The sequence below is a fragment of the Alitabrizicola rongguiensis genome, from assembly GCF_021491355.1.
Classification (GTDB): domain Bacteria; phylum Pseudomonadota; class Alphaproteobacteria; order Rhodobacterales; family Rhodobacteraceae; genus Aliitabrizicola; species Aliitabrizicola rongguiensis.
In genome coordinates, this window is sequence record NZ_JAKENF010000001.1 from 391,839 (window position 1) to 840,219 (window position 448,381).

Here is a 448,381-nt window from a genome sequence, read left to right on the forward strand (position 1 = left end):
CTCGCGCAGCGGAAAGATCGTCTCGTTGGTCAGGAACGGCCCATCCGCCAGCCCCGGAATCGGCGGAACGCGCGGGCGCGATCCGGTTGCGATGACGAACCGCCGGGCGCGAATCCGCTGCCCCCCGGCCTCCACCACATCGGGCGCGACGAAGCGGGCATGGGCGCGGATGACCCGTACGCCAAGACCTTCGAACCGATCCTGGCTGTCGATCGGCGCGATCGTGGCGATAACCCGCGCGACGTGATCCTTGACCGCGGCGAAGTCGACTTCGGGCGTGACCGGACGAATGCCGAACCGTTCCCCCGTGGTCATCGCATGGGCGGCCTTCGCCGCCGCGATCAGCGCCTTCGACGGCACGCAGCCGTGGTTGAGGCAATCGCCCCCCATCTCGGCAGCCTCGATCAGAACGACGCGCGCGCCCATCTGCACCGCCCCCGCCGCAACCGACAAGCCGCCAGAGCCCGCCCCGATCACGCAGAGGTCCGTCCTGATCTCGTCCATCATCATAGGCTCCTTCCGCGCCAAAGCCGGATCAGGATCGGCAGCGCAGCCAGAACCGCAAGCCCGATTCCGGGCAGGATCGCCCGCCAGCTTTTCAACGTCGCAAGGTCGGGAACGCCACCCGCTGCCAGAACCTCGCCCAGACCCGCTCCGAACCCGGTCAGCAACAGAGCGCCGGGGATGATCCCGAAGAACGTCGTGAAAGCGAACCGTCCCAGACTGACCCCCATCACCGAAGGGATGAGATTGGCCAGAAAGAACGGCACGACTGGCGTCAGCCGCATGAGGAACAGCACCGACAACTCGTTCTGATGAATCCCCTCCATCAGCCGCGCGGCCCTGCCGCCGGCACCGGTGATCCGCCCGCGAAGACTTTCACCGAAGCCCGATCTCGCCGCGAGAAAGATGAGCACCGCGCCGCAGGTCGCCGAAAGAAGATTGAACAGCACACCCGGGAAGATGCCGAACAGAAACCCGCCCGTCAGCGTCGCCACGGTCGCCCCCGGCAGGCTGAGCGTGACGATGACGGTATAGGCCAGCATGAACAGGACCACGGCGCGAAGGTAATGCGCATCGCGGTAGGCCAAGAGGTCGGCATGATGCTCGGACAGGGCCTGCAGGGTCAGGTCGTGCCGGAAAAGGATCGCCGCCCCTATGGCGGCAACCAGAATGACCAGGATCGGCACGCGCCGCCAAAGCCGCCCAGCCTCCTGCCTGCCCGCACCTGTGTCGCCCGTCTCCATCCCCATCCGCTTGCCATCCGCAGCCGGTCGCGCCAAAAGCTAGCACGCGCTCCCAACCGGCATAGGCAAGTTTTCCGCCGGCCGCGACGTCAGCCGGCAGCCTTGCGCAGATTCAGCGACAAAAAGCGGCTTGTCGGAATTGACTTGGACAAAGGTCGCCCGTAAAGGACGGGCTTCGAATGGGGGCCGCCCTCGAATCCTTTGCGGTTCGGGCTGCCCGGAAGAATTGGAGAGCCGCGATGAAGCGCACGTATCAACCCTCGAACCTGGTCCGCAAGCGGCGCCACGGTTTCCGCGCCCGCATGGCGACCAAAGGCGGCCGCCTCGTGCTCGCCGCGCGTCGCGCCAAGGGCCGCAAGGTTCTGTCGGCCTGATCGGCCGCGAACCTCTCGCAAGGTCACAAGACATGACACCGCCGGAGGCCGGGGCCACGGGCAGCAATGCCGAGGCAGCCCTGCCGCTCCCGGCGGTTTCAGTTTGTCTTGAGGTCATTGCCAAGCGCGCCGATTTCCTGCGCGCGGCACAGGCCCGGCGTCAGGCGATGCCGGGCTTTCTTGTGCAGGCCCGCCGCCGGGGCGACGACAGCCCGACGATCCGCGTCGGTTTCACCTGCTCGAAGAAGGTCGGCAACTCCGTCACACGCAACCGCGCCCGCCGCCGCCTGCGCGAGGTGGCCCGTGCCATCCTGCCCAAGGGCGGAAAACCCGGCTGGGACTATGTGCTGGTCGGCCGCCCGGATGCGACGGTCAGCCGCCCTTACGCCGACCTGCTGAACGACCTGTCTCAGGCCTTGTCCCGCATCCATGCGGAGAAGGCCCGATGACCCCTCTTGCCCATCTCGTCGCCCTGCCCGTGCGGGCCTACCGTCTGGTCCTCAGTCCCTGGGTCGGCCACGGCTGCCGCTACCAGCCCACCTGCTCGGCCTATGCGCTCGAGGCACTGGACAAGCATGGAGCGATCAAGGGCAGCTGGCTCGCCGCCCGCCGCATCGGCCGCTGCCACCCCTGGGGCGGCTCGGGCTATGACCCGGTGCCACCGAAGGAGTGATCACTTCTTCTCGAAGAAGATGGTGACCTGTCCGATCCGAGCCCCCGCCTTGCGCATGTAGGCGATGTTCAGAAGCCGGTCCTCGGTCAGAAGCCACATCCAGTCGTCGAAGCCCACGCGCAGGGTGCCATCCGGCACGGGCAGGTCGATCCGGTAGGTCCAGTTGAAGGTGTCGCCCCGCTCGATTCCGCTCGCCGTCCCCAGAACGCCGGGCGCCGTGCCCTGCCAGGTATCCGGCCCGGTCTTGGTCAGCGTCCACTTCCGGTCTTCTTTCGACCCGTCCTCGTAGACGAAGTTCTCGTCCAGCGTCAGCATTTGGGTCTTGGGTTGCCAGTCACCGTCGATAGTCACCACGAAGCGCCGCCGAACCTCGCCGAAGACATCCTGGAACTGGCCATGGGCCACCACGCGGCCGTCGAAGAATTCCTCGAGATTCAGCTTGCGGTCGCTCAGCAGGGGGTCTGATGGCCCCGGTCGGCCGGAGCAGGCGCCCAGAACAAGAAATGCTGCAAGGATGATCCAGCGCATCGCGCCCTTCCCCCAGTTGTTGTCCTGCCGTATACGCGCGGAAACGCCGACCGGATGCCCTGCGCGCGGAAAAGCCCCATGTTTGACGAATCCGAAGACCTGCCGCCGATCCTGCGCGGCGCGCCCGACACAACCGAGTTCAAGAAACTCCGCAAACGGCTCGTGCGCGAAGTGCGCGAGGCGATCGAGACCTATGGCATGATCGAACGGGGCGCGCGCTGGCTGGTCTGCCTCTCGGGCGGGAAGGACAGCTATACGCTTCTCGCCGTGCTGACCGAACTCAAATGGCGCGGGCTGCTGCCGGTGGACCTTCTGGCCTGCAACCTCGATCAGGGCCAGCCGGGTTTTCCGGCGACCGTCCTGCCCGAGTTCCTGACCCGGATGCAGATCCCGCACCGTATCGAGTATGCCGACACCTATTCGATCGTGGTCGACAAGATCCCGCAGGGCCGCACCTACTGCTCGCTTTGCTCGCGTCTCCGCCGCGGCAACCTCTACCGCATCGCGCGCGAGGAAGGCTGCTCGGCCGTCGTCCTCGGCCATCACCGCGACGACATCCTCGAGACCTTCTTCATGAACCTGTTCCACGGCGGGCGGCTGGCCACAATGCCGCCGAAGCTGGTGAACGAGGATGGCGACCTGTTCGTGTACCGCCCCCTTGCCTTCGTGGCCGAGGCGGATTGCGAGCGCTTCGCCCGCGACATGGCCTATCCGATCATTCCCTGCGACCTCTGCGGCAGCCAGGAGGGGCTCCAGCGACAGCAGGTGAAGCAGATCCTCGACGGGTGGGAGGCGCGCAGCCCCGGCCGCCGGCAGGTCATGTTCCGCTCGCTGATGAACACCCGGCCCTCGCATCTGCTGGACACGACGCTGTTCGATTTCGCCGGGTTGCAACTTGGTGCGCCTGCGGCGATGGATCGTGAAAATCCTCCGCAACTTCGCGGCGAGGATTAACACTCCGATCAGCCTGTCTGCCTAGCGTTCGACCTGCGGGCGCTCGTTTGCCCGCGATGATCAGGGCACGCAGCAGATGGTAAAGCTCAAGGACATCCAGCGCGCAATGGTGCGCGCAAATGGCATGCTGCGGCGGCCAGAGGTGATGATCTTCCTGCCTGCACTTACTCTTGCCGGGTTCTGGTTGGGCGGCGAGGGGACGCTGATCCTCATCGCGCTTGGCTTGCCCATGGTCTTCGTGATGACCGGCGCCTTTGCTCAGGCCCCGGCCCCGGCCGCCGCGCTTGGCGAGGTGGGACTGCGTGCCGACATCACCGCCGCGCTGGACTCCGTGCTGCGGCAGGGACGCGCCTCCGGCCTGACCACCGCCTGCCTTGTGCTGCAATTCGACGAGGCGGATCGCTTTCTCGACCGGCACGGTCGCGCAGTGCAGGCCGAGATGCTTCAGCGAGCCACAGAACGCATCTGCACGGCGCTTCGTCAGGGCGATACCGTGGCCCGGCTCGAAGGCGGCGGTCTTGCGGTGGCGCTTGGACCGGTCCGGCGGCTCGACCTCGAAACGCTGGTGCAGGTTTCGGGCCGGCTGCAAACGGCCATCGGCGCGCCGATGAGCATCGAGGGCGCACAGATCTATGTCACCTGCTCGGTCGGGTTCTGCCTTGTCTCGCGCGCACCTCAGGAAACCGGGCGGGCCATGCTCGATGCCGCGCAGGTCGCGGCGGACGAGGCGTTGCGCAATGGACCGGGTGCTATCCGCAGCTTCTCGCCAGACATGGCGCGCACCCGCGCCGACCGCGAGGCGCGACGTGATATTCTGGAGGCCGCGCTCGACGATGGACATATCCGCCCGCACTTCCAGCCACAGATCTCAACCGACACTGGCGAGCTGACCGGGTTCGAAACGCTTGCCCGCTGGCATCACCCAGAACGGGGCACCCTGCCACCGGCGGAGTTCCTGCCAGCGATCGAAGAGGCGGGGCTGGCCGAAAGGCTGGGCGAGGTGATGATGTTTCATGCCCTGACTTCCCTCGCCCGGTGGGACAAGGCCGGCCTCGCCGTTCCCTGCATTTCCGTCAACTTCTCAGGCTCGGAACTGAGGAACCCCCGGCTGCCGGAACGGATCAAGTGGGAACTGGATCGCTTCGATCTGGCGAGCAGCCGCTTGACGGTCGAAATCCTTGAAACCGTGGTCACCCGCACCGACGATGACGTCACCGTTCAGAACATCGGCGCACTCGCGCGTCTGGGCTGCAACATCGACCTCGACGATTTCGGCACGGGGCATGCCTCGATCACTAACATCCGTCGCTTCGGCGTGCGCCGTATCAAGATCGACCGCAGCCTTGTCACCCGGGTCGACAGCGACCGCGAACAGCAGAAGATGATCGCGGCGATCCTGTCGATGGCAGAGCGTCTGGGCATCGACACACTTGCCGAAGGGGTCGAGACAGCCGGCGAGCACACGATGCTCGCACAACTTGGCTGCCGCCATGTGCAGGGCTTTGCCATCGCCCGCCCGATGGACTTCGACGCGGCAACCGACTGGATCCGCGGCAACGCCGCGAAGCCTGGACTCTTGCCCCGGCTTGGTCATCGCAGCGCCTGACTCTTGCGGCGGGTCGCTGCCGAACAGCCCGGTGAACCGGGAATCCGCTTGACCTTGGCCGACCCTTCTGTTGAAGCACCGGCTGACCCTTTTTCTGGCGGAACGGTGGTGGTCCAGATGGACGATCAGAACAAGAACCTAATCCTCGCAACCGTGCTCAGCTTCCTGGTGATCCTGGGCTGGTTCCTGATCTTCCCGCCGCCCGAAACGCAACAGGCCCCGCAGGCCCCTGCAGCGGCGACCGAGGCGACAACGACGGCCCCGGCTCCGACAGCCACCGCGACCAGCGAGGCGACCGAGCCTGCGGCCACCGAAACCGCCCGTCTGGCAATCGACACGCCCCGCGTCTCGGGCTCGATCGCCCTGACCGGCGGCCGCGTCGACGACCTGCTGCTCAAGGATTACCGCGTCACCATCGACCCGAATTCGCCGCTGGTGCGGCTGCTGACGCCAGTGGGCGAAAAGGAATCCTACTATGCCCGCTACGGCTGGGAATCCGACGGCACTGTCGCATCTGCCGACCTGCCCGGGCCGAACACGGTCTGGACGCAGACCGCGGGCAGCACGCTGACCCCCGACAGCCCCGTCACCCTGTCCTGGGACAACGGCAAGGGCATGGTCTTCACCCGAACCTTTGCGATCGACGACAACTACATGTTCACGGTCACGCAAGGTGTCACGAACAACTCGGGCGCACCGGTCACGCTCTATCCCTACGGCGTCATCGACCGGCACGGCGTGCCGAGCGACACGCAGAACTTCTTCGTCCTGCATGAGGGCGTCGTACGGATGGCCGACGGCCAGCTGGAAGAGACCCGCTACAAGGACGTGGCCAAGCTGCCGGTGATCGAGGCCGAAGGTGGCCCGGCGGAGATCATTCAGGTGACCCAGGACGGCTGGATCGGCTTCACCGGCCATTACTGGCAGACGATCCTGATCCCCGCAGATGGTCAGCCCTTCACCGCCGTGACCAAGCACCTGGTCGAAAGCGACATCTACCGCACCACGGTTCGCAACCAGCCGGTCACCATCGCCCCCGGCGCCTCGGCCGAGAATGCCTCGCGCCTTTTCGCCGGTGCCAAGGAATGGGAAACGCTGCGCTACTACCAGGATGAGCAGGGCGTCCACGGCTTTGTCGACTCGATCGACTGGGGCTGGTTCTACTTCCTGACCAAGCCGATCTTCCGTGTGCTGCACGCCCTGCATGGGATCATCGGCAACATGGGCCTGGCGATCATGGCGCTGACGTTGGTGCTCAAGATCATCGTTCTGCCGCTGGCGTGGAAATCCTACGCCTCGATGGCAAGGATGAAGGAACTTCAGCCCGAGATCGAGAAGCTGAAAGAGCGGGCCGGCGACGACAAGGCCATGATGCAGCGCGACATGATGGCGCTCTACAAGGAAAAGAAGGTCAACCCGGCGGCCGGCTGTCTGCCGGTGCTGATCCAGATCCCGATCTTCTTCTCGCTCTACAAGGTGATCTTCGTCACGCTGGAACTGCGTCACGCGCCGTTCTTCGGCTGGCTCAAGGATCTGTCGGCTCCTGACCCATCTTCGCTGTTCAACCTGTTCGGCCTGCTGCCCTGGGCGGCGCCGACGCATGGAACCCTTCTTGCGACGGTCTTCATCGGCGTGCTCCCCATCCTGCTGGGCATCTCGATGTGGTTCCAGCAAAAGCTGAACCCTGCCCCGGCCGATCCCGCACAGGCGGCAATCTTTGCCTGGATGCCGTGGATCTTCATGTTCATGCTGGGCGGCTTCGCCTCGGGCCTCGTGCTGTACTGGATCACCAACAACACCATCACCTTCGCGCAGCAGTATCTGATCATGCGCAGTCACGGCTCGAAGCCGGACTTTTTCGGCAACATCAAGGCCTCGGTCAAGCGCAAGCCCAAGGCCGCAAATGACGCAAAGGCGCCAAAGCCGGACACCAAGAAATGACCGCCCGGCTGGCGCATCTGTGCCGCCACCCGATCAAGTCGGCGGGCTATGAAGAGATCGAAAGCGCGACCCTCACAGCGGGCCGCGCTTTTCCCTTCGACCGGGAATGGGCCGTGGCGCACGAGGCCGCGCGCTTCGGCGACCAGCCCGACGGATGGGCTCCCAAGATGAATTTCCTGCGCGGATGGGCATCAGCGCAACTGATGGCCATAGCCTGCAGTTCGGATCCCTCAAGCCGTACAGTGACGCTCCGCCATCCCACCGCCGGCACGCTGACCGTGGCACCCGATCGCGCCGACGATGCCGCAGCGCTTGTCGACTGGCTCCGCCCGCTCTGGCCCGAGAACCGACCTGCCCCCTCCCGCGTGGTAAGGGTCGAAGGCCAACCGATGACCGATGTGCCAGAGCCGTGGGTCGCGCTTCTCAGCCTTGCCAGCAATCGCGACCTTGGGCAGCGGATGGGGGTCGACCTGTCGATCCATCGCTGGCGCGGGAATGTGTGGGTTGACGACCTTGAGCCGTGGACAGAGTTTGGCATGATCGGCCGAGAGATCCAGATCGGTCCCGTCCGGCTTAAGGTCGAACAGAGGATCACCCGCTGCCGCGCAACGACCGCCGATCCGGAAACCGGGCGATGGGATGCCGATACCCTGACGGCACTCGACACCAGCTTTGGTCACCAGGACTTCGGCGTCTATGCCCGTGTCCTGTCCGGCGGCGCGGTGCGGATCGGGGATGAGGTAACCCTCGGATGACCCAGCTTCCCTTCCCGCTTGTCCCCGAACCCGAAGAGGCCGCCCGCGAAGCGGGACGGCTACTGTTCGCCGGTCCCGTCACCTTTGTTAAGGGCGTCACCGCGATGTCCGGGCTGCCACCGGCCGACCGGATCGAGATCTGCTTTGCCGGTCGCTCGAACGTCGGCAAGTCGAGCCTCATCAACGCCCTGACGGGCCGCAAGAACCTCGCCCGCGCCTCGAACACGCCAGGCCGCACACAGGAAATCAACTTCTTCGCGCTTGGCGAGGAACGCTACATGGTCGACCTGCCCGGTTACGGCTATGCCGAGGCGCCGGTGGCGATCGTCGCCAAATGGCAGGCGCTTCTGAAAAGCTATCTGGCTGGACGCGTGACGCTGCGCCGCGCCTTCGTGCTGATCGACACCCGCCACGGCGTGAAAGCGGTGGATGAAGAGATCCTGACACTCCTCGACCGTTCTGCCGTCACCTTCCAGGTGGTCATGACCAAGGCCGACAAGGTGAATGCCGCCACCCGACAGGCCAATATCGACCAAGTGCGCGGCGCGCTGGCCAAGCATCCCGCAGCTTATCCCGAGATTGTAATGACCTCCTCGGAAAAGGGCGAGGGGATCGAGACATTGCGCGCGATCATCGCCGGTCTGCAATAGCCTCTGCCTCGACCTCGATCTCGGCCAACATCGTTCTGACAAGCCGAACCTGGCGCAGCGCCGCCTCGCGCCCGGGCAGCCAGCCGCGCAGCCCTTGCCGACAGCATTGCCTGCTGCATGGCCTTCCAGTCAACGTGATCCAATCCGGGCGGCCAGGGCATCGCATCCTCGCTTTTGCCTTTGCTGCCCGATTGCAGGGCGTCGGGCAAGTCCCTTGGCAGGCCCAGCCAAAGGGGCTAGGACGGACCCCGCATTTCCGCCCGAACCCCTGGGGCTCCGCATGAGAAAGCAGACCACCACGATGGAAGATTCGATCGCAACCGCCCGGGTCCTGTCCGAGGCGCTTCCCTACATGCAACGCTATTCCGGCGCGGTCGTCGTCGTGAAGTTCGGCGGCAATGCCATGGGCGATGATGCCGCAATGGCCGAGTTTGCCCGCGACATCGTCCTGATGCGCCAGGTCGGCGTGAACCCGGTGGTCGTCCATGGCGGTGGGCCGATGATCAACGAGATGCTGAACAAGCTTGGCATCAAGTCGGAATTCGTGCGCGGCAAGCGGGTCACCGACAAGGCCACCGTCGAGGTGGTCGAGATGATCCTGTCGGGCCTCGTCAACAAGCGCATCGTGCAGGCGATCAACGATCAGGGCGGTCGCGCTGTGGGCATCTCTGGCAAGGACGACGACCTCATGGTCTGCGAGGCGGACGATCCGGAGCTTGGCTTCGTCGGTCGCCCGGTCGAGATGAACGTGCAGGTTCTGCGCGACCTCTACAATGCCGGGATCATTCCGGTCGTCGCGCCGGTCGCGACCGGCGTGGCCGACAACGAGACCTTCAACGTCAATGGCGACACGGCGGCGGGCGCCATCGCCGGCGCGCTGCAGGCCGACCGCCTGTTGCTGCTGACCGATGTCTCGGGCGTGAAGAACCCGGCGGGTGAGGTGATGACCCAGATTACCCCGGAAGAGGTCCGCGCGATGATCGCCGATGGCAGTATCTCGGGCGGGATGATCCCCAAGACCGAGACGGCCTTGTCGGCACTGGATCAGGGCGTAAGGGCGGTCACCATCCTCGACGGGCGCATCCCCAATGCCTGCCTGCTGGAGCTGTTCACCGATCACGGCGCGGGCTCGCAGATCCGCTCGACCGAACCGCGGGTGAAGCCGCGCCGCAGATGACGACGCTTGCAGGGATCGAGGGCCGTCTTGCTCCACAGGGCCTAGCGATCCTAGGCGGATTTGCCGCGGCGCCCGAGGATGGCCTCCCGTCGGGAACGCTGACGCTGCTGATGATCGGGCCGGATGGGCCGGGCTTCTGGCCGGTCCTGACCGCCAGCGACGAATGGCAGGACGGCAGGCCAGATCCGGTCGATCGCTGGTCGCGGCGGGTCATCGGGCGCCTTGCCTGCGAGCTTGGGGCCAAGGCGCTTTTCCCCTTTGGCGGCCCGCCCCACCATCCCTTCTTCACCTGGGCTACGCGCACCGGTCGCTGCCACCAGTCGCCGGTACAGCTCTTGGTCCACGATCAGGCCGGTCTCTGGGTGTCGTTTCGCGGCGCGCTGGCCCTGAAGGAGCTGATCGATCTGCCGCCCCCGCCCCCGTCGCCCTGCGACAGTTGTGAAGGCATGCCCTGCCTGACCGCCTGCCCGCCCCTGGCCTTGACCGGCGCCGGCTACGATGTGCCCGCCTGCCGCGCCTTCCTCGACACCCAGGCGGGTGGGGACTGCATGGCGAATGGCTGCGCCGTGCGCCGCGCTTGCCCGGTCTCGGTCGGGCATGCAAGGATGCGCGAACAGTCGGCCTATCACATGGGACAGTTCCACAGATGACAAAGCGCCTGATCCTGACGCGGCACGCCAAATCCAGCTGGGACGATCCGACCATGGCCGATCACGACCGCCCGCTGAACGAACGGGGCAAAGTGGCTGCAGCCGACCTTGGCGGCTGGCTCGCGTCGCGCGGCTATGTGCCCGACGAGGTGCTTTGCTCGGATGCGCTGCGCACCCGCAAGACCTGGTCCGGCATCGCCCCGGCCCTGCCGGGCACGCCCATCCTTGAACTCAAGCCCTCGCTCTATCATGCCGGGCCGGACGTGATGCTCGCAGTCTTGCGCCATGCCAAGGGAGATACGGTGATGATGATCGGCCACAATCCCGGCATCGCCGAGTTTGCCGCTCGCCTCGTGGCCCGTGCGCCAACCAATCCCGAATTCCACCGCTACCCCACCGGCGCGACGCTGGTCGTGGATTTCGACATCGCCGACTGGCAAATGGCCGAATGGGGCCGCGCCGCGGTGCTCGATTTCGTCGTGCCGCGCGAAATCGTCATCTGATCTTCTTCTGTTCGGAAATATCCTCGAGGGTGAGACCCCGTCAGGGGTCGAGGGGGCAGACAGCCCCCTCTTTTCGTCAGTGCCCCAGGATCTGGCTCAGGAACAGCTTGGTGCGTTCCGATTTCGGGTTGAGGAAGAACTCCTCGGGCTCGTTCTGCTCGACGATCTGGCCCTGATCCATGAAGATCACCCGGTTCGCCACCTGACGGGCAAAGCCCATCTCGTGGGTCACGCAGAGCATCGTCATGCCCTCTTCGGCAAGTTCGATCATGGTATCGAGAACTTCTTTAATCATCTCGGGGTCAAGGGCGGAGGTCGGCTCGTCGAACAGCATGATCCTGGGCTTCATGCAGAGCGACCGCGCGATTGCGACGCGCTGCTGCTGGCCGCCCGACAGCTGGCCCGGATACTTGTTGGCCTGCTCGGGGATCTTGACCTTCTTGAGGAAGTACATCGCCGTCTCTTCCGCTTCCCGTTTCGGGATCTTGCGGACCCAGATCGGGGCAAGCGTCAGGTTCTCGAGGATGGTCAGATGCGGGAACAGGTTGAAGTGCTGAAACACCATGCCCACTTCCGACCGCACCTTGTCGATGTTCTTGATGTCGTTGGTGAGTTCGGTGCCATCGACGATGATCTGGCCCGACTGATGCTCCTCCAGGCGATTGATGCAACGGATCAGCGTCGACTTGCCCGACCCCGACGGTCCGGCGATGACGATGCGCTCGCCGCGCCGCACTGTCAGGTCGATGTCGCGGAGCACGTGGAACGTGCCGTACCACTTGTTCATCTTGGTGATCTGGACGGCGACCTCGTCGCTGACCTTCATTTGCTTGCGGGCAGAGGTGGAGTCAGCCATGGAAACCTCCCTTAACGGTGATCGCGCTTCAGCCGGCGCTCGAGTGACATCGAGTAGCGCGACATGCCGAAGCAGATGACGAAGAAGATGACGCCGACAAAAATGTAGGGCTCCCAGTAGATGCCCTTCCAGTTGATGTCGGCGCGGACGATCTGGGTAACGCCCTTCAGCGGGTCAAGCAGGCCGACGAAGGCCACCAGCGTCGTATCCTTGAACAGCCCGATGAAGGTCGACACGATCCCGGGGATGGCGATCTTCAGCGCTTGCGGCATGATGATGAGCCGCTGCGCCCGCCAGTAGTCGAGGCCGAGCGAATCCGCCGCCTCGTACTGCCCGCGCGGCAGTGCCGCCAGGCCGCCGCGGATGACCTCGGCGATATAGGCGGCGGCGAACAGCGTCACCAGGATGATGACCCGCAGGATCAGGTCGAAGTTGGTGTTCGGCGGCAGGAAGTACTGCAGAAGCAGAGACGCGGTGAACAGCAGGGTGATCAGCGGCACGCCCCGGATGAACTCGATGAACCCAACGGACAGCGTCTTGATGAGCAACATGTCCGACCGTCGCCCTAGCGCCAGCAGGATGCCCATCGGAAGCGAGCAGGCGATGGCCGTCACGCCGATGGTCACTGCCAGCAGGAAACCCCCGAACTGATCGGAATTCACCTTGGGCAGGGCCAGCGGCAGAGCAGAAGCCAGCGCATCGGCCACATGCGCGTCAATGAACAGCCACCACAGCATGGCCAGAACCACCCCGATGGCAGACGACACCGCAACACCGATCCGTTCGACCAGCAGGCGATAGGTGACGGCTATGATGACGAAGCCGAACATGGCGGTCACCGGTTCCCAGATCGACCCGCCCCAGAGCAGATAGAAGGTGAGCGCCGGATAAAGGACGGTGAACCACATCAGCTTGCCCGGCTGCGTCTGCGACAGCACCGCCAGCACAATCACCAGCGCGGCAGCGAAAACGAAGGCAAGCAGAGGCGTCGAGGCAAGATACAGCGTCACCAGCAGGAAAGCCGCCACGCCTGCGATCACCACCATGAGGTTGCGTTTCTGGCCGGCAAACAGGACTGGCGCGATGGCTGCGAAGAGGAGCCCGAACGCAAGTATCGGTCGCCAGTACTGGTCAGGCGGATAGAAGCCGAACGTGAACTGGTGCCAGCGTTCGCGGATCATCGCCCAACAGGCCCCTGAGGCATCGGGACCCGCCCGTTCAGCGATGATGGCGCGGCATTCGGCAAGCGAGTTAGCGTTCCAGACACCGTTGATGAACCAGGGCAGCGCAGCCCGGATCGTCAGGAAGATCAGGCCAAGCCCGAGAAGGGTCAGGATGGTGTTCATGGGCGAGGAGAACAGGTTCTCTCGCATCCACCGGACAATCCCGCGTTGGCTGACCGGCGGTTCCCTGGCCGGCAGCATGGTTTCGCGGGCAAAGGCGATCGAGCGGTCGGAGCTGTCGGTCATGTCAGCGCTCCTTCAGCTTTACGGCGTTGTTGTAGATGTTCATCACGCCCGAGATGATGAGCGAGATCGTCAGGTAGATCAGCATCATCAACAGCATGCATTCCAGCTCCTTGCCGGTCTGGTTCAGTGTGACGCCGCCAAGCGTTCCGCGCAGGTCCATGTAGCTGACGGCGATGGCAAGCGAGGTGTTCTTGGTCAGGTTCAGATACTGGCTGATGAGCGGGGGGATGATGACCCGCAACGCCTGCGGCAGGATCACAAGGCTCGTTGTCCGGCCGGGCCGCAGGCCAAGCGCATAGGCAGCTTCAGTCTGCCCTTTCGGGATTGCCATGATCCCGGCGCGCACGATCTCGGCGATGAACGCCCCGGTATAGAAGGACAGCGCGATCAAGAGCGAGGTGAAGGCATGCGCGACGTTGATCCCGCCGGTGAAGTTGAAGCCCTTGAATGTCGGATAGCCCAGATGGAAGCCGAGCGCCCAGAGAAGGGCAACGATCGGCAAGACCCAGATCAGCAGGCTTTTCCACCAGGTCACCGGGCGTACCCCGGTGGCATCCTGCACCACATGGGCATGGCGGTTCAGTCTGCGCCACGCGACGAAGCTGGCCACGAGAACGGCAATGATTGCCAGAAGATCAATACTGACCAGGAATATGCCGAGGTCGATATTGCCCAGACTGCGGTCAAACAGCGGCTCGGGGATGTTGGTGCCGCGGTTGGTGAGGGCGATGGAGCCAAAGAACATGTGCGCCTTGGGCTGCTCGCCAGCCGCGATCATTGCCTCCGTGACCTTGAAATCCTTGGGCTCCGGCATGGTTTCCGAAAGGACGACATAGGCCAACAGGATCCACAGCAGCACCGGCACGTTGCGGAAGACCTCGACATAGACGGTCATGATCCGCGCAACGAGCCAGTTGTTCGACAGGCGCAGCACGCCGGCGAAAACGCCGATGATCGTGGCGAAGATACAGCCGAAGAAGGCCAGCAACAGCGTGTTGAGCAGCCCGACCAGAAGCGCGCGGGCATGGGTGTCATCGTTGGTATAGTCTATCAGCCTCTGGCTGATGTCATACCCCGCCCGGTTCCACAGGAAATCATAGCTGAAGCCACGGTCCTTGGCCGCGAGGTTCTGCACCGTGTTGTTCAGGATCCAAGAAACGAACAGCGCGAACAGGATCAGCACGATCACCTGGATAGTGATCGACCGGAACCGCGTATCGTAGATGAGCATGCTCAGCCGAAAGGATTCTTTCGGCGCGTCACCGGCATAGGCCATGCGTAAAACCCCCTGATCCTGCGGCGGTCCGGTTCTTCCCGGATCCTATCGAGGTCTTGCGCCTCGTCTCCTGCAGGGTAACCCCGGAAGAGGAGCCGGGCGCGCCTGTCAGTGGCGCGCCCGGTCCGGCGATCAGATTAGCGGAACGGCGGGGCGTATTGCAGGCCGCCCTGGGTCCATTGCGCGTTCAGGCCGCGCGCAAGACCGATCGGGGTGGATTCGCCGATGTTGGCCGCGAAGATCTCGCCATAGTTGCCGACCTGGGCAATGGCGCGCTTTGCCCATTCCTTGTCCAGACCCATGAACGCACCAAGGTCACCCTCGACACCGAGGATCCGCTTGATTTCCGGGTTCTGAGTCGTGGTCGCCGTTTCCTCGACATTGGCCGAGGTGATGCCGAATTCTTCGGCGGCAACCAGTGCGTAGAAGGTCCAGCGCACGATATCGCCCCAGTTGTTGTCGCCATGGCGGACGACCGGGCCAAGCGGTTCCTTCGAGATGATCTCGGGCAGGATGATGTAGTTTTCCGGATCGGCGAGCGTCGCGCGCGTCGCGGCCAGGCCCGAAGCGTCGGCCGTATAGGCATCGCAGGAGCCTGCGACCAGCTGCCGCTGGCCTTCGGCGTCGTCGGCGATGTTCACCGGCGTGTAGGCGATGTTGTTTGCCTTGAACCAGTCGGCGAGGTTCAGCTCGGTCGTCGTGCCGGTCTGGATGCAGATCGTGGCGCCGTCCAGTTCCTTGGCGGATGTCACGCCGAGGTCCTTCTTCACCATGAAGCCCTGACCGTCATAGTAGTTCACGGCGACGAAATCGAACTTCAGGTCGGTGTCGCGCGAAAAGGTCCAGGTCGAGTTGCGAACCAGCAGGTCAACCTCGCCGGCTGCGAGTGCGGTGAAACGGGTCTCGCCGGTCAGCGGGACATACTTCACCTTGGTCGAGTCGCCCAGAACGGCTGCGGCAACGGCTTTGCAGAGCGCAACGTCAAAGCCCTGATAAACGCCACTGGCATCCGGTGCAGCAAAGCCGGTCAGGCCGGTGTTGGTGCCGCAGATCAGTTCGCCACGCGCCTTCACATCGGCGAGCGTATCGGCCGACGCGACTCCCGCAAGCGCACCAGCAACTGCCAGCGTGCCCAAGAATACCGTTTTCTTCATGCTTACCTCTTCCTGATCGTCCGCCCTGTCGGGCGATGGATTTTTATGGCCCGGTCGGGCGCTTTGTCCGCGCGGATTTGTCCGCTCAGTATCGGCGAGTTTGGGCCGAAGCGCTTTGAAACGTCAAGGCTCGCAGCGCGTCGATGCAAAAAACATCAAATCATCCTAATTGCTGGCGATTTCGCCTGCGAAACCGGCAGAATCGGGTTGGCGACAATGGTGGTTAGCCGCAGTCCCGGAAGAATCGAGCGGCCGAAAGGAAATCCTGGTGCCTGACTTCTTCCGCCTGTGCGGCCTCGTCATCGACACCCCAATGTTCAATCTGCCACGTTTCGTCGATCCGGGCCAAATGCCACGCCTCTTCAGGCGAAAGTCGGCCTTCGGCCACGGCCAGGGCCAGCACCAGCGAACCGGTGATGGTCACCAGGTCGTGGAAACCGGTCAGCTGGAACGGCGTGAATGTCCCCAACCGATCGGCAAGCGCTGCAAGCGATTGCGGATCCTGGGCAACCGGAACGATGCCCTTCGTAACATTCAGGGGCGTCCCGAGAACCATCGCCGCCCAAGCTAGAATTGGATCCCAGCCCTGCGACTGTCGCTCGACAAGCCCAGCCGGCTCCTCGGCGCGATAGCACAGAAGATCCGAAGCGCCATAGCGCGCCAGTTCCTCGACCACCGCGGCCTTGTGGACAGACACCCGTTCGATCGCGGTATTGGCCGCGCGGGTGAAGGGCATGGTTTCGGGGCGCAGCGTCTCGCCCTGGGCATTCCATTCGGCCGCGATGACCTCAGCCATCGCCCGCGTCGGGACGACGAGCAGATGCTTGCCCGGTGTGCGCACCGGACGGCCATCAAGCGTGACGGCAAAACCGCCCTCGGCCTCGGTCACCTCGGCCGTCTTCCAGAACCGCTTGGGCCGCCACTCGTTCACTTGAACACCTCGAACGGGTCGGCGGGGACGTCGTTTTCCTTCCAGTCGAGCGTCTTCCACGTCCGCGCCATATGCTCGGGGAGCGGCGCGGTGAAAGTCAGGACCTCTTTCGTCACCGGATGCTCGATGGTCAGGCTGCGCGCGTGCAGGTGCAGCTTGCGGCTCAGGTCCCCGCCAATCCCCGCGCCCCAGCCATCGCCGGCATTGTCGGCGTCACCACCGCCATACTTGCCGTCGCCCAGGATCGGATGGCCGATCTCGGCCATATGGGCACGCAGCTGGTGTGTTCGGCCCGTCACCGGCTCCAGCGCCATCCAGGACAGGCGGTTGCCAAGGAACCACAGGGTGAAATAGTCGGTCTGCGCGCGCTTGGCGTCGGGATACTCGGCCATCTTCGCGGGATGGACGCAGATCATCTTCTCGCCCTCGCCGCCCTTGCCCCGGCCCGGCGCCTTCATCAGGCCGAACTTGATCGACCCCTGCTTGGGATGCGGAACACCCGCGACGACGGCCCAGTAGATCTTGCGCGCCTCGCGGTGACGCAGCGCCTCGGACAGGCCGCGCGCCACCCGGTCGGTCCGCGCCAGCAGCAGGATGCCCGAGGTATCCTTGTCCAGCCGATGCACTAGCTTCGGCTTTTCCTTGTAGCCGAATTTCAGCGCCTCGCTCAGCCCGTCGACATGCCGCTCGCCCTGGCCCGAGCCGCCCTGGCTTGGCAGGCCCGGCGGCTTGTTCAGGACGATCATGTGCTGGTCCATCCACAGGACCGCGTCCTGGATCATCTTCGCATCGGAATTGGTCACGCGCGGCGCGCCGTCGGGTCGCGGCGCCTCGGCATCCGGCAGCGGCGGCACGCGAACCTGCATCCCCGGCACGATTCGGTCGGCCGCCTTGGCGCGTGCGCCATCGACGCGCACCTGCCCGGTACGACACATCTTCTCGATCGCGCCCTGCGTCAGCTGCGGGAAACGGCGCTTGAACCAGCGGTCGAGGCGCTGTTCGCCCTCGTCCTCGGTCACGGTCAGCATCTGAACACCAGTCATGCCAGGACTCCCCGCGTCAATGTCATGCCAAGAAACAGCGCCGCGAGCGATACGACGACCGATCCCACCACATAGGCTGCGGCCTGACCCGCTGCTCCACGCTCCCACAGGGTGACCGCATCGAGTGAAAAGGCCGAGAAGGTCGTGAACCCCCCAAGGATCCCGGTCATCAGGAAGGGCGCCTGCCGGGTCAGTCCCTTGTGCCCGAGCCAGACGACAAGCACGCCCATCAGGAACGAGCCGAAGACATTGACGATCACCGTCTGCCACGGAAAGCCCGGTCCGAGCGTGCGCATGACCGAGACATTGGTCAGATAGCGCGCGACCGAGCCGAGCGCACCACCGACAGCAACTTGAAGGATGGTTCCGAACATGCCGCCTCTCTCGTTCTGCCTGCCGCCAATGTCAACCATGACCCGAAGACGAATTTTCTACGAAAATTTCGCTCCGTCCCCTGATTTTTCGCAGAAAAATCGTCCCCTACCCGCCCTGCCGCTTTTCCCGCAGCCGGGCGAAGTACTCCACCCGCTTCTTAAGCTCCCGCTCGAAGCCGCGCTCGGGCGGCTGGTACCAGACCGGCCGCTTCATCCCCTCGGGGAAGTAGTTCTGCCCCGAAAAGCCATCCTCGGCATCGTGGTCATAGGCATAGCCCGCGCCGTACCCCAGATCCTTCATCAGCCGCGTCGGTGCGTTGCGGATATGCAGCGGCGGCGGCTCGCTGCCCGTCTCGAGCGCGGCTTTCCGGGCGGCGTTGTAGGCCATGTAGCCCGCATTCGACTTCGGCGCGAGCGCGAGATAGATCACCGCCTGCGCCAGCGCGAGTTCCCCCTCGGGCGAGCCGAGGCGTTCGTAGGTTTCCCAGCCATGCAGGCATAATTCCTGCGCCTGCGGGTCGGCCAGTCCGATATCCTCGACCGCCATGCGGGTAATCCGGCGCGCAAGGAACCGCGGATCCTCGCCCCCCTCCAGCATCCGGCAGAACCAGTAGAGCGCCGCATCGGGGTCAGACCCCCGCACCGATTTGTGCAGCGCCGAGATCAGGTTGTAATGTTCCTCGCCCGACTTGTCGTACTTCGCCGCCCGGCGCATCAGCCGGCGTGACAACTCCTCGCGGCCAAGCGGTTTAGTCACCGACCATGCCGCGACCTGCTCGATCAGGTTCAAAAGCGCCCGCCCGTCGCCATCGGCCATCTCCAGCAGCGACTCGCGGGCCTCTCCGGAGAGCGGCAGCGCGCGTGCCATCTCCTTCTCCGCCCGCTGCGCAAGCCGCTCCAGATCGGCGAGCGAGAGCCGCTCCAGCACGATCACCTGCGACCGGCTCAGAAGCGCAGCGTTCAGCTCGAAGGACGGGTTCTCGGTCGTCGCGCCGACCAAAAGGATCGTCCCGTCCTCCATATGCGGCAGGAACCCGTCCTGCTGCGCCTTGTTGAAGCGGTGGATCTCGTCGACGAAAAGCAGCGTCCCCTGCCCGTTCTGGCGCCGGATCTTCGCTTGCTCGAACACTTTCCGAAGTTCCGGCACACCGGTGAAGATCGCGCTGATCTGGACGAAGGCCAGGTCGGTCTCGGCAGCCAAGAGCCGCGCGATCGTGGTCTTTCCCACGCCCGGCGGCCCCCAGAGTATCAGCGAAGACAGGCTGTGCGCCTTGAGCATCGCGCCGAGCGGCCCGTCCGGCGCCAGCACCGCCTCCTGCCCGATCACCTCGGCCAGTGTCTTCGGCCGCAGTCGGTCGGCCAGGGGGCGCGGCGCGTCCGGAGCTGGGGTCGAGGGGCTGTCGAACAGATCCGCCATCAGTTCACTTCGCGGCCACCAGCTGCACCAGTTCGAGGCACACCTTCGTCGCCGCGCCCATGTCCTGCACCGAGATCCATTCGAGCGGCCCGTGTAGGTTCTGCATGCCGGTGAAGATGTTCGGCGTCGGCACACCCATCTCGGTCAGGCGCGAGCCATCGGTGCCACCCCGGATCGGCTGCGAGAAGGGTTCGATCCCGGCGCGGCGGCAGGCCTCCTCGGCCAGCTTCACCGGGCGCGGGTCCTTGTCGAGCCAGTCTGCCATGTTGCGATATTGTGGGAAGATCTCGCAGGTGATCCTCGCCCGCGGTTCGCCCGCCTGCACCGTCTCGCAGACCTTGCGCAGCAGCGCGTCGTGTTCGGCCAGCAGCGCCCGGTCGAAGTCACGCAGCGCGAAATGCAGCTCGGCCGTCGCAGCCGTCCCGGTCAGCGAGTAGAGAAAGATGAACCCCTCGCGCCCGCTTGCGGTCTCCGGCGTCAGGCGGTGCTTCGGCAGCGTGTCGACGATCTTCGCCGCAAGGTGAAGTGCGTTCACTAGCTTGTCTTTCGCCTCGCCCGGATGGATCGAGACGCCCTCGATCTTCACCACGGCCCCATCGGCCGAAAAGGTCTCGCCGACGATCTCGCCCAGTTGCCCGCCATCGAGCGTATAGGCGAAGTCCACGGCCAAATCCTTCGGCAGGTCCTTGTGCACGCCCCTCCCGATCTCTTCGTCGGGGGTAAAGGCGATGCGGATCTCCCCGTGTGGAATCGACGGATTGGCCAGCAGGTGCCGTGCCGTCGCCATCAGGATCGCCACACCGGCCTTGTCATCGGCACCCAGCAAGGTGGTGCCCGACGCGGTTATGATGTCGTCCCCGGCCTTGGTCGCCAGATAGGGGAACTGCTCGGGCGACAGGATCAGGTCGGGCGCATCGGGAAACTGGATCGGTCCGCCATTATAGGACTTCACTACCCTCGGCTTCACCCCGCTCGCCGCAAAGCCCGGCGCGGTATCGACGTGGGCCAGCAGCGCGATGGTCGGGACCTTGTCCTTCACCGTGGCGGGGATCGTGGCGATCACCGTGCCATAGCCGGCCTGCCGCACGTCCTTTGCCCCGATGCCGCGTAGCTCTTCGGCCAGAAGCCGCAGAAGGTCATGCTGACGCGGGGTACTGGGCGAGGTCGGCGAGCTTTCGTCGCTTTGCGTGTCGATCTTCGCATAGCGGATCAGCCGCTCTTCCAGTTCCTGATCGAACTCTGTCCGCATCCTTCCGGCTCCTGCCCCGCCACCGGCCTGCGCCCGGTCGGGGCCAGCCTATCGCCTCGACCGGCGCGCCGCCAGTCCGGGGCGATCACTCCGCCGCGCGCAGAACCTGCGCGGGCCGAACCGACAGCGGACGAAGCGCAAAAAAGAACCCGGCCAGAAGCGTGGCAAGGATGCCACCCAGCACGATGGCCAGCGCCGATGCGGGCTCGAAGCGATAGTGGCTGTCCATGGCCCAGACCATCACCGCCCATCCGGCGACAGCCCCCGCAAGGATGGCGAAGACCCCCGCCGCAGCGCCCATCAGCGCCGCCCGCAGCGCGAAGCTTCCAAGGATCCGCCCCCGCGTCGCGCCTAGCGTCTTGAGTACCGCGGCCTCGTAAACGCGCGCCCGTTCGCCCGCCGCCGCCGCCCCGATCAGCACGATGAAGCCGGTCAGTAGCGTCGCCGCCGCGGCCCAGGCGGTTGCCTCGGCAATCGCGTTCAGCGCATCGGTCACCCGGTCGATGGCATCGCGCACCCGGATGGCGGTGATATTGGGATAGGCGGACGCCAGATCGCGCAGGATCTTCGCCTCGGCCTCGGGCGCCGCATAGACCGTGGCGATCGACGTATGCGGCGCCCCCTTCAGCGCCGCCGGGTTCATCGTCATCACGAAGCCCATCCCCCCGGTCGAGAAGTCAACCTGGCGGAAGCTGGTGATCGTGCCGACGATATCGCGGCCCAGGATGTTGACCGTCAGCTTGTCGCCCAGCTTCAGCCCCATCTCCTCGGCCTCTTCCGCCGCGAACGAGATCTGCGGATCGCCGGTATAGTCCTCTGGCCACCATTCGCCCGCCGTCACCTTCGTGCCCTCAGGCGGCGCCGCCGAATAGGTCACGCCGCGGTCGCCGTTCAGGACCCAATGCTCACCCGCGACCTCCTTGGCCGGGCGACCATTGATCTGGGTCAGGATGCCGCGCAGCATCGGCGCGCTTTCCACCCTCGACACGGCCGGGTCGCCCGCCAGGCGGCTACTGAAGCCGTCGATCTGGTCGGGCTGGATGTCGAGGAAGAAATAGGACGGCGCGCGCTCGGGCAGGTCGGTACGGATCGCGCTGCGCAGGTTGGCGTCGATCTGGCCAATGGTTGCGAGAACCGTCAGGCCGAGGCCAAGTGACAGGATGACCGAGGTTGCCTCGGACCTTGGGCCGCCGATTGCGGCCAGCGCAAGGCGCAGACCGGGCCGCCCGCGCACGATCCCGCGCTTCGAAAACCACCGTGCCGCAAGGCGCACGCCCTGCGCCGCCAGCGCCAGCACCAGAAGCGCGGCAAGGATGCCGCCCAGTGTCCCGAGCGCCAGCTTCCAGACGCCCGAGAACCACACTGCCCCACCGACGAGAACGGCCAGCGTGGCGAGCAGCATAACGACGTGCCACGCCTTCGGGCGATGCCCGCCCTGCTCGCCCCGGTACAGCGCCGCCGCGCGGATCTGCGATGTCCGGGCCAGCGGCCAGAGCGTGAAGAGAAGCGCCGTCATCACGCCATAAAAGGCGGCCTCGGCCAGCGGCCGGGGATAAAGCGCGAATTCCGCCGGAAACGGCAGGCGGGCCGTGATGAGATCCGCCAGCACCAGAACCAGCCCGCTGCCCAGGACAAGCCCGGCAAGGACACCGGCCATGGCCAGAACGCCGATCTGCAAGAGATATATCTGGAAGATCGTCCCGCCTTCGGCGCCCATCGTCTTGAGCGTGGCGATTGTCTCGGTCTTGCCCGACAGATAGGCGCGCACGGCGGCCGAGACGCCCACGCCACCCACAGCCATCCCGGCCAGCCCGACCAGGACAAGGAACGACCCCATCCGGTCGACAAAGCGCTCCACCCCCGGCGCAGCGCGCCGGCTGTCGGACCAGCGCAGGCCGGTGTCGGTAAAGGCCGACAGCGCCTCGCGCTTAACGGACTCAAGATCGGTGCCCGGCGGCAATGCAAGCCGATACATCGTCTCGTAGAGCGTGCCGGGCCCGATAAGGCCAGACTGCGCCAGATCGGAGGTGCGCACGATGGTTCGCGGCCCAAGCGCAAAGCCACCCGTCGCGCTGTCGGGTTCACGGAGAAGAACCGCGCCCAGTCGGAAGTCCTGAGTGCCGAGCCGGAAGGTGGACCCGGGGGCCAGGCCCAGCCGGTCGGCCAGCACCTTGTCCATCACCCCGCCCGGACGCCCATCGATTGTCGCCAGCGCCTCGGCCAGCGGCACGGGCGGATCAAGCACGACCTCTCCGGTCAGCGGATATGCATCGTCGACCGCCTTGACCTGGGTCAGCGCCCGATCGTCACCCGCCACAGCCATCGAGCGGAAATCGACAACCTCCGACACCTTCGTGGCGATGCGGGACATGAAGGCGCGCTCCTCGTCGGAGGCAAAGCGGTAGGTAAACTCCATCTCTGCGTCGCCGCCGAGAAGCACCGCGCCCTGATCCTGCAGCCCGCGTTCGATGGCGGCGCGGACAAGGCCGACTGCGGCAATCGCCGCAACACCAAGGGCAAGGCAGGCGAGAAACACGCGGAAACCAGACAGGCCGCCGCGCAACTCGCGCCGCGCGATGCGGGCCGGAAGCGGTAGCCTCATGCGCCAGCCCCGATCCGAGAGTGCCACGAAGCTGCTGAATTTTCGCAGAAAATTCGCGCCCTCATGCCGCTCTCCGCTCATCTGCAAGGACCTGCCCATCGGCCAGCCGCACCACGCGGTCGCAGCGGGCGGCCAGTTCCGGCGCATGGGTCACGAGGACCAGCGTCGCCCCGTGCCGGTCGCGCAAGCCGAAGAGAAGGTCCATGATCGCCGCGCCGTTCGCTCCGTCGAGATTGCCGGTAGGTTCGTCCGCCAGCAGGATCGCCGGGCGGGGCGCGGCGGCGCGGGCCAAGGCGACGCGCTGCTGTTCGCCGCCCGACAACTGACGCGGATAGTGGTGCGTGCGGCCGCCAAGGCCGACGGCCTTCAACTCTGCCTCGGCCCGCTCGAAGGCATCCTCGGCCCCGGCGAGTTCCAGCGGCACCGCAACATTTTCGAGCGCGGTCAGCGTTGGAATCAGGTGGAAGGACTGAAAGACCACCCCCATATTCCCACGACGAAACCGCGCGAGCCGGTCCTCGTCCATCGCCGTCAGGTCTTGCCCCAGGGCGCGGACCTCGCCGCCGGTGGCGCGCTCCAGTCCGCCCATCAGCATGAGGAGCGAGGATTTGCCCGATCCCGACGGCCCGACCAGACCCAGGGTTTCCCCCGGCATGACATCAAGCGAGATGCCCCTGAGGATCTCGACCGGGCCAGCATTGCCGGCGAGAGTCAGTCGCGCATCGCGCAGGGAAAGGATCGGATCTGTCATGCGCGCTGCCCTTCGGTCGTGCCTGTGCATGGGATATGGCGCTCTGCGGACGGGCCGCAACCTCGCGCTCACGGTTCTCGCGGTCTTTTGCCTTGGATTGTCGGCACATGCCGCCCCCGTGACCATTGCCGCGCTTGGCGACAGCCTGACCGAGGGCTATGGCCTGCCACCCGAAGACGGCTTCGTTCCGCAGCTTCAGGCCTGGCTGAAGGCGAACGGTGCCGATGTCACGGTGATGAATGCGGGCGTGTCGGGCGACACCACGGCGGGCGGATTGTCTCGGATCGACTGGACGCTGACGCCCGAGGTCAAGGCTCTGATCGTTACACTTGGGGGCAACGACCTGCTGCGCGGGATCGACCCGGCTGCAAGTCGCGCCAATCTTGACGCGATCTTGAAGGTCGCTACCGCCAAGGGCCTGCCGGTCTTGGTGATCGGGATGCCCGCGCCCGGAAATTACGGACCGGACTACAAGGCGCAGTTCGACGCAATCTATCCCGATCTCGCCAAGAAATACGGCACGCTCTATGTCGAGAGCTTCTTTGCGCCCCTCGGGGCGGGTGGCGACCCTGCCGCGCTGACGCCCTTCCTGCAGGCGGATGGGATCCACCCCAACAGGGACGGCGTGGCGAAGATCGTCGAAGGGCTCGGCCCGCAGGTGCTGCAACTGATCGGACGCATTCAACCCTGACCAAACCCTCCGCGGCGCCTACCAGCGGATGCCATAGCGCAGCGCGTCGTAGATGCCCGCATGTATGTTGCGCGACTGGACCGCATCGCCGATGCGGTAGAGGACGAAACGCCCCTGCGGGTTTCGGACCGGGAACAGATCGCCCGACCCGATCAGCGCACCATAGTCGACCTCGCCCAGGTTCCGGCTGTCAGGCTTCAACGCGAAGTAAAGGTCGTCGAGCGGGGCGGTACCATGCTCGACGATGACCTGATCCACCTCGCGCTCCTCTGACCAGCCGGGCGCATAGTCGGACCCGAGCGTGACTCGGATCGCGTTCCCCGCCCGACGAAGCGCCGTGACCCGTGTGTTGATCGTCACGCGCACGCCCGTTTCCTGGAAGGCACGCATGTAGGGCGTGTGGTTCAACCCTCCCATCTCGGGCGCAAAGAACCGCTCCGGGCTTACGAGTTCCACGGCCGCGCCTCCGCGCGCGATCACTTCAGCGGCGCTCATCGCCGGATGGCCGCCATTGTCGTCATAGACCAGCACCCGCGCCGCCGGTTTCACCGCGCCCGACAGGATGTCCCAGCTCGAGACACCCAGATCCGCCCCCTCGACATCCGGGGGCTGAGGCAGGCCGCCAGTCGCAACGATCACCACGTCGGGGGTCTCCGCCAGCACGTCGGCGGCCTCGGCCCAGAGATTGTACCGCGCCTCGACGTCCAGCCGGTCCAGTTCCGCGACCCGCCAATCGACGATGCCGATCATCTCCTTGCGGCGCGGGTTCTGCGCCAGCACGTTGACCTGGCCGCCCGGTCGGTCCGACGCTTCCATCAGCACGACCCGATGCCCGCGCTCTCCCGCAACGCGCGCGGCTTCCAGCCCTGCGGGTCCAGCCCCCACGATCACGACGCGCTTCGCCTGCGCCGCCTTCGGGATTACATGCGGCATTCGCGCCTCGCGGCCCGTCGCGGCATTGTGGATGCAAAGCGCCTCGCCACCCTCGTAGATCCGGTCAAGGCAATAGGTAGCGCCGACGCAGGGGCGGATACGGTCCTCCTGCCCGGCGATGACCTTCGCCACGATATGCGGATCAGCGATATGGGCGCGGGTCATGCCGACCATGTCGAGCTTGCCCGAGGCGATCGCATGGCGCGCCGTCGCCACGTCGGGGATTCGCGCCGCGTGGAAGACCGGGAACTTCGTCGCCTCCCGCACCTCGCCGGCAAAATCGAGATGCGGGGCCGACCGCATTCCCTGGATCGGGATCACGCCGGTCAACGCTGCATCGGTTTCGATATGGCCACGGATCAGGTTGATGAAGTCGATCTTGCCGCTGGCCGCCAGCCGGGTCGCGATCTCGACCCCCTCGGCCTTGCTCAGCCCCTTGTCCCAGTCTTCATCCGCAACCATTCGCAGGCCGACGATGAAGTCCGGTCCGACTGCCGCCCGCACGGCGTCCAGCACCCGATGGGTGAAGCGCAAGCGGTTGTCGAGGCTGCCGCCCCATTCATCGGTCCGCTTGTTCGTCGCGGGCGACCAGAAGGCATCCATCAGGTGGCCGTAGGCTTCGAACTCGATCCCGTCGAGGCCGGCGGCCTGCATCCGCTGCGCAGCGCTGGCATAGTCGGCGATGATGCGTTCAAGGTCCCAGTCCTCGGCGACCTTGGGGAAGGCCCGGTGCGCCGGCTCCCGCACCGAACTTGGCGACAGCACCGGCAGCCATTCGCTCTTGTTCCACCCCGTCCGTCGCCCAAGATGCGTGAGCTGGATCATCACCGCCGAGCCAAGCTCGTGGCATTCGTCAGCCAGTTCCGCCAGCCATGGCACGATCGCGTCATCCCAGGCGTGCAGGTTGCCGAAGGCCTGCGGGCTGTCGCGACTGACTACGGCCGAGCCCGCTGTCATCGTCAGCGCCATGCCGCCCCGCGCCTTCTCGGCATGGTAGAGCCGATAGCGCGCCTTGGGCATCCCATCCTCTGAATAGGCAGGCTCGTGAGAGGTCGACATGACCCGGTTGCGCAGGGTCAGGTGTTTCAGTCGATAGGGCTGGAGAAGCGGATCGGCAGTCGTCACGGGCTGAAACCTTTCTGGCTGAGATGTTCAGTCTAGAAGGCGCAGTCCACCGCTCTGGTCAGGAAACGTCATTGGATGGCGGCAATGGACGCTCCCGGTCGATCCGGCGATTTCGCCTCTGGCCTTGGCGCTGAATTTGGCCTCACATGCCGAGAAACAGTGCGGAGTTGGCGCCATGGATCTGATCGCGGAACTGACCGGTATCGTCGGACCGGCACAGATCCTCACCGGGGCAGACATGGAAGGCCATATCCATGATTGGACAGGCAAATACAGCGCCGCCCCGCTCTGCGTCGTCCGCCCGACCTCAACAGCCGAGGTTGCGGCCGTGGTGCGCGCGGCAGGCGCGGCGGGGGTGCCGATCATCCCTTCGGGCGGGCGCACCGGTCTTGTCGGCGGGCGCATGACAACCGGCGGCATCCTGCTGTCGCTCGAGCGGATGAACCGGATCCGCGAGATCCGGCCCGAGGCACGCATCGCCGTGGTCGAGGCCGGCGTGATCCTGAGCAGTCTGCATGAGGCCGCCGATGCCGTGGACCTGAACTTTCCGCTCTGGTTCGGGGCGCGCGGCTCGGCGGTGATCGGCGGTGTGCTGTCCACCAATGCCGGCGGATCGAATGTGCTTCGCTATGGCTCTACCCGCACGCTCTGTCTCGGCGTCGAGGTGGTTCTGGCCGATGGCCGGGTCCTGAACCTCATGAGCCAATTGCACAAGGACAATTCCGGTTACGATCTGAAGGACCTGTTCATCGGCGCCGAAGGCACGCTAGGTGTCATCACCGCCGCGGTGATGAAACTGGTACCGAAGTCCCGCGCCTTCGCCACGGCCACGCTGGCCGCCCGCAGCCTGGCGGATGCGCTGACGCTTCTGAACCGTTTGCAGGAAGCCACTGGCGGGCAGGTCGAGGCCTTCGAATACATGCCGCGCAGCTATTCGGAGCGGATGGCTTCCATCCGCCCCGATCTGGGCCAGCCCTTCACCACGATCCACGATACGACGATCCTCGTCGAACTGGGCTCGACCGCCCCGCGCGACACGACAGCAGGCGAGGACGGAACCGTGCCGCTGGAGGCTCTGCTGGAGGAAACTCTCGCGCAGATGATGGAAGAGGGCATGGTGCTCGACGCAGTCCTCGCCCGGAACGAGGCGCAGCGCCGCACCATGTGGGCCCGGCGCGAGGCAGCGGCGGAGCTGACCCATGGCATGTATCCCTTCGTCGATACCGATGTCGCCGTGCCGCTCAACGCCGTTGCCCATTTCATGGCGGAAGTGCCCGCGCGGCTGGAAAAGCTCGACCCCGGACACCAGACGGTGACAGTCGCACATCTGGGCGACGGCAACCTGCATTTCTCGGTCTATCCGACACGCGACGATCCTGATCTGAACGACCGCATCCTAGAGACGGTCGAGGACGTGGTTCAGGAACTCGGCGGCAGTTTCTCGGCCGAGCACGGGGTCGGCCTGTCGAAACAGCCGTCCATGGCGCGGCGGAAGGATCCGGTCGCCTTGGAGATCATGGGCCGGATCAAGCGCGCACTGGATCCCGCGGATCTGATGAACCCGGGCAAGATCCTGCCGCGCTGACGCAGCGTGGCCACGTCAGGCGATGCCAAGCCCCCAGATGAACTGAAGCGTGGCCGGAACAGCATGCAACTCGCGCGAGGATGGCTTGAGCCGCCGCACGGGCGCTGTCAGCGGAATGAGCCACGACAGTGACATGGCGCGGACCCGCAGATGCTGCAAAACGCCCGGCGGCGCCGCTTCGCGATAGGTGCGGATCATCTCGTCCGCCAGCACCCTGGAGTCGCGATTGCGCGACAGGATGTTGTGCAGAAGGATCAGGAGGTCCTTTGAATAGGCCTTCGGACCCGACTTGCCGGGCCTGAAGCATTCCAGATCGATGAAATGGACCCGCTTGCCATCCCAGCAGATATCGCGCATGGCCGGACGACCGTGGCAGAATCCGCTGTTGTGAAGTTCGGCAAGAGTCGCGCCCGCCGAAGCAAAGGCGGCAAGTAGATCTGCCCGGTCGGTCTCGGGGTCGAGAATCATGGCGTGCAGCGTCCTGCCCAGGTCAGGAGTGACGAAATAATCGGTACCCTCCAAGAGGATCGGCGCGACAGGCAGGCCCGCGCCGGCCAGCAGCCGCAGGCCTGTGCGGTCGCGCTCCAGCCCCTTGGCTGCATCGCCCTTCAGCACCCGCAGGCGCGGAGAAAGCTCTTCTGCCCGCTTCAGCCAGACGCGACTGCCGTCCAGGAGTTCGAGAGCCTTAATCCGCCCGGAATGCTCCTCCAGCGCTAAACTCACCTTTGCGTAAAGATCTGAAGTGGCAGCTTGCCCTAATGCTGCGTTTGCCATGCCCCACCCTCAATTTGTGGTCGAGGCGTAAAGTTAACAGATTCGCGACAGATCGGAATCAGTTGCGTGACAAATCAGACAGCCATTGCATCAGCGCCACGCAAAGAAATCCGTCGGCGCCTGCGCCAGCAACTCGGCGGCGAGGTCCGATCCAAGCCGTGCGCCTTCCAGCAGCGAACCGCGCCGTTCGCCCCGGATTGCGTCGCTGCCATCGGGGCGAAGAATTTCGCCTCGGAGCCACAGCTGATCGCCCTGGATCACCGCCAATCCCGCGATCGGGGTTTCGCAGGACCCGTCCAGGCCGGCGAGAAGGCTGCGTTCGGCGGCAAGGCGGAGCCCGGTTTCCCGATGATGGATCGCCGCCAGCATCTCGGCGGCGCGGGCATCATCGGCGCGGCGCTCGATCCCGATCGCACCTTGCGCAACGGCGGGCAGCATATCTTCCGGCGCGATGGCCGACCGAGCGACATGGATCATGCCAAGGCGGTTCAGTCCTGCCATGGCGAGGAAGGTCGCGACCGCGACACCATCCTCGAGCTTGCGCATGCGGGTCTGCACATTGCCGCGGAATTCGACCAGCTTCAGATCGGGGCGCCGTAGCGCCAGTTGCGCCCGGCGGCGCAAGCTGGACGACCCGACGACTGCGCCTTCGGGCAGTTCCGCCAGAGAGGCGACCGTGGGCGAGACGAAGGCATCCCGCACATCCTCGCGCGGGAGGTAACAGTCAAGAAGCAGTCCGTCGGGCTGCAGCGTCGGCATGTCCTTCATCGAATGGACGGCGATGTCGATCTCGCACGCCAGCAACGCGTCTTCGATCTCGCGGGTGAACAGACCCTTGCCGCCGATCTCTTTCAACGGGCGGTCCAGCACTCGGTCGCCGGTCGTTTTGATGACCACGATCTCGAACGCGGCTTCGGGCAGGTCGAAGGCCGCCCTCAGGCGGTCGCGAGTCTCATGCGCCTGCGCCAGCGCCAGCGGCGAGCCACGGGTTCCGATCTTCAGGGGCTGGGCGGGCGTCGGCAGGGAAAATGTCATGACACTGGGATTACATGTGTCAAATCCGCCTGACAACCCGCACCCCGCTTGACAAGCAACCGAACAGCCTCGACGGAGAAGCAGGAAGGAGCCCGCCCATGACCGAAAAGACCATTCTGCGCGCCCTGAAGGGCGAGGTCCTGCCGACCCCCCCGATCTGGATGATGCGGCAGGCGGGGCGTTACCTGCCCGAGTACCGCGCGACGCGCGCGCAGGCCGGGGATTTCCTGTCCCTATGCTATACGCCCGATCTTGCGGCGGAGGTCACTCTGCAACCGATCCGCCGCTTCGGCTTCGATGCGGCGATCCTGTTCGCGGACATCCTGCTGATCTGTCAGGCGCTCGGCGCGAAACTGTGGTTCGAGACCGGCGAAGGGCCGCGGCTGTCCACCGTCACCTCCGCTGCCGAAATCGAAGCGCTGAAACCGGCGGATGCGATCCACGACACTCTCGCGCCGGTCTATGAGACCGTCCGCATCCTTTCGCGGGAACTGCCGAAGGAGACGACGCTGATAGGCTTTGCCGGCGCGCCCTGGACGGTGGCCACCTACATGGTCGCCGGTCGCGGCACCCGCGACCAGGGGCCGGCCCATGCGCTGAAAACCTCGGATCGCGCGGCCTTTCAGGCGCTGATCGACCGGCTGACGGACGCGACAATCGACTATCTTTCGATGCAGGTGCAAGTCGGAGCCGAGGTGGTGAAGCTGTTCGACAGCTGGGCGGGCTCGCTCAAGGGGCAGGACTTCACCGATTTTGCCGTCGCACCGACTGCCAGGATCATCGCAGAGCTCAAGTCCCGCCATCCCGGCCTGCCGATCATCGCCTTCCCGCGCGAGGCGGGTCAGGGCTATGTCGGCTTCGCCAGGGCAACTGGCGCCGACTGTGTGGCGCTGGACAATTCCGTCAGCCCCGAATGGGCAGCGGCCAATGTGCAGGTCGACGGCTGCGTGCAGGGCAATCTTGCGCCCGGCTATATGGTGACCGGCGGCCCCGAGATGGACACGGCAATCCGCCAGGTTGTCCGAGCCTTCGCGAAAGGGCCGCACATCTTCAACCTCGGCCATGGCATCACGCCCGAGGCCGATCCTGACAACGTCGCGCGCATGATCGAGGTCGTACGCGGCGGCTGAAGCGATCAAGGTCAGCCTTATTGACTTATTCCCGACCGCGGCGCAGTCTCCGCGCGTTCGGACGGGGGAGATCGTCATGCAATGGTCACAGGTGCTGGCAACGCGCAGCACGCGAATGAAGGCGTCGGAGATCCGGGAGCTTCTGAAGCTGCTCGACCAGCCCGACATCATCTCGTTTGCGGGCGGCATCCCCGATCCCGCCCTGTTCCCCGCCGCTGCCTTTGCCACCGCCTTTGCCGAGACGATGGGCGGGGCACAGGCCGGAGCGGCGCTGCAATACTCTGTCTCCGAAGGCTACAAGCCGCTGCGCGAATGGATCGCGAACCGGATGGGCGATATCGGGATCGATTGCTCCGCCGACAACATCTTGATCACCTCGGGGTCACAGCAGGGGCTCGATTACCTTGGCAAGCTGATGCTGTCGCCGGGCGATACGGCGATGGTCGGGTGGCCGACCTACCTTGGCGCGCTTGGCGCCTTCAACGCCTATGAACCACGCTACATCCGCCTTGATCCAAAGGGCAATGCCGCGCCCGAGGCTTTGAAGGTCGAGGCTGCAGAAGCGGGCGGGCGCATCAAGTTCGCCTATCTGTCCGCGGATTTTGCCAACCCGACCGGCCAGACGGTGGACCTTGCCGGCCGCGAGGCCCTGCTGGATCAGGCCGAGGCGCTGGACATCGCGATCATCGAGGATGCCGCCTACCAGTCGCTCCGCTACGACGGCGATCCGGTTCCCCCGATCCTCGCACTCGATATCGCCCGGTCGGGTGGGATCGAGAACACGAGGACGATCTATTGCGGATCTTTCTCGAAGACGCTCGCCCCCGGACTGCGCGTCGGCTGGGTCTGCGCCGCGAAAGAGGTGATCGGTCGGCTGGTCCTGATGAAGCAGGCGGCGGATCTTCATTCCTCGACCATTAACCAGATCGTGACGCACCGTGTCGCGGCAAGCCTGTTCGACAGCCATGTCGCCAAGCTGCGCGCCACCTATGGCCATCGGCGCGACCGGATGGTTGCGGCGCTGGAGCGCGAAATGCCGAAGGGCGTGACCTTCAACCGTCCCGAAGGCGGGATGTTCATCTGGTTGACGCTGCCCGAAGGCATGGACGGGGCGCAGCTGCTCACCCGCGCGGTTGCCGAGCAACGGGTGGCCTTCGTGCCGGGCGGCGCCTTCTTTGCCGACGGGTCGAACCGCAATACCCTGCGTCTGTCCTTCGCCTGTGCCTCGGACGCGCAGATCGACGAGGGGATCGCCCGCCTCGGCCGCATTCTGCGCGGCTGACGCGCCGCCTGCATCCTGCCGGGGCGCGTGCTACAGTTCCCTGACACCAGCAGGAGAACCGACCATGGCAATCCGTGAACAAGGCGCCGTCCTGATAACCGGGGCAACGGGTGGGATGGGGCGCCCGCTCTGCGCCCGGCTGGCGGCCGAAGGACGGGAACTGATCCTTGCCGCGAGAACGCGGTCTGATCTCCGGTCCCTTTGCGATACCCTGGAGGCAGAATATCCGGGGCCATTCCATGCCGTGCCGCTGGACATGGCCGATATCTCCTCGGTCGAGCGGTTCGGCGCGGCACTAACCGACCTCGATGTGCCCTTGCAAGGCGCCGTGCTGATGCCGCCGCAGCCTGCCCGTTCCAACGATCCGCTACCGCCAGTAGAAGCCTGGAACCAGCTCTTTGCTGCCAGTTTCATCGGGCCGCTTGAGGTCCTGAAGCAGGCCCTGCCTCATATGAAGTCCGATCCGGCAACCAGTCTCCGAGCAAAGATCGTCATTGTCTCGGGTATCTCATCGGCACAGGTCCTCGGCCACTATGCCACCGGAAACGTGCTGCGCACGGCCTGGCTTGCCGAGGCCAAGGTCCTGGCCTTCGCGCTCGGGCCGCGCGGCATCCATGTGAACACCGTCTCTTTCGGCGGCGCGCTGACCCCCCACTATCTGGAACTGATCCAGCAGCGGGCCTCGGCCAATGGCGTGACCGTAGCCGAACAGATCGGCGCCGAGACCGATAACGTGCCGCTGCGGAAGTACGGCACGCCGGAGGAGGCGGCAGCGACGATTGCGATGCTTCTCTCTCCAGTCTCCGACCACCTGACAGGCATAAACCTGCTGCAGGATGGCGGGTTTACGCGCGCCTATTGACCGGCGCGAAAGCATGAACTCTCACGTCTTGCGCCCGGTCCGCATTGCCGTCAGGACGGGGATGCTTCAACCCGGGTCCGTGCCGATGCGCCTCGCCATGCTCTTGATCGTTCTCGTGTCTGCCGGTGCCGCAAGGGCAGAGCTTTCGCCCTGTACGACCTCGGTGAATGGCGGCGAGGTACCGCTGTTCTTCGATCCCGAAGATCCGAGGGTCAGCGAAAACACGACCTTCAAGGAGAACTGGTTCGGCGACTGGGGCAAGATCACCTGTCCCGGATACGTGACCCTGCGCTATCTGACGCCCGACCTGACCGACGATCAGCGGGGCACGTTCTGCCTGCAATACGACCGAAAGACCAAGACCTATACCGGTTATAGCGAAGGCGAACGCGACCCTTATGCCATCTGCCGCAAACCATCCAAGAGCTTCTGCCAGCGGGTGAACGCCTCGAAGGACACCGTGCTTGCGCTGACGGGACTGGCCGCCAGCGCGACCGGGGCCGCTGAAGTGGCGCAGACCACGCAGGACGTGCAGCTGCTGACGCAAGACAACGGCGCGGTCAGCCTCACCGGCAAGGCGGTCGCCGTGGCGGGCGCGTTGACCCGCCTTGGCTCTACCGCGCTGGCCGCAGCCGCTGCCCCGGCCGAGGTCGGCGCGGCAGCGGTCACTGTGGTGACGGTCGGCGGGCTCGTCTACCTGTGCAAGGAATAGCTCAGGGCCACTTCGCGACAGGCGGCAGGCTCATCAGCACCGCATTGGCATCGTGCCCGGTTTCCAGCCCGAACTTCGTGCCGCGGTCATAGACAAGGTTGTACTCGGCATAAAGCCCGCGATGGATCAGCTGCGTCTCGCGGTCGGCATCGGTCCAAGCGGTGCCAAGCCGCCGCTCTGTCACCGGCAGGAAAGCAGGCAGGAAAGCTTCGCCCACGGACCGCGTAAAGGCAAAATCCGCCTCCCAGTCGCCCGTGTTCAGATCGTCGAAGAAGATCCCACCAACGCCCCGCGCCCGGCCGCGATGCGGCACGAAGAAATACTCGTCCGCCCAGGCCTTGAAGCGCGGGTAGTAGTCGGGCGAATGCGCATCGCAGGCGGCCTGCATCTGCGCGTGGAAATGCGCGGTGTCCTCGGCATATTCGATGCAGGGATTGAGATCCGCCCCACCCCCGAACCACCAGGCACCCGGGGTCCAGAACATGCGGGTGTTCATGTGGACGGCTGGCGTATGCGGGTTCTGCATATGGGCCACAAGGCTGATCCCGCTGGCCCAGAAGCGCGGATCACGATCCATCCCCGGCACACCGCGGGCCGCCATTGCCCTTTGCGCCCGTTCGCCAAGCGTGCCGTGAACCTCGGACCAGTTCACCCCCACCTTCTCGAACACGCGGCCACCGCGCATCACGCTCATCAACCCGCCACCGCCATCTGCACGGGTCGTCGGCGTCACCTCGAACCGACCGGCAGGACCATTGCCTGCCCCGCGATCCTCCAACCCTTCGAAGGCCGCGACAATACGGTCGCGCAATTCGTGAAACCACGCGGCAGCGCGAGCCTTGCGGGTCTCGAAATCGACGGTCATCGGCAGTCTCCCTGAGCTTGGCTCAGCTAACATCCTCCGCCACGCAAGGTCCAGACAGTGACGGGGATTTGCAGCCGCCGCGCACCCAGCTATCCTGACGGAACGCCACCCGGAGTCGCCATGTCACCTCGTGCCCCGCTTGCCCTTCTGCTGCTGCTGGCCGCATGCGCCACGCCGCAGCAGCGCTGCATCAACAGCGTCACGCGCGACCTGCAGGTGGTGAATGACCTCATCACGCAATCCGAGATCAACCTCGCGCGCGGCTACGGAACGGTCCAGCAGACCACGGTGGTGCCGACGGTGCAGCCCTGCGGCGGCAACATTCCCGTCCGGCAGCCGAACGGTTCGGTGCAATGGGTCTACGTGCCCCAGAACTGCTGGGTGGATGAAGCGGTCACGACGACCCGTCCCATCGCCATCGACCTTGATGCCGAAAAGCAGAAGCTCGCCCAGTTGCGCAAACAGCAGACCCGTTTGAACAAGCAGGCCGCCCCGGCAGTGGCCCAGTGCAAGGCGCTCTATCCGGAATGACGCGGCCCCCGCCTGGGGGCCGCGCCGCGATCGTCAGACCTTCTTGACCGGCGGGATCTTCCACGACCCGTCTATGATCGAGGGCGGCGACTCGTCCGGCCAGTACATCCGCAGCATGAGGTGGAACTTGCCCTGCGGTGCGGGCAGCCAGTTCGCCTCCTTGTCGGCGCCGGGAGACTCGTTCTGGATGTAGATCGTGAGTGAACCATCCTCGCCGTAGGTCGGGTTGGTCCGCACACTCATCGAGTAGCGGTTGATCGGGTTCGCGACGAAGAACATCTGCTCGTCATACATCGTCAGCGACCAGAAACCCTTGACCGGCGGGGTCTGACCCTTCGGGAAGACCATCGTGTACTTGTGCTCGCCGCTGTAGTCCTGCACCAGATCCGGCTTCAGAGACGTCGGATAGATCGCGTCCTGCGGCCGGTTCGCGCCAAGACCGATCGCCGTGATCAGCGCCCGCTGGATGTAGTTCGTGCCATAGGTTCCGGCCTTGATCGTGAACGACCAGCCGTTCTCGCGCGTCATGTCGCCATCGGAGTCGATGAAGTGCAGCATGATGCGGTCATAGCCAAGGGCAGGGACCCGCTTGTCGAACCGCTCATCCAAGACCTTTGCGTCGAAGTCCTTGCCAGGGACAAGGCCAATCCGAGCAAAGCGTTCCAGCGCCGGCGCGTCCGCTGCGGCCGGCGGGTTGCGCTTCATCAGGTCGGCGAGCAGGGTGAAATACTCGCTCGTCGAAAGCGCGTTCACCTGATCACGCGTCGGGGTCTTCATATCGATCGAGGGGTCAACCTTGCCGGCGGGCGGCGTGTAGTCCTTGCCCCAGGTGCTCAGCGGCTGCAGCTTGAACGCATCCTGAAGTTTGTGCACCGCCGCATAATCCTCGGGCGTGCCGGTGCAGTAGATCCGGCCCAGCAGCCAGACCATGGCGGTCGGCGATTTCAGCTCGACCATCCCGTCCGGAACCGAACCCGACCAGCCAGGCCCGGTGATGAGGAAGGTCTTCGCGGCACCGCCGGTCGTGCGGCTGCCGGGCACCTCGAAGACGTCCGTCCAGCCCGACAGAAGTGGAAGCAGGAAGTAGCGATCGCCCATGTCGGGCTGATCCAGAACCCAGGGCTCGTCGCCCACGTCGAAGAACGCCGTGGTATAAAGCGTATCGGCATTCGGCGCGGTGATGTCGCGGAAGCTGGCGTCGGGATATTCGCGCAGCTTGATGATCGTGCCCATCGGCCCGCGTGTGCCGACCGGCTCCGCGACGTTGGTGATGATGCGGCGGGTCAACTCCATCGTGACCAGCGGATAGCCATAGATGTAGGCGTCGACAGCGGTGCCAAACTCTTCGGTCCCTTCGACGAAGTCGAGGACAGGCCCTTCGGCAAGGCCCCGGCCTGTCGCAGCGGCCAAAGCCAGAAGGCTCGCAGTGCCCAATCCGAATGCACGTCTGGTAATCGTCATATGTTCCCCCAATCAATGAGACCGTGCGCATCCTAGCGCAGATACCGACTAAACAAATTTGCATTCCGCGCCAATCGGGCACGAACGGGGACTATTCCGGCAGCTTCTCACCAAGATGTGAGAGGCCGCCAACGCTAATGGGCCGGGACCGAAACCGGATCAAGGATCGACCGCCCGCCGTCGACCGGCAGGATCTGACCGGTGATGAACGACGAGGCGTCGGAAGACAGGAAACGGACCGTTTCGGCCACCTCGGTCGCAGATGCGATCCGGCCAAGCGGCGTCGCTGCGACGATCCGGTCATGCCATTCCGGGTGATCCCTGAGCGCGGATTGCAGGCTTGCACTCATGACGCTGGCGACGGCCACCCCATTGACGCGAATGTTCTTTGGCGCAAGGACAGCCGCAAGCGACCGCGTCAGCTGGTCCAGCGCCGCGCAGGCGATGGAATAGCCCATCAGATCCGACAGCGCCCTTTGCCCGGCGATAGAGGTCAGGTTGACGATCGATCCTCCCGTCGGCTGGCCATCGGTCCCGGTCTGCGCAATCATGCGCTTGGCGGTCATCTGCGACATACGCAAGCTGGTGATAAGGTTTTGCTGCAGCATCGCCTCGACCCCGTCCTCGCCAACGGTGAGCGGCTTCTCCGTCTGCGCGACCTGACGGCTGGCATTGACGAGGATGTCGATGCGGTTGAAGGCATCAACCGTGGCAGACAGCAGGTTGGCGATGGTCAGCTTTTCGCGCAGGTCGCCCGCAAACATCCGCAGTGGGCCTTCGCCCTGGGCCTCGGCGCCGAATTCGGCCTCCAAGCCCTCCTCGTCCATGTCGGCCACCATCACATTGGCGCCCTTCTCCAGAAAATGGCGGGCGACGGCCAGGCCGATGCCATTGGCGGCGCCCGTAACGATAGCGGTCTTGCCGGCGATGGAGTTGGACATGATGTTCCTCAGGATGTTCAGCTGCGCGGCCGGATCGGCCGGGCTGCAAGAGTCAGACGAAAGGCGTTGTCGCCGCCGATCTCTTCCACCTCGCGGAAGGAATCGGACAGGACCTGCGCATAGGGAAGGTGTCGGTTCGCCACCAGCCAGAGCGTGCCGGAAGTGGTCATCATCGCGGCAGCTGCCCGTATGAAGGCCGCGCCAAGCGCCGGATCGGCGGCACGGCCAGAATGGAAGGGCGGGTTGCAGACCACTGCATCGGCGGGGCTTTCCGGCTTCCAGGCCAGTGCATCGGCCCAATGGAACTGCGCCCGAGGATCGATCACATTTCGCCGCGCGCAGTCCAGGGCCTCGGCCTCCGCCTCCACCAGATCCAGACGCTGAACTCCCTCGCGCTGCAGGATGGCCCGGGAAAGATACCCCCAGCCTGCCCCCAGATCGACGACCCGCGCAGGCAGCTTGTCGGGCAGCGCCGCGGCAAGCAGGGCCGACCCGCGATCCGGCCCGTCCGCAGAGAAAACCCCGGGCCTTGTGACGTAGCCACCTTCGATCGCCATTTCCCGCCCTACCCAACCGGTCAGCTCCGGACCGGCGGGAAAGGCGAAGATCTTGCCATGTGCCTTGGAAAGCGCCGAAGTCGCGGCGACCAGCCCGCGCAGTTCGCGGTGGATCGAGTCCACGCCATCGGTCTTCTGCCCGTCGACGATCACGGGCCCGCCTGGCACAACCTGCTCGGCCGCGGCCGCGAGCGTCGCATGGGCCTCAGCCCGACTGCGCGGCAAGCAGACCAGCGCGGCCGCATAGCCACCCTCGCCCGCAATCCGGGTCGAATAGCCAAGTCCTTCGAAGGCGTCATGGTCGGGCTTGAACCCCTGCACGACCACGACCCGCGCCTTGGGCAGCGCCGAAAGGTCATCGCCCATCCGCGGGCGAAAGACAGCGACCTGGCCTTCGGGCGGCAGGGCCACGGCGCCGCTTTCAAGCGCAAGGGTCAGTCGGGCGGATCGCATGGGCGGCCGGGACCGGCCTTATTCCTTTTCCATCGTGCATTGCAGCGGATGCTGATGGCGGCGGGCGAAATCCATCACCTGCGCCACCTTCGTTTCGGCCACCTCGAAGGAAAACACGCCGACCACGGCAAGACCCTTCTTGTGGACGGTCAGCATGATCTCGAAGGCCTGCGCATGGGTCATGCCAAAGAAGCGCTCCAGCACATGCACGACGAATTCCATCGGCGTGTAGTCGTCGTTCAGAAGCAGCACCTTGTACAGCGGTGGGCGCTGCGTGCGCGTATGTGTCTTGGTGACGACAGAGGTGTCGCCATCCGATCCATCGGTCTTTCCTGCCATAAGGAAAGGAATAAGCGTCACGGGCCAGCCTCGTTGGTGCAGAACGTCAACTTTGGAAAGACTCCCTTCATATAGCGCAACCGGGCTTGCCGGAAAAGGGTTCGGGGGTCCATAAGCCTTTCCCGGAATGCGACCTGCTTTGCGGCCCCGCCAGATCCGCCGGAGACTACATATGCCCATCACCGCCATTGGCTTCGATGCCGACGATACGCTCTGGCAGAACGAGACGTTCTTCCGGATGACGCAGGATCGTTTCCGCGCGCTTCTGGCCGATCATGCAGACCCCGACCACCTGTCGGAACGGCTTCTTGCGGCAGAACGGCGCAATCTTGGACACTACGGATTCGGCATCAAGGGCTTCGTGCTGTCGATGATCGAGACTGCCATCGAGGTTACCGACCGCCGAGTCCCCGCCGCGATCATCGAAGAGCTACTGGCGGCCGGGCGCGAGATGCTGGCCCATCCGATCGAACTGCTGCCGCATGCCCGGGCCGCGGTCGAGGCGATGGCGGCGACGCATCGGGTGATCCTTGTCACCAAGGGCGACCTGCTCGACCAGGAGAGGAAACTCGCGCAATCCGGTCTAGGCGACCTGTTCCACGCGGTCGAGATCGTGTCCGACAAGACCCCCGAGGTCTATGCCCGGGTCTTTGCGCGCCACGGAACCGGCGCGGACGAGGCCGTGATGGTCGGCAACTCGCTGAAATCCGATGTCCTGCCGGTGATCGCTGCCGGCGGCTGGGGTGTTTTCGTTCCCCACCCGCTGACCTGGAGCTACGAAGCCGCCGAAGCGCCAGGTGACAATCCGCGCTTTCACGAGATCGCTGATCTGGGAGCGCTGCCAGATCTGGTTCGGGCGTTGGAGCCCTGACTACCATGGATTGGGCGAGACCTCAGGCGAGCGCCTAGATGTTCTGCATGAGAGCCGATCTGAAGAATGGCGCCAAAGCCATTGAATCATAGGGCTTTTCGCAAGCAAATCCCTGTGCTAACCTTCCCGCAGAGCAGAAAAGCCCCAACAAAAACAGGGGCAACCGAGGCAGGTATGATGACACGCGATGCCGTCGCGCGCCTTGAGCATGATTGGCGGGCCCGCATTTTGGGCCGAATGCTCGCCATTTTCATGGTCGTTGCGTTCTTTTTCAGCGCAGTTGCGCAGGCAGCCCCCTATGCCGCCTATGTCATGGATGCGCGGACCGGCGAGACGCTTTACTCGAACAACGCCGACACCCGACTGTATCCAGCCTCGCTGACCAAGATGATGACGCTCTACGTCACCTTCCAGGCGATTCAGAATGGTGAGATCTCGCTCGACAGCATGGTCACGGTCAGCAAGAACGCCGCAGCGCAGCCGCCGTCGCGGCTTGGCCTGAAGGCCGGACAGAAGATCCAGCTGCGTTACCTTATCCGGGCCGCAGCGGTCAAATCCGCCAACGACGCTGCCTCAGCGATTGGTGATGCGCTTGGCGGCTCCCAGAAAGGCTTCGCGCGGCGGATGAATGCGACCGCCAAGGCCATCGGCATGAAGAACACGACTTTCGTGAACGCGAACGGCCTGACCGCAAAGGGCCACCTTTCGACCGCCCATGACATGTCGATCCTCGGTCGGCGGCTGTTCTACGATTTTCCGCAATACTACAACATCTTCTCGCGCCGCACGACCGATGCAGGAATAGCGACAGTCGCCAACACCAACCGCCGCTTCCTGGACAGCTACAAGGGCGCCGACGGGATCAAGACCGGATATACCGAACCTGCAGGTTTCAACCTGACGGCCTCGGCGCAGCGTGGAAACGTGCGGATCATTGCGACCGTGTTCGGTGGCAAGTCCACGGCGCACCGCAACGCAAAGATGGCCGAGTTGCTGGACCTTGGCTTTGCGAAGGCGCCGCGCAACGCGCCGGTCAAGGCCCCGGGCGAGATCGACTACAACGCGGTCATGGCCATGGCAAACGCCGATGCCGGCGACACGCCCGGGACGAACATCGCGGCGGACGATTCAGGCGAGGATACCGCCCTGCCGCAAACGGCTGATGGCGCGGGCAAGACCATTCGCGTCAGCGGCATGGTCCAGACCTCACAGCGCCCGAAGGCACGGCCGGACATGGCCGCCGCCCCGACCGATACCGAGATCGCCGCCCTGCAGGACAGCATCGAAGGTGCACTTGCGGAAGCCAACAGTACACCACCGGAAGACAGTGCACTGCAGACTGCCGAGGCGGAGACTACGCCGCGAGTCGCCGACACCCAGGTCGCCGCCGCCAACCCGGCCGCGCAGGACGATGGCAAGGCCACATCCTCGGCGACCGATGATGCTGTCCAGCTTGCCCTTTCTGCCGAAGCGGACGGCGCAACGGAAACATCAGGAACAGCGGCGGAAGCGGCCGAACCCGTGGCGCTCGTCTCGCTTTCGGGCTCGACCAAGCCGCGGCATAAACCGGAGGATATGTATGCGGACGCCGAGCCAGTAATGGCTTCGGCCGACACCGCGCCAGAGATGATCACCCGGCTTTCGACCTCGGGCGGTCGGCAATGGGGCATCAATATCGGTCGGTTCAACAGCCGGTCGGGGGCCGAAGCACAGCTGCGCAAGGTTGCGCTGGCAGAGACCACGACGCTCAGCAATGGGCTGCGCAAGGTCGTGGCGAGCGGCGGGAAGTATGACGCGAATTTCGTCGGGTTGACCCAGGACGAGGCCGACCTTGCCTGCCGCCGCCTTCAGGCGCGCGCGATCCAGTGCTTCACGATGGGGCAATGACAGCGTTCGCCCTCCCTCCACCGGAACAACCCTCGGTCGCCATCTGCGGAAGTCACCTGCGCTTTCCGGTCCGCCGCATCTTCTGTGTCGGGCGCAACTATGCCGAACACGCGCGCGAGATGGGCAACGACCCGGACAAGGAGCCGCCCTTCTTCTTCACCAAACCGGCGGATGCGCTGGTCGAGTCCGGGACGACGATCCCCTACCCGCCGATGACCAGCGACCTCCATCACGAGGCAGAACTCGTGGTTGCAATTGGCCTCGCCGGCCGCGAGATCCCGGTTGAACGGGCGCTGGCCCATGTCTGGGGCTACGCGGCGGGCAACGATCTGACCCGCCGCGACCTTCAGGCCGAGGCGAAAGCAACCCGCCGCCCTTGGGATATGTCCAAGGGCTTCGACCACTCGGCTGTGGTCGGGGCACTGGCGCGCTCGGTGTACGGATCACCGCCACAGGGGCGCATCCGCTGCCTGGTGGACGGTGTGGTGCGACAGGATGCGGAACTGGCTGACATGATCTGGCCGGTTTCCTCGATCCTCGCCTATCTGTCGCGGCTGGTCGAACTGCGGCCCTGCGACCTGATCTTTACCGGAACTCCGGCGGGTGTGGGCGCGATCGCCCGGGGCCAGACCTGCAAGGTCGAGATCGACGGGCTGGATACGGCGACCGTTACGCTCGCCTGACGCAAAGTCTCGGGAAGGCAACGGGCCCCTGCCGTTATGGCTTCGGACGGTCGTCCCAGTCGGTCGTCAGGATCCGGTTGGCATCCCCCTGCGGGTCGTCGAACTGCCGGTTCCGCATCGCCCAGATGAAGGCGACCAGACCGATGCCTCCCATGAACAACGAAACCGGGATGAGAATGCCGAGGATCGCCATCTATTTCAGCCTCAATGCGTTGAGCGAAACCGTGATCGAGGACAGCGACATGGCCAGTGCCGCCGCCAGCGGCGTGGCGAGGCCGACAAGCGCGATCGGCACGGCGACGATGTTGTAGAGGAAGGAGATCGCGAAGTTCTCCTTGATCCGACGGGCCGATTGCCTCGATATCCTGAGCGCGTCACCGATCGGGGCCATGTCCTGTCCGAGCAAGACGATGTCCGAGGCGACACGTGCCGCATCAAGCGCCGATGCCGGCGAGATCGAGACGTGCGCGGCAGCAAGCGCCGCCGTGTCATTCAGCCCGTCACCGACCATCAGCACTTTCGCGCCCTCGGCCGAAAGCTCTGCCACGCGGGCGGCCTTCTCGGCAGGGAGCGCGCCGGCCGTCCAATCCGCAATGTCGAGCCGCGACGCCAGATCGGCAACGGCACCTTCGGCATCGCCCGAGATCAGCAGCACCCTTGCGCCCTGTGCCTTGAGCGAAGCGATGGCTGCTTCCGCCCCGGGCCGGATCGTATCGGAGAAGGTGATGGACTGTACCCGTCCGTCCCCGAGCAACAAATGGGTCGCCGTGACATCAAAGGGCTCTGCCCCAACCCATGCGTCCCGGCCCAGCCGCACGATGCGTCCCTGCCACTGACCCTCGACGCCATAGCCCGGAACCTCACGCAGTTCGGCAACCGCAGCCGTTGCGATGCCTTTGCTCCGGATTGCCGAGACCAGCGCCTGCGCCAGCGGATGCGAGGAAGCGCCCGCGAGCGCCGCGGCAACGGCCAGCGCCTCGGCCGGAAGTTCAGTCAGGTTGGTGGGCTGCGGCGCGCCAAGGGTCAGCGTGCCGGTCTTGTCGAAAACCACGGTATCGACCTCGGCCATGCGTTCCAGCGCCGTGCCGTGCTTGATGAGTAAGCCCTTGCGGAACAGCTTTCCGCTGGCTGCGGTCACCACCGCAGGCACGGCAAGGCCGAGCGCACAGGGGCAGGTGATGATCAGAACGGCCGCCGAGATGTTGATGGCAAAGCGCACATCGCCGCCGGTGATCCACATCCAGGTGCAGAAGGCCGCGAACGAAAGCAGGTGAACCGATGGCGAGTACAGTTTGGCCGCACGATCGGCGAGCGAGGTATATCGGGTCTTGGCGTTTTCGGCGACGGCGACCAGATCGGCCATCCGATGAAGCGAGGAGTCCTTGCCCGCCGCCGTGACGCGCAGCGTCAGCGGACCGGTCAGATTGACCTCGCCCGCGCAGACCTTGGTTTCGGGGCCGGCATAGACCGGCAGGCTTTCCCCGGTCAGAAGCGACCGATCAACTTCGCTCGTACCAGCGATCACCACGCCGTCGACCGGCATACGGCCGCCCGGGCGCACCAGAACAACGTCGCCCGCTGCCAGGTCGGAAATCGACGTCACGACTTCCTGCCCGTCAAGGATGCGGATCGCACGGGGCACTTCCAGCGCGGCGAGTTCCTCGGCCGCCGACCGGGCGACCGCCCGGGTCCGGTGGTCAAGATAACGCCCTGCCAGCAGGAAGAAGGTCAGCATCACAGCCGCGTCGAAATAGGCGTGATGGCCGGAATGGATGGTCTCGTAGAGCGAGATCGAAGAGGCCAGGATGATGGCAAGCGAGATCGGCACATCCATGCCAAGCCGGCGCGCCCTGAGGCTCGCCCAGGCATTCTTGAAGAAAGGCTGGCCACAGAAGATCACGGTCGGAATGGCTATGGCTGCCGAAATCCAGTGGAACATGTCCCGGGTGGCATCGGCCGCGCCGGACCAGACCGCGACCGAAAGAAGCATCACGTTCATCATCGAGAAGAACGCCACGCCCAGCCGCATCAGGAGTTCGCGGCCCTGCCGGTCTGTCTCGGTCGCGGAAAGCAGGCCCGGATCAAGCTCGTGAGCCTCGTAGCCCAGACCCGCCAGTACTCCGATCAGCTGATCCGGTGTGACATCCGGATCGGCAGCCACGCTGACGCGCTTCATCGTCAGGTTCATGCGCGCGGACTTCACGCCGGGGACCTTCGAAAGGCCGCCCTCGACGGTCGAGATGCAGGCTGCGCAATGCGATGTCGGAAGCGAAAGCATGATCCGAGCATCGGAATGGACCCCAGCTGCGACCCGGCTGGCAAGTTCCGGTGCTGCGACGCAAGCACCGCAGGCAGCCGGGGAAGCCGTATCGATGCGCGGAAGGGCTGTCATGCCGGGACCTTGACGTAGAGATCGATGCGCTGGCGGAACATCGTCCCGTCAGCGGCCCTCGCTTCGACATGCAGCATCCATTTACCCGGCGCCAGCTTCACCGGCGCGACGAAAGTCCCCTGCTCGCGCCGCATGGACGGCCTCTGGTCGTCCTTCGCCTCGGTCGGTCTGCCAACAAGAACCGCGATATCAGTGATGCGAGCAGGCAGGCCATCCCGATCGGTGAAGGTCAGGCGCAGTTGCTCGCGATCAGCGTCGTATTCGGGCTTCAGCGTCCAGCCAAGGGCCGCCTGCGCAGCGCGTTCCTTGTCCCAGTTCTGGCTTGCGACATAGGAGTTCTCGACCTCAAGCCCCGGAAAGGTCGAAACGGCACTGTAAGCCAGCCAGAAGTTCACGCCGATGATGACCCCGAAGAAGGCGATGGCGATGGCCAGGACCTTCCGCCCGGTGATCGTGCCCGCAGGTTCGGCCATGTCAGTGCGCATTCCCGTTGAAGATCGTGTCATGATACACCTTCTTGCCAGACTCGACATCCTCGACCCAAAGCCGGATGTCGGTTCGTTTTTCGGTCGCAGCCTCGCTGCTGGGTGCCGCGATGACGTAAACCCTCTGGGTCTTCGTCTCGTTTGCCGGGACCGTCACCTGGTCATTCGGGCTGCCTTCAAGCGAAAGCATGAAGGGATCATCGGATTCGAGCCGCACCGAAAAGGTCCGCGCCTCGCCTTCCTTGTTGCGCAGCCGGACTTCGTAGGTGTTGCGGATCGCGCCGTCGGACATGATGACGAACAGCGGGTTTCGGATCGGCGACACATTGATGTCGATGGGCGAGCGCATGAACAACGCGACCAGCAGGCCAACGCCAACCGCCGACCAAAGCGTCGTGTATAGGATCGTCCGCGGGCGGAAGACGTGACGCCAGACAGACTTCTCTGGGACGCCAGCCCGCTCGGCCTTCTCGTCGGTGAGCGCCAGATAGCCGATCAGGCCGCGCGGCTTGCCGATCTTGTCCATCACGTCGTTGCAGGCGTCGATGCACAGCGCGCAGGTGATGCAGGCGAGCTGCTGACCATTGCGGATGTCGATGCCCATCGGGCAGACGTTCACGCAGGCCATGCAGTCGATGCAGTCGCCCTGCGAGGGATCGTGCTGCCCAGCCTTGAGTTTGCCGCGCGGTTCGCCGCGCCATTCACGATAGGCAACCGTGATGGTCTCTTCGTCCATCATGGCGGCCTGGATGCGCGGCCAAGGGCAGGCATAGATGCAGATCTGCTCGCGCGCGAAGCCACCGAAGAAGAAAGTGGTCAGCGTCAGGACAAGCATCGTCGAGTAGGCGACGGGGTGGGCCTGACCGGTCACAAGGTCGCGCAGGAGTGTGGGGGCATCGGCGAAATAGAAGACCCACGCCCCCCCCGTCGCCAGACCGATCAGCAGCCACACTGTCCATTTCAAGAGACGCTTCCGGGCCTTCTCGAGATCCCATTTCTGCCGGAAAAGGCGCAAGCGCGCGTTTCGGTCGCCTTCGATCCAGCGCTCAACGAGGATGTACAAATCTGTCCAGACAGTTTGCGGGCAGGCATAGCCGCACCACACCCGACCGAAGGCGGATGTGAACAGGAAAAGCCCAAGACCCGCCATGATGAGCAGGCCCGCCACGAAATAGAATTCGTGCGGCCATATCTCGATCATGAAGAAGAAGAAGCGCCGGTTCGCAAGATCGAGCAGTACCGCCTGATCCGGCAAATTTGGCCCCCTGTCCCATCGGATCCACGGAGTAATGTAATAGATGCCGAGCGTGATCCCCAGGATCCACCACTTCAGCGTCCGGAACTGCCCCTTTACGCGCCGCGGGAAGACCGGCTCGCGGGCGGCGTAAAGGGCATCGGTTGGGCTGTCTTGATGGCTCACGGACGGACTCCTGCGCGGGCGGGATCGTTCGGGGTATCAGCGCTTTCGGACAAGGCTGCCTTGACCTGCATCAAAATGAAAGATTGGAGATGCATGTTGATCCTGCGTCATCTCAAACCCGGTCTCCAGAGGACTCGGGGGCAGGTCTCGACCTGCACGAAGTGATTTAGCCTCACAGGGCGACCGCCGCCCGATGTCGGATGGTCGCACCCCCGCCCTGGCGACCGGATTTCGACCCAGCCTACGGGAAAGAAAAGGCCCGGGCGGTTTGATCGCCCGGGCCTCCTAGAGAAAGCACCGACATCCCGGAAACGCGCGAACAGGATAGGATGCCGGTGCCCTGCCCCGGGGTAAGCCGGGGAAGTGCCTATTCGCCGCCGCCCAGACCGTGGACATAGACCGCAACGGCACGGATATCCGACTCGGACATGCCCCTCAGCGACCACGACGGCATGACGCCGAAGCGCGCGTTGACGACCGTATTGGTCAGCGTCGCCTGGTCGCCACCGTACAGCCAGATCGCGTCGGTCAGATTCGGCGCACCCTGCGCCCGGTCACCCTTGCCATCCTCGCCATGGCAGGCCGCGCAGTTCTCGACAAAGACCTGTTTGCCTTCTTCCACGAGGCCGGGATCCGTGGCCGCATTCGTCAGAGACATCACATACTGCACCACCGCACCGATCTGTTCGGGCGTCAGCAGCCCGTCCTTGCCGAAGGCCGGCATCTGCGAATAGCGCGCATCGGCATCGTCGGCGTTACGAATGCCGTGGGTGACCGTGTACACGATGTCATCCAGCGTTCCGCCCCAGAGCCAGTCGTTGTCGAGCAGGTTGGGGAAACCCCCGGCCTGCACGCCACCAGCACCCGAACCATGACACTGGGCGCAGTTGGTGCGGAACACGGCCGCGCCCGCATCCTTCGCGAACTGGAGCAGTTCCGGGTCGTTCTGGACCTGGTCCAGCGGCGTCGCCATCAGCTTTTCGCGCATCGGCTGCTGCTGTTCGTTGAACCGCTGCATGTCCGCCTCGAGTGCGGCTCGCGAAGAATACCCCCAGATGCCAGCGGTGGCCCGCGTCATCATCGGCCATGCCGGGTAGAGGATCGTGTAGCCGATCGCGAAGACGATCGTGATGTAGAAGATGTACAACCACCATTTCGGCAGGGGATTGTTGAGTTCCTCGATCCCGTCCCACGAGTGGCCGGTGGTTTCGACTTCACCCGGTTTGCGGTTTGTCTGCTTGGCGCTCATTTCACTGATTCCTTCGCCGTGCCGCGGCCCGCGCGGTGTTCGATCCGCCCTGTTCCGGCCGCATGGGCGGCCGGGATGGGTCTGTCTTCATGCCTGAAGATGCTGCTTGCTGCGTCCTGCTGCTGAACCCGGGCGCCCGGACGAAAGATCCAGACGATCACCCCGAGGAAGAACAGGACCATGAACAGGAGCATCCAGCTGTCGGCGAAATGCCTGAGTGTGCTGTAGGTCTCCATCTGCAGCCTCACCGGGTCGGGTCAGGCGTGTAGGTCGAGAAGTCGACCATCGTGCCGAGCACTTGCAGATAGGCCACCAGCGCATCCATCTCGCTTACCCCCGGCTGGCCGTCGAAGTTGGCCACGACCGCCTTCGGATAGCGGGCCATAAGGTCGGTGGTATCGGCATCTGGATCCGCCTGCGCCTTGAAGTCTGCTTGCGCGTTTGCCAGCATCTCCTCGGAGTAAGGCACGCCGACCAAGCTGTTCGCCTTCATCGAGTCGAGGATGTATTTGCCATCCAGCGGCCGGTCGAGAAGGAAGCCGTATTTCGGCATCACCGATTCCGGCACCACAGCCTCGGGGTTGGTCAGGTGCTCGACATGCCAGAGGTTCGAGTACTTGCCACCCACGCGGGCCAGATCCGGCCCCGTGCGTTTGGACCCCCACTGGAACGGGTGGTCATACTGCGACTCCGCCGCCAGCGAGTAGTGGCCATAGCGTTCGACCTCGTCGCGCATCGGGCGGATCATCTGGCTGTGGCAGACGTAGCAGCCCTCGCGGATGTAGATCTCACGCCCGGCGAGTTCGAGCGGCGAGTAGGGCCGCACGCCCTCGACGTTTTCGATCGTGTTCTGCAGGTAGAAGAGCGGCACGATCTGCACCAGGCCGCCGATGGTGACCACGAGGAAGCTCAGCACCAGAAGGAGCGTTGCATGTGTCTCGATGGCCTTGTGTTTGTCCAGGAATGCCATGGTCGTTCCCTCCTTCACTCAGCAGGAACGGCCGCCGGCGCCACCGATTTCTCGGAGACAGACGTCACGGTCTTCCACAGGTTATAGCACATGATGAGCGCGCCGAGCAGGAACAGCGTCCCGCCAAGGGCCCGCACCACATACATCGGGTGCATCGCGGCGACGGTGTCGGCGAAGGCGTTCACGAGGAAACCGTTGGCGTCGACTTCGCGCCACATCAGGCCCTGCATGATGCCGGCGACCCACATCGACGAGGCGTAGAGCACGATCCCGATGGTCGCGAGCCAGAAGTGCCAGCTGACGAGGCTCAGGCTGTAGAGCCGTTCACGGTTCCAAAGGCGCGGCGTCAGGAAGTAGAGCGCGCCGAAGGTGATCATGCCGTTCCAGCCAAGAGCACCCGAATGCACGTGGCCAATGGTCCAGTCGGTGTAGTGCGACAGCGAGTTCACCGACTTGATCGACATCATCGGGCCTTCGAAGGTCGACATGCCGTAGAAGCCGACGGAGACCACCATCATCCGGATGACCGGGTCGGTGCGCAGCTTGTCCCAGGCGCCGGACAGCGTCATCAGGCCGTTGATCATGCCGCCCCACGAGGGCATCCACAGCATCACCGAGAACACCATGCCAAGGGTCTGCGCCCAGTCAGGCAGCGCGGTGTAGTGCAGGTGGTGCGGACCAGCCCAGATGTAGAGGAAGATCAGCGCCCAGAAGTGGATGATCGACAGCTTGTAGCTGTAGACGGGGCGTTCGGCCTGCTTCGGCACAAAGTAGTACATCATGCCAAGGAAGCCTGCGGTCAGGAAGAAGCCCACCGCGTTGTGGCCATACCACCACTGCGTCATTGCATCCTGCACGCCCGAGAAGAGCGAGACAGACTTGGACGAGAAGATCGACACCGGGATGGCCATGTTGTTGACGACATGGAGCATCGCGACCGTGATGATCATCGACAGCAGGAACCAGTTCGCCACGTAGATGTGGGGTTCCTTGCGCGTCATCAGCGTGCCCATGAACACCGCCAGGAAGGCAACCCAGACCACCACGATCCAGAGGTCGATGTACCAGACGGTTTCGGCATATTCCTTGCCCTGCGTCCCCCCGAGGACATAGGACGTCGCCGCCAGCACGATCATCAACTGCCAGCCCCAGAACACGAACCAGCCGAGGTTCCCGCCCCAGAGCCGCGTTGCGCAGGTGCGTTGGACGATGTAGAACGCGCTCATGATCAGCGCGTTGCCGCCAAAGGCAAAGATCACCGCCGAGGTGTGCAGCGGACGCAGCCGGCCGAAGTTCAGGATACCTTCAGCCCAGACGAAGTTCAGCTGCGGGAAGGCAAGCTGGAAGGCGATAACCACGCCGACCAGGAAACCGACAACACCCCAGAAGGCGGTGGCGATCACCCCGGCACGGACAACGCCGTCGTTATAATTGGCCGAAACGTCAACGAGGCGTACCTCGTCGGTCCGGCGCAGCACCCATATGAACGTTATCATCGCGGCGATCATCACCACGAGCATGTTCACAAGATAGGGCAGGTCATGGGCGTAGTTGGCGGCCACTGCGGCCAAGATGGCCACGAGCCCCAACACGACCAGTTTTACATAGTCCCACATGTTGCGTCCCTTCGTCATTGCCCAGTCCGATTCGGGCGTCGGCAGGCGGCTTTTTCGACACTGCGGCTTTTGGGGGCCTCGTGTTGACCCCGCATTGATCCATATCAAGAGTTCGTGTCTTGGCGTTGATCAATGTCAAGGAAGACACTCGGAGTTGCGCTACTGTGGCGCAGTCCAGAATGAGAACGGAGCACCAATATGGCCTACAAGTCGATCCTGTCGGTTTTGACCGATCCGGCTTTGGTTGACGCCGCGCTTTCGGCCGCAACTGCGATCGCAGCGCAGGAGGATGCTCATGTCGACGTCCTCTCGCTTGGCATCGACCGGACTCAGGTGGGCTATGCCTATCTTGGTAGTGCGCCGGCCCTGATCGAGGTTTCGATCGAACGGGCGGAAGCAGATGCCGCCGTACTCGACAAAGCTGCCCGCGCCTATCTGGGCCGTCAGGATGTTCGGTGGGGCGCCGAAGCGGCGGTTGCACAACTTGGCGGTCTGGGACCGCTTGTTGAGCTGAAGGCACGATTTGCCGATCTGGTGGTGCTGCCGCGCCCCTATGGCAAGGCCCGCGGCCCCGAGAGTGAAGGGGTGCTTGAAGCCGCGCTGTTCGAAGGTCAGGCACCTGTACTGGTCGTGCCCGATACCGGCATCAATGGCCGCATCGGCAAACGAATCGTCGTGGCCTGGAATGAAGGGCGCGAGGCAATGGCAGCGGTGCGCCGCGCCCTGCCCTGGCTCAAGCAGGCCGATGTGGTGAACATCACCGTCATCGAACCGCCGGCCAGCAGCCCCGAGCGGTCCGACCCGGGCGGGATGCTTTGCCAGATGCTTGTGCGCCACGGCGTCAAGGCCGAGGTCTCGGTCCTGGCGAAGACCGCGCCCCGCGTCTCTGACGTGCTCGCTCAGCAGGTCCGCGACGTGAATGCCGATCTCGTGGTCATGGGCGCCTACGGGCATTCCCGGCTGCGCGAGGCGATCCTTGGCGGGGCAACTCGGGACATGCTGGAAAACGCGGCTGTGCCGGTTTTTCTGGCGCATTGACCTGACGGTCGGGTCCGGTCTGTAGCGGCATCCGGACCCGGGCGCCGCACCTGACGCAAAATGCATGTCGCGCATACATGATTTTCGCGCGCCAGTCTTGTCTGTGCCAACCGAAGCCCATACCGCTTGAGCCGCAGACGGGCCAGCGGAACTGCCGGCTTGTCTGCGCATAGGCTCAAGGCATTTCGGAACGACATGACCGGTCTGAGACAGCTCTATTTCCCCGATCCCGATCGGCGGCGCGCGGTGGCGGAAGCCTGCTCAGCCGGCAAGGGTCTGCCCGCCCCCCGCCGCTATGCTGCCTGGGTCGCGATCATTCTTGGCTTGATGCTGGCCGTTCTTGACGGGACTATCGCCAACGTCGCCCTGCCGAGCATTGCCCGGCATTTCTCAGCTGATCCTGCGTCATCGATCTGGATCGTGAACGGCTACCTTCTGGCCATCGTGATGACTCTGCTGCCCCTCGCGGCGCTGGCAGACATCTACGGCTACCGCACGGTCTACCTTGGCGGGATCGCGCTTTTTACCGTTGCGTCAGTGGGTTGTGTGTTCGCAGGGTCGCTTGGTCAATTGACGGCCGCGCGTGTCATCCAGGGGCTTGGCGCCTCGGGCCTGATGGCGATCAACATGTCGATCCTTCGTTACACGGTTGCTCGCGAAAACCTGGGCGCGGCCATCGGATTGAACGCCATGATCGTTGCGATCGCAGCTACGGTAGGCCCCGTCGTGGCGGGGGCCATCCTGTCGGTCACAACTTGGCATTGGCTGTTTGCGATCAACATACCGCTCGGCATTCTCACATTGCTCATTGGCTGGCCGAGCCTTCCCGAAAGCCTCCATGTGCCACGGCGGTTCGACTGGATCAGTGCGATCCTGAGCGCAGCAGGCCTTGGCCTTGCGATCACGGCGATCGACGGCATCGGGAACGATCTGCCCGCCTGGCTGGCGCTGACACAGCTGATGGGCAGCGTCCTTGCCTTTGGACTACTTCTGTTGCGCGAACGGGGCGTGGCTAGCCCGATGCTGCCCGTCGACCTTCTCAGGATCCCGGTCTTTTCCCTTTCGGTCACGACCTCGATCGTCTCGTTTACCGCCCAGCTTCTGGCCTTCGTGTCGCTGCCGTTCCTGCTGCAGAACGTGATGGGTCATAGCCCCTCGGTGGTCGGGCTCCTGATGATGCCCTGGCCGCTGGCGATTGCCGTGGTCGCACCAATTGCGGGCCGGTTGTCCGGCCGCTTCCCCCCGGCGATCCTTGGCGGTCTGGGGTTGGCAGCATTGGCGGCCGGTCTCCTGGCACTCAGCTTGATGAGCAAGGACGCAGCGGTGTGGGATATTGCCTGGCGCATGGCGCTGTGCGGCGCAGGGTTCGGCCTGTTCCAGTCGCCCAACAACCGCGTGATGCTCGAATCCGCGCCCATGTGGCGCAGCGGGGCGGCCAGCGGGATGCTCGGGACGGCACGCCTGACCGGCCAATCGCTTGGCGCGGCGCTGGTTGCGCTGCTGATGGGGCAGTTCGGTCTCGAGGGCGCCAGCCTGGCGCTCTTTCTCGGGTCTTTCTTCGCTGTGCTCGCGGCCGGCCTGTCGATGTCCCGACTTGCGCTGCGCAAGAATGACGATGGGAGACCTGATGCGGCAAAGCCGCCGGCCGAGGTCGACCTTTAGACCAGAAAGCCGCCGTCGCTGTCGTCGCCCGCCTCTTCCAGCAGGCGGTCCATGTCAGGAACGACGATATGGCGCTTGCCTTCCAGGTGGATCACGCCGTCGCGCTTCAGGGCGGAGATCTGACGGCTTACCGTCTCGAGCGTCAGGCCAAGATAATCGGCCATCTCTTCGCGGGTCAGGGGCAGGTCGAAGACAAGCGGTCCCTGTCCGTCAGTCGCCCTGAGCGCGGCGTCACGACGCGCGATGATGGCCATCAGGCTCGCGATCTTCTCACGCGCCGTCTTGCGCCCCAGAAGCAGCATCCATTCCCGCGCCGCATCAAGTTCGTCCAGCGTCATCTCGAGCAATCTTTGCCCGATATGCGGCGTTTCGAGCATCATGTCCTCGAACGGCTTCTTCCGGAAGCAGCACATCACAAGATCGGTCGTTGCTGTGACATCATATGCTGCATTGGACCGGCCGGGCCGACCGACGAAGTCCGATGGCAGCAGCATGCCCACCATCTGCCGACGGCCATCCTCCATCGTCTGCGTCAGCGTGGCGATTCCGCTGACCACCGAGGCGACGAAATCCATCTTGTCGCCGGACCAGATCACCGTCTGCCCTGCCTGGAAGCTGCGATAGTACTTGATCTTCTCGAGTCGGGCGAGTTCGTCGGTCTCGCAACGTGCGCAGACTGCACGATGCCGGATCGGGCAATCGTGGCACTGCTGATGATGAAAGACCAAGTCGTGCGCTACCATTCCACCTGTCCAGCTTGATCTGCGTCAAGGCGATCTCGCGCAGATCACCCGAAACTAAGCCAATGACACTCAACTCGCAACTCGCCCGTCTCGGGCTATTCGATGCGCGTGTGCCACGGTACACGAGCTATCCTACCGCTCCACATTTCGGCGGAACGGTGGGTCATGGCCTGTTTTCCGATTGGGTTTCGGCGATTCCGCCGGGATCGTCCATCTCCCTTTATCTGCATGTGCCGTTTTGTCGCCGCCTGTGCTGGTTCTGTGCGTGCCGTACCCAGGGCACACGTAGCGATGATCCGGTCATTGCTTATGTCGAGACGCTGAAGGCCGAGCTTCAGCTTCTCAAGTCCCGTCTAGCCCTTGGGGTCACACTCCAGCGACTGCATTGGGGCGGCGGTACGCCCACTCTCATCCCTGCTCCGCTGATCGCGGAACTGGCGGGGACGATCTTCGATGTCGCGCCTATGGCGAAGGGGGGCGAATTCTCTGTCGAAATCGACCCCAACGAGGTCGACGATGCCCGGCTCGACGCACTGGCCGCAGCTGGAATGAACCGCGCCTCGATCGGGGTTCAGGATTTCGATGACGAGATCCAGAAGACGATCGGCCGGGTTCAGGGGTATGAACTGACCCGCAAGGTCAGCGAAATGATCCGCGCCCGTGGCGTCAGCAGCCTGAATTGCGACATCCTCTACGGGCTGCCGCACCAGACGCCGCAGAGAATCGCGGATTCAGTGCAGAAGCTTCTTTCTCTCTCTCCCGACCGTGTGGCGCTTTACGGTTACGCCCATGTGCCGTGGATGTCGCGCCGCCAGCAGATGATCCCTTCGGACGCCATGCCCACACCGGAAGAGCGGCTGGCGTTGTTCGAGACCGCGCGCCAGCTATTCAGCTGGGACGGCTACCGCGAAATCGGCATCGACCATTTCGCGCGACCGGATGACGGACTTGCCATCGCTCAGGCCTCGGGTCGGCTGCGCCGGAACTTCCAGGGCTATACTGACGACACAGCTCCCGTGCTGATCGGGATCGGCGCCTCGTCGATCTCGCGCTTCCCGCAGGGCTATGCCCAGAACGCCAGCGGCACGGCCGACCATACCAAGGCGATCCGGGCAGGACTGTTTTCGACCCATCGCGGGCATGTCTTTGCCGGCGAGGATCTGCTGCGCGCCCGCATCATCGAAGCACTGATGTGCGACTTCGCGGTGAGCCGGAGCGAGTTGCTGCGTGACTTCGATACGACGACCGCCCGCTTGGACGAGCTGTTTTCGGCGGCGGCGCAGGCGTTTGATCCGTTCTTCCGCGTGACGGCGGGAGGGGCTGTCATCACCCCCGAAGGGAGGCCGCTCACCCGCATGATTGCCCGCGCCTTCGACGCCTACGACCAGTCCAAGGCACTGCACAGCGCCGCGGTCTGAAGCAGAAGGGTCACCGGACGGGCGGAACTGCCCCTTGCGCCTCGATATAGGACACGAGCCGCGGAAGGCACCGACGACGCAGATCATATCGTTCGACAACGCTGCTCCTCGCTGCCGCCTGGATGGCGCGATACCGGTCGGGTTCGCTCAAGGCCGCGATGAGAGCGGCTGACCAGGCGGCGGTGTCGAAGAAGTCGACCAGCACTCCGTTGACACCATCACGGATCACCTCTTCCACCGGCGGGGTTTTCGATCCGATAACCAACGCGCCCGCCGACATCGCCTCGAGCAGCGACCACGACAGGACGAAGGGATAGGTCAGATAGGCATGGACGCGCGTCACCTGCATCAGCCGGACAAAGGAGTCGTGCGGCACGCGCCCGAGGAAATGGACACGCGCAAGGTCAAGGCCGGGCCCCACCTCCCGCAACAGAGCGTCCTTCCAGCTGCCACCATCCGCAGGAGGCTGGCCGTAGCTAACGCCGTCGCCACCGACGATGACCACCTGCGCCTCGGGGCGCGCCCGCAGGACCTCGGGCAAGGCTCGGGCGAAGACGTGCCAGCCACGATAGGGTTCGAGATTGCGGTTAACGAAGCTGACAACTTCGTCCGTGGCGGTCAGGACACGGCCATGCGGCAACTCCAACCGCGCATTCGGATCGGGTCGCACAAGATCGGTGTCGATACCGTCATGCAGCACGGTCAACATCTGCCGCAGCACCGGCGGAAAGGTGGACGCTTGCCATTCGGTCGGCGCGATGCCGGCATCGGCATGAACAAGCGCCTGACCAAGATGCGCAGCACGGCTTTGGGCGATCATCAACCCGTCCAGACTGGTCGCGGCGAACTCGGGATCGAAACCCATGTCCAGGCCCTGCCCGCGGTAATAGAACTCGGCATAGATGACCAGCCGTGCCCTGGGCCAGATTTCCTTGAGGAACAGCGTCTCGCCCCAGCCCGAGTGACCCAGGATCAGGTCGGGCTCGTAGCCTCTTTCATCCCGCAGCGTCCGGGCCGCCCGCGCGACCGCCACGCCCCGGTCCGACATTGTCGTGTAGTTGCGTCCCAGCCGGGTCTCTTTCGGATCGACGGGCGGGGGGGTGTAGCGATACTTGACAAAGGGAATTCCGGCGGGGCGGTTGTTCACCGCATCGGTCAGCACGAGGCAGTCGTGGCCACGCCGCGCAAGCTCGGGCGCAAGATGAAGAAACTGGCCGGGGAAGTTCTGGTGGATGAAAAGGATTTTCACCGCCTTGCCCCTGTCAGCCATCCGAAGCCGGAACGATCGGCCCGAAGGCCGCGCTCAGAAGTCGCTGCGTGTATTCGGCCCTGGGCGCCTCAAACACCTGCTGCCCTTCGCCCGCCTCGACCACATCGCCGTTCTGCATGACAATTACCTTGTGCGCCATAGCCCGCACGACGCGCAGGTCATGGCTGATGAAAAGATAAGCCATACCCCACTTGCGCTGGAGCGAGCGCAGAAGTTCGACGATCTGCACTTGCACTGTCATGTCGAGTGCCGAAGTCGGCTCGTCCAGTACGACAAGCTTAGGCCGCAGGATCATGGCGCGGGCGATCGCGATACGCTGGCGCTGGCCGCCCGAGAATTCATGCGGATACCGCCCCATCGCGGCGGGGTCGAGCCCGACCTCGGCCATGATCTCGGCGACCATCTGCCGCCGGTCGCGCCCTGGTTCGACGCCATGAACGCCAAGACCCTCGGCGATGATCTGCTCGACCGTCATCCGCGGGCTCAGGCTGCCGAACGGGTCCTGGAACACGATCTGCAGATCGCGTCGCAGGTCGCGCAAACCGGCCTTGGTCTCGGCCTGAAGGTCGCGCCCCATGAACACCACGGGCCCGGTCGAAGGGATCAGCCGCAGGATCGCAAGCGCCAGCGTCGTCTTGCCGGACCCACTTTCCCCGACGATACCGAGCGTCTCGTGCGAGCGGACCGACAGCGACGCATCATTCACCGCCTTCACATAGCCTACAGTGCGGCGCAGGAAACCGGCATGGATCGGGAACCAGACCCTCAGGTGTTCGGTGCGCACGATCTCCGGCGCGCCAGCTGGAACCGGATCAGGGCGGCCCTTCGGTTCCGCGGCCAGAAGCTTCTGCGTGTAGGGGTGTTTCGGATCCGCAAAGATCTCGGCCGCCGGCCCCTGCTCGACGATCTCGCCATTCTGCATGACGCAGACCCGGTCGGCGATTCGGCGCACGACGCCCAAGTCGTGGGTGATGAACAGCATCGACAGACCCTCGCGGACCTTGAGCTCTGCCAGCAATTCGAGGATCTGCGCCTGGATCGTCACGTCAAGCGCCGTCGTGGGCTCATCGGCGATCAACAGTTCCGGGCCGTTTGCCAGCGCCATCGCGATCATCACCCGCTGCCGCTGTCCGCCGGACAGCTGGTGCGGATAGGCGTCAAGGCGCGTTTCGGCGTCGCGGATGCCGACCTTTTCCAGAAGTTCCAACGTCCGCGCGCGCGCCGCCTCGCCCTTCAATCCCTGGTGCAGTGCAAGGCTTTCGCCGATCTGCCGCTCGATCGTGTGCAGCGGGTTCAGGCTGGTCATCGGCTCCTGGAAGATGAAGCTGATGTCGTTGCCTCGCACCTTGCGCAGCTTGGCTTCGGGCAAGTTCAGCAATTCCTCTCCGGAGTAACGGACGGATCCCCGGATGATCGCGCTGTCTGGCAGCAGCGACACCGTGGACAGCGCCGTGACGGACTTTCCCGATCCGCTTTCGCCGACCAGCGCTACCGTTTCGCCCCGCCCCACGGTGAAGGAGACGCCGCGCACGGCCTCGATCACCCTTCCGTCCTGATGGAAGCCGATGCGAAGGTCTTCAACTTGGAGAACTGACGAATGGCTCATCGGAAGGTCTTCCGTGGATCGAAGGCGTCGCGCACCCCTTCGAAGATGAAGACCAGAAGGCTCAGCATGATGGCGAAGGTGAAGAAGGCAGTGAAGCCCAGCCAAGGCGCCTGAAGGTTCTGCTTGGCCTGCAGCGTAAGCTCGCCAAGCGACGGCATCGAGGCCGGAAGGCCGAAGCCGAGGAAGTCGAGCGCCGCAAGCCCCGCGATATTGCCGGTGACGAGGAAGGGCAGCATGGTCAGCGTCGCGACCATCGCGTTTGGCAGCACATGGCGGAAGATGATCGTACGGTCCCGCACGCCGAGCGCGCGCGCCGCCCGGACATATTCGAAGTTTCGCGCCCGCAGGAATTCGGCCCGGACAAGGCCGGCAAGGCTCATCCAGTTGAACAAGAGCATGAGCAGGACAAGCAGCCAGAAGTTCATCGGGACGATCGCGGCCACGATGATGATGACGTACAGCGCCGGAATCGCCCCCCAGATCTCGATCACCCGCTGGAAGATCAGGTCGGTCAGACCGCCGAAATAGCCCTGCACCGCCCCCGCTGCGACCCCGGTCATCGAGGTGAGGAAGGTTACGACAAGGGCATAGAGGATCGACAGCCGGAAGCCATATATCACTCGCGCCAGAACGTCGCGCGCCGTGTCATCGGTGCCAAGCCAGTGCTGCGCGTCAGGCGGCGAAGGCGCGGCCCCCTGAATGTCGTTCACGGTGTTGAAGCTGTAGGGGATCAGCGGCCATACGATCCAGCCCGTCTCGACTGTCTCGCCATCCACCGTCCCGCTGTCGCGAGCCGAAGCGATGGTGGCTTCCGGATCGTCGAAGCAGGTTTCCGACCCGGCCGCGATGATGAGGCACTGCACCTCGATGTCGCGATAGACGGCCTCGGTCTTGAAGTCGCCGCCGAAGGCTGTCTCGGGGTACATCTTGAAGATCGGGAAATAGAGACTGCCGCGATAGCTGACAACGATCGGCTTGTCGTTCGCCAGAAGCTCGGCAAACAGCGACAAGCCGAACAGGATCGAGAAGACGATGAGCGACCAGAAGGCACGACGGTTGGCGCGGAAGTTCCGCCAGCGGCGCTGGTTCAGGGGGGAAAGCACCATGCCCTAGCCCCGCCGCTCGAAGTCGATCCGGGGGTCGATCCAGACATACATCAGGTCCGACACCAGCCCCATGACAAGGCCGATCAGCGAAAACATGAAGAGCGTGCCGAAGATCACCGGATAATCGCGCGCCACCACGGCCTCGAACCCGAGCCTCCCCAGACCGTCGAGAGAGAAGATCGTCTCGATGATGAGCGAGCCGCCGAAGAACACGCCGACGAAGACGGCCGGAAAGCCCGCGATCACGATCAGCATGGCGTTGCGGAAGACGTGCCCGTAGAGCACGCGCGATTCCGAGAGGCCCTTGGCGCGGGCAGTCATCACGTATTGCTTCTTGATCTCGTCGAGGAAACTGTTCTTGGTCAGAAGCGTGAGCGTGGCAAAGGCCGAGATGGTCGACGCGATGACCGGCAGGGTGATGTGCCAGAAATAGTCGCCGACCTTGCCGATCAGGCTCAACTCGTCCCAGTTTTCTGAGGTTAGGCCGCGCAGCGGAAAGATCTTCCAGTAAGACCCGCCGGCGAACAGCACGAGAAGCAGGATCGCGAACAGGAAGCCGGGGATCGCGTAGCCCACGATGATCGCGCCGCTGGTCCAGGTGTCGAAGGGCGTGCCGTCGCGCACGGCCTTGCGGATGCCGAGGGGGATCGAGACGAGATAGGCGATCAGCGTCGACCAAAGCCCGATGGTGATCGAGACGGGCATCTTCTCGAGCACCAGATCGACGACCGAGATCGAGCGGAAATAGCTCTGCCCGAAATCGAAATGGGCGTAGTTCCACATCATGTCGAGAAACCGCTCCAGAGGCGGCTTGTCGAAGCCGAACTGCTTCTCGAGGCTCTTGATGAACTCGGGCGGCAGGCCACGGGACCCGATGTATTGCGGATCGGACGCGCCGGCATCCTCGATCCCGCCGCCGGCATCCCCACCGCCCGCGATGTTCTGGAAGGTGTCACCACTGCCCTCAAGCCGGGCAAGGACCTGTTCGATCGGGCCGCCAGGGACGAACTGGGTGAGCGTGAAGTTGATGACCATGATCCCGAACAGCGTCGGAATCATCAGCAGCAACCGCCTCAGGATATAGGCACCCATATGCCCTACTGCCCCGTTCCCTGCCTTGCCCGCCTTGTTCTTCTTGCAGGCTTACCTCAGCGCGCCCGACGCCTTGAGCGCGGCGGCCTTTTCGGGGTTGTACCACCAGATGCTCAGTTCGCCCAGTGCATATGGGGGTAGCTTCTCGGGATGTTCATACATGTTGTAATAGGCGACGGTGTGCTTGTCCTTGTACCACTGCGGAATCCAGAAACGGATGTTGCGCAACACCCGGTCGAGCGCCTTGGTGGCAACGGTCAACTCATCATTGGTCTTGGCGGCAAGCACCACGTCGATCAGCTGATCCACGGCCTTGTCCTTCAGCCCCATCACGTTGAACGAGGACACATCGGCAGTCTGCGAGCCGTAATACTGCTTGAGCTCAGATCCCGAGATATAGTTGCTGCGGGCATTGCCGACGATGAGGTCGAAGTCATAGACGGGCGGGCGCGTCCGCGACTCCATCTGCGCATCGTCGACATGGGTCATCTTCGCGTCCACGCCCAGCTTGCGCAGGTTCTCGACGAAAGGATTGATGACCCGGTCGAAGGTCTGGCTGTCGTTCAGGATCTCGACCGCCAGAGTTTCACCCTTTTCGTTGCGCCGCATCCCGTCGGGGCCGACAAGCCAACCCGCATCATCCAGAAGGTCGGAGGCCTTGCGCAGGTTCTCGCGGTCCAGCTGCCGCGCACCGGATACCGGGGCCATCACAGCGGGCTGGGTCAGGATGCTTTCCGGCAGGAGCTTCTGGTCCACCAGCGGTTTCAGGATCGCAACCTCTTCCGGACTGGGCGCCCCCTCGGCTGCAAGCCAGCTGTTTTCCCAGACTGAATTGATCCGTGCATAAAGGTCGTAGAAAAGTGTCGCGTTCGACCATTCGAAGTTGAACATCAGGCCAATCGCCTCGCGAACCTTTGGGTCCTGGAACTTTGCGCGCCGCAGGTTGAACAGGAAAGCCTGGCCATTGGCCTTGTTGCCATCGGGAAGCTCGACCTTGATCACGTCGCCCGATTGAACCGCAGGGAAATCGTATCCCGTCGCCCACTGGATCGACGATGCTTCGTTCCGGAAGGTGTAGTTCCCGGCCTTGAAGCCTTCGAAAGCGGAATTATAGTCGGCGTAGTATTCGATGCGGATCCGGTCGAAGTTGTTCTGTCCGACATTGAAAGGCTGTTTCTCTCCCCAGTAATTCGGGTTGCGCCGGTAGGTGATCGTCTTGCCGACATCCATGCTGTCGAGGATGTAGGGCCCGGTTCCAAGGAAAGGTTGCAGGCTCGATTCCTCGAGATCCCGCTTGTTGGCCACATAATCGGCCTTCGACAGGATCGGCAGGCCGCCAACATCGGCGGGAAGGTCGCGGGTTGGGACACCCGTCTTGAAGGTGAACTTCACGCGGTGCGGGCCAAGAACCTCCGCACCCTCTATCTGCTGCGCGAAAATGGTCCGGAAATCAGTCAGTCCCTTTTGCAGGAAGGTCTGGAACGTAAACACGACATCATCAGCCGTCATCGGCGTTCCGTCGGAGAAGCGGACATCGGGGCGGAGGTTGAAGATGACCCAGGACCTGTCCTCGGGATATTCCATCGTTTCGCAGAGAAGGCAGTATGACGATCCGATCTCGTCAGAGGGCGAGACGAGGATGCTTTCGTAAAGCGATGAGGACAGGGCCGCGGCGCGCCCCTTGACCGAATAGGGATTCATCGAGTCAAAGCCGCCAAAGGCCCATTCCGAGATTTCACCCCCCTTCGGCGCATCCGGGTTCACATAGTCGAGATGCTTGAAGTCCGCCGGGTACTTCAACTCGCCGAAGGTCGAGATGCCATGCGATGTGATGATCGTCTGAGCGGTCGCCCCGCCCGTTCCTGCCCCAAGGGCGAGAACCAGAGCCCCGGCTGCCAGCCAGCCCCGCCAATCAGAGTACCGGCGGTGCATCGCGGTCGCGAAAAGGCTGTGGCTGTGGGTCATTCTGCTTGGTCCTCTACCTGTCGCCGCATTCTGCGGGTCCCGGGCAATCCTGTCCGGTTTATCACTTTCTCAATGCGCACCGCGGGCTGATCAAGGGCGTTTCGCGCGCTTGTGTCGCCGCGTGATCCCCGCGAACGAAAAAGGCCGCCCGAAGGCGGCCTCTTGATCGGTGGTAGTGCCAATCAGGGCAGCGTCGCAAGATACGCGACGACATTGGCCCGGTCCTGTTCCTTCGGCAAACCGGCGAAGGACATCTTCGTGCCCGGGGCAAAGGCCTTCGGGTTGGTCAGGAATGTGTTAAGGTGGTCCGGGGTCCAGGTGTCGGCCGAGTGCGACTTCAACGCATCCGAATAGGCAAAGTCCGGGACCGAGGCGGTGGCGCGGTTCACGACACCGTTCAGGTGCGGACCGGTCGCGTTCGTGCCGTCGACCTTGTGGCAGGACTTGCACTTGGCAAACACTTTCTCGCCGGCCGCTGGATCGGCAGAGGCCAACAGTTCCTCGAAGGCCGGGCCAGCCGCAGCATCCTCACCGGTGGAGGCTGCCTCCTCGCCCGTGTCGATGACATAGGCCTCTTGCGCACCTTCCTCATGGCCCGGGCCGATGTAGTAGAGCGACGAACCGGCCCATCCGATCAGAAGAAAGACGAGCAGCGACCCGCAGAGGGCACCGAAGGCCTTGGTGAAAGTCATCGTATCGAACATGGTGCGTCCCGTCGTGCCGTGATGGTTCCGGTCGGTATCTACCTGCTTCCCCTGTCAGGTTTCAAGGTGTAGTAGCGCGACGAATTGCCCAAACTGCCGAATGGCATCCAATTCCCGGGGCAGGAAGCGAACGGAGTGTCCCGATGGAGCAAATGACCGGCAGAATCGCCTTTCAGGGCGAACCTGGCGCCTACTCACATCAGGCCTGCCGCCAATCCCGCCCGGATATGGAGGCAGTTCCCTGCCCGACCTTCGAGGAAGTCATCGATCTGACCCGCCGCGGCGAGGTCGATCTGGGGATGCTCGCCGTCGAAAACTCGACCTACGGACGGGTGGCGGACGTTCACACGCTGCTGCCGCAGAGCGGGCTGCACATCATCGACGAGGCCTTCGTCCGAGTACATATCAATCTGCTGGCCGTGAAGGGCACGCGGATCGAGGACGTCAAGCGCGTACGCTGCATGTCGATCCTGCACGGCCAGTGCCGGACCTTCATCAAGCAGCACGGGCTTGCCACGATGAACTGGCACGACAATGCCGCCGCCGCGCGCGAGGTCGCCCGGTTGGGCGAACCGGCCGAAGCTGCGCTTGCCTCGGAGTTGGCCGGCGAGATCTACGGGCTCGACATCCTCGCCCGCCACATCGAAGACCAGTCGAACAACACGACCCGCTTCCTCGTCATGGCGCGCGAACCCGACCTGTCGCGCCGTGGCAGCGGACCGATGATTACGACCTTCACCTTCCGTGTCCGCAACATACCGGCCGCGCTTTACAAGGCGCTTGGCGGTTTTGCGACCAACGGCGTCAACATGACCAAGCTGGAAAGCTACATGGTCGGCGGGTCCTTCACCGCAACCGAGTTCTATGCCGATATCGAAGGGCATCCCGAAGATGCGGCCGTTGCACGGGCGTTGGAAGAGCTGCGCTTCTTCACGACACAACTCAATATCCTCGGCGTCTATCCGTCCGATCGCAGCCGCGACTGACGACGGCCTATCCCTCGCGACGGAACCTTTCTCCGATCTCCAGCCCAATGCGGGTGACACGCTCGGCAAACTTTGCCTCAAGCCGCTTGCGCCCTAGCCGCAGCGTCTGCAAGTACAGCCGCGCGGCGAGCGTGCGCGGCTTCACCTCAATGTGCACCGTAAGGCGTGTGCGGCGCGGACCCATCGGGATCAAGTCCGCCTGCAGCCGGCCATCGACGGACGTACCGAGTCCGCTTAGGCCCAGGCTCCGCGGTTCGATCATTTCCTCGACCCGTATGGCCAGCGTGCGACGGCGCCCCCGGAAAGGAAAGCTCGCCTTCCAGCCCATGCCCTGTCCGGGTTGGCGCATGCGGTCCGTCCGTTCCAGTTCCACCCCACGGCGCAGACCCGCGCGTTCCCACGCCGCGAAATCCGCGAGGTTTGCGAAGACAAAGCCTTGCGGTGCTTCGATATCGGTTCTGGTTCCGAATTTCATGGTCTGGAGCGGCGAGCCTGCATGTGTGACATCTCAATCCAGCCGATCGGCCAGCCAGTTGGCAATGAGGAAATGCGCGATCGCGCCCCGGCGCGGCGATTTGATCCGGTCATGACCGCCCGCCATGATCCGCACCATCTCTTCCCGGCTCACCCAGAGAGCGTCTTCGATCTCGGTCGGGTCGATCCGGACTTCTTCCTCCAGTGCTTCGGTCTGACATCCCAGCATCAGCGAGGCCGGAAAGGGCCAGGGCTGGCTTGCCAGATAGCGCACCGATCCGGTTCGAATCCCGGTCTCTTCCAGAACTTCGCGACGGACCGCCGCCTCGATCGTCTCGCCCGGCTCGATGAACTCGGCAATCAGCGAATACATCCCCTCCGGCCAACCGGGTGACCGCCCCAGCAAGAGCCGATTGCCCCGCGTCACCAGCATGATGACCACCGGATCGGTCCGCGGAAAATGGCTTGCCCCGCAGGCACCGCAGCCTCTCTGCCACCCCGCCATAGCGGCAGTGGACGCCGCGCCGCAGACGGCGCAGAACCCATGCGTCGAATGCCATTGCAGAAGCGCCCGCGCTGTCGCTGCGCATTCGGCATCGAGCGGCGACAGCCGGGTCATCACGCCCCGCAGTTCGACAAAGGCGTGATCGTCGCCAAGTGCCGGATGGCGCTGTTCCGAGGCATCGAAAAAGCCTGCCTGCACAGCAGCTTCGTTCGCGGGAGGGATCCAGCCGGTCAGATCGGCGGCAAACAACGCCTGCCCGTGATGCAGCCCAAGAAAGATGCGCAATCCGGCATCGGCCAGAACCGGATGCGTGGGAGAAAGCCAGCCCAGAGCGGGCACTTCGCCAGACCGAAGAAGCACCTTTCCCCGCCAGAGCGGAATCACCCGTCCCTGAGCCCAGGCTGCATCGATGCGGCCGGAATCCCCGCGCCAGGCCGCGGCGCGATCCAGATCCGACCCGCCGAATGTCACCGTTTCCGCAAGACGCATCGTCGCCCTCCGCCCCCCTTCTTGCCGGGCGTGTCCGCCAAGGCAAGGGACGAAGAAGCCAAGCGTGCTGCGCGGGTTGCAAATACAACCCAGACGGGAAAAAACATCGCCAGTTCTGATCCCGGTGATGGGCAGAATCGGCAGTATTGGATAGACAGAGGAGGCGTCGGGCCATCCCGGCGCAGCAATAGTCAGTCCATGTGCAAGAGATGCCGAGTTCGAACCGGACGGAAAACGAGATCCAGCTGCGTATCCTGGCAACCAGCGACCTCCACGCAACCCTCCGAGGCTTCGACTATTGCTCAGAAATGCCTCTGCCAGGCCTCGGGCTCGATGGTGCAGCGGCTCTGATCGGGCAGTTGCGGCGCCAGGTGCGCAACAGCCTTCTGGTCGACAATGGCGACTTCCTCCAGGGCAATCCGTTGGCCGACCTCTTTGCAGAGCCGGTGCGCGATCGGCTTCATCCTGTCGTCGCAGCCATGAACAAGCTTGGCTATGACGCGGCGGCGCTTGGCAATCACGAATTCAACTACGGGCTTCCGGCGTTGCGCCATGCCATTGCCGGCGCCCGCTTTCCAATACTTTGCGCCAATATCGCCATGCTCGGCGGCGAACTCCCGGTTGCCAGTACGCATATCCTGCTGGAGAGGAACATGCTCTTTCCGTCCGGGCGACAACAGCCCCTGCGCATCGGATTGTTTGGACTGATCCCGCCGCAGGTGAAGATCTGGGATCGCCGGAACCTGGAAGGGCGGATCGAGGTGACCGACATGGTCGACGCGGCTCGTGTCACGATCGCCGCCCTGCGTGCCGAGGGGGCGGATCTGGTGATAGCCCTCTGCCATTCCGGAATCGGGTCAACCAATGCTCCCACCGGGTCCGAGAACATGGCGGGACAGGTGGCGGCCCTCGACGGGCTTGATGCGATCGTGGCCGGGCACAGCCATGACGTCTTTCCCGCCACTCCCAGTCTGAGTGAGGGCACCGTGCCCATGGTCCTGCCCGGCTGTTTCGCCTCGCATGTCGGGCTAATCGACCTGAGGTTGCGCCAGAACGACGATGGCCGTTGGCTTAGCCGGGGCTGTGCCGCGGCACTTCGGGTCGCCGATCACGTCGGGCCGCGAAACCTTCGTCTTTCGCCCGAAGCTCAGGCCGTGCGGAAGGCCTCTGCCGCAGCCCATCGCGCAACGCGGCTCAAGGTTCGCCGTCCGGTCGGCCGAACCGACGTGCCGCTGACCAGCCATCTTGCTGCACTGCCCGGTAATGCCGCCCTTGCGATCATCGCAGAGTCTCAGGCGGCCCATGTCGCCGCTGCCCTGCGCGGAACGCCATTCGAGCGTCTGCCGCTCCTTTCGGCCGCCGCTCCGTTCAAGTTCGGCGGACGCGGCGGCGCCGCACATTACACCAATGTCGCGCCCGGCCCCCTGGCCATCCGCAATGTTGCCGATCTCTACATCCATCCCAACCGGATCGCAGCCGTTGTCGTAACCGGCACGGAACTGAAGGCCTGGTTGGAGAAATCGGCCGAGTTCTTCCTGAGGGTCGTCCCGGGCCAAGCCAATCAGCCGCTTCTCAACCCAGACATCCATGCCTCGGATTTCGACGTGATCCATGGAGTCGATTACCAGATCGATCTGTCTGCATCGTGCGGGAAACGCGTCGTAGGTCTGAGCTTCGGCGAGGACCGGGTCGAGCCGGCCAAGCGCTATGTCGTCGCCACCAACAGCTACCGCGCCGAGGGCGGAGGCGATTTTCCGGGGGCGCAACCCGCCAATATTGTCCTGGAGGATCGCATCATGGTTCAGGATGTGCTGCGCGAACATATCGAACATGTCGGAACGATCCGCGGGCCGAGGCACTATCCCTTCGCCTTCAGGACTTTGCCGGGGACCTCTGTCCTGTTGGAAACCGCCAAGGCAGTGCGAGCAGAGTTGCCCTGCAGGACCGATCTTGCGTTGGAAGACCTCGGCGAAGGGGGCGAGGGTCTCGTGCGATTGCGGCTTCGGCTCTGATGCCCTTCAAAGCGCCGCGACGTTCAGTTAAACGGCTAGCGCTAGCAGGAGCAGGCGCATGTATGACGCGGTGGTATTTGACCTGGATGGAACGCTGATCGACAGCGAAAGCCTGACGCAAGCGGCGGGACTCGAGACGTTTCGCTCGTTCGGCATCGAGGTCGAGCCGGAGTTTCTTCACAGCCTGATAGGCGTCGACGACCAGACGAGCTCTACCGTGATCAAGGCGCGGTTCCCGCAACTCGATCTTGTTGCCTATGGCACCGCCTGGCGCACAAACGTCAGCCGGCACTGGAGCCAGGGCGTACCGCTCAAGCCCGGCACGGTCGAACTTCTGACGGCGATCCGCAAACCGAAGGCGCTCGTCACCTCATCGACGCGCTGGCAGGCGGACCAGAAACTCGACCTCACGGGGTTGGGCATTCATTTCGATCACGTGGTCACCTTCGACGATGTCACCTCGCCGAAGCCCGATCCCGAGCCCTATCTGCTGGCAGCCCGGCTGCTCGGCGTGACGCCCAAGCGCTGCCTCGCCTTCGAGGACAGCGAGACGGGGGCGCGATCGGCGCATAAGGCGGGAATGACCGTGGTGCAGATCCCGGACATCGTGCCGGCCTCGGGCGACTTCGCCCACCACGTCGCCGAAGATCTGCTTGCCGGCGCACGCGCCGCAGGACTCATCTGAGAGCAATCACAAGCGAAGGATCGAAAAGCCAGGGGGCTATGATCCCGCAGCTATCGGCAAGCGGCAGCAATGTCTCCGGGACGTCAAGTCCGATCCGGTCGCGCATGAACCGTGCCCGGGATGCACACCGCGCGGCAACTGCCGGATAGCTTGCGGCAAGATCTGCCTGCAAAGCCGCGTCGGCGATCACGTATCCATCCTCCATCCGGGTTGACCCGTAGACGGGATGCCCCGGGATGATATCGCACTGCATCGCCATGCCCGACCGCAGAGGCAGATCCGACCCCTCGGAAACCGGAGAGGACAGCCATTCGTCCATGCCGATCAGGTGGCCGGGATTGAGTTCAACCCCGAAGCGATCCTGCGGTAGCCGCTCCATCATCCGCCGCCAGACCTCTCCCCCCTTCACGCCCGGCCGCATCATGCTGCACCAGTCGGACAGCGCCGCCATGTAGGGAAAGGCGAAGGCTTCGAGATAATCCTGCGCGCCCTCGGGAAGGTCGGCCGGCCCCTCGGCCAACCAGCCCGCGCGGCAAATATTTGCGCCCCAGTGGCAAACGTTGAAAGAGATCGGGCTGCCGCGCCGCAGTCTCTCGCCGGTTGGCCCGCTCAGCCCCTGCGCAGCCCGTCCGCCCGTGGCAAAGGTCGCATGGCAGCCAAGCGGCAGGCCGCCGATACCTGCAGCCTCGAAGGCCGCGAAATCGGTCATCCCATCGTGGAAGGCGAAAACCATCCGCCGGAGTGCAGCTGCCGCCATGTGGTTGGCGAATTCGAGCCGCGCGATCTCTGAGGCATCCACCGTCGCCCGCAGACCATACCCGGGATGCATGAAGAGGTCGGTCGCATTGACGACCTCCCCCGCGATCCGCCGAAGGGGGTCGGCCAGGAAGGAGGGCAGATCGAGAGTCGTCGCCGGATCGTCGACCTCGCCAGCCTCGAAATACTTCCACCCCGCCGCGCCCACGCGCCCGCCGGCCGGGACCGCGTCCCGCAGAAGGTCGCCAAGTCGCGCGCTCTTGCGGGGCTGCGAGATCAGCGAAAAGCTCGCGCAATGCGCAACCGCGATGTCGCCGGCCTGGACCAGCGGCGAGATGCCGGTATAGGGCAGGCACTCGTTCCCCGCGAGCAAGAGCGCGCCATCCGGCCGCACCACCAGCAGCGTCTCCTCGAAGCGCGGGTCGAATCCGGTCAGCCACTGGATGTTTGCGAAATGCTCCCGGTCGCCATAGACGGCCAGCGCCGCCAGCCCGCGCGCGGCCATTGCCCCGCGTACTGCCGCGAGCCGCCTGCGAAGCTCGTCGAGCGTCAGGGGCGGCGGCAGGTCGGGAATGCCGGTATCGGGCCAGTCGATGCGGATCAATCTTGCGGTCATGCGGTCCTCCGTTCCGGCAAGGCTAGCCCGGGAAGGGGAAAGAGGGGAAGCGGCCAAGCAGCCTGCACAGCACGTTCACACTCTTGCCACGGTCCTGTGCGACGGGGAGGAGATGCTTTCGATCGAGGATCAGACCATCGTCTATCGACAGCCCCAGCTTCCCTGGGCTCTGCGGCTGTTCATGCTGATCCTCGGGCTCTCGCTTGCCATCGGGATGCCGTTGCCGTTCTTCATCCATCTCGACTGGCTCACGCCGTCGCCCATGATTCTGATCGGCCTCGCCTTCATGGTGATTCCTCCGGCCATGGGCGGCTTCCTTCTGGCCGCCGCCCTCTGGAGTGCGGCCGAACTGCGGATCGACCCGGCGACCGGGTGGGCGCAGCGGATCCTGCGCGGCCCCTTCGTCAACCGCAGCGACCAGTTTCCGCTGGCAGACCTCGCCGTGTCCGATGTCATCATGCGCGACTCCGACGATGGCACCTATCCCCTGCTCCGCGTGTCGATGCCCGGACGCCGGCGGCTCGACATGGCCTGCTTCTTCGACCGGGCCGAGGCGGAGCAGTGGCGCGCCCGGATTGAGCGCGCGCTAAGACCCTGATCCGGCCCCGCGACGCGCGGCTTGCGGAATCTCCAGCCCCGGCCTATATCCCCGCTCGAGAGGTTGGCGCGGGCAGGCGCCTCGCCAACCCGGTCAGGTCCGGAAGGAAGCAGCCGTAACGAGCCCCGCTTGGGTCGTTGTCCAGCCTCTCACCCGAAACCCCACGCAAAGGAGGACAGCATGAGCGAGACTGCAATCCTCCGGGCGCGGGCTGCCTGACGCCTTAGGCCGCAGGCCGCCTCGCCCGACCGATGACCGCCGGTGCCCATGAGAGGCATCCGTTCCATACGGTTCTTGCGAGGATCATACCTTGACCCCCCATCTCCTTGCCGGCCTCGGATGGTCGGCCGACTTCCTGCGTCAGCTCGATCTTGACGAGATCGGCCGCTGCTCCCCCGTCCGCGTTGCGACAGTCCACCGGACGAGGCTCGACCTGCTCGGCGAGGCGGGCAACCTGACCTTGCCCCTGCCACCCGGCCTGCCGGCCGGCGAGGTCGCGGTTGGTGACTGGCTTCTACTGACGCCGCATGGCGAGGCGATCCATCGCCTCCTCGACCGGCGCAGCCACCTGTCGCGCAAGGCGGCGGGCACAGGCGTTGCGCGGCAGGCGATCGCCGCCAATGTCGATACGCTGGCGATCGTGACCTCCTGCAACGCCGAATTCTCGGAAAGCCGACTCGACCGCTATCTTTCGTTGGCGCGGGCGGGCGGCGTAGCACCCCTGATCCTGCTCACAAAGGCCGATCTTGCAGACCCTTCCCCCTTTCGCGAACGGGCCGAGGCGACGGGGCGCGGTGTGCCGGTTCTGGTGCTCGATGCGCGCGATCCCCTGCAGGCTGCCGACGTTGCGTCCTTCTGCGGTCCGGGCCGCACGCTGGCGCTGGTCGGCTCCTCCGGCGTCGGGAAATCGACACTGGCAGCGACCTTGACCGGGCAAACGCTCGCCACACAGGCGATCCGCGAGGATGACGCGAAGGGACGCCACACAACCACGGCGCGACACCTGATGCCCACGTACGGTGGCGGCTGGCTGATCGACACGCCAGGAATGCGCGAGTTGCAGCTGGCCGACGCAGAAGCGGGGATCGCCGCCACCTTCGACGACATAGAGGCATTCGCCCGCGGCTGCCGCTTCTCGGATTGCGCCCATGATGGTGAACCCGGCTGCGCAGTTGCCGCCGCGATCGCGTCAGGAGAGTTGGACAAGGCCCGCCTGGCCCGATGGAGGAAGCTCATGAGGGAAGACCGGCTGAACACGGAGACCATTGCCCAATCCCGCGCAAGAGCCCGGACTTTCAGCCGAATGGTCCGTCACGCGATGCAGAAGCGTCATGGCCGCCCATGGCCCGACTGAAACGTCGAGTACAGGCCGCAAGCGCGAAATCAAGATAATGTTCCAAACCGGATGAAAAATCCTGACAAAACCAGGCGAACTTTCGAGGGATTCCAAGGTTATCTGGGAAATTGTTTTGCTATGGCTTGTGGTTCAGCCTGGCAGACACCATATCCAATTGATCCGCGCGGTAGTCCTGCGCGGTGTCATGGAGGTCCCAAGAATGGGTACCGACACTCCCAGAACATCGATCACTCCGGAGCAACAGACAGCCTCCACATTGCCCTTGGGCAAGGTCACCCCAGGTGACGCGAAGCCCGTGAAGGAAGCGGTTCCTGCACAGCAGCAGATGGGCGATGCCCCGTCGAAACCGAACGCCGAAACCCCAAAGCCGGGCATGGCATGAGTCGCCCAGTCCTGCCCGGAGTAAGGATCACGGGATGCGTTCCCGCGGCTAAAGGCAAGCCTATTGGTAGCGTCGTGGCGAATTCTGCGGCGGCACTCATACCCCTTGGAGGGTATGAATGGCGGGAGTTCTTCAGCCGGTTTGAAAGCGACATGTTCATCCTCAAGGCTATTCGCTGACTACCCTTATTCACAAGTGACACGATTACATCCCGCCTTTGTTCTGGCAGGGCTGGTCAACTGTTTCTGCGTGACGGGGCCTGACAAGACGATCCAGATTTGCAGGTCGTCGGTACCGGCCATGGTCATTGCAGGGACGTAAAGCGGCGGGGCTTGCTCCGCCGCTTTGCCATCATTCTCGCATCAAGAAGGACATGAGATGGGCTATTCCTCACCAAAGAAACCGTTCGACCTGAAAGACTTCCTGAGCAAGACGCATCAAAGCACGTATGTTCGCCGCCGCTTCTACCCTGCACCAGACAAGGGTGCCCGTGTACAACCGGCCAACACTCGTTCTTCCGAGGGATCGGCGCCAGACACGCCTGTTGTGCGCAACAGCTCTGACTGATCCGGCATCCCGAGATCACGATCCGGCCCGCCGGAACCCCTAACGGCTGGCCGGCTGCCGGTTGTCCTCTCGCGCCCCCATGTCTAATGTAACGCGGAGCCGAGAGCGGAGCCTCCATGTCCGACAACCAAGCCTACCAGGTCCTCGCCCGGAAATACCGGCCGCAGACCTTTGCCGACCTGATCGGACAGGAAGCGATGGTGCGGACGCTGAAGAATGCGTTCGAGGCCGGGCGCATCGCCCATGCCTTCGTGATGACCGGAGTGAGAGGAGTGGGCAAGACCACCACCGCCCGGATCATCGCCAAGGGTCTAAACTGCTTGAATTCTGATGGCCCGACCATCGAGCCTTGCGGCGAATGCGGGGCCTGCAAGGCCATCGCCGAGGGACGGCATGTCGATGTGCTGGAATATGACGCCGCCTCGAACACGCAAGTGGACAAGATGCGGGACATCCTCGCCTCCGTCCCCTACCGTCCGACCGAGGCGCGCTACAAGGTCATCATCTTCGACGAGGTGCACATGCTCTCGTCCGGGTCGTTCAACGCGCTTCTCAAGACGCTGGAAGAACCGCCCGCCCATGTGAAGTTCATCTTCGCCACGACCGAGATCCGCAAGGTTCCCGTCACCATCCTTTCGCGATGCCAGCGCTACGACCTGCGCCGGATCGAGCCCGAGGTCATGATCGCCCATCTGCAGGGCATCCTTGCCAAGGAAGGCGCGCAGGTCTCGCAAGAGGCACTGGCGCTCATCACCCGCGCGGCGGAAGGGTCGGTGCGGGATGCGCTGTCGCTCCTTGACCAGGCCATTGCCCATGGCGCGGGCGAGACGACGGGCGATCAGGTCCGCGCGATGCTGGGCCTTGCCGACCGGGGGCGGACGCTCGACCTGTTCGACCTGGTGATGACGGGCGACGCGGCAGGCGCACTCTCCGAGCTAGCTGCGCAATATGCCGATGGCGCAGACCCTATGGCGGTGCTGCGCGATCTGGCCGAAATCACCCACTGGATTTCGGTGCTGAAGATCACGCCCGAGACCGCCGAGGACCCGACCGTGCCGCCGGACGAACGCGCGCGCGGGCTCGACATGGCGGCGCGGCTTTCGATGCGGGTCCTCAGCCGCATGTGGCAGATGTTGCTCAAGGCGCTGGAAGAGGTGGCGCTGGCGCCGAATGCTATGATGGCGGCCGAGATGGCGATCATCCGCCTGACTCATGTCGCCGACCTGCCTGACCCCGAGTCGCTGGTGAAGAAACTGCAGTCGATGCCCGTGCCGGCGGCACCGGCACCGACGCGCCAGGCCCCGCCGCCCGGCACAGGGCCGCGCATGTCCGCGCCCTCGCGTGGCGGGGTCACGGCATCGGGAGCGGTTACTGCCCTGGCAGAAGCACCCGCCTCGCTCGCCGACTACGCCACGCGTGAAGCCATCGTCGCGCTGATCCGCGAGAAGCGGGACATGAAGCTGCTCCTCGAGGTCGAGACCTGCCTGCGCCCGGTCCATATCGCTCCGGGCCGGATCGAGTTCGAACCGACGCGCGATGCCCCGACCGATCTGGCCTCGCGGCTGGCACAGCGGCTGCAGGGCTGGACCGGTGCGCGTTGGGCAGTGTCGGTCACCGGGTCAGGCGGCGCGGCGACCATCGCCGAGGAGCGCAACCGCGACCATCTCGCCGCTGTTGCTCAGGCGCAGGAACTCCCGCTGGTCAAGGCGGTGCTCGCCGCCTTTCCCGGCGCCAGGATCAAGGAAATCCGGACCCCCGAGACCCTTGCCGCAACCGCGGCGACCGAGGCCCTGCCCGAGGTCGAGGACGAATGGGATCCCTTCGAGGACAACTGAAAAGGACAGAACGATGCTGAAAGGACTTGGGGGCCTCGGCGGCCTGGCCGACATGGCCGGAATGATGAAGAAGGCCCAGGAAATGCAGGAGCAGCTTGCCCGCATGCAGGAAGAACTCGGCAACCGCACCGTCGTGGGCGAGTCGGGCGCGGGCCTCGTCAAGGCCACGGCGACAGCCAAGGGCGAGTTGACGGGGCTCGAGATCGACCCGTCGATCTTCGTGCCTTCGGAAAAGGAAGTGGCCGAAGACCTGATCCTCGCCGCGATCAAGGATGCTCAGGCCCGCGCGGCCCAGCTGTCCAAGGACGAAATGGCACGGCTGGCGGAAAGCATGGGCATTCCGCCGGGCATGAAGCTGCCGTTCTGACATGGCGGATGCACCGCGCGACATCGAGCGGCTGATCGAGCTGATGGCCCGCCTGCCGGGTCTCGGCCCCCGTTCGGCCCGTCGCGCGGTCCTGCACATGCTGAAGAAACGTGAGGCGGTGATGGCTCCACTGGCGCAGGCGTTGGCGCAGGTGGCGCTCTCGGCCAAGGATTGCTCGATCTGCGGGAACATCTCGACCTCAGATCCCTGCCCGATCTGCACCGATCCTCGCCGCGCGACGGGCGAGATCTGCGTTGTCGAGACCGTGTCGGACCTCTGGGCGATGGAGCGCGGCCAAAGCTACCGTGGCAGATATCACGTCCTTGGTGGCACGCTTTCCGCACTCGATGCCGTCGGACCGGACGATCTGCGCATCCCCGCGCTGATCGACCGGGTCGGCAAGGAAGGGACGACCGAGGTGATTCTTGCGCTCAACGCCACTGTCGACGGCGCAACGACCGCCCATTACATCGCCGATGCGCTGGATCCGACCGGGGTTACCGTGACTTCGCTTGCACAGGGTGTGCCGATCGGGGGCGAACTCGACTATCTCGATGACGGAACCATCGGCGCGGCGCTCAAGGCACGTCGGCGGGTCTGACCAGAATCCCGGCTCGGGATTTCAGAAAAACTTCAGACCGAGTTCAGGACCGCGGGCCGGGACTGGCGCAGACTGGCGGCATGTTCCCTTTCTGGAGTGGCTGCTATGGCTGTCCTTTCCTTTCCATCCAGTCCCGCTGCGCGCGCCGAACCGCCCTGCCCGTTGCCGGCCGACTATCTGACTGCCGACTGGTGGCGCCAGGATGAAGGGCACCTCGTGCCGGAAGGGCCCGCCCCGTGGGAAGACAGGGTGGATTTTCTCGCCCGGACCGATCCCGATGTGCTGGAAGGCCCCGCCCCGCGCCCCCTAGCAGCCCTTTTCGCTGCATTGACGCGATGGCTCGTCCCAAAGGATACTTTCGGCATCTCGCCGGAGGCAGGCCATGGGGCGCGAAGGATCGATCCGGTTCGGAGCCTGCACGCTGGATGAACAGCGGGGTCTCCTGCTGCGCGACGGCGACGTGGTCCACCTGCGAGCCAAGACCTTTGCCTTGCTGGTCGAATTCTGCCACAGCCCGGATCGGGTGCTGACCAAGGATGACCTTTTTGCACGGCTCTGGCCCGGCGTCGTCGTGACCGAAGACAGCCTGACGCAGGCGATCAGCGAGTTGCGGCGCACGCTCGGCCCCGAAGCGCGGCGGCTGAGGACGGTCCCGAAACGGGGCTACCTGTTCTCCCTCGCGGACGAGGGGCGCCCGGTCGCAGCGCAGGCAGAAAAACCGATGGTGGCGGTCTTCCCATTTCATGCGGCATCGGCAGAGGACCAGGCCCTTGCCGACGGCCTTGCCGAAGAAACAACTCACTGCCTGGGTCGCTACGGTCTGATCGGGGTCGTTGCCCGCCACTCCGCCTTCGAGCTTAGGCCCGACTATGGCAAGGCCGCCAACGCGGCCCGGCAGCTTGGCGCCAGCCATCACCTGGAGGGGATCATTCACCCCCGCCCGGATGGAAGCCGTCTGTCTGTCGCGCTATGCGAGACGGCAAGCGGGCGGCAGATCTGGGGAGAAACCTTTGCCCTCGAGGGCGCCTCGTTGCGCGAAACGGCTGCGGCTATTCCTCACCGGATCGTCGCTCGCCTGAACCTCGACCTTGAACGCAGCATCGCGCTCAGGCCGATCGGTTCGGGCACCGACGATCTCGGTGCCTTTCAGCACTTCGTCGCGGCGACCTCGCTCCTGCGGCAGTACGGACCGGGCGTAAACGAAAGGGCGCGCGCACATCTCGAGGCGGCACTTGCCCTGGATCCCGGATTTGCCTTGGCCCATGCCTATCTCGGCCTCGCGACGATCCTGATCGCCGGTCACTTTTCCGCGCCCCCTGCCGAGAAGGACCGTGCGCTGGCCTTCACCCTCACCGGGATCAGGCTGGCTCCGGAAGAGGCGCGCTGTCATTTCCTGACCAGCGTCGTGCGGATGTATCGCCGGGAATTCGCCAGTATCGAGCTCCACAGCCGACGGGCGCTTGCCCTCAACCCCTACGACGCAGACCTGATGGCCTGGCATGGCTGCGTGCTGACCATGCGCGGCAATCCGGTCGAGGGGCTGGAATGGCTCGACAGAGCCCGCACCCTAAATCCGCTGCATCCGGACTGGTACCACGTCGACATCGCGATCGCTCATCAGGCGCTCGGACGTTACACCGATGCGCTCGCCCATCTGCGCAGCATGCCCGAGACGAGCCCCTTCCGCTTCATGCGGATGGCGGCCTGCGAGGCGATGCTTGGCAATCCCGAGGCGGCAGCGGCCTATCTTGACCGAGCCGAGGGGATATCGCCCGGCTGGGATCCGATTGCCAAGGCCGCGACGGTCGAACTCGAAAGGGTCGAGGACCGGGACCGTTTCGTCGCCGAGGTCGCCCGAGCCGTCGCGATGCGCGACAGCCGCAGGTCTCAGTGATCTTCGTCCTCGTCGTCGTCCGACTGCGGAAGATTGAAGAAGCTCTCGGCGTCGCTGAAGTCGGCCGGGCTTTCCTCTTTCTCTTCGGCGCCGAAAACCTCGAGGCCAGGCAGGTTCGACGGCATCTTGGGTTCGGGCGCCATGCCGAGCGACTGCTCGGTCGAAACAAGTTTCCGCCGCTCGTCGTCCGACATGACAACGCCTTCGGCCGCCTTCTTCTTCACCGCCGTCTGCACGGCAGCGTCGAGTTCAGACTGCCGGCACAGGCCAAGCGCCACCGGGTCAACCGGGGTGATCTGACCGATATTCCAGTGGGTGCGCTCGCGGATCGACTGGATGGTCGGCTTCGTGGTGCCGACAAGCTTGCCGATCTGGCCGTCGCTGAGCTCCGGATGGAACTTGACCAGCCAAAGGATCGCCGCCGGGCGGTCCTGCCGCTTGGAAAGCGGGGTATAGCGCGGGCCGCGGCGCTTTTCCTCGCCCACGGCGGCAGCGTTGAACTTGAGCTTCAGCTTGTAGAGCGGATCGGCCTGTCCCTTGTCGATCTCGATCGGGTCAAGCTGGTTGTTGGCGATCGGGTCGAATCCCTTCACGCCGGCGGCCACGTCGCCATCGGCGATGCCTTGCACCTCGAGCTCGTGCATGCCGCAGAAGTCGGCGATCTGCTTGAAGGTCAGCGTGGTGTTCTCGACCAGCCAGACAGCGGTGGCGCGGGCCATCAGCGGTTTGTTCATCGGAGCGGCTCCTTTACAAATCTCTCCCGGGCCGGGAAAACGGCGGCGGCCTTTCGGTCCGCGATTTCCACGATGTCGGGGAATTCGCACGCCATATAGTCCTCCCTTGGCGCAGAGGAAAGAGAAAATGCTTCGACTGCTGCTTCTGTGCGCCATGATCGGCGAGCCCGCGCTGGCCGAGGGCGAGAAGGCGGGCAATTTCGATTATTACGTCCTGTCGCTAGGCTGGTCGCCCAATTGGTGCGCACTGGAAGGCGACGAACGCGGCGACGACCAATGCGATACGCGCCACGATTACGGCTTCACGCTGCACGGTCTCTGGCCGCAATATGAAAGCGGCTGGCCTTCGTACTGCCGGACGACAGCGCGCGATCCGTCGAAGGCCGAAACGGCTGCAATGGCGGACATCACCGGTTCGGGCGGGCTTGCCTGGTATGAATGGAAGAAGCACGGCCGCTGCTCGGGCCTGTCGTCAGCGGCCTACTTCAATCTCGCCCGCCGCGCCTATGGTTCGATCCGGATGCCCGAGGTATTCACCGGCCTGTCGAAGGAGGTGAAACTGCCCGCCAGCGTAGTCGAGGATGCCTTCATCGAGGCAAATCCCGACCTTCCGCGCGACGCGATCACCGTTACGTGTCAGCAGGGCATGATCCAGGAAGTGCGGATCTGCCTGACGACGGACCTCGAACCGCGCCGCTGCGGTATGGACACGATACGCGATTGCCGCCTGAAGGATGCGGTCATGGAACCCGTCCGCTAGCCGCTTACTCGACCTTCAGCACGATCTTCCCGATATGGCCGGAGCTTTCCATCCGCGCATGCGCCGCCGCCGCGTCCTCCAGCGCGAATTCGCTGTCGATCACCGGCTTCAGCTTTCCGGCCGCGATCATCGGCCAGACATGGCGTTCCAACTCGACGGCGTAGCGGGCCTTGGCGAGGTCAGATTGCGGGCGCAGGGTGGACCCGGTGATCGTCAGCCGCCGCATCATCACTTCGGCGAAGTTCAACTCCACCTTCGGTCCCTGAAGGAAGGCGATCTGCACCAGTCGCCCGTCATCTGCCAGCGCGCGGACATTGCGAGGCAAATAGCTGCCACCGACCATGTCGAGGATAAGGTTCGCCCCGCCCTCAGCCTTCAGGATCGCCACGAAATCCTCGTCGCGGTAGTTGATCGCGCGCTCGGCGCCGAGTGCGACGCAGGCCCCGCATTTCTCGTCCGACCCGGCGGTGACGAACACCCGGGCGCCGATCGCCTTGGCAATCTGGATCGCGGTGGTCCCGATGCCCGATGAGCCGCCATGCACGAGGAACCGCTCGCCGGCCTTGAGGCCACCGCGCAGCGCCACGTTCGACCAGACGGTGAAACAGGTCTCGGGCAGGCAGGCGGCCTCGCGCAGGCCCATTCCCTCGGGGATCGGCAGCGCGTGGGCAGCAGGCGTGGAGACATATTCCGCATAGCCCCCGCCCGGCAGCAGGGCACAAACCTTGTCCCCGATCTGCCAGCGGTCGACACCCGGTCCGACCTCGACCACCGTGCCCGAGGCCTCCAGCCCCGGTAGCGGCGATGCACCGGGCGGCGGTGCATACATTCCCGCCCGCTGCAGCGCGTCGGGACGGTTCACCCCTGCATAGGCCACGCGGATCACGATCTGGCCATGCCCGGGCACCGGCACCGGCAGGGTCGCAGGTTTCAGCACCTCGGGCCCGCCGGGTTCGCTGATCTCGACGGCGCGCATGGTGTGGGACAGGGTCATTCCGGGGCCTTCCTGGTCAGGGAGTCAGAGGTGGGTGCGGCCCGGAAGGTCATCCGGACGCGAAGGAGCCTTCACCCTTTCCATCAGTTTCATCGGTCCGGCAAGCAGCGCCTTCGACAGCGGGTTCTCGCGCAGTTGCGCCTTGACCTTCTCGACCTGCATCACATCGTCGATGCGGCGGTCGAGGAAGTCCCAGGTGTCGCGATGGCCGATGCTGTCATCGCCCAGCCAGAACAGCACGGTCGAGCCATAGACAGCCGAAAGCGTTGCCCGCTTGGAATACCAGTTGATGTCGCGCGAGTTGTCCCCGAGCGCCGTCCAGATCGCATCCGCCGTCGCCCAGAGCGCCTTTGCGCCGTCGGCCGCATGGTTCGGCAGGGCAAACAGCGTCACGCCGCGCCGCACGACCTCCTTGTCCGGCACCACTTCGAGCCGCCAGCGCACCGCCGTGGCGACGCGGTCGCGGAAGCGCATGGCGCTCAGATCCCCGGTTTGTAGCCGCGCCACCATCAGCGCATCGCCGCGCTTGTGAAAGCCCAGTGCAAGGTCGACGGCCCCGCGCGGGAAAAGCGCGCGCGCCAAAGCGGGCGCGACACCCGAATCGGCGATGGCGGCGCGGAAGGTAACCTCGGACCAGCCGTCGAAGGGAACATGGCCCAAGGTGGCGTCGATCAGCCTGTCGCGGGGTGCACGGCTCTCGTCCGACTGGGTCATCTCGGCTCCTCCATCATCTCGGACGAGTGTAGCACGATCCGGCGCGGGGTCACGGGGGGGGAGACACCGCAGGCCGGTAAAGGTGGACAAGCCGGCGTGGCTCTGCTATGCGCCCCCGGCCTGCACAAGATCGTGCAACTCTAGCTTAGGAAGGTGGTGACACCACATGCAGGTCAGCGTTCGCGACAACAACGTCGATCAGGCGCTCCGTGCCCTGAAGAAGAAGCTCCAGCGCGAAGGCGTGTTTCGGGAAATGAAGCTCAAGCAGCATTTCGAGAAACCGTCGGTAAAGAAAGCGCGCGAGAAGGCCGAAGCGGTCCGCCGTGCGCGTAAACTCGCGCGCAAGAAGGCGCAGCGCGAAGGTCTCGTCTGAGGCTTTTCTGAACACTGTCGTCCGCAAGGGCGAAACGTCATACCCCCGAGCCGGTGGCCCGGGGGTTTTCTTTTGGATCTGCGCCCCGGTTTGTGTGCTACTGCTGCAACGCGTGCGCTGTTCCCCGGCGTCGCCGCCTACCCCGGAAAGGGGCCTCCATGACAGAGCCGACGCATCCCTCCACGATCATGGTCCGCTTCGGCCATGACATCACCGTGTCCTGTCCCCAGGACACACCCATGATCTGCATGATGTCGCCGCGCGACGAACGCCGCGACGACCTGCGCAGCCAGACCGGACTGCGGACGATCCCCGAGGTGCCGACGACCAGCTATCGCGACCTCTTCGGCAATACCTGCCGTCGGTTCATCGCCCCCGCCGGCCTGTTCACGCTTCAATCCGACAGCACGATTGTCTGTGACGCGCGCCCCGATCCGGTCGTCCCCGAGGCCCGCCAGACGCCGATCGCCCAGTTGCCGGACGAAACCCTGATGTACCTGCTTGGCAGCCGCTATTGCGAGACGGACCGACTGAGTCAGATTGCCTGGGACCTGTTCGGAACCGCGCCCGAAGGCTGGAACCGGGTCCAGACGATCTGTGACAAGGTCAACAGCCACATCAAGTTCGACTACATGCAGGCCCGCGATACCCGAACCGCCTATGAGGCCTGGCAGGAACGGATCGGCGTCTGCCGAGACTTTGCCCATCTGGCCATTGCCTTCTGCCGCTGCATGAACATCCCGGCCCGCTACGTGAACGGCTATCTGGGCGACATCGGTGTGCCGGTTGTCGGTCCGATGGATTTCAGCGCCTGGATGGAGGTCTTTCTCGACGGGCGCTGGCACACCTTCGATCCTCGCAACAACCGCCCGCGCATCGGGCGCATCGTGGTCGCCTATGGCCGCGACGCCGCCGACGTGCCGCTGATGCACAGTTTCGGTCCGCATACCCTGAAGTCCTTCACCATCTGGACCGACCAGATCGCAGACAGCTGACCTCGCCCTGCGGGCAGCCCATTCCGGGACGGTCGCGTGTTCCCAGTCGGGGCAGAGCGCCACAACGCCCCCCAAGCGTGGAAAGGCGCCCGGACATTTCGACCGGGTGCCTCCAAGTTTGCAGGGACAGGCAAGACCTGTCTTGTCAGCTGGCCACTTCCTGCCCGTCCATCCGCTGGATCGCGACCACCGCAGGGCGCGGCAGGCCGCCTTCGCGGAAGTCCGGCCAGCGTGTGGTCAGGCTCGCCGTCGTTTCGGAATCCTCACCCGGATGCTGGACCGAAACGAACAGCGTCGTCCCGTCAGGCGTGAAGAACGGTCCAGTTACCTCGGCCCCGTGCGGCGCGGAGAAAAGCAGTTTCGGCAGCCCGCGCGCGGGCCCTTCGGTATCGACCGCATAGATCCCGTCCGGGATGTCGAAATCGTTGGCGCCGTCGGTCGCCACGAACATCCGGCCCTGCGGATCGAAGGTCAGGTTGTCGGGGTTCACGAACCAGCCGTTCTCGGACGTATCCGCATGGAACCGTGCCCCATGCTCCGGATCGCGGGGATTACCCGCCAGCACGAAAAGGTCCCAGTTGTAGCTTTCGGCGGTATGGTCGGCTGCGGCCCCTGCTCCACCCGGCGGGATCAGTTCGACGATATGGCCGTAGTGGTTTTCCGGTCGGGTATTGACCGGGTTAAGCTTGTCCGCCGTCATCTTCTTGTTCTTGGTCATCACCGCGTAGACCCGGCCGGTAACCGGGTTCGTCTCCACGTCCTCCGGCCGGTCCATGGGTGTTGCGCCAAGCGCATCGGCCGCAAGCCGGGTCTTCAGCAGCACATCGGCCTGATCGGCAAAGCCGTTCTCGACGGTAAGCGGGCCCTGCCCGTGAACCAAGGGCAGCCAGGTCACCATGCCATCGGCATCGAACCGTGCCACCGACAGCGTGCCTGCATCGAGGATGTCGCGCGATGCCGCCGGATTGGCCGGATCAAGAGCCGCGTCGGTGACGAAGCGATAGAGATACTCGAAGTAGTCGTCGTCGCCCATGTAGACGACTACCCGACCGTCCTTGTTGACGACCACGGTCGAGGCCTCATGCGCCATGCGCCCAAGCGCGGTGCGCTTCACCGGGACCGAAGCCGGATCATAGGGGTCGATCTCCACCACCCAGTCGAAGCGGTTCGGCTCGTTGACCTCGACGTCAAGCTTGAACCGGTCGTCGAAGCGGGCACGACCGTAGTAGTCGCTGCCGTCATAGCCGTAGCGCTCCAGCACGGCCGCCTGGGGGTTCTTGCTCAGGTCGCCGCCGAACGTGTCCGAGGCCCCCTCCTCACAGGTCAGGACAGTGCCCCAGGGCGTAACGCCGCCGCCGCAGTTGTAGTTGGTGCCCTTGGCGGTCCGGCCCTCCGGATCGTATGAGGTCTTCATTGCCGCATGTCCGGCAAGCGGCCCTGCGATCGTCATGGGCGTGTCGAGCGTGATCCGGCGATTCAGCGGGCTGTCGGTCACGACGCTCCAGACCCCGCCCTCGCGCTTCACTTCCACGATCGAATGGCCGATCGCCATGTTGTTCAACGCCACCTGCTCGGCGGTGAAGCGGTCCGACGCCCCGTCGTCGTCGGGGAAGTCGGGAAACATCACGTTGAACGACACGTATTCGTTGTTGACGCAAAGAAGACCGTGGTCCGAGGCCTTCGATCCGCGCGGAAGCGGCATGAAGGCGATGTAGTCGCAGTTGTAGCCAAAGCGTCGCGCCTGTTCGGCGGCAGTCATCTTCGCCACATCCAGTTCGCCCGCATCTGCGGTCATCGGGTCGCCCCAGCCCACCACGACATCGGCGCGGTAGCCGTCGGATACGTGGTGCGTCTCGTCATGGACGCGCTTCAGCTCGGTGAAGGTCAGGCTGGATTGCGCGGCTTGCGCATGGGCCTGACCCGAGAACAGCGACCCGACGAAACCGCTGGCAGCGACGGCGCCCAGGGTTGTGCCGGTGCCCAGCAGGAACCCCCGACGGGACACGCGCTCGGCGATGATGGTGCGAATGGCAGGTTGTTGGCTTCGCGTGGTCGAGGAATCGCGAGGGTCTTTGCTTGTCATCGGCTGTCTCTCCCGGATGGCGTGGACGCGACGGACTGTGACGGACGCCTGTAACGCGGTGATGATGATCCATTTTGGCGGTGGAACTTCCACCACAGGTTGCCATCTTCGGCGTTTTGGGCAATGTCCACCGCCAGACGCGGGCGCTGCGCCCGCAGCATCCCTGCGCCGCACCGACTTAGCCGGAGACCAAAATGGCCGTCAGCATGCTTTCGACCTTCGTCAAGCCGGTCCATCGCGAGGGTTGGCGATTCCTCGGGATCTTCGCCGCCGCAACGCTGTTTCTGTTCCTCGTCTGGGAACCGCTCGGCTGGGTCGGGGTCGGTCTGACGATATGGTGCTATTACTTCTTCCGTGATCCCGACCGGGTGACACCCACCCGCCCCGGCCTGATAATCAGCCCAGCCGACGGCATCGTCTCGCTGATCGAACCCGCCGTCCCGCCCGAAGAGCTTGGGCTGGGTCCGACGCCGATGACGCGGGTCTCGGTGTTCATGAACGTCTTCAACTGCCATGTGAACCGCGCTCCCATCGAAGGCCGCATCGCCAGTGTGGCATACCGGCCAGGCAAGTTCTTCAACGCCTCTCTCGACAAGGCCAGTTCCGACAACGAACGCAACGCCATCGCCATCGAAATGGCGGATGGTCGCAAGATCGCCGTGGTGCAGATCGCGGGCCTCGTTGCTCGCCGTATCGTCTGCGACGTGTCCGCAGGGCAGCATGTCGCAACGGGTGAACGCTTCGGGATGATCCGGTTCGGATCGCGGCTTGATACCTATCTGCCTGACGGGGTCGAGCCTCTTGTCGCCTTGGGCCAGACCACGGTTGCCGGCGAAACCGTGCTTGCCGACCTGACGTCTAATGAACCACGCCGCCTGGGCGGGGTGCGCTGATGTCGACCCGCGGCGACGACAACCTGCCGATCCTGCAGCTGCTGCCCAATGCCGTGACGATCCTGGCCCTGTGCGCCGGGCTGACATCAATCCGCTATGCGATGGAGGGGCGTTTCGATCTGGCCGCGATCCTGATCGTCCTGGCCGCCGTCCTCGACGGGATGGATGGAACTCTCGCCCGCCGACTTGACGCGACCAGCACGATCGGCGCCGAGCTCGACAGCCTGTCGGACTTCCTCGCCTTCGGCGTGGCGCCGGCGCTCCTGATTTTCCGTTTCGCTCAGGGCGATGCGCAGGGGTTCGGCTGGGCCTTCGTCCTCGTCTATGCGATCTGCGCCTGCCTGCGTCTTGCGCGGTTCAACGTGAACCGCGACACGCCGCCGAACGGTCGGCCCGTGTTCATCGGTGTGCCCTCGCCCGGTGGCGCTCTGCTGGCGCTGATTCCTCTGTTCTTGGCGGAGGCGCGCATTTTCGACGCCTCGGTCTATCCGCAGATGGTTGGCGCCTGGCTGGCCCTGGCCGGCCTCCTCATGGCCAGCCGTGTGCCGACCCCGTCGAGCAAGGCCCTCCGGGTCAAGCGGGAATACGCCCGCTTTGTTCTGGTCGGGCTGGCCGGGGTCATCGGTCTGGCGGTTACTCGTTTCTGGCTCCTGATGGTGGTTCTGTCGCTAGGCTATGCGCTCGTCATCGCCTTTGCCGTCCTGCGCCATCTCCTCCGCCACCGCCGCTTCTGATCGTTTCATCAAGAAGGTGATCCGCCATGGAAATCGATGCCGTCGCCCGCAGCTATCGACGTTGGGCGCCCGTTTATGATTTCAGCTTCGGCGCCATCAGCCGTTCTGCCCGGCGCCATGTCGTCGATCACGTCAGCCGCAGGGGAGGTGAGGCGCTCGAGGTCGGCATCGGCACCGGCCTTGCCCTGCCGCTCTACGATGGTCAGATCCGGGTGACCGGCATCGACTATTCGGATGAGATGCTGGCCCGCGCCCGCAAGAAGGTCGCGGAAGAAGGGCTGACCCATGTCGTGGCCCTGCGCCAAATGGATGCGCGCGCGCTCGACTTTCCCGATGCCGCGTTCGACACGGTGGTGGCAATGTTCCTGGTCTCGGTCGTGCCAGAGCCGGAACAGGTCATCTCCGAGATGACGCGTGTCTGCCGGCCCGGCGGCGAGGTTGTGATCGTCAACCATTTCGCCACCGATACCGGACCTCTTGCTCGAATCGAACGTGCCTTCTCGCGGTTCGAGAACACCCTCGGCTGGCATTCCGATTTCCCCAAGCAGAGGGTGTTGGGCGACGCGCGTCTGCGACTGATCGAGGAGATTCCGATGCCCCCGGTGGGCCTTTTTACTTTCCTGCGGTTCCAGCGCCTGGCCTGAACAGCCAGCCGGCAAGACCGGCCGCAAGGACGGCACCCGCCAGTTGCGCCAGGATAAACGCCGGAACATCCGCGGGACGGATGCCCGCGAAGCTGTCGCTGAAGGCGCGCGCCAGCGTCACCGCCGGATTTGCGAAACTGGTCGAAGACGTGAACCAGTAGGCTGCGGCGATATAGAGCGCCACAGTTGCCGCGACCGCCGATCCCGGTGCCCGTTGCGCACCGAGGATCGATAGCACTAGCCCGAAAGTCGCTACGCCCTCCGCGAGACATTGCGCCGTGCCGCTGCGTATGGTCCCGGCCGCCTGCCACAATGGCAATGAGAACATCGCATGGGCCAGGAGTGTTCCACACAGCCCGCCAAGCACCTGGACCGCAACACGGGCCGCTGCCTCGTTGCGGGTCATGCCGCCCTTGATCAGGAACACCAGCGTGACCGCCGGATTGAATTGTGCGCCGGATACCGGACCAAACGCAGTGATCAGTGCGAACAGGGCGGCCGCCGTCGCGATAGTGTTGGCCAACAGGGCCAGGGCCACGTCGTCGGTCAGCCGGTCGGCCATGATGCCTGAACCGATGACGGCGGCCACCAGCAGCCCGGTTCCAAGCGCCTCCGCCGCCAGTCGTTGCGGAAGCGGCGCGCTCAATCCGTCATCCTCCCGATGTCCTGCAGCCGCTCCTTAAGGGCCATCGCCTCGATCGTGCCATGCGGCAGGGCGCAAAAGGCCAGGATGCGGTTGCGCAGCATCCGGTAGGCCTCCGCAAAGGCAAGGGCCTTCTCGGCGTCGGTTCCTTCGGCTGCCGCTGGATCGGGAACGCCCCAATGTGCGCTTACCGGCTGACCAGGCCAATAGGGGCATTCCTCGGCTGCGGCATTGTCGCAGACGGTAAAGACGAAATCGAGCTTTGGCGCGCCGGGTCCCGCGAACTCATCCCAGCTTTTCGAGCGGGCAAACGCAGTGTCATAACCCTCGCGCTGCAGGAGCGAGATCGCGAAAGGGTTCGGCTTTCCGGTCGGCCGCGACCCGGCCGAATGGGCGAAGAACCGCCCCTGCCCTTCGCGGTTCAGGATCGCTTCTGCCAGGATCGAACGGGCGGAGTTTCCCGTGCACAGGAACAGAACATGTTTCGGAACTTCGGTCATCGATTTCTCTCAGCAGGCGCAGGCGATCTCGTTCAGGACCGCGTTGCAGATTTCGGGACGTCCGCCGCAGCAGTCCTGCAGGAGCCAGCCAAGAAGCAGGCGCAGACCGTCGCGATCGGCGGTGTAGAGGATGGATCGTCCGTCGCGCCGAGACCTGATGAGCCCGGCTTCCGACAGGATGCCCAGATGCGTCGATAGGGTATTCGGCCGGACCTCGAGCTGCATGGCCAGCTGTCCCGCCGCGATCCCGTCGCTACCGTCCTGCATCAGCAGGCGGAAAAGCGCCAGGCGTGTCGGCTGACCAAGGGCCGCAAAGGCGAGCGAGGCGCGCGATTCATCCATATTTCGGGAATTATCGAATCCATGTAACGGTCGCATGACATGGGTCTGGATGTCGTATGGAAGCAGTGCGGTCGACGGACGGCACATCCGTCCCTCAGACTGGCAGCGCCGTCGTCTTGAACACGGTCCGAAGGGCGAAAGAGGATTGAAGCTGTGCCACGCCCGGCAGCCGGGCCAGATACTGCCGGTGGATGCGGGCAAAGTCGTCCGTGTCCTGCGCCACGACCTTGAGCAGGTAATCCGCCGAGCCCGCCATAAGGTGGCATTCCAGAACGTCGGGTATGCGCTTCACCTCGCGCTCGAAGGCTTCCAGAACCTCGTCGGCCTGGCCGGACAGGGTGATCTCGACAAAGACAGTCGTCGGCCGGCCAAGCTTGCGCGCATCGAGCAGGGCCACGTAGGCGTCGATCAGCCCCTCTTCCTCAAGCCGCTGCACGCGACGGTGGCAGGCCGACGGAGAAAGGTTTGCCGTCTCGGAAAGCTGCGCATTGGTCATGCGTCCGTCTTTCTGCAATGCGGCGAGTATGCGCCTGTCTGTCGCGTCTAGTTCAATCATCGCGCAATAATTTCCCGCCATATCGACATACCGCCGGAAATCTTACCAGAACGCGGCATCTTCGCCATCAAGAATTCAAAGCACTCGCGCGCCATCTGGGGCAGAATGATCGCCAGAGAGTTTTGCAGGGAGCGTCCCCAAATGAAGATCGGTTGCCCGAAAGAGATCAAGCCGCAGGAATTCCGCGTCGGCATCACCCCGAACGCCGCCCGCGAGGCCGTGAATGCCGGCCACACCGTGCTGATGGAAACCAACGCCGGTATCGGCGCTGGCTTCTCGGACGCTGACTATGTCGCTGCCGGCGCCAAGATCGTCCCGACCGCGGAAGAGGTCTTTGCATCGTCCGAAATGATCGTGAAGGTCAAGGAGCCGCAGGCCGTCGAGCGCAAGCGTCTGCGCGAAGGCCAGGTCCTGTTCACCTACCTGCACCTGGCGCCCGATCCCGAGCAGACAAAGGACCTTCTGGACTCTGGCGTTACCGCGATCGCCTATGAAACCGTCACCGATGACCGCGGTGGCCTGCCGCTGCTGGCCCCGATGTCGGAAGTCGCCGGTCGCCTGGCGCCGCAGGTCGGTGCCTGGACCCTGCAAAAGGCCAATGGTGGCCGCGGCGTGCTGATGGGCGGCGTCCCGGGCGTTGCTCCGGCCAAGGTCGTGGTCATTGGCGGCGGCGTCGTCGGCACCCACGCAGCGAAGATCGCGGCCGGCATGGGCGCGGATGTGACCGTGCTCGACCGCTCGCTGCCCCGCCTGCGGTACCTCGACGACGTGTTCGGTCGTGACTTCAAATCGGTCTACTCGACCGCCGGCAACACCGCCGAGCTGATCCGCGAGGCCGACATGGTGATCGGCGCTGTGCTGATCCCGGGTGCGGCTGCTCCGAAACTCATCTCGCGCGCTCAGCTCGCAACGATGAAGCACGGCGCGGCGCTGGTGGACGTGGCCATCGACCAGGGCGGCTGCTTCGAGACCTCGCGGGCGACCACCCACCAGGACCCGATCTACGAAGTCGACGGCATCATGCACTACTGCGTCGCCAACATGCCGGGCGCCGTCGCCCGCACCTCGACGCTGGCCCTCGGCAACGCCACCCTGCCCTTCATGATGGCTTTGGCCAACAAGGGCTGGAAGAAGGCCTGCGCCGACGACGTGCACCTGCTGAACGGTCTGAACGTGCATGCCGGCAAGCTGACTTACGGCGCTGTCGGCGCCGCGCTGAACCTGCCGGTTATCGAGCCGAAAACGGCGCTCGCCGCCTGAGGCGGATGCCGGAGAACTACAGAGGGCCGCGGAGCGTTCCGCGGCCCTTTTGCGTTCTGCGTCACTGTTACCGACCCCGGGGGCGGTTCCAGTTCATCCCTTCGAGGCGCGGGTCGCCAGCAAATGCCGCGGGGTCAAACTCGATGCCTAGCCGAGGGTGCTCGCGCAAAGCCTGTGCGCCGGTCGGTCCGATACGGATGTGCCAGGTCTGCAAGTCGATTGGACCGGGGCTGCGGAACGCCCGGCACGTCAGGACCGCGACATTGGCCCGCTGTTCCGGGTCGCGGACGGATTGATAGCGAAGGATCTCGGCACCAATGCCACGCGCGGCATCGGCAAGGTCCTGGCACGGGCCGTAGTCGGTCGGATGGGTCCATTGCTTGGCCTCGTGGGCGAGCGCGGCCTGCGTCAGATCCAGCGCCAAGGGGCTCGCCAGTTCAACCGAGAAAGCGGTGTATTCGGCGGCACCATCCGGAAAAGGCGTGTCCGGACTCTCGGCGTAGAAGAGAAAGCGATAGAAGACCATTTCGGCGGCAGCCGTCTCTGCGCGTTCGGCCCCGTACCACACGCCCGGCGTGATCCCCGCCCGCCGGAACCGCGACCCTCGGGGATAGGGCCGATAGCGGAATGGAGTGGCCAGCAGATAGTGAAGATGGCGGCACTCTTCCGGGACGGGAGGCTTGGTCTCGTCCAGGATCGCTTCGAGCACGTCATGTTCCCGCAGGCTGTCCACGAGCTTGAGCGTCGAAACCCGATGCTGCGCTTCGACCAGCCGCCAGGCGAGGCCGGCAAAGGGGCGCGCCTCAGAGCGGAGCACGTCTGGCGTCCAGATAGGCGACGACATCGATGAGCCCCTGTATAGACACGATCCGTTCCGCGGGGCGCGCGCCAAGCGCCGTATTGGGCGCGTTGAGCCAGGCGCGTGCCACCCCTTCGTCGCCGCCGGTGATGGCGTCAAGCGAACGGAAGGCCCGCACAAGAAGGGCCGCAAGCTCAAATGGCTTGCCATGGACGGGCAACGCGGCCTCGCCGTTCCTGAACCGCGAGACCTGCGCTTCCGAGACACCGATGATGTCGGCCAACTGCCGCCCGGAGATGTCGAGCCGCTCCGCCGCACGTATGGCAGCTTTGGTCAGGATCGTGCCGCGATCCGGCATGTCCTGTGGTCTGCTGGCTGAGCGCATCGCAAATTCCTTTCACATGGAAGCATAGAGCAATAATGTTCCACAGGAAAGGAAAACCTGCCGACAGTCCGCCGGCAGGCTTCTACTCACACGGCAACCGGGCCAGTCAGCCCAGACGCGGCCCCGCGCTTCGGCGTCAGGCTTTCGCCTTCAGCAGGTCACGGATATCGGAAAGCAGTTCTTCCTGCGTCGGCCCTTTGGGCGCTTCTGGTTCGGCCGCCTTCGCCTTGACCAGGGTCGATTGGGCCTTGTTCACCGCCTTGACGATCAGGAAGACAACCCAGGCGATGATGAGGAAGTTGAGCAGCGCGCTGAGGAACGATCCATAGGCGAACACCGCCGCACCGCTGTCGCGTGCGGCCTGCAGGCTCGCACCGTCGGGAACAGTGCCAGACATCACGAAATAGAGGTTCGAGAAGTCGATACCCCCGATGATCAGTCCGATGATCGGATTGATGAGGTCATTGACCATGGAGTTGACGATTGCCGTAAACGCCGCACCGATGATGATACCGACAGCGAGGTCAATGACATTGCCCCGCGCGATAAATGCTTTGAATTCATTCAACATTGTTCTCGATCCCTCAAGGTGCCCCGCTTCCGTGGCGACATCCGCGCACATGCGGCGCTGCAGAAACCCACAGATCCGCCGTCTTGGTGATGCCCAATCAGTACCTAGCTTGGCAAGAAGGAACCTCAGTAGGCAGACAGAATGACCGTACTCGCCCAATTCCCGATCACGGACCGCTGGTCACCTCGCACGCCCGGCGCGATCCAGCTCTATTCGCTTCCCACTCCGAATGGCGTGAAGATTTCGATCGCACTCGAGGAAATGGGCCTGCCCTATGACGCCCATCTGGTGGATTTCGGCAGGAACGACCAGTTCAGCCCGGCCTTCCTGTCGCTGAATCCCAACAACAAGATTCCGGCGATCCTTGACCCGGACGGCCCCGATGGCAAACCGCTGGCCCTGTTCGAAAGCGGGGCCATCCTGATCTACCTGGCCGAGAAGACCGGCAAGTTCATGGCAGAGGCAAACCGGTATGAGGTCATTCAGTGGCTGATGTTCCAGATCGGTGGGATCGGCCCGATGTTCGGACAACTGGGCTACTTCCATACCTATGCAGGAAAGGAAATCGAGGATCCACGCCCCAAGGAGCGCTACCGCGCCGAGGTCGAGCGTCTTCTCAAGGTGCTCGACAAGGCGCTCGAGGGGCGGGAGTGGATCGCCGGCGAGTATTCAATTGCCGACATCGCCATCGCCCCGTGGCTGCGCGGCCTGCGGGATTTCTACAAGGCCGCCGAACTGGTCGGCTGGTCGCGGCTTCGGAATGTCCCGGCCTATCTGGACCGTTTCCTTGCCCGCCCGGCTGTGCAGCGCGGATTGCTCCAGCCGACGCGCGGCTGACCGGTCGCATGAGCGGGCCCGCGCCCGACTGACCATAGGCCGGCCCCGAGGCGATCTTTGCCAGGGACAGAGGACGATCAGGGTCGGGGGGCAGCGGCCCGGCGCAACCGGTCGTTGATCGCGCGGCCAAGACCAGCTTCGGGAATTGGCGCGATGGCGATGCGCCCGTCCGGCCCGGCCAGACGATCAGCCTCGCGCAGCAGATGGAACAGGTTTGCGGCAGCTTCGACCAGATCGCCTGTCGCGGACAGCGACAGGTCGGCGTCCTCGCAACCGGGTCCGAATCCTATCCAGACCTCGCCCGGCTCGGGGCGCGAGGCGGTCAGACGCACTGCGGCGCCAGGCGCATAGTGCGAGGCGAGCTGCCCGGGCGCAGTCGGCTTGACCGTGCTGCCGCCTTGCTGAAGCGGATGCCCCAGAACAGCCTCGATTGCTTCAGCCGGAACGCCGCCCGGACGCAGCAAAACAGCAGGGCCGTCGAGCCCAATGATGGTCGACTCCACCCCCACGGCACAGGCCCCGCCATCGACCACGCCAGCGATCCGCCCATCTAGCCCTTCGATCACATGGGCGGCTCGCGTTGGGCTGACGCGTCCCGAAGGGTTTGCAGAAGGCGCGGCCAATGGACCGCCAAAGGCGCGGAGAAGCGCGCTTGCGACAGGATGCGCCGGAACGCGCAGGGCGACCGTGGGCAGTTCGGCGGTCACATAGGGCGACAGCCCGGTGTCCGGACGCAGCGGCAGGACAAGCGTCAGAGGCCCCGGCCAGAAGGCCAAGGCAAGCCGCTCTGCACGTTGGTCGAAGTCACCAAGAACCCGGGCAGCATCGACATCAGGCAGATGCACGATCAGCGGGTTGAAGCGCGGCCGTCCCTTTGCCTCGTAGATGCGCGCCACGGCAAGGTCCGACCGCGCATCGCCACCGAGGCCATAGACTGTTTCGGTCGGGAAGGCGACGAGTTCGCCGGCTCGCAGCAGGTCGGCTGCCCGGCTCAATCCGGCTTCATCGGGTCGCAGGGTTTCGGTGACTGGCATGATTTGACGTAGCGTAGGCCTTGAGGATGGACCGCCAATCACTACTGTCGGCCCGGTATCAACCTGCCTTACGCGGCGCATCCATCGTTGCCAAGGCAGGAGCGGAGGACTCACATGGCATTTCGCGCACCCGTCGCCGATCATCGTTTCGTGCTCGACCATATTGTCGGTTTTGCGCAGGTCGCGGCGACCGACCGTTTTGCCGATGCGACCGTGGAAATGGTCGATGCGATCCTGACCAGCGCGGCCCGGCTTGCCGACGAAGTACTGGCCCCGGTCAACCGGTCTGGCGACAAGACGCCGGCGCGCCTCGAGAATGGCATCGTCCGCACCAGCCCCGGTTTTGCCGAAGCCTATCGTGCCATCGCCGAAGGCGGATGGGTCTCGGTCGCGGCCACCTCGGAATATGGTGGGATGGGGCTGCCCATGACGCTCGCCACCGTCGTGAACGAGATGATGTCGGGGGCCTGCATCGCGCTGCAGCTGAACCCGCTTCTGACACAGGGCCAGATCGAAGCTCTGGAGCATCACGCCTCGGACGAACTGAAGGCACTCTACCTGCCGAAACTCATCTCGGGTGAATGGTCGGGCACGATGAACCTGACCGAGCCGCAGGCCGGCAGCGACGTCGGCGCCTTGCGCTCTACCGCCGTCGAGAACGAAGACGGGACCTTTGCGGTAACCGGACAGAAGATTTTCATCACCTGGGGCGACAGCGACGTGACCTCGAATGTCTGCCACCTTGTGCTGGCGCGGCTGCCTGATGGTGGTCCCGGCACCAAGGGGATCAGCCTTTTCCTGGTTCCGAAGTTCATTCCCGATGCCCAAGGCAATCCAGGCCGGCGCAATGCGTTGCAGGTCGTCAGCCTGGAACACAAGCTTGGCATCCACGGCTCACCGACCTGCGTCATGCAGTATGATGGCGCGACCGGTTGGCTGGTGGGCGCGCGGCACAAGGGGATGGCCGCGATGTTCACCATGATGAACAACGCCCGTCTGGCGGTCGGCGCGCAGGGCGTCGGTGTCGGCGAGGCGGCGCTGCAGCATGCGCTGACCTATGCCGAGGCGCGGGTCCAGGGGCCGACGCCGACCGGAGAAGCAGGAATCATCGGACATGCGGATGTCCGGCGGATGCTGGCCGCGACCCGGGCCGATCTGTTCTCGGCCCGCGCGATCGCGCTGTCCTGCGCCGTTGCGCTCGATATGGCAAAGGCAACAGGTGCGCCTGAATGGCATGCCCGTGCCGCCCTGCTCACGCCGATCGCCAAGGCCTTCGGCACCGATGCCGGCATCGCCGCTGCCGAGGCCGGCATCCAGGTACATGGAGGCATGGGCTTCATCGAGGAGAGCGGGGCTGCCCAGTACCTGCGCGACGTGCGCATCACCGCGATCTACGAAGGAACGAACGGCATCCAGGCGATGGACCTTGTCGGTCGCAAGCTGTCGGACGGGGGCGAGGCTGCGTTCCGTCTGATCCAGGAGGTTCAGGACCACGCAGAGGGCGCGCGCGCGCGCCTGCCAGATCTCGCGGGCGATGTCTGGGCCGCTGCGGAATCGCTGCGCGAAGCAACGGAATGGCTTCTGACCCGAGCCCCAAACGACCGCTTTGCCGGCGCGGTTCCCTATCTGCGCGCCTTTGCTCGGGTGCTTGGCTCCGACGCGCATCTGCGGGCAGCCCTGGCTGATGATGCCCGTCTGCCGCTGGCCCGGATCGCCATCCGTCGCCTTCTGCCAGAGCATCAGGGACTTCTGGCAGAAGTGCGCGAGGGGGCTGAAGGTCTCTACGCCGTGACCGCTGCCGATCTTGCAGCCTGAACAGATGCGCGAGGAGGGCGGCATTCGCTTTCCCTTTGACTTGCCTCCGGCCGAGGGCGAAGTCGTCCAGGTCGCAGAGGGCATCCTGTGGATCCGCCTTCCCCTGCCTATGGCGCTGGACCATGTGAACGTCTTCGCACTGGCCGATGACGACGGCTGGACGCTGGTCGACACCGGCCTCGATACGCGAAAGACCCGCGCGCTCTGGCAGCGGCTGCTCGATGGCCCGCTTGCTGGGCGCCCGGTCGCACGAGTGATCGTGACCCACCACCACCCGGACCATGTGGGCCTTGCCGGCTGGTTCCAGTCGCAGGGCGCAGAGCTATGGACCACGCGCACCTCTTGGCTTTACGCCCGGATGCTGGTGCTCGACGAACAGCAAACGCCTTCGCCGCAACAGCTACGGTTCTGGCGCAGGGCCGGGATGAGCGATGACGAGATCGCGCGGCGGATGGTCGAGCGCCCCTTCAACTTTGCCGATTGCGTCGCGCACATGCCTGTCGGCTTCTTCGGCATCGAGGAGGGAGACGTCCTGACGCTTGCCGACCGTCACTGGCTGGTTCTGCTGGGAGGCGGCCATGCACCGGACCACATTACACTCTGGTCGGAAAGTGACGGGCTGATTCTGGGCGGCGATCAACTCCTTCCGGGGATATCTGCCAATATCGGGGTCTATCCGACCGAACCCGAGGCCGATCCCCTGAGCGACTGGATCGAGTCATGCAAGCGTTTCCGCCCGCTGGCGACCCATGACCAACTGGTTCTGCCTGGCCACAAGTTGCCCTTCACCGGGCTGCCGTTGCGTCTGACGCAGATGATCGAGAACCATGAAAGCGCACTTGGACGGCTGCACGACCATCTGTCCAAGCCTCGCCTTGCCATCGAGTGCTTCCCAGCCCTCTTCAAACGCGAGATCGGTTCCGAAAGCTTCTCGCTGGCGCTTGCAGAGACCGTGGCGCATCTGAACCATCTGCTGCGCAGCGGCGTCGTCCGGCGCGACGATCGTCAGGGGGCCTGGCTCTGGCACCGAAGCTGATTTTCAAAGCGGCAATCCTCGTGACAGGCCGTGCGTGATCGGCTAAGGGGTGAAGCAGCGAACAGGCAAAAGGGAGCCCTTGCGATCATGGCGGCACATCACGACCATATCGAGCACAAGCACGGTACGATGGATATCCGCGATCACGAGAAGACGTTCGAGGGATTTGTCCGGATGGTGACCTGGGCGGTCGGCATCATCATTGCCGTCCTGATCTTCCTCGCTTTGGCCAACGCCTGATCCGCGCCATCCTCCCCATGTGGCGCCTCATCCTTTGCCTTGCCGCGGCACTGGTTCTGGCAGGCTGCGCAGCCGAGCCGAAATGGGCCCCGGATGCGGCTGTCGCTCAGGCAGCCTACCGTGCCCCCGGCCCGCCTTCGATCACACTGTTCACCGTTGTCGGTTCTCAGCGCAATCAGGGCGCCCACAGCGGGCTGCTGATCAATGGCTCTCAACGGATCATGTTCGATCCAGCTGGCACCTGGCAGCATCCGCGCATCCCCGAGCGGAACGACGTGCATTTCGGCATGACAGACAAGATGGTGAACTTCTACATCGATTACCATGCACGCGAGACGTATAACGTAATCGAGCAGACGCTGGTCGTTTCACCAGAACAGGCCGAGGCAGCCCTGCGGGCGGCGCTGAACTATGGGGCGGTCAAGAAGTCGTTCTGCACCATCGCGACGTCGAGTGTCCTGCAAAGTGTTCCCGGCTTCGAGTCGATCCGTTCGACCTGGAATCCAAAGAAGCTTATGCAGCAGTTCGGCGAGTTCCCCGGCGTGACCCAACGGGTCATCACCGACACCGATGCCAACAAGAACCATGGCGTCCTGTTGGTCCAGGCCCAGGATGGCCCTTGAACCGATACTGGACGTGATCTGCCCGAACGCTTAAGCCGGTCCGGAAACGGGAGCGAGGGCGGAACGTGCGCATCTTTGGCGTCATCCTTGCAGGCGGCCAGGGCCGGCGGATGGGTGGCGCCGACAAGGCCCTGATCCGGCTGGGCGGACGGCCACTCCTGTTCCACGTCATCGAGCGCCTGGAACCGCAAGTCGAGCGGCTAGCGATCAGCGCAAATGGCGATCCGGGGCGTTTCGTCCGTACAGGCCTGCCAGTCCTCGCGGATACCGCACCGCAAGGCCCACTTTCGGGCCTTCTCGCTGCTCTGGACTGGGCTGCTGCGCTTGGCGGGACACATGTGGTGACTGCGGCTGTCGATACTCCCTTCCTGCCGGATGACCTCGTGCCGCGCCTTCTTCTGGCTGCAGAAACGTCGCCCGGCGGGGTGGCCGTAGCTGAAAGCGATGGCCGCCTGCACCCGACATCCGGTCTTTGGCCCGTGACTCATGCAGATGACCTGCGGGCTGCCCTGGCAGCCGGAGAGGCGAGAGTGCAGGGTTTTGCCAACAGGCTTGGCGCGGCGCCCGCCCACTTTGCCGACGAACGCGCCTTTCTGAATCTCAACACGCCAGAGGATCTGCTCTGCGCGGAGGCGATGATGCGCGGCGGTCCCGCTGACGGGGAAACGCCATGAAGGTCTACGGCATCATCGGCTGGAAGAACGCGGGCAAGACCAGCCTGATCGAGCGACTCGTCGCCGAGATCACCCGGCGTGGCTACTCGGTATCGACCGTCAAGCATGTCCATCACGAAGTCGATCTCGACCAGCCCGGCAAGGACACCTGGCGCCACCGAGCCGCCGGCGCGCGCGAGGTGGTGCTGGCATCGGCCCAGCGCCTTGCACTCTTGGTGGAGCATCGCGGCCCTGAACCGGACCTGGCTGCAGTTTTGTCCCGCCTCGCCCCGGTCGATCTGATCCTGGTCGAGGGCTACAAGCGGGATGCACATCCCAAGATCGAAGTCTTCCGCCACGAGGCGGGGCATGAACTCATCCAGCCCGACGATCCGATGGTGCGGGCGGTGGCCACCAATTCTTCCCTTCCTGTGCTGACCGTACCGACGCTTGACCTGAACGACACAGCCGAAGTGGCCAATTTCATCCTGCGGGAGACCGGACTTGCCCGCGAGTGAACAGATCTTCGATGCGGTGATCGTTGTCGACTGGTCCTCAGCCAGCACGCCAACACCTGCCCGCCCTTCGGCCAACGCGATCTGGGTCGCGGAAGCAACGGCGGAAGGCGAGGCGACCCGCTATTGCCGGACGAGAGCTGAGGCGGAAGCCGATATCAGCGACAGGATCAAGCGCCTGCTCACCAAGGGAGGGCGTGTTCTTGTCGGCTTCGATTTCCCGCACGGATTTCCAGCAGGCTTCGCCGCCCGACTGACCGGCACCGATACGGCCCAAAGCATCTGGGCCTGGATCGCTGAACACCTCGCGGATGGGCCTGACAACCGAAACTCGCGCTTCCAGCTGGCCGATGGCATCAACGCCCGGCTAGGAGGAGGCGGTCCATTCTGGGGGCGCCCGGCCCATCTTGACCTGCCACATCTGCCCGCGCGCAAGCAGGTGGACTATCCGGCGCTCGGCCTGTCGGAGCGCCGGCAGGTGGAACGGCTCATCCCCCGGACACAGCCGGTCTGGAAACTCTACACGACTGGCTCGGTCGGCAGTCAGGCGCTGACTGGGATGCCGCTGATCCATCGCCTGTCTCAGCGTCACGACACGTCGGTCTGGCCCTTCGATGCCCCGGAAAGACCGGTGGTGCTTGCCGAAGTCTATCCCTCGCTTCTTGACGCCGAAGTGCGTGCTCACCCGGGTCCAATCAAGGATGAAACTCAGGTGAGGCTCCTGTCCCGCGCGCTGCTTCGGGCTTCGCACCGAGGGGTTCTGGAGCAAATGCTCGATGTCCCCACGATCGCGCGTGAGGAAGGCTGGATCCTCGGCGCTGGCCATACCTCCATTCTTCGGGAGGTGCTGGCATGACCGTGCGAATCTTGCGTGGCCTGCCCCGCGAACATCGGGAAGCCGCCGCCGCCCTTTACTGGCAAGCCTTTGGCGGCAAACTGGGTCTGGTGATGGGCCCCGAGGATCGGGCAATGCTCTTCCTGTCCCGCGCGATCCGGGGCGACCATGCGATCATCGCTCTTTCCGACGCGGGTGAGTTGCTCGGGTTTGCGGGGTTCAAGACTGCCGACGGAGCCTTTGCCGGAGGGACCCCCGACGATCTGCGGGCGGTCTATGGGTTGGCCGGCTCGCTCTGGCGAGCGGGCCTTCTTCGCCTGCTCGGCCGCAGCGTCGAAAACCAGCGCTTTCTGATAGACGGCATTTGCGTTCAGCGCGAGGCGCGCGGACTGGGCATAGGCAGCCAGCTTGTCGAGGCGATCTGCGACGAGGCCCAGGCGCGCGGCTACGGTGAAGTGCGCCTGGATGTGATCGACAGCAACTGGCGGGCCCGGGCGCTTTACGAGCGGCTGGGCTTTCGCGCCCTGCATCAGGAATCGATTGGGCCGCTCCGGCTTGTCTTCGGCTTCCAGTCAACCACGGCGATGGTTCGACAAATATCTTGATCGGCCGGGATGAACTCCTCGCCCAAGACGTCGTTCTCACGATGACCAATTCAGGTTATCGTCACGATATTTGAATCAGGGAGGTAACTTTGAAGTCTGTAGCAAGGATCATCGCCGCCGCAATTCTCCTGACCGGGGGCGCAGCCCTGGCCGAAGTAGAGGCCACAAACCCCACGGTCATCGCCTGGAAGAACCTGATGAAGCAGAACGGCGGCGCCGCCAAGACATTGGGCGACATGGCCGCGGGCAAGGCCGCCTTCGACGCAGCCGCAGCCGAAGCGGCGAAACAGAAACTGATCGAAGATGCCGGTCAGATTCCCGCTGCCTTCAAGGACCAGGCCGAAGACCCAGCATCAGAAGCCAAGCCGGAGATCTGGGCGAACTGGGACGATTTCACCGCAAAGGCTGCCGCGCTCGGCAAGGCTGCCGAGGCGCTGGATAGCTCCAGCCTTGATGGGATCAAGGCTGGCATGGGCGACATCGGTGGTGCCTGCAAGGCCTGCCACAGCAGCTACAAGAGTTAATCAATCAGCCACAACTCAGGCGACTGATGTTGTCGCCTTCGTCTGTCCAGATCGTCAGGCGTGAAGCGCTGTATTCTAGGGTCACCATCTCGCCCGGTCGCACGATCCGGGCGGGATGTTTGGTCCATTGCAGCGCCTCGAAATCCGAAACAGGGCGGCCAACCAGATTCTGCAGATCGACCGCACCGCACTGATCTGGGCCCGCAGGTCCCGGGTCGGCGGAAGGCGATGAGTTTTCCGACACGCAGCCAGCCAGCACGACGATCGCAGCGGCAGATAACAGAACCCTGATCATTCTAGAGAATCCCCTTTCCTCACCGCTCATCGAGTGCAGCCAGACCGCCCCGGCAATATGTTTTCCGGATGCAGGTTGCAGGACCGGCCGCTTTGCAGCACTCTGCCGCCAAAACGCACAGGGAGGGAAGACCAATGCGTACCCGGGCCGCCGTTGCCGTTGCCGCCGGCAATCCTTTGGAAATCATGGAGGTGAACCTCGAAGATCCCAAGGCCGGCGAGGTTCTGATCGAGATCAAGGCCACAGGCATCTGCCACACCGACGAATTCACCCTGTCGGGGGCCGACCCCGAAGGGATTTTCCCCTCGATCCTCGGGCATGAGGGCGCGGGCGTCGTCGTCAAATGCGGCCCCGGCGTTACAACGCTGAAGCCGGGTGACCATGTCATCCCGCTCTACACCCCCGAATGCCGGCAGTGTCCGTCCTGCCTGTCCCGCAAGACCAACCTTTGCACCGCGATCCGCGCGACCCAGGGTCAGGGCCTGATGCCTGACGGCACGACACGCTTTTCGATGCTCGACGGCACTCCGATCTATCACTACATGGGCTGCTCGACCTTCGCCCAGCACACCGTCGTGCCCGAGATCGCCTTGGCCAAGGTCCGCGACGACGCGCCCTTCGACAAGATCTGCTATATCGGCTGCGGCGTGACCACCGGCATCGGCGCGGTGCTGAACACCGCCAATGTCGAGTCTGGCGCGAAGGCCGCCGTCTTTGGCCTTGGCGGCATCGGGCTGAACGTCATCCAGGGCCTGAAGATGGCCGGTGCCGACATGATCATCGGCGTGGATCTGAACAACGACAAGAAGGAATGGGGCGAGCGTTTCGGCATGACCCATTTCGTCAACCCGAAGGAAGTCGACGGGTCGATCGTCCAGCATATCGTCAACATGACCAAGACCCCCTTCGACCAGATCGGCGGTGTGGATTACTCCTTCGACTGCACCGGCAACGTTAAGGTCATGCGCGACGCGCTGGAATGCAGCCATCGCGGTTGGGGCGTTTCGGTTGTGATCGGGGTGGCCCCCGCGGGCGCCGAGATCCAGACCCGTCCGTTCCAGCTGGTCACCGGCCGCGTCTGGAAAGGCACCGCCTTCGGCGGGGCGCGCGGTCGGACCGACGTGCCGAAGATCGTCGACTGGTACATGTCGGGCAAGATCGAGATTGACCCGATGATCACCCACACCCTGAAACTCGAAGACATCAACAAGGGCTTCGAACTGATGCACGAAGGCAAGTCAATCCGCTCGGTCGTCGTGTTCTGAAATCTGGCACCGCTCCGAACCAGAGCTTCGGGGCGGTGCCTCCGCTGTCTGACAAGAGCATGTGACGCTGTAAGCCATTTCTGCCTGGACAGGCGCGGGCCGACCTAGGGCTGTCCGGGTCCATAGCCAAGAATCTTGTCAGCGCCCGGGGACTGCCCCTGCGCCGGGAAATGAGGGCGAAATGCCGAACCAAGGCGAGAGACACCCCTTCGACGACCTCCTGCAGGCGGCAACCCCGGAGGGCCGCGTCACTGATTTCCTGATCCGCCTGTCCATTCTGGCCGTTCTGGTTTTCTCCGCCTTCCGACTGCTCGAGCCGTTCCTGGGCATCTTTGTCTGGGCAGTGGTGATCGCAGTGGCCCTGTCACCGCTGCATCAGTGGCTTACGCCGCGCCTCGGCGGTCGCGCCCCTCTGGCCGCGGGGCTGGTTACCGCCGCCGCCTTCCTTGTCGTCATCGGGCCCATCGCTGCGCTCGCCTCGAACCTTGTCGTGACACTCGGCGAACAGGTGACGGCATTCAATCAGGGCAGGCTCCGCATTCCACGCCCCAAGGACACGATCGCCGACATCCCCCTGATCGGCCCCCAACTTCATGACATGTGGTATCTCGCCTCGACCAATATCGAGGATTTCCTGCGAAGCATCGCCCCGACTTTGCTTCCGGCGGGGGAAACCGTGCTGGGTATCCTGGCCCGCGTCGGACTTGATCTGATGGGCTTTCTGGCCGCCGTCCTGCTCGCGGGCTTCCTTTTCGTGCCGGGTCATCGGCTGGCCGAGGCGAGCAAGCGTCTGGCCGGCCGAGTGATCGAGCCGCGCGGCGCACAATTCGTCGACATGGCCGGCGCAACGATCCGCAATGTCTCGCGGGGCGTCGTCGGCGTCGCAGCGATCCAGATGATCCTCGCTGGCATAGTCATGCAGGTGGCTGGCGTGCCTGCCGCAGGGCTTGCGGCCTTCCTGATCCTGGCGCTCGGCATCATGCAGATCGGTGCCATGCCGGTGATCGCAGTGGTGCTGATCTGGGCTTGGTTCGCGCTGCCTGTCGGCTGGGCGATCTTCCTGATGGTGACACTGATCCCGATCGGTCTGATCGACAACATCCTGAAGCCATTGCTCATGTCGCGCGGACTGGCCACGCCGACCCTGGTGATCTTCCTCGGTGTTCTCGGGGGCACGATCAGCTACGGCCTGATAGGCCTGTTTCTTGGTCCGATCGTACTGTCGGTTTTCTACGACCTGTTGCTGGCCTGGACAGGACATGGCGAGCCTGCGGCTGTGGAACCGCCTCAGGAAGGCTGACGACAAGGGTCAGCGCGGCCCGTTCACAAAAAGACCGTCTGGAGCCACCTGGCAAAATGCTCGACCGCGGGGCGGCGTGGGCCTCGGGGAAGGATCACGGCATAGTCGACCGATGGCAGACCTGCGACAGGAAGAGCGACCAGCCGCCCCGCGACAAGATCAGGCCGGCAAATGATCTCGGTGGCGAGGCTGATCCCCAGCCCCTGACGTGCTGCGGACATTTCCAGATGGGGGCTGCCAAGCTGGATCTTCTTGAGCCGATCAGGATCTAGCCCAGCTGCCCGAAGGTTCTCGCGGTCCCAGGACCAGCCGTGATCGCTTGTGATCCAGGGCAAGTCATGCGGATCGACCGGGCCATCCCTGATCAGGTCCGGCGCGCAGACCGCGAGGATCGGTGTGCGGCAAAGTAGACGGATCTCCAAGCCGGGTGGCACCGCCACACCTTCGGACTGCACCCGGACACCGAGATCGAAACCCTCCTCTACCAGATCGACGACGGAGGGGTTGGGAACCAGCGCAACCTCGACCTCGGGGTGAAGTGCCCAGAACTCAGGCAGGCGCGGCATGATGGTCTGCTCGGCGACAAAGGTGGTGGTCGTTACCCGCAGAACGCGTCGAGCCTCGCTGCGACGCAGACTGTCGATCCCGGTCGCCATGGTCCCAAACGCCTCGCCAAGAACCTGCGCCAGCCTTTCACCGGCGCCGGTCAGGCTGACAGTCCGCCCGGCGCGGCGGACGAGTTGCACACCAAGTTCCGCCTCAAGAGCCCTGACCTGCTGGGTTACCGCGGCATGGGTGACGTTCAGGGCACGCCCCGCCCCGGCGAAACCGCCATGGCGCGCCGTGGCATCGAATGCCCGGAGCGACGACAGGGACGGCAGGTCTCGCCAGCGCGATGACACGTAAGTTGAACTTTCGTCCGATTGAATTTCCTGATTCGATTGATCTCAGTTTTCATGAGATTTTGCAGCAGAATTCTCTCATGGGACGAAAGTCGATGTATGATCTGAATCTTGACATGCTTGCTGCTTCATCCCGCTATCATCCGGACGGGCGCCCGAAGGACATTCATGCCCAGCATCGGCTCGCCCATCTGTCCGCCCTACGCGAAGGACGTCGAGCCACCTGGATTGCGCGCATCCGCCGGTTTGCTCGCGCGATCGGACTTGCAGGGCCGCAAGGCAGCGCGCCGTCAAGCGACGCGCCCGCACCGACCTTGCATGAGATGGCTCGCTAGGCGATCCGCCCGTCCCTACTCGACCTCGACTGTCGCCCAGGTCTCGAAGCAGACGCCGTTCGCCAGCGCCATCACGCCGATTGTCGCCCTCCCTCCTAATCCGCGCTCGGGCCCGAAGACCTCGACCAGCAGATCCGAGAGGCCTGAAGAGACCTTGTGGACTTCTTCGTAGTCAGGGGTGCAGACGACAAAGTTCAACGTCCGCACCATCGACTTTACGCGGTCGAGCGACCCAACCGCCTGGCGGATACCGCCCAAAAGGTTCAACCCGGTCTGTCGCGCCGCCGCGTAACCCTGTTCTGTCGTCAGCGTAGCGCCGAGCCGTCCCTTATGGGTGATCTCGGCGCCGATCTGGGCCACATGACCGGACAGGAACAGCAGGTTCCCGACACGATGGTAGGGCTTCATCGTGCCGTAGCTTGCGCCGTAATAGCCCATCAGGTCGAAATCGGGGATGTTCAGCCCGATATGGGCCACGGTCGCTTCGGGATTGCTCATGTCAGGCCTCCTTGGTGCTCGGACAAGAGACCCCGTCCCGGCCCGGATGTCGAGCGCCTACGAAATCCGCCCTTTCATACCCGCCCGCTTTGGGTCAGAACGGGGCGAGCCTTCGGAAAGGATCTGCCATGGCCGAAGACCGCGCCCCCCGACTTTGTGTTCTGATCGACGCCGACAACGTCCCGGCCTCTTATGCCGAGGCGATCTTCGAAGAGATCGCCAGTCTCGGCGAGGCAAGCGTGCGCCGCATCTACGGTGACTGGTCGGCACAGCGCCTGCAGGTCTGGGCGCGCAAAGTGGCGGCACTTGGGCTTGTGGCCGACCAGCAGTTTTCCAACACCAAGGGAAAGAACGCCTCGGATATCGGATTGGTCATCGCCGCGATGGACTTCCTGCATTCAGGGCTGTTCGACGGCTTCGTGCTTGTCAGTTCCGACAGCGATTTCACCCGCCTCGCCGCCCGGATCCGCGAACAGGGGCTGGACGTGTATGGCATCGGCGAGAAGAAGACACCCGAAGCCTTCCGCATGGCTTGCAAGCGCTTCATCTATGTCGAGAACCTCAGCGCCGACGAACCGGCGCGCGGACTGTCCCGCGCAGAATCGGCGTCGGGAGCCGAGTTGCAGACAGCAGAGCCGGTGGCGAAGCCGACAGGCAAGGAGCCGCCGGCGAAGGCCATTCCGCTGATCGCAGCCGCCATGCGCGCCATCGACCCCGAAGGCGAATGGTATTCGCTCGGTCAGATCGGCCAGTATCTCACTCAGGCCAATCCGGATTTCGACACCCGGACCTATGGCAGCGCCAAGCTGTCCGACCTCATCAAGAAGCTGTCGAGCCGCTTCGAGGTGCAGGCGGGACCAAGCGGCCAGCTCCTGGCGCGGGATGTGTCTTGAGCAGATGACGCCCTGATAACGCCGCAATTCTTCGGAATTGTCTGGGTGTGATTTAGGGGTTTTGATGATTCACGATCTGGTTTCACCCGCGTCCCGTGTTGCAAGGGAAAACCGGGTTGCCGTGCTGGTGGATGGCGAAAACATCCCTCAGAGCTGTGCCGATACGATACTCCATTATGCAGGTCGTGCCGGGGATGCCGGCTTCCGCAGGGTCTACGGCAACGTCCAGATGCTCAGGGACTAGGCCGCCGATCACCGGTTTGCTGCACTGCATACTGGAAGCACGGCCAGCAAGAACTGTGCGGACATTTCTATTGTCATCGATGCAATGGACATAGCCCATTCCGGGAAAGCCGACACTTTCCTGATTGCATCGTCGGACGGGGATTTTGCACCTTTGGCGTTGCGCTTGCGTGAGGGTGGGTTCCGGGTGATCGGAATGGGCCGCGACGCGGCCTCACGTCGATTCCGCGAGATGTGCTCGGAGTTCATTGCGCTATCTGAGCCCGCGCACACCCCAGCAGTGGACGTGCCTGCACCTATGCCCACTGCACCTCAGACTCCGGCTGAAAGGCCCCAACTGACGAAACTTAATCGCATTGATCGCGCGATCCACGAAGTCTGCCGGAAGCACGGAGGAACTTCTGCGCATCTCCTGTTGACCGATCTCGGAAATCGCCTGCCACAGGAGCAGATGGTCAAACGAAAAGAAACAGGACGGGCCAGTTGGCGACTGTATCTGGAGTCTAAGCCCGAACTTTATCTGGTCGATGGATCTGGAAAGAACATCGGGGTTCGGCTGAAGCGCCCCTAGCCTGCAACCACGCCATAACGAGCGAGGAACATGTCCACCGCGCCGTTTATCACACGCTCCCGATCGGTCGGCGTGATCTTGCGGCCCATCCCCATCAACTGGCGCGGGAAGAGGTCGGCCTTGCACAGCTCAAGGAACTGGCCGGCAGCAAACTCCTTGTCCTCGATCTGGAGTTCGCCCCGGTCCTCGGCCTCGTGAAAGTATTCGACCAGACGAGCACGCATGATCTTCGGCCCGTTCTCGTAGAACTCGCGTCCTATTTCGGGGAAGCGATCGCTTTCGGCGACGCAGATCCGGAAGATGCGCAGGCCGAAATCCGAAAGGAGGAAATCCAGCATCCGCCCGGCGCAGATCGTCAGCACATCGCGCGGCCCAGTGCCCGCCGTGATGAGATCAGCTGTTTCACGCGACTGGCGGCAGCATTCGCCACGCGCCACTTCGAGGAAGAGAAGCCGCTTGTCAGGGAAATAGCTGTAGAGCGTCGCCTTCGACACGCCCGCCTCGCGCGCGATGTCGTCAACGCTCGCCCCTTCGAAACCGTCGCGACGGAAAACATGCCAGGCGCCGTTCAACACCTGATCGTATTTCCGTCCGCGCTTGATGATCGGCTCGGCGCTGCCCATTCATGTCTCCTGCCGCGACCTTAATCAGCCATCCCCCTGCGGACAAGCGACTCGTCGTCGCGATGGCCGCTTCGCCATAGTGCAAAGGCTGGAACCCAATGCAGATGTGCCCATTGGGCAAGTGCAGTTCAAGACGCACCGGCAGAGCGTTCCCTCCCTTGCGTATGGTCGTGATCCCGATATCTTAGAATGATTCCAAGTTGAGGCTCCGAATGCTGTCCGCGCTTACCCAACGCCGCCGTTTTTCCGATCTGACCGAGCAAGAGGTCCTGGCCCTCGCCATTTCGTCCGAGGAGGATGATGCGCGAATTTATCGTACCTTCGCGGCACGGCTGGCCGACCAATATCCTGGGTCGGCGGCAGTCTTTGACGGCATGGCGGCAGAAGAAGACATCCATCGCCAGCGGCTGATCGAGCTTCACGTGGCCCGCTTTGGCGACCGCATTCCCCTGATCCGGCGCGAGCATGTCGCAGGTTTCTACGCGCGCAAGCCGATCTGGCTGGCCACGAACCTGACGCTCGACCAGATGCGGGGTGAGGCGCACGACATGGAGAAGCAGGCGCAGCGGTTCTACGAAACCGCGGCCCAGGCGACGTCCGACGCGGCGACCCGGCGACTTCTGGGCGATCTTGCCGCCGCCGAGGCGGGGCATGAACGCACGGCCGACGAACTGGAACAGAGACATCTCGGCGAAGGCGAACGTGAGGCCGAAGATGCCAGCGCTCGTCGGCAGTTCATCCTGACCTGGGTTCAACCGGGCCTTGCAGGCCTGATGGACGGCTCTGTCTCAACCCTCGCGCCAATCTTCGCGACCGCCTTCGCGACACAGGACAGCCACACGACGCTGCTCGTGGGCACCGCCGCCGCGGTTGGCGCTGGCATTTCCATGGGTTTCACCGAAGCGGCACATGACGACGGCGTCCTGTCTGGGCGCGGCTCACCGGTCAAGCGCGGCTTTGCCTCGGGCATCATGACGGCAATCGGGGGGCTGGGACATGCCCTGCCCTACCTGATCCCGGATTTCTGGACGGCGACCGCGATTGCAGTTGCCGTGGTGTTCATCGAACTCTGGGCCATCGCCTGGATCCAGAACCGCTATATGGAAACTCCGTTCCTGCGCGCAGCCTTCCAGGTGGTGCTGGGGGGCGCCCTAGTCTTTGCGGCTGGTGTGCTGATCGGCGGCGGCTGAGGCCGATCAGGCCCGTCGCGACAAACTTGCACCTTCCGCAAGGCGCTTGCGCAAAGAAACGGCATGGCGCCCATTCGGGCGTCCGTTGCCTTGCATCCCCGGTGGTAGCGTGAATAGCCTCTAGATCGATCCGCCGCGGAAGTGCACATGCTGCCAATCCTCCTGAAGACCCTGCCTTTCTTTGCCGTGATCGGCTTGGGCTATGTGGCGGCCCGGACGCGCTTCATCTCGACCGAAGCCGTGGCCGGACTGACGCGTTTCGTCTTCTACTTCGCGCTTTCGGCAATGCTGTTCGGCTTTGCCGCGAACTTGTCGCTGTCCGCGATCTTCTCGACCCGGTTCCTTCTGGCCTATCTGACCGGGTCGCTCGTGCTTTGGGCACTCGCATTCACCATTTCGCGGCTTCGCCATGCCCGGCTGGACGAGGCCGCGATGGAGGCCCATTGCACGGTCTCCGGCAATACCGGCTTTCTGGGTGTCCCGATGCTGGTGATGCTGATGGGAAAGCAAGCGGCGGGACCGGTACTGATGGTCCTGACCACCGACATGATCGTCTTTTCGACGCTGGTGACCCTGATGATAACCGCCGCGCGCGAACGTCGGATGCGGTGGGAGACGCTGCGGATCCTTGCGCTCGGGCTTCTGGGCAACCCGATGATCGTGTCGATGGTTCTCGGACTGGTCTGGGCGGCGACCGGGCGGTCTCTCTGGCCGCCGGTCAACGACTTTCTGACGCTGCTTGGCGCTGCAGCAACCCCCGGGGCGCTGTTTGCCATCGGCGCATCGCTGGCCGGACGATCGGCCGAGCGGCTGTCGACGGCAATCTGGATCAGCGCGGGCAAGCTGGTCCTGCATCCGGCGCTGGTGGCATTTTCCGCGCTGGTGCTTTACGGGGTGGATCGGGCACAGGCGGGGGTGATGATCGCGGCGGCCTCGCTTCCTGTGGCGGGGAACGTCTATATCCTTGCACAGCATTTCGGGGTTGCACCGCAGCGCGTCTCGACCTCGATACTGATCTCTACGGCGGTCAGCATCCTGACCGTTACCGCCGTGATCGCCTGGACCACGACGCATTGACGAAAGGACAAGCATGAAGACCATTTCGGAGAACCGCGCCTTCAACGGGGTCCAGGGGGTCTATACCCATGCCTCGGACTCTTGCGGCTGCGACATGACCTTTGGCCTTTTCCTGCCCGAAGAGGCCGAGAAGGAGCCGGTTCCGGTTCTTTGGTACCTCTCGGGCCTGACCTGCACGCATGAGAACGCGATGGTGAAGGCAGGTGCGCAGAAATGGGCGGCCGAGGCTGGCATCGCACTGGTCTTTCCTGACACGAGTCCACGGGGCGACGATGTGGCCAATGATCCGGCCTATGACCTCGGACAGGGCGCGGGCTTTTATCTGAACGCGACAGAAGAACCCTGGGCGCCGCATTTCCGCATGTGGGATTACGTGACCGAGGAACTGCCCCGCCTTCTCTTCAACGCCTTCCCCGTTGCCGAGGAACGGCAGGCGATCACCGGCCATTCCATGGGCGGCCACGGCGCGCTGACCATCGCCATGAGCTTTCCGGGGCGGTTCCAGTCGGTCTCGGCCTTTGCACCAATCGCGAATCCCACTGCCAGCGACTGGGGCCGTAAACAGTTCACCGCCTATCTGGGTGCGGACGAAGCGAAATGGACGCCGCATGACGCAACGCTGCTGATGCGTCGACGTGGCTTCGACGGGCCGATGCTGATCGACCAGGGCGGATCGGACCAGTTCCTTGATCTCCTGAAGCCCGAGGCACTGGCCGAAGCGATGATGGCGCGGCGGCAGAACGGCGTCTTCCGGATGCAGAAGGGCTACGACCACAGCTATTTCTTCGTGGCGAGCTTCATCGAAGAGCATGTCGGCTTTCACGCACGCGCGCTGTATGACTGAGACGCGGATCTTCGTGGATGCCGATGCCTGCCCGGTCAAGGAGGAGACCGAGCGGGTGGCAACCCGGCATCGCGTACGGATGATCCTCGTCTCGAATGGCGGAATTCGGCCGTCGGCCAATCCGCTGGTCGAAAGAGTCTACGTTGCCGACGGGCCCGATGAGGCCGACAAGTGGATCGCAGCGGCGGCTGGCCCGGCAGATGTGGTGGTGACCAACGATATCCCGCTCGCTGCGAAATGCGTTGCGCAGGGGGCGAAGGTGGTCAAGCCGAACGGTGAGATGCTGACACCGGCCAACGTCGGCATGGCGCTTGCGGCGCGCGATCTGGCTGCCGATCTGCGTGCCGCCGATCCATTCCGCCAGGGTAGCGGCAAGAGTTTCGGCAAGCAGGACCGGTCCCGCTTTCTGGATGCGCTGGAACGGGCTGTCCGCGCGGCGCGTGCAGGCTAGGGCCTGTCGCGGGCGGAACAGACGGAACCGTCTGCGTCGGGTCAGATTTGCGAGTGACAACTCAACTGGCCCAGCCCCATCGTCTTGCGCTTGCCGGCATCCTGTCGGCAGTTGGGGGGTCTTTGGTCTTCTCGATCAACGACGTCTCGATCAAGTTCCTGAGCGGCAGTTACGCCCTGCATGAAGTGGTGCTGATCCGGTCGTCGGTTGGGCTCATGATCATGCTTTGCCTCGTCCTGCCGTTCCACGGCGGGCTGCCTGCCCTGCGGACGCAGCGGTTGCCGATGCACCTGATGCGCGCCCTGTTCGTCGTCTGCTCGAACCTGTTCTACTTCCTTGGTCTCGCCGCGATGCCGCTTGCAGACGCGGTGGCGATCTTCTTCATCGCCCCCCTTCTCATAACTGCCCTGTCCGTGCCGCTTCTGGGCGAAAAGGTCGGGATCCGGCGCTGGCTGGCGGTCGGTGTGGGCCTTGTCGGCGTGATCGTGATGATGCGCCCCGGTCAGAGCGGATTTCACTGGGCCGCGCTTCTGCCGGTCCTTTCGGCGCTGTTTTACGCGATGATGCACATGATGACCCGGCGGATGGGGATCAGCGAAAAGGCCGTGACGATGGCCTTCTATGTGCAACTGACATTCATCGTGGTCTGCCTGGGGATGGGGTTCACCGTTGGTGACGGCCACCTTGCCGCGCAGAGCGATCCGTCGCTCGCCTTCCTGTTCCGTGGCTGGACCTGGCCGCATCCGGGCGACTGGCCGATCTTCCTGGCCTCAGGGGCTGCCAGCGCCATCGGCGGCTTCCTGATCGCCCAGGCCTACAGGATCTGCGAGGCGGGGCTGGTCGCGCCCTTCGAATACGCATCGATGCCGCTGGCGATCTTCTGGGGCGCCACCGTCTTCGGCACCTGGCCCGATCTGCACGCCTGGGTCGGTATCGCATTGATCTGCGGCGGCGGCCTGTACATGTTCTGGCGCGAGGCTGTGACCAGGAGCAGAACCTAGATGACGACCCCCGAAGCGGTGATCTTCGACATCGGCAACGTGCTGATCGAATGGAATCCCGAGCGCTACTACGACCACCGGATCGGGCGCGAGGCGCGCGAAAGAATGTTTGCCGAAGTCGATCTGCATGGAATGAACGACAAGGTCGATGCGGGCGGTCTTTTCCGTGAAACGATCTATGAGACTGCCGAGAACCATCCCGACTGGGCCGAGCAGATCCGCTGGTGGCATGATCACTGGATCGATATCGCGTCGCCGACCATCGACCACTCCATTGCGCTTTTGCGGGCGCTGCGGGCACGGGGTATCCCCGTCTTCGCCCTGACGAACTTCGGCATCCACAGCTTCGCCTATGCACAGATGCAGTATGATTTCCTGAACGAATTCGACCGCCCCTATGTTTCGGGTCACATGGGGGTCATCAAGCCGGACCAGCGCATCTACGAGATGGTCGAGGCGGATTGCGGCATCGCGCCCGGCCGTCTCCTGTTCACCGACGACCGGGCCGACAACATCGCCGCGGCGCAGGCGCGCGGCTGGCAGACCCACCGTTTCGAAGGGCCGGAGGGTTGGGCACGCCGGCTGGTCGAGGCTGGACTTCTTTCCGAAAGCGAGGCTGGACTATGACGGTTGAGATCATCGGACCCGAGGCGGAAGCGCATCTGAGCTGGGACGGACTCGTCGAGGCGTTCAAGGAAGGCCACCGGCTGCCCAGAGCGGAAATCGGCGATACGCTGCTTTACCGTGGAAAGGACACTCTTCTGAACCGCGCCGCCTGGATCGACGGGCTCGGGCTTCTGGTCAAGGCAGCGACGATCTTTCCGGGCAATGCCGCACTCTCCAAGCCGAGCGTCAATGGCTCGGTTACCGTCTATGGCGATCGCACGGGCGAGTTGGAGGCGGTGGTCGACTTCCACCTTGTCACCAAGTGGAAGACCGCCGGGGACAGCCTGCTCGCCGCCCGCCAGCTGGCACGGCCAGGCAGCCGCAACATCCTGATCGTCGGCGCCGGCACTGTGGCGCGCTCAATGGTCGGCGCCTATCGCAGCGCTTTCCCTGAGGCGCGCTTCACCTTCTGGAACCGCAGTCGGGCGGGTGCGGAAGCATCAGCGCAGGCAAGCGGTGCCGAAGTCGCGGACGACTTGGCGGTCGCGGTAGGCGCGGCTGACATCATCGCCACCGCCACGATGAGCCACGAGCCGATCATCCGCGGCGAATGGCTGTCGCCCGGCACGCATCTCGACCTGATCGGCGCCTATCGCCCCGACATGCGCGAAGTCGATGACGAGGCCCTGAGCCGCGCCCGGATCTTTGTCGATGCGCGAGCGACGACCATCGCCCATATCGGCGAGATTATGGATCCCATCGCGCGCGGCGTCATCTCGGAGTCAGACGTGATCGCCGACTACTACGATCTGGCGAAAGGAACCTTTACCCGCCGCTCGCCCGACGAGATCACGATCGCCAAGAATGGCGGCGGCGCGCATCTTGATCTGATGACGGCGGCCTACATCCTGAACGCCTGGCGCCGGCGCTGACAGTGATTGCCATGTCTGGTCGCTGCACTTGGGCTCATCAGGCTCAGTAAAGGAGGCAAATCGATGGGCAAGCACTCGAAGCAAACCGTCTGGCTCGCTGCAGGTCTGGCGGGGCTGGCTGGCCTGTCCGGCGGAGTCGCCCTCGGGCGGGCGAGCTACCCGCCGCTCGACGTTCTTCTGACCACCTCCGAAACCGTGATCGGGCAGCCGTTTGCCTATCCAACCGGCACGCCGAAGGTAACTGCGGCCATCGTCACGATGGTCCCCGGGCAAGAGACAGGATGGCATCGGCACAACGTCCCGCTGTTTGCCTGGATGCTGGAGGGGGAACTGACGGTCGATTACGGGCCAAAGGGGACCAAGGTATACCGAAAGGGCGATTCCCTCATCGAAGCCTATCAGTCACCCCATAACGGACGAAACACAGGCAACGACGACGTTCGCCTCATCGCGGTGTTCATGGGAGCGGATGGCATCGAGAATACAACCGGCGAGGCCAACTAGCGCCACCTGCCGTCTGGATTTTCCCGGGATTTATAGATTGGTCGGAGCGAGAGGATTCGAACCTCCGACCCCCTGCTCCCGAAGCAGGTGCGCTACCAGGCTGCGCTACGCTCCGACCGTGGGCGGGGGGTTAAACCGTCCGCAGGGCATTTGCAAGGGGGCTTCTGGCGCGATCAGTCGGCGATATCGCGCGTCGTCACGCGGGCAAGGATAAGGCTGATCCGCGGCATGATCCCGGTCTCGGGCCGTGACTTCGACTCCAGAACCGGTCGCTTGGTCTCGACCTTGCCCCCGCCTTCGCGCAACACGATGTAGATGCCGCTGGCAATGATGATCGCCGCTCCGATGCCGGTGTAGAGGTCGGGGCGCTCGGAGAAGAAGATCGCGCCGTAGATCGCCGCCCAGATGATCTGCGAGTACTGCATCGGCGCCACGACGACCGCCTGCGCCGCGCGGTAGGCGGCGATCACAAGAAGCGATGCAACGAAACTGAAGCTCGCAATGATCGCCAGCATGCCGACATGCTGTATCGGCATCGGGTGATAGACGAAGGGTAATGCAAGGCCGAGCACGACAAAGTTCGCCAGCATCGGGTAGAGGATCAGGACCGCACTTCGTTCGTCCTGGCCTATCTTGCGCACGATGACCGAGGCGACGGATGAGGAAACTGCGGCAGTAAGCGCCGCGAAATGCCCAAGTTGAAGCGACGACTGGCCGGGGCGCAACACGACCATCACACCGCAGAGCCCGACCATCACCGCAAGGCCGCGGCGGATTCCGACGCGCTCGCCCAGAAGTGGGATGGCGAGAACGGTGATCAACAGCGGCGCCGCAAAAAGTATGGCGTAGGTCTGGGCCAGCGGCAGGACCGAGAAGGCGTAGAAGGCCGAAAGCCCGGTGATGACGGTGCAGACGGTGCGGGCCAGCGACCACCAGGGATGCTTCGGTCGCAGATTCCCGTCCCGGCGGTCCCGGATCAGCATCAGCGTGACCAGCGGAAAGGCGAGAAGCGTGCTGAAGAAGATGATCTGCACGGGCGAGTACAGCCCGCCCAGGAACTTCACCACCACATCATGGGTGGAATAGATCGCAAAGGCGAGCAGCGCCATGAGCGCCCCGCGCAGGTTCGAATTCTGGATCGCCATCTGTGGAGTCCCGTCCGAACTCAAATGTCCGACGCCTGACTCGCTTTTCGCGCGGACTGGCGGCAGAGGCAAGATAGACGCGCGTAAAAAATTGCCCGCCGGACGCGAAGTGCCGGCGGGCGGAAGGGCGGGCGATCAGAGACTCGCGTCGAGGGCCGCAAGGATGGCGTCGCCCATGCCCTTGGTCGAAACCGGCGTGCCCGCGGCGGGGCCCATCAGGTCGGCGGTGCGCACACCGTCGGCCAGCACCTTTTCAACCGCCTTCTCGACCCGGGCAGCTTCGTCGCCCATGTCGAAGGAATACCGCAGCGCCATCGCAAAGCTCAGGATACAGGCAATCGGGTTCGCCTTGCCCTGCCCGGCAATGTCGGGGGCAGAGCCGTGCACGGGTTCATACAACGCCTTGGGCCGCCCATTCGCCATAGGGGCCCCGAGGCTGGCCGAGGGCAGCATGCCAAGCGAGCCGGTCAACATCGCCGCGCAGTCTGAAAGGATGTCGCCGAACAGATTATCGGTGACGATCACGTCGAACTGCTTGGGCCAGCGCACCAGCTGCATCGCGCCGTTGTCGGCGTACATGTGGCTCAGTTCGACATCCGGGTATTCGTTGTCGTGGACCCACTGGACCTCTTCGCGCCAGAGGATGCCCGACTCCATGACGTTGGCCTTCTCCATCGAGCAGACCTTGTTGTTGCGTCGGCGGGCCATCTCGAAGGCCGCGCGCGCGACCCGACGGATTTCGTTCGTGGTGTAGCGCTGCGTGTTGATGCCGAAACGGCCGCCCTCGTTGTCGGGGAAGATACCTCTCGGTTCGCCGAAATAGACGCCCGAGGTCAGTTCGCGCACGATGACGATGTCGAGACCGGCAACAACCTCCTTCTTGAGCGACGAGAAGTCGGCCAGCGCATCGAAGCACTGGGCGGGACGAAGGTTGGCGTATAGGTCCATCTCCTTGCGCAGACGCAGAAGGCCGCGCTCTGGCTTCAGGCTGAAGTCGAGCGTGTCGTATTTCGGCCCGCCGACGGCGCCGAGCAGGACAGCATCCACCTCCTGTGCCTTGGCCATGGTCTTGTCGGCCAGCGGAACGCCGTAAGCGTCGTAGGCGCAGCCGCCCACCAGATCCTCACTCACATCGAACTTCACACCACGCTTGTCACCATACCAGGCGATGATGCGCTTCACCTCGGCCATGACTTCGGGGCCGATGCCGTCGCCGGCGAGGATGAGAAGGCTCGGATTGGCCAAGATGAACTCCCTTCGGGGTATCGCTTGATGTTGCGCGAGGCCTAGCCAAACCCTGTCCAAGGGTCAAGGCGCGGCAGGACCCGGCAGATCCAGATCGACCCAAACCAGACGGTGGCGAGAGGCCGCAAAGATGGTCCCCGCCAAGGGGTCGCCCGGCTCCGGCCGGATCACCCCTGCCGCGCGGACGCCAAGCGATGCACTGGGCAGCAGATAGTCCAGCTGCAGCGGACCCGGTCCCCCCGTCGCCCGGAAATCGGCGGTCTCGGTTCCGGGCGGCAGGGGCGATTGCAACCGGGGATCGGCGAGCAAGGCGGCCAGCGCCGCCGGACGTCCCTCGCCCTTCGCCGGGTCCAGCTCGGCATCCCCGAGGATGACGAAGGGCTCCGGTGGAGAAGGCCAAGGCAGTTCGCCATCCAGAAGCCGCAGCCAGAAAGCCGTTTCGTCATGGTTGCGCCGGCCATTGCGATCCTCCGGTCCATCGAAGACCGGCGGCGTCGCGTTCCAGGCGAGGAGATGCAGCACGCGTTGGTCGGGCAGCGTCACGGCGATGTCCCAGTGCCCGGTGCTGGGCAGTCGCTGCACCGCCGCCACCTCGGCGCTCCAGCCGGGGGGAAGATCAGCCTGCGGCAGGTCCTTCCATGGCAAGGCCGAGAAGTCGCGCGAAGCCTCGTCATCGACCGGCAGGCGCGACAGCACCGCCATCCCGCCAGCGCCGGCGAAGTCGCCGTAACCCTGGGCATCGCGCGGCCCGCCCTTTCGCCCATCGCCGTCAAGGTCCAGTCCCGTCGCCAGACCGGAATTCGGACACCAGGCGAAGCGGTAGGGATAGACGGCCCCCGCGCGTCGCAGCTGTTCCGCAAGGGCTGACAGCGTGCGCAGCTCCGTGTCGTAGTCGATGCCCTGAAGCACCAGCACATCGGCATTGGCGCGGGCGATGACAGCGGTCACGGCGCCAACTTGCGGATCATCACCGGACAGGATCGACTGGTAGAGAAGCCCCGGCCCCTCGCGTGTCAGTTCCACGTCATAGGTTGCGATGCGCAAGGCATCGGCCGAAGCAGGCGAAGCCAGCAGGAAAGCGGCGATCAGGCCGGCACAGCCTGCCCTTGCGCAAGGCTGTTCTGGCGGCGCTTTTCGCGGATCATGTCGGCAATCCGGCCCATCGCGATACCGCGCATGAACAGGCTCGCCGGAAGAAAGGCCCATGCCGCCACCGTCCAGATCAAGGTCTGTGGCGAGGTGAACGTCACCGGCTCGAACCCGCTCGACCCGGCCTTCACCACCGCCGGGATCAGGAATGGCAGCAGAAACCCTAACGCAATGTTAATGCGCGCGTCGCGATCGAGGCGGTCGACTACGTCACCGCCCGCTGTCGGGTCGAAGGTCGGCAGGTTGACCCAGACGTTGAACGCGCCGGACCGCGAGGGCCAGTTGTAGAACTTGAGAAGCACCACGAAGATCGACAGCGACATCAGCGAGGTCAGGTAACTCAGGCCGGTCGCAATGCGGACAAAGCCGGTATCGCCATCGGGTGTGCCGTCGTTGATCATCAGCGTTGCAAGTCGCACCGGGCTGAAGGGGAAGTCCATCGCGGTGCCGATCAGGCCACCCACGGCGCGGACGAAGACGGTCAGCGTCGTCGGATGGGACTCGCCGCGCGCGATGATCGTCAGCAGGAAGATCGTCACGAACAGCATCAGGAAGCGCACGCGGTTGAAGGGCGGCGCGTCGCGGAACTCGATCAGGCCGGGATAGGCGGCATTGTACTCGATGAAGGTCAGGAAGCCGGCGAACAGCGCGACAAGCGCCACCATCTCCTTGCCGTCCGAGGCAGCGCCCGGCAGGAGGATGGACGGCGTGGCCACGAGGACCATCACCAAAATGGCACGAACGATCGCGCCGGTCAGCCGCGACACCACTGCTCTTCTGCCCTCATCACGGACGGCGCCGGTACTTTGCCGGGGCCTTATCCCAAAGATGCCCCCCAGTTTGTGGCGGGCTGCCATAATCTTGCCCAATTCTTGCCTTCTTTCCCCAGGTCCAGCAATGACTTGTTAATAAGGTCCGGGAAATGTGGCGCTTTCGCGGAGAATGTGTCGCGACTTTGCATCAAATGGGCGATCAAAAAAGGGCCGCCCACAGGGCGGCCCTACATCTTGCGGTTGAGGCGCGGGTCAGACCCAAGGCCGAACTGTGGCAGCGGTCTTTTCGTAGGCGTCGATCGACGCCGCCTTTTCCAGGGTGAGCCCGATATCGTCTAGTCCGTTCAGCAGGCAGTGCTTCCGGAAAGGATCGACGTCGAAATGGAAGCTCTGTCCGTCCGAGCTGGTGACGGTCTGCGCCTCGAGGTCGACCGTGATCCGGGCATTGGCCCCTTTCTTCGCGTCTTCCATCAGGACTGCGACCTGATCCTGCGGCAAGACGATCGGCAGGATGCCGTTCTTGAAGCAGTTGTTGAAGAAGATGTCGGCGAAGCTGGTCGAGATCACGCAGCGGATGCCGAAATCGAGCAGCGCCCAGGGGGCATGCTCGCGCGACGATCCGCAGCCGAAGTTGTCGCCCGCCACAAGGATTTCCGCCTTGCGGTAGGCTGGCTGGTTCAGGACGAAATCCGGGATCTCGGCCCCGTCCTGCGTGTAGCGCATCTCGTCGAACAGGTTCTTGCCAAGCCCCGAGCGCTGAATGGTCTTCAGGAACTGCTTGGGGATGATCATGTCGGTGTCGATATTGACCAGCGGCATGGGCGCCGCGATGCCGGTCAGGGTGGTGAATTTGTCCATCACACGGTCTCCGCCATGAATTCGCGCACATCGGTCAGGTGGCCGGTCACCGCCGCCGCCGCCGCCATCGCGGGCGACAACAGGTGCGTGCGGCCGCCACGGCCCTGACGCCCTTCGAAGTTGCGGTTCGAGGTGGCGGCACAGCGCTCGCCGGGGCTCAGCTGATCGGGGTTCATGGCCAGGCACATCGAGCAGCCCGCCAGTCGCCATTCAAAGCCCGCGTCGATGAAGATCTGCGCCAGACCTTCCTCTTCCGCCTGCGCCCGGACAAGGCCCGAGCCCGGCACGACCATCGCGCGCATGCCGTCCTTGATTTTCTTGCCCTTCAGGATCGCTGCGGCTGCCCGCAGGTCCTCGATCCGGCCGTTGGTGCAGGAGCCGATGAAGACCGTGTCGATCTTGATGTCGGTCAGCTTCTGGCCCGGCTTCAGGCCCATGTAGTCGAGCGACCGGCGCGCAGCCTCGACCTTGCCGCCGGTGAAGCTTTCCGGGTCGGGCACGACACCGGTGATCGGCAGGACGTCCTCGGGGCTGGTCCCCCAGGTCACGACCGGCGCGATATCCTCGCCTCGGATCGTCACCACCTTGTCGAAATGCGCGCCCTCGTCCGAGTAGAGCGTCTTCCACCAGGCGAGTGCCGCTTCCCACTTCGCGCCCTTCGGCGCATGCGGACGGCCCATCACATAGGCGAAGGTCTTCTCGTCGGGGGCGATGAGGCCGGCGCGCGCACCGCCTTCGATCGCCATGTTGCAGACGGTCATGCGGCCTTCCATCGACAGCTCGCGGATCGCCTGACCGCAATATTCGATGACATAGCCGGTGCCGCCCGCCGTGCCGGTTTCCCCGATCACGGACAGCGTGATGTCCTTGGCCGTGACGCCGGGGCGGAGCGACCCGGTGATCTCGACCTTCATGTTCTTCGATTTCTTCTGGATCAGCGTCTGAGTGGCCAGCACGTGCTCGACCTCGGACGTGCCGATGCCATGCGCGAGCGCGCCGAATGCGCCGTGTGTCGCGGTGTGCGAGTCGCCGCAGACCACTGTCATGCCCGGCAGCGTCCAGCCCTGTTCCGGACCGACGATGTGGACGATGCCCTGACGGATGTCAGACACAGGGTAGTAGTTGATGCCGAAATCCTTGGCGTTCTTGTCGAGCGCCTCGACCTGGATGCGGCTTTCCTCGTTGTCGATGTGCTTGTCACGGCCGGGGGTCGTCGGCACGTTGTGGTCAGGTACCGCGATGGTCTTTTCCGGCGCACGCACCTTTCGGCCGGTCATCCGCAGCCCTTCAAAGGCCTGCGGGCTGGTCACTTCGTGCACCAGATGGCGGTCGATATAGAGCAGGCAGGTGCCGTCCTCGGCTTCGTGGACGACATGCGCGTCCCAGATCTTGTCGTACAGCGTTTTCGGAGACATCGGTCTTCCTCTGAGAATTCGGGCGTTTGGCTGGAATTAGGGCGCGGTCATACCGTCGCCGCGTCGCGGCCGACCGTCAGAGTCGGGCGAGGATCGAAACGGTCGCGCCGTAGAACCGCCAGGGCAGCCGGGCGCGGTCATCCATGTCGAAAAAGCGGATCATGGCGGCTAGATAGGCCCGAATCTGTCCCGAAGCAAGCGCGCCGCGGAGCGATCGGTGGACAGTGCCCGTAAATCGCTATATGGCCTGCCCCCTTGCTTTTGCCCCCCCGCGCGTTGAGATTCGGGATGGGCGATGCTATCTATGATCCATGCCCTGCGCCGGGGCCTTTGCGGCGCGCAACCCGGGAGGACGATGTCCTGTCTCATTCTGACCCATCGGCCGGGGTTTCGGCCGAACCGCGGGCGGGCGTCATGACCGCCCCGATCCAGGCCAAGACCGCTGATCCGTCCAGCGAAACGCTGTTGGCCGCAATCCTTGCCTCGCTGGATGACGACAAGGCCGAAGAGGTCGTGACGATTGATCTGCGCGGCCGCTCCGACATGGCCGATTACATGGTCATCTGCTCGGGTCGGTCCTCGCGCCAGGTCGCCGCGATCTCGGAAAAGCTGGTCGATCGCCTCAAGCAGGATCACGGACGCCCGTCCAAGATCGAGGGCAAGGAAACCGGCGACTGGGTGCTGATCGACACGGGCGACGTGATCGTCCATGTCTTCCGCCCGGAAGTGCGCGAGTTCTACCAGCTCGAGAAGATGTGGATGCCCGCCAGCAGCCGGGCGCCAAAGAGCGTCTGATGCGGCTTGTCGTCTGCACCGTAGGCCGGCTGCGCGCCGGACCGGAGCGCATGCTTGTCGATGACTACGTGACCCGGTTCAACCGGACCGCCCGACCGCTTGGCCTCGGACCGCTTACTGAACATGAGGTCGAGGACCGTAAGGGCGGCGGCATGGCAGCGGAGGCCGAACTGTTGTCGCGGGCGCTTCCCGCCAATGCGGTGATCGTCGCCCTGGATGAACGCGGCCAGACACTGACCTCACCCGAATTCGCCCAACGCCTCACCGCCTTCCGCGACGAAGGTCGGCAGGATTTGGCCTTCCTTATCGGCGGCGCAGACGGGATCGCTCCCGCCCTGCGCGACAGGGCAGATCTCATGATCTCGTTCGGGCGGATGGTCTGGCCGCACATGCTGGTGCGGGTAATGCTGTCCGAGCAGATCTACCGCGCCGCGACGATCCTGTCGGGCAGCCCCTATCACCGTGCCTGAGGCCGTTGCCGAGGATCGCAACCGCGCGTAGAACCGTTGCGACCCCTGCGAAAGGCCCTCCCCATGCCCGCACCGAAACCCGTTGTCCTGTGCATCCTCGATGGCTGGGGGCTCCGAGAAGACAAGACGGCGAACGCTCCCGCCCTTGCGGACGTGCCGAATTTCAACCGCCTCTGGGCGACCTGTCCTCACGCGACGCTGGTCACCCACGGCCCGGATGTCGGTCTGCCCTCGGGCCAGATGGGAAACTCGGAGGTCGGCCACACCAATATTGGCGCAGGCCGGATCGTGGCGATGGACCTTGGAGCGATTGACCTTGCGATCGAGCAGGGCACCTTCTTCCGCAACCCTGCGCTCCTGGATTTTATCGCCCGGCTCAAGGCAAGTGGCGGTACGGCACATGTGCTGGGTGTTGTCTCGGATGGCGGGGTGCACGGCCATATCCTGCACCTCCTCGCGGCACTTCGGGCGCTGACAGGCGCGGGCATTCCTGTTGTCGTCCATGCGATCGCCGACGGACGCGATGTGCCGCCCTCTTCCGCTGCGGGCTACATGGCACAGCTGATTGACGGCCTGCCGGATGGCGCCCGGATCGGCACGGTCACGGGTCGCTACTGGGCGATGGACCGCGACAACCGGTGGGAGCGGGTCGAGCGCGCCTATGATGCCGTTGTCCGCGCCAAGGGCGAGACGGCGCCTGATGCCCCGACCGCCATCGCCCAGTCATATGCCAAGGACGTGACGGACGAATTCATCGCCCCTACCGTGCTGTCGGGCTATTCGGGCGCCAGGGATGGGGATGGCATATTCTGTCTGAACTTTCGCGCCGACCGCGCGAGGGAAATCCTCGCCTCCCTCGGCGGGCCGGGCTTCAGCGGCTTCGATGTGGCGGGGCGGCCAAACTGGGCGGTCATGCTCGGGATGGTAGACTACTCGATCGAACACAACGCCTATATGACCACCGCATATCCAAAGCAGGACATCCGAAACACCATCGGCGAATGGGTCGCATCGCATGGCAAGACCCAGTTCCGGTTGGCCGAGACCGAGAAATACCCGCATGTCACCTTCTTCCTGAATGGGGGAAAAGAAGCGCCTTGGATCGGCGAGGACCGTTTCATGCCGAAATCGCCGAAGGTCGCGACCTATGACCTGCAGCCCGAGATGTCTGCGCCGGAAGTGGCCGACCATTTCGTCGCCGCAATCGAGAAGGGCTATGACCTGATCGTGGTCAACTTCGCCAACCCGGACATGGTTGGCCATACAGGCAGCCTGCCTGCCGCGATCAAGGCCTGCGAAGCCGTCGATCACGGTCTTGGCCGGGCGCTGAAGGCGCTGGAAAAGGCCGGGGGGGCGATGATCGTAACGGCCGACCACGGCAACTGCGAGACGATGGTCGATCCGGTAACGGGCCAACCTCACACCTCCCATACCACCAATCCGGTCCCGGTGATCCTGGTCGGCGGTCCGCCCGGCGTTTCGCTGCGCAAGGGCCGGCTGGCGGATCTTGCCCCGACACTCCTCGAGCTTATGGGCCTGCCCAAGCCAACCGAGATGACCGGCGAGAGCCTCATCACCAGATGATCCGCATCGCCGCCTTTGCCTTAGCGCTTCTACTGCCCGGCCTCGCGGCGGCGCATACGGATGCCGCCGCACAGGCGAAACAGGCGGCAGCGGACCTCCAGGCGGCGATCGGCGCAATGGACAACGCGACTGGCGGCAAGGATCGGGTCGCGGCGCTCTCGCGCACGATCCGTGCCTACGAGGAAGGGCTTGATGCCCTGCGCGAAGGGCTGCGCCAGGTGACGATCCGCACCTCGGCGCTCGAGATGCAGTTCGAGGCAAAGCGCGACAGCGTTGCGCAGCTTGTTGGGGTTCTCGCCAGCATGCCCACCGATCCGGGACCGCTGCTTTTGCTTCATCCGGACGGCCCCCTTGGCATGGCCCGGTCGGGAATGATGCTGACCGAGGTTACACCCGCACTTCAGGCCGAAGCCGACCGGTTGCGCGCTGAGCTTCAGGAACTGCGCGACCTTCAGGCGGTTCAGGCATCGGCGGCAGAGACCTTGTCCGACGGTCTGCGCGCGGCGCAGGAGGCACGGACTGCGTTGAGCCAGGCGATCTCGAACCGGACCGACCTGCCCAAGCGGTTCATCGATGACCCCGAGGCCCTGCGTCTGCTGCTGGAGAACGCGGATACGCTCGATGCCTTAGCGGCGGGGATGGCTCTGGATGACCCTGACGCTGGAGTGGCCTTCGACACGATGAGGGGCGCCCTGCCCTTGCCTGTGACCGGCACGATCGTCCGCCGCCCTGGCGAAGCCGACGCACGCGGCGTCCGCCGCCCAGGCCTCTTGATCGCGACTCGCCCCCGCGCGCTGGTCACAGCCCCCTGGCCCGCTACAATCCGCTATCGTGGCCCGCTCCTCGACTACGGGAATGTGATGATACTTGAACCCGGCAACGGCTATCTGCTGATACTCGCAGGGCTGGAGACGGTCTATGGTGACGTCGGCGATGTCGTCCCCGAGGGCGAAGCCCTCGGCCTGATGGGCGGCCCGGAGGCGACGGCGGGGGAGTTTCTGGTTTCGAATGCAGAAGGCGGTGGCGCCGGCGGATCAGAGACGCTTTACTTGGAACTGAGAAAAGGCGCGGATCCGGTCGACCCGACCGAGTGGTTCGCAGGAACAACGGAATAGACGGATAGGACGAGACCCGATGAGGAAATTCGTAATGGCCGCCCTTGGCGGTACGGTGGCCGGCATTGTTGTGACGACCCAGTTGGCCGGACCGCTGATCGCGCAGGAAACCGACAAGTCGGCCTCGGTCTATGAACAGCTCGACCTGTTTGGCGACATCTTCGAACGGATTCGTGCCCAGTACGTCGAACAACCGGATTCGCAGAAACTTATCGAAGCGGCCATCAATGGCATGCTCACCTCGCTAGACCCGCATTCAAGCTATATGCCGCCCGACCAGTTCAGCGACATGCAGGTTCAGACGCATGGCGAATTCGGCGGCCTCGGCATCGAGGTGACCGAGGAGAACGGTTTCATCAAGGTCGTCTCGCCGATGGATGGGACTCCGGCCGCCGAGGCTGGCATCCAGTCGGGCGATTTCATCACGAAGGTCGATGGCGAAAGCCTGTCGGGCATTCTGCTGGATGAAGCCGTTGACAAGATGCGCGGTCCGGTCGGCTCGCAGATCACCCTGACCATCGTGCGCGAAGGTGTCGCCGATCCGTTCGATGTGACCTTGACCCGCGACACCATCAAACTGACCGCCGTGAAGGCGCGCGTCGTCGGTGACGCAGTCGTGCTGCGCGTGACCACCTTCAACGACCAGACCTACCCCAACCTCGAAGAGGGCTTGAAGAAGTCGATCGAGGAACTCGGCGGAATCGACAAGGTCAGCGGCGTCGTGCTTGATCTTCGCAACAATCCGGGGGGCCTGCTGACGCAGGCCATCAAGGTTTCGGATGCCTTCCTTGACCAGGGCGAAATCGTCTCGACCCGCGGCCGCAACCCACAGGATGCCGAACGCTTCAACGCGACACCCGGCGATCTGATCGAGGGCAAGCCGATCGTGGTTCTCATCAACGGCGGCTCGGCCTCGGCTTCGGAAATCGTGGCAGGTGCGCTCAAGGACCAGCACCGTGCCGTCGTCGTCGGGACCAAGAGCTTCGGCAAGGGTTCGGTACAGACACTCGTGCCGCTGCGGGGCGAAGGCGCGATGCGCCTGACCACCGCGCGCTATTACACGCCCTCGGGCCGCTCGATCCAGGCGCTTGGCGTGTCGCCCGACATCGTCGTGAAGCAGCCGCTCAAGCCGGCAGACGCTGATGCGGCAGCCAAGCCCGAGGAAGAACAGGACATCCGGTCGGAAGCCGATCTGCGCGGCGTCCTGTCGAACGACTCGATGACCGAGGAAGAGAAGAAGACCTACCAGGAAGAGCAGAAGCGCGCCGAAGAGGCCGCAAAGCTGCGCGACGAGGACTACCAGCTCGCCTATGCGGTCGACATCCTGAAGGGACTTGAGGTTATCGTGCCGGCGCCGGCGGCCACCACCGAAGCTGCAAAACAGTAATAATCTGGGGGCGGATCGGACCGCCCCCTTTTCCATCTCCGGCTGACGAATGATCGATCCCGCCACCCTTCCTTACCGGCCCTGCGTCGGCGTCGTTCTGGTGAACCAGGCGGGTCTGGTCTTTGCCGGCCAGCGGCTCGACAGCCCCTCGGCCGCCTGGCAGATGCCGCAGGGCGGGATCGACGCGGATGAAAAGCCCCGCAAGGCCGCACTCCGTGAGCTTTGGGAAGAAACCGGGGTTACCGAAGACCTGGTGGAATTCGTGGCCAAGACCCATCACTGGGTGACCTATGACCTGCCGCCGGAATTGTTGGGCAAGGTCTGGGGCGGCAAGTATCGCGGCCAGCGGCAAAAGTGGTTCCTGTTCCGCTATGTAGGCACGGACGACCAGATCCGCATTGCGACAGACCATCCCGAGTTTTCGGCTTGGCGGTGGATCGACGTGGACGAGCTGGTCGAGGGAATCGTACCTTTCAAGCGCTCGGTCTACGAAGAGGTGGTGAAGGCCTTCCGCGCCTATCTCGCCTGATCCAGCCCAAATGCCGATCTCGGAAATGAAAGATGGCTCCTGCGGGACCGCAGGAGCCATCCGTTTCAGCGAGTCACCCGGCGACGCGGTCTGGGTGGGGGCTAAACATTCCGCGCCGCCGGGCTTCGTCTCACTCGCTACATGATCTTTATCACCCCGCTTTGCGGCGGCCGTTCGAAGCTGCAGGGGATTTTCAGGGGTCATTCCAAGGCGCAAATCAGGCGGCTTGATTTGAATTATGGCGGACGTCATCATCGTGTCATGACGGTCCAGCCACCGACCCCCTTTCCGCTCGCGGCCAGACTGGCTGACGATGTGAGTTTCGACCGAAAGGAACTCGGCACCATCCTGTCGCTATACGGGCAGATGGTCGCTGCAGGTGAATGGCGGGACTATGGGATCTCCTGCCTGCGAGAGGTCGCTGTCTTCTCGGTCTTCCGCCGGACCGCCGAGTATCCGCTTTACCGCATCGAGAAGCGCCCCCGCCTGCGCAACCGGCAGGGGCTTTACGCGGTCATCGGAATGGACGGGCAGGTGCTGCGCCGGGGCCATGACCTGGCGCAGGTGCTCCGGGTCCTCGAGCGCAAGCTGATCCGCCCGATCGACTGAACTCAGGGCCGGCGGCGGGCGATGACTGGTTTGCCGGTCCCGGCGATCCGGTCAATGGCGGCATGTATCGGTTCTTCGATCACCGACATGACATGACCTGTTGCATGAATGATGGTGTCGGGAGATGCGACCATCGCCACATGCCCGCGCCAGAACAGGAGGTCGCCCGCAGCCAGCGTTTCGCCATCACCGATCGGCTGGCCGGTGCTTTCCTGCAGGTCGCTGTCACCGGGACAAGCCTTGCCGCAGGCAAGCAGCGCTCCCTGCACCAAGCCCGAGCAATCGATCCCGGCCCGGCTGTTGCCGCCCCACAGATAGGGCGTGCCAAGGAAAAGCTTCGCGACTCCGACTGGGTCGGCCATAGGCTGATCCACCGGCCTCAGATGAAGCCGGGGAATGAACCCCTCGGGCGTCTGGGCGAAGGCGCCGCTCTCACCGATCACAGTGACCCGGGCGCCAAAGGGCAGCGCAAATCGCTCGCGCGCCTGCACCCTCGGCTCGGGATAGAGATGGCTGGAAGGGGCGCTGACCGCATGGCTGGCCGCTCGCGACGCGGCAAGGGCATCCTCCGGCAGCCATCCGCAGTAGCCGTCCTTGGCCATCTGCACGAAGGCCCAGCCTTCCCGCCGCTCGACCACCGTCAGCGCATCGCCGAACAGAACCTGTCGTTCGCGGTTTCCCGCCATGGTGGCGCATAGGTCGACCAGCGCGGCAGCCACGCGCGCGGCCTCGCCAGCCACGAAGATGCGATCCGACACCACCCCGCGCAGGCTCTCGAGGGCAACGCGATCGGTTGCTGGCGTCAGCCGCGTGTCCATCACAGCCCCAGTGCCTCGGGCAGCGCGTGAAGCACCGCCCGCGCCCCCTGACCAACGCCGCCCTTGGGGCGACCCGGCGCATCGGCCGGCTGATGCGCGTAGAGGTCGAAATGCAGATACCGCGGCGTCTCGACGAAGCGGCGCAGGAAGAGTGCCGCAGTAACGGACCCGGCAAAGCTACCGGGCGGACAATTGTCGAGATCGGCGATTCCCGGTTCAATCAGCGGTTCGTAAGGCGTCCAGAAGGGTAGGCGCCAGACCGGATCGCGCACAGCGCTTCCTGCCCGCTGAAGACTCGCCGCCAGCGCCTCGTCATCGGTATAGAAGGGCGCGAGATCAGGCCCGACCGCAACACGCGCCGATCCGGTCAGCGTCGCCATCGAGATGAGAAGGTCGGTGTCTTCCTCGGAGGCAAGCGCCAAAGCATCCGCCAGGATCAGCCGGCCCTCGGCATCGGTGTCATTGACTTCTACTGTCAGGCCTTTGCGCGAGGTCAGGATATCGCGCGGACGCAGCGCGCGACCCGAAATCGCGTTCTCGACCGCCGGAACAATCACCCGAAGCCGGACAGGCAGGCCTATAGTCATGATCATCTGGGCAAGACCCAGGACGGTCGCCGCACCGCCCATGTCCTTTTTCATCAGATGCATTCCCGAGGTCGGCTTGATGTTAAGCCCCCCCGTGTCGAAGCACACACCTTTGCCGACCAGCGTCAGACGTGGCCCTTCCGCGCCCCATCGCATGTCGAGCAGCCGCGGCGCCCGATCGGACGCGCGACCGACCGCATGGATCATCGGGAAACTCGCCCTGAGAAGATCCTCACCCACGATGGCGTGAACTTCTGCCCCATGCCGATCAGCAAGAGAACGGAACGCCGCCTCAAGCTCCTGCGGCCCCATATCGGCGGCGGGCGTATTCACCAGATCACGCGTCAGGAACTCGCCGGCCGCGATCATTTCAAGCCGGGCTGCGTCTGCCCCCTCGGGCGCCTTGAGCAGGGCACGGTTCGCAGGGACGGGATGGTAGCGATCGAACCGGTACTGGGCGAACAGGGCCGCGAGCGCGGCCTCGTCCCGTTCCTCCGCATCCAGATTGGCCACCAGGTGCCAGGCCCCTTCCGGCAGCGCGGCAAAGGCCCGCGCCAGATGGAACCGCCCGCGGGCGCGGGCCAATGCCGAGCCGTAACCGAAGACCGCGCCGACGACCGAGCCGTCCGCTCCCGGAAGGAGCTGCACCTCGCCAAGCGCCGCGCTGAAGCCAGTTTCCTTCAGCCAGACAGCAACCTCGGGCGCCTGACCGGCCAGCCAGTCAGGCAGGCTGTCCTGCGGAACGACGTGAAGCGGGCGCGAGGGCTCATGGGCGGCAGCGAAGCGAGGAGGCATTACAGGGCTCGAACTGGGGCAGGTCAGCGCCAGCCTAGCGCCTCGCCCACCAGCCGCAAGGGCGCTACAGCGTCTGGCCGCGCATATCCTTGTCGGTCGCCAGGGAACGTTCCGCCACACGCAGAAGCCGGGTCCAGACAGCGGCAAAGGCCGTAGGGTCGCCGGCAGAGGCACAGGACCGCAGGTCGGTGCAGGTGGCGCCAAGACTCATCATTCCCAGATGCTCGGACATTCGCTGCAACCGGCGCAATTGGCGGTCCATGTCGGAGAAGTCATGATGGCGGACCAGTTCGGCCAGTGTGGCAAGGGTCAACGCCACTTCGCCCAAGGCGCGGCTCACCACCTGCTCGGCCCCGTTCGGGCCGAGGTTCCGGTAGATCGCCGCAATCGGCGCGGCGTCCAGACGCACGCGCTCAACCGGTCGCAGGACCGTGACATTGCCCGACATTTCAGTATCACCCTTCTCTGCGCCCCCACGCATACCCGGGATCATCCTGGGTGCCCCCGCCTGAAGAAAAGGTTGCCGGCCGAGACAGAAACCGCTCGAAATTTCTGCAATTGCAGCCTACCAAGGCCAACAGACCGGAAGGATGCACGCCATGGACATTGCCAAACCGCTGCCCACCTATCTGATCCAGCGCTTCCACGGTTGGCGCGCAACCACCTATCAGGAAAACAAGGCATGGTATCGTCGGCTGGCGGAAGCGGGTCAGATGCCGCGGGCGATGGTTATCTCCTGCTGTGACAGCCGGGTCCATGTCACGTCGATCTTCGGCGCCGACGAAGGCGAGTTCTTCATCCATCGCAACGTCGCGAACCTTGTTCCGCTCTTCAATCCCGACGGTCAGAACCACGGCACCTCAGCTGCCGTGGAATACGCTGTTACGGCGCTCAAGGTCGCTCATCTGGTCGTGCTGGGCCATTCCAACTGTGGCGGCGTCAAGGGATGCCATGACATGTGCGCAGGCCTTGCGCCGCAGCTGGAAGAGAAATCAAGCTTTGTCGGGCGCTGGATGGATATCCTGCGACCCGGCTACCTGCGGACCGAAGGGATCGAGCCGGTCGCCAGCCGGATCACCGCACTTGAAAAGCAGGCGGTGCTCATCAGCCTTGAGAACCTCATGACCTTCCCCTTCGTCCGCGAGGCGGTCGAGGATGAACGCCTGACACTGCACGGCCTTTGGACCAACACCGGCGAAGGCGGCCTCGAACAGTACGATCCAGCGCTTGGCGGGTTCGTCTCCGTCTGAACCGCGACTTAGCCCGCAGGTTCATCCTGAGTGTTCGCCTTCCTGCCCCATTTATCGTCGAATACGAGATCTTCGAGGTTCAGCCGCTGCCGCCAGCCGCGGACCTGCAACTCGGGTTCGGAGTGCAGTTCCGCGACCCGGCCGAGGCAAAGATAGGCCACTGGGACAACCCCTTCAGGCAGTCCGAGAATTCCGCGGATGTCCGCCTCGTGGAAGATGCTGACCCAGCCGACGCCAATCCCTTCCGCCCGGGCTGCGAGCCAAAGATTCTGCACGGCGCAGACCGAGGAATAGAGGTCCATGTCGCGGTTATGCGTCCGACCCAACACCACCTCGCCGCCGCGTGACCGGTCGCAGGTGATGCACAGATTGATAGGGGCCTCCACGATGCCCTCGAGCTTGAGGGCCGAATAGAGCGCCCTGCGCTCGTCGGGAAACATCGCGGCAGCTTCGTCATTGGCGCGAGCGAATGCGGCGCGGACCCCTGCCTTGACCCGGGCGCTGCGGATAACGATGAAGTTCCAGGGCTGCATGAAGCCTACCGAGGGCGCATGGTGCGCGGCGAGCAGCAGGCGGGCCAGAACTTCTTCGGCGATCGGATCAGGCAGGAACTGGCTGCGCACGTCGCGGCGGGTATGGATGGCGCGGTAGACCGCGGCGCGTTCGACGTCAGAGAACGCCCCGGCCGGGGCAAGCGTTTCGGGTTGCGGCATGACATATCCCCTGTCCGGCAACATGCGGCGCGCCCACCGTCCGCGCGGGCGCCCCTGTTGTCGTCTGGCCGGTCTTCTGACTTGGCTTCACAGGAGACAGCGCCTTCCCGGCCGACGGCCAGTGGCATCCGCTGCCCCTCCCCCTTACAGCGTTGGGCACGTCGCGGGGTTTCACCGCGTTCCCGATTATCCCCAGACAAATCGCCGAGGCACCAGACCGGAAAGCGGTAGATCGAGCGAACCTGAATGGCAAGACCAGAGGCGGATGAAACCTGAAATGCAAAGCGCCCGGTCCATGCGGACCGAGCGCAGCAATTCGCTTGACCGTCCCCCGCCCGATTCTGGCGGATCGGGCGTTCCGCACTGACGATCTTCCACTTGAAGATCGTCCGGGCGTGCCTCACCCCTTCTTCAGCACCCGGTTGCCAAGCACTTCGGCGATCTGCACCGCATTCAGCGCCGCACCCTTGCGCAGGTTGTCCGACACGCACCACAGCGAGATGCCGTTGTCGATCGTGGAGTCCTGCCGGATACGGCTGACATAGGTGGCATAGTCGCCCACGCATTCTATCGGGGTGATGTAGCCGCCCGGCTCGCGCTTGTCGACGACCAGCACACCCGGCGCCTCGCGCAGGATGTCGCGGGCCTCGTGTTCGTCGAGGAACTCCTCGAACTCGATGTTGATCGATTCCGAATGGCCGACGAAGACCGGCACGCGCACGCAAGTCGCAGTGACCTTGATCGAGGGATCGAGGATCTTCTTGGTCTCGGCGACCATCTTCCACTCTTCCTTGGTCGAGCCATCGTCGAGGAAGACGTCGATATGCGGGATCACGTTGAAGGCGATCTGCTTGGTGAACTTTTTCGGCGCCACTTCCTGACCGGGCACGTAAAGGCCCTTGGTCTGGTCCCACAGCTCGTCGATGCCGGCTTTCCCGGCACCCGAGACCGACTGGTAGGTCGAGACGACGACGCGCTTGATCTTGGCGCGGTCATGCAGCGGCTTCAGCGCCACGACCATCTGCGCGGTCGAGCAGTTGGGGTTGGCGATGATGTTCTTGTTCTTGTAGCCCATGATCGCGTCGGCGTTCACCTCCGGAACGATCAGCGGCACGGCCGGGTCGTAGCGATAGAGCGAGGAGTTGTCGATCACGACGCAGCCCGCCGCGGCGGCCTTGGGCGCATAGATCTTCGTCGCCTCGGAGCCGACCGCGAACAGCGCAATGTCCCAGCCGGTGAAGTCGAACGTATCCAGATCCTTGGTCTTGAGGGTCTTGTCGCCAAAGCTGACTTCGGTGCCGAGCGATTTGCGCGACGCCAGCGCCGCGATCTCGTCCACCGGGAACTCGCGCTCGGCGAGGATGTTCAGCATTTCGCGGCCCACATTGCCCGTGGCGCCCGCGACGACGACCTTGTAGCCCATCAGGGGTCTCCTTCACGTCAAACGTGGCCCCCTTAGAGCATATGGACCTTGGGGAAAAGGGTGATTCAGCGGGCCTTCCTGCGGCCCAACGCAAAGGCAGCCAGTCCGGCGAGCAAGGTCAGTCCGAAGAAAAGGAACACCAGGGCAAAGCGGTCAGGGGCGGGGGATCCGCTGCTTGCCTCATAAATCTGACCCGTGGCGGCTTGGGCGATGCCGGTCGCACCGATCCCGAAAAAGTTCAGGAGCGTCACGCCCCTTCCGAGCATGGCCTTCGGCAGGTCCCCCTTCCCGTAGGCCATGACCAGAGGGAATGACGTGCCGAACAATCCGACGACACCCAAAAGGGCGATCGCGGGAACTGGCCCAGTATCTGGCCACACCCAAAGCGCGAGGATTCCGGCGGCACACAGCAGGTTGCCCCACAGGATGATCGCGCGGCGTTGTGGCTTGTAACGGTCAAGCAGCCCATAGACGAAATTGCCGATCCCCATGGTTACGGCCATGACCAGGGTCAGCTGACCGATGCGGTCATCTCCATAGCCGAAAACGTCGCGAGCATAGGGTCCGACCCAGAGGTCTCGCAATGCGGCGGCGGGATAGTAGCAGACCGCCATCATGGCAAAGAGCGGCCAAAGCCTTCGGTCGCGCAGCAGGTCCAGCAGCGATCCGCTGTGGCCGCCTTCGACCCGAGGCAGGTCGCGCATCAGGGCGGCGGTTGCGATGGAAATGGCAAGGCTCAGCGCGGCCAGTCCCCAGACCGACATGCGCCAGCCGAACGCCTCGACCGCCCAGGCAAACGGAAGCGCCGAGGCGACGTTTCCAAGCGACCCCAAACCGGCCACGATCCCGGCGAAGGTGCCAAAGACCGCTGTCGGATAGTTGCGGGCATAGACGAAATAGGCGGTCATCAGCGCGGGCGCGCAGCCGATGCCGATCAGAGCCATTCCCGCCATGATGGCGCCAGGGCCGTTTGCGCTGGCAAACAGGGCCGCTCCCGCCGCCACGAAGAAGAGGAGGGTCCCTACCGTAAGGCGCGGACCGACACGGTCGAGCGCCTCACCCACGGGAAGTTGCATCAGGGCAAAGGCCACGAACCACAAATTCGAAGCGAGGGCCAACTGCTCGGCCGTCATGTGGAGATCGGCCACCAGCGACGGTGTCAGCACGGCAAGAAAGGCACGATAAAACTGGCTCAGCACATAGGCCAGGACGAGGCAGATCAGTCCGACGCGCATCGCATTTCCGCTACGGCAGGCTAGGCTCACGACCTTTGACCGACTGACGGGAATTGGCAAGGGCAGTCTAGTCAGTCCGGTCCTTTGCCAGAAGATAGACGGCCAGCCCCGCCAGAAGGCTGAGGGCGAAGAACAGGAAAAGCACCTCATACGGGGCTGATGGCGGATCGGCCGGAACTGCGGCGTACAGGCGACCGGTGATGATCTGCGCCAACCCGGCCGCCCCGATCCCGAAGAAGTTAAGCAGCGTCACCCCGCGACCGACCAGATGGTGCGGAAGAAAGGCTCGGCCATGCGCGATGACCATCGGGAAGGATGCCCCGAAGAACCCGACCCCGGCCAGAAGAGCCGCCGTGCGCCAGCCGCCAAGCGCCGGCCAGTGCCAGAGCGCCAAGAGGCACAGGGCACAAAGAAGGTTTCCGCCCAGCACCAGCCCCTTGCGCGTGCCCAGCAACCGGTCGAGTGGCCCATAGGCAAAGTTGCCAGCCACCATGGCCAGGCCCATCACCAGGGTCAGTGTGCCGATTGCCTCGGGCCCTGCGCCGAATACATCGCGCGCATAGGGCCCGATCCAAAGCCCGCGCAGACCAGCAGCGGGATAGTAGCAGACCACCATCATGACGAAGACCGGCCAGAGCACGGGCATCCGCAGCAGGTGCAGGACCGACCCCTTGCTGTGCCCCACGACGCGCTCTGGATCGCGAACGAAGAGCGCGATGGCCAGGGCGACAGCAATCGTCACCGCGGCAAGTGCGGCCACACTGCCGCGCCAACCGAACTGCTCGACGGACCAGGCCAGAGGCAAGGCAGAGGCGATATTGCCAAGCGACCCGACGCCGATCACCGCGCCTGCGAGGGTCCCGAAGACTGCCGGCGGGAAGCTGCGCGCAAAGATGTAGTAGGCGGCCATCAGGACCGGAGAGCAGCCGATGCCGATCAGCACCATCGCCACCTTGATTGCCAAGGCGCCCTTCGCAGCGGCGAACAGCCCGGCTCCCACGGCACCGACCGACAGCAGCACGGCCGACGTCAGTCGCGGCCCGATCCGATCCAGCGCCTCTCCAACCGGAATCTGCATGAGCGCGAAGGCAAGGAACCACAGGCCAGACGCAGAGGCGAGCTGTTCCGCCGTCACTTCCAGATCTGCGATCAAGACCGGGGACAGCACCGCGAGGAAGGCGCGATAGAACTGGCTAAGCACATAGGCCAAGACAAGGCAGGCGATCCCGGCACGCATGGTCAGGCAGGCTGTGCCATCATCGGGCGTTCCCGGATCGGCAGGTGGACCAGCGCCGAGAAGGCACCGACACCTACGCCGATCCACCAGACCATGTCATAGCTGCCGGTCGCGTCGTACATCCGCCCCCCCAGCCACACGCCCAGGAAGCTGCCCAGCTGGTGGCTGAAAAACACCAGACCGTAGAGCGTCCCCATGTAACGGATGCCGTAGATATAGGCGACGAGGCCCGAGGTCAGCGGCACCGTGGCCAGCCACAGAGCCCCCATGGCGAAGGAAAACAGCAGGACCGACGCCGGGGTCATCGGCATCATGATGAACAGCGCTGCCGCGATGGTGCGGCCGGTATAGATGGCCGCCAGAAGATATTTCTTGGTGTAGCGCTTGCCGAGCCACCCCGCCAGAATCGTGCCGGCGATGTTTGCCAGCCCGATGACCGAGATCGCAACTGCACCGAGAGCCGATGTCGTCGTGATCCCGATCGCCGCCAGCGGTCCGTTCGGGTCGATGCCCGAGCAGGCTTCGGCGACGAAGGCCGGGAAGTGTGCGGTGATGAAGGCAAGCTGGTAACCGCACGAGAAGAAGCCGAGGAAGATCATCGTGTAGGACGGATCTCGGAAAGCCCGCACCAGAACGGTGCCAAGGCCTTCCTCCAGTTCGGCCTTCGAGGCCATCGGCTGGCTGCGGAGGAGCGGCAGGGCCAGCATCGCGCACAGGATCACCACGGCGAAAATCATGAAGACTGTCTGCCACGGGTGAGACATCAGCAGCAGTTCCGCGACCGGCGCACCGAAGACCTGGCCTGCCGATCCTGCAGCCGTGGCGATGCCGAGCGAAAGAGAGCGGTTGTCGGGCGTCGCGGCACGGCCGACAACCGCAAGGATCACTCCGAACCCAGTACCGGCGATGCCGAAACCGACAAGGATCTCCAGAAGCTGCATCTGGCCCGGTGTCACCGCAAAGGCCGACAGCACCAGCCCCAGCGCGTAAAGCACAGCGCCGATGACGATCGCCAGGCGGTCCCCCCATTTCTCGGCCATCGCCCCGAAGATCGGCTGGCCAAAGCCCCAGGCGAGGTTCTGGATCGCGATCGCCATCGAGAATTCGCTCCGCGGCCAGCCGAACTCTTCGGCGATCGGGATCTGGAACACGCCAAAGCTTGCCCGGATGGCGAAGCCAAGCATGAGGATGATGCAACCCCCGATCAGAACCGGGGTAAAGACGGGCGCCTTGGTCATGGAAATGCTCGGACTGGGGAGGAAGCGGACACGCAGCCTGCTAAGACGCAGCGGCCGGGTCAAGAGCCGTTGCCGTGATGCGGCACATGACGGATCGTGATGGATCGGACGGGACTGCACCTCTTTTCCGATCCGTCTCCGAGGGTTAAGCACCGCATATGCGCGAGACCCTGACCGAGATCTACGAGGCCCGAGTGGCAAGCGGCGACCTGCGGGCCGATCCTGCCCAGCATGGCGTCCTGCCGATGCTCGAGCGGATCCGCGAATGGCTGGAACAGAACGCCGAGCGTCCGCGCGGGCTTCGCGGTCTGTTCGCCAAGCCGCCGATACCGCCGAAGGGCCTCTATCTTTGGGGCGGGGTCGGGCGCGGCAAGTCCATGCTGATGGACCTGTTCGTCGGTGCCACCGCGATCACCGGCAAGCGACGCGTGCATTTCCACGCCTTCATGCAGGAAATCCACCGCGGGATGCACGCCGCCCGCCAGCGGGGCGTCGACGATGCGCTGGCCCCCGTTGCCCAGGCCGTGGCGCAGGAGGTTCGGCTTCTCGCCTTCGACGAGATACAGATCACCGACATCACCGATGCGATGATCGTCGGGCGGCTGTTCGAGATGCTCATCGGCGCCGGCGTGGTGATCGTCACCACCTCGAACCGCCCGCCCGAGGATTTGTACAAGGATGGCCTGAACCGCGCGCTGTTCCTGCCCTTCATCGCCTTCCTGCGCGACCGGCTTGAGGTTGCGGAACTGGAAAGCCCGACCGATTACCGCCAGCACCGGCTGACCGGCGCCAAGGTCTATTTCTGCCCCGCCGGCCGCGAAGCAAAGGACGCGCTGAACGGAATCTGGGCCGACCTGACTGGCGGGGCATCCGCAGAACCGCTCTTGCTTCCGGTGAATGGCCGCGAAGTGGAAGTTCCTGCCTTTTCCAGCGGTGTAGCGCGCGCCAGCTTCTGGGAATTGTGCGCCCGACCGCTCGGGCCGGCCGACTACCTGGCCATTGCCGCTGTGGCGAAGGTGCTCATCCTGGAAGATGTGCCGCAGCTATCCTCGTCGAACTACAACGAGGCCAAGCGGTTTGTGACCCTGATCGATGCCCTCTACGAAGCGAAGGTCCGTCTGATCTGCTCGGCTGCCGACGAACCGGAACGACTTTACATCGAAGGAACCGGCGCCTTCGAGTTCGAGCGCACCGCGAGCCGATTGCGGGAAATGCAGGGGGCCGACTGGGGACTCGACCGGACTTGAGATCGGGCACCCGCGTTCCTATCTGGAACCGGACTGGCACAGGGAGCACCCGGAATGAAGAGCAATTGGTTGAAGATCAGTCTGGCGTTTCTGCTCGTCTTCGTGATGGCCTTGCCGATGATCGAGTGACCTTTCTGCCCCCGGCCCTCAGGAAGGACTGCCAGCCAAGATCTGCCGGACCATGGGAATGACTTTTTCGCCGTAGAGGCGGATACACTCCATGGAGTGTTCATGCGGCGTTGGGCCGCCGGAATACTTCAGGTTGAACCGTCCAAGGCCAAGCGCGGACACGGTAGCGGCAATCTTGCGGGCCACAGTCTCGGGCGAGCCCACATAGAGCGAGCCGTGGCGCACTTCGTTCAGGAAGCTTTCCTTAGTTGTCGGCGGCCATCCCCTTTCGCCGCCGATCCGGTCGTGCATCTTGCGGTAATGCGGCCAGAGTTGCTCTTGCGCCTCCTCGTCAGTCGCGGCGACATGCCCCGGAGAGTGGACGCCAAGCGGGCGCACCGGCCGCCCGATCTGGGCGCAGGCGCGATTGTAGAGATCGACGTAAGGCAGGAAACGCCGCGGATCGCCGCCAATAATCGCAAGGATCATTGGCAGGTCGTAGTGGACAGCCCGCACTACCGATTCAGGGCTGCCGCCCACACCGATAGAAACCTGCAGGCCTTCGCCAAGCGTCGGGAAGACCCTTTGGCGGCTCAGGGGCGGACGGGTCTTGCCTGACCAGGTCACTTCCGGCTCGCGGATCAGCTTGGAGAAGAGGTCCAACTTTTCCTCGAACAGGACTTCGTAGTCCTGCAAATCGAACCCGAAGAGCGGAAAACTCTCGGTGAAGGAACCGCGGCCGAGGATCACCTCAGCCCGTCCGTTGGAAACGGCATTCAGCGTCGAGAACCGCTCGAACAGCCGGACCGGATCGTCCGAGGACAGGACCGTGACAGCGGTTCCTAGGCGGATGCGGCATGTGCGGGCCGCGATGGCGGCCATCACGATCTCGGGCGACGAGACGGCGAAATCATCGCGGTGATGCTCTCCGACGCCCAGGAAGTCCACTCCGACCGCATCGGCCAGAACCCCCTGCTCCACGACATTGCGCAGCACCTGCTCGTGCGGCAGCGGGGATCCATCAAGACCCACCGTCGCGTCACCAAACGTGTCGAGACCAAGGGAAAGCGTCTGGGTCAAGGCGAACCTCCATCCTGCATACCAGCTGAACCTAGGCCTGGGCCGTGTCGGCGGCAACAGCCGGGACTGTGCGCAGATGGCGAGAGGATGTGCGGCCGCGGGGGGCGGAATGCGCCGTCAGCCGTTCTCTTTCAACACCTGTCCGGCGAGATAGAGCGAGCCACAGATCAGCACCCGCGCCGCCGGATCGCGCGCCACGATGGCATCGAGCGCGGCCTGAACAGAAGGGGCGGTTGTCGCCTCCATCCCGGCTTTCAGGGCCGCGTCGCGGGTCTCTTCGGCTGGCAGAGTGTTCTTCTCGCCGGGGATCGATACCGCAGTCAGGCTGTCGGTCTGTTCGGCCAAGGGGCGAAGGTAGCCGCCGATGTCCTTGGTGTTCAGCATGCCGCAGATCAGGTGGGTCGGTCGACGCGGCATCCGCGCCAGCGTCGCCGCAAGCGCCTCTCCCCCGGCCGGGTTGTGCCCGCCGTCCAGCCAAAGCTCCACGCTCGGCGCAGAAGCCGCAAGTGGCCCCTGCTTCAGCCGCTGCATGCGCGCCGGCCATTGCGCCTTCGTCACCGCCGCCTCGGCAGCGACCACACCGAAACCCAGAAGCCGGAGTGCTGCCAGTGCCGCGCCAGCATTCTGGATCTGGTGCGGTCCGGGAAGGTTCGGCAGCGGCAGGTCGAGAAGCCCGTTCTCATCCTGATAGACCATGCGGCCTCGCTCTTCCCAGACATGCCAGTGTTCGCCATGGGTGAAAAGCGGGGCGCGGACAGCCGCGGCCCTCGCCTCGATCGCCGCCAGACCTTCCTCGGTCTGTGGCCCGACCACGCAGGGCACGCCGCGTTTGAGGATGCCGGCCTTTTCCCCCGCGATCTCGCGAACCGTTTCGCCCAGGTATTGCTGATGGTCGAGGCTGACGGGCGTGATGATCGTCAGCGCCGGCTTTGCCACGACATTCGTCGCGTCCAGCCGCCCGCCCAGGCCGACCTCGAGCAGCGTCCAGTCGGCGGGCGTGCGCGAGAAGGCAAGGAAGGCCGCGCAGGTGGTGATCTCGAAGAAGGTGATCTCCTCGCCGCCATTTGCCGCCACGCATTCGTCAAGGAGTGCGGTCAGCGCAGGTTCCGAGATCAACTCGCCGGCCAGGCGGATGCGCTCGTGAAACCGCGCCAGATGCGGCGAGGTATAGGCGTGGACTGTTTCGCCCTCGGCCTCCAGTCCCGCGCGGATCATGGCCTGGGTTGAACCCTTGCCATTGGTGCCAGCGACATGGATCACTGGCGGCAGGCCGTTCTCGGGATGGCCGAGCGCCGCGAGCAGCCGTTCGACGCGACCGAGCGTCAGGTCGATGACCTTGGGGTGCAGGGTCATCATCCGCTCGAGGATCGCGTCGGATCCGGTGGTCACGCCTTAGCCTCGGCCGCTTCGGAACTGGGCGAACCGGGAGGGGGCAAATCGCCCTTCACTGCCGGTGGCTGGTTCATCAGCATTCGGATGATGACGATCAGTTCATCGCGCAGCTGCTTGCGGTGTGTCACACGGTCAAGCATCCCGTGGTCCAGAAGGTATTCGGCGCGCTGGAACCCTTCGGGCAGCTTCTCGCGGATCGTCTGTTCGATCACGCGCGGCCCGGCGAAGCAGATGAGCGCATTGGGTTCGGCGATCTGCACGTCACCCAGCATCGCATAAGAGGCGGTCACGCCGCCGGTGGTCGGATGGGTCAGGACCACGATGTAGGGCAGGCCGGCATCCTTGACCATCTGCACGGCGACAGTGGTGCGCGGCATCTGCATCAGCGACAGGATGCCTTCCTGCATCCGGGCACCGCCCGCCGCGGAAAACACGATCAGCGGACGCTTGAGCTTGACCGCCCGCTCGGCGGCCGCGATCAGCGCGTTACCGACATACATACCCATCGATCCGGCCATGAAGGCGAAGTCCTGGGCGGCGGCCACGACCGGGGTCCGCCCGATTTCGCCCTCGGCGACCAGCATCGCCTCTTTCTCGCCGGTGGCTTTCTGGGCAGCCTTCAGGCGTTCGGGATAACGCTTCTGATCGCGGAAATGCAGTGGGTCGGTGATCGGCTCGGGCACTTTCACCTCAGTGAAGATCCCGGTGTCGAATAGCGCGGTGAACCGTGCCCGCGGGCTGATCGCCATGTGGTGATCGCAGTTGGTGCAGACGTTCAGGTTGTCCGCCAGTTCGCGGTGGAACAGCATGGTTCCGCATTCCGGGCACTTGGTCCACAGGTTCTCGGGAACCTCGCGCCGCGAGAACAGCGAGTTGATCTTGGGGCGGACGTAGTTGGAGATCCAGTTCATCGCAGGCTGGCCCTTCGGTCTCGGCGGTCAGCGCCCGAGATAAGCTGCACGGGGCAGGATTGCAATTCTGATCGGCGACCCAAGCCAGCGGTCACGATCCGGCAACAATTCCATTGAATCCGTCACTCTGTGGAGCGCGCCCGCAATGTCTGCCAGAAACTCGTTCCGGTTCTCTCCGGAAATGCCTCAGATCGTCCCTTTTCGCGCCCGACTTGTGAGGCAGAAATCGATCATCGCAGGAGTTTCGCCGTGTCTGACCGCCCGCTTTATCTTGAACTCGCCCTGTTGGCCGGTATCGCGCTGCTCGTCGGCGGACCGGCTGGCGCATGGCAGTTTCAGGTGATGGGCGGGGCACCGGAATACTTCCGCACCGGAGACTACTCACCCGTCGCCCCTCAGCAGACCTCCGACGCGGACTCGTCGCCCTCTTCGGCCTTTGCCAACGACTTCCAGCGTACTGCAGGTGGCGTCACCTTTGACCCGCCGATGGACTTCTTCCCAGGCAGCTCGGGCAACTCTTCGGGTTCCGAACCTACTGAGCCCGCCGCACCGCCTGCCCCAGCTCTGGTCCTGCTTTCTGAGCTCGTCGAAGGACCGGGCAGCGATACGCCCGCACCGCAGGACTTTGCCCCACCATCAGGCGGACAGCTTGAAACTGTACCAACACTTGAAGCCCCGGCGCCGGTTCCGCTGCCCCCGGCATTGCCGCTCTTGGCGGCCGTTCTGGCCGGCCTGGCCCTGCTTCCCGGCCGCCGCCGGGCCTGATCCGTACGCGCAGTCTTGATGCAGGCGCCGCCCTCGGGCTCGGCGCCTTTTGCCTTGCCGAAGCGCCGCGACAACACCTCGGCAACCACAGCATTCAGGATTGTGGCAGCCGTCGGACGCTACCCATCGTGGTTACCACAATCTTTCCTTCAGACCGGCCCACAAGCACCACGGGCCGCGGTCAGACAGGGAGTCAGAACGATGTCTGCCGTCGCTTGAAAGGTCCCATCTGATGTCCAACTCCCGCAAGTACCTGCCGGCTCTGGCCCTTGCCGCCGTTACTGCATTCATCGCTCCCGCACCGGCGGCCACGCTGATCGGTGACACGATCACGATGCAATACTTCTATCCGACCATCTCGGACGAGTATTTCGGCGGCGGATTCCCCCTGACGGTGACTGGGGCCGAGGGCACATCGGATCTGGTGAAGGACAGCTTCCCTGGCGGCCCATTCTTCAGCGTGGACATCGAGGCGCAATCGATCATTGTGACCTTCCTGCAGAACACCTGGTTCACCGGCACAATCTTCGACGGGATCGTTCTGTCCAGCATCGATTCGGCAATCGAAACCGTCAGCCAGTCGAGCGGCCCGGCGGGAATCGTCTCCAAGATCGGCAACATGGTCAGCTTCAACTTCGTGGGCCATATCTACGGTACCGGGCAAAGGGTGGTTGCCGATGTCGGATTTGCTGCGCCAAGCGCGCCCGCCGCGCCGACTGTCGAACAGGCCGCCACGCCGGCAGAGGTGCCGCTGCCGCCGGCGCTTCCCCTGTTCGCCAGCGTGATCGCGGGACTTGCGGTTCTTCCCACGAAGAACCGGCTTGCCCGCAAGAGAGCACGCTGATCAGGCGGCCTTAGCCGTCGCCGTCAGAACACCCGCGCCGATCAACAGCGATCCTCCCGTCCGATTGATGGCCCGGATCGCCCTTTCGCTGCGCACGAGCGACCGTGCCCGCGACGCAACAAGCCCGTAACCAAGCGCGTTGGCGAAGGCGAGGGTGAGAAAGGTCAGTTCGAAGATCAGCATCTGCTGCCAGAAATCCCCGCTGCGATCGAGGAACTGCGGCAGGAAGGCAACGAAGAAGGTGATACTCTTGGGATTGAGAGCTGTTACCAGCCAGGCATGGGCGATCATCTTCATCACCGGCGCAGCCGCGGTGATGGGCCGGGCCTCCATCGCGCCCCCTGCCCGCCAGAGCTTGACCCCGAGCCAGATGAGGTAGCCTGCGCCGAACAACTTCAGCACGGTAAAGAGCGTGGCCGAGGCCGCGAGCAAGGCACCAATTCCCAGCATCGACAACGTCATCGCAGTGAAATCGCCAAGCGCCACGCCGACAGCCGTTGGCAAGGCCGCTCGCCACCCCTGGCCAAGCGCATATGAAACAACGAGCAGGATTGTTGGGCCAGGGATGACGAGAAGCACTGTCGAGGCAGCGACGAAGGCGAGCCAGGTCTCGATGGTCATGGGAAACTCCTGATCCGGATGGAGCCCACTCAACACAGGTCGATAGTCCTCTGTCCAGTCCGTCAAGCGCGCCACTCGGTCTTGCCAGCGGGCTGGTACACAGGTCAACTTCGCCATCCACCCGATTCCGGACCGCCCATGCTGAGCCCCGAACTCCATTCGACGATTTCGCCGCTGATCCAGGCCGCTCTTGCGCCCGTTTTCTTGCTGACAGCAATCGGCGCGACCCTTGCAGTGGTGGACACGCGGCAGAACCGGATCGTTGACCGCATCAGGGTCATCGAAGCGCAGATGACGGCCCACAACCTGTCAACGACAGAGGGGATGGAGGAGCTCGACTTCTACCTGGCCAGAACCCGTCGGATCGGGTGGGCGGCGATGTGCTGCACGCTGTCGGGCATAAGCGTAGCGCTGGTCGTCGTTCTTTTGTTCATCGACGTGCAGACAGCAGTATCTCTGGCCCCCCTGATCGAGATCATCTTTTCTGCGGCCGTTCTGTTCTACGCCGCCGCGATGTCGATCTACCTGCACGACGTGCTCGAGGTGAACCGTGGCATGCGCTATGTCACCAGCCGCAAGACGAACAGTGCTGATAGAAGTGGCAGCTGACGACCTTGCCGCAGGCGTTGACGCGAAGCGACATGCTGACTGCACAGATCGGGATGACATGCGGACAGGGCTCGCGCTAGGCTTCGACGACGACCTTGAGCGAACGAGGCCCACATGACCCGCCACGACACCGTCAGCCTGACCGGCGCGGCGCTTGAGGACGCGCTTGCCCCCCTACGGCGTGCCAAGTCGATGCCGGCAGAACTCTACACCTCGCCCGAGGTCTTCGGACTGGAGCGCGAGCGGATCTTCCTGCGGAACTGGTTCTTCCTCTGTCGGGAAGAGCAGATCCCCGAGAAGGGGGACTACAAGACCTTCGACACGCTTGGTGGTCCGATCATTCTTGTTCGCGGTCAGGATGGGCAGCTGCGGTGCTTTGCGAACTACTGCCGCCACCGCGGATCGCTGCTCCTGCAGGGCTCGGGCAATTGCGGGTCGCGCATAATGTGCCCCTACCACGCCTGGAGCTACTTCAGCGACGGACGGCTGTATGGCTGCCCCGACATGAAGGATGCCGAAGGCTTTGATCGAACGGAGAACGGTCTTGTCCCGGTCAGGATGGAAAGCTGGGCAGGCTTCGTCTTCGCCTGTTTCCGCGACGATTCTCCGCCGCTGATCGAGCATCTGGGCGACCTTCCGCAACGCTTCGGCTCGCACCGCCTCGACCAGATGCGCTGTGTCTGGACCCTGTCGATCCCGGTCGCCTGCAACTGGAAGCTCATCCTCGAGAACGCGATGGAGACCTATCACACCGGGACAGTTCACCGCGACACGGTCGGCGCGCAGGTCCAGCGGCCGATCCCGACCACCGGTGACTGGCTCTGCATGCAGGTCCTCAGTCGCCGCTCGATCGGAACGATGAACGCAACCATTCCGCCGCTTCCACAGATCGAGAGGCTGGATGAAGACGCGCTCGAGGGCACCTATTTCTCGGTCATCCACCCAAACGTGCAATTCGCCGTGTCCCAGGACTGCATGTGGTGGCTGAATGTCATTCCGCTGAGCGCGGATCGCTCGATTCTGGAGCTGGGCGGCTGTTTCCCCGAAAGCAGCCTTGCCCTGCCAGACTTCGACCACCACCGGAAGGCCTATGAGGAAAGGTGGGAGCGGGTTGCCCGCGAGGATATGGGTGTGCTCGAAAACCAGCAGAAGGCTCTGACTTCGGTAAAGTTCCGCCCCGGTCCGCTCTCTGGCCGTGATGATATGGTGCAGGCCGTCGGGCGCTGGAATCTCGCGCAACTGGGGGTATAGGAGCAAAACTCTTCCAAGAGATTTGCCAAGGATTTTCGAGAATCCTTGGCGGGAAGGGGCTTCCTTGCCTTGCCCCTTCCCGCACCGGGCTTTATCCCTTGCGGCCGAGCCATTCCCGGAGGAGCCGCCATGACCGTCAACACCCGTTTCGACAAGTCGAAGTTGCCGAGCCGCCATGTGACCGAGGGCCCGGCCCGCGCGCCGCATCGCAGTTACTTCTACGCCATGGGGATCACCGAGGAAGAGATCCACCAGCCCTGGGTCGGCGTCGCAACCTGCTGGAACGAGGCGGCACCCTGCAACATTGCGCTGAACCGGCAGGCGCAGATCGTGAAGCACGGGGTCAAGAAGGGCGGCGGCACACCGCGCGAATTCACCACGATCACCGTGACCGACGGCATCGCCATGGGCCACGAGGGCATGCGCTCGTCGCTCGCCTCGCGCGATGCCATCGCCGACACGGTTGAACTGACGATGCGCGGGCATTGCTACGACGCGCTCGTGGGTCTCGCGGGCTGCGACAAGTCGCTGCCGGGGATGATGATGGCGATGGTGCGCCTGAACGTGCCCTCTGTCTTCATCTATGGCGGTTCAATCCTGCCCGGCCGCTACAAGGGCCAGGACATCACCGTGCAGGACATGTTCGAGGCCGTGGGCAAGAACCAGGCCGGCACCCTGTCCGCAGCCGAGCTCGAGATCATGGAGCGGATCGCCTGCCCGTCCTCGGGGGCCTGCGGCGCGCAATACACCGCCAACACCATGGCCTGTGTCTCCGAAGCAATCGGTCTGGCGCTCCTGAACTCATCGGGCGCCCCGGCCCCCTATGAAAGCCGCGACCAGTATGGCGAAGCCTCGGGCGTGGCCGTGATGAACCTGATCGAGAAGAACATCCGCGCCCGCGACATCGTCACCCGCAAGGCGCTGGAAAACGCCGCCCGCGTGGTGGCCTGCACCGGCGGTTCGACCAACGGCGCGCTGCACCTGCCGGCCATCGCGCATGAAGCGGGGATCGAGTTCGACCTGTTCGACGTGGCTGACATCATGCGCGACACGCCCTATTTCGTCGACCTGCGACCGGGCGGGAAATATGTGGCGAAAGACCTTTACGAGGTTGGCGGCGTGCCTGTCGTGATGAAGGAACTGGCAAAGGCCGGCTACCTGCATCTCGACTGCATCACGGCAAGCGGCAAGACGCTTGGCGAAAGCCTTGAGGAAATACGCGGCGAGGCGGACGGGCGGGTGATCTATCCGATCGAGACGCCGATCACCAAGACCGGCGGCGTTGTGGGCCTGAAGGGCAACCTCGCGCCCGACGGGGCCATCGTGAAGGTGGCGGGCATGACCGAGAAGGAACAGGTCTTCACCGGCCCGGCCCGCGTGTTCGAATGCGAAGAGGACGCCTTCGAAGCCGTCAAGGCGCGCGCCTACAAGGAAGGCGAGGTCATTGTCATCCGCAACGAGGGCCCGGCGGGTGGTCCCGGCATGCGCGAGATGCTGGCGACGACGGCCGCGCTCTCGGGTCAGGGCATGGGCAAGAAGATCGCGCTCATCACCGACGGCCGGTTCTCGGGCGCGACCCGCGGCTTCTGCGTGGGCCATGTCGGGCCGGAGGCGGCGCATGGCGGTCCGATCGCGCTCTTGAAGGACGGCGACATGATCACGCTCAACGCTCTGACCGGCGAGCTGTCGGTGGCGCTGAGCGACGAGGAACTGGCCAAGCGCAAGGCGGAATGGAAAGGCCCGCGCCCGACGCAATACGCGACCGGCGCTCTGTGGAAATATGCCAAGCTGGTTGGCGGGGCGCGCTATGGGGCGGTCACCCATCCTGGCGCCCAGGCCGAAAAGCACGTCTACATGGATCAGTAAGGACGTTCCCCGTCCTTTCATTTGACCGGCGGCCATCCGGCCGCCGTTTCTCTTTGGCGGGGCGTCAACGCGCGTGTCGGTCGCGGACAAGACAGGGACGCCCAATTGCCATGATCTCCGATCATCAGGAGAGGACCCCATGCCAATCAGCTACCGCAACTCCGAGACCGCACCGCCGATCATGGCCGGATCACCGCCGCCGCAGGAATGGCGGGTGCCGCGTGACGCATGGGACCGCGCTCCCTGGAACCGCTGGACCTTCCAGCACGTGTCCGAAATCCTGCCGACCGCCCGCATCCGCCACGCACTGACCCCCTCGCAGCTGCCTGAGGCCGCTGGCCGTCTGGACGATGTTCCGTTCGAGACCCCGGAAGGCCGCAGCACCACGTTCGGCGAGATGCTGGACGACACCTACACCGACGCCATGCTGGTGTGGAAAGACGGGCATATCCTGCATGAAAGCTATCACAACGGCATGGACGCGCGATCCGTCCACCTGTTGCAGTCAGTCTCGAAATCCATCGTGGCAACCGCCGCGGCCACGCTGATCGAGGAAGGGCGGCTCGATCCGGCCGCGCCGATCACCGAGGTTCTGCCCGAACTCGAAGCGACCGCCTGGAAGGGGGCAACACTTCAGCAGGTGCTCGACATGACCACGGGCGTCCGCTTTGACGAGAGCTACGAGCAGGTCGACGGCGATGCCGGCAAGCTGGATGTCGCGGCGGGCTGGAAACTGCCACCGGAAGGGATCGACGCGTCGGGTTGGCCGAAAAGCACATGGGAGCAGATCCTGTCGCTGACGGTTGCCGAGGCACAGCATGGCGAGCGTTTCGCCTACCGCTCGATCGAGACCGATGTCCTGGGTCATGCAATGGAACGAGTTACCGGCCTTAAGCTTGCGGAAGTGGTGTCGGGCCGGCTCTGGCAGCCGCTCGGCTGTGTCGAGGACGCCAATATCGTCCTCGATCCTGCGGGCTACGGCACCGCCTCGGGCGGGATCAGTGCATCTCTGCGGGACATGGCACGCTTCGGGCTGGCCCTGCTGAACGACGGGCTGGTCGAGGGGCGGCGTGTGATCCCGAAGGCATGGATCGACGATACCCGGCACGGCGCGCACGGGCTTTTCAACGATAGCGGTCGAATGACCCTGCCCAACGGTTCCTACCGTAACCAGTTCTGGATCGAGGATAGCCGGCTCGGCCGCTTCATGGGGCGTGGCGTCTTCGGACAACTGCTTTACGTCATGCCGGACAAGGGGCTGGTCGCGGTCAAGCTGTCGACCTGGCCGGAGTTTGTTAGCGTGAACCGGCTGCGCCGCACCCTTGCCGCCCTGCACGCTGTGGCAGAGCTCTGATACGCTCGCGCAAGGCTTTGGGGTGGAAGCATTCCCAAAACGGCGCGATAAGGAGAATCGTTTACCATCCCGAAACGATGCCGCGGGACGAAGGATCGGATGAGCGCAACTCTGGACAGGATGATCGACCGTTTCTGGACCCGCGGTGCCGCGCGGCGCTGGTCGCGGCTAGCCGATCGCTCCGCCTCGATGGACCTTGAGGAGTTGCGGATGGTGCGCGGGCGCGCCTGGGGCCTTCGTCGCCAGATCGACCGCGTCCTGCACGAAGCCGAGGGACGACTCGCCCTACCTGTGATCGGCCCCAACGCCATCGTGCGCCCGATGGGCACAGACTGGGCCTGGCGGCCGGCGCTGTGGCGGGGGAAAATCGCTGTTCCCGGCCAGGCGAGCGTCCCTGGAAAGGCCCAGATCTGCGAGGGCACGACGATCTATCACGATTGCCGCCGCAGCGAACTAACCGTACGCCAGATCCGCAACGAGCGTGAAGCCGACCTCGCGCCCTTCGGCATGCGGATGGACGTCTTCCGCTTCGACGGGAGCTATCTGGCACTGACGCTGGAATTGCCGTCCGAGGTCGTCCAGGGTCTGAAGCAGCGCCACATCATCCGCCTTGCCGCCATCCTCGAACTGGAAAAACCGCTGGAGCTTTTCGCGCGGCTGAACATCAAGCAGGGCCCGAATGCCGAGCAGTTGGTGCGAGAGATCCCGATCACCGGCGAAGAAGTGGAGATGGAGTTTGATCTCGCCTATACCCGCCTCAACGAAAAGCGGGTCGAACGGCTTTGGATCGACCTGATCTTCGAAGGACCGGAGATGAACCAGATCATTCTGCGCGACGTAACCTTCACCCGACGGCCGAGGGCAGAATTGTGAAACCGGAAACCGTCAGTCTGAAGATCAGCGCCAGCACCCTGCGGGAGGGCGTCTGGCAGGGAACCCTGCGCTCGGAAGGCCCGACACCGGTGATCGAGGCGGTCCATGAAGGGCGGGTTCTCCCGGGCCTTACGGTCTCGTCGGCCGGCCAGGGGCTATGGTCGCTGCGGCTTCCGGTCCCGGCAACACTTCTGTCGGACGGTGTCCAGACCGTGGTTCTGCGTGATGCTGGAACAGGCGCGGTCGCCGGACATTTCACCGTCATCGCCGGAGTCGCGATGGAAGATGACATCCGCGCGGAGCTCGATCTGCTGCGGGCCGAACTCGACATGCTCAAGCGCGCCTTCCGCCGGCATTGCGTGGAAACCGGGGCGGGCGGCGGGGGCTGACGCTCAACCGTGAGTCTTGCTCCATTCCGGCAGGGGAAAGAGCCGGTCATAGACCCAGTTGAACACGAAGGCGTAGACCAGGAAGAACAGGCTGAGCGAAACGTCCATGATTAGCGCCTCGATCAGCCCGATCTGCAGATACCAGGCGATGAACGGGATCAAGGCAACGAGCAGCCCGCCTTCGAACAGCACCGCATGCACCACGCGCATCCAAGGCGCCTTCAGGCTACTGCCGGTGGCCTGGACCAACAGGTGATCGAAGATCCAGTTGTAGGCATAGTTCCACAGCATCGCGATGGTCGCGCTGATGACTGCGACCGCGCCGATGTCCGTCATCGGAAAGCCGAAGACCTTGGCCCCGATCGGCGTCGCCAGCAGGATGCCGACGGCCTCGAAACTCAATGCATGGCGAAGTCTGTCGAGTGGCTTGCGCATATGGCACCGTCTTGTCTGACTGTGCCGGGCCGATCCCTCTTCCGGGTTCCCACGCAACGCACACCGGAGGGATACTGTTGTCCCCTCCGGACATCAAGAGATCGGCAGGCCTCAGGCCGCGTCGTAATAGGCGTACATCAACTCAAGCGGCGTCAGGTCTGGACCCGATTTCGCAGTCGAGGGAACGTCGCCGAAATAAGCCTCGTAGCCACGGAGGACTTCCTTGGCATCCACGTCTCGCCGGGGCAGCGGAATGGCGATCGCGTCAGGTTCGGTTTTCTGGGGCAGGTCAAGCATCGCAGTCTCCTTCATTGCCCGTCAAATAGGTCAACGCCAAAGCGGCTGTTAGCGCCAAATGTGCAGTGTCGCCATGCGCTCGCCGCAACGCAGCATCGCCTTACGCATGGGAAAGGACCTGCGTAAATGACGCCGCGTTGTGGATGACAGCGCGCCTGCGGGCCGGCATGGTCGAGCGCAACCGAGGAGGACCGCCTATGACCCAATATCCGCACATGCTTGCCCCGCTGGATCTGGGCTTTGTCACCCTGCCGAACCGGGTGCTCATGGGGTCGATGCATACCAACCTCGAAGAGACAGGCGACTGGAACCGGGTGGCGGAGTTCTATGCGGCACGCGCGCGCGGCGGTGCGGCACTCATCGTGACGGGTGGCATGGCGCCCAACCGTGAGGGTGCGGTCTTCCCCGGTGCGGCGGGACTGTTCACACCGCAGGATATCGCAAACCACCGGATAGTGACGGACCGCGTCCACGCCGCAGGCGGGCGCATCGCGATGCAGATCCTGCATGCCGGACGTTACGCCTACGGTCAGGACTGCGTAGGCCCGAGCGCGATCAAGTCGCCCATCTCGCCCTTTCCGCCCCGTGAACTCGATGCCGAGGGGATCGAGAAGCAGATCACTGATATCGCCACTGCAGCCGCCCGCGCCGGCGAGGCGGGTTACGATGGCGTCGAGATCATGGGGAGCGAAGGGTATTTCCTGAACCAGTTCGTGGTGCGCCACACCAACCGCCGCACCGACGAATGGGGCGGTGACTATGCCAACAGGATGCGTCTGCCGGTCGAGGTTGTGCGCCGCGTGCGGGCTGCAGTCGGACCCGACTTCATCGTCATATTCCGTCTCTCGCTGATTGATCTGGTTCCTGATGGATCGACCTGGGACGAGGTCGTGACGCTCGCCCGCGCCATCGAAGCCGCAGGCGCGACGATGCTGAACACCGGCATTGGCTGGCATGAGGCGCGCATTCCCACCATCGCAACCTCGGTCCCGCGCGCCGCCTTCACCTGGCTGACCGCGCGGCTTCGACCACAGGTCGGCATCCCTGTCATAACGTCGAACCGGATCAACATGCCGGATGTGGCCGAGCAGATCCTTGCGGATGGCAAGGCCGACATGGTTTCGATGGCCCGTCCGTTCCTTGCCGATCCAGATTTCGTGGCCAAGGCGGCGACCGGCCGAGCTGCCGAGATCGCCCCCTGCATCGCCTGCAACCAGGCCTGCCTGGACCATACCTTTGGCGGCAAGCTCACATCCTGCCTGGTCAATCCGCGCGCCTGCCACGAAACCGAACTGGTCTATGCTCCTGCAGCCACGCCCAAGCGGATCGCGGTCGTCGGAGCTGGCCCGGCCGGCCTCTCTGCTGCGCTTGTCGCGGCCGAGCGTGGTCATCGCGTCACCCTTTTCGAAGAGTCCGATCAGATCGGCGGTCAGCTGAACCTCGCCCGCCGTGTTCCGGGCAAGGAAGAATTCGACGGGTTGGTCGACTGGTTCGGCACGATGCTGGGCAGGCGCGGCGTCGATCTGCGGCTGAACCACATGGCGACCCCCGAGGATTTGGCCGGCTTCGACGACGTGATCCTTGCAACTGGGGTCAGGCCGCGCGATCCGGGGATTCCGTCCGAACCCGGTGCGCCGATCCTGGGTTATGCCGAAGTGCTCAAGGGGGCCAAGGTGGGCAAGAAGGCCGTGGTCATCGGCGCCGGGGGCATCGGCTTCGATGTCGCGGAATTTCTGGTGCAGGACGGCATCAGCCCAAGTCTAGATCCCACACTGTGGCGCCGCGAATGGGGTGTCGGTGACCCTGCCGCAGAGGCAGGCGGACTCGCTGAGGATGGGCCGCACCCCGATCCTGCGGCCCGACAGGTGACGCTCCTGCAACGCAAGCCCGAGAAGCCCGGGCGCAAGCTGGGCAAGACCACGGGCTGGATTCACCGGGCCAATCTGCAGATGAAGGGCGTCCGCATGCAAGGCGGCGCGGACTATCGGCGCATCACCAGCACTGGGATCGATGTCAGCATAGCAGGCGGGAATCCTGTCGAGATTGAGGCAGACGCCGTGGTTATCTGTGCCGGACAGGAACCTCGGCGGGAACTTGCCGACCTACTCGAAAAGGCGGCGATTTCCTACCATCTCATTGGTGGAGCCGACGTCGCGGCAGAACTCGACGCCAAGCGCGCCATTGATCAGGGAGCCCGTCTTGCCGCCCAATTGTGACCATTTTCGTTTCCACGCCCAAAACGATCCGCGACAAAACCCCGTACTTGACCGCATCTGATCTCAATCTTGCCGTGATTGGGGGGCTAGAAAGGGCGAAAGCAACTGCTGCCAGCCCAGAGGACGACAATGGATCGACTCACCGAGATGGAAGCCTTCGCCACGGTCGTTGACCAAGGCGGCTTCACCGACGCGGCGAAGAAGATGGGGATCTCTAAATCCGCCGTGTCGAAGCATGTCTCGGCTCTGGAAGCGCGGTTGGGGGCCCGCCTTCTGAACCGGACAACACGCAGGGTCAGCCCGACCGAGATCGGACTTGCCTATTACGACCGCGCCCGCCGCGTCCTGAACGACGCCGGCGAAGCGGATGCTCTTGTCACCTCAATGCAGTCAGCACCTTCGGGTCTGCTGCGGATTTCGGTGGCGACGGATTTCGGCGTCAATCTGCTGTCGCCGATCCTCGGGGATTTCCTGCTCGAATACCCGGACATTACCGTCAACATGGTTCTCAACAACCGATATGTTGAACTGATTTCCGAAGGTTTCGACATGGCCATCCGGGTAGGCGAGCTGGAAGACTCAAGCCTGCGTGCCCGCAAGCTGACCGAAACCACACGGCGGATGATCGGCTCTCCGGCCTATTTCCAGAAATACGGACGTCCGCAGAAGATCGACGACCTGAACGAGCACAAGCTTCTGCATTACTCGAACCAGGCCAACGGCAACGTCTGGAAAGTCATCGCCCCCTCGGGCGAGCGCCGCCAGGTCCGCACCGCAGGCTGGCTGACGGTGAACGATGGCCAGTCGCTGCTGAACGCCGCGATCTCGGGCCTGGGCATCGCCTACCTGCCGAGCTTCCTCTTCGCCGATGCGATGCGTCAGGGCCTTGTGGAAGAAGCGATCCCGGGCCTTCCGACCGAGATCCTCGGGATCTACGCGGTCTATCCGCCGGGCCGGTTCACCCAGCCTAAGGTTCGCGCCTTCATCGACTTCCTTGCTCGTCGCTACATGGACAAGGGCCCAGACAACTGGTGATCGATCCGACCAAACGGATTAGGGGCCGCGCTTTGCCGCGGCCCTTTTCACATCTGCCGCTAGCCCGGCGGGCTGGCGATGATCATCACCTCGACCCGGCGATTGCGGGCGCGATCCTCGGGGGTGACGTTGGGCGCGCGTGGCGCCAGATAACCGACCCCATCCGCCTGCACCCTATCCGCCGCGACGCCGTAGGACTGAATGAGCCGGTCACGAACCGACGCCGCCCTTGCCTTCGACAGTGCCACATTTCCGGAAAGCCCCCCCGAGACATCGGTATGCCCAACCAGCATGACCTTGTAGCCCGGATTGGCGCTTAGCCAGTCGGCCAAGGCGGCCAGCGATGCATAGTCACCCGCATCGAGTTGTGCCGCACCCGAAGCAAAGACCAGATCGTCAAGCGCGACCGAACCGGTCCTGCCAAGACCAGCCCCGATATCCGCCGCCGTCTTCGGAACTGCGGCGACGACAGGCGCGGTTGCGGCGACAACGGGCGCGACCGGGGCAGGTTCGACCTCGACAACAGGCACGGCTACGCCGACGCTAATCATCTGGACAAAGCCATGGACAGCCGATCGACTGACGAACAGGCTGACCGCCTCGGGCCCCTCCTTTCCATCGCGTTCCGCCGACAGGAAACGGAAATTGCCGAGATCCACATGCATGTCCGGCTCGGGCAGAACCTGTGTCCCGAAGCGGAAATCAAACCCGCCGCAGGCATCGGTGTCGCAATCAAGCAGGATCCGAAATCCCTGTGCCACGAGTTCGTCGCGCAGGGGGCCGAGGATCTGAAGCGTGGTCTGAGGCGCGCCCTCAATCCGCCACACCCGGCGCGTCACGCCGCCCTCGAACCCCTGCGTCGGCACTTTTCCATCGGCCCAGGGACCCGTTGGAAGGTCATAGCTGCCAACCGGCTCGGACTGATCGGCGATCAGCGTGGCCGTGCCTGGCATCGCCAGTTCCACTGCAACGGCCGGCTGCGCAAGACAGATGCCGCACAGCAAAACTATGGCAGACCAACGGAAAATCGGGGCGGATCGGGTGACTGCTCTGGCCACTTCGGGCTCATCCTTGACGATAGAAGTATTCTCCCACAACCCGCAGGCCGAGGGAAGCATAGAGCGCCTTCGCCGGGGTGTTGGCGCGCGTGACAGCCAATCCCAGTGCCTTAGCCCCATGGGCGGCCCCCCAGGACGCGGCGGCACGCACAAGTTGGCCCCCAACCCCACGCCTGCGCGCCTCGGGCAAGACATCGACCGCGTGCAGCATGACAATGCCATCGTGAACAGCCGCAAAGGCAACTCCTACCGACCGGTCGCGGCTGCGCGCCAGAAACACCGTCCTAGGGCCTGCGGTCCGCGCCATCACCGCGATGCGGGCTGGGCCGATCCCCGCCTCCGCCCAGATGTCCACGGCCATGGCCAGAGGTGGCCAATGCGGAAACACCTCCATGTCGCCAGGCGGCGGCCCGAGCTGGGCGATGGGTGCGGCATGAAGTTCGACCGGATCAACGATTGCATAGCCGCGAAGGTCAAGCATCCGGTCCAGATCCGCTTCCGCCGGACGCAGCATGAACAGCGGCGCCTGACCGAGGTCGCGCATCGCGGCTTCGGCAGCCTCTATCGCGGGGGGCGTGACCGCCCCGTGTGCGGTCGCCGCCGATACGCGTTTGCCGCCGCCCTGCCCGCTGCGAACAACGAACGGGCCGACATGCAGCCGCGCCGCGGCGGGCCAGGTCGCCTCCATCGCAGCCAGGAAGGCATCCTCTTCGGGCAACGCAGTCATGCTGGCGGAAACATGGCGGTCAAGCGGGCCATCGCAGTTTCGACGAGCGCCGGGTCCGTACCGCGGATCACCAGATTGGTGCCGTGCCGGCCATTGCTGATGAACGGATAGGATCCCATCGACAGATCGGCGAATTCGGCGGCCAGCGCCCCGAATGAAGCTGCGATCTCACCTTCGCCCCGCTCGACCCGCAGTGACCTGCTGACCAGAGGCGCTCCGCCGGTGATCCCCGGCAGGACCGAAGCGACCATCGCCTGAAAGATGCTCGGGACGCCGGCCATCACATGGACATTGCCGATGGTAAAGCCAGGAGCAACCGAGATGGGGTTGTCGATCAGCGTGGCGCCATCGGGGATGCGGGCCATGCGCTGGCGGGCTGTGTTGAACTCAAGCGCCTGTCGGGCATAGTGCGCGGCGAGCAGATCATGGGCGTCCTTTCGGATGCCGATGTGAACACCGAAGGCATCGGCGATCGCGTCTGCAGTGATGTCGTCATGGGTCGGGCCTATGCCACCGCTGGTGAAGACGTGGTCGTAGACCGCTCGGAGCGCATTTACCGCAGCCACGATGGCGCCGTGGTCGTCAGCAACCACACGAACCTCGCGCAGCGAGACGCCATGCTGGGTCAATTGTCCGGCAAGGTAGTGGGTGTTACCGTCCTGGGTACGGCCCGACAGGATCTCGTCCCCGATGACAAGCATGGCGGCGGTGGGGTTCGGCATGACAACTCCGCAGTTTCGGGTCCGGTCCTTCGTATAGGCCGGGTCGGCCCTCTGGCCAAGGCGGAAGCCTTTCACTATCTAGGGGGTCGCAGCAAGGACCATGACGTTGGACGAAACCAGAGGCCGCATCACCCGGGATGGCATCCGGATCTACGAAGACGCCGATTTCGCCGGGATGCGCGCCGCAGGCCGCGTTGCGGCCGAGATCCTTGATGCCGTCGTCCCGCTGGTCCAGCCCGGCGTCATGACAGAGACACTGGACGACTTCATCACCGAAGAGGTGAAGCGCCGCGGCGTGACCTCGGCCACCATCGGGTACAAGGGCTATCGCCACGCCTCCTGCATCAGCGTCAATCACGTCGTCTGCCACGGAATCCCGGGACCGAAACTTCTGAAGGATGGCGACATCCTGAATATCGACGTCACCGTGATCGTCGACGGCTGGTTCGGCGATACCAGCCGCATGTATGTCGCCGGCGAGCTGAACCGGAAGGCCGAGCGCCTGATCGAGGTAACGCATGACGCGCTGATGAAGGGGATCGAGGCGGTCAAGCCCGGGAACACCTTCGGCGACATAGGTCATGCCATCCAGACTTACGTCGAGGCCAACCGCATGAGCGTGGTGCGCGACTTCTGCGGCCATGGTCTGGGCCGGGTCTTCCACGCGCCGCCGAATGTGCTCCATTATGGACGGCCCGGTACGGGTGCTGTTCTGGAAGAGGGCATGTTCTTCACCATCGAGCCGATGGTGAACCTTGGCCGGCCCGAGACAAAGATTCTTGCGGATGACTGGACGGCGGTAACGCGCGACAAGTCGCTCTCGGCACAGTTCGAACATTCGGTCGGGGTGACTGCGACGGGTTGCGACATCTTTACGCTGTCACCCGCCGGGCTGTTCCACCCCACCTACAGGCGCTGAAGCCTCAGCGCTTCAGACTGGCTTCCACCCGGAAGTCGTCCGGAACCGTGTCGCGCCCGTCCAGGATCAGGTCTGCCATCACCTCGGCGACCTTCGGCGCCATGCCGAAACCGATCTTGAAGCCACCATTGGCAATGAACTCTCCCGGCCGGCCCGGCCATTCGCCCAGCATCGGCGCGCGCGATCGGGCACGGGGCCGCAGGCCAGCCCACCGGTCAACGACTGGCGCATCCTTCAGAGCCGGGCAGGCGGCGATGGCCTGCCGGTGAAGCAGCGCGAGCTGGTCATCGGTTGCGGACGGGTCGGTCCAACTGCGCTCGCTTGTCGATCCGATCGCCACGGTGCCATCTGAATGCGGGACGATGTGCAATCCATCGACAAAAAGCTGGGGCGCGACTGCGGCATCGTAACGTAGCGACAAAGCCTGACCCTTCACGGCGCCGCCGACCTCCTGCCCCAAGTCTTTCGACAATGCCGCAAGCCCCGCGACCCCGGTCGCCCACAGGATGGGTCCGGCGCCCTCTGGCTCTGCCCCCCGCTCGACCACCTCACTGCCCTTGGCACGGATCGCCGCAACCAAAGCCGTCGCGGCCATGCGCGGATGAAGCCGCGCAGACAGACTGTCCCAGAGCCAGAGGCCAGTCGGGCTTTCCGGACTGAAATCACCCGGCGTCTCGGTCACCCGCCACTCCGCCATGCCCCCCCAGTACTTCACCGCCCCTTCAGACCGGGCGAGCGCCTGGGTCACCGCTGTGGGGTCTGGCAAGGGTTGCAGGCGCCCGAGGCGGGCGTAGCCGGGGCTATGTCCACCCGCCTTTTCGATTTCGGCCCACCAGCCTTCGGCCATGACAAGGCTTTCGAACTGGAACTGCTTCTTGGGGTTCCATTGCTCCGGCACATGCGGCGCCAGAGCACCGACCAGCCCGCCGCTTGCCCCCGCCCCGATCCGGTCGCGCTCCAGCACGCGCACCCGCGCACCGCGTCGCGCTGCGGCCCAGGCGCAGGCGAGCCCGAAGACCCCCGCCCCCATCACCGTCAGATCGGCCCTTGCCATGCCCCGCGCCCTTGACCATTGTCCGCCGCGATCCGGGATGTAGGGCAAATGGCGGCGACGGGCCAGACGGCAGAGTTGGAATGGCGGGATGGCGCGATCCCGGTCTCGACCCGCTTCGACGATCCCTATTTCTCGCTCGCAGGCGGCCTGGCCGAAACGCGCCACGTCTTCCTTGCGGGAAACGACCTGCCTGCCCGCTTCCGGCCCGGCTTCCACATCGCGGAACTGGGCTTCGGCACAGGCCTGAACATGCTGGCTGCGCTCATCGCCTGGCGGCAAAGCGGAACGGCGGGACAGCTGCGCTTCACCTCCTTCGAGGCCTTCCCCATGAGCGCGCAGGACATCGCCCGTGCGCTGTCTGCCTTTCCGGAGGCCGAGTCGGTCGCAGCACCTTTCGTTGCCCAATGGGGCGAGGGCCGGACCCACATCGCCTTCGACGGCATCGAGATCGAGGTCATCCTCGGCGATGCGGGGGGCACGCTGCCCGCCTGGTCAGGCCGCGCGGATGCCTGGTTTCTAGACGGTTTTTCGCCCGCCAAGAACCCGGATCTCTGGTCAGATGCACTGATGACCGAGGTCGCTTGTCACACTGCGCCCGGCGGAACATTTGCGACCTACAGCGCGGCGGGCGGCATCCGTCGCGCCCTTGCCGCCGCAGGTTTCACCGTCGAGCGCCGCGCAGGCTTCGGCAACAAACGGCATATGACGGCAGGCAAGCTTTCTGAATGAACACGACCCGGCAGAACACGCGCCTCGGCATCGCGCTGATGATTGCGGCTGTCTTTTCCTTCTCGGTGCAGGATGCGCTATCGAAGCACCTCGCCGCCGCCTACAACCCGCTGATGGTGGTGATGATCCGTTACTGGGTCTACGCCGTCTTCGTGGTAATGCTGGCGCTGCGCCGCCCCGGCGGCTTGAGGCGCGGCGTCAAGACCCGCCATCCATGGCTACATCTGACTCGAGCAACGCTGCTGATCGCCGAAATCTGCGTGATCGTCACCGCCTATACGCTGATCGGCCTTATCAACACCCATGCGGTCTTTGCCGTTTGCCCTCTTTTGATCGCCGGCCTGTCCGTTCCGATTCTGGGCGAAAAGGTCGGGCTGGGCCGCTGGATCGCGATCGCGGTCGGCCTGGCGGGTGTGCTGGTCATTCTGCAACCCGGCTCCGGCGTCTTCACCCCCGCCGCACTTCTGCCGCTCGCCTCAGCGACGATGTTCGCCTTCTACAGCCTGTTGACCCGACGCGCGACACAGGCCGAGGACGCCTACCTGAGCCTGTTCTGGTCTGGCATCTTCGGAGCAGCGCTCATCACGGTCGTCGGCTTGCCGCACTGGGAGCCAATGAGCGGCGCCGACTGGGGCTGGATGGCGATGTACGGCCTTGTGGCGGTCTTTGCCAACTGGCTCCTGATCCGCTGCTATGAGGTGGCCGAGGCCAGCGCGGTCCAGCCCTTTGCCTATCTTCAGATCGTGTTCGTAAGCATCGTCGGCATCGTCGTATTCGACGAGACGCTTGCCAGCAACGTGCTGATCGGCGTCGTGATCGTCGTCGGCGCCGGCCTCGTCGCGCTGATGCTCGAACGCAAACGGGGCCTGCCGCCCGTCCCTGAGTCCGTCGCGTGAAAACGGCGCAGAACACCCGCCTCGGCATCTGGCTGATGGTCGCCACGACGGCGATCTTCGCCCTACAGGATGGCGTCTCGCGCCATCTCGCCGCGAACTACAACGTCTACATGGTGGTGATGATCCGCTTCTGGTTCTTTGCCGCCTTCGTTGCCGCGACCGCAGCGCGCAGACAAGGAGGATTGGCGGGGGCCACCCGCACGCGCTATCCGTGGATCCAGCTGAGCCGCGGGATCCTGCTGGTCGCCGAAATCTGTGTGATGGTCTACGCCTTCACGCTGCTCGGGCTGGTGGCCAGCCATGCGGTCTTCACCTCTTACCCGCTTCTGGTGGCCGCATTGTCGGGGCCGGTGCTGGGCGAAAAGGTCGGCTGGCGACGGTGGGCCGCAATCGGCATCGGCTTTCTTGGCGTGCTCATCATCCTTGAGCCCGGCGTCGCCGTGTTCTCTCCGCTGGCTCTGATCCCTTTGCTCGCGTCGTTTCTGTTCGCGCTTTACAGCCTGATGACCCGATACGTCGCGCGCGGGGACAGCGCGGCCGTCAGCTTCTTCTGGACCGGCATGACCGGCGCGCTGGTCATGACCCCTGCCGGCCTGTGGCACTGGCAATGGATGTCCGCCGGCGACTGGGTCTGGATGGGCCTTCTGTGCTGCACGGCTGCGGCGGGGCATTGGCTTCTGATCCGCGCCTACGCGGTGGCGGAGGCCAGCGCGGTACAGCCTTTCGCCTATCTGCAACTCGTCTTCGTCTCGATCATCGGCCTTACCGTCTTCGATGAACGGTTGGAGACGAATGTGGTCATCGGCACCACTATCGTCGTCTGCGCCGGCCTGTTCACGCTGTGGCGGCAGAGGATCAGGGCGAAACAGGCCGGTGGCGGCTGACGCCCGCGCGCGTTAGCCCTTCAACTCGCCGGTGATGTTCACCGGGCCGACCTTTCCCTTGAGCTTGGCCCGATACACCACCAGTGCCTCGGACACGCGCATCACATAGGTCCGGGTTTCCTTGAACGGGATCATTTCGACCCAGTCCACCACATCCACGTCCTCGCGTCGCGGATCGCCGAGCTGCTCCATCCACGCCTTCGGCCTTCCCGGCCCCGCATTGTAGGCCGAGGCAATCAACGCCACCGATGGGCCGAACTGATCGACCATCTGCGCAAGATAGGCCGAGCCGAGCGCGGCGTTGTAATCAGGATCTGTCGTCAGTTTCGATGCCACGAAGGACCGGCCCGTCTGGCTGGCCATGCGTTTGGCGGTTTCCGGCATGAGCTGCATAAGGCCCTGCGCGCCGGCGCTGCTGACCACGGTCGGATCGAATTCGCTTTCGCGCCGCGCAATAGAGAGGGCAAGTGCACGGCTGACTGGCAGGCCGTCGGGCACCATGCCGGTGACCGGGAAATAGGCGCGCGGCAGGATCACCCCGCGATCCGCCGCTTCCTTCGCGACAACGACCGCCACATGCGGGTTGTCGATGTCCAGGGCGAGTTCGGCAAGCTGGGCAAGCTCCGACGGATCAAGACCGTCAGCGAGATGAACGAAGAAGCGTTTCGCCGTTGCCTTGTCGCCCGCCTTTTCAAGAAGCAGGGCCGCGGCGAGCACCGAGGATTTCGCGAAGGATGCCTTGCGCCAATCCGGGTAGCGATCCTTGCCCAGCATCGTCGGGTCTAGATCCGCGCCTATCCGCTCGGCAGCCAGAAGGCCGTAATAGGCCGACTGGTATTTAGCAGCGCGGGCATAGGCAGCCCGGGCTTCGGCTTGCTTGCCCATCGCCTCGTAGCTGCGACCCTCCCAATAGGCGCCGCGCGACACGCTGATCGGCGTGCTGACGGCAGCGGTAAGGTTCTGGAAATGCGTCAGCGCAGCGCCGTAGTCGTGCAGGCTCCGCAGCGCAATGAAGCCGGAGACGAATTCAAGCTCCGCATAGTCGGCGCCCCCGGCGAGATGATGCGAGGAAGCAACCTTGTAGGCCGTTCGGGGATCGCCGTCGCGCAGAAGGCGACGCGCCAGCAAAGCGCGCCGCTCTGCCCATTCCTCTGGCTGGCCGAGAGTTACGTCGCTGGCCGAGGCGGCGACAATCGTATCCGCCGCGTCCTCGTAGCGATCCTTGCGCATCCGCCACAGGAAACGTTCGTAGGCCAGACCAGGATTGTCGGCGAGACTTTCCGGGACAGCCTTCAGCTTGACATCGACAGAAGGTGACTCTACCCGCAGAGCAATCCGTGCCTGCCCAAGCGCCGCCCAACCTCGCGAGACACGCGGGAGCATTCGGGCTGCCTCGTCTGTATCACCATCCCAGAGAAGGCGGTCCAACCGCTGTTCGTTCACCTTGGCCAGTGCCTTCGGATACATAGCCAGAAGTTCGCTTTCCTGATCCGGCGTGAAGGACAGGGCGATCCAGCCGCGCATCGCCTCGGTCTGCGCTGCCTCGGCATTACCGGTTGCGGCAAAGGCCTTAACCAGCGCGATCGAACCTTTCGCCGTGGCCGGCTGGGCCTCGGCGAAATAGGCGATCACCCGCTCGGGCGTGGTCGAGCGGGCAACGGCCTCTTCCCCCTTGATGCGAATGATCTTGCGGCCCGGCCAATCGGGGCGGCGTTCGAGGAAGGACTCGTAGTCTCCAAGCGTCGCGTCCCCGGCACGCAACCGGAACCACTCGACGATGTCGCCGGAAATCGGATCCTCGACAGTCGCTTCGGCGCCGGCCCAGTCGCCAGCCCGCGCCTCGGCGAGCGCGCTGCGCAGGGCCCCCGCCTTGTCGGCATGAGCCGGGGGCGCGGCAAGGATGGCCAGCGCCATCACGAGGGGGCGCAAGAACGGCCGGAACGGGGTCTGGCGGGCGAGGTTGGAACGATGCGTCAGCATGGGTGCTTTTTGCCTTCACCAGAGTCGCGCCGCAACACACAAATGTGCCAGTTATCCACAGGTCCTTCCCCCTGTTGGCAATCGGCATCGGGGCCGCTAGGAAAGCCCCATTTGCAACGGGGCGACTCGACCGCCCGATCATCCGAGGAGACGCGTGCCATGATCGAAAGGATCAAGGGATCCATCCCTGCCCTGGTGACGCCGTTCAAGAACGGCGAGCTGGATCTGGATACGCTGAAAAAGCTGGTCGAATGGCATATCGAGCAGGGCTCGACCGGCCTCGTTCCGGTCGGCACCACGGGCGAAAGCCCGACGCTGAGCCATGAAGAGCACGAGCGGGTGATCGAGGAAACGGTCAAGGCCGCCGCCGGTCGCGTCCCGGTCATCGCCGGGGCCGGGTCGAACAACACGGCCGAAGGCATCCGCCTGATCCTCCATGCCGAACGCGTTGGCGCAGATGCCGCTCTGGTGGTGACGCCCTATTACAACAAGCCGACCCAGGCCGGGCTGATCGCGCATTTCACCGCCCTGCACGACTGCTGCAACCTGCCGATCGTGATCTACAACATTCCCGGCCGCTCGGTCGTGGATATGACGCCCGAGACAATGGGTGTTCTGGCCAAGCTGCCCCGGATCATCGGCGTCAAGGATGCGACCGGCAAGATCGAACGCGTGAGCCAGCAGCGCGCCGCCTGCGGCAAGGACTTCATCCAGCTCTCGGGCGAGGACGCAACGGCTCTTGGCTTCAACGCCCATGGCGGCGTCGGCTGTATCAGCGTGACGGCCAACGTCGCGCCGAAGCTTTGCGCCGAGTTCCAGGCGGCGACGCTCGCCGGCGACTATGCCAAGGCGCTCAGCTATCAGGATCGTCTGATGCCGCTGCACGAGGCGATCTTCCTTGAACCGGGGCTGGCGGGCGCAAAGTATGGCCTGTCGCGGCTTGGCATGTGTTCGGAAGAGGTTCGCCTGCCGCTCGTGGGCCTGACCGACGGCACCAAGGCCCGGATCGACGCGGCGATGCGCCATGCGGGGATCCTGAACTGAGCCTCGATCTCTCCGCCGTCGCCACCGGCGCCAGGGCAAACCTTCAGGGCAGCTTCTGGATGGTCGCGGCGATGGCGGGCTTTGCCATCGAGGACATGTTCCTGAAATCGGCCGCGGCCACCTTGCCGGTGGGCGAGATCCTGATCCTGTTCGGCGGGGCGGGTATGCTCGTGTTTGCTGCACTCGCCAAGTCGCGCGGCGAGCAGGTGCTCCACGTTGCCATCCTGACCCCGGTTATCCTGATCCGCGCGCTATTCGAGGTGACGGGGCGACTGTTCTACACTCTGGCGATCGCGCTTACGCCCCTGTCGAACGCGTCGGCCATCCTTCAGGCAACACCGCTTGTCGTGATCGCTGGCGCGGCCCTCGTCTTTGGCGAACGGGTCGGCTGGCGACGCTGGACAGCGGTGTTCGTGGGCTTCGTGGGTGTCCTCGTCATCCTGCGCCCCGGTCTTGAAGGATTCACGCCGCTGACGCTTTTGGCGGTCATTGGAACCCTCGGCTTTGCCGGACGCGACCTGGCCACACGCGCCGCGCCACCGGTGCTATCGAACTTCCAATTGGGGGTCTACGGCTTTGCCATGATGGTTCCGGCGGGGGCGCTGTTGCTTGCTCTCTCCGGCGGCGCCGCGATACCGGACCGCTTTGCAGCAGCCTTCCTGGCCTGCGCAACCGGGATCGGCGTTCTCGCCTATTACGCCCTGACCCGCGCCATGCGCACCGGCGACGTCTCGGTCGTGACGCCCTTCCGCTATACCCGCCTGATCTTCGCGATGATCCTGGGTATGGGAATCTTTGCCGAGCGGCCCGATCTCCTGACCATCGTCGGATCGGTTCTGATCGTCGCCAGCGGGGTCTACGCGCTGCTGCGTAGCCGTCGGCGCGCGACCGAATCAATCACTTAGGTGAGCAACAATTCCGTCTGACCGGTCGAATTGATGGTTAACGCAACGCTAATGCGAGTTTCCTGACAGAACGATCGTTTTGGCTGCGGCGGATCATCCGGCATGTCGAAACGGTGCCGTCCAGCGGCCCTCAGCGTGACGAAAAAATGGCGAAATCCGGGTCCTTCTTGGGCACATGGCCAGATCGGCCGCCACAGGACTTAACCAGAAAGGAAAACGCCCATGTTCATGCAGGACCTGACCCGCCTCATCGCCCGTGCCACCCCGATGCCGGTCGCACGCGCCCTGCCGCGCTGCGGCCTGGTGTCTGGCACGCTGATCGAGACCGCCCAAGGCTGGGTGCGTGTCGAGGAGCTTCGCCGCGGTGACCTTGTCCACAGCTTTGACGGCGGGCTGCGCGAGGTGGTGGCTCTGGATCGCGACTGGCTTGCACCCGGCAAGGTTGAACTGGTCCATCTCGCAGGCGGCGTGATGGGCAACTGCGCGGATGTGGCACTCATGCCCGGCCAGGCGCTGCTGATCGACTGCTGGGACGAACCCGATGTCGACGGCGCGGTCGTTGCGCTGGTTCCGGCCGCCGCGATGATCGGGCTTTCCGGCACCAGCCTTGCGCAGACCCGCGGCGCAACGGAGGTCGTGATCCCGGTCTTCGCCGAAGAAGAGGTCGTTCATGCCCAAGGCGGGCTATTGCTGCATTGCCCCGGCGTCGGCAGCCGCACCCGCCACAGCGAAGCTGGATTCTTCACCCGGCTCTCCCGCGAACGCGCGCATCAGCTTCTGTGCAAACGCCTTCAGCAGTCCCCCTCGCTGGTTTGGGCGTAACGTTCCGGCAAGGTGCTTTCAGCCGGCCTTGCGCCGGCTTTCGACCTGGCTGAGCCGGATCTGGCGCAAAGCCTCGATCATCAGCGCGCAGAGAAGGCCAAAATTCAGGAAGCCGTTTGCCGCCTCCATCCCCGAAAGGATGCGCCACCCCTTCGGCATGACGATGTCACCCAGACCGAGGGTCGTGAAGCAGACCAGCGAGAAATAGACCGCCTCTTCCAAGGTCTCGAAGATGCCCAGGAACAGATAGGCGCTGGCCCAGATCCACACCCCTGCGGTGACGACGCCCAGAACCCAGAGGGACACGGTCGCCACCAGAAACACAAGCTTCGGACGGTGCGGCGGCGCCAGCAGCCATGGATGGACGCGGACGAAGACAACTTCGAGCAGCATGGCGGCAACCGCCGCAAAGGTGATGTTGAAGATCAGAAGAAGGGTCCCTATTCCGATTTCCACTGCCATGACCGACCTCCTGCAGTGTCTTCACATCCGGTTTCAAAGATATGTGCGGTTCTAAGCCTTCCCAAGACGGTACGGATCAGATGTCTTGCGAGTGACCTTCCCGCCACGCCAGCCGTGATGATTGCGGGCCTCCTGGCGTGCCCCTGGCATGCACACGACTGGACTCGCCCCGGTCGGTCGCCTATCTCGAGCGGGTCATGGCCCAGAAATCAGACCCGAACTCGAAACTCATCGCCGAGAACCGCCGCGCCCGCTTCGATTACTTCATCGAAAGCGATCTGGAGGCTGGCATCGTGCTGACCGGGTCCGAGGTCAAGTCATTGCGCCAGGGCGGCGCGAACATCGGCGAAAGCTATGCGAGTGTCGAAGGCGGCGAGCTCTGGCTCATCAACGGCTATATCGCGCCCTACCTTCAGGCCAAGACCTGGGGCCATGAAGAGCGGCGGCGGCGCAAGCTTCTGGTCAGCAAGAAGGAGCTGTCTCGCCTGTGGAACGCCACAGCGCGCGAGGGGATGACAATCGTTCCGATCGCCATGTATTTCAACGACCGCGGCGTGGTGAAGCTGAAGATCGGCGTGGCCAAGGGCAAGAAGCTGTCCGACAAGCGCGAGACGGAAGCCAAGCGCGACTGGGGTCGCGAAAAGGCCCGATTGTTGAAGCAGGGCGCATAATCCTTAATTTCTGCTTCATTATTCGCCAGATTGACGCATAGTAACTTTGCCCGGCGCGAGGGGCACGCGACCGGGGCACCGTCATCGGCCCCGAAAGGGAATGTATGGAACAGTTGATTATTCAGCTCGTCGCCGGCGCCATCGGCGGAAATGCGGCGGGCAAGGCAATGCCGAACGCCAATCTCGGCGGCCTCGGCAACACCATTGCCGGCCTCGTCGGCGGTGGCATCCTTGGCCAGATCGTCCAGATGCTGTTGAGCAGCGGCGCGGTTGACGCCGCCGCAGGCGCTGCCGGCCTCGATATTGGTTCGATCGTGGCGAACCTCGCCTCGGGCGGCATCGGGGGCGCTGTGCTGACGGCGATCATCGGTATGCTGAAGAACCGCTCTGCCTGAGCGCACCTGGCCCGCGGCCCCTGCGCCGCGGGCCCTTGCCATCACGTCTTGCCCAGACCCGCCGCAGCCCGCTATGGGTTGGCAGGCAATATGGATGGGGGGCGCGTATGGCCACGGACGATCCCAAGACACTGGTCTCAACCGCCTGGCTCGAGGCGCATCTGAACGACCCCGATCTGCGGATTATTGACGCGTCCTGGTACATGCCGGATGCGGGTCGCGATCCCAAGGGCGAGTATCTGGCCGCCCATATCCCCGGCGCGCGCTTTTTCGACATCGACGAGATCTCGGACCAGCGTTCGGCCCTGCCCCACATGGCGCCTCCACCCGAGAAGTTCATCAGCCGGATGCGGGCAATGGGCGTGGGCGACGGCCACCAGGTGGTGATTTATGACGGTGCGGGCATCTTCTCGGCGCCGCGCGTCTGGTGGACCTTCCGCCTGATGGGCAAGACCGATGTTGCGGTGCTGGATGGCGGGCTGCCGAAATGGCGTGCCGAGGGGCGACCGATCGAAGATATGCCGCCGGTCCTGCGCGACCGCCACATCACCGTGCAGCGCCAGGCAAGCCTGGTGAAGGACGTGACGCAAGTCGCCCATTCCAGCAAGCTTGGCGATGCCGAGATCGTCGATGCCCGTTCCGCCGCGCGCTTCAAGGGCGAGGCGCCCGAGCCACGCCCCGGCCTGCGCTCGGGGCATATTCCGGGCTCTAAGAACCTGCCCTGGAACGGTCTTCTCAACGCCAACGGCACGATGAAAGATCCTGATGCGCTGAAAGCGGCCTTCGTGGCGGCGGGCATCGATCTGGCCAAGCCGGTCATCACGACCTGCGGTTCGGGCGTTTCAGCGGCGATCCTGAGCCTGGCGCTGGAGCGCATCGGGCACCGGAACCACTCGCTCTACGACGGCAGCTGGGCCGAATGGGGCATGTATGACGACCTGAAGGTCGCGAAAGGATAAGACCATGTTCGAGGCGCTGAAGCCGCAGGCGCAGGACAAGATCCTGGCGCTCATCCAGATGTTCCGCGACGATCCGCGCGACGGCAAGATCGACCTCGGTGTGGGCGTCTACAAGGATGCAACTGGCCTGACCCCCGTCATGCGCGCGGTCAAGGCCGCCGAAAAGAAGCTGTGGGAAGAAGAGAAAACCAAGACCTATACCGGTCTTGCGGGAGAGCCTGCCTTCCACGCCGCGATGATCGACCTGATCCTTGACGGCACAGTGCCACACGATCGCGTTGCGGCCGTCGCGACCCCGGGCGGCACCGGCGCAGTGCGGCAGGCGCTGGAGCTCATCAGGCTCGCCTCTCCACACGCCACAGTATGGATCAGCGACCCGACCTGGCCGAACCACCCATCGATCATTCGCTACCTGGGCATGCCGATGGCCGAGTACCGCTATTTCGACGCTGCAACGCGCGGGCTCGACTTCGACGGGATGATGGCCGATCTGGCCAAGGTAAAGGCAGGCGATGTGGTCCTGCTGCACGGCTGCTGTCACAACCCCACGGGCGCCAATCCGACGCCAGATCAATGGGCCAGGATTGCCGACCTGCTGGCCGAGAAGGGCGCTGTGCCTCTGGTTGATCTTGCCTATCAGGGGTTCGGGGACGGGCTTGACGAGGATGCTGCAGCCACGCGGCTGATCGCAAAGCGCCTGCCCGAAGTTCTGATCGCCGCGTCCTGCTCAAAGAACTTCGGCATATACCGCGAACGCACGGGCATCCTGCTGGCGGTAGGCGATGCGGCAGGCAAGGCGACGGTACAGGCGAACCTCGCCTTCCTGAACCGTCAGAACTACTCGTTCCCGCCCGATCACGGGGCGCGTCTGGTCACGATGATCCTGACCGATCCGAGCCTGCGGACGATGTGGAAGGAAGAGTTGGAGGAGGTCCGGCTGAACATGCTGGGCCTGCGCCGTCAGCTGGCCGAGGAACTGCGCCGCCTGACCAATTCAGACCGCTTCGACTTCATCGCCAATCACCGCGGCATGTTCTCGCGCATCGGTGCGACACCGGAAGAGGTTGAGCGGCTTCGGGTCGAGCGCGGCATCTATATGGTGGGCGATTCACGGCTGAACATCGCCGGGCTGAACGCCGAAACCGTTCCGTTACTGGCGCGTGCCATCGCCGACATCGTCGCCTGAATACAAGTCGGCCCGGACGAGGGAGAGGCTCGTCCGGGCCGTAGATTGCGCGGGGGAGGAGGTCCGCGCGTGGTACGGCCCGCAAGTGTGGGCGGGCCGATTCCGGATCACATGTTGTAGGCGCTTTCGCCGTGCGAGGTCTGGTCCAGACCCTGACGCTCGTCCTCGGCGCTCGGGCGCAGGCCGAACAGCAGGTCGATGACCTTGTAGAGGACAAAGGACATCACGCCCGACCAGACCAGCGTCACAAGAACCGCCTTGATCTGTGTGGTGACCTGCGCCGCCATGTCGAACTCGCCGGCAACGGCCGGGAACTGGGTGTAGTCAAGCCAGCCCTGACCGCCAAGCGACGGGGCAGCAAGGATACCCGTTCCGATGGCGCCGACGATCCCGCCGACGCAGTGCACGCCGAACACGTCCAGCGTGTCGTCGTACTTCAGCTTGGACTTCACCGTCGAGACGAAGAAGTAGCAGATCGGCGAGACGATCAGGCCCAGCACCACCGAGCCCATCGGGCTGGCGAAACCGGAGGCCGGCGTGATCGCGACAAGGCCCGCAACCGCACCCGTCACAGCACCCAGCATCGAGGCGCGGCCATGATGGGCCTGTTCGACAAGGCTCCAGGCCAGCGCCGCGGCAGCGGTCGCGACGAAGGTGTTGAGGAAGGCGAGCGCCGCAAGACCATTCGACTCGAGGTTCGAACCGGCGTTGAAGCCAAACCAGCCAACCCACAGAAGCGAGGCGCCGATCATGGTCATGACCAGGCTGTGCGGCGGGGTCGCTTCCTTGCCGAAGCCGATGCGAGGGCCGATGACAAGGCAGCCAACCAGACCGGCGATGCCCGCATTGATGTGAACCACGGTGCCGCCAGCGAAGTCGAGCGCGCCCATGCCCCAGAGCATGCCGTAGTCGGTCGGATTATCCGGCAGGAAGTCCGGGCCGGCCCAATACCAGACCATATGCGCCATCGGATAGTAGACGATGGTCGACCACAGGACGACGAACAGCATCAGCGGCCAGAACTTGACCCGTTCGGCGAAGGCGCCGACGATCAGCGCCGGCGTGATGCAGGCGAAGGTCATCTGGAAGATGACGAAGGCGTATTCCGGGATGTAGACGTTGTTCGAGAAGGTCGCGGCATAGCTGCCGGTGCTCACGCCGGCCAGGAAGGCCTTGCTGAAGCCGCCGACGTAAGGGCTGCCGCCAGTAAAGGCCAAGCTGTAGCCGTAGACGATCCAGAGCAGCGCGGCGATCGAGACGATCATGAAGACCTGCATCAGGAGGCTGAGCATGTTCTTCGACCGGACAAGACCACCATAAAACAGGGCTAGGGCCGGGATCGACATAAGCAGGACCAGGGCCGAGCTCACCAGCATCCAGGTCGTATCGCCCTTGTCGACCATGCCTGCCATGGCAGCGGCGTCGGGCGCCTTGATCGGGCCAGTCACGACCTCGACGGCTGTTTCCTGCGCCCAGACCGGCAAGGCGCCGAGGCTGGCTGCCGCTGCGCCGAGCGCGAATGATTTTATCGAATTCGACATTGTTCTTTCTTTCCCCACCACTCGCGTCACAGCGCGTCGTCGTTGAGTTCGCCCGTCCGCACCCGGACAGCCTGCAGAACATCAAGGACGAAAATCTTGCCGTCGCCGATCTTGTCGGTCTTGGCTGTCGTCCGGATCGTCTCGACCACGGATTCTGCAAGATTGTCGCTGACCACGACTTCCAGACGGACCTTCGGCACGAAGTTCACCGCATACTCGGCACCCCGGTAGATCTCGGTATGTCCGGACTGGGAGCCGAACCCCTTGATCTCGGTCACCATCATGCCGCGAACGCCGATGGCGGTGAGCGCTTCGCGCACCTCCTCCAGCTTGAACGGCTTGATTGCTGCAATAATGAGTTTCACGACCATCCCCTTCATGGTTGGTGGGCGACCCAGCGCGTCCCCAGCGAGATCAAGGCCGCGTGATGGAATTCCACACAAGGAAGGGGCAGACAGGTCACGCCGAGACCAATTGCGATCTGCTCAAAAATTACACATTTTCATCGCTTCGATTAAAAATTAATCGATACACGAACACGAATCGACGGTGTCCGCGCTCCACATTCGTCACAGGACAGGCTAGAGTCGTCTTCAAAGCAGGCGCACGCAACGAACGGGCGAAACAGGCATGAGCAGTACTGGCGATTGGCGACCACCCCTGGTGGCGGATCGGCGCTACATGGCACAAAGTTCCGGAGCCCGTCCGAAGAGTGGCGGCACACGCGGCTCTGGCGGAGGCGGAGGGCGAAAACCGCCGTCTTCCGGCTCGCGGACTGCGCCCAAGGGCCGCCCGCCGCGCCGCAACCCGATCAGCGCCTTTTTCGGGGGCATCTTCCGCTGGATATTCAGGGTGCTCTGGGGGATCGGCTGGCGCGTTGCCTTCCTGCTCGCAATCGCGGTAGGGACCTCGACGCTTTATTTCTACCAGAAGCTCCCGGAGCTTTCGGACCTGCTCGACGGTCGCGCCCGCGGGTCTGTCACGCTGCTTGACCGCAACGGCGATGTCTTCGCCTGGCGCGGCGAAACCTTCGGCGGTCAGATTGATGCGCAGCACGTCTCCCCCAATCTGCGAAACGCCATCGTCGCAACTGAAGACCGTCGGTTCTACTATCATCTCGGGATCAGCCCGCGCGGCATCATCGGCGCCATGCGCATCAACCTGGCTGAAGGGCGCGGCCCGCTGGAAGGCAACGGCGGCTCGACCATCACCCAGCAGGTCGCCAAGCTGCTCTGCCTTGGCGTGCCCTACGATCAGGCCAACTGGAAATCGGAAGCGGATTACGAGGCCGATTGCCGGTCGGGCGGGGTCTACCGCAAGATCAAGGAAGTGCCCTTCGCCCTTGCTCTCGAGGCCAAGTATTCCAAGGACGAGATCCTGACGATCTACCTCAACCGCGCTTATCTCGGCGCGGGCACACGAGGGTTCGAGGCCGCCGCCCAGCGGTATTTCGGCAAGTCCGCAAATGACGTAACCCCGGCCGAGGCGGCGATGCTGGCAGGCCTGCTCAAGGCACCGTCCTATTACGCGCCGACCAACAACCTGGAACGGTCACGCGAGCGGGCGAACATCATCATCGGCCTGATGGAAGAGGAAGGCTACCTGACCAAGGAGCAGGCCGACGAGGCGCATGCGCATCCGGCGAAGTTGTCTGCAGCCGCGGCGGCCCGGTCGGGCGGCTTCTTCGCCGACTGGGTGATGGATTCCGGCCCCTCCTACCTGACGCGGAACACGACTGAGGACGTCATCATCCGCACGACATACGACCAGCGGATACAGAAGGCCGCGGAGACGGCGCTGAACGATGTCTTCGCGACAAAGCTTAAGGAAGGGTCCAAGGCGCAGGCCGCTGTCGTTGTCATGTCGGCCGACGGCGCCGTGCGGGCGATGGTGGGCGGCCGCAACACCGCCGATGCCGGCGCGTTCAACCGCGCGACCCAAGCACTTCGGCAGACGGGTTCGAGCTTCAAGCCGTTTGTCTATGCCGCCGCGCTCGACCTTGGCTATTCGCCCAGCGATTATGTCGATGACAGCCCGCTGACGCTATACACCCCGGGTTCCGGCAATTGGTCGCCCGACAACTACGACCACGAATACCATGGCGTCATCACGCTGACCGACGCGCTTGCCGAGTCCCGCAACATTCCGGCGGTGAAGGTGTCCGAGGCAGCGGGGCGCGACAATGTCCGCCGCGTTGCCAGCGGCTTCGGCATCACCTCGAACCTTGCAGACGGTCCGGCACTTGCGCTTGGCGTGTCGGAGGCCACGCTGATCGACATGACGGGCGCCTATGCCGGCATCCTGAACGGCGGCTCGGCGGTTCAGCCCTATGGCCTGACCGATCTGCGGCTGATGGGCGACGACACTCCGCTGATGGGCCAGGAGGGCGGCCTGGGGGAACGTGTCATCTCCGAACAGGCCGCGCGGGAGCTAACCTACATGATGACTCAGGTCGTCGAACGCGGCACCGGACGCCGCGCCATGCTGTCCGACCGGCAGGTGGCGGGCAAGACTGGCACAACGCAGGCCGCCCGCGACGCCTGGTTCCTCGGTTTCTCGGCCGACTACGTGACCGGGGTCTGGATGGGCTATGACGACAACACACCGATGCAAGGCGTGACCGGTGGTGGCCTGCCTGCCGAAATCTGGCACGAGGTGATGGTGCGCGTGGAAGAAGGCCTGCCACCCAAGCCGCTGCCGATGATCATCCCCGAACCACGCCTTCCGCCCGTGGCGCAGGCGTCGCCGGGCAATAGCGGCGCGAACCCGGCCCCCGCTGGCGGCAACCGCAACCAAGGCGAAGGCGGCTTCTTCCAGCAGGTCTTCAGCGCCTTCGGCAAGAACAGGCAGGACTGATCCCTAACGAAGAAGGGCGGCCAAATGGACCGCCCTTCTTCCCCATCGTGCGCTGCTGCGACGTCAGGTCTTCTTCAACTGCGCAATGAGCTTGTCCAGATCGCCGCCCTGCTTGTCGAGCATTGCGCCGATTTCGGTCCGCTCGGTCGACAGCATGTTTACGCCCTCGATGATGAGGTTGAAGAACTTGTCCCGCCCGGACTTGTCCGAGACATGCCAGCGCAGATCGAACGGCGCCTCGCCCTGCAGATAGGCCGTCGAGATCACCTCGTAATAGCTCTTGAGCGGCTGGGCGCCCGTGACCTCGATCCGCCCGCCGATGAATTCGCGGAAGCGCCGGCCATACTTGCGCGAGATGTAGCCCTGATAGGCTTGGGTGAAGGCCTTCATCTGGGCCGGGCTCGCCTGACGCGCCGCCGGGCCCAGGGCCGACCGCGCAATTGCCTGAACGTCAGCGTACTTGGCAAAGATCTGCTCGAACTTTGCCAGCATCTGCGCCTCGGATGCGCCAGAGTTGATGACCGCAGTGACCTGGCCCGTCACCTCGTTGATGAGCGCACGCGCCTGGTCGACGGTCAGCGCCAGCGCACCACGCGGGAGCAATACGGCGGTGGCCATAGCGCCAAGGCCAAGCCCAAGCACTGTCCGGCGATTGGTTTCAGTTGCCATTGCTGTCCTCGTAGGGGTCAATGAAGCTATCGTCTGCATATGGGTCTTCGAAGCCGTTCGCGCCATCCGAGCTTGTCGTCTGACCCAGACTGTAGCGCCTGTTCTGAAGATAGAGGAGGCGCGCCTGAGCATAGCTGTCGGCACTTTCATATAGAATGGAGTCGATCGTCGCCGAATACCTGTCACGATAATTGAGATCGTCAACCACGACCAATCCATAGGCGGCAAGTGCCTCACCAGTGGGAAGGACATACCAGATCGGATCCAGCACCAGATCGCCGATCCGGCCAAACATGTCGCGCTCGGTCGATGGACCGAAAACCGGCAGTTCGACGTAGTTTCCTTCGCCGAACCCCCAGACATGCAGCGTCTCGCCGAAATCCGTGGGCTGCTCGGGAAGGCCCGCGACGGTCGAGACATCGACCAACCCGCCAAAGCCGAGTGTGCTGTTGATCGCGAACCGCACGGTATTCTCGACCGCCTTGCCCAGCCGAAGCTGCAGAATGTTGTTCACGATGTCGTTCGGCACCGCGAGATTCGAGGCGAAGTTCGACAGCCCTCGGCGCAACGGACCCGGCTGAACCTCGCTGACCCCAGCAGAAACCGGTCGGACAAAGAACTTGTCGATCGCCTTGTTGGCCTCATGTACTTCGCGGTTATCTGCCTCTTTCGGATCCTTGATGCCCGTCGGCGCTGGAGCGGGTCCGCAGGACACCAGCACGCCAAGGGCCAGGCACGTCAGAAGGACGTGCCTCTGAGCGGAAAGCAGACGCAGGATGGAGATCAGGGGCATCAGGCGGGTTTCTCGATACAATGGCGTCTGATCTAGCGTTCCGGGACCAGAGGCAAGCCATAAGAAGCCCGCAAGGGGAACGCAATGATCGAGCGTGTCCGATGCGCGACGGTTCGCTCGCCCTCGTCTCTTGCTGCCCCTTCCGCGCCCGGCTAGCCTTCGCCAAACGCAACCGCGCCGGAGCTCGATATGTCACTGTCCCCCATCGAAACCCGCTTGGCCGAATTGGGCCTGACCCTGCCCGATGCCCCCGCCCCCGCAGCAAACTACGTGCCATTTGTGGTCAGCGGCGGCATGGTCTGGATCGCGGGCCAGATCTCGCGTCAGGCCGATGGCAGTCTGATCACCGGCAAACTGGGCGCTGAGCTGGATGTGGCCCAGGGGGCAGCGGCAGCGCAAACCTGCGCGCTGGCCATCCTGGCACAGCTGAAGACCGCAGTTGGCGGTGATTGGTCTCGGGTGGCGCGGGCGGTCAAGTTGACGGGCTTTGTGAACTCTACCCCCGACTTCATCGATCAGCCCAAGGTGATCAATGGTGCAAGTGACCTTCTGGTTGCGGTTCTGGGCGATGGGGGCCGCCATGCCCGTTCGGCCGTTTCGGCGGGCGCACTCCCATTGGGAGTTGCGGTCGAAGTGGACGCGGTCTTTGAACTGAAATGAGCATCGTTCCCCTGCCGAAGGATTTTCTCCGCGCGCCGTTCGCCCATCGCGGCCTTCATGACAAGACCAAGGGGCGGATCGAGAATTCCCTTTCTGCCTTCAGCGCAGCGGTTGCAGCCGGCTATGGGATAGAGCTTGACCTGCAGTTGACGAAGGACGGGACTGCGGTCGTGTTCCACGACGCGACCTTAGACCGCGTGACGGGGGAAAGCGGCCCAGTCGCCGATCGCACCGCCGCCGAGCTCGGCCGAATCGCCCTGAACGGCAGCACCGACACGATTCCCAGTTTTGCCGAGGTGCTGCTTCTGGCCGCAGGCCGCGTGCCCCTGCTCGTCGAGTTGAAGGACCAATCCCACAACCTGACGGAAACCGACGGCCGGCTCGAAAGCGCCGCAGCGGAGGCGCTTTTGAACTATTCCGGCTCTGTCGCCCTCATGTCCTTCAATCCCCATTCCGTGGCCTGGATGCAAAAGCTCTGTCCACGTCTGCCACGCGGCATCACCACGGGATCATATCCTTCAGACGAATGGGAAGGTGCCAGCGCGGCCCGGTCAGATGAACTCCGCGAGATTCCTGACTACGATCGCACCGGTTCGAGCTTCATCAGCCACGAGGTGGCAGACTTGACCAGGCCTCGGGTCGCTGAGTTGAAAGCGAAGGGGGCGCGGATCCTGTGCTGGACTGTTCGGTCGGCCGACATGGAGGCCGAGGCGCGGCGAGTTGCGCAGAACATCACGTTCGAAGGGTATCCGGCCAAGATCCCTGCTTGACGCCGCGCCGCGGCGGACCACCCTTCTGCGAAGAACTTCTTCCGTTTCAAAGTATCCTCGGGGGCGCCGGTGGCAGACGGCCCCCCGCTCCGCCGTCAGCAACCGGACCCACGCCTGAATGACCGAAGCCCTCGAGGTAACGATCCACCGTTCCTTTGCCGAGATCGCTGCGGCAGACTGGGACGCCGTTGCCTGCCCCGAATCCACCGATGGCGGGCGCCCGATCGACCCCTTCACCACTTACCGTTTCCTTTCGGCGCTGGAGCGATCCGGGTCGACGGGGGGCGGCAGCGGCTGGCAGGCGCATCCGCTCGTCGTACGCGAAAACGGGCAGATCATCGCTGCAACGCCGCTCTACGTGAAATCGCACAGCCAGGGCGAATACATCTTCGATTTCAACTGGGCCGACGCCTGGCAGCGGGCCGGCGGGCGTTACTACCCGAAACTCCAGATCGCCGTCCCCTTCACCCCTGCGACCGGGCGCCGGTTCCTCACCCGTGCTGGCAAAGAGATCGAAGGCACGGCCGCCCTGATCGACGCCGCCCGCCAGATAGTCGCGAACAACCGCCTTTCGTCGGTGCATGTAACCTTCTGCACCGAGGCCGAGGCGGACCGGGGCGAGGCGATGGGGCTCTTGCGCCGGACGACGCAGCAGTATCACTGGGAGAACCGGGGATATGACTGTTACGACGATTTTCTTGGCGATCTGTCATCGCGCAAGCGCAAGGCACTGCGAAAGGAACGGGCGCAGGCTCAGGCCTTTGGCGGCACGATCCGGACGCTGACCGGCAACCAGATCGAGCCCCGCCACTGGGATGCCTTCTGGGCCTTCTACCAGGACACCGGCAGCCGGAAATGGGGTACTCCCTACCTGACGCGAGCCTTCTTCGACGAAATCAATGCAACGATGCGCGACGATGCTCTGCTGATCCTGGCCGAGCGGAACGGCCGCCCGGTCGCCGGAGCGTTGAACTTCATCGGGCGCGACACCCTTTACGGGCGCTACTGGGGCTGTATCGAGGATCATCCCTTCCTGCATTTCGAACTGTGCTATCATCAGGCCATCGACTGGGCGATCGCGAACAAGTTGTGTCGGGTCGAGGCCGGCGCGCAGGGGGAACACAAGCTGGCGCGCGGCTACCTGCCCGTGGCCTGCCATTCGCTGCACTGGATAGCCGATCCGGGTTTCCGCGCCGCAATCGAGCGCTATCTCGATGCAGAGCGGTCCGCAGTCGGCGAAGAGATCGAGGTTGTAACCGCCTTCGGCCCCTTCCGACGGGGTGAAGTGCAGGAACGGGACTGACCGAACAGGGGGGCAACGAAATGGCGACTCTGCTTGGCGAAGAGGAACGCCGCAAGGACCTACCCGCTCTTGCAGAAACCGGGTGGCGCGCCGTCGAGGGCCGCGACGCAATCCGCAAGATCTGGAAGTTCCGCAGCTTCTCGGAGGCTTGGGGTTTCATGTCACGGGCAGCGCTGGCGGCTGAAAAGCTGAACCACCATCCGGAATGGTCTAACACCTACAACGTCGTCGACGTGACCCTGACGACACATGACTGCCACGGATTGAGCGCGACGGATATCGAGTTGGCGTGCCGCATGGATGCGGCCGCAGGAGCCGCATCCGTTCAGACCGATCATTCGCTACCGGTCGAAAGCCTGTGTCAGATCAGGGCGAGATAGCCTCGGCAGAACGAGGCGGGATCAGATCGCCTCGAGCAGCGCTTCGCCCGTCGAGATATTGCATTCGCCCGGCTTGTCGATCTGGACAACGGTAGCGACGCCGTCGTCCACGACGGCAGCATAGCGCTGCGAGCGGTCAAAGAAGCCAAGCCCCGGCACGCTGAACTCCATCCCGAGGGCGCGGGTCAGGCTTCCATCGGCATCGGCGAGCAGAGTGACACCAGCTTTGGCCGCGCCGGTGGCCTCGCCCCAGGCCTTCATGACGAAGGGATCGTTGACCGCAACGCAAATGATCTCGTCCACGCCCTTGGCCGCGAATTTGTCCCGAGTCCGGATGAAGCTTGGCAGATGCGAGGTCGAGCATGTACCGGTGAAAGCCCCCGGCAGACCGAAGATCACGACCTTGCGGCCCTTCAGCTTGTCTTCCAGTTTGACCGGTTCGGCTCCGTTCTCCCCCATCTGAAGAAGTGTCGCCTCCGGCAATTTGGCACCCACGGAAATCGTCATTCTCGTCATCCTCTTGCGTTGCGTTTTCGGCAAGTCGGGATATAGGCTCCGCCGCCGAACAGGACCAGAGGGAGGATATCGATGGGACAGGTTGTGGTGATAGGTGCCGGCCAAGCCGGCGCTTCCTGTGTCGCCCGTCTGCGCGCGAAGGGTTACTCCGGCCGGATCATCCTGATCGGCGACGAACCCGTCGCCCCCTACCAGCGTCCGCCCCTCTCCAAGGCCTATCTTCTGGGCGAGATGGAAATGGAGCGTCTCCTTCTGCGCTCGCCGGATTTCTATGTCGAGAACGAGATCGAACTCCGACTGGGGCAGCCTGTGTCTGCGATAGATACTGCCGCCAAGACTGTGACGATTGGCGGCGAGCACATAGTCTACGACGATCTGGTACTTGCGACGGGCTCGATCCCCCGCAAGCTGCCGGCAGCGATCGGCGGCGATCTGGCGGGAATCTACACCGTGCGGACCCTTGCCGACATCGACGCGGCGCGTCACGAGTTCCAGGCAGGCCGCTACCTGGTTGTGATCGGCGGCGGCTATATCGGGCTTGAGGCGGCCGCAGTGGCCGCCAAGCTTGGCCTGACGGTACATGTCGTCGAAATGGCCCCGCGCATCCTGCAGCGCGTGGCGGCGCCCGAAACCTCGGCCTATTTCCGGAGTCTGCATGGCCGAAAGGGCGTCGTGATCCTCGAAGGCACCGGGCTTGCCCGGCTAGAGGGCGACAACGACCGCGTGACAGATGCGCTGCTGACGGACGGTCGCCGCCTGAAAGCCGATTTCGTGATCGCTGGTGTTGGTATCGTCCCCGACACACGACTGGCCGAGGCGGCGGGGATCGCCATCGAGAACGGAATCCGCGTGGATGCCCACGGTCGCACCTCCGATCCGCATGTCTGGGCCGCAGGCGACTGCGCCTCGTTCCCGGTGGGTGATGCTCGGATGCGGCTGGAGAGCGTGGGGAATGCCATCGACATGGGTGAACTCGTCGCCGACAACATCCTTGGCGAGGGTCAGGTCTATGATCCCAAACCATGGTTCTGGTCGGACCAGTATGACACCAAGCTACAGATCGCCGGCCTGAATGCCGGTTACGACCGGATCGTGACGCGCGGCCCAGAAGGCGACGCGGTCTCTTTCTGGTACTACAGGGGCGACCGCCTGATCGCTGTGGATGCGATGAACGACTCTCGCGCCTACATGGTCGGCAAGCGCCTGATCGAAGGCGGCAAATCGCCCGACCCCGCGCTGGTCGCAGATCCGGCGACCGACCTGAAGGCGCTTCTCAAGGCATGAGGATCATCGGCGGAGCACGGCGAGGCCTCAAGCTGGCCGAAGTGGGCGAAGGCGATGCCGCGGCCCATCTTCGCCCCACGACCGACCGCGTCCGTGAAGCGATCTTCAATCTTCTCCTGAACGGCGGCTATGACGACCCGGTTACGGGCGCCCGCGTGCTGGACCTGTTCGCCGGCACAGGGGCACTCGGGCTCGAGGCGCTGTCGCGCGGCGCCGCGCGGGTGGCCTTTGTCGATGACGGCGTCGCTGCGCGGGCGCTGCTGCGCGCCAATATCGAGAAGATGCAGGCCATGGGCACAACGGATGTCTGGCGACGCGACGCGACGCGGATGGGCCCGAACCGCGGCCCCGGCTATTCGCTCGTGTTTCTCGACCCGCCCTATGGCCAGCGCCTGGGGGAAGCGGCAGTCGCGTCCTGCGTCGAAGGTGGTTGGCTGGCGCCCCGCGCGATGATCGTCTGGGAAGAGAATACCTCGCCCCTGCCCCCGCCCGGATTCACGATGATCGACCAGCGCCGCTACGGCGATACGATCGTGACCCTTCTGCGGTCCCCCGAATGAGACCCGCAGCCGTCCTCTTCGATTGCGATGGCGTGATCGTCGACAGCGAGCCGATCCTGTTCAGTCTGCTGGGCGAGGACCTTGCGCGATATGGCCTGTCCCTTGACCCGGCCGAAATGGAGCGCTTGTTCATAGGCGGCACCGTGTCGGGCGCCTTCACCCTCGCGCGCAAGCTTGGGGCGGATTTGCCGGACGGATGGGTGGATGACTTCTATGCCCGAACCTATGCGCGACTTGCGCAAGGAACGCCGTTGATCGCGGGAATCGAGGAAGTTCTCGACGCGCTGGATGCCGCCAGCATTCCCTATGCGGTTGGCTCCAACGGGTCTGAAGAAAAGATGCAGATCACACTCGGTCAGCATCCCGAGGTCTATCGCCGGATGAAGGGAAGGCTCTTCTCTGGTCAAGCCTTGGGAGCCCCGAAGCCGGCACCCGATCTCTATCTCTTTGCGGCGAAGGCGGTAGCGGCAGACCCGCGCGCCTGCATCGTGATCGAGGACAGCCCCACCGGCGCCCGGGCCGCCCGGGCCGCAGGGATGCGCTGCTTCGGTTTTGCCCCGCATGGCGATGGCGCGGCGCTCGCAAACGAAGGCGCAGTGCCGTTCCGCGCCATGTCAGATTTGCCGGCCCTGCTCGGCCTCTGACGCTTCAGCGCAGCTTCGTCAGGATGGCAAGGCTCGCATAGCCGTCTGGGGTCAGGCCCTGCGCGATCTGGTAGGCCCGAACGGCGGCAACGGTGTTCGGCCCGATCTTGCCATCGACCCCGCCCGGATCGAACCCGGCCGCGGCCAGCCGCGCCTGCAACTCCACCCGTTCGTCCAGCGTCAACGCCCGGTCCTCGCGCGGCCAATCGGCGATGATCGGATCACCCCCGCGGATACGATCCGACAGATGACCCACGGCAATCACATAGGCATCGGCTGGGTTGTAGCGTTCGATCACGCGGAAGTTCGGGAAGATCAGGAAAGCAGCACCCTCTGCGCCCGCCGGCAGAAGGACCGAAGCCGTGCCTTCGGAAAGCAGATCGCTACCGTTGGGCCTGCGGATGCCCATCGCCTGCCACTCCGTCACCGGTTTCAGCACCCTGTCACCTGACTGGGTATAGTCGAAGTTGGGCGGCAGCAGGATCTCGTAGCCCCAGGGCTGACCGGTTGTCCAACCCCAGTGCTTGAGGTAGTTCGCGGTCGAGGCCAGCGCATCGGTCGGATCGTCCGCCCAGATGTCCCTCCGCCCGTCCCCGTTGAAATCGACCGCATAGCTGGCCCAGGACGACGGCATGAACTGGGTATGGCCCATCGCACCTGCCCAGCTGCCAACCATCGCCGCCGGAGCGGTATCACCATTCTGCAGAATCTTCAGGGCCTGGATCAGTTCCGCCTCGAAGAAGGCACTGCGTCTTGTGTCATAGGCGAGCGTCGCGAGTGAGCCAACGGTCGGCGTCTTGCCGCGAAAGGTGCCATAGGCGGTCTCTAGCCCCCAGATCGCGACGACCACTTCCTTCTCGACGCCATAGGCGGCCTCGATGCGATCGAGAAGCGCAGCGTTATCGGCGAGCGCCGCCTTTCCGTTGACAACACGATCAGAAGAAACTGCCGTATCGAGATAGAGCCAGATCGGCTTGGTGAATTCGCTCTGTCTGCGGTCCTTTTCCACCACGGAGGTATCGAAGCCGATCCCGGCGAAGGCCGCATCCAGGGTTGCCGGTGTGATCCCAGCCGCCATTGCCCGGGGGCGGAAGGCCGCCAGCCACGCCTCGAACCCCTCTGCGCTGCCGCCTTCGATCACATCCGCCCTCCCGCCGTCGACCACCGGCATGGGGTCCTGGGCACCGGCCGCAAAGCCGACGCAGGCAAGGACTGCCGCAAGGAGGGTCGCCGTCTGTTTCATTCTGCTCTGCCCGTTTTCGCGCAGTCTAGCGCGGGCGGAGGCCGGGCGGAATGCTCAATCCCTCGCCCGGCCTCTCCTCTCAGGCGGCTTCGCTTGCCATCGCCAACGTCTTGGTCGGCATGGTCGCGGGTGAGGCAGCATTCAGCGCCCGCAGTTGTCCGATGATCTCGGCATTCTGCCGCCCCAGCCGGTGCAGGTGATCCTGCATCTCGGCAATGGTGCGGTTTCCGGTGTTCTGCAGCAGGAACACCATGAGAAATGTCGCGATCGTGGTGCCGGTGTTTATGACCAACTGCCATGTGTCGGAAAAGTCAAAGGCCGGCCCCGACAGCCCCCAGAGCGCGACCAGCGCACAGGCGGCCAGAAATGAGGAAGGGTTGCCGAGCATGCGCGAAATCCATTCGGACAGCGCATCGAAGCGATGGGTGATGAAGGCTTTCATTTGGGTCTCCTTGAGGCCGCGCTGCCATGCGCGCTGTCCCCGGAGACCTCGTCAACGACAGGTCATTCGGCGCGCGCAGGGCAAGACGGACTTCGACTGTCGTCTGACATGGGTTTGGGTTCCTGATGACGTGCGGGCCAACCCGCACGAGGACGAGTTAGGCCTGTCCTGCAGAGACGGCAAGTCACAAAGCCAGGATCGGGCGGGGTCATTTGCGCTTGCGGATGACCTTGCGCTTGAGCTTCTCGTCGCGGGCCGCAGCCTTTCCGGGCTTGCGCGGATTGAACCGCCCCTTCTTGCCCGCGCGTCCGGCCGGCAGTGACCGTCCTTCGATTTCGAGAAGCTCCAGCACCAGCCCACCCGTCACCGGGATCGCCTCGGCCAGACGCACCGTCACCCGCTGGCCGATGCCGATGGTCAGGCCCGTGTCGGCGCCCATCAGCGTCTGGCTGTCGGGATCGAAATGGAAGAACTCGCGCCCCACGTCGCGGATCGGGATCAGGCCATCGGCGCCCGTCTCGTCCAGACGCACGAACAGGCCGAAGCGCTGGACGCCCGAGATGCGCCCGGAGAACTCCGCCCCCACCCGGTCGGCCAGGTAGGCGGCGAGGTAGCGGTCGGTCGTGTCGCGCTCGGCCGCCATGCTGCGCCGCTCGGTGTCGGAGATGTGCTTCGCCGTGTCCTCGAGGCTCTCGATGTCCTCGGCCGACAGCCCGTCCTTCCCCCAGCCATGCGCCGAGATCAGCGCGCGGTGGACGATTAGGTCGGAATAGCGGCGGATGGGCGAGGTGAAATGCGCGTAGGAGCGCAGCGCCAGCCCGAAATGGCCGAAGTTCTCGGGGTGGTAATAGGCCTGCGTCATCGACCGCAGCGTGGTGATGTTCATCAGCTCGTCGAACTCGCTGCCCTCGGCCTGCGCCAGGAGGCGGTTCAGATGCGCGGTCTTCAGCACCTGCCCCTTCGCCAGCACGAAACCCGACGCCTCGGCCACCTCGCGCAGCGCCTCGATCTTGTCGGCGCTCGGCTCCTCGTGCACGCGGAACAGCAGCGGCCGGCGGTGCTGGATCAGCTCCTCGGCGGCGGCGACATTGGCGAGGATCATGAACTCCTCGATCAGCTTGTGCGCCTCGAAGCGGTCGCGGAAGGCGACCGAGACCACCTTGCCCTCGTCCGACAGCACGATCTTCCGTTCAGGCAGGTCAAGGTCCAGCGGCTGGCGCAGCGCGCGGGCCTTCTTCGTCGCCTCGTAAGCGGCGTAGAGCGGCTTGATGATGCGGTCCATCAGCGGCGCGCATTTGTCGTTCGGGCGGCCGTCGGCGGCGTTCTGCACCTCGGTATAGTCGAGGCTCGCGGCCGAGCGCATCAGGCCGCGGACGAAACGATGGCCGATCTTCTGGCCGCTCGCGTCGAGTTTCATCCGCACGGCAAGGCAGGCGCGGGGCACGCCTTCGTGCAGGGAACAGAGGTCGCCCGACAGCCGGTCGGGCAGCATCGGCACCACGCGGTCGGGGAAATAGGTCGAGTTCCCGCGCTTCCGCGCCTCGCGGTCCAGCGCGGAGCCGGGGCGGACGTAATGGGCAACATCGGCGATGGCGACCCAGACGATATGGCCGCCGGGGTTGGCCGGGTCGGTGTCGGGCTCGGCATAGACGGCGTCGTCGTGGTCGCGGGCGTCGATCGGGTCGATGGTGACGAGGGGAAGGTCGCGCAGGTCCTCGCGGCCCTTCAGGCCGGCGGGCTTTTCGGCGTCGGCCTCGGCGATCACGGGGTCGGGGAAGTGGTCGGGGATGCCGTGCTGGTGGATGGCGATAAGGGAGACGGCCTTGGGGGCCGAGGGATCGCCCAGGCGATTCACGATCCTGGCCTGCGGCAGGCCAAGGCCGCGGCGGCCGGATTGCTCGGCCTCGACCAGCTCGCCGTCGCGGGCGTTGAGGGTGAAGTCGCGGCCGACGCGCCAGTCCTTGTCCTGGCCCTTGTCGATGGGAACGATGCGGCCGCCTTCGGCCTCCTTGCGGAAAATCCCGAGGATTCTCTGCGGGTTGGTGCCGAGCTTGCGGATCAGGCGGGCCTCGTAGCCGGCGTCGCCCTTCACCTCGGTCAGGCGGGCAAGGATGCGGTCGCCCTCGGCCATCGGTGCATCGGTTTTGGCGGGGCGATACAAGATCTTGGGGGCCGGCCCCTCCCCCTCCCAATCCATGGGGGTTGCCCATTGGTCGCCCTGGCTGTCGGGGGGGAGGATGACGAGGAGCGAGACGGGGGGGAGTTTGGAGGAATCGCGGTAGGTATGACGGCGCTTTTCAAGGGCGCCCTCGGCCTCCAGCTCCTTCAGAAGCCGTTTGAGATCAATGCGTTGATCGCCCTTGATGCCAAAGGCCTTGGCGATGTCGCGCTTGGCCGAGAGGCCGGGATTCTGGGCGATCCAATCCAGGATCTGCGCCTTCGAGGGAAGCTGGGTCATGCCCAATCAGGTAGCACGCCCGGCGGGGAAGGTCACGGGGAAGCGGTGCAGGGGGGCTGGAAGGCGTCGGGTTTCCGTATGGCAGGCATATGGCGACAGAAGAATCACGGAAAACCCCCCATGCCGACAGGATGTGTTGCGTACCAGGCAGTGAAACCCGGCTCATGCTGAATTTCACGATTCAACTCGGAAGATTTCCCTTTGCTGAACAAGCTATGGACATGCTATTTCCACAGCTATCTAAACTGAATGGTCCGGGTATGGAGATCAGCGAAAGCACGGCTACGATCATAGCAACTGTCGCCGCAATAGGTTCGGCATTTGCAAGCATTAATGCCGCCAATAGCGCTGCCCGACTCTCTGCAAAGCAGAATGTTCTCGGGGCAGACATCAAGCTGCTCAGTAAATCACTTTACGAAATTGTAGCGCTTTGCGCAGAAGCAAGGAAATCCAAGAGCTCAGAAAAGTTCTCATCAAAGATTGAAGCTGCAACAGAGGTTGCACGCACCCTCGATCGTCTAAGACAAGAACACCGATACTCACTTCCCTTTATATTCGACCCCATTTGGCACTTAAAGGGGATACCTCTCTACGTATCCCATTATAAAAACGCACTCACCGATCCAAGGGTAGATAGCCTAATCAAAAAGGCTACTCGTTTACGTGAAGCCATCGACGAATGCTTGGAGTTCTATTTCTTCCATGGCAAATCCCCAAGCCTGCGAATGAGGCTGAAATTGCGCTGCCGGAGTAGAAGTTTAACAAAAGAATTCAAGAAAGGGAAGTACACAGAATAGTGGGGTGTTTTGATAACAAACGAATCAAAATCACAAATCACGGTTAACTGTTGCAGCACTCACCGCAAACTTAGTACCAGATCATCCCTCAGCCTCAGTGAGATCCGTTACGGTGTAACTGATGCTAGTAGTACCATCTGGCTTCTTTATTGTTCCCACCTCAATCTTAGCATCGAAACTGCCGCCCAGCGTAATGCCTTTTCTATTTTCAATTCTCTCAAGATAATCCTGGCTAACCTGATGACTAAAATTCCCCGAGACGATATAATCTTCGCCCTCCTTCCTAAAATCAAACGACCTTTTAATTGGCGAAAGTCCGACAAGCGTTCCCCGCCATTGGAATGTTTCAATCTTAACTCTCGTATCAGAAATTCTCTTGTAGGCTCTATCAATATCGCTAAGGCCGAATGCATAGCTCCTATCTGGCAAAGTTGCCTTAAATGAAGCAGAATTGCTCTTGAGATGGCGAAAGAATTTCGCACATGCCATGAAGATACGAGGGTTGATGTCGTCAACTTCGATCAGAAATTCATCATCATCGTCCTGCGCAAACTCTCGGAGAATTTCAGCAGCCTCCTCCAGAGACTCCCGTATTGGCGTCTTCAATGCGCTGTATTGCGCGGCATCTCTTTCTTCCAAGAGAAAACCAAAAGAACCCGTTGCAACTCCGCGAATATCAAGGCCAATCAGGTCGGATCCTCTTATCTTGCCTCTCGCATTGATAGGCCCTGGAATCTTCGAAGCAAATAATCTTGTGACAATGGCTTGAAAATGATTCAATGCGTTGGTGGCAAACTTCGCGTCTATGCCGATTGTGCCATTTACCGGCGCCCCATCAAATAGCACGACCACCTCTCCAACCTTGGCATCGGACACCAGAAGATCATCAAGCTCCGCAGAAACAGAATCAAGCCGTCTTACAAAACTCAACTTCCCGACAATATCCTCATCCTTCTCTGCTTCAGAAATTAGCACCTTGAGCTCGGAGATTTGTTCGCGAAGAAGCATTATTGTTTGGAGATTAGACATGGAATTTTCTCCTCACAGCTTGCTCTACAACTAGGTATTCGGCAGCGTCAGCGGATAGCGGAAGCTCCACGATCCCCTTTTTCTGATTAGAGTTCCTTACATCACTGAATAAACCAAACCAGTAAGTAGTATTACGAATGAGTGCTCCTCCGCCCGAATCGAGATCAATGGCGTAGGTATCACAGCCGTATAGCGGTTTCATTTTCTTGGTGTCGAAATATTTTGGAAAGATCCTGTTCTGATAGTCAAAATGCCAGCTCGAAGGCGTAGCTTGATATCTAATAGGCCTATTAAACAAAGTAACCACATCAATATCGCTTGGGCTTCTCCTGCGGCGCTCCTCAACGTTCTCGACAAAACTACCGTCTATCCACTGCGATCCAGATACAAACCCGCCAGTAAAAAGAAGCTTTCGGTACTCATTCAGCCCCAGAAGAAGTTCAGCTCGTTGAGGGGATGTGCAGAATCGTTCCACCACCTCTAACATTGAGGCCCGATATGGAGAGCGACAGCTACTCTCCGCCGGCTGATCTCCGACAAACGATGGAAGAACGCCGTTCGGCGCAAACTCGGGAATGGTCATATTTCACACGACAACTAGCACCCCCACGTTGTAGTTCAAGGTAAGGTTGAGTGTCCAAAGAATTCACTCCTCCCCCATCATCGCCATCGCCTCCTCCGCCGTCTCGGCGTAGCGGAAGAGGCCGAGGTCGGCCTCGCCGATCAGGCCCTCGTCGACGAGGCTCTGCCAGTCGATCAGGCGCTCCCAGAATACCTTTCCGAACAGGATGAAGGGGATGCGCTTCATCCGCCCGGTCTGGATCAGGGTGAGGCATTCGAACATCTCGTCGAGCGTGCCGAAGCCGCCGGGGAAGATGCAGATGGCGCGGGCGCGCATCAGGAAGTGCATCTTGCGGATCGCGAAGTAGTGGAAGTTGAAGCAGAGGTCGGGCGTGACCCAGGCGTTCGGGGCCTGCTCGTGCGGCAGCACGATGTTCAGCCCGATGGAATGGCCGCCCGCATCGTCGGCGCCGCGGTTGCCGGCCTCCATGATCCCCGGGCCGCCGCCCGTCGCCACGACCCAGTCGCGGCCATAGCTATGCAGGCTTTTCTCGGTGATGAGGCGGGCAAGGGTGCGGGCCGTGTCGTACCACTGCGCAAGGCCGGTGGCGGTGCCCGGACGCTCGGGCGATGGGATGCGGGCCGAGCCCATCAGCACGACGGTGGAGCGGACGCCGCGCTCGTCCATGATGAGCTGGGGCTTCAGCAGTTCAAGCTGCAGGCGGACCGGCCGCAGATCCTCGCGCAGCAGGAAATCGGGATCGGCGAAGGCGAGGCGGTAGGCCGGTGCGCGGGTCTGGGCGGTTTCGGGGCAGGTCTCGGCTGCGGCGGTATCCTGGACGCTGTCGCGGAAGGGATGGGTGCGGGACTGGTCGTTCATCGGCCCTCTCCTGTCGTCGGCGTCGATTGCGCCATGGGTCCCTCCGGTCTATAGGCAAGCGCGACCCTAGAGCAACCGGAGTGCCCCGATGACCCACGCTGCCCTGGAAACCGCGATCGAAGCCGCCTGGGAGGCGCGGGACGGGATCTCGCCTTCGACCAAGGGCGAGACGCGCGAGGCGATCGAAGCGGTGCTGGAGGCACTGGACAAGGGCGCGCTGCGGGTGGCCGAGCGGAAGGCGGACGGCCAGTGGCAGGTGAACCAGTGGGCGAAGAAGGCGGTGCTCCTGTCGTTCCGGCTGTCTGACATGTACGAGATCTCGGGCGGGAACGGCGGGTCCAACTGGTGGGACAAGGTGCCGTCGAAGTTCCAGGGCTGGACCGAGGCCGACTGGCGGGCGGCGGGGTTCCGCGCGGTGCCGGGCAGCATCGTGCGGCGGTCGGCCTATATCGCGAAGGGCGTGGTGCTGATGCCGAGCTTCGTGAACCTCGGCGCCTATGTGGACGAGGGCAGCATGGTGGACGGCTGGGCCACCGTCGGCTCCTGCGCGCAGATCGGCAAGCATGTGCACCTGTCGGGCGGCGTCGGGATCGGCGGGGTGCTGGAGCCGATGCAGGCGGGTCCGACGATCATCGAGGACAACTGCTTCATCGGGGCGCGGTCGGAAGTGGTCGAGGGCTGCATCGTGCGCGAGGGCTCGGTGCTGGGGATGGGTGTCTATATCGGCAAGTCCACCAAGATCGTCGACCGCGAGACGGGCGAGGTCATGTATGGCGAGGTGCCTGCCGGGTCGGTGGTGGTCGCGGGGTCGCTGCCGTCGAAGGGCGGCGTAAACCTCTATTGCGCGGTGATCGTGAAGCGAGTGGATGCGCAGACCCGGGCCAAGACCTCGATCAACGATCTCTTGCGGGACTGAGCGGCCGATGGCGCTGACGCTGGCTGCCGCGCAGGGGATGGTTCAGGCCGCGCTGGCCCATGCGCGCACCGCCGGGTTCCGGCCGCTTTCCGTCGTGGTGCTGGATGCGCGCGGAGCGGTGATCGCGGCGGCAAGCGAGGACGGGACGAGCCTGAAGCGGTTCCAGATCGCCAAGGCCAAGGCCGACGGGGCGCTGGCCTTCGGCCTGGGCTCCCGCGCGCTGGAGCGGATGGCGGCGGCGCGGCCGACCTTCTATGCCGGGGCGGCGCATGTGGTGGACGGGCTGATCCCGGTGGCGGGGGCCGTCCTCGTGCGCGACGTGGCGGGCGCCCTGATCGGCGTGGTCGGCGTTTCGGGCGACACCTCGGACAATGACGAGGCCGCCGCGATCGCCGGCGTTACCGCAGCCGGCCTGGTTGCCGACGGCGGCTGACGGCAGATCAGTTGAACCAGAAGAAATAGGCCAGCGGCCCGCCGTCCAGAACGCGTACGGCGCCCTCCATCGTCGAATCCGGGGCAAGGGCGCCCTTTTCGATATAGGGAATGGCCCCGGACCCGGTCAGCAGCAGGACAAGGTCGAAGCGGCGCGGCTCCTCGAACATGCGGCGGATGTTCAGGCCCTGATCAGACGGAAACCGCCAATGTGGAATGAGCAGCGTGCCGTTCAGAACGGCCTCCGCCTCGTCCAGAAAGTCATTCCAGGCGGCAAGTGTCTGGTCTGTCACCCGCATGTTCGAGAACGGTCCGATCTGACGGGGCGAGGGTAGCCATTCCCGGTCATCGTCGGTCTCGGCGAGGACAAGCGCCCAGCTCTGACGGCTGAGTGCGATCATGTCGAGCAGGTGCTGACGGGCAGATACCATCCGTGCGGGTTCGACAACCGGCCAGTCCAGCAGATGCGCGAAGGCGACCAGATCGCCGACGCTTGCCGACCACAAGGCTGTCATGGCGCTTTGGCAGGCCCAGGCGCTCTCGATCCGCTCCTTTTCCTCTGGGGTGAAATCCCCGCTGCCAGTGCCATAGACACGATCGTAGTACCATTCGGGCATCTCGCAATCTGCTCCGATGGCTGCAACGATCAATCGTTGCTGCTGAGCGGCCTCGCGCAGCGGTGCGGATGCCAGGCTCGAGGAAGGAAACAGGTCCTGAAAGGTCAGATCGACCGATCGGTCGAAATCATGCGCCAGCACAAGATCTGTCACCGCCTCAAGCAGATGCGCATAGCCGCGCAGCCACGGGACATCGCCTTCGTCGAACCGGATCGACCCGAGATCTTCCGGTTCGAGGCCCGAGATCCCCGCCCAAAGCGTGGAGAAGGTCCGCATCGTTGCGGGCGATCCGGTTCCAGCGAAATCCAGCCTGATCTCTCCGGCCTCGATCGGCAGTTCGACTGGTCCCGGAGGCACGGCGGCAAGCGTCTTTTCCGCCCGGGCAAGCTCCGATCCGAAGTCCAAGAGAATTGCGCGCAACGCCTCAGGTGTCATGGGCTGCGGATGGGAGTTTGGCGGCACCGGCAGGCGCAGGATCGGCAGTTGGGCAATCAGGCTGTCATCCGCCGGTTCGGCGATCAGGCCAAGGCGGTAGAGACCCCGGCCCAACCCCTCGACCGCCCCAAGAAACTGCGCCGCACCGAGCGCAAACTGCGCTTGTGCGTCGCCTGGCACAGTGTCGAGCCGGTCGGCAGCCGCCTGTTCTGCCGCATCGATCCGTCCGGATTTGAGCAGCCGATCGAAATCTTCCGCAAAGGTCTGCGCTGCTGCTGGTGTCTGCAACGCAAGACACAGCGTCAGCCAGAGAGCCAGTATCCGCCACATCATATCCCCTCCCTTTCGCCGGCATGGGAGTCTAGGGCAAGCCCTGAAGCCCGCATTGACATGGAACAACCAGCCGAAAGGCCGCTGGCCGGGCGCCTAGTCTATATCCTGCCGGACTGGCCAGACCGCTTCGATTGTCCCTATCGCTATTTCCCCAGCCGCCGACATATGCCACAGGGATTGCGACGGTTCCTGGATTTCCTGAAAACCGAGCGCGCCAGCGAGGCCCCGAGATGAGCGACGAAATCCCCTCTCCCAAACCCAAGCGGTCGCAGCAGGTCTATACGCTGCTGGTCGAAGTCGGCCGCAAGAGTGGCGACGGGCTGCCGGACAAGGCGACGGGAGCTGCGCTGCTATGCTATGCCAGCGGCGTGGACGAGGCCGAAGCGGTGCGCGAGACGGTGGCGATCCTGAAGCAGGCCGATCTTGCTCCGCTGGACGTGACCGGTCACGGCACGCTCGAAGAGAGGCTGAAGGCCGGGGATGAGATCGGCGAGGAAGAGCGTGGCCTGATGGACCGTGCCCTGACCGAAAACTCGGTGATCGTCGCGCAGATGACGCCGTTCTACGACTGATCAGGCAAAGCGGCTGCGGGCGCCGCCCGAATGGGCATCGCGCAGGGCGATCGTCTCGGACCGGGTCAGGCGGCGGATGCCGTAAGGCGTCCCGACCGCGAGCGCGCAATCGCCCGACCGCACCAAAGCCGCGCGACCGAAATCGAGCGCAACCCAGGGCAGGACCGTCTGACGGTCCTCGACCAGCACGCGGGTGCCATCGGCCAGGTCGCGCGCCTCGGCCAGAACCTCGTCCTCGCCGGTCAGGTACTCGACATCGGACCCTTTGAGCACGATCGCCTGAGGGGGCGTCACAAGCAGGTCGGCCCGCGCACCAAAATAGGAGGCCCGCAACCTGAGTGGTGCAAAGCTGCCCTTGGCCGGCAGATCCTGACGCCGGACCGAGAGAAGTGGAAGCGGCCCCTGATCGAGGGTCAGCAGCACGTCGCCCGGCTGCAGACGACCAACCGGAACAGGCCCGCGCCGGGTTTCCACCGGGGTCAGCGGGCCAAGCCAGGCTTCGGCTTCGGGCATCCAGCCATCGGTCGCGCCGAACCACAGCAGGGCCGGATCGCGCTTCTGGTCCGGACCGCCGCGGGTCAGCGCTTCGACAAGCGACGTGCGCATCGCCATGACGCCACCGCCACCCGTGGCAATGGTCCGCCCGCCCTCCGGCACAATGCGCAGTGTCCAGCGGTCGCTTACGCGGTCCCAGCTGAAGCGTAACTGCGCCAGCGTCGGACCGGGTGGTATCTTTCCGGGCAGGTGATGTCGGCCCAGCCTGTCACCCTGGCGATGAAACAGGGCAAAACCCGCCTCGGGCTCGTACATCAGCCGCAGCGCGCTCCGGCCTGCCTCCTGCGCCAAGAGGAGGCCGGCGCGCGGCAAGGGAAGGGCAATCTCGAAGATCAGCAGACCGCGATGCAGTTCGGCCTCGGCGACAGGGGGCAGAAAGCGGTCGCAATCCGACAGGGCGATCCAGGTGCGGGCGGTCATGTCCGCAGCCCTGCGGTTTGACCGGGGGCGCGGTCGCTAATGGAAATGCCTGCTCTCATGTTCGCCTCTGCTTAAGGCGGAACAGACAGCGACATTCGTCCCGGCCGAAGCCGCGAAGGTCGCACATGCCTGTGGGCTCTTTGGCCCTGTCTGTCCTGCCTCGGGACGTGTTCTTTCCGGTCAGCCTAAGGGCAGTTACATGAGCTTTCCAAGACAACCCTTTGATCCATCTTGAAAGACCGCCGCAAGGTTGCAGCCGGGACACAGCAGGCCGTCCGGTTGCACCATGCTGGCCGACCGGCTATCGCTGCTGATGTCCGCAAGAGAGGAACGCGCCATGTCCGCCCACACCCCCGTCGACCCCGTCGCGCTAACCGCCGATCTGGTGCGCTGCAACTCGGTCACCCCAGCCGAGGGCGGGGCACTTGTGCTGCTGGAGAAGCTCTTGTCGGGTGCCGGTTTCGACTGCACGCGGGTGGATCGTGGCGGTATCGCCAATCTCTATGCGCGGTGGGGGCGAAAGGGCTCGAACCGCAGCTTCGGCTTCAACGGTCATACCGACGTGGTTCCGGTGGGCGACGCCGCAGCCTGGACCCACGACCCCTTCGGAGCCGAGATCGTGGATGGCTGGCTTTACGGACGCGGTGCGACCGACATGAAATCCGGGGTCGCGGCCTTCGCCGCTGCGGCTGTCGATTTTGTCCGCGAGACACCGCCCGACGGTGCCGTGATCCTGGCCATCACCGGCGATGAAGAGGCGGATGCAGAGGATGGCACGGTCGCCCTGCTCGACTGGATGGCAACCCAGGGAGAGGCAATGAGCGTTTGCCTCGTCGGTGAGCCCACCTGCCCGGAAACCTTTGGCCAAGCGATGAAGATCGGCCGGCGCGGGTCGCTGACCGCCTGGTTCACGGCGGAAGGCGTGCAGGGCCATTCCGCCTATCCCCATCGCGCGAAGAATCCGGTCACGGCGCTGGTGCGGCTGATGGACCGGCTGGCGAGCCACGAGCTTGACCGCGGCACCGACCACTTCGACGCCTCGACGCTGGCAATCACGACGATCGACACCGGCAACCCGGCAACGAACGTCATCCCTGCCATTTCGCGCGGGACGGTGAACATCCGTTTCAACGACCTGCACTCCGGCGCCTCGCTGACGGACTGGCTCAGCGCCGAAGCGGCGAAGGTGCAGGCCGAGACCGGGGTGAAGATCGCGCTCCGGGTTTCGATCTCGGGCGAAAGCTTCCTGACTCCGCCGGGGGCGTTGTCGGCGCTGGTTGCGAAGGCCGTAAAGGCCGAGACGGGGCTGGAGCCAGAGCTTTCGACATCGGGCGGGACCTCGGATGCGCGCTTCGTCAAGGATCACTGCCCGGTCGTGGAATTCGGGCTGGTCGGCAAGACCATGCATGCGGTCGACGAACGGGTCGAGGTCGACCAGATCCGCAAACTGAAGGCCGTCTATTCGCGGGTGCTGCGCGACTACTTCGCCTGACCGTGGATTAATCCCGGAACGCCACGGCGGCCAGTGCCCGGTCAACTTTGGCCTGCGGCCATACGACGGGTGGCGATGGCGGGCTGGCCGTGGTCCGGAGCGTGGTCCCTTCGCCAGGACCGAGCGTGACATTCTGTCCGGCGTTGCCGACCCGTGCCTCGCCGCTCAGGACAAGCACACCATAGCTGTCGTCGATCGGCCCGGCCCAGAGCGTCGTGCCCCGTACGGCGATCGCCGCGAACCGGGTTCGGATGCGGACATGCCCGCCGTCCGGTCCTTCGACCGCACCGCCAGTGAACAGAAACGCGCCATCAAGCAGCCGGATGCCAAGCGCGCCGCCGGGTTCGGCAGAGGAGAAAACGAACCGGTCCAGCCGCAGCGCCGCCTCCGGCCCCATGGTGATGTGGCTGTCATCGACCAATCGCAGATCAAGACGTGCAGCCTCGTATGTGTGCAGGACTTCGTCAAAGAATACGTCCGAATTGCGCGCCAGGTCCCTCACTCGATCCGCCGACTGGGCAGTGGCGCGGTTCTCAATGCGCTCGACCGTTCCGATCAAACTGTCACCCGCCAGCGCACCCGCGCCCACCGCAAGTGCAGGGAGGCTCGTCAGGGCACAGAGGAAGGGACGCATGGGGTTCTCCTTCTGGGCGAGGCACTGTCCCATATGTTGAGGCGGGTTGGCGTTCTGCACAAACATTCCCGCCGCATTCGCCGGTCGACCGGCTCCGACTGCCCGCAAAACAGGCAAACTGCAAAGACACCGCCCTGATTGACGTCAGCGGCGAACTGTCCCAGAGCGTCAGCAAAGCCGACTCCAGAGAGCATGATGACCGCCACCATTGCCGAAACTGATGATCTGGCCACCTGCCGCCGCCTGCGCCGGATCGTGTTCATTGACGAGCAGGGGGTCAGCGAGGCCGACGAGATCGACGACAGGGATGGCGAAGCGATCCATCTGCTGGCGGTCGCGGATGGCCGACCCCTCGGGACGGCGCGGCTGCTGATCGAGGGTCACATTGGCAAGATCGGCAGGGTATGCGTCTTGCAGGAAGCCCGCGGCACTGGCTTGGGCGCGGCCCTGATCCGGGCGGCGGTGGAGCGGTTGCGCAGCGTTCCCGGCGTGAAGAAGGCAAAACTAGGTGCTCAGGTCCACGCGCTTGGCTTCTACGAAAGGCTCGGCTTCACCGCCTATGGACCGGTCTATGACGATGCCGGGATCGAACACCGCGACATGGTGCTGGCGCTCTAATCCTCTAGCGTCTCGCGCCGCCAGCCATCGAGGAATTCGACCCGATCGCACCCCGCGAAGCGCGCCATACGGTCCAGTTCCGCCTCAAGCCGCGCCATCCGCCCGGCGCCGAAGCTGACACCTCGTTCCGGCCAGAGCGCGCGGACCCGAAGGACCCCTTCGTCGCGATAGGCCTTCATGTCGATGCGTCCAACGATCCGGTCGCCTTCCAGCAGCGGGAAGACGTAGTAGCCGTAGCGGCGCTTCGGCTCGGGCACGAAGACCTCGATCCGGTAGAAGAAGCCGAACAGCCGCTCGGCCCGGTTACGGTCGCGGAGCGCCGGGTCGAATGGTGAGAGCAAACGCAGGCGACCGGGCGGTCCGGGCAGTGCTGCGGCTTCCGCCAGCGTTCCGGGCCAGACGAAACTCTGGCGAAGCGCCCCGTCGTCGCCCTGGACCGCGATCGCCTCGATCCGTCCTTCTGACAACGCGTCGCGGCACCAGTCCTTCGCGTCCTGCGGCGAGATGAGCGCCCAATAGGCCGCCAATTCGCCCGATGTGGCAAAACCCAGCCGGTCAAGCGCCGTGGAACAGGCCCAGTCGACGGTTTCCTCGTAGGCGGTCTCCATCGATCTGACATCGGCGGGAATGACATTCTCGGTCAGGTCATAGACCTTGCGGAAATTGTCTCGCCGGGTGATGGCCAGCTTGCCGCTGAGCCAGAGCCATTCGAGCGCAGCCTTCGAGGGGTGCCACTCCCACCACCCTCCTTTCGAGCGCGCCTCGTCCTCGCCCACCTCGGCGGTGGTGACGGGACCCGTCGCGGCGATCCGGTCGAGGATCTGGTCGAACTTGCTTTCATGGGCGTCGCTGCCCAGCCAGGCCCGCCAGCGTTCGGCCCGTGTTTCCTCGTGCCGGCGAAAGCGGTGGCGCCAGTGGGGATAGACCTCGACCGGCAGGATCGAGGCATCATGCGTCCAGTGTTCGAAAAGGCGGCGGTCGCGTTCGAGCAGCCGGTCAAGCGCGGCCGGGCGGTAGGCGGGGCGGCGCGCCGAAAGGATCATGTGATGGGCCCGCTCGACGGTGCTGATGCTGTCCACCTGCACGAAGCCGATCCGGTTGATCAGGGCGCAGAGGTCATCGCCCTTGCCCGGCCCGACCGGCGGCTCGCCAAGCGCGTGGCGGTGCAGGAACAGGCGGCGGGCGGCGGAATTGGACAGGGTTGGCGGGTTCATGACATCAGCAATATCAGGTAGAGACGCAGGATCAAAGCGTGAACATCCGCCCACAGGGAAATGCGACGGTCTTCACCACCGCGGCGCACAGCCGCAACAAATGCCGGGAAAGCCGGGATTTTTGTCGCTGATGCAGTTGAACTGGAGGGTCATCGCCCCCAAGCTTCGGCCTACACCCCGGAGTAACCCGATACCGGAGGGTGCGCCGCGTTCGCGTGGTGCCGCCCGGACCGGGGACAGCCTTGTCGCTCGGAGAACCAGTGCACCACGAGACATCCTTGATCACGACCATCGCCGTCGGCCTTGCGCTTGCCTGCATCCTTGGTGTCGTCGCGCATCGTCTGCGCCTGCCGCTGATCGCAGGCTATCTGGCGGCCGGCGTCGTCATCGGCCCCTTCACACCGGGCTATGTCGCGGATCAGGAGATCGCCTCGCAACTGGCCGAGATGGGGGTGATCCTGCTGATGTTCGGCGTCGGCCTGCATTTCTCGCTTAAGGACCTGCTGTCGGTCCGGCGCATCGCGATACCCGGTGCGATCGGGCAAATCGCGGTCGCCACCGCCTTCGGTGCCGCCCTTGGAATAGCGCTTGGCTGGGGTGTCGGGGCGGGCCTGATCTTCGGTCTGTCGCTTTCGGTCGCTTCGACCGTCGTGCTCTTGCGCGCCTTGCAGGATCGCGCCCTCGTGGCCGAGGAGCAGGGCAGGATCGCTGTTGGCTGGCTGATCGTCGAGGATCTGGTGATGGTGGTGGCGCTGGTGATGATCCCGCCTTTGGCCGGGCTGCTGGGCGGGCAAAGCCAGCCGGTCGATGCGAACACGGCTGAGGTGGCGCGTCTGGGTTTCGGCACCGTGGGCGCGACGCTGCTGCTGACCGCCATCAAGGTGACGGCCTTTGTCGCGGTCATGCTGATTGGCGGGGCGCGGGTTGTGCCATGGCTCTTGCACTACACCGCCCATACCGGCCAACGAGAGCTGTTCCGCCTTTCGGTCCTGTCCATCGCCCTTGGCGTGGCCTTCGCCGCCTCGGCAATCTTCGGCGTGTCCTTTGCACTTGGCGCTTTCTTCGCGGGCATGGTGATGTCCCGCTCGACCCTGTCGGCGCAGGCGATGAAGGATACGCTGCCCTTCCGCGATGCCTTCGCTGTGCTGTTCTTTGTTTCGGTCGGGATGCTGTTCAATCCGAACGTGCTTGTCGAGCAGCCGGTCGCACTGGCGGTGACGATCCTTGTCATCATCGCCGTCAAGTCTGTCGCAGCCTATGGCATCGTCCGGGCCTTCGGTTACGACAAGGAGGTTGGCCTGACCATCGCCGCGAGCCTTGCCCAGATCGGCGAGTTCTCGTTCATCCTCATCGTCATGGCCGAGGGGCTCGACATCGTTCCGCCCGAGGCGCGCGACCTGATCGTCGCGGGGGCGCTCGCCTCGATCCTGTTCAACCCGCTGATGTTTGCGGTGCTGGACCGCCGCCGGACCCGCAAACAGGCAGCAACAGCCAAACCCGAAACGGCGGAGGCCTAAAGCCCGGCCTCGGCAGCGATTTCGGCCCGGCTCTTGCGCGCGCGTTCGGTGGCCGACTTGAGCTGGCCGCAGGCCGCCATGATGTCCTCGCCGCGGGGGGTGCGGATCGGGCTTGCGTAGCCGGCCTTGTAGACGATATCGGCGAAGGCCTCGATCCGCTCCCAGTCCGACCGCTCATAAGGCGCACCGGGCCATTCGTTGAAGGGAATCAGGTTGATCTTGGCCGGGATACCCGCGATCAGCTTGACCAGCCGCTTGGCATCGGCATCGCTGTCGTTCACGCCCTTGAGCATGACGTATTCGAAGGTGATCCGTTCCGAGTTCGACAGGCGCGGGTACTCGCGCAGCGCGTCGAGCAGGGTCTTGATGTTCCACCGCTTGTTGATCGGCACGAGCTTGTCGCGCACTTCGTCGGTCGTCGCGTGGAAGCTGACGGCCAGAAGGCAGCCGATCTCTTCCGCCGTGCGGGCGATTTCGGGCACGACACCGCTGGTCGAAAGCGTGATCCGGCGGCGGCTGAGGGTCAGCCCCTCATTGTCCATCACCACCTTCATCGCGTCGCGGACATTCTCGAAGTTGTAGAGCGGCTCGCCCATGCCCATCAGCACGACGTTCGACACGAGGCGCGTTTCGTCCTTCGGCTCGCCCGGCACCGGCCATTCGCCAAGATCGTCGCGCGCCAGCATCACCTGACCGACGATCTCGCCCGCCGTCAGGTTGCGCACCAGTTTCTGCGTTCCGGTATGGCAGAAGGAACAGGTCAGCGTGCAGCCGACCTGGCTGGAGATGCAGAGCGTCCCCCGCCCCTCTTCCGGGATATAGACCGTCTCGACCTCATGCCCGCCGGCGATGCGCACCAGATATTTGCGCGTGCCATCGGCGCTGATCTGGCGGCTGACGACCTCGGGCACCTCGATGGTGAAATGCTCGGCCAACAGCGCGCGGTAGTCCTTGGCAAGATTGGTCATCGCCGCGAAGTCGCGCAGGCCGAAATGGTAGATCCATTGCCAAATCTGGCCGACCCGCATCTTGGCTTGTTTCTCGGGCGTGCCCGCCCCGATCAGCGCGTCGCGAAGTTGCTCCCGCGTCAGGCCGACAAGGTTCGTCCGGCTGCCTTCAGGCAGCTTGCGCGGGATCGTGATCACGTCCTGGGTGATGGGCGCAGTGGCGTCGGTCATGGGAAGCCTCGGGCGAAACAGGCGCTTCATATAGGGGATTTCACCGGAAAACGGAACCGGCGGGAAAAAGAAAGCCCCGCCAGGGCTGGCGGGGCATCGGCAAGGCTTGCCTTACGGCTTACTTGCAGCGCGACTCGGCTTCTTCCATCGCCGCGGTGAAGCCCAGCAGCGAGAAAGTGTCCTTGGTCTGCGTGCCGCGCGCCGACCGCGCGGTCAGCACCGCCGACTCACCCGCCTTGAGAGCAGCCAGAACCGACGCATCGTCGCTGGAATTCTGCGGCCAGGCCCATTCGCCATCCACGAACAGCTCGAAGCTCTTGTCGCCGACTTTCAGGTTCACGGTCGAGCCCGGCGCGAAGGGATAACCGCCGGTAAAGGACACTTCGCCGGCAGCGCCAGTGCCGGGACGGAAGGTCACGAACAGCCGGATATCGCCACGCCGCACAGAAGCGGGCTTGCCATCCTTGGTGTTGACGCTTTCCTTCGGACTGGAGACGCCCCAGCATTCCTTGGGGTTTTCTTCCGCAAAAATGGCCCAGTCGGTCTTGGTCGCGACCCGGTTGGTCGATTCCTGTGCCAAGGCCGGCAGCGCGGCGCCGCCCGCAGCGGTTGCCAGAACGGCGACCCGTAGGAAACCGGCGAACCAAAGTGCCCGAGATGTCATGTCTTTACAGCCTCCAAGCTGCGTTTTGCCCCTGACCCGCCGGCCTGTGGCTGCCTCTGCCGGCAGCTTTTCCTGTGGCGCGGGCCAATTCAACTCGATATCCCTCCCATAACGCAAAAACCGCAGACCGCGAAAGCCCTTTGGGCACGTTTTTGCGCATGCGTGAAAGGGACTGGATCAAATGGCGGTCATGGATCGGGCACATCCGATGGTGGAACTTTGGCGGGGCGACCTGCTGGAAAGCGCCCATGCGGGACACGCGGTTGTCTGCGATCCGCAGGGCCAGATCCTGCGGGCCTGGGGCAACCCGGAAACGGTGATCTACCCGCGGTCGTCCTGCAAGATGATCCAGGCACTGCCGCTGATCGAAAGCGGGGCCGCGGATGCCGTAGGGCTGAGCGAAGAGCAGCTTGCGCTGGCCTGTGCCAGCCATGACGGCGCACCCATCCATGTCCGCATGGTCACCGAATGGCTGGCGCAGCTTGGCCTGGGCGAAAGCGACCTGCGCTGCGGTCCGCAGGAACCGTCGGACCATACCGAGCGAGACCGGCTGATCCGCACGGGCGAGGCGCCCTGCCAGATCCACAACAACTGCTCGGGCAAGCATTCGGGCTTCCTGACCTTGACGCAGCACCTCAAGGCCGGCCCGGAATACATCGAAATCGACCACCCCGTGCAACGCGCGATCAAGGCCGCGACTGAAGAAGTGACCGGAGAGACCTCGCCGGGATACGGAATCGACGGCTGCTCGGCACCGAACTTCGCCACCACGGTTCATGGGCTGGCGCGGGCCATGGGGCGGTTCGCGGCCGCGACCGAGCATGGCGATACGCGCAGCCGCGCGATGTACCGCCTGTCTCATGCGATGGCGCATCATCCGGAACTGGTCGAAGGCGATGGCAGTGCCTGCACCGAACTGATGCGTGCCATGGGCGGACGGGTCGCAATCAAGTACGGGGCGGAAGCGGTTTATACCGCGATTCTGCCAGAGCAGCGGATCGGCATCGCCCTGAAGATCGTCGATGGCGGCAAGCGCGCGGCCGAGGCGGCAATCGCACAGATTCTCGTGTCGCTCGGCGTGCTCGACACTGACCACCCGGCGACCTCGAAATGGCGCAACGCCATCCAGAGAAGCCGGCGGGGCTTTGTGACGGGCAGCCTCAGGATCGCCGACTCGTTCAAGTAGGCAGGGCGTCGATTCGTTTGCTTCGATGGGGAGGATCGGATGGGCAAAGTTGCCCATCCCACGCGGTCAGGAAAATTCGTCCGCCGCGTAGCCCTGCAGAAACAGAAGCGCCGTCAGGTCACCATGGTTGATGCGCAGGCTGCATTGCTCGGCCACGACCGGCTTTGCGTGCAGCGCGACCCCCATCCCGGCCCTGGACAACATGCCAAGGTCATTCGCGCCGTCGCCGACCGCGATCACCTCGTCCTCGCCGATAGCCAGCCGTGAGGCGATTTCCTCCAGCGCCTGCACCTTGGCCGCCTTGCCAAGGATCGGCTCGGCCACGTGGCCGGTTAGCACGCCATCTGCGGCCAGAAGCCTGTTCGCCCGGTTCTCGTCAAATCCCAGTCGCGCCGCGACCGGCCCGGTAAAGGCGGTGAAGCCGCCCGAGACCAGCGCCGCCCGCGCGCCGTTGGCCTTCATCGTCGCCACCAGCGTGCGCCCGCCCGGCATGTCGGTGATGCGGGTCGCCAGAACCTTGCCGATCACCGCTTCGGGCAAGCCCTTCAGCAGACCCACCCGTTCGCGCAGCGCGCCCTCGAAGTCGAGTTCGCCATTCATTGCCCGCTTGGTGATCGCCGCGACCCGTTCGCCCACGCCCGCCTCGGCGGCGAGCTCGTCGATGCATTCCTGCTGGATCATTGTCGAATCCATGTCGGCCAGCAGCAGCCGCTTCCGCCGCCCCTCTGCCGGCACCAGCGCCAGGTCCACGCCCAGGCCCTGCAGATCGGCCCAGACCTGCCAGAGATTCGCCGGTTCGTCCGCGAGCGGAAACTCGGCCGCCACCCCCGGCATCAGCCAGACCGCATCTCCCCCGCCCCAGGCGTTGCGAAGGCTCTCGACGGTCACACGGTCGAGGGCGGGTCGGTCGGGCGAGGTCAGAAGGACGGCGACATGCATGGGGTGAAGTTTCCGATAGTGGAGAGCGGTGTCGCTTTTTCCGCGACAAGCGGCGCATTACGACGATTTTCCGGCTTGTGCCAGTGCCGTGGCCCCCGTATTTCCGGCGGCGGGACACCCCTCCCCAACGGGGGGCACATATCTGGAAGGATACCATGTCTGACCTGCAGACCCCGGCGACGCGGCCGGCAAACCCGCGCTTCTCCTCTGGCCCCTGCGCCAAAATCCCCGCATTCGATCTCTCGCTTCTCGCCGATGCTCCGCTCGGCCGCTCGCACCGTGCCGCCATCGGCAAGGCGAAGCTGAAAGAGGCGATCGACCTGACCCGCGAAATCCTCGGCGTGCCTGCCGACTATCGCATCGGCATCGTTCCCGCCTCGGACACGGGCGCTGTCGAGATGGCGATGTGGTCGCTTCTGGGCGCACGTCCGGTCGAGATGCTGGCCTGGGAAAGCTTCGGCGAAGGCTGGGTGACGGATGTGGTCAAGCAGCTGAAACTCGACGCCGTGGTCAAGAAGGCCCCCTATGGCGAGATCGTCGATTTCAGGACCGTCGATTTCGACCGCGACGTGGTCTTCACCTGGAACGGCACCACCTCGGGCGTTCGCGTGCCCTCGGGCGATGCGATCCCTCTTGACCGCAAGGGCCTGACGATCTGCGACGCGACGTCGGCCGCCTTCGCGATGGACCTGCCCTGGAACAAGCTCGATGTCGTGACCTTCTCCTGGCAGAAGGTGCTGGGCGGCGAGGGCGCACATGGGATGTTGATCCTCAGCCCCCGCGCCGTGGAACGGCTGGAAAGCTACACCCCCGCCTGGCCGCTGCCGAAGATCTTCCGCCTGACCGCCAAGGGCAAGCTGATCGAGGGCATCTTCGAAGGCGAGACGATCAACACCCCCTCGATGCTCGCCGTCGAGGATTACCTCGTCGCGCTGAAATGGGCGAAGTCGGTCGGCGGGCTCAAGGGCCTCATCGACCGGGCGAACCGCAACGCGGCAACCATCGACGAATTCGTGGCCACCCGGCCCTGGATCGCCAATCTGGCGGCGGACCCGGAAACGGCTTCGACCACCTCGGTCTGCCTCAAGTTCACCGATGCCCGCATCACCGACGGCGCGGCCTTTGCCAAGGCGGTGGCCAAGCGGATCGAGAAAGCAGGCGCGGGCTTCGACCTCGGCTCCTACCGTGACGCGCCTCCGGGCCTGCGGATCTGGTGCGGCTCGACGGTCGAACAGGCCGATGTCGCGGCGCTGCTGCCGTGGATCGACTGGGCCTTCCACACCGAGATCGCCGAGACTGCCAAGGCGGCGTGAGATGCCGGGCGGGGTGAACCCCGCCCTACCGCAGGGCGGGGTTCACCCCGCCTTCCCCGACCAATCCCCATTCATGGAGCCCATCATGGCCCCCAAGGTACTCGTCTCTGACGAACTGTCCGAAACTGCCGTCCAGATCTTCCGCGACCGTGGAGTCGAGGTCGACTACATGCCGAAGCTCGGCAAGGACAAGGAAAAGCTCGCCGAGATCATCGGCCAGTACGACGGCCTCGCCATCCGTTCGGCCACGAAGGTGACCGAGAAGCTTTTGGAGAGCGCGACCAACCTGAAGGTCGTGGGTCGCGCCGGCATCGGCGTGGACAATGTCGACATCCCGGCCGCGTCGAAGAAGGGCGTGATCGTGATGAACACGCCCTTCGGCAACTCGATCACCACGGCTGAGCATGCCATCGCCATGATGTTCGCCGTCGCCCGCCAGATCCCCGAGGCCAATGCCTCGACCCATGCCGGCAAGTGGGAGAAGTCCCGCTTCATGGGCGTGGAGCTGTTCAACAAGACGCTCGGCGTGATCGGCGCAGGCAATATCGGCGGCATCGTCTGCGACCGGGCGGTCGGGCTGAAGATGAAGGTCGTGGCCTATGACCCCTTCCTGTCGGAAGAACGGGCGAAGCAGCTTGGCGTGCAGAAGGTCGAGCTTGACGATCTGTTGGCGCGGGCCGACTTCATTACGCTCCATGTGCCGTTGACCGACAAGACCCGCAACATCCTGAGCCGCGAGAACCTTGCCAAGACCAAGAAGGGCGTGCGGATCATCAACTGCGCCCGTGGCGGCCTGATCGATGAGGCGGCGCTGGTTGATGCGCTGAATTCCGGCCATGTGGCAGGGGCCGCGCTGGATGTGTTCGAGGTGGAGCCGGCAACCGAGAACCCGCTCTTCAACATGCCGAACGTGGTCTGCACGCCGCATCTCGGCGCCTCGACCACCGAGGCGCAGGAGAACGTGGCGCTGCAGGTGGCTGAGCAGATGTCGGATTATCTGCTGACCGGCGCGGTGCAGAACGCGCTGAACATGCCGAACGTGACGGCCGAGGAAGCGGCCGTCATGGGTCCGTGGATCAAGCTGGCCGATCACCTGGGCGCCTTCATCGGCCAGATGACCGACGAGCCGATCAAGGCGATCAACATCCTCTATGACGGCAAGGTCGCCTCGATGAACCTCGCTGCCTTGAACCAGTCGGTGATCGCGGGCGTGCTCAAGGCGCAGAACCCGGCGGTGAACCTCGTCTCGGCGCCAGTCGTGGCGAAGGAACGTGGCATCCAGATCTCGACCACCCGGCAGGACAAGACCGGCGCCTTCGACGCCTACATCAAGGTCACGATGGTCACCGACAAGCGCGAGCGGTCGGTGGCGGGCACGGTCTTCTCGGACGGCAAGCCGCGCTTCATCCAGATCAAGGGCATCAACATCGATGCCGAGGTCGGGCGCCACATGCTCTACACCACCAACGAGGACGTGCCGGGCATCATCGGCCTTCTCGGCATGACCATGGGCAAGAACGGGGTGAACATCGCGAACTTCACCCTTGGCCGGTCGGGCGTGGGGCAAGATGCAATCGCGATCCTCTACCTCGACCAGGCGATCAACCCCGACGTGGTGAAGACCCTCGAATCGACCGGCATGTTCCAGCAGGTCAAGCCGCTCGAATTCGACGTGGCCTGACGGACAGGCCAAACCCGAACAGGTCGGAAAGGGGGCCAGCCCTTCCGACCTTCATCGGCCCGCCTTCCGTCGATGGAGGCGGGTCGCTTGGTGCCAGGTGCAGACCTTTTCCAAGACGCTGACCGGAAACGGTTCTTGCTTTCGTCTCACTGGTGACCAGCCCAGGGCCCGTGATGGATGTCCAACCCGTCCAGCCGGTCGAAGCCATGTGCACCGAAGTAGTCGCGCTGCGCCTGGATCAGGTTGGCGGTGCCCCGTGCCGTCCGCATCATGTCGAACCATGTCAACCCCGCAGCAAGGGCTGGCACCGGCAAACCATGGAGCGAGGCGGTCGCGACGACCTTGCGCAGGGCGGTGTGGCAGCGCGAGAGATGCTCGGCAAAGACGGGTGCAAGGATCAGGTTGCGGGCCGGGTCCTGCTCCAATGCCTGCGACATGTCGTTGAGCATCGCGGAGCGGATGATGCAGCCAGCCCTCCAGACCTTGGCCACCTCGGGCAGTGGCACGCCCCAGCCGAACGACGTCGATGCGGTCGCCAGCATCTCGAACCCCTGCGCGTAGCAGAGGATCTTGCCGGCGATCAGCGCCTTTTCGAGATCGTCATCCGAAAGTGCGCCTGCCGGAAGGGGCTGCGGGGCCGGCCCGAACGCAGCCTCGCCCGCCTTGCGCGCCGCGAGCCGCGCCGAGACGTTTCGCGCTGCCACCGCCGCCTCGATCACCGGAACGGGCGTTGCGAGGTGCTGCGCTTCGATGGCAGTCCAGCGCCCGGTGCCCTTCTGACCAGCGGCATCGAGAATGATATCGAGCATCGGCTTGCCGGTTTCGGGGTCCTTCGCATGAGCGACAGCCCCCGAAATCTCGATCAGGTAGGATTTCAGCGGACCGGCATTCCAGCATTCGAAGATCGGGGCGATCTGGTCCGCAGACAGGCCCATTCCGTCGCGCATCACACCATAAAGCTCGGCGATCATTTGCATGTCGGCATATTCGATGCCGTTATGGACCATCTTGACGAAATGGCCCGCTCCGCCCGGCCCCATCCAGGTCGCACAGGGCGTGCCTTCGAACTTGGCCGAAATCGCCGTCAGGATCGGCGCGACCCGTTCCCAGGCCACCTTCGGCCCCCCGCCCATGATCGCCGGACCATGCCGCGCGCCTTCCTCGCCGCCGGAGACGCCCATGCCGATGAACGGAACGCCCTGCACCTCGGCATCCTTTGCGCGGCGTTCGGTATCATGGAATTCGGCATTGCCGGCGTCGATGATGAGATCGTCCTTTCCCAGAAGCGGGCGCAACGCCGCGATCTGCTGGTCAACCGCTGGTCCGGCCGGCACCATCAGGATGATCGCCCTTGGCGGACGGATCGCCGCCACCAGGGCTTCGAGCGTTTCCGCCGGCACGATCCGTCCGGCCAGATCACCCGCCAATGCCACGAATTCCCGGGTCACCGATGTCGTGCGGTTCCAGACCGCGATGGGGAATCCCTTTTCGGCGATGTTGAGCGACAGAGCCGCGCCCATCGTGCCCAGGCCCACCAGGCCGATCTCTGCCACTGCCTGCTTCGTCACCTTCGCCTCCGCGCCGAACCGGATCCAAGTGTTATCGGTAACGTGACGGGAAAGGCAGGTCAAACCTGGCACTCGGAGGGAGGAAGTTCATGTGCTAGCGCGGCGCATGCCCCCTGTAACCCGATCGCGGCTGCGTTTAGGCTCCCCGCGAAGGCGGGAGCCGGCAGGACTGCGGAGTTGGAATGCGAACCTATGCGATCGGCGACATTCACGGACACATCGATCTCCTTGAGGATGCCCATGCCAAGATCGCCCGCGACCGAGCCAAGCACGGCGACTTTGCCGCGCCGGTTGTCCATGTCGGGGATCTGGTGGACCGAGGTCCAGAAAGCCGTGCGGTGGTGGAGTTCCTTCGCGCTGGCGTCGCCGCCCGCAAGCCCTGGATCGTGCTGAAGGGCAACCACGACCGGATGTTCGCGAGTTTTCTGCGCGACATGAACTATCAGGACCCGGGGCTGCGTGCCGACCTGTCCTACTTGCATCCGCGCATCGGCGGAGCCGAGACGCTGGCGAGTTATGGTGTGCGCAGTGCCGCCGACCGTCCTGTGGCGCAGGTCCATGCAGACGCGGTGGCGAATGTGCCGTCCACACACCGCACCTTCCTTGAGATACGACCGACCTGGTTTCGCCGGGGCGACGTCGTCTTTGTCCATGCAGGAATTCGGCCCGGTATCCCGATGGAGAAGCAGAGCGAGGATGATCTTGTCTGGATCCGTCGTGATTTCCTCGAGGACCCGCGCGATCACGGCTTTATTGTTGTGCATGGCCATACCGCCATCCATTCGGCGACGAACTATGGCAACCGGATCAACATCGACAGCAGCGCGGCCTATGGCGGAGCATTGACCACGATCGTCCTCGAAGGTCGCGATGCCTATCTGCTCGAGGACGGCACGCGCCGCCTGTTGCCGCCGCTCAAACGAGGCGGCTGAGAACAATCCAGTAGCCCCCGCAAAGGGCTACCATCAGCACTGTCAGGACAACAAGCAACCGCACGTCGCCGCGCGTGACCTGGGCTCGCAGCAACAGCCGCACGCCCGCACGCAAGAGAAGCACCAGCCACAGCGCAAAGACGCCGGCCATCACACCGATCAGCACAGTCATGCTTCTGCTCCGTGAACTGTCGTAAACTCGGTAGGTCGCTGCCTCGTCGCGGCCCCGCCCGCCTGCGGAGCCTTAGACGCGCGAACCCCTCAGGGCAATACGGCGTCGCTGACCACATGGCCGACAGCCTCGAGACAAATCGGAGACTGCCATCATGCCGCGTTGTGCGGCCAACAAATTCGTCGGATCGTGTCTACGCAAACGGGGTTGCGGCGTGGACCGGCCCAACAGGATGGGGTCCGGTCCGGCAATTCCCTCTTCGACGCCACGTCACTCTCGCGGAGGGCGGAACGTGGACGCATGACGTGGTGAGACCTTGAGGAGACTGTCATGACCGGAATCGTGGTACTTTCTGCAGCCCGCACTGCCATCGGAACCTTCGGCGGTTCGCTCGCGGGGGTGACCCCGATCGAACTCGCGACCGTCGCGGCCAAGGCTGCGATCGAACGGGCCGGTGTGGCGCCGGACCAGATAGGCCAGGTCGTGTTCGGGCATGTCATCAACACCGAACCGCGGGACATGTATCTCAGCCGCGTCGCCGCTCTGCAGGCCGGTGTGCCGGAGGGGACGCCGGCGATGAACGTGAACCGTCTGTGCGGCTCGGGCCTGCAGGCGGTCGTTTCGGCGGCACAGGCCCTCATGCTGGGCGACGCCTCGGTCGCCCTTGCCGGCGGAGCGGAATCGATGAGCCGCTCGCCCTACACCCTGCCCGCCGCCCGGTGGGGCGTTAAGATGGGCGACACGACAGCCGTCGACATGATGACGGGAGCGCTGACCTGCCCCTTTGGCACCGGCCATATGGGCGTGACGGCCGAGAACGTCGCCGAAGCCCATGGGATCAGCCGCGAGGCGCAGGATGCCTTCGCGCTGGAAAGCCAACAGCGCGCCGCCAAGGCCATCGCCGAGGGGCGGTTCAAGGATCAGATCGCCCCGGTCGAGATCGCCTCACGCAAGGGCACGGTCGTATTCGACACCGACGAGCATCCGAAATCCACCACGCTAGACGCCCTGGCTGCCCTGCGCCCGGCCTTCCAGAAGGGCGGCACTGTGACGGCGGGCAATGCGAGCGGCCTGAACGACGGAGCGGGTGCCATCGTGCTAGCCCGCGAAGACGCGGTGTCCGGGCTGAAGCCCCGGGCCCGGCTGATCGGCTGGGGCATCGGCGGCGTCGCGCCGCGGGTCATGGGGCTCGGTCCGATTCCCGCGGTGCAGGCGCTACTTGCCAAGACCGGGCTCAAGGTCAGCGATTTCGACGTGATCGAATCGAACGAGGCTTTCGCGGCGCAGGCACTGGCCGTGAGCGAAGGGCTTGGCCTCGATCCGGCAAAGGTGAACCCGAACGGCGGCGCGATCGCACTCGGCCATCCGATCGGCGGATCAGGCGCGATCATCTTCACCAAGGCGCTCTATGAGCTTGAGCGGATTGGCGGAAAGCGCGCGTTGGCGACAATGTGCATCGGCGGCGGCCAAGGCATCGCAGTCGCGATCGAGCGGATCTGAAAACGGCAGCGCCCCGTGGCCGGGCCACGGGGCGTGCGTCCTCCCCTTGATGCTGCGTCAGGCCTCCCCTCCTGCCACAGCCCGGGTATTACGTCGCGTCACGACCTTGGTCTGACGGCGTGGCGGCATGATTGCCCGTTTTGTGGGCATCATGTCAACGGATTCTTCAATTTCCCGCGATCAGCTCGGCCTGCTTCACGATCACTTCGGCCTGCTTGATCGAGGCGATGTCCACGAGTCGGCCCTTGTAGACCGTCGCCCCCTCGCCGCGCGCCTTGGCGGCTTCCATCGCGGCAAGAATTTCGCGCGCCTCGGCTACTGCGGAGTCGGAGGGCGTGAAGACCTCGTTGGCAAGGGCCACCTGCTTGGGATGGATCGCCCATTTGCCAACCATGCCAAGCGTCGCCGACCGGCGGGCCTGCGCGCGGAACCCGTCATCGTCGCTGAAATCGCCGAAGGGGCCATCCACGGGAAGAATTCCATGCGTCCGGCAGGCCGCGACGATGGCCGCCTGCGCCCAGTGCCATGGGTCCGACCAGTATTTCGCGCCGTCGCGCAGCATGTAGTAGTTTTCCTGTGTTCCACCGATGCCGGTGGTCTGCATTCCCATGCTCGCCGCGAAGTCGGCTGCGCCAAGGCTCATCGCCTGAAGACGGGGCGACGAGGCGGCGATTTCCTCGACATGGGCGATTCCGGCAGCCGATTCGATGATCACTTCGAAGCTGATCGGCCTGGCCCTGCCCTTGGCCCGCTCGATGGCGGTCACAAGCGCATCCACGGCATAGACGTCTGCCGCGCAGCCAACCTTCGGGATCATGATCTGGTCCAGCCGGTCGCCCGATTGCTCCAGGAGATCGACCACATCACGGTACCAGAACGGCGTATCGAGCCCGTTGATGCGAACCGAAAGCGTCTTGTTGCCCCAGTCGATGCTGTTGATCGCCTCGACAATGTTGGCGCGCGCCTGCGGCTTGTCGGTCGGTGCGACGGAATCCTCGAGATCCAGGTTGATGACGTCGGCCGCACTGGCCGCCATCTTCTCGAAAAGCGCCGGCCGGGACCCCGGTCCGAAAAGCTGGCAACGGTTGGGGCGGGCAGGGGGAGCAGGTTGCAGGCGGAAGCTCATGGTCAGGCCTTCGGGTAACGATCTGTCGCTTGGTGCTCGAACGGCGATATAATATTGCTCGGCGCCGATCAAGCATCGTTTTGCGGCCGCAGCAGAAAACGCGGCATCGCAGCAATAGTAACTGCGGAAGAAACCGGCACCTGCGGCATTGACACGCGGGCCGGTCAAGGCCGCCAGACGGGGCACCTTGCGCAGGCCGCCGGGATGGGGAAGGTATCGGCAGACGCGCCGGGGCGGCCGGCGCATGGCTACGGAGACATCCATGATCCAGACACCTTACCTTCTGTTCCTCGGCGATGCGCCAGACCAGCTTGCGGCCAAGGTGGCACAGGGGATCAAGGACTGGCGGCCGGAATACGCGATCGGCCAGTTCCGGATGGAGGGATGCAAGGCTGATCTCGGCCTGCCGGACCTGACGCTGGCCGAAGCCAAGGCGAAGGGGGTCAAGACGCTGGTGATCGGCGTGGCCAACCGCGGCGGCGTCATCAGCCAGGCGTGGAAGAAGGTGCTGGTCGCAGCCTTGGAAGAGGGCTTCGACCTCGCCTCGGGCCTGCACAACCTCTTGCGCGACGTAGAGGATCTGGCAGCGGTCGCCCGCGCGACCGGGCGGACGCTGCACGACGTGCGGGTGCCCTCGGTCGACTACCCGATCGCCAACGGCAAAAAGCGGCGCGGCAAGCGGATGCTGGCCGTCGGCACGGACTGCTCGATCGGCAAGATGTACACTGCGCTCTGCGTCGACAAGGAGATGCGGGCGCTTGGACTGAAATCCACTTTCCGCGCCACCGGGCAAACCGGAATCCTCATCACCGGAGACGGTGTGCCGCTGGATGCAGTCATCGCCGATTTCATGGCGGGTTCGATCGAATACCTCACGCCCGACAATGACGACGACCACTGGGATCTGATCGAGGGCCAGGGTTCGCTGTTCCACGTGTCCTATTCAGGCGTGACGCTGGCGCTTGTGCATGGAGGACAGCCCGACGCCCTTATCATCTGTCACGAGCCGACCCGGTCGCATATGCGCGGCCTGCCGGACTACAAGCTGCCGACCATCGAGCAGGTCCGCGACATGGCCCTGACGCTTGCGCGCGTTGCGAACCCCGCATGCCAAGCCGTCGCAGTCTCGATCAACACCCAGCACATGACCGAGGCGGACGCGAAGACCTATCTGGCCGATGTCGAGAAACGAACAGGTCTGCCGGCGACGGACCCGTTCCGCTTTGGGGCGGGCAAGCTGGTGGATGCGCTGGTCGCCCTCGCCTGAGCCGCTTCAGGCGTAAAGCTTGCGAACTTCGGCGGCGCTCTTGTTGCCGGAAGGAACTGACATGCCACGCTCCTTCATCACCCGTTCGCGCACCGCTAGCCGATCTGCAGCAACTGCGTTGGTGCCGGTCATTGCTTTCGAGTAGTTGCGGGCATAGCTCGCGGCGAGTTGGGAGTCAGACATCCTGCTGGTGTACTCATAAGACCCGCGCACCCAGCTGTCCGGCCCGGATCCCCCACGATGCCGCGAGGAAACGGGATTGTACGAGGCCAGGAACTCTTCGGTCGTCTGCTCATGGCCAAGGGCGGTCGCCACGGTCGAGTCGACCGATGTGGCAACCCCGGCAGCCGCTTCGGTCGTGCTGCCGCCAATGCTTGTCGCAACAACGAGGCCCAGTCCGACAACGGCTGCGGTGATCACCACCCAATCGGTGGTAACCGCGCCACTTTCATCAGCCTTGAACCGCCGGAATACACCGTTCAGCATCGCTTTTGCCTCTCCTCGGGCATTCTGCCCAGGGCAACTCCCCTCCTCGGGTCCTTGAACCCGCACTGTCTTTTTGCGCTGGAATTCCGGCCAAAACTTGGTTTCTGTGCGGGTATTGCAGGGCGTCTTGCCCGAATTGAGGCGGTCGAGGGGCGTCCATGATCGAAATTGGAAACGATGTCTTCCGGTTGGCCCAAGTGTTTACGATTAGCCGCGGAAGCCGGACCGAAGCCAAAGTCCTCACGGTCAGGATCACCCGGGCTGGCCTGACTGGATGGGGCGAATGCGTCCCCTATGCCCGTTACGGCGAGACGCTGGAAAGTGTGACCGCGCAGATTGCCGGCCTGCCGCCCGACATTGCCCGCCCCGACCTCCAATCGGCACTCCCCGCCGGCGCCGCGCGGAATGCAGTCGATTGCGCCTTGTGGGACCTCGAAGCAAAGCAGTCGGGCAAGCGCGTGTGGCAACTGGCCGGACTTCCGGCACCGCATCCCGAGATTACCGCCTACACACTGTCGCTCGACACGCCCGAAAACATGCAGGCGGCGGCGGCAGCCAACGCGCACCGTCCTCTCCTGAAGATCAAGCTCGGCACGCCCGACGACATGCCGCGCCTAGAGGCGGTGCGCGCCGGAGCACCTTCAACGCCGATCGTCGTGGATGCGAACGAGGGCTGGACCGCCGAAGTTTACTCCGACCTTGCCCCGCATCTGGTCCGCATGGGGGTCAAGCTGGTCGAGCAACCGCTTCCCGCAGGCAAGGACGACATGCTGGCCGAGATCGCACGCCCCCTGCCCGTCTGCGCCGACGAAAGCTGCCACGATCGGGCGAGCCTGCCGAAGCTGAAAGGCAAGTACGACGTCGTGAACCTCAAGCTCGACAAGACCGGCGGGCTGACCGAGGGACTGGCGCTGAAGCAGCAGGCCTTGGCCGAGGGCTACGGCCTGATGGTCGGCTGCATGGTTGGATCAAGTCTGGCCATGGCGCCGGCGGTCCTGCTGGCGCAGGGCGCGATGTTCACCGACCTTGACGGGCCCCTGCTTCTGGCGGAAGACCGCCCGCATCCGTTGAAATACGACGCCGCCGGCGTCCACCCACCTGAACCCGAACTCTGGGGATGAGCATGACCCGCATTGTCTATGTCAACGGCGACTACCTGCCGGAAACCGAGGCCAAGGTCTCGATCTTCGACCGCGGCTTCCTGATGGCCGATGGCGTTTACGAGGTCACCAGCGTGCTCGGCGGCAAGCTGATCGACTTCACCGGACATTGCGCCCGGTTGGCCCGGTCGCTGAAGGAACTCGACATGGCTCCCGCCGTTTCGGACGAGGAACTGCTGGCGATCCACCGCGAATTGATCCGCCGGAACGATCTGGTGGACGGCATGATCTATCTGCAGGTCACCCGAGGCGCGCCTGGCGACCGCGACTTCGCCTTCCCTGATCCGGCAACGACTCCCTCGACCCTGGTCCTCTTTACCCAGTCGAAGCCGGGACTGGCAGACAGCCCGGTGGCGAAGGTCGGCCAGAAGGTGATCTCGATCCCCGACATCCGGTGGGGTCGGCGCGACATCAAGACGGTGCAACTTCTCTACCCGTCGATGGGCAAGATGATGGCCAAGAAGGCCGGCGTCGACGATGCCTGGCTGGTCGAGGACGGCTTCGTCACCGAGGGCACCTCGAACAACACCTATATCGTCAAGGGCAACCGCATCATCACCCGGCCCCTGTCGAACGATATCCTTCACGGGATCACCCGCGCCGCCGTGCTGCGCTGCGCTGCCGAGGCGCAGATGGAAGTCGAGGAACGACCCTTCACCATCGATGAGGCGAAGAAGGCCGATGAAGCATTCTTCACCTCGGCCTCGGCCTTTGTCATGCCGGTGGTGGAGATTGACGGCGCAACGCTTGGCTCGGGCAAGCCCGGCCCCGTTGCCACCCGCCTGCGCGAGATCTACCTCGACGAAATGCGCAAGGCCGCGATCTGACCCCATGCACGCGCCCTTGACCGCCGACGGCCTGCGGCGCGGGGCGCGGGATGCGCTACCTCTTGGCCTCGGCATCTTCGTCTACGGTCTGGCCTTCGGGCTGGTGGCCGCCCAGGCCCATCTCGCGCTGACGCAGGCGCTGGCCACCAGCGCGGCGGTCTACTCCGGCTCGGCGCAGCTCGCTGCCCTGAACCTGATACAGACCGGGCAATTCACCCTGGCGACCCTCGCCGCGACGATCCTTTTGATGAACGCGCGCTACGTCATGTTCGGCGCAGCCCTCCAGCCCTGGCTGCATCAGGCTTCGCCGCCGCTGGCTTTTGCAAGCCTGCTGCTTCTTGGCGATGCGAACTGGATCCTTGTCATGCGCCGGATCGAGCAGGGCGAAGCGGACCGGGCCTATCTCGCCGGGACGGGCCTGCCGATGTTCGCGGGCTGGATGGCGGGAACGGCGCTTGGCGCATTGGCCGGGCATGTGCTGCCTGATCCGCATACGCTGGCTGCCGACCTGATGCTACCGGCCTTCGCTGCGGCGATGATGACCGCGATGATCCGCAGCCGCGTCCAGCTCTTGCCTGCGGCCATCGGCGCGGTCGTGGCCGTACTGGTGTTCGAATTCGCCGGAACGGGTTGGGCGATCATAGCCGCCGGGCTGGCAGGAGGGGCAGCGGCTGCGGCGGGATGGCGACCACCGTACGGTGGGACATTATGACCTATCCATTCCCCGTCCTGCTTCTGGTCATGGCGGCTGCGGCGCTGTTCTGCCGGATCGCCGGCTACGTCACCATGCGCTACCTGCCCTCGTCGCCCCGGCTGGAGGCGGCGCTGCGCGCCACGCCGATCTCGGTCATGGCGGCAATCGCCGCTCTCGCCATTGTCAACGGCGGGATGATCGAGGCCGCCGCTCTGGCTGCCGCTGTCGGGCTGACGCTGCTGATCGGCAATGACGTGGCGGCCGCACTGCTGGCGGTCGCGCTGGCGGCGCTGATGCGCGCGGTCTGGGGCTGACCCTCAGCGCTTCTCGCCGACATTCTCGCGGAATGCCACCTCGAAGGCCGCCTTCTTCTCGACGCTCGCCTCGGTCTGGTGTTTGGCCACCCAATCGGCATAGGGCATGCCATAGACGATCTCACGTGCGGCGTCCTTGGAAAGACTGACGCCCTTTGCCTCGGCCGCTTCCTGGTACCAGCGGCTCAGGCAGTTGCGACAGAAGCCGGCCAGGTTCATCAGGTCGATGTTCTGGGCGTCGGGGCGTTTTTCCATCAGGTGATGGACAAGGGCGCGAAAGGTGGCGGCCTCGAGTTCGGTGCGCGTTGCGGGATCGATGTCAGGCATGGGAACCTCGTTTCTCGGCCTCTTCTACCCGCAAACCGGACCAGACGGAATGGCAGGCCAAGGCGCCCGCTCCGATCTCGACATAGTCGGCTTCCATGACCTGCCGCATGCTGACCTCACATCCGTTGCGGAATTCCGTGTCGTTGCCGGCGAGTTGGAGACCTGCGAGAGAAGCGTATCCACCGGCAGGAGCAAATCTAGTCCAGAAACCGGACTGGCCGCCTATACGGCCGCCAGCGCCTCCGCGAGGATGGGAGCAAGCCGTGCCGCCCAGTTGGCCTGCTCTGCTTCAGTCGCGATGAGGTCGTTGCGCAACTCGATGAGCGTGTTGTGCCGGCCAGACTGCAGCGCGTGCCGGTCGATCGCATCGCCGGGCAGATGACCGTCATAAGGCTCGTTGTCGCCGACGCAGAGATCCGGCTCGGCTCTCAACCGGGCGAGTAGCGCCTGCGAGAGCCGGCCATCAAGGAAGGAATGCAGGATGCCCACATGCCAGGGCCGCGGCGGGCGCCCGCGCAGGCTCGGCGTGAAGGAATGGATTGCGACAATCGCAGTGTCGGGCCGGCGCGCCGCCAGCCGCTCGTAGGCCGCATGATAAGGGCGATAGAGCAGATCGAGGCGCCGCTCGATTTCGGCGGCATCGGCCCACCGGTTGGCCGGGATGATCGTGCCGTCATAGAGCTTCATCACCAGCGTTGGATCGTCTTCGCCCCGGTTCGGATCGATCACCAGCCGGGAGAAATTGCTGAGGATCACAGGCGCTTCGAGTACCTCGCCCAAGGCGACGGCGACACCGGCCGCACCCGGATCATAGGCGATATGGCGCGACATGTCCTCTTGAGCGATGCCAAGCGATCCGCCGCCGATCGCTTCGGGAACCCGGTTGGTGGCGTGGTCGCAGGTTATCAGCCAGCGCGAGTTCCGCTCTTCTCCGATGATCCGATAGGCATCCACGCGCCACTCCCGACATGTGTTCGTCTCGTTCGGCGATTAGCCGGTATTGGGGGAATCCGCCAGTTGCTCGACCCGGTGAATTGGGCGATAAGGCCGGTGGCCCACCACGACAGATGAACGCGAAAAAGGATCGAGGCACAATGAGACGCCTTCGCAACGTGAAGATCGTGGCCACGCTCGGGCCGGCTTCCAGTGACGAAACCACCATCCGGGCTTTGTTCGAGGCAGGAGCCGATGTGTTCCGCCTGAACATGAGCCACGGCACGCATGACGATATCCGCGGCCGCCACACCATCATCCGCAAGATCGAGGCCGATACCGGCCGTCCGATTGCGATTCTGGCCGACCTGCAGGGTCCGAAGCTGCGCGTCGGCGTCTTTGCCAACGGATCCGAAGAGCTTGTCGAAGGCGCGAAGTTCCGCATGGACCTGACCGATGCGCCCGGCGACGTCACTCGCGTACAACTGCCGCACCCTGAGATCTTTGCCGCGCTGGAGCCTGGAGCGTCGCTTCTGGTCAATGACGGCAAGATCCGCCTGAAGGTCGATGAATGCGGCCCCGATTTTGCGAACTGCACAGTTACGGTCGGCGGAACGATTTCGAACCGCAAAGGCGTGAACGTACCCGATGTGGTGCTACCTGTGGCGGCGCTTTCGGCGAAGGACCGAAAGGATCTCGAATTCGCCTGTGAGCTTGGTGTGGACTGGCTGGCGCTGTCTTTCGTGCAGCGCCCCGAGGACGTGATCGAAGCGCGCGAACTGGCCCGCGGTCGGGCCGCCATCCTGTCGAAGATCGAGAAACCGGCGGCGGTCAAGGCCTATGCGGATATTCTTGCCGTATCCGACGGTATCATGGTGGCGCGCGGCGACCTTGGCGTTGAATTGCCCGTGCAGGCGGTGCCGCCGATCCAAAAGCGGCTTGTCCGTGGCGCGCGCGCGGCGGCCAAACCGGTGATCGTTGCGACCCAGATGCTCGAATCGATGATCGAGTCCCCGGTGCCAACCCGGGCCGAGGTGTCCGACGTCGCGACCGCGATCTACGAGGGCGCCGATGCGGTGATGCTTTCAGCCGAATCCGCAGCAGGCCAGTATCCGGTCGAGGCGGTGACGACGATGAACAATGTCGCGCTTTCGGTCGAAAGCGACCCGACCTATCGCGACGTGATCGAGGCCAGCCGTTCGGCCGTGCGCAACACCATGGCGGACGGCATAGTTTCGGCCGCGCGAGAGATCGCCGAGACGACCGAGATCAAGGCGATCTGCTGCTTCTCGCAGACCGGCAACACCGTGGCGCTTGTGGCGCGCGAACGTCCGCGCGTTCCGATCCTCGGTTTGACTCCACTGGTGAGTACGGCCCGCCGCATGTGCCTGACCTGGGGCACGACCTGCGTCGTGACCGGCGAACAGGAACGCTTCAAGGGCGCGGTCATCGCCGCGGTTCGAGCAGCGCTGAATTACGGCTTTGCCACCGAGAAGGACCACATCGTGCTGACCGCCGGCGTGCCGTTCAACGTGCAGGGCACGACGAACATCCTGCGCATCGCCCCCTGCGACGAACGGCTGATCTACAAAGCCGATCCGGAATAGGCGCGCCACCGCTGCGGGTACCCCTGAAGGTGGCGCCCGCAGCAGTTGCATTTTGCGACAGTCAGTTGATCTGAAGGCTCGTTCCGCGGTATTCTAGTGATTGGGGGCTCTGGTCTTGTAGGTGGAGCCTATGGATACCGACGTGATGTTCGTGGCCGGCACGGTCTTGGTTGCCGTGACGTTGCCCGCGCTTCTGACGGCCTATACTGAGGGACGCGTGCCGCGCATTCCGATCGCGATGTTGCTGGCCGGTGGAATGCTTGTCACCTATGCCCTGCACGAAAGGCCCTCGGGATACTCGTTTGCCGAGATTCCTTCGGTCTTCGAGCGCGTGTTTTCCAAGATGGGCGCCTGAGGCTTTCGTCTTTTCCCTTGCATCCCGGGCGGGCGGCTTCTATACGCCGCCCCTCGATACCCGCGCGGCCGGCCAATGTGGCATGCCGAGTCGTGCGTTAACCGCTCGAAAGAGGAGATGGAAATGCCCAAGATGAAGACCAAATCGGCCGCGAAGAAGCGTTTCCGCTTCACGGCCTCCGGCCGCGTGAAGGCCGGTCCTGCCGGCAAGCGCCATGGCATGATCAAGCGCACGGCGAAATTCGTCCGCGAAGCGACGGGGACCATGATCCTGTCGGACAGCGACGCGAAGATCGTCAAGAAATACATGCCCTACGACCGGTAAGGAGAGAGACCCATGTCCCGCGTCAAATCCGGCAAGGTGACCCACGCCCGTCACCGCAAGGTGATCAAGGCCGCGTCGGGCTATTATGCCGCCCGCTCGACCAACTTCCGCACCGCGACCCAGGCCGTCGACAAGGCGAACCAGTACGCGACCCGCGACCGCAAGACCCGCAAGCGCAACTTCCGCGCCCTGTGGATCCAGCGCATCAACGCGGCCGTCCGTCTGTTCGACGCCGAGATGACCTATTCGCGCCTGATCGACGGTCTGAACAAGGCCGGCATCGAGGTGGACCGCAAGGTTCTGGCCGATCTCGCCGTGCACGAGCCCGAAGCGTTCAACGCGATCGCGGCCCAGGCGAAGAAGGCGATTGCCGCCTGATCTCAGGTCCGGCTGCGACCGATCGAACCCCGCCACGGCGACAGCCGGGCGGGGTTTTTCATTGTGGCGGATCATCAGGGCTCGACGCGAAAGCAGCAGCAGTTCAGGCTATGGACTTAAGCCGGAGGTTCCGATGAAGCTCTTGACCCTGACCTGTCTTTTGCTAACGCCATTCGCCGCGCAGGCGGCCCCGCTGGACAAGCTGCCGCTCTCGGCGGGGTTCTACGTCACCCAGGGCACCTCCTGTGCCGAAGCCTCCAACGCCACGCTCACACTTGTCGGCGGCCAGACCTTCAACTGGCCGCAGCAGGCCTGCGCCGTGCAGAGCATCGACCAGACCGGCCCAACGCAGTACGCGGTGACCATGGCATGCGAGGCGACTGCGGATTTCCCGGCCGAGACCCTGTCGATCAAGCTCGAAATCCCGAGCGAGAAGGCATACGGCCTCTCCTTCGAGGATGAACCGCCGGCGATGTCGTCCTTCTGCCCGCAGGCCGAGATGCCAGAGCCGTGGCGCAGCAACGACCTGTCCAGCATCTTGAAATAGGTCGCACACCGCTCCCGGCCTTGCATTCGCGCCGACCCATCGCTAGCACCGTCTCGCCAGCCAACCGGAGACTGACATGGACGGGCTCGACACGCTCAAGGCGCGCTTCATCGCGGCCGTTTCCGCCGCCTCGGACGAGGCTGCCCTGGAAGAGGTGCGCCTTGCCGCGCTTGGCAAGAAGGGCGAGATCAGCGCGCTGATGGCCGGGCTCGGCAAGATGGACCCCGAGGCGCGCAAGGCCGCCGGCGCCCAGCTCAACATCCTGAAGGACGAGATCGACGCGGCCCTCCGCGCCAAGAAGGCAGCACTTGCCGATGCCGCTCTGAACGAGCGGCTGCAGGCGGAATGGCTGGACGTCACTCTCCCCGGTCGCCCGCGGCGCATGGGCACCATCCACCCGGTCAGTCAGGTGATGGACGAGCTGACGGCGATCTTCGCCGACATGGGCTTTGCGGTCGCCGAAGGCCCGCAGGTCGAAAGCGACTGGTACAACTTCGACGCTCTGAACATTCCGCCCGAGCATCCCGCCCGGCAGGAGCATGACACCTTCTTCATGGCGCGGGCCGAAGGCGACAACCGCCCGCCCCACGTCCTGCGCACCCACACCTCGCCGGTGCAGATCCGCGCGATGGCCGCGCAGGGCGCGCCGATCCGCGTCATCGCACCTGGCCGGGTCTACCGGATGGACATGGACCAGACCCATACGCCGATGTTCCACCAGGTCGAAGGTCTCGCCATCGACCGCGATATCAGCATGGCCAACCTGAAATGGACGCTCGAGGAATTCTGCCGCGCCTTCTTCAAGGTGCCCTCGGTCGAGCTTCGCTTCCGCGCCAGCCACTTCCCCTTCACCGAGCCCTCGGCTGAGGTCGACATCCGCTGCTCGTGGGAAGGCGGCCAGCTGAAGATCGGCGAGGGCGACAAGTGGATGGAGATCCTTGGCTCCGGCATGGTGCACCCGAAGGTGCTTGCGGCGGCGGGCGTGGACCCGACCCAGTGGCAGGGCTTCGCCTTCGGGATGGGCATCGACCGGATCGCCATGCTGAAATACGGCATCCCCGACCTGCGCGCCTTCTTCGAGTCCGACCTGCGCTGGCTGCGCCATTACGGCTTTGCCGCGCTCGACATGCCGGATCTGGCGGGCGGTCTAAGCCGCTGACGTGCCAATGAAAAAGGCGGGGCCCGAAGGCCCCGCCCGATAACCTAAAACTCTGGCGTTGTTACTCGTTAAACGACTGTCTTCAGCACCGTCAGCCCCCGCATGGTGCACTGCTGCCAGACTGAAAGACCTTTCTCAAATCAGCGATGAGGGAAGCGATTTCCGTGATCCCTTGATAGCGCGACTCCCCCGCGCCCGTCTCGCAAAATGCGGCAGAACCGTGGCAACATCGCGTTTCCCCTGTGGAAACCGCTGCGGGATTTCCAGCAGGGCCGGGCTTTCCCTTTCGCCCTCCATCGGCTAATCCGCAGGGGATCATGCGGGCTTGCCCCGCCACAGCACGCCCTGGGAAATCGCCATGAAGTTCACCCTGTCCTGGCTCAAGGATCATCTCGAAACCGAGGCCCCGCTCGATGCGATCCTCGATGCGCTGACCGACCTCGGCCTTGAAGTCGAGGAAGTCGCGGATCCGGTCGCCTCGCTCGGCGCCTTCCGCATCGCTCGGGTGATCGAGGCAGTCCAGCATCCCAATGCCGACCGCCTGCGCGTCTGCCGGGTCGAGACGCTTCCCGACGGCCCCGGTGGCCGCGTGGAAGAGGTGCAGGTGGTCTGCGGCGCGCCAAACGCCCGCACCGGCCTGGTCGGCGTCTTCGCCCCGCCCGGCACCCATGTGCCAGGCACCGGCGTGGACCTGAAGCCCGGCGTCATCCGCGGTGTCGAGTCCAACGGCATGCTCTGCTCGGAGCGCGAGTTGATGCTGTCGGACGACCACAACGGCATCATCGAACTTCCGGCCGACGCCCCGCTCGGCATGCGCTTCATTGATTACCGAGGCCTCAACGACCCGATGATCCATGTGAAGATCACCCCGAACCGCCCGGACGCGCTCGGCGTGCGCGGCATCGCCCGCGATCTGGCGGCACGGGGCCTCGGCAAGCTGAAGCCGCTGGAGATCCCGGCGATCAAGGGCAGCTTCAAGAGCCCGATCGGCGTGACCATCGACCATGCGCTGAAGACCAAGGGCTGTCCGCTGTTCGCCGGCCGCCTGATCCGCGGCGTGAAGAACGGCCCCTCGCCAGACTGGATGCAGGCGCAGCTCAAGGCCATTGGTTTGCGCCCGATCTCGACGCTGGTCGACATCACAAACTACTTCACCTTCGCGCTGAACCGCCCGCTGCACGTCTTTGACGCGGCCAAGGTCAAGGGTTCGCTTCGCATCCACCCGGCCAAGGGCGGCGAGGAACTGCTCGCGCTCGACGGCAAGACCTACACGCTGAAGCCGGGGATGATGCTGATTTCCGACGATGCCCAGCCGGAGTCCCTTGCCGGGATCATGGGGGGCGAGCTGTCGGGCTGCACCGAGGCGACGACCGACGTGTTCCTGGAGAGCGCCTACTGGGATCCGATCACCATCGCCGCCACCGGTCGCGCGCTGAAGATCAACTCGGATGCCCGCTACCGCTTCGAGCGCGGCGTGGACCCGGCCTTCACCCTGCCCGGCCTCGACCTTGCCACGCAGATGGTGCTCGACCTCTGCGGCGGGGAGGCGTCGGAACTGGTCGTCGATGGCGCCGTGCCCGAGACCGACCGCGCCTATCGCCTCGACCCGGCCCGCGTCGTCAGCCTCGTCGGCATGGACATCCCCGAGGCAGAGCAACGCGCGACCCTGACCGCGCTTGGCTTCACGCTCAAGGGCGACATGGCTCATCCGCCGACCTGGCGCCCCGACATCCAGGGCGAGGCCGATCTGGTCGAGGAAGTGGCCCGCATCGCCTCGCTGACGAAGCTTCAGGGCAAGCCGCTGTCGCGCCCCGTCTCGGGCGTCCTGCGCCCGATCCTGACCCCGCAGCAGGAGCGTGAACGGGCGGCCCGGCGGATGCTGGCCGGCCTCGGCTACAACGAATGCGTGACCTACAGCTTCATCGACGCCAAGGCGGCTGCGCTCTTCGGCGGCGGTGCCGAGGCCGTGCGCATCGACAACCCGATCTCGTCCGAAATGACGCATCTCCGCCCCGACCTCCTGCCCGGCCTTCTGCAAGCCGCCGCCCGCAATCAGGCGCGCGGTTTCATGGACCTTGCCCTGTTCGAGGTCGGCCCGGTCTTTGCCGGTGGCGAGCCGGGCGAACAGGCTGTCCACGCGACCGGCCTCCTCGTCGGCGCCGCCGCCGCCCGCGATCCCTTCGGTTCGCGCCGTCCGGTCGACCTGTTCGATGCCAAGGCCGATGCCGAAGCCGTGCTCGCCACGCTCGGTGCGCCCGCCCGCGTGCAGATCACGCGCAAGGCCGAGGGGTGGTGGCATCCCGGCCGCTCGGGGGTAGTGGCACTCGGGCCAAACGCGCTTGCGACCTTCGGCGAGGTGCACCCATCCGTCTTGCGCGCGCTCGACGTGAAGGGGCCAGCGGTGGCTTTCACCATCCGCATCGCCAATGTGCCGCTGCCCAAGGTCAAGACGCCCACCCGCCCGGCGCTGAAGCTGTCTGACCTTCAGGCGGTCGATCGTGACTTCGCCTTCGTCGTCGATGCCAAGGTCGAGGCGCTTACACTGGTCAATGCCGCACAGGGTGCCGACAAGGCCCTGATCGAAAGCGTCCGGGTCTTCGACCAGTTCACCGGCGACAAGGCCGAGGCGCAGATGGGAGCGGGCAAGAAGTCCGTGGCCCTGACGGTCCGACTGCAGCCCGTCGAAAAGACCCTGACCGAAGCCGAGATCGAGGCGGTGAGCGCCAGGATCGTCGAGAAGGTGACCAAGGCCTCGGGCGGGACGCTGCGCAGCTGAGAGAGACGATGCGGCCGGGACGACCGGCCGCGATTCCAGTTACCGCCGGAACAGGCTGCCGAACCACGCCCGGAAGCGGCCCCAACGTGTCCGCGCGCGAAGCCGCGCGGCATCGGCGCTTGCGTCGAGATCGTCCAGGGTATGTCCCACCGACTTGACTGCCGGGTCGACCATCCGTTCCCAGAACTGCAGCCACATCCGCCGGATGATCAGCACCAGCAGCACCAGGACCACGATGATCGTGATGTTGAGCCAGGGGAAGAAGGTGACGTTCGGCCCGTCCACCGGGCGCAGGCTGATCGCGTTCGGATAGATCGACAGCCAGGCGATGCGCCAGCCATATTTGGTGATCGCCACCCATTTTGGCGCCTCGCCGGACGACTTCATGTCCGACGCCTTCGCCTGAAGGTTCGAGCTGTCGTATTTGAAAAAGGGCGGCCAGATCCAGCCAGTGTCCTCGTTGCGATAGACGATCACCTTACCGTTCGGCCGCACCGCCTCGATGAAACGGATATCGCGTGTCGTGGACGATTCCGCCGTTCCCACATCGGGCGTGGCATAGAAGATCGAATTCTCGCCGACCGTGGTCAGCCGGTTGTAGGTATTGGTGATCCGCACCACATCGCGCTGCGGCAGGGTGTAGTGCAGGAACAGCGCGACGATCACCAGAAGGGTGATCCCCACCGTCCACTTCAACGCGCTCCACATTCCCTGCTCTCCTTCACTGATGGTTCACGACATAGACGATGATCGCGATCACCACCGCCGGGATAACATAGACGAGCGCGATCAGCTTGCGCCTTAGCCCGTGCTGATACCGCTTCAACCCCTCATGGATATAGGCGTCGCGGTCCTGATCCACACCGCCCGCATCCCATTCCTTCTCGAGCCGCTCGCGCTCCACCGACCGCGAATAGACCGAGACCAGCAGATAGACGATCGACAGCCCGACAAAGCCGAAGACCACGAGCCTGAGCAAACCGATCATCCGCGCCCCCGAAGCATCAGGTCCGCACTCTCGCAAATCGCGGCGGCAGCGTCACCCCGGAAAGCGGTTGCCGGGAGCCCGGTCGCAGGGCAAGCTTTGCGCCATGACCGACACGCTCCTTACCGAGATCGACCAGCGGCGCGAGGATCTGATCCGGCTGACGCAGGACTTGATCCGCATCCCGACGCTGAACCCGCCGGGGCAGAACTATCGCCAGATCTGCGAATATCTCGCGGCGCGGCTGATGATGCACGGTTTTCAGGTCGAGTTCATCCGCGCGGAAGGTGCACCCGGCGACAGCGACGCCCATCCGCGCTGGAATCTCGTCGCGCGGCTCGAAGGGTCGGCGCCCGGCGACTGCGTGCATTTCAACAGCCACCATGACGTGGTCGAGGTCGGCCATGGCTGGACCCGCGACCCTTTCGGCGGGGAGCTGGACGGAGACCGCATCTACGGCCGCGGCGCCTGCGACATGAAGGGGGGCCTCGCCGCCTCGGTCATCGCCGCCGAAGCCTTCATCGCCGCCCGACCCGACTTCCGCGGCGCAATCGAGATAAGCGCTACGGCCGATGAGGAATCGGGCGGCTATGGCGGCGTGGCCTACCTCGCCCAGCAGGGCCGCTTCTCGCCCGATGTGGTGCAGCACGTCATCATCCCCGAGCCGCTGCACAAGGACCGCATCTGCCTTGGCCATCGCGGCGTCTGGTGGGCCGAGGTCGAGACCAAGGGCCGCATCGCCCACGGCTCGATGCCCTTCCTGGGCGACAGTGCCATCCGCCACATGGGCGCGGTGCTGCACCAGATCGAGACACAGCTTTATCCCCTGCTCGCCACCCGCCACACGGCGATGCCTGTGGTGCCGGAAGGTGCCCGCGCCTCGACGCTCAACATCAACTCGATCCACGGCGGCGAGCCCGAGCCGGAGCCCGGTTACACCGGCCTTCCGGCACCCTGCGTCGCCGACCGCTGCCGCATCATCCTCGACCGTCGCTTCCTGATCGAAGAGGACCTGGCGCAGGTGAAGGGCGAGCTCACCGCCCTGCTCGAGCGGGTCAAGGCCGAACGCCCGAGCTTCCAGTACGAGATCCGCGACCTGTTCGAGGTCCTTCCGGTCATGGCCGACCGGGACGCGCCGGTCGTCCGCTCCACCGCCGCGGCCATCGAGAGGGTGCTGGCGCGCGAGGCCGAGTATGTCGTCTCGCCCGGCACCTACGACCAGAAGCACATCGACCGCATCGGCCGCCTGCACAACTGCATCGCCTACGGACCGGGCCTGCTGCATCTGGCCCATCAGCCCGACGAATGGGTTGGGGTTCAGGACATGCTCGACTCGGCCCGGGTCATGGCTCTGGTCCTCGACGACCTGCTCGCACCCTGATCCTTTCTTCTTTTGGGCAGGTATCCTCGGGGGTGAATGGCCCGACACGGGCCAGAAGGGGCGGAAAACCCCCTTTCCATTGCGAATTTTCGCAGAAAATTCGGGCCTTTAAACCGCGATATTGTCGATCAGGCGCACACCGCCGACCCAGGCGGCGGCCAGAAGCCGCCCCGGTCCGTCCAGCTCGTCGATCCAAAGCAGCGTCTCGGCATCGCAGAGGTCGATATACTCCACCTCGTCGAAGCCCGCCGCCAGCAGCGCCGCCTTCGCGGCGTCAAGTGTGGGATGTACCGGCCCGCCCGCCCGCATCGCACCTGCCGCCTTCGCCATCTCGCGCGGGAGCGCCGAAGCGATTGTTCTGGCCTCGGGCGAGAGCCGCACGTTGCGGGACGAGCGGGCGAGATTGTCAGGCTCACGGATCGTCGGGCAGCCAACGATCTCAACGGGCAAATTCAGGTCCGCAACCAGGCGACGGACGACCTGCAGCTGCTGCCAGTCCTTCTCGCCGAAATAGGCGCGGTCGGCGAGAGTCATGCCGAAGAGCTTGGTGACCACCGTGGCCACACCATCGAAATGGCCGGGCCTGTGCAGCCCTTCCAGACGGGTGCTGATGCCCCCGACCGAGACATTGGTGGCAAAGCCTTCGGGATAGACCTCGTCCGGCATCGGCGCAAAGATCGCGTCCACGCCAAGCGGCGCAAGCAGCGCGGCATCGGCGGCCTCTGTCCGGGGATACTTTGCGAGGTCGTCGGCGCTGTTGAACTGCTTGGGGTTGACGAAAATCGTGACGATTACCCGTTTGCAGTCCCGTTGCGCCGCGCGCACGAGGCTCAGGTGGCCGTCGTGCAGCGCGCCCATTGTGGGGACGACACCGACAGCGGCGCCCTCGGCCTTCCAGCCGCGCACCATCGCGCGCAACTCGGCCACCGTCCGAACGATGACCGGCCTCATTTCTTCGGCTCCGGCGCCTCGTCGGAAAAGACATGCTCGTTGCCGGGGAAGCGGCGGGCGCGGACATCAGCGGCATAGGCGGCAACCGCTTCACCTGCTGTGCGCCCAAGTTCGGCATACCGCTTCACAAATTTCGGGCGGAAGTCGGTAAAGAGGCCAAGCATGTCATCGACTACCAGAACCTGCCCGTCGCAGTCCGGCGACGCACCGATGCCGATCGTCGGGATCGCGATTTCCGACGTGATCCGGCTGGCAAGGCTATGCGGCACTTTTTCCAGGACCACCGAGAAAGCCCCGGCACGAGTAACCGCCTCGGCATCGGAGCGGACGCGGGCGGCATCCTCGGCGCGGCCCTGGACCTTGTACCCGCCAAAGACGTTTACTGCCTGCGGCGTAAGCCCGACATGCGCCATCACCGGAATGCCGCGCGCCACGAGGAAGGCTATCGTCTCGGCCATGTGCTGGCCGCCTTCCAACTTCACCGCACCGGCGCCGGCTTCCACCATGACCTTGGCCGCGTTGCGGAAGGCCTGCTCGGGGCTTTCCTCGTAGCTGCCAAAGGGCATGTCGATCACGACAAGCGATTTCTCCGACCCGCGCACCACCGCACGACCGTGAAGGATCATCATCTCGAGCGTCACGCCAAGGGTGGAAGGCAGGCCGTGGATCACCATCCCGAGACTGTCGCCCACCAGAAGCACATCGCAATGCGGGTCCGAAATCCGGGCCATCGGCGTGGTATAGGAGGTCAGGCAGACGATCGGATCCCCGCCCTTGCGGCCGAGGATGTCGGGCGGCGAAAGGCGGCGGCTGGTCGGGGCGGAGGCACTCATGTCGCGGTTCCGTCAGTCTGTGGGCCACCCCACTCATATCGTGCTGCGAATGCGAAGGCTATGCCGATTGCGCATGGCTCCATTCGGCCCTGTCCCTGCGCCGGGCGCGGTACGCTGTTCCCTGCGGCGATGAGCCGAGATAGAGAGGGGCGCCAGAACAAGGAGCCTCCCATGTCCGAAACGCTCGTCCGCCTGGACCGCAACACCATTCCGTCCGAGACGGCCCGGCCCGACGCCGCGAAGGTCGTCAAGGGCGACCCTGTCCATAGCACCTGGAACCTCGAAGATCGGGATGGTCTGTACTGCGGCCTGTGGCAATCGACTCCCGGCGCCTGGCGGGTGACCTACGAGGAGTGGGAATACGTCCACATCCTTGAGGGGGTCTCGATCCTGCACGAGGACGGCCATCCACCGGTGACACTTCGGGCGGGCGACAGCTATGTGATCCGCCCCGGCTTCAAGGGAGTTTGGGAGGTCGTCGAGACCACGCTCAAGGATTACGTGATCCGCACTTGAGGCTACAAAGACAAAGGCCCGGGACTGACCCGGGCCTTTTGCGTTTCAACCGTTCGTCGGGCTCGACGGAGGCGGGTTGTTAGCCTCGGTCATCCGGGCATTGACCCCCAGCTCGAGTTTCGACCTGCGTTCGGCGACATGGGCCAGAGCCTCTTGCTCGGACATGCCTTCCGGGACCTGCACGATCCGACCGAACTCGTCGTCGATCCAGATGCCTTCCAGAGCGCGCGACTCGTCCAGCGTGCGAACATGCACGGGCGTGCCGATATCAACGCGGTTGTAGAGATCGATGATGTCCTGGTTGAACAAGCGGATACAACCTGCCGAGGTCGCCCGCCCGATCGACGCCGGGTCGATCGTGCCGTGGATACGGAACATCGTGTCGCGGCCGCCGCGATAGAGATAGAGCGCCCGCGCCCCGAGCGGGTTGTCCAGCCCACCGGGCAGACCGGCGGCATAGGGGGCGTACAGGTCGGGACGGGTGCGAACCATGTTGCGGGTCGGCTGCCATGACGGCCACTCCGCCTTGCGCTGGATCGTGCCGCTGCCCTTGAAAGACAGGCCTTCGCGCCCAACGGCGATGCCGTAACGCACCGCACGGCCACCATCGAGCACGTAGTAGAGCCGACGCGAATAGACGTCGACCACGATGGTCCCCGGGGCTTCCGGCCCGAAGTAGTCAACCTCCGTCCGGATATTGTGGGTGATCAGGTATTCCTTGGGGACGGCCGGGATGAAGTATTCACCATCCTGGAAGCCATCATACATGGGATTGACGGCCTGCATCGTGACCGGCGGACCATTCGGCGCGCAGGCGGACAAGACGGCAAGAACAGCAAGAATAAGGAAGCGGCGAAGGATCAGCGGCACTTGATGGACCGTCTCAGGATTCGTGGAAGGGCGGGCCGAGACTTCTGGCATGGTGGCGTGGAAGGTCAAGTGTTTCGTGCCCGCCACCTAAGAAAAGCCCCCGGAAACCGCGTTCCGGGGGCTGATCTGTGGCAGAAACGTTGCGGCTGCGGTCAATCGATCTTGCCGACCGTCCAGAACAGCGTCTCGCCCGAGCTGTCATCGACTCCATCATTGTCGGTCACGAGCCAGGCATTGCCCTCGGCATCGAAGGTCATGCCCTCGACCTTGTCGACGATGTAGCCGTTCTGCGCCGCGAGGTCGGGCAGCAGGTCGCGCACCTTCTCCTTGGTGACGACCGGCAGATCCTTGCCCAGTTCGACGGGGACCATCTGACTAACGGGAACGCGGGTGATCTGCTTGACCGCCGCCTTCTCGGCTACCTGGTTGTCGCGCTCGACGAAGTAGACGTAGTCACCATGGCGCACGATCTCGGACAGGCCCATCCAGCCGCCTTCGGGGGCCTTGTCGAGCGGATAGCGGACGGCGCCCCAGGATTCGTTCGCCGGATCGTAGGAGATCAGCTTTACCTGACCTTCCGGGTCATCGCCCCATTCGCGTTGGACCGCCATCCAGAGCTTGCCATCGATCAGAGTGATGCCTTCGAAACCATAGCGCGTTTCACCCGCAAGCAGTTCCGCCGGCAGCGCAACCTCGGTATCGATCTCTCCTTCGGCATCAACATGGTAGAGGGCATGGGGCACCAGCTTGTCGCTGCGCCCTTCCGACACCAGCCAGAAGCCACCTTCGCCATCGGCGGCGATCCCTTCCAGATCAAGCTTCTGTGCCGCGTCGCCGCCGCGCGTGACCAGCGTCGCTGCCGTGATCCGCGCCGGCTTGGCGGTGACATCGATGGTGTAGATCGTGGGCGCCGCCGAATAGACCGAGTCCGACACGGCGTAGAGGATGCCGGGTATCGCCGGATCGGAGGTCAGGCCCGAAAGCGCGCCCCAGCCGATCAGCGGGTCGCTGCCGGCCGAGGTCAGCGTCGGATAGGACGCGGGACCGTCCTGAAGCTGGTAGAGCATGACATGCGCCGAGGCGCCACCATCTTCGCGCAGGTCGACTTCGTTGGCAGTGACCAGAAGGCCACGTTCCGGGATCGCGACCAGACCTTCCGGGCTGATCCCCGAAGGCAGGATCTGCTTCAGCACCGGGTTCTTGAGGTCCGAGATGTCATAGACGGCGATAACCGACCCACGCTCCGACGCGAGGAAGGCCATCGGCACGCCGTCGAAGGTCGCGATTTCGACCGACTCGATCTCGACACCTTTCGACTTCGAACGATGCTCGGGATAATGCCCCATCGCGGCGATGGCGCGTTCCAGCGACGCGCCGGAGTCCCAGACAACCGAGACGTCCCTGGTCAGGATCGTCCAGCCGCGCGATCCGCCCTCGTAATCGCCTTCGTTGGCAATCGCGACATGGTCTTCGTCGATCCATTTCACGCCATCGGGCTCGCGCAGGGCGCCGTCACGCTTCGAGGTGAAGTCGAGCTTGCCGTTCTTCTTGCTGTCGATGCCGTCGAGATCGACAGACCCGGCGGAGAAATGATGCAGGATCTTGCCGTCGCTGCCGACCACGACGATGTGGTTGTTCTCCTGCAGCGTCAGGGCGATCTCGCCCTTTGCGTTGATGTCGACGAATTCGGGCTCGGGGTCTTCCGGCGCGATCGCGGCAAGGCCTGTCAGTTCGATCTTCTGCAGGGCTGCGCAATCGGCGGCGCCATCCTTGACCGGCAGCTTCACCAGATAGCCTGCCGGCATCTGCGGCAGGGCACCTTCATTCAGATCCTCGTCCCGCTCGTTCTCGATGGCAATGGCCAGGAAGCTGCCATCAGGCGCGGCGGCCACGGAATCGGGCTGACCGCCAAGGTCGCATTCAGCCACGGCCTTGCGGGTGGCCAGGTCGACGGTCACGAGCTTGCCCGAGGGATTGGCCTTGCTTTCCGACGTATTGACCGCCGCAAAAGCCGTGCCGCCGATGATGTGTGCAGTGGTCGGCTCGCCGCCCATGTCGATGTTGCCAAGGGGTTTCGACTTGGCCGGGTCAGTGATGTCGATCAGCCCGATGACGCCGAGGGGGCTGTCGGTATAGACCAGCGTCTTGCCATCGGGGGAGACCGAGATGATCTCGGCGCTGGTCTCGCGCGATGCATCTTCGCCCGGCGCCATGTTCAGCGGCGTTGCAAAACTCGCTATGCGGTTGAAGTTCGTCTCGGCCAGAGCGGGCAGCGCCGCGCCCAGAGCCAGAAGCGAGGTCAGGCCGGCAAGCTTGACGGTCATGGACTATCCCCCAGTCAGTTGAATTGTCCCGCCCAGATGGGGGCGGGACATGACGTAGAGGCGACAGTTCGATGACGGTTCGGTTAAACCGCTGGAAATTCAGACCGAGCGGGCGAGACCGCCGTCGACCTTCAGGTTCTGGCCTGTGATGTAGCTCGCTTCGGGCGAGACGAAAAAGCTGACCGCCGCCGCGATTTCGGCAGTAGTCGCATAGCGGCCCATCGGGATGCGGGCGCGGATTTCCTCTTTCTCGGGGAAGCTGTCGGTGAAGCCTGGCAGTACATTGTTGATCCGGATGCCCTCGGGCGCGAATGTGTCGGCATAGACCTTCACGAATGCGGCAAGGCCGGACCTTGCGACGGCGGAGGTCGGAAAGCCCGCCTCGGGCTCGAAGGCGTTGTAGGACGAGATATTGACGATGGCGCCGGATTTCTGGGCGCGCATCGTCGGAGTCACGGCGCGGATCGGACGGATGGCAGAGAGGAAATAGACCTCGTATCCCTGCAGCCATTGCTCGTCGGTGATTTCGGCAATGGGTGCCCGTGGGCCATGCCCGGCCGAGTTCACCAGCGCGTCGATACGGCCCCACCGGTCGAGCGTGGCTTGCACGATCCGGTCGATGTCGGTCTGAGACTGGTTGGAGCCGGTCACGCCAAGACCGCCCAGCGCTTCCGCCAGCGCCTCGCCCTTCCCTGACGACGACAGGATCGCAACCTTGTATCCGTCGGCCGCCAGCCTGCGCGCCGCTGCCGCGCCGATGCCGCTGCCCCCAGCAGTGATGATCGCAACCTTGTCCATGAAATCCTCCATTGTTCGCGGCGCCCTGTGTGGCATGGCGGGCCGGCGGTGGGAAGCACACTTGCCTTGCCCGCTGGTTCCGTCAGGGTATGCCCTCGGGGGAAAGCCCCGCGAGATTGTCTGAAGTCATTGGAGCGGGCCGCGATGAAGCCGGGACCAAGAAACCTCATCACCGATGTCGAAGGCCTGACGGTCGGCAACGCCGAGGACACGAAAGTCAGGACTGGCTCGACTGTCCTTCTGGGCGACAAGCCCTTCACGGCGGCAGTCTGCGTGATGGGCGGGGCGCCGGGAACACGGGAGACCGATCTTCTGGCCCCCGACAAGCTGGTTCAGGAGGTCGATGCGCTGGTTCTGTCCGGAGGCTCGACCTTTGGTCTTGATGCCGCCTCGGGTGCAGTGGACGGCCTGCGCGAGATGGGGCGGGGCTTCGTTGTCGGCGATGCAAGGGTGCCCATCGTTCCCGGGGCAATCCTGTTCGACCTTATCAATGGCGGAGACAAGAGCTGGACCGAGAACCCCTACAAGCGGCTGGGTCGCGACGCCTTGGCAGCAGCAGGCAAGGACTTTGGCCTTGGCTCTGTCGGGGCCGGGTATGGAGCCACCACCGGCAGCTACAAAGGCGGGCTGGGCTCGGCCTCGGCGGTGCTGTCGAACGGGCTGGCCGTCGGGGCACTTGTGGCCGTGAACGCACTTGGCAGTCCAACGGTCGGCGACAGCCACCACTTCTGGGCGGCCCATTGGGAGATCGACGGCGAATTCGGAGGCTTCGGCGCGCCGCCCACGGCAATTCCGCTGGATGAACCCGTGCCGCGCAAGCGACTGGGCGAGGCCACGACGATCGCCATCGTCGCGACTGACGCCATCCTCACGCAGGCTCAGGCCAAGCGCATGGCCACGGCCGCCCATGACGGGATGGCGCGTGCCCTGGTACCCTCGCACACGCCATTCGACGGCGACCTGATCTTCGCTGCGGCGACGGGGCGCAAAACCCTGCCAGATCCTGTCGCCGATCCCTTCCTGCTGGGCCATGTTGCGGCCAGCTGTCTGTCACGGGCCATTGCGCGCGCGATCTATCTGGCTCAGCCGATTGAGGGGGACCTGCAAGAGGCCTGGGTCAGCCGCCACAAGCGGACTGTCACCAGCGGCTGAGCGCTTGTTCGTCGGTGTCTTTCGAGGCCACCCAACCGCTGCTGGTCGCGGTGATCTCCTTCTTCCAGAAGGGCGCGCGGGATTTGAGGTAATCCATCAGGAACTCGGCGGCGGCAAAGGCCTCGGCCCGGTGTGAGGCGGCAGTCGCGACCATCATGATCGGTTCGGACATCGCAAGACGGCCGTGGCGATGGATCACCAGCACACCGGTCAGGTGCCAGCGCAAGACAGCCTGATCGACCATGGCGGAGATCGCCTTCTGGGTCATGCCGGGATAGTGCTCGATTTCCATCGCCTGAAGCCCGCCCGCGATATCGCGCACGAGACCAGTGAATGTGACGATCGCCCCGGCGCCGGCCTGGGCGGCGGCAAAGGCATTCGCCTCCGCGCCAAGGTCGAAGGGTTCGGCCTGGATGCGAACAGACATGTGGCCTAGCCCCCGGTCATCGGCGGGAAGAACGCCACCTCGCGCACGCCGTCCAGAGGCGCCGAGAACTCCGACAGTTCCTGGTCGAGCGCCACACGCAGCGCCGCACGGTCGGCGAAAGCGACAGCATAGCGCTCTTCCCGGGCAGAAAGCTCGGCAACCAGGTCGTTCACGGTCGCTGCCTGAGTGTCGATCCGTTCGCGCGGAAGGCCGATGCGCTCGCGTACCCAGGCGAAGTAGAGAATGTCGATCATTGTCCGTCCCGGAGGTAGGGGAGCGACTTGCGGAAATATTCCCATCCGGTGACGAAGGTGAGGGCTGCGGCGATCCAGATCAAGACCAGGCCGACAAGTGTGGCATAGGACGAGCAGCCCCGCGCGCCGCAAGACCGGATTGGATCGGCAAGGCCCTGGCTGACGAGATCGGAATACTCCTGAACTGTCAGGCCCTGCCGCATGATGCCTTCCTGATGCTCAAGCCCGGTGCCGAGGAACAGGACCGCGATGGCCACCATCTGCGCCGTCGTCTTCCATTTCGCGAGTTGCGTGACCTTGAGGATCGGTCCCTTGCCGCCAAGATACTCGCGCAGACCTGAAACGAAAACCTCGCGGAACAGGATCACCGTGGCGGGGAGGATCAGCCAGGGGTTCATGCCGGAGTAGCCAGTGATGACCATGATCGCGATCACGACCATCGCCTTGTCGGCGATCGGATCGAGCATTGCGCCGAAGCGTGACTCCTGCTTCCAGAGTCGGGCGAGGTAGCCATCGAACCAGTCGGTTATGGCCGCCCCTATGAAGAGGGTCAGCGCGAACCAGTCGGCCCACGGGCGGTGAAAATACAGGAACATGATCGCTACGCCGGGTGCAGCGAGCAGGCGGAGGATCGTCAGCGTATTCGGGATCGTCCAGATCATCACAATGGGATAGCCCAATAATTGGGCTGTGGAAAAGGGAAAGCGTCTGGTGCCCTTTCGGGCGTGGACATCATGGCCCGGTCGCAACCGCTTGCGGGCGGGTCAGGGTCCAGATCAGATGCGCGACTGCCGCGGTCAGGATGATCGCGCCGCCGATCAAGGTCGGGGTCGGCGGCACCTCGCCCAGGAAGAGGAGGACCCAGGCCGGAGCGAACCCGGCGTTCAGAATGCCAAGTAGCCCCGCCTGCGCCGCAGGGATCCGCCGAACAGCCGAAAAGATGAGGAGGTTGCCACCGCCGAGCTGGATCGCCCCGAACAGGGCGAGCAGGAGCCAATCGCGCCCGGACGCCGTGGAAAAGCTGGCGAAAGGCAAGGCGAGCAGACCACTTGTCAGCACGGTAATCGCCACGACCGGCAGGATGTCCATCTTCGGGTTCTTGCGGATCACGAGGACGATTGCCGAGTAGCAGAACAGGCACCCGACCGCCAGAATGTCGCCGATGAGGCCCCCCGCGCTGGCGCCCGACGCCATCATGATGGCGATACCGGCAAAGCCCGCCAGCGCCGCCAGAAGCGTCGCCAGATCGAGCTTCTCTCCAAGGACGACGCGCGCGGCGAGGGCCGCGACGAAGGGTGCCGTCGCGAAGATCATGAAGAAGTTCGCGACCGATGTGTTGGCGAGTGAAAGGATGTTCATGACCATGCCCACGGCGTTGAGCAGGACAAAGGCCACGCCCCAGACTCCGAGCGTCACCAGCCGGCGCAGCCCACCCGGCCCGTCCCGTAGGACCAGCAGGAGTGCCAGGAAGGCAAAGGCCATGAAACCGCGACCCGATGCTGTGGTGAAACCGTCGGTGCCAAGCAGACGGGTGAACAGTCCCGAGGTCGAATCCACCATGGAGCCGAACAGCAGAAGCAAAAGGCCGAACTGAGAGGAGGACAACCGCGTCATGAAACCCCGGGGGCGACAGGCGCATCCCTCATGCCACGCGGCCGTGGTATTGAAAAGTGGCGCGCGCAAAGATGCCTGGAGCCCGAACCGGGACCCGGGGCCGTCTATCCGCGCTCGTGGAAGAAATCGTGGATCGTCTGGGCCATCGCGGCGCTGATCCCGTCAACCGCCATGAGGTCCTCGACGCCGGCACGGGCTACGGCCTTGGCGCTGCCGAAATGCGCCAGCAGCGCGCGCTTGCGGGTGGCGCCGACGCCCGGAATATCGTCGAGCGGCGTGGCGCTGACGGTCTTGGCCCGCTTCGCGCGGTGCGCACCGATCGCCCAACGGTGCGCCTCGTCGCGCAGGCGCTGGATGAAGTAGAGGACGGGCGAGTTCATGGGCAGCGCGAAGGGCGGTTCGCCCGGACGGTGGAACTCCTCTTTCCCAGCATCGCGGTCGATCCCCTTGGCGACGCCGACCATCGCGATGTCATCGACGCCGAGTTCCACCATGATCTCGGCCACGGCGCTGACCTGCCCTGCCCCGCCGTCGATCAGCAGAAGGTCGGGCCAGGCATCCGACTTGCGTTCGGGGTCTTCCTTGAGTAGGCGCTCGAAGCGGCGGGTCAGTACCTCCTTCATCATGCCGAAATCGTCGCTGTTCGCGCCTGCCTCGCCGCGGATGTTGAACTTGCGATACTGCGACTTCAGGAACCCGTCCGCCCCGGCGACGATCATGCCGCCGACGGCATTGGTGCCCTGGATGTGGGAGTTGTCGTAGACCTCGATGCGCTTCGGGGCGTCGTCGAGGTCGAAGGCCTCGGCCAGCCCGGCGAGGAGTTTGTTTTGCGTGGCGCTCTCGGCCATCTTGCGGGCCAGGCTCTCGCGGGCGTTGCGGGCGGCGTTCTCGACCAGTTCCGCCTTCTCGCCCCTCTGCGGTACGGCCAGTTCCACCTTGCGGCCCGCGCGGTCGGACAAGAGTTGGGTCACGAGGTCGGGGTTCTCGACCGGATGCGACAGCAGGATCAGGCGCGGTGGATCCTTGTCGTCGTAGAACTGGCTAAGGAAGGCTTCGAGGATCTCGGGCTCTTCGGCGCCGGCGCCCGTGCGGGGGTAGAAATCACGGTTGCCCCAGCTCTGGTTGGCGCGGATGAAGAATACCTGGACGCAGGCCTGCCCGCTTTCGAGGTGGACAGCGATCACGTCGGCTTCCGTCACCCCCTGCGGGTTGATCCCCTGCGTCGACTGCACCTGCGTCAGCGCCTTGATCCGGTCGCGGAGCGCCGCGGCGCGTTCGAACTCCATTGCCTCCGATGCTGCCGACATTTGCGCGGCAAGGTCGGCCTGGACCTTGGTCGTCCTGCCCTCGAGGAAGGCCTCGGCATCGGCCACCAACGCGTCGTATCCCGCCTCATCGATCTTGCCCACGCAAGGGGCTGAGCAGCGCTTGATCTGGAACAGCAGGCACGGCCGGGTACGGCTGGCAAACATCGCATCCGAGCAATTGCGCAGCAGGAACACCTTCTGCAGCTGGTTCAGCGTCCGGTTCACAGCGCCGGCGCTGGCGAACGGACCGAAGTAGCGGCCCTTCTCGGCCTTCTTGCCGCGATGCTTCTTGATCTGGGGAAAGGGGTGCTCGTGCGAGATCAGGATATTGGGAAAGCTCTTGTCGTCGCGCAGCAGCACGTTGTAGCGCGGCTTGAGCTGCTTGATGAGGTTCTGCTCCAGCAGCAGCGCCTCGGTTTCGGTCCGCGTCGTCAGGAACATCATCGACGCGGTCTCGGAGATCATCCGCGAGATACGCCCCGAATGGCCGGACGGGCGGGCATAGTTCGACACCCGCGCCTTGAGGTTGCGTGCCTTGCCGACATACAGAACCTCGGCCTGGGCGTTGAGCATCCGATAGACCCCGGGCGAGCCGTCGAGCGTCTTCAGATACCCCTGAATGACCTCGTAGCCGGTCCTGTGGGGTGCCTTTTCGATGTCACCATCGTTCATGTGAAATGGTCCAAACACGGTTCATCGATTCCCCTCTTTCGCTGCAACGAACCGCGGGCGGGGGCAAGGGGGAAGAAGTCCACCGTTTCTGTGGATAACTCTGCGCAAAACATTCCGGGATTTCGGAATTTTCCTTGTTTTCTGACGAGTTCGTGAATTTGCACAAAAAATAGGCGACTTTATAAGCTTATGTTTTAAAAAGGAATATTTTGTGAGATGGGGCAAATCCCTGAAAAACATGAAAGAAATGCGACAGACGCAGCCCTTTAGGTTCGAAAGTGGAAAACTTGGGACAGTGTGTCGCGGAAGGAGGCCTGAATGCACCTTTCGTGCCTACTCCAGCCCAAGGATATCGGGCGTCTTCCAACCTAGGTGCTGACCGCCGTCAACGCAGATGATCTGGCCTGTGACGCCCGGTGCATCAAGGAAGAACCCAAGTGCGGCAGATATCTCTTCCGGGTTCGATCCGCGCTCCAGGACAGTGGCTGACCGCTGTCTGGCGAAATGCTCGGCGCTTTGGCGGGCGCCCTGCATCGTCGGGCCGGGTCCGATTCCGTTGACGCGCACGGCGGGTGCCAGCGCCTGAGCAGACGTCCGGGTCAGCGCCCACAAGCCCATCTTGGCAATCGTGTAGGACATGAACTCTGGCGTGAGTTTGTTGACGCGCTGGTCGAGCATGTTGACGATCAGCGCCTGCGCTTGCGGTTCACCTCGGGCATCGGTCAGCGGCGCGGGGGCCTGGGCCCCAAAGGCTTGGGTCAGGACGAAAGGCGCGCGCAGGTTCGATTCGATGTGGCGGTCCCAGCTTTCGCGGCTGGCGGTCCGTATGTTGTCATATTCGAACACTGAGGCATTGTTGACGAGAACGGTCAAAGGGCCGCCCAAGGCAGCATCCGCCTGCGGCAAAAGGGTCTGCGTCTCGGCTTCGTTCAGCAAATCGGCGTGCAGGGCAACCGCAGCCCGGCCCATCGCCCGGATCTCATCCACCGTGGCAAGGGCCTCCGCTTCCGAGGACGCATAGTGCACCGCCACGTCATAACCCCGGCGCGCCAGATATAGGGCCATTTCCCTGCCAAGTCGGCGCGCGCCGCCGGTCACCAGGGCGTGCTTCGGGGGCTCTGTCATGCCTTTCCCTTTTTGCAGGCACAGGGGCCTTTGCCGATCAGATAGGCCCCGCAGCGTGGGCAGGTCGCGGGTCCGGTCAACCGGGACTTCCGCCCACGAACCGGAAACAGGGCTCGGCTGACCAGCGCGATCAGGACCATTCCAGCCAGAAACAGGAGCGCGACCTTGGCCAGCATCGGATCAAAGCCCGTATCGGGACCAGAGCGCCCGGTCTTCGAGCGCGCCCATGGCTTCGCCCGCCAACTGCATGCCGAACCGGCGCAGAAGCGACCGGCGGGGTCCGTAGGGCACGAGCCGCACCTTTTCGCCGTAGATCTCCTTCATCTTCGGGACAAGATGGCCCAGACCGTCGGCGAGGCCAACCGTGACGGCCCCATTGCCCACCCAGATGTCGGCATTGAAGAGATCCGCGCGCTCGTCCAGTCGCCCGGCCCTACGGGCTTTCACATGAGCGATGAAGGCCTGATGGATCGGCTCCTGCAACGCCTTGAGACGCGCGATATCCTCGGGCTTTTCGGGCAGGAATGGGTCGGCAAGGCTCTTCGAGCGGCCGGACGTCACGACGCGGCGCTCGATCCCCTGTCTGGCCATTAACTCCGGGAAACCGAAGCTGGCGAAGATCACCCCGATCGAGCCGACGATCGAACTGTCATCCACCCAGATGTGATCTCCGGCACAAGCCAACCAATATCCGCCCGAGGCCGCGACATCCTCGACAAAGGCATGGACCTCTACCCCCTTCTCGGCTGCAAGACGGCGGATACGCGCCGCAATCAGCGAGGACTGCACTGGCGATCCGCCCGGGGAATTGATGACAAGCGCCACGGCACGCGGCTTGCCGCGGGCAAAGGCCTTTTCGATAACTGGCGCAATGCCGGCATCGCTGAGTGCGCCACCACGACCCGAGGCGATGACGCCTTGGAGGCGGATGACCGGGACAACAGGGTGGCGGCTTCGGAACGGGATGATGGACCACATGAAACGGACTTAGGGCAGGCGGGCGCCTGCAACAAGCGTCAACCTCCGCCAAGGTTGCCGGACACGCGATTTGCTGCGATCACCTGCGCATGATCGACAAGCTGGAAATGTTCATCGCGCTGGCGAACGAACGGCACTTCGGCCGGGCGGCCGAAGTCTGCGGGGTGACGCAGCCGACGCTTTCTTCGGCAATCCGCCAACTGGAAGACCAGTTGGGCGTGCAACTGGTCTTTCGTGGCTCGCGGTTCCAGGGACTGACCCCGGAAGGCGAAAGAGTACTGGAGCGGGCCCGCGGGATCGTGGGCGACATGCGCGCGCTCAAGTCCGAGATGAAGGCGGTGAGAAGCGGCCTCTCGGGCACGCTTCGACTGGGGGTCATCCCGACTGCCCTGCCGATGGTGGCGGACCTGACCGGCCCGTTCACGGCGCGCCATCCGAACGTGCGCGTGGCGGTCTATTCGCGCACTTCGGCCGAGATCCTGTCGGGGATCGAGCGGCTGGAGCTTGATGCCGGCATCACCTATCTCGACAACGAGCCGCTCGGGCGCGTGGCGCAGGTACCTCTTTACACCGAATTCTACCGGCTCCTTTGCGCGCCGGGCATGCCGCTGGCCAATCGCGCCCACGTAACCTGGGCAGAGGTGGCAGAGCTGCCGCTGTGCCTTCTGACTTCGGACATGCAGAACCGCCGGATCGTGAACCAGCACCTTGCCGATACCGGGGCGATGGTGACACCGCAGATCGAGTCCAACTCCACCATCGCGCTGATCGGGCATGTCCTGACGGGCCGGTGGGCCTCGGTCGTGCCGACGAAGCTCGCGCAGATGTTCACCGGCGGGGACCGGCTGCGGGCCATCCCTATCGTCGAGCCGGAGGCCGAGCATGTCGTCGGCCTGGTGACCGCTCGGCGCGACACGGTGACGCCAGTGCTGACGGCGCTTCTGATGGAAGCCGAACGGTTTGGAGTGCGTCGATAGACGATGTCTATCGACTGACGGGATTTCCCCATTGAAACCCCTATCGTGACGGCGCAAAATCTTGGCAGCCAACCGGAGGGCCAGCCATGACTTCAGCCAGCGCGGAAATCGCCGCGCGCGTCGAGGATATCCTTGCCGCGCATCAGGGGGTGGAAGGGCCTCTCCTGCCGATTCTCCATGCCGTGCAGGAGAGCTTTGGCTACGTGCCGCAGGACGCCCTTCCGCTGATCGCCGCGAACCTGAACCTTGGCCGTGCCGAAGTGCACGGGGTCATGAGCTTCTATCACGACTTCCGCGAGAACCCGGCTGGAAACCATGTGCTGAAGCTGTGCCGGGCGGAAGCCTGCCAGTCGATGGGTGCCGACAGGGTGGCGGCCCATGCGCAGCGCCGCCTCGGGATCGAATGGCATGAGACGACCAAGGACGGCGCCGTGACTTTGGAGCCGGTCTTCTGCCTCGGCCTTTGTGCCTGTGCCCCTGCGGCGATGCTGGATGGAAGGCTCGTCGGCCGTGTGGACGAGGAGCAGGTCGATGCGCTGATCGCGGAGGTGCAGGCATGAAGATCTACGTTCCCCGCGATGCTGCCGCCAGGGCCCTTGGTGCCGACGCCGTCGCTGCCGCCGTTCAGGCAGAGGTGGCCCGTCGCGGCTGCGACGTTCAGGTGGTGCGCAACGGCTCGCGCGGGATGATCTGGCTGGAGCCGCTCGTCGAGATTGAGACGGCGACGGGGCGATATGCCTTCGGCCCGATGACGGCCAAGGACGTGTCGGCACTGTTCGACGCGGAACTGCATGACCACCCGAAGGCGCTTGGCCTGACGGAAGACTTGCCCTGGATGAAGGCTCAGACCCGCCTGACCTTTGCGCGGGTCGGGTTGATCGACCCGCTTTCGCTGGCGGATTACGATGCACAGGGCGGCTTGGCAGGGCTACGCCGGGCGCTTGGCATGTCCTCGGGCGAGATCGTCGCAGAGGTGACAGAATCCGGGCTGCGCGGCCGGGGCGGAGCCGGCTTCCCGACGGGCATCAAGTGGAAGACGGTGGCCGAGGCCAAGGCCGACCGCAAATACATCGTCTGCAACGCCGATGAAGGCGACAGCGGCACCTTTGCCGACCGTATGCTGATGGAAGGCGATCCCTTCTGTCTGATCGAGGGGATGACCATTGCCGGCATCGCGGTCGGGGCGACGAAGGGTTATGTCTATATCCGCTCGGAATATCCCGATGCCATCGAGGTGATGCAGGCCGCGATCGGTCTGGCGCACGGGGCCGGACTGCTGGGCGTCTCGGTTCTCGGCTCGGGTCGCGCCTTCGACCTCGAGGTCCGGGTCGGCGCGGGGGCCTATGTCTGCGGCGAGGAAACCTCGCTACTGAACTCGCTCGAAGGCAAGCGCGGCGTGGTCCGCGCCAAACCGCCTCTGCCGGCGCTGCAGGGCCTGTTCGGCAAGCCTACGGTCGTGAACAACGTCATTTCGCTGGCGACCGTGCCGGTGGTCCTTTCGAAAGGTGCCGGCTTCTACCGTGATTTCGGGATCGGCCGGTCGCGCGGGACCATGCCGCTACAGATCGCCGGGAACGTGAAGCATGGTGGGCTGTTCGAGGCGGCCTTTGGCCTGACCCTGAGCGAGATCGTCGAGAAGATCGGTGGCGGCACGGCTTCCGGACGCCCGGTGAAGGCGGTGCAGGTCGGCGGCCCGCTTGGTGCCTATTTCCCGGTGTCGATGTTCGACACACCGTTCGGCTACGAGGATTATGCCGCGAAGAACGGGTTGATCGGCCATGCCGGGATCGTCGTCTTCGACGACACCGCCGACATGCTGAAACAGGCCCGCTTCGCCCTGGAATTCTGCGCCATCGAAAGCTGCGGCAAGTGCACTCCCTGCCGGATCGGCGCGGTACGCGGGGTCGAGACGGTGGACCGCATCGCGCGCGGCGACGCCGCGGCGGTACCGCTGCTGACCGACCTTTGCGAGACGATGAAGGCGGGTTCACTTTGCGCACTTGGCGGCTTCACGCCTTATCCGGTGATGTCGGCGCTGACCCATTTCCCCGATGATTTCGCGCCACTGAAGGAAGCCGCGGAATGACCGGGGAGAAGGTCAAGGGACCGTCCAGCTACTTTCCGTCGATCGAAAAGACCTACGGTCAGCCGATAGCGCACTGGAAGGCCCTGATCCGCGAACAGGCCGGGCTGAAGCACATGGAGCTGGTGAACTGGCTCAAGGAACACCACGGCCTCGGGCACGGCCATGCCAACGCGCTGGTCGCCCATACGCTGGCCGAGGACGGCAAGAAATGACTGGGGAAGCCACGCCCTTCGGGCGCGAGTGAGGACGCGAGACATGAAAGACTTCATCATCCCCGACCGCGATTTCGGCACACCCGCCGCGAAATCGAAACAGATGGTCACCCTGACCATCGACGGCTTTGACGTGACCGTGCCGGAAGGCACCTCGATCATGCGCGCCGCCGCCGAGGCCGGGATTTCAGTCCCGAAGCTTTGCGCCACAGACTCCGTTGATGCCTTCGGCTCCTGCCGCCTGTGCCTTGTCGAGATCGAGGGTCGGGCTGGCACGCCCGCCTCCTGCACCACGCCGGTCGCGCCGGGCCTGAAGGTGCATACCCAGACCGGCAAGCTCAAGCAGCTGCGCCGGGGCGTTATGGAGCTTTACATCTCGGACCACCCGCTGGATTGCCTGACCTGCTCGGCCAATGGCGATTGCGAATTGCAGGACATGGCGGGGGCGGTCGGCCTGCGCGACGTGCGCTACGAGGCGGTCGAGACGCATTTCAAGGCGAAGAACACCAGTGGCGAGGCCAATCCGCAATGGCTGCCCAAGGACGACAGCAACCCCTACTTCACCTATGATCCGTCGAAATGCATTGTCTGCTCGCGTTGCGTGCGGGCCTGCGAAGAGGTGCAGGGCACCTTCGCGCTGACGATCCAGGGCCGGGGCTGGGACAGCCGTGTGTCGGCGGGGATGAAGGGCGACAGCTTCCTGACCTCCGACTGCGTATCCTGCGGGGCCTGTGTGCAGGCCTGCCCGACCGCGACGCTGCAGGAAAAGTCGGTGATCGATATCGGCACGCCCGACCGCTCGGTCATCACCACCTGCGCCTATTGCGGCGTCGGCTGTTCCTTCAAGGCCGAGATGCGCGGCGATGAACTTGTCCGCATGGTCCCCTACAAGCACGGCAAGGCCAACCGTGGCCATAGCTGCGTCAAGGGCCGCTTCGCCTATGGCTATGCCACGCACCGCGACCGCATCCTGAAGCCGATGATCCGCGACACGATCAACGAGCCGTGGCGCGAGGTCAGCTGGACCGAGGCGCTGACCTTTGCCGCCAACCGCCTGCGCGGCATTCAGGAGCAGTACGGCCGCCAGTCGATCGGCGTCATCACCTCGTCGCGCTGCACCAACGAGGAAACCTACCTCGTGCAGAAACTGGCCCGCGCGGTCTTCCGCAACAACAACACCGACACCTGCGCCCGCGTCTGCCATTCGCCCACCGGCTATGGCCTGGGCCAGGCCTTCGGCACCTCGGCCGGAACGCAGGATTTCGACTCGGTCGAAGAGACAGACGTGGTGATCGTGATCGGCGCCAACCCGACCGACGGCCACCCGGTCTTCGCCAGCCGGCTGAAGAAGCGGCTGCGTCAGGGCGCGCAGTTGATCGTCGTCGATCCGCGCCGGACCGATCTTGTGAAGTCGGCCCATATCAAGGCCGCGCATCACCTCGCGCTGAAGCCCGGCACCAACGTGGCCGTGGTGACCGCGCTGGCCCATGTGATCGTGACCGAAGGCCTGTGTGACGAGGCCTTCATCCGCGAGCGCTGCGAATGGGACGAGTTCCAGGACTACGCGGAATTCGTGAGCGACCCGCGCCATTCGCCCGAAGCCACCGAGATGCTGACCGGCGTTCCGGCCGAGGAACTGCGCAAGGCCGCGCGCCTGTTCGCCACCGGCGGCAACGGCTCGATCTATTACGGCCTCGGCGTGACCGAGCACAGCCAGGGCTCGACCACGGTCATGGCGATTGCGAACCTCGCCATGCTGACCGGCAATATCGGCCGGCCGGGTGTGGGCGTGAACCCGCTGCGCGGCCAGAACAACGTTCAGGGCTCCTGCGACATGGGATCATTCCCGCATGAGCTGCCGGGCTATCGCCATGTCAGCCGCGACGACGTGCGCGAGGTGTTCCAGAAGATCTGGGGCGTCGAGATCGACAACGAGCCGGGCCTGCGCATCCCCAACATGCTGGATGCCGCGGTGGAAGGCACCTTCAAGGGCCTGTACTGCCAGGGCGAGGACATCCTGCAATCCGACCCCGACACCAAGCATGTCGCGGCTGGCCTCGCGGCGATGGACTGCGTGATCGTCCATGACCTGTTCCTGAACGAGACCGCGAACTACGCCCATGTCTTCCTACCGGGGTCGACCTTCCTCGAAAAGGACGGAACGTTCACCAATGCCGAGCGCCGCATCAACCGCGTCCGCAAGGTGATGGCGCCGAAGAACGGCTATGCCGACTGGGAGATCACCCAGATGCTCGCCAATGCCATGGGCGCGGGCTGGGGCTATACCCATCCGAGCCAGATCATGGACGAGATCGCGCTGACCACGCCGAGCTTTGCCGGCGTGACCTACGAAAAGCTCGAGACCATGGGTTCGATCCAGTGGCCCTGCAACGAAAGCGCACCGGAAGGTACGCCCTTGATGCATGTGAACGGCTTCGTCCGCGGCAAGGGCAAGTTCATCCGCACGGAATATGTCGCGACCGATGAAAAGACCGGCCCGCGCTTCCCGCTTCTGCTGACCACCGGCCGCATCCTGTCGCAGTACAATGTCGGCGCGCAGACCCGGCGGACGGCGAACGTCGTCTGGCATGACGAGGATGTGCTCGAGATCCACCCCCACGACGCCGAGGTTCGCGGTGTGAACGAAGGCCAGTGGGTGCGGCTTGCCAGCCGCTCGGGCGACACGACTCTGCGCGCCAGGATCACCGACCGCGTCTCGCCCGGCGTGGTCTACACGACCTTCCACCATCCCGACACGCAGGCCAACGTCATCACGACCGATTATTCGGACTGGGCCACCAACTGCCCGGAATACAAGGTGACGGCGGTGCAGGTCAGCCCGTCAAACGGCCCGTCGGAATGGCAGGAAGAGTACAGCCAGATGGCGGACCTGTCCCGCCGCATCCTGCCCGCGGCCGAGTGATGCGGACGCACCGCCCCCTGCCCCGGACCCGCGTCACCGGCTCGCATGTCGAGACCGGGGCCAGGGTGCTGCCGGAGGAGGTAGCGGTCGCGCTCAGCTACAACGGGTCGACCCAGGCGGTGATGATGTCCACCCCCGCCGACCTGATCGACTTCGCCTACGGCTTTACCCTGACCGAGGGGATCGCCCGCCCGGACGAGATTGAAAGCGTCGAGGCAGTCGAGACGGATCTGGGCATCGACCTGCAGATCTGGCTGAAGGGCGAGGCAGGCGAGCGCTTGGCACAGCGCCGGCGGACCATGGCCGGGCCTGTTGGATGCGGCCTCTGCGGGATCGACAGCCTGTCTGAGGCCGTACGCCGGGCGCAACCGATCGAAGCGACCGATTTCGCCCTGCATGCGTCTCAGGTGTGGTCGGCCATCGCGAGCCTTCCACAGCACCAGCCCCTGCATGATGCCACCCGTGCCGCCCATGCGGCTGCCTTCTGGACCCCGGCAAATGGAATCCAGGCACTCCGAGAGGATGTCGGCCGGCACAATGCTCTCGACAAACTGGCCGGATCTCTGATCCGAGGGGGTGTCGAACGTAACCAAGGAGCACTCATCATCACTTCGCGCGTGTCGATCGACATGGTGCAGAAGGCGGCCGCGATCGGTTCTCCGGTGCTGATCGCCGTTTCCGCCCCAACGGCCACCGCCGTCGAGCAAGCGAACGCCGCCGGCATCACCCTGATCGCCTTGGCTCGCGCCGATCACTTCGAGGTCTTCAGCAGACCGGACCGCATCTTTCCCGACGAGGCTACCAATGTCGCATGACAAGCTGGTCTACATGGCCAACCAGATCGCAACCTTCTTCGAAAGCAAGCCTTACGACGAAGGCGTCGAGGGGGTTGCCAGTCACATCAATGCTTTCTGGGAACCGCGCATGCGCCGCCAACTGTTCGAGGTGCTCGACGCAGGCGGCGAAGGCCTGAAACCCCTTGTCCGGGAAGCCGCCGCGAATATCCGCCGGCCGGTCGCAGCCTGAGAAGAACGAGGGGCCGCCTGAGACGGCCCGATCAGTGACCTGTGCAGTGCAGAACGACCCGGACCGTACCGGCCAGAACCTTGAGATCGGTCGCAAGAGACAAGTCGCGTTCGTAATCTTCGTCGAACACCGCCCGGGCGGCAAAGGACGAGTCGTTGCGCGCCGAAATCTGCCAGTAGCCGGTCACACCGGGGCGCAGCGAGAAATAGGCCTGACCCGGATAAAGCGCCATTTGCGAGGTCATCATCGGCCGCGGGCCGACAAGGCTCATGTCGCCGATCAGCACGTTCCACAGCTGCGGCAACTCATCGAGAGAGCACTTGCGCAGAAGGCGGCCCAAACGCGTGATCCGGGGATCGTTCTTCAGCTTCTGTGTTTCGTCCCATTCAGTCCGCGCCTCCGGATGGCGGGCCAGATAGGCCTCCAGCCGAGCATCGGCATCAACGACCATGCTGCGCAATTTCCAGATGCGAAACGTCTTGCGGTTCAGACCGACGCGGTCCTGCGTGTAGAACGGCGATCCGCCATCGCGGGCGATGAGCAGAGCCAGTAGCAGCACCAAAGGGACCCAGAGCGGCGATGTCAGCAGCACGGCAGAGACATCGAGGACACGCTTGTACACCCGTTTGTAGGCGCCATGCTCGCGGCGCGACGGCAAGGCGGCAGAGCCGCCAGCGGACGGAGATACCGGTATAGAGGTCCTGGTGGGAAATTCCGGGTAGCTCAGGGTCATTGTAGGTAACTCCGGGACAATCGAGTTATCAGAACAGCCTGAGCGGGGGGCTGGCTTCCGGTCTTCATCGTAGTTGCGCTCATTCTCGCACGATCATTCTGCAACTGCGCTCCAGCCCGACGCCCCCATCCCTGGCTGGAAACACACTGTTAACCTTACCTGAGAGTTTAGCCCATCTGGGGCATTTGAAGCGAATGCTTTCTGCAATGCAGCACAAATCCCCGCGATTTTTTGCTCGGTCTGGCGCATTTGGCTCGCGCCGCGGCGGCGGATTGCCACCTTTCCGACTCTTCGCGATGAAATATCGATCAAGGATTCAGCAAATCACTTTCCCGCCGATTCTCTCGCGATCCCTCCCGACGAGCTGAGGGGCTATCGAGGCCCTGCCTCGCCGCTGCATTGCAGAATTCCCGACTGCTTCGGTTCGTCATTTCCTATTGTTTCCAAAATGAAAATAGACAACTGACGAACTCACAGCTGTGCCATCGGGCTTGACGGCGCAACTGGCTGCGGTAAGCGGCAGCATGACCGAGTTCCGCTATGATCCTCCTGATCTGCCGCTGCGCGTGTTGCATCACGACAGTGAAATCGTGGTCGTTGACAAACCGGCAGGGTTGCTTTCGGTACCTGGCCGAGGCGAGGATCGGGCCGACTGCCTGATCGCCCGGCTACGCGGCGTCTTCCCCGAAGTCCTGCTTGTTCACCGGCTGGACCTCGACACCTCGGGCGTCATGGTCTTCGCGCTGACGCGAAGGTCTCAGGCTGATCTGGGCCAGCAGTTTGAGACGCGGCAGGTCCGCAAGACTTACATCGCCCGGCTCTGGGGCAGGCTGGAGCCTGCAGAAGGCCGCGTCGATCTTCCACTGATTGTGGATTGGCCGAACCGGCCTCGGCAGCATGTGAACCACGAAACCGGGCGCCCGGCCCAGACCGACTGGAAGGTTCTGGGTTCGGATGGGCAAGAAACGCGAGCCAGACTGACCCCTCTCACCGGACGAAGCCACCAACTGCGCGTCCATATGGCCGAGACCGGGCATCCGATACTCGGCGACCCGCTATATGCCGAGGGGGCCGCGCGCAACTATCCCCGTCTCATGCTTCATGCCGAGAGCCTGCGATTCCGCCATCCGGAGACCCGCAAGACGGTTACCTTCACCGCCCCCACTCCGTTCTAGAGCGCCAGCGCCGCCTTTCGTCCCTCGTGGAAGGCATAGGCGGCAAGACGCGGCGCGGAGCAGTCGCCGATCCGGATCGTCGCCTTGCCTTGGAACCGCTCGGGGAACGGGTCGAATGCAACATTCGTGGTCGCCATCACCAGCGCAGCGGCCGGGATCGTCCGCTCTTCCCCGGTCAGAAGGCTTTGCACCGTCACACCGTTGCCGTGCCAGCGCAGGAGGCGCGTCTCCGTCAGGAATTCCGCACCAAGCCGGGCAAGCCGCTGCCGGGCAGGGCCGTCCGCCGACGTGCGGGTGATCTCCTTGCCGACATAGGGGTCGGGCGTGACGATGGTCACTTTAATGCCCTGTTCGGCCATGGCCCATGCCGTGCCGACCCCACGCCAGTTGCCCCCCTCGTCATAGAGCACGACCGCGTCGCCAAGCCGCGCCTCGCGCCGCATCACCGCTTCCGGAGACCAGACCCGCGCGTCGAGGCCGGGAAGTCGGGGTTCGATCGGCAGCCAGCGCTGGAACCCCGTCTCGTCGGGCAACGAGCCCGTGGCGAGGATGACAGTGTCGGCGGGATGGGCGGCAATCTCGTCGGTGTCGAGGAAGGTGTTGAGGCGAAGACTCACACCGAGCCTGTCGAACTGCCGCTCGTACCAGTCGAGCAGGTCGAGGATCTGGGCACGGCGGGGCTGCATCCCGGCCAGACGGAACTGGCCGCCCACCTTCGACGCGGCCTCGACGATTTCGACCTGGTGGCCGCGCTCGGCGGCAGCGCGGGCGGCCTCCAACCCAGCTGGTCCGGCGCCGACGACCAGGACATGTTTTTTTTCAGCTACTGGCGCAAAGCGGTCGCCACCCCATTCCCATTCCCGCCCGACCGACGGGTTGATGAGGCAGGAGATCCAGTAGTCGCGGCTGCGGCGGCCCCAGCACATCTGGTTGCAGGAAATGCAGCCGCGGACATCCTCGGCCCGACCCTCGGCGGTCTTGCGGGCAAGATGCGGGTCGGCGATCTGGCCGCGCACGATCGAGACCATATCGGCCTGCCCAGAGGCGATGATCGTCTCCGCATTCTCGGGCGTACGCACATGCGCCTCTGAAGTGATCCTGGCGTGTTTCACGACCTGCTTCAGACGCTCGGTGACCGGGGTGGTGAGCTTCTCAGCGAACAGGAAGGTTGGCATCAGCCGCTCGAAGTCGAGATAGCCGCCATGGCCGACGGTAACATAGTCCACGTCACCCGTTTCATCGTGCAGCGCGATGATCTCGCAGAGATCGTCGATACTTGGCAGTATCCCGGGATAGGCGTCGGACCACGAGATCGCGAGACCGATGATGAAGTCCGGGCCGCACGCCGCACGGATCCGGTCAATCAGGGTGCGAGAGAAACGCGTGCGGTTCTCAAGACTGCCACCCCATTTGTCCGCCCGCCGGTTCGACCAGGGCGACCAGAACTGGTCGAGCAGCGAATGGTAGGCCGCCCAAACTTCGACCCCCTGGAAGCCCCCCTTCTGGCAGCGCACGGCAGCAGCGACATGCGCCTGGAGCAATTCCTCGAGCTCGGCCTCGGTCATGGCGTGGGAGCCGTCGCTGTCGTGGTAAGACGGCCCACCCGACGGCGACCAATGGGGCGCGAAGGACAGGTCGGAATCGCCATGCGCACCAACATGATACAGTTGCTGCAGGATCACCGCTCCCTCGGCCTTCACCGGTTCGGTCACCTTGCGGAAATGCGGGATGACCTCGTCGGTTGAGTGCAGGAAGTTGCCGCGTGTCAGCACACCTGTGCGATGTACTGGCATGGGTTCCGCAACGATCATGCCCGCGCCGCCTAGCGCTCGTTCTAGGTAGTAGGCTGCAGTTCGGGGGCCGGGCAGCCCCATGTCGGACATGTTGTTGGTATGTGCGCCAAAGACAATCCGGTTGCGCAATCTGTGGCCGCGAAGCGTGATCGGGGAAAGGACATGTGCATGCTGGCTGGTCATGGCGGGCTCCGTGAAGGTGCCAAGCTAAGCGCAAGATCACGAAAATCACGACGCGCGATGCGACCTGCAAAGGGGTTCTCATGTCGCAAATGGTCCGCATGCCATGTGCCACAGAAGACGGTCGAAGACCCCGATGCAGCGCAACGGCGCTTGATCGGATAGAGCAAAGCGGTCACGCTTCCGGTATGAAGGCCGACTGTTTGGGCGTGGCGAGGCTTTCCTCTCTGGCCAGCTGGCAGAAAGTGGGGGGCGATGGGCAGACTGGGAAACGGATCGCTGGTTGGTTGCCTTGTCGCGCTTTGTGCATCGGCCGCTGCTGCGCAGGGCAGGCCCGCTACGGATTTCGACTATGACGACCTCCAATCCGAAGTTCCGATCGAATCCGAGGTCTTTACGCCGAAGCTGACCTATGGCGGCCCCGGCGGAAACGTCTTCACCTTCTATGGCCAGATCAACCTGACGTATCAGAGCTTTGATGACGGCACCGAAACCACGAGCGGGCTTGTCGACAACGGCAACTGGAATACCCGGATCGGCTTTACCTACACCCAGCCGTTCGAGGAGTTGACGCTGCGCTATCGCTTCGAGACCGGTCTTGGCCTTCGCAACAGCGCCCTTGTCTCGCAGACATTCGAGCCACCTTGGATCGACTGGCAGAAGACCGCGCTGCGCTGGTTCGAGGTGGCCGCGGATTCCCGCATCGGGACATTCTCTTTCGGTCAGGGCAGCACGGCTTCGGACGGCACAGCCGGTCTTGATGACAGCTTCACCTTCGTCGCCGGCGCGACGAACTCGACCGACGGTTTCGGCTCGTTCCGGTTCAGGGATGCGGATGGAAACCTCACGAATGTCTCAATCGGCCAGGTCAACAACGCCTTCAACGGCACCCGCCGCTTTCGCGCACGCTACGACACGCCGGTCTTCAACGGCGTCATGCTTTCAACCTCGTACGGTCGCAACATCCTCACCGACGCGGACAATGCGGATTACTACGATGTTGCCATCCGCTGGACAGGTGACCTGGGCGATATCGAGGTAAGGACTGCGGCCGGATACCAGTGGATCGACGACCCGGATAGCGGCCTGACTCGGCGCGTCGCTGGATCGGTCACGGGTGTGCATGTCCCGACTGGACTGAACCTGTCCCTCTCGGTCGGACAACAGATCGACGGAGCGAGCTACTACTGGGCGCGGGCCGGGTGGCAGACCGACGCGATTGCGGCAGGGACGACCTACCTGTCAGTCGACTACTACAACGGAAGCGATTTCCTCTCCGAAGGCGCAAAGACCGAGAACTACGGCATCTACGCCGTACAGGACATCGACTCGCTGTCGCTGAACCTTTACGCGGGCTGGCGACGGTTCACCTATAGCGACCAGCTGGGCAACAGCTACCAGGATGCCGACGGACTTCTGATCGGCGCGCGCTGGTTCTTCTGATGGCTCTCAGGGTTTGGGCAGCCAGCCGGTTTCAAGAACGCTGGCCCAGTCTGGGCGATCACGCGATGCGGCAAGCTTGGCAGCACGAAGGGGATCATAGGCAACTCGCCGGAAGGTTACCGACCAGCCATCCCCGACAGCGTCAATGATCGCATAGCAGGCATGAGGCGTTCCGGCCTCGGCACGGTGGTAGACCGGGTGATCATCCTCATAGCCCGGACAGCCAACCGAACCCGGATTCACGACCAGGCGCCCGTCGGGCAATCTGACCACTGATGCAAGGTGGGTATGCCCGCACAGCAGCAGACCAGCATCGACGTCAGCGGCCAAGCGGGCAACGCGCGCCGGCTCGCTAGGGACGAACAAACCGTCCGGTCGCACATCATGCAACCAATACGTTGTGTCGTCCTGAGGAGTCGCGTGACACAGGAAGATATCGTCAATCCGACGCGTCGCGGGAAGCGTGCCCAGCCAGTCGAGATGAGCGGGAGTCAGATGCGGCAACGAATCCGCCTCCCAAGGGCCAATGGGATCGGGGCGCCCGACCAGCCACCGGTCGTGATTGCCCCGAACGGTCGGCCAGTCGAGCCGCATCAGCAGATCGGCGGTTTCCCCGGGCCACAGCGGCCCGGAGAAGCAATCGCCAAGGTTGACCGTCAGGTCAGGCGATTGCAGCGCAAGGTCGTCCAGAACGGCGTTCAGGGCATCAAGGTTGCCATGAACATCGGCCAGGACGGCAAGCCTCATTCGGCGGCCATGTCGATGGCGGAATCCCAGCCCGAGATCGCCTTGACCTCGAGGAATTCCTCCAGCCCCCAGATGCCGCCTTCGCGGGCGCGGCCAGAGGCCTTCACGCCACCGAAGGGCGACCCGGCGCCACGGCTCTTGCCGTTCATCTGCACCATGCCCGACTTCAGTTGCAGCGCGAGGCGGTTGCGACGCGCGCCATCCTGGCTTTGCACGTAGTTGGTCAGGCCATAGGGCGTGTCATTGGCGATCTGCACGGCTTCCGCCTCGGTCTCGAAGGGGATCATGCAAAGGACCGGGCCGAAGATCTCTTCCTTCTCGATCGTCATGCCGGGCTTCACGTCGGCGAAGATCGTGGGCTTCACGTAGAAGCCGCGGTTGAAGCCTTCCGGCAGGCCGGGGCCGCCGGCGATCAGGCGCGCGCCCTCGTCGATGCCCTTCTGGATGTAGCCCTGGATCTGGTCCCATTGGCGCTTGTTCACCACCGGTCCCATATGCGGGCCTTCCTCATGGGCGGAGCCGACCTTGATCTCTCCCGCAACCTTGGCCGCGATTTCCACCGCGCGGTCGTAGATCGGGCGCTCGACCAGCATGCGGCTCGGCGCGTTGCAGGACTGGCCCGAGTTGTCCATCATGTGACGCACGCCGCGCTCCACCGCCCGATCATCGGCATCGGCGAAGATCAGGTTGGCGCCCTTGCCCCCAAGCTCCAGCGTCACGCGCTTCAGCGTCTCGGCAGCGGCCTTGGAAATGGCGCGGCCGGCGCGGGTCGATCCGGTGAAGGAGATCATCTCGACATCCGGATGGGTCGACAACTGCGCGCCGACCCCCATGCCGTCGCCGTTCACCAGGTTGAACACGCCCGGCGGCAGGCCCGCGTCATGGCAGAACTCGGCGAAGATCATCGCGTTGAGCGGGCTTTCCTCGGACGGCTTCAGCACGCAGGTGCAGCCGGCCAGAATCGCCGGGATCGCCTTGAGGGCGATCTGGTTCATCGGCCAGTTCCACGGTGTGATCAGGCCGACGACACCGATCGGCTCCAGCGCAATGCGGTCGTTCGGCGCGTGGGGGCCCAGCGGGCGGACCCATTCGATATGATCGAAGGCGGTCAGGAAGTTCTTCAGATGCCAGGGCAGGCACGGAGCCTGTTCGCTGCGGGCATGGTCGAGGGGTGAACCCATTTCCATGCTGATCGCGCGGGCCAGTTCCTCTTTCCGCTTCTCGTACTGCTCGAGGATGCGGACGACCGCCGCCCGGCGCTCCGCTGGAGGCGTGGCGGCCCATTTCGGGAAGGCGGCCTTGGCGGCGGCGACGGCGGCATCGGTATCGGCCTTGTCGCCGAGCGAGATGATCGCGCAGACCTCTTCGTTCGACGGGTCGATGACGGCGCAGTCGCGCGGCGTGGCCGGGGCGACCCACTGGCCGTTGATGTAGAAGTCGCGTCTCTCGATCATGGGAACCCTCCAGATAATTTGATCAAATTATGTCAGTTCGAGACGTTGTCCGCAAGGCGTCCCCGTCGAAACGAACCTTCTGTCCGCGTCCTCGGCGACAGGATGGCCATATTGTCTGCCGGGTGTCTGGCAGAAAGCGACCAACTTTCGGGGCCTCGCCGTCGCAGTTTGGCCAGAAGGGACTAGTGTCCGCTCACATTGGGTTTATCTAGACAGGGCAGCAGTCTTTTCCATGGAGGATTCCCTATGGGACTTCGCATCAACGACATCGCCCCCGACTTCACCGCCGAGTCGACCGCCGGAACGATCCGGTTCCACGACTGGGTCGGCGACGGCTACGCGATCATCTTCTCGCATCCCAAGGACTTTACGCCGGTCTGCACCACGGAATTCGGTGCTGTCGCCCAACTGGCGAAAGAGTTCGAAAAACGGAACACCAAGGTGATCGGCGTGTCGGTCGACTCGGTCGAGGATCATCAGAAGTGGAAGCGCGACATCGAGGCCTTTGCCGGTGCGCCCGCAAATTTTCCGATCATCGACGACTCGTCACTGACCGTGGCCAAGGCCTATGACATGCTGCCGGCCGATTACTACAATCCGGCCGAGGGCCGCACCCCCGCTCATACGCAGACGGTGCGCACGGTCTACATCGTCGGGCCGGACAAGAAGGTGAAGCTGACCATGACCTACCCGATGTCGGTCGGTCGGAACTTCGCCGAGATCCTGCGCGCGCTGGATGCCGTACGCGCGACCGATGGCGTGCCGCTCGCGGCTCCGGCGAACTGGGTGCCCGGACAGGACATGATCGTGGCGCTGGCGCTGAACAACGATCAGGCAAAGGAACGCTTCGGCGAGCTGGACATCAAGCTCCCCTATCTGCGCTTTGCCAAAGTCAAGGTGGGCTGAGGTCGATTGCCGGCGCCGTCAGGGCGCCGGCGCGGCCAGCCGATCCCGCGCCAGCGTCTTCTGCTCGGCGCGGGTAAGCATCTGGACCGGATCCCGGCCCTCGGCCCGCGCCCGCTGCCAGATGCGCAAGGCACTCTGGACGCTCCAAGGCAAGGCGGCCGCTGCCAGCCAGCGGCGCAGCTCGGGAGGCAGACGATCGTAGGCAGCCATCCCGCCCGCCCGGTAGCGGACGGGCAGTGCCGAGCGGAGGTTTCGCGTCATGCCGTACGACGGCTCCAGTCAGGGAAGGGATCGGCGAGCTGGGCCCAGACGGTCGGGGTGAAGTCCGTCGTCGGAACCAGCGCGCGGTCGAGTACAGAGGTGATCGCCCCGCGGTCCATGCCCGAACCGATGAAGACGATCTCCTGCCGGCGATCGCCCCATGGCTCCTGCCATTTCGAAACGACCTCGCGCAGGGAGTCCGGGTCCGTCGGCCAGCGCTCGCGCGGGACCGAGGCCCACCATCCTCCAAGCGGCGTGACCGAGGACACCGCTCCGGCCAGCGAGAATTCCGCCACCCAGTTCGGCCGCGTCGCCAGCCAGAAATGCCCCTTGGCGCGGATCACGCCCGGCAGGTCGTCGTTCAGCACCGCATGGACACGCGCAGGGTGGAAGGGCGCGCGGGCCCGGTAGACGAAGGACGAGATGCCATACTCCTCCGTCTCGGGGGTGTGATTGGCGAATCCGTAAAGCTCCTTCGCCCAGAGCGGGTGCTCATGCGCGCGGTCAAAACCGAAGAGACGGGTGTCGAAGATCCGGGATGGATCGACCCGCGACTGGTCCGACTCGATCAGGCGGGCGTCCGGGTTCAGGGCTCGGATGATCGTGCGGGCCGCAGCTGCGCGCTCGGGTCCCGCATCTGTGACCTTGTTCAGGATCACGACATCGGCGAACTCGATCTGGTCCGTCAGCAGGTTCACAAGCGTGCGATTGTCCTGATCGCCAAGCGACTCGCCGCGATCGGCAAGGAAGTCATGGCTCGAATATTCGCGCAGCAGGTTGATCGCATCGACCACTGTCACCATCGTGTCCAACCGCGCCACGTCAGACAGGCTCTGCCCCTCGGCATCGCGGAAATCGAAAGTCGCGGCCACGGGCAGCGGTTCGGCGATCCCGGTCGATTCGATCAGCAGGTAGTCGAAGCGACCCTCGGCGGCGCGACGGCGCACCTCGGTCAGCAGGTCGTCGCGCAGGGTACAGCAGATGCATCCATTGGTCATCTCGACCAATTTCTCCTCCTGCCGCGACAGGTCCACGCCCTCGCGGATCAGGTCGGCGTCGATGTTCACCTCGGACATGTCGTTGACGATGACGGCGACGCGGCGTCCCTGGCGGTTGTTCAGGACATGGTTCATCAGCGTGGTCTTCCCGGCCCCGAGAAAGCCGGACAGGACGGTGACGGGAAGACGAAAGTCGGGCATCAGATCACTCCAAATGTAATGTTATATTATAACTCTCCAGTAAGCGTGGCGCGGGCAAGCCTTGACCTCGGCCTTGGCGGCATGTTGCCTGCGCGCCTGGGAAGGAGATTACGATGACACCCGAAACCGTCGCCCGCCTTCGCCGCGATACGCCGGCCTGCGAAACGCTGCTGCATTTCAACAATGCCGGAGCGGCTCTGATCGCCGATCCGGTGCATCAGACGGTTCTGGATTACCTCGACGCGGAGCGGCGGATGGGCGGGTACGAGGCTGAGGCGGCGCTCGCTCCACGGCTCGACCGGTTTTACACGGGTTTCGCGGAACTGCTGGGCGGCGAGCCAAGCGAGATCGCCTATGCCGAAAGCGCGACCCGCGCCTGGGATTCAGTGTTCTACGGGCTCGACTGGCGCGAGGGCGACGAGGTCATCATCCACGTCTCCGACTACGGCTCCAACACGCTCTCGCTCTTGCAGATGCAGGCGCGCAAAGGGATCGTGATCCGGGAATGCCCCTCGGATGAGACCGGGCAGATCGACGTTCTGGCGCTGGACCGGATGATCGGCCCCCGGACCAGGCTGGTTGCACTGAGCCATATTCCGACGCAGGGCGGGATGGTGAACCCGGCGGCGGCCGTCGGGTGCGTAACGCGGGATCACGGGGTGTTCTACCTGCTCGACGCCTGCCAAAGCCTCGGGCAGGTCGAGGTCGACGTGCAGGCGATCGGCTGTGACGCCCTTTCGGGGACCGGTCGAAAGTTCCTGCGCGGTCCGCGCGGGACCGGCGTGCTCTGGGTGTCAAAGGCGGCAATCGGGCGCCTCGATCCACCTTTCATCGACGGACATTCGGCGCGGGTGGTGGGCGACGGCTTCGACTGGGAACCGGGCGCGAAGCGGTTCGAAGCCTTCGAGCAGAACTATGCCGGCAAGGCCGGTCTGGCACGCGCTGTCGACTATGCGCTGGAGGTCGGGATGCCGGTGATTGCCGCCCGGATCGCCGGCCTCGCAGCAACGCTACGCGCCGAACTGTCGGCGCGCCCCGGCGTCACGGTGCGCGATCAGGGCGAACGCAAGGGCGGAATCGTGACCTTCACCGTCGAGGACAGACCGTCACGCGGGATTGTCGAGGCGCTGCGGGCGAAGGGGATCAACACCTCTTTGTCCTATGCCAGATGGGCGCCCAAGGACTTTGCCCGCAGGCATCTCCCCGAAATGGTCCGTGCCTCGGTCCATGCCTACAACACCGAAGACGAGATCGAGCGCTTCATCGCCGCGCTGGATACGCTGTAGTTACGCCGCGGCCGGCGCTTTCGGATAGAGAACGGCGCGGGTGCCAAGCTGCACCCGGTTGTACAGGTCCATCACATGCTCGTTCACCAGCCGGACACAGCCGTTCGACACGGCACTGCCAACGGTCCAGGGCTCGGGGGTGCCGTGAATGCGCAGGAAGGTGTCGCCGATCTCGGGCGTAAAGAGATAGAGCGCCCGTGCGCCCAGTGGGTTGGTCGGTCCGCCTGGCATCCCATCGGCATATTGCGCGTAATGCTCGGGACTGCGCTGGATCATCTCTTTCGTCGGCGTCCAGCTGGGCCATTCCTTTTTCGCACCGATGGTGAAGTCACCGGGGATATAGAGATTTCCCTTCGCGATCCCGACCTTGTAGCGGATCGCCTTGCCATCCTCGAGCGTGTAGTAAAGCGAGAAACTGGCCGGATCGACGTGGATCTCGTTCGGGCCAAAGTTGTTTTTCAGCCGGATCACGGTCGGCAGGTACTCATCTGGCAAAGTCCAGCCTTCCGGCATTGGCACTGCACCTGCGGGCAAGGCCAGAGCAGCAGCACCAGCGGCAAGCGAAGTCATCAGGAAATCACGGCGAGTCAAAGGAAAGGGCATCTGAGCAAATCCCGGGGTTTGGCCTGATCCGATGCTCTACAACCTGCAAATCCCGGTCAAGAAAGCAAGACAAACAGGGGCGCGTCCGTCGGCTGGGTCGCCCTAAACCCCGCCATCAAGCCAGAGCTTTTTTATCAACTTTATTGATCCAACTGTTTTTGTCTGATACTCGACCTCCTGAAGATGGATTTCGGGGAAGACGGCGATGGCTCACTTCAATCGACTTGCAGTCGCTCTCGCCGTGGCTGCGGCGCTTGCATGCCCCGCGACTGCCGGAACTTCCGAGATTGCAATCTCGCTAGTGGATGGGGTCATTACCCCGCAGTCGATCGAAGTTCCCGCCAACACCGAGGTCACGCTCAAGGTGACAAATGCCGGCGCGACGCCTGCGGAGTTCGAAAGCAAGCAGTTGCACATCGAAACCATCATTGCGCCTGGGCAGACGGCAGAGGTCAATCTCCGCGCACTGCCTGCGGGTAGTTATGGCTTCGTCGAGGAATTCCATGAGGATCTAGACACTGCGCGCGGCAAGATCATCGTAAAGTAGGGCCGCGCGAACGGGATAACGCTGCCATGAATGGTCAGATCATCTTCATTCTGTGGCGCGAGAGTATAGAAGCCCTGCTCGTCGTCGGTATCCTTGCCGGCTGGCTGGCTCACGAAGGGGCAGGCCGTCGGGCTGCCGTTTTCCTCTGGGGCGGTGTGGTCGCCGGCTTGGCTGTTGCCGTTGCCCTCGGCGCGGCGCTTCTGGGCTTTTCCAGCATCCTGACGCCGGATTTCCGGCAGGATCTGATGACGGCCATGGTCTTCCTTGCAACTGCAATGATCCTGCAGATGGTCGTCTGGATGCGCAGGCACGGAAAGACACTGAAGAGCGAGATCGAGTCCGGCTTGCGGACTGCTGCAGAACGCCGGAACTGGTGGGCCGTGTTCATCCTTGCGCTTGTGGCGGTGTCCCGGGAGGGCAGTGAGACGGTGATCTTTCTTTATGGTTCGATTGCCGCGAACCAAGGGGGAACCGCGGAAACCATGCTGTCGATTGCGGTCGGTTTAGGGGCAGCGCTTGTAAGTTACGCGCTGCTGCGGGCCGGAGCGCGGTTCATGCCTTGGCGGAACTTCTTCCGCGTCACCGAAGTGATGCTCCTGTTGCTTGGCTGCGCACTGTTCGTGACCGGCATAGGGGATCTGGCGTCGGCTGGGCTGCTGCCGTTCGGCGCTCCGCTTTGGGACACGACTTCGCTCTTGGACGATGGCACGCGTTTCGGTGGACTCGTCGCGTCGCTGACCGGCTATCGGTCGCAGCCAGATGCAACCGTCGCCGGCGCCTGGCTGGTGTATTGGACGATCGTCTTCATAGCGCTTCGGTCCAACCGCACCGCCACCAAGGCGCGTCCGGCCTAAGGGCACCGCGACACTGGGACCTGTCCCTCGATTGCGAAGTCACCAGCTGAATGACAAAGACCCCGGCATTGCTGCCGGGGCCTGATGTTTCGGAGGCAAACCGGGCTTACGCCTCGGCTTCTTCCTTTTTCTCGGTGATTTCCTGACCAGTTTCCTGATCGACCATCTTCATGCCGAGACGGACCTTGCCGCGCTCGTCAAAGCCCAGAAGCTTGACCTTCACTTCCTGGCCTTCCTTGAGGATCTCGTTCGGGTGGTTCAGGCGCTTGTTGGCGATCTGAGAGACATGGACCAGACCATCACGCTTGCCGAAGAAGTTCACGAAGGCACCGAAATCGACCAGCTTCACCACCTTGCCGGTGTAGATCTGGCCTTCTTCCGGCTCTGCCACGATCGACCAGATCATGTCATAGGCCTTCTTGATCGCATTCGCGTCGTTCGAGGCGATCTTGATGACTCCGTCATCGTTGATGTCGACCTTGGCGCCAGAGGTTTCCACGATCTCGCGGATGACCTTGCCGCCCGAGCCGATCACTTCGCGGATCTTGTCGGTCGGGATGGTCAGCGTCTCGATCTTGGGGGCGTATTCGCTGAAGCCCTGCGGCGCCGAGATGGCCTTGTTCATCTCGCCAAGGATGTGCATCCGGCCGTCCTTGGCTTGCGCCAGGGCCTGCTCCATGATCGCGGGGGTGATGCCCGCAACCTTGATGTCCATCTGCATGGTGGTGATGCCGTTCGCGGTGCCAGCCACCTTGAAGTCCATGTCGCCGAGGTGATCCTCGTCGCCAAGGATGTCGGTCAGCACGGCCCAACGGCCATCGTCCTCAAGGATCAGGCCCATGGCCACACCGGCGACCGGAGCCTTGAGCGGAACCCCCGCATCCATCATCGACAGCGAGCCGCCGCAGACGGAGGCCATCGAGGAGGAGCCGTTCGATTCCGTGATCTCGGACACGACGCGGATGGTGTAGGGGAAGTCGGTCGGGGCGGGCAGAACCGCCTGCAGCGCGCGCCAGGCAAGCTTGCCGTGTCCGATCTCGCGACGGCCGGGCGAACCCACGCGGCCAACCTCGCCGACCGAATAGGGCGGGAAGTTGTAGTGCAGCAGGAAGTTCGAGCGGTAGTTGCCGTTCAGCGCGTCGATGATCTGCTCATCCTCGCCGGTGCCGAGCGTGGTCACGACCAGCGCCTGGGTCTCGCCGCGGGTAAACAGCGCCGAGCCATGCGTGCGCGGCAGGACGGAGGTTTCGCTGGTGATCGGGCGGACGGTCTTGTTGTCGCGTCCGTCGATGCGCGCGCCACCGTTGATGATGTCGCCGCGCAGGATCGAGCTTTCCAGCTTCTTGATCGCCGAGTCGAGGTTCGGGTCCGCCTGCTCTTCTTCGGTCAGGGCTGCGTGGATCGCGTCGGCCGCGGCCGAGATCGCGTTGCTGCGCTCTTGCTTGTCGCGGATCGCGAAGGCGGCGCGCATTTGCGCCTCGCCAACCGACTTCACGCGCGCATAAAGCGCCGAGTAGTCGGGCGGAGAGAAGTTGAACGGCTCTTTCGCCGCGACTTCAGCCAGCGAGATGATGAGATCGATCACGGGCTGCATCGCCTCGTGGCCGAACTTCACCGCGCCGAGCATTTCGTCCTCGGTCAGCTCGTAGGCTTCCGATTCCACCATCATCACGGCGTCCTTGGTGCCGGCGATTACGAGGTCCAGACGCTGCTCCGGCTTGTTGCGGAGCTGTGTCATGTCATCCATGGCCGGGTTCAGGACATACTGCCCGTTCGAGAAGCCGACGCGGGCCGCGCCGATCGGGCCCATGAACGGCACGCCCGAGATGGTCAGCGCGGCAGAGGCGGCGATCATCGCCACGATGTCGGGATCATTGTGCAGGTCGCAGGACAGCACGGTCGCCATGACCAGCACTTCGTTGCGGAAGCCTTCGACGAACAGCGGGCGGCAGGGACGGTCGATCAGGCGGGAAACCAGCGTTTCCTTCTCGGACGGACGCGCCTCGCGCTTGAAGAAGCCGCCCGGAATCTTGCCGGCGGCATAGTATTTTTCCTGGTAATGGACGGTCAGGGGGAAGAAGTCCTGACCCGGCTTCGCCGATTTGGCGAAGGTGACGTTTGCCATCACGCTGGTCTCGCCGAGGGTGGCGATGACCGAGCCGTCGGCCTGACGGGCAACCTTGCCGGTTTCCAGTGTCAGCGTCTCGCCGCCCCACTGGATCGATTTCTTCACTTCGTTGAACATGTATCGTTTCCTCTGGGGTCGGTCCGGCCCTCCGGCGCCCCACATATGGCGGCCCCATTGCCGCCGCCCCCAATCCTGTCGCACGGGCCCGGGGGTCAGGCCTCACGTCTCAGATGGGGCGGGGCCTTACAGGAAAACAAGGGAGTTGGGAAGCAGGTTGTCAAATCCGAGGGCGCATTTTCGCCTGAAGCGGGAGTAGGTCCGGGCATTCGCCGAGTTGAGCGGTCAGGCGAGACCCGCCCGCATCCTGCCGCTGAACAGCGCCCGGACGACGGATCGGAAGGCTCAGCTTGCACTCCATTGCAAACCCGCCTCGGTCACGATGGCATCCAGACGGATATCATGCGGCTGAGGAAAGATCGTGGCGAGCTGCGCTGACTGCAGTCCGACACCGATGGCGAAGGGGCGACGCTTTGCTGCGGCCAGAGTCCGGTCGAAGTAGCCTCCCCCATAGCCAAGCCTATACCCCTCTCTGTCCCATCCAACCAGAGGGGCCAAGGCGATGTCGGGCAGGATGGTTTCACGCGTCGCAGGAACGGGAATGTTCCAGTGCCCGCGCTCCATCGCCGCGCCTGGCGACCATGGCCGGAACACGAGGGGTGCCTTTGGCGTCTCGACCACCGGCAAGGCCAGCCGTGCACCCTTTTCCGCAAGGCGGATCATCCAAGGTCTCAGGTCCAACTCGGACTTGATCGGCCAGTAGCCGGAGATGACCAGATCCCGGCAAACAGGGAACAATCGCGCCAGCACGGCATCCAGAGAGGTAGCGACCGCAATCGCCAGGCTTTGTCGATCTGTGACACTCAAGGCAGCCCGGGCTTCCAGCCGCGCCGCCCTCTCGCTCCTGCGCCAGCGGGCAACATCGACCGCCTGTTGTGGATCAACGGCCAATGAGTCGAAATAGTCAGGTGCAACCTCGCCGGCCAGACAGGGAGGCGAGGCGTAGCGTGAAGGCGGTGATCCGTTGGCGGTCATGATCCTCTCCTCTGGCAGCACCCCTGGGACGATTCGACGACGCCCGCCCGCACTTGGGCAGGCAGCGACAAACGCACTCTCAACCGTTCTGGCCTGATGATACCAGAGCGACCCCTGCCAGCGTTATTGCGAGGCCGAGGAACATGGCGAAGGTCAGCGGTTCGTCGAACAGGAACCAAGACCATAGCAGCGTAACGGGTGGACTCAGATAGATGATCGCACTGACCCGCACGGGCGACCAAAGACGAAGGCAAAGGTAATAGATGCCCCAGCCCCCAAAGGTGGCGAGTCCAACCAGCCAGGCGATGCCCAGGACGAAATGAGCCGTCTGCGGTGGTGCGATCTCACCTCGGGTCGCGGCGACCGGCGCAAACATCAGCGCCGCGCAGAGGCATTGCAGGCAGAGTCTTTGCACGATGGGCAAAGGTACGACCGAAACCCGCTTCTGGAGGACGGTCGAAACTCCGAAGGAGATCATCCCGAGGATCGGCAGCGCATAGGCCAGAGCCGGCGCATGGCCGAGGCGAAGTGAGTCCGCCGATACGATCAGCACTCCCCCCATGGCAATCGCGCTGCCGAGCCATTGCCTGCCCGACAGGCGCTGCCCAAGAATCGGGAAAGAGAGAGCAGCAATGGCGAGCGGCACCAGATCCGCCATCAGCGCGACCAGCCCAGTCGGGACCCGATAGGCAATGGCAAGCGCAAATCCCCCGAGATAGAGGAACATGCCGAGAAACGCGAACATCGCCTGTTCGCCCAATGCGCGCAGGCTCAGTCGCTGGCCACGCAAGGCGAATGGCAAAAGCAGCATGCCTGAGACAAGGCTTCGCCAGAACAGAATGGTGGCAACAGGTACCTCTTCGTTGGCAAAGCGAACACCAACGAAGCCGGAACTCCAGCAGACCAGAAGAGCGACTCCCAGCCCGACAAACAGGAACGGCGAGTGGCGCCAGTCCTGCGCGGCAAATCTAAGGGTCGGGCTTGCGGTCATCTCGGTCACTCAGGGAACCCGGCCAACATTGCCGCGAATTGACACCTCCTGAGCGATGGACACGCCGCATCCGGTCTGGAATCCGACCAGCCAAAACGAAAAACGCCCGCACCTTGCGGAGCGGGCGTTTCCGGAATTCTCGCGTTGCCTCAGCGGCGCAGGCCCAGACGGGCAATCAGCGAGGCGTAGCGCGCTTCGTCTTTCTTCTTGAGGTAGTCGAGCAGCTTGCGGCGCTGCGCGACGAGCATGAGCAGACCACGACGCGAATGGTTGTCATTCTTGTGGGTCTTGAAGTGCTCGGTCAGCGTGGCGATTCGGCTGGACAGGATCGCGACCTGAACCTCGGGCGAACCGGTGTCGCCTTCCTTGGTCGCGTATTCCTTCACGAGGCGGTTCTTCTCTTCAACCGTGATCGACATCGGGGTCTCCTGTTCTAAGGGTCATGGCCACAGCCGGGATGTCGTCCAGCAGGGCCCTTGGAGGGTTCCGCATTCGATTGCGGATGCGGGCGTATAGGGGAATTGCGCGCAAAAGGAAAGCCGGAATCCGGATGGGCCGGGACCCGCATCGACCTCGCCCTTATTGCGCCACAATACTCTGGAATAATATTGTGTGTAAACAATAGCTTAACCTGATTTCTGGTTAACGCGGCAGAAAGGGGGACGAGATGTTTCTGGCGCTTGCGGGGATGATAGGTGTGGTCTTTGCCGGGGTAGTCGCGGATGCGGCCTTCTCGATGCTGGAGAGCCCAAATCAGGAGGATGACGAAACGCCAACCGGCGACTCCGCGCCGGCCACTGCGACTGCGTCGGACGACGAACAGGGCAACCTGCTCGACTGGCATGAGACCCACGACGATGACGAAAACACTGCGGAAGAGGACACCGTGAGCGTGGTCGAGACCGCGACCCCGGTAGAGTTCGACGATGGTGATACCGACAGGGCGGACGCCGCTGCGCCAATGGATGAACCGGTCGAGGCCGAACCGGCAACCGTAGACGCTGATCCTGATGCAGCCGCCGAGGCCGTTGAAAGGCCCGCCCCGGATGCCTCCGGACCGGAGGTCATTGCCGCAGAAGGGGGCGATCCCGACCCGGCCTCTCCCGCGCTGACCGGCCCAGGTATCGATGAGGGGGCCGATGGAAACGACCTGATCCACGGCTCCGCTGGCGACGACCTCATCGCTTCCGGTGGGGGGGATGACCATGTCGAGGCGGAAAACGGGAATGACATCGTCCACGGCAATGGCGGCGACGACCTGATCCTTGGCGGCAACGGCGATGACGCGCTGCACGGAGGCGCGGGCGACGACAGTCTTGCCGGCGGAGACGGCGCCGACACGCTGGCCGGTCACGAGGGCGACGACCGCCTGATCGGCGGGTCAGGGGATGACAGTCTCATCGGCGGGGACGGCGATGACTGGATGATCGGTGGGCGGGGCGACGATGCCTTGGCCGGCGGCGACGGAAATGACAGCCTCTCCGGCGATGCCGGAACGGATATTCTCGATGGCAATGGCGGGGACGACCTGCTTGACGGTCATGGCGATCATGCGGGCGATTTCCTCAACGGCGGCGAGGGCGACGACACGCTGGTCCTCGGCGACGGGGACGTGGCCACCGGCGGCGAGGGCCACGACGACTTCCACCTCGAGGATTGGGAAACGCAGGCCGGACTGGCGCGGATAGAGGATTTCGATCCGCTGACGGACCAGATCGTGGTCTTCTACGACCCCTCTGCCCATCCTGATCCTGAGCTGAGCTTTGGTCCGACCCATGACGGAACCGGCACGGTGGTCAAGCTCGACGGTCTGCCAGTGGCGGAATTGCCCGGCGTGACCGACCTGGACGAGGATGCCGTGCGTCTGGAATGCGACCCGCCCTTGGCAGCCTGATGGCTAGCCCCAGGGTTCGGGCTGACGGTCGTAGCCGATGTAGAGCGGATGCTTCGGCTGGCCGTCCTGGGTCAGCCCCAGATTCCAGAGCGGTTGGCCGGTGGCGCGGAGCAGTCGCTCGACCTGCCGCCCGCGATCGAGATGCGCGCCATGCGCGCCCCAGGCGCAGATGATGCGATCGGCCCAGGGGGCGCTGTCGGCAATGGCGGCGTCATTTGCGGGGCCGATCGGATCAGCCTCGGCCCGCATCACTTTCGGGTCGGTTGCCCGGAAGGCGAAGATGTTGGTGACGCGGAACGCCCCGAAGCCAAGCGCCCGGGCGCGGCGCTCGCAGCGTTCGACTGTGGGATCGTTCTGGAACTCGGTTGCGGTCGAGGGGTTCAGCATCACAAACAGCGCCTTCGGGCCCTGTTCATCCCAGGTTCGCGTCAGTAGGTAGCGGTAGCGTTCGCAGGGCGAATAGACCGCCCAGGATGCCGCATCCCCCTTCTGGAAATGCCGAGTGATCATGGGGCATCCACGAAAACGCGGCTGGGATGAAGCTCTCCCGCCATGTATCGCCCGACGGCGACCGCCCTGCCCTGATAGCTGGCCCAACATTCGTCGCCGTAGCCGACGCCCGACCCGATCACCATGCCGGGGTTGCCGTTCCTGAGCCGCGCCGCGCCTTCCGGCGTCGCCTCGACACGCGGCAGGTCGGCGAGGCCGAGTTCGAGCGGCTTGAGATGCGCATCCAGTGCCTCCGTTCGGGCGAGGCGGTCGATCTCGTCCAGGCTAAGCCCCTCTGATGCATCGAAAGGGCCGGACCATTCCCGGCGCAACCACTTGACATGACCAAGGCAACCAAGCGTCCGGCCAAGATCGCGGGCAATGGAGCGCACATACCCGCCTTTGCCGCAGACCATCTCGAGCTCGACATGGTCCGGATCCGGGCGGGAGATCACCTCGAGCCGCTCGACCCACAGCGGTCGCGCGACAAGCTCCACCTGCTCGCCCTCGCGCGCCAGGTCATAGGCGCGCTCGCCATCGACCTTCACGGCCGAAAACTGCGGCGGCACCTGCAGGATGTCGCCCCGGAACGCGGTCAGGGCCGCTTCGATCTCACCATCGGTGGGGCGCAGCGCGGATGACGCGATCACCTCTCCTTCGGCATCGTCGGTGGTGGTCGCCGCGCCGAGGGTCACGACGAAGCGATAGCACTTCAGCGCATCGGTTATGTAGGGCACGGTCTTTGTCGCCTCGCCCAAGGCGACCGCCAGCACCCCGGTTGCAGCAGGGTCAAGCGTGCCGGCATGGCCCGCCTTTTGCGCCTCGAAGGCCCATTTCACCTTGTTGACAACGGCCGTCGAGGTGACGCCCGCTGGCTTGTCGATCACGACCCAGCCCGAGACAGCCCTGCCCTTGCGCTTGCGTGCCATGATCCCTCCGCTTCGAAGGCCCGCCTGCTAGCGACAGCCGCGCAGCGCGTCAACCGCGCGGCACAACGAGGCCGACGATCGGCCCCATCGGAAAGCCGAAATCATCGCGCCCCACCGAAGGCGCATAGAGCCGCGAAATGGAGCCGTCGAGGTAAAGCGCGTTCGGGGTTTTCAGCGCATCGCGGAAGAACCGGCCGAACTCGGCAAAGTTCACCGCATCGTCGGAGATCGCAAACACCACCGTGCCGCCATCGGCGGATACGCCGACCCCGTTGCGGACATAGCGCGAGTCGCTGTCGGGAATGAACCGGGGATGCAACTTCCCGTCGATGACCAGCATGGGGCCGGACTGGGTTGCATAGCGGCAGTCGCGCGGAGCCTTCGCGAAACGGCGGGTTTCGATCACCTCGGCGCCGTTTCCGATGCAGAAAACCCCGTTGGGCAGAAGCCCGAAATTGCCCGCGCTGGCGCCCTTGACCAGCGGCGCAAGCTGGGCTCCGTCTTCGATCAGCAGACCTACCGGTGCACGGCCGGGATGATACATGCCGCCGTTCATGGCAAAGGCCAGCATCTTGCCGTCGTCGGCAAGGGCCGTGTCGACCCGGGCAAAGCTGCCATAGGGCTGTCCGTCAGTCGCCTGCTGGAAGACCCTCAGATCGGACGAGGCCGGCGCCTCGCATACGGTATAGCTGTGCCCTTCGAACGACGTCGTGCGGCATGGCATGGCAGCGGCGGCGCAAGGAAGGGCGAGAAGCGCGACAAGGGCGAGCCAGCGCATCGGGAGCTATTCCTCGTCGGGGTCGTCGACCTCGGTGGAACCCGCCTGAACGTCGCGCTGCACGGTTTCATCGGAGAACATGCGGCGCGTGTCGTCGAGACGGTCAAAGGTCTCGTCGGTCAGAAAGCGCAACTCGGGCGCGAATTTCAGCGTCATGTTCTTGGCGACCGCGCGCCGCAGCTCGTGCTTGTTGCGCTTGAGCGCGGCGATGGCCTCGGCCTTGCCCGCCCCGCCCAAGGGCATAACGAAGACAGTCGCGATCTTGAGGTCGGGCGACAGCCGAACTTCGCCCACGGTGATCGACATGCGGTTAAGGTCGGGATCGTGGATCTCGCCCCGGATCAGCACGTCGGACAGGGTCCGGCGCACGAGTTCGCCAACGCGCAACTGGCGCTGGCTGGGGCCGGAGCCCGATGAGAAGCGGTTCTGTGCCATGGCCCGTCAGATAAGGGCTTTCGCGCCCCCCCGCAACGGCGAGCTTTGCGGAGGCAGGCCAATGCCGCTAAGGAAGGCGCGACCAGTCAGGAGAATTCGCCATGACCACGCCGGGTATCGTCGTCACCGGGGCATCAGGCCGAATGGGCCAGATGCTGATCCGCACGATTGCGGCGTCGGACAAGGCTCGGCTAGTGGGTGCTGTCGAGCGGCGTGGTAACCCGTGGATCGGCCGGGATGTCGGCGAAGCGATGGGCGGCCCGGCGACCGGTGTGGTCGTCACCGACGATCCGCTTGAAGCCTTCGCAAAGGCGCAGGCCGTGATCGACTTCACGGCACCGGCTGCGACGGTGGAGTTCGCGGCCCTCGCCGCTCAGGCGCGGGCCGTCCATGTCATTGGGACGACGGGACTCGAAGCCGAGCATCTGAAGAAGATCGCACTTGCCGCGCATCACGCGGTGATCGTGCGCGCCGGGAACATGAGCCTTGGCGTGAACCTGCTGACCCGTCTGACGCAGAAGGTGGCAGAGGCCCTCGATTCCGACTGGGACATCGAGATCGTCGAGGCGCATCATCGGATGAAGGTCGACGCGCCATCCGGTACCGCCCTGATGCTGGGCGAGGCAGCGGCGGCGGGTCGCGGCGTCAAGCTCGCGGATGTGCGCGACAGCGGGCGCGACGGGATCACAGGGGCGCGCAAGCCTGGCAACATCGGATTCGCGGCCATCCGCGGCGGGGATGTTGTCGGTGAGCACGACGTCATCTTTGCGACTGCGGGCGAGCGGATCGTGCTGCGACATATCGCAACCGATCGGGCGATCTTTGCCCGCGGGGCCCTGAAGGCCGCGCTTTGGGGACAGGGACAGAAACCCGGAGAATATGATATGATGGACGTGTTGGGGTTGTGAGTCTGTCATCGCCCGAATGAGGCCGGAGTGATCCGACCGGGGGCCAGGCACGTAGCACTCCCGTCCCGTTCAAGGAGGGTCACGCCATGGGCCGTCTCGCTTTCGCACTGTTGCTTGTCCTCGTCTCTGCGCTGCCGGTACGGGCGGACACATTCTCGCCGGTGCGGGACCGCGAGCAGTTTCTTTCGATCATCAGCGGCAAGACCCTTGAACTGCCATTGTTCCGCATCCGACTGGAGGTTCGACCGGACGGGCGCATCGAGGGCAGCGCGCTTGGCTGGGAAGTGACCGGAAGCTGGAATTGGCAGGATGGCTACTTCTGCCGCGACATGGACTGGAGCGGCACTCCGATCGCGCACAATTGCCAACTGGTCGAGGCGAAGGGCAGCCAGCAGGTGCGCTTCACCGTGGATCGCGGTGAAGGAGAGTCCGCCTCGTTCCGCCTGCGCTAGAAGTCGATCGCAAGGCCCTTCTTTTCCCAGTCGCCATAGCGCACGGGTTCAGGACCGTCGCGCCCGCCAAGTTCGGGCGGCAAATTGAGTTGTGCCTTCTTCCGGCGTTCTTCAGCTTCGGCCAGAGCGCGCAGAGCTTCCGGCGGCAGGTCGCGCGGGTCTTCGTTGCTGTCAGACATCTGCGGGGCGCCTTCCTTGTAAGCCGTCAGGCGATGATATACGCCAGATCATCAAGGCAGCAAGGCGGGCGGAGGTGCGGCATGGCGGCAGACGGGCTCGCGGCACGAAGCGGAGCCGTAGCGCTTCTGGACGCCGTGCTGGGCGAGCGCAGGCTTCTGTCCGACGTGCTCACAGAACCAAACGGGCCTCTCACGGCGCTGACACCCGCCGATCGTGGGCGGGCGCAGCGGCTGGCGATGTCGGTGCTTCGCCATCTCGAACAGGCCGACCGGGTGCTTGATCCACATCTGCGCCGCAACCCGCCGCGCACCGTCGCAAACGTCCTGCGCCTTGCGGTCGTGGAACTTGCCGTCGAGCGCGCCGCAGCGCATGGCGTGGTGAACGCCGCGGTCGAGATGACGCGGCACGGGCGGCGCACCGGCCATTTGTCGGGCCTCGTCAACGCGGTGCTGCGCAAGCTGTCCGACACGCCCGATCTTTTCGCCGGGATGCCGCCGCAGCGGATGCCGCAATGGCTGCGCCAGCCACTGGTCCGCCGGTGGGGACGCGAGGTGGTGACGGCAATCGAGGCGGTGCAATCTTCAGCGGCACCCGTTGACCTGACGTTGAAGCCCGGAGCGACACCGCCAACTGGGGCCGAGCGTCTGCCGACAGGCAGCTGGCGGCTCAAGGGCGCGGGCCAGATCACCGCGCTGCCCGGCTACGCGAGCGGTGATTGGTGGGTGCAGGACGCGGCGGCAGCGCTGCCCGCCCGCATCCTTGCACCGTCGCCGGGGGACCGGGTGCTCGACCTTTGCGCGGCACCGGGTGGCAAGACCCTGCAACTCGCGGCGGCGGGGGCGCAGGTGACAGCGCTCGACATTTCAGGACCGCGCATGAAACGGCTTGGCGAGAACCTCGGCCGCACTGGCCTTTCCGCTGAGGTGGTGGTGGCAGATGCCCTGCACTGGGCGTCGGGCGAGCCGTTCGACGCCGTTTTGCTCGACGCGCCCTGTTCTGCCACAGGGACGCTCCGGCGCCACCCGGACCTGCCTTTCGTCAAGGACGGCAGCGAACTTGCGGAACTTGTGCCGTTGCAAGCCCGCTTGTTCGACCGGGCACTTGCCCTTCTCAAGCCAGGCGGGCGGCTAATCTATTGCACCTGCTCGCTTTTCGCCGAGGAAGGCGAGGATCAGGTAAGAACGGCCCTCGCACGCCATCCCGGTCTGGCGGTCGTTCCACCCGAGGCCGAAGGGCTGGCAACGGAATGGGCGAGCGAAGAAGGCGGGCTGCGCTTGCGCCCCGACCACTGGGCACTCGAGGGAGGAATCGACGGCTTCTACATCGCGCTTCTGCGCAAACCCGCCGACATCTGAACCGCTTGCGAGGTGACAGTGCCGGGGGGCGCCGCTATGCTGCTGCGGCGAAGCCCCGCAGAGGGCGTATCCGGCAGTTCAACTCGAACAAGAGGCAGGCGTGACCCAAGGAAAAGGTCAGTCCTTGGTACTGGCGCAGGCGGCAAACCGTCTGCATGCCCGGCTTTCTGGACTTGCCCGCAGCTCGACCGGGTTCCAGTCACAGCCAGAGCCGCGCACCATCGGCCTTTTTGCCCGGGGCCGACAGATGATCGCTGGCAATTTCCTGTTTGCAGGCAGTCTCGTCGAGGCGCCTGGACTGTCACTCTGGGACATAGCCGTGCCCGACCACGCCTTCGAAGCCGAACTGCAAGGTTTCGGCTGGCTCGACGATCTGGCTGCCGTGGGCGATTCGGCGGCACGGATGCGAGCACAGGACTGGACCTGGGGCTGGATCGACCGTTTCAGCACCGGGCGCGGTCCCGGCTGGACCCCGAACCTCACGGGGCGACGGGTGATCCGCTGGATCAACCATGCGGTCCTGCTTCTCAATGGCCGCGACCGGACGCAGGCCGATGCCTATTTCCGCAGCCTGTCGCGACAGACAGAATTCCTCTCACGCCGCTGGAAGGCCGCCGATCCTGGCCTGCCGCGGATCGAGGCGCTGACCGGCCTGATCTACGCCGGTCTTTCCCTGACCGGCATGGAGCGTCATGTCCAGCGCGCCCGCGTCGCCCTCGCCGAGGAATGCGCCCGCGACATTGCCGAAGACGGGAGCATCCCAAGCCGCAACCCCGAGGAGTTGCTCGAGATCTTTACGCTCTTGTCCTGGGCGACGCTGGCGCTGTCGGAAACGGGGCGGCGGCCCGAACCGGCGCAGACAGCGGCAATCGAGCGCATCGCCCCCACGCTCAGGGCCTTGCGCCATGCCGACGGCGGGCTTGCGCGGTTCCACGGCGGGGGGCGGGGCCTCGAAGGGCGGCTGGATCAGGCGCTGGCGAGTTCGGGGGTCAAGCCGGCCGGGGCGCCGACCGGCATGGCAATGGGGTTTGCCAGGATGTCGGGGGGGCGAACCAGCGTGATCATCGACGCGGCAGCGCCCCCCGACGACCGCTACGCCGCCACCGCGCATGCCTCGACTCTCGCCTTCGAGTTGACCTCGGGACGGCGGCCGTTGATCGTTTCCTGCGGTTCCGGCCTGCCTTTCGGGCCTGACTGGCGAAGGGCCGGCCGCGCGACCGTCTCTCATTCGACCCTATCGCTCGATGGCTATTCCTCGTCGCGATTCGATCCCTCGGGGCAGGAGCGGCTGATCGATCGGGCCGAAGTCTTCGACGGCCAGATTGTCAGCCGCCCCTCTGGCACAAGCTTTGGTGCCGCACATGACGGCTGGTCGCGCACCCATGGTCTGACCCATGTGCGTCGGATCGACCTTTCGCATGATGGCCGCCGAATGGTGGGGGAAGAGCTTCTGGTCGCGGAAAGCCCGGCCGAGCAGAAGCGATTCGAGCAGGTGATGACCCATACCAAGCTCGCCGGCGTGCGCTTCCAGATCCGCTTCCACCTGCATCCCGATGTCGATGCCGCGCTCGATCTGGGCGGCACCGCCATTTCGCTGGCACTGAAAAGCGGCGAACTGTGGATCTTCCGTCATACGAGTGGCGCGGAATTGCGCATCGAACCCTCGGTCTATCTGGAAAAGGGGCGGCTCAAGCCCCGCGCGACGCGCCAGATCGTGCTTGCGGGCCACGCGCAGGACCGCGAGACCCGGATCGGCTGGACCTTGGCAAAGGCTCAGGATACTCCGCTCGCGATTCGCGATCTCGACCGTGAAGATCTCGCTTCGATGTCGTGACTGGGCAGATGGGGGAAGACAGATGACCAACCTCGTGCCGATCGGCCGCGCGCTGATCTCGGTATCCGACAAGACCGGGCTGGTTGACCTTGGCCGCGCACTGGCAGCGAAAGGCGTGGAGCTCATCTCGACCGGGGGCACGGCAGCGGCGCTGCGGGCCGCAGGGCTTGTGGTGCGCGACGTGGCCGAAGTTACCGGTTTTCCCGAAATGATGGACGGCCGGGTCAAGACGCTGCACCCAATGGTGCATGGCGGGCTGCTCGCTTTGCGCGACGATGACGAACATCTGGTCGCGATGGCCGCCCACGGGATCGAGCCGATCGACCTTCTCATCGTGAACCTCTACCCCTTCGAGGCGACGGTGGCCAAGGGTGCCTCCTACGACGACTGCATCGAGAACATCGACATCGGCGGCCCGGCGATGATCCGGGCCGCGGCCAAGAACCACCGCTTCGTCGCCGTCGTGACCGACCCGCAGGATTACCAGCCGCTTCTCGACCAGATGACGGCGCAAGGCGGGGCCACGAGCTATGCTTTCCGCCAGAAGCTCGCATTGACCGCATATTCCCGCACCGCCGCCTACGACGCGGCCGTCTCGACCTGGATGGCGAAGACGCTCGAGGTGGCCCAACCCCGCCGCAGGGCCTTTGCAGGGACACTGGCCCAGGGTCTGCGCTATGGCGAGAATCCGCATCAGTCGGCGGCCTTCTACGTGGATGGCTCGAGCCGGCCCGGCGTCGCTACTGCGCGGCAGTGGCAGGGCAAGGAGCTGTCGTACAACAACATCAACGACACCGACGCGGCCTTCGAGCTGGTGGCAGAGTTCCCGCCCTCGGAAGGGCCTGCCGTCGCGATCATCAAGCATGCCAACCCCTGCGGCGTGGCGCGCGGCGCGACGCTGGCCGAGGCCTATGGCCGCGCATATGACTGCGACCGCACCTCGGCGTTCGGCGGCATCGTGGCGCTGAACCAGCCGCTCGACGCGGCAACGGCGGAAGAGATTGCCGGAATCTTCACCGAGGTCGTAATCGCCCCCGGCGCGGACGATGGCGCGAAGGCGGTGTTCGCTGCCAAGAAGAACCTGCGGCTCCTGACCACCAGCGGCCTGCCCGACCCCTACGCACCAGGCCTCGCCTTCAAACAGGTCTCGGGTGGTTTCCTCGTGCAGGACCGTGATGCAGGCCGCATCACCGCCGCCGACCTGAAGGTTGTGACGAAGCGCAAGCCGACCGAGGCAGAGATCGCCGACATGCTCTTTGCCTGGCGCGTGGCCAAACACGTCAAGTCAAACGCCATCGTCTATGTGAAAAACGGGGCGACCGTGGGCATAGGCGCCGGTCAGATGAGCCGGGTGGACTCCACACGCATTGCCGCCCGCAAGGCCGAGGACATGACCGAGGCTCTGGGTCTGGGGGCATCTCCCACCATCGGCTCGGTGGTTGCTTCGGATGCCTTCTTCCCCTTCCCCGACGGATTGCTGACTGCGGCCGAGGCCGGCGCGACGGCGGTTATCCAGCCAGGCGGGTCGATGAGGGATGACGAAGTGATCGCCGCGGCAGATGCGGCCGGGCTCGCCATGGTCTTTACCGGGCAACGGCATTTCCGGCACTGACCATGCGTATCGCCGCCAAGGCCGCCCTCGCAGTCTTCGCACTGGACCAGATCAGCAAGGTCGCGGTGGTCTGGGGGCTCGACCTTTACCGCCGTCAGGAAATCGACGTTCTGCCGCCGATCCTGAACTTCCGCATGGCATGGAACCAGGGCATCAATTTCGGCCTTCTGTCGGACGACACCGAGATCATGCGTTGGGCGCTCGTAGCGGTGGCGCTCGCAGTCTCGGCCTGGGTCTGGATCTGGGTCAAGCGCGAGAAGACCGGTCCGGCCATGCAGGTTCTGGCAGGGGTGCTGATCGGGGGCGCACTCGGCAATGTCGTGGACCGCATCATGTACGGGGCCGTTGCCGACTTCCTGAACATGTCCTGTTGCGGGATCGAGAATCCCTTTGCTTTCAATGTTGCCGATGTCGCGATCTTCGTTGGCGCGATCGGGCTGGTGCTGTTTGCCGGCAAGGACCAGCCTCCCTCCAAGCGCCGGACAAAGACCCCGTGACGCGCCTCAGGCTTTGCGATAAAGACGGCGGAACAGACGATCTGGAGGCAGGCATGCAGACTCTGAAGTGCGCTTTGGCGATCGCGCTCTGCGCGACCGTGGCACTTGGCGCCTGCAATCCCAAGAACCCTCGACTGATGAACATCGCGACGGACGGAGCCGGCCCTGATGAATTCGGGATCCTGCCGGTCAAGCCGCTGGAACTGCCCGAAAATCTGGCCGAGCTGCCGCCGCCGGACCCGGGTGGAACGAATCTCGTCGACCCGAACCCGCAGGCTGACGCGATTGCGGCCCTTGGCGGCAACCCGGCAGCCGTGACCCGCGGAGGTTCCATCCCCGCTTCGGATGGAGGGCTGGTGCGATATGCATCACGCTACGGCGTCGATCCCGACATCCGCCAGGTCCTGGCGGCAGAGGACCTGGAATACCGCCAGCGCCACCAGGGACGCGTTCTGGAGCGTCTCTTCAAGACCAACGTCTATTATCGCGCCTACGCGCCGATGTCGCTCAACCAGCATGCCGAGTTGGAGCGTTGGCGCGCCGCCGGCGCGGGCAACGTGTCCGCACCTCCCGCCCAGAAGGGCGAGAAGAGCTGAACCAGCCTTTCGCGCTCCGCTGTCATCAAATCCGCGTTGGGCGGGATTGTGTGGCGGGGCCGCTTCGTTAGGTTCGCCCGGAGGCAGCAATCGGGGCCGAGCATGATGCAAAGATTTCGGGCGCTTGTTGCCGCCATTGGCCTGTGCCGCGTATGTAATCCCGCACTGGCCGAGAAGGTGACGGACTTTACCCTGCCGAATGGCCTTCAGGTCGTGGTGATCGAGGATCACCGCGCACCAGTGGTGACGCAAATGGTCTGGTACAAGGTCGGTGCCGCCGACGAGGCGCCCGGCCATTCCGGCATCGCCCATTTCCTGGAACACCTGATGTTCAAGGGGACGGACGATGTGCCCTCGGGCCAGTTCTCTGCCATCGTCGAGGCGCAGGGCGGCAGCGACAACGCCTTCACCTCATGGGACTACACTGCCTATTTCCAGAGGGTCGCGGCTGACCGGCTGGACATGATGATGAAGCTTGAATCCGACAGGATGCGCGACCTGCGCCTGACGGAAGATGATGTGACCACCGAGAGGCAGGTGATCCTCGAAGAGCGGAACCAGCGGACCGACAGCGATCCCTCTGCCCTGTTCGGAGAGCAAACAAGGGCAGCGCAGTTCCTCAACCATCCCTACGGCATCCCGATCATCGGTTGGCGGCACGAGATGGAGCAGCTGAGCCGAGAGGACGCGCTGGATTTCTACCAGACCTACTACGCACCGAACAATGCAATCCTCGTGGTCGCGGGCGATGTGCAGCCGGATGCGGTCAAGCAGCTTGCCGAGACCCACTATGGCCCACTGAAGCCTACCGGGAACCTGCCGGTGCGCGAGCGTCCGCAGGAACCCCCGCAACGTGCCGAGCGGCGGCTGGCGATGGCCGACCCGCAGATCGCGCAGCCCTATGTTTCGCGCAGCTACCTCGCCCCCGCCCGCAAGTCTGGCGACCAGAAACAGGCAGCTGCGTTGGCCGTTCTGGCAGAGTTGCTGGGCGGTAGCGGCACAACCTCGGTTCTGGCCAAGGCCCTGGCCTTCGACAATCCGAAGGCCGTCTATGTCTCGGCCATCTACGAAGGCGAGGCATTGGATTCCACGCTGTTCGGCTTGGCCATCGCCCCGGTTCCGGGCGTCAGTCTCGACGAGGCCGAGGCGGCGATGGACGGCGTGATCGCCCAGTTCCTGGCAGACGGGGTCGATCCGGCTGCATTGGAAAGGATCAAGACCCAGATCCGCGCTGCGCAAATCTACGGGATGGACAATGCCGAAGGACTTGCACAGCGCTATGGCGAAGCTCTCGCAGTGGGACTGACGGTCGAAGACGTGAAGGCATGGCCCGATGTCCTGCAGGCGGTGACCGCGGATGACGTCATGGCGGCGGCGAACCTTGTCTTGAACCGCGACAATGCCGTGACCGGCCATCTTGAGCAGGCTCAGGAGGTGATGCCATGATCGCAATTCGCCTGGCGACGCTGATCGGCGCGGTCCTGTTTGCCCTGCCCTTGCGAGCCGAGATCAGCGTGCAGGAGGTAACCTCACCCGGCGGGATCACCGCCTGGCTGGTCGAGGATCACGAAATTCCATTCACCGCGCTCGAGATCGCCTTTCAGGGCGGAACGGGCCTCGACCTGCCGGGCGAACGCGGAGCGGTCAACCTGATGGCGGCAACGCTGGAGGAGGGCTCTGGCGACATGGACGCACAGGCCTTCGCCGAGGCGCGGGATGGTCTGGCGGCGGGGATCAGCTTTGGCGCAAATCAGGATGCCGTTTCGATCTCGGCGCGCTTCCTGACCGAGAACCGCGATCGGGCGGTCGAACTGCTGCGGCAGGCGATCACCAGCCCGCGCTTCGACCAGTCGGCGGTCGACCGCGTGCGGGGTCAGGTGTTGTCCAATCTCGCCTCGGATGCGACCGACCCGTCGGCAATTGCCGGCGACACCCTCAATGCCCTCGCCTTCGGCAAGCACCCCTACGGATCAGACGATAGCGGCACTCCGGAAAGCGTCGCGGCCCTGACCCGCGACGACCTGATCGAGGCAAAGGCGCGCACCATGGCCCGCGACCGTCTGCATGTGGCGGCCGTGGGCGACATCACGCCTGACGAGCTTGGAAAGCTGCTGGACCGGTTGTTTGGCGACCTGCCGGACACGGGCGCGCCCTTGCCGGGCCGCGCCACCTGGCAGGCACCGGGGGGTGTGAAGGTCGTAGACTTCGCCTCTCCCCAATCCATCGTCGTCTTTGGCCAATCCGGCATCCGGCGTGACGATCCGGATTTCTTTGCGGCCTATCTGATGAACGAGATCCTCGGAGGCAGCCGCTTCTCCGCCCGGCTGATGACCGAAGTCCGCGAGAAACGTGGCCTGACCTACGGTATCGGGACTTATCTGCTGCCGATGGCCTATGGCGAGTCGCTGATCGGGCAGATGGCGACCGCCAACGCCAATGTCGGCCCGTCGATCGACCTAATCCGGGCGGAATGGTCGCGGATGGCGAAGGACGGCGTCTCAGCCGAAGAACTGGCCGCAACGAAGACTTACCTGACCGGCTCCTACCCCTTGCGCTTCGATGGTAATTCGCAGATCGCCGAGATACTGGTGGGGATGCAGATGGACGGGCTTTCCCCAGACTACATCAAGACCCGGAATGCGAAGATCGAAGCGGTTACGCAGGACGACATCAAGCGCGTCGCGGCCCGGTTGCTGACACCGGACGGACTGCAATTCGTCGTGGTCGGGCGGCCGGACGGGTTGAAATAGGCCGAGTGAGGCCCCTCTTTTCCGTAGTGGAATCGCGGGGGCACTGCTACCCTTGGTGGCATGACACTTGACACCCCCAATATCGTGGTCGGGCGGCCGGTGATCCGGCAGCTGGATGAAGCGGCGATCAACCGGATCGCGGCGGGCGAGGTGGTGGAACGGCCGGCCTCGGCGGTGAAGGAACTGGTCGAGAATGCGCTGGATGCGGGCGCGCGGCGGATCACGGTGGATTATGCCGATGGCGGCAAGACGCTGATCCGCGTGGCCGATGACGGCTGCGGGATGACGGCGGAGGATCTGCCGCTGGCGCTGGCGCGCCACGCGACTTCGAAGATCGACGGGTCTGACCTGCTCGACGTCACGAGCTTCGGTTTCCGGGGTGAGGCGCTGCCCTCGCTCGGGGCAGTCGGGCGGCTGACCATCACCTCTCGGGCCGAGGGCGAGGCGGGGGCGAGCCTGTCCGTTTCGGGCGGGCGGATGGAGCCGGTGCGGCCGGCGGCGCTGAACCGGGGCACCGTCGTGGAGTTGCGCGACCTGTTCTTCGCCACGCCCGCGCGGCTGAAGTTCCTGCGCAGCGACCGGGCCGAGGCGCAGGCCATCGGCGAGGTGGTGCGGCGGCTGGCGCTTGCCGAGCCGACCGTGGGCTTCACCCTGCGCGACGTCTCAGGCGGTGGTGAGGGGCGGATGATGTTCCGCGCCGACCCAGAGGCGGGCGACCTGTTCGACGCGCTGCACCGGCGGGTTGCAGGGGTTGTGGGCGCGGATTTCGCCGCGAACGCCCTGCCGATCGACCTGAAGCAGGAGGGGATGCGCCTGACAGGATACGCGGCGCTGCCGACCTATTCGCGGGGCTCGTCGGTGGCGCAATACCTGTTCGTCAACGGGCGGCCGGTGCAGGACAGGATGCTGCTCGGCGCGTTGCGCGCCGCCTACATGGACGTGCTGAGCCGCGACCGGCATCCGGCGGCGGTCCTGACGCTCAGCGTCGATCCGCAGCGGGTGGACGTCAACGTGCATCCGGCCAAGGCCGAGGTGCGCTTCCGCGAACCGGCACTTGCGCGGAGCCTGATCGTCGGCGGGCTGCGGCAGGCACTGAGCGGCGCCGGGCACCGGGCGTCCTCGACCGTGGGGGCGGCGACACTGGCGGCGCTTCGCCCGGAAGAGGTCGCCAGCCCGCGCGTCTACCAGATGGACCGGCCTTCGGGCTCGGTGCTGAGCCGGGCAGCAGTCTGGCAGGCCCCTCTGCCACAGCCGGGCTTTGCCGAAGCCCCTTCGGCACGGGTGGAACCTGTCCCGCAGGAACCGGCGCTGGAGGCGCGGCCGCTCGGCGCGGCGCGGGCGCAGGTGCACGAGAACTACATCATCGCTCAGACGGAAACGGGCATGGTGATCGTCGATCAGCATGCCGCGCATGAGCGGCTGGTCTATGAGCGGCTGAAGCGGCAGATGGCCGAGACAGGGATCGCGGCGCAGGCGCTGTTGATCCCGGAGATCGTGGACCTGTCGGCCCCGGATGCCGCGCGGTTGCTGGAATTGGCACCCGAGCTGGAGCGGCTGGGGCTGGTGATTGAGCCCTTCGGCGGCACGGCGGTGGCGGTGCGGGAGACGCCTGCGATTCTTGGCCGGGTCGATGCGGCAGCGCTGCTGCGCGACATGCTGGATGAACTGGCCGATCTGGGCGACTCGTCGCTCTTGCGCGGTCGGATCGACGCGGTGCTGAGCCGGATGGCCTGCCACGGCTCGGTGCGCTCGGGGCGGCAGATGCGGGCCGAGGAGATGAACGCGCTCTTGCGCGAGATGGAGGCGACGCCACTTTCGGGCCAGTGCAATCACGGCCGGCCGACCTATGTTGAGTTGAAGCTGGCCGACATCGAGCGGCTTTTCGGACGGACATGAATACCCTGCCCTTTTCCCTTCCCGAAGGTGTCGAGCCCTGGATGATCTATGCCGGGGCGGCGGCGATCGTGCTCTTGATCCTGATCCTGACACTGCGCGCGGCGGGGCGGTCGGCGAAGATGGCCGAGCCGATGCTGCGCGAGTTGGGCTGGCTCGGCCAGCGCGTGCAGGGCCTGTCGGACGGGCAGGAGAGGCTGACGGGCGGGCTGGCGGCGGTGTCCGAGGCGCAGGCACTGAGCCAGACGGCGATGCTGCAACTCATGGAGCGGCGGCTGGCCGAGGTGCAGGCCGCCATGGGCGAAAGCCTGTCGGGGAGCGCGACGCGCACCGCGCGGGGCCTTGGCGAGTTGCAGCAGCGGCTGGAGATGATCGACCGGGCGCAGGCCAAGATCGAAAAACTCTCGGGCGAGGTGCTGACGCTGCAGGACATCCTGTCGAACAAGCAGACGCGCGGCGCCTTCGGCGAGATCCAGTTGCACGACATCGTGCAGAAGGCCCTGCCGCCGGGCAGTTTCACCATGCAGGCGACGCTGTCGAACGGGAAACGGGCCGACTGCCTGATCCACCTTCCCAACCCGCCGGGGCCGATCGTGATCGACTCGAAGTTCCCGCTCGAGGCCTATGAGGCGTTGCGGCGGGCCGATACCCCGCAGGCTGTGGCCGAGGCGGGTCGGGCCTTGCGGGCGGCTGTTCGCACTCACCTGAAGGCGATTGCCGAGCGGTATATCCTCGAGGGCGAAACGGCAGACGGGGCGATGATGTTCCTGCCCTCGGAAGCGGTCTATGCCGAGTTGCACGCGAACTTCCCCGAGGTGGTGCGCGAGGGCTTCGGCCTGCGCGTCTGGATCGTCTCCCCCACCACCTGCATGGCGACGCTGAACACGATGCGGGCAATCCTGAAGGACGCGCGGATGCGCGAGCAGGCGGGCGCGATCCGCAAGGAACTGGCGCTCTTGCATCAGGATGTGGAGCGGCTGGGCGACCGGGTGCAAAACCTCGACCGGCATTTCGGGCAGGCAGCCAAGGATATCGAGGAGATCAAGATTTCCTCCGACAAAGCCGGGCGGCGGGCGCGTCGGCTGGATGCCTTCGACTTTGACGAGATCGCGCCGGAGGCGGCGCACCTGATCCCGCGGGACGCCGCCGAATGAGGCACCTGACCCCGGCCGACTATGTGCGTATGCCCTGGGCCAACGGGCGGGGCGAGACCATCGAGATGCTGAAGGAGGTCGATGCCGAGGGGCATCTGATCTGGCGGCTGTCGGTGGCGACGGTCAGCGAGGATGGGCCGTTCTCACTTTTCCCCGGCATCGAGCGGGTGCTGACGGTGATCGAAGGACCGGGCTTCGACCTGACGGGTGAAGGGATCGCGCTGACCTGTGCGCCGCTCGTGCCTGTGGCTTTCCCCGGCGACGTGCCGACCCGGTCAGAGCGGACCAAGGGCGCGGTATCGCGCGACCTGAACGTGATGACGGCGCGACGGCTGCCCCGGCCGGAAGTGGCGGTGATCCGCGGCAGGGCGGCACTGGCGGCGAGTGGGACGCTTTGCCTTTACGCGCTCGCGCCTTCCGTCGTCGCGGGCGCCTATGTCGCGGCGGGCGATCTGGTGGTCACGGAAGAGCCGGCGGACATCTCGGGGCTGGTCGTGGCCGCCCGCCTGTTTCGCGGCGAATAGCACATCAGGTCGAAGCGCGGCGCAGCCCCACACCTGCCAACAGCGCGAAAGCGAGCGCGGCGCAGACAACGATCGACGGACCGGCGGGCGTATCCTGCCAGAGCGACAAGGCAAGCCCCCCGACTGAGGCAGCCGCGCCGATGATTGAGGCGAGGACGGCCATCGCCTCGGGTGAACGAGCCACGCCCCGTGCCGCCGCAGCCGGGATGATGAGCATGGCCGCAATCAGCAGTGCGCCCACGACCTTAAGCGCCACCGCCACCACGACCGCCAGCGCCAGCGTCAGGATCAGCCGTTCGCGTCGCGGGTCGATCCCGGCGGAGAAGGCCAGATCCTCGTTCAGCGTCGCGGTGAGCAAGCGTGACCAGCGCCAAACGATGATCCCAAGCACCAGCGACGCGCCGCCCCAGATGAAGGCGAGATCGGTCTTCGACACGGCAAGGATGTCGCCGAACAGATAGGCCGACAGGTCCGTCCTGACGCCGTGGACGAAGCTTATTGCCACAAGGCCGAAGGCCAGCGCCGCATGCGCCAGCGTGCCAAGCGTCGTGTCCATCGCCCAGCCCTTGCCCGCCAGCACCGAAACGGTGACCGCCATCGCCAGCGCGACGACCAGAGTGCCCAGACCGACCGGCAGGTCCGTCGCCAGCGCCAGAGCCACGCCAAGGATCGCCGCATGGGCCGTCGCATCGCCGAAATAGGCCATGCGTCGCCAGACGACGAACGACCCAAGCGGCCCGGTTGCCAGCGTCAGCCCGATCCCGGCCAGCGCCGCACGCATGAGGAAGTCGTCAAGCATCGCTGGTCACCTTTGCCGGGTGAGGGTCGTGATGGTGGGGCTCGTGCGAATGATCGTGACCATGATCATGCGTGTGATCGTGGTCATGCACATGCTGGTAGAGCGCCAGCGCGCCGTGGGTGCCCAGACCGAACAGCGCCCGGTATTCCGGCGCGTTCGACACGACATGCGGCGTGCCTTCGCAGCAGATATGGCCGTTCAGGCAGATCACCCGGTCGGATGCCGCCATGACGACGTGCAGGTCGTGGCTGACCATCAACACCGCCGCGCCGGTTTCCTTCCGCGCGGCCTCGATCAGGCGATAGAACCCGGCCTCCCCCGGCTGGTCCAGGCCCTGCGTAGGCTCGTCGAGGACAAGGATCTCGGGTTCGGCCAGCAGGGCACGGGCAAAGAGAACCCGCTGCAATTGCCCGCCCGACAGATCGGTCAACATCCGGTTGGCGGTCTCGGGAACGCCGACCCGCCTGAGTGCCGCCGCGACTGCTTCTGGCTTCTGGCGTTCTGGCAGCGACAGGAACCTCTGGGCGGTCATTGGGAGCGACCGGTCGATCTGCAGGCGCTGCGGCACGTAGCCGATCCTGAGGCCCGACTGGCGGACGACGCTGCCCTCCGCGACCGGCACGATGCCGAGCAGTGCGCGCAGAAGCGTCGATTTCCCCGAACCGTTCGGACCGACGATGGTCACGATCTCGCCCGGATCCACCTTGAGCGAGACATCGTGCAGAACCTCCGTCTCGCCGAAGCGAACACAGATATTCGCGGCAGAAAGCAGGCTCATTGCTGTATTGCCTGACAAGAGGGACATAGGCCGAGCGCCTCGATGTTGCTGCGCTCTATAGCGAAGCCGAGAGAGGCCGCAGCCGTATCGAGCGCAGCGCGCACATTCTCGGCCGGCGCCTCGGCCACGGCATCGCATCCCCGGCAGATCAGAAAGGCCGGCGCATGGGCCTCGCCCGGATGCATGCAGGCCGTGAACGCATTGAGCCGGCGGACGCGATGGGCAAGCCCGTTATCGACCAGAAAATCCAGGGCACGATAGGCAACCGGTGGCTGATGGCCGAACCCTTCAGCGGCAAGCCGCTGCAGCATGTCGTAGGCCCCGATGGCACGATGGGATTCAAGGAGAATTTCCAATGCCCGTCGGCGGACTGGCGTCAAGCGGACGCCACGCTCGGCCGCAAGGGACTCAGCCCGCGCCATCACGTCGCCCGCGCAATGGGCGTGGTCATGCTCGGCAAAAGCCTGCGCGTCCTGACTGTGTGGCATGGGGGCCCCTTGACGTGTTACGGTATAACATATGATAAGCCATCTGAATCGAGTCCAGAGGGCACCTCAATGCGTTATATCATATCCGCCGCACTCGCCAGCATACTGGCCCTTCCCGCCGCGGCCGAGGTGCCACGCGTGGTCACCGACATCCCGCCGGTACAATCGCTGGTCCAGATGGTGATGGGCAATCTGGGCGAGCCTGCCATGCTGCTCGACAAGGGCGGCAATGCACACGACTTCCAACTGAAGCCGAGCCAGGTCGCAGCCCTCGCGGATGCACAGCTCGTCGTTTGGATCGGACCGGAGATGACGCCTTGGCTGGACCGTGCGCTGGAGAGTACCTCTACCGAGGCAACCCGTCTTGCCCTTCTTCATTTGCCAGGCGTCCACACGCGCAGCTACGCCGAAGGCCATGAAGATCATGACCACGAGGAAGCGGCCGCTGGAACGGAGCAGGACCATGCTGCCGAAGAGGAACATGATCACGACGAGGAGGAAGCCGGGCATCATCATGGCGGCCTCGATCCCCATGCCTGGCTAGACCCGACGAATGCCGAACTCTGGCTGGGCCAGATCGCGGAACAGCTCGCAATTCTCGACCCCGAAAACGCCGCCAACTACAAGGGAAATGCCACTGCGGCCGCGCAGAAGATCGCAGAGATCGATGCCAGTCTGCGCCTGCAACTGTCGACGATCGCGGGGAAGCCGTTCGTCGTTTTTCACGATGCCTACGGCTACTTCGCCGAGCACTACGGACTGAACATCGCCGGGTCGGTTTCCGCCGGCGATGCAGCGTCGCCCGGGGTCGCCCATCTACGCGAGCTGCAGGCCGAACTGGGCAAGGTATCGGGCCTCTGCATCTTTCCCGAGGTGCGCCATGACCCGAAGCTGGTCGAGGCGATGGCGACCGATACCGGGGCAAGACTGGGGGCTCCCCTTGACCCCGAAGGCGCGGGCGGTGACGTGACGGCCGCAACCTATCCGGACATTCTAACGGGGATGGCTGCGACGCTTATCGCTTGCCTTGCCACGCCCTGACCACAGCTTGACCTCTCCCCTGCTTTGCGATCAGCCTGCGGCGGTGAGCAGAGGAGAGACGGGATGTCGGTGGAATTGGGCGACTTCGGCCATGCACAGGACGGTCGGCAGGTTCATGCGATCCGTCTTGTCTCCGATGAGCTGGCAGCGACCATCCTGACCCGCGGCGCGGTCCTTCAGGATTTGCGTCTGCAGGGCCTCGATTATTCCCTCACGCTCGGCGGCAACCATATCGCCGCCTATGAGGGCCCGATGGGCTACTTTGGCGCCCTTGTCGGCCCGGTGGCGAACCGGATCGCGGGGGCTACGGCAGAGTTCGGCGGCAAGACCTGCCACTTCCCCGCAAACGAGCGCGGCAACCTGCTGCATTCCGGGGCACGCGGCCTGCATACCCGCATCTGGACAGTGGACGAGTTGACAGAGGACGCGGTTGGGCTGCGGATCGTGCTGGAAGATGGCGATGACGGTTTCCCCGGCCGGCGGGAAATCCGCGCCCTGTTCCGGGTAGAAGGCGCGACGCTACACATGGTGCTGACCGCGACCACCGATGCGCCGACGCTGATGAACCTTGCTAATCATGCCTACTGGAACCTCGATGGCACCGCGACCTATGCCGGACATACGCTCCGGGTCGGGGCCGATCGTTATCTGCCGGTCGATGCCGCGCTGATCCCGACCGGCGAGCAGCGCGACGTGTCCGGTGCCTTCGATCTGCGCAAGACCCGAGCGCTGGATCTGAGTGAAGGCTACGACCACAATTTCTGCGTCGCAGACGCGCCCCGCGAGCCCACCGAGATCGCAGAACTGACCGGCACCTCTGGCATCCGGATGTCGATCACGACCACCGAGCCGGGTCTGCAAATCTATTGCGGCGAGCGTCTTTCCACCGCGCCTTGGCCCGGGCATGGCGGCGTGCCCTACGGTGCCTATGCCGGCTTGGCGATGGAGCCTCAGCGCTGGCCCGATGCGCCGCATCATCCGGCGTTCCCGACGATCACGCTCGCACCGGGCGAGACCTATCGCCAGGACACCCGGTGGAGCTTCAGCCGCTAAGGCTCAGACCGTAGCCCGCGCCCCGCGCGCCCAGGCCTTGAGGCAGAGCATCTCGACCGCAAGGATGGCGGCGGCGTTCGACGTCATCTCGGCATGGTCGTAGGGCGGCGAAACCTCGACCACGTCCATGCCGACGAAATCCATCCCCTTCAGCGCCCGCAGGATCGACAGCGCCTGAAAACTGGTCATGCCACCCGGAACCGGGGTGCCAGTGCCGGGCGCCGTTGCCGGATCGAGAAAGTCGATATCGAATGTCAGGTAGTTCGGACCCGATCCGAGAGTCTTGCGGATCACATCTGCCACACCCTCGGCCCCCATCGCATGGACCTGATCGGCATAGAGCACAGTCATTCCATGCGTCCGCTCGCCGTTGAAGCAGGTGCGGATGCCGACCTGCACCGTGCGCTTGGGGTCGATGATCCCGTCGCGGACCGCGTAATACATCATGCTGCCATGATCGAGCCGGCCGCCCGCATCTTCCTCCACATCGCGATGTGCGTCGAACTGGACCATGCCAAGCGGCCCATTCTTGGCCGCATGGGCCTTGAGCACCGGATAGGTCGAGAAATGGTCGCCTCCGAGCATCAGCGTATCGGCGCCCGCAGCAACGATCCCGGCGAAATGTTCTTCAATCGCGGCAGGGATCGCCATCGGTTCGCCCCAGTCGAAGGAGACGTCGCCATAGTCGGTGACCGCCAGCGTATCGAACGGATCGAAGCGCCAAGGCCAGATCGGCCCCCAGGCATGCTGGGCGCTGGCCCGGCGGATTGACTCGGGCCCGAAGCGCGTGCCGGGGCGGTTGCTGACGGTGAGGTCGAGCGGGACACCCGTCACGGCCACATCGACACCTGTCAGGTCGCGAGTGTACTTGCGCCGGTAGAAGCTGAGCGCCCCGGCGTAGCTCGCCTCGATCAGCGATCCCTTCAGCGCGTCGCGCCGGAACGCGGCATCCGCCAGCGCTTCGCCAACTTCCTTACCCATTCTGGGATCCTTTCCTGTCTCGCTTGTCGGAATTGCTCGTTTGTCCGGGGCTATGCCCGAGGGCTGAACGTCCAGAACACCTTGCGGACCAGCCCTGTGCTTAACCATGCGTTTGGCGTACCTGCAGGCAGGAGCAGGGTCTGGCCCGGGCCGAAATGCTGCGTCTGCCCCGCGGCGTCGGTCAGCGAGATCGTGCCCTCGAGGACATGCATCAGTTCGGTATGGGTAAAGCTGACCTGCTTGCGCTCATAGGCCGTGGCCTGCCAGATGCCGGTGGAAAGCTGCCCGGTCTCGTCTTCGAATGCGTTGTGCGCCCAGGTTTGCGGCACGGACGAGAGGAGGTTCGTCGCCAGGGGCGGCGAAGCTGGGTCGAGATGTGCCGAAGGATCGATCCGGATGACCCGGCCATTCTGACCGGCAGGCATCCGTCCGTCGTCCAGAATGGCAAAGATCTTGCGTACCCGCCCGGCTTGTGCCCACAGGCAGCGGACACCTTTCGGAATGAAGAGCGCATCTCCCGCACGGAAAACCGTTTCGCGGTCCTCCTCGACGATCACCACCTCACCCTCGACGATCAGCATGAACTCGTGCGCGGACCAGATCATCCAGCGACCGATCGTCGGCCCGGCCTCCCAGACCCCGACGCCAAGTCCCGCCGCCTTGTCCTCGAACCAGACATGCCCGGACGAGCAGACGTCGCCCGACGACACCACCTCAGCCGATTGGTCCGGCCAGGGCGCCAGTCCGAGATGCGGTTCAAGCCGCAGGATCGGAGACGATTGCATCTTCATGTTCTGCTGGACCCAGGCCTGATGGCTTTGACACTGCGCCAGAGATTGCTGGCCCGGACCGGGCGATGCAAGCTCAGCCGTCGACGCCACCCGTTCCTGCGGCCTGGAACCAGCGGCGAATGGCCTCCCGCTCGGCCGGTTCGATGAAGCTTACGTTTGCGGGCGGCATCGCATGGGTCAGCCCGGCCTGCACATAGATCTGCCGTGCCTCATGCGCGATCTGTGCGGGCGTCTCCAGCACCACGTCCTTAGGCGGCCAGTGGATGCCATCCCAACCTGGCTCGGCCGCATGGCACATCGCACAGCGCCCCTGCACGATGGTGGTGACCTCGTCGAAACCGGCGGCAGAGGCATAGCGAAGCGCCTCGCCCTGCAAGGCCGCCTCTTCGGGCGCATGCCGCATCGGCGCGGTCGAGAGCCAGGCACAGATAATCAGCAGGATCGCCGTCGCCGCCCAAGTCCACCACGGAGTGCCCTTGCCCGCATGCATGGTGTTGAAGAAGTGGCGGATCGTCACGCCCATCAGGAAGACAAGGCTGGCGATCAACCAGTTCCACTCGGTCGCAAAGGCGAGTGGGTAGTGGTTCGACAGCATCATGAAGATGACGGGCAGCGTCAGGTAGTTGTTGTGGGTGCTGCGTTGCTTGGCGATCTTTCCGTACTTCGGATCGGGCACTCGGCCCGCCTTGAGATCGGCCACCACAATGCGCTGGTTGGGCATGATGATGAAGAACACGTTGGCCGACATGATCGTGGCGGTGAATGCGCCCAGATGCAAAAGCGCCGCGCGGCCCGAGAAGACGTGGGTGTAGAAATAGGCCATGCCCACGAGAATCACGTAGAGCAACACCATCAGGCCGGTGGAATTCTCGCCCAGCCGGCTTTTGCAAAGCTGATCGTAGATGATCCAGCCCACCGCGAGCGACCCGGCCGAGATCAGAACCGCCTGCCAGACATGCAACTCCATCACCTGCGGATCGACCAGATAGAGGTCGGCGCCCAGGTAGTAGACAAGCACCAGCATCGCGAAACCGGTCAGCCAGGTCGAATAGCTTTCCCATTTGAACCAGGTCAGGTGTTCGGGCAGCCGTTCCGGCGCAACGAGGTATTTCTGTATGTGGTAGAAGCCACCGCCATGCACCTGCCACTCCTCGCCATGGGCCCCGGCGGGAAGGTCGGGCACCTTCCGCAGGCTCAGGTCCAGCGCGATGAAGTAGAAGGACGAGCCGATCCAGGCGATGCCGACGATCACATGCGTCCAGCGCACCGCGAATTCGATCCACTCGCTGATCACCACCCAGTCATACATGCGCATCGCCCTCTCTTTCGGATGCAAAACGCTATACCGGGCGCGACTGTCAGGTTAATCCATCAAATGCGGGATCACTTTCAAACCCGCGCAGAGAATGAAACGAGGGCGCGATGTCCTACGTCAACAACATCCGGATGTTTGTGCGTGTCTATGAATTGGGCAGCATGAGTGCTGCGGCGCGCGACCAGCGCACCTCTGCCGCTGTCGCTTCGGCGCGAATCTCCGAACTGGAAAAGCATCTGGGCGTGCGGCTGTTCAACCGCACGACGCGCTCGCTGCAGCCTACCGAGAACGGGCGCATCTTCTACGAGGGCGCGCGCAAGGTGCTAGAGGCCATCGACGAGGCCGAAGCGGCCGTGATCGACGTCACACAGAACCCGCGCGGCTCGATTTTCGTGGCCGCACCACTTGGCATCGGGCGGCGGTTCATCGCGCCGCATGTCCCGGTCTTCAAGGATGCCTATCCGCTGATCGACGTGCGCCTTCGGCTGTCGGACCGCAACGTGGACCTTACGGCCGAGGGGCTGGATGTGGCCTTTCATCTGGGGATGCTCGAGGATTCGACGCTGAAGATCCGCCTGATCGCGGACTGTCCGCGAGTCCTCTGCGCCGCACCCGCCTATGTCGAGCGGCGTGGAATGCCCGCCGATGGCGCGGCGCTCGTCGCGGACCGGCACGACTGCCTTAACCTGCGGTTTCCCGGCGCGAAAGAATTCCAGTGGACTTTGCAGACGCCCGACGGCCCGCGTCGCTATGAGATCGGCGGACCTTTCGAGTCTGACGACGGCGACGTTCTGACAGGCTGGGCGCTGGACGGACGGGGAATCGTGCTGAAACCGATCTTCGAGATCGCCGATCACCTGCGGGCAGGGCGCCTGATTCCGGTCGCTACGGGAACGCCGCCCCTGCCGACCCAGCTCTCGGTCCTGACCCAGCACCGACGCCTTCGTGACCCGAAGATCCGGCTGTTCAACGACTTCATGGTGGCCCGGATCAAGGCCGACCTCGCGGCGCAGGTCGAGGGGCTGAAGGTCGGCCCCTAGGCCGCGCGATCCAGATCAAGCCACAGCGCCCCTTCGCGATATCCGCCACGCACGATGCGACCGGGATCTGCGATTTCCGGATGCTGTTCCGCCCAGTCACGATAGCGGTCATTCGAGACGATCCGCGCCCCAAGATCGCGCGCGGCGGCCAGAACCACCATGTCGGCGACAGTCCCCTTGGAGACGACCATGACCCGGTCCTCGGGCAGGTCGAGAAGCCGGCTGAACGGTTCATGATGCATGTACCGGCCCGTAAGGAGATAACCGGCATTTGCGTCGAAGACGACGCCGGGACTGAAACCCAGGGCCTTCAGACGCAGAAGAACCTCCTGCACGGTTTCAAGGCGAGGCGCATTGTCCTTCCAATACATCACGTTGGACCCGTCCACGACGATCCAGACCGGATCAGGCGGCGCCACATTGGGCCAGGCGGCCCAAAGGACCAGGATCGCTGCGCCGATCGCGCAGGGCCCAGCGAGGATCAACAGGGCGGACAGATCAGGAAGGGTCAGGGCAATCCCGACACCGGCAAGAGAGAGAAGCAGAAGGACAACAGGCACAACCATGCCGGGAATCTACCCGACAGTCAGCACAGAGCCAAGACCGGCTCAGCTGCCGCGATAGGTCGAATAGCCGAAGGGCGACAGCAGAAGCGGCACATGGTAGTGCGCGCCGGCATCCGGGATGCCGAAACGGATCGGGATCTCGTCGAGGAACAGCACACCCTCGCCCACCTGGCCGCTTGTCCGCAGGTAGTCGCCGGCGGAGAAGACCAGTTCGTAGCTACCCTCGGCCATCTTGTCGCCCACCAGCAGGGGGCTGTCGGTCCGGCCGTCATGGTTGGTGACCGCCTCGGCGATCTTGCGATGGCTTTGACCGGAGATCCGGTAAAGCGTGATGCGGATGCCCTCGGCCGGTTTCCCTCGCGCCGTGTCCAGAACATGCGTCGACAACCGACCGCCTGCCATTCAACCCTCCATGCTTTACCGCCATCCTGCCCCCTATTCGGGCGGATGGCGATGCCTCAGGTGCAAGGAAGATGTTTCCGTGAGAATTTGATAAACCCCGCCGTGTCTTGGGCCTAGAACCAAGGCAGCAAGAGAAGGCGCCCTACCGATGACAACGCCCCCCCGTTATCCCCGCGACTTCACCGGTTACGGTGGCAATCCTCCAGATGCGGCCTGGCCCGGCGGCGCGAAGGTCGCGATTAGTCTGGTCCTGAACTACGAAGAGGGGGGCGAGAACTCGATCCTTCATGGTGATGCCTCCTCCGAGGCCTTTCTGTCCGATATCGCCGGGGCCGCGCCCTGGCCCGGAATGCGCCACTGGAACATGGAGTCGATATACGACTACGGCGCGCGGGCCGGGTTCTGGCGGCTGCACGACCTGTTCACCTCGCGCGACCTGCCGGTGACGATCTACGGTGTCGCAACCGCCCTGGCACGCGCCCCATCGCAGGTGGCCGCCATGAAGGCCGCGGGGTGGGAGATCGCCAGCCACGGGCTGAAATGGGTCGATCACCGCGACATGCCCGAGGAGGAGGAGCGCCGCCAGATCGCTGAGGCGATCCGTCTGCATACCGAGGTCACGGGCAGCCGCCCGACCGGGTGGTATACCGGGCGCTGCTCGGTCAACACGGTGCGGCTGACGGCGGAGCAGGGCTTCGACTGGATTTCGGACACCTATGACGACGACCTGCCCTACTGGATCGAGGCGGGAGACGGTGATCAGCTGGTGATCCCCTATACGCTGGAAGCCAACGACATGCGCTTTGCCACGGCGCCCGGCTACATCACCGGCGAGCAGTTCTTCCAGTATCTGAAGGACAGCTTCGACACGCTCTATGCCGAAGGGCTGGCTGGCAGCCCGAAGATGTTCTCGATCGGCCTGCACTGCCGCCTGATCGGACGGCCGGGCAAGATCGCCGGCCTGATCCGGTTCCTCGACTATGCCCAGGGCAAGGAGGGGGTCTGGTTCGCCCGCCGTCTGGACATCGCGCGCCACTGGGCCGAGACCCATCCGGCGCGCCGGTTCGAGCGGCCGAGCCGGATGGACAGGGCCACGTTCGTCGCGCGCTTCGGCGGGGTCTTCGAGCATTCGCCCTGGATCGCCGAGCGGGCCTGGGCGCTGGAACTGGGTCCGGCACATGACACCGCTGTCGGCCTGCACAATGCGCTGGCGCGGATGTTCCGCTCGGCCAGCGAGGCGGAGCGGCTTGGCGTGCTCACCGCACATCCGGACTTGGCAGGCAAACTGGCGCAGGCCAAACGGCTGACGGCGGAAAGCACCTCGGAACAGGCGAGCGCGGGGTTGGACGCGCTGACCGACGAGGAACGCGCGACCTTCCAGAAGCTGAACGCCGACTATGTGGCGAAGTTCGGCTTTCCGTTCATCATCGCTGTGCGCGACAACTCAAAGGCCTCGATCCTCGCGGCCTTCAAGACGCGCATCGCCAATGACCGCACCACCGAATTCGCCACCGCCTGCGCCCAGGTCGAACGCATCGCCGAACTGCGCCTGAAGGATCTTCTGCCATGACCGCCTATTACGCTCCGCCCGGCGGCCTGCCGCCGCAATCCGCGACCCACACCGGCCGCGCGGTCTTTACCGAAGCCTATGCGGTGATCCCGAAAGGCGTCTTCTCGGACATCGTGACGAGCTACCTGCCCGGATGGACCGACACCCGCCTGTGGATGATCGCCCGGCCGATGTCGGGTTTCTCGGAAACCTTCAGCCAGTATGTCATGGAGGTGGAGCCCGGCGGCGGATCGGACCGGCCTGAGAATGACCCGTCGGCGCAATCGGTGATCTTCGTCACCTCAGGCAGATTGACCCTCACGATTGGCGACGAAGACCATCACCTTATGGACGGTGGCTACGCCTATATTCCCGCCGGAACGTCGTGGCGGCTCTGGGCCGACGGCACGGAGCCTGCCCGCTTCCATTGGGTGCGCAAGATCTGGGAGCCCGCCGAGGGGATCGAGAAGCCCACCCCATTCGTGACGAACGAACGGCAGATCGCTCCGATTGCCATGCCCGATACGGACGGACGTTGGGCGACGACCCGCTTCGTCGACCCCGCCGATCTGCGCCATGACATGCATGTCAACATCGTCACCTTCCTGCCCGGTGGCGTCATCCCCTTCGAGGAAACTCATGTGATGGAGCACGGGCTTTACGTGCTTGAAGGCAAAGCCGTCTACCGGCTGAACCGCGACTGGGTCGAGGTCGAGGCGGGCGATTTCATGTGGCTGCGCGCCTATTGCCCGCAGGCCTGCTACGCCGCCGGGCCGGGACCGTTCCGCTACCTGCTTTACAAGGACGTGAACCGCCATGCGCGGCTGCGCGGCCCTTGGTCGACGGGGCGCTGACGGAGAGGTTGGAGGGGGGCTTTGCGCCCCTCCCCGACGCGGACTGGCGTCCACGCCTCCCCCCCGTAGGGTATTTGAGCAAAGAAGAAACCCGATCGTCGTTGCGGATCGAAGGCCTTCCCCAGGAGAGAACCCATGCAGACCATTGCGGCCGAACCGCTGACCGCCGCCGCCTTTGCCGACTTCGGTGACGTGCTGTCGGCAGATGGTTCGCCGGACCGGATGATCAACGAGGGGCTTTGCGCGAGGCACCATGACCGCGCCCGGCTTGATTTTGGTCGCGGACGGGCCGGGCTATCGATCTTCGATGCGGTGCCCCGGGCGATGCCCTACGAGTTCGATCTGGTCGAACGCCACCCCGAAGGCAGCCAAGCCTTCATCCCGATGACCTCTGCCCCTTTCCTGGTGATCGTCGCCCCGGACGAGGGCGGCCAGCCGGGCCGACCGCGCGCCTTCCTCACCGACGGGGCGCAGGCGATCAACCTGCATCGCGGCACATGGCACGGCGTGCTGACGCCGCTTTCGGCGCCCGGGCTTTTCGCTGTGGTGGACCGCATCGGCGAGGGGGCCAACCTCGAGGAACACCGCTATGCCGAGCGGTTTCGCGTGATCGCACCAGCAGGCTGATCCGCCTCAGACCATCAGCCGGGCGACGTCTAGCATCCGGTTCGAGAAGCCCCATTCGTTGTCATACCAACCGAAAACCCGGACCATTCCGCCCTTCGTGACGCGGGTTTCGGGCAGGGCCATGACGATGCTTTCCGGGCGCGCCCTGAGGTCGGTCGAGACGAGCGGACGTTCAGTCACGCCGATCACGCCCCCGGCGGCCGCCAGTACCGCGTTCACTTCCTCCGCAGTCGGCACCCGCTCGGTCATGACGGCGAGATCCACCGCAGAGACGCTGGCCGTCGGGACCCGCACCGCCGAGCCTTCGATCCGCCCGGCGATCTCGGGCAGGACCTGATCGAGCAGGCGCTGCGCCGAAGTCGTCGTCGGCACCATGGATAGCGCAGCGGCGCGGCTGCGAGCGAAATCGGCAGCTGGCGCATCCACCGTCGGCTGACTGCCAGTGTAGCAATGGATGGTCGTCATCGAGCCGGTTACCACACCGAAGGCGCGATGCAGAACCTTTGCCAGCGGCGCGAGCGCGTTTGTGGTGCAGGAGGCGTTCGAGACGATGCGCTGGCCGCCCAGAGTGTCTTCATTCGCGCCCAGCACCACGGTCACTTCTGCGGCGCGCGACGGTCCGGAAATCAGAACGCGGCGCGCCCCGGCGGCGAGGCCCTGGCCGGCCACCTCGGCATTGTCCGCTCGCCCGGTGCATTCCATGACAAGATCGATGCCGGTGAGGTCAAGTTTCGTCAGATCGGGGGTGCGATGAAGCGCAATCGACTGACCATTTACCACAAGGGCGCCGTCACCAAGCTCAACCGTACCGCGGAACGGGCCGAACACGCTGTCAAACTCGAAGAGGTAGGCGCACATCGCTGCATCGGCGATGTCGTTGATCCCGGCGATCTCAAGTCCAGATGCGGCCCCGCTCGCCCAGGCGCGCAGGACCGACCGGCCGATCCGGCCGAAGCCATTGATGAAAACGCGCATGATCCGCTCCGTCCCTTTCGGTGAACTCAGATCATGACGCGCGGGCGGGTTCAATGCCCCGCCCGGACAGTGTCAGATCAGGCCTTCGGGAAAAGCGCATCGGTCTGGGCGCGGACCTGCGCTGCCAGACCTGGATCGACGTTCATCTTCTGGGCCAGAAGCGCGAGATAGTCCTTCTCGGCCGGCGTGTCGGGATCGACGACGAGCATCGACGCCGTGTAGATCTGCGCCGCCTCCTCCGGCGAAGTCGCCATAGCCGCGATCCGGTCGATGTCGAGCGACTGAGAAAGCTCGTCCTGGATCAACTGGGCCACTTCAGGGCCCAGACCGAGAGCCTGGATCTGCTGCTTGATCTTTTCCTGCTCGTCGAGCGTCACGTTGCCATCTGCCTTTGCCGCCGCGATCATCGCGCGGACAAGGCGCGCGTTCAGCTCGTCCGTGACCTGGGGCGCGGCGGTATCGAGGCCAAGCGCACCGGTGATCGCATCCATCGGCGATTTGCCCGCCTGGTAATCTGCATAGGCACGCGAGGCGAGGCTGCCGATCAGCGCTGCACCACCGACACGGGCAACGCCCGCCAAACCGCCTTTGCCCCCCAGAAGCACGCCAAGAAGACCGCCGGCGAGCGCACCCTTGGTGCCCGTGGACTGAGCGCCCCAGCTCTGCTTCGCCTTGTTGAGAAGGTCACCCCCGCCGCCCGCAAGCAGTTGGTCCATCAACTTCGATACGTCTCTCATTCTGAAATCCCCCATGCGGAAAGAAACTTGCGCCGATGAGGGAAAGGTATGGTCAGGATGATGACGTTTCAACGACCGGGCGGCGATCCCCAACCACCGCCGCCGGGTGTGAGCATCTCGAAGACCGAATTCGGCGGAAGTTCGCGCTCGTCATTGCCCTTCAGCCTTTCGACACGGCCATCGGGCCAGATTACCCGGTTCTCGCCGACTGCGCCGGGATCGCCCCCTGCCCCGCCGAAGGGAGGCACGATTCGCGACGAACAGAGCGTCGTCACCGTTACCGGCGCAAGGAACCTCAGACGGCGAATGACGCCGTTGCCGCCCCGCCATTCGCCCCCGCCCCCTGATCCCTTGCGGATTCCGAAAGTCTCAAGCCGCACCGGAAAGCGCTTTTCGAGGATCTCGGGATCGGTCATGCGGGTGTTGGTCATATGGCTTTGGACCGCGTCACAGCCGGCGAATCCCGGCCCGGCCCCAGTGCCACCGGCGATCGTCTCGTAGTTCTGGAATCGGTCGTTGCCCCAGACAAAGTTGTTCATCGTGCCCTGGCTTGCCGCCAGAATTCCGAGCGCGCCGTAAAGCGCGTTGCAGGCAGCCTGACTGACCTCGGTATTTCCGGCGATCACCGCTGCAGGGGCACGCGGGTTCAGCATCGAGCCCTCAGGCACGATCAGGCGGATCGGCTTGAGGCAGCCTTCGTTGAGCGGGATCGGCTTCCCGACCAGAGTGCGGAAAACGTAAAGCACGACCGCACGGCATATGGCGAGCGGTGCGTTGTAATTTCCCGCGTGCTGCGCACTGGTGCCGGTGAAATCCACGACAGCCGAGCGGCTGGCCCGGTCGACCGTGACCTTCACTGCAATCTGAGTTCCGATGTCCATGGGATAGACAAAAGCCCCGTCAGACAGGCGGTCGATTGCAGCCCTTACGCTTTCCTCGGCATTGTCCTGCACATGGCGCATATAGGCCGCCACGGTTTCGGCCCCCTGTGCCTCGATCACCTTGTGGAGCTCTCGCCGTCCCGTTTCGTTTGCCGCGACCTGCGCCTTTAGGTCGGCGATGTTCTGGTCCACCGCGCGGCAGGGCCAGCGGCCGGAGGTGAGAAGCGCGCGCACCTGCGCCTCGCGGAACCGACCTTCCTCGACAAGTGGCGTCACATCGACCAGCACGCCTTCTTCATCGATGGTCCGGCTGTCAGGCGGAGAGGAGCCCGGCGTGCGACCGCCGATATCAGCGTGATGGCCGCGCGAGCCGAGCCAGAAGGCAGGCTCGCTTCCTGCGAAAACCGGCGTAATGACCGTCACGTCGGGCAAATGGGTACCGCCGTTATAGGGGCTGTTCAGCATCCAGGCATCGCCCGGGCGGGCCGTTCCCCTGGTGCTGCGGATGACCGTTCGAACTGCATCGGACATGGAGCCCAGATGGACGGGAACATGCGGCGCGTTCGCAACCAGATCGCCTGCCGCATCGAAGACGGCACAGGAAAAATCCAGCCTCTCCTTGATGTTGACCGACCAGGCGGTGTTGGCGAGCGTCGCGCCCATCTGCTCGGCGACCGACATGAAGAGGTTGTTGAAAAGTTCCAGACGAATTGGATCGACCTGAGTTCCCACAGCCGGCGCGTGGCTGATTGCCTGATTCCGTTCCAGGATCAGGTTGCCCGTCGCATCGCAGCGCGCCGACCAGCCAGGTTCGACCACCACGGTGCCGGTCGTCTCGCGCAGGATCGCGGGGCCGTCAATGCGGGCGTCCTGGCCCAGAAGCGCACGGTCATAGAGGGGAACGTCGCGCCAGCCTTCCGCCCAGACCTGCAAGTGATCGAGCGGCACGGGCGGGCCCTGCGCCGGAAGCGGAAACTGCGTAAGCTGTGCCGCGCCGCCCGCGGCCTCAGCCACCAGCATCTCGAACAGGATGGCGCGCTCGGGCGAGATGAAGCCGAACCGCGATCTGTGGACGGCTTCGAAGGCCAGCCGCATCGTTTCGGGTGTATCGAACGGCACCTCCAGCGCTTGGTGCGAGCCGTCATAACGCAGATGCGCCCGCGCCTCGACCCTGGCCGACGCCACCCCCTGCGCCGCGACCTCGGCGCGGGCCGCATCCGAAAGGCGGGAAATCTCGGCCTCGGCCGCCTCGAATGCGGTGAGCGGAGCGTCAAACTGCGCCTCACGCAGCGCGCGGATGTCTGCCAGCCCCATTCCGTAAGCAGACAGGACTCCGGCATAGGGGTGCAAGAACACCCGCGTCATCCCGAGCGCATCGGCGACGCGGCAGGCATGTTGCCCTCCCGCCCCGCCGAAGCACTGCAGGGTGTAGCGGGTCACATCATGGCCGCGCTGGACGCTGATCTTCTTGATTGCGTTCGCCATGTTCTCGACGGCGATGCGCAGGAAGCCCTCGGCGACCTGTTCAGGCGGCAGGAGTGGCCGTCCTGTGGCGACGGCAATTTCGCCTGCAAGCGCCACGAAGCGGGCCGTCACCGCCTTTGCGTCCAGCGGCTGGTTGCCATCCGGGCCGAACACCGCGGGAAAATGTGCAGGCGAAAGCCGCCCCAGCATGACGTTGCAATCCGTGATCGTCAGGGGTCCGCCACGACGGTAGCTTGCGGGACCCGGATTGGCACCTGCGCTTTCCGGGCCAACCTGAAACCGCCCGTCGCGGAAGGTGCAGATGGAACTGCCCCCCGCGGCGACCGTATGAATGTCCATCATCGGCGCGCGCATTCGCACACCCGCGACCTCTGTCTCGAACGAACGTTCGTATTGGCCAGAAAAATGGCTGACATCTGTCGAGGTGCCGCCCATGTCGAAACCGATCACCCGGTCGAACCCCGCCGCCTGTGCCGTGCGCGCCATGCCGACGATTCCGCCTGCCGGCCCGGACAGGATCGCATCCTTCCCCTGAAAGCGATGAGCCTCGGTCAGGCCGCCATTCGATTGCATAAACAGAAGCCGGCTTCGTCCAAGCGCACTTTCAACCTGGGCAACGTAGCGGCGCAGGATCGGCGACAGATAAGCATCTACCACCGTCGTATCACCGCGCGCGACCAACTTGGCCAGACGGCTGACCTCGTGGCTGGCGGAGATCTGCGTAAATCCTTCTTCCCGGGCGATCGCGGCAATGCGCATCTCGTGCTGAGGCGCGACATGCGCGTGAAGAAAGGCGACGGCAGCGGCGCGGATACCGCCTGCACGGGCCTCACGCAGAGCCGCCCGGGCTGCCTCTTCGTCGAGCTGTACCACCTCGTTCCCCACGGCATCGACACGACCGGGAACCTCGGCAACCTCTTCATAGAGAAGGTCGGGTCGCCGAATGTGCAGATCGAACAGCGCCGGGCGGGACTGGTATCCGATGCGCAGAAGATCACGGAAACCTTCCGTGATAAGCAGGAGAACCCGCTCGCCCTTACGTTCCAGAAGAGCATTGGTGGCGACGGTCGTGCCCATCTTCACCGCGACAATCGCACCTTCGGGAATCGGCTGACCGGCCGTCAGACCAAGACAATCCCGAATGCCCTGCACGGCCGCGTCGGCATAGCGTTCCGGGTTCTCCGAAAGAAGCTTGCGCGTCTCGATCGTACCGTCAGGGCGTCGCGCAACGATATCGGTAAAGGTGCCGCCTCGGTCGATCCAGAATTCCCAAGCCATGCCGCGCCCCCATTTTCGCCCCTCTCGGTCTGACAAATCAGCGGCGCTGTCAACGCGGCGACACAAGCGCAATGTTCAGTGCGCGGTGCGCCGGCAGGATCAATCCGCTCGGCAGTCCTCAGGTCTTGTTCCTGTCTGCCCTGATCGGATCGAACAGAAGGCGCAGACCGTTCAGCACCACAAGGACTGTCCCGCCCTCGTGCCCGACGACGGCCAGCGGCAGAGGCAGTTCGAACGCCAGCGCTCCGATCACAAGCAGGACCATCGCCGACAGCGCGAAAATCAGGTTCTGGCGAATGACCCGAGCGGTCCGCTTCGCCAGCCGATGCGCAGCCGCGAGGCGGTCCATGTTTTCCGACAGCAGCGCAACATCCGCCGCCTGAAGCGCTACCTCGCTGCCGGCGGCACCCATGGCGATACCTACATCCGCGCGGGCAAGTGCGGCGGCATCGTTCACACCGTCTCCGACGAAGGCGACCTTCCCCGCCTCGTGCAGATCCGCAACAAGGCGGACCTTGTCTTCGGGCAGGAGGTCCGCATGTATCTCGTCATCGCGCAAACCAAGTTCGCGGCCGATCCGCAGGGCAACCGGGCGGCGGTCGCCCGTCATCATCGCCAGCGTGGTGATCCCACTTTCTCGCAGGGCCTCTAGCGCGATGCGCGAGGTCGCGCGCGGACGGTCCGCAACCGTCACTGCGCCGTAAACCTCGGCATCGCGACCGAGGTAAACGATCGTCTCGGCATCGTCGGTCAAGGCCTGTAGCCCCACCTTCTCCAGGCTGGCTCCCATACGCGCAGCCATCCGCGCGTTGCCCGCCCACAGCAGGTTCACCCCATCACGGCTGTCTGCGTCACGGCCCGTGATCCCTTCGCTAGGATGTGCTGTCACGCCTGACACTTCGACGGCAGCCAGTCCGCGAGCTTCGACCGCGCGCCGCACGGCATCGGCGATGTGATGTTCGGAATGCGCTTCCAGTCCGCCAAGAAGCGCCAGGAACCGATCCTCGTCGCCGGTCAGGTCAACGATACGCGTCACCTCGGCCTGGCCCGTGGTCAACGTGCCGGTCTTGTCAAAGGCAAAGGTCTTGACCGCACCAAGGGTTTCCAACGCTGCGCCGCCCTTGAACAGGACACCTCCACGCCCCGCGGCCGCTAGGGCCGACAAGATGGCAGCCGGCACCGAGATCACGACTGCGCAAGGACTGGCCGCGACCAGCAGCGTAGCCGCGCGATAGAGCGCTTCGCCAAAGGGCCATTCCAGCCAGAGCAGCACGCAAAGTGCGACAACCGAGCCAACAAGCACTCCGACGGTATAGCGCTGCCCAAACCAGGCGCTGAACCGCTCGGAGGGCGCCTTTGCTGCCTGCGCCTCGGTGACCAGCTTGATCATTCTGGCGATCGTACCCTCGGACGCAGTGCGATCGACCCGCACCTCAAGCACGGCATCCACGTTCACTGTCGCTTCGAAGACCGACTGGCCCTGTCGCTTGTGCACGGGCACGGACTCGCCGGTGATCGTGGCCTCGTTGATCGACCCTTCGCCCCGCAAGATCGTGCCATCGACCGGCATCCTCGCCCCTGGGCGTATGACGACAATGTCCCCGACTTCAAGGCTGCTGGCGGCAATCTCGGTCACCTGCCCGTCGGGGTTCCGCCGCAAGGCCGTCTCGGGCCGAAGGGCCATCAGCGCCTCGACCGCCCGCCGCGCTTTCCCCATCGCCAGCTCCTCGAGCGTGGTCGACAGGCTGAAGAGCATCAGAAGTATTCCGCCTTCCATCGGCGCGCCCACGGCGGCTGCGGCGATGGCGGCGACCACCATCAGCAGGTCAACGTCAAGGACGTGATCATTCCAAAGCTCGGAAAGGGCGCGTATCGCGGGCGGAACGCCGCCAGCCAGATAGACAACGCCAAGCGCCAAGACCTGAACTTCCCAAGGACCTCCACCAAGCATCATGGCAGCGGCGACCAGAAGCCCACCGACTGTCAGCCCTGTCAGCACCGTATCCGCCCGCGTGTCGTCGCCCCGATCGGCAAGCGAATGCGCCATGGGCTTGGCCGTCTCGGCCTGAGCCATCAGCTCCTCATCACGAACTCGCTCCTGCCCGTCCATTTCCGCCCTGCTTCCGGCAATGCCAAATCAGCAAACGTTGGCACGGATCGGTGTCATCTCCAATGATCTGGAGCAAGTCGAGACCGGATCAACGGATATCTTCTGCGATGCGGACCGTCAGGAACCCATTGTTGGGAAAGGTCTCGATCGCGCCGTCGGCATAGGTGACGCGGAACTCCGCCTCATAGACCCCATCATCGGCGGTGTCGCTTGCCGCCCAGTTGTATTCCACCACCGATGCGTCGAGGACATTGCAAGGGGCGTCGATGATTGTCGCTCCACCTCGCAACCGCATCTGGAACTGTACGCTTGCGCCAACCAGGCCAACCGCCGGCTCAAGAGCAAAGCGAAGCGCAGGCGAGGTGTCGCCGCGCTTGATGTAGAAGGTCCCGCTCATCTGCCTCTCTCCTCTCAGACGATCCCGCTCGCGCCGCTTCCGTCCAGATGCCAGAGCTGGAACAGCCCGGCCTCGTTGCCTGAATAGGGCGTGGTCGGTGGCGTGAAATCGGCGATATAGCGCTCCGTAAGCCAGATGGCGTGCTCGTCGCTGGTGCCAGGCCACTGATAGGTTGCCGGGCTCACCCCAAAGGCGTTGACGCCATAGACCGAACTGCCCGCCGACCGGACTGGAACTGCGGCCCCCTCGCTCGCCACAAGCACACCGTCCAGATAGAGCCGGCGCTGTGCCGCCGTGCAGACCAGCGCGACATGGTGTTCCAGCCCGTCCGCCACCGCCGGATTGGTTCCCACAACCGAATTGGTACTGTCTCCCACATAACTGTCGGCAGAACTCGCGTTGCGGAAGTTACCCAGAAGCCGTCCCGCACTGTTCACCCCGATCCAACCCTTGTTCGACATGCCCGCCAGCACGCGCACCGCACTCGGCGCAGCAGACAGCGTAAAGCGGGCCTCGATCGTCCAGGTCGCAACCGAGGGAAGCGCGGCCCCTGCCGTCGCGGTCAGACCATAGCCCGCCGTCGCCCGCTGCCCGAAGCCGGCGATCGACGTTCCATAGGTCGCCGAGGTCATGGTGAGGGTCTGTGGCGATGTGGTCGAAACGATCGGCAGAGCCGTCACCGGCCGGACCGTACCCGCCAACGGTCGCCCTATGCCAAATCCGTCCGCGCTATTGTCATAGATCATGTCGGCCCCGCCGTCGGCAGCCGGATCGATGCCACGCCCAAACCAGACATCCAGCGCCACGCCGTCAGCCTGCGCCGAGGCCAGCTTCAGCGTGATTGTGGCTCCACTGATCGTGATCGGGGTTGTCGTATCCAATGAAAGGGGAGTGCCTGTGTCGCCGCGAGCATAAACCTTGAAGCGCGCCGCGGGAGATCCGATGGAGTTGAGAACCGCCACTCCCGGTGGGAGCGCAACCTTCAGAACGATGTCAGTCTGGCTGGTCCGCATGGCCGATGTGATGGTGGGCAATGCATGGCCCCGCATCGCCCTACTGAAGGCTCTGGCCAACGCCACACCGCCAGCCTGAGTCTCGTGCACGCCGTCCACAAGCGCTACGTCTACCGGCTGGACATAGGACGCACCATTTGCAGCCGCCCAGTCCGCCTGCACCTGTCGGATGCTTGCGATCCTGTCCCCGGTCCCCCAGCTTGTGGACGAGATATTCGGCAAGGCGCAAAGCAGTTTCCCAAAGCTGGTGCCAAGAACGCCATTGTGGGCAGCAACACTGGCAAACAGGCTGTTCAACGCCTGCCGATAGACCAACGGCGCCGTTCCTACACTCGAGTCGCTATGCCCCTGGAACCAGATGAACTGCTCGAACCCACCGACAGAGTCGAGCACAGCCAGCAGCGGGACGTTCTCGGTTCCACCGGGCACGAACGCGCTGATTGCCTGCGCACCCCTGGCATGACCGACCAAAGCGCAGGTCACCCCATGGGCTGATACCTGATCCTTGAGCAGAACAGCCGCTGCCGCGCCATCATACTTGCCGCTATCGCTCGGAAACGCCCAGGCTGCCGCGAGGTCGGCCTTCTGGCTGTCCTGATAGGAGCCAAAGATCACCCCATTCGCATCCGGCACCACAGCAAGATCAGACATGGTGGTGGTCTGACCATCCATCTTGGCAAAGAAACGCACGGCCAGCGATTGCCCTGCCAGCGCAATGATGCGCCCCACTCCGACGACATTCGCGTAGCTATGAAATGATGCCGACCCATTCGACCGGAACTGGAGCGTCAGCCAGCCCAGTCTTGCAGGCACATCAGGGCAGACAACCACTGCCGTTCCGGCTGCAAGTCCGGTTGCCGCAACCGTCCAGTCCTTCAGTACGGTTCCGTCCTCGGCCCTGAGCACCCGATAATCGAGCGTCGCCGCCGTGCCGTTCAGCGTCATCTGAAAGGCCAGCGTTCCGACGCCCTTGCCTCCTTCGCCTCCAGACACTGTGCGACGTTGCGCCACCGAATAAGCCGCGGGACCAGCAACAGCGGCAATGACGTCGGCTGCCGTGTCAGCCACAGTCAGATCGCCCTCCGCCATGATCCCGGCAATCGCCTTGTAGGTCCCAGGGCTCGAAGGTTTCACCGCCGCGCCTTCTGCCGCGTCCATCTCGATGATCGTCGTGGTTGCGGGGATGAAATATTGCTTCACCATCGGATCAATCCCTCGTCCTGTCTTTCACTGCCGCGTCTCAAGATGCCCGCCGTTGCGGCTTTCCGATGGAGAGGCCGTCCGGCGCGCCGAAGGCATCAGGTTCCCCTCAATGATCCTCCCGCCGCCGGTCAATCGCAGCTCCCCCTCAGCGGCAGCCGCAGCGCTTGCAGAGGCTATTGCGATCCCGGCAAGCTCGAGAATGCCCGAGCTCGACACGCCGGCACCTCCACCTGACCAGCTCGCGCCTATCACGGAAATCAAGTTGGCAACCGGCGCGGCGCCGCTCCAGCTTGCGCCATCGGCGGTGATCGTGTTCATCATGTCCGTCATCTTCGATCAGGCCCCGCCTGCCGAAAGGCTAAAGGAAGTGACCGTTACGGTCTGCCCTGCGGCCAATACGGGATTGTCCAGGGTCATGGCCCCACCGCCACCCGTCTCGGTCACTTCGCCCTGGACGTGGCAGATTGATCCCTGATGGATCCGGAAATGTCCGACCGTTCCCGCCGCATCGGCGGACAGATCCCGCCAGAGCCCAAGAAGCGCCTTGCTCCCTGTCGCGGCTCCCGCCATCCAGTCGGACGGCAGTGCGATTGTCGCAAGGACTGTGCCGCTGTCCGACTGGGAACAGTCTGAAGGCGGAGGACCGCTGCGCAGGGTCAACACCGGCGAGGGCCCAACGGCGACCTCCATGGCATCAAGCGCGGCGTTTCTCAGTGAAGTCGAAAATTGAAAGGCCATTTGCCACCCCTTGAAGCCGGTCGGGCGCTTTGCCTTCGCGCCTCTCGCTCACATGGGTAAGAGGCAACGGCTAACAGGCCCCTGCCTCTGCGGGCGCTAGATGCCTGCAGGCGCAACGGTCTGCATCATCCACAACGGAGCAAATCTACTTGCGAGCGGCGGGCGAGGAACTCGACGCCCGCGATCGTCAAATCACAGCAGCTTCTTCTTCACTGGCCGTCTGCACCAGACGGATCACCGTCGCGCTGCATGGAGCCTCGGCAATGACCTGACTGGACACCGATCCAAGGAAACGTCGGGTCGAGGAATGCCCGCGTGCCCCCATGAGGATGTGGTCGACGTGATTGTTGGCCGCATAATCGAGAAGCGCTCTTCCCGGATCACTGTGCTCGAGAATCGTATAGGTCAGCCGCTCCTCCGGAAGGTCCAGCTTCTCGGCCCAAGCTTTAAGGGTGACCAGCCGCGCCACGTGAATGTTCTCACCGTCGTCGGTCGTGGTGGGGTCCAGCCCGATCCGCGCGGTCTTGATGACATTCACGCAAGCTACCCGCGAATCTGGCTGGATCACCAGCATCCGCTGAACCCAAGTCAGCAGACGATGCGCCAGTTCCTCCATCTCTGGCGACAGGTCGACTGCCACCATCAGGATCGGCGCGCGATCAATCTGGCTCAGCATCGTCGGCGGCGCGGCGAACCGCCGGACCTTCCGCATCTTCCGCCGGCGTCGGAAGACCGTCCAGAATCCGTCCCGCTCGGTCTTCAGGCCCCGCGCGGTAATCTTTATCTGGTTGGGATGGCTCAGATCGAAAAGCATCTGAGAGGCGGACTGGTAGCGGTTGTTCGGATCGACCTCGAGCGCGCGCAGGATGATTTCTTGCAGCCAATCCGGGATTTCGGGCACCAGGACCCGTGGCGGCACCGGATCACGCCAAAGCCGTTTGCGGACCCCTTTCAGCCGTTCGGGTTGGCCGAAAGGCATCTTGCCGGTCGCAAGCTCGTAGATCATCGCACCAAGAGCGAACAGATCGCTGCGAAGATCGTCACGCTGGCGCAGATATTGCTCGGGCGAGATGTAGGGGAAGGTTCCCATGGGAATCGTGAACTCTTCCGCCAAAAGATCCGGAAGCTCGTCGTGACGCGACAGACCAAAGTCGATCGCAACGATCTCGCCCGTCTCGCGTCTAAGAAAGTTGTCCGGCTTCAGGTCCAGATGCACGACATGCTGCTTGTGCAGGGCATGGACCGCCTCCGCCATCCGCGCCGCGAGTTCAATCACATCTGATACCGGCAAAGGAGCGGTCTTGAATAACTGCAGCAAAGATTTGCCGGGAATCCGCTCCGTGACGATATAGGGCATTACCGAGAAATCCCCGACCCCCATCACGCGCGGCACATGCTGGCCGACCAGCCGCGGCATGATCATCTGTTCGACCTCAAAGCCGACGATGGTCGGGCCGTCATATCCGTCGAGGATGGTCGGCACCTTCATGACCATCGGCGTTCGGTACAGAGGATGGGTCACGTCCCAGATCGTCGCGAAACCGCCCTGGTGAAGACAGGCGCCCAGCTTGAAGCCGTCAATCTCCAGTCCCTCGCTTGGACGCAGCATCCTATTCCCCTTTCAGCAGACGGGTCGCCAGCACCTCGGGCAACCCAGTTGCCCGTATCTTTGCTGCGGTCGACGCCACGTCGTAGGCGACACGTCGGAAGCTCAGTTCATTCGTGCCGGTGTCCAGAATTGCATAGGCTGCCTCGGGACTTCGATCGCGCGGCTGACCCACCGACCCGACGACCACGATCCAACGCCGCGAACGGATCAGCGGCACGGCAGCACCGATCCGGAACTCATGTTCCTGGACCTGCCCGGTAAGGCCGCATGAAATCAGCGCGGGTACATGGACATGCCCGCAGAAGATCAGGCGCGAGGTGCAGACGCGGAAACTGCCCATCGCCCGCTGAGCGCCCGTCACGTAGATCCAGTCGCCAGGATCGTTGGCACTTGCATGAACAAAAAGGATGTCACCCAGCTCTTGCGTCAGCGGCAATGCAGCGAGGAACTTGCGTTGGGCCTCGTTCATGCGTGGCCTGGTCCAGTCCATCGCCGCCGCGGCCACTTTTCCCATCGACTCGGCACGATCGCCCACGGCGTTGTCGTGGTTGCCCTGAACGGCGATTGCACCGGCCTCGACCAGAGCGGCAGCCTTATCCGCACACCATTCTGGATCAGGGCCATATCCCACAATGTCTCCCAGCAGGACAATGCGATCAATCGCCCGCTGCTCCACGTCTGCAAGCACGGCAGAAAAGGCCTCCCGATTGCCGTGGATGTCCGTCAGGATCGCCAATCGCATCCCGTCTCCTCCCTCCACCGGTAGACCCCCGGCTTCCCCCTCCCGCAGCCTATGCGTGGCTTCCGGTTGCGGCAATTGCCCAAGACCGCGACCGCTCGCCGCGCCTGCGAATCAGCCGACAGGTGAATCGCGCCTCGCGAGTTGCCGGAACGGGCACCCGGCAAGAACCAGCCTGTCGGCCTGATGGGCCCGTCTGGCGCGCCGGCGTCTGCGAGACGTCATCCACGCGGTTCAACACGGGTCTGCTGTGAATCTCCACAGCTTTGAATTGGCTGATGTTAGCGCGATCAGAGATGCAAGAAATTTACAGATGATCCGCACCCATAGTCAAATTATTTTCAAAAAAATGCTTCTTAATAAAATACTTACAATTTACTTCACAAACGCGCTAAAGTGCCAGTGGGGGCGAAGGACTGGATTGATGTCGACCCCGAAAGTCGGAGGAGCATCATGACCAATCAGTCCCAAACCGAAGTCGTTTATCCGGCATCGCCTGAATTCGTGGCGAAGGCGCATATCGACGCGGCCAAATACGAAAAGATGTATGCCGCCTCGATCGCCGACCCGGATGCATTCTGGGGCGAGCATGGCAAACGGATCGACTGGATCCAGGACTATACCAAGGTCAAGAACACCGACTTCACCTTTGGCCAGGTGTCGATCAAGTGGTTCGAGGACGGAAAACTGAACGTCTCGGCCAACTGCATCGATCGTCACGTCGCCCGGCGCGGCAACCAGAACGCAATAATCTGGGAACCGGATGACCCCAGCCAGCCCGCAAAACACATCTCTTATGCTGACCTGCTCGAGAATGTGTGCCGCATGGCGAACGTGCTCAAGGCGCATGGCGTCAAGAAGGGCGACCGGGTCGTTCTGTACCTGCCGATGATCCCGGAAGCCGCATATGCGATGCTGGCCTGCGCCCGCATCGGCGCCATTCATTCCATAGTCTTCGCAGGTTTCTCGCCCGACGCCCTGGCCAACCGCATCAACGACAGCGAGGCGCGTATCCTCATCACCGCAGACTACGCGCCGCGCGGCGGCAAGAAGACCCCGCTCAAGGCCAATGCCGATGCCGCGCTCCTGCATTGCGACGACCATGTGAAATGCCTCGTCGTGAAGCACACCGGCGACCAGACCTCGTGGCGCGAAGGCCGCGACTTCGACGTGAACGCGGAAATGGCCTGGGCCGCACCCTATTGCGCCTATACCGAGATGGGGGCCGAGGACCCGCTCTTCATCCTTTACACCTCGGGCTCGACCGGCAAGCCGAAGGGCGTCGTCCATACTTCGGGCGGCTACCTCGTCTATGCCTCGATGACCCACCAGATCACCTTCGATTACCACGAGGGCGATGTGTTCTGGTGCACCGCCGATGTGGGTTGGGTGACCGGCCACAGCTACATCATCTACGGCCCGCTCGCGAACGGCGCGACGACCATCATGTTCGAGGGCGTGCCGACCTTCCCGGATGCCGGCCGCTTCTGGGAAGTCTGCGCCAAGCACAAGGTGACACAGTTCTACACTGCTCCCACCGCAATCCGTTCGCTGATGGGGCTTGGGGCCGAGTGGGTCGAAAAGCACGACCTGTCGTCCCTGCGCCTGCTGGGCTCGGTGGGTGAGCCGATCAACCCGGAAGCCTGGAACTGGTACAACACCCATGTCGGCAAGGGCCGCTGCCCGATCGTCGACACTTTCTGGCAGACTGAGACTGGCGGACACCTCATCACCCCGCTTCCGGGCGCGATCCCGCAGAAACCGGGTTCGGCCACCAAGCCGTTCTTTGGCGTCAAACCGGTGATCCTCGACCCGAGCAACGCCAAGGTTCAGGAAGAAACCGAGACCGAAGGCGTGCTCTGCATCGCCGACAGCTGGCCGGGCCAGATGCGCACCCTCTGGGGCGATCACCAGCGCTTCCAGGAAGCCTACTTCGGCCAGTATCGCGGCTACTACTTCACCGGTGACGGCTGCCGCCGCGACAAGGACGGCTACTACTGGATCACGGGCCGCGTCGATGACGTCATCAACGTCTCGGGCCACCGTATGGGCACCGCCGAGGTCGAAAGCGCCCTCGTCGCCCATCCGAAGGTCGCCGAAGCCGCCGTTGTCGGCTATCCGCATGACATCAAGGGCCAGGGCATCTACGCCTATGTCACCCTGATGAACGGGGTCGAGCCGACCGACGCCTTGCGGAAGGAACTCGAAGGCTGGGTCCGGACCGAGATCGGCCCGATTGCCAAGCCCGACCTGATCCAGTGGGCCCCCGGCCTGCCCAAGACCCGTTCGGGCAAGATCATGCGCCGCATCCTGCGCAAGATCGCCGAGAACGACTTCGGCAGTCTCGGCGACACCTCGACCCTCGCCGACCCGGGCGTGGTGGACGAGCTGATCGACAACCGCATGAACCGGGGCTGATCGGCACATGGCTGCACCGGTTTTCATTCTTCTCGGACCGCCCGGGGCCGGCAAGGGAACCCAGGCCCGAATCCTGCAAGAGGATTTCGGCCTGGTTCAGCTGTCGACTGGCGACTTGCTGCGGGCGGCAGTTGGCGCGGGTACGCCAGCCGGCCTCGCCGCGAAGGCGGTCATGGAGGCGGGCGGTCTTGTCTCGGACGAAATCGTTCTTGCCATCCTTAAGGAACGCCTCGCCCAGCCCGATACCGCAGCCGGGGTCGTCCTTGACGGTTTCCCGCGCACGGCAGTGCAGGCACGCGCACTGGACGTACTTCTGGCCGAGACCGGCCAGGGCGTGACGGCCGCCATCAGCATGGAAGTGGACGACGAGGCGATGGTTGATCGCGTCTCGGGCCGCTTCACCTGCGCCCAGTGCGGCGAGGGCTATCACGACAGCTTCAAGCATCCCGCCGTTGCGGGAACTTGCGACAAATGCGGCGGCACGGAGTTCAAGCGCCGGGCCGACGACAATGCCGAAACGGTCCGTGCCAGGCTTCATGCCTATCACGACCAGACGGCGCCGCTCATCGCCTATTACGAGGGCAAGGGGCTCCTGGAACGCATCGACGCGATGGAAACCATCCCGGCGATCCGCCAGGCGCTCGGGGCCATCGTGAACCGCGTGACGGCCTGAAGGGAGGATCGTGTCCGGCACGGTCGGGCACGATGGAGAAGTGGGGGAGACAGCGGAAATCGTGCTGCGGCGCGCCAACCCGGCCATCGCCGGGACCGGGAGAGGTTTGCCCGGCGCCAAGCCCAACTGCGGTCTCAAACCGGGGAACTGGCCGGCCGGAAGGTCGGATAACAAGGAGGAACGGACATGACAGCGAAACCGTCGGCCGCCAAGGTCGACCGCGCCCGCCCGATGACAGCCGAGGAAAAGAAGGTCATTCTTGCCTCGTCTCTGGGCACAGTCTTCGAATGGTACGACTTCTATCTCTATGGATCGCTTGCCAAGATCATCGGCGCCCAGTTCTTCTCGGCTTTCCCCGAGGCGACACAGGGCATCTTCGCCCTTCTCGCCTTTGCCGCGGGCTTCCTCGTCCGTCCGTTCGGCGCATTGGTCTTTGGTTCGCTCGGCGACCTGATCGGCCGGAAATACACCTTCCTCGTGACGATCCTCATCATGGGTCTGTCGACCTTCATCGTCGGTCTTTTGCCCGGCTCGGAATCCATCGGCATCGCCGCGCCGATCATCCTGATCGCGCTGCGCATGCTGCAGGGCCTCGCGCTTGGAGGTGAATACGGCGGTGCGGCAGTCTATGTCGCCGAACACGCCCCGAACGGACGCCGCGGCTACTACACCAGCTGGATCCAGACCACCGCGACGCTTGGCCTGTTCCTGTCGCTGATCGTCATCCTTGTCGTCACCAGCATCGTCAACAGCGGCTGGGCTCCGACCGAACTGCTGAAGGACGGACAGCCGGTAATGGGTCCCGATGGCAAACCCACGATGGTCACCGCTTTCCAGTCTTGGGGCTGGCGTATTCCGTTCCTGCTTTCGGCGGCTCTTCTGGGCGTTTCGCTCTATATCCGCCTGACGATGGAAGAAAGCCCGGTGTTCAAGAAGATGAAGGCGGAAGGCGCGACCTCGAAGGCGCCGCTGCGTGAAGCTTTCGGCCAGTGGAAGAATGCCAAGTTCGCAGTCATCGCTCTGCTCGGCCTCGTCGCCGGGCAGGCTGTGGTGTGGTACTCGGGTCAATTCTACGCCCTGTTCTTCCTGCAAAGCGTCGCCAAGGTGGACAGTTTCACCGCCAACATCCTGATCGCTGTGGCGCTGGCGCTCGGCACAATGTTCTTCGTCTACTTCGGCTCGCTTTCCGACAAGATCGGCCGCAAGCCGGTCATCCTCGCTGGCCTTCTTCTGGCCTGCGTGACCTACTTCCCGGTGTTCAAGTACATCCTGGCCACCGCCAACCCAGCCCTCGACGCCGCGCAGCGCAGCGCGCAGGTCATAGTGACCGCCGACCCGAACGAGTGCTCGTTCCAGTTCAACCCGGTCGGAACGGCCAAGTTCACCACCTCCTGCGACCAGGCGAAAGCTCTGCTCGGCGCTGCGGCGGTGAACTACACCACGGTTGATGCCCCTGCCGGTACCCCGGCCTCGGTCTCCGTGAACGGCACCGTGATCCCGGGCGTCGACACCGCTGGCATGGACGAGGCAGCCGCGAAAACGGCGAAGGCCGACTTCAGCAAAGCCGTGAACGCGGCACTGATCGGCGCCGGCTATCCGATGGTCGCGGCCGAAAACACCACCGTCGTAAAGATCGCGTCGTTCGGTGACGTGTTTAAGGCGCAGTCGCTCAAGCTGATCGTCGTGCTGTGGTACCTGATCCTGCTGGTGACGATGGTCTACGGTCCGATCGCCGCGGCTCTGGTCGAACTGTTCCCGACCCGCATCCGCTACTCTGGCATGTCGTTGCCCTACCACATCGGTAACGGCTGGTTCGGGGGCCTACTTCCTGCGACCGCAGCCGCGATCGCTCTGCAGGTGGGTAACGTCTACTCGGGTCTCTGGTATGCCATCATCGTGGCTGCTGGTACGTTCATCATCGGCCTGATCTTCGTGCCGCAGACGCATCAACGGGACATCTTCTCCGACGAGTTCAACCGTCGTTGATTTCCCCCTGAACTTGGTGCCCCCGGAGCAATTCGGGGGCACCATTTTGGTCTTATGACGACCGGTCACTAAGGGACCGCGCCGACACGTCCGACGGGAGGTCGCGATGTCCGGGAGCAGATTGAAGAGGGTCCTCGTTGTTGAACATGACGACGGTATCGCCACAGCACTTGAATACCTGATCTCACGCGAAGGTCTGGACCAAGACCGTGTCGCCAGCGGGTCCGCAGCAATTGAGCGCATCCGCAAGTTCCGTCCCGATCTTGTTCTTCTTGATGCTACTGTGCCTGGAATCTCCGGCTACGACATCTGCCGCAGCGTCCGGGACGACCGCGAGTTGTCCCACATCAAGATACTGCTGATGACCGCCCGAGGTCCCGCGGGCGAACGCCGGCGTGGAACAGATCTTGGCGCAGACGGCTTTGTCAGCAAGCCTTTCGAACTGAAGGACCTGCGCGACCAGATGCGTCGCCTTCTTGCCGCAGGGGTTTAGCCCTTCGTTCGCATGACGACGGCACGAATAGCGTAGACGATCGCCAGCAGAATGATATTGGACACGATCCCCACCAGGAAGGTCCGAAGGTCGGGCAGAAGTCCGACGCCGCCATGCGTCATCGGCGCGATCACCGCTACGAATAGGACGCCGAACGCCAGGGGCATGATCGCTCCCGTTGAACCCGCCGTCCGCATCTGCGTGAACATAAGTGCGACGATCAGGCCCACACGAAAAGGATCCAGCAGTTGCGACTGTAGCAGTTGCAGCAAATCCATAGTATTGCTCCCCCTATTGCGCCAACTTGGACGGAATGGCCAGGCCCGGCAAGGGCTTAGACGGCCACCCGCTCTCCTAGCTCTACGACACGATCCCTCGGCAGGTGATAATAGTCCGTCGGATCGGCCGAGAAGCGCGACAGAAGCGCGTAAATCTGGTCCAGCAGTCGCTCGATACCGATCGGCCCGGTCACAACGGGACGGCGGCGGCCAAGGAAGAAGCTCGAGCTCATCACGTCGAACTTGAGCCCTGCCCGCCGGGCAAGCGCCATGGACCTGCTGATGTTCGGTGTCTCCATGAACCCGAACCTCAGGGTCAGCCGCCCGAAATGCTCGCCCAGTCGTTCCCAGGTCGCCCGTTCCTCGGGCGCGGCGACCGGCGTCCGGAGCGTTTCCACGGTAAGGATGACCGTCTGGTCGTGCAGGACGCGGTTGTGCTTGAGGTTGTGCAGCAGGGCCGACGGCACGACCGTCGGATCGGGCGTCAGGAAGAAGGCCGTGCCGGGACAGATATGCACCGAACTGTGTCCCATCGAACGGACGAACCCTTCAAGACCGACAAGTTGCTTGTGCGCCTTGGCCAGCACGTTCTGTGAACCACGCCACCAGGCCCACATGATAAGCCCCATCGCCGCAGCGACCATCAGCGGCACATATCCACCCTCCTCGACCTTGACCAGGTTCGACGAAAGGAAGGCCAGTTCGAGAACGGCAATTGGCAGAGCGAACAAGATCGCCGTCCCAAGCGTCAGACGCCCCGATGCAACGATGAAGATGATACCGAGCAGCGTCGTCACGATCATCGTGCCCGTCACAGCGATGCCATATGCAGATGCCAACGCGCTGGATGAACCGAAGCTCAGCACCAGCCAGAGTACACCAAAGAGCATGGCCCAGTTGACCGACCCGATATAGATCTGACCACTCTGGTCGTGTGAGGTATGACGGATCGTAACCCGTGGCAGCAGGCCGAGTTGCACCGCAGCCCGCGCCATAGAATAGGCGCCCGAAATCACCGCCTGCGCTGCGATTACGGTCGCCATCGTTGCCAGCGCCACAAGGAACGGCAAGGTCGTTTCAGATGCCAGCAGGAAGAACGGATTGCTGATTGCCTCGGGTCGGGTGAGCACGAGTGCACCCTGCCCGAGATAGTTCAGCACGAGGGCCGGGAAGACCATAAGGAACCATGCAAGCCTGATCGGCCGCCGTCCGAAATGGCCAAGATCGGCGTAAAGTGCCTCTGCGCCAGTGACCGAAAGAAACACGGCGCCCAGTACGATGAACGCAACTCCCAGGTGATCCATCAGGAACGTTACGGAAAGCACCGGGTTGAACGCCGTCAGAACCACCGGCGCGCTCACGATCTCGGTCAGACCGAGCCATGCAAGCACCAGGAACCAGATCGCCGTAATCGGTCCGAAGGCGAAGGCGATTGACCCTGTCCCGCTTCGCTGCACCACGAAGAGTGCAAGAAGGATGCCGACCGTGATCGGAACGACGAACTCCTCCATCGAGGGCAGGATGAGTTCTGTCCCTTCGACAGCCGATAGCACCGAAATGGCCGGTGTGATGATCGCGTCGCCCGCGAAGAGCGCCGCCCCCGCGACGGCCAGCATCAGAACCGGAAGCGACCTCCTGCCGATTGCAAGGCGGGCCAACGTGTACAGCGCCAGGACGCCGCCCTCGCCTCGGTTGTCGGCACGCAAGAGCAACATCACGTACTTGACCGTCACAACGATGATGAGTGTCCAGATGATGAGCGACAGCAGCCCCAGAACCTCGGACTGCTGCAGCCCGTCCTTCGCGACCGGACCCAGAGCCTCGCGAAAGGCGTAGATCGGGCTGGTACCGATGTCGCCGTAGACGACACCCAGGGCACCAAGCGTCAGTGCTGCCACACCTGTTGGGGCGGCATGCTCGTGTTTTTCTTCGGATTCATCCCGCAGGAAAGTCGCGATGTCCAATTCGCCGTCATCGAAAAGCGGCAACTGGCGCTCTTTCGGCGGATGCCGATCTTGTGAGTGGTTTTTGGTCATTTGGGGGATAGCTGCGGTCTACAGCCGGTAGCAGGCAGATCAGCAAACGCTTTCATCGCCTATTGCTCCCGCACTGGCCGGAACAAGCTCCTGTATCGATCGTGTGACAGCCACGATCACTGAAACTTTACCGGCACCCCAGTTACCCCGCAAGATGATTCTGCGATGCGGCATCGGCGTCAGCAGATGCCGCATCGCGAACGCAGTGGGTGTGAGTTCAGCCTGCCGCGACCTCTCGGCGGCTGCGCCACAGCGAATAGATCGTTCCTGCCCCGAGGATGCCAAACGTCACCGCAAGCGACCAGGACGCAGGGAACTTCTCCCATCCCATCAGATCGGCGACGAAGATCTTCGAACCGATGAAGACCAGCAGGATGGCCAGAGCATGTTTCAGGTAATGGAAGCGATGCAGAACCGCGGCCAGCGCGAAATAGAGCGCGCGTAGGCCAAGGATGGCAAAGATGTTCGAGGTGTAGACGATGTAGGGGTCAGTCGTGATGGCAAAGACGGCAGGCACCGAGTCGACGGCGAAGACGAGGTCGGCGATCTCGATCAGGACCAGTGCAAGAAACAGCGGCGTCATCCAGCGGACAACCTTGCCCGTCTTGGGATCGGCCTCACGCACGAAGAAGGCATGGCCATGCAGTTTGTCGGTCACCCGGAAATGCTTGCGCAGGAACTTCAGCACCGGGTTCTCGCTCAGATCGGTCTCCTTTTCGTCGGTGACCAGCATCTTGATGCCGGTAAAGATCAGGAACGCCGCGAAGAGGTAAAGCACCCAGCCATACTGGGCGACCAGCGTCGCCCCTACCCCGATCATGATGCCCCGAAGCACGATGACCCCCAGAATGCCCCAGAATAGCACGCGGTGCTGATAGGCGCGCGGGATGGCGAAAAAGCTGAAGATCAGCGCGATGACAAAGACGTTGTCCAGCGCCAGTGTCTTTTCCACCACGAAAGCCGTCATGTATTCGGCAGCCGAATTTGCTCCGAACTGGAACCAGACGAAGCCGCCGAAGGCGACGCCAAGACTGATATAAAGTGCCGAAAGCTTCAGGCTTTCACGGACACCGATCTCGTGATCCTCACGGTTCAGGACACCCAGGTCAAAGACCAGAAGCGCCAGAACGATACCGATGAAGGTGAGCCACAACCACATCGGCGTGCCCAGGAACATTGTGTAGAGCAGGGTTTCCATTCGCGTCCTCTCGCAATTTCCGATCGCGCTTGACGCCTGCCTTCCCCATCTTCGTGGAGTTACCGGGCGGACACCGAGCGCACTCGATGCGGTCCGACATCACGACACAGTGTCGTCAGAGGGGCCCGGCCCGCGTGATGCGAGATGGAGCGTGGCCTGTTCGATGGCAAGGGGGCGACAGCGAAAAATCGCAGGCGTTTCTCAGAAGGCATTCAAAAGCACGAAGACCGCCGACTTGACCACCGCATAGGCTATACCCCCAACGATCGCCAGGGCTGCGCAAGCCAAGGTCAGTCCGGCCAGAACCCACAAACCGTCACGCTCCAGTAGACCAAGTGCGATGACGCAAAGCGCGAATGCGGGCAGCATGTTGCCGAAGGGGATGGGCAGAACCAGAACCAGCGACAGGATCAGGCAGACTAGGCCCAGAAACCGCTCGAAGACCGGCGAGGTCAGCAGGCTCAACCGTTGCTTCAAGAGACGCTCGGCCCGGGCAAGCCACGGCGCCGCGCGCTCGACGATCGCCCGATAGGCCTCGCGCGACGTCGATTGACGGGTGATGAATTTCGGCAGGTAGGGCAACCGGCCCAGCATCATCTGGAAGGACAGAAAGATCAGCGGCAGCCCGAGAACACCGGCAAGGCCGGGCGGTGCTGGCAGCATGTTCGGGAAACCGAAGATCAGGATCAGCGCGCCAAAGGCCCGCAGGTTCATGACATCCAGAAGATCGCCGACCGAAATCCGCTCGCGCGATGGATCGTTTGCGATCCGGGTGAGCATCTCGGACAGCCGTTCCCGCTGTTTCGCCTCACCTGATCGACGCCGCAGGATCCGCCGTGCCCCCGTCTTTCTGGCCATGCGGTCAGGCCCGCGCCAGTCGATCGGCACGCCGGAAAGGCATCGGCAAATGCGTTTGGGGTCTCATGGTCTCCATATTGGCAGCACCGTTGGCAGGCACAACCCCCGCCCAGTCTGACAATTGGGTTTGGCTCCATACCGACTGGTTGGTATGCTAGCTTCATGAATGAGATTCGCTCCACAACGCCAAGCACCCGGACCAGACTTCTGACAGCTGCACTGTCGTTGATCAGGCGCCGCGGCTTCGCCGCCACATCGGTCGACGAGCTTTGCGCCGCGTCTGGGGTGACGAAGGGCGCGTTTTTCCACCATTTCCGCAGCAAAGAGGATCTGGGCGTCGCAGCAGCCCGCTACTGGTCGGAAATCACGGGCACTCTGTTCGCCGCAGCCGCCTATCACGACCTGCCTGATCCGCTGGAGCGGATTTACGGCTATCTCGACCTGCGCGCGACATTGGCTGCTGGCGGTGTTCCCGATTTCACCTGTCTCGCCGGCACGCTCCTGCAGGAAACCTACGACTGCCATCCGCCGGTGGGTGAGGCGAGTTATGCCTCGATCACCGGCCATGCGGCGACGCTCGAGCCGGATTTCCAGGCGGCGATCGACCTTTACGGCATCATGGGATGTCCGTCTGCCAGAAGCCTCGCCCTGCACACGCAGACGGTGCTGCAAGGCGCCTTCATCCTGGCCAAGGGCAAGGGCGATGCCGAACCTGTGCACGACGCGCTGGATCACCTCAGGCGGTATCTCAACTTCCTTTTTCCGCAGCCAAAGGAGGGCTCACCATGACCGGGACTACCGATTTCCAACGGCTGATGCAGGGCGTCATCCCCTATCTCGCCATCGACGGCGCCGAAAAGGCTGCGGAACTCTACCGCGATGCCTTTGCGGCCCGACAGGTCGGACAGACCGTAAAGGGGCAGGATGGGCGTGTCATGAACATCATGCTCGAGATAAACGGCGGCACCCTGATGCTGAGCGACCCTTTCCCCGAGGCGGCAGACATGCCTGCCGCGCAGGCCGCCACGTCGCAGGGGCTGACGCTGCAATTGATCGTCGCCGATGCCGATGGGTGGTGGCAGCGGGCCGTCGATGCGGGGTGCGAAGGAACGCATCCTGTGAAGCTGGAGTTCTGGGGAGATCGCTATGGTCGCGTCCGCGACCCGTTCGGCCTTGACTGGGCCTTTAACGAACCCGGGCCGGGCCGCACGCCCGAATGACCGACGAACCGATATTTCGGCATCAGCAGCAGGAGGAGATAATGGCCTATATCGACGGATTTGTCGCTGCAGTTCCAAACGCCAACAAGGATGCCTTTCTGAAGCACGCCCGCGAGATCGACGCGTTGTTCATAAAGCATGGGGCGACAAAGGTTGTGGAGTGCTGGGGCGATGACGTGCCAGATGGCGTTCTCACCTCGTTTCCGATGGCGGTGAAAAAAGCACCCGATGAGAGCGTGGTCTTTTCCTGGGTGACATGGCCCTCCAAGACCGTGCGCGACGGAGCTTGGAAGGCGATGATGGAAGAACCCATCATGCAGGATGGCGGCAGACAGTTGCCCTTTGACGGTAAGCGGATGATTTACGGCGGATTCGAGGTGATCCTGGAACTCTGACTAGCCCCACGCGCCGGTCAACACCCGGCGCGTGACCCGCTCGACGGGTGCATCATGCTTGATGAGGCCCGCCACCCACTCGCAGGACGCCGCGTTGTAGACGGCCCCCTTGCCGCGTCGGTACTCGGCGATGCAGCCGTTGCCGCGCGAGGCGCGGCCGACCGTTTCGGGCGTGACCGCGCCATAGACATTCAGCGCCACCTCCTCGGCATCAAGCGTGCCGATGAAGGGGTCGGCATCATGTGCGCCGGTCGAATGGGACAGCGTCGTGGCGGGCGACAGCGCGACGATGGTCAGATCGCCCGCCAGTCCGGTTCCTTCGGCCGGATAAGGCAGTCCTTGGTCCATCGTGTAGTCGATCCCGTCGACCTCATAGGCGAAGATGCGGCTGTCCCGGCCCAGCACGTCGCCATAGCCAAGGCCGCTGTCGGTCAGGCTCCAGTGCTGGGGGCGATACAGGATGAAACCGCCTGTGCCATGCGCGGCGCAGCGGCTCCATCCGGCATAGACCCCCATCGCTCCTGTCAGCCCCATCGTCGCGACCGCCGGGCGGCCGGTCTTGGGATTATCCCAGTAGTTCGTCAGGCGACTGAGGTCCTGCGTCGGGTCCTCCTTCGGCGCGCGGTACTTGTAGCAGATCTGGGTGGCAAGGTCGTCCGACAGCCGCGTCTGCCAGAAGAAGTTCCCGGCAAAACGTGCAAGCTTGCCCCCCCGGTCGAGCCACGCGTCGAGATGGTCGCGCATCTCCCATGTCCAGTATTCGTCGTGGCCGACGATCAGCATCCGTTCATAGCCGTCCGCCAGCGCCGGGTCGCGATGCAGGTCGTGCTGCGTGGCGTAGTCCAGCGCTATGCCCTGTTCCTCGCACCACAAGGCGAATGGTTTCTCGAAGGCCGCCCAGCCGGAAGAGGCGTATTTCTTCGAGATGCCGTTGGCACGGGCATAATCCATATGCGGATATTCTGGCTTCCGCAGCAGGGGAGACTCATGCGGAATGCGCGGCGCATCGTCGGGCCAGCGGACAAAGCCCTTGGCCCAGGGGCGATGGATCGACACCTCGGCAGCGAAATCGTCACCCCTCGTTCCGCTCAGACCCTGATAGTGGTTGGACCCGCCCCAGTCGTTGTAGGCGCACCATGTCCCGGTCGCGAGCAGCATCAGGATCTTCGCCGTGGGCTTCGCCGCCCGGACCACGAACATTCCTTCGGAGGTATGGCCGGGCACCGTCAGGCTGAACGCATAGACCCCGCTTCGCCAATCGGTCGGAATGGTCAGCGCGAGGGCCTCAGGCCAGCCACAGCCGCGTTCCGAGCAGTCGGCAGGCGTAGGTACGAAACCGCAGGCGATTTCCCGCTCCAGAACCGTTTGCGGCTTGATCCCATCCCGCCGGATCACCAGCCGCGCGGTCGGCCCCTTGCCCATGACATGAAGCGCCAGCCGGTCACCGGGCGCATAGGACAGCCGGTCGGAATAGCCCCAGACCTGCGCTCGGTCAGGGACGTTCGAGGCTGTCTCGTAGTAGTGCCCGGTCACTGGATCGCCGTCGTCGAAGGGGCCGGTCACGAAGAAGTCCTTCAGCATCAGCGCATCCCTTCGGCGAAGGCCCGGTTCAGGAAGTCGAGACTCCGCTGCAGGTAGGTCTCGACATTCGAGCGGCGGAAAACCCCGTGCCCCTCGTTCCCGAACAGCATCACCTCGTGCGGGATGCCGGCATCGGTCATCTCGCGGATCGCGACATGGGTGTTCTCAGGTCCGACATTCGAGTCCGCCAGACCGTGCACCACCATGACATGCCCGCGGATCCGGTCGATGAAGTTGCCGGGCGAAGCATTGGCGTATTTCTCGGGGAATTCCTCGGGCGAGCCGCCCATCATCTCTTCCGAGTAGGCGCGGCCCCAGGGCATCTCGGTCGCATGATAATCGATGTCGAGCTTGTACATCCCGCACATCGGGATCGCCGCCGTCACCAGATCGGCGTGGCGGGTGATCGCGACCCAGCTTGAAAAGCCACCATAGGAGTTGCCGGCCACCGCGACCGGGCCGGGGATACCGGCCGCCAACGCCGCCTCGATCCCAGCACGGATGTCGGCCTGTTCGCGCCCGCCCCAGCCGTCGTCCTTCACCGCCTCGCGATGCGCGAAGCCGAAACCGGTCGATCCGCGATAGTTGGAATCGAGCACGGCAAAGCCCGATTGCACCCAGAAGCCGATCTTTGGGTTCACCCAGTCCTCGGAATGCCAGGTCGGCCCGCCATGGACATAGGCGATCAGCCCCTTTGGCCTCCCCTCCGGGCGGTAGAGCCAGCCCTGCATCGGCAACCCGTCCGGCCCGGTCCAGCGGAAATCCTCGGGAGCAAGGTAAAGCCGTCCAGGCTCTTCTGGCGCACGTGCGAGCGGCAGACAGCCGCCATCCGGCAGAAGCCGCACAAGTTCGTGCGGCGCATCGGCATCGTAGGCCTCAGCCAGCCAACCGCCATCTGGCAGGGAAGCAAGCGGCAGCAGGCTCCGGCGGCCCGAGGTATTCGGCAAGGGCTGCCAATTCCCATTCGGACCAAAGACCACCGCGCGGCTCCACGACTGATCATGGACGATGCAGGCAAAGCGCCCGCCTTCGCCCGGCAGCACATCGTGGGGGAACAGTTGCGGCTCGCCCGCCAGCCACACCATCTGCCCGGAAGATAGCGTCAGCACACCCACCCGGTCCCGCCCGTCGACATCGGCAACCACCGCGAGCCGGTCCTCGTCCAGCCAGTCGGCGCGGATGTGGTTCGTCGGGCCAAGGTTCAGCACCTCGCGCAGGTCACTGCCATCCTCGTTCAGCACCCAGAGCTGGTCGCCCCCAGGCGCGAATTCGTGCCGGGTCCAGAGCCATTGCCGGCGCGAGGGTGAGGGCAGCGGCCCCGTCTCGAACGGCGAGCCGGCGCGGGCTAGTTCGGCAATTGCGCCGCTTGCAAGGTCCATCCGCCAGACGGCGACACCCTCGAACTCTTCCCTGCGCAGGTAGTCGAAGTTCGAGGTGAAGATGATCGCCCGTTCATCTGCCGTGAACCGCCCGCCGAAGACGTAATGTGTATTCTGCGTGGGCGTCATCTGCCGCAGGCTTCCATCCCGGCGATCGAGAAGCAGAAGGTGGTCATGCTCGTTGGCATGGATCGACTGGGCAAGGATAAGCAGCATGCCGTCGCGGCTGACATCGCGGATCAGGAAGTGGTCCTGCCCCTCGGTCAACCTCTCCGGCGGGGCAGAGCCGTCCGTAGGGGCGCACCAGACATCCTCGGTCTCGCTCATCCCTGCCCAGCACCAGAAGGCCCATCTTCCATCGCCGCTGGCATGGACATGGGTGATCTGCGGCAGTGAGGCCCAGAGAGAGGCAGCGGTCGTCATGTTGCACCTTCGATGAAATGGCATGCGGCCTGTCGGCCCCCGGCAAAGCCGCGCAGTTCCGGCCGCTCCTTGTGGCAACGCGGCTGCACCAGCGGGCAGCGGGTGGCGAAGACACAGCCGGCCGGCGGGTTCAGCACCGACGGGATCTCGCCGGTGATCGCCGTGCCGCGCCGTGCCCGCTCTCGCTTCGGGTCGGGCTCCGGGACCGCATCCATAAGCGCGCGGGAATAGGGATGCAGGGGCCTGTCGAAGAAGGCCCGGCGCGGCGCCTTCTCGACCACCCGGCCAAGGCACATAACCACCACCTCATGCGCCATCTGCCGCACGACCGCGAGGTTGTGCGAGATGAAGATAAGCGCGAGCCCCAATTGGTCCTGTAAGTCCATCAGCAGGTTGACCACCTGCGCCTGAACAGAAACATCCAGTGCCGACACCGGTTCATCGCAGACGACAAGCTTCGGCCCGCCGACTAGGGCGCGGGCAATGCCCACCCGCTGCGCCTGACCGCCCGACAATTCGTGAGGGTAACGGCCAAGAAAATCCGGGCCGAGGCCAACGCGTTCCAGCGCCTCGCGCGCCTTCACCTCGCGGTCCCTGCGCGACAGGCCCGGCGCGAAGGTGACGAGTGGCCGCGTGACAGATGCGAGAACGGTCATCCGCGGATCCAGGGCGGCGAGCGGATCCTGGAAGATGATCTGAAGCTCGGCCCGCTTCCGCCGCAGCGTCTCGGCGGGAAGGGACGCCATGTCTTCGCCCTGCCAGATCACCTTGCCGCCGGTCGGCTTGTTCAGCCGCAGGATGGCCCGCCCGAGAGTGGACTTGCCGCACCCGGATTCGCCAACGATACCAAGCGTCCGACCCGCGTCGAGATCGAACGACGCCTCCCGAACGATGGGCAGGATGCGGGGCCGCGACAACAGGCCCTCACCGGGGATCGTATAGCCGACATCGAGCCGATCGACTTCAAGCAGCGGCATCGGCACCCTCCACATGGCACGCGATCCGGTGACTGCCGTTCGTGAGGAGCATGGGCGCTTCCTGGCTGCAGATCGCAATGCTTCGGTCGCAGCGCGGGGCAAAGGGGCAGCCTGGGCCGCGTCGTGCCGACGGCGTACCCGGGATGGTGCCAAGCCGCGCCGTTTCTTCCCCTTCAAGGCGGGGCATCGCTTCGAGCAGACCCTGCGTGTAGGGATGGCGGGGACGATCGAAGAGCGTGTCGATTGCCGCCTCCTCCATCACCTGCCCGCCGTAAAGCACCAGCACCCTGTCGCACGCCCGCGCCACGACACCAAGATCATGGGTCACAAGGATCACCGCTGTTCCCGTTTCCCGCGCAAGCTCTGCGATCAGATCCAGCACCTGCGCCTGGATCGTCACGTCGAGTGCGGTGGTCGGCTCGTCTGCCAGCAGGATCGCGGGTTTCATCAGGAGAGCCATCGCGATCATGACCCGCTGCCGCATCCCGCCCGAGAACTGGTGCGGATAAGCCTTGGCTCGCGCCACCGGGTCAGGGATACGCACCCGGTCGAGCATCGCGACGGCTTCCTTCCAGGCCGCGTCGCGCGAAAGGCCCCGATGCACGATCAGCCCCTCGGCCAACTGGTCGCCCACCCTCTTATAGGGATTGAGCGCCGTCATCGGATCCTGGAACACGATCGACATCTCGGACCCGCGAACCCGGTCCAGCTCGCGCGGTGACAGGGCAAGCAGGTTGCGCCCGCCGAACATCGCCTCGCCCGCGGTACGGCCATTGCCAGCCAGAAGTCCCATCAGCGCGAACAGGATCTGGCTTTTCCCCGACCCGCTTTCGCCGACGATCCCCAGCACCTCGCCCCGGTTCAGGTCGAAGCTCACGCCGTCGACCGCGCGGATCTCGGCCTGCGGCAGGCGGAAGGTCACGCGCAGGTCGCGGACCGAGAGGAGCGCGTCAGCGGTCATTGGGGTCGAAGGCATCGCGCAGCCCATCCGCTATGAAGTTGAGACAAAGCAGCACTGCAACTAGGAAGGCCCCCGGCAGCAACAGAAGCCGCAGATCGGTATCCATCGCCGAGGTTCCGGTCTGGATGAGGTTGCCCCAGCTGGCCTGAGGTTCCTTGATGCCGATCCCGAGGAAGGAGAGGAAGCTTTCCGAAAGGATCACCTCGGGCACCAGCAGGCTGCCGTAGACGATGACCACCGAAAAGCAGTTCGGGACGATGTGGCGCAACACGATCCCTGTCGAGGTCATGCCTCCCGCCCGCGCCGCCTCGACGAATTCGCGCCGCGCGAGGCCCTCGGCCTGCGAGCGCACGATCACCGCAGGGGTCAGCCAAAGGGTGAAGACAATGGCAGCAAAGAGGGCGACGTTGCCACCTCCGAACAAGAGGCTCAGCAGGATCACGAGGATGACGTAGGGAAAGCCGTAAAGGATTTCGACCATCCGCATCATCAGGCTGTCGGTCCGCCCGCCGGTGAACCCCGCAACCGCGCCGTAAAGCACACCGATCCCGCCGGCGACGAGTGCACCGAGAAACCCTATCGTGAGCGAAACGCGGCCACCTTCCAGGGTGCGTACCAGGAGGTCGCGGCCATAGTCGTCGGTTCCGAACAGGTGCGGCGACGAAAAGTCGATCGGCGCCGAGATATAGTCGAAATCCGCATCCTCACCGGTGAACGGAAACAGGAAGGGGCCAAGAAAACAGGCCAGCACGATCAGCGCCAGCACCCAAACCGAGGCGATCGCGAGACGGTTCCTGCGGAACCGGGCAAACTGCAGTTGCAGCGTCGAGAGGTTTTCGGTTTCAGCGGCCATTGCGCAACCTCGGATCGATCCAGGCGCGGATCAGGTCAGTGACGATGTTCAGCAGGATCAGAAGCGCGCCATAGAGAAGCGTGATCCCCATGACCAAGGGATAGTCGCGGTTCAGCGCGGCATCGACGAAATGCCGCCCGATCCCCGGCAGGGCAAAGATCGTCTCTATAAGGATCGAGCCGGTGATGATCGCTGCTGTCGCCGGGCCAAGGTAGGCAATGACCGGCAACAACGTTCCTTTCAGCACATGGCCCCAGACGACGCGCCGCTCGCCGATCCCCTTGGCCCGTGCAGTCCGGACGTAGTTCTCGCGCAGGGTCTCGATCATCGACGACCGGGTAAGGCGGGAAATGTAGGCGATGTTGGGCAGGGCCAGGACGAGGATCGGCAGGACCAGGGCCCGCCAGCCACCCTCGATCCCCCCGACTGGCACCCAGCCAAGCCGCAGGGCGAAGATCACTTGCATCAGCGGACCGATAACGAAGATCGGCACGGCAACCCCGACGATGCCGACGATTCCGGCCGCATAGTCGGTCGGGCTGTTGCGCCGCATCGCGCCGGCAACGCCAAGGGCAATGCCAACGAGGGACGCCACTATGATCGCCCATATGCCGATCGTGACCGACCACGGCAGGCCCGAGGCGATGATGCCACCGACATCGTAGTCGCGAAACCGGGTCGACGGACCAAGGTCGAACGTGAGCAGTCCCTTCACGTAGCGCACGAACTGCATCCAGACCGGCTCGTCCAGATGATAGGTCTTCTGGATATTCGCAAGCACTTCGGGACTGATCTTGCGCGACTTCGAGAAGGGTCCGCCTGGGGCGAGCCGCATGACGAAGAAGGTCAACGTGATCAAGGCCGCCAGAGTCAGCCCGCCGTCCCAAAGACGTTTTCCGATGAACCGCAGCATCCGGCCTCCAAGGCGCACGGGGTGCGGGCGTTTTCACGCCCGCACCCGGCCCATCACTCGAGCGACAGGAACTGCGAGTTGTTGTAGCCGGCGGCAGAGGTCGCCCAGCCCTTCACATTCGGGCTGACCATGTGCCGGGTCGGCTCGATGGCGATCGGCGCAAAGATCGTATCGTCGAGCAGGATCTTCTCGGCCGCAGCCAGCTTCTCGTTGCGAGCGGCCGGATCGACCTCTTGCGCTGCCACATCCATCGCGGCGTCATATTCCGGCTTCACCCAGTTGTAGCCGGGCTCTGCCGACGGGCGCATATAGGCAAGGAATGTCTCGGCCCCGGCGAAGTCGCCGACAAGGTTGTCGGCAAATACGTCCCAGTCACCGGCATAGAATGCATCGAGCCAGGCCTTGCGCTCCATCGAGTCGACGCTCGCCTCGACCCCGAGGGTCTTCTTCCACATCAACGCCACGCCCTGCGCCAGACGGACACGGTCCTCGGCAACCGTGGTGACGATCTTGAGCTTCAGAGGATTGTCGGGCCCGAAGCCGGCCTTCGCGAGCAGTTCCTTCGCCATCGCGTCGCGATCGGCCTGGGTCATCGTGGCCTCGGCGATCTGCGGTCCGTGATAGTCAGGGTCGAAGCCGCCTGCATAGGAATAGCTCGGAATCGCACCGCCCTTTACGATCTTGGCCTGAAGCGTCTCGCGGTCGATGGCAAGAGACAGGGCCCTGCGCACGTCGATGTTATCCAGCGGAGGACGCTTCAGGTTGAAGCTGTAGTAGGTGACCTCTGTCGAAGGCCCGATCGAGACCTGGTCCGGCACACTGGCCTTCAGGTCCTCGATCTGGTTCACTGGGATGTCGTAGGTGATGTCGATCTCGCCCGCCTGGTAGCGCTTCAGCTCGGTGTTCACGTCTTCTGTCACAAGATAGCGGACCTTCGGAATCTTGACGTTCGCCGCATCCCAGTAGTTCGGGTTCTTCTCAAGCAACACATGGCTTTGCGGAACGACTTCCTTGATCACATAGGCGCCATTGCTGACGACCTTTGTCGGGTCGATGAACACCGCCGCGCCGTTCGCTTCAAAGCTCGGCCCGTGGAGCGGCGGCACCTGGAAGCCCCCCATGATGTCAAGCATGTGCGGGTTGGGCGACTCGAGTTCGACGACGACGGTGCGGTCGTCGGGTGCCTTGAACCCTAGCGTCGCCGGGTCCTTGGTTTCACCATCGGCAATGGCCTTGGCGCCCTTCACCTGGATCACAGAGTAGAAATAGTAACCCTTCTCCGATGCGGTATCGGGATTGAGTGTCCGCATCACACCGTTGACGAAGTCCTGTGCGACCAACGGATCGCCGTTGGACCACTTGAGTCCATCGCGCAAATGGAAGGTCCAGGTCTTGCCATCTGCACTCACGTCCCAGCTCTCGGCAGCGCCGGGGATGACCTTGCCGGTGCTGTCGAAGGTCACCAGCCCCTCGTAGGCGTCCATCTGGATCCAGCCTGCCGCAGCATCGAAGTTCACATGGGGGTCAAGCGAGGACCATTCCGATCCAATACCCCGATCAAGGGTGTCGTCGGCCAGCACAGGGTTTCCGAAGCTGAGGGCAGCTGCCAGGATCAGGCCGCTCAGCGCCGTTCCGATGAGTCGTCTCATTGTCATTGCTCCCGTTGGATGTCGTCTTCTTGTTGTACGTTCGTTCAGTCTGACAGCAGATCACCCGTTCTGACAATCCTTTCCCCAGCGATATGCGCAAGACTTGCCCCGCGCAGGCACGGTCGCCACAGCTCCTGCCGGAACACCATTCCACTGGTCGGAGCAAGAACCGGCAGGCGCGTCCTGGTCAGCGGCTCGGTCACATGCGCGATTGCATCGCCCTGTTGCACCATGGCTCCGGGGCTGACCGTCCAGGTCACAATCCCCCCCTGCGGCGCGAAGACCTCGGCCGCTCCGCCCAACGGAAGGGTCAGGGCATCAGGATAGGCAGGCGCCGCATCCTGATTGGTCACCACACCGATGCCGGCAAGAAATATCATAAGGTTAGCGGCATCTTCAGCGGCAGTGGCGTCGTCCACGTCAAACTGGCCACGATACTCGAGTGTCGTCGAGAAACATGGCGATGGAATGGGAAAGCGGTCGCCGAACCGGTCCTTCAGATGCTTCCAGGGGGCGGTGTTCGCCTCGTCGAAAGCGTGGCCGCCGGACACTGCTTCGATCAGCGCCAGTCTTGCGCCGGTCGCGCGGCAGAGGAGCGAGGTGATCTCGGGACGGGCAGGGCTGGCATAAAGGTGCAAAACCGCAAAGTGATCGCAATGCAGATCCAGCACGTAGTCCGCATCGCAGGACCAGGACAGGAGCGTCAGCTGTTCCTCGATCATCTCGGTCCGGGCGTGTGAAAGTTCCGCAGCCAGCGCCTCGCGGAAGGCGGCGCGAATCACATCGCGGTTGGCATCGGGATCGTCTGTAAGTTTGGATTCCACACGGTCGCCGACCAAGAGCGAAAGATCGGGATAGCCGCGGTTGAAATTGTGCAGTGTCTCGGCCTCCATCCGACCAAGTGGGCGCTGGAAGGCCCATTGGGAAAGGCCCAGCGGGTTGGCCACCGGTACAACGCGTACCTCGCCATGGATGCGCCCTTCCATGTCGGCCCGGTCAAGCAGCGGCAAGAGATGCTGCAGCACAAGGACGCCTGGCATCTCGTCCGCATGAAGCCCGGCCTGAAGGTAGACCACCGGCCCGTTTCCGTCGCCATAACGGTGGCAGATCAGCCTGCGGCGGGTTCCGGGTGAGGAAGACCCCAACTCTTGCGTTTCGGTCTTCATGCCCCTCTCCTCACCATGCGGACAGCACTGCTTCCAGATTGTCACCCAGTTCCGGGCAAAGGTAGCCGCCCTCCTGGACGATCACTGTGGGCAGTCCGAGCCTCGCGATTGCCTGCCCGATCCGCCGGAATCCCGGCGTCGTCACCTTCAGTCCTGCAAACGGATCCCCCTCGAAGGCATCCAGCCCCAACGCCAGAACCAAGGTGTCGGTTTCGTGCCGAGTCAGCGCCTCCAGCCCGAGGTCAAGCGCCGCAAGGAATCCTTCGTCGCCAGTTCCCCGCTCAAGCGCGAGGTTGAGATTCGCACCCTCGCCATCGCCTGCGCCACGCTCTTCGGGATAGCCCCAGAAGAACGGATAGAAGCGTTCCGGATGCGCGTGGATCGAGATCGTCAACACGTCACTCCGGTCGTAGAAGATCCCCTGGGTGCCGTTCCCATGGTGCAAATCCACGTCAAGGATTGCCACGCGCCGCCCCGCTGCCACAAGCCGCTCGGCCGCAATCGCCGCGTTGTTCAGGTAACAGAATCCGCCTGCAAGATCGGAAAAACAGTGATGGCCCGGGGGCCGCGACAAGGCATAGACCGCCCGCTCGCCGTCCAGCACAAGATCCGTCGCATGGATCGCGGTCTGTGCGCTTGCATAGGCGGCGGCCCAAGTCTCGGCGCCAATCGGACAGGACGTGTCGGTCATGTGAAACCCGGCCTGCCCTACGGCGGATTTCGGATAGCCGTCGCTGCGGGTTGCAGGGTGAATGTTGGGGATGACCTCGGCGCTTGCGCCTTCGATGCGTTGCCAGCGGGTGAAGATTGTCTGCAGAAAGGTCAGATAGCGATCCGGATGAACGGCACGGATCGGCGCGATCCCGTTGTCCGGCGGGGCCACCATCGGCCCCCCGAGCCGCCTCACGCCGCCCAGGAGCGCCTCGATCCTGGACGGTTTTTCAGGGCAGGGCTGGGCTGCGCCAGAGGACAGGAAGAACTGTGGATCATGCAGGCGCTGAGCCGCATCAAAAACAGTGATCATGACCGCTCCAACGAGGCGAACGCCTCTCCGTCAAGAATTAGGAAGTCATAGCCGCGAGGCCGGAAGCCGAGCTTGTCATAGGCCGCTTTGGCCGCCGTGTTGTCGGGGCTCACCGACAGCGTCATATAGCGCGCGCCCCAGCAGGATTCGGCCAAAGCTCGCGCCCGCGACAGAAGCTGCCGCCCGACCCCTTGGCCGCGCAACCGTTCCTCTACAAACAGATCCTGCACGTAAAGGCCCGGCTCTCCGCGGAGGGTGGAGAAATCGGGGTAGAACAGCACCAGCCCGACCGCCTCGCCTTCCTCCTCGGCCAGCACCGCTCGGAACAGAGGCCGCTCGCCGAAGCCATGTTTCAGCAGCGCACTTGCTGGCCCGACCTCGGGGCCCCCATCATGATCGGAAAGAGCCTGGAGAAGGTCACGGATGACCAGCACATCCTCGGCAACGGCAGAACGAAAGGAAATCATCTGCCCTTCAGCTCCAGCATGGCACGCACCTCGGACGGCGTCGCCACCTCGCGGCCCAGCCCCTCGACGATTCCGCGGATCAGCATCACCTGTTCGGCGTTCGACTGCGCGAGCCTTCCCTTGGCAAGGTAGAGGTTGTCCTCCAGCCCCACCCGAACATGCCCTCCCATCGCGGCGGCCATCGTGGCCATCGGAATCTGCGCCCGCCCTGCCGCCAGCACAGAAAAGTGGTAGTCCGACCCGAACAAGCGGTCGGCTGTCCGCTTCAGATGAGTAAGCGTGTCGGGCTCTGGCGCCATTCCGCCCAGAACACCGAAGACGAACTGGATGAAATACGGTGCCTTGACCGCCCCACGGTCGACGAAATGCTTCAGCATCGTAAGATGGCCGATATCGTAGCACTCGAACTCGAACCGCGCGCCACGCTCATCGCCCATCTCGTGCAGTACGTGAGCAATGTCACGCGGGGTGTTCTTGAACACGAGGTCGTCCGTGCCGTCGAGGAACGGCTTCTCCCAGTCGAACTTCCACTGCCTCGGCTTCTCGGCCATCGGATAAAGGGCGAAGTTCATCGACCCCATGTTGAGGCTGCACATCTCGGGCGCGAATTGCTTCGGTGCCGCGAGGCGTTGCTCAAGCGTCATGATCGCCGAACCACCGGTCGTCATGTTCACGACCGCATCGGTTTCGCCAAGGATCGTCGGCAGGAATGCTCCCCAATGCGCCGGATCGGCCGAGGGGCGGCCGTTCGCCGGGTCGCGGGCGTGCAGATGCAGGATGCCGGCCCCGGCTTCCGCGGCACCAATCGCCTGGCTCGCGATCTCGTCCGCAGTCACGGGCAGGTGGGGCGACATCGACGGCGTATGGATCGAGCCGGTAATCGCGCAGGTGATGATGATCTTCGACATCAGCTTCCCGACACCGGCAGATCGCACTCTGCCGCAAAGGCTTCGAGCGCGTCGACCAGCCGTTCCATGATCTCGCCCACCTGCGCCTCGGTGGTAATCATCGGGGGTGCGACGATCACATGGTCGCCGGCATAGCCCCCGCGTGTCCGGCGCGGATAGACGATAAGGCCGCGCTGGTAGGCCTGCTCGGTCAGCCGGTCGTAGGCGCGAAGCGCGGGCGGCAGCACCTCTTTCGTCTCGCGATCCTTGACGAGTTCAAAGGCCAGAAGCAGCCCCTTGCCGCGCACGTCGCCGATGAAGGGATAGCGGTCCATCAGGGCGGTCAGCTGCGACTTGATCATCCCGCCGATCTTGACGGCATTCGCCATCATCTCCTGCCGCTCGATCTCCTCGATGACGGCAAGACCCGCGGCGCAGGCCAGCGGATTGCCGGCATAGGTGAAGCCATGCAGGAAGCCACCGGCCTTGAGCAGACTGTCCACCAGATCGCCCCGCGCGACGATCGCACCAAGCGGCATGTAGCCAGCCCCGAAGCCTTTCGACACCGCAAGGATGTCCGGCGCGCCGTTCCAGTTCTGGCCGCCGAAGAGCTTGCCCGTCCGCCCGCCGCCCGACATCACCTCGTCATGTATCAGCAGGACCCCGTGCCGGTCGCACACCTCGCGGATCGCCTCCATGTAGCGGGCGGGCGGGACCAGAGCGCCCGTCGACGCGCCGCCGACCGGCTCGACGATGAAGGCCAGCACGCTGTCCGGCCCTTCTGCGCGGATCTTTGCGTCAAGCATGTGGGCATAGTGTTCGCCTGTCGCAGGATCCTCGGGATCAAGTCCGTCAAGCCATGCCGTTGGCGCGGGAACCTTGGGCATCTCGACCATCATGGGCTTGAACGGGTCGGTCAGGTGGTCATAGCCGCTGACTGTCAGCGCCCCGAGCGTGCAGCCGTGATACGAGGGGAAGCGTGAAATGATCTTCCACCGGCTGCCCTGCCCGATAGCAACGGCGTACTGGCGGGCCAGCTTCATCGCCGACTCGACCGCCTCGGACCCGCCCGAGACGAAGAACACCCGGTCCATCCCTGGCCAGGCATAGTCGACCATCTTCGCCGCCAGCCGCTCCGACGGTTCTGTGACGAAGTGCAGACGGTAGCCGAAGGTCGACTTCTCCATCTGCTTGCGCATCGCTTCCAGCACATAGGGGTTCGAATGGCCGATATTGCAGACCATCGCGCCTGATGAGCCGTCGATGAACCGGTTGCCCTCGGAATCCCACATGTAGATTCCTTCGGCCCGATCCAGCACCGGACGGGGATGCTCGGTCTGGTAGAACAGATGCGACGTGGCGTTCCTGAGCTGGTTCATGCGACTCTCCGTTTTCGCGCGGAAGACTGGACGGGGTCGCACCCATAGATCAAATAGATAATTGGAATGTGAAGCATTGACAGGAATTATGATCTATGGCCCGACTCTCTCCGGCCGAACGCATGGCGCGCGATCTGGACTGGAACCTGCTACGCGTCTTCCTTGCGCTTGCAGAGGCAGGTTCCGTCACCGCTGCCGCCGCGATCCTGAGCCTCAAGCAGCCTTCGGTTTCCTCGGCGCTGAAAAGGCTCGAGGGGCGCATGGGGGTGCAGCTGATAGAACGCCGCCCGGGCCACTTTCAGTTGACTCCGGCAGGGGAACGACTGCGGGTCGAGGCTGAGGAGGTCCGCGCCGCAATCCTGCGGCTTACTGACGCCGTGGCCGAAGTCGAGGGGCAGGCCTCGGGGCCCGTCACCATCGCGATGGCCAGCCATGTCATCAGTCCCCATTACGACCGGGTGGTCAGCGACTTTCACCGTGCCCATCCGGCGGCAACCTTCAACATCGAGGTCATGGCCAGCCGCGACGCGCTGGCCTCGGTACAGGCCCGGCGGTCGAGCTTTGCCATATGCCTCGTCAGCAGCAGGCCCCCGGGGGTGGAGATCGAAATCCTTTATCGAGAGCATTTCGGCCTTTTCTGCGGCCCGACCCACCCGCTGTTCGGCAAGCGCGGTCTGCGCCTTGACGATCTGGCGGGATTGCCGAGTGTCTCGTTCCAGACGGATCGCGTGGGCGATGCGCTGCAGCCGGTCACCGAAATGCGCCGCGCGGCGAATCTGGAAGAACGGATCGTCGGAACTTCGGTCAATCTGGAGGAAGTGCGCTGGATGATCTGGATCGGCATGGGGATCGGCCCGCTGCCCGTGCACATCGCCGAAGCAGGCGTCCGGAACGGCGAGTTGTGGCCCCTGCCCCCCTACGAGGGCCTCGCTCCGATCGACGTGTACCTGGCGTGGAACACGCGGAAGCGGCAGAACAGCGCCGAAGCGATGCTTCTCGGACAGTTACGGGCAGCGATCGCCTCCATTCCGCTCGAGGAACGGATCTACGGGGCGTCCCTTCTGATGTCATGACGCTTCGGAAGGGCCGCCAAGACCGGCCGCGACCTATTTCTCCAACACGTAACTGCCCGGGGCATCCGCGATGGCAGGAAGCCCCCCCTCGCCCGGCACCCGCGCGGGAACCCGCGCCGCGGTGTCATGGGCATCAATCCATTCCGCCCAGGCCGGCCACCAGGATCCGGGCTTGGCAGTCGCTCCGGCGAGCCAGTCCTCTGGCTTTTCGGGGTAATCGTCCCGCTCCCAGTAACCGTATTTCGGCCGCTTGCCCGGTGGGTTGATGACCCCTGCGATATGGCCCGATCCGCCAAGAACAAACTTCACCTCGCCCCCAAGTAGCCTGGTCGTCGGATAGATCGACTTCCACGGCGCAATGTGATCCTCCTTCGTTGCGAGCACGAAGAAAGGCACGGTGATTTTCGACAGGTCGATCGGCGTCCCGTCCATCGACAGGAGCCCCGGCTTGCGCAACCCATTCTCGATGTAGATCTTTTCCAGATACCAAAGCAGCATGGCGGCCGGCAGACGGGTGCTGTCGGCATTCCAGAACAACAGGTCAAAGGCCGGGGGCTTCTTGCCCATCAGGTAGTTCATCACGTGGAAGGACCAGACGAGGTCGTTCTCCCGGATCATCGAGAACATGTCCTGAAGGTGATGGTTCTCCAGATAGCCCTTCGCCTCCATGTGCTTGCGTAGCGACTCAAGGCGATCTCTGTCGATGAAGACACCGATCTCGCCCACATCGGTAAAGTCGACCATCGTGGCGAGCGTCGTTGCCGTCGCGATCCGCTTGTCGCCGCGCGCCGCCAGAAAGGCCAGTGTCGCGGTGACAAGGATACCGCCGATGCAGAAGCCGAGGATGTCGAACTTCTTCTCACCCGTCGCGACCTGCATCGCCTCGAGCGCCGCCAGCGGGCCGAGCTTCATGTAGTCCTCGAAGCTTAGGCCGGCATGCTCCTTGGTCGGGTTGACCCAGGAGATCAGGAAGACCGAATGGCCCTGCTCAAGCATGAAGCGGACCATCGAATTGTCGGGGCGCAGATCGAAGATGTAATACTTGTTGATCCACGGCGGTACGAACAGGAGCGGCCGCTTGCGCTGTTTCTCGGTCAGCGGCGCATAGTGGATCAACTCCATCAGCTCGTTTTGGAACACCACCTTGCCCGGCGTCACGGCGAGGTCCTTGCCCACCACGAAAGCAGCCGGATCATTGGTCGCGATGTCGAGACGGCCATCGCCGCGCTCGATGTCCTCGACCAGATTGCGCAACCCGTCGAGCAGGCTGCGGCCCTGTGTCTGGGTAAACTCGTCGCGCACGACGGGGTTCGTCACAAGGTAGTTGGTCGGCGAAAGCGCGCTCAAGAGTTGACGGGTATAGAACTTCACCCGCAGGCTTTCCTTTGTGCCGCCGGGTAACAGCGCAAGCAGATCCTCCGTCGCGCGTTCCAGCGCGATATGGCTGTCTCGCAGGCCGCGCACGAATGGATCTCGCTGCCAGCGTCGGTCGCGGAACCTTTTGTCCGACGCTCCCAGCCCTTCTTCACGGTCACCGAGCCAGGCATCCTGCCAGGCCTTGGACCAATCGAAGCTGAAGCGCTGCATCCGTTGAATGGTCTCGACCGGTTGGTCGAGAAAGGTCGGCAGCACCTTCAGGTAGGCCTCCCAGACACTTTGCGCGTCCACGATCGAGAATTCCTGGTCCGTGACCTTGTCATTCACGACCGCCTGACTGCGCTGGATAGCAGCCTGCAGTCTGGATACCAGCTGCCCGAATTCGCCCCACTGGGCCATCAGTTCGCCAGGTTCCATCGCTGCGCTCTCCTCACTCGACTGCGCGCCGCCAGACCCCTGCAGGGGTCTGTACGGCTGCCTCCCCGCCGACAGAATGGCAGGTCTTTGCAAGAATGCCATGGTTGCGATGGGCCGGCTTCGTTTTCGAGGCGGCATCGGCAGTTGCCGCATTGTCGGACAGCCGCGAGCACGACAAGTGCCTTGCTGTCACGTGCTCCTGCGCCGCGCGGTCGGCGCCATCCGGCGTCGCAGTTTTTGGGTTGACTTTGGTCGCCGTCTCCCAACCTTCTTCGAAAAGAAGCCGACTTGATTGGCTTCAATAAAAGCACAGGGAGATGAAAGATGCAGCAGAAGCTTGGCTTTGCCCGAGCTGTGGCGTTGGCCGTTTTGATGACCGGTGCATCGCCGATGGCATTGATGGCGGAAACCCCGGCGGACACGTTGGTGATCGCCGATGCGATCGACGACATCGTGTCGATCGACCCGCATGAGGCTTTCGAATTCTCGAGCGTCGACCTGAACAACAACGTCTATGACACGCTGATCGAGCTCGACCCATCCAAGCCCGGCGAACTGGTGCCAGGCCTCGCAGAAAGCTGGTCGGTCGCCGACGACGGCATGACCTACACTTTCAAGATCAAGCCGGGCATCACCTTCTCGTCTGGCAACCCGCTGACGGCTGAAGATGTCGCCTTCTCGCTGCGCCGGGTGGTCAAACTGAACAAGACCCCGTCCTTCATCATCACCCAGTTCGGCCTGACGCCCGAAAACGTCGATCAGATGGTCACCTTCGATGGCGACACCGTCACGCTGAAGACCGACAAGGCCTATGCCCCGTCTTTCGTTTACAACTGTCTGACAGCCGGCGTGGCCAATATCGTCGACATGAAGACTGTCATGGCGAACGAGGTCGACGGCGACATGGGCAATGCCTGGCTCAAGGCCAACAGCGCCGGAACCGGTGCCTATGTGCTGAAAAGCTTCAAGCCCAACGAGGGCTATGTGCTGGTCGCGCGTGAAGGCCATTGGCGTGGGGATGCGAAGATCAAGACGGTCTTTATGCAGCACATCCCCGAAGGCGCGACCGAGCGCCTGCTTCTCGAAAAGGGCGACATCGACATCGCGCGCGAGTTGACGCCGACCGATATCGCCGGCCTGGCCGGCAACACCGACATCAAGATCCAAGGCGATGTCGGCGGGCAGGTCTATTACCTTGCGCTGAACCAGAAGAAGGCGGAACTCGCCAATCCGAAAGTGCAGGAGGCCATGCGTTGGGCGGTGGACTACACCGGCATGCAGGACTCGATCCTTAAGGGCCTTTGGGTCGTGCACCAGAACTTCCTGCCCCAGGGCTTCCTGGGTGCGCTGAACGAGAATCCCTATTCTCTGGACCTCGAGAAGGCCAAGGCGCTTATGGCTGAATCCGGCCTGACGCTGCCGATCGAAGTCGGCTTCACGGTGCGCAACAACCCCGAGCGCATGGATATCGCGACTTCGATCCAGAACACCTTTGCCCAGATCGGCATCAACCTTGTCATGGATGTGGGCGACGGAAAGCAGGGTCTGGAAACTTACCGGGGCCGCAAGCACGATATCACGCTGCAAACCTGGGGGCCGGACTATCCTGATCCGCACACCAACGCCTCTACGTTCGCCCTGAACCCCGACAACAGCGACGAGGCGAATGCGACCGGCTACCTCGCCTGGCGGACCGCCTGGGATCCGGGTCCTGAACTGAACGCCGAAACCGAGGCGGCAGTTGTTGAAAAGGACTCGGCCAAGCGCGCCGAGATGTATGCCGATATCCAGCGCAAGGTGCGCGACAACTCGGCTTTCGTGCTGATGTTCCAGCAGGCCCGGCAGGATGGGATGCGAGCCAACGTCTCGGGCTTCTACGCGGGTGGCGCGACGGACTCGGCCTCCTACTGGACTGTTAGCAAGTAAGCGAATGGGCCGCCCCTTGCAGGGGCGGCCCTATTCCGAATGCCCGGTATCTCCCATCACCTGCAGGACAATCGCATGCTGCGCCTCGTCGGCCAGATTGCGATCGGCCTGCTTACGCTGGCCATCACCTTGCTTGGCCTTTTGCTGATCACATTCGTGATCGGTCGGGTCGTCCCGATCGATCCGGTCCTGTCCATCGTCGGCGAGCGCGCGACCGAGGCGCAAATGCAGGCGATCCGCGTCAAGCTGGGTCTGGACCTGCCGATGTGGGAGCAGTTCTACATCTATGTGCGAGATGCGCTGCACGGCGATCTTGGCACGTCGATCCGCACGGGCGAAAGCATCTCGGCCGAAATCGCCCGCTACTTTCCAGCCACGCTCGAACTTGCGACCCTTGGCACCATCTTCGGCACATTGGTCGGAATTCCGGCCGGGGTGCTGGCTGCGACCCGCCCCGGCAGCATCGCGGACCAGATTGTACGGGTCGTGGGGCTCTTGGGTTATTCGATGCCGGTCTTCTGGCTGGGCCTGATCGGCCTTCTGGTCTTCTACGGCCAGCTTGACTGGGTCGCAGGGCCAGGGCGGCTAGACCCTACCTATGACATGATGATGGAGTTCACTCTGACTCCCTATACAGGGATGATCCTGATCGATTCCGCGCTGAACGGCGCCTGGGATGTTTTCGGCAATGCCGTCAGCCACATCATCCTGCCTGCCGGTCTGCTGGGCTACGTCTCGATGGCCTATATCAGCCGGATGACCCGCAGCTTCATGATGAATGAGCTTGGTCAGGAATACATCACGACCGCACGGGTAAAGGGCATGCCGGAATGGCGGGTGATCTGGGTGCACGCGATGAAGAACGTGCTCGTGCCGCTGATCACCGTGATCGCGCTGTCTTACGCCTATCTGCTCGAGGGCTCGGTCCTGACCGAGACGATCTTCGCCTGGCCTGGCCTTGGCAGCTACATAACCGACGCGCTTTTCGCTGCCGACATGCCGGCGGTGCTGGGCGGGACCGTGGTCGTTGGCGTGGTCTTCGTGACCCTGAACATGGTCTCGGACATCCTGTATCGCATCGTCGATCCGAGGGCCCGCGCATGACGGCGCTTCACGCCTGGCTTTCCGATCCGAACCCGTCCTCGCGCCGCCAGGCGAAACTCGGGCAGATATGGCTGGCCTGGCTGCGCATCCGGCGCAACCGGCTGGCAATGGTGGGTCTCGTCATCGTCGGCCTTCTGCTGGTTGTTGCGGCCTTCGCCCCCTGGATTGCCCCGCATGACCCATATGTTCAGGACCTGAGCCGACGTCTTTTGCCCCCTGGCACACCCGGCAATCTGCTCGGCACCGATGATTTCGGCCGCGACATCCTGAGCCGCATCATCTACGGCGCCCGGATCACCCTCTACACGATCGGGCTTGTCGCGGTGACTGCACCGGTTCTCGGCCTCCTGGTCGGCACGGTCGCGGGCTATTTCGGTGGCTGGATCGACGCGGTGCTGATGCGCGTCACCGACATCTTCCTGGCGTTCCCCCGCCTGATCCTTGCGCTTGCCCTGGTCGCCGTCCTTGGCCCGGGGATCGAGAACGCGGTTCTGGCCATCGCGCTGACCGCCTGGCCGCCATATGCGCGCCTCGCACGGGCCGAGACGTTGACCGTCCGCAGTTCGGACTACATCGCCGCGATCCGGCTGCAGGGCGCTTCTTCCGCGCGCATCATCGCCGGTCATGTCGTGCCGATGTGTCTGCCTTCGGTCATCATCCGCGTGACGCTGGACATGGCCGGCGTGATCCTGATCGCCGCGGGCCTTGGCTTTCTGGGTCTTGGCGTTCAGCCGCCCTTGCCGGAATGGGGGCTGATGATCTCGTCAGGGCGCAAGTTCCTGTTCGAACAATGGTGGGTCGCCACCATGCCCGGCCTTGCGATCCTCATCGTCTCTCTGGGCTTCAACCTGCTTGGCGACGGGCTGCGCGATGTCCTTGACCCGAAGAGCGCACCGAAATGACCCTGCTTGATGTCCAGAACCTCAGGGTGACGTTTGCAACCGAGGCAGGTCCAGTCGAAGCGGTGCGCGGGGTGTCGTTCAGCCTCGGCCGTGAACGGCTGGGCATCGTTGGCGAAAGCGGATCTGGCAAGACGATGACCGGACGAGCCGTGCTGCGACTCATCCGCCCGCCGGGGCGGATCGAGGCCGACCGCATGGTGTTTGATGGCCAGAACCTGATCGAAGCCTCGGAACGCGAAATGCGCGCCCTTCGCGGCAAGCGGATCGGCATGGTCATGCAGGACCCGAAATACAGTCTGAACCCGGTGATGACCGTGGGCGACCAGCTGACCGAGGGCCTGCGCCGCCGGGATGGGCTTGGACGGCGCGATGCGGAGGCCAAGGCGATTTCGGCGCTTGAGGCTGTCCAGATCCGCGATCCCGCCCGGGTGATGGAAGCCTATCCGCACGAACTGTCCGGCGGCATGGGCCAGCGCGTGATGATTGCGATGATGCTGATCCCCGAGCCTGACCTCTTGATCGCGGACGAGCCAACCAGCGCTCTTGACGTCACGGTCCAGGCCGAAGTTCTGGCGATCCTGGACCGGCTGGTGCGCGATCGAGGGATGGGACTGATCTTCATCAGCCACGACCTCCGGCTGGTGGCGCGGTTCTGCGACCGGGTTCTGGTGATGTACAAGGGCCGCGTGGTCGAGGAGCTTCAGGCCAGCAACCTGCTCGCAGCCCAGCACCCCTATACACGAGGGCTCCTCAACTGCCTGCCGCGCATCGGCGGCCCGCGCGAGCCATTGCCCGGTCTTGATCGCACAGGAGCGTGGGCAGAATGAGCCTGATCGAGATCGAAGACCTCTCCGTCACCTTCCGTGCCAAGGGCCGCGAGGTCCGCGCTGTGGAAGGGGTCAGCCTGAAAGTCGGAAAGGGCGAAAGCTTCGGCCTGGTCGGCGAAAGCGGTTCGGGCAAGTCGACGATCCTGCGGGCGATCTGTGGCTTGGTACCGGTCACGGGCGGTTCGATCCGCATAGGCGGGCAACCGCTGCCGTCACCACGCGGTCGCGCCTTCTCCACGCAGGTGCAGATGGTCTTTCAGGACCCCTATGCCAGCCTGCATCCCCGCCATACCGTCGACCGGACACTCTCCGAACCGCTTGCCATCCACGGCATTCCCGGATCGGACGCCCGCGTGGTGCAGGCGTTGACCGATGTCGGCCTGCCTCCCGCCTTCCGCTTTCGCTATCCGCACCAGCTTTCAGGCGGCCAACGCCAGCGTGTTGCCATTGCCCGGGCGCTGATGCTGCAGCCGAAGGTGCTGCTGCTGGATGAACCGACCTCGGCCCTTGATGCCAGCGTGCAGGCCGAGGTGTTGAACCTTCTCAATCGCCTTCGAGCAGAGCGTGACCTGACCTTTCTGATGGTCAGCCACGATCTGGCGGTCATTGACTACATGACCGACCGCATTCTCGTGATGCAGCATGGCCGCGCAGTCGAAGAACTGTCACGCAGCGATCTGGCCGCCGCCAGAATGACGACTGAGTACGCACGTAGCCTGTTTGCGGCCTCGGCCGACAGGATGCTGGACCCGGCAGTCGCAGCGCCTGCATGAGCGAGGTTTTCGATCGTCGCTTCGGCAGTCCGCCCCGCGCCGGTGCAAAGTGGAATCCTGCAAGAACAGGACTCAGCAACTGATCCGATCTGCCTGCATGCGCCAGCGGGCAGCATAGTCGGCCAGCTGCGTTTTGTCGGCGGGCGTTGCCACCGGACGTGTCAGAGGGGGCGGGGCGTTCTGAATGCACAGCAGGGCCGCTCCTACCGATGTTCCCGTGGCGGAGGTCGCAATCTCTACCCCCTCGGGGCTGATGGCCGCGAGCATGTCCAGGTAGTCGGGATTGCGGCCAAAGGGGCCTTCCACGATGACCGGCCCACGGGCCCCGATCAGGTCAAGTGAAACCCGCGTCATCAGGGCCAGATAAAACGACAGGGCAACAAGGCGCCTTCCCTCCGTGCCGGGATGCGTCGTCCAGCTCATCTTGCGGTTACGGAAGGGTCCGGAGGCCGGTTCGACCGCCGGAAGCAGCATCAGACCTTCACGCAGCACGGCAGCGCGATCTTGCGCATCGGGCACGGCTTCGCTGCCGGCACACACCAGCTCGTATTCCCGCCCCCCCATGAACCGCGCCGAAGGAACCGGGTCGCCGAAGGCGTTGACGTTGACCAGCGTGTCTCGGGCAGGGTCCAGCGCCAGCCGCTCACTGCCGACTGCCATCGCAACCACCCATGTCCCGGTCGAAACCACAGCGAACGGAGCACGGCGGCCGAGGACATGGGGATAGAGCGAGGCGTTGGAATCGTGGATGCCGCAAAGGATCGGGGTATCCGGTGACAGGCCGGTTGCCTTGACCACATCGGCCCTGGGTCGGCCCAGAATGTCGCTGGACTTTCGCGCCGGAGCGATCTTTCCGGCAAGCCCCAGCCGGGCGACAAGCGGCGAAAACTCCCGTAACCAAGGGTTCCAAAGGTCGGTGTGACACCCAAGCGAGGTCATGTCGCTTGCCAGTTCGCCCGTCAGCCGCCAGCCCCAGTATTGCGGATAGGTCAGAAGATGGGCGACCCTGTCGGCCAGATCCGGCTGCGTCTCGAACTGCCAGTGCACCTGGGCGCCAAGATTAAGGCCCATTGGCAGCCGTGGCGATCCGGTTTCTTCGAAGGGCGGCCGAATGGCGTCGTAGCCGTTTGCGAGCGTATCTGGACCCGTGAACTCGTAGTCCAGCATCGGAGCGGCCAGTTCGCCGTCGGCATCCAGCAAGACTGCAGAAGCGCCGTGCGTCGTCACGGAAACAGCATCCACGCCATGCAGCGAATGAAACTCCGCAAGGTGCCGCTGGAAGAAGGCCCAGTGGCCATCCAGATCGAAATGCGGCCACGGCGGTCCGGGGATAACCGTGTTCGGGCGTGTCACGACCGCCAGTTCGGTCAAACTTTCAGCCTCGACCAACGCGAGTTTCGCATTGGTCTTGCCGACATCGATCACTGCAATGTTGCGCAAGCCCATGGCGGATCAGGGAAGGTGAAACATGGGCACAAGCGGCACCGCGACGGGCTCGTTGTCGGGATGGGTGGCCATGAGATCGGCCATATGCGCCCACCAGCGCTGCATTACCGGATGCGTCGGCAGATCGGCCATGCCGTGATCCTCTTTTCGCCAAAGGACGCCAAAGAGGGCATTCGTCTCCGGATCCAGGTGAATCGAGTAATCCTCGATCCCCGCATCCTTCAGCAGCGTCACGAGTTCCGGCCAGATATCGTCGTGCCTCTTGCGATACTCGGCCTCCATTCCTGGCTTCAGTATCATCCGGAAGGCATATTTTTCCATCATGTCCTCGCCATCTTCCACAGCCGTGGCAGCGCGATCACCGAAATGAGAAGTGCGCCAATGATGATCGACATAACGATGCCCGGCACGTTCAGAAGGCCAAGGCCGAAGGTCACAAGCCCCATGACAAGTGCCGCGATCACGACGCCCGGAATCGAGCCGGAACCGCCAAGGATGTTCACCCCACCCAGAACGACCATCGTCACCACTTCAAGCTCGAACCCGGTCGCGATGGAGGGCCGGGTAGAACCAAGGCGCGAAGTCAGGCAGATGGCCGCAATCCCGCTCATCAGGCCGGTCAACAGAAACAGGATGAAGCGGATCCGGTCGACACGCACACCAGAAAATCGCGCCGCAGTGGCGTTGTTTCCGATGACATAGACCCGGCGCCCGAAATCCGTCGCATGAAGCAAGATCCCAAAGACAATGGCCATGACGACGAACAGAACCAGTTCAAAGCTGAAGACCCACCAAACATAGCCCTGGCCGAACCAGCCGAAGGCATCCGGATAGCCGGTGAATGCGCCGTCCCCCAGCACGATGTAGGCGAGGCCGCGAAACAGGCTCATCGTACCGATGGTCACCACGATCGACGGAAGACCCAATCCGGCAACCAGAAAGCCGTTGAAAGCCCCGCAGATCAGGCCAGTGGCCAGGCCGATCAGCACCAATACAGGAACAGGCGCGCCCGCTGTCATCGCCATTCCCATCGCTGTGGAGGCCAGAGCGATGATGGCGGCGACGGACAGATCAATCTCGCCGGCGATGATGAGCATCGCCATCGCAAAGGCGATGATGGCCTTTTCGGTGAAGTTGAAGCTGGCGTCGCTGAGGTTCCAGGGATCCAGAAAATAGGGCGAGGCCAGCGAGTTCGCGATGAAAATCGCAACTGCGACAACGAAAAGCAGCGTTTCCCAGCTTTTCAAGGCCCGTTTCCAGCCCGGAACCAGCCGGTCTGGAATCTCGCGTCCGCGGATCGACGTTGAGGTGGCGGTCATGCGGATCCCTCCACTACCCGATGTTCGGCCTGCTTCAGGATGATCCGGCCCTTCGGTCTTGAACTGCGGGCGTTGAAGGCGATGGCAACGAGGATGGCGATGCCCGAGATAGCCATTTGCGCGAAGGGCGAGATGCCCACCACCGGCAGCGCGTTCTTCACGATGCCAAGGAACAGAGCCCCCATTACCGCACCCGCAACAGAGCCTGCGCCACCGGCGATGGCGACACCGCCGATCACGCAGGCGGCCACCACGTCAAGCTCGAACCCGCCTGCGATGTCGACATAGGCCACCGCATAGCGCGCGACCCACAGGTATCCGGTAAGCCCGGCAAGCGTGCCCGCGATGACGAAGGCCGCGAACTGGGTGCGGCCAACTGAGATGCCCGTATAAACTGCCGCATGGGGGTTGCCTCCCACCGCGAAGAACGCGCGGCCAAGGGGGGTGCGGTAGATAAGGACCGTGAAGACCAAGACAATGGCGATCATGATCCAGGTCATCACCGGAAGGCCGAGAAGGATCGCGCGCGGAAAGTCCTTGAACTCCGGACTCATCTGGTGCGCGTTGATCCATTTCCCGGCGGTCAGCACAAAGATGATGCCGCGATAGATCGTCATCGTCCCAAGGGTCACGACGATGGACGGAATGCCGAGTTTCCAGACGAGCAGGCCGTTGAATGCTCCAAGCAGGGCGCCCAGCACGATCACTGCAAGCAGGATCACCACAATCGGGACGCCGGCCATGTTCAGCAGCCCCGCAACCATGCCGCACAGGGCCAGATTGGCAGCGATCGACAGGTCGATGCATTTCGTCAGGATCACCACCATCTGGCCTAGCGCCAGGATGATGAGCGGCGAGGTGTCGGTCAGGACGTTGACAAGGTTGCCTGGCAGGATGAAGGCCGGAAAACGCATCGCAACCAGGGCCAGCAGCACGAGGATGGCAAGGGCGAGGATCGCCTCGCGTGACTTCAGGATGCCTCTCATGCCGCCTCCCCTTCGATGCCGGCTGCCGCCCGGACCAGATTTTCGGGCGTCATGCTGCCACCCTGGAACTCGGCAGCGATCCGGCCCTCGCGCATGACGATGACCCGGTCGGACATGCCCAGCACCTCCGGTATCTCCGAGGAAACCATGATCACCGCCAGTCCTTGGGCTGCCAACTCGGACATGAAGTCGTGGACGGCGGCCTTGGACCCGATATCGATGCCCTTGGTCGGCTCATCCAGAATGATGACGCGCGGCTTGGTCGCCAGCCATTTGGCGATCACGACCTTCTGCTGGTTGCCGCCGGACAGAAGCCCCACATCCTGGTCAAGGCTCGCCGCCCTCAGATCAAGCCGGCTGGTATAGTCGCGGGTCATGCGGAATTCCTCGGCCAGTCGCAGGAACCCCGCCCGGCTGGTCTTTTCCAGCGACGGCAGGGTGACGTTCTGGAAGATGGGCAGGCCCTTGACCGCCCCCTGACGGCCACGGTCCTCTGGCACATAGACGATGCCTGCGGCGATCGCATCGGCCGTGCTGCGCAGGACCAACACGCGATCGTCGATGCGGCACGCTCCTTTGGACGGGCGAGTGATCCCGAACAGGGCCTGCATCACTTCGGACCGCCCTGCCCCGACAAGGCCGTAAAAGCCAAGGATCTCGCCCTGGTGAAGCGTGAAGCCGATATCCTCGAACTCGGTTGGATGACAGTAACCCGCGACCGTCAACACCGGAGGCCCGATCCGGGCTGGTCGCTTGGGATAGATCTTGTCGACCTCGCGCCCGACCATGAGTTGCACGAGCCGTCCCTCGGTCACATCCGCAATGCGGCCGGAGCCCACGAATTGGCCATCGCGAAACACCGTCCAGCGATCCGCGATGCGGAAGATCTCGTCGAACTTGTGGCTGATGAACAGAATAGCCTTGCCCTGCGCCTTGAGCTTCTCGACCAGATCGTAAAGTTCGTGAATCTCCTTGTGGGACAGGGCGGCCGTCGGTTCGTCCATGATGACGACGCTCGCGTCGATCGACAGGGCGCGGGCGATTGCGACTAGATGCTTCGAGGCGATGCCGAGTTCCCGCAGTCGTATGCGCGGGTCCAGGTCGGCGCCGATGGAGGCCAGAAGCCGCTTCGCCTCCGCTTCCATCGCGGAGGCATCGATCAGCCCGAAACGGGTTCGCGGGGCATGGCCGATGAAGATGTTCTCGGCGACGGTCAGTTCATCGAACAGGACCGTTTCCTGGTGGATGGCGGTGACGCCCGCCTCAGCGGCTGCCTGTGCGGTCAGAAACCGGGTCTCGACACCATTGACCAGGATTGTCCCGCCATCGGGCTGGTATATCCCGGTCAGAATCTTCACCACGGTGGACTTGCCCGCGCCGTTCTCGCCGATCAGCGCAGTCACCTGCCCGGCAAAAAGGTCAAGCTCCACGCCGTCGAGCGCGCGAACACCGGGGAACGTCTTCGATATTCCCCTGAAGGACAGCACCGGAACATGCGTCTCGGCGCCTTTCGCGAGAGCGGTTTCAGTCAGCATGGATTTTGCCTGGAAAGGAGGGACGGGCCCGGTCAAAAGCGACCGGGCCCGGAGGGAGTCCGATCAGAAGATCGAGGAGAACTGGTCGATGTTCGAGGCGTCGTAGGTGAACGGATCGGCCATGGCGCCTTCGTTCTTGTCGTCCAGCTTGACGTTGCCCATGCGGCCCATTGGGATCTCGGCACCAGGCTCGGCCTTCGCGTCACCCTTGGCGAGGTGATAGGCGATCATCGTGGCCGAATAGCCAAGGTCGATCGGGTTCCAGATCGCAAAAGACTTGGATGCGCCAGACTTCACATGGCCAGCCATTTCCGAAGGCAGGCCAAGGCCCGTCACGTTGACCTGACCGATCTTGCCGGCATCCGTCACCGCCTGGGCAGCAGCCACGATCCCGACCGAGGTCGGTGCGATGATCGCCTTCAGGTTCGGATAGGTCTGCAGCAGGCCCTGCGTCTCGCGATAGGACTTGTCGGCCAGATCGTCGCCATAGACGACACCGACAAGATTGATGCCCGGATAGTTCGGCAGCACCTTCTTCGCTTCCTCGATCCAGACGTTCTGGTTGGTCGAGGTGGTGGTAGCGGACAGGATCGCCACGTCGCCGCCGTCGGGCAGATGGTCCGCCGCCAGTTTGACGATGGTGTTGCCGATCAGCGCCGAAGACGACGGGTTCAGGTGCATCTGGCGGCCTTCCGGTGCAACGCCCGAATCCCACGAAATCACGGTGATGCCGCGATCCATCGCCTTCTTCAGCGCCGGCACCAGCGCATCGGCGTCATTGGCGGACACCGCGATCGCATCGACCTTTTGGGCGATCAGGGCGTTGATCACCTCGATCTGGCCTTCAGCGGTCGTGTCGGTCGGGCCGGTGTAGATGATCTCGACATCGCCGAGTTCCTTGGCGGCCTCTTCGGCGCCCTTGTTCGCGGCCTCGAAGAAGCCGATGCCGAGCGCCTTGACCACAAGGGCGATGCGCATGGGTTCGGCATGGGCGCCGGTCGCGATAAGTCCGGTGGCCAGCGCCACCGTCGTCAGGGTCTTTCTCAGAATGCTCATGTGTTCCTCCCAGAGCGTTGCTGTCCCGCGCTATTCCTCCTGCGCGCGGATTTTCCGTTCCTGCGCGGCCACTTCGGCCACGATCAGCTTCACGTCCGCTTCCTCGAGCATGCGGGCAGAGCGGTCGTCGATGCGGTCATCGGTGATGACCGTCGTAATGCGGGTCAGCGGGCAAAGAAGCAGGCTCGACCGCTGCGCGAATTTGGAACTGTCGGCCAAGACGATCAGCTCATCCGCCTGACCGATCAGCTTCTGCTCGGCCTGGACCAGCATCGGGTCGCCTTCCATCAGGCCAAGCGGCCCCAGACCGCGGCAGCCCATGAACATCCGCTTGGCGTAGAAGTTGCGGCTGCCATCCTCGTCGAAGGGAGACAGGATGATGTTCTGTTCGCGATAGATCGCTCCTGCAGGCAGAAGCACGGTGTTCTTCGAGTGCTTCAGCAGATGCTCGGCAATCGGGAAGCTGTTGGTGAAGACCTGCAGCCGCTTCGTGGTCAGCAGATGAACCATCTGGAAGGTGGTGGTGCCGCCGTTGATGATGATCGCGTCACCATCGGCGCACAGATCCACCGCCGCCTTTGCAATGGCCCGCTTCTCGGCCGCATGGATGGTTTCCTGCATGGCGAAGGGGCGAGCGTTGATGCCGACGAAGCTCGGCGGCGCAATGGCCTCGGCTCCACCGCGCACCCGGCGCAGACGCTTCTGCATGTGAAGCTGGGCGATGTCGCGCCGGATCGTCGCCTCGGACGCGCCAGTCATCTGGCACAGGTCCGGCACGGTCACCACCGGCCGTTCCTGCACGGCCGAGAGAATGATCCTGTGGCGTTCGGATTCGTGCATTCCATCCCCCTTTTTCGGGACGCTTGCAGTTGAATCGGTCAATGTCAATCAATTTCAATCGCAGAAAGTCATTCTGCACCTGCATAATGATCGAACATGATCGAAAGTGATTGACAATCCGTCGCAGCAAGGCAGAGTCCCGACCCAAGAGGCGCGGCGCACGACCCCGCGCGATGGGAGGATATGATGGCCAAGACCCCCGCCGCTAACCGGCTTGAATCGCTTTGGAATGACGCCAAGGCAGCGTCCATGAGCGAAGCCGACAAGCTGCTCTACCGGTCGAATCTGTTGGGCTCGGACAAGCGGGTCACGAACTACGGTGGCGGCAATACCTCGGCGAAGGTGATGGAGCAGGACCCGCTCAGCGGCGAACTGACCGAGGTGCTCTGGGTCAAGGGGTCGGGCGGCGACATCGGGTCGATGAAGATGGAAGGCTTCTCGACCCTCTACATGGACAAGCTGCGGGCCCTGAAGGGCAAGTATCGCGGGGTCGAGTTCGAGGACGAAATGGTGGGCTACCTGCCCCACTGCACCTTCAACCTCAACCCGCGTGCCGCGAGCATCGATACGCCCCTGCACGCTTATGTGCCGCGCAAACATGTCGACCACGTCCATTCCGACGCGATCATCGCCATTGCCGCCTCGGTCAACTCGCGAGACCTGACGAAAGAGATTTTTGGCAACGAGATCGGCTGGCTGCCGTGGAGGAAACCCGGCTACGAGTTGGGCCTGTGGCTGGAAAAGCTTGCAACCGAGAACCCGCAGATGCGCGGCGCCATCCTCGAAAGCCACGGGTTGTTCACCTGGGCGGATGACGCCAAGGACTGCTACCAGACGACACTGGAAATCATCAACAAGGCCGCAGCCTGGCTTGAGACGAAAACGGCTGGAAAGCCGGCCTTCGGCGGGGTCCGGAAACCGACCCTGCCGCCAGAAGAACGCCGCGCCATCGCGGCAAGGCTGATGCCGGTGATCCGGGGCCTGATCTCGAAGGACCGCCACAAGGTCGGGCATTTCGACGACCAGCCCGCCGTTCTGGAATTCGTGGGTTCGCAGATGCTCGAGACTCTGGCCCCGCTCGGCACGTCCTGCCCCGACCATTTCCTGCGCACCAAGATTCGCCCGCTGGTCGTGGATTTCGACCCGTCGAAGCCCGATCTCGCCGCGACCATTGCGAGCCTGCCCAAGGCGGCAGAGGACTATCGCGCCGACTACGCGGCCTATTACGACCGCTGCAAGCACGACAACTCGCCCGCCCTTCGTGACCCGAATGCCGTGGTCTGGCTGGTGCCCGGCGTCGGCATGATCACCTTCGCCTTGGACAAGGCCACTGCCCGCATCTCCGGCGAATTCTACGTGAATGCCATAAACGTCATGCGCGGCGCATCCGGTGTCTCGACCTATCAGGGCCTGCCCGAGCAGGAGGCCTTCGACATCGAATACTGGCTGCTGGAGGAAGCGAAGCTGCAGCGGATGCCCAAGCCGAAATCCCTCGCAGGCCGTGTCGCGCTCGTGACCGGAGGGGCGGGGGGCATCGGCTCTGCAACAGCCGAACGGATGCTGAAGGAGGGGGCTTGCGTCATCCTCGCCGATATCGACGGCAAGGCCGCCGAGGATGTGGCCGCCGGCATGGCCAAGGTCTTTGGGCCGGACGTGGTGCGCTCGGTCGCGATGAACGTCACCATCGAAAGCGATGTGATCGCGGCCTATGCCAATGCGGCAGCGGAGTATGGCGGGATCGACATCCTCGTCTCGAACGCCGGCATTGCCTCGTCCGCCCCGATCGAAGACACGACGCTCGCGCTCTGGAACCGCAACATGGATATCCTGTCGACTGGCTACTTCCTTGTCAGCCGGGAAGCATTCAAGCTGTTGCGGGCGCAGGGGATCGGCGGATCGGTCGTCTTCGTGGCGTCGAAGAACGGATTGGCGGCCAGTCCGAATGCCTCGGCCTACTGCACCGCCAAGGCCGCCGAAATCCACCTCGCACGTTGCCTTGCCCTGGAAGGGGCCGAAGCGGGCATCCGCGTCAATGTCGTGAACCCGGATGCCGTGCTTCGCGGCTCGAAGATCTGGTCGGGCGAATGGCTGGACCAGCGCGCCAGCACCTACAAGACGGACAAGGAAGGACTTGAAGAGATGTACCGCCAGCGTTCCATGCTCAAGCGGTCGGTGCTGCCCGAGGATATCGCCGAGGGGATCTACTTCTTGGCATCGGATCTGTCGGCTAAATCGACCGGCAACATCCTCAATATCGATGCGGGCAACGTTCAGGCCTTCACACGCTGACCCTGGGGGACATGATGAGCAAGAGCTACGATCTGGCTCGCGAGCAATTCGCCGGCTGGGGCGTCGATGCCGAAGCGGCGATGAACGCCCTGTCGAAGATCGCGATCTCTGTCCATTGCTGGCAGGGCGACGATGTCGGCGGCTTCGAGCGGAAATCCGGAACCTCGGGCGGCGGCATTCAGGCAACGGGCAACCATCCGGGCCGGGCCAGGACGCCCGGCGAGCTGCGCGCGGATCTTGATTTTGCGTTCTCGCAGATCCCTGGACGGCATCGCGTAAACCTGCATGCCTTCTATCTCGACACGCACGAAACACCCGGACGCGACGAGATCGAATACCGGCATTTCACGCCCTGGGTCGACTGGGCCAAGGACAAGGGACTTGGGCTGGACTTCAACCCGACCTTCTTTGCTCATGAGAAAGCCGACGACAACCTGACCCTTTCCCATCCGGACAAGGGCATTCGTGACTTCTGGATCGAACATGGCCGTCGCTCGCGCGAAATTGCCGCCCGGATCGGTCAGGAACTCGGCAGCGCTGCGGTGAACAACGTCTGGATCCCTGACGGGTACAAGGACATTCCCGTTGACCGGATGGCGGCGCGGCAGCGGCTTTGGGACTCGCTCGACGCGATGTTCGCCGCACGGCACGACCGCGCCCGGCTGATCGATGCCGTGGAGTCGAAGCTCTTCGGTATCGGCGTCGAGGCTTGCACGGTCGGCAGCCACGAATTCTACCTGGGCTTTGCAGCCAGGAAGGATGTCGCGCTGTGTCTCGACATGGGGCATTTCCACCCCACCGAAAACATCGCCGACAAGCTTTCCGCGGTTTCCCTCTGTGTTCAGGATCTCCTTCTGCATGTCTCGCGTCCCATGCGTTGGGACAGTGATCATGTCATCCTTCTGAATGACGACATTCTGGCCATGGCGCAGGAACTGGTCTTCGCCGGGCTGTTGCCGCGGACGAGGATCGGGCTGGACTACTTCGATGCCACGATCAGCCGGACAGCAGCCTGGGTCATCGGTGTGCGGAACATGCAGAAGGCACTGTTGCACGCATTGCTTCTGCCCCAAGCCCAGTTGAAGGACATCGAGCATCGGCTGGACCATACCGCGCGGTTGTCCTGGACAGAAGAACTGAAGGATCTTCCCTTCGCGGCTGTCTGGTCCGAATTCTGCGAACGAAACGAGGTTCCGACCGGCAGAACGCTCATCAGCGAACTGGAACAGTATCAGTCCAGCGTGGCATTGCGCAGAACCTAGGCGCGTGAGCCGCGCCGGGCGCGCCTGCGCCCGCTTTGACGTGGAGCAGGGGGCGGGATCGGTCGGAGGCGCTGGCCTTCGCCGACAGGATCGACGGCGCCGCGGCCGGTCCGATCTTGGTCGGCCGCCCCCCGGCGCCAAGGCAGACATCGCGGTCCTTGACCTCACGAAACCCTGTTTCGTGCGTACGACCGATCCCGTGCCGTTGCTGATCTTCGGTGCTTCAGGACAGGTCAGGCGTGCCTTTTTCTGTGGCCGGTGTTGTAGTGACTGCCAGTTCTCGTCTTCAGATAGGAGTCCAGCGGGATTTCCTCCTGCTTCAGGAAACCCTTCTGCGGCAGCAACCCCGCTTTCACCATTTCGATCACGCTCACCACGGAAGCGGAGGTCGTCCAGGCGATGGCCGTACGCATCTTCCCTCCGATTTCAATCGGATAGTAGGAGCGTACGAACTCCTTCCTGCGCAGCTGGCCGTTGTGCCAGCCTTCTGCCGCGACGTGGACGTACACCACGTCCTCGTCGACCGGTGGTTTGGCATTGGTCAGGATCCGCCCCGCCTCGGCCCGATTTTCGCGCATCAAGAGTTCATGGAAGAAGAAGTTCATCAGCTTCACATGGCCGGGGTACCGCATCGTCTTGTAATCGAGATTCTCGATCTTGTCGGCATAGGTCTCGCACATTGTCCCGAGCCCACCCGACGTCGTGAAGGCTTCAAGCTGCATGCCGTCGATGTAGATCGTCTCGACCCATTCCATCGCCGAAACGGTTTTCAGGACGCCTTCCTCGATAACTTCACAGTCGTTCAGGTATTCGTTGACCACGCCTTCCGGCGACCAGTTGAAGGCATACCCAAGCAACCCAGTCGGGTGCTGCGGCAGGGCGCCCACCCTCAGGCGAATCGAACGAACCTTGTCGAACTGGTCCGCCAGATGCGCACCGACGATGCCGACAAAGCCAGGGGCAAGCCCGCATTGAGGTGCCATCAATCCTCTGGAGGTCTTGGCGAGTTCGCGAATGTGCTTCGTCGTCGGTACATCTTCGGTCAGGTCGAAGTAGTGCAGGCCGAGGCGGTGCGCGACGTTCGAGACGCCGATGTTCAGATGGTACGGCAGGCAGGACAGGACCGCCTCCTTTCCCTTCAGGACTTCGGTCAGGCTTGCCGCGTCCTTCAGGTCGGCGGCTCGGGTCGCAAAGGGGGCGTCGGTTTCCCTGGCATCGATGCCGGTCACTTCGAAGCCCGACTCGACCAGAAGCTCGGCAGCCAGCTTTCCGACTTTGCCCAGGCCAAGCACGGCCACTTTCCCAAACGACATCCTCTTTCCTTTTCTTCTTTCTTGAACGGCCGATCCGCGATCAAGCGTCGGATCGGCGCAATCTGACCTGCCCGGCCGCCGATTCCATCGATCAATTCGGCTGCTTTTGATCACAGTTCATGCAAAACGCCGAAGTGGCACTGCATAGTTGATGGTCCAGCCCTGCTGAGCTGACGTCCTTTGCATCTCGACCGAAGACCGGAGCTCTGACGTCGCTATCCATCCGCCAGTCCGGCAGAGCCTCCGTAGGAAAACACGAGCCAGGGCCAAAGGCGACACACACGAGCTTGCCGAATGCCTGGCACCGACTGCGAAGCCATCAGCCGCCGCGCGGTCGGGCCCGGCGTGACGGGTCGCGGCCTTGGCAGGATCTCCTTTTCCCCAGATGGATGAAGCGGTACGTCCACGCCTTCCGCTTAAGGGCTCCGCGCACATCGACCGAGACCGGGTTGACGATGCTCAAGATTGATGTGGATCCAGTCGTTCCGCCCCTCGGGCTTCTCGCTCTCTTTCATCGCGGAAGGCTCGTCACCTCGGACGCCCGTTCCGCCTTTCTCCCGGCACTTACCCTTCTCGGTCCGGAAAAACGCGCGAGCCGTCAGTCCCCGACGGTAGGCGCCAGGTCATGCCCCTTCATCGCCTGGTGGGGTGATTGCGCAACAACAATTGTGCCTTGCCTGGGCGCCCAGTCGGGCGCCGATTCCCGATGATCCGCCCGCGAGCGAGGTTGGCCGGCTTTCGCCCTGGGAATCGCATCTACGGCCCAGACTGACGGCGGGCCAACGAAACTGAGACGAACCCGCCTTTGCCTGTCAGCCAAATGGCCATTCGACTTTGCGGAGCCGTTCATATCTGGTCACGATCGGCCTCTGGAGTTACGGGGACGCCTTCGATCCAGGTCTGGACGAGTTTGGGGGCCTCGGCGCCGGGCCAGAGGGGGGATCGGTCGAGGATGGCGAGGTCGGCATAGGTGCCGGGCCGGATCTGGCCGGCGATGGCGGCGAGGCCGGCAAGGCGCGCGGCCCGGCGGGTCAGGCGGTCGATCCGGGCCAGGACGACGTCGCGCGGGCCGGTCAGGGTCGCGACCGGGTCCGCCTCGGGCGGCGTCACCACCGACAGCCCGGCGGCCTGCAGCGCCGCCTCTTCGGCGGGGGCGGGCGCGCGCGGCGACAGGACCCGCATCCCGGCCAGCCTGCGGCCCCCGGCCAGCGCCGCCAGCTGCAGCACCGGGGTCAGCCCCCCATCCCCCGCGCAGTCGAACACCAGGTCCCAGCCGTCGCGATGCAGCGCCTCGGCCCGCTCCATCGCCGCGCTGTCGGCCGGCGGGCGCATCTGCAGCGCCTCGATCCGCACGAGGTCGTTGCCATGGCCGGGATCGAGCGCACCCTCGCGCCAGTCCTGCCGCAGCCCCTCCTCCACCGCCCCGCGCAGGCGCAGGCGGTGGCGCCGGTCGATCAGCCCCGACAGCGTGCGGTATTCGCCCCAGTCGCGGCCGAGCGTCGCCACATCCACCGTGGTGTAGCCCGCCCGCGCCCGCCCCTCGATCCAGCGGTCGAGCGCGGCGCGGTCCCGCGCCTCGGGCAGACGAAGGCCGGTCCCGACAAAGCCGGGCAGAACCGCCCGCCCCTCGAGCCGAACCACCCGCGTGCCCCGCCCGCGGCTGGACAGCACCTCCTCGGTCCGCCCAACGGCCCGGATCACCCCCTGCCGGATGGCGATCGCCGTCACCTCGGGCCGGCTCTCGTCCATCGTCAGGATCGGACCGTCGCACAGGATCAGGTCGGGCGGCAGGTTCGCGCCGGGCAGGAAGCCCCCGCGACCCAGCTGCGGGTCGTAGGCCTCCTGCTCGCCAAGCGACGCCTGTTCGCAGAACCGGCACATGCCGCCCTCTCCCCGCCTACTTCACCACCATCACGTTCAACGGCGCCCCCGTCGCCTCGCGCACCTTCAAGGGCGCGGCGGTGAACAGGAAGTCCCATTGCCCGTCCTCGTGGCAATCCTTGGCCAGGGCCTCGAAGTTGCAGATCTCGTTGAAGATGATCCCGAGGTTGCGCATCAGCGCGCAGTGCAGCGGGATCTGCACCCCAAGCTCGGGATCGATGTCGATCTCGTTCGAGATCGTGTCCGTCGCCAGGCACGGGATCTCCATCTCGTGGAACCAGTCCACCACCTCGGTCGAATAGGTCAACCCAGGCTCGTTGAAGTCCTTGTAGAACACCTCGGGACCCTGGACATAGAGAAGCTGCAGGAACCCGATCCGCAGGCACAGGATGTCGTGCTTCTCGATCGTCACCCCCTGGCGCTCGGCACAGGCCAGCATGTCCTCCAGCCCGAAGGTGTCGCCCTTCTCCAGCGCGAACTTGCCGAAATGCGCCGCCATGTCGAGCAGCACCCCGCGCCCCACGATCCCGCGCTCGGCAATCGGCAGGATCGAGGTCTTCTTCATGCCCCCCGCCGTCGCCTCCGCCGCAGGATAGCCGTTCCACACATGGTCGTCGTACCAGACATGGCCAAGAGCATCGATCTGCGTCGAGCCCTGCAGGAACATGGTGATCTTGTCGTCGGCATATTCGACCCCGCCCGGCAGCGGCGTGGCCTTGCCCGTCACGTAGTCGTTCTTGTCCTGCACCATCTCGCGGACCGTCGGCTTGCGCCCGGGAAACATCGGGTCGCCCTTCGGGTTGCCGATCAGTTCGCCGCAGGTCACAACCTTCCCCTGCCTCACCGCTCGAACCCCGCGCAGAACCTCCGCCTGCGTCAGAAAGTTCAGAGACCCAACCTCGTCATCCGGGCCCCAACGACCCCAGTTCTTCGGCGAACCCGCCAGCAACTGGCTCATCCGAACGTCCTGAGCCTTCGAAAATCCACCACGTTCCGGCATCCTCATCCCTCCTCTGCCAGCATACATCAATTCCAACGCATCCTCGTCATCCCCCGGGGGCAGACTTTCCCTGCCAGGGATCGTCCATCCAGGTCCGCGTCCGCTTGTCGTTCCGGGCCACCGCAGCTTCCCGCGAAATCCAGGGGATCGCGCATGGCTATCGGCGCAACCTGCGCGTCCTCCAAACCCGGCGCCAAATCGAGCACCGCTGCTGACAAGCAGACTCCGTCGTCGGATTTCCTCCCCGATCGCGCCCGTGCTGTGAGGGCCTCTCCTCCACCCACCCGGCTTGAGACGACCATCCCGCAGCCAGGCCCAACCTGTCAATATCTGTGATCACGTATCACCATTTTGTATTGACGCTTCGAAGCACGGCATGTTTCATTCCTGCGTGACAGCGGCTTGGCCGCACCGTTTCCGGAGGGGGACGCGGGTCGCGATCTGGCTCGGGAGGAAAGCATGGATACAGCGGATGTCGTCGGGATCGACAGGATTCTGGCCGGTCTGAAGCGGATGCGGGTCGTGGATCTCGCTCCGTTGCTGGAACGGGGGATCCCGCGCTGGCCGACCCACCCCCACCTTACCATCGACAAAGCGGTGACGCATGATCACGACGGCTACTATTGCCAGGCGATCATGATGGCAGAGCACACGGGCGCGCATGTCGACGCGCCGGCGCATGTCCTGCCGCACCGGATGGATCGCACCATCGATACCTTTCCGGCCGATCACCTGATCTCGGCGGCGGTGCTGTACGACTTCAGCAAGCTGGACCTCAAGCCTGGCCATCTGATCACGGCCGATGATCTGCGCAAGGCCGAGAACGCGACCGGGGTGAAGGTCAAGGCCGGCGAAATCGCCATGGTGAACTATGGATGGATGTCGCGCTACTGGCGGACGGACTCAAAGGCGCAATGGTACGTGATGAACGCGCCGGGAATGTCCGAGGATGCCTGCGAGTTCTTCCGGGAACGGCAGGTCAAGGCAGTCGCAACGGATACCGTTGCGGCCGAGACAGCGATCATCGACGGCGTACCCCAGAACAATCCGGGTCACATGAAGAGCTGGCTGCCGAACGACATCCTGATCATCGAGATGCTCCGCAATCTCGAGCAGGTCACGCCGCGGTCACTGTTCGTAGCGATGCCACTGAACATCCACGAAGGATCCGGTTCGCCGATCCGGCCCTTCGCCTATTGCCCGACCTGAGAGCATCGAGACGGGACGATGAAAAGTCGAGCCACCGTCCTGCGCGGTGGCGCTTGAGCCTTGTTGCCCGATCGGGGCGCAAATCATGGGGCGCACTGCCGCCCGGGAGAGGAAGATGGATCTGGGATTAAGGGGCGCAAAAGTCATTGTAACGGCAGGGGCAGCCGGGATTGGGCGCGCAATCCTGGAGCGGTTCCTGTCGGAAGGCGCGACTGTCGCGACCTGCGACATCGATGCCGACGCGCTGAAGACACTGCCACAGAATGTCATCGCCGAACGGGTCGACGTCGCGGACGAAGCGAGCATTACCGGCTTCATGGATCGCAGCATCGCAAAGCTTGGCGGGCTGGATTGTCTGGTGAACAACGCCGGGATCGCGGGCCCTACGGCGCCGGTCGACAAGGTCGACCTGGCCGATTGGCGGCGCACCATAGATGTCGTGTTGACCAGCCAATTCCTGACGGTGTCCCATGCTGTCGCTGCCCTTCGGCAAAGCAAGAACCCCTCGATCATCAACCTTTCATCCGTCGCCGGGCGCCTCGGATTCGCGCTGCGCACACCCTATGCGGCTGCCAAGTGGGGGGTGATAGGCCTGACAAAATCCCTGGCGATCGAGCTTGGGCCTGACAACATCCGAGTCAACGCGATCCTGCCGGGCCTCGTTGCCGGCGATCGCCAGCGCCGCGTGCTGGAGGCCAAGGCGCAGCAACGTGGCCTGTCCTACAAGGAAGTCGAAGCAGAGGCCTTCCGATACACGTCAATCAAGGAATACGTGCCGCCCGAAGCGATCGGCGACCAGATCATGTTTCTGGCCTCTCCCCTGGGCCGCTTCGTTTCGGGTCAGGCCCTGTCGATCTGCGGCGATACGAAGATGCTGGCATAAGGCGTAACCCCGAGCCTCCCTGAGAGGATCGTCTGGCGGTACCTGTGCTCCCTCAGGTGCCGCCTTTTTTTGCGAAGCCCAAAGGAAAAGCCCATCCGCATCGCGGACGGGCTTCAAGCCACAGGGGGAGGCGCGACTAGAAGTTCACCTTGTCCGGTCCCTTGAGTTCCAGAATCTCGCGGGCCTCGTCCGGCGTCGCGATCTCCAGGCCGAGTCCCTCGATCATCTTGCGGACCAGCCGCACCTGATCTGCCGACGACGTCGCAAGCTTCCCGCGGCCCGCCCAGAGCGAGTCTTCAAGGCCCACCCTGACGTTCCCGCCAAGCGCCGCAGCCTGCGCCGCAATCCGGAGCTGGCTTGCCCCCGCCCCCAAAACTGACCAGCGATAGCTGTCACCGAACAGCCGGTCGGCCGTGCGCTTCATGTGCTGGACATCCTCGGGATCTGTGCCGATCCCGCCAAGAATGCCGAAGACCGACTGCACGAAGAAGGGCGGCTTCACCAGGCCGCGATCGGCGAAATGCGCGAGGTTATAGAGATGCCCGATGTCGTAGCACTCGAACTCGAAGCGGGTGTTGTTCTCGTAGCAGGTGTTCAGGATGAACTCGATGTCCTTGAACGAGTTGCGGAACACCAGGTCACGCGTCGCCTCAAGATGCTGGCGTTCCCAGTCGAATTTGAAGTCCTTGTATTTGTCGAGCAGGTGGAACAGCCCGAAGTTGATCGATCCCATGTTTAGCGAGGCGACCTCGGGTTTGAGCATCTGGGCGGGAAGGACGCGCTCTTCAACCTTCATGTATGGGCTGCCGCCGCTGGTCAGGTTCAGCGCAGCGTTGGTGCGCTGCTTGATCTGCGGCAGGAACCGCATGAAGCCTTCGATTGTCTGATCGGGCTTGCCGGTTTCTGGGTTGCGAGCGTGCAGATGCAGGATCGCCGCGCCGGCATCGGCGGCGGCCAGCGCGTCGTCGATGATCTGCTGAGGGGTGATTGGCAGGTATTCCGACATTGACGGCGTGTGGATTGCGCCCGTCACGGCGCAGGTGATGATGACTTTGCGAGAACCGGATTTCGCCATGGTCTTGGTCCTTGGACAGCGTTTGGGGAGGGTTAGTTGCCGATTTCCTTTTCAGCGCGTCGCTTGTGAGCGATGAGCGCCATCAGTCGGCGGTCGCGCCAAGCCTGGCGGGCCTGAAGTTGATCAGCGGCAAGCAGCTTTCGGCGGTCTGCCTCGATCGTGTCGATCACCGGACCGTTCCAGTCGATGCGGTGCTGCGTGCTGGCCCATAGATTGGCGTAGAGCCCGTCATAGCGCTGGCAGTAGTCGCGCACGCCAGCCGGGGCGTTCAGGTCGATCGTCTCGAAGGGGCCCATGAACGACCAGCGCAGGGCAAGGCCATCCCGGATACCGATGTCGATATCCTCGACCGAGGCATAGCCCTCTGCCACAAGGCGGAACGCCTCTTCCAGCAGGGCGCCCTGCATGCGGTTCATGACGAAGCCGTCGATCTCGCGCTTCATCACGATGGGCTTCTGCCCGATGCCGCGCAGGATCGTCGCAGCACGCTCCATGACTTCGGGTGAGGTCCAGGGTGCGGGAACCAGTTCGGCGGCGGGGACGAGATAGGGGGGATTGATCGGATGCGCGACCACACAGCGGTCACGCCCTGCCAGATCGGCAGTGAAGGCCGACGGCAGGAGTGCGGATGTCGAGCTTGCCAGAACGGCAGAACGTGGCGTCGCGGCATCGAGCATCCGGAAGACCTCGATCTTCACATCCAGCCGCTCGAAGGTGCTTTCCTGCACATACTCCACCCCCTCGACCGCCTCTTCGAGCGTCGTGATGGGCTGAAGGCGCGCCAAAACCTGATCGGGGGTATGGCCGTTCAGAAGGTCATTCTTCTGCAGGTCAGGCAGAAGCTCGGTGATGTAGTCCTTGGCCTTGCCAGTCGCAGTGCCGTCCTGATCCCATAGCCGCACGTTGTTTCCGGCGCGGGCGTGACTGATCGCCCAGGCTCGACCAATGAAGCCTGTTCCAATAATGGCAACCTCTGCCATGTTTTCCTCCTTGGGCGGGCGTGCGATTGCACGCCCGGTTGTTCGTTCAGCGTCGCTCCCTGAGCGCGATCACCGCGCCAAGGATCACGAGGCCGAACACGATCTGGCGGGTGGACATCGGGAAGGTCGTCCCTGCCAGCAGGGTCTGAAGTGCGGTCAAAAGCAGGACGCCACCGAGCATCCCGATGTAATTGCCCCTGCCCCCGGTGATTAGCGTACCGCCGACAACCACCGCCGCGATCGAGGGCAGCAGGTATTCGTCGCCCATCCCGAGGCTGGCCTGACCCGACAGGCCAGACAGCAGGATGCCGACAAGGGCAGCGCAGACGCCGGACAGCATGTAAACCATCACGACCGTGCGCTTGACGCCGATGCCGGAAAGCTCGGCCGCGCGGACAGAGTTGCCGATGGCATAGATGCGGCGTCCGAAAGGCGTCCTGGTCAGTAGCAGGACGGCGAAGATCACAAACAGGATCAGGAAGATCACCACCGGCGTTACACCGAGGAACCGTTGCGTCATGAAGGTCCGCAGCAGCGGGGCCGCGAAGCCGTCGGGCGTTCCGCCGGAATAGAGCAGCGAGACGCCCTGCAGCATGCCGTTCATTGCCAGCGTCATCACGATTGGAGACAGGCCAAGGATTACGATCCCGGAACCGTTCAGCAACCCGATGAACGCCCCCATCAAGAGTACGAAGGGAATGGCGTAGATCAGCTCGGCATTCGATCCTGCCGCCATCTTGCTGACGACAATGCCCGCCAGCGCGATGGTCCACGGGATCGAGAGGTCAAGCCCGCCCGTCAGGATCACCGACCCCTGTCCTAGGGCAAGGATCGCCAGGAAACAGGACAGGACAAGAAGCGTGTTGTAGTAGCGGCCGTTCAGGACGGCGTTGCCGAGGATTGCCTCCGTCGCGACCAGCACGATCAGGAAGCAGACGAAGGCTGGCAGGGCGAGCCTGATCGACGCGCGATTTCGCTGGATCCACTCACGCCATCCGATGGCGGCGGCCGGAACACGGGACACCTCGCCCGGCAGCGACAGGCGCTGGCTGGTGAAGTTGCGCTGCGACGGCAGGACGCCCTCGCGCCATGCGCCAAGTCTGGTCGTGAAACGGCTCAGGTTGTTCGCAAGGACGGACTTGCCGTGGATCGCCCCGATGAGGACGGCGATCAGGAGGATCGAGCTTTCCGCGATGGTCGAGTAGTACGCGGAAACGTTCAGGATCAGGAGGATGTTCACCATCAGGATCAGAACGAAGGCGCCGATTGCCGATCCTGTCAGTCCGCCGCGCCCTCCGCCCAGAAGCGTGCCGCCAACGACAACAGCGGCAAACATCTGAAGCAGCATCGGGTTGCCGACCAGCGGATCACCCGCACCGGTCTGCGCGCTTATGGTTACACCGGCGACGCCGTACATCCCGCCGGCGAGGACATAGGTGAGGAACCGAACCCAAGCCACCGAAACACCAGCGGAGCGGGCACTTTCGGGATCGCCGCCGGCGGCATAGAGCGCGATACCGTACGGCGTGCGTTTCAGCCAGTACCAGAGGACAAGGCACAATAGGATGAGCGCGCCCGACATCGGCAGGGTGTTCGGGATCAGGTCCGAGGCCATGAACTCATAGAGCGAGCCGTCGATGTAGCCGCCGGGATTGTCCATCACCAGAAGGGTGATGCCCTGTAGGATGAACATCGTGGCCAGCGTCACCACGATAGGCTGCAGCCGCAGGAACGCGATGAAGAAGCCGTTTACCGCGCCCACTGCAACCCCAATTCCGATGCCGATCGCAAACAGGAGCGCGGGGGACGTGATCGACCCCATCGGGAAGGACGCGAGCGATACGTTGACGAGCGAAATCACTGCCGCCGCCGACAGGTCGAACCCGCCGCTCAGGATGACGAGCGTCTGCCCCATGGCGGCGATGGCCAGCGTCGTGCCACCCGAAACCAGTTGCGAGATGTCGTAGTATCCTAGCGGCGTCGCGCTGACCTTCAGGATGAAAGCGACGAGCAGAGCAAGCGTCACGATCGCCGTGATAAGGCCACGATGCCGTCCGATCCGCAGTTTGTTTGTCGAAATGGATGGCATGATTTTCTCGGCAGGCTGAGTGATGTCCATGGTCATGTCAGACCACCATTCTTGTCGGCGCGCGTTCGGGCTCCGACCCAAGTGCCACCGCGAGGATGTTCTCTTCGGTCAGGTCATCGCCAGACAGTTCCGCCGCGATCGAGCCCGAGTAGAAAACCATCGTCCTGTCCGAGAGATGGACGAGCTCGGGAATCTCGGTCGAGTAGAACAGGACGGCACCGCCAGCCTCGGCATAGGTCCGCAGAAGCTGATAGATCTCGTTCTTGGTTCCCACGTCGATGCCGCGTGTCGGGTCATAGACCAGCAACACGCGCGCTTCGGTCAGCAGCCATTTGGCAATGGCGATCTTCTGCTGGTTCCCCCCCGAGAAGGACTCTGCCGGCATCCATTCCGCCCGCTCGGCTACATTCACTTGCCGGAAGACCCGGCGCACCGCCTCGGACTCTTCTTCGCGGTCGATCAGGCCCATTTTGGTGAAGCGGTCGACAACAGGGATCGTGGCATTGTGCGTACCGCTCAGACGCAGGAACAGCCCTTCGGTCTTGCGTTCTTCCGGGACAAGGCTGATGCCGATCTTGGCCGAGATTGCATCGCGCGAACTGGTGAACACCACCTTCTCGCCATTCACCATCAGATGACCGCGCTTCAAGGGACGGTCGCCGAAGATCGACAGAAACAGCTCTAGCTGGCCCATGCCCTGCAAGCCGGCTACCCCAAGAATCTCGCCCGCGCGCAAAGAGAAGCTGGCATCGCGCAGTTTCCCGTCGGTTCCGGCATTACGGGCCCCAAGAACCTCGGCACCAACCTCGTGCTTCACCGCCGTCCGGGGTGGGAACGAATGGATCAGCGACCGGCCAGCGATCATGCGGACAACGTCCTCGTCCGCATAGTCCTTCACATGACCGGAGGCGATGTGTTTGCCGCCACGCAGAATTGTCAGCTCGTCGCAGTAGTCGCGAACTTCGCGCAGACGATGGGAAATGAAGATGACGGTCGTGCCGCGAGCGCGCTCGCGCTTGATGACTTCTCCCATCCAGACGACATCGGGGCCGGACAGGGCAGAGGTCGGCTCGTCCAGAAGCAGCACCTTCGGCTTGCGATATACCGCTCGCGCGATCTCGATCTTCTGGCGCACGGCAAGGTCGAGTTCGCCGATCTCGTCATCCAGCTCAAAGCCAGCCAGGCCCAGTTCCTCGAAATGGCGCGCTACATCCCGACGAGCGCCGGCGCGTCTTATCATTCCGATCGGGCTCACAGACGCCCGGGGGATGAGCATATTGTCCAGAACGGTCAGGTTGCGCAGCAGCGTCATTTCCTGAAAGGCCGTCTGTACGCCAAGCCGCTGCGCCGCCAGAGGCGAATGCAGGTTCACCTTCTGTCCAAGGATCGAAATCTCGCCCTGGTCTGGAGTGACGAGTCCTGACAGCATCTTCACGAGTGTCGATTTTCCTGCGCCGTTTTCGCCCAGCAGCGCATGGACCGTGCCTTGGCCGATCTCGACGGTCACATCATCAAGCGCGACGGTCGGTCCATACGCCTTGCGCACACCAGTGACCGAGATGGCCGAAGTTGCCGCTGTCATGAATGCCTCCCCCTTGTCCCCTCGACAAGATATGTCTCGGGGGCAGTCGATCTGTCAAACGGATTGTCCGACAATCGGAGCAAAGATCACTGATCAGGATACCGGCCCGCCCTGGGGCGGGCCGGATGTCTTCCTTATTCGGGCTGACCGATCAGGGCGGCCTGCAGGCCAACCTCTGGGGTTAGCTCGGAGTAGATCGAGGCAAACCAGCCAGGGTTCGGGATGATCGAGGGTTGGAAGACGTTGCAGCCCTCCGACATCTCCTTCCAGGTGCCTTCCAGGCAAAGCTTGATATTGTCGTTGGTGACGATGTTCTGAGGCACGTCGGTGAGCGCCGGGATTTCGCCGCCTTCAAGCTTCTGCACCGCGAGCTTAAGCGCGAGGGCTCCGGTGAAGTTCTGCGATCCCGAAGACCAGCGCTTGGCGCCCATCGGGCGATAGGTGCCATTGGCGCCATCAACTTCGGTTCCGACCGGCAGCATCTGGATGCGCCCGCCGTTCGAGGCCTCACCGGCGCAGGGACGGATCTTGTCATCCGGGATGCCCGCCTCGGATTGCATCGAGTTGGCGGTATAGCACCCGGCCTGCATCCAGACACCGTCGATTTCGTCCCACGGACGTGTCGCGACGATCTTCGACAGTTCCGTCCGCGCCACGGCCTGGCTCCACATGCCGTTGGCTTCGGCGACCACCTCGATACCCGGGTTCGCCGCAAAGACAGCCTTGGCGCCTTCGTTGCGGAGGGAGTCGACCGTCGTGCCAGGAACACCCGTGATCATCACGACGCGACCCTTGCCGCCAAGTTGGTCAACCAGCCATTGGGCCGATTTCTCGCCCCAGACCTTCTGATCGATATGGACGTTGTAGGCGCATGGTTCCTCGATGATCGAGTCATAGGCGATGACAGTCACGCCTTTGGCACAGGCATTCTTGACCGCTGCATTCAGCGCGGTGGGCGAGATCGGATACACGATGATCGCGTCGGCGCCTGCCTGAACCATCGAGTTGATCTGCTGGATCTGTTTCTGGGCGTTAGGGCCAGCGACCTGAACCTGCAGATCGACCTTGTCTGCATAGGCCGGCGACGCCGCCATGGCCTTCAGCATGTTGGCCGCCTCGGCCTGCCAGTCGTTTCCGATATAGCTCATGCTCAGAAAGATCTTGTGCTTTCCTTCGGCCATAGCCGGTGCAGCGACTGCGCCAAAGGCAAGGGCAAGCCCCAATGCATGGCTGGCGTTCTTCAGAAATTGCTTCATTCCTCGCTCCCTGGTTCTCCGGTCGCGGACCGGTTCTCTCCATTCGGCTTTTTCGCGACCAACGGAACGAAAAGGACGAAAGCTTCCAGAGCACGGCAAAATCGCACCCTTCGGCCCGATAGGGCCGACACGCCTTCGCTGACTAGCTTTCCTCCCGGGTGGCCGACTGGTCGCCGGTTCCCATGCTGCCTCCTACAGCATGCCCAATACAGCGAGGGGGCTTCGACCTGTCAAGTTTTATCTGTGATGCGTGATCACACATAAAACTATTCCAAACTCGCGCGAGGAACGCTAGTTTGCCCGAACGCTCCGAGCGGTGTATGCCGCAAGATCGGAAGTGGAGATGCGAGCCGGCGCCATGGATAAACTTTCACCAGTCGATCTGAGCACCCTGCATGAACGGGTCTATTCCCGACTGCGCGAAGCAATCTCCCAAGGCGACTTCGTGCCGGGAGAAGTCCTGACGATCCGAACTGTCGCGGCCTCGCTTGGAACCAGCTCGATGCCCGTCCGGGAGTCGCTTCGCCGGCTTGTCGCGGAAAAGGCGCTCGTTCAACTGGCCAACCGCAGCATCGCCGTCGCCCCGTTCGATCTCGCCCTGTTTGGAGAGCTTATCCGGATCCGCATGGCGATCGAATCGATGGCAACCCGCTATGCCGCGCAGAAGCGGACGCCCGAACTGATCTCAAGGCTGACAGAGTTGAACGAAAGGATGAAGGCGGCCGTCCATGACAAGGACGTCGAGGCGCTGCTTGATTCCAACAAGACGTTCCACTTCACCATCTACGCCGCGGCCGAGATGCCCCAACTGTTTGAGATCATTCAGGGCTTGTGGCTGCGGACGGGTCCCTATCTGCGCGCAGCCTATCGCAGCGTCCCGGGGGCCGAACGGCATTTCCTGGATGGAACGCGGGTTCATGCGCGCGTGATCCAGGCACTTGAAGCCGGGAATGCGCAACGCGCGGGCGCAAACATCGCGCTCGATATCGGGTTCACCGCACGCCGCTTCGGGCCCATGATCGCGCAGCTTTACGGCAAGCCAGACGAGTCAGCGCAGACGACCGTCGCCTGATCAGGGCCGTCGACTGGCATAGGTTTCATTCCGTCCGTGCAATTCCGCCCTTGACGCGCCTTAGCGGGATCGAACTCTCCATTGATGCGATACCGGGCACTTTGCTCATCCGGCCAACAAGGAATTGCTCGAACTGGGCTAGGCCTTCGGTGGCGACCCGCAGAAGGTAGTCGCGGTTTCCGGTCATGAGCCAGCAATCCACGACTTCCGGAAATTCGGCCACCGCCTTTTCGAAGGCAACAAGGGCATCGTCGACCTGACGATCCAGCTTGATCGAAACGAAGACCGACACGCCGAACCCAAGCGCCGCCTCGTCGATCAGGGCCGCATAGCCGGTGATGACGCCCGATTCCTCGAGCTTGCGTACACGCCGGGCGATCGGCGTCGGACTCAATCCCACTGCCGTCGCCAGATCGAGAAGCGAGATTCGACCGTCTTCGCGCAGCGCGCGGACAATCCGGCGATCAATCGCATCTAGCTTGGTGATTTCCTGCATCATCCCAACACATGATAGCGGATTCCACCAACTAAAGCCATACGGAAGCTGACTTTGGCAAGCTTCGCTCTTCCCGCCAAGCTAAAGTCTCCATACGGGCGAGGGAGGCAGTCATGACGGTTCAGCTCAACATCATCGAACAGCGGTTGCTTTGGCTGTCGCACTGGATGATCCACAACGCCAACCACATCCGGCCGAAAACTGACCAGATCAAGACTGGTGGCCATCAGGCATCTTCCGCCTCGATGGTCTCGATTATGACGGCGCTCTACTTCTCGGCGCTAAGGCCTGAGGACCGCGTGGCGGTCAAGCCGCACGCATCTCCGATCTTCCATGCCATGCAATATCTCATGGGGAATCTGGATCGCGACAGGATGGAGAACTTCCGCGGTTTCGGCGGCGTGCAATCCTATCCATCGCGAACCAAGGACGTTGACGATATCGACTTCTCGACCGGCTCCGTTGGGTTGGGGGTTGCGATCACCTCATTTGCGTCCCTCGTGCAGGACTACATTCGCGCCAAGGCGTGGGGGCGGGAAGTGTCTCCGGGACGGATGGTGGCCCTGATGGGCGATGCCGAACTGGACGAGGGCAACATCTACGAGGCGCTTCAGGAAGGCTGGAAGCACGACCTGCGAAACGTCTGGTGGGTGATCGACTACAACAGGCAGTCCCTGGACGGCGTCGTGCGGGAAGGCCTGTGGCAGCGGATCGAGAAAGTCTTCGATGCGTTTGGCTGGGACGTGGTCAAGATGAAGTATGGCATCCGTCAGCGCGAAGCCTTCGCGGAGCCCGGGGGTGAAGCTCTGCGGCGGTGGATCGACGCCTGCCCGAACCAGGACTATTCGGCACTAACCTTTATGGGCGGCGCGGTCTGGCGAAAGCGGCTGATGGAAGATCTGGGAGATCAGGGTGCAGTCACGGCATTGCTCGAAAGGCGGTCCGATGCACAGCTCGCCGAGCTGATGGAAAACCTGGGAGGCAACTGCGTCGTCTCGATGGCCGAAGCTTTCGCCGCGGCGACATCCGATCGCCCGACCTGCTTTCTGGCCTACACGGTCAAGGGATGGGGCACCCCGATCGCTGGCCACAAGGACAACCATGGCGGCCTGATGACCAAGGCGCAGATGGAGGAGTGGCAGGCTCACATGGGCGTCCCAGCCGGTGAGGAATGGGACCGGTTCGCGGCGGTCAAGGACATACCCGCGCTTGAGTCCTTCCTGAGACAAGTGCCCTTCTTCGCCCAGGGCACGCGGCGACACACAGACAAGCCGATCCCTGCGCCAACGGTCGCAATAGAGTCCGATCGCGAGATCTCGACCCAGGCAGCCTTCGGAAAGATCCTCGACAACCTTGCCCGCATGGGTGGCCAGTTGGCCGACAGGATCGTCACCGCCTCACCCGATGTCACTGGGACAACCAGCCTCGGACCCTGGGTGAACCGACGCAAGCTGTTCTCGCGCCAGCCAATCGCGGACGTCTTCCAGACCGAAAAGATCTCGTCGACCGCCAAATGGGACTTTGCTCCGGAAGGCCAGCATATGGAACTGGGAATTGCCGAGATGAACCTGTTCCTCTGGCTGGGGGCGGCAGGCCTGGCGCATTCGCTGTTCGGGCGCCGGCTGATTCCCATCGGGACAGTCTACGACCCGTTCGTTTCGCGTGGCCTCGATGCACTGAACTACGCCTGCTACCAGGATGCCCGGTTCATCATCGTCGGCACCCCCTCCGGCGTGACCCTGGCGCCAGAGGGTGGCGCGCACCAGTCGATAGCCTCGCCCCTTATCGGGATGAGTCAGGACGGCCTGGCGGCGTTCGAACCTGCATTCGCCGATGAACTGGCAGCAATCATGTCCTGGTCCTTCGACTACCTGCAACGGGACGGGGACGGCGTGGAAGATCCTCGGACATGGCTGCGCGACAGCACCGGAGGGTCGGTCTATCTGCGCCTGTCAACAAACCCTATCGAACAGGTCGGCCGAAGGACTGACGATGCCTTCCGCCGCGGGGTGATCGACGGCGGCTACTGGCTGCGCCCGCCCGGTCCGAATTGCGAGATCGTTTTGGCCTACCAGGGCGTGATCGCACCGGAGGTGAGTCTTGCCGCAGGCCGGATTGCCGAAGCACGGCGGGACGTGGGGGTGCTTGCCGTCACCTCGGCCGATCGCCTGAATGCGGGCTGGACAGCCGCGCAACGCGCCCGCGCCCATGGAAGGCCGGACGCTCAATCTCATGTGGAGGCGCTGCTTGCCGGACTGCCCGGCCATTGTCGGATCGTAACCATCATCGACGGTCACCCGGCGACCCTTGCCTGGCTCGGGGGCGTGCACGGTCATCAGACGATCCCGCTTGGCGTCGAGCATTTTGGCCAGACCGGCACGATCGGCGATCTCTATCGCCACTTTGGAATCGATGCCGCTTCCATCGCCGAAAGGGCATTGCAGCTTTCGCCGGGACGAAGGCCAGACCGCAGACCGACCTAGGAACGGCAGAGCAGGACGATGGCGCCCAGCCCTGTCTAGGGGGGCGCCGCCAAGGCCGGATGCGCTAGGGCGTGCCTCCGGCGATGGCGATGGCTTGACCATTCACGCCACGCGCGGCGCGCGAACACAGCCATAGCGCGGTAGCTGTCACTTCCACTGGCTGGAAAAGACGACGCTGCGGGCTCAGTGCCTCGAGAGAAGCGCGGGCCTCATGCGGCTGCCGGCCAGTCTTGGCGACGATGTTGTCGATGGTCCGATCCGTCATTTCGGTGTCGAGATAGCCTGGACAGATCGCATTCAAGGTAACCCCGCGCGTCGCGAACTCTTCGGCGAGGGAACGCACAAGGCCGATCACTCCATGTTTGGCCGCCGCGTAGGCCCCGATGTAGGAGTAGCCGCGCAGACCGGCGATCGATGATATGGCGATCAGCCGCCCGGGCTCCTCCATGCGCCGCACCCCCTCGCGGAACGTCAGGAATGTTCCGGTCAGGTTAACGGCAAGCATGGCATTCCAGTGCTCCAACGTCATCCGCGCAAAAGGGGCGCTGTCGGCGGCACCTGCATTTGCCAGAACGATGTCGCACTTTCCCGCCGCATCGAACAGACGCGCGACTGACCCTTCGTCTGTGACGTCGCACAACTGCATCTGAATTCCACCAATGCGCCGCGCCACGCGCTCAAGCGCATCGGCTCGGCGGCCCGCGATCACGACATGGGCCCCAGCCGCGGAAAAGCCTCGGGCGAGATCGGCGCCGACTCCGCTGCCGCCGCCGGTGATAAGGACACGTTTTCCGGACAGATCCACTGAATTTTCCTTCAAACAAAGCGCCGCATTGCGCGCACCCAACCCTCGTAGTCTTCGGCCTTGCGCCTGAAGTATCGGCGAACCTGGGCATGGGGTGTGACCATGAACTGGTTCGCCGTCACGCCATCAAGGCCCGCGATGGCAACTTCCTCAGCCGTCAGAACGCCATCCGATTGCACGGGACCTTCCGGAATCGTCTCCAGCAGTGGCGTCGCCACGCCCTGTGGGCAAAGCACGGTTACGCCTATTCCCGCGGCTCCATGCGATATCGCAAGACTTTCGGCAAAGCCGAGCGCCGCGTGTTTCGTTGTCGAATAGACTGCGCTTCCCGACTGGGTCAGCAAGCCTGCGGCGGAAAGCGTCTGCAGAAAATGTCCCTGTCCCCGTGCCAACATGTGGGGCAGCGCGAGACGCGCAAGGCGCACATGCGCAAGGACGTTGATTTCCCACGCAGCCGCCCAGATGCCGTCGCTCGGGGACGCAATGCTGCCCTGCAGTTCGAACCCGCTCGCGATCCCCGCATTGCAGCAGAGTAGACCGATCGGCCCCACGTGCTGCTCGGTTCCGCCGACAAGCTCGGCAAGGTAACCGGGGTCGCGCACATCGCCGGGCATGGCGATCCCGCCGATCTCATCGGCAACGCGCATGGCACCGTCGGCGTTCCTGTCTGCGACGATGACCTTGCCGGCCCCGCGTCTTGCGGCCTCGCGGGCCAGGGCGGCCCCGATCCCGCTGGCCGCGCCCGTGACCACGACAATTTCACCTGCAACCTGCATCTGATCCTCCGTCCGGCCAATCCTCCCAACGGGAGACATGATTGTCAATCGGACTGTCGGACAATCCGTTTGACAACGATCCAAGTGGTGCGACATAACGGTTATCGGACGAAGGGCCGAATGCCGGGCGCTCCCCAGGTCGCATCAGGCCGGGGGCCAAGGCAGATGGCAGAAAACCAGCTTGTCGGAACATCCATGATACCAGCACCGATCCTGCTTCACCGCGACGGCGCCGTGGCAAACCTGCGCTTCAACCGGCCCGAGGCCCTGAACGCGATCAATCAGGAGCTGGCCGAGCTTCTTGAGCACCATCTGCGCAGCCTGTCGGCCGACCCGTCGATCCGCGTAGTTGTCCTTTCTGGCGCCGGCAAAGGCTTCACCGGAGGCGGTGATCTGTCGGTCTTCCGCGGTGCCTCCAGCTTTCCGGAGGCCGCAGACGTCCTGATCGGGCCATTGCATCGGGCGGTGATGATCCTGCGCGAGATGCCGCAGATCGTCGTGGCAAGCCTGCACGGTGCGGTAGCAGGTGCAGGGCTGAGCTTTGCGATGCTGGCAGACCTCGCCATTGCCGCGGACACGATCCGGATGAACATGGCCTATGCCCGCATCCAGGCTGTACCGGACTGCGGCGGCTCCTGGGCGCTGGCCAGGCTGGTGGGCGCCCGCAAGGCCCTGGAGATCGCATTACTGTCCGACACCATCGGCGCCGACGAAGCGCTGCTTCTTGGTCTTGTAAACCGGGTGGTGCCCGAACCAGATCTGGCCGCCGAGACAGCGGCAATCGCGAACCGCCTCGCGCGTCAGTCGCCCGCGTCGGCCAGGGGAATCCGGGATCTGCTGCGCCAGTCGCTGCAAACCAGACTCCCGGATCAACTGGACGCCGAACGCGCCGCGTTCCGGGCTGCCGCAGCCCAACCTGAATTCGCAGATGCGATTGCCGGGTTCTTTGCCCGCAATGCCAAACCATGAACCCCGCCACGGAGGCTCCATGATCCGCGACGCCGTAATCGCCGCCTATGTCCGCAGCCCCTTCACCTTCGCGCGCAAGGGCGCCCTCGCCTCCGTCCGGCCTGACGATTTGGGGGCCCATGTCATTCGCGCCCTGCTCAGCCGCACCGGTGTAGACGGCAGCGAGATCGAGGATGTCGTCTGGGGCTGCGCCTTTCCGGAAGGCGAACAGGGTCTGAACATCGGCCGTGTGGTCGGCTTGCGGGCAGGTCTGCCAGTTTCCACGGCCGGCATGACGGTGAACCGCTGGTGCGGCTCCTCCATTCAGGCGGTTCAGGCGGCGTGCGGCATGATTCTGATGGGCGCGGGCGTTGCCTATATCGCAGGCGGCACGGAAAGCATGAGCCGGGTGCCGATGATGGGCTACAACATCCTGCCACCACCGACATGGAGCGCGGATGAGGTCAGCGACTTCATCAATGTCGGCCTGACGGCAGAGCGGGTTGCGCGAGAACATGGCATTTCGCGCGACGAACAGGATGCCTTCGCCTTCAAGAGCCACAGCAAGGCGTTCGCGGCCCGAGCAGACGGACGCCTGTCAGCCGAGGTCGCGCCGATCGAGGTCAACGGCGGCACCGTTGCCGAGGATGGCTGCATTCGTGACACAACTCTGGCGGATCTGGGGACCTTGAAGACGGTTTTCCTGAAGGATGGCACCGTCACGGCGGGCTCCTCGTCGCCCATGACCGACGGGGCCACGGCGCTGCTCGTCTGCACGCCAGCGTTCGTAGAAAGCCGCGGACTCGTCCCACTGGCTCGGGTTGCCGGATTTGCCGTTTCGGGTTGTGAGCCGGGCGTCATGGGGCTGGGGCCGATCGAAAGCAGCCGGAAGGCCGTCAAGCGCGCCGGGCTGAAGATCGACGATATCGACATCGTCGAGATGAACGAGGCTTTCGCCTCGCAGGCCGAGGCCTGCCGCCGGCAACTCGACATCGACCCGGCGAGGCTGAATATCGACGGGGGCGCCATCGCGCTTGGCCATCCGCTCGGAGCGACAGGCGGTCGTCTTGTCGGCAAGGCGGCAACGCTCTTGAAACGCGAAGGCAAGCGATACGCGCTCGCGACCCAATGCATCGGCGGCGGCATGGGCATCGCCATGGTGCTGGAGGCGGCATGATGACCGCTCCATCGAAAGTCTCGACGGCGGTGATGGCAGCGGGCGTGGCCGAAACCGGAATTCGGCGGGTCATGGTCATAGGTGCCGGGTCCATGGGATCAGGCATCGCTGCACAGTTCGCCAATGCCGGGGTGCAGGTTGATCTGCTCGATGTCGCCGGGAGTCCTCCCAACTCGATCGCCGAGGGCGGGATTGCCCGCCAGCTCAAGGCCGGCGGCTTCATGGCGCCCGAGGCCGCGCGCCTGATCCTTGCCGGCACTGTCGACAGCGACCTGTCCAGGGCGGCGGAGGCGGACTGGATCGTCGAAGTCGTGATCGAGAACCTGGATGCCAAACGCGATCTGTTCAAGCGGATAGAACAGCACTGCCGCCCAGGCACACCGATCAGTTCCAACACCTCGACGCTTCGGCTTGCAGATCTGACGGCCGGTATGGGCGAAGACTATGTCCGTGATTTTGTCATCACGCATTTCTTCAACCCTCCCCGCACGATGCCGCTCGTCGAGCTTGTGGCAGGCCCCAGGACCAATCCGGAAACTGTCGCTCGTGTCCGCCGCGGGCTGGAGACGATTCTCGGCAAGACAGTGATCGATTGCTTTGACACGCCCGGCTTTATCGCCAACCGGATCGGCTGCTACTGGCTGGCGATGGGCAGCCTCGAGGCAAAGCGTCTTGGGCTTACGGTTGAAGAGGCGGACGCGGTCAACACCGCCCTCGGCGTTCCCAAAAGCGGGGTGTTCGGCTGCCTGGACCTGGTCGGTCTCGACCTTGTCCCGCCGGTCTGGGGAAGCCTCAAACACTCCCTGCCGAAGTCGGACGACCTGAACCGCTTCGACCTTACGACGGATCCCCTGATCGCGCGTCTCGTCGCCGAGGGACGCCATGGGCGCAAGTCCAGGGCTGGCTTCAGCCGCCGCCTGCCGGATGGCGGCTTTGAAACGGCCGACCTCGTCACCGGCGAGTATCGCCCGGCCCAAGCACCCGACCTGCCGGGCAAGGGCCGCGACCTTGACGCGCTGATTTCGGATGGCGGACCAATTGGCGGATATGCCCGAAGCCTCTTGTCGAATGTGATCGCCTATGCGGCCGAACATGCGCCAGACATTGCGGAAGACACCGGCGCAATCGACCTGGCAATGCAGCTTGGCTATGGCTGGAAGGACGGTCCGTTCGCCTTGGCGGATCGTGTCGGAGCAGACCGGATCGCTGGCTGGGTCGCGGCTGAGGGCCGTGCCGTCCCTCCGCTCCTGAGCAGGGCGCAGGGTCTTGGTGGCTTTCGCAAGCCAGTGGGACAGTGGCTGTCCACCTCCGCGCCTGATTACGCCCTTAGCCGAACCACCAATCCGAGCCTGCTCGACCGCGCGCGGCTTGCGTGCCCGCCGCTTTGGAGCAACGCCCTCGCCAAGGTCTGGGATCTGGGCGAAGGGGTAGGCTGCTTTGAGGCGGGATCGAAGATGAACAGCTTCGATCCTGTGGTGTTCGACCTTCTCGAGACTGTCCTCGCGCAAGGCACGGGGCGCATCCGTGCGCTGGTCCTTGGAAACGACCATCCCCGGGCTTTCTCAGTCGGGGCCGACCTGGCCTTCATTTCCGTGATGATCGCACAAGGCAGGCTTGCGGATGTCGACCGATACATTGAGCGGGGGCAGCACCTGTTCCTGGCGATGAAGCGGGCGCCCTTCCCCGTAGTGGCTGCCGCTCACGGATTTGCGCTCGGGGGAGGATGCGAGTTCACGCTGCATGCGGATGCTGTCGTTGCCCATGCCGAACTCAACATGGCCTTGCCCGAGGTAAAGGTGGGGCTTGTCCCGGCTTGGGGCGGCTGCACCCAACTATTGCTTCGAAGCCACCAGGCAGCCGCGGCAAAAGGTCCGGTAGCGGCGGCACGACCCGTCTTCCAGACAATCTTCGCCGGCGAGTTCAGCACGTCAGCGGCAGATGCGAAGGGCAAGGGATATCTTCGCCCAGATGCACAGGTCGTGATGAACCGCGCCGGATTGCTGCCTGAGGCCCGGCACCACGCGCTGACACTGGCCGAAGGCTACAAGCCCCCTGAGCCAGCCCTGATCCAGGTTGCCGGTCCATCCGGCAAAAGCGGGCTGATGGTCGAGATGCAGGCCCGCACCGCAGCTGGTGGCCTTACCGAGACGGATCTGGCCATGGCTGAAACGTTGGCCGAGGTGCTGACGGGGGGACCGTCGGGTGATCCGCTGCGGCCAGAGACCGAAGAAGCGATAATGGCGCTCGAGCGGGCGGCACTGCTGGAGCTTGCAAAGCGCCCCAGCACCCGCGCCCGGATCGATCACATGCTGGCTACGGGCAGACCGCTGCGGAACTGACAGGACTATCGTCACTGGCGCCCGTTGACAGCATAGTAGATGTGTAAGATTGTCGGACAACAGGACATTCAGTCACAATATGCTCTTGGGAGGAGCAGAATGCCGGACGCCACAGCGGTGACCACGCAGTTCGGGTCCGGGGCAGCCCTGCCATTCAAGGTGCCGGCGCTGTCAGACTTCCTGCGAAAGTCGCTGCCAGACATCCGGGGCGAGGCCACGGTGACGGCGGTGAACGGCGGGCAATCGAACCCGACATTCTTCGTGACATTCGGCGACCGCGAACTGGTCTTGCGAAAGCGCCCTTCGGGGCCACTGCTGCCTTCCGCACATGCCATAGACCGGGAATTCCGGGTTCAAAGTGCGCTTCAGTCATCTGACGTGCCGGTTCCCCGGATGCTCCTTTACCATCCAGAGGCCGACCTTATCGGCACGTCGTTCTACGTCATGGATCGCGTGCATGGCAGAATCTTCCACGACAGCGCGCTCAGCGGTGCACCCAGGGCAGATCGGGCCGAAATGCAGCGGTCGCTCGCGCGCGTCCTGGCCGCGATCCACCGGACCGACACCCGCACGGCGGGGCTGAGCGATTTCGGCAAGGCAAGCGGCTTCTATGCACGCCAGCTCGCCCGCTGGACCAAGCAACTGCAACTCTCTCGCACCATCGAGATCCCTGCCATCGACGCTCTCTGCACCTGGCTGCACGATAATCTGCCTGCTGATGAGCCCGCCCGGCTGGTCCATGGTGATTTCCGGGTCGGCAATGTCATCTTCCACCCGACAGAACCGCGCGTGGTTGCGGTCCTGGACTGGGAACTGTCGACCCTTGGCCATCCGATGGCCGACCTGGCCCATTCCCTTGTCTATTCCTGGTACATGAAGCCCGAGGAATATGGTGGCGTCATGGGGCTGGACCTGAACGCGCTTGGCCTGCTCGATGAGACGGCCTTCGCGCAGACCTATTTTGATGCGATCGGCACGGTTCCGCGGCTGACCTCCTTCGATATCGCCTTCGCGCTGTTTCGCAATGCCGTGATCTTCCAGGGGATCGCCGCACGGGCTGCCGAAGGCAATGCAGCTGCCGCAAATGCTGCCGATGTCGGCAGGCTGGCACCCGTCTTCGCCGAACGGGGTCTCGACGTCGCGCGACAGAAGTTCTGAGAGGGGATCGACATGGATTTTGCCTATCCGGAGAAGGTTCTTGCGCTGCGCGAACGGCTGACCCGCTTCATGCAGGACGGCGTCTATCCGGCCGATGCAGAATATCACCAGATTGCCCATGAGGGCCGCTATCCAGAGGCACTGATCGACGGGTTGAAGGAGAAGGCGAGATCCGAAGGGCTGTGGAACCTGTTTCTGCCCGGCCTCAAGGAAGATGAGCCTGGAACGCGACTGACCAACCTTGAATACGCGCCCCTTGCAGAGGTGATGGGCAAGCTGCCCTGGGCGTCAGAGGTCTTCAACTGCTCCGCGCCCGATACCGGCAACATGGAAATCCTTCACATGTTCGGAACACCCGAACAGAAGGAGAGGTTCCTGCTGCCGCTGATGAACGGAACGATGCGTTCCTCCGTCGGGATCACGGAACCGGACGTCGCCTCGTCCGATCCGACCAACCTGCAATGCACGATACGCCGGGAAGGCGACAGCTACGTCATCAACGGACGCAAGTGGTTCAATACGGGCGCGCTTCACCCGAAATGGGGCTTCTGCCTTGTCATGGGCATCACGAACGACGATCCGGCGGCACCAAAGCACACCCGCCATTCCTTTGTGATCGTGCCGAAAGGAACGACTGGCTTCCGCGTGGTGCGCGACGTTCCGATCCTGCACCACCACGCCCCAGAGGGGCATTCGGAAGTTGAATTTGCAGATGTTCGTGTGCCCGTGTCGAATCTCCTGGGCGAGGAGAATGCCGGTTTCGCCATTGCCCAGGCCCGGCTTGGGCCGGGACGGATCCACCACTGCATGCGCACTATCGGACAATGCGAGCTGGCTTTGGACCTGATGTGCAGGCGCGCCCTCGGTCGCTCGACCTTCGGAAAGCCGCTGGCCGACAATGCCAATATCCAGGACTGGATTGCGGAAAGCCGGATCGAGATTGACCAGGCGCGACTGCTGAACCTCAAGGCCGCCTGGACGATGGATAAATTCGGCAACAAGGCCGCACGGACCGATGTGTCAGCGATCAAGGTCGTCGCCGCGCGGCTGCAGACGCGGGTCGTCGACCGCGCGATGCAGGTCTTTGGTGCCGCCGGTCTGACCCCGGATACACCGCTTGCATATCTTTACACCTGGGGCCGCGCGCTGCGGTACATCGATGGCCCGGATGAGGTGCATCTGCGCGGCATCGCACGGGAAGAGCTGAAGGCCGCAAAGGCAAGGATCGCACTGTGAGTCTTCGGCTGGACCGGCCGCAAGACTGGGTCGCGGAGCTGACGCTCGATCGACCGGAGAAGTTCAATGCCATGCGCGCGGGCGACTACGACCTGCTTCTGTCCTTGCTGGAAAAGGTCGAGGCTGATGCGGACGTACGCGTGCTGATCCTGACCGGGGCCGGCCGGGCCTTCTGCGCTGGCACCGATCTGTCGGACGGCTTCGATCTACCGGCGGGCGGCGATCCTGCGACGGGCGCCGGTGTGCCGCCCGACCTTGGCGGGCGAGTTGCGCTACGGCTCTTCTCGTTTCGCAAGCCGGTGATTGCCGCGATCAACGGCGCGGCAATCGGATTTGGCGCGACCCTTACCCTTCCCTGCGATTTCAGGCTCGCAGTTCCGGAGGCCCGGTTCGGATTTGTCTTCTCGCGCAGGGGCATTGCCGCCGATGGGTGTTCAAGCTGGTTTCTTCCGCGCATAGTAGGGCCGACCAAAGCAGCGGATTGGCTGCTGACCGGACGGATGTTCGATGCAGCTGAGGCCCAGGCTTCCGGTCTGTTGACGCGGATCGCCCCTGCGGAGGCCCTTCTGAAGGAAGCCCGTTTGCTCGCTTCCGATCTTGCGTCGAACTGCTCGCCCTTGTCTCTGGCCGTAAACCGCCAGCTTCTTTGGCAGATGGCCGGCGCACCACATCCGTTTCTCGCCCATCAGCTGGAATCCCGAGCGATGGTTGCGACGCTTGCCGGACCCGATCCGGCAGAAGGCGCTCGCGCGTTCCGCGAAAAGCGCAGCCCGACATTCCGTAGCAATGCCGCAGCCGCCGAGTTCATCGGCGGCTGGCCCGACTTCAGCCGCGCGGGATCGGACTGATCCGGCGATCCATCGGGAGCTTCGCCAGTTCCCAGCCGCGTTTCAAATCGTCGATATGCCGCGCCATCCACATCTCGGCATGTGCGCCGTCGCCGCGCTCGATGCCCGAGACGATCTCGCTATGCGCCTTCAGCTGGCGCTTGCCTGCCTGAGGAAGTTGCGCCTCGAACTGCTCGAAAGCCGGATAAAGAAGCTGTCCCACCGGTTCCCGCGCCATCAGCAGGGCTGAATTGCCAGCGGCCGCCGCTACGAGGGCATGGAAGGCAAGGTCGGTTTCGCCGGTGAGCTTGCCGAGCTCTACCTCGGGCCGCATTTCCTCGAGGTTCGCGCGCAAGGCTGCGACCTGTTCCTCGGACCGTTTGGCTGCCGCAAGGCGTGCGGAGAGCGGCTCCAACACGCGGCTCACCTCCCACAACTCTCCGAAGGTTACGGCAGAGAGGATCAGCGCGTCGGTGGTGCGCGGCGCAATCTGCGCCGCCTCGGGAACAGAGACGTACAGGCGCTTTCGCCCTTCACGGCTGACCAGCCCATCCGCCTCGAGTTGCCGAATGCCCTCACGGACTGTCGAGCGGTTGACGCCCAGCCGTTCGGCTAATGCGATCTCCGATGGAAAGGGATCGCCGGGCTTCAGCCCGCCCGACAGGATGAGCTTGCGCAGCTCCTGCGAGACCAGCTGATAGGCCGGAGGTGCAGAAAGCCGTCCGAGATCTTCAATCATTCCAAGCCACTTTCACAACCGGTCCCGAAGCCAACTCCCACGCGTCAGGATATCGAAAGCTCGCGCAGGACGTTCTTGAGTACTTTCCCGTTGGCGTTCCGGGCAAGCGGAACCGACAGGATTGTTACGATATCCGGCACCTTATAGTCCGACAGTCGTTCAGAACAGAAGTCTCTGATCTCTGCCTCGGTCAGGGGCTTGCCGTCGTTCCAGATGAAGGCATGAACCTTTTCGCCCAGCACCGGATCGGGTCGGCCGACAACGGCGACTTCAACGACCGACGGATGATGCATGACGGTATTCTCGACCTCGATGCAGTAAACCTTGAAGCCGCCACGATTAATCATGTCCTTCTTGCGGTCGAAGACGCGGATATAGCCCTCCTCGTCTTTTGAACCGATGTCGCCTGAAACCCAGTAGCCCATGACAAAGCCCTTGGCATCGCCTTCGGGATTGTCCCAATAGCCCGGCACGACCATCGGACCGCCGATCAGCAACTCGCCGCTTTCGCCCGGTGCCACTTCACGACCGGCTTCATCGACCACGATAATGTCGGCAAGCGGCAGAACGCGACCGACGGTATCGATATGCCCCTGGATCGCGCCTTTGGGCAGGATCGTCACCGGCGAAGACGTCTCGGTCGAGCCGTAGACATTGTGCAGCGACATCTGGGGCAGTTCGACTGCCAGCTTGTCGATTGTCGCCTGTGGCATCGGCGCGCCGCCAAAGCCTCCGACCCGCCAGGTCGAAAGATCGAATGTACTGAACTCGGGATCGAGCAGACAGAGGTTGTACATCGCTGGCACCATCAGCGAGTAGTTGATGCGCTCGCGCGCCGCCAGCTCCAGAAAGCTGCGGGCCTTGAACGCGCGGACGATGACCGTGGTGCCGCCGACATAGAACGCACTCAGGATGATGGCGACGATCCCGGTCACATGGCTGGCAGGCACCGAAAGGAAGGCGACATCTCCTTCCTGAAGCTCGAAGGCCCATGCATAATGGATCAGCGAATGGATGGTTGAGACATTGGTCAGCATCGCGCCCTTGGGGCGGCCCGTCGTCCCAGAGGTGTAGAGGAGGCAAAGCGTATCCTCCTGCGCGACGGCCGGAAGATCCATCGGCGATCCGCTTTCCAGCAGGGCCTCGAAAGGCAGAGCGCCCGCAACCACACCGGCATCCCCGACGACGAACGTCGCACGAACCGTAGGGGCATCATCCCTGTCCGGCAGATTCGGCGCATGTTCGGCATCCACCACGACCGCCGCCGCCTTGCACTGGTTCAGGACGAACGTTACCTCCGGCAGCTTCTGCCGGATGTTCATCGGGACCGAGATCATCCCGATCCGCGCGGCAGCCATGAAGGCCACCACGAATTCAAGCTCGTTACCCATGAGCAAGGCGATGCGCTCGCCTTTTCCGAAACCCATCCGAAGCAGGGTTTGCGCGGCGCGATCGACCTGGCGATCCAGCTCGGCATAGGTCATGCGCCGGTCCCCGTCGACAACGGCGATCCGCGCTGCATTGGCACCTACCGCTTCGCGGAACATCGCGTCGACCGTCTCGGGCCGATCGGCGAAGCAAGGCACGATGCGGCTTCCATAAAGTACCTCGTGGCGCACCGGGGGTAGCTCACGCATGATGTTTCCTCCCTATCTGACCGCTATCTCCTGCGGTCCCGATTTCAAACAGTGACAACGACCTTGCCCACCACATCCCGGGTCGACAGCTGGTCGATGGCCGCTGCCGCCTGCTCAAGCGGAAAGCGGCGATGGATCACGGGGCGGATCAGCCCCTTGACGTACAGGCCCAAAAGCTCCGCCACGGCGCGGGCATGAGCCTCGGGCTCGTTCTCGATATGCGAGCCCCAGAAGACCCCGCGCAGGTCGCATTCCTTGAGCAGCGGCAGGTTCATGGGGATCGAAGGGATACCCGCGGGAAAGCCGACGATCAGGTAGCGGCCATGGCGCGCAATCGATCGCAGCGCAGGCTCGGAGTAGCTGCCGCCGACCGGATCATAGATGATGTCCGGCCCGCCGCCGCAGGCCGCCTTGATCGCATTGGCGAAGGCACGCTGCGCGTCCCGGTCAAGCGACCCTCGGGGATAGACCAGCCCGTGATGCGCACCGAGCGCCTTTGCCGTTCCAAGTTTGGCCTCAGACGATGCGGCGGCCACAACCTGCGCCCCGAGTGCGCGACCAAGCTCAACCGCCGCCAAGCCCACGCCGCCGCCTGCGCCCAGGACCAGCAGGGTCTCGCCTGGCTTCAGCCCCGCCCGATCGGTCAGCGCGTGATAGGACGTGCCGTAGGTCATCATGAAGGCCGCAGCTTCATCCATCGGCATCGCATCGGGGATGACGAAGCAATCCTGCGCCCTGGTCACGACCTGTTCGGCAAGCCCGCCCCAGCCCAGCATGGCCATGACCCGTTGACCGGGCCTCAAACCGGTCACACCCGGACCAAGGGCTTCGACCACACCGGCGACCTCCGCACCAGGCGAAAAGGGGCGCTCGGGTTTGTACTGGTAGCGATCCGAAATGATCAGCAGGTCGGGAAAGTTGATCCCGACCGCCCTGACGCGCAGACGCACCTCGCCCGCCCCGGGCTCGGGTATCGCAACATCGCGAAGCTCCAGCGTCTCGGTTCCTCCCGGAACCACGCTCTGGATTGCCCGCATCTTCTGCGTCATTGCCTTTTCTCCTCGTGTCGCGGTGGACATGGCTTCGCCGCCGCACCGCCGTCGGCGCGTTCCTTCTGCATCGGTTCGTTCGACCCAGCCCCGTTCAGCCGCTGCGGAATTCCGCCTCGCCGTTGTCGATCACCACGCGGTCGCCGACACGCGCCCGAAAGGCGCGTCCGGCCTCGGTTCTCCAAAGCTCCACCTCAAGGTCATCCCCCGGGAAAACCGGCGCGGTGAAGCGCGCGTCGATCAGGCGAACCGGCATCCCCGGCGCGTCGCGAAGGATTGCGCGTGCGACATGGCCAAGCGTGGCAAGCCCATGCAGGATCGGCCTCGGAAAGCCTGCCGACCGCGCGAAATCCGGATCTATGTGCAGCGGGTTGTCATCCCCCAAGAGCCGGTAGATCGCCGCCGCCCTGGGCGAGATGGACATTCGGACCACCGTGTCTGCAGGGCGACCCGGCAGAGGGGCGGGAATTGGCAAAGGATCGTCTCCTCCGATACCGCCATCGCCGCGGCAGAAGGCACGTTGGGTCACGGTCGCCAGAAGTCGCCCTGTCGTGACATCGCGGATCGACCGCTGGCTGACGACCAGAGCTCCACGACCCGGCCCCTTGTCGTGGATCGCGACGATCCGCGGTGTGGCCGTCACATGTCCTTCAACAGGCAGGTCGCCGGTCAGTTCGATCCGCTCTGACCCATGCACGATGAGGCGGGCATCCAGATCCACATCTGGGTCGGCATACCAGTTGCCGGGATAGGCCAGAACGCTTGCCATCGTTGGCAAGGCAATCAAGTGGCGCTCGTGGACAAGGTCAAGATCCTCAGCCCCTGCCCCGCAGCCGAGAGCGTAAAGGATCGTATCCCGCTTTTCATATCGGTGCGTGATCTCTGGCCATTCGACTTTGCGGCGTCGTTCATATCTGGTCACGATCGGCCTCTGGAGTTACGGGGACGCCTTCGATCCAGGTCTGGACGAGTTTGGGGGCCTCGGCGCCGGGCCAGAGGGGGGATCGGTCGAGGATGGCGAGGTCGGCATAGGTGCCGGGCCGGATCTGGCCGGCGATGGCGGCGAGGCCGGCAAGGCGCGCGGCCCGGCGGGTCAGGCGGTCGATCCGGGCCAGGACGACGTCGCGCGGGCCGGTCAGGGTCGCGACCGGGTCCGCCTCGGGCGGCGTCACCACCGACAGCCCGGCGGCCTGCAGCGCCGCCTCTTCGGCGGGGGCGGGCGCGCGCGGCGACAGGACCCGCATCCCGGCCAGCCTGCGGCCCCCGGCCAGCGCCGCCAGCTGCAGCACCGGGGTCAGCCCCCCATCCCCCGCGCAGTCGAACACCAGGCCCCAGCCGTCGCGATGCAGCGCCTCGGCCCGCTCCATCGCCGCGCTGTCGGCCGGCGGGCGCATCTGCAGCGCCTCGATCCGCACGAGGTCGTTGCCATGGCCGGGATCGAGCGCACCCTCGCGCCAGTCCTGCCGCAGCCCCTCCTCCACCGCCCCGCGCAGGCGCAGGCGGTGGCGCCGGTCGATCAGCCCCGACAGCGTGCGGTATTCGCCCCAGTCGCGGCCGAGCGTCGCCACATCCACCGTGGTGTAGCCCGCCCGCGCCCGCCCCTCGATCCAGCGGTCGAGCGCGGCGCGGTCCCGCGCCTCGGGCAGACGAAGGCCGGTCCCGACAAAGCCGGGCAGAACCGCCCGCCCCTCGAGCCGAACCACCCGCGTGCCCCGCCCGCGGCTGGACAGCACCTCCTCGGTCCGCCCAACGGCCCGGATCACCCCCTGCCGGATGGCGATCGCCGTCACCTCGGGCCGGCTCTCGTCCATCGTCAGGATCGGACCGTCGCACAGGATCAGGTCGGGCGGCAGGTTCGCGCCGGGCAGGAAGCCCCCGCGACCCAGCTGCGGGTCGTAGGCCTCCTGCTCGCCAAGCGACGCCTGTTCGCAGAACCGGCACATGCCGCCCTCTCCCCGCCTACTTCACCACCATCACGTTCAACGGCGCCCCCGTCGCCTCGCGCACCTTCAAGGGCGCGGCGGTGAACAGGAAGTCCCATTGCCCGTCCTCGTGGCAATCCTTGGCCAGGGCCTCGAAGTTGCAGATCTCGTTGAAGATGATCCCGAGGTTGCGCATCAGCGCGCAGTGCAGCGGGATCTGCACCCCAAGCTCGGGATCGATGTCGATCTCGTTCGAGATCGTGTCCGTCGCCAGGCACGGGATCTCCATCTCGTGGAACCAGTCCACCACCTCGGTCGAATAGGTCAACCCAGGCTCGTTGAAGTCCTTGTAGAACACCTCGGGACCCTGGACATAGAGAAGCTGCAGGAACCCGATCCGCAGGCACAGGATGTCGTGCTTCTCGATCGTCACCCCCTGGCGCTCGGCACAGGCCAGCATGTCCTCCAGCCCGAAGGTGTCGCCCTTCTCCAGCGCGAACTTGCCGAAATGCGCCGCCATGTCGAGCAGCACCCCGCGCCCCACGATCCCGCGCTCGGCAATCGGCAGGATCGAGGTCTTCTTCATGCCCCCCGCCGTCGCCTCCGCCGCAGGATAGCCGTTCCACACATGGTCGTCGTACCAGACATGGCCAAGAGCATCGATCTGCGTCGAGCCCTGCAGGAACATGGTGATCTTGTCGTCGGCATATTCGACCCCGCCCGGCAGCGGCGTGGCCTTGCCCGTCACGTAGTCGTTCTTGTCCTGCACCATCTCGCGGACCGTCGGCTTGCGCCCGGGAAACATCGGGTCGCCCTTCGGGTTGCCGATCAGTTCGCCGCAGGTCACAACCTTCCCCTGCCTCACCGCTCGAACCCCGCGCAGAACCTCCGCCTGCGTCAGAAAGTTCAGAGACCCAACCTCGTCATCCGGGCCCCAACGACCCCAGTTCTTCGGCGAACCCGCCAGCAACTGGCTCATCCGAACGTCCTGAGCCTTCGAAAATCCACCACGTTCCGGCATCCTCATCCCTCCTCTGCCAGCATACATCAATTCCAACTCAAACGCCCGGAATGCGATCTCCATCGGCATTCCAGGACGCGCCCGGCGCAGTGAGCGGTGCTCCGGGCGCAAGGTCGGTCAGTTCTCCGGCGTACCGGTCAGGGCCGCGTTCAGGCCCACCTGCGGCAGCTCTTCCGAATAGATCGACGCGAACCAGCCGGGGTTGGGAATGATGGCAGGCTCGAACACGTTGCAGCCGCCCTTCATCTCTTCCCAGGTCCCTTCGGTGCAGACTTTGACGGTGTCATTGGTGACCGCGCCCGGCGAAAGCAGGACGGTCTTCGGAACGTCCTTGCCGTCCAGCACATCGACGATCATCTTCAGCGCCATTGCGCCGGGATAGGCTTGTGAACTCGCCGAGATCGAGCGCATGCCCATCGGCCGATACGTCCCGTTTGCACCTGGCACTTCGGTTCCCGCCGGCAGCATCTGGATCCGGTGACCATTCGAGCCTTCGCCCGCGCAAGGCAGGATCTTGTCGTCGGTGATGCCAGCCTCGGATTGCATCGAGCTTGCCGTGTAACAGCCGACCTGCATCCACAGACCGGAAAGCGACTCCCAGGGATGGGTGGCGATGATCTTCGACATCTCGGTGCGGGCTACGGCCTGGCTCCACATGCCATTCGCCTCGGCCACGACCTTGATGTCGGGATACTTGGAGAAGACCTCGCGCGCGGCATCGTTGCGCAGCGTATCGACCGACGTGCCGGAGACGCCGGTGATCATCACGATGTTGCCCTTGCCGCCAATTTCCTTCGCAAGCCACTCGGCGGTCTGACGGCCCCATTCGGCCTGATCGACATGGACGTTCCAGGCGCAGGGCTCTTCGATCACCCCGTCATAGGCGATTACCTTCACGCCCTTCTCGCAGGCATTCTTCACCGCGCCATTCAAGGCGGTAGGCGAGATCGGATAGACGATGATCGCATCGGCGCCGGCCTGGACCATGGCGTTGATCTGCTGGATCTGCTTTTGGGCGTTCGGGCCAGCGACCTGGACCTTGAGGTCAACCTTGTCGGCATAGTCCGATGACGAGGCCAAAGCCTTGAGCATGTTGGCCGCTTCGGCCTGCCAGTCATTGCCGATGTAGCTCATGCTGAGGAATATCTTGTACGGCTCCTGAGCCTGTGCAGCCCCAGCCACCAGGCACGCAGCCGCAGTCGACAGGGCCAAGGCCCTGAATGCTGTTCTCATGTTTTCCTCCCTGAAGGTGGTCGCGCATTTGCCATCGGCGCAACCTGCCCGGATCGCTCTCCTCCCGACAGTCCGGCAGAGATGACATGCACTGACCGTCTGTCCGACAAGCGAACACATCGACAATTCTCTGTCAATCAATAAGTGTTCCACGAGCGGATTGTTGGCTTGTCGGACAATACAGTTGACACTCCAGAGAATCTGGTTCAGCACTCGATCGAGGGGAGTAAGGGGAGGCGATCCATGGATTTCTCGCTTTCGGAGGAGCAGCAGGCGATCTTCGATATGGCGCGCGACTTCGGGTTGGAGCACATCGCCCCCCACGCTCTGGACTGGGATCGACAGGGGACAATTCCCCGTTCGCTCTGGGTCGAGGCGGGGCAGCTTGGCTTCGGCGGGCTGGGCGTTTCCGAATCGTGGGGCGGCGCAGGGCTGGGCCGAATCGAGTCCGCGCTGGTGTTCGAGGCGCTGGCCATGGCCTGCCCCTCGGTTGCGGCCTTTCTGTCGATCCACAACATGTCGGCACGCATGATCGACAGCTACGGTTCCGACGACCTGAAGCAGCGCTATCTGGCCGATGCCGTCAGCATGAAGACGGTTTTGTCCTATTGCCTGACCGAACCGGGCGCGGGCTCGGACGCGGCGGCGCTGGCGACGAAAGCAGTGCGGCAGGGAAACCAGGGGTGGCTGCTGACCGGCACCAAGGCCTTCATCTCGGGCGGCGGCTATTCGGATGCCTATATCGTCATGGCGCGATCCGGGACTGCGGGGCCAAAAGGAATCACGGCCTATATCGTCGACAAGGACGCGCCCGGCCTGTCATTCGGCGGGCTGGAGCAGAAGATGGGATGGCGCGCGCAGGAAACGCGACAGGTCCAGATGGACGAGTGCAACGTCCCGGCCTCGAACCTTCTGGGGGAAGAGGGGCGCGGCTTTTCCTATGCAATGGCGGGTCTGGATGGGGGCCGGCTGAACATTGCCGCCTGTTCGCTCGGCGCGGCACAGGCGGCCCTCGATGCCACGCGCCGCTACATGGCCGAGCGGAAGGCGTTCGGCCAGCGCCTCGACCAGTTCCAGGCACTTCAGTTCCGGCTCGCAGATTGCGAGATCGAGTTGCAGGCGGCCCGCGTCATGCTTCGGCACGCGGCCTGGAAACTTGATCAGCGGATGACGGATGCGACCGTCCATTGCGCCATGGCAAAGAAATTCGTGACGGAAGTTGGCAGCCGGGTGGTGGATGCCTGCCTCCAGATGCATGGCGGGTATGGCTATCTGGAGGATTACGGAATCGAGAAGCTTCTGCGCGACTTGCGGGTGCACCAGATCCTCGAAGGAACGAACGAAATCATGCGCATCATCGTTGCACGGCATCTGCTGGAGGCGAAATGACGGATGTCCTGATCCGCGTCGAAGGGCGGGCTGGCCGGATCACACTCAACCGGCCCGGCGCGCTGAACGCGCTGAACCATGACATGGGGAATGCCATTTCCGCGGCCCTGACGCGGTGGAATGAAGATCCTGCGGTGGCTCTGGTCCTGATCGATGCAACCGGAGAAAAGGCTTTCTGTGCGGGAGGCGACATTGCCTCGATCTACGAGCGGCTCCGCGCGCGGGACTACGGTGTGATCCGTCAGTTCTGGCACGACGAGTATCGGATGAATTCCCAGATAGCGCGCTATCCGAAGCCGATCGTCACCTTCCTCAATGGCTTTGTCATGGGCGGCGGCGTGGGCGTCGGCTGCCACGCGTCGCACCGAATCGTGGGAACCGGCAGCCGCATCGCCATGCCGGAAACCTCCATCGGACTGATCCCCGACATCGGCGGCACGATGCTGCTGGCATCGGGGCCGGGCCGATTGGGCGAATACCTCGCTCTGACCGCCGCGCGGATGACCGGCCCGGATGCGATACTTGCCGGATTTGCCGACCATTTCATACCCGAAGGTATGTGGCCTGAACTGAAGCAATCGCTGATCGAGCATGGAGATGCAGCCGCGATCCTGGCCGCAAGCCAGCCGCATCCCCCCTCTGACCTATCTGCGCATCGGGATGAAATCGACCGCCTGTTTGCAGCGGATCGCCTTGGCGGGATCCTTGCGGCGCTCGCCGCTGACGACAGCGACTTCGGGCAAAAGGCGCGAAAGAATGTGGAAAGCAATGCCCCGCTCGCCATGGCGGCTGCCCTCGTGCTGATCGACGAGGCGCGGCGCGATAACGGGCTAGAGGCCGCCCTGAGCCGCGAGTACCGCTACGTGTTCCGATCGGTCGATCAGGGCGATTTCCTCGAAGGAATCCGCGCCCGGATCTACGACAAGGACAATTCCCCTCGCTGGCAACACAGGCTTGACGACCTGCCGACCGACGGGGAAGTGGCGGCCATGCTCGCCCCCCTCGGACGGGATGAAATGGTTTGGGAGGATCACGGATGAAGATCGGATTTATCGGTCTTGGCAACATGGGCGGTCCGATGGCCGCCAACCTGGTCAAGGCCGGGCATGAGGTCACTGGCTTTGACACCGTCGTCCGGCCAGAGGGAGTTCGCATGGCGGCGAGCGCAGCCGATGCGTCGCGCGATGCCGACGTGGTGATAACCATGCTTCCGAATGGAGCCATCGTCGACGCGGTGACCTCCGAGGTCATCCCGGCAATGACCAGGGGCGCGGTTCTTTGCGACTGTTCGACGGTCGAGGTCGAGACGGCGCGACTGGTGGCGAAACGGGCCGGCGCAGCGGGGCTGCTGGCTGCGGATGCCCCGGTCTCCGGCGGCATCGGCGGCGCGGCGGCGGGAACCCTGACCTTCATGGTCGGGGCCGAGCCGGCAACCTTCGCAAGACTGGAACCGGTGCTTCAGGCAATGGGCAAACGCATCGTCCATTGCGGCAATCCGGGCGCGGGACAGGCCGCAAAAATCTGCAACAACATGATCCTCGGCGTCACCATGATCGCAACCTGCGAAGCGTTTGCCTTGGCAGACAAGCTCGGCCTGTCGCGACAATCGATGTTCGACGTCGTATCGACCTCTTCCGGCTACAGTTGGACGATGAACGCCTATTGCCCTGCCCCGGGCATCGGTCCGCAGTCGCCGGCCGACAATGGCTACAGGCCCGGCTTTGCCTCGGAACTGATGCTGAAGGATCTGACACTGTCGCAAGCCGCCGCCGAGGCCGCCGATGCCGACACGCCAATGGGCGCGCTCGCCCGCGAACTGTACAAGCGGTTCGTCGAAGACGAGGACGGACGCGGAAAGGATTTCTCGGCCATGCTCCCTCGATTTGAGAAGCGGCATCGGTCCGCCTGACGTTCGGCCACTAGGGCGCGGCTGCCATTCCACACATGGCGGCGTGAAATTGGGCCACCCCGCGGAGCAAGGGTCGACACCCTAGAGTACTGGCAATGACGCCCCGGTCCTGACAGGCAGAGGGCAGCGGATTCCGCTCCTGTGCCTCACTGTTTAACTCCGGCCCCGCATGGGCCGGCCCGCTACAGGGATCCGGCCGAGTTCCGCGAATCGAAAACCCTGGAAGTTTTGCTCGAACACCCAAAATGTGCGGCGAACTGCCCATATCTGACAGCCAGCCATTGACGATCCGAGATCACTTTGCCTCGGCGACCGGTGCCGCCGGCCGGTGCGGACGGCGCCATTCATCGATGAAGCCGCACCTCCAAGGTCAGCTTGCACCCCGATAGGCCCATGATGTCATAACACTGTTGCATCGGGTGGCCAAACGTTCGACCCACCACGCCATTGGCTGGGGGTTTCTTTGTGTTGTGGCGAAGTGGTGGCGAGGGGGGGACTCGAACCCCCGACCCCGCGATTATGAGTCGCGTGCTCTAACCAGCTGAGCTACCTAGCCACTGGCTGGGGTGATTAGGCAAGGCACGCGGGGGCGTCAAGCGGATTCGGCAGTGCTGCGGGGGCCATGGGCGACCCGGGGGCGGCCGCTGGCGGTGACACTGACCGTTGCTTCAAGGAAGAGTTTCTGCCCCTCGACCTCGGCTTCGCGGATCTCGCGGGCAACGGACACGCGCAGGTCTTCGGCGCCGGCCGCGCGCGCCCGCTCCGAAGCGTCCGCCGTCAGGGCCGCCTCCAGCGCCGCGAGCGCCGCATCGCGACTGGTGAAGCTCTCAAGCCCTTCTGGCAGATGCACGGTGAAGCGACCCTCGCCGGGACTCGTCACCATGCCCGTCGCACGCTGACTGACCTGCCCGACCACTGCGCCGATGGCATTGGCCACCCCCGCATGTTCGGGAAGGATCATTCGGCAATTCAGCCGCTCGCCGACAGCGCCGTAATACGAAGGCGCCGAGGCACCGAGGCCGATCACCGGAACGCCGAGGCGCAGGGTCGTCTCCACCACCCCGCGGTGATGAGAGAGACCGGCCTTAGTCAGGCGATGCCGAGCCAGAACCTCGGGTGTCTCGCCGGCAAAGGAGGGGTCTTCGCCGAAAGCTGCCTCGAGCAGGCAATCAACGGTCTGGGCCGTGAGCTGGTCGATGATGGCCTGCGCCAGCGTGGCGGCGTCCGGGGCAAAACGCTCGCCCTTGCCGTTGCGCCGCCTTGCCAGAAGCCGAACCGCCTTCTCTGCCGCCGTGCCATCCCAACTGGCCAACCGGCCAAGCACATGGCTGGCATCCGACGGTGTCACGCCCGACAGCATCACCAGTCCGCGCGCCACCAGCCGCTCCAGAGCCGCCACCTCCAGCCGCGAACTCAGCGCGGCCACAGCCGGCATCGGTTCGCTGATCCTGGCAAGCACTGCCGCCTCGCGGGCGTTCAGCCCGCCGGTCTGGCCGCCCATCGGAATCACGAAGCGGCCATCGAGTTCGCCCACCGCATCGTTGGACAGCCAGCGGTCCAGCGTCTCATGCACCATCGTGCCATGATCCACGGCAAGGAGCGAGACCGGGACCAGCCGCCGCGGGCCCAGCCGCAAGCCGCCTGCAAGGCCCTCGGTGACCACATGCACTTCGCTGTCGCCGCCCAGGCCGGTGGTGCGCATCGCCACCGCCTCGACCATGGTGCGATAAGGGCCGACGCGCGCGCCTGCCGGATCGATCTCGGGCAGGCCATCGCGCAGAAGCGCGACGTCGGTGGTCGTGCCGCCGATGTCGCTGACCAGAGCATCGGCCTCGCCAGTCAGCCAGCGCGCCCCGACGATGCTGGCCGCGGGACCAGACAGTATCGTCTCGATCGGCCGCTCCCGCACCATCGCTGCCGAGATCAGCGCGCCGTCTCCCCGCACCACCATAAGCGGGGCGTCGATCCCTACCGCCACCAGATGCCGCTCGCAGGCCGCGACCAGCCGGTCGATCATGCCGATCAGCCGCGCGTTCAACACGGCCGTCAACGCCCGCTTCGGACCGTTCAGATTGGCGGACAGCTCGTGCGAACACGTGACAGGCCGCCCGGTAATGCGCCGTATGGCATCGCGCGCTGCGATCTCGTGAGCGGGGTTGCGGGTGGCAAAGCGCGAAGCGACGGCAAAGCCCATGACCTGCGGCCCAAGCTCCTCGGCAGCCATTGCAAGGCTTGCGAGGTCCAGCGGCGCCAACTCCTGCCCTGCATGGCCGTGGCCTCCGGCAAGACGGATCACGGGATCGCCCTTCAGCGCCTCGACCAGCCCGCCGCGTTCCAGGTCCCCGTCGTCAAACCCGATGAAGACCAGCGCGACTCGCCCGCCTTGCCCCTCGACTAGCGCATTGGTGGCAAGCGTGGTGGACAGCGAAACCAGTGCCACGTCAGAGGGCGCAACGCCTGCTTCTGCCAGCGCCGCATCGACCGCCCGGCCGACACCAAGCGCCAGATCGCCGCGGGTGGTCAGTGACTTGGCCGAACCGATGACGCGCGTCGCCGCCTCGTCCACAATCACCGCATCGGTATAGGTGCCGCCCGTGTCGACGCCGAGGAAAACCGTCATCCGCCTGCCCTTGCCCTGTTCAAGACGGACTGGGTCTAGCGCGCGACGCAGGAATGATCATCGCCGGATGCGACTTTTCCTGCCGCCTTCCGTCCTGGACTGGCCTTTGCCGCCGCAGGGTGCGAAATCGGGTCGAACCTCAGACCCACGGTGCGGCTTGCAAGTTACTCCCTTCCAGCGCTTCGTGGCCGCAAGCGGTCTGACCAACCTTGCGGACGGTGTTGCGACCGTGGCCTGGGGCTGGGCCGCCTCGCTTCTGACCCGCGACCCGCTGATGATCTCGCTCGTGCCGATCGCGCTCCGGCTTCCGTGGTTCCTGTTCGCCCTTCCGGCCGGGATCGTGACAGACCGGATGGATCGCCGCCAGCTGATCCTGCGGATGGACGTGCTGCGCGCCCTCGCTTTCGCCGGCGCGGCCGTCGCGATGGTGCTGACCGTTCCGCTCCCACTTGCGCCCAGGAGCGGCGTATCAGAGCCAGTGCTGTTTGGCGTGATCATGGCCGCCGCCTTCATCGTCGGGATCGCCGAGGTCTTCCGCGACAATGCCGCGCAGACGATGCTGCCGGCGATGGTCGGACGGAGCGATCTGGAACGCGCAAACGGCCGGCTGTGGAGCGTCGAGATGGTTGGCAACTCCCTCCTCGGCCCGGCGCTCGGCGCGTTCCTGATTGCGGCTGCCGTTCCTCTTCCCTTCGGCGCCAACGCACTCGCCTATGGATTGGCGATTGTCCTCGTGGCCAGCGTCGTCGGTCGCTTCAGGCCTGAGGGCGCAAGCCAGCGCAACTGGAAGCGGGAGCTGTCTGAAGGCTGGCACTTCTTGCGCGACGCCCCGCTTCTGCGGTTGCTCGCGGTCATCACCGGCGTCTGGAACCTTCTGTTCCAGATGACGACGGTCGCCCTCCTCCTTCATGCCCAGGAAAACCTCGGTCTCGGTGCACGCGGCTACGGCCTTGTCCTGGCCGGGGGCGCGGTCGGCGGGGTTCTGGCCGGCTTCACCGCCGAATGGTTCGTGCGACGGTTCGGTCCGGGCGCGGTCGCGCGCTGGTCTCTGTTCGCCTCGGCGCCGGCTTTCCTCGGCATGGCGCTGGCTCCGGGTGGCTGGACACTGGCGCTGGTGCTCGGTCTCTTCGAGTATACGGGCATCCTTTGGAACACAGTCTCGGTCTCCTACCGGCAGCGGAGTATCCCCGACCAGCTTCTGGGCAGGGTCAATAGCCTTTACCGCCTGCTTGCCTGGGGCATGATGCCGGTAGGCCTCGCCCTGTCCGGCGTGATCGTCCGCTTTGCCGAAACCCTGATGCCACGCGACACGGCCCTGTCCATGCCGTTCTACGTGGCCGCGGCGGGGGGCATCGCCCTGGTGCTGTTCGGCTGGCGCGGTCTCAGGACCGGCTTCGCGGCCCCTGTCTAGCGGCGGCGTTGACCAGCGGTCGGGATGCGCAGCATCTCGCGATACTTCGTCACCGTCCGCCGCGCGACAGGATGACCAACCAGCCCCAGCGCCTCGGCCAGCGCCCGGTCGCTGAGTGGACGGCGCGGGTTCTCGGCTGCAATCAGTCGCGTCAGCGCCGACCGGATCGCCGGCCCGGAACTGTCGCCCAGCTGGGTGGCGAAAAGGTCGACCATCCGCCAGGTCCCAAGCGGTGTCGCAACCGCGACGCCTGCGACGGCGCGGCTGACCGTACTGTCGTTCAACCCCAGCGCCTCGGCGATCTCCGTCTGGCGCAGCGGGCCAAGCGCACCAAGCCCGGCCTCGAGCGCGGCCGACTGCCGCGACAGGACCTCGCGCGCGATGCGCAAGAGAGTGGCGTTCCGCCGCTCGAGCATCCGGGTCAGCTCCAGCGCTGCCGCCAGCCGCGCGCGTTCTTCCGGCTGGGCCGGACGGCTGCCCGGGCGAACCACAGCCACTGCAGGCAGGGCGGACCGATTGAGCTGAACATCCCAACCCCCTGCGCTGCGCGTCACCACCAGATCCGGCTCACGGGCATCCACGGTGCCGGGATCGAACTGCGCCCCTGGTTTGGGATCGAAGCTGCGGATCACCCGGATGCGGCGCAACACATCGGCTTCCTCGCATGCGGCAAGTCGGGCCAGACGACCGATCGCGCCTTCCGCAAGAAGTGGCAGATTGTCGAGACAGACCTCCATCACAGGGTCCATCACACCCGCCTCCTCGGCCTGAATGCGAAGGCAATCGGACAAATCCTCCGCGAAAAGGCCCGCAGGCTCCATCCGCTGCAGTCGCTTCAACACCGCCGCCGCATCTCCGGTCGCACAACCCGCCCGACGCGCCAGCACTTCCAACGGGACACCGAGCCAACCGGAAGGCTCCAGCGCTTCGGCAAGCACAAGCGCGATCTGCCTCTCGCGAGACGACCGGGTCAGCGCATCGATTTCCGTCAGCACATGCGACATGAGGCTGGGACCCGTCGCGGCGGCCTCGGGTGCGGACCCGGCCGAAAAGGCCTGGCTCCAGCGCGGCAGCCATTGGCCTGGCACGACAGGGGGCGCCTCGACTCGCAGGTAGGGATTGGTTTCGGCTTGCTCTTCAAGAAAACGGGTCAACCCGCCCGCATCCATCCGCAGAAGTCGGATTGACGTCTGCAGCGCGGTGTTGAGCTGCAGGCGCTGACTTTGCCGAAGACCGATCCGCTGGCCAGACATGCCACCCCCTTTGCCCGCAAGCCTAGGAAGCGGTCCGCTGCGACGCAACGCCCCTCGCGATTTCCACTCCCGATCGTTAGTCTGCGGCCTGTCTCACCGCCCGGAAGCCTTGCACAATGATGGATGGACTGCCCCTGACCCGCGATCTGGTGCTGATCGGCGGTGGTCACGCTCACGCGCTTGTCCTGCGCATGTGGGGCATGAACCCGCTGCCCGGAGCGCGGCTGACGGTGATCAACCCGCATCCGGTTGCGCCCTATTCGGGGATGCTGCCCGGCCATGTCGCCGGCCATTACCGGCGCGACGAGATGATGATCGACCTCGTGCGTCTGGCGCGACACGCCGGGGCGCGGCTGATCCAGTCGCGTGCGACCGGCATCGACCGCGCCAATCGTCTCGTGCTGGTGGAGGGCCGCGATCCGCTGCGCTACGATATCGCCTCGATCGACATCGGCATCACCACCGACTTGCCGGCACTGCCCGGCTTCCTCGACCACGCTATTCCGGCCAAACCCTTCGACATCTATTCCGAACGCTGGCAGCGTTTCGTCTCGGCCGACCTGCCACGGCCGCGCATGGTCATCATCGGCGCGGGGGTCGCAGGTGTCGAACTGGCGCTCGCGTCTGCGCACCGGCTGCAGAGCGAAGGCCGCTCGCCCGACATCACCCTTGTCGACCGCGATCCTCAGCCGCTTCGGATGGTCGGGTCAGGTGCGCGTCGGGCGCTGTTACGCCATGTTGCCGAGGCCGGCATCGCGCTTCTGGCCGGGGTCGAACCGGTCGGTATCACCGCCAGTTCCGTCATCCTGTCCGACGGTCGAGTCCTGCCTTCGGACTTCACGCTTGGCGTGGCAGGGGCGCGCCCGCAGAAGTGGCTGGAAGACACCGGTCTGGACCTGCACCGTGGCTTTGTCAGGATTGACCCCACGCTCCGCACCTCCGATGCCTCGGTCTTCGCCGCTGGCGATTGCGCCGAGATGGTCTGGGCGCCGCGGCCAAAGGCCGGCGTCTATGCTGTGCGTCAGGCGCCGATCCTGCTACATAACCTCCGCGCGGCCCTGTCCGGCGGCGGAATGCGGCGCTACCGGCCACAGAGTGATTATCTCAAGCTCATTTCAGCGGGCGGCAAGACAGCGGTCGCCGACAAGTGGGGGCTGCCGCTCGACGGCGCGTGGCTCTGGCGCTGGAAGGACGGTATCGACCGCCGCTTCATCGCCATGCTTGCCGATCTGCCGAAGATGGCGCTGCCTCCCCTGCCACACCCCCGCGCGGAGGGCGTGGAGGAAGCCTTGGGCAAGAAGCCCCTCTGCGGAGGCTGCGGTGCCAAGGTCGGCGCAAGCGATCTTTCCGCAGCGCTGGCCGGTCTGCCCGCACCAAGGCGGCCCGACGTGTTGTCCGGCCCGGGAGACGACGCCGCGATCCTGCGCTACGAGAACGGTGTTCAGGTGATGACCACCGACCACCTGCGCAGCCTCTGCGATGATCCGGCGCTCATGGCCCGCCTGGCGGCCGTCCATGCGCTTGGCGATATCTGGGCGATGGGAGCGCAGCCGCAGGTGGCCTTGGCCCAGATCATCCTGCCGCGGATGTCGGCGCGGATTCAGGCCGACACGCTCCGCGAAATCATGGCTGCGGCGGCAGATGTCTTTCGGGCTGCCGGGGCCGACGTCGTGGGCGGGCATACGACGATCGGCGCCGAACTGACGATCGGTTTCACCGTCACCGGCCTTGCCGCGCGGGCGATCACCAAGCGCGGGGTCCAACCGGGCGATGCGCTGATCCTGACCAAGCCCATCGGCTCCGGCACGGTCATGGCCGCGCTGATGGCGCAGGCGCCACTGACCAACCCGCTTCTGGGCGAGGCCGCGGAGTCAGCCTCGCGCAGCATGGCGCGCGCCCTGTCCGACGACGCGACGATCCTTGCGCCCGAAGCCCATGCAATGACCGATGTCACCGGCTTCGGCCTCGCCGGGCACCTGCTCGAGATGCTGGAAGCCTCGAACTGCGCGGCGGAACTGGATCTGGCGGCTGTGCCCCTGCTCCCGGGGGCAGAGGCGCTTGCGGCCACGGGTCAGGAATCGACGATTGCGCCAGCCAACCGTGCAGCGGCCATGGGGCAGATGCTGTTCACCGAAAGCCCAAAGGCCGCGCTGCTTTTCGATCCTCAGACCTGTGGTGGTTTGCTCGCGGCGGTCAACAAGGACAAGGCCACAAGGCTGGTTGCCGCTTTGCGCGAAAAGGGCAGCCCGGCCGCGATCATCGGTAAGGCCGTCGAGGGCGCGCCGTTCCTGACCGTTACCTGACGACTCCTCCGGCCCTCCTTCCGTTAGGCGAATATCCTCGGGGGTGAATGGCCCGGTACGGGCCAGAAGGCGCAGACAGGCCCCATCCCGTCAGCCAAGCCGCGCCACCTCGGCCGCCACGCGCGCGGCAAGGTCCGGCAGGGCCTCCTGCGCCAGCGACGGCGCTCCGACCTCGACGGCTTCTCGTGCCCCAGTGAGGCTGCGCTGCTTGGCGTAGCGTGGGTCGTAATGGCGGGCCATCAGGTCGTCCGCCAGTGCCTCGAAGTCTCCGGCTGCAGCCTGTGCCTGCCAGAGATGGATCGTCTCCGCCGCGTGCATGGGGCGCAGAAGATCGATCACCAGCGCTAGTTGCGCGCTGTCCGCCGTGAGATCGGTATAGGCCCGCGCGAGGTAAGCGGCCCGCTGGCCGCGCGGTGCGTCGATCGCGATGCGCGGAGCCTCTACCATTGCCCGCCACAGGCGCGGGGGAATCCGGCAGTCGCCGACCTTGGACGATTCAGCCTCGACCACCACCGGGCGGGAGGGGTCAAGCGCGGCGAGGGCCTGAGCCAGCCGCCCCTCGAACGCCTTCTGCGACGGCTGCCCGCCCGGACGCGATCCGAAGAGGGAGCCCCGGTGATTGGCCAGCCCCTCGAGGTCGATCACCTGCACCCCGACCGAAGGCAGGAGGTTAAGCACTTCGGTCTTGGCCGAGCCGGTATTGCCATCGAGTACGACTACAGGCGAGGGCACCGGATCATCATAAACCGCCTTCACCACCAGACCACGCCAGCTCTTGTAGCCGCCCGCGATGGTTTCCACCCGCCAGCCGATCTGGGAAAGGATCGTTGCGAAACTGCCCGAGCGCTGCCCGCCGCGCCAGCAATAGACTAACGGCCGCCAGCCACCCGGCTTGTCGGCAAGCGGCCCCTCGAGATGCTTCGCCGCATTCTTCGCCACCAGCGCCGCGCCGATCTTGCGGGCGCGGAAGGGGCTGTCCTGCTTGTAGATGGTGCCGACGCGGGCGCGCTCCTCGTCATCCAGAACCGGCAGGCTGATCGCGCCGGGCAGGTGATCCTCGGCATATTCGGCGGGGGCGCGGACGTCGATGATGTCGTCAAAACCCATGGCGGCGAGATCGGAAAGGCAGGTCAGGGTCACGGCCATGGCCGTCTTCCTTCCGTCTGGAACCCGTATGGCATCCGCGCGACCGTCATCGGATCAAAGCCCCGCTTCCAGTCTCTCCACCAACCGGGCCAGCATCGCCTCGCAACGCGCGATCTGGTCGAGGCTGACCCATTCGTCGGGTTTGTGGCCCTGTGCCATGCTGCCCGGCCCGCAAATGACGGTCGGGATGCCGAGGCGTTCGGAAAAAAGCCCGCCTTCGGTGCCGAACGCCACCTTCATGGTGCCGTTCGCCCCGGTCAGACCCTGCACGAAACGCACGACGCCGGCATCGGTCGGGGTGCCGAGGCCGGGGTAATCCCAGAGCCGTTCGATGCGGATCTCGGCTTCGGGGAAGCGGTCGCGCAGGGGGGCGCAGATCGCCTCGGCCTCGGCCTTGAGGCGGTCGATCAGGATCAGCGGATCGTCACCGGCAAGGTTCCGGATCTCGAAGTCGAGCACGGCCTGGTTCGGCACGATATTGACCTGCACGCCGCCCGACATCTTGCCGACATGAAGCGTCGTGTAGGGCACGTCGTAGTCGCCGTCCGTCAGGCCGGTCGCCGCGACCTCGGCCTGAAGGTTGCGCACCGCGTCCAGGAAGTCGGCGGCAAGGTGGAGAGCGTTCAAGGCAAGTGGGGCGAGCGCCGAATGCCCCTCGCGCCCGGTGCAGGTGGCGCGAAGCGCGATCTTGCCCTTGTGGCCGGTGGCGACCTGCATGCCCGTCGGTTCCCCAACGATGCACATGGCGGGCGTGAAGGGCGCACGGGCCAGCATGTCGATCAGCGAGCCGACACCGAGGCAACCCACCTCCTCGTCATGGCTGAGCGCGAGATGCAGCGGCGTCTTGAGCGGCCGCCGGGCGGCAGAAAGCGCTGCCGACAGGGCACAGGCGACGAAACCTTTCATGTCGGTCACGCCGCGCCCGTAATAGCGATCGTCCGCCTCGGTCAGCACGAAGGGCGGTTTCGACCAGTTCTGCCCGGTGACCGGCACGACGTCGGTATGGCCCGAGAGCATTACCCCCGGCACGTCCTGCGGCCCGATCGTGGCGTAGAGGTTGGCCTTCTTGCCCGTCGGATCGGGGATCACCCTCGCAGCGATGCCGGCGCCTGCCAGCAGGTGCTGGACCCACTCGATCAGCGGCAGGTTAGGTTCGGAACTGACCGTGTCGAAGGCGACAAGACGGTCGAGGATGTCACGGGTCTTCATGGCGTCTCCCTGCTGGCGGAGACGTAACCGCAAATCGGCCGCCAGCGGAAGGGCTGACGCTTTCCCTTGGCCCCCAAGGGTGGTTATGTCGCGAGGACTTAAGGGGAGACAAGGCATGACCCGCTGGATCGCAGCCGCACTGACGCTGGTGATGGCCGCAGGCGCGGGCCTCGCGGAAGAAGCCGCGCCCGCACCGAAGCCCGTCAACCGCACGCCCGCGCAGATCGCGGCTCCGGGACCGGTGGGGCGCCTGGCCCTGGCGCAGGGCCTGTTTGCAGCCAGCCTTTCGCAGCGCGACCCGGTGGGGATGATCGCCGCCGCGCGGATCGCGCTGGCTGTCCCGATGCGGGACAAGGAGCGCAAGGCGGAAGCCATCGCCCCGTCCGAGCCGGCTGCGGCAAAAAGCGGTACACCTGCGCAACCCTTCGACGCCGCTGCCATGCTGCGCGCCGCCCGGGCGCTGGCGGCCGGGGACGAGGCCGTGCTGGCCCAGGCCGATGCGGCAGAGGCGGAAGGCGCCGGTCAGGTTGTCGGCGGACCGGCGCGAACGCGGGCCAGGATCGCTCCGGGTGCCGAGGATCGCTGGACCATGGCATTCTACAGCGGTGAACTGGCCGAGGTCGCCATTCTGTCCGGCGGCGATGCCTCGCTGGAACTCACGGTCACCGATGGCGATGGCAATGTCATCTGCATGCTTCCAGGCGATGGGCCAGCCAGCCTTTGCGGCTGGGTTCCCGACTGGAACGCGACCTTTACCGTCGCGGTGCGCAATCCCGGCCCCGCGACGGTTTCCTACTGGCTGGTCACCGATTAGCCCAGCACTTCCGACATCGGGACCGTGCGCTTCTCGGCCGCCGACTTCACCGCAGCATCGGCGAGTGCCAGCGCGATCAGCCCGTCCTCGCCCGATGGCGTGGCCTTGCCCTTGCCGCCGATGGCCGCGATGAAGCTGGCGATTTCGGCGGCGTAGGCATCGGTGTAGCGGGTCATGAAGAAGTCGTGCAGCGGCGGGCGGGTATAGCCGAGGCCTGTGGCCACCTCGATGGAGACCGGGCGCTGGTTCTCGGCCGAGGCGAGGCCCTTGGAGCCATGCACCTCGATCCGCTGGTCGTAGCCGTAGGTCGCGCGGCGCGAGTTCGAGATGACGGCCATCTTGCCGCTCTTGGTCTTCAGCATGACCTGGACCGAGTCGAAGTCGCCTGCCTTGCCGATCTCGGGGTCCACCAGAACGGCGGCCATGGCGGAAACCTCGGTGATCTCTTCTCCCAGAAGGAAGCGGGCCATGTCGAAGTCGTGGATCGTCATGTCGCGGAAGATGCCGCCCGAACGCTTGATGTACTCGACGGGCGGGGCGCCGGGGTCGCGGCTGGTGATGACGACCATCTCGACCTCACCAAGCGTGCCCTTGTCGATCTCGGCGCGGACGGCGCGGAAATGCGGGTCGAAGCGGCGGTTGAAGCCGACCATCAGCGTGGCCTTCGTGGCGCGCACCACGTCGAGGCAGGCCTTGACGCGGGCGAGGCTCAGGTCGATCGGCTTTTCGCAGAAGATCGCCTTGCCGGCGCGGGCAAAGCGCTCGATCAGGTCGGCATGGGTGTCGGTCGGGGTGCAGATCACCACCGCGTCGATGTCCTTGGCCGCCTCGATCTCGTCGATGGTGCGGATGGCGCAGCCATACTGGTCGGCAATTGCCTGCGCCGCCTGCGGGAAGGCGTCGGCTACCGCGACGAGTTTGGCATTGCCGTCACCGGTGATCGCCTTGGCATGGACCTTGCCGATGCGCCCCGCGCCGAGAAGTCCGAACCTGATGGTCATGTCTTTCCTCTTGTCTTACTCCGGGTAGGCCCCGGCGATGTTCTGGTCGAAATCGATCACGGCGCCGGTCATGACGCCTGAGCCGTCGGAGAGCAGGTAGCTGACCAGCCCGGCGACATGGGCGGGCTTGACCAGCATGCCGAAGGGCTGCCGCGCCTCGGCCTCGGCCAGCCAGCCGTCGGTGGCGCCATGGTATTTCTTCTGCACCTCGTCCTCGCCCGGCGTGTCCATCCAGCCGCAGTTCACGGCGTTGACGCGGATGCGATTGCGGCGGAGCGCGTTGGCGGCGTTCTTGGTCACGTTGGCAAGTGCGGCCTTGCTGGCGGAATAGGGGGCAAGGAAGCTTTGCCCGGCATGGACGACCATCGACAGGATGTTGACGGCCGAGGCCGGGTGGCCCTTGTCGACGGCAAGCTGCGCGAAGCGTTGCAAGGCGAAGAACGGCCCCCGGGCGTTGACGTTCATCAGGTTGTCCCATTCGGCGGGAGTCGCGGTCAGGATCGAGCCGCGATCGGTGGCCGCCGCCGCGTTGACCAGCGCGTTGACCCGGCCGAAACGGCTGGCGGCGCGGTCGATGAGCGCGATGGCATCCTCGGGATTGGCCATGTCGGCGGGCAGGTAGCGCACATCGGCGCCGGTCCGGTCGCGCAGGCCCTTCGCCGCCTCCTCGCCCTTGGTCACGCCGCGCCCGGCGATCACCATCTGGCGGCAGCCTTCGGCAATCAGACGCTCGGCGATGGCCAGACCAAGGCCCTGCGTGCCGCCGGTGATGACGGCAACCGTGTTCACATGGGGATCAGGCATAGGAGACTTCGCCGCCCTTCACGCCGGTGATGTAGCTGACGATGTCGTTGCCGTCGGTTTCGTCGCGGTTCAGCGAGGCGACGATCCGGCCGCGGCGGAAGACCACGATCCGGTCGACCAGATCGAAGACCTGCCGCAGGTTGTGACTGATGAGGATCATCGGCACGCCGCGTTCCTTCAGCCCGCGGATGATGTTCTCGACCTGCGCCGTCTCCTGCACGCCAAGCGCCGCCGTCGGCTCGTCCATGATGATGAGCTTGGAGGCAAAGGCGGCGGCGCGTGCGATGGCCACGCATTGCCGCTGGCCGCCCGACATGTTGCGGATCGGGTTGTCGACGTTCGGAATCTTCACCGCCGTGGTCTTCAGCGCCTCGAGCGTGCGTTCGCGCATCGTCTTGCGGTCGAGCCACGAGAACGGCCCGAGACGGAACTTGAACAACTCTCGCCCGAGATAGAGGTTCGACGGCACGTCAAGATCGTCGGCAAGCGCGAGCGTCTGGAACACGGTCTCGATTCCGGCCTCGCGGGCCTCGAGCGGGCCGGAATGGCTGACCTCCTGCCCGTCGAAGAAGATCTGGCCCGAGGTGCGCTGTTCCACGCCCGTCACCTGGCGTACGAAGGTCGACTTGCCCGCGCCGTTGTCGCCGACGACAGCCACATGCTCGCCCTTGCGCAGGATGAAGTTCGCGTCTTCCAGCGCATGCACACCGCCGTAGCGTTTGGTCAGGCCACGCGTTTCAAGGATGATGTCGTTCATCTGCGTTACCCCCTCGTCCGCCGCTGCTGGCGCCACTGGTCAAGCACCACGGCGGCCACGATGATCACGCCCTTCACCATCTCCTGGTAGTAAGCGTCGAGCTTGAGGAAGGTGAAGCCCGAGATGATGACGCCGAAGATCAGCGCGCCCAGCACGGTGCCGATGATCGATCCGCGTCCACCCGAAAGGCTGACCCCACCGATGACAGCCATGGCAATGGCGTCGAGTTCGTACATCACCCCCATGCCGGCCTGCGCGGTAAGGTTCTTGGAACTCAGAACGACCGCGGCCAGCGAGGCGAGGATGCCGGCAATCACATAGACCAGCACCTTGTGGTGATTGACGTTGATCCCCGACATCCGCGCCGCAGCCTCGTTCGAGCCGATGGCGTAGCAGTGCTTTCCGTATTTCGTGTAGGTCATGATGACGTGGAATAGGATCGCCAGCGCGACAAAGATCGCGACTGGCATCATGCCCTTTCCGATCGCGGCATAGGATTCGGTCGGGAAGGAGATCGGGTTGCCGTTCGACCACCAGCGCGACAGGCCGCGGGCGGTCACCATCATGCCGAGCGTGGCAATAAAGGGCGGGATGCGCGTGTATGCAATCAGGCTGCCATTGATGAATCCGGCGATCAGACCGCAGCCAAGGCCGACAAGGACCGGCACGATCACCGGCAGATCCATCGCCCAGTCGCCGAAGATGGCCTTGGGGTTTGGCTGGCCATTCACCATCGCGGTCTGGGCAAAGCTCATCGCGATCATCGCGGTGGCGCCGACGACCGAGCCGCTGGACAGGTCGATGCCGCCACTGATGATGACTTGGGTCACGCCTATGGCGATGACCCCCACGATTGACACCTGCAGGATGATGATCGACAGGCGCTGCTGGTTGAACAGCGTGTCGATGTTGTCCCGCGTGTTGAACAGGAAGCTGTCGCCCATGAGAAGCCTGCCCAGGATCTCGAAGGCGGCCACGATCACGACCAGGGCGACCAGGACGTTGAGCTCCTGCGGCCGCGCCTTCTTGCCGGGATCATACTTGAGACCACCCAGGCCATGCGTCACTTGCGCCACGGCTTGCCCTCCTCTTCCACCCATGTCGATTGTTGCACATCCGTGCACTCGCGTCTTGCGCGCGAGCGACGGAAGATGGCGGGGCGGCTGCGGAGCCGCCCCGATCGCTCGTCAGTTCTTGGCGAGGTAGTCGCCGATATTGGCCGGCGTCACGAGTTCGAAGGGGATGTAGACCTTCTGGTCCACCGCTTCGCCCTTGCTGAGCTTCACGGCGGCATCGAGCGATCCCTGCCCCTGACCGGCGGCGTTCTGGAAGACCGTCACGTCCAGATCGCCCGCCTGCATCGCGGCCAGCGCGTCCTGCGTCGCGTCCACGCCGCCGACGACGATCGTCTTCATGTCAAGGCCGGCGGCCTTCATGGCCTGGATGGCGCCGATCGCCATTTCGTCGTTGTTGGCGATAACACCGTCGAAGGCGGTACCGGTCGACAGCCAGTTGGTCATCAGGCTTTGCGCTTCGTCGCGGCTCCAGTTGGCGGTCTGCTCGTCGATGATGTTGAGCTTCACTTCGCATTTGCCGGCGGCGATCACGTCGTGGATGTCCTTGGTGCGCTGGACGGCGGCCTGGTTCGACAGTTCGCCCATCATCACATAGACATTGGCCTCGGTCTTGCCCTGCTCTTTCAGCAGGCGGCAGACTTCGATGGTTTCGAGCGTGCCGGATTCCTCTTCGTTCGACGCGACGAAGGCCTGGTTGTCCGGCAGGCTGTCGACGTTGATCGGCTGGCGGTTCACATAGACCAGCGGCACGTTGGCAGCTGCGGCAGCGTCCGACATCGCCTGAGTTGCCGAGGTGTCCACCGGGTTCACGACGATCGCATCCACGCCCGAGGCGATGAAGTTGTTGATCTGGTCAAGCTGCTTGGCCACGTCGTTGCCCGCATCCTCGATCTGGACGCTGATGCCCGAGGCATCGGCATGGGCCTGGATGCCGTTGCGAAGCACGGTAAGGAAGTTGTCGTCGAACTTGGCCATGGACACGCCGACGTTCTGCGCCATCGCGGTGGTGCCCATCAGGGCGACAAGGCCCGCGGCCAGAAGGGTCTTCTTCATGTTCTCTCCTCCACTGTCGGTGTCCGGCCCCACCATGCTCTCCCTGCCGGACGCCCTGTCGGGCGGGTAATCTTCCTAGACCTTTGCCGCGGCGACCGATCTGTCGATGAATTCCATCGACGTTCGAAGGGCCGCCGCAGGATCGCGAAGCTCGTGCACCGAGGCGGCGAAAGGCTCGAAGCTGATCGGCCCGGAATAGCCAGCTGACTGAAGCGCGCGGATCTGGGCGATATTGCCGAGCCGGTCATCTGCATCCACCAGCACCCGGTGCCCGTCGCGCATCTCGCTGACGCTCAGTCCCCTGTCGACGACGCCCGACACATGGACGATGCCGGTATGCTGCGGGAAGATCGGCCCCCCGCCCGCAAGGTGATGGTGGAACGTGTCATGCACCAGTTTGTATGTGTCGGTTGCTCCAAGCGCTTCAATCACATCAACCACATCGGCCTTGAACCGAAGGGAACAGACCTCGAAGCCCAGGGGTTCGACCATGGCCCTCAGGCCGTTCGCCCGTAGCAGAGGGAGCAACTCGGTTAGCGCCAGACGCAGGGCCGACATACGCTCTGTCTTGCCGGTTGCGATCCCGTCATTTCGGGGGATCAGGCTCACCGCCTCGGCTCCGGCGGCGACGGCGACGCGCATCAGCGCCTGAGCCTCGGCGCGCTTGGCATCGGACCAGTCGTTGAACATCTTGACTTCAGCAAGGGCCAGAAACCGCAAGCCGCGCTGCCGCAGCGCCGCGCCGACTGCGGCCGGATCGTCTCCTTCGAACAGCGGCCGACCAAGATCGTTGCGGTATTCCACCCCGACACATCCAAGCGCGCTGGCCAGATCGGCAAAGGCCTGCCAGCCCATGCGCGGCGTGGTCATGTGGTTCAGCGCGAATGGCTGCATGCGAATCTCATCCCCCCCGCAACTTGCTCGTTGCGATGGAATTGATATTCCAAATTTGGCACAAAGCAAATGAAAAATTCCAATTTGCCGGATCGACCCGTATGTCGGTTAGATCGACTCGGCGACGTGCAGTTGCGGAGGCAGGAAGATTTCGCCGATCCTCGCCTCGGCCTGACGGTTGAGAGCCGCATCGCCCATCGTCTGGAACAGGGCGCGGCAGAGGCGGTCGAGAGGCGTGTCGATCACCATGTCCACCAGCCCTTCGGCCAGGCCGGCGCGCGACTCGGGCGTAAGGGCGCTGACGATCAGCGCGATACGCCCCGCCGCGCGTAGCTCGCGCAGCGCCGCGATTGCACCCTCCATCCCGCCGCCCGCGACATAGACGCCCCGCAGGTCCTGATGGCGAGCGGCCAGCGCCAGCGTCGCCTCGTAGGTCAGCTGCCGGGTTTCGAGGTTCACCATCGTGTCGGTGACATCCAGATGGGGTGCACATTCCCTCAGGAAGCTCCGAAACCCCGATTCGCGCAATTCGTGCCCGTGCCAGCGATGCCCACCAACGAACAGGGCGACCTTTCCGGGCTGCCGCGCCGTCAGTGCCATGAGCCAGCCTGCAGTCCTGCCAACCTTGAGATTGTCGAGCCCCAGATAGCCGGCACGCACCGAAGGCGCGAACTCGGACAGGAGCGAGAAGACCCGCAGGCCCCGCGCGTTTAGGTCTTCGACCGCAGCCGTCACCTCGGGGTGGTTCACCGCCGTCGCGGCCAGGACATCGCATCGCCCTTCCATCGATCGCAGGAGGGCGGCCATCTCGGACGGAGCCTGAGACGCCGAGAATTCCAGCACCAGATGCGGGCGCGCCCAGTAAACCTCGGCCACGGCGCGATGCAGTTCTTGTGCGAATGCCTTGTAGAAGTCCTGGCCCTGCTTGTGGAGCACCACGCCGAACCGGATCTCGGGCAGTTGCGCGGTGCCTGCAGCCCCGAGGCGTGCGGCGGCCGGATGACCGATCCGGTGCGCTACGTCGATGACATGGGCACGCGTTGCGGCGGCAACGGCCTGGCGACCATTCAGGAGCCGGTCGATTGTCGCAACCGAAACACCCGCGGCCTGGGCCAGCTCACTCATTCCGGGGCGGCGGGGCATGTCACCTCCTGACGAAAATTCGTCAAACGTCCCCCGGAATATGCCGCAAAATGACGAGGAACAAAACTCCTGCATTTGGCCGGCTTGGAATTTTCATTCTATCATGGGGCAGAAGCCGCTCCGGATCGGGGCGGGAGTGGGAGGAGTGAAATGGCACGACGCGATTACAGTCTGCTTGGGCCGGATGCGAAGCGTGCGGTAGAAACCGGGCTCGCGGCGGCGGAATGGTATCACACCGAAGTGCCGCGGAAGGACATGAAGGCGCTGATGCAGCGCTCCGACGGCCCGGCCATCCGCGACACGATCCTGTGGTTGGGCGGCATGGTGCTGTTCGCCGGCATCGGGATCGCGCTTTGGCCCTCGTGGTGGTCGGCGCCGTTCTGGCTTGCCTATGGCGTCCTCTACGGCTCGGCTTCCGACTCGCGATGGCACGAATGCAGCCATGGGACCGCGTTCAAGACGCCGTGGATGAACGACTGGGTCTACAACATCGCCTCGTTCATGATCCTGCGGAACCCGGTCACCTGGCGCTGGAGCCATGCCCGCCACCATACCGACACCTATATCGTCGGCCGCGACCCCGAGATCGCAATCATGCGCCCGCCAGTCTTTGCCAAGCTTGTTCTGAACTTCTTCGGCATTCTGGACGCCTGGAACGGCTGGGGGCGGATGCTTCTGAACGCCAGCGGGCGGCTTGATCCAGAGGAAGCGACATTCGTTCCCGACAGCGAGAAGCCGAAGGTTGTCAGTGTCGCGCGCATCTGGGTGGTGATCTATGCCGCGACCATCGGGCTCGCGCTCTGGATGGGGTCCATCCTGCCACTGATGGTCATCGGCCTTCCCCGGCTCTACGGCGCTTGGCACCATGTGATGACCGGGCTTCTGCAACATGGCGGGTTGGCGGACAATGTGATCGACCATCGCCTGAACAGCCGCACCGTCTTCATGAACCCGATCAGCCGCTTCATCTACTGGAACATGAACTATCATGTCGAACACCACATGTTCCCGATGGTGCCCTATCACGCGCTGCCGAAGCTCCACGCGATGATCAAGCACGACCTTCCGGCGCCGAACCGGTCGATCGCCGAGGGCTTTGCCGAGATGTGGCCCGCGCTGAAGCGGCAACTGCGTTACGAGGACTATTTCCTCAAGCGCGAGCTGCCGCCGACCGCCCGCCCCTACCGCGAGGATTTCCACCGCTCCGCCCTTGGGGAAGCGGGCGCGACCGCGGCGGAATGACGACAGACCGGAACAGGGAGGAAAACCGATGAACCAGTGGATTGATGCCTGCGCAACCGACGAGATCGACGAAGAGGACCTGATCCGCTTCGACCACGGGGGCAGGACATACGCCATCTACCATTCACCTGAGGGCAAGTTCTACTGCACCGATGGTCTGTGCAGCCACGAGCAAGTGCATCTGGCCGACGGGCTGGTGATGGGCCACCTGATCGAATGCCCCAAGCACAACGGGCAGTTCGACTACCGCACGGGCGAGGCGAAGCGCGCGCCGGTCTGCGTGAACCTGCGCACCTACCCGGTGAAGGTCGAAGGTGGCCGCATCCTGATCGAGGTGGCATGATGGCGCGTCCGACGGTTCACGACCTTCTGGCCAGCCGCGGTAAGCACCAATACGCCATGCTGCGCGTCGACACGCTGGAAGAGGCCGAAGCGGCAGCCGAGGCCGGGGTAGAGCTTCTGTCTGTTCCGCCGTCGATGATCTTCGACCGGCGGTTCCGCGAAGTGGCGCCCGATGCGTTCGCCTTTCCCGGCGAGAACTTCTACGAGATCGGCGACACGGCCGATTTCCTGAAATGGGCCTTCCCGCTCTACAAGCACGGCGCAGACGCCGTGTATTGCTCCGGTTCGCTGCGCACCGTGCAGGCGTTGGCCGAGAACGCGATCCCGGTCTGTGGCCATGTCGGCCTGATCCCTTCGAAGCGCACCTGGACCGGAGGTTTCAAGGCCGTCGGCAAGACGCTGGAAACCGCGCAACTGGTCTGGAGCCAGGTCAGGGCACTGGAAGAGGCCGGTGCCTTTGCGGCAGAGATCGAGGTTGTTCCCCATTCCATAACGGCAGCGATCGCGGAAAGGACGAGCCTGTTCCTGATTTCGATGGGCGCGGGCCGGGGCGGGCATGCGCAGTACCTCTTCTCGGAGGATGTGCTGGGTGAAAACACGGGGCATATCCCGCGTCACGCCAAGGTTTACCGCGACTTCGCCGCCGAACATGCCCGGCTCCAGCAGGAGCGGATTGCGGCCTACAGCGAGTTTGCCGGCGACGTCCACGACGGCAGCTACCCGGCGCCGCAACATCTGGTCGATTGTGATCCCGATGTTGTGGATGCATTCCGCAACTGGCTGGACGATCAGGCCTGAGCCCTCAAAGGCGGAAGCGCAGGCTCATCATCTGGCCGGACCGCAGCAGGTCGATCCGCCAGCGTGATGTCTGATCTTCCGCCATTTGCTCGACATCGGAGGTGGTGGCGATCTCATGCCCGTTGATGGCCTTGATGATATCGCCCTGCTCCAGTCCGGCCCGCTCGGCGATGTCATCGACCGAAGCGGCCACGACACCTTCGACATCGAGCGGCAGGCCAAGCTCATCGGCCACCGCAGGGTTGATCCTCGCGACTGTCAGGCCGCGCAGCGGGCTGTTCATTGTGATGGTGCGCGTATCGCGCGAGGGAGTGTCAGGCGGCGCGATCAGCTGGATCGAGGCCGTGTTCTGCTTGGCGTCATGCAGATAGACGACAGAAGCGGTCGAGCCGATCCCGGTGGTGGTTAGCCGGAACAGCATCTCTTCCGGCGAATTCACCGCGACACCGCCAACCGAAAGCACGATATCGCCCGCCCTCAGCCCCGCCGCGGCCAGCGGGCTGTCGGGATGGAGAGAGATCAGGGCGACGCCTTCGGGGCGGTCCAATCCCATCGCCTCGGCCATGCTGTCATCGACCGCCTGACCGGCCACACCAGCCCAGGGGCGCTGGAAACGGGCAGCCCCGGATTGGGCCTGCTCGACGAAATGCTTCACGAGATTGGAGGGAATGGCGAAACCGATGCCGAGCGATCCGCCTGTCTTTGAAATGATCGCGGTATTTATTCCGACGAGACGCCCCTGGATATCGACCAGGGCACCGCCAGAGTTGCCGGGATTGATTGCAGCGTCGGTCTGGATGAACAACCCGTGCCCGTCGCCCACCGAGGGCATCGACCGCGCGAGACCAGAAACGATCCCGGAGGAAACGGTCTGCCCCACGCCGAACGGATCGCCGATCGCCAGCACAAGATCCCCCACCTGTAGCTCGTCACTGTCCCGGATGGGCAGCGCCTGCAGGCCGGTGGCGTCTTCCAGCTTCAGCACCGCAAGGTCGCTTTCCTTGTCGGCAAGCAGAACCTTGGCGTCGAACTCCCGGCGATCGTTCAGGACCACCCGGATCTCGCTCGCATCTCCGACCACGTGGTAGTTAGAGACGACCAGCCCGTCGGCCGCCACGATCACCCCCGAACCGAGCGAGTGCTGCACACGGGGCGTCGCTGGCGCAAAATCGCGAAAAAACTGCGAGAAGAACGAGTCGTCCACAAAGGGGCTTTGCCGATCCTCGACGATACGCGTCGTGTAGATGTTAACCACCGCCGGAGCCGCCGAGCGAACGACGGGGGCAAAGCTGAGGTCCATCTGCATCTGGCTTTGCGGAACAGCGGTTTCGGCGAGGACCGGAGAGGCGAGCAGCAGAAGGGCAAGGGAGGCGCGGATGAGGCGGGGTGGCATGGCGGACTCCTTGACGCAATTGCGCTGAAGGTATGTGCCGAGCCGGCCGGACCCGCAAGGAGGGCACGCAGATGTGAAAAGGCCCGCCACTGGGGCGGGCCGTAGTCTGCCGGGATGTGCCGTGGCTTACGCCTCGGCAGCTTCCTCGGCGGCGGTGCGGGCCTTGTCTGCGGCCCCCTTCGCATTCGGGTCGCGGTCGACGAATTCGATGATCGCCATCGGCGCCATGTCGCCATAGCGGAAGCCGGCCTTCAGCACGCGGACATAGCCGCCCTGACGGTTCTTGTAGCGCGGGCCAAGGATGGCAAACAGGCGCTCGACATGCTTGTCCTCTTTCAGCTGCGCGTCGGCCTGGCGGCGGGCGTGCAGGTCACCGCGCTTGGCCAGCGTGATGAGCTTTTCGACGATCGGGCGCAGTTCTTTCGCTTTCGGCAGGGTGGTCTTGATCTGCTCGTGCTCAATCAGGGCACCGGCCATGTTGGCGAACAGCGCCTTGCGGTGTTCGTGGGTACGGTTCAGACGGCGGTAGCCGCGGGCGTGACGCATGATGGTCTCCTAACGTCTCGTTTTGCTTTGTGTTGCCGGCCTGCGTGGGACCGGCGTCGTTGGGGCGGGATTGCCCAGGTGTTCCCCGCATGGGCGGGCATTGAAGGGGTGCGGAAGAACCCGCGCCCCGAAGCCTTAGAACTGGTCTTCGAAGCGCTTGGCGAGGTCTTCGATGTTCTCCGGCGGCCAGTCCTCGACATCCATGCCGAGGTGCAGGCCCATGCCCGAGAGGACTTCCTTGATCTCGTTGAGCGATTTGCGGCCGAAGTTCGGGGTGCGGAGCATCTCGGCTTCGGTCTTCTGGATGAGATCGCCGATATAGACGATGTTGTCGTTCTTGAGGCAGTTGGCCGAACGGACCGAAAGTTCCAGCTCGTCCACCTTCTTGAGGAGGAGCGGGTTGAACTCCAGACCGTCTTCCACGTCGCCGCGGGTCGCCGATTCGGGCTCTTCGAAGTTGACGAAGATCGACAGCTGGTCCTGCAGGATGCGAGCGGCGTAGGCCACGGCATCATCCGGCGTCAGCGATCCGTCGGTTTCGACCTTCATCGTCAGCTTGTCGTAGTCAAGCACCTGACCTTCGCGGGTCGGCGTGACTTCGTAGCTGACCTTCTTAACCGGCGAATAGATTGCGTCGATCGGGATCAGGCCGATCGGCGCATCCTCGGGGCGGTTCTTGTCCGCCGCGACATAGCCCTTGCCGGTGTTGACCGTCAGTTCCATGAACACGTCGGCGCCGTCGTCGAGGTGGCAGATCACGTGATCCTTGTTCAGGACCTCGATGCCGTTCGATTCCGAGATGTCGCCGGCGGTGACCACGCCCGGGCCCTTGGCCGAGATCGACAGGCGCTTCGGCCCTTCGACTTCCATCTTCAGCGACACGCCCTTGAGGTTCAGGACGATGTCCGTGACATCCTCGCGGACGCCCGCCACCGATGAGAACTCGTGCAGGACGTTGTCGATCTGGACGGAGGTGATGGCGGCGCCCTGCAGCGACGACAGCAGCACGCGGCGCAGCGCGTTGCCAAGGGTCAGGCCGAAGCCGCGTTCCAGCGGCTCGGCAACGACCGTGGCCTGACGCGACGGATCGGCACCCGGCCGAACGTCGAGCTGCGTCGGCTTGATCAGTTCTTGCCAGTTCTTGTGGATCATGCGTGTCGCCTCCATACCAGTCTGTCGCCCATGTCCGTAAGCGGCAGACACCCGAGGTTCAAAATGACGAATCCGGGCCGCGCGAGGGCGCGACCCGGGAAAGGTTGTCCTGCGTCAGACGCGGCGACGCTTCGGCGGACGGCAGCCGTTGTGGGCAATCGGCGTAACGTCGCGGATCGAGGTGATGTTGAAGCCCACGGCAGCCAGCGCACGCAGCGCCGACTCACGACCCGAACCCGGGCCCTGGACTTCCACTTCGAGGGTGCGAACGCCGTGCTCCTGCGCCTTGCGGCCAGCATCCTCGGCAGCCATCTGGGCGGCATAGGGGGTCGACTTGCGCGAGCCCTTGAAGCCCATCGTGCCGGCCGACGACCACGAGATCGCGTTGCCCTGCACGTCCGAGATCAGGATCTTGGTGTTGTTGAACGAAGAGTTCACATGCGCAACGCCAGCGGCGATGTTCTTGCGCTCTTTCTTCTTCGCGCGGATCTTGTCACGAGCCATTGTCCTGCCCCCTTACTTCTTCTTGCCGGCGATCGGCTTGGCCGGGCCCTTGCGGGTGCGGGCGTTGGTGTGGGTGCGCTGGCCGCGGACCGGGAGATTGCGGCGGTGACGCAGACCGCGGTACGAGCCGAGGTCCATCAGGCGCTTGATGTTGGTCGCGACTTCGCGGCGCAGGTCGCCTTCGACGGTGAAGTTAGCGTCGATGTATTCGCGGATCGCCAGCACTTCGGCGTCGGTCAGGTCATTGACCCGGCGCGCGCGGTCGATGTTGTTCGCTTCGCAGATCTGCTCGGCGAAGTGCGGCCCGATGCCGTGGATGTACTGGAGCGCGATCGGAACGCGCTTGCCCGTGGGGATGTTGACGCCAGCAATACGTGCCACGCGTATCTTCCTTTCGTTGCGGTTCCGTCATGCCAGAACCTTTTTTCACAACTCCGGTCCCCTGCCATTGGCCGGTCCGGATCGACTGATCCGTCTCGAACAGGTCGAAACGGACGATTCTCTTGCGAGACGCCGTGATCTATGGGGTTTTCACCATAGCGTCAAGGGCTGGAACGACCTGATCAGGGCTTGTCAAGAACTTTCCGGATCGCGACCGAAACCTCGTCCATCTCGGCCAATCCATCGACCGTCGCCAGCTTGCCCTTGGCATAGTAGTAGCCGATCAGGGGCGAGGTCTTCTTGTAGTATTCCATGAGCCGCTGCTTCAGCGCGTCCTCATTGTCGTCGGCTCGGCGCTTCAGGTCGGTCGAGCCGCAAACATCGCAGACGCCCCTGACTTTCGTGGGCTTCGTGACGTCGTGATAGACCTCGCCGCAGCTGCCACAGGTGAAGCGGCCGGTGATGCGGGCAACCAGCGCCGCATCGTCGACCTGCATCTCGACGACGGCATCGAGCTTCTGGCCAAGCCTGTCCAGCAGCTGGCCAAGTGCATCGGCCTGCGGCAGCGTCCGGGGAAAGCCGTCGAAGATGAAGCCCGCGCCGTCGGAACCGGCCAGACGTTCCTCGATCAGGCCGATCACGATTTCATCGGTGACAAGCGCACCGCGATCCATCACCTCGGCCACGCGGCGGCCCATCTCGCTGCCCGAGGATTTCGCCTCGCGCAGCATGTCACCGGTCGACAGCTGGATCATGCCCCGTTCTTCGACCAGTCGCTTCGCCTGCGTGCCCTTGCCCGCACCCGGGGGGCCCAGAAGGATGATGTTCAGCATGAGGTCCTCAGCGACGGGCGGGTGCCTTGCGGGTCGTGGTGCGCTTCTTGCCGCGCAGCTGCGACCGCTCGATCAGACCTTCATACTGGTGCGCCAGCAGGTGTGACTGGATCTGGTTGATCGTGTCCATGGTCACGCTCACCACGATGAGCACCGAGGTGCCGCCGAAGTAGAACGGGATCGCGAACTGGGTGCGCAGGATTTCCGGCAGGATGCAGACCAGCGCCAGATAGCCGGAACCGATCACGAGCACGCGGTTGACCACGTATTCCAGATAAGCCTCGGTATTCTTGCCCGGACGGATGCCGGGGATGAAGCCGCTCTGGTTCTTCAGGTTGTCCGCAACGTCATCGCTCTTGAAGGCAACGTTGTGGGTATAGAAATACGAGAAGAAGACGATCATGCCGGCGTAGAACAGGATATGCAGCGGCTGCCCTGGCCCCAGATAGGCAAGGATCGTCGACAGGATCGGGCTGGTCGAGTTGGCCGAGAAGGCCGCGATCGTGGTCGGCAGCAACAGCAGCGACGAGGCGAAGATCGCCGGGATCACGCCCGAGGGGTTGACCTTGATCGGCAGGTGGCTGGAACCGCCGTCGTAGACCTTCATGCCGACCTGGCGGCGGGGATACTGGATGTGGATCTTGCGCAGCGCGCGCTCCATGAACACCACGAAGGCGATCACGACGACCACCATCACAAGCACACCGACGATCACCGGGGTCGAGATCGCGCCCGAGCGGCCCTGCGCCAGGAACTGTGCAAGGGCGCGCGGAATCTCCGCGACGATTCCGACGAAGATGATGAGCGAGATGCCGTTGCCGATACCGCGGGCGGTGATTTGCTCACCCAGCCACATCAGGAACATGGTGCCGCCGACCAGCGTAATCACGCAGGTCAGCTTGAAGGCCAGGCCCGGATCATGCGCCAGACCGCCAGCCTCGAGCGAAACCGCGATGCCCCAGGCCTGAAACGCCGCCAGCGCGACGGTGGCGTAGCGCGTGTACTGGTTGATCTTCTTGCGGCCTTGCTCGCCTTCCTTCTTCAGCGACTCGAGCGACGGCACGAGCGATGTCAGAAGCTGCACGATGATCGAGGCCGAGATATAGGGCATGATCCCGAGGGCGAAGATCCCCATCCGGCTGATCGCGCCGCCGGTGAACATGTTCAGGATCCCGCCGATGCCGGCAGTCGCCTTTTCCATGAAGCTCAGAAGCGCGGTGCCATCGATCCCCGCGACCGGGATGTAGGTGCCCAGCCGGTAGATGATGAGTAGCCCGATCGTGAAGAAGATGCGTTGGCGAAGGTCGGTGGCCTTGCCAAGGGCGCCCCAGCTTAGGTTCGCCGCCATTTGCTCTGCAGCAGATGCCATGCCCAGTACTTTCTGCGCTAGCTTTGTATGAGAGCGCCGCCGTACCGTTCTCCGGTCGGCGGCGCGGGAAAACACTGCTGATGTAAGCGGGATCGCTCCCGCTCACAACCGCTTATTCGGCCGCAGCTGCCGCCACCTTCAGCGAACCACCTGCTTTCGCAACGGCTTCAACCGCTGCTGCCGATGCGCCGGTGACTTCCAGCGTCACCTTCGAGGTGATTTCGCCCTTCGCGAGGATGCGCACGCCATCCAGCTTGCGGCGGACGAGACCCGAAGCGACCAGCGCGTCTTCGGTGATGGTCTCTTTCGCGTTCAGCTTGCCCTCGGCGATGAATTTCTCGATCAGGCCCAGGTTTACGACCGCGTAATGCAGCTTGTTCGGCTTGGTGAAGCCGCGCTTCGGCAGGCGGCGATAGAGCGGCATCTGGCCGCCTTCGTAGCCACCCAGAGCCACGCCCGAGCGGGACTTTTGACCCTTGATACCACGACCGGCGGTCTTGCCCTTGCCCGAGCCCGGGCCACGCGCCACGCGCTTCTGCTTGCGGGCTGCGCCTTCGTTGTCGCGCAGTTCGTTCAGTTTCATGTCGCTTCTCCTTGCCGGAACTGACCCCAGAGCGACCAAAGGGCCAAACACGGCTTTTCTTGATTGTGAGTCGTGGCACGGATTGCCACCGTGCGCGTATAGACGCAGCCGATCCGTAGCGCAAGCCCGCGTCGGGTGGGCTGTCCGCCCACCCTGGAATCGCAAGTGTCAGGCCGCCGAAGCCGGCCAGACGAATTCTGGGCGCAGTCCGACATAGACGGGGCGGCCATCATGCGGCGCCGGGTAGCCTTTGGATTCGTCCCAGAACGCGTGATAGGTCGCTTTCGGGAACTTGGCGTCGTCATAGCCCATGACATTCGGAACCGCGACGCGGATGCGGTGTTGCTTGTCGTCCAGCATCAGGACAGCGCCACAATCGCTGCAAAGGCAGATTTCCAGTGGGCCGTTAGGGTTGTCCTTGTTGAAGGGCACCCGCTTCATCTTCTCGGGGTGATCGACGTTGATGTCCTTGTAGTTGAAGAAAGCCACATGCGTCGTGTGCTGCCCGGTCACGGACTTGCAGACGTTGCAATGGCATTCGTGGTTGTCGATCGGTTCTGCGCTGGCAGTGACATGCACATGCTCGCAGCCGCCTGAGTATTTCGCAGCCATCCATTCCTCCCTTGGCCACCAGATCACGAGGATCCTTACGCCCGTTCTCCTCCTCCGAGCCCGGGCTGAGCGAAGTCGTAGCACGCCGTTGCGGAAATGAGAAACGCCCCGGAGTGATCCGGGGCGTGTCATGATTGTCAGCGGAAGCTGGAACTCCCGGCTGAAATCTCAGTTCTTTTCCTCGATGATCTGCACCAGGTGCGGGATCGAGTTCACCATGCCGCGGACCGAGGGCGTATCCTCGAGCTCGCGCGTGCGGTTCAGTTTGTTCAGGCCAAGCCCTTTCAGCGTCGCGGTCTGGACGGCCGGACGCCGGGCAGCCGAAGCCACCTGCTTGACGACGATGGTTTTCTTCGCAGCCATGATCAGGCCTCCACCACTTCGGCTTCAGGCTTTTTCAGGATGTCGGCCACCTTCTTGCCGCGGCGCTGCGCGACCGAACGGGGGCTCGATTCCTGTTTCAGGCCGTCGATCGTCGCGCGAACCATGTTGTAGGGGTTCTGCGAGCCGAGCGATTTCGCCACCACGTCCTGGATGCCGAGCATCTCGAACACGGCGCGCATCGGGCCGCCGGCGATGATGCCGGTACCGGCCACGGCGGTGCGCATCACGACCTTGCCGGCGCCATGACGGCCCTCGATGTCGTGGTGCAGCGTCCGGCCGTCACGCAGGGCGACGCGGATCATCTGGCGCTTGGCCTGTTCCGTTGCCTTGCGGATCGCTTCCGGCACTTCCTTGGCCTTGCCCTTGCCGAAGCCGACGCGGCCGCGCTGGTCACCGACCACCACGAGCGCGGCGAAACCGAAGCGCTTGCCGCCCTTCACGGTTTTCGACACGCGGTTGATCGCCACCAGACGGTCGGCGAATTCCGGGGTCTCTTCCCGCTCGCGACGGTCTTCGCGACGTTCCCGGCGGTTTTCACGTTCTGCCATGTCTAACTCCTCAGAACTTCAGGCCGCCTTCACGGGCAGCATCGGCCAAAGCCTTGATCTTCCCGTGAAAGAGGAAACCGCCGCGGTCGAAGTAGCATTCTTCGATCCCGGCCTTCTTGGCGCGCTCCGCAATGGTCGCACCGACTTTCGCCGCCGCTTCCACATTGTTCTTGCCGACGAAGCCCAGATCCTTTTCGAGGGTCGAGGCGGCGGCAACGGTCACGCCGTTGACATCGTCGATCAGCTGCACGCTGATGTTCTTGCTGGACCGATGAACCGAGAGGCGCAGGCGCCCGTTGGCCATCGACTTGATCTTGTTCCGCACGCGCAGGCGGCGCTTGAGGAACAGCTCTCGCTTGTTGTTCGCCATTTCTCTCGCCCTTACTTCTTCTTGCCTTCCTTGCGGAACACGAACTCATCCTTGTACCGGATGCCCTTGCCCTTGTAGGGCTCGGGGCGTTTCCAGTCGCGGATGTTCGCGGCGACCTGACCGACCAGCTGTTGGTCGATGCCTTCCACCACGATTTCGGTCTGCTTCGGAGACGTGACGGTCACACCCTTCGGCACTTCGAAGTTCACTTCGTGGCTGAAGCCGAGCGACAGTTTCAGGACGTTGCCAGCCATCGCGGCGCGGTAGCCCACGCCCTGGATCTCCAGCTCTTTCTTGAAACCGGTGGTCACGCCGGTGACCAGGTTCTCGACCATTGAGCGGGCCATGCCCCACTGCTGGCGCGCCCGCTTGGACGTGCCGCGCGGAGTAACCGTGACGGCATTGTCCGCCAGGGTCAGGGTCACGTCGTCGGTCGCGGTGAAGGTCCGGGTGCCTTTCGGCCCCTTCACTTCGATGGTCTGGCCCGAGATCGAAGCGGTCACGCCCTTGGCGAGTTCAACGGGTTTCTTGCCGATACGAGACATTCAACCCTCCTTAGAACACGGTGCAGAGCACTTCGCCGCCAACGTTGGCAGAGCGTGCAGCTGCATCGGACATGACGCCTTTCGGCGTGGAGACGATCGAGACGCCAAGGCCGTTACGGACCGAAGGAATGTCCTTCACGCCCATGTAAACCCGGCGGCCGGGCTTCGAGACGCGCTTGATCTCGCGGATCACCGGCTCGCCTTCGAAGTATTTCAGGCTGATGACGAGTTCGCCCTGACCGTTTTCGGTCGAGTTCTTCTCGTAGCCGCGGATATAGCCTTCGCCCGCAAGCACATCGAGCACCCAGGCGCGCAGCTTGGAAGCCGGCGTCGAGACGGTCGATTTGCCGCGCAGTTGCGCGTTGCGGATGCGGGTCAGCATATCGCCGAGGGGATCGTTCACAGACATAGCGACCTCCTTACCAGCTCGACTTCACCATGCCCGGGATCTGGCCGAACTGGGCCAGGTCACGCAGCATGATGCGGCTGAGCTTGAGTTTGCGATAATAGGCGCGCGGACGGCCGGTGAGTTCGCACCGGTTGTGCAGACGCGTCGCCGACGAGTTGCGGGGCAGTTCCGCCAGCTTGAGCTGCGCCTTGAAGCGCTGCTCCATCGGCAGGTTCTGGTCGGTGGCGGCAGCCTTCAGGGCCGCGCGCTTGGTCGCGTACTGCTTCACCAGCTTCTGGCGCTTCAGTTCGCGTTCGGTCATGGATTTCTTGGCCATACTCTCAATCCTTCCGCGATCAGCTGGTGAACGGCATGTTGAAATGCTTCAACAGCGCCTTCGCTTCCGCGTCGGTTTTCGCGGTGGTGCAGATGATGATGTCCATACCCAGGATATCGTCGACCTTGTCGAAGTCGATTTCCGGGAAGACGATCTGTTCCTTCAGGCCCATGGCGTAGTTGCCGCGGCCGTCGAACGAATTGCCCTTCACGCCGCGGAAGTCACGGACGCGCGGCAGCGCGACGGTGATCAGGCGGTCGAGGAATTCGTACATCCGGTCGCCACGCAGGGTCACCTTGGTGCCAAGCGGCATTTCCTCACGGACGCGGAAGCCGGCGATCGACTTTTTCGCGTGGGTGATGACGGCCTTCTGACCCGCGATCAGCGTCAGCTGCTCGGAGGCGGTCTTGACCTTCTTGGTGTCCTTGACGGCTTCGCCGACGCCCATGTTCAGGACGATCTTGTCCAGGCGCGGGATCTGCATGTCGTTCTTGTAGCCGAACTCTTCCTTGAGAGCGGCACGCACCTTGGCCTGGTATTCGGCCTTGAGGCGCGGGGTATAGGTGGCAGCGTCCAACATCAGATCGCCTCCCCGGTGGTCTTGGCGAAGCGGACCTTCTTGCCTTCTTCCATGCGGAAGCCGACGCGGGTGGCCTTGCCGTTCTTGTCAACGATCGCGAGGTTCGACAGGTCGATCGGCATCGCTTTTGCGAGGCGGCCGCCCTGGCTGGTCTGCGACTGCTTGGTGTGGCGGATGGCGACGTTCACGCCGTCGACGACGGCCTTGTTGTCTTTCGGAGCAACCGAAAGGATCTCGCCGGTCTTGCCCTTGTCCTTGCCGGTCAGGACGACGACCTTGTCACCTTTTTTGAGTTTCGCAGCCATCAGAGCACCTCCGGAGCCAGCGAGATGATCTTCATGAAGTTCTTCGCCCGAAGCTCGCGCACGACCGGCCCGAAGATACGGGTGCCGACCGGTTCGCCCTGGTTGTTCAGGATGACGGCCGCGTTGCGGTCAAAGCGGATCGAGGTGCCGTCTTCACGGCGGACTTCCTTGGCGGTGCGCACGACGACGGCCTTGCGGACGTCGCCCTTCTTCACGCGGCCTTTCGGAATCGCTTCCTTGACCGACACCACGATGATGTCGCCCACGGAGGCGTAGCGGCGATGCGAGCCACCCAGAACCTTGATGCACTGCACCCGGCGAGCGCCGGAGTTGTCAGCGACATCCAGATTGGTCTGCATCTGGATCATTTGGTTTCTCCCGACCTTTGGGGACCGGACGTCTTGGCCCCAGGGTTTCGTTCAGACCGGAAAGTGACGATCAAGCCGAAGCTTCGACCACCACCGTCCAGCGTTTCGTCTTCGAGATGGGCGCGCATTCCTCGATGCGGACGACGTCGCCGACCTTGAATTGGTTGTTCGCGTCGTGAGCCCGGTATTTCTTGGACTTGCGGACGGTCTTTTGCAGCAGCGGGTGCTTGAAGCGGCGCTCGACGAGGACGGTGATCGTCTGCTCGTTCTTGTCCGAGGTCACAACACCCTGAAGGATACGTTTCGGCATGTTGGTCCCCTTACTTCGCGGCCGCTTCAGCGGCTTTCTGGTTCAGCACCGTCTTGATGCGGGCCACGTCCTTGCGGACGGCGCGCATGCGAGCGGTGTTCTCAAGCTGGCCGGTGGCCTGTTGGAAGCGCAGGTTGAACGCCTCCTTCTTGAGCGCCACCAGCTGATCGCGCAGCTGGTCGGGCGTCTTGGTCTTCAGTTCCTGGGCGTTCATCCGCCGTATTCCTTTTCACAATCACCAGAGGGCCCCTGAAAGCAGGGTCACCCGAGACCTGATGGATCAATGACAAACCGACGACTCCGAGTCGCCCCGGAGTCGCGGATGCGGTCGTATAGGGGGGAAGTGGCCGGGGGGCAAGGGGAACTTTGTTGCCCGATACGCGTCACGCCCAATTGTAGTTGAAACTGACGCTGATGCGCTCGTCCTCGGACATGTTCATGGGCACCTCGTGGCGCAGCCAGCTTTCCCAGAGCAAGACCTCGCCCACCTCGGGCTTCACATAGACAAAGGGCTGCAGGGTTTCGGGCGCGGACTTCAGGCGCAGCGGTGCATGCATCATCATCGCGTGGCGCGGATCTTCAAGCTTCAGCGCGCTCGTCCCTTCGGGCATGGCGACATAAGTCGTCCCCGAGATCACCGAATGCGGGTGGATGTGGCTGCCATGCGTGCCACCCTCCGGCAGGATATTGATCCAGAAGCTGTCGCATTTCAGCTTTCGCCCCTGCAGGTCGAAGCCCAGATCCTCGACAAAGGCCGCGACATGCTTGTCGAGTGCCTTCTGCAGATCGGCAAAGATCGGCGCCCGCCAGGGCAGGTCGTTCAGCGAGGCGTAGGAGGTGTAGCCGGGATAGCCGTTCTCCTCGCACCAGGCCTGCCCGGCCTCGTCATCGTCGGCCATGACCTCGCAAGTGGTCTTCAGTTCCTTGTAGTCGATCTTCGGCTTGGCAAGGTCATTGACCCGCGCTCGGTACAGACGGGTGACGAACAGCGAGGAAATCTCGGCCATGACAGGCTCCTTGATGGCAAAGGCCCCCGCCGTTTCCGGCAGGGGCCAAGGAATTCACGGGATGCGTGCCAGCACGCAGGCCCTTACCAGTCTTCGCGGGCGACGATGCGGGTGGTGACCGGCAGCTTCATCGCGCCAAGGCGCAGGGCCTCGCGCGCGGTTTCTTCGGCCACGCCGTCGATCTCGAACATGATCCGGCCCGGTTTCACCTTGCACGCCCAGTAATCCACGGAACCCTTGCCCGAGCCCATCCGGACTTCGGTAGGTTTCGAGGTGACCGGGGTATCCGGGAAAATCCGGATCCAGACGCGGCCCTGACGTTTCATGTGGCGGGTGATCGCGCGGCGGGCCGCTTCGATCTGACGCGCCGTGACACGCTCCGGTTCGGTCGCCTTCAGGGCGAAGGAGCCGAAGTTCAGCAGGAAGCCGCCCTTCGCCTCGCCGTGGATGCGGCCCTTGAACTGCTTGCGGAACTTCGTCCGTTTCGGTTGCAGCATTTGCTTCTACTCCCTTACGCGCGTTCGCGACGCTGAGGCCGCGGCGCCGGGCCGTCCTGAGCTTCCGCCAGGCGACGGTCGTGCGCCTGCGGATCGTGCTCGAGGATCTCGCCTTTGAAGATCCAGACCTTCACACCGATGATCCCGTAGGGGGTCGAGGCTTCGGCCAGCGCATAGTCGATGTCGGCGCGCAGCGTGTGCAGCGGCACGCGACCTTCGCGGTACCATTCGGTCCGGGCGATCTCGGCTCCGCCAAGGCGGCCCGAAACATTCACCCGGATGCCCAGGGCACCCATGCGCATCGCGTTCTGCACGCCGCGCTTCATGGCGCGACGGAAGGACACGCGGCGCTCCATCTGCTGGGCGATCGACTCGGCCACCAGAGCGGCGTCAAGCTCCGGCTTGCGGACTTCGACGATGTTCAGGTGCAGTTCCGACTTGGTGAAGTTCGCCAGCTTCTTGCGCAGCGTCTCGATATCCGCGCCTTTCTTGCCGATGATCACACCCGGACGCGCCGTGTAAATGGTCACGCGGCATTTCTTGTGCGGACGCTCGATGATGACTTTCGAGACGCCGGCCTGCTTGCACTCTTCCTGGATGAACTCGCGCATCTTCAGGTCTTCGAGCAGCAGGTTGCCGTAGTCTTTCGATTCAGCGAACCAGCGGCTGTCCCAGGTCCGGTTGACCTGCAGACGCATCCCGATCGGGTTTACCTTCTGACCCATTATGCAGACTCCCCGACTTGACGGACCGTGATGGTCAGCTGGCTGAACGGTTTCATGATCTTGCCGAACCGACCCCGGGCCCGCGGACGGCCGCGTTTCAGGGTGATGTTCTTGCCGACATAGGCTTCGGCGACGACGAGTTCATCCACGTCCAGACCGTGGTTGTTCTCGGCGTTGGCGATGGCCGACTGCAGGCATTTCTTCACGTCGCCCGCGATGCGGCGCTTCGAGAAGGTCAGGTCGGACAGGGCCCGGTCCACCTTCTTGCCGCGGATCAGACCGGCGACGAGGTTGAGTTTCTGCGGGCTGGTACGAAGCATGCGCAGGACGGCCTGGGCTTCGTTGTCAGCCACGCGACGCGGATTCTTTTCGGTACCCATGGCTTACTTCCGTTTCGCTTTTTTGTCGGCCGCATGACCATAGTAGGTCCGCGTCGGCGAATATTCCCCGAACTTCTGGCCGATCATCTCTTCGGTGACGTTCACGGGGATATGCTTGTGCCCGTTGTAGACGCCGAAGGTGAGGCCGACGAAATGCGGCAGGATCGTCGAACGACGCGACCAGATCTTGATCACTTCGTTCTTGCCCGATTCCTTCGCCTTTTCTGCTTTCTTCAGCAGATAGGCGTCGACGAACGGGCCCTTCCAGACTGAACGCGACATGGATTAACGCCCTTTCTTCGCGTGACGCGAGCGGACGATGAACTTGTCCGTCTGCTTGTTCTTGCGGGTCTTGTTCCCCTTGGTGCCCTTGCCCCACGGAGTGACCGGGTGACGGCCGCCCGAGGTACGGCCTTCGCCGCCGCCATGCGGGTGGTCGATCGGGTTCATGGCCACGCCGCGAACCGTCGGGCGGATGCCCATGTGACGGCGACGGCCGGCCTTGCCGAGGTTCTGGTTCGAGTTGTCGGGGTTCGACACGGCACCGACGGTGGCCATGCATTCCTGACGGACCATCCGCAGTTCGCCCGAGGACAGGCGGATCTGCGCATAGCCGCCGTCACGGCCGACGAACTGGGCATAGGTGCCCGCGGCGCGCGCCAGCTGACCGCCCTTGCCGGGCTTCAGCTCGACGTTGTGGACGATGGTACCGATCGGCATGCCCGAGAAGGGCATCGCGTTGCCCGGCTTCACGTCGGTCTTGGCGCCGGCGATCACCTGATCGCCCACGGCCAGACGCTGCGGCGCCAGGATGTAGGAAAGCTCGCCGTCGGCATAGCGCACCAGCGCGATGAAGGCGGTCCGGTTCGGGTCGTATTCGATGCGCTCGACCGTCGCGGGGACGTCGAACTTCGTGCGTTTGAAATCGACGACGCGGTAGAGACGCTTCGCGCCGCCACCCTTGTGCCACATCGTGATCCGTCCGGTGTTGTTCCGGCCACCAGTGCCGATCAAACCCTCGGTGAGGGCTTTGACCGGGCGGCCTTTCCAAAGCTCCGAACGGTCGATCAGAACCAGCCCACGCTGGCCAGGCGTCGTCGGTTTGTACGACTTGAGTGCCATGATTACTGTCTTCCGTCAGCTTGAGGACCATTGCTGGTCCGGTGAAGGGCTCCGAAGATCCCCGATAAAAAATCCACGGCCCCGGAGAACCGGGGCCGCCAGATTCGCGCGGCTTCTATCAGAGGCCGGTGGTGACGTCGATGGTGTTTCCTTCCTCGAGCGTCACATAGGCCTTCTTCTTGTCCGAACGGACGCCGGGGCGACCGCGGAACCGCTTTTCCTTGCCTTTGGTGATGGTGGTGTTGACCGCCTTCACCTTCACGCCGAAGACCGCCTCGACCGCTTCCTTGATCTGCGGCTTCGTCGCGTCCATGGCCACCTGGAAGACCACGGCGTTCGAATCCGACGCCATCGTGGCCTTCTCGGTTATCACCGGCTTCTTGATCACGTCATAGTGTTCGGGTTTCGCGCTCATTTCAGGCGAGCCTCCAGTGCTTCGACACCCGCCTTCGTGATCACCAGCGTGTCACTCTTGAGGATGTCATAGACGTTGGCGCCGATCGACGGCAGCACATCGATGCCTTCGATGTTGCGCGCCGCCTTGGCGAAGTTCTCGTTGACCTCGGCGCCGTCGATGACGAGCACGCGCTTCCAGCCGAGCTCCTTCGCCGACTTGGCGAGGATCGCGGTCTTGGCTTCGGCCATCACGGCCGCATCCAGAACCACCAGCTCGCCGGCCTGGGCTTTCGCCGACAGGGCATGCTTCAGGCCGAGGGCGCGGAACTTCTTCGGCAGGTCATGGGCGTGGCTGCGGGGCGTCGGGCCCTTGTAGACACCGCCGTGACGGAAGATCGGGGCCTTCTTGGAACCGTGGCGGGCGCCGCCGGTGCCTTTCTGGCGATAGATCTTCTTGGTCGAATAGCTCACGTCCGACTTGCCCAGCACCGAATGGGTGCCGGCCTGGGCCTTCGCCCGCTGCCAGCGCACGACGCGGTGCAGGATGTCGGCGCGCGGCTCGAGGCCGAACAGCGCTTCGTCCAGATCAATGGAACCGGCCTTGCCGCCGTCCAGTTTGATCACATCGAGTTTCATGCTTCACCCCCTTCGACGGGCGCTTCGACAGCCGGAGCGGCCGAGCTGCGGATCGCGGCCGGAGTCGGTAGGCCAGCGGGGGCCGCCTTCTTCACCGCGTCCTTGATCGTGACCCAGCCGCCCTTGGAACCGGGGACCGCGCCCTTGATCATGATGAGGCCCCGTTCGGCGTCCGTGCGGACGACTTCCAGGTTCTGGGTGGTCACACGGACCGAACCCAGATGGCCTGCCATCTTCTTGCCGCGGAACACCTTGCCGGGATCCTGGCACTGGCCGGTCGAACCGTGCGAACGGTGCGACACGGACACACCGTGCGAGGCGCGCAGGCCGCCGAAGTTGTGCCGCTTCATGGCACCGGCAAAGCCCTTACCGATCGAGGTGCCCGCGACGTCGACGTACTGACCCGCGAGGTAGTGGTCGGCAGTGATTTCCGCGCCCACGTCAATCAGGTTGTCCGGGCTCACGCGGAACTCGGCAATCTTGCGCTTCGGCTCCACGTTCGCCTTGGCGAAGTGGCCCCGCTGCGCGGCCGTGGTCCGCTTGGCCTTGGCAGCACCGGCACCGAGCTGGACGGCGGTATAGCCGTCACGGTCGGCCGTGCGCTGCGCGACGACTTGCAGGTTGTCGAGTTGAAGGACGGTCACGGGAACCTGTTTCCCGTCCTCCAGGAACAGCCGGGTCATGCCCAGCTTCTTTGCGATAACGCCAGAGCGCATTGTCATGCCCCCTTACACTTTGATTTCGACATCCACGCCGGCCGCGAGGTCGAGCTTCATCAGCGCGTCCACGGTCTGCGGGGTCGGATCGACGATGTCGAGAAGACGCTTGTGCGTCCGGATTTCCCACTGGTCGCGCGACTTCTTGTCGATGTGCGGACCACGGAGAACCGTGAATTTCTCGATCTTGTTCGGCAGCGGGATCGGGCCGCGCACTTGCGCGCCGGTCCGCTTGGCGGTGTTCACGATTTCCGCGGTGCTGGCGTCCAGCACACGGTAATCGAAGGCTTTCAGCCGGATGCGGATGGTTTGAGTCGACATGTTCCTGTCCTCGGGCTTTTGGCTGGGGCGGGGGCGGAACCCCCGCCCTTCCCCCGATTACTCGATGATTTTGGAGACGACGCCGGCGCCGACGGTGCGGCCGCCTTCACGGATGGCGAAGCGCAGCTTCTCTTCCATGGCGATCGGCGCGATCAGCTCGACGTTGAACTTCAGGTTGTCGCCCGGCATCACCATTTCGGTGCCTTCCGGCAGCTGAACCGTCCCGGTCACGTCCGTCGTCCGGAAGTAGAACTGCGGACGGTAGTTCGCGAAGAACGGGGTGTGACGGCCGCCTTCTTCCTTCGTCAGGATGTAGGCTTCGGCCTCGAACTTCGTGTGCGGCTTCACCGAACCCGGCTTGCAGAGAACCTGGCCACGCTCGATGCCGTCACGGTCGACGCCACGCAGCAGCAGACCGACGTTGTCGCCCGCTTCGCCCTGGTCAAGCAGCTTGCGGAACATCTCGACACCGGTGCAGACCGTCTTCTTCGACGGACGGATGCCGACGATTTCCAGTTCCTCGCCGACCTTCACGACGCCGCGCTCGATCCGGCCGGTGGCAACGGTGCCGCGGCCCGAGATCGAGAACACGTCTTCGACCGGCATCAGGAACGGCTGGTCAACGGCGCGCGCCGGGGTCGGGATATAAGCATCGACCGCCGCGATCAGTTCGCGGATCGCGTCTTCGCCGATCGCCTTCTCCGTGCCGTTCATCGCGTGCAGGGCCGAACCCTTGATGATCGGGATATCGTCGCCGGGATAGTCGTAGGACGACAGGAGCTCACGGATCTCCATCTCGACGAGTTCCAGCAGTTCCGGGTCGTCGACCTGGTCCACCTTGTTCATGAACACGACCATGTAGGGGATGCCCACCTGGCGGCCGAGCAGGATGTGCTCGCGGGTCTGCGGCATCGGGCCGTCGGCGGCCGACACCACCAGGATCGCGCCGTCCATCTGCGCCGCACCGGTGATCATGTTCTTCACGTAGTCGGCGTGGCCGGGGCAGTCGACGTGGGCATAGTGGCGCGAGTCCGACTCGTATTCCACATGCGCGGTCGAGATCGTGATCCCGCGGGCCCGCTCTTCCGGCGCACCGTCGATCTGGTCATAGGCGCGGAACTCGCCGAAATACTTCGTGATCGCCGCCGTCAGCGTCGTCTTGCCGTGGTCAACGTGGCCAATCGTGCCGATGTTGACGTGCGGTTTCGTCCGTTCAAACTTTGCCTTTGCCATCTTGGCATCTCCTATTTCGGTGGCGGTGCGCGGCGCGCACCCTACGGTTGGTAGGGTGGGCGTTCCCGCCCACCGCTCAAATCACGCGTATTTCTTCTGGATCTCGTCCGAGATGTTCTGCGGAACGGCGTCGTAGTGGTCGAACTGCATCGTGAACACGGCCCGGCCCGAGGACATCGAGCGCAGGTTGTTGATGTAGCCGAACATGTTGGCCAGCGGCACGAAGGCGTTGATGACGTTCGCGTTGCCGCGGCTGTCCTGGCCCTGCACCATGCCACGACGGCTGGTCAGGTCGCCGATCACCGAACCGGTATATTCTTCCGGGGTGACGACCTCGACCTTCATGATCGGTTCGAGCAGTTTCGCGCCGGCTTTCTTCAGACCTTCGCGCATCGCGGCACGGGCCGCGATTTCGAACGCCAGAACCGACGAGTCGACGTCGTGGAACGCACCGTCAACCAGCGCAACCTTGAAGTCGATGACCGGGAAGCCGGCGAGCGGACCCGAGTCCATGACCGACTTGATGCCCTTCTCGACGCCGGGGATGTATTCCTTCGGAACCGCACCGCCGACGATCTTGGACTCGAACGAATAGCCTTCGCCCGGTTCCGTCGGGCTGATCTCGAGCTTCACGCGGGCGAACTGGCCGGTACCGCCGGTCTGCTTCTTGTGCGTGTAGTCGATCTCGGCCGGACGGCTGATCGTTTCACGATAGGCCACCTGCGGAGCGCCGATATTCGCCTCGACCTTGAACTCGCGACGCATGCGGTCGACGAGGATGTCGAGGTGAAGTTCGCCCATGCCCTTCATGATGGTCTGGCCCGATTCCAGATCGGTCTCGACGCGGAAGGACGGGTCTTCGGCGGCCAGGCGAGCCAGGGCGATGCCCATCTTCTCCTGGTCGGCCTTCGACTTCGGTTCCACGGCGATCTCGATCACCGGCTCGGGGAAGGTCATCGTTTCAAGCACGACCTGATTGTTCGGATCGCAGAGCGTATCGCCCGTCGTCGTCTCTTTCAGGCCGGCCAGCGCGATGATGTCGCCGGCGAAGGCTTCGTCGATTTCCTCGCGGTTGATGGCGTGCATCATCATCATCCGGCCCACGCGCTCTTTGCGGCCTTTGGTCGAGTTGACCATCTGGTCACCCTTCTTGAGGACGCCCGAGTAGATCCGGGTGAAGGTGAGCGAGCCCACGAAGGGATCGTTCATGATCTTGAATGCCAGCGCAGCAAAGGGCTGGGCATCATCTGCCGAACGCGCGATGTTGCGGGTTTCGGTCTCGTCGCCCGGCGCGAAGCCCATGTACGGCTTGATGTCGAGCGGCGACGGCAGGTAGTCGATGACGGCGTTGAGAACCGGCTGGACGCCCTTGTTCTTGAAGGCCGAACCGGCAGTGACCGGAACGAAGGCCATCGCGAGGCAGCCCTTGCGGATCAGCTTGCGCAGCTCTTCGACGGTCGGCTCGGTGCCTTCCAGATAGGCTTCCATCGCGGCGTCGTCCATGTCGACAGCCAACTCGATGAGCTTGCCGCGCCACTCTTCAGCCTGGGCCTTGAGCGAGTCACGGACGGGACGCAGTTCCCAGGACGCGCCAAGGTCTTCACCCTGGTAGACCCATTCCTGCATCGTCACGAGGTCGATGATGCCTTCCAGCTTGTCCTCGGCGCCGATCGGCAGGGCGATCGGGGCCGGGGTCGCACCGGTCCGGTCCTTGATCATCTTCACGCAGTTGAAGAAGTCAGCACCGATCTTGTCCATCTTGTTGACGAACACGATCCGCGGAACGCCATAGCGGTCGGCCTGGCGCCACACGGTTTCGGTCTGCGGCTCGACGCCGGCGTTGGCGTCCAGAAGGCACACGGCACCGTCAAGCACCGCCAGCGAACGCTCGACTTCGATGGTGAAGTCGACGTGGCCGGGGGTGTCGATGATGTTGAAGCGGTGCTTCGGGGTCTGGGGATGGGTGCCATCCTCGGTCCGCTCCCAGAAGGTCGTGGTCGCGGCGGAGGTGATGGTGATCCCGCGCTCCTGCTCCTGCTCCATCCAGTCCATCGTCGCAGCGCCGTCATGGACTTCGCCGATCTTGTGGGACTTGCCGGTGTAGTAGAGGATCCGCTCGGTCGTCGTGGTCTTGCCCGCGTCGATATGGGCCATGATCCCGAAGTTGCGGTAAAGCTCGAGGGGGTATTCGCGTGCCATGATCAGGCGTCCTTCCGCTTACCAGCGATAATGGCTGAACGCCTTGTTGGCGTCGGCCATCTTGTGGGTGTCCTCGCGCTTCTTCACCGCGGTGCCGCGGTTGTTGACCGCATCGGACAGCTCGGCGGCAAGACGCTCTTCCATGGTGTTCTCGTTGCGCTTGCGGGCCGCGGTGATGAGCCAGCGGATCGCCAGCGCTTCGCGGCGCTCGGGGCGCACTTCGACCGGAACCTGATAGGTCGCACCACCGACGCGGCGCGAGCGCACTTCGAGCGACGGCTTCACGTTGTCCAGCGCCTCGTGGAAGGCCTGGATCGGCTCGCGCTTCAGACGCTGCTGGACGCGGTCCAGGGCGGAGTAGACGATGCCTTCTGCGACCGACTTCTTGCCGTCGATCATCAGGTTGTTCATGAACTTGGTCAGAACCCGATCGCCATACTTGGCATCGGGAAGCACTTCGCGCTTTTCGGCGGCGTGACGACGCGACATCTGTCGAACTCCTTATTTCGGACGCTTCGCGCCGTATTTCGAGCGGCGCTGACGACGATCTTTGACACCCTGGGTATCGAGGACACCGCGCAGGATGTGGTAACGGACGCCCGGAAGGTCTTTCACCCGGCCGCCGCGGATCAGGACCACCGAGTGTTCCTGAAGGTTGTGCTTTTCACCGGGGATGTAGCTGATCACCTCGAAGCCGTTGGTCAGGCGGACCTTGGCCACTTTCCGCATAGCGGAGTTCGGTTTCTTCGGGGTCGTGGTGTACACACGAGTGCACACGCCGCGTTTCTGCGGGCAGGATTCCAAGTGCTGCGACTTGGACTTCCGGACGTTCGCTTCCCGCGGCTTGCGGATCAGCTGTTGGATCGTCGGCATACGTTTCGCCTTCTCTTGCAACCCGTTCAATCACCCCTCGTCAGAGGTGGTTCCGGGGGCATTTCGCTCACAGGTGTCTTGCGCGTCCGCAAAACACAAAACCGCATTCATCCCCTTCGCTGAGGACGACGCGGTGGAATTCCAGAGGATCGGGGCCTTCGCCCGGATCATGACCACTTCAGTTCGGACCCCGCGCCACAGGTGCCGCCCGAGAGGGAGACCGCAGCGCAAGTGGGCGCCGTATATGGGGAGTCGCGGGGGATGTCAACAGCGGCCCGATTGGCCGCTACGTCACGTCCGGGACCGTGGCAAAAGCCAGATCCGCAGCAGAAGCGCCACAAGAACAGTGACCAGTGCCGCAAAGATCGTGTCCGACAGGAAGTGTCGGCCAGCAGCGATTCTCTGAGCGGCGACGAGGACCGGCAGAAGGAGAATGGCGAACTGCAGGGTGCGCCGGCTTCCATCTGCGACCGTCTTGCCCAGAACCTCCAGCAGGACGAGAAGGCTGATCGCCAAAGCGACCGCGCCCGACACCTCTCCCGACACGAAGGAGCAGTTGCTATGGCATTGGCCCGAGAACTGGTGCGGCGGGGTGAACTGCAGTGTCCCGCCGAATTCCACAATGTCGGCGGGCCGGGCCCTTCCCCAGACCCGCTTGAGAATGGTGTCGGCCAGCAGGGCAGGTCCGAGAAGGTAGAGAAGCACGATGTAGGCCCAGACCTTCTTGGGCACACCCAGGATCGCCTTGCGTGTCAGTTGGGCCGCCAGCAAGGCGACAAGCGCCAGGCCCAGCATCGCCTCGGACAAACGCCAGAGGCCGAGCCGCACATCGTTTGCCAAGCCGTCACCAGCCAGAAGGAACTTGCCGCTCGGATCCTGGAAAAACGCCGTGACCAAGGGATCGATCCCCGGCCATACAGCGAAGAAGACGAAGGCGAAAACGATCATGACCACCACCGCCACGATCTGGAGGCGGTCACGGCGCATTCAGACACTCCGCATCGAGACGATACAGCGCCAGGGGCACCTTGGCATAGGCACCGCCCTGGCCATCGAGCGGCCCGAGTGCGTCCACGCGATGCCCGGCGCATTCAGGTGCTGCCTCACCTACAAAGATCACTGGTCCGGTTGCGGTCGCGGGCAGAGCCCGGGTCTGCGCATAGTGGTTCTCCGGACGGCCCTTCGGCGGTTCGGCATAGACGGCGATCCCCGCATCGCGTCCGGTGTAGAACAGATCGGCTAGGATATCGCGCCGCTCGGCCACAATTGGAAGATTGCCCTGCGCCTTGGCGACAGCAAGGATCTGCAGGCTCATGTCTTCGCGGCCCAGCCAGCGGGCCAGAAGCGGCTTGTCGTTGCCAAGCGTCAGGCCTGGAACGACCGTCAACACCGGCAGCAGGACCGCGATGATCGCGTTCAAGGCTATCGCCCCGATCAGCCAGGAGCGGTGGCGCAGCAGGAACGCCACCGCCACAACCGATCCGGCAAAATAGGCCGACGCTGCCCAGTTGGCGAAAGCCCGGTCCAGCAGCGCCTGCACTGTCACGATCAGGATCGCCGGTACGACGAACACAAGGAGTCGCCATGCCATTTCCCGACCCGGTCGGATCGCCGCGAGGATCAGGGCCGCAAACGCGATCGGACCGAAGACCGCGAACTGGCTGAAGAAGAACTCGGCCATCCCCGCCGGGTTCAAATGGGCCAAGGGGTTGCCCTCGCGGATCCAGCCGACATTGTCGAGCGTGTGCTCGGCCGTCGCCATCCCGTTTGCGAGGTTCCAAAGGATGTTCGGCAGGATGACAAGGCCGCAGGCCAGGATCATCCGGACCCAGTTCGCAATCGAAAGCCGCAGATCGCGGAACAGGATGGCCCCCAGGACCGCCCCGATCAGGAAATAGACCGCGGCATACTTGGCCAGAAAAGCCAGCCCCACCATCACCCCCGCAAGGAGCGCATCGTGGCCTTCCCCGTTTTCGACCAGCTTGCGATGGAACAGAACTGCCGCCGCGAAGAACGGAGCCATGATCGTGTCGGTCGAGATCATCAGCGAACCGACGGTGACCATCGGCAATGTGACATACAGGGCGGCGACCCAGATCGCGGCGGCTCGCCCGTAGATCCGTGCGGCAAGCGCTGCGAGGATCAGCGCGGCAGCAGCATGGAACAACGGCGCAGGCAGGCGCACCCAAAAGGGGTTGTCGCTGCCGGCCAGTGTGGTCGTCGCTCCGATGACCCAGGCGATCAGAGGCGGCTTCGAGTAGTAGCCGAAGTCGAAGTTCTGACCCCAGAACCAGTACTGCGCCTCATCCACGAAAAGGTCAGTGCCGTCATAGGCCAGAAACACCAGCCGTGCGGCAGTGATCGCCGCAACGATGGCCAGCGCCAGGGCCAGCCAGCCGGAATCGGTTTCAGACTTTTGCATGCTCGTGGCGATGTATCAGCCAGAGGTTCCGGGCATAGATGAACACGCCTAGCGACTGGCCAAGGATAAAGACCGGATCCTTCCGGTGGATGGCATAAAAGAGCAGGATCAGGCCGCCAGCGATCGAGAAATACCAAAATGAGATTGGAACGACCGACCGCTTGACCTTTTCCGATGCCAGCCACTGGATCAGGAAGCGACCGGTGAACATCAGTTGCCCCAGCAGCCCGACGATCACCCAGATCAGTTCGGCAGTGCTGTTCACATGAAAGAAGGAAAGGATCTGCTGCATCGGCCTATTTCCGTCCCTCTGGCCCGATCGGTTGCGGAGTGGCCTTCTTGCGCCGCCGGATAAGCCACATGACGCCCGCGAGATCGACGATCCCGACCAGTGCCCGCTGCAGGTTGCTGTAATTCGACCGGCCCGCCCCGCGCTGACGATGGCCGACATCGACCAGCAGCACGTCCCACCCGTCACGGCGGAACAATGCCGGAAGATAGCGGTGCATGTGATCGAAATAGGGAAGTGCCAGGAAGGCGTCCCGGCGGAACCCCTTCAGGCCGCAACCAGTGTCGCGCGTGCCGTCGTTCAGAGCCCAGCTGCGCAGATTGTTTGCGAATTTCGAACCCATGCGCTTGGACCAGGTATCCTGCCGGTTCACCCTTTGACCCGCGACCAGCGCCATTTCGGTCGGTCCGGCCAGCAGCGGCTGGAACAGGGCCGGCAGGAACTCGGGCGGATTCTGGCCGTCGGCGTCCAAGGTGCAGACCACCTCTGCCCGTGCCATCCTGACACCCGAATGCACGGCCGCGCTTTGCCCTGCCGAGCGTTCGTTGCGCAGCACGCGCAGATTCGGCTGGGTTTCCATCCGTTCCATCAAGAGCCGGTCCATGCCATCGGTCGACCCGTCATCGACGACGATGACCTCGTAATCCACAAGCGGGCCCACGGCCGCGTGGATCTCATCCAGTAGCGTCGGGATATTCTCGGATTCATTCTTGGCGGGAATGACGATGGAAACGCTCAACATGGCCTGCCGGCTGCCTTCCGTCCGTTGCGCAAGACCGCCATCCATGTCGCGCCGGTCAGTCCCGCGCTGGTTAGCCGTCCGAGGTTCATGCGGCAACCCCTATGCCGATTTTGTGGCATCTTGCGCCAGTTTTCGCTCGCGCAGAAGGGTGAACAGGCCCGTCGCGATGACAACAGACGCACCGGCCATTGTCAGGACATCGGGCAGGGTGCCGAACACGAGCCACCCAAGCGCGATCGCCCAAAGGAGCGACGTATAGCGGAATGGTGCGATGAAACCGATGTCCCCCGCCCGCATCGCCTGCACCCCGCTCAGATAGCCGGCGACAAGTGCGACCGACGATCCGAACACGATGAGGAGGTCCCGCGGCTCTGGCCCCCTCCACCCCTGGATTGCCACCCCGGCAAGACCGAGCGCCATGACACCGAGGGCGGCAGTCAAGGCAACGGTGATTGTCGGCACGCCCAGTCCAAACTTTCGGGTCGACAGATCGCGCACGACCACACACAGCACGGAGGCCACCCCGACCAACGCCCAGACATCGAAGCCCTGCGCGCCGGGACGAATGACGAGCAACACGCCAAGAAAGCCGATGCCGATGGCGGTCAATCGTCTCCAGCCGATGCTTTCGCGGAACAGCAGCGCGGCCGCCAGAGTGACAGCCAACGGCGTGAACTGCATGATGGCCGACAGGTTGGCGAGCGGCATGTGGACGAGCGCGCCAAGGAAAGCGACCGTCGCCACAATCTCGGCCAGGGTGCGGATACCCAGAAGTCCGGCATCGCGCCGCGGCAGGCGAAGCCGCAGTCCCCCCAGGGCGAGCCCAAGCAGGAACAGCAGCAGCGACGTGGAAGCGCCGCGCAGAGTGATCGCCTCGAACAGCGGCAAGGTTTGGGTAACGGCCTTCATCCCGGTGTCGTTCAACGTGAACGCGGCCATCGCGATGTTCATGTAGATCGCGCCACGCAGGTTATGGGACATCGCCAAGGCAGCACCGCTCTCCGGCGAAGGGCCGGGCTCCAATAAGAAAGGCCCCCGCACCAGCAGGTGCGGGGGCCTATTTGTCGGGCCGGGACTTACTCGTCGCGGCTTTCGATCGTGTCGACCAGATCACTTTCGCGGCCCGAGTCGAAGACGTCGTCAATCGGGGCAGCCAGCGCCGCGGCGATTTCCGCCTCAGACCGGCGCGCCTCGATCACCGTCATGTCGCGATCCGCGGCGATCTTCTTCACCCGGGTCGTGGCACCGCCGGTCCCGGCTGGGATCAGGCGGCCGACGATGACGTTCTCCTTCAGGCCGACAAGCTTGTCGCGCTTGCCTTGAACCGCCGCCTCGGTCAGCACGCGGGTCGTTTCCTGGAACGACGCGGCCGAGATGAAGCTGCGGGTCTGCAGGCTCGCCTTGGTAATGCCGAGCAGGATCGGCTCGCCCGAGGCCGGACGCAGGCCATGCGCGATGGCCTTCTCGTTCACCTCGTCCAGCTCCGCCTTGTCGACATGTTCGCCCTTAAGAAGCGTGGTCTCCCCGCTATCGAGGATCTCCCACTTCTGCAGCATTTGACGAACGATCACCTCGATGTGCTTGTCGTTGATCTTCACGCCTTGCAGGCGATAGACGTCCTGCACTTCGTCGATCATGTAGTTGGCAAGCGCCTCGACCCCCATGATCCGCAGGATGTCGTGCGGAGCCGGGTTGCCGTCCATGATGTAGTCACCCTTCTGCACGAAGTCGCCTTCCTGCACCGGGATATGCTTGCCCTTGGGCACCATGTACTCCATCGGGTGAACGGTCTCGTCGACCGGCTCGATGGTGATGCGGCGCTTGTTCTTGTAGTCCTTGCCGAAGCGCACATAGCCATCTGCTTCCGCGATGATGGCGTGGTCCTTCGGACGACGGGCTTCGAACAGTTCCGCCACGCGGGGAAGACCCCCGGTGATGTCCTTGGTCTTGGCGCCTTCGCGCGGGATACGCGCCACGACGTCGCCCGGCTTCACCTCTTGACCGTCTTCGACCGACAGGATCGCGTCGACCGACATCGGGTAGGTGATCGGGTTGCCCGCCTCGTTGCGCACCGGCTCGCCCGTTTCCGGGTTCATGATGATCACTTCCGGCTTCAGGTCGTTGCCTTTCGGCGCTGACCGCCAGTCGGAGACGATCTTCTGCGTCATGCCGGTGGCTTCGTCCGTCTCTTCGCGCACCGAGATGCCCGAGATCAGGTCGACAAAGCGCGCCACGCCGCCCTTTTCGGCGATGATCGGCAGGGTGTAGGGGTCCCATTCGAACAGCTTGGTGCCGCGCTTCACGGCCTGGCCGTCCTTCACATGGACCTTGGCACCGTAACCGACCTTGTGGACGGCCCGTTCGCCGCCGTTCTCGTCGATGATGGCGATCGACATGTTCCGGCCCATCACGATCTGCTCGCCTGCGGCGTTGGACAGAAGGTTCGGGTTGCGGAACTCGATCTTGCCCTCTTGGCTGGCTTCGAGGAACGACTGCTGGCCACCCTGGGCGATACCGCCGATGTGGAAGGTCCGCATCGTCAGCTGTGTGCCCGGCTCGCCGATCGACTGCGCCGCGATGATGCCGACGGCCTCGCCGACGTTCACCATCGTGCCACGGGCCAGGTCACGGCCATAGCACATCGCGCAGACGCCTTCCTCGGCGTCGCAGGTCAGCGGGCTGCGGATGCGGGCCGACTGGACGGCGTGCAGACCGATCAGGTCCGCCTTGCGTTCGTCGATCAGCTCGTTGCGGCTGACGATCACCTCATCGGTGCCCGGCACGAGGATGTCCTCGGCCGCGACGCGACCCAGAACCCGCTCGGAGAGCGACGACACGACCTCGCCGTCGTTCACCGCGGCTTCCGCCGTGATCGACCGCTCGGTGCCGCAATCGATGCTCCGCACGATGCAGTCCTGCGCCACGTCGACCAGACGGCGGGTCAGGTAACCCGAGTTCGCCGTCTTGAGCGCCGTGTCCGCCAGACCCTTCCGGGCGCCGTGGGTCGAGTTGAAGTACTCGAGCACGGTCAGACCTTCCTTGAAGTTCGAGATGATCGGCGTCTCGATGATCTCGCCCGACGGCTTAGCCATCAGGCCGCGCATCCCGCCAAGCTGCTTCATCTGGGCAGGCGAACCCCGCGCACCGGAGTGCGACATCATGTAGACCGAGTTCGGCTCCTTTTCGGCGCCCACGTCATCGAAGCGGACCGCCGAGATTTCCTTCATCATCTCGGCCGCGACGGCATCCGAGCATTTCGACCAGGCATCGACGACCTTGTTGTACTTTTCGCCCTGGGTGATCAGGCCGTCCATGTACTGCTGCTCGAACTCCTTCACCTGGTCGCGGACGCCGTTGACGATCGTCCACTTGGTGTCGGGGATGAGCATGTCGTCCTTGCCGAACGAGATGCCGGCCCTGAAGGCCTCGCGGAAGCCCAGACCCATGATCTGGTCACAGAAGATCACCGACTCTTTCTGGCCGCAGTAGCGGTAAACGGTGTCGATGACGTTCTGCACGTCCTTCTTCCGAAGGAGCCGGTTAACCAGCTCGAACGGCGCCTTGGCGTTCAGCGGCAGGAGGTTGCCAAGCCGCAGGCGGCCCGGCGTGGTCTCATAGCGCTTCCAGACTTCGTTGCCTTCGTCGTCGATCTGCTTGATCCGCGCGATGATGCGGGCATGCAGATGCACGGCACCGGCGGCGAGCGCATGTTCGACCTCTTCGATCGAGGCGAACATCATCCCCTCGCCGACCATGCCCTTGCGCTCCATCGTCGTGTAATAGAGCCCTAGCACCATGTCCTGCGACGGCACGATGATCGGCGCGCCGTTGGCGGGCGACAGCACGTTGTTGGTCGACATCATCAGCACGCGCGCTTCCAGCTGCGCTTCCAGCGACAGCGGAACGTGTACGGCCATCTGGTCGCCGTCGAAGTCGGCGTTGAACGCCGAACAGACGAGCGGGTGCAGCTGGATCGCCTTGCCTTCGATCAGGATCGGCTCGAAGGCCTGGATCCCCAGACGGTGCAGCGTCGGCGCACGGTTCAGCAGAACCGGGTGCTCGCGGATGACCTCGTCCAGGATATCCCAGACCTCGGGACGTTCCTTTTCGACCAGCTTCTTCGCCTGCTTGACGGTCGAGGACAGGCCCTTCGCCTCAAGCCGCGAATAGATGAACGGCTTGAACAGCTCGAGCGCCATCTTCTTCGGCAGACCGCACTGGTGCAGCTTCAGTTCCGGGCCAGTCACGATGACCGAACGGCCCGAGAAGTCCACGCGCTTGCCGAGCAGGTTCTGGCGGAACCGGCCCTGCTTGCCCTTGAGCATGTCGGACAGCGATTTCAGCGGGCGCTTGTTGGTGCCCGTGATGACCCGGCCGCGACGGCCGTTGTCGAACAGTGCATCGACCGCTTCCTGCAGCATCCGCTTTTCGTTGCGCACGATGATATCCGGCGCACGAAGCTCGATCAGACGCTTCAGGCGGTTGTTGCGGTTGATGACCCGGCGATACAGGTCGTTCAGGTCGGACGTGGCGAAGCGGCCGCCATCCAGCGGAACCAGCGGGCGCAGTTCCGGGGGGATGACCGGCAGCACCGTCAGGATCATCCACTCGGGACGGTTGCCCGACTCGAGGAACGACTCGACGATCTTCAGGCGCTTGATGATCTTCTTCGGCTTCAGTTCGCCGGTGGCTTCCTTCAGCTCTTCGCGCAGCTGTTCCGCAGTCGACTCAAGGTCGATCGCCGCCAGCATCTCGCGGATCGCTTCCGCACCGATGTTCGCGGTGAATGCGTCGGCGCCATACTGGTCTTGCGCGTCGAGGAACTCTTCCTCGGTCATCAGCTGGCCATAGGTCAGGTCGGTCAGACCCGGCTCGATGACAACGTAGTTTTCGAAGTAGAGGATGCGCTCGAGGTCACGAAGCGTCATGTCGAGCATCAGGCCGATGCGCGATGGCAGCGACTTCAGGAACCAGATATGCGCAACCGGCGCGGCGAGCTCGATATGGCCCATCCGCTCGCGGCGCACCTTCTGGAGCGTCACTTCGACACCGCATTTCTCGCAGACAACGCCGCGATACTTCATGCGCTTGTATTTGCCGCAAAGGCACTCGTAGTCCTTGATCGGCCCGAAGATCCGGGCGCAGAACAGCCCGTCCCGCTCCGGCTTGAAGGTGCGGTAGTTGATCGTTTCGGGCTTCTTGATCTCGCCGTAGGACCACGAGAGGATCCGCTCCGGGCTGGCCAGAGAGATCTTGATCTCGTCGAAGGTCTTCACCGGCGCGACCGGATTGAACGGGTTGGTCGTGAGTTCCTGGTTCATCTTCAAATCCTTGAATCGGGGCGAATGGACCGGGCGTTTCCGCCCGACCGAAGGTCCGTAGGGCGGGCGTCAGCCCGCCATCCGGTCACTCCTCATCCGCATCCAGGAGTTCCATGTTGAGGCCGAGGCCCCGCACTTCCTTGACGAGCACGTTGAACGATTCCGGCACGCCGGCTTCGAAATTGTCCTCGCCCTTGACGATCGACTCATAGACCTTGGTCCGGCCTGCCACGTCGTCCGATTTCACCGTCAGCATTTCCTGCAGGGTGTAGGCGGCGCCGTAGGCTTCCAGAGCCCAGACCTCCATCTCGCCGAGACGCTGGCCACCGAACTGCGCCTTGCCACCGAGCGGCTGCTGGGTGACGAGCGAGTACGGGCCGGTCGAACGTGCGTGCAGTTTGTCGTCCACCAGGTGGTGAAGTTTCAGCATGTACTTCACGCCGACCGTGACCTTGCGCGCGAATTGCTCGCCGGTACGGCCGTCGAAGACCACCGACTGACCGGACTGGTCGAAACCGGCCCGTTTCAGCGCATCGTTCACGTCCGACTCCTTGGCGCCGTCGAATACCGGGGTCGCGATCGGAACGCCACGGGTGACGTTGCCGGCGAGTTCGAGAAGGTCATCCTCCTCGCGGTCGGCGAAGGCGGCCTCATAGGTCTCGTCGCCGTAGGCCAGACGCATCGCCTCGCGCACCGGGGTCAGGTCGCCCGACCGGCGGTATTCGCGCAGCGCCTCGTCGATCTGCAGGCCCAGACCGCGCGCGGCCCAGCCCATATGCGTCTCGAGGATCTGGCCCACGTTCATCCGCGACGGCACGCCGAGCGGGTTCAGAACGAGGTCGACGGCAGTACCATCGGCGAGGAACGGCATGTCCTCGACCGGCACCACTTTCGAGATGACGCCCTTGTTGCCGTGACGCCCGGCCATCTTGTCGCCCGGCTGCAGCTTACGCTTCACCGCGACGAACACCTTGACCATCTTCATCACGCCCGGAGGCAGATCGTCGCCCCGACGCACCTTCTCGACCTTGTCGTCGAAGCGGTGGTCGAGAGCGCGTTTCTGCGCTTCGTACTGGTCGTGAAGGGCCTCGACTTCCTTCGCATCGGCCTCTTCGCCAAGGGCAAGCTGCCACCACTGGCCACGGCTCAGCGTGGACAGAAGTTCCTCGTCGATGGTCGAACCGGACTTGATGCCCTTCGGACCCTTGACGGCGGTCTTGCCCATGATGAGCGACTTCAGGCGCGCGTAGATGTTGCGCTCGAGGATCGCGAGCTCGTCGTCCCGGTCACGGGCCAGACGTTCGACTTCCTCGCGCTCGATCTGGAGGGCGCGTTCGTCCTTGTCCACACCGTGACGGTTGAACACACGCACTTCCACGATCGTGCCATACGCACCCGGCGGCAGGCGCAGCGAGGTGTCCCGCACGTCCGACGCCTTTTCGCCGAAGATCGCCCGGAGCAGTTTTTCCTCCGGCGTCATCGGGCTTTCGCCTTTGGGCGTGATCTTGCCCACGAGGATGTCGCCCGGCTGCACTTCGGCGCCGATATAGACGATCCCGGCTTCGTCGAGGTTGCGCAGGGCTTCCTCGCCGACGTTCGGGATATCGCGGGTGATCTCTTCCGGCCCCAGTTTCGTGTCGCGCGCTGCGACTTCGTATTCCTCGATGTGAATCGAGGTGAACACGTCGTCCTTGAGGATACGCTCGGAAATCAGGATCGAGTCTTCGTAGTTGTAGCCGTTCCACGGCATGAAGGCGACGACCACGTTCCGGCCAAGGGCCAGTTCGCCCATGTCGGTGCAGGGACCGTCGGCCACCACTTCGCCGCGCACCACCACGTCACCCACCTTCACCAGCGGGCGCTGGTTGATACAGGACGACTGGTTCGAGCGCTTGAACTTGCGCAGACGATAGATGTCCACGCCCGGCTCGCCCGGCTCCAGCATCTCTGTGGCGCGCACGACGATACGGGTCGCGTCGACCTGGTCGATCACGCCGGCCCGACGCGCCATGATGGCCGCCCCGGAATCACGCGCGACGACGGCCTCGATCCCAGTGCCCACGAAGGGCGCGTCGGATTGCAGCAGCGGAACCGCCTGACGCTGCATGTTCGAACCCATAAGCGCGCGGTTGGCGTCGTCATTCTCGAGGAACGGGATGAGCGAGGCCGCGACCGACACAAGCTGCTTCGGCGACACGTCGATCAGGTCGATCGCATCCGGCGGGTTCAGCATGAACTCGCCCGCCTTGCGGCTGGAGATCAGGTCGTCGGTGAATTGGCCCGCGGTGTTCTGAGCCGCGTTCGCCTGCGCCACCGTGTGCCGCATCTCTTCGGTCGCCGACATGTAGATCACGTCATCCGTGACCTTGCCGTCGATGACCTTGCGATACGGGGTCTCGATGAAGCCGTACTTGTTCACGCGGGCATAGGTCGCCAGCGAGTTGATGAGGCCGATGTTCTGGCCTTCCGGCGTTTCGATCGGGCACATCCGGCCATAGTGGGTCGGGTGAACGTCGCGCACCTCGAAGCCCGCACGCTCGCGGGTCAGACCGCCCGGCCCGAGGGCCGACAGACGCCGCTTGTGCGTGACTTCCGACAGCGGGTTGGTCTGGTCCATGAACTGCGACAGCTGCGAGGAGCCGAAGAATTCGCGCACCGCAGCCGCAGCCGGCTTCGCGTTGATCAGGTCCTGCGGCATGATCGTGTCGATCTCGACCGACGACATCCGTTCCTTGATCGCGCGTTCCATCCGCAACAGGCCGACGCGGTACTGGTTCTCCATCAGTTCGCCGACCGAGCGCACCCGGCGGTTGCCGAGGTGGTCGATATCGTCGATCTCGCCCTTGCCGTCGCGCAGTTCGCACAGCGCCTTGATGCAGGCGATGATATCCTCGCGGTCCAGCGTGCGCTGCGTGTCCGGCTTGTGCAGGTCGAGGCGCATGTTCATCTTCACGCGGCCCACGGCCGACAGGTCGTAACGCTCACTGTCGAAGAACAGCGTGTCGAACAGCGCCGAGGCCGCTTCCACGGTCGGCGGTTCACCCGGACGCATGACGCGGTAGATGTCCATGAGCGCGGTTTCGCGGCCCATGTTCTTGTCCACCGCCATGGTGTTGCGGATGTAGGGGCCGACGTTGACGTTGTCGATGTCGAGCACCGGGATGTCCGTGATGCCCTGGTCGAGCAGAAGCTTGAGCGTACCGCCCTTCACTTCGCCGTCGCGGTCGTATTCCATCGTCAGCTCGTCGCCGGCTTCGACCCAGATCTCGCCGGTTTCCTCGTTGATTATGTCCTTCGCCACATAGCGACCGACGATCTGGTCGAACGGAACCAGGAGTTCCGTAACCTTGCCCTCGTCCTTGAGCTTCTTGACCATGCGCGGCGTCATCTTGTCGCCGGCCTTGCAGATCACCTCGCCGGTGGCTGCATCGACAAGGTCGAAGGAGGGACGCGTGCCGCTGACGCGGCTCGGGAAGAACTTGGTCACCCAGCCCTTGTTCTTCACGTGCTTGTACATGACGGTCTCGTAGTAGGCATCCATGATGCCTTCCTGATCCATGCCGAGGGCATAGAGCAGGGTCGTCACCGGCAGCTTGCGGCGGCGGTCGATGCGGGCAAAGACGATGTCCTTGGCGTCGAACTCGAAGTCCAGCCACGACCCGCGATAGGGAATGATCCGGCAGGCGAACAGAAGCTTGCCCGACGAATGGGTCTTGCCCTTGTCATGGTCGAAGAACACGCCGGGCGAGCGGTGCATCTGGCTCACGATGACGCGCTCGGTGCCGTTCACGATGAACGTACCGTTGGAGGTCATCAGGGGCATGTCGCCCATGTAGACGTCCTGTTCCTTGATGTCCTTGACCGAGCGTGCACCCGTCGTCTCGTCGACATCGAACACGATCAGACGCAGCGTTACCTTCAGCGGCGCCGCATAGGTCATGTCGCGGTTCTGGCACTCGTCGACGTCATACTTCGGCTTCTCGAGTTCGTATTTCACGAATTCGAGGACGGCATTCTCGTTGAAGTCCTTGATCGGGAAAACCGACTGGAAGACGCCCTGGATACCCTCGCCGTCGGCCGGCTTCTCTCCGTCGCCGGACTTGAGGAACAGGTCATATGAGGATTTCTGAACCTCGATGAGGTTCGGCATCTCGAGGACTTCGCGGATTTTGCCATAGTACCGGCGGATACGCTTTTGGCCAACGTAGCTCTGAGCCATGCTCGTCGTCACCTTTCGTTTTCGCGGGCAGGCAAACGTCGGGGTCACGATTGCGCGCCGCATGCGAAACAGGGGGTCAGGTTCCATTCATGCCCGCCGTCCCACCGGAGGGCTCCCGAACCTTGAACCACGCCTAGAAGGAGTCTCGGCCATCCAAGGCCCCTTCAAGACGGGTTCGGCTGGGCCCGAATTCCTTCGGACCCAGCCAGATCGAAATCGTCACGATGCCAGGGGCATCCTGTGAGATTACTTCAGCTCGACCTTGGCGCCAGCCTCTTCAAGCTTTTTCTTCATGGCTTCGGCGTCGGCTTTGGAAACCGCTTCCTTCACCTTGCCGCCGGCTTCCACCAGGTCCTTGGCTTCTTTCAGGCCCAGGCCGGTGATCGTGCGGACTTCCTTGATCACGTTGATCTTGTTCGCGCCGGCGTCGGTCAGGACGACGTCGAACTCGGTCTTCTCTTCCTCGGCAGCAGCCGGCGCAGCGCCAGCAGCCGGACCAGCAACCATCACGGCGCCGCCAGCGGCGGGCTCGATGCCATACTTGTCCTTGAGGATCGTTTTCAGCTCTTGCGCCTGAAGGAGGGTCAGACCCACGATTTCTTCGGCGAGTTTGTTCAGATCAGCCATTTCAGTTTCCGTTCTGTAAAGATGGGTTCCAACGTCGGGGCATCAACCCCACGACGGCATTCGCATTGCTCAGGCTGCAGCCTTTTCCTCGATCGTCTTGAGGATGCCCGCGATGTTCGAAGCAGGCGCGCCGATCGCACCGGCGATGGCGGACGCGGGCGCACCGAGCATCGACACGATCTGAGCGATGAGCTCTTCACGCGACGGCATCGAAGCGACAGCCTTCACACCGGCCGGATCAAGGACCGCATTGCCCATGGCGCCGCCAAGGATCACGAACTTGTCGTTCTTCTTGGCATAGGCATCCGTGACCTTCGCCGCAGCGACAGGATCCTCGGAATAGGCGAATACGGTCATCCCTTTCAGCAGGTCACCCATGCTTGCGCCGGGTTTGCCTTCAAGGGCGATCTTGGCGAGCTTGTTCTTGGCAACGCGAACAGACCCACCGACGGCACGCATCTCCGCCCGCAGGTCCTGCATCTGTGCAACCGTCATGCCTTCGTAGTGGGCAACCACCACGACGCCAGAGCTTTCGAAGATCTGGCCGAGTTCCTCGACCACTTTCTCTTTCTGGGCTCTATCCACAGTTTCACTCCAAGTGTGGGGGTTTCCCCCCGGCTCATGTTTGCCCCCGCGAACGGAGGCGTTCGGGTCCGATCAGAGGTCCCGAGGCCAGGATCACCCGAGGCATGCGCCCCGTTCATTCCGTCTCGTTCACCCATCTCAGGCAGGACATTAAGGGGCGAACCCCACCCACCGTCTCGGACAGGACGGGGCGTTTCCGCCCCGCCATCCCTTCCCTTGCGGGTTGGGAATTCTTAGTGCGACGCTGCCGACGTCAGATCGACGCTCACGCCCGGGCCCATGGTCGAGGACAGCGACACCTTCTTGAGATAGGTGCCCTTGGCTCCCGACGGCTTCGCGCGGCTGACCGCATCGACGAAGGCGCGGACATTCTGGGCGAGCTTCTCGGCGTCGAACGACACCTTGCCGATACCGGCATGGATGACGCCGGCCTTCTCGACCTTGAACTGCACTTCACCGCCCTTGGCAGCTTCGACAGCCGCTTTCACGTCCATCGTCACCGTGCCGACCTTGGGGTTCGGCATCAGGTTGCGCGGGCCGAGGATCTTGCCCAGACGGCCGACCAGCGGCATCAGGTCCGGCGTCGCGATGCAACGGTCGAACTCGATCTTGCCCGACTGGATGGTCTCCATCAGGTCTTCGGCGCCCACGATGTCGGCGCCTGCGGCTTTCGCCTCGTCCGCCTTCGCACCACGGGCGAACACCGCCACGCGCACGGTCTTGCCGGTGCCGTTCGGCAGGGTCACCACGCCGCGGACCATCTGGTCTGCGTGACGCGGGTCAACGCCCAGGTTCATCGCGATTTCCAGCGTCTCGTCGAATTTCGCCGAGGCTGCGGATTTCACCAGTTTCACGGCATCTTCGACCGAGAGGTTCGATTTGCCGGCGAAGGCTTCTTCAGCCTTGGCGATGCGTTTTGCGAGCTTGGCCATGACTTACCCCTTCACCTCGATACCGCAGGACTTGGCCGAGCCGAGGATGATCTGCATCGCAGCTTCCACGGAGTTGGCATTCAGGTCCTTCATCTTGGCTTCGGCGATCTGGCGCACTTGGGCGACCGTCACGGTGCCAGCCACTTCGCGGCCCGGCTTCGACGAACCCTTCGGACGGTTGCGCTTGCCGACCGGCTTCAGGCCAGCGGCCTTTTTCAGGTAGTAAGATGCAGGCGCCGTCTTCAGCTCGAGGCTGAACGACTTGTCCTGATAATAGGTGATGATCACCGGAGTCGGCGAACCCGGCTCCAGATCGGCGGACTTCGCGTTGAATTCCTTCACGAAGGCCATGATGTTCAGGCCGCGCTGACCCAGTGCCGGGCCGACGGGCGGGGACGGGTTGGCTTGCCCCGCCTTCACTTGCAGCTTGAGCTGCCCAATAATCTTCTTGGCCATCTGGCCTCTCCTCTTCTCACCATCCCCGCGCGGGGGACAATTTAGTGGTCCGGCTCGTCACCCCGGGATCAGGCCCCGGCGCGCTTGCCTCCCACGCGATGCACGTCAGGCGCTTTTCTGAACCTGCGTGAATTCCAGTTCGACCGGAGTCGGGCGGCCGAAGATCGACACCGACACCTTCAGGCGGCTGTGCGCCTCGTCCACTTCCTCGACCATGCCGTCGAAGCCTTCGAACGGGCCGTCGGCCACCTTGACCTTCTCGCCGATCTCGAAGTGGATCAGGTTGCGCGGCGCAACCTCGCCTTCCTCGACACGGTTCAGGATCGCGTTCACCTCGGCGTCGCGCATCGGCATCGGCTTGCCTTGAGGGCCAAGGAACCCGGTTACCCGGTTGATCGACGAAATCAGGTGATAGCCGCGGTTCGACATCTCCATCCGCACGAGCACGTAGCCCGGCATGAAGCGCCGCTCGGACGTCACCTTCTTGCCGCGGCGGACCTCGATCACCTCTTCAGTCGGCACGAGAACTTCGTCGATCTCGTCCTCAAGCCCCGCATCGGCGACGGCCTGCTTGATCTGCTCGGCGATCTTCTTCTCGAAATTCGAGAGGACGCTCACCGAATACCACCGCTTGGCCATGCCTCAGTCACCTCTGCCACCCGAGGGGCTTCCCCCGGAAGTTCTTTTATCTTCAAGCGGTTTAACCGCCATGCCCGGAACAAAAAACAGCGCGCAAGACGAATCGATGCGCGCCGGTTTCCTTTGATCTGGCGTTCCCTAACGTCTGGACCGCAGGAATTCAAGCCCAAACGGGCTTAGCTGAACATCGTCAGGAGATGGGTCAGGCCGAAGCGGATGAGGCTGTCGACCAGAAAGAAGAAGGTCGCAGTCAGCGCCGCCATGATGAAGACCATGATCGTCGTCAGCGTCACCTCACGGCGCGACGGCCAGACGATCTTTGCGACCTCAGACCGGACCTGCTGGATGAACTGGACGGGGTTTGCCTTGGTGGCCATCGGGGGTGTCCTGTGGAAGTGTCCGGCGCGAGATACGCGGTCGTGCCCTGAATTTCAAGCGCCGAGGGCGCATATGACGCCCGTCAGCAAAGACCCGGGCGTCCCAATCCGAGAAAGAGAGCTCCGCGTTGCTGGAAGGGACTTGGCAGGGGCAGCAGGGCTCGAACCCGCGACCTACGGTTTTGGAGACCGTCGCTCTACCAGCTGAGCTATACCCCTACGTCCGGCCCGGGTGCTACGGCACGCAGCCGGGGAAATCAAGAGGGCTTCTGGCTACAGGACCGTCGGGAGCGCAGGGAAGGACGACGCTTGGTCGC

The 448,381-nt window shown here is 64.1% G+C and carries 449 protein-coding genes, 3 tRNA genes, 1 other RNA gene and 1 riboswitch (1 of these 454 running past the window's edge); of the genes, 196 read left to right on the forward strand and 257 right to left on the reverse strand.

Going from position 1 to position 448,381, the window contains the following annotated elements:
- Positions 1-504, reverse strand: the beginning of a protein-coding gene (locus L0V05_RS01915) for a dihydrolipoyl dehydrogenase family protein (RefSeq protein WP_234867919.1). It extends 912 nt beyond the left edge of the window; the window shows 504 of its 1,416 coding nt (coding positions 1-504); its start codon is at positions 502-504; its stop codon lies beyond the left edge, outside the window.
- A 2-nt stretch (positions 505-506) separates the two neighbouring features.
- Positions 507-1,283 carry a TVP38/TMEM64 family protein gene (locus tag L0V05_RS01920; protein ID WP_406565944.1) on the reverse strand — a complete coding sequence of 259 codons (777 nt, stop codon included), beginning with the start codon at positions 1,281-1,283 and terminating at the stop codon, positions 507-509.
- Between the two features lie 203 nt (positions 1,284-1,486).
- On the opposite strand from L0V05_RS01920, the gene rpmH reads away from it, so the two are divergent.
- From rpmH to yidD, 3 genes are read left to right on the forward strand one after another with little or no spacing between them, the layout of a single operon-like run.
- Positions 1,487-1,621: a 50S ribosomal protein L34 gene (rpmH, locus tag L0V05_RS01925; RefSeq protein ID WP_225027814.1), complete on the forward strand. Its 135-nt coding sequence runs from the start codon at positions 1,487-1,489 to the stop codon at positions 1,619-1,621.
- A gap of 32 nt (positions 1,622-1,653) precedes the next feature.
- Positions 1,654-2,070 carry a ribonuclease P protein component gene (rnpA, locus tag L0V05_RS01930; protein WP_234867922.1) on the forward strand — a complete coding sequence of 139 codons (417 nt, stop codon included), beginning with the start codon at positions 1,654-1,656 and terminating at the stop codon, positions 2,068-2,070.
- On the forward strand, positions 2,067-2,294 hold the full coding sequence (yidD, locus tag L0V05_RS01935; RefSeq protein WP_234867924.1) for a membrane protein insertion efficiency factor YidD: 228 nt from the start codon (positions 2,067-2,069) through the stop codon (positions 2,292-2,294). Before rnpA ends, yidD begins: the two co-directional genes overlap by 4 nt.
- On the opposite strand, the gene L0V05_RS01940 is transcribed toward yidD, so the two are convergent.
- Positions 2,295-2,822, reverse strand: a complete 528-nt coding sequence (locus tag L0V05_RS01940; protein WP_234867926.1) for a DUF3833 domain-containing protein — start codon at positions 2,820-2,822, stop codon at positions 2,295-2,297.
- Positions 2,823-2,900: 78 nt separating this feature from the next.
- Here L0V05_RS01940 and ttcA point away from each other — a divergent pair, with 78 nt between their 5' ends.
- The 8 genes from ttcA (at position 2,901) to L0V05_RS01980 (ending at position 11,058) form a co-directional block, all read left to right on the forward strand.
- Complete coding sequence (gene ttcA, locus L0V05_RS01945; RefSeq protein WP_234867929.1) at positions 2,901-3,776, forward strand: tRNA 2-thiocytidine(32) synthetase TtcA; 876 nt, start codon at positions 2,901-2,903, stop codon at positions 3,774-3,776.
- Positions 3,777-3,852: 76 nt separating this feature from the next.
- The gene (locus L0V05_RS01950) at positions 3,853-5,382 is read left to right on the forward strand and encodes a putative bifunctional diguanylate cyclase/phosphodiesterase (protein WP_234867932.1); all 1,530 of its coding nucleotides are present in this window, start codon (positions 3,853-3,855) and stop codon (positions 5,380-5,382) included.
- Between the two features lie 117 nt (positions 5,383-5,499).
- Positions 5,500-7,323, forward strand: a complete 1,824-nt coding sequence (gene yidC / locus L0V05_RS01955; RefSeq protein ID WP_234867934.1) for a membrane protein insertase YidC — start codon at positions 5,500-5,502, stop codon at positions 7,321-7,323.
- The gene (locus L0V05_RS01960; protein WP_234867938.1) at positions 7,320-8,078 is read left to right on the forward strand and encodes an MOSC domain-containing protein; all 759 of its coding nucleotides are present in this window, start codon (positions 7,320-7,322) and stop codon (positions 8,076-8,078) included. Before yidC ends, L0V05_RS01960 begins: the two co-directional genes overlap by 4 nt.
- Entirely contained in the window at positions 8,075-8,728 is a 654-nt protein-coding gene (gene yihA, locus L0V05_RS01965) for a ribosome biogenesis GTP-binding protein YihA/YsxC (protein WP_234867941.1), read from the forward strand. The genes L0V05_RS01960 and yihA overlap by 4 nt, the downstream gene beginning before the upstream one ends.
- Before the next feature lie 280 nt (positions 8,729-9,008).
- A complete protein-coding gene (gene argB / locus L0V05_RS01970) occupies positions 9,009-9,905 on the forward strand; it encodes an acetylglutamate kinase (protein WP_234867943.1) in 897 nt (298 codons plus the stop codon).
- Entirely contained in the window at positions 9,902-10,555 is a 654-nt protein-coding gene (locus tag L0V05_RS01975; RefSeq protein ID WP_234867945.1) for a ferredoxin, read from the forward strand. Before argB ends, L0V05_RS01975 begins: the two co-directional genes overlap by 4 nt.
- Positions 10,552-11,058, forward strand: a complete 507-nt coding sequence (locus tag L0V05_RS01980) for a SixA phosphatase family protein (RefSeq protein WP_234867948.1) — start codon at positions 10,552-10,554, stop codon at positions 11,056-11,058. Before L0V05_RS01975 ends, L0V05_RS01980 begins: the two co-directional genes overlap by 4 nt.
- A gap of 76 nt (positions 11,059-11,134) precedes the next feature.
- Here L0V05_RS01980 and L0V05_RS01985 read toward each other — a convergent pair whose 3' ends face one another.
- The 11 genes from L0V05_RS01985 to L0V05_RS02035 form a co-directional block, all read right to left on the reverse strand.
- Positions 11,135-11,914 (reverse strand): amino acid ABC transporter ATP-binding protein, encoded by a 780-nt coding sequence (locus L0V05_RS01985; RefSeq protein WP_319937680.1) that lies wholly within the window; start codon positions 11,912-11,914, stop codon positions 11,135-11,137.
- Positions 11,915-11,925: 11 nt separating this feature from the next.
- Complete coding sequence (locus tag L0V05_RS01990) at positions 11,926-13,383, reverse strand: amino acid ABC transporter permease (RefSeq protein ID WP_234867950.1); 1,458 nt, start codon at positions 13,381-13,383, stop codon at positions 11,926-11,928.
- A 1-nt stretch (position 13,384) separates the two neighbouring features.
- Entirely contained in the window at positions 13,385-14,659 is a 1,275-nt protein-coding gene (locus L0V05_RS01995; RefSeq protein ID WP_234867952.1) for an amino acid ABC transporter permease, read from the reverse strand.
- Positions 14,660-14,796: 137 nt separating this feature from the next.
- Positions 14,797-15,813, reverse strand: coding sequence for an amino acid ABC transporter substrate-binding protein (locus L0V05_RS02000; protein WP_234867954.1), 1,017 nt, complete (start codon positions 15,811-15,813; stop codon positions 14,797-14,799).
- A gap of 223 nt (positions 15,814-16,036) precedes the next feature.
- A complete protein-coding gene (locus tag L0V05_RS02005; RefSeq protein ID WP_234867956.1) occupies positions 16,037-16,744 on the reverse strand; it encodes an ATP12 family chaperone protein in 708 nt (235 codons plus the stop codon).
- Positions 16,741-17,787 carry an RluA family pseudouridine synthase gene (locus L0V05_RS02010; RefSeq protein ID WP_234867958.1) on the reverse strand — a complete coding sequence of 349 codons (1,047 nt, stop codon included), beginning with the start codon at positions 17,785-17,787 and terminating at the stop codon, positions 16,741-16,743. Before L0V05_RS02010 ends, L0V05_RS02005 begins: the two co-directional genes overlap by 4 nt.
- Entirely contained in the window at positions 17,784-18,161 is a 378-nt protein-coding gene (gene crcB / locus L0V05_RS02015; protein ID WP_234867961.1) for a fluoride efflux transporter CrcB, read from the reverse strand. The genes L0V05_RS02010 and crcB overlap by 4 nt, the downstream gene beginning before the upstream one ends.
- A gap of 106 nt (positions 18,162-18,267) precedes the next feature.
- The gene (locus tag L0V05_RS02020; protein ID WP_234867963.1) at positions 18,268-19,578 is read right to left on the reverse strand and encodes a replication-associated recombination protein A; all 1,311 of its coding nucleotides are present in this window, start codon (positions 19,576-19,578) and stop codon (positions 18,268-18,270) included.
- Positions 19,579-19,582: 4 nt separating this feature from the next.
- A complete protein-coding gene (pepT, locus tag L0V05_RS02025) occupies positions 19,583-20,827 on the reverse strand; it encodes a peptidase T (protein ID WP_234867965.1) in 1,245 nt (414 codons plus the stop codon).
- Positions 20,828-20,912: 85 nt separating this feature from the next.
- Complete coding sequence (locus tag L0V05_RS02030; protein ID WP_234867968.1) at positions 20,913-23,429, reverse strand: ABC transporter permease; 2,517 nt, start codon at positions 23,427-23,429, stop codon at positions 20,913-20,915.
- Positions 23,430-23,490: 61 nt separating this feature from the next.
- Positions 23,491-24,180 (reverse strand): ABC transporter ATP-binding protein, encoded by a 690-nt coding sequence (locus L0V05_RS02035; RefSeq protein ID WP_234867970.1) that lies wholly within the window; start codon positions 24,178-24,180, stop codon positions 23,491-23,493.
- Here L0V05_RS02035 and L0V05_RS02040 point away from each other — a divergent pair.
- On the forward strand, positions 24,179-24,871 hold the full coding sequence (locus L0V05_RS02040; RefSeq protein WP_234867973.1) for an arylesterase: 693 nt from the start codon (positions 24,179-24,181) through the stop codon (positions 24,869-24,871). The genes L0V05_RS02035 and L0V05_RS02040 overlap by 2 nt on opposite strands.
- Positions 24,872-24,889: 18 nt before the next feature.
- On the opposite strand, the gene L0V05_RS02045 is transcribed toward L0V05_RS02040, so the two are convergent.
- On the reverse strand, positions 24,890-26,929 hold the full coding sequence (locus L0V05_RS02045) for an oxidoreductase (protein WP_234867975.1): 2,040 nt from the start codon (positions 26,927-26,929) through the stop codon (positions 24,890-24,892).
- Between the two features lie 175 nt (positions 26,930-27,104).
- Between L0V05_RS02045 and L0V05_RS02050 the strand changes: the two genes are divergently transcribed.
- Positions 27,105-28,514 carry an FAD-binding oxidoreductase gene (locus L0V05_RS02050; protein ID WP_234867977.1) on the forward strand — a complete coding sequence of 470 codons (1,410 nt, stop codon included), beginning with the start codon at positions 27,105-27,107 and terminating at the stop codon, positions 28,512-28,514.
- Between the two features lie 15 nt (positions 28,515-28,529).
- On the opposite strand, the gene L0V05_RS02055 is transcribed toward L0V05_RS02050, so the two are convergent.
- Both L0V05_RS02055 and hemC read right to left on the reverse strand, forming a co-directional pair.
- Positions 28,530-29,237 carry a BUD32 family EKC/KEOPS complex subunit gene (locus L0V05_RS02055; protein ID WP_234867980.1) on the reverse strand — a complete coding sequence of 236 codons (708 nt, stop codon included), beginning with the start codon at positions 29,235-29,237 and terminating at the stop codon, positions 28,530-28,532.
- Positions 29,238-29,378: 141 nt separating this feature from the next.
- Complete coding sequence (gene hemC / locus L0V05_RS02060; RefSeq protein WP_234867982.1) at positions 29,379-30,323, reverse strand: hydroxymethylbilane synthase; 945 nt, start codon at positions 30,321-30,323, stop codon at positions 29,379-29,381.
- Positions 30,324-30,421: 98 nt separating this feature from the next.
- On the opposite strand from hemC, the gene hemE reads away from it, so the two are divergent.
- From hemE to L0V05_RS02080, 4 genes are all read left to right on the forward strand, one after another.
- Entirely contained in the window at positions 30,422-31,453 is a 1,032-nt protein-coding gene (gene hemE, locus L0V05_RS02065; RefSeq protein ID WP_234867984.1) for a uroporphyrinogen decarboxylase, read from the forward strand.
- Between the two features lie 76 nt (positions 31,454-31,529).
- The gene (locus L0V05_RS02070) at positions 31,530-32,735 is read left to right on the forward strand and encodes an aminotransferase-like domain-containing protein (protein WP_234867986.1); all 1,206 of its coding nucleotides are present in this window, start codon (positions 31,530-31,532) and stop codon (positions 32,733-32,735) included.
- Between the two features lie 64 nt (positions 32,736-32,799).
- On the forward strand, positions 32,800-33,597 hold the full coding sequence (locus L0V05_RS02075) for an SDR family oxidoreductase (protein WP_234867989.1): 798 nt from the start codon (positions 32,800-32,802) through the stop codon (positions 33,595-33,597).
- A 13-nt stretch (positions 33,598-33,610) separates the two neighbouring features.
- Complete coding sequence (locus tag L0V05_RS02080; protein ID WP_234867991.1) at positions 33,611-34,309, forward strand: hypothetical protein; 699 nt, start codon at positions 33,611-33,613, stop codon at positions 34,307-34,309.
- 1 nt (position 34,310) lies between these two features.
- Here the strand turns inward: L0V05_RS02080 and hemF are convergent, their stop codons facing one another.
- Complete coding sequence (gene hemF, locus L0V05_RS02085) at positions 34,311-35,174, reverse strand: oxygen-dependent coproporphyrinogen oxidase (protein WP_234867993.1); 864 nt, start codon at positions 35,172-35,174, stop codon at positions 34,311-34,313.
- 120 nt (positions 35,175-35,294) lie between these two features.
- On the opposite strand from hemF, the gene L0V05_RS02090 reads away from it, so the two are divergent.
- Positions 35,295-35,705, forward strand: coding sequence for a hypothetical protein (locus tag L0V05_RS02090; RefSeq protein WP_234867996.1), 411 nt, complete (start codon positions 35,295-35,297; stop codon positions 35,703-35,705).
- 33 nt (positions 35,706-35,738) lie between these two features.
- Here L0V05_RS02090 and L0V05_RS02095 read toward each other — a convergent pair whose 3' ends face one another.
- From L0V05_RS02095 to clpS, 4 genes are all read right to left on the reverse strand, one after another.
- The gene (locus tag L0V05_RS02095; RefSeq protein ID WP_234867998.1) at positions 35,739-37,166 is read right to left on the reverse strand and encodes a DUF1254 domain-containing protein; all 1,428 of its coding nucleotides are present in this window, start codon (positions 37,164-37,166) and stop codon (positions 35,739-35,741) included.
- Between the two features lie 134 nt (positions 37,167-37,300).
- Complete coding sequence (locus L0V05_RS02100; RefSeq protein ID WP_234868000.1) at positions 37,301-38,107, reverse strand: SDR family NAD(P)-dependent oxidoreductase; 807 nt, start codon at positions 38,105-38,107, stop codon at positions 37,301-37,303.
- A gap of 17 nt (positions 38,108-38,124) precedes the next feature.
- Complete coding sequence (locus tag L0V05_RS02105) at positions 38,125-39,117, reverse strand: class I SAM-dependent methyltransferase (protein WP_234868002.1); 993 nt, start codon at positions 39,115-39,117, stop codon at positions 38,125-38,127.
- An 18-nt stretch (positions 39,118-39,135) separates the two neighbouring features.
- Positions 39,136-39,456, reverse strand: a complete 321-nt coding sequence (gene clpS, locus L0V05_RS02110; protein ID WP_234869174.1) for an ATP-dependent Clp protease adapter ClpS — start codon at positions 39,454-39,456, stop codon at positions 39,136-39,138.
- A 172-nt stretch (positions 39,457-39,628) separates the two neighbouring features.
- On the opposite strand from clpS, the gene L0V05_RS02115 reads away from it, so the two are divergent.
- The 3 genes from L0V05_RS02115 (at position 39,629) to L0V05_RS02125 (ending at position 42,897) form a co-directional block, all read left to right on the forward strand.
- On the forward strand, positions 39,629-40,327 hold the full coding sequence (locus L0V05_RS02115; protein WP_234868004.1) for an HAD family hydrolase: 699 nt from the start codon (positions 39,629-39,631) through the stop codon (positions 40,325-40,327).
- Positions 40,328-40,564: 237 nt separating this feature from the next.
- Positions 40,565-42,214: a D-alanyl-D-alanine carboxypeptidase family protein gene (locus L0V05_RS02120; RefSeq protein WP_234868006.1), complete on the forward strand. Its 1,650-nt coding sequence runs from the start codon at positions 40,565-40,567 to the stop codon at positions 42,212-42,214.
- Positions 42,211-42,897: a fumarylacetoacetate hydrolase family protein gene (locus tag L0V05_RS02125; protein ID WP_234868016.1), complete on the forward strand. Its 687-nt coding sequence runs from the start codon at positions 42,211-42,213 to the stop codon at positions 42,895-42,897. Before L0V05_RS02120 ends, L0V05_RS02125 begins: the two co-directional genes overlap by 4 nt.
- Before the next feature lie 34 nt (positions 42,898-42,931).
- On the opposite strand, the gene ccoS is transcribed toward L0V05_RS02125, so the two are convergent.
- The 8 genes from ccoS to ccoN form a co-directional block, all read right to left on the reverse strand.
- Positions 42,932-43,090: a cbb3-type cytochrome oxidase assembly protein CcoS gene (ccoS, locus tag L0V05_RS02130; protein ID WP_234868018.1), complete on the reverse strand. Its 159-nt coding sequence runs from the start codon at positions 43,088-43,090 to the stop codon at positions 42,932-42,934.
- Positions 43,091-45,289: a heavy metal translocating P-type ATPase gene (locus L0V05_RS02135; RefSeq protein WP_406565945.1), complete on the reverse strand. Its 2,199-nt coding sequence runs from the start codon at positions 45,287-45,289 to the stop codon at positions 43,091-43,093.
- Positions 45,286-45,762 carry a FixH family protein gene (locus tag L0V05_RS02140; RefSeq protein WP_234868024.1) on the reverse strand — a complete coding sequence of 159 codons (477 nt, stop codon included), beginning with the start codon at positions 45,760-45,762 and terminating at the stop codon, positions 45,286-45,288. The genes L0V05_RS02135 and L0V05_RS02140 overlap by 4 nt, the downstream gene beginning before the upstream one ends.
- A gap of 1 nt (position 45,763) precedes the next feature.
- The gene (gene ccoG, locus L0V05_RS02145) at positions 45,764-47,194 is read right to left on the reverse strand and encodes a cytochrome c oxidase accessory protein CcoG (protein WP_234868027.1); all 1,431 of its coding nucleotides are present in this window, start codon (positions 47,192-47,194) and stop codon (positions 45,764-45,766) included.
- Positions 47,195-47,561: 367 nt separating this feature from the next.
- The gene (ccoP, locus tag L0V05_RS02150; RefSeq protein ID WP_234868029.1) at positions 47,562-48,443 is read right to left on the reverse strand and encodes a cytochrome-c oxidase, cbb3-type subunit III; all 882 of its coding nucleotides are present in this window, start codon (positions 48,441-48,443) and stop codon (positions 47,562-47,564) included.
- Complete coding sequence (locus L0V05_RS02155) at positions 48,440-48,679, reverse strand: cbb3-type cytochrome c oxidase subunit 3 (protein ID WP_234868032.1); 240 nt, start codon at positions 48,677-48,679, stop codon at positions 48,440-48,442. The genes ccoP and L0V05_RS02155 overlap by 4 nt, the downstream gene beginning before the upstream one ends.
- Before the next feature lie 8 nt (positions 48,680-48,687).
- On the reverse strand, positions 48,688-49,413 hold the full coding sequence (gene ccoO / locus L0V05_RS02160; protein WP_234868034.1) for a cytochrome-c oxidase, cbb3-type subunit II: 726 nt from the start codon (positions 49,411-49,413) through the stop codon (positions 48,688-48,690).
- 14 nt (positions 49,414-49,427) lie between these two features.
- Positions 49,428-51,029 (reverse strand): cytochrome-c oxidase, cbb3-type subunit I, encoded by a 1,602-nt coding sequence (gene ccoN, locus L0V05_RS02165; RefSeq protein WP_234869175.1) that lies wholly within the window; start codon positions 51,027-51,029, stop codon positions 49,428-49,430.
- A 198-nt stretch (positions 51,030-51,227) separates the two neighbouring features.
- Between ccoN and L0V05_RS02170 the strand changes: the two genes are divergently transcribed.
- Together L0V05_RS02170 and L0V05_RS02175 are read left to right on the forward strand one after the other, a co-directional pair.
- Positions 51,228-52,067 carry a universal stress protein gene (locus tag L0V05_RS02170; RefSeq protein WP_234868036.1) on the forward strand — a complete coding sequence of 280 codons (840 nt, stop codon included), beginning with the start codon at positions 51,228-51,230 and terminating at the stop codon, positions 52,065-52,067.
- Between the two features lie 195 nt (positions 52,068-52,262).
- The gene (locus tag L0V05_RS02175; RefSeq protein WP_234868038.1) at positions 52,263-53,729 is read left to right on the forward strand and encodes an MFS transporter; all 1,467 of its coding nucleotides are present in this window, start codon (positions 52,263-52,265) and stop codon (positions 53,727-53,729) included.
- Here the strand turns inward: L0V05_RS02175 and fnrL are convergent.
- Positions 53,726-54,472: a transcriptional regulator FnrL gene (gene fnrL, locus L0V05_RS02180; RefSeq protein WP_234868041.1), complete on the reverse strand. Its 747-nt coding sequence runs from the start codon at positions 54,470-54,472 to the stop codon at positions 53,726-53,728. The genes L0V05_RS02175 and fnrL overlap by 4 nt on opposite strands.
- A gap of 62 nt (positions 54,473-54,534) precedes the next feature.
- Between fnrL and hemN the strand changes: the two genes are divergently transcribed.
- The gene (gene hemN / locus L0V05_RS02185) at positions 54,535-55,890 is read left to right on the forward strand and encodes an oxygen-independent coproporphyrinogen III oxidase (RefSeq protein ID WP_234868043.1); all 1,356 of its coding nucleotides are present in this window, start codon (positions 54,535-54,537) and stop codon (positions 55,888-55,890) included.
- Between the two features lie 10 nt (positions 55,891-55,900).
- On the opposite strand, the gene L0V05_RS02190 is transcribed toward hemN, so the two are convergent.
- From L0V05_RS02190 to L0V05_RS02215, 6 genes are all read right to left on the reverse strand, one after another.
- A complete protein-coding gene (locus L0V05_RS02190) occupies positions 55,901-57,139 on the reverse strand; it encodes a glycosyltransferase family 4 protein (protein ID WP_234868044.1) in 1,239 nt (412 codons plus the stop codon).
- A 13-nt stretch (positions 57,140-57,152) separates the two neighbouring features.
- The gene (locus L0V05_RS02195) at positions 57,153-58,766 is read right to left on the reverse strand and encodes an ABC transporter ATP-binding protein (protein WP_234868047.1); all 1,614 of its coding nucleotides are present in this window, start codon (positions 58,764-58,766) and stop codon (positions 57,153-57,155) included.
- Positions 58,763-59,872: an ABC transporter permease gene (locus L0V05_RS02200; RefSeq protein ID WP_234868049.1), complete on the reverse strand. Its 1,110-nt coding sequence runs from the start codon at positions 59,870-59,872 to the stop codon at positions 58,763-58,765. Before L0V05_RS02200 ends, L0V05_RS02195 begins: the two co-directional genes overlap by 4 nt.
- A 3-nt stretch (positions 59,873-59,875) precedes the next feature.
- Positions 59,876-60,964 (reverse strand): microcin C ABC transporter permease YejB, encoded by a 1,089-nt coding sequence (locus tag L0V05_RS02205; protein WP_234868051.1) that lies wholly within the window; start codon positions 60,962-60,964, stop codon positions 59,876-59,878.
- 51 nt (positions 60,965-61,015) lie between these two features.
- Positions 61,016-62,929 (reverse strand): extracellular solute-binding protein, encoded by a 1,914-nt coding sequence (locus tag L0V05_RS02210; protein WP_234868053.1) that lies wholly within the window; start codon positions 62,927-62,929, stop codon positions 61,016-61,018.
- 182 nt (positions 62,930-63,111) lie between these two features.
- The gene (locus L0V05_RS02215) at positions 63,112-63,633 is read right to left on the reverse strand and encodes a c-type cytochrome (RefSeq protein ID WP_234868056.1); all 522 of its coding nucleotides are present in this window, start codon (positions 63,631-63,633) and stop codon (positions 63,112-63,114) included.
- Between the two features lie 152 nt (positions 63,634-63,785).
- Here L0V05_RS02215 and L0V05_RS02220 point away from each other — a divergent pair, with 152 nt between their 5' ends.
- Entirely contained in the window at positions 63,786-64,619 is an 834-nt protein-coding gene (locus tag L0V05_RS02220) for a prephenate dehydratase (protein ID WP_234868058.1), read from the forward strand.
- A 7-nt stretch (positions 64,620-64,626) separates the two neighbouring features.
- Here the strand turns inward: L0V05_RS02220 and L0V05_RS02225 are convergent, their stop codons facing one another.
- Both L0V05_RS02225 and nudC read right to left on the reverse strand, forming a co-directional pair.
- The gene (locus L0V05_RS02225; RefSeq protein WP_234868060.1) at positions 64,627-65,094 is read right to left on the reverse strand and encodes an SRPBCC family protein; all 468 of its coding nucleotides are present in this window, start codon (positions 65,092-65,094) and stop codon (positions 64,627-64,629) included.
- Between the two features lie 33 nt (positions 65,095-65,127).
- Complete coding sequence (gene nudC, locus L0V05_RS02230) at positions 65,128-66,087, reverse strand: NAD(+) diphosphatase (RefSeq protein ID WP_234868062.1); 960 nt, start codon at positions 66,085-66,087, stop codon at positions 65,128-65,130.
- Between the two features lie 209 nt (positions 66,088-66,296).
- Between nudC and L0V05_RS02235 the strand changes: the two genes are divergently transcribed.
- Together L0V05_RS02235 and L0V05_RS02240 are read left to right on the forward strand one after the other, a co-directional pair.
- Positions 66,297-68,099 carry a 5'-nucleotidase C-terminal domain-containing protein gene (locus L0V05_RS02235; RefSeq protein ID WP_234868064.1) on the forward strand — a complete coding sequence of 601 codons (1,803 nt, stop codon included), beginning with the start codon at positions 66,297-66,299 and terminating at the stop codon, positions 68,097-68,099.
- 58 nt (positions 68,100-68,157) lie between these two features.
- Entirely contained in the window at positions 68,158-68,784 is a 627-nt protein-coding gene (locus tag L0V05_RS02240; protein WP_234868066.1) for an HAD family hydrolase, read from the forward strand.
- Here the strand turns inward: L0V05_RS02240 and L0V05_RS02245 are convergent.
- Positions 68,777-70,156, reverse strand: coding sequence for a M24 family metallopeptidase (locus L0V05_RS02245; protein ID WP_234868068.1), 1,380 nt, complete (start codon positions 70,154-70,156; stop codon positions 68,777-68,779). The genes L0V05_RS02240 and L0V05_RS02245 overlap by 8 nt on opposite strands.
- Positions 70,157-70,268: 112 nt before the next feature.
- Between L0V05_RS02245 and L0V05_RS02250 the strand changes: the two genes are divergently transcribed.
- The 7 genes from L0V05_RS02250 (at position 70,269) to L0V05_RS02280 (ending at position 77,757) form a co-directional block, all read left to right on the forward strand.
- Entirely contained in the window at positions 70,269-70,754 is a 486-nt protein-coding gene (locus L0V05_RS02250) for a hypothetical protein (protein ID WP_234868070.1), read from the forward strand.
- Positions 70,755-70,811: 57 nt separating this feature from the next.
- Positions 70,812-70,908, forward strand: an RNA gene (gene ffs / locus L0V05_RS02255) — signal recognition particle sRNA small type.
- 156 nt (positions 70,909-71,064) lie between these two features.
- Positions 71,065-72,108 (forward strand): ribosome small subunit-dependent GTPase A, encoded by a 1,044-nt coding sequence (rsgA, locus tag L0V05_RS02260; protein WP_234868072.1) that lies wholly within the window; start codon positions 71,065-71,067, stop codon positions 72,106-72,108.
- A 1,068-nt stretch (positions 72,109-73,176) separates the two neighbouring features.
- On the forward strand, positions 73,177-74,895 hold the full coding sequence (locus L0V05_RS02265) for a DNA polymerase III subunit gamma/tau (RefSeq protein WP_234868075.1): 1,719 nt from the start codon (positions 73,177-73,179) through the stop codon (positions 74,893-74,895).
- A 13-nt stretch (positions 74,896-74,908) separates the two neighbouring features.
- Positions 74,909-75,262 (forward strand): YbaB/EbfC family nucleoid-associated protein, encoded by a 354-nt coding sequence (locus tag L0V05_RS02270; RefSeq protein WP_234868077.1) that lies wholly within the window; start codon positions 74,909-74,911, stop codon positions 75,260-75,262.
- A 1-nt stretch (position 75,263) separates the two neighbouring features.
- Complete coding sequence (gene recR, locus L0V05_RS02275; protein WP_234868080.1) at positions 75,264-75,863, forward strand: recombination mediator RecR; 600 nt, start codon at positions 75,264-75,266, stop codon at positions 75,861-75,863.
- A 382-nt stretch (positions 75,864-76,245) separates the two neighbouring features.
- Positions 76,246-77,757, forward strand: coding sequence for a winged helix-turn-helix domain-containing tetratricopeptide repeat protein (locus L0V05_RS02280; RefSeq protein WP_234868083.1), 1,512 nt, complete (start codon positions 76,246-76,248; stop codon positions 77,755-77,757).
- Here L0V05_RS02280 and L0V05_RS02285 read toward each other — a convergent pair.
- Positions 77,751-78,491: a DUF1013 domain-containing protein gene (locus tag L0V05_RS02285; RefSeq protein ID WP_234868086.1), complete on the reverse strand. Its 741-nt coding sequence runs from the start codon at positions 78,489-78,491 to the stop codon at positions 77,751-77,753. The two genes, L0V05_RS02280 and L0V05_RS02285, sit on opposite strands and share 7 nt — an antisense overlap.
- A gap of 127 nt (positions 78,492-78,618) precedes the next feature.
- Between L0V05_RS02285 and L0V05_RS02290 the strand changes: the two genes are divergently transcribed.
- Positions 78,619-79,251 carry a ribonuclease T2 family protein gene (locus tag L0V05_RS02290; protein ID WP_234868088.1) on the forward strand — a complete coding sequence of 211 codons (633 nt, stop codon included), beginning with the start codon at positions 78,619-78,621 and terminating at the stop codon, positions 79,249-79,251.
- A 4-nt stretch (positions 79,252-79,255) separates the two neighbouring features.
- Here L0V05_RS02290 and L0V05_RS02295 read toward each other — a convergent pair whose 3' ends face one another.
- Positions 79,256-80,245 carry an NAD(P)H-quinone oxidoreductase gene (locus L0V05_RS02295; protein WP_234868091.1) on the reverse strand — a complete coding sequence of 330 codons (990 nt, stop codon included), beginning with the start codon at positions 80,243-80,245 and terminating at the stop codon, positions 79,256-79,258.
- Between the two features lie 24 nt (positions 80,246-80,269).
- A complete protein-coding gene (locus L0V05_RS02300) occupies positions 80,270-80,959 on the reverse strand; it encodes a COQ9 family protein (protein WP_234868093.1) in 690 nt (229 codons plus the stop codon).
- 166 nt (positions 80,960-81,125) lie between these two features.
- On the opposite strand from L0V05_RS02300, the gene rpsU reads away from it, so the two are divergent.
- Together rpsU and L0V05_RS02310 are read left to right on the forward strand one after the other, a co-directional pair.
- A complete protein-coding gene (gene rpsU, locus L0V05_RS02305; protein WP_234868095.1) occupies positions 81,126-81,332 on the forward strand; it encodes a 30S ribosomal protein S21 in 207 nt (68 codons plus the stop codon).
- A 185-nt stretch (positions 81,333-81,517) separates the two neighbouring features.
- Positions 81,518-82,327 carry a transglutaminase-like domain-containing protein gene (locus L0V05_RS02310; protein ID WP_234869176.1) on the forward strand — a complete coding sequence of 270 codons (810 nt, stop codon included), beginning with the start codon at positions 81,518-81,520 and terminating at the stop codon, positions 82,325-82,327.
- Between the two features lie 145 nt (positions 82,328-82,472).
- Here the strand turns inward: L0V05_RS02310 and L0V05_RS02315 are convergent, their stop codons facing one another.
- Positions 82,473-84,410, reverse strand: a complete 1,938-nt coding sequence (locus L0V05_RS02315) for a PhoX family protein (RefSeq protein ID WP_234868096.1) — start codon at positions 84,408-84,410, stop codon at positions 82,473-82,475.
- Between the two features lie 194 nt (positions 84,411-84,604).
- Between L0V05_RS02315 and L0V05_RS02320 the strand changes: the two genes are divergently transcribed.
- Genes L0V05_RS02320 through L0V05_RS02330 form a run of 3 tightly spaced genes read left to right on the forward strand, consistent with a single transcriptional unit; the run spans position 84,605 to position 86,681 of the window.
- Positions 84,605-85,303 carry a phosphatidylserine decarboxylase gene (locus L0V05_RS02320; RefSeq protein WP_234868097.1) on the forward strand — a complete coding sequence of 233 codons (699 nt, stop codon included), beginning with the start codon at positions 84,605-84,607 and terminating at the stop codon, positions 85,301-85,303.
- On the forward strand, positions 85,303-86,037 hold the full coding sequence (gene pssA / locus L0V05_RS02325) for a CDP-diacylglycerol--serine O-phosphatidyltransferase (RefSeq protein WP_234868099.1): 735 nt from the start codon (positions 85,303-85,305) through the stop codon (positions 86,035-86,037). The genes L0V05_RS02320 and pssA overlap by 1 nt, the downstream gene beginning before the upstream one ends.
- Before the next feature lie 26 nt (positions 86,038-86,063).
- Positions 86,064-86,681: a class I SAM-dependent methyltransferase gene (locus L0V05_RS02330; protein ID WP_234868101.1), complete on the forward strand. Its 618-nt coding sequence runs from the start codon at positions 86,064-86,066 to the stop codon at positions 86,679-86,681.
- On the opposite strand, the gene L0V05_RS02335 is transcribed toward L0V05_RS02330, so the two are convergent.
- The 4 genes from L0V05_RS02335 to L0V05_RS02350 all read right to left on the reverse strand — a co-directional run bounded on the left by L0V05_RS02335 (position 86,650) and on the right by L0V05_RS02350 (position 88,719).
- On the reverse strand, positions 86,650-87,327 hold the full coding sequence (locus tag L0V05_RS02335) for an aquaporin (RefSeq protein WP_234868103.1): 678 nt from the start codon (positions 87,325-87,327) through the stop codon (positions 86,650-86,652). The genes L0V05_RS02330 and L0V05_RS02335 overlap by 32 nt on opposite strands.
- A complete protein-coding gene (locus L0V05_RS02340; RefSeq protein WP_234868106.1) occupies positions 87,324-87,824 on the reverse strand; it encodes an arsenate reductase ArsC in 501 nt (166 codons plus the stop codon). Before L0V05_RS02340 ends, L0V05_RS02335 begins: the two co-directional genes overlap by 4 nt.
- Positions 87,825-87,833: 9 nt before the next feature.
- The gene (locus L0V05_RS02345) at positions 87,834-88,166 is read right to left on the reverse strand and encodes an ArsR/SmtB family transcription factor (RefSeq protein ID WP_234868108.1); all 333 of its coding nucleotides are present in this window, start codon (positions 88,164-88,166) and stop codon (positions 87,834-87,836) included.
- A 94-nt stretch (positions 88,167-88,260) separates the two neighbouring features.
- On the reverse strand, positions 88,261-88,719 hold the full coding sequence (locus tag L0V05_RS02350) for an Lrp/AsnC family transcriptional regulator (RefSeq protein ID WP_234869177.1): 459 nt from the start codon (positions 88,717-88,719) through the stop codon (positions 88,261-88,263).
- A 144-nt stretch (positions 88,720-88,863) separates the two neighbouring features.
- Here L0V05_RS02350 and ald point away from each other — a divergent pair, with 144 nt between their 5' ends.
- Positions 88,864-89,982, forward strand: a complete 1,119-nt coding sequence (gene ald, locus L0V05_RS02355) for an alanine dehydrogenase (protein WP_234868110.1) — start codon at positions 88,864-88,866, stop codon at positions 89,980-89,982.
- Between the two features lie 67 nt (positions 89,983-90,049).
- Here the strand turns inward: ald and L0V05_RS02360 are convergent, their stop codons facing one another.
- From L0V05_RS02360 to mscL, 3 genes are all read right to left on the reverse strand, one after another.
- The gene (locus L0V05_RS02360) at positions 90,050-90,826 is read right to left on the reverse strand and encodes an RES family NAD+ phosphorylase (RefSeq protein ID WP_234868112.1); all 777 of its coding nucleotides are present in this window, start codon (positions 90,824-90,826) and stop codon (positions 90,050-90,052) included.
- Positions 90,786-91,166: an antitoxin Xre/MbcA/ParS toxin-binding domain-containing protein gene (locus tag L0V05_RS02365; RefSeq protein WP_234868114.1), complete on the reverse strand. Its 381-nt coding sequence runs from the start codon at positions 91,164-91,166 to the stop codon at positions 90,786-90,788. Before L0V05_RS02365 ends, L0V05_RS02360 begins: the two co-directional genes overlap by 41 nt.
- Before the next feature lie 136 nt (positions 91,167-91,302).
- Positions 91,303-91,737, reverse strand: a complete 435-nt coding sequence (gene mscL / locus L0V05_RS02370; protein ID WP_234868117.1) for a large conductance mechanosensitive channel protein MscL — start codon at positions 91,735-91,737, stop codon at positions 91,303-91,305.
- A gap of 141 nt (positions 91,738-91,878) precedes the next feature.
- On the opposite strand from mscL, the gene L0V05_RS02375 reads away from it, so the two are divergent.
- Complete coding sequence (locus L0V05_RS02375) at positions 91,879-92,574, forward strand: glutathione S-transferase N-terminal domain-containing protein (RefSeq protein WP_234868119.1); 696 nt, start codon at positions 91,879-91,881, stop codon at positions 92,572-92,574.
- 77 nt (positions 92,575-92,651) lie between these two features.
- On the opposite strand, the gene L0V05_RS02380 is transcribed toward L0V05_RS02375, so the two are convergent.
- A complete protein-coding gene (locus tag L0V05_RS02380) occupies positions 92,652-93,608 on the reverse strand; it encodes an L-threonylcarbamoyladenylate synthase (RefSeq protein WP_234868121.1) in 957 nt (318 codons plus the stop codon).
- Between the two features lie 114 nt (positions 93,609-93,722).
- On the opposite strand from L0V05_RS02380, the gene L0V05_RS02385 reads away from it, so the two are divergent.
- The 9 genes from L0V05_RS02385 (at position 93,723) to L0V05_RS02425 (ending at position 100,454) form a co-directional block, all read left to right on the forward strand.
- Complete coding sequence (locus tag L0V05_RS02385) at positions 93,723-95,423, forward strand: acyl-CoA dehydrogenase (protein WP_234868123.1); 1,701 nt, start codon at positions 93,723-93,725, stop codon at positions 95,421-95,423.
- 4 nt (positions 95,424-95,427) lie between these two features.
- Positions 95,428-96,459, forward strand: a complete 1,032-nt coding sequence (locus L0V05_RS02390; protein WP_234868125.1) for an MBL fold metallo-hydrolase — start codon at positions 95,428-95,430, stop codon at positions 96,457-96,459.
- 87 nt (positions 96,460-96,546) lie between these two features.
- Positions 96,547-96,699, forward strand: coding sequence for an aa3-type cytochrome c oxidase subunit IV (locus L0V05_RS02395; protein ID WP_234868128.1), 153 nt, complete (start codon positions 96,547-96,549; stop codon positions 96,697-96,699).
- Between the two features lie 17 nt (positions 96,700-96,716).
- Entirely contained in the window at positions 96,717-97,322 is a 606-nt protein-coding gene (locus L0V05_RS02400) for a hypothetical protein (RefSeq protein ID WP_234868130.1), read from the forward strand.
- Positions 97,323-97,387: 65 nt separating this feature from the next.
- Positions 97,388-97,996 (forward strand): molybdenum cofactor guanylyltransferase MobA, encoded by a 609-nt coding sequence (mobA, locus tag L0V05_RS02405; RefSeq protein WP_234868132.1) that lies wholly within the window; start codon positions 97,388-97,390, stop codon positions 97,994-97,996.
- Positions 97,993-98,493 carry a molybdopterin-guanine dinucleotide biosynthesis protein B gene (gene mobB / locus L0V05_RS02410; protein ID WP_234868135.1) on the forward strand — a complete coding sequence of 167 codons (501 nt, stop codon included), beginning with the start codon at positions 97,993-97,995 and terminating at the stop codon, positions 98,491-98,493. Before mobA ends, mobB begins: the two co-directional genes overlap by 4 nt.
- On the forward strand, positions 98,480-99,346 hold the full coding sequence (locus L0V05_RS02415; protein WP_234868137.1) for a molybdopterin guanine dinucleotide synthesis: 867 nt from the start codon (positions 98,480-98,482) through the stop codon (positions 99,344-99,346). Before mobB ends, L0V05_RS02415 begins: the two co-directional genes overlap by 14 nt.
- Positions 99,343-99,930, forward strand: coding sequence for a GNAT family N-acetyltransferase (locus L0V05_RS02420; protein WP_234868139.1), 588 nt, complete (start codon positions 99,343-99,345; stop codon positions 99,928-99,930). Before L0V05_RS02415 ends, L0V05_RS02420 begins: the two co-directional genes overlap by 4 nt.
- A gap of 89 nt (positions 99,931-100,019) precedes the next feature.
- The gene (locus L0V05_RS02425; RefSeq protein ID WP_234868141.1) at positions 100,020-100,454 is read left to right on the forward strand and encodes a c-type cytochrome; all 435 of its coding nucleotides are present in this window, start codon (positions 100,020-100,022) and stop codon (positions 100,452-100,454) included.
- 4 nt (positions 100,455-100,458) lie between these two features.
- On the opposite strand, the gene L0V05_RS02430 is transcribed toward L0V05_RS02425, so the two are convergent.
- Positions 100,459-100,749 (reverse strand): I78 family peptidase inhibitor, encoded by a 291-nt coding sequence (locus tag L0V05_RS02430; RefSeq protein ID WP_234868143.1) that lies wholly within the window; start codon positions 100,747-100,749, stop codon positions 100,459-100,461.
- A gap of 134 nt (positions 100,750-100,883) precedes the next feature.
- Between L0V05_RS02430 and L0V05_RS02435 the strand changes: the two genes are divergently transcribed.
- Complete coding sequence (locus L0V05_RS02435; RefSeq protein ID WP_234868145.1) at positions 100,884-102,014, forward strand: S-(hydroxymethyl)glutathione dehydrogenase/class III alcohol dehydrogenase; 1,131 nt, start codon at positions 100,884-100,886, stop codon at positions 102,012-102,014.
- A gap of 181 nt (positions 102,015-102,195) precedes the next feature.
- Positions 102,196-103,314, forward strand: a complete 1,119-nt coding sequence (locus tag L0V05_RS02440; RefSeq protein ID WP_234868147.1) for an AI-2E family transporter — start codon at positions 102,196-102,198, stop codon at positions 103,312-103,314.
- A 23-nt stretch (positions 103,315-103,337) separates the two neighbouring features.
- Here L0V05_RS02440 and L0V05_RS02445 read toward each other — a convergent pair whose 3' ends face one another.
- Positions 103,338-104,216, reverse strand: a complete 879-nt coding sequence (locus tag L0V05_RS02445; protein ID WP_234868149.1) for a LysR substrate-binding domain-containing protein — start codon at positions 104,214-104,216, stop codon at positions 103,338-103,340.
- Here L0V05_RS02445 and L0V05_RS02450 point away from each other — a divergent pair.
- The gene (locus L0V05_RS02450) at positions 104,210-104,551 is read left to right on the forward strand and encodes a hypothetical protein (protein WP_234868151.1); all 342 of its coding nucleotides are present in this window, start codon (positions 104,210-104,212) and stop codon (positions 104,549-104,551) included. The genes L0V05_RS02445 and L0V05_RS02450 overlap by 7 nt on opposite strands.
- A gap of 15 nt (positions 104,552-104,566) precedes the next feature.
- Here L0V05_RS02450 and L0V05_RS02455 read toward each other — a convergent pair whose 3' ends face one another.
- Entirely contained in the window at positions 104,567-105,049 is a 483-nt protein-coding gene (locus tag L0V05_RS02455) for a RidA family protein (RefSeq protein ID WP_234868153.1), read from the reverse strand.
- A 128-nt stretch (positions 105,050-105,177) separates the two neighbouring features.
- On the opposite strand from L0V05_RS02455, the gene L0V05_RS02460 reads away from it, so the two are divergent.
- The 3 genes from L0V05_RS02460 to L0V05_RS02470 all read left to right on the forward strand — a co-directional run bounded on the left by L0V05_RS02460 (position 105,178) and on the right by L0V05_RS02470 (position 106,756).
- Positions 105,178-105,942, forward strand: coding sequence for an NYN domain-containing protein (locus L0V05_RS02460; RefSeq protein ID WP_234868155.1), 765 nt, complete (start codon positions 105,178-105,180; stop codon positions 105,940-105,942).
- Positions 105,943-106,006: 64 nt separating this feature from the next.
- Positions 106,007-106,186, forward strand: coding sequence for a PIN domain-containing protein (locus L0V05_RS02465; protein WP_234868157.1), 180 nt, complete (start codon positions 106,007-106,009; stop codon positions 106,184-106,186).
- 24 nt (positions 106,187-106,210) lie between these two features.
- Positions 106,211-106,756, forward strand: a complete 546-nt coding sequence (locus L0V05_RS02470) for an NYN domain-containing protein (protein WP_255683638.1) — start codon at positions 106,211-106,213, stop codon at positions 106,754-106,756.
- Here the strand turns inward: L0V05_RS02470 and L0V05_RS02475 are convergent.
- A complete protein-coding gene (locus L0V05_RS02475; RefSeq protein WP_234868161.1) occupies positions 106,753-107,379 on the reverse strand; it encodes a TetR/AcrR family transcriptional regulator in 627 nt (208 codons plus the stop codon). The genes L0V05_RS02470 and L0V05_RS02475 overlap by 4 nt on opposite strands.
- A 212-nt stretch (positions 107,380-107,591) precedes the next feature.
- Here L0V05_RS02475 and mbfA point away from each other — a divergent pair, with 212 nt between their 5' ends.
- The 8 genes from mbfA (at position 107,592) to L0V05_RS02515 (ending at position 113,984) form a co-directional block, all read left to right on the forward strand.
- The gene (mbfA, locus tag L0V05_RS02480; RefSeq protein WP_234868162.1) at positions 107,592-108,569 is read left to right on the forward strand and encodes an iron exporter MbfA; all 978 of its coding nucleotides are present in this window, start codon (positions 107,592-107,594) and stop codon (positions 108,567-108,569) included.
- 147 nt (positions 108,570-108,716) lie between these two features.
- Positions 108,717-109,646 (forward strand): AEC family transporter, encoded by a 930-nt coding sequence (locus L0V05_RS02485; RefSeq protein ID WP_234868164.1) that lies wholly within the window; start codon positions 108,717-108,719, stop codon positions 109,644-109,646.
- A gap of 13 nt (positions 109,647-109,659) precedes the next feature.
- Entirely contained in the window at positions 109,660-110,490 is an 831-nt protein-coding gene (gene fghA / locus L0V05_RS02490; RefSeq protein WP_234868166.1) for an S-formylglutathione hydrolase, read from the forward strand.
- Entirely contained in the window at positions 110,483-110,941 is a 459-nt protein-coding gene (locus tag L0V05_RS02495; protein ID WP_234868168.1) for a YaiI/YqxD family protein, read from the forward strand. The genes fghA and L0V05_RS02495 overlap by 8 nt, the downstream gene beginning before the upstream one ends.
- Before the next feature lie 53 nt (positions 110,942-110,994).
- Positions 110,995-111,942: a DMT family transporter gene (locus L0V05_RS02500; RefSeq protein WP_234868169.1), complete on the forward strand. Its 948-nt coding sequence runs from the start codon at positions 110,995-110,997 to the stop codon at positions 111,940-111,942.
- Positions 111,943-112,569 (forward strand): HAD family hydrolase, encoded by a 627-nt coding sequence (locus L0V05_RS02505; protein WP_234868171.1) that lies wholly within the window; start codon positions 111,943-111,945, stop codon positions 112,567-112,569. It abuts the gene before it with no gap.
- Positions 112,566-113,480: an ornithine cyclodeaminase family protein gene (locus tag L0V05_RS02510; protein ID WP_234868173.1), complete on the forward strand. Its 915-nt coding sequence runs from the start codon at positions 112,566-112,568 to the stop codon at positions 113,478-113,480. The genes L0V05_RS02505 and L0V05_RS02510 overlap by 4 nt, the downstream gene beginning before the upstream one ends.
- Positions 113,481-113,543: 63 nt before the next feature.
- Positions 113,544-113,984 (forward strand): cupin domain-containing protein, encoded by a 441-nt coding sequence (locus L0V05_RS02515; RefSeq protein ID WP_234868175.1) that lies wholly within the window; start codon positions 113,544-113,546, stop codon positions 113,982-113,984.
- 38 nt (positions 113,985-114,022) lie between these two features.
- Here L0V05_RS02515 and L0V05_RS02520 read toward each other — a convergent pair.
- From L0V05_RS02520 to leuC, 7 genes are all read right to left on the reverse strand, one after another.
- Positions 114,023-114,099 (reverse strand) — tRNA-Pro (locus L0V05_RS02520).
- Between the two features lie 58 nt (positions 114,100-114,157).
- Complete coding sequence (locus L0V05_RS02525) at positions 114,158-115,123, reverse strand: DMT family transporter (protein WP_234869178.1); 966 nt, start codon at positions 115,121-115,123, stop codon at positions 114,158-114,160.
- A 141-nt stretch (positions 115,124-115,264) separates the two neighbouring features.
- Positions 115,265-116,374: a 3-isopropylmalate dehydrogenase gene (leuB, locus tag L0V05_RS02530; RefSeq protein ID WP_234868177.1), complete on the reverse strand. Its 1,110-nt coding sequence runs from the start codon at positions 116,372-116,374 to the stop codon at positions 115,265-115,267.
- Between the two features lie 63 nt (positions 116,375-116,437).
- A complete protein-coding gene (locus L0V05_RS02535; protein ID WP_234869179.1) occupies positions 116,438-117,397 on the reverse strand; it encodes an endonuclease/exonuclease/phosphatase family protein in 960 nt (319 codons plus the stop codon).
- A 62-nt stretch (positions 117,398-117,459) separates the two neighbouring features.
- Positions 117,460-118,293, reverse strand: coding sequence for a hypothetical protein (locus L0V05_RS02540; protein WP_234868179.1), 834 nt, complete (start codon positions 118,291-118,293; stop codon positions 117,460-117,462).
- Positions 118,294-118,548: 255 nt separating this feature from the next.
- The gene (leuD, locus tag L0V05_RS02545) at positions 118,549-119,154 is read right to left on the reverse strand and encodes a 3-isopropylmalate dehydratase small subunit (protein ID WP_234868181.1); all 606 of its coding nucleotides are present in this window, start codon (positions 119,152-119,154) and stop codon (positions 118,549-118,551) included.
- The gene (gene leuC / locus L0V05_RS02550) at positions 119,154-120,569 is read right to left on the reverse strand and encodes a 3-isopropylmalate dehydratase large subunit (RefSeq protein ID WP_234868183.1); all 1,416 of its coding nucleotides are present in this window, start codon (positions 120,567-120,569) and stop codon (positions 119,154-119,156) included. The genes leuD and leuC overlap by 1 nt, the downstream gene beginning before the upstream one ends.
- Before the next feature lie 474 nt (positions 120,570-121,043).
- On the opposite strand from leuC, the gene rsfS reads away from it, so the two are divergent.
- The 7 genes from rsfS (at position 121,044) to L0V05_RS02585 (ending at position 127,058) form a co-directional block, all read left to right on the forward strand.
- On the forward strand, positions 121,044-121,364 hold the full coding sequence (gene rsfS / locus L0V05_RS02555) for a ribosome silencing factor (protein WP_406565955.1): 321 nt from the start codon (positions 121,044-121,046) through the stop codon (positions 121,362-121,364).
- Positions 121,364-121,834: a 23S rRNA (pseudouridine(1915)-N(3))-methyltransferase RlmH gene (gene rlmH / locus L0V05_RS02560; protein ID WP_234868187.1), complete on the forward strand. Its 471-nt coding sequence runs from the start codon at positions 121,364-121,366 to the stop codon at positions 121,832-121,834. The genes rsfS and rlmH overlap by 1 nt, the downstream gene beginning before the upstream one ends.
- A 63-nt stretch (positions 121,835-121,897) precedes the next feature.
- Complete coding sequence (gene gpmI, locus L0V05_RS02565) at positions 121,898-123,418, forward strand: 2,3-bisphosphoglycerate-independent phosphoglycerate mutase (protein ID WP_234868189.1); 1,521 nt, start codon at positions 121,898-121,900, stop codon at positions 123,416-123,418.
- Positions 123,415-124,533 (forward strand): murein hydrolase activator EnvC family protein, encoded by a 1,119-nt coding sequence (locus L0V05_RS02570; protein ID WP_234868191.1) that lies wholly within the window; start codon positions 123,415-123,417, stop codon positions 124,531-124,533. Before gpmI ends, L0V05_RS02570 begins: the two co-directional genes overlap by 4 nt.
- Positions 124,534-124,552: 19 nt before the next feature.
- A complete protein-coding gene (locus L0V05_RS02575) occupies positions 124,553-125,920 on the forward strand; it encodes a S41 family peptidase (RefSeq protein WP_234868192.1) in 1,368 nt (455 codons plus the stop codon).
- Between the two features lie 49 nt (positions 125,921-125,969).
- The gene (locus L0V05_RS02580; protein WP_234868194.1) at positions 125,970-126,449 is read left to right on the forward strand and encodes an RNA pyrophosphohydrolase; all 480 of its coding nucleotides are present in this window, start codon (positions 125,970-125,972) and stop codon (positions 126,447-126,449) included.
- Positions 126,450-126,710: 261 nt separating this feature from the next.
- Positions 126,711-127,058 carry a DUF2794 domain-containing protein gene (locus tag L0V05_RS02585; protein WP_234868197.1) on the forward strand — a complete coding sequence of 116 codons (348 nt, stop codon included), beginning with the start codon at positions 126,711-126,713 and terminating at the stop codon, positions 127,056-127,058.
- Positions 127,059-127,060: 2 nt separating this feature from the next.
- Here the strand turns inward: L0V05_RS02585 and L0V05_RS02590 are convergent, their stop codons facing one another.
- From L0V05_RS02590 to L0V05_RS02600, 3 genes are all read right to left on the reverse strand, one after another.
- Positions 127,061-127,876 carry a C40 family peptidase gene (locus tag L0V05_RS02590; protein WP_234868199.1) on the reverse strand — a complete coding sequence of 272 codons (816 nt, stop codon included), beginning with the start codon at positions 127,874-127,876 and terminating at the stop codon, positions 127,061-127,063.
- Positions 127,876-129,258, reverse strand: coding sequence for a leucyl aminopeptidase family protein (locus L0V05_RS02595; protein WP_234868200.1), 1,383 nt, complete (start codon positions 129,256-129,258; stop codon positions 127,876-127,878). The genes L0V05_RS02590 and L0V05_RS02595 overlap by 1 nt, the downstream gene beginning before the upstream one ends.
- Positions 129,259-129,322: 64 nt before the next feature.
- Positions 129,323-129,706 carry a hypothetical protein gene (locus tag L0V05_RS02600; protein WP_234868201.1) on the reverse strand — a complete coding sequence of 128 codons (384 nt, stop codon included), beginning with the start codon at positions 129,704-129,706 and terminating at the stop codon, positions 129,323-129,325.
- A 151-nt stretch (positions 129,707-129,857) separates the two neighbouring features.
- Between L0V05_RS02600 and L0V05_RS02605 the strand changes: the two genes are divergently transcribed.
- Positions 129,858-130,508, forward strand: a complete 651-nt coding sequence (locus L0V05_RS02605) for a carbonic anhydrase (protein ID WP_234868203.1) — start codon at positions 129,858-129,860, stop codon at positions 130,506-130,508.
- 8 nt (positions 130,509-130,516) lie between these two features.
- On the opposite strand, the gene bluB is transcribed toward L0V05_RS02605, so the two are convergent.
- The 5 genes from bluB to L0V05_RS02630 form a co-directional block, all read right to left on the reverse strand.
- Complete coding sequence (gene bluB, locus L0V05_RS02610) at positions 130,517-131,221, reverse strand: 5,6-dimethylbenzimidazole synthase (RefSeq protein ID WP_234868205.1); 705 nt, start codon at positions 131,219-131,221, stop codon at positions 130,517-130,519.
- A gap of 49 nt (positions 131,222-131,270) precedes the next feature.
- Positions 131,271-131,453: riboswitch (cobalamin riboswitch) on the reverse strand.
- Between the two features lie 168 nt (positions 131,454-131,621).
- A complete protein-coding gene (locus L0V05_RS02615; RefSeq protein WP_234868207.1) occupies positions 131,622-132,644 on the reverse strand; it encodes an aspartate-semialdehyde dehydrogenase in 1,023 nt (340 codons plus the stop codon).
- A gap of 65 nt (positions 132,645-132,709) precedes the next feature.
- Positions 132,710-133,879 (reverse strand): MFS transporter, encoded by a 1,170-nt coding sequence (locus L0V05_RS02620; protein WP_234868209.1) that lies wholly within the window; start codon positions 133,877-133,879, stop codon positions 132,710-132,712.
- Positions 133,880-133,946: 67 nt separating this feature from the next.
- Positions 133,947-135,116, reverse strand: a complete 1,170-nt coding sequence (locus L0V05_RS02625; RefSeq protein WP_234868211.1) for an MFS transporter — start codon at positions 135,114-135,116, stop codon at positions 133,947-133,949.
- A gap of 2 nt (positions 135,117-135,118) precedes the next feature.
- Positions 135,119-136,354: an MFS transporter gene (locus tag L0V05_RS02630; protein ID WP_234868213.1), complete on the reverse strand. Its 1,236-nt coding sequence runs from the start codon at positions 136,352-136,354 to the stop codon at positions 135,119-135,121.
- 158 nt (positions 136,355-136,512) lie between these two features.
- On the opposite strand from L0V05_RS02630, the gene zapE reads away from it, so the two are divergent.
- Positions 136,513-137,601 carry a cell division protein ZapE gene (gene zapE / locus L0V05_RS02635; RefSeq protein WP_234868215.1) on the forward strand — a complete coding sequence of 363 codons (1,089 nt, stop codon included), beginning with the start codon at positions 136,513-136,515 and terminating at the stop codon, positions 137,599-137,601.
- 147 nt (positions 137,602-137,748) lie between these two features.
- Here the strand turns inward: zapE and L0V05_RS02640 are convergent, their stop codons facing one another.
- From L0V05_RS02640 to accD, 3 genes are all read right to left on the reverse strand, one after another.
- Positions 137,749-138,789 (reverse strand): LLM class flavin-dependent oxidoreductase, encoded by a 1,041-nt coding sequence (locus L0V05_RS02640; RefSeq protein WP_234868216.1) that lies wholly within the window; start codon positions 138,787-138,789, stop codon positions 137,749-137,751.
- Positions 138,790-138,906: 117 nt separating this feature from the next.
- The gene (locus L0V05_RS02645) at positions 138,907-140,145 is read right to left on the reverse strand and encodes a bifunctional folylpolyglutamate synthase/dihydrofolate synthase (protein WP_234869180.1); all 1,239 of its coding nucleotides are present in this window, start codon (positions 140,143-140,145) and stop codon (positions 138,907-138,909) included.
- A gap of 29 nt (positions 140,146-140,174) precedes the next feature.
- Positions 140,175-141,092, reverse strand: coding sequence for an acetyl-CoA carboxylase, carboxyltransferase subunit beta (gene accD, locus L0V05_RS02650; RefSeq protein WP_234868218.1), 918 nt, complete (start codon positions 141,090-141,092; stop codon positions 140,175-140,177).
- 249 nt (positions 141,093-141,341) lie between these two features.
- Between accD and L0V05_RS02655 the strand changes: the two genes are divergently transcribed.
- Together L0V05_RS02655 and L0V05_RS02660 are read left to right on the forward strand one after the other, a co-directional pair.
- Positions 141,342-141,857 (forward strand): hypothetical protein, encoded by a 516-nt coding sequence (locus tag L0V05_RS02655; RefSeq protein ID WP_234868220.1) that lies wholly within the window; start codon positions 141,342-141,344, stop codon positions 141,855-141,857.
- 232 nt (positions 141,858-142,089) lie between these two features.
- Complete coding sequence (locus L0V05_RS02660) at positions 142,090-142,701, forward strand: hypothetical protein (RefSeq protein ID WP_234868221.1); 612 nt, start codon at positions 142,090-142,092, stop codon at positions 142,699-142,701.
- On the opposite strand, the gene L0V05_RS02665 is transcribed toward L0V05_RS02660, so the two are convergent.
- Positions 142,702-143,322 carry a LysE family translocator gene (locus L0V05_RS02665; protein WP_234868223.1) on the reverse strand — a complete coding sequence of 207 codons (621 nt, stop codon included), beginning with the start codon at positions 143,320-143,322 and terminating at the stop codon, positions 142,702-142,704. It lies immediately after the preceding gene.
- A gap of 138 nt (positions 143,323-143,460) precedes the next feature.
- Between L0V05_RS02665 and L0V05_RS02670 the strand changes: the two genes are divergently transcribed.
- From L0V05_RS02670 to L0V05_RS02695, 6 genes are all read left to right on the forward strand, one after another.
- On the forward strand, positions 143,461-143,931 hold the full coding sequence (locus L0V05_RS02670; protein ID WP_234868225.1) for a DUF2721 domain-containing protein: 471 nt from the start codon (positions 143,461-143,463) through the stop codon (positions 143,929-143,931).
- Positions 143,932-144,045: 114 nt separating this feature from the next.
- Positions 144,046-145,182, forward strand: coding sequence for an aromatic ring-hydroxylating oxygenase subunit alpha (locus L0V05_RS02675; RefSeq protein ID WP_234868227.1), 1,137 nt, complete (start codon positions 144,046-144,048; stop codon positions 145,180-145,182).
- A gap of 129 nt (positions 145,183-145,311) precedes the next feature.
- Positions 145,312-147,048: a dihydroxy-acid dehydratase gene (gene ilvD / locus L0V05_RS02680; RefSeq protein ID WP_234868229.1), complete on the forward strand. Its 1,737-nt coding sequence runs from the start codon at positions 145,312-145,314 to the stop codon at positions 147,046-147,048.
- Positions 147,049-147,187: 139 nt separating this feature from the next.
- Positions 147,188-148,402 (forward strand): serine hydrolase domain-containing protein, encoded by a 1,215-nt coding sequence (locus L0V05_RS02685; RefSeq protein ID WP_234868231.1) that lies wholly within the window; start codon positions 147,188-147,190, stop codon positions 148,400-148,402.
- A 99-nt stretch (positions 148,403-148,501) separates the two neighbouring features.
- Positions 148,502-149,275: a DUF6478 family protein gene (locus L0V05_RS02690; RefSeq protein WP_234868233.1), complete on the forward strand. Its 774-nt coding sequence runs from the start codon at positions 148,502-148,504 to the stop codon at positions 149,273-149,275.
- Positions 149,272-149,664 (forward strand): hypothetical protein, encoded by a 393-nt coding sequence (locus tag L0V05_RS02695; RefSeq protein ID WP_234868235.1) that lies wholly within the window; start codon positions 149,272-149,274, stop codon positions 149,662-149,664. Before L0V05_RS02690 ends, L0V05_RS02695 begins: the two co-directional genes overlap by 4 nt.
- A gap of 3 nt (positions 149,665-149,667) precedes the next feature.
- Here L0V05_RS02695 and L0V05_RS02700 read toward each other — a convergent pair whose 3' ends face one another.
- Positions 149,668-150,099 (reverse strand): PACE efflux transporter, encoded by a 432-nt coding sequence (locus L0V05_RS02700; protein WP_234868237.1) that lies wholly within the window; start codon positions 150,097-150,099, stop codon positions 149,668-149,670.
- Between the two features lie 111 nt (positions 150,100-150,210).
- Entirely contained in the window at positions 150,211-150,396 is a 186-nt protein-coding gene (locus L0V05_RS02705) for a hypothetical protein (RefSeq protein ID WP_234868239.1), read from the reverse strand.
- A 197-nt stretch (positions 150,397-150,593) separates the two neighbouring features.
- Here L0V05_RS02705 and L0V05_RS02710 point away from each other — a divergent pair, with 197 nt between their 5' ends.
- Positions 150,594-152,612 (forward strand): NADPH-dependent 2,4-dienoyl-CoA reductase, encoded by a 2,019-nt coding sequence (locus L0V05_RS02710; RefSeq protein WP_234868241.1) that lies wholly within the window; start codon positions 150,594-150,596, stop codon positions 152,610-152,612.
- Positions 152,613-152,741: 129 nt separating this feature from the next.
- Positions 152,742-153,647: a LysR family transcriptional regulator gene (locus tag L0V05_RS02715; protein ID WP_234868243.1), complete on the forward strand. Its 906-nt coding sequence runs from the start codon at positions 152,742-152,744 to the stop codon at positions 153,645-153,647.
- A 59-nt stretch (positions 153,648-153,706) separates the two neighbouring features.
- On the opposite strand, the gene L0V05_RS02720 is transcribed toward L0V05_RS02715, so the two are convergent.
- The 3 genes from L0V05_RS02720 to L0V05_RS02730 form a co-directional block, all read right to left on the reverse strand.
- Positions 153,707-154,600: an OmpA family protein gene (locus L0V05_RS02720; RefSeq protein WP_234868245.1), complete on the reverse strand. Its 894-nt coding sequence runs from the start codon at positions 154,598-154,600 to the stop codon at positions 153,707-153,709.
- Between the two features lie 112 nt (positions 154,601-154,712).
- Positions 154,713-155,432, reverse strand: coding sequence for a GNAT family N-acetyltransferase (locus L0V05_RS02725; protein ID WP_319937697.1), 720 nt, complete (start codon positions 155,430-155,432; stop codon positions 154,713-154,715).
- Complete coding sequence (locus tag L0V05_RS02730; RefSeq protein ID WP_234868247.1) at positions 155,429-156,154, reverse strand: competence/damage-inducible protein A; 726 nt, start codon at positions 156,152-156,154, stop codon at positions 155,429-155,431. Before L0V05_RS02730 ends, L0V05_RS02725 begins: the two co-directional genes overlap by 4 nt.
- Positions 156,155-156,254: 100 nt before the next feature.
- Here L0V05_RS02730 and map point away from each other — a divergent pair, with 100 nt between their 5' ends.
- Positions 156,255-157,073, forward strand: a complete 819-nt coding sequence (gene map, locus L0V05_RS02735; protein WP_234868249.1) for a type I methionyl aminopeptidase — start codon at positions 156,255-156,257, stop codon at positions 157,071-157,073.
- Between the two features lie 4 nt (positions 157,074-157,077).
- On the opposite strand, the gene L0V05_RS02740 is transcribed toward map, so the two are convergent.
- Positions 157,078-158,127 carry an NAD(P)/FAD-dependent oxidoreductase gene (locus L0V05_RS02740; protein WP_234868252.1) on the reverse strand — a complete coding sequence of 350 codons (1,050 nt, stop codon included), beginning with the start codon at positions 158,125-158,127 and terminating at the stop codon, positions 157,078-157,080.
- Between the two features lie 48 nt (positions 158,128-158,175).
- Here L0V05_RS02740 and mnmC2 point away from each other — a divergent pair, with 48 nt between their 5' ends.
- The 3 genes from mnmC2 to L0V05_RS02755 are packed head-to-tail and all read left to right on the forward strand — an operon-like array spanning position 158,176 to position 160,636.
- Positions 158,176-158,856, forward strand: coding sequence for a tRNA (5-methylaminomethyl-2-thiouridine)(34)-methyltransferase MnmC2 (gene mnmC2, locus L0V05_RS02745; protein ID WP_234868254.1), 681 nt, complete (start codon positions 158,176-158,178; stop codon positions 158,854-158,856).
- On the forward strand, positions 158,853-159,752 hold the full coding sequence (locus L0V05_RS02750) for a DMT family transporter (RefSeq protein ID WP_234868256.1): 900 nt from the start codon (positions 158,853-158,855) through the stop codon (positions 159,750-159,752). Before mnmC2 ends, L0V05_RS02750 begins: the two co-directional genes overlap by 4 nt.
- Entirely contained in the window at positions 159,749-160,636 is an 888-nt protein-coding gene (locus L0V05_RS02755) for a DMT family transporter (RefSeq protein ID WP_319937699.1), read from the forward strand. The genes L0V05_RS02750 and L0V05_RS02755 overlap by 4 nt, the downstream gene beginning before the upstream one ends.
- A 12-nt stretch (positions 160,637-160,648) precedes the next feature.
- On the opposite strand, the gene L0V05_RS02760 is transcribed toward L0V05_RS02755, so the two are convergent.
- Positions 160,649-162,616, reverse strand: coding sequence for a lytic transglycosylase domain-containing protein (locus L0V05_RS02760; RefSeq protein WP_234868258.1), 1,968 nt, complete (start codon positions 162,614-162,616; stop codon positions 160,649-160,651).
- A gap of 159 nt (positions 162,617-162,775) precedes the next feature.
- Here L0V05_RS02760 and dapA point away from each other — a divergent pair, with 159 nt between their 5' ends.
- The 3 genes from dapA (at position 162,776) to L0V05_RS02775 (ending at position 165,387) form a co-directional block, all read left to right on the forward strand.
- Positions 162,776-163,660, forward strand: a complete 885-nt coding sequence (gene dapA / locus L0V05_RS02765) for a 4-hydroxy-tetrahydrodipicolinate synthase (RefSeq protein WP_234868260.1) — start codon at positions 162,776-162,778, stop codon at positions 163,658-163,660.
- 59 nt (positions 163,661-163,719) lie between these two features.
- Positions 163,720-164,565, forward strand: a complete 846-nt coding sequence (locus L0V05_RS02770; protein ID WP_234868262.1) for a DMT family transporter — start codon at positions 163,720-163,722, stop codon at positions 164,563-164,565.
- A 222-nt stretch (positions 164,566-164,787) separates the two neighbouring features.
- A complete protein-coding gene (locus L0V05_RS02775) occupies positions 164,788-165,387 on the forward strand; it encodes a Hint domain-containing protein (protein WP_234868264.1) in 600 nt (199 codons plus the stop codon).
- Positions 165,388-165,405: 18 nt separating this feature from the next.
- On the opposite strand, the gene L0V05_RS02780 is transcribed toward L0V05_RS02775, so the two are convergent.
- A complete protein-coding gene (locus L0V05_RS02780; protein ID WP_234868266.1) occupies positions 165,406-165,849 on the reverse strand; it encodes an ion channel in 444 nt (147 codons plus the stop codon).
- Between the two features lie 197 nt (positions 165,850-166,046).
- On the opposite strand from L0V05_RS02780, the gene smpB reads away from it, so the two are divergent.
- From smpB to L0V05_RS02800, 4 genes are all read left to right on the forward strand, one after another.
- Positions 166,047-166,520, forward strand: coding sequence for an SsrA-binding protein SmpB (smpB, locus tag L0V05_RS02785; RefSeq protein ID WP_234869183.1), 474 nt, complete (start codon positions 166,047-166,049; stop codon positions 166,518-166,520).
- Between the two features lie 104 nt (positions 166,521-166,624).
- Positions 166,625-166,915: a hypothetical protein gene (locus L0V05_RS02790; RefSeq protein WP_234868268.1), complete on the forward strand. Its 291-nt coding sequence runs from the start codon at positions 166,625-166,627 to the stop codon at positions 166,913-166,915.
- Between the two features lie 107 nt (positions 166,916-167,022).
- Positions 167,023-167,874 (forward strand): 3-mercaptopyruvate sulfurtransferase, encoded by an 852-nt coding sequence (gene sseA / locus L0V05_RS02795; protein ID WP_234868271.1) that lies wholly within the window; start codon positions 167,023-167,025, stop codon positions 167,872-167,874.
- A 4-nt stretch (positions 167,875-167,878) separates the two neighbouring features.
- Positions 167,879-169,060: an amino acid aminotransferase gene (locus L0V05_RS02800; RefSeq protein WP_234868273.1), complete on the forward strand. Its 1,182-nt coding sequence runs from the start codon at positions 167,879-167,881 to the stop codon at positions 169,058-169,060.
- Between the two features lie 107 nt (positions 169,061-169,167).
- On the opposite strand, the gene L0V05_RS02805 is transcribed toward L0V05_RS02800, so the two are convergent.
- Together L0V05_RS02805 and L0V05_RS02810 are read right to left on the reverse strand one after the other, a co-directional pair.
- Complete coding sequence (locus L0V05_RS02805) at positions 169,168-170,601, reverse strand: ammonium transporter (RefSeq protein WP_234868275.1); 1,434 nt, start codon at positions 170,599-170,601, stop codon at positions 169,168-169,170.
- Positions 170,602-170,627: 26 nt separating this feature from the next.
- The gene (locus L0V05_RS02810; protein ID WP_234868277.1) at positions 170,628-170,966 is read right to left on the reverse strand and encodes a P-II family nitrogen regulator; all 339 of its coding nucleotides are present in this window, start codon (positions 170,964-170,966) and stop codon (positions 170,628-170,630) included.
- Between the two features lie 265 nt (positions 170,967-171,231).
- Here L0V05_RS02810 and L0V05_RS02815 point away from each other — a divergent pair, with 265 nt between their 5' ends.
- On the forward strand, positions 171,232-173,457 hold the full coding sequence (locus L0V05_RS02815; RefSeq protein ID WP_234868279.1) for a transglycosylase domain-containing protein: 2,226 nt from the start codon (positions 171,232-171,234) through the stop codon (positions 173,455-173,457).
- Between the two features lie 63 nt (positions 173,458-173,520).
- Here the strand turns inward: L0V05_RS02815 and L0V05_RS02820 are convergent, their stop codons facing one another.
- Positions 173,521-174,126 carry an MlaC/ttg2D family ABC transporter substrate-binding protein gene (locus L0V05_RS02820; RefSeq protein ID WP_234868281.1) on the reverse strand — a complete coding sequence of 202 codons (606 nt, stop codon included), beginning with the start codon at positions 174,124-174,126 and terminating at the stop codon, positions 173,521-173,523.
- Complete coding sequence (locus L0V05_RS02825) at positions 174,116-174,919, reverse strand: MlaA family lipoprotein (protein ID WP_234868284.1); 804 nt, start codon at positions 174,917-174,919, stop codon at positions 174,116-174,118. Before L0V05_RS02825 ends, L0V05_RS02820 begins: the two co-directional genes overlap by 11 nt.
- A 189-nt stretch (positions 174,920-175,108) precedes the next feature.
- Between L0V05_RS02825 and L0V05_RS02830 the strand changes: the two genes are divergently transcribed.
- From L0V05_RS02830 to L0V05_RS02845, 4 genes are all read left to right on the forward strand, one after another.
- Positions 175,109-175,579, forward strand: a complete 471-nt coding sequence (locus L0V05_RS02830) for a RidA family protein (RefSeq protein ID WP_234868286.1) — start codon at positions 175,109-175,111, stop codon at positions 175,577-175,579.
- Positions 175,576-176,349 carry a glycerophosphodiester phosphodiesterase family protein gene (locus tag L0V05_RS02835; RefSeq protein ID WP_234868288.1) on the forward strand — a complete coding sequence of 258 codons (774 nt, stop codon included), beginning with the start codon at positions 175,576-175,578 and terminating at the stop codon, positions 176,347-176,349. Before L0V05_RS02830 ends, L0V05_RS02835 begins: the two co-directional genes overlap by 4 nt.
- A gap of 118 nt (positions 176,350-176,467) precedes the next feature.
- Entirely contained in the window at positions 176,468-177,652 is a 1,185-nt protein-coding gene (locus tag L0V05_RS02840) for a GNAT family N-acetyltransferase (protein ID WP_234868290.1), read from the forward strand.
- 20 nt (positions 177,653-177,672) lie between these two features.
- Positions 177,673-178,032, forward strand: coding sequence for a 4a-hydroxytetrahydrobiopterin dehydratase (locus L0V05_RS02845; protein WP_234868292.1), 360 nt, complete (start codon positions 177,673-177,675; stop codon positions 178,030-178,032).
- A 21-nt stretch (positions 178,033-178,053) separates the two neighbouring features.
- Here L0V05_RS02845 and L0V05_RS02850 read toward each other — a convergent pair whose 3' ends face one another.
- On the reverse strand, positions 178,054-178,539 hold the full coding sequence (locus L0V05_RS02850; protein WP_234868294.1) for a peroxiredoxin: 486 nt from the start codon (positions 178,537-178,539) through the stop codon (positions 178,054-178,056).
- A gap of 81 nt (positions 178,540-178,620) precedes the next feature.
- On the opposite strand from L0V05_RS02850, the gene L0V05_RS02855 reads away from it, so the two are divergent.
- The 3 genes from L0V05_RS02855 to L0V05_RS02865 are packed head-to-tail and all read left to right on the forward strand — an operon-like array spanning position 178,621 to position 181,036.
- The gene (locus L0V05_RS02855) at positions 178,621-179,832 is read left to right on the forward strand and encodes an NAD(P)/FAD-dependent oxidoreductase (protein ID WP_234868296.1); all 1,212 of its coding nucleotides are present in this window, start codon (positions 178,621-178,623) and stop codon (positions 179,830-179,832) included.
- The gene (gene rsmD / locus L0V05_RS02860) at positions 179,829-180,392 is read left to right on the forward strand and encodes a 16S rRNA (guanine(966)-N(2))-methyltransferase RsmD (protein ID WP_234868299.1); all 564 of its coding nucleotides are present in this window, start codon (positions 179,829-179,831) and stop codon (positions 180,390-180,392) included. The genes L0V05_RS02855 and rsmD overlap by 4 nt, the downstream gene beginning before the upstream one ends.
- A complete protein-coding gene (locus L0V05_RS02865) occupies positions 180,389-181,036 on the forward strand; it encodes an HAD family hydrolase (RefSeq protein ID WP_234868301.1) in 648 nt (215 codons plus the stop codon). Before rsmD ends, L0V05_RS02865 begins: the two co-directional genes overlap by 4 nt.
- A 4-nt stretch (positions 181,037-181,040) precedes the next feature.
- Here L0V05_RS02865 and L0V05_RS02870 read toward each other — a convergent pair whose 3' ends face one another.
- The 3 genes from L0V05_RS02870 to rnr all read right to left on the reverse strand — a co-directional run bounded on the left by L0V05_RS02870 (position 181,041) and on the right by rnr (position 185,179).
- The gene (locus L0V05_RS02870) at positions 181,041-182,279 is read right to left on the reverse strand and encodes a lytic murein transglycosylase (protein WP_406565946.1); all 1,239 of its coding nucleotides are present in this window, start codon (positions 182,277-182,279) and stop codon (positions 181,041-181,043) included.
- A 79-nt stretch (positions 182,280-182,358) separates the two neighbouring features.
- A complete protein-coding gene (locus L0V05_RS02875) occupies positions 182,359-182,721 on the reverse strand; it encodes a low affinity iron permease family protein (RefSeq protein WP_234868303.1) in 363 nt (120 codons plus the stop codon).
- Between the two features lie 208 nt (positions 182,722-182,929).
- Positions 182,930-185,179 (reverse strand): ribonuclease R, encoded by a 2,250-nt coding sequence (gene rnr / locus L0V05_RS02880; RefSeq protein ID WP_234868305.1) that lies wholly within the window; start codon positions 185,177-185,179, stop codon positions 182,930-182,932.
- A 164-nt stretch (positions 185,180-185,343) separates the two neighbouring features.
- Between rnr and L0V05_RS02885 the strand changes: the two genes are divergently transcribed.
- Positions 185,344-185,976, forward strand: a complete 633-nt coding sequence (locus L0V05_RS02885; protein ID WP_234868307.1) for a hypothetical protein — start codon at positions 185,344-185,346, stop codon at positions 185,974-185,976.
- A gap of 81 nt (positions 185,977-186,057) precedes the next feature.
- On the opposite strand, the gene L0V05_RS02890 is transcribed toward L0V05_RS02885, so the two are convergent.
- The 3 genes from L0V05_RS02890 to L0V05_RS02900 all read right to left on the reverse strand — a co-directional run bounded on the left by L0V05_RS02890 (position 186,058) and on the right by L0V05_RS02900 (position 188,446).
- Positions 186,058-187,005: a hypothetical protein gene (locus L0V05_RS02890; RefSeq protein ID WP_234868309.1), complete on the reverse strand. Its 948-nt coding sequence runs from the start codon at positions 187,003-187,005 to the stop codon at positions 186,058-186,060.
- Positions 186,998-187,588, reverse strand: coding sequence for a DUF6932 family protein (locus L0V05_RS02895; RefSeq protein ID WP_234868311.1), 591 nt, complete (start codon positions 187,586-187,588; stop codon positions 186,998-187,000). Before L0V05_RS02895 ends, L0V05_RS02890 begins: the two co-directional genes overlap by 8 nt.
- 63 nt (positions 187,589-187,651) lie before the next feature.
- The gene (locus L0V05_RS02900) at positions 187,652-188,446 is read right to left on the reverse strand and encodes an LOG family protein (RefSeq protein ID WP_234868313.1); all 795 of its coding nucleotides are present in this window, start codon (positions 188,444-188,446) and stop codon (positions 187,652-187,654) included.
- A gap of 88 nt (positions 188,447-188,534) precedes the next feature.
- On the opposite strand from L0V05_RS02900, the gene dapD reads away from it, so the two are divergent.
- Positions 188,535-189,362, forward strand: coding sequence for a 2,3,4,5-tetrahydropyridine-2,6-dicarboxylate N-succinyltransferase (gene dapD / locus L0V05_RS02905; protein WP_234868316.1), 828 nt, complete (start codon positions 188,535-188,537; stop codon positions 189,360-189,362).
- Positions 189,363-189,369: 7 nt separating this feature from the next.
- A complete protein-coding gene (locus L0V05_RS02910) occupies positions 189,370-189,795 on the forward strand; it encodes a GlcG/HbpS family heme-binding protein (protein WP_234868318.1) in 426 nt (141 codons plus the stop codon).
- A 7-nt stretch (positions 189,796-189,802) separates the two neighbouring features.
- Here L0V05_RS02910 and L0V05_RS02915 read toward each other — a convergent pair whose 3' ends face one another.
- The gene (locus tag L0V05_RS02915) at positions 189,803-191,176 is read right to left on the reverse strand and encodes a hypothetical protein (protein WP_234868320.1); all 1,374 of its coding nucleotides are present in this window, start codon (positions 191,174-191,176) and stop codon (positions 189,803-189,805) included.
- A 233-nt stretch (positions 191,177-191,409) separates the two neighbouring features.
- On the opposite strand from L0V05_RS02915, the gene L0V05_RS02920 reads away from it, so the two are divergent.
- A complete protein-coding gene (locus tag L0V05_RS02920) occupies positions 191,410-191,751 on the forward strand; it encodes a DUF8846 family protein (RefSeq protein WP_234868322.1) in 342 nt (113 codons plus the stop codon).
- Here the strand turns inward: L0V05_RS02920 and L0V05_RS02925 are convergent, their stop codons facing one another.
- Positions 191,752-192,726: a Hint domain-containing protein gene (locus L0V05_RS02925; protein WP_234868324.1), complete on the reverse strand. Its 975-nt coding sequence runs from the start codon at positions 192,724-192,726 to the stop codon at positions 191,752-191,754.
- 337 nt (positions 192,727-193,063) lie between these two features.
- On the opposite strand from L0V05_RS02925, the gene dapE reads away from it, so the two are divergent.
- Positions 193,064-194,218, forward strand: a complete 1,155-nt coding sequence (dapE, locus tag L0V05_RS02930; RefSeq protein ID WP_234868326.1) for a succinyl-diaminopimelate desuccinylase — start codon at positions 193,064-193,066, stop codon at positions 194,216-194,218.
- 7 nt (positions 194,219-194,225) lie between these two features.
- Here dapE and L0V05_RS02935 read toward each other — a convergent pair whose 3' ends face one another.
- Complete coding sequence (locus tag L0V05_RS02935) at positions 194,226-194,852, reverse strand: FecR family protein (RefSeq protein WP_234868328.1); 627 nt, start codon at positions 194,850-194,852, stop codon at positions 194,226-194,228.
- Positions 194,853-195,047: 195 nt separating this feature from the next.
- Between L0V05_RS02935 and L0V05_RS02940 the strand changes: the two genes are divergently transcribed.
- Positions 195,048-195,470 (forward strand): GNAT family N-acetyltransferase, encoded by a 423-nt coding sequence (locus L0V05_RS02940; RefSeq protein WP_234868331.1) that lies wholly within the window; start codon positions 195,048-195,050, stop codon positions 195,468-195,470.
- Here L0V05_RS02940 and L0V05_RS02945 read toward each other — a convergent pair.
- On the reverse strand, positions 195,467-196,684 hold the full coding sequence (locus L0V05_RS02945) for a winged helix-turn-helix domain-containing protein (protein WP_234868333.1): 1,218 nt from the start codon (positions 196,682-196,684) through the stop codon (positions 195,467-195,469). The two genes, L0V05_RS02940 and L0V05_RS02945, sit on opposite strands and share 4 nt — an antisense overlap.
- Positions 196,685-196,962: 278 nt before the next feature.
- On the opposite strand from L0V05_RS02945, the gene L0V05_RS02950 reads away from it, so the two are divergent.
- The gene (locus L0V05_RS02950) at positions 196,963-198,201 is read left to right on the forward strand and encodes a cation:proton antiporter domain-containing protein (RefSeq protein ID WP_234868335.1); all 1,239 of its coding nucleotides are present in this window, start codon (positions 196,963-196,965) and stop codon (positions 198,199-198,201) included.
- On the opposite strand, the gene rlmN is transcribed toward L0V05_RS02950, so the two are convergent.
- Positions 198,198-199,379 carry a dual-specificity RNA methyltransferase RlmN gene (gene rlmN / locus L0V05_RS02955; protein WP_234868337.1) on the reverse strand — a complete coding sequence of 394 codons (1,182 nt, stop codon included), beginning with the start codon at positions 199,377-199,379 and terminating at the stop codon, positions 198,198-198,200. The genes L0V05_RS02950 and rlmN overlap by 4 nt on opposite strands.
- Before the next feature lie 118 nt (positions 199,380-199,497).
- Entirely contained in the window at positions 199,498-200,043 is a 546-nt protein-coding gene (locus L0V05_RS02960; RefSeq protein WP_234868339.1) for an invasion associated locus B family protein, read from the reverse strand.
- A 190-nt stretch (positions 200,044-200,233) separates the two neighbouring features.
- On the opposite strand from L0V05_RS02960, the gene L0V05_RS02965 reads away from it, so the two are divergent.
- Positions 200,234-201,229 (forward strand): asparaginase, encoded by a 996-nt coding sequence (locus L0V05_RS02965; protein ID WP_234869185.1) that lies wholly within the window; start codon positions 200,234-200,236, stop codon positions 201,227-201,229.
- Positions 201,230-201,295: 66 nt separating this feature from the next.
- On the opposite strand, the gene serB is transcribed toward L0V05_RS02965, so the two are convergent.
- Positions 201,296-202,168 carry a phosphoserine phosphatase SerB gene (serB, locus tag L0V05_RS02970; RefSeq protein WP_234868341.1) on the reverse strand — a complete coding sequence of 291 codons (873 nt, stop codon included), beginning with the start codon at positions 202,166-202,168 and terminating at the stop codon, positions 201,296-201,298.
- A 155-nt stretch (positions 202,169-202,323) separates the two neighbouring features.
- On the opposite strand from serB, the gene L0V05_RS02975 reads away from it, so the two are divergent.
- Both L0V05_RS02975 and serA read left to right on the forward strand, forming a co-directional pair.
- Entirely contained in the window at positions 202,324-203,481 is a 1,158-nt protein-coding gene (locus L0V05_RS02975) for a phosphoserine transaminase (protein WP_234868343.1), read from the forward strand.
- An 85-nt stretch (positions 203,482-203,566) separates the two neighbouring features.
- Complete coding sequence (serA, locus tag L0V05_RS02980) at positions 203,567-205,162, forward strand: phosphoglycerate dehydrogenase (protein WP_234868345.1); 1,596 nt, start codon at positions 203,567-203,569, stop codon at positions 205,160-205,162.
- 146 nt (positions 205,163-205,308) lie between these two features.
- On the opposite strand, the gene gnd is transcribed toward serA, so the two are convergent.
- Positions 205,309-206,730: an NADP-dependent phosphogluconate dehydrogenase gene (gnd, locus tag L0V05_RS02985; protein ID WP_319937703.1), complete on the reverse strand. Its 1,422-nt coding sequence runs from the start codon at positions 206,728-206,730 to the stop codon at positions 205,309-205,311.
- A 182-nt stretch (positions 206,731-206,912) separates the two neighbouring features.
- Between gnd and L0V05_RS02990 the strand changes: the two genes are divergently transcribed.
- Positions 206,913-207,662: a metallophosphoesterase gene (locus tag L0V05_RS02990; RefSeq protein WP_234868347.1), complete on the forward strand. Its 750-nt coding sequence runs from the start codon at positions 206,913-206,915 to the stop codon at positions 207,660-207,662.
- Here the strand turns inward: L0V05_RS02990 and L0V05_RS02995 are convergent.
- Complete coding sequence (locus L0V05_RS02995) at positions 207,646-207,834, reverse strand: hypothetical protein (RefSeq protein WP_234868349.1); 189 nt, start codon at positions 207,832-207,834, stop codon at positions 207,646-207,648. The two genes, L0V05_RS02990 and L0V05_RS02995, sit on opposite strands and share 17 nt — an antisense overlap.
- Before the next feature lie 330 nt (positions 207,835-208,164).
- Between L0V05_RS02995 and L0V05_RS03000 the strand changes: the two genes are divergently transcribed.
- Positions 208,165-209,334 (forward strand): acetyl-CoA C-acyltransferase family protein, encoded by a 1,170-nt coding sequence (locus L0V05_RS03000; protein ID WP_234868351.1) that lies wholly within the window; start codon positions 208,165-208,167, stop codon positions 209,332-209,334.
- A gap of 166 nt (positions 209,335-209,500) precedes the next feature.
- Here L0V05_RS03000 and L0V05_RS03005 read toward each other — a convergent pair whose 3' ends face one another.
- Positions 209,501-210,460 carry an L-malyl-CoA/beta-methylmalyl-CoA lyase gene (locus tag L0V05_RS03005; RefSeq protein ID WP_234868353.1) on the reverse strand — a complete coding sequence of 320 codons (960 nt, stop codon included), beginning with the start codon at positions 210,458-210,460 and terminating at the stop codon, positions 209,501-209,503.
- Positions 210,461-210,722: 262 nt separating this feature from the next.
- Between L0V05_RS03005 and dgcN the strand changes: the two genes are divergently transcribed.
- Entirely contained in the window at positions 210,723-211,727 is a 1,005-nt protein-coding gene (dgcN, locus tag L0V05_RS03010; protein WP_234868355.1) for an N-acetyltransferase DgcN, read from the forward strand.
- A 6-nt stretch (positions 211,728-211,733) separates the two neighbouring features.
- Here dgcN and L0V05_RS03015 read toward each other — a convergent pair whose 3' ends face one another.
- Positions 211,734-212,213 carry a Flp family type IVb pilin gene (locus L0V05_RS03015; protein WP_234868358.1) on the reverse strand — a complete coding sequence of 160 codons (480 nt, stop codon included), beginning with the start codon at positions 212,211-212,213 and terminating at the stop codon, positions 211,734-211,736.
- Positions 212,214-212,371: 158 nt separating this feature from the next.
- Here L0V05_RS03015 and dgcA point away from each other — a divergent pair, with 158 nt between their 5' ends.
- From dgcA to L0V05_RS03035, 4 genes are read left to right on the forward strand one after another with little or no spacing between them, the layout of a single operon-like run.
- The gene (gene dgcA, locus L0V05_RS03020; RefSeq protein WP_234868360.1) at positions 212,372-213,334 is read left to right on the forward strand and encodes an N-acetyl-D-Glu racemase DgcA; all 963 of its coding nucleotides are present in this window, start codon (positions 212,372-212,374) and stop codon (positions 213,332-213,334) included.
- A gap of 2 nt (positions 213,335-213,336) precedes the next feature.
- Entirely contained in the window at positions 213,337-214,200 is an 864-nt protein-coding gene (locus L0V05_RS03025) for a D-amino-acid transaminase (protein WP_234868362.1), read from the forward strand.
- A 4-nt stretch (positions 214,201-214,204) separates the two neighbouring features.
- A complete protein-coding gene (locus L0V05_RS03030) occupies positions 214,205-214,912 on the forward strand; it encodes an AzlC family ABC transporter permease (protein ID WP_234868365.1) in 708 nt (235 codons plus the stop codon).
- Positions 214,909-215,208 carry an AzlD domain-containing protein gene (locus L0V05_RS03035; RefSeq protein ID WP_234868367.1) on the forward strand — a complete coding sequence of 100 codons (300 nt, stop codon included), beginning with the start codon at positions 214,909-214,911 and terminating at the stop codon, positions 215,206-215,208. The genes L0V05_RS03030 and L0V05_RS03035 overlap by 4 nt, the downstream gene beginning before the upstream one ends.
- Before the next feature lie 3 nt (positions 215,209-215,211).
- Here the strand turns inward: L0V05_RS03035 and L0V05_RS03040 are convergent, their stop codons facing one another.
- Both L0V05_RS03040 and L0V05_RS03045 read right to left on the reverse strand, forming a co-directional pair.
- Positions 215,212-215,535: a DUF1244 domain-containing protein gene (locus tag L0V05_RS03040; RefSeq protein ID WP_234868369.1), complete on the reverse strand. Its 324-nt coding sequence runs from the start codon at positions 215,533-215,535 to the stop codon at positions 215,212-215,214.
- A gap of 222 nt (positions 215,536-215,757) precedes the next feature.
- Entirely contained in the window at positions 215,758-216,489 is a 732-nt protein-coding gene (locus tag L0V05_RS03045; protein WP_234868371.1) for an N-formylglutamate amidohydrolase, read from the reverse strand.
- A 140-nt stretch (positions 216,490-216,629) separates the two neighbouring features.
- Here L0V05_RS03045 and pyk point away from each other — a divergent pair, with 140 nt between their 5' ends.
- From pyk to pheT, 7 genes are all read left to right on the forward strand, one after another.
- Positions 216,630-218,075: a pyruvate kinase gene (gene pyk / locus L0V05_RS03050; protein WP_234868373.1), complete on the forward strand. Its 1,446-nt coding sequence runs from the start codon at positions 216,630-216,632 to the stop codon at positions 218,073-218,075.
- A 130-nt stretch (positions 218,076-218,205) separates the two neighbouring features.
- Positions 218,206-218,430, forward strand: coding sequence for a hypothetical protein (locus tag L0V05_RS03055; RefSeq protein ID WP_234868375.1), 225 nt, complete (start codon positions 218,206-218,208; stop codon positions 218,428-218,430).
- Positions 218,431-218,553: 123 nt separating this feature from the next.
- Positions 218,554-218,754, forward strand: a complete 201-nt coding sequence (rpmI, locus tag L0V05_RS03060; protein WP_234868377.1) for a 50S ribosomal protein L35 — start codon at positions 218,554-218,556, stop codon at positions 218,752-218,754.
- Between the two features lie 12 nt (positions 218,755-218,766).
- Positions 218,767-219,132 (forward strand): 50S ribosomal protein L20, encoded by a 366-nt coding sequence (gene rplT / locus L0V05_RS03065; protein ID WP_234868379.1) that lies wholly within the window; start codon positions 218,767-218,769, stop codon positions 219,130-219,132.
- A 133-nt stretch (positions 219,133-219,265) separates the two neighbouring features.
- Positions 219,266-219,679, forward strand: a complete 414-nt coding sequence (locus L0V05_RS03070; RefSeq protein WP_234868381.1) for a hypothetical protein — start codon at positions 219,266-219,268, stop codon at positions 219,677-219,679.
- Between the two features lie 76 nt (positions 219,680-219,755).
- Positions 219,756-220,838, forward strand: coding sequence for a phenylalanine--tRNA ligase subunit alpha (gene pheS, locus L0V05_RS03075; protein ID WP_234868383.1), 1,083 nt, complete (start codon positions 219,756-219,758; stop codon positions 220,836-220,838).
- A gap of 358 nt (positions 220,839-221,196) precedes the next feature.
- Positions 221,197-223,614: a phenylalanine--tRNA ligase subunit beta gene (gene pheT / locus L0V05_RS03080; RefSeq protein WP_234868385.1), complete on the forward strand. Its 2,418-nt coding sequence runs from the start codon at positions 221,197-221,199 to the stop codon at positions 223,612-223,614.
- Positions 223,615-223,653: 39 nt separating this feature from the next.
- Here pheT and L0V05_RS03085 read toward each other — a convergent pair whose 3' ends face one another.
- Entirely contained in the window at positions 223,654-224,322 is a 669-nt protein-coding gene (locus L0V05_RS03085; protein WP_234868387.1) for a DUF1523 family protein, read from the reverse strand.
- Between the two features lie 13 nt (positions 224,323-224,335).
- A complete protein-coding gene (locus tag L0V05_RS03090; RefSeq protein WP_234868389.1) occupies positions 224,336-224,602 on the reverse strand; it encodes a hypothetical protein in 267 nt (88 codons plus the stop codon).
- A 103-nt stretch (positions 224,603-224,705) separates the two neighbouring features.
- On the opposite strand from L0V05_RS03090, the gene L0V05_RS03095 reads away from it, so the two are divergent.
- A complete protein-coding gene (locus L0V05_RS03095) occupies positions 224,706-225,980 on the forward strand; it encodes an acetylornithine deacetylase/succinyl-diaminopimelate desuccinylase family protein (RefSeq protein ID WP_234868392.1) in 1,275 nt (424 codons plus the stop codon).
- A gap of 108 nt (positions 225,981-226,088) precedes the next feature.
- Here the strand turns inward: L0V05_RS03095 and panC are convergent, their stop codons facing one another.
- Both panC and panB read right to left on the reverse strand, forming a co-directional pair.
- Positions 226,089-226,931: a pantoate--beta-alanine ligase gene (panC, locus tag L0V05_RS03100; RefSeq protein ID WP_234868394.1), complete on the reverse strand. Its 843-nt coding sequence runs from the start codon at positions 226,929-226,931 to the stop codon at positions 226,089-226,091.
- Positions 226,928-227,764, reverse strand: a complete 837-nt coding sequence (panB, locus tag L0V05_RS03105; protein ID WP_234868396.1) for a 3-methyl-2-oxobutanoate hydroxymethyltransferase — start codon at positions 227,762-227,764, stop codon at positions 226,928-226,930. Before panB ends, panC begins: the two co-directional genes overlap by 4 nt.
- 171 nt (positions 227,765-227,935) lie before the next feature.
- Between panB and L0V05_RS03110 the strand changes: the two genes are divergently transcribed.
- Positions 227,936-228,280, forward strand: coding sequence for a cupin domain-containing protein (locus tag L0V05_RS03110; RefSeq protein WP_234868398.1), 345 nt, complete (start codon positions 227,936-227,938; stop codon positions 228,278-228,280).
- A gap of 45 nt (positions 228,281-228,325) precedes the next feature.
- Here L0V05_RS03110 and L0V05_RS03115 read toward each other — a convergent pair whose 3' ends face one another.
- The 3 genes from L0V05_RS03115 to L0V05_RS03125 all read right to left on the reverse strand — a co-directional run bounded on the left by L0V05_RS03115 (position 228,326) and on the right by L0V05_RS03125 (position 232,272).
- On the reverse strand, positions 228,326-229,141 hold the full coding sequence (locus L0V05_RS03115) for a L,D-transpeptidase (RefSeq protein WP_234869187.1): 816 nt from the start codon (positions 229,139-229,141) through the stop codon (positions 228,326-228,328).
- Positions 229,142-229,302: 161 nt separating this feature from the next.
- Positions 229,303-231,474, reverse strand: coding sequence for an esterase-like activity of phytase family protein (locus tag L0V05_RS03120; protein WP_234868400.1), 2,172 nt, complete (start codon positions 231,472-231,474; stop codon positions 229,303-229,305).
- 99 nt (positions 231,475-231,573) lie between these two features.
- Positions 231,574-232,272 (reverse strand): SDR family oxidoreductase, encoded by a 699-nt coding sequence (locus L0V05_RS03125; RefSeq protein ID WP_234868402.1) that lies wholly within the window; start codon positions 232,270-232,272, stop codon positions 231,574-231,576.
- A 144-nt stretch (positions 232,273-232,416) separates the two neighbouring features.
- Between L0V05_RS03125 and L0V05_RS03130 the strand changes: the two genes are divergently transcribed.
- Complete coding sequence (locus L0V05_RS03130) at positions 232,417-233,424, forward strand: P1 family peptidase (protein WP_234868404.1); 1,008 nt, start codon at positions 232,417-232,419, stop codon at positions 233,422-233,424.
- On the opposite strand, the gene L0V05_RS03135 is transcribed toward L0V05_RS03130, so the two are convergent.
- The 7 genes from L0V05_RS03135 to L0V05_RS03165 all read right to left on the reverse strand — a co-directional run bounded on the left by L0V05_RS03135 (position 233,411) and on the right by L0V05_RS03165 (position 239,801).
- A complete protein-coding gene (locus L0V05_RS03135) occupies positions 233,411-233,851 on the reverse strand; it encodes a molybdenum cofactor biosynthesis protein MoaE (protein WP_234868406.1) in 441 nt (146 codons plus the stop codon). The genes L0V05_RS03130 and L0V05_RS03135 overlap by 14 nt on opposite strands.
- Before the next feature lie 5 nt (positions 233,852-233,856).
- Positions 233,857-234,105: a molybdopterin converting factor subunit 1 gene (gene moaD / locus L0V05_RS03140; RefSeq protein ID WP_234868408.1), complete on the reverse strand. Its 249-nt coding sequence runs from the start codon at positions 234,103-234,105 to the stop codon at positions 233,857-233,859.
- On the reverse strand, positions 234,102-234,767 hold the full coding sequence (pgsA, locus tag L0V05_RS03145; protein WP_234868410.1) for a CDP-diacylglycerol--glycerol-3-phosphate 3-phosphatidyltransferase: 666 nt from the start codon (positions 234,765-234,767) through the stop codon (positions 234,102-234,104). Before pgsA ends, moaD begins: the two co-directional genes overlap by 4 nt.
- Before the next feature lie 70 nt (positions 234,768-234,837).
- Positions 234,838-235,719 carry a DMT family transporter gene (locus tag L0V05_RS03150; RefSeq protein WP_234868412.1) on the reverse strand — a complete coding sequence of 294 codons (882 nt, stop codon included), beginning with the start codon at positions 235,717-235,719 and terminating at the stop codon, positions 234,838-234,840.
- A 104-nt stretch (positions 235,720-235,823) separates the two neighbouring features.
- Entirely contained in the window at positions 235,824-237,698 is a 1,875-nt protein-coding gene (gene uvrC, locus L0V05_RS03155; RefSeq protein ID WP_234868414.1) for an excinuclease ABC subunit UvrC, read from the reverse strand.
- Positions 237,699-238,031: 333 nt separating this feature from the next.
- Positions 238,032-238,823 (reverse strand): SDR family oxidoreductase, encoded by a 792-nt coding sequence (locus L0V05_RS03160; protein ID WP_234868416.1) that lies wholly within the window; start codon positions 238,821-238,823, stop codon positions 238,032-238,034.
- A gap of 180 nt (positions 238,824-239,003) precedes the next feature.
- Positions 239,004-239,801: a S49 family peptidase gene (locus L0V05_RS03165; protein ID WP_234868418.1), complete on the reverse strand. Its 798-nt coding sequence runs from the start codon at positions 239,799-239,801 to the stop codon at positions 239,004-239,006.
- An 89-nt stretch (positions 239,802-239,890) separates the two neighbouring features.
- On the opposite strand from L0V05_RS03165, the gene L0V05_RS03170 reads away from it, so the two are divergent.
- The 7 genes from L0V05_RS03170 (at position 239,891) to L0V05_RS03200 (ending at position 247,025) form a co-directional block, all read left to right on the forward strand.
- The gene (locus L0V05_RS03170; protein ID WP_234868420.1) at positions 239,891-240,778 is read left to right on the forward strand and encodes a LysR family transcriptional regulator; all 888 of its coding nucleotides are present in this window, start codon (positions 239,891-239,893) and stop codon (positions 240,776-240,778) included.
- An 86-nt stretch (positions 240,779-240,864) separates the two neighbouring features.
- Positions 240,865-241,338: a formate dehydrogenase subunit gamma gene (locus tag L0V05_RS03175; RefSeq protein WP_234868422.1), complete on the forward strand. Its 474-nt coding sequence runs from the start codon at positions 240,865-240,867 to the stop codon at positions 241,336-241,338.
- Positions 241,335-242,864, forward strand: a complete 1,530-nt coding sequence (locus tag L0V05_RS03180) for an NADH-ubiquinone oxidoreductase-F iron-sulfur binding region domain-containing protein (RefSeq protein WP_234868424.1) — start codon at positions 241,335-241,337, stop codon at positions 242,862-242,864. Before L0V05_RS03175 ends, L0V05_RS03180 begins: the two co-directional genes overlap by 4 nt.
- The gene (locus L0V05_RS03185; protein WP_234868426.1) at positions 242,861-243,076 is read left to right on the forward strand and encodes a DUF4287 domain-containing protein; all 216 of its coding nucleotides are present in this window, start codon (positions 242,861-242,863) and stop codon (positions 243,074-243,076) included. Before L0V05_RS03180 ends, L0V05_RS03185 begins: the two co-directional genes overlap by 4 nt.
- Positions 243,077-243,119: 43 nt before the next feature.
- Positions 243,120-245,999, forward strand: a complete 2,880-nt coding sequence (gene fdhF / locus L0V05_RS03190; protein WP_234868428.1) for a formate dehydrogenase subunit alpha — start codon at positions 243,120-243,122, stop codon at positions 245,997-245,999.
- On the forward strand, positions 245,996-246,814 hold the full coding sequence (gene fdhD, locus L0V05_RS03195) for a formate dehydrogenase accessory sulfurtransferase FdhD (protein ID WP_406565947.1): 819 nt from the start codon (positions 245,996-245,998) through the stop codon (positions 246,812-246,814). The genes fdhF and fdhD overlap by 4 nt, the downstream gene beginning before the upstream one ends.
- Positions 246,804-247,025, forward strand: coding sequence for a formate dehydrogenase subunit delta (locus L0V05_RS03200; protein ID WP_234868432.1), 222 nt, complete (start codon positions 246,804-246,806; stop codon positions 247,023-247,025). Before fdhD ends, L0V05_RS03200 begins: the two co-directional genes overlap by 11 nt.
- A gap of 31 nt (positions 247,026-247,056) precedes the next feature.
- Here L0V05_RS03200 and L0V05_RS03205 read toward each other — a convergent pair whose 3' ends face one another.
- Positions 247,057-247,758 carry a sugar transferase gene (locus L0V05_RS03205; protein ID WP_234868434.1) on the reverse strand — a complete coding sequence of 234 codons (702 nt, stop codon included), beginning with the start codon at positions 247,756-247,758 and terminating at the stop codon, positions 247,057-247,059.
- Positions 247,759-248,282: 524 nt separating this feature from the next.
- On the opposite strand from L0V05_RS03205, the gene L0V05_RS03210 reads away from it, so the two are divergent.
- Positions 248,283-248,933, forward strand: a complete 651-nt coding sequence (locus L0V05_RS03210) for a pseudouridine synthase (RefSeq protein ID WP_234869188.1) — start codon at positions 248,283-248,285, stop codon at positions 248,931-248,933.
- On the opposite strand, the gene L0V05_RS03215 is transcribed toward L0V05_RS03210, so the two are convergent.
- On the reverse strand, positions 248,930-250,909 hold the full coding sequence (locus L0V05_RS03215) for an oxidoreductase (RefSeq protein WP_234868436.1): 1,980 nt from the start codon (positions 250,907-250,909) through the stop codon (positions 248,930-248,932). The two genes, L0V05_RS03210 and L0V05_RS03215, sit on opposite strands and share 4 nt — an antisense overlap.
- A gap of 252 nt (positions 250,910-251,161) precedes the next feature.
- Between L0V05_RS03215 and L0V05_RS03220 the strand changes: the two genes are divergently transcribed.
- Positions 251,162-252,349 carry a porin gene (locus tag L0V05_RS03220; RefSeq protein WP_234868438.1) on the forward strand — a complete coding sequence of 396 codons (1,188 nt, stop codon included), beginning with the start codon at positions 251,162-251,164 and terminating at the stop codon, positions 252,347-252,349.
- Positions 252,350-252,355: 6 nt separating this feature from the next.
- On the opposite strand, the gene L0V05_RS03225 is transcribed toward L0V05_RS03220, so the two are convergent.
- Positions 252,356-253,096 carry a metallophosphoesterase family protein gene (locus tag L0V05_RS03225; RefSeq protein ID WP_234868440.1) on the reverse strand — a complete coding sequence of 247 codons (741 nt, stop codon included), beginning with the start codon at positions 253,094-253,096 and terminating at the stop codon, positions 252,356-252,358.
- A complete protein-coding gene (locus L0V05_RS03230) occupies positions 253,093-254,550 on the reverse strand; it encodes an aldehyde dehydrogenase family protein (RefSeq protein ID WP_234868442.1) in 1,458 nt (485 codons plus the stop codon). The genes L0V05_RS03225 and L0V05_RS03230 overlap by 4 nt, the downstream gene beginning before the upstream one ends.
- Positions 254,551-254,796: 246 nt before the next feature.
- Here L0V05_RS03230 and L0V05_RS03235 point away from each other — a divergent pair, with 246 nt between their 5' ends.
- Positions 254,797-255,456, forward strand: a complete 660-nt coding sequence (locus tag L0V05_RS03235) for a peroxiredoxin (RefSeq protein ID WP_234868444.1) — start codon at positions 254,797-254,799, stop codon at positions 255,454-255,456.
- A gap of 18 nt (positions 255,457-255,474) precedes the next feature.
- Here the strand turns inward: L0V05_RS03235 and L0V05_RS03240 are convergent, their stop codons facing one another.
- Positions 255,475-255,717 carry a DUF6525 family protein gene (locus L0V05_RS03240; protein ID WP_234868446.1) on the reverse strand — a complete coding sequence of 81 codons (243 nt, stop codon included), beginning with the start codon at positions 255,715-255,717 and terminating at the stop codon, positions 255,475-255,477.
- Entirely contained in the window at positions 255,714-256,916 is a 1,203-nt protein-coding gene (locus L0V05_RS03245; protein WP_234868449.1) for a GTP-binding protein, read from the reverse strand. Before L0V05_RS03245 ends, L0V05_RS03240 begins: the two co-directional genes overlap by 4 nt.
- Positions 256,917-257,029: 113 nt before the next feature.
- Between L0V05_RS03245 and L0V05_RS03250 the strand changes: the two genes are divergently transcribed.
- The gene (locus tag L0V05_RS03250) at positions 257,030-258,202 is read left to right on the forward strand and encodes an aminotransferase class V-fold PLP-dependent enzyme (RefSeq protein WP_234868451.1); all 1,173 of its coding nucleotides are present in this window, start codon (positions 257,030-257,032) and stop codon (positions 258,200-258,202) included.
- Here the strand turns inward: L0V05_RS03250 and L0V05_RS03255 are convergent, their stop codons facing one another.
- Positions 258,203-258,805, reverse strand: coding sequence for a L,D-transpeptidase (locus L0V05_RS03255; RefSeq protein WP_255683609.1), 603 nt, complete (start codon positions 258,803-258,805; stop codon positions 258,203-258,205). It abuts the gene before it with no gap.
- A gap of 205 nt (positions 258,806-259,010) precedes the next feature.
- Between L0V05_RS03255 and L0V05_RS03260 the strand changes: the two genes are divergently transcribed.
- Positions 259,011-259,352: a cupredoxin domain-containing protein gene (locus L0V05_RS03260; protein WP_234868455.1), complete on the forward strand. Its 342-nt coding sequence runs from the start codon at positions 259,011-259,013 to the stop codon at positions 259,350-259,352.
- A gap of 26 nt (positions 259,353-259,378) precedes the next feature.
- Positions 259,379-260,206 (forward strand): FTR1 family iron permease, encoded by an 828-nt coding sequence (locus tag L0V05_RS03265; protein WP_234868457.1) that lies wholly within the window; start codon positions 259,379-259,381, stop codon positions 260,204-260,206.
- Positions 260,207-260,312: 106 nt separating this feature from the next.
- Here the strand turns inward: L0V05_RS03265 and pnp are convergent, their stop codons facing one another.
- The 4 genes from pnp to rpsO all read right to left on the reverse strand — a co-directional run bounded on the left by pnp (position 260,313) and on the right by rpsO (position 264,836).
- Entirely contained in the window at positions 260,313-262,451 is a 2,139-nt protein-coding gene (gene pnp / locus L0V05_RS03270; protein WP_234868459.1) for a polyribonucleotide nucleotidyltransferase, read from the reverse strand.
- 285 nt (positions 262,452-262,736) lie between these two features.
- Positions 262,737-263,426 (reverse strand): 5-formyltetrahydrofolate cyclo-ligase, encoded by a 690-nt coding sequence (locus tag L0V05_RS03275; RefSeq protein WP_234868462.1) that lies wholly within the window; start codon positions 263,424-263,426, stop codon positions 262,737-262,739.
- A 79-nt stretch (positions 263,427-263,505) separates the two neighbouring features.
- A complete protein-coding gene (locus L0V05_RS03280) occupies positions 263,506-264,417 on the reverse strand; it encodes a DMT family transporter (RefSeq protein ID WP_234869189.1) in 912 nt (303 codons plus the stop codon).
- 149 nt (positions 264,418-264,566) lie between these two features.
- Complete coding sequence (gene rpsO / locus L0V05_RS03285; RefSeq protein ID WP_234868464.1) at positions 264,567-264,836, reverse strand: 30S ribosomal protein S15; 270 nt, start codon at positions 264,834-264,836, stop codon at positions 264,567-264,569.
- 248 nt (positions 264,837-265,084) lie between these two features.
- On the opposite strand from rpsO, the gene L0V05_RS03290 reads away from it, so the two are divergent.
- Complete coding sequence (locus tag L0V05_RS03290; RefSeq protein ID WP_234868466.1) at positions 265,085-266,311, forward strand: calcium-binding protein; 1,227 nt, start codon at positions 265,085-265,087, stop codon at positions 266,309-266,311.
- Positions 266,312-266,314: 3 nt separating this feature from the next.
- On the opposite strand, the gene L0V05_RS03295 is transcribed toward L0V05_RS03290, so the two are convergent.
- The 4 genes from L0V05_RS03295 to rbfA are packed head-to-tail and all read right to left on the reverse strand — an operon-like array spanning position 266,315 to position 268,942.
- On the reverse strand, positions 266,315-266,821 hold the full coding sequence (locus L0V05_RS03295) for a DUF1643 domain-containing protein (RefSeq protein WP_234868468.1): 507 nt from the start codon (positions 266,819-266,821) through the stop codon (positions 266,315-266,317).
- A complete protein-coding gene (gene truB, locus L0V05_RS03300; RefSeq protein ID WP_234868471.1) occupies positions 266,818-267,729 on the reverse strand; it encodes a tRNA pseudouridine(55) synthase TruB in 912 nt (303 codons plus the stop codon). The genes L0V05_RS03295 and truB overlap by 4 nt, the downstream gene beginning before the upstream one ends.
- A gap of 49 nt (positions 267,730-267,778) precedes the next feature.
- A complete protein-coding gene (locus L0V05_RS03305) occupies positions 267,779-268,507 on the reverse strand; it encodes a phosphodiester glycosidase family protein (RefSeq protein WP_234868473.1) in 729 nt (242 codons plus the stop codon).
- 6 nt (positions 268,508-268,513) lie between these two features.
- A complete protein-coding gene (gene rbfA, locus L0V05_RS03310; RefSeq protein WP_234868475.1) occupies positions 268,514-268,942 on the reverse strand; it encodes a 30S ribosome-binding factor RbfA in 429 nt (142 codons plus the stop codon).
- Positions 268,943-269,043: 101 nt separating this feature from the next.
- Between rbfA and dapB the strand changes: the two genes are divergently transcribed.
- On the forward strand, positions 269,044-269,850 hold the full coding sequence (dapB, locus tag L0V05_RS03315) for a 4-hydroxy-tetrahydrodipicolinate reductase (RefSeq protein ID WP_234868477.1): 807 nt from the start codon (positions 269,044-269,046) through the stop codon (positions 269,848-269,850).
- A gap of 86 nt (positions 269,851-269,936) precedes the next feature.
- On the forward strand, positions 269,937-270,302 hold the full coding sequence (locus tag L0V05_RS03320; protein WP_234868479.1) for a dihydrodipicolinate reductase: 366 nt from the start codon (positions 269,937-269,939) through the stop codon (positions 270,300-270,302).
- Here L0V05_RS03320 and L0V05_RS03325 read toward each other — a convergent pair.
- A complete protein-coding gene (locus tag L0V05_RS03325; protein ID WP_234868481.1) occupies positions 270,299-270,481 on the reverse strand; it encodes a DUF1674 domain-containing protein in 183 nt (60 codons plus the stop codon). The two genes, L0V05_RS03320 and L0V05_RS03325, sit on opposite strands and share 4 nt — an antisense overlap.
- An 81-nt stretch (positions 270,482-270,562) precedes the next feature.
- Between L0V05_RS03325 and L0V05_RS03330 the strand changes: the two genes are divergently transcribed.
- From L0V05_RS03330 to L0V05_RS03375, 10 genes are all read left to right on the forward strand, one after another.
- Positions 270,563-271,837 (forward strand): RsmB/NOP family class I SAM-dependent RNA methyltransferase, encoded by a 1,275-nt coding sequence (locus L0V05_RS03330; RefSeq protein ID WP_234868483.1) that lies wholly within the window; start codon positions 270,563-270,565, stop codon positions 271,835-271,837.
- 100 nt (positions 271,838-271,937) lie between these two features.
- Entirely contained in the window at positions 271,938-273,671 is a 1,734-nt protein-coding gene (locus tag L0V05_RS03335; RefSeq protein WP_234868485.1) for a heparinase II/III family protein, read from the forward strand.
- Positions 273,672-273,693: 22 nt separating this feature from the next.
- Positions 273,694-275,283 (forward strand): bifunctional phosphoribosylaminoimidazolecarboxamide formyltransferase/IMP cyclohydrolase, encoded by a 1,590-nt coding sequence (purH, locus tag L0V05_RS03340; RefSeq protein WP_234868487.1) that lies wholly within the window; start codon positions 273,694-273,696, stop codon positions 275,281-275,283.
- A gap of 2 nt (positions 275,284-275,285) precedes the next feature.
- A complete protein-coding gene (lspA, locus tag L0V05_RS03345) occupies positions 275,286-275,780 on the forward strand; it encodes a signal peptidase II (protein WP_234868489.1) in 495 nt (164 codons plus the stop codon).
- Between the two features lie 53 nt (positions 275,781-275,833).
- Complete coding sequence (locus L0V05_RS03350; RefSeq protein WP_406565948.1) at positions 275,834-276,376, forward strand: DUF3035 domain-containing protein; 543 nt, start codon at positions 275,834-275,836, stop codon at positions 276,374-276,376.
- Positions 276,377-276,478: 102 nt separating this feature from the next.
- A complete protein-coding gene (locus tag L0V05_RS03355) occupies positions 276,479-277,822 on the forward strand; it encodes a M16 family metallopeptidase (protein WP_234868491.1) in 1,344 nt (447 codons plus the stop codon).
- A complete protein-coding gene (locus tag L0V05_RS03360) occupies positions 277,822-279,126 on the forward strand; it encodes a M16 family metallopeptidase (RefSeq protein ID WP_234869191.1) in 1,305 nt (434 codons plus the stop codon). Before L0V05_RS03355 ends, L0V05_RS03360 begins: the two co-directional genes overlap by 1 nt.
- A gap of 60 nt (positions 279,127-279,186) precedes the next feature.
- A complete protein-coding gene (gene mutL, locus L0V05_RS03365) occupies positions 279,187-281,022 on the forward strand; it encodes a DNA mismatch repair endonuclease MutL (RefSeq protein ID WP_234868493.1) in 1,836 nt (611 codons plus the stop codon).
- The gene (locus L0V05_RS03370; RefSeq protein ID WP_234868496.1) at positions 281,019-282,173 is read left to right on the forward strand and encodes a DNA recombination protein RmuC; all 1,155 of its coding nucleotides are present in this window, start codon (positions 281,019-281,021) and stop codon (positions 282,171-282,173) included. The genes mutL and L0V05_RS03370 overlap by 4 nt, the downstream gene beginning before the upstream one ends.
- The gene (locus tag L0V05_RS03375) at positions 282,170-282,697 is read left to right on the forward strand and encodes a HutD/Ves family protein (protein WP_234868498.1); all 528 of its coding nucleotides are present in this window, start codon (positions 282,170-282,172) and stop codon (positions 282,695-282,697) included. The genes L0V05_RS03370 and L0V05_RS03375 overlap by 4 nt, the downstream gene beginning before the upstream one ends.
- A gap of 4 nt (positions 282,698-282,701) precedes the next feature.
- Here the strand turns inward: L0V05_RS03375 and L0V05_RS03380 are convergent, their stop codons facing one another.
- From L0V05_RS03380 to L0V05_RS03390, 3 genes are read right to left on the reverse strand one after another with little or no spacing between them, the layout of a single operon-like run.
- A complete protein-coding gene (locus L0V05_RS03380) occupies positions 282,702-283,496 on the reverse strand; it encodes a metal ABC transporter permease (RefSeq protein ID WP_234868500.1) in 795 nt (264 codons plus the stop codon).
- A complete protein-coding gene (locus L0V05_RS03385) occupies positions 283,489-284,274 on the reverse strand; it encodes a metal ABC transporter ATP-binding protein (protein WP_234868502.1) in 786 nt (261 codons plus the stop codon). The genes L0V05_RS03380 and L0V05_RS03385 overlap by 8 nt, the downstream gene beginning before the upstream one ends.
- Positions 284,271-284,762: a helix-turn-helix domain-containing protein gene (locus L0V05_RS03390; protein WP_234868504.1), complete on the reverse strand. Its 492-nt coding sequence runs from the start codon at positions 284,760-284,762 to the stop codon at positions 284,271-284,273. The genes L0V05_RS03385 and L0V05_RS03390 overlap by 4 nt, the downstream gene beginning before the upstream one ends.
- A 69-nt stretch (positions 284,763-284,831) precedes the next feature.
- Here L0V05_RS03390 and L0V05_RS03395 point away from each other — a divergent pair, with 69 nt between their 5' ends.
- Entirely contained in the window at positions 284,832-285,803 is a 972-nt protein-coding gene (locus L0V05_RS03395) for a zinc ABC transporter substrate-binding protein (RefSeq protein WP_234868507.1), read from the forward strand.
- Positions 285,804-285,866: 63 nt separating this feature from the next.
- Positions 285,867-286,856 carry an aldose epimerase family protein gene (locus L0V05_RS03400; protein WP_234868509.1) on the forward strand — a complete coding sequence of 330 codons (990 nt, stop codon included), beginning with the start codon at positions 285,867-285,869 and terminating at the stop codon, positions 286,854-286,856.
- 3 nt (positions 286,857-286,859) lie between these two features.
- On the opposite strand, the gene speB is transcribed toward L0V05_RS03400, so the two are convergent.
- The 3 genes from speB to L0V05_RS03415 all read right to left on the reverse strand — a co-directional run bounded on the left by speB (position 286,860) and on the right by L0V05_RS03415 (position 289,937).
- Positions 286,860-287,837: an agmatinase gene (gene speB / locus L0V05_RS03405; RefSeq protein ID WP_234868511.1), complete on the reverse strand. Its 978-nt coding sequence runs from the start codon at positions 287,835-287,837 to the stop codon at positions 286,860-286,862.
- A 50-nt stretch (positions 287,838-287,887) separates the two neighbouring features.
- A complete protein-coding gene (locus L0V05_RS03410) occupies positions 287,888-288,622 on the reverse strand; it encodes a cupin domain-containing protein (protein ID WP_234868513.1) in 735 nt (244 codons plus the stop codon).
- Positions 288,623-288,701: 79 nt separating this feature from the next.
- Positions 288,702-289,937 carry a urate hydroxylase PuuD gene (locus L0V05_RS03415; RefSeq protein WP_234869192.1) on the reverse strand — a complete coding sequence of 412 codons (1,236 nt, stop codon included), beginning with the start codon at positions 289,935-289,937 and terminating at the stop codon, positions 288,702-288,704.
- 113 nt (positions 289,938-290,050) lie between these two features.
- Here L0V05_RS03415 and L0V05_RS03420 point away from each other — a divergent pair, with 113 nt between their 5' ends.
- Complete coding sequence (locus L0V05_RS03420) at positions 290,051-290,983, forward strand: LysR family transcriptional regulator (RefSeq protein ID WP_234868515.1); 933 nt, start codon at positions 290,051-290,053, stop codon at positions 290,981-290,983.
- Here L0V05_RS03420 and L0V05_RS03425 read toward each other — a convergent pair.
- A complete protein-coding gene (locus tag L0V05_RS03425; RefSeq protein WP_234868517.1) occupies positions 290,980-291,549 on the reverse strand; it encodes an NYN domain-containing protein in 570 nt (189 codons plus the stop codon). The genes L0V05_RS03420 and L0V05_RS03425 overlap by 4 nt on opposite strands.
- Positions 291,550-291,591: 42 nt before the next feature.
- A complete protein-coding gene (gene uraH / locus L0V05_RS03430; protein WP_234868520.1) occupies positions 291,592-291,951 on the reverse strand; it encodes a hydroxyisourate hydrolase in 360 nt (119 codons plus the stop codon).
- 148 nt (positions 291,952-292,099) lie between these two features.
- On the opposite strand from uraH, the gene puuE reads away from it, so the two are divergent.
- The 3 genes from puuE (at position 292,100) to L0V05_RS03445 (ending at position 294,981) form a co-directional block, all read left to right on the forward strand.
- Entirely contained in the window at positions 292,100-293,521 is a 1,422-nt protein-coding gene (gene puuE, locus L0V05_RS03435) for an allantoinase PuuE (RefSeq protein WP_234868522.1), read from the forward strand.
- Positions 293,518-294,354, forward strand: coding sequence for a bifunctional allantoicase/(S)-ureidoglycine aminohydrolase (locus tag L0V05_RS03440; RefSeq protein ID WP_234868524.1), 837 nt, complete (start codon positions 293,518-293,520; stop codon positions 294,352-294,354). The genes puuE and L0V05_RS03440 overlap by 4 nt, the downstream gene beginning before the upstream one ends.
- A gap of 135 nt (positions 294,355-294,489) precedes the next feature.
- Positions 294,490-294,981, forward strand: coding sequence for an ureidoglycolate lyase (locus tag L0V05_RS03445; RefSeq protein ID WP_234868526.1), 492 nt, complete (start codon positions 294,490-294,492; stop codon positions 294,979-294,981).
- 6 nt (positions 294,982-294,987) lie between these two features.
- Here L0V05_RS03445 and L0V05_RS03450 read toward each other — a convergent pair whose 3' ends face one another.
- From L0V05_RS03450 to L0V05_RS03495, 10 genes are all read right to left on the reverse strand, one after another.
- Positions 294,988-295,956, reverse strand: a complete 969-nt coding sequence (locus tag L0V05_RS03450; RefSeq protein WP_234868529.1) for a type I glyceraldehyde-3-phosphate dehydrogenase — start codon at positions 295,954-295,956, stop codon at positions 294,988-294,990.
- 77 nt (positions 295,957-296,033) lie between these two features.
- A complete protein-coding gene (locus tag L0V05_RS03455; protein ID WP_234868531.1) occupies positions 296,034-296,672 on the reverse strand; it encodes a tellurite resistance TerB family protein in 639 nt (212 codons plus the stop codon).
- Between the two features lie 89 nt (positions 296,673-296,761).
- Positions 296,762-300,337 carry a hydantoinase B/oxoprolinase family protein gene (locus tag L0V05_RS03460; RefSeq protein ID WP_234868533.1) on the reverse strand — a complete coding sequence of 1,192 codons (3,576 nt, stop codon included), beginning with the start codon at positions 300,335-300,337 and terminating at the stop codon, positions 296,762-296,764.
- Between the two features lie 118 nt (positions 300,338-300,455).
- Positions 300,456-302,384, reverse strand: coding sequence for a heavy metal translocating P-type ATPase (locus tag L0V05_RS03465; RefSeq protein ID WP_234869193.1), 1,929 nt, complete (start codon positions 302,382-302,384; stop codon positions 300,456-300,458).
- Between the two features lie 151 nt (positions 302,385-302,535).
- Entirely contained in the window at positions 302,536-302,844 is a 309-nt protein-coding gene (locus L0V05_RS03470; protein WP_234868535.1) for a hypothetical protein, read from the reverse strand.
- Between the two features lie 14 nt (positions 302,845-302,858).
- Complete coding sequence (locus L0V05_RS03475; RefSeq protein ID WP_234868537.1) at positions 302,859-305,060, reverse strand: LamG domain-containing protein; 2,202 nt, start codon at positions 305,058-305,060, stop codon at positions 302,859-302,861.
- Between the two features lie 24 nt (positions 305,061-305,084).
- Positions 305,085-305,390 (reverse strand): hypothetical protein, encoded by a 306-nt coding sequence (locus L0V05_RS03480; protein WP_234868539.1) that lies wholly within the window; start codon positions 305,388-305,390, stop codon positions 305,085-305,087.
- Between the two features lie 6 nt (positions 305,391-305,396).
- Entirely contained in the window at positions 305,397-305,750 is a 354-nt protein-coding gene (locus tag L0V05_RS03485; RefSeq protein WP_234868541.1) for a hypothetical protein, read from the reverse strand.
- Between the two features lie 235 nt (positions 305,751-305,985).
- Positions 305,986-307,407, reverse strand: coding sequence for a serine/threonine protein kinase (locus L0V05_RS03490; protein WP_234868543.1), 1,422 nt, complete (start codon positions 307,405-307,407; stop codon positions 305,986-305,988).
- A 1-nt stretch (position 307,408) separates the two neighbouring features.
- On the reverse strand, positions 307,409-308,149 hold the full coding sequence (locus L0V05_RS03495; protein WP_234868546.1) for a metallophosphoesterase family protein: 741 nt from the start codon (positions 308,147-308,149) through the stop codon (positions 307,409-307,411).
- A 450-nt stretch (positions 308,150-308,599) separates the two neighbouring features.
- Here L0V05_RS03495 and acs point away from each other — a divergent pair, with 450 nt between their 5' ends.
- The 4 genes from acs (at position 308,600) to L0V05_RS03515 (ending at position 313,716) form a co-directional block, all read left to right on the forward strand.
- Positions 308,600-310,564, forward strand: a complete 1,965-nt coding sequence (gene acs / locus L0V05_RS03500; protein WP_234868548.1) for an acetate--CoA ligase — start codon at positions 308,600-308,602, stop codon at positions 310,562-310,564.
- 7 nt (positions 310,565-310,571) lie between these two features.
- Positions 310,572-311,237 carry an adenylate kinase gene (locus tag L0V05_RS03505; RefSeq protein ID WP_234868551.1) on the forward strand — a complete coding sequence of 222 codons (666 nt, stop codon included), beginning with the start codon at positions 310,572-310,574 and terminating at the stop codon, positions 311,235-311,237.
- 186 nt (positions 311,238-311,423) lie between these two features.
- The gene (locus L0V05_RS03510; RefSeq protein ID WP_234868553.1) at positions 311,424-313,223 is read left to right on the forward strand and encodes an MFS transporter; all 1,800 of its coding nucleotides are present in this window, start codon (positions 311,424-311,426) and stop codon (positions 313,221-313,223) included.
- A gap of 106 nt (positions 313,224-313,329) precedes the next feature.
- Entirely contained in the window at positions 313,330-313,716 is a 387-nt protein-coding gene (locus tag L0V05_RS03515) for a response regulator (protein ID WP_234868556.1), read from the forward strand.
- Here the strand turns inward: L0V05_RS03515 and L0V05_RS03520 are convergent.
- The 4 genes from L0V05_RS03520 to L0V05_RS03535 all read right to left on the reverse strand — a co-directional run bounded on the left by L0V05_RS03520 (position 313,713) and on the right by L0V05_RS03535 (position 318,086).
- Positions 313,713-313,994 carry a hypothetical protein gene (locus L0V05_RS03520; protein ID WP_234868559.1) on the reverse strand — a complete coding sequence of 94 codons (282 nt, stop codon included), beginning with the start codon at positions 313,992-313,994 and terminating at the stop codon, positions 313,713-313,715. The genes L0V05_RS03515 and L0V05_RS03520 overlap by 4 nt on opposite strands.
- A gap of 56 nt (positions 313,995-314,050) precedes the next feature.
- Complete coding sequence (locus L0V05_RS03525) at positions 314,051-315,982, reverse strand: potassium transporter Kup (protein ID WP_234868561.1); 1,932 nt, start codon at positions 315,980-315,982, stop codon at positions 314,051-314,053.
- Between the two features lie 265 nt (positions 315,983-316,247).
- Positions 316,248-317,228: a TerC family protein gene (locus L0V05_RS03530; RefSeq protein ID WP_234868563.1), complete on the reverse strand. Its 981-nt coding sequence runs from the start codon at positions 317,226-317,228 to the stop codon at positions 316,248-316,250.
- A 201-nt stretch (positions 317,229-317,429) separates the two neighbouring features.
- A complete protein-coding gene (locus tag L0V05_RS03535; RefSeq protein WP_234868565.1) occupies positions 317,430-318,086 on the reverse strand; it encodes an exopolysaccharide biosynthesis protein in 657 nt (218 codons plus the stop codon).
- A gap of 162 nt (positions 318,087-318,248) precedes the next feature.
- On the opposite strand from L0V05_RS03535, the gene L0V05_RS03540 reads away from it, so the two are divergent.
- The 3 genes from L0V05_RS03540 to L0V05_RS03550 are packed head-to-tail and all read left to right on the forward strand — an operon-like array spanning position 318,249 to position 319,701.
- Entirely contained in the window at positions 318,249-318,875 is a 627-nt protein-coding gene (locus tag L0V05_RS03540; protein ID WP_255683611.1) for a TetR/AcrR family transcriptional regulator, read from the forward strand.
- Positions 318,872-319,306, forward strand: a complete 435-nt coding sequence (locus L0V05_RS03545) for a VOC family protein (RefSeq protein ID WP_234868570.1) — start codon at positions 318,872-318,874, stop codon at positions 319,304-319,306. The genes L0V05_RS03540 and L0V05_RS03545 overlap by 4 nt, the downstream gene beginning before the upstream one ends.
- 41 nt (positions 319,307-319,347) lie before the next feature.
- The gene (locus tag L0V05_RS03550; RefSeq protein WP_234868572.1) at positions 319,348-319,701 is read left to right on the forward strand and encodes a DUF1428 domain-containing protein; all 354 of its coding nucleotides are present in this window, start codon (positions 319,348-319,350) and stop codon (positions 319,699-319,701) included.
- On the opposite strand, the gene L0V05_RS03555 is transcribed toward L0V05_RS03550, so the two are convergent.
- The 12 genes from L0V05_RS03555 to L0V05_RS03610 are packed head-to-tail and all read right to left on the reverse strand — an operon-like array spanning position 319,702 to position 333,360.
- Positions 319,702-321,282 carry a N,N-dimethylformamidase beta subunit family domain-containing protein gene (locus tag L0V05_RS03555; RefSeq protein WP_234868574.1) on the reverse strand — a complete coding sequence of 527 codons (1,581 nt, stop codon included), beginning with the start codon at positions 321,280-321,282 and terminating at the stop codon, positions 319,702-319,704. It lies immediately after the preceding gene.
- The gene (locus L0V05_RS03560; RefSeq protein WP_234868576.1) at positions 321,282-323,084 is read right to left on the reverse strand and encodes a S9 family peptidase; all 1,803 of its coding nucleotides are present in this window, start codon (positions 323,082-323,084) and stop codon (positions 321,282-321,284) included. The genes L0V05_RS03555 and L0V05_RS03560 overlap by 1 nt, the downstream gene beginning before the upstream one ends.
- The gene (locus tag L0V05_RS03565; RefSeq protein WP_234868578.1) at positions 323,081-324,061 is read right to left on the reverse strand and encodes an ABC transporter ATP-binding protein; all 981 of its coding nucleotides are present in this window, start codon (positions 324,059-324,061) and stop codon (positions 323,081-323,083) included. The genes L0V05_RS03560 and L0V05_RS03565 overlap by 4 nt, the downstream gene beginning before the upstream one ends.
- Complete coding sequence (locus L0V05_RS03570; RefSeq protein WP_234868579.1) at positions 324,048-325,037, reverse strand: ABC transporter ATP-binding protein; 990 nt, start codon at positions 325,035-325,037, stop codon at positions 324,048-324,050. Before L0V05_RS03570 ends, L0V05_RS03565 begins: the two co-directional genes overlap by 14 nt.
- Positions 325,012-325,875: an ABC transporter permease subunit gene (locus L0V05_RS03575; RefSeq protein WP_234868581.1), complete on the reverse strand. Its 864-nt coding sequence runs from the start codon at positions 325,873-325,875 to the stop codon at positions 325,012-325,014. The genes L0V05_RS03570 and L0V05_RS03575 overlap by 26 nt, the downstream gene beginning before the upstream one ends.
- The gene (locus L0V05_RS03580) at positions 325,865-326,788 is read right to left on the reverse strand and encodes an ABC transporter permease (RefSeq protein WP_234868583.1); all 924 of its coding nucleotides are present in this window, start codon (positions 326,786-326,788) and stop codon (positions 325,865-325,867) included. The genes L0V05_RS03575 and L0V05_RS03580 overlap by 11 nt, the downstream gene beginning before the upstream one ends.
- Positions 326,789-326,841: 53 nt before the next feature.
- A complete protein-coding gene (locus L0V05_RS03585; protein ID WP_234868585.1) occupies positions 326,842-328,437 on the reverse strand; it encodes a peptide ABC transporter substrate-binding protein in 1,596 nt (531 codons plus the stop codon).
- A gap of 44 nt (positions 328,438-328,481) precedes the next feature.
- On the reverse strand, positions 328,482-329,603 hold the full coding sequence (locus L0V05_RS03590) for a M14 family metallopeptidase (RefSeq protein WP_234868587.1): 1,122 nt from the start codon (positions 329,601-329,603) through the stop codon (positions 328,482-328,484).
- A 10-nt stretch (positions 329,604-329,613) separates the two neighbouring features.
- Positions 329,614-330,627, reverse strand: coding sequence for a histone deacetylase family protein (locus tag L0V05_RS03595; RefSeq protein ID WP_234868589.1), 1,014 nt, complete (start codon positions 330,625-330,627; stop codon positions 329,614-329,616).
- Complete coding sequence (locus L0V05_RS03600; RefSeq protein ID WP_234868590.1) at positions 330,624-331,094, reverse strand: GNAT family N-acetyltransferase; 471 nt, start codon at positions 331,092-331,094, stop codon at positions 330,624-330,626. The genes L0V05_RS03595 and L0V05_RS03600 overlap by 4 nt, the downstream gene beginning before the upstream one ends.
- On the reverse strand, positions 331,091-332,002 hold the full coding sequence (kce, locus tag L0V05_RS03605) for a 3,5-dioxohexanoate:acetyl-CoA acetone transferase (protein ID WP_234868592.1): 912 nt from the start codon (positions 332,000-332,002) through the stop codon (positions 331,091-331,093). The genes L0V05_RS03600 and kce (L0V05_RS03605) overlap by 4 nt, the downstream gene beginning before the upstream one ends.
- Positions 332,002-333,360, reverse strand: a complete 1,359-nt coding sequence (locus L0V05_RS03610) for an aminotransferase family protein (RefSeq protein WP_234868594.1) — start codon at positions 333,358-333,360, stop codon at positions 332,002-332,004. Before L0V05_RS03610 ends, kce (L0V05_RS03605) begins: the two co-directional genes overlap by 1 nt.
- Positions 333,361-333,455: 95 nt before the next feature.
- Between L0V05_RS03610 and L0V05_RS03615 the strand changes: the two genes are divergently transcribed.
- On the forward strand, positions 333,456-334,433 hold the full coding sequence (locus tag L0V05_RS03615) for a LysR family transcriptional regulator (RefSeq protein ID WP_234868596.1): 978 nt from the start codon (positions 333,456-333,458) through the stop codon (positions 334,431-334,433).
- A gap of 33 nt (positions 334,434-334,466) precedes the next feature.
- Here L0V05_RS03615 and L0V05_RS03620 read toward each other — a convergent pair whose 3' ends face one another.
- Complete coding sequence (locus L0V05_RS03620) at positions 334,467-336,227, reverse strand: PHA/PHB synthase family protein (RefSeq protein WP_234868598.1); 1,761 nt, start codon at positions 336,225-336,227, stop codon at positions 334,467-334,469.
- Positions 336,228-336,551: 324 nt separating this feature from the next.
- Between L0V05_RS03620 and L0V05_RS03625 the strand changes: the two genes are divergently transcribed.
- From L0V05_RS03625 to L0V05_RS03645, 5 genes are all read left to right on the forward strand, one after another.
- A complete protein-coding gene (locus tag L0V05_RS03625) occupies positions 336,552-338,153 on the forward strand; it encodes an ABC transporter substrate-binding protein (RefSeq protein ID WP_234868600.1) in 1,602 nt (533 codons plus the stop codon).
- Between the two features lie 75 nt (positions 338,154-338,228).
- Positions 338,229-339,257 carry an ABC transporter permease gene (locus tag L0V05_RS03630; protein ID WP_234868601.1) on the forward strand — a complete coding sequence of 343 codons (1,029 nt, stop codon included), beginning with the start codon at positions 338,229-338,231 and terminating at the stop codon, positions 339,255-339,257.
- A complete protein-coding gene (locus tag L0V05_RS03635; protein ID WP_234868603.1) occupies positions 339,254-340,159 on the forward strand; it encodes an ABC transporter permease in 906 nt (301 codons plus the stop codon). The genes L0V05_RS03630 and L0V05_RS03635 overlap by 4 nt, the downstream gene beginning before the upstream one ends.
- Positions 340,156-340,986 (forward strand): ABC transporter ATP-binding protein, encoded by an 831-nt coding sequence (locus L0V05_RS03640; RefSeq protein WP_234868605.1) that lies wholly within the window; start codon positions 340,156-340,158, stop codon positions 340,984-340,986. Before L0V05_RS03635 ends, L0V05_RS03640 begins: the two co-directional genes overlap by 4 nt.
- Positions 340,983-341,759 carry an ABC transporter ATP-binding protein gene (locus L0V05_RS03645; RefSeq protein ID WP_234868607.1) on the forward strand — a complete coding sequence of 259 codons (777 nt, stop codon included), beginning with the start codon at positions 340,983-340,985 and terminating at the stop codon, positions 341,757-341,759. The genes L0V05_RS03640 and L0V05_RS03645 overlap by 4 nt, the downstream gene beginning before the upstream one ends.
- Positions 341,760-341,831: 72 nt before the next feature.
- On the opposite strand, the gene L0V05_RS03650 is transcribed toward L0V05_RS03645, so the two are convergent.
- The 7 genes from L0V05_RS03650 to L0V05_RS03680 all read right to left on the reverse strand — a co-directional run bounded on the left by L0V05_RS03650 (position 341,832) and on the right by L0V05_RS03680 (position 348,941).
- Entirely contained in the window at positions 341,832-343,205 is a 1,374-nt protein-coding gene (locus L0V05_RS03650; protein WP_234868609.1) for an FGGY-family carbohydrate kinase, read from the reverse strand.
- A gap of 6 nt (positions 343,206-343,211) precedes the next feature.
- Positions 343,212-343,526, reverse strand: a complete 315-nt coding sequence (gene rhaM / locus L0V05_RS03655) for an L-rhamnose mutarotase (protein WP_234868610.1) — start codon at positions 343,524-343,526, stop codon at positions 343,212-343,214.
- Positions 343,526-344,524 carry an ABC transporter permease gene (locus tag L0V05_RS03660; RefSeq protein WP_234868612.1) on the reverse strand — a complete coding sequence of 333 codons (999 nt, stop codon included), beginning with the start codon at positions 344,522-344,524 and terminating at the stop codon, positions 343,526-343,528. Before L0V05_RS03660 ends, rhaM begins: the two co-directional genes overlap by 1 nt.
- Complete coding sequence (locus L0V05_RS03665; protein ID WP_234868614.1) at positions 344,521-345,510, reverse strand: ABC transporter permease; 990 nt, start codon at positions 345,508-345,510, stop codon at positions 344,521-344,523. Before L0V05_RS03665 ends, L0V05_RS03660 begins: the two co-directional genes overlap by 4 nt.
- Positions 345,507-347,045 carry a sugar ABC transporter ATP-binding protein gene (locus tag L0V05_RS03670; protein ID WP_234868615.1) on the reverse strand — a complete coding sequence of 513 codons (1,539 nt, stop codon included), beginning with the start codon at positions 347,043-347,045 and terminating at the stop codon, positions 345,507-345,509. The genes L0V05_RS03665 and L0V05_RS03670 overlap by 4 nt, the downstream gene beginning before the upstream one ends.
- A gap of 63 nt (positions 347,046-347,108) precedes the next feature.
- Entirely contained in the window at positions 347,109-348,101 is a 993-nt protein-coding gene (gene rhaS / locus L0V05_RS03675; protein WP_234868618.1) for a rhamnose ABC transporter substrate-binding protein, read from the reverse strand.
- 30 nt (positions 348,102-348,131) lie between these two features.
- Complete coding sequence (locus tag L0V05_RS03680; RefSeq protein WP_234868620.1) at positions 348,132-348,941, reverse strand: DeoR/GlpR family DNA-binding transcription regulator; 810 nt, start codon at positions 348,939-348,941, stop codon at positions 348,132-348,134.
- A 186-nt stretch (positions 348,942-349,127) separates the two neighbouring features.
- On the opposite strand from L0V05_RS03680, the gene L0V05_RS03685 reads away from it, so the two are divergent.
- Together L0V05_RS03685 and L0V05_RS03690 are read left to right on the forward strand one after the other, a co-directional pair.
- Positions 349,128-351,230 (forward strand): bifunctional rhamnulose-1-phosphate aldolase/short-chain dehydrogenase, encoded by a 2,103-nt coding sequence (locus L0V05_RS03685; protein WP_234868622.1) that lies wholly within the window; start codon positions 349,128-349,130, stop codon positions 351,228-351,230.
- A gap of 14 nt (positions 351,231-351,244) precedes the next feature.
- Positions 351,245-352,492, forward strand: a complete 1,248-nt coding sequence (locus L0V05_RS03690) for an L-rhamnose isomerase (RefSeq protein ID WP_234868623.1) — start codon at positions 351,245-351,247, stop codon at positions 352,490-352,492.
- A 233-nt stretch (positions 352,493-352,725) separates the two neighbouring features.
- Here L0V05_RS03690 and L0V05_RS03695 read toward each other — a convergent pair whose 3' ends face one another.
- The 3 genes from L0V05_RS03695 to L0V05_RS03705 form a co-directional block, all read right to left on the reverse strand.
- Positions 352,726-353,919 carry a saccharopine dehydrogenase family protein gene (locus tag L0V05_RS03695; RefSeq protein ID WP_234868625.1) on the reverse strand — a complete coding sequence of 398 codons (1,194 nt, stop codon included), beginning with the start codon at positions 353,917-353,919 and terminating at the stop codon, positions 352,726-352,728.
- 732 nt (positions 353,920-354,651) lie between these two features.
- Positions 354,652-355,686 carry an amidohydrolase family protein gene (locus L0V05_RS03700; RefSeq protein ID WP_234868628.1) on the reverse strand — a complete coding sequence of 345 codons (1,035 nt, stop codon included), beginning with the start codon at positions 355,684-355,686 and terminating at the stop codon, positions 354,652-354,654.
- Positions 355,687-355,702: 16 nt separating this feature from the next.
- Entirely contained in the window at positions 355,703-356,686 is a 984-nt protein-coding gene (locus tag L0V05_RS03705) for a cyclase family protein (protein ID WP_234868630.1), read from the reverse strand.
- 459 nt (positions 356,687-357,145) lie between these two features.
- Between L0V05_RS03705 and L0V05_RS03710 the strand changes: the two genes are divergently transcribed.
- Together L0V05_RS03710 and L0V05_RS03715 are read left to right on the forward strand one after the other, a co-directional pair.
- Positions 357,146-357,895: a cyclase family protein gene (locus L0V05_RS03710; RefSeq protein ID WP_234868632.1), complete on the forward strand. Its 750-nt coding sequence runs from the start codon at positions 357,146-357,148 to the stop codon at positions 357,893-357,895.
- 115 nt (positions 357,896-358,010) lie between these two features.
- Entirely contained in the window at positions 358,011-358,778 is a 768-nt protein-coding gene (locus L0V05_RS03715; protein ID WP_234868634.1) for an SDR family oxidoreductase, read from the forward strand.
- A 136-nt stretch (positions 358,779-358,914) separates the two neighbouring features.
- Here L0V05_RS03715 and kce (L0V05_RS03720) read toward each other — a convergent pair whose 3' ends face one another.
- The 5 genes from kce (L0V05_RS03720) to L0V05_RS03740 all read right to left on the reverse strand — a co-directional run bounded on the left by kce (L0V05_RS03720) (position 358,915) and on the right by L0V05_RS03740 (position 365,760).
- Entirely contained in the window at positions 358,915-359,853 is a 939-nt protein-coding gene (gene kce, locus L0V05_RS03720) for a 3,5-dioxohexanoate:acetyl-CoA acetone transferase (protein ID WP_234868635.1), read from the reverse strand.
- A gap of 32 nt (positions 359,854-359,885) precedes the next feature.
- Positions 359,886-360,833: a 3-hydroxyacyl-CoA dehydrogenase gene (locus L0V05_RS03725; RefSeq protein ID WP_234868637.1), complete on the reverse strand. Its 948-nt coding sequence runs from the start codon at positions 360,831-360,833 to the stop codon at positions 359,886-359,888.
- A 46-nt stretch (positions 360,834-360,879) separates the two neighbouring features.
- Entirely contained in the window at positions 360,880-362,958 is a 2,079-nt protein-coding gene (locus L0V05_RS03730) for an ABC transporter permease (RefSeq protein WP_234868639.1), read from the reverse strand.
- Between the two features lies 1 nt (position 362,959).
- On the reverse strand, positions 362,960-364,504 hold the full coding sequence (locus L0V05_RS03735; RefSeq protein WP_234868641.1) for a sugar ABC transporter ATP-binding protein: 1,545 nt from the start codon (positions 364,502-364,504) through the stop codon (positions 362,960-362,962).
- 134 nt (positions 364,505-364,638) lie between these two features.
- Complete coding sequence (locus L0V05_RS03740) at positions 364,639-365,760, reverse strand: sugar ABC transporter substrate-binding protein (RefSeq protein WP_234868643.1); 1,122 nt, start codon at positions 365,758-365,760, stop codon at positions 364,639-364,641.
- 358 nt (positions 365,761-366,118) lie between these two features.
- On the opposite strand from L0V05_RS03740, the gene L0V05_RS03745 reads away from it, so the two are divergent.
- Entirely contained in the window at positions 366,119-366,832 is a 714-nt protein-coding gene (locus L0V05_RS03745; protein WP_234868645.1) for a GntR family transcriptional regulator, read from the forward strand.
- Between the two features lie 25 nt (positions 366,833-366,857).
- Here the strand turns inward: L0V05_RS03745 and L0V05_RS03750 are convergent, their stop codons facing one another.
- Positions 366,858-367,328, reverse strand: a complete 471-nt coding sequence (locus L0V05_RS03750; RefSeq protein ID WP_234868648.1) for an Lrp/AsnC family transcriptional regulator — start codon at positions 367,326-367,328, stop codon at positions 366,858-366,860.
- A gap of 113 nt (positions 367,329-367,441) precedes the next feature.
- Here L0V05_RS03750 and L0V05_RS03755 point away from each other — a divergent pair, with 113 nt between their 5' ends.
- Positions 367,442-369,811 carry a thiamine pyrophosphate-binding protein gene (locus tag L0V05_RS03755; RefSeq protein ID WP_234868674.1) on the forward strand — a complete coding sequence of 790 codons (2,370 nt, stop codon included), beginning with the start codon at positions 367,442-367,444 and terminating at the stop codon, positions 369,809-369,811.
- A gap of 64 nt (positions 369,812-369,875) precedes the next feature.
- Here the strand turns inward: L0V05_RS03755 and L0V05_RS03760 are convergent, their stop codons facing one another.
- Complete coding sequence (locus tag L0V05_RS03760; RefSeq protein ID WP_234868676.1) at positions 369,876-370,616, reverse strand: SDR family NAD(P)-dependent oxidoreductase; 741 nt, start codon at positions 370,614-370,616, stop codon at positions 369,876-369,878.
- Positions 370,617-370,627: 11 nt separating this feature from the next.
- Positions 370,628-371,392 (reverse strand): SDR family oxidoreductase, encoded by a 765-nt coding sequence (locus L0V05_RS03765; RefSeq protein ID WP_234868679.1) that lies wholly within the window; start codon positions 371,390-371,392, stop codon positions 370,628-370,630.
- A 195-nt stretch (positions 371,393-371,587) separates the two neighbouring features.
- Between L0V05_RS03765 and L0V05_RS03770 the strand changes: the two genes are divergently transcribed.
- The 6 genes from L0V05_RS03770 to L0V05_RS03795 all read left to right on the forward strand — a co-directional run bounded on the left by L0V05_RS03770 (position 371,588) and on the right by L0V05_RS03795 (position 379,098).
- On the forward strand, positions 371,588-372,361 hold the full coding sequence (locus tag L0V05_RS03770; protein ID WP_234868681.1) for an enoyl-CoA hydratase/isomerase family protein: 774 nt from the start codon (positions 371,588-371,590) through the stop codon (positions 372,359-372,361).
- A gap of 19 nt (positions 372,362-372,380) precedes the next feature.
- Positions 372,381-373,517: a thiolase family protein gene (locus L0V05_RS03775; RefSeq protein WP_234868684.1), complete on the forward strand. Its 1,137-nt coding sequence runs from the start codon at positions 372,381-372,383 to the stop codon at positions 373,515-373,517.
- Positions 373,517-375,856 (forward strand): 3-hydroxyacyl-CoA dehydrogenase/enoyl-CoA hydratase family protein, encoded by a 2,340-nt coding sequence (locus L0V05_RS03780; RefSeq protein ID WP_234868686.1) that lies wholly within the window; start codon positions 373,517-373,519, stop codon positions 375,854-375,856. The genes L0V05_RS03775 and L0V05_RS03780 overlap by 1 nt, the downstream gene beginning before the upstream one ends.
- 99 nt (positions 375,857-375,955) lie before the next feature.
- On the forward strand, positions 375,956-377,014 hold the full coding sequence (locus L0V05_RS03785) for a phosphotransferase family protein (protein ID WP_234868688.1): 1,059 nt from the start codon (positions 375,956-375,958) through the stop codon (positions 377,012-377,014).
- Positions 377,015-377,026: 12 nt separating this feature from the next.
- Entirely contained in the window at positions 377,027-378,250 is a 1,224-nt protein-coding gene (locus L0V05_RS03790) for an acyl-CoA dehydrogenase family protein (protein WP_234868689.1), read from the forward strand.
- Positions 378,247-379,098, forward strand: a complete 852-nt coding sequence (locus L0V05_RS03795) for an enoyl-CoA hydratase-related protein (protein WP_234868691.1) — start codon at positions 378,247-378,249, stop codon at positions 379,096-379,098. The genes L0V05_RS03790 and L0V05_RS03795 overlap by 4 nt, the downstream gene beginning before the upstream one ends.
- On the opposite strand, the gene L0V05_RS03800 is transcribed toward L0V05_RS03795, so the two are convergent.
- The 7 genes from L0V05_RS03800 to L0V05_RS03830 all read right to left on the reverse strand — a co-directional run bounded on the left by L0V05_RS03800 (position 379,076) and on the right by L0V05_RS03830 (position 386,678).
- Positions 379,076-379,816, reverse strand: a complete 741-nt coding sequence (locus L0V05_RS03800; RefSeq protein WP_234868693.1) for a FadR/GntR family transcriptional regulator — start codon at positions 379,814-379,816, stop codon at positions 379,076-379,078. The two genes, L0V05_RS03795 and L0V05_RS03800, sit on opposite strands and share 23 nt — an antisense overlap.
- A 44-nt stretch (positions 379,817-379,860) precedes the next feature.
- Positions 379,861-381,453 (reverse strand): class I adenylate-forming enzyme family protein, encoded by a 1,593-nt coding sequence (locus L0V05_RS03805; protein WP_234868695.1) that lies wholly within the window; start codon positions 381,451-381,453, stop codon positions 379,861-379,863.
- Between the two features lie 44 nt (positions 381,454-381,497).
- Positions 381,498-382,502: an NADPH:quinone oxidoreductase family protein gene (locus L0V05_RS03810; protein ID WP_319937715.1), complete on the reverse strand. Its 1,005-nt coding sequence runs from the start codon at positions 382,500-382,502 to the stop codon at positions 381,498-381,500.
- Positions 382,503-382,596: 94 nt separating this feature from the next.
- Positions 382,597-383,424, reverse strand: coding sequence for a MaoC/PaaZ C-terminal domain-containing protein (locus L0V05_RS03815; RefSeq protein WP_234868704.1), 828 nt, complete (start codon positions 383,422-383,424; stop codon positions 382,597-382,599).
- A complete protein-coding gene (locus L0V05_RS03820) occupies positions 383,411-384,445 on the reverse strand; it encodes a hypothetical protein (protein WP_234868706.1) in 1,035 nt (344 codons plus the stop codon). The genes L0V05_RS03815 and L0V05_RS03820 overlap by 14 nt, the downstream gene beginning before the upstream one ends.
- A gap of 16 nt (positions 384,446-384,461) precedes the next feature.
- Positions 384,462-385,445: a cyclase family protein gene (locus tag L0V05_RS03825; protein ID WP_234868630.1), complete on the reverse strand. Its 984-nt coding sequence runs from the start codon at positions 385,443-385,445 to the stop codon at positions 384,462-384,464.
- 117 nt (positions 385,446-385,562) lie between these two features.
- Complete coding sequence (locus L0V05_RS03830) at positions 385,563-386,678, reverse strand: sugar ABC transporter substrate-binding protein (RefSeq protein WP_234868708.1); 1,116 nt, start codon at positions 386,676-386,678, stop codon at positions 385,563-385,565.
- A 243-nt stretch (positions 386,679-386,921) separates the two neighbouring features.
- Here L0V05_RS03830 and L0V05_RS03835 point away from each other — a divergent pair, with 243 nt between their 5' ends.
- The 3 genes from L0V05_RS03835 to mmsB are packed head-to-tail and all read left to right on the forward strand — an operon-like array spanning position 386,922 to position 389,976.
- Positions 386,922-388,067, forward strand: coding sequence for an acyl-CoA dehydrogenase family protein (locus tag L0V05_RS03835; RefSeq protein ID WP_234868710.1), 1,146 nt, complete (start codon positions 386,922-386,924; stop codon positions 388,065-388,067).
- On the forward strand, positions 388,064-389,107 hold the full coding sequence (locus tag L0V05_RS03840; protein WP_234868712.1) for a 3-hydroxyisobutyryl-CoA hydrolase: 1,044 nt from the start codon (positions 388,064-388,066) through the stop codon (positions 389,105-389,107). The genes L0V05_RS03835 and L0V05_RS03840 overlap by 4 nt, the downstream gene beginning before the upstream one ends.
- On the forward strand, positions 389,104-389,976 hold the full coding sequence (gene mmsB, locus L0V05_RS03845) for a 3-hydroxyisobutyrate dehydrogenase (protein ID WP_234868714.1): 873 nt from the start codon (positions 389,104-389,106) through the stop codon (positions 389,974-389,976). Before L0V05_RS03840 ends, mmsB begins: the two co-directional genes overlap by 4 nt.
- Before the next feature lie 479 nt (positions 389,977-390,455).
- Here mmsB and L0V05_RS03850 read toward each other — a convergent pair.
- Together L0V05_RS03850 and L0V05_RS03855 are read right to left on the reverse strand one after the other, a co-directional pair.
- Positions 390,456-390,532 (reverse strand) — tRNA-Met (locus L0V05_RS03850).
- 36 nt (positions 390,533-390,568) lie between these two features.
- The gene (locus L0V05_RS03855) at positions 390,569-392,596 is read right to left on the reverse strand and encodes a hydantoinase/oxoprolinase family protein (protein ID WP_234868716.1); all 2,028 of its coding nucleotides are present in this window, start codon (positions 392,594-392,596) and stop codon (positions 390,569-390,571) included.
- Positions 392,597-392,753: 157 nt separating this feature from the next.
- On the opposite strand from L0V05_RS03855, the gene L0V05_RS03860 reads away from it, so the two are divergent.
- Positions 392,754-394,007, forward strand: a complete 1,254-nt coding sequence (locus tag L0V05_RS03860; RefSeq protein ID WP_234868719.1) for an MFS transporter — start codon at positions 392,754-392,756, stop codon at positions 394,005-394,007.
- Here L0V05_RS03860 and rpoN read toward each other — a convergent pair.
- Entirely contained in the window at positions 394,004-395,260 is a 1,257-nt protein-coding gene (gene rpoN, locus L0V05_RS03865; RefSeq protein WP_234868720.1) for an RNA polymerase factor sigma-54, read from the reverse strand. The genes L0V05_RS03860 and rpoN overlap by 4 nt on opposite strands.
- A gap of 119 nt (positions 395,261-395,379) precedes the next feature.
- Here rpoN and selD point away from each other — a divergent pair, with 119 nt between their 5' ends.
- A complete protein-coding gene (gene selD / locus L0V05_RS03870) occupies positions 395,380-397,563 on the forward strand; it encodes a selenide, water dikinase SelD (RefSeq protein ID WP_319937717.1) in 2,184 nt (727 codons plus the stop codon).
- Positions 397,564-397,653: 90 nt separating this feature from the next.
- Here selD and mnmH read toward each other — a convergent pair whose 3' ends face one another.
- A complete protein-coding gene (gene mnmH, locus L0V05_RS03875; RefSeq protein WP_234868724.1) occupies positions 397,654-398,709 on the reverse strand; it encodes a tRNA 2-selenouridine(34) synthase MnmH in 1,056 nt (351 codons plus the stop codon).
- 54 nt (positions 398,710-398,763) lie between these two features.
- Positions 398,764-399,918, reverse strand: a complete 1,155-nt coding sequence (gene argE / locus L0V05_RS03880) for an acetylornithine deacetylase (protein ID WP_234868726.1) — start codon at positions 399,916-399,918, stop codon at positions 398,764-398,766.
- Between the two features lie 115 nt (positions 399,919-400,033).
- On the opposite strand from argE, the gene L0V05_RS03885 reads away from it, so the two are divergent.
- On the forward strand, positions 400,034-400,732 hold the full coding sequence (locus tag L0V05_RS03885) for a hypothetical protein (RefSeq protein WP_234868728.1): 699 nt from the start codon (positions 400,034-400,036) through the stop codon (positions 400,730-400,732).
- Here L0V05_RS03885 and iolG read toward each other — a convergent pair.
- The 7 genes from iolG to L0V05_RS03920 form a co-directional block, all read right to left on the reverse strand.
- Complete coding sequence (gene iolG / locus L0V05_RS03890) at positions 400,729-401,733, reverse strand: inositol 2-dehydrogenase (protein ID WP_234868731.1); 1,005 nt, start codon at positions 401,731-401,733, stop codon at positions 400,729-400,731. The two genes, L0V05_RS03885 and iolG, sit on opposite strands and share 4 nt — an antisense overlap.
- Positions 401,734-401,748: 15 nt before the next feature.
- Positions 401,749-402,537, reverse strand: coding sequence for an SDR family oxidoreductase (locus L0V05_RS03895; protein WP_234868734.1), 789 nt, complete (start codon positions 402,535-402,537; stop codon positions 401,749-401,751).
- Positions 402,530-403,294, reverse strand: coding sequence for an ATP-binding cassette domain-containing protein (locus L0V05_RS03900; RefSeq protein WP_234868736.1), 765 nt, complete (start codon positions 403,292-403,294; stop codon positions 402,530-402,532). Before L0V05_RS03900 ends, L0V05_RS03895 begins: the two co-directional genes overlap by 8 nt.
- Positions 403,295-403,299: 5 nt before the next feature.
- On the reverse strand, positions 403,300-404,370 hold the full coding sequence (locus L0V05_RS03905; protein ID WP_234868739.1) for an ABC transporter permease: 1,071 nt from the start codon (positions 404,368-404,370) through the stop codon (positions 403,300-403,302).
- Positions 404,371-404,481: 111 nt separating this feature from the next.
- Positions 404,482-405,423 (reverse strand): sugar ABC transporter substrate-binding protein, encoded by a 942-nt coding sequence (locus L0V05_RS03910; RefSeq protein ID WP_234868741.1) that lies wholly within the window; start codon positions 405,421-405,423, stop codon positions 404,482-404,484.
- A 75-nt stretch (positions 405,424-405,498) separates the two neighbouring features.
- Positions 405,499-406,317 carry a TIM barrel protein gene (locus L0V05_RS03915; protein WP_234868743.1) on the reverse strand — a complete coding sequence of 273 codons (819 nt, stop codon included), beginning with the start codon at positions 406,315-406,317 and terminating at the stop codon, positions 405,499-405,501.
- Between the two features lie 108 nt (positions 406,318-406,425).
- On the reverse strand, positions 406,426-407,460 hold the full coding sequence (locus tag L0V05_RS03920) for a LacI family DNA-binding transcriptional regulator (protein ID WP_234868745.1): 1,035 nt from the start codon (positions 407,458-407,460) through the stop codon (positions 406,426-406,428).
- A 150-nt stretch (positions 407,461-407,610) separates the two neighbouring features.
- On the opposite strand from L0V05_RS03920, the gene L0V05_RS03925 reads away from it, so the two are divergent.
- Genes L0V05_RS03925 through L0V05_RS03935 form a run of 3 tightly spaced genes read left to right on the forward strand, consistent with a single transcriptional unit; the run spans position 407,611 to position 409,842 of the window.
- Positions 407,611-408,702, forward strand: coding sequence for a fatty acid desaturase family protein (locus tag L0V05_RS03925; RefSeq protein WP_234868748.1), 1,092 nt, complete (start codon positions 407,611-407,613; stop codon positions 408,700-408,702).
- A 28-nt stretch (positions 408,703-408,730) separates the two neighbouring features.
- Entirely contained in the window at positions 408,731-409,045 is a 315-nt protein-coding gene (locus L0V05_RS03930; RefSeq protein ID WP_234868750.1) for a MocE family 2Fe-2S type ferredoxin, read from the forward strand.
- Positions 409,045-409,842 (forward strand): 3-methyl-2-oxobutanoate hydroxymethyltransferase, encoded by a 798-nt coding sequence (locus L0V05_RS03935; RefSeq protein ID WP_234868752.1) that lies wholly within the window; start codon positions 409,045-409,047, stop codon positions 409,840-409,842. The genes L0V05_RS03930 and L0V05_RS03935 overlap by 1 nt, the downstream gene beginning before the upstream one ends.
- A 4-nt stretch (positions 409,843-409,846) precedes the next feature.
- Here L0V05_RS03935 and L0V05_RS03940 read toward each other — a convergent pair whose 3' ends face one another.
- The 48 genes from L0V05_RS03940 to L0V05_RS04175 form a co-directional block, all read right to left on the reverse strand.
- Positions 409,847-411,235 carry a Do family serine endopeptidase gene (locus tag L0V05_RS03940; protein ID WP_234868755.1) on the reverse strand — a complete coding sequence of 463 codons (1,389 nt, stop codon included), beginning with the start codon at positions 411,233-411,235 and terminating at the stop codon, positions 409,847-409,849.
- Between the two features lie 126 nt (positions 411,236-411,361).
- Positions 411,362-411,781: a 50S ribosomal protein L17 gene (gene rplQ, locus L0V05_RS03945; protein ID WP_234868757.1), complete on the reverse strand. Its 420-nt coding sequence runs from the start codon at positions 411,779-411,781 to the stop codon at positions 411,362-411,364.
- 135 nt (positions 411,782-411,916) lie between these two features.
- A complete protein-coding gene (locus tag L0V05_RS03950) occupies positions 411,917-412,933 on the reverse strand; it encodes a DNA-directed RNA polymerase subunit alpha (RefSeq protein ID WP_234868760.1) in 1,017 nt (338 codons plus the stop codon).
- Between the two features lie 114 nt (positions 412,934-413,047).
- Positions 413,048-413,437, reverse strand: coding sequence for a 30S ribosomal protein S11 (gene rpsK, locus L0V05_RS03955; protein ID WP_234868763.1), 390 nt, complete (start codon positions 413,435-413,437; stop codon positions 413,048-413,050).
- Positions 413,438-413,449: 12 nt separating this feature from the next.
- Positions 413,450-413,818 (reverse strand): 30S ribosomal protein S13, encoded by a 369-nt coding sequence (gene rpsM / locus L0V05_RS03960; protein ID WP_234868765.1) that lies wholly within the window; start codon positions 413,816-413,818, stop codon positions 413,450-413,452.
- Between the two features lie 182 nt (positions 413,819-414,000).
- Positions 414,001-414,651, reverse strand: a complete 651-nt coding sequence (locus L0V05_RS03965) for an adenylate kinase (RefSeq protein WP_234868767.1) — start codon at positions 414,649-414,651, stop codon at positions 414,001-414,003.
- Positions 414,652-414,658: 7 nt separating this feature from the next.
- Positions 414,659-416,020 carry a preprotein translocase subunit SecY gene (secY, locus tag L0V05_RS03970; RefSeq protein WP_234868770.1) on the reverse strand — a complete coding sequence of 454 codons (1,362 nt, stop codon included), beginning with the start codon at positions 416,018-416,020 and terminating at the stop codon, positions 414,659-414,661.
- A gap of 112 nt (positions 416,021-416,132) precedes the next feature.
- Positions 416,133-416,603, reverse strand: a complete 471-nt coding sequence (gene rplO / locus L0V05_RS03975; RefSeq protein WP_234868772.1) for a 50S ribosomal protein L15 — start codon at positions 416,601-416,603, stop codon at positions 416,133-416,135.
- A 168-nt stretch (positions 416,604-416,771) separates the two neighbouring features.
- Positions 416,772-417,215 (reverse strand): GFA family protein, encoded by a 444-nt coding sequence (locus L0V05_RS03980; protein WP_234868774.1) that lies wholly within the window; start codon positions 417,213-417,215, stop codon positions 416,772-416,774.
- Between the two features lie 168 nt (positions 417,216-417,383).
- The gene (rpmD, locus tag L0V05_RS03985) at positions 417,384-417,578 is read right to left on the reverse strand and encodes a 50S ribosomal protein L30 (protein ID WP_234868776.1); all 195 of its coding nucleotides are present in this window, start codon (positions 417,576-417,578) and stop codon (positions 417,384-417,386) included.
- A gap of 2 nt (positions 417,579-417,580) precedes the next feature.
- Positions 417,581-418,147 carry a 30S ribosomal protein S5 gene (gene rpsE / locus L0V05_RS03990; RefSeq protein WP_234868779.1) on the reverse strand — a complete coding sequence of 189 codons (567 nt, stop codon included), beginning with the start codon at positions 418,145-418,147 and terminating at the stop codon, positions 417,581-417,583.
- 10 nt (positions 418,148-418,157) lie between these two features.
- A complete protein-coding gene (rplR, locus tag L0V05_RS03995) occupies positions 418,158-418,517 on the reverse strand; it encodes a 50S ribosomal protein L18 (protein ID WP_234868781.1) in 360 nt (119 codons plus the stop codon).
- 11 nt (positions 418,518-418,528) lie between these two features.
- Positions 418,529-419,062: a 50S ribosomal protein L6 gene (gene rplF / locus L0V05_RS04000; RefSeq protein WP_234868784.1), complete on the reverse strand. Its 534-nt coding sequence runs from the start codon at positions 419,060-419,062 to the stop codon at positions 418,529-418,531.
- A 10-nt stretch (positions 419,063-419,072) separates the two neighbouring features.
- A complete protein-coding gene (rpsH, locus tag L0V05_RS04005; RefSeq protein ID WP_234868787.1) occupies positions 419,073-419,471 on the reverse strand; it encodes a 30S ribosomal protein S8 in 399 nt (132 codons plus the stop codon).
- A 10-nt stretch (positions 419,472-419,481) separates the two neighbouring features.
- On the reverse strand, positions 419,482-419,787 hold the full coding sequence (rpsN, locus tag L0V05_RS04010) for a 30S ribosomal protein S14 (RefSeq protein ID WP_234868789.1): 306 nt from the start codon (positions 419,785-419,787) through the stop codon (positions 419,482-419,484).
- Positions 419,788-419,806: 19 nt separating this feature from the next.
- The gene (gene rplE / locus L0V05_RS04015; RefSeq protein WP_234868791.1) at positions 419,807-420,367 is read right to left on the reverse strand and encodes a 50S ribosomal protein L5; all 561 of its coding nucleotides are present in this window, start codon (positions 420,365-420,367) and stop codon (positions 419,807-419,809) included.
- Entirely contained in the window at positions 420,367-420,672 is a 306-nt protein-coding gene (gene rplX, locus L0V05_RS04020; RefSeq protein WP_234868793.1) for a 50S ribosomal protein L24, read from the reverse strand. The genes rplE and rplX overlap by 1 nt, the downstream gene beginning before the upstream one ends.
- On the reverse strand, positions 420,672-421,040 hold the full coding sequence (gene rplN / locus L0V05_RS04025; RefSeq protein WP_023666245.1) for a 50S ribosomal protein L14: 369 nt from the start codon (positions 421,038-421,040) through the stop codon (positions 420,672-420,674). The genes rplX and rplN overlap by 1 nt, the downstream gene beginning before the upstream one ends.
- A 70-nt stretch (positions 421,041-421,110) precedes the next feature.
- A complete protein-coding gene (gene rpsQ, locus L0V05_RS04030) occupies positions 421,111-421,350 on the reverse strand; it encodes a 30S ribosomal protein S17 (RefSeq protein ID WP_234868795.1) in 240 nt (79 codons plus the stop codon).
- Between the two features lie 10 nt (positions 421,351-421,360).
- Positions 421,361-421,564, reverse strand: coding sequence for a 50S ribosomal protein L29 (gene rpmC / locus L0V05_RS04035; protein ID WP_234868797.1), 204 nt, complete (start codon positions 421,562-421,564; stop codon positions 421,361-421,363).
- 169 nt (positions 421,565-421,733) lie between these two features.
- Positions 421,734-422,357 (reverse strand): TIGR02466 family protein, encoded by a 624-nt coding sequence (locus L0V05_RS04040; RefSeq protein WP_234868799.1) that lies wholly within the window; start codon positions 422,355-422,357, stop codon positions 421,734-421,736.
- Between the two features lie 83 nt (positions 422,358-422,440).
- Positions 422,441-422,854 carry a 50S ribosomal protein L16 gene (rplP, locus tag L0V05_RS04045; RefSeq protein WP_234868801.1) on the reverse strand — a complete coding sequence of 138 codons (414 nt, stop codon included), beginning with the start codon at positions 422,852-422,854 and terminating at the stop codon, positions 422,441-422,443.
- A gap of 14 nt (positions 422,855-422,868) precedes the next feature.
- Positions 422,869-423,579, reverse strand: a complete 711-nt coding sequence (gene rpsC / locus L0V05_RS04050; RefSeq protein ID WP_234868803.1) for a 30S ribosomal protein S3 — start codon at positions 423,577-423,579, stop codon at positions 422,869-422,871.
- Positions 423,579-423,959, reverse strand: coding sequence for a 50S ribosomal protein L22 (gene rplV, locus L0V05_RS04055; RefSeq protein ID WP_234868805.1), 381 nt, complete (start codon positions 423,957-423,959; stop codon positions 423,579-423,581). Before rplV ends, rpsC begins: the two co-directional genes overlap by 1 nt.
- A gap of 3 nt (positions 423,960-423,962) precedes the next feature.
- Positions 423,963-424,241: a 30S ribosomal protein S19 gene (gene rpsS / locus L0V05_RS04060; protein WP_234868806.1), complete on the reverse strand. Its 279-nt coding sequence runs from the start codon at positions 424,239-424,241 to the stop codon at positions 423,963-423,965.
- Between the two features lie 3 nt (positions 424,242-424,244).
- Complete coding sequence (gene rplB / locus L0V05_RS04065; protein ID WP_234868807.1) at positions 424,245-425,081, reverse strand: 50S ribosomal protein L2; 837 nt, start codon at positions 425,079-425,081, stop codon at positions 424,245-424,247.
- Positions 425,082-425,199: 118 nt separating this feature from the next.
- Positions 425,200-425,496 (reverse strand): 50S ribosomal protein L23, encoded by a 297-nt coding sequence (locus tag L0V05_RS04070; RefSeq protein ID WP_234868808.1) that lies wholly within the window; start codon positions 425,494-425,496, stop codon positions 425,200-425,202.
- Positions 425,493-426,113: a 50S ribosomal protein L4 gene (rplD, locus tag L0V05_RS04075; RefSeq protein WP_234868809.1), complete on the reverse strand. Its 621-nt coding sequence runs from the start codon at positions 426,111-426,113 to the stop codon at positions 425,493-425,495. Before rplD ends, L0V05_RS04070 begins: the two co-directional genes overlap by 4 nt.
- Positions 426,110-426,829 (reverse strand): 50S ribosomal protein L3, encoded by a 720-nt coding sequence (rplC, locus tag L0V05_RS04080; protein WP_234869195.1) that lies wholly within the window; start codon positions 426,827-426,829, stop codon positions 426,110-426,112. The genes rplD and rplC overlap by 4 nt, the downstream gene beginning before the upstream one ends.
- 12 nt (positions 426,830-426,841) lie before the next feature.
- Positions 426,842-427,150 carry a 30S ribosomal protein S10 gene (gene rpsJ / locus L0V05_RS04085; RefSeq protein ID WP_234868810.1) on the reverse strand — a complete coding sequence of 103 codons (309 nt, stop codon included), beginning with the start codon at positions 427,148-427,150 and terminating at the stop codon, positions 426,842-426,844.
- Positions 427,151-427,207: 57 nt separating this feature from the next.
- A complete protein-coding gene (tuf, locus tag L0V05_RS04090; protein WP_234868811.1) occupies positions 427,208-428,383 on the reverse strand; it encodes an elongation factor Tu in 1,176 nt (391 codons plus the stop codon).
- Positions 428,384-428,464: 81 nt separating this feature from the next.
- Positions 428,465-430,582 (reverse strand): elongation factor G, encoded by a 2,118-nt coding sequence (gene fusA, locus L0V05_RS04095; protein ID WP_234868812.1) that lies wholly within the window; start codon positions 430,580-430,582, stop codon positions 428,465-428,467.
- A gap of 18 nt (positions 430,583-430,600) precedes the next feature.
- A complete protein-coding gene (gene rpsG / locus L0V05_RS04100) occupies positions 430,601-431,071 on the reverse strand; it encodes a 30S ribosomal protein S7 (protein ID WP_234868813.1) in 471 nt (156 codons plus the stop codon).
- Between the two features lie 12 nt (positions 431,072-431,083).
- The gene (gene rpsL, locus L0V05_RS04105; protein ID WP_165014620.1) at positions 431,084-431,455 is read right to left on the reverse strand and encodes a 30S ribosomal protein S12; all 372 of its coding nucleotides are present in this window, start codon (positions 431,453-431,455) and stop codon (positions 431,084-431,086) included.
- Between the two features lie 291 nt (positions 431,456-431,746).
- Positions 431,747-432,442: a phosphatase PAP2 family protein gene (locus L0V05_RS04110; RefSeq protein WP_234868814.1), complete on the reverse strand. Its 696-nt coding sequence runs from the start codon at positions 432,440-432,442 to the stop codon at positions 431,747-431,749.
- Entirely contained in the window at positions 432,432-433,877 is a 1,446-nt protein-coding gene (locus L0V05_RS04115; protein WP_234868815.1) for an ArnT family glycosyltransferase, read from the reverse strand. Before L0V05_RS04115 ends, L0V05_RS04110 begins: the two co-directional genes overlap by 11 nt.
- A complete protein-coding gene (locus tag L0V05_RS04120) occupies positions 433,864-434,169 on the reverse strand; it encodes a lipid-A-disaccharide synthase N-terminal domain-containing protein (protein ID WP_234868816.1) in 306 nt (101 codons plus the stop codon). Before L0V05_RS04120 ends, L0V05_RS04115 begins: the two co-directional genes overlap by 14 nt.
- A 4-nt stretch (positions 434,170-434,173) precedes the next feature.
- A complete protein-coding gene (locus L0V05_RS04125; protein WP_234868817.1) occupies positions 434,174-434,908 on the reverse strand; it encodes a glycosyltransferase family 2 protein in 735 nt (244 codons plus the stop codon).
- Between the two features lie 99 nt (positions 434,909-435,007).
- Positions 435,008-435,889 carry a DMT family transporter gene (locus L0V05_RS04130; protein WP_319937727.1) on the reverse strand — a complete coding sequence of 294 codons (882 nt, stop codon included), beginning with the start codon at positions 435,887-435,889 and terminating at the stop codon, positions 435,008-435,010.
- Positions 435,890-435,984: 95 nt separating this feature from the next.
- Entirely contained in the window at positions 435,985-440,229 is a 4,245-nt protein-coding gene (gene rpoC / locus L0V05_RS04135) for a DNA-directed RNA polymerase subunit beta' (RefSeq protein ID WP_234868819.1), read from the reverse strand.
- Positions 440,230-440,314: 85 nt separating this feature from the next.
- Positions 440,315-444,448: a DNA-directed RNA polymerase subunit beta gene (gene rpoB, locus L0V05_RS04140; RefSeq protein WP_234868820.1), complete on the reverse strand. Its 4,134-nt coding sequence runs from the start codon at positions 444,446-444,448 to the stop codon at positions 440,315-440,317.
- A 246-nt stretch (positions 444,449-444,694) separates the two neighbouring features.
- Complete coding sequence (gene rplL, locus L0V05_RS04145; protein ID WP_234868821.1) at positions 444,695-445,075, reverse strand: 50S ribosomal protein L7/L12; 381 nt, start codon at positions 445,073-445,075, stop codon at positions 444,695-444,697.
- Positions 445,076-445,144: 69 nt separating this feature from the next.
- Positions 445,145-445,660, reverse strand: a complete 516-nt coding sequence (rplJ, locus tag L0V05_RS04150; RefSeq protein ID WP_234868822.1) for a 50S ribosomal protein L10 — start codon at positions 445,658-445,660, stop codon at positions 445,145-445,147.
- A gap of 233 nt (positions 445,661-445,893) precedes the next feature.
- Positions 445,894-446,592: a 50S ribosomal protein L1 gene (gene rplA / locus L0V05_RS04155; RefSeq protein WP_234868823.1), complete on the reverse strand. Its 699-nt coding sequence runs from the start codon at positions 446,590-446,592 to the stop codon at positions 445,894-445,896.
- A 3-nt stretch (positions 446,593-446,595) separates the two neighbouring features.
- On the reverse strand, positions 446,596-447,048 hold the full coding sequence (gene rplK / locus L0V05_RS04160) for a 50S ribosomal protein L11 (RefSeq protein ID WP_234868824.1): 453 nt from the start codon (positions 447,046-447,048) through the stop codon (positions 446,596-446,598).
- Positions 447,049-447,153: 105 nt separating this feature from the next.
- Positions 447,154-447,687 (reverse strand): transcription termination/antitermination protein NusG, encoded by a 534-nt coding sequence (nusG, locus tag L0V05_RS04165; RefSeq protein WP_234868825.1) that lies wholly within the window; start codon positions 447,685-447,687, stop codon positions 447,154-447,156.
- A 176-nt stretch (positions 447,688-447,863) separates the two neighbouring features.
- Complete coding sequence (gene secE / locus L0V05_RS04170) at positions 447,864-448,064, reverse strand: preprotein translocase subunit SecE (RefSeq protein ID WP_234868826.1); 201 nt, start codon at positions 448,062-448,064, stop codon at positions 447,864-447,866.
- A 143-nt stretch (positions 448,065-448,207) separates the two neighbouring features.
- Positions 448,208-448,283, reverse strand: a tRNA-Trp gene (locus L0V05_RS04175).
- Positions 448,284-448,381: the final 98 nt, after the last annotated feature.

Bases quoted from the DNA above. Each gene is read 5' to 3' on its own strand.
- rpmH (WP_225027814.1), top strand. From the start codon at position 1,487: ATGAAGCGCACGTATCAACCCTCGAACCTGGTCCGCAAGCGGCGCCAC.
- rnpA (WP_234867922.1), top strand. From the start codon at position 1,654: ATGACACCGCCGGAGGCCGGGGCCACGGGCAGCAATGCCGAGGCAGCC.
- yidD (WP_234867924.1), top strand. From the start codon at position 2,067: ATGACCCCTCTTGCCCATCTCGTCGCCCTGCCCGTGCGGGCCTACCGT.
- L0V05_RS01940 (WP_234867926.1), bottom strand. From the start codon at position 2,822: ATGCGCTGGATCATCCTTGCAGCATTTCTTGTTCTGGGCGCCTGCTCC.
- ttcA (WP_234867929.1), top strand. From the start codon at position 2,901: ATGTTTGACGAATCCGAAGACCTGCCGCCGATCCTGCGCGGCGCGCCC.
- L0V05_RS01950 (WP_234867932.1), top strand. From the start codon at position 3,853: ATGGTAAAGCTCAAGGACATCCAGCGCGCAATGGTGCGCGCAAATGGC.
- yidC (WP_234867934.1), top strand. From the start codon at position 5,500: ATGGACGATCAGAACAAGAACCTAATCCTCGCAACCGTGCTCAGCTTC.
- L0V05_RS01960 (WP_234867938.1), top strand. From the start codon at position 7,320: ATGACCGCCCGGCTGGCGCATCTGTGCCGCCACCCGATCAAGTCGGCG.
- yihA (WP_234867941.1), top strand. From the start codon at position 8,075: ATGACCCAGCTTCCCTTCCCGCTTGTCCCCGAACCCGAAGAGGCCGCC.
- argB (WP_234867943.1), top strand. From the start codon at position 9,009: ATGAGAAAGCAGACCACCACGATGGAAGATTCGATCGCAACCGCCCGG.
- L0V05_RS01975 (WP_234867945.1), top strand. From the start codon at position 9,902: ATGACGACGCTTGCAGGGATCGAGGGCCGTCTTGCTCCACAGGGCCTA.
- L0V05_RS01980 (WP_234867948.1), top strand. From the start codon at position 10,552: ATGACAAAGCGCCTGATCCTGACGCGGCACGCCAAATCCAGCTGGGAC.
- L0V05_RS01985 (WP_319937680.1), bottom strand. From the start codon at position 11,914: ATGGCTGACTCCACCTCTGCCCGCAAGCAAATGAAGGTCAGCGACGAG.
- L0V05_RS01990 (WP_234867950.1), bottom strand. From the start codon at position 13,383: ATGACCGACAGCTCCGACCGCTCGATCGCCTTTGCCCGCGAAACCATG.
- L0V05_RS01995 (WP_234867952.1), bottom strand. From the start codon at position 14,659: ATGGCCTATGCCGGTGACGCGCCGAAAGAATCCTTTCGGCTGAGCATG.
- L0V05_RS02000 (WP_234867954.1), bottom strand. From the start codon at position 15,813: ATGAAGAAAACGGTATTCTTGGGCACGCTGGCAGTTGCTGGTGCGCTT.
- L0V05_RS02010 (WP_234867958.1), bottom strand. From the start codon at position 17,787: ATGACTGGTGTTCAGATGCTGACCGTGACCGAGGACGAGGGCGAACAG.
- crcB (WP_234867961.1), bottom strand. From the start codon at position 18,161: ATGTTCGGAACCATCCTTCAAGTTGCTGTCGGTGGTGCGCTCGGCTCG.
- L0V05_RS02020 (WP_234867963.1), bottom strand. From the start codon at position 19,578: ATGGCGGATCTGTTCGACAGCCCCTCGACCCCAGCTCCGGACGCGCCG.
- pepT (WP_234867965.1), bottom strand. From the start codon at position 20,827: ATGCGGACAGAGTTCGATCAGGAACTGGAAGAGCGGCTGATCCGCTAT.
- L0V05_RS02030 (WP_234867968.1), bottom strand. From the start codon at position 23,429: ATGAGGCTACCGCTTCCGGCCCGCATCGCGCGGCGCGAGTTGCGCGGC.
- L0V05_RS02040 (WP_234867973.1), top strand. From the start codon at position 24,179: ATGCGCGCTGCCCTTCGGTCGTGCCTGTGCATGGGATATGGCGCTCTG.
- L0V05_RS02035 (WP_234867970.1), bottom strand. From the start codon at position 24,180: ATGACAGATCCGATCCTTTCCCTGCGCGATGCGCGACTGACTCTCGCC.
- L0V05_RS02050 (WP_234867977.1), top strand. From the start codon at position 27,105: ATGGATCTGATCGCGGAACTGACCGGTATCGTCGGACCGGCACAGATC.
- hemC (WP_234867982.1), bottom strand. From the start codon at position 30,323: ATGACATTTTCCCTGCCGACGCCCGCCCAGCCCCTGAAGATCGGAACC.
- hemE (WP_234867984.1), top strand. From the start codon at position 30,422: ATGACCGAAAAGACCATTCTGCGCGCCCTGAAGGGCGAGGTCCTGCCG.
- L0V05_RS02070 (WP_234867986.1), top strand. From the start codon at position 31,530: ATGCAATGGTCACAGGTGCTGGCAACGCGCAGCACGCGAATGAAGGCG.
- L0V05_RS02075 (WP_234867989.1), top strand. From the start codon at position 32,800: ATGGCAATCCGTGAACAAGGCGCCGTCCTGATAACCGGGGCAACGGGT.
- L0V05_RS02080 (WP_234867991.1), top strand. From the start codon at position 33,611: ATGAACTCTCACGTCTTGCGCCCGGTCCGCATTGCCGTCAGGACGGGG.
- hemF (WP_234867993.1), bottom strand. From the start codon at position 35,174: ATGACCGTCGATTTCGAGACCCGCAAGGCTCGCGCTGCCGCGTGGTTT.
- L0V05_RS02090 (WP_234867996.1), top strand. From the start codon at position 35,295: ATGTCACCTCGTGCCCCGCTTGCCCTTCTGCTGCTGCTGGCCGCATGC.
- L0V05_RS02095 (WP_234867998.1), bottom strand. From the start codon at position 37,166: ATGACGATTACCAGACGTGCATTCGGATTGGGCACTGCGAGCCTTCTG.
- L0V05_RS02100 (WP_234868000.1), bottom strand. From the start codon at position 38,107: ATGTCCAACTCCATCGCCGGCAAGACCGCTATCGTTACGGGCGCCGCC.
- L0V05_RS02105 (WP_234868002.1), bottom strand. From the start codon at position 39,117: ATGCGATCCGCCCGACTGACCCTTGCGCTTGAAAGCGGCGCCGTGGCC.
- clpS (WP_234869174.1), bottom strand. From the start codon at position 39,456: ATGGCAGGAAAGACCGATGGATCGGATGGCGACACCTCTGTCGTCACC.
- L0V05_RS02115 (WP_234868004.1), top strand. From the start codon at position 39,629: ATGCCCATCACCGCCATTGGCTTCGATGCCGACGATACGCTCTGGCAG.
- L0V05_RS02120 (WP_234868006.1), top strand. From the start codon at position 40,565: ATGCTCGCCATTTTCATGGTCGTTGCGTTCTTTTTCAGCGCAGTTGCG.
- L0V05_RS02125 (WP_234868016.1), top strand. From the start codon at position 42,211: ATGACAGCGTTCGCCCTCCCTCCACCGGAACAACCCTCGGTCGCCATC.
- ccoS (WP_234868018.1), bottom strand. From the start codon at position 43,090: ATGGCGATCCTCGGCATTCTCATCCCGGTTTCGTTGTTCATGGGAGGC.
- L0V05_RS02135 (WP_406565945.1), bottom strand. From the start codon at position 45,289: ATGACAGCCCTTCCGCGCATCGATACGGCTTCCCCGGCTGCCTGCGGT.
- L0V05_RS02140 (WP_234868024.1), bottom strand. From the start codon at position 45,762: ATGGCCGAACCTGCGGGCACGATCACCGGGCGGAAGGTCCTGGCCATC.
- ccoP (WP_234868029.1), bottom strand. From the start codon at position 48,443: ATGAGCGCCAAGCAGACAAACCGCAAACCGGGTGAAGTCGAAACCACC.
- L0V05_RS02155 (WP_234868032.1), bottom strand. From the start codon at position 48,679: ATGGAGACCTACAGCACACTCAGGCATTTCGCCGACAGCTGGATGCTC.
- ccoO (WP_234868034.1), bottom strand. From the start codon at position 49,413: ATGGCATTCCTGGACAAACACAAGGCCATCGAGACACATGCAACGCTC.
- ccoN (WP_234869175.1), bottom strand. From the start codon at position 51,029: ATGTGGGACTATGTAAAACTGGTCGTGTTGGGGCTCGTGGCCATCTTG.
- L0V05_RS02170 (WP_234868036.1), top strand. From the start codon at position 51,228: ATGGCCTACAAGTCGATCCTGTCGGTTTTGACCGATCCGGCTTTGGTT.
- L0V05_RS02175 (WP_234868038.1), top strand. From the start codon at position 52,263: ATGACCGGTCTGAGACAGCTCTATTTCCCCGATCCCGATCGGCGGCGC.
- fnrL (WP_234868041.1), bottom strand. From the start codon at position 54,472: ATGGTAGCGCACGACTTGGTCTTTCATCATCAGCAGTGCCACGATTGC.
- hemN (WP_234868043.1), top strand. From the start codon at position 54,535: ATGACACTCAACTCGCAACTCGCCCGTCTCGGGCTATTCGATGCGCGT.
- L0V05_RS02195 (WP_234868047.1), bottom strand. From the start codon at position 58,766: ATGAGCCATTCGTCAGTTCTCCAAGTTGAAGACCTTCGCATCGGCTTC.
- L0V05_RS02200 (WP_234868049.1), bottom strand. From the start codon at position 59,872: ATGGTGCTTTCCCCCCTGAACCAGCGCCGCTGGCGGAACTTCCGCGCC.
- L0V05_RS02205 (WP_234868051.1), bottom strand. From the start codon at position 60,964: ATGGGTGCCTATATCCTGAGGCGGTTGCTGCTGATGATTCCGACGCTG.
- L0V05_RS02210 (WP_234868053.1), bottom strand. From the start codon at position 62,929: ATGACCCACAGCCACAGCCTTTTCGCGACCGCGATGCACCGCCGGTAC.
- L0V05_RS02215 (WP_234868056.1), bottom strand. From the start codon at position 63,633: ATGTTCGATACGATGACTTTCACCAAGGCCTTCGGTGCCCTCTGCGGG.
- L0V05_RS02220 (WP_234868058.1), top strand. From the start codon at position 63,786: ATGACCGGCAGAATCGCCTTTCAGGGCGAACCTGGCGCCTACTCACAT.
- L0V05_RS02225 (WP_234868060.1), bottom strand. From the start codon at position 65,094: ATGAAATTCGGAACCAGAACCGATATCGAAGCACCGCAAGGCTTTGTC.
- nudC (WP_234868062.1), bottom strand. From the start codon at position 66,087: ATGCGTCTTGCGGAAACGGTGACATTCGGCGGGTCGGATCTGGATCGC.
- L0V05_RS02235 (WP_234868064.1), top strand. From the start codon at position 66,297: ATGCCGAGTTCGAACCGGACGGAAAACGAGATCCAGCTGCGTATCCTG.
- L0V05_RS02240 (WP_234868066.1), top strand. From the start codon at position 68,158: ATGTATGACGCGGTGGTATTTGACCTGGATGGAACGCTGATCGACAGC.
- L0V05_RS02245 (WP_234868068.1), bottom strand. From the start codon at position 70,156: ATGACCGCAAGATTGATCCGCATCGACTGGCCCGATACCGGCATTCCC.
- L0V05_RS02250 (WP_234868070.1), top strand. From the start codon at position 70,269: ATGCTTTCGATCGAGGATCAGACCATCGTCTATCGACAGCCCCAGCTT.
- L0V05_RS02265 (WP_234868075.1), top strand. From the start codon at position 73,177: ATGTCCGACAACCAAGCCTACCAGGTCCTCGCCCGGAAATACCGGCCG.
- L0V05_RS02270 (WP_234868077.1), top strand. From the start codon at position 74,909: ATGCTGAAAGGACTTGGGGGCCTCGGCGGCCTGGCCGACATGGCCGGA.
- recR (WP_234868080.1), top strand. From the start codon at position 75,264: ATGGCGGATGCACCGCGCGACATCGAGCGGCTGATCGAGCTGATGGCC.
- L0V05_RS02280 (WP_234868083.1), top strand. From the start codon at position 76,246: ATGGGGCGCGAAGGATCGATCCGGTTCGGAGCCTGCACGCTGGATGAA.
- L0V05_RS02285 (WP_234868086.1), bottom strand. From the start codon at position 78,491: ATGAACAAACCGCTGATGGCCCGCGCCACCGCTGTCTGGCTGGTCGAG.
- L0V05_RS02290 (WP_234868088.1), top strand. From the start codon at position 78,619: ATGCTTCGACTGCTGCTTCTGTGCGCCATGATCGGCGAGCCCGCGCTG.
- L0V05_RS02295 (WP_234868091.1), bottom strand. From the start codon at position 80,245: ATGACCCTGTCCCACACCATGCGCGCCGTCGAGATCAGCGAACCCGGC.
- L0V05_RS02300 (WP_234868093.1), bottom strand. From the start codon at position 80,959: ATGACCCAGTCGGACGAGAGCCGTGCACCCCGCGACAGGCTGATCGAC.
- rpsU (WP_234868095.1), top strand. From the start codon at position 81,126: ATGCAGGTCAGCGTTCGCGACAACAACGTCGATCAGGCGCTCCGTGCC.
- L0V05_RS02315 (WP_234868096.1), bottom strand. From the start codon at position 84,410: ATGACAAGCAAAGACCCTCGCGATTCCTCGACCACGCGAAGCCAACAA.
- L0V05_RS02320 (WP_234868097.1), top strand. From the start codon at position 84,605: ATGGCCGTCAGCATGCTTTCGACCTTCGTCAAGCCGGTCCATCGCGAG.
- pssA (WP_234868099.1), top strand. From the start codon at position 85,303: ATGTCGACCCGCGGCGACGACAACCTGCCGATCCTGCAGCTGCTGCCC.
- L0V05_RS02330 (WP_234868101.1), top strand. From the start codon at position 86,064: ATGGAAATCGATGCCGTCGCCCGCAGCTATCGACGTTGGGCGCCCGTT.
- L0V05_RS02340 (WP_234868106.1), bottom strand. From the start codon at position 87,824: ATGACCGAAGTTCCGAAACATGTTCTGTTCCTGTGCACGGGAAACTCC.
- L0V05_RS02345 (WP_234868108.1), bottom strand. From the start codon at position 88,166: ATGGATGAATCGCGCGCCTCGCTCGCCTTTGCGGCCCTTGGTCAGCCG.
- ald (WP_234868110.1), top strand. From the start codon at position 88,864: ATGAAGATCGGTTGCCCGAAAGAGATCAAGCCGCAGGAATTCCGCGTC.
- L0V05_RS02360 (WP_234868112.1), bottom strand. From the start codon at position 90,826: ATGTCGTCGCCTATCTGGACGCCAGACGTGCTCCGCTCTGAGGCGCGC.
- L0V05_RS02365 (WP_234868114.1), bottom strand. From the start codon at position 91,166: ATGCGCTCAGCCAGCAGACCACAGGACATGCCGGATCGCGGCACGATC.
- mscL (WP_234868117.1), bottom strand. From the start codon at position 91,737: ATGTTGAATGAATTCAAAGCATTTATCGCGCGGGGCAATGTCATTGAC.
- L0V05_RS02375 (WP_234868119.1), top strand. From the start codon at position 91,879: ATGACCGTACTCGCCCAATTCCCGATCACGGACCGCTGGTCACCTCGC.
- L0V05_RS02380 (WP_234868121.1), bottom strand. From the start codon at position 93,608: ATGCCAGTCACCGAAACCCTGCGACCCGATGAAGCCGGATTGAGCCGG.
- L0V05_RS02385 (WP_234868123.1), top strand. From the start codon at position 93,723: ATGGCATTTCGCGCACCCGTCGCCGATCATCGTTTCGTGCTCGACCAT.
- L0V05_RS02390 (WP_234868125.1), top strand. From the start codon at position 95,428: ATGCGCGAGGAGGGCGGCATTCGCTTTCCCTTTGACTTGCCTCCGGCC.
- L0V05_RS02395 (WP_234868128.1), top strand. From the start codon at position 96,547: ATGGCGGCACATCACGACCATATCGAGCACAAGCACGGTACGATGGAT.
- L0V05_RS02400 (WP_234868130.1), top strand. From the start codon at position 96,717: ATGTGGCGCCTCATCCTTTGCCTTGCCGCGGCACTGGTTCTGGCAGGC.
- mobB (WP_234868135.1), top strand. From the start codon at position 97,993: ATGAAGGTCTACGGCATCATCGGCTGGAAGAACGCGGGCAAGACCAGC.
- L0V05_RS02420 (WP_234868139.1), top strand. From the start codon at position 99,343: ATGACCGTGCGAATCTTGCGTGGCCTGCCCCGCGAACATCGGGAAGCC.
- L0V05_RS02430 (WP_234868143.1), bottom strand. From the start codon at position 100,749: ATGATCAGGGTTCTGTTATCTGCCGCTGCGATCGTCGTGCTGGCTGGC.
- L0V05_RS02435 (WP_234868145.1), top strand. From the start codon at position 100,884: ATGCGTACCCGGGCCGCCGTTGCCGTTGCCGCCGGCAATCCTTTGGAA.
- L0V05_RS02440 (WP_234868147.1), top strand. From the start codon at position 102,196: ATGCCGAACCAAGGCGAGAGACACCCCTTCGACGACCTCCTGCAGGCG.
- L0V05_RS02450 (WP_234868151.1), top strand. From the start codon at position 104,210: ATGACACGTAAGTTGAACTTTCGTCCGATTGAATTTCCTGATTCGATT.
- L0V05_RS02455 (WP_234868153.1), bottom strand. From the start codon at position 105,049: ATGAGCAATCCCGAAGCGACCGTGGCCCATATCGGGCTGAACATCCCC.
- L0V05_RS02460 (WP_234868155.1), top strand. From the start codon at position 105,178: ATGGCCGAAGACCGCGCCCCCCGACTTTGTGTTCTGATCGACGCCGAC.
- L0V05_RS02465 (WP_234868157.1), top strand. From the start codon at position 106,007: ATGATTCACGATCTGGTTTCACCCGCGTCCCGTGTTGCAAGGGAAAAC.
- L0V05_RS02475 (WP_234868161.1), bottom strand. From the start codon at position 107,379: ATGGGCAGCGCCGAGCCGATCATCAAGCGCGGACGGAAATACGATCAG.
- mbfA (WP_234868162.1), top strand. From the start codon at position 107,592: ATGCTGTCCGCGCTTACCCAACGCCGCCGTTTTTCCGATCTGACCGAG.
- L0V05_RS02485 (WP_234868164.1), top strand. From the start codon at position 108,717: ATGCTGCCAATCCTCCTGAAGACCCTGCCTTTCTTTGCCGTGATCGGC.
- fghA (WP_234868166.1), top strand. From the start codon at position 109,660: ATGAAGACCATTTCGGAGAACCGCGCCTTCAACGGGGTCCAGGGGGTC.
- L0V05_RS02495 (WP_234868168.1), top strand. From the start codon at position 110,483: ATGACTGAGACGCGGATCTTCGTGGATGCCGATGCCTGCCCGGTCAAG.
- L0V05_RS02505 (WP_234868171.1), top strand. From the start codon at position 111,943: ATGACGACCCCCGAAGCGGTGATCTTCGACATCGGCAACGTGCTGATC.
- L0V05_RS02510 (WP_234868173.1), top strand. From the start codon at position 112,566: ATGACGGTTGAGATCATCGGACCCGAGGCGGAAGCGCATCTGAGCTGG.
- L0V05_RS02515 (WP_234868175.1), top strand. From the start codon at position 113,544: ATGGGCAAGCACTCGAAGCAAACCGTCTGGCTCGCTGCAGGTCTGGCG.
- leuD (WP_234868181.1), bottom strand. From the start codon at position 119,154: ATGGACAAATTCACCACCCTGACCGGCATCGCGGCGCCCATGCCGCTG.
- leuC (WP_234868183.1), bottom strand. From the start codon at position 120,569: ATGTCTCCGAAAACGCTGTACGACAAGATCTGGGACGCGCATGTCGTC.
- rlmH (WP_234868187.1), top strand. From the start codon at position 121,364: ATGCGGCTTGTCGTCTGCACCGTAGGCCGGCTGCGCGCCGGACCGGAG.
- gpmI (WP_234868189.1), top strand. From the start codon at position 121,898: ATGCCCGCACCGAAACCCGTTGTCCTGTGCATCCTCGATGGCTGGGGG.
- L0V05_RS02570 (WP_234868191.1), top strand. From the start codon at position 123,415: ATGATCCGCATCGCCGCCTTTGCCTTAGCGCTTCTACTGCCCGGCCTC.
- L0V05_RS02575 (WP_234868192.1), top strand. From the start codon at position 124,553: ATGAGGAAATTCGTAATGGCCGCCCTTGGCGGTACGGTGGCCGGCATT.
- L0V05_RS02580 (WP_234868194.1), top strand. From the start codon at position 125,970: ATGATCGATCCCGCCACCCTTCCTTACCGGCCCTGCGTCGGCGTCGTT.
- L0V05_RS02585 (WP_234868197.1), top strand. From the start codon at position 126,711: ATGACGGTCCAGCCACCGACCCCCTTTCCGCTCGCGGCCAGACTGGCT.
- L0V05_RS02590 (WP_234868199.1), bottom strand. From the start codon at position 127,876: ATGGACACGCGGCTGACGCCAGCAACCGATCGCGTTGCCCTCGAGAGC.
- L0V05_RS02595 (WP_234868200.1), bottom strand. From the start codon at position 129,258: ATGCCTCCTCGCTTCGCTGCCGCCCATGAGCCCTCGCGCCCGCTTCAC.
- L0V05_RS02600 (WP_234868201.1), bottom strand. From the start codon at position 129,706: ATGTCGGGCAATGTCACGGTCCTGCGACCGGTTGAGCGCGTGCGTCTG.
- L0V05_RS02605 (WP_234868203.1), top strand. From the start codon at position 129,858: ATGGACATTGCCAAACCGCTGCCCACCTATCTGATCCAGCGCTTCCAC.
- bluB (WP_234868205.1), bottom strand. From the start codon at position 131,221: ATGCCGCAACCCGAAACGCTTGCCCCGGCCGGGGCGTTCTCTGACGTC.
- L0V05_RS02615 (WP_234868207.1), bottom strand. From the start codon at position 132,644: ATGGGCTACAAGGTCGTCGTCGCGGGCGCCACGGGCAATGTGGGCCGC.
- L0V05_RS02620 (WP_234868209.1), bottom strand. From the start codon at position 133,879: ATGCGCGTCGGACTGATCTGCCTCGTCCTGGCCTATGTGCTGAGCCAG.
- L0V05_RS02625 (WP_234868211.1), bottom strand. From the start codon at position 135,116: ATGCGTGCCGGGATCGCCTGCCTTGTCTTGGCCTATGTGCTTAGCCAG.
- L0V05_RS02630 (WP_234868213.1), bottom strand. From the start codon at position 136,354: ATGACCAAGGCGCCCGTCTTTACCCCGGTTCTGATCGGGGGTTGCATC.
- zapE (WP_234868215.1), top strand. From the start codon at position 136,513: ATGCGCGAGACCCTGACCGAGATCTACGAGGCCCGAGTGGCAAGCGGC.
- L0V05_RS02645 (WP_234869180.1), bottom strand. From the start codon at position 140,145: ATGATGACCCTGCACCCCAAGGTCATCGACCTGACGCTCGGTCGCGTC.
- accD (WP_234868218.1), bottom strand. From the start codon at position 141,092: ATGAACTGGATCTCCAACTACGTCCGCCCCAAGATCAACTCGCTGTTC.
- L0V05_RS02660 (WP_234868221.1), top strand. From the start codon at position 142,090: ATGTCCAACTCCCGCAAGTACCTGCCGGCTCTGGCCCTTGCCGCCGTT.
- L0V05_RS02665 (WP_234868223.1), bottom strand. From the start codon at position 143,322: ATGACCATCGAGACCTGGCTCGCCTTCGTCGCTGCCTCGACAGTGCTT.
- L0V05_RS02670 (WP_234868225.1), top strand. From the start codon at position 143,461: ATGCTGAGCCCCGAACTCCATTCGACGATTTCGCCGCTGATCCAGGCC.
- L0V05_RS02675 (WP_234868227.1), top strand. From the start codon at position 144,046: ATGACCCGCCACGACACCGTCAGCCTGACCGGCGCGGCGCTTGAGGAC.
- ilvD (WP_234868229.1), top strand. From the start codon at position 145,312: ATGACCGTCAACACCCGTTTCGACAAGTCGAAGTTGCCGAGCCGCCAT.
- L0V05_RS02685 (WP_234868231.1), top strand. From the start codon at position 147,188: ATGCCAATCAGCTACCGCAACTCCGAGACCGCACCGCCGATCATGGCC.
- L0V05_RS02690 (WP_234868233.1), top strand. From the start codon at position 148,502: ATGAGCGCAACTCTGGACAGGATGATCGACCGTTTCTGGACCCGCGGT.
- L0V05_RS02700 (WP_234868237.1), bottom strand. From the start codon at position 150,099: ATGCGCAAGCCACTCGACAGACTTCGCCATGCATTGAGTTTCGAGGCC.
- L0V05_RS02705 (WP_234868239.1), bottom strand. From the start codon at position 150,396: ATGCTTGACCTGCCCCAGAAAACCGAACCTGACGCGATCGCCATTCCG.
- L0V05_RS02710 (WP_234868241.1), top strand. From the start codon at position 150,594: ATGACCCAATATCCGCACATGCTTGCCCCGCTGGATCTGGGCTTTGTC.
- L0V05_RS02715 (WP_234868243.1), top strand. From the start codon at position 152,742: ATGGATCGACTCACCGAGATGGAAGCCTTCGCCACGGTCGTTGACCAA.
- L0V05_RS02720 (WP_234868245.1), bottom strand. From the start codon at position 154,600: ATGCCAGGCACGGCCACGCTGATCGCCGATCAGTCCGAGCCGGTTGGC.
- L0V05_RS02725 (WP_319937697.1), bottom strand. From the start codon at position 155,432: ATGACTGCGTTGCCCGAAGAGGATGCCTTCCTGGCTGCGATGGAGGCG.
- L0V05_RS02730 (WP_234868247.1), bottom strand. From the start codon at position 156,154: ATGCCGAACCCCACCGCCGCCATGCTTGTCATCGGGGACGAGATCCTG.
- map (WP_234868249.1), top strand. From the start codon at position 156,255: ATGACGTTGGACGAAACCAGAGGCCGCATCACCCGGGATGGCATCCGG.
- L0V05_RS02740 (WP_234868252.1), bottom strand. From the start codon at position 158,127: ATGGCAAGGGCCGATCTGACGGTGATGGGGGCGGGGGTCTTCGGGCTC.
- mnmC2 (WP_234868254.1), top strand. From the start codon at position 158,176: ATGGCGGCGACGGGCCAGACGGCAGAGTTGGAATGGCGGGATGGCGCG.
- L0V05_RS02750 (WP_234868256.1), top strand. From the start codon at position 158,853: ATGAACACGACCCGGCAGAACACGCGCCTCGGCATCGCGCTGATGATT.
- L0V05_RS02760 (WP_234868258.1), bottom strand. From the start codon at position 162,616: ATGCTGACGCATCGTTCCAACCTCGCCCGCCAGACCCCGTTCCGGCCG.
- dapA (WP_234868260.1), top strand. From the start codon at position 162,776: ATGATCGAAAGGATCAAGGGATCCATCCCTGCCCTGGTGACGCCGTTC.
- L0V05_RS02770 (WP_234868262.1), top strand. From the start codon at position 163,720: ATGGTCGCGGCGATGGCGGGCTTTGCCATCGAGGACATGTTCCTGAAA.
- L0V05_RS02775 (WP_234868264.1), top strand. From the start codon at position 164,788: ATGTTCATGCAGGACCTGACCCGCCTCATCGCCCGTGCCACCCCGATG.
- L0V05_RS02780 (WP_234868266.1), bottom strand. From the start codon at position 165,849: ATGGCAGTGGAAATCGGAATAGGGACCCTTCTTCTGATCTTCAACATC.
- smpB (WP_234869183.1), top strand. From the start codon at position 166,047: ATGGCCCAGAAATCAGACCCGAACTCGAAACTCATCGCCGAGAACCGC.
- L0V05_RS02790 (WP_234868268.1), top strand. From the start codon at position 166,625: ATGGAACAGTTGATTATTCAGCTCGTCGCCGGCGCCATCGGCGGAAAT.
- sseA (WP_234868271.1), top strand. From the start codon at position 167,023: ATGGCCACGGACGATCCCAAGACACTGGTCTCAACCGCCTGGCTCGAG.
- L0V05_RS02800 (WP_234868273.1), top strand. From the start codon at position 167,879: ATGTTCGAGGCGCTGAAGCCGCAGGCGCAGGACAAGATCCTGGCGCTC.
- L0V05_RS02805 (WP_234868275.1), bottom strand. From the start codon at position 170,601: ATGTCGAATTCGATAAAATCATTCGCGCTCGGCGCAGCGGCAGCCAGC.
- L0V05_RS02815 (WP_234868279.1), top strand. From the start codon at position 171,232: ATGAGCAGTACTGGCGATTGGCGACCACCCCTGGTGGCGGATCGGCGC.
- L0V05_RS02820 (WP_234868281.1), bottom strand. From the start codon at position 174,126: ATGGCAACTGAAACCAATCGCCGGACAGTGCTTGGGCTTGGCCTTGGC.
- L0V05_RS02825 (WP_234868284.1), bottom strand. From the start codon at position 174,919: ATGCCCCTGATCTCCATCCTGCGTCTGCTTTCCGCTCAGAGGCACGTC.
- L0V05_RS02830 (WP_234868286.1), top strand. From the start codon at position 175,109: ATGTCACTGTCCCCCATCGAAACCCGCTTGGCCGAATTGGGCCTGACC.
- L0V05_RS02835 (WP_234868288.1), top strand. From the start codon at position 175,576: ATGAGCATCGTTCCCCTGCCGAAGGATTTTCTCCGCGCGCCGTTCGCC.
- L0V05_RS02840 (WP_234868290.1), top strand. From the start codon at position 176,468: ATGACCGAAGCCCTCGAGGTAACGATCCACCGTTCCTTTGCCGAGATC.
- L0V05_RS02845 (WP_234868292.1), top strand. From the start codon at position 177,673: ATGGCGACTCTGCTTGGCGAAGAGGAACGCCGCAAGGACCTACCCGCT.
- L0V05_RS02850 (WP_234868294.1), bottom strand. From the start codon at position 178,539: ATGACGATTTCCGTGGGTGCCAAATTGCCGGAGGCGACACTTCTTCAG.
- L0V05_RS02855 (WP_234868296.1), top strand. From the start codon at position 178,621: ATGGGACAGGTTGTGGTGATAGGTGCCGGCCAAGCCGGCGCTTCCTGT.
- rsmD (WP_234868299.1), top strand. From the start codon at position 179,829: ATGAGGATCATCGGCGGAGCACGGCGAGGCCTCAAGCTGGCCGAAGTG.
- L0V05_RS02865 (WP_234868301.1), top strand. From the start codon at position 180,389: ATGAGACCCGCAGCCGTCCTCTTCGATTGCGATGGCGTGATCGTCGAC.
- L0V05_RS02870 (WP_406565946.1), bottom strand. From the start codon at position 182,279: ATGAAACAGACGGCGACCCTCCTTGCGGCAGTCCTTGCCTGCGTCGGC.
- L0V05_RS02875 (WP_234868303.1), bottom strand. From the start codon at position 182,721: ATGAAAGCCTTCATCACCCATCGCTTCGATGCGCTGTCCGAATGGATT.
- rnr (WP_234868305.1), bottom strand. From the start codon at position 185,179: ATGACCCAGCTTCCCTCGAAGGCGCAGATCCTGGATTGGATCGCCCAG.
- L0V05_RS02885 (WP_234868307.1), top strand. From the start codon at position 185,344: ATGCTGAATTTCACGATTCAACTCGGAAGATTTCCCTTTGCTGAACAA.
- L0V05_RS02890 (WP_234868309.1), bottom strand. From the start codon at position 187,005: ATGTCTAATCTCCAAACAATAATGCTTCTTCGCGAACAAATCTCCGAG.
- L0V05_RS02895 (WP_234868311.1), bottom strand. From the start codon at position 187,588: ATGACCATTCCCGAGTTTGCGCCGAACGGCGTTCTTCCATCGTTTGTC.
- L0V05_RS02900 (WP_234868313.1), bottom strand. From the start codon at position 188,446: ATGAACGACCAGTCCCGCACCCATCCCTTCCGCGACAGCGTCCAGGAT.
- dapD (WP_234868316.1), top strand. From the start codon at position 188,535: ATGACCCACGCTGCCCTGGAAACCGCGATCGAAGCCGCCTGGGAGGCG.
- L0V05_RS02910 (WP_234868318.1), top strand. From the start codon at position 189,370: ATGGCGCTGACGCTGGCTGCCGCGCAGGGGATGGTTCAGGCCGCGCTG.
- L0V05_RS02915 (WP_234868320.1), bottom strand. From the start codon at position 191,176: ATGTGGCGGATACTGGCTCTCTGGCTGACGCTGTGTCTTGCGTTGCAG.
- L0V05_RS02920 (WP_234868322.1), top strand. From the start codon at position 191,410: ATGAGCGACGAAATCCCCTCTCCCAAACCCAAGCGGTCGCAGCAGGTC.
- L0V05_RS02925 (WP_234868324.1), bottom strand. From the start codon at position 192,726: ATGACCGCCCGCACCTGGATCGCCCTGTCGGATTGCGACCGCTTTCTG.
- dapE (WP_234868326.1), top strand. From the start codon at position 193,064: ATGTCCGCCCACACCCCCGTCGACCCCGTCGCGCTAACCGCCGATCTG.
- L0V05_RS02935 (WP_234868328.1), bottom strand. From the start codon at position 194,852: ATGCGTCCCTTCCTCTGTGCCCTGACGAGCCTCCCTGCACTTGCGGTG.
- L0V05_RS02940 (WP_234868331.1), top strand. From the start codon at position 195,048: ATGACCGCCACCATTGCCGAAACTGATGATCTGGCCACCTGCCGCCGC.
- L0V05_RS02945 (WP_234868333.1), bottom strand. From the start codon at position 196,684: ATGAACCCGCCAACCCTGTCCAATTCCGCCGCCCGCCGCCTGTTCCTG.
- rlmN (WP_234868337.1), bottom strand. From the start codon at position 199,379: ATGACCGACGCCACTGCGCCCATCACCCAGGACGTGATCACGATCCCG.
- L0V05_RS02960 (WP_234868339.1), bottom strand. From the start codon at position 200,043: ATGACATCTCGGGCACTTTGGTTCGCCGGTTTCCTACGGGTCGCCGTT.
- L0V05_RS02965 (WP_234869185.1), top strand. From the start codon at position 200,234: ATGGATCGGGCACATCCGATGGTGGAACTTTGGCGGGGCGACCTGCTG.
- serB (WP_234868341.1), bottom strand. From the start codon at position 202,168: ATGCATGTCGCCGTCCTTCTGACCTCGCCCGACCGACCCGCCCTCGAC.
- L0V05_RS02975 (WP_234868343.1), top strand. From the start codon at position 202,324: ATGTCTGACCTGCAGACCCCGGCGACGCGGCCGGCAAACCCGCGCTTC.
- serA (WP_234868345.1), top strand. From the start codon at position 203,567: ATGGCCCCCAAGGTACTCGTCTCTGACGAACTGTCCGAAACTGCCGTC.
- L0V05_RS02990 (WP_234868347.1), top strand. From the start codon at position 206,913: ATGCGAACCTATGCGATCGGCGACATTCACGGACACATCGATCTCCTT.
- L0V05_RS02995 (WP_234868349.1), bottom strand. From the start codon at position 207,834: ATGACTGTGCTGATCGGTGTGATGGCCGGCGTCTTTGCGCTGTGGCTG.
- L0V05_RS03000 (WP_234868351.1), top strand. From the start codon at position 208,165: ATGACCGGAATCGTGGTACTTTCTGCAGCCCGCACTGCCATCGGAACC.
- L0V05_RS03005 (WP_234868353.1), bottom strand. From the start codon at position 210,460: ATGAGCTTCCGCCTGCAACCTGCTCCCCCTGCCCGCCCCAACCGTTGC.
- dgcN (WP_234868355.1), top strand. From the start codon at position 210,723: ATGATCCAGACACCTTACCTTCTGTTCCTCGGCGATGCGCCAGACCAG.
- L0V05_RS03015 (WP_234868358.1), bottom strand. From the start codon at position 212,213: ATGCTGAACGGTGTATTCCGGCGGTTCAAGGCTGATGAAAGTGGCGCG.
- dgcA (WP_234868360.1), top strand. From the start codon at position 212,372: ATGATCGAAATTGGAAACGATGTCTTCCGGTTGGCCCAAGTGTTTACG.
- L0V05_RS03025 (WP_234868362.1), top strand. From the start codon at position 213,337: ATGACCCGCATTGTCTATGTCAACGGCGACTACCTGCCGGAAACCGAG.
- L0V05_RS03030 (WP_234868365.1), top strand. From the start codon at position 214,205: ATGCACGCGCCCTTGACCGCCGACGGCCTGCGGCGCGGGGCGCGGGAT.
- L0V05_RS03035 (WP_234868367.1), top strand. From the start codon at position 214,909: ATGACCTATCCATTCCCCGTCCTGCTTCTGGTCATGGCGGCTGCGGCG.
- L0V05_RS03040 (WP_234868369.1), bottom strand. From the start codon at position 215,535: ATGCCTGACATCGATCCCGCAACGCGCACCGAACTCGAGGCCGCCACC.
- pyk (WP_234868373.1), top strand. From the start codon at position 216,630: ATGAGACGCCTTCGCAACGTGAAGATCGTGGCCACGCTCGGGCCGGCT.
- L0V05_RS03055 (WP_234868375.1), top strand. From the start codon at position 218,206: ATGGATACCGACGTGATGTTCGTGGCCGGCACGGTCTTGGTTGCCGTG.
- rpmI (WP_234868377.1), top strand. From the start codon at position 218,554: ATGCCCAAGATGAAGACCAAATCGGCCGCGAAGAAGCGTTTCCGCTTC.
- rplT (WP_234868379.1), top strand. From the start codon at position 218,767: ATGTCCCGCGTCAAATCCGGCAAGGTGACCCACGCCCGTCACCGCAAG.
- L0V05_RS03070 (WP_234868381.1), top strand. From the start codon at position 219,266: ATGAAGCTCTTGACCCTGACCTGTCTTTTGCTAACGCCATTCGCCGCG.
- pheS (WP_234868383.1), top strand. From the start codon at position 219,756: ATGGACGGGCTCGACACGCTCAAGGCGCGCTTCATCGCGGCCGTTTCC.
- pheT (WP_234868385.1), top strand. From the start codon at position 221,197: ATGAAGTTCACCCTGTCCTGGCTCAAGGATCATCTCGAAACCGAGGCC.
- L0V05_RS03085 (WP_234868387.1), bottom strand. From the start codon at position 224,322: ATGTGGAGCGCGTTGAAGTGGACGGTGGGGATCACCCTTCTGGTGATC.
- L0V05_RS03090 (WP_234868389.1), bottom strand. From the start codon at position 224,602: ATGATCGGTTTGCTCAGGCTCGTGGTCTTCGGCTTTGTCGGGCTGTCG.
- L0V05_RS03095 (WP_234868392.1), top strand. From the start codon at position 224,706: ATGACCGACACGCTCCTTACCGAGATCGACCAGCGGCGCGAGGATCTG.
- panC (WP_234868394.1), bottom strand. From the start codon at position 226,931: ATGAGGCCGGTCATCGTTCGGACGGTGGCCGAGTTGCGCGCGATGGTG.
- panB (WP_234868396.1), bottom strand. From the start codon at position 227,764: ATGAGTGCCTCCGCCCCGACCAGCCGCCGCCTTTCGCCGCCCGACATC.
- L0V05_RS03110 (WP_234868398.1), top strand. From the start codon at position 227,936: ATGTCCGAAACGCTCGTCCGCCTGGACCGCAACACCATTCCGTCCGAG.
- L0V05_RS03120 (WP_234868400.1), bottom strand. From the start codon at position 231,474: ATGACCGTCAAGCTTGCCGGCCTGACCTCGCTTCTGGCTCTGGGCGCG.
- L0V05_RS03125 (WP_234868402.1), bottom strand. From the start codon at position 232,272: ATGGACAAGGTTGCGATCATCACTGCTGGGGGCAGCGGCATCGGCGCG.
- L0V05_RS03130 (WP_234868404.1), top strand. From the start codon at position 232,417: ATGAAGCCGGGACCAAGAAACCTCATCACCGATGTCGAAGGCCTGACG.
- L0V05_RS03135 (WP_234868406.1), bottom strand. From the start codon at position 233,851: ATGTCTGTTCGCATCCAGGCCGAACCCTTCGACCTTGGCGCGGAGGCG.
- moaD (WP_234868408.1), bottom strand. From the start codon at position 234,105: ATGATCGACATTCTCTACTTCGCCTGGGTACGCGAGCGCATCGGCCTT.
- pgsA (WP_234868410.1), bottom strand. From the start codon at position 234,767: ATGATCTGGACGATCCCGAATACGCTGACGATCCTCCGCCTGCTCGCT.
- L0V05_RS03150 (WP_234868412.1), bottom strand. From the start codon at position 235,719: ATGACGCGGTTGTCCTCCTCTCAGTTCGGCCTTTTGCTTCTGCTGTTC.
- uvrC (WP_234868414.1), bottom strand. From the start codon at position 237,698: ATGAACGATGGTGACATCGAAAAGGCACCCCACAGGACCGGCTACGAG.
- L0V05_RS03160 (WP_234868416.1), bottom strand. From the start codon at position 238,823: ATGACAGAGCCCCCGAAGCACGCCCTGGTGACCGGCGGCGCGCGCCGA.
- L0V05_RS03165 (WP_234868418.1), bottom strand. From the start codon at position 239,801: ATGTGGTCCATCATCCCGTTCCGAAGCCGCCACCCTGTTGTCCCGGTC.
- L0V05_RS03170 (WP_234868420.1), top strand. From the start codon at position 239,891: ATGATCGACAAGCTGGAAATGTTCATCGCGCTGGCGAACGAACGGCAC.
- L0V05_RS03175 (WP_234868422.1), top strand. From the start codon at position 240,865: ATGACTTCAGCCAGCGCGGAAATCGCCGCGCGCGTCGAGGATATCCTT.
- L0V05_RS03180 (WP_234868424.1), top strand. From the start codon at position 241,335: ATGAAGATCTACGTTCCCCGCGATGCTGCCGCCAGGGCCCTTGGTGCC.
- L0V05_RS03185 (WP_234868426.1), top strand. From the start codon at position 242,861: ATGACCGGGGAGAAGGTCAAGGGACCGTCCAGCTACTTTCCGTCGATC.
- fdhF (WP_234868428.1), top strand. From the start codon at position 243,120: ATGAAAGACTTCATCATCCCCGACCGCGATTTCGGCACACCCGCCGCG.
- L0V05_RS03200 (WP_234868432.1), top strand. From the start codon at position 246,804: ATGTCGCATGACAAGCTGGTCTACATGGCCAACCAGATCGCAACCTTC.
- L0V05_RS03205 (WP_234868434.1), bottom strand. From the start codon at position 247,758: ATGACCCTGAGCTACCCGGAATTTCCCACCAGGACCTCTATACCGGTA.
- L0V05_RS03210 (WP_234869188.1), top strand. From the start codon at position 248,283: ATGACCGAGTTCCGCTATGATCCTCCTGATCTGCCGCTGCGCGTGTTG.
- L0V05_RS03215 (WP_234868436.1), bottom strand. From the start codon at position 250,909: ATGACCAGCCAGCATGCACATGTCCTTTCCCCGATCACGCTTCGCGGC.
- L0V05_RS03220 (WP_234868438.1), top strand. From the start codon at position 251,162: ATGGGCAGACTGGGAAACGGATCGCTGGTTGGTTGCCTTGTCGCGCTT.
- L0V05_RS03225 (WP_234868440.1), bottom strand. From the start codon at position 253,096: ATGAGGCTTGCCGTCCTGGCCGATGTTCATGGCAACCTTGATGCCCTG.
- L0V05_RS03230 (WP_234868442.1), bottom strand. From the start codon at position 254,550: ATGATCGAGAGACGCGACTTCTACATCAACGGCCAGTGGGTCGCCCCG.
- L0V05_RS03235 (WP_234868444.1), top strand. From the start codon at position 254,797: ATGGGACTTCGCATCAACGACATCGCCCCCGACTTCACCGCCGAGTCG.
- L0V05_RS03240 (WP_234868446.1), bottom strand. From the start codon at position 255,717: ATGACGCGAAACCTCCGCTCGGCACTGCCCGTCCGCTACCGGGCGGGC.
- L0V05_RS03245 (WP_234868449.1), bottom strand. From the start codon at position 256,916: ATGCCCGACTTTCGTCTTCCCGTCACCGTCCTGTCCGGCTTTCTCGGG.
- L0V05_RS03250 (WP_234868451.1), top strand. From the start codon at position 257,030: ATGACACCCGAAACCGTCGCCCGCCTTCGCCGCGATACGCCGGCCTGC.
- L0V05_RS03255 (WP_255683609.1), bottom strand. From the start codon at position 258,805: ATGCCCTTTCCTTTGACTCGCCGTGATTTCCTGATGACTTCGCTTGCC.
- L0V05_RS03260 (WP_234868455.1), top strand. From the start codon at position 259,011: ATGGCTCACTTCAATCGACTTGCAGTCGCTCTCGCCGTGGCTGCGGCG.
- L0V05_RS03265 (WP_234868457.1), top strand. From the start codon at position 259,379: ATGAATGGTCAGATCATCTTCATTCTGTGGCGCGAGAGTATAGAAGCC.
- pnp (WP_234868459.1), bottom strand. From the start codon at position 262,451: ATGTTCAACGAAGTGAAGAAATCGATCCAGTGGGGCGGCGAGACGCTG.
- L0V05_RS03275 (WP_234868462.1), bottom strand. From the start codon at position 263,426: ATGACCGCCAACGGATCACCGCCTTCACGCTACGCCTCGCCTCCCTGT.
- L0V05_RS03280 (WP_234869189.1), bottom strand. From the start codon at position 264,417: ATGACCGCAAGCCCGACCCTTAGATTTGCCGCGCAGGACTGGCGCCAC.
- rpsO (WP_234868464.1), bottom strand. From the start codon at position 264,836: ATGTCGATCACGGTTGAAGAGAAGAACCGCCTCGTGAAGGAATACGCG.
- L0V05_RS03290 (WP_234868466.1), top strand. From the start codon at position 265,085: ATGTTTCTGGCGCTTGCGGGGATGATAGGTGTGGTCTTTGCCGGGGTA.
- L0V05_RS03295 (WP_234868468.1), bottom strand. From the start codon at position 266,821: ATGATCACTCGGCATTTCCAGAAGGGGGATGCGGCATCCTGGGCGGTC.
- truB (WP_234868471.1), bottom strand. From the start codon at position 267,729: ATGGCACGCAAGCGCAAGGGCAGGGCTGTCTCGGGCTGGGTCGTGATC.
- L0V05_RS03305 (WP_234868473.1), bottom strand. From the start codon at position 268,507: ATGCGCTGGCTCGCCCTTGTCGCGCTTCTCGCCCTTCCTTGCGCCGCC.
- rbfA (WP_234868475.1), bottom strand. From the start codon at position 268,942: ATGGCACAGAACCGCTTCTCATCGGGCTCCGGCCCCAGCCAGCGCCAG.
- dapB (WP_234868477.1), top strand. From the start codon at position 269,044: ATGACCACGCCGGGTATCGTCGTCACCGGGGCATCAGGCCGAATGGGC.
- L0V05_RS03320 (WP_234868479.1), top strand. From the start codon at position 269,937: ATGGGCCGTCTCGCTTTCGCACTGTTGCTTGTCCTCGTCTCTGCGCTG.
- L0V05_RS03325 (WP_234868481.1), bottom strand. From the start codon at position 270,481: ATGTCTGACAGCAACGAAGACCCGCGCGACCTGCCGCCGGAAGCTCTG.
- L0V05_RS03330 (WP_234868483.1), top strand. From the start codon at position 270,563: ATGGCGGCAGACGGGCTCGCGGCACGAAGCGGAGCCGTAGCGCTTCTG.
- purH (WP_234868487.1), top strand. From the start codon at position 273,694: ATGACCAACCTCGTGCCGATCGGCCGCGCGCTGATCTCGGTATCCGAC.
- lspA (WP_234868489.1), top strand. From the start codon at position 275,286: ATGCGTATCGCCGCCAAGGCCGCCCTCGCAGTCTTCGCACTGGACCAG.
- L0V05_RS03350 (WP_406565948.1), top strand. From the start codon at position 275,834: ATGCAGACTCTGAAGTGCGCTTTGGCGATCGCGCTCTGCGCGACCGTG.
- L0V05_RS03355 (WP_234868491.1), top strand. From the start codon at position 276,479: ATGATGCAAAGATTTCGGGCGCTTGTTGCCGCCATTGGCCTGTGCCGC.
- mutL (WP_234868493.1), top strand. From the start codon at position 279,187: ATGACACTTGACACCCCCAATATCGTGGTCGGGCGGCCGGTGATCCGG.
- L0V05_RS03370 (WP_234868496.1), top strand. From the start codon at position 281,019: ATGAATACCCTGCCCTTTTCCCTTCCCGAAGGTGTCGAGCCCTGGATG.
- L0V05_RS03375 (WP_234868498.1), top strand. From the start codon at position 282,170: ATGAGGCACCTGACCCCGGCCGACTATGTGCGTATGCCCTGGGCCAAC.
- L0V05_RS03380 (WP_234868500.1), bottom strand. From the start codon at position 283,496: ATGCTTGACGACTTCCTCATGCGTGCGGCGCTGGCCGGGATCGGGCTG.
- L0V05_RS03385 (WP_234868502.1), bottom strand. From the start codon at position 284,274: ATGAGCCTGCTTTCTGCCGCGAATATCTGTGTTCGCTTCGGCGAGACG.
- L0V05_RS03390 (WP_234868504.1), bottom strand. From the start codon at position 284,762: ATGCCACACAGTCAGGACGCGCAGGCTTTTGCCGAGCATGACCACGCC.
- L0V05_RS03395 (WP_234868507.1), top strand. From the start codon at position 284,832: ATGCGTTATATCATATCCGCCGCACTCGCCAGCATACTGGCCCTTCCC.
- L0V05_RS03400 (WP_234868509.1), top strand. From the start codon at position 285,867: ATGTCGGTGGAATTGGGCGACTTCGGCCATGCACAGGACGGTCGGCAG.
- speB (WP_234868511.1), bottom strand. From the start codon at position 287,837: ATGGGTAAGGAAGTTGGCGAAGCGCTGGCGGATGCCGCGTTCCGGCGC.
- L0V05_RS03410 (WP_234868513.1), bottom strand. From the start codon at position 288,622: ATGCAATCGTCTCCGATCCTGCGGCTTGAACCGCATCTCGGACTGGCG.
- L0V05_RS03415 (WP_234869192.1), bottom strand. From the start codon at position 289,937: ATGTATGACTGGGTGGTGATCAGCGAGTGGATCGAATTCGCGGTGCGC.
- L0V05_RS03420 (WP_234868515.1), top strand. From the start codon at position 290,051: ATGTCCTACGTCAACAACATCCGGATGTTTGTGCGTGTCTATGAATTG.
- L0V05_RS03425 (WP_234868517.1), bottom strand. From the start codon at position 291,549: ATGGTTGTGCCTGTTGTCCTTCTGCTTCTCTCTCTTGCCGGTGTCGGG.
- uraH (WP_234868520.1), bottom strand. From the start codon at position 291,951: ATGGCAGGCGGTCGGTTGTCGACGCATGTTCTGGACACGGCGCGAGGG.
- puuE (WP_234868522.1), top strand. From the start codon at position 292,100: ATGACAACGCCCCCCCGTTATCCCCGCGACTTCACCGGTTACGGTGGC.
- L0V05_RS03440 (WP_234868524.1), top strand. From the start codon at position 293,518: ATGACCGCCTATTACGCTCCGCCCGGCGGCCTGCCGCCGCAATCCGCG.
- L0V05_RS03445 (WP_234868526.1), top strand. From the start codon at position 294,490: ATGCAGACCATTGCGGCCGAACCGCTGACCGCCGCCGCCTTTGCCGAC.
- L0V05_RS03450 (WP_234868529.1), bottom strand. From the start codon at position 295,956: ATGCGCGTTTTCATCAATGGCTTCGGCCGGATCGGCCGGTCGGTCCTG.
- L0V05_RS03455 (WP_234868531.1), bottom strand. From the start codon at position 296,672: ATGGACCAACTGCTTGCGGGCGGCGGGGGTGACCTTCTCAACAAGGCG.
- L0V05_RS03460 (WP_234868533.1), bottom strand. From the start codon at position 300,337: ATGGCTTGGGAATTCTGGATCGACCGAGGCGGCACCTTTACCGATATC.
- L0V05_RS03465 (WP_234869193.1), bottom strand. From the start codon at position 302,384: ATGGCGCATTCGCTTGCCGATCGGGGCGACGACACGCGGGCGGATACG.
- L0V05_RS03470 (WP_234868535.1), bottom strand. From the start codon at position 302,844: ATGAGCGGGACCTTCTACATCAAGCGCGGCGACACCTCGCCTGCGCTT.
- L0V05_RS03475 (WP_234868537.1), bottom strand. From the start codon at position 305,060: ATGGTGAAGCAATATTTCATCCCCGCAACCACGACGATCATCGAGATG.
- L0V05_RS03480 (WP_234868539.1), bottom strand. From the start codon at position 305,390: ATGACGGACATGATGAACACGATCACCGCCGATGGCGCAAGCTGGAGC.
- L0V05_RS03485 (WP_234868541.1), bottom strand. From the start codon at position 305,750: ATGGAGGTCGCCGTTGGGCCCTCGCCGGTGTTGACCCTGCGCAGCGGT.
- L0V05_RS03490 (WP_234868543.1), bottom strand. From the start codon at position 307,407: ATGCTGCGTCCAAGCGAGGGACTGGAGATTGACGGCTTCAAGCTGGGC.
- L0V05_RS03495 (WP_234868546.1), bottom strand. From the start codon at position 308,149: ATGCGATTGGCGATCCTGACGGACATCCACGGCAATCGGGAGGCCTTT.
- acs (WP_234868548.1), top strand. From the start codon at position 308,600: ATGACCAATCAGTCCCAAACCGAAGTCGTTTATCCGGCATCGCCTGAA.
- L0V05_RS03505 (WP_234868551.1), top strand. From the start codon at position 310,572: ATGGCTGCACCGGTTTTCATTCTTCTCGGACCGCCCGGGGCCGGCAAG.
- L0V05_RS03510 (WP_234868553.1), top strand. From the start codon at position 311,424: ATGACAGCGAAACCGTCGGCCGCCAAGGTCGACCGCGCCCGCCCGATG.
- L0V05_RS03515 (WP_234868556.1), top strand. From the start codon at position 313,330: ATGTCCGGGAGCAGATTGAAGAGGGTCCTCGTTGTTGAACATGACGAC.
- L0V05_RS03520 (WP_234868559.1), bottom strand. From the start codon at position 313,994: ATGGATTTGCTGCAACTGCTACAGTCGCAACTGCTGGATCCTTTTCGT.
- L0V05_RS03530 (WP_234868563.1), bottom strand. From the start codon at position 317,228: ATGGAAACCCTGCTCTACACAATGTTCCTGGGCACGCCGATGTGGTTG.
- L0V05_RS03535 (WP_234868565.1), bottom strand. From the start codon at position 318,086: ATGGCCAGAAAGACGGGGGCACGGCGGATCCTGCGGCGTCGATCAGGT.
- L0V05_RS03540 (WP_255683611.1), top strand. From the start codon at position 318,249: ATGAATGAGATTCGCTCCACAACGCCAAGCACCCGGACCAGACTTCTG.
- L0V05_RS03545 (WP_234868570.1), top strand. From the start codon at position 318,872: ATGACCGGGACTACCGATTTCCAACGGCTGATGCAGGGCGTCATCCCC.
- L0V05_RS03550 (WP_234868572.1), top strand. From the start codon at position 319,348: ATGGCCTATATCGACGGATTTGTCGCTGCAGTTCCAAACGCCAACAAG.
- L0V05_RS03555 (WP_234868574.1), bottom strand. From the start codon at position 321,282: ATGCTGAAGGACTTCTTCGTGACCGGCCCCTTCGACGACGGCGATCCA.
- L0V05_RS03560 (WP_234868576.1), bottom strand. From the start codon at position 323,084: ATGACGACCGCTGCCTCTCTCTGGGCCTCACTGCCGCAGATCACCCAT.
- L0V05_RS03565 (WP_234868578.1), bottom strand. From the start codon at position 324,061: ATGCCGCTGCTTGAAGTCGATCGGCTCGATGTCGGCTATACGATCCCC.
- L0V05_RS03570 (WP_234868579.1), bottom strand. From the start codon at position 325,037: ATGCCTTCGACCCCAATGACCGCTGACGCGCTCCTCTCGGTCCGCGAC.
- L0V05_RS03575 (WP_234868581.1), bottom strand. From the start codon at position 325,875: ATGGCCGCTGAAACCGAAAACCTCTCGACGCTGCAACTGCAGTTTGCC.
- L0V05_RS03580 (WP_234868583.1), bottom strand. From the start codon at position 326,788: ATGCTGCGGTTCATCGGAAAACGTCTTTGGGACGGCGGGCTGACTCTG.
- L0V05_RS03585 (WP_234868585.1), bottom strand. From the start codon at position 328,437: ATGAGACGACTCATCGGAACGGCGCTGAGCGGCCTGATCCTGGCAGCT.
- L0V05_RS03590 (WP_234868587.1), bottom strand. From the start codon at position 329,603: ATGAAGACCGAAACGCAAGAGTTGGGGTCTTCCTCACCCGGAACCCGC.
- L0V05_RS03595 (WP_234868589.1), bottom strand. From the start codon at position 330,627: ATGATCACTGTTTTTGATGCGGCTCAGCGCCTGCATGATCCACAGTTC.
- L0V05_RS03600 (WP_234868590.1), bottom strand. From the start codon at position 331,094: ATGATTTCCTTTCGTTCTGCCGTTGCCGAGGATGTGCTGGTCATCCGT.
- kce (WP_234868592.1), bottom strand. From the start codon at position 332,002: ATGTCGAAGATCATCATCACCTGCGCGATTACCGGCTCGATCCATACG.
- L0V05_RS03610 (WP_234868594.1), bottom strand. From the start codon at position 333,360: ATGAACCAGCTCAGGAACGCCACGTCGCATCTGTTCTACCAGACCGAG.
- L0V05_RS03615 (WP_234868596.1), top strand. From the start codon at position 333,456: ATGGCCCGACTCTCTCCGGCCGAACGCATGGCGCGCGATCTGGACTGG.
- L0V05_RS03620 (WP_234868598.1), bottom strand. From the start codon at position 336,227: ATGGAACCTGGCGAACTGATGGCCCAGTGGGGCGAATTCGGGCAGCTG.
- L0V05_RS03625 (WP_234868600.1), top strand. From the start codon at position 336,552: ATGCAGCAGAAGCTTGGCTTTGCCCGAGCTGTGGCGTTGGCCGTTTTG.
- L0V05_RS03630 (WP_234868601.1), top strand. From the start codon at position 338,229: ATGCTGCGCCTCGTCGGCCAGATTGCGATCGGCCTGCTTACGCTGGCC.
- L0V05_RS03635 (WP_234868603.1), top strand. From the start codon at position 339,254: ATGACGGCGCTTCACGCCTGGCTTTCCGATCCGAACCCGTCCTCGCGC.
- L0V05_RS03640 (WP_234868605.1), top strand. From the start codon at position 340,156: ATGACCCTGCTTGATGTCCAGAACCTCAGGGTGACGTTTGCAACCGAG.
- L0V05_RS03645 (WP_234868607.1), top strand. From the start codon at position 340,983: ATGAGCCTGATCGAGATCGAAGACCTCTCCGTCACCTTCCGTGCCAAG.
- L0V05_RS03650 (WP_234868609.1), bottom strand. From the start codon at position 343,205: ATGGGCTTGCGCAACATTGCAGTGATCGATGTCGGCAAGACCAATGCG.
- rhaM (WP_234868610.1), bottom strand. From the start codon at position 343,526: ATGGAAAAATATGCCTTCCGGATGATACTGAAGCCAGGAATGGAGGCC.
- L0V05_RS03660 (WP_234868612.1), bottom strand. From the start codon at position 344,524: ATGACCGCCACCTCAACGTCGATCCGCGGACGCGAGATTCCAGACCGG.
- L0V05_RS03665 (WP_234868614.1), bottom strand. From the start codon at position 345,510: ATGAGAGGCATCCTGAAGTCACGCGAGGCGATCCTCGCCCTTGCCATC.
- L0V05_RS03670 (WP_234868615.1), bottom strand. From the start codon at position 347,045: ATGCTGACTGAAACCGCTCTCGCGAAAGGCGCCGAGACGCATGTTCCG.
- rhaS (WP_234868618.1), bottom strand. From the start codon at position 348,101: ATGAGCATTCTGAGAAAGACCCTGACGACGGTGGCGCTGGCCACCGGA.
- L0V05_RS03680 (WP_234868620.1), bottom strand. From the start codon at position 348,941: ATGCACGAATCCGAACGCCACAGGATCATTCTCTCGGCCGTGCAGGAA.
- L0V05_RS03685 (WP_234868622.1), top strand. From the start codon at position 349,128: ATGGCCAAGACCCCCGCCGCTAACCGGCTTGAATCGCTTTGGAATGAC.
- L0V05_RS03690 (WP_234868623.1), top strand. From the start codon at position 351,245: ATGAGCAAGAGCTACGATCTGGCTCGCGAGCAATTCGCCGGCTGGGGC.
- L0V05_RS03700 (WP_234868628.1), bottom strand. From the start codon at position 355,686: ATGTGCCGGTTCTGCGAACAGGCGTCGCTTGGCGAGCAGGAGGCCTAC.
- L0V05_RS03705 (WP_234868630.1), bottom strand. From the start codon at position 356,686: ATGCCGGAACGTGGTGGATTTTCGAAGGCTCAGGACGTTCGGATGAGC.
- L0V05_RS03710 (WP_234868632.1), top strand. From the start codon at position 357,146: ATGGATACAGCGGATGTCGTCGGGATCGACAGGATTCTGGCCGGTCTG.
- L0V05_RS03715 (WP_234868634.1), top strand. From the start codon at position 358,011: ATGGATCTGGGATTAAGGGGCGCAAAAGTCATTGTAACGGCAGGGGCA.
- kce (WP_234868635.1), bottom strand. From the start codon at position 359,853: ATGGCGAAATCCGGTTCTCGCAAAGTCATCATCACCTGCGCCGTGACG.
- L0V05_RS03725 (WP_234868637.1), bottom strand. From the start codon at position 360,833: ATGGCAGAGGTTGCCATTATTGGAACAGGCTTCATTGGTCGAGCCTGG.
- L0V05_RS03730 (WP_234868639.1), bottom strand. From the start codon at position 362,958: ATGACCATGGACATCACTCAGCCTGCCGAGAAAATCATGCCATCCATT.
- L0V05_RS03735 (WP_234868641.1), bottom strand. From the start codon at position 364,504: ATGACAGCGGCAACTTCGGCCATCTCGGTCACTGGTGTGCGCAAGGCG.
- L0V05_RS03740 (WP_234868643.1), bottom strand. From the start codon at position 365,760: ATGAAGCAATTTCTGAAGAACGCCAGCCATGCATTGGGGCTTGCCCTT.
- L0V05_RS03745 (WP_234868645.1), top strand. From the start codon at position 366,119: ATGGATAAACTTTCACCAGTCGATCTGAGCACCCTGCATGAACGGGTC.
- L0V05_RS03750 (WP_234868648.1), bottom strand. From the start codon at position 367,328: ATGCAGGAAATCACCAAGCTAGATGCGATTGATCGCCGGATTGTCCGC.
- L0V05_RS03755 (WP_234868674.1), top strand. From the start codon at position 367,442: ATGACGGTTCAGCTCAACATCATCGAACAGCGGTTGCTTTGGCTGTCG.
- L0V05_RS03765 (WP_234868679.1), bottom strand. From the start codon at position 371,392: ATGCAGGTTGCAGGTGAAATTGTCGTGGTCACGGGCGCGGCCAGCGGG.
- L0V05_RS03770 (WP_234868681.1), top strand. From the start codon at position 371,588: ATGATACCAGCACCGATCCTGCTTCACCGCGACGGCGCCGTGGCAAAC.
- L0V05_RS03775 (WP_234868684.1), top strand. From the start codon at position 372,381: ATGATCCGCGACGCCGTAATCGCCGCCTATGTCCGCAGCCCCTTCACC.
- L0V05_RS03780 (WP_234868686.1), top strand. From the start codon at position 373,517: ATGACCGCTCCATCGAAAGTCTCGACGGCGGTGATGGCAGCGGGCGTG.
- L0V05_RS03785 (WP_234868688.1), top strand. From the start codon at position 375,956: ATGCCGGACGCCACAGCGGTGACCACGCAGTTCGGGTCCGGGGCAGCC.
- L0V05_RS03790 (WP_234868689.1), top strand. From the start codon at position 377,027: ATGGATTTTGCCTATCCGGAGAAGGTTCTTGCGCTGCGCGAACGGCTG.
- L0V05_RS03800 (WP_234868693.1), bottom strand. From the start codon at position 379,816: ATGATTGAAGATCTCGGACGGCTTTCTGCACCTCCGGCCTATCAGCTG.
- L0V05_RS03805 (WP_234868695.1), bottom strand. From the start codon at position 381,453: ATGCGTGAGCTACCCCCGGTGCGCCACGAGGTACTTTATGGAAGCCGC.
- L0V05_RS03810 (WP_319937715.1), bottom strand. From the start codon at position 382,502: ATGACGCAGAAGATGCGGGCAATCCAGAGCGTGGTTCCGGGAGGAACC.
- L0V05_RS03820 (WP_234868706.1), bottom strand. From the start codon at position 384,445: ATGTGCCGGTTCTGCGAACAGGCGTCGCTTGGCGAGCAGGAGGCCTAC.
- L0V05_RS03825 (WP_234868630.1), bottom strand. From the start codon at position 385,445: ATGCCGGAACGTGGTGGATTTTCGAAGGCTCAGGACGTTCGGATGAGC.
- L0V05_RS03830 (WP_234868708.1), bottom strand. From the start codon at position 386,678: ATGAGAACAGCATTCAGGGCCTTGGCCCTGTCGACTGCGGCTGCGTGC.
- L0V05_RS03835 (WP_234868710.1), top strand. From the start codon at position 386,922: ATGGATTTCTCGCTTTCGGAGGAGCAGCAGGCGATCTTCGATATGGCG.
- L0V05_RS03840 (WP_234868712.1), top strand. From the start codon at position 388,064: ATGACGGATGTCCTGATCCGCGTCGAAGGGCGGGCTGGCCGGATCACA.
- mmsB (WP_234868714.1), top strand. From the start codon at position 389,104: ATGAAGATCGGATTTATCGGTCTTGGCAACATGGGCGGTCCGATGGCC.
- L0V05_RS03855 (WP_234868716.1), bottom strand. From the start codon at position 392,596: ATGACGGTTTTCCTCGGCGTCGACACGGGCGGCACCTATACCGATGCG.
- rpoN (WP_234868720.1), bottom strand. From the start codon at position 395,260: ATGTCTGGCCAGCGGATCGGTCTTCGGCAAAGTCAGCGCCTGCAGCTC.
- selD (WP_319937717.1), top strand. From the start codon at position 395,380: ATGGATGGACTGCCCCTGACCCGCGATCTGGTGCTGATCGGCGGTGGT.
- mnmH (WP_234868724.1), bottom strand. From the start codon at position 398,709: ATGGCCGTGACCCTGACCTGCCTTTCCGATCTCGCCGCCATGGGTTTT.
- argE (WP_234868726.1), bottom strand. From the start codon at position 399,918: ATGAAGACCCGTGACATCCTCGACCGTCTTGTCGCCTTCGACACGGTC.
- L0V05_RS03885 (WP_234868728.1), top strand. From the start codon at position 400,034: ATGACCCGCTGGATCGCAGCCGCACTGACGCTGGTGATGGCCGCAGGC.
- iolG (WP_234868731.1), bottom strand. From the start codon at position 401,733: ATGACCATCAGGTTCGGACTTCTCGGCGCGGGGCGCATCGGCAAGGTC.
- L0V05_RS03895 (WP_234868734.1), bottom strand. From the start codon at position 402,537: ATGCCTGATCCCCATGTGAACACGGTTGCCGTCATCACCGGCGGCACG.
- L0V05_RS03900 (WP_234868736.1), bottom strand. From the start codon at position 403,294: ATGAACGACATCATCCTTGAAACGCGTGGCCTGACCAAACGCTACGGC.
- L0V05_RS03910 (WP_234868741.1), bottom strand. From the start codon at position 405,423: ATGAAGAAGACCCTTCTGGCCGCGGGCCTTGTCGCCCTGATGGGCACC.
- L0V05_RS03915 (WP_234868743.1), bottom strand. From the start codon at position 406,317: ATGCAGCCATTCGCGCTGAACCACATGACCACGCCGCGCATGGGCTGG.
- L0V05_RS03920 (WP_234868745.1), bottom strand. From the start codon at position 407,460: ATGCCCCGCCGCCCCGGAATGAGTGAGCTGGCCCAGGCCGCGGGTGTT.
- L0V05_RS03925 (WP_234868748.1), top strand. From the start codon at position 407,611: ATGGCACGACGCGATTACAGTCTGCTTGGGCCGGATGCGAAGCGTGCG.
- L0V05_RS03930 (WP_234868750.1), top strand. From the start codon at position 408,731: ATGAACCAGTGGATTGATGCCTGCGCAACCGACGAGATCGACGAAGAG.
- L0V05_RS03935 (WP_234868752.1), top strand. From the start codon at position 409,045: ATGGCGCGTCCGACGGTTCACGACCTTCTGGCCAGCCGCGGTAAGCAC.
- L0V05_RS03940 (WP_234868755.1), bottom strand. From the start codon at position 411,235: ATGCCACCCCGCCTCATCCGCGCCTCCCTTGCCCTTCTGCTGCTCGCC.
- rplQ (WP_234868757.1), bottom strand. From the start codon at position 411,781: ATGCGTCACGCCCGCGGCTACCGCCGTCTGAACCGTACCCACGAACAC.
- L0V05_RS03950 (WP_234868760.1), bottom strand. From the start codon at position 412,933: ATGATCCACAAGAACTGGCAAGAACTGATCAAGCCGACGCAGCTCGAC.
- rpsK (WP_234868763.1), bottom strand. From the start codon at position 413,437: ATGGCTCGTGACAAGATCCGCGCGAAGAAGAAAGAGCGCAAGAACATC.
- L0V05_RS03965 (WP_234868767.1), bottom strand. From the start codon at position 414,651: ATGCTGAACATCATCCTTCTGGGCCCCCCGGGTGCGGGCAAGGGCACG.
- secY (WP_234868770.1), bottom strand. From the start codon at position 416,020: ATGGCATCTGCTGCAGAGCAAATGGCGGCGAACCTAAGCTGGGGCGCC.
- rplO (WP_234868772.1), bottom strand. From the start codon at position 416,603: ATGAAACTGAACGAACTGCGCGACAACGAAGGCGCAGCCCGCAAGCAG.
- L0V05_RS03980 (WP_234868774.1), bottom strand. From the start codon at position 417,215: ATGGCTGCGAAATACTCAGGCGGCTGCGAGCATGTGCATGTCACTGCC.
- rpmD (WP_234868776.1), bottom strand. From the start codon at position 417,578: ATGGCTGCGAAGAAAACCATCGTCGTCAAGCAGGTGGCTTCGGCTGCC.
- rpsE (WP_234868779.1), bottom strand. From the start codon at position 418,147: ATGGCAGAACGTGAAAACCGCCGGGAACGTCGCGAAGACCGTCGCGAG.
- rplR (WP_234868781.1), bottom strand. From the start codon at position 418,517: ATGGCGAACAACAAGCGAGAGCTGTTCCTCAAGCGCCGCCTGCGCGTG.
- rplF (WP_234868784.1), bottom strand. From the start codon at position 419,062: ATGTCTCGTATCGGCAAGAAACCCGTTGAACTCGCCAAGGGCGTGACC.
- rpsH (WP_234868787.1), bottom strand. From the start codon at position 419,471: ATGTCTGTGAACGATCCCCTCGGCGATATGCTGACCCGCATCCGCAAC.
- rpsN (WP_234868789.1), bottom strand. From the start codon at position 419,787: ATGGCCAAGAAATCCATGACCGAACGCGAACTGAAGCGCCAGAAGCTG.
- rplE (WP_234868791.1), bottom strand. From the start codon at position 420,367: ATGTTGGACGCTGCCACCTATACCCCGCGCCTCAAGGCCGAATACCAG.
- rplX (WP_234868793.1), bottom strand. From the start codon at position 420,672: ATGGCTGCGAAACTCAAAAAAGGTGACAAGGTCGTCGTCCTGACCGGC.
- rplN (WP_023666245.1), bottom strand. From the start codon at position 421,040: ATGATCCAGATGCAGACCAATCTGGATGTCGCTGACAACTCCGGCGCT.
- rpsQ (WP_234868795.1), bottom strand. From the start codon at position 421,350: ATGCCGAAACGTATCCTTCAGGGTGTTGTGACCTCGGACAAGAACGAG.
- rpmC (WP_234868797.1), bottom strand. From the start codon at position 421,564: ATGAACGCCCAGGAACTGAAGACCAAGACGCCCGACCAGCTGCGCGAT.
- L0V05_RS04040 (WP_234868799.1), bottom strand. From the start codon at position 422,357: ATGGCCGAGATTTCCTCGCTGTTCGTCACCCGTCTGTACCGAGCGCGG.
- rplP (WP_234868801.1), bottom strand. From the start codon at position 422,854: ATGCTGCAACCGAAACGGACGAAGTTCCGCAAGCAGTTCAAGGGCCGC.
- rpsC (WP_234868803.1), bottom strand. From the start codon at position 423,579: ATGGGTCAGAAGGTAAACCCGATCGGGATGCGTCTGCAGGTCAACCGG.
- rplV (WP_234868805.1), bottom strand. From the start codon at position 423,959: ATGGGTACCGAAAAGAATCCGCGTCGCGTGGCTGACAACGAAGCCCAG.
- rpsS (WP_234868806.1), bottom strand. From the start codon at position 424,241: ATGTCGCGTTCAGTCTGGAAGGGCCCGTTCGTCGACGCCTATCTGCTG.
- rplB (WP_234868807.1), bottom strand. From the start codon at position 425,081: ATGGCACTCAAGTCGTACAAACCGACGACGCCTGGCCAGCGTGGGCTG.
- L0V05_RS04070 (WP_234868808.1), bottom strand. From the start codon at position 425,496: ATGAGCGCGAAACCCGAACACTATGACGTGATCAAGAAGCCGGTGATA.
- rplD (WP_234868809.1), bottom strand. From the start codon at position 426,113: ATGAAACTCGATGTGATCAAACTGGACGGCGGCAAGGCCGGTTCCATT.
- rplC (WP_234869195.1), bottom strand. From the start codon at position 426,829: ATGCGCTCTGGCGTTATCGCAAAGAAGCTGGGCATGACCCGGCTGTTC.
- rpsJ (WP_234868810.1), bottom strand. From the start codon at position 427,150: ATGTCGACTCAAACCATCCGCATCCGGCTGAAAGCCTTCGATTACCGT.
- tuf (WP_234868811.1), bottom strand. From the start codon at position 428,383: ATGGCAAAGGCAAAGTTTGAACGGACGAAACCGCACGTCAACATCGGC.
- fusA (WP_234868812.1), bottom strand. From the start codon at position 430,582: ATGGCACGCGAATACCCCCTCGAGCTTTACCGCAACTTCGGGATCATG.
- rpsG (WP_234868813.1), bottom strand. From the start codon at position 431,071: ATGTCGCGTCGTCACGCCGCCGAAAAGCGCGAAGTGCTTCCCGATGCC.
- rpsL (WP_165014620.1), bottom strand. From the start codon at position 431,455: ATGCCGACGATCCAACAGCTGATCCGCAAGCCGCGGGAAGCGAACGTC.
- L0V05_RS04110 (WP_234868814.1), bottom strand. From the start codon at position 432,442: ATGCGCCGTGACCGCCTCCAGATCGTGGCGGTGGTGGTCATGATCGTT.
- L0V05_RS04115 (WP_234868815.1), bottom strand. From the start codon at position 433,877: ATGCAAAAGTCTGAAACCGATTCCGGCTGGCTGGCCCTGGCGCTGGCC.
- L0V05_RS04120 (WP_234868816.1), bottom strand. From the start codon at position 434,169: ATGCAGCAGATCCTTTCCTTCTTTCATGTGAACAGCACTGCCGAACTG.
- L0V05_RS04125 (WP_234868817.1), bottom strand. From the start codon at position 434,908: ATGTTGAGCGTTTCCATCGTCATTCCCGCCAAGAATGAATCCGAGAAT.
- L0V05_RS04130 (WP_319937727.1), bottom strand. From the start codon at position 435,889: ATGTCCCATAACCTGCGTGGCGCGATCTACATGAACATCGCGATGGCC.
- rpoC (WP_234868819.1), bottom strand. From the start codon at position 440,229: ATGAACCAGGAACTCACGACCAACCCGTTCAATCCGGTCGCGCCGGTG.
- rpoB (WP_234868820.1), bottom strand. From the start codon at position 444,448: ATGGCTCAGAGCTACGTTGGCCAAAAGCGTATCCGCCGGTACTATGGC.
- rplL (WP_234868821.1), bottom strand. From the start codon at position 445,075: ATGGCTGATCTGAACAAACTCGCCGAAGAAATCGTGGGTCTGACCCTC.
- rplA (WP_234868823.1), bottom strand. From the start codon at position 446,592: ATGGCCAAGCTCGCAAAACGCATCGCCAAGGCTGAAGAAGCCTTCGCC.
- rplK (WP_234868824.1), bottom strand. From the start codon at position 447,048: ATGGCCAAGAAGATTATTGGGCAGCTCAAGCTGCAAGTGAAGGCGGGG.
- nusG (WP_234868825.1), bottom strand. From the start codon at position 447,687: ATGGCCAAGCGGTGGTATTCGGTGAGCGTCCTCTCGAATTTCGAGAAG.
- secE (WP_234868826.1), bottom strand. From the start codon at position 448,064: ATGGCCACCAAGGCAAACCCCGTCCAGTTCATCCAGCAGGTCCGGTCT.